The organism is Pseudomonas sp. NC02, assembly GCF_002874965.1.
In the GTDB taxonomy this organism is placed as follows: Bacteria; Pseudomonadota; Gammaproteobacteria; order Pseudomonadales; family Pseudomonadaceae; genus Aquipseudomonas.
On the sequence record NZ_CP025624.1, the window covers coordinates 2,739,107 to 3,192,853 of the forward strand.

Here is a 453,747-nt window from a genome sequence, read left to right on the forward strand (position 1 = left end):
CAAATCCGTTATTGAAAATCTTCTCGACCCGGGCGTCGCCGGTGGTGCCGCCGAAGGTGTCGGCACCCAGGTTCACCTCGCCGGACGCCTCGCGGGTTTGCGGGCTGCGGGTGACGATGTTGATCACTCCCGACACCGCCTGGGTGCCGAACAGCAGGCTCTGGCCACCCTTGAGCACTTCGATGCGCTCGATGGCGTTGGCGGGCAGGGTGTCCAGGTACAGGCCGCCGTACAGGCGGTTGTTCAGGCGCACGCCGTCCAGCAGGATCAACGTGTCATCGTTGCGCCCGCCCAGCAGGGAATAGGTGCCGTAGTCGAACGGACCGTTCTTGGGGGCCACGTACAGGCCGGGGATGAACATCTGCATCACGCGCGACACATCGGCGGCGGGGCCGGCGCGTTCGATCTGTTCGCGGGTGACGATCTCGACCTTGCTGCCGTACTGGGCCATGTCGGCCACGGTAGTGGATTCCACCGACGGTGCGGAAATGATCTGCTGCTTGAGCTCAAGGGGAGGGTCGTCGGCCAGCAGCAGGGGGCTGAACAGGCAGCCGAGCAGCAGGCTGGGCACGGAAGTATTGTAAGGTCGAATCATAGTCTTCTCGGAAAAGTATCTTTCGCGAAAAGCACGCACGAGTAGGCACCGAGCACACGCCAATACCGGCCCATGCCCGCCCACCGCAGGATTTTGCCAAACAGAATTCCAGGCCGGTCTCCGGGCTCACGCGTATGGACACCTTCACCTTCCCATGGCGCGCAGGCCACAGTGGTGTGTCGAAGGGGTCACGCGTCTACCGTTGCGGGGGCAGCACCGGACTGGCTCGAAAAGAGCGGCACCGGTTTCCCGTTTCACCCCATGCACGGCGGCATGAGGCACCTGAAACAGGCCGGCATCTGAACATTCGAAAGACCGTTCGTCAACTTGGCGGGTACTTTTCCGGCGGTTGCCAGGGAAGCGACTGACGGATATTGCCAGAAAATTCCCACAGGAGTACAAATGTACTCCATGAAGAATCTAACGCCCCGCCGTACCGCCATCCTGACCTTTATCCGCGACCGTATCGCGCAGCAAGGCCAGTCCCCCAGCCTCGCCGAGATCGCCGAGGCGTTCGGCTTTGCCTCCCGCAGCGTGGCGCGCAAGCATGTGCTGGCGCTGACCGAGGGCGGCTTTATCGAGGTCAACCCGAACCAGGCGCGCGGCATCCGCCTGCTCAATCAACCGGCGCGGCCGGAGCTGTTGGATATTCCGGTGCTCGGCCGGGTGGCCGCCGGTTTGCCCATTGGCGCCGATGCCGAAGTGCACAACCGTCTATTGCTCGACCCGGGCATGTTCGCGAAAACCCCGGATTACCTGCTGCGGGTGCAGGGCGATTCGATGATCGAAGATGGCATCCTCGATGGCGACCTGGTAGGCGTACGCCGCAGTGCCGAGGCCTTGAACGGGCAGATCGTGGTGGCACGCCTGGACGGTGAAGTCACCATCAAACGTTTCGAACACGTGGGCGAGCGCGTGCGCCTGCTGCCGCGCAACCCCGCCTATCAACCCATCGTGGTGCGGCCCGATCAGGACCTGGCCATCGAAGGGGTGTTCTGCGGCCTGGTGAGGCAAGGCTGATGGGCGCCGTCGTTGCACTGGACTCGCTGTTCAATGGCGGCCGGGTCTGGAAAGGCCGGCCCGCCGCGCCGCCGGCCAGCGTCCATCCCACCGGGCTTGCGGCCCTGGATGCGGTGCTGCCCAGCGGTGGCTGGCCGGAAGCGGCGTTGAGCGAAATCCTGATGGCGAAGGAGGGCGTGGGCGAGTTGCAGCTGGTGTGGCCGACCCTGGCACGGTTGGCGGCGGCCGGTGAGCGCATCGTGCTGGTGGCGCCGCCCTACACGCCGTACCCCCACGCCTGGCAAAACGCCGGGGTGGATGTGCGCCAGCTGTCAGTGATCCAGGCCGATGAACGCGATGCCTTGTGGGCAGTGGAGCAATGCCTGCGTTCCGGCAGCTGTGGCGCGGTGCTGTGCTGGCCGCGCAAGGCCGATGACCGCGCCTTGCGCCGCTTGCAGGTGGCGGCGGAAACCGGCCAGACCCTGGCCTTTGCCTGGCGCTCCTTGAACGAGGCCATCAACCCGTCACCGGCCGCCTTGCGCCTGGCGGTGGAGGCCAGCCCGGCGCAGGTGCGGGTGCTCAAGTGCCGGGGTGGCCTGGCCCATCCCGCGCCCATTGCGCTTGGGCACTGAGGTTGGCATGCGCTGGGTGTGTATTGTGTTCCCGCAATTGGCGCTGGACGGGGTGCTGCGTTCGCGCCCCGAACCGGACCAGCCGTTGGCCCTGCTGGCCGGCACGCCGCAGCGGCGGGTGCTGCAAACCGTCAATGACGCCGCGCGCAAACTCGGCCTGCGCCCCGGCCAGTCGCTGACGGCGGCCCATGCCTTGACCAAGGCTTTTGCCTGCGCCGAATACGACCCGGCGCAGATCGAATACTGGCAGCAGTTTCTCGCCGCCTGGGCCTACCGTTTCAGCTCCCAGGTCAGCGTGTTCTACCCACGGGCGTTGCTGTTCGAGATCGAGTCGAGCCTGGGCCTGTTCGGGCCCTGGCCGTTGCTCGAAGCGCGCTTGCGCAAGGAGCTGACCGAACTGGGGTTTCGTCATCGCATCGTCGCCGCGCCGAACCCGGCGGCAGCGCGGATATTGGCGAATGCCTACGACGGCCTGGCCGTGGCCGATGAGCAATACCTGCAACACGCCCTGGCACCGATCCCCATCGACCGCGCCGGCCTCGACCCGCAAGCCGCCACCGCATTGTCGCGCATGGGCTTGCGCACCCTGGCCCAAGTGCAGGCGTTGCCTCGGCATACTCTGGCCCGGCGCTTCGACGCTGCGCTGCTCAAGCACCTCGATGCACTGTGCGGCCAACGGCCCCTGGCGCTGGCGTTCTACCAGCCGCCGGACCGGTTTGATGTGCGCATCGAGCTGAATTTTGATGTGTTGTCCCACCAGGCCTTGCTGTTTCCCTTGCGCCGTTTGACTGGCGATCTGTCGGCGTTCCTGTGTGGCCGCGACAGTGGCGTGCAGCGCTTTGACCTGCACCTGGAGCACGCGGCCGAGCCCGACAGTGTGATCAAGGTCGGCCTGCTCAGCGCCGAGCTTGACGCGGCGATGCTGTTCGAACTGGCCCGTGGGCGCCTGGAGCAAGTGCAAGTCACCTCGCCGGTGCGCGGCTTTCGCCTGGTGGCCGAGGACCTGCCGGTGTTTGTGCCCCAGCGCCAGGACCTGTTCGACGAGCGCCCGCAACAAACCCTGCCGTGGGAACAACTGCGCGAACGCCTGCGGGCGCGGCTGGGGGATGAAGCGGTGCAAGGCCTGCGGTTTCACGCCGACCACCGCCCCGAATGCGCCTGGCAAGCCGGTGCAGACACTCGCCCATGCACCCCCTCAAATAACGTGCAGCGCCCGGGCTGGTTGCTGCATGAACCGACGCCTCTGGCCGAGCAAGGTCTACACATCCTGATGGGCCCGGAACGCATCGAGTCCGGCTGGTGGGATGGCGCCGATGTGCGCCGCGATTACTACCTGGTGCGCACCCGCGCCGGCCAGCAGGGCTGGGCTTACCGCACCGTGGGCGAAAGCGGCACGCTGTGGCTGCAAGGCTGGTTTGCATGAAGTACGCGGAGCTGCACTGCCTGTCCAACTTCAGTTTCCAGCGGGGCGCCTCCAGTGCCCGCGAGCTGTTTGAACGGGCCAGGCAGCAGGGCTACGAAGCCCTGGCGATCACCGATGAATGCACCTTGTCGGGCATCGTCCGTGCCTGGCAGGCAGCCAAGGAAGTCGGGTTGCCGCTGATTATCGGCAGCGAGATGCGCCTGGAAAACGGCCCCAAGCTGGTGCTGCTGGTGGAGAACCTGGAAGGCTATCAACACCTGTGCCGGCTGATCACCATCGCCCGTCGCCGTGCGGAAAAAGGTCACTACCGGTTGCTGCAGGAAGACTTCACCGCGGTACACGGCTTGCTCGCGTTATGGATGGTCGAAGACACCGATACCCAGGCCCATATCCAATGGCTGCGCAGCACCTTCACCGATCGCCTGTGGCTGGCGGTGGAACTGCATTGCGGCCAGAACGATGCCCGTCACCTTGAGCAACGCCTGAACCTGGCCGCCAGCCTGCACCTGCCGGCGGTGGCCTGCGGCGATGTGCATATGCATGTGCGCGGTCGCCGTGCGTTGCAAGACACCATGACCGCAATCCGTCACCACGTCCCGGTGGCCGAAGCCGGCGCGCGCCTGCATCCCAATGGTGAACGGCACTTGCGCAGCCTCGATGCATTGGCCGCGCTGTACCCGGCGCACTTGCTGGAAGAGTCCCTGAACATTGCCCGGCGTTGCACCTTTGACCTCGGCCAATTGCGCTATCAATACCCCAGGGAGTTGGTACCTGAAGGCCAGGATGCAAAATCCTGGTTACGCACCTTGACCGAGCAAGGCATCGCCCAGCGTTGGCCGAAAGGGGTCGACGCCAAGACCCTCCAGCAGATCAATAACGAACTGGAACTGATCAGCGACCTCGGCTACGAAAGCTACTTCCTCACCGTACACGACATTGTGCGCTTCGCCCGCAGCCGTTCGATCCTGTGCCAGGGCCGCGGCTCGGCGGCCAACTCGGCGGTGTGTTTTGCCCTGGGCATCACCGAGATCGACCCGAGCCTGATGAACATGCTGTTCGAGCGCTTCCTGTCCCGCGAACGCAACGAGCCGCCGGACATCGACGTGGACTTCGAGCACGAACGCCGCGAAGAAGTGCTGCAATACGTCTTCCAGCGCTACGGGCGCACCCGCGCCGCGTTGACGGCGGTGGTCAGCAGCTACCACGGCGCCGGCGCGGTGCGCGACGTGGCCAAGGCCCTCGGGTTGCCGCCGGATCAGGTCAACGCCCTGGCCGACTGTTGTGGGCGCTGGAGCGACGAAGCACCGCCCCTGGAACGCCTGCGCGAAGGTGGTTTCGACCCCGACAGCCCGGTGCTGCGCCGGGTGCTCACACTCACTCAGCAACTGATCGGCTTCCCCCGGCACCTGTCCCAGCACCCCGGCGGCTTCGTGATTTCCGAACACCCGCTGGACACCCTGGTGCCGGTGGAAAATGCGGCCATGGCCGAGCGCACCATCATCCAGTGGGACAAGGACGACCTCGACGCCGTGGGCCTGCTCAAGGTGGACATCCTCGCGCTGGGCATGCTCAGTGCGATTCGCCGTTGCTTCGACCTGCTGCGCCGCCATCGCAACCGGGACCTGAGCCTGGCTTCGGTGCCCAAGGAAGATGCGGCAACCTACGCGATGATCAGCAAGGCCGACACTATCGGCGTGTTCCAGATTGAGTCGCGGGCGCAGATGTCGATGTTGCCCCGCCTGCGACCGGAAAAATTCTACGACCTGGTCATTGAGGTCGCCATCGTGCGGCCGGGGCCCATCCAGGGTGGCATGGTGCATCCGTACCTGCGGCGGCGGAACAAGGAGGAAGAAACCACCTACCCATCGCCGGAACTCAAGTCCGTACTGGAACGAACCCTGGGCATCCCGCTGTTCCAGGAACAGGTCATGCAGATCGCCATGGTCGCCGCCGATTACACCCCCGGCGAAGCCGACCAACTGCGCCGTTCCATGGCCGCCTGGAAACGCCACGGCGGCCTCGAACCCCATCAGCAACGCCTGCGCACCGGCATGCTGAAAAACGGCTACAGCGAAGCCTTCGCCGCGCAGATCTTCGAGCAGATCAAGGGCTTTGGCAGCTATGGTTTTCCCGAGTCCCACGCCGCCAGTTTCGCCTTGCTGACCTATGCCAGTTGCTGGCTCAAATGCCATGAACCGGCAGCGTTCGCCTGCGCCCTGATCAACAGCTGGCCCATGGGTTTCTACAGCCCCGACCAGATCCTGCAGGACGCCCGTCGCCATCATTTGCAGATCCGCCCGGTGGATGTGCAGGCCAGTGACTGGGATTGCAGCCTTGAGCCGATCGAAGGCCAGCAACCGGCGATTCGCATGGGCTTGCGCATGATCTCCGGGTTTCGCGAAGAGGACGGCCGGCGTATCGAAACGGCGCGCCAGGCCCGGGCGTTTTTTGATATTGCCGACTTGGGCGAGCGTGCCCAATTGGACACTCGCGCCCAGGAATTGCTGGCGGATGCCGGTGCCTTGCGCGGCCTGGCCGGGCATCGGCACCGGGCGCGTTGGGAGGTGGCCGGGGTGCAGAAACAACTGGGCCTGTTTGCCGGTATCGCCAGCCCGGAAGAGGCGGTGGTGGAGCTGCCGCAACCGACAGTCGGCGAAGATTTGTATGCCGACTACGCCAGCGTCGGCACCACCCTGGGCCCACACCCGTTGGCGCTGTTGCGCGATGAACTGCGCGCGCGGCGTTGCCGCAGTTCCAGGGAGTTGCTGCAGGTTGAGCATGGCCGCAACGTCAGTGTCGCCGGCCTGGTCACCGGTCGACAACGCCCTGGCACGGCCAGCGGCGTTACCTTTGTCACCCTGGAAGATGAGTTCGGCAATATCAATGTGGTGGTCTGGCGCGATTTGGCCGAGCGCCAACGCCAGGCGCTGGTGGGCTCGCGGTTGCTCAAGGTCGATGGCCGCTGGGAAGCGGTGGGGGAGGTTCGGCACCTGATCGCCGGGCGCTTGACCGACCTGACCCCGTTGCTGTCGGGCATCAGTGTGCGCAGCCGGGACTTTCGCTGAGCCGGCCCTTGCTCCTTCCTGCCGGCATAAGCAATATGCGATGAAACCAACCGCCACTGCCGGGCTCAAAGTTTTCATTGCCGCCCACCTTTTATCTTTTGCAGAGCCGACCGATGCAGTTTTTATCCAATACCCACGGCTGTGAGGGTTGGGCTGGGGAAATGGCCCAGAGGATTCGTGCTTTCGATTGGTCCACCACCGACCTCGGCCCGATGAGTGCCTGGCCCTCCAGCCTGACCAGCGCCGTGCAGATGATGCTGGCATCGCCCATGCCCATGGTGATGCTGTGGGGGCACGCCGGTTACATGATCTACAACGACAGCTATTCGGTGTTTGCCGGCGGTCGCCACCCTTATCTGCTGGGTGCGCCGGTGGAACTGGGCTGGCCGGAAGTCGCCGACTTCAACCGCAATGTGGTCGACACCTGCCTGGCCGGCGGCACCTTGTCCTACCGCAATCTGCCCCTGGAACTGTTGCGCGACGGCCGCCCGGAAGAAGTCTGGATGGACCTGTATTACAGCCCCGTGGCCGGTGACGACCAACGACCGGCCGGGGTCCTGGCGATTGTAGTGGAGACCACCGAACATATGATCTCCGAGCGCCTGCGCCAGGAACTCACCCACAACCTGGAGCAGCGCGTGGCCGCGGAGGTGCAAGCCCGTTCCGCCGCCGAAGAACAGTTGCGTCAATCACAGAAGCTGGAAGCCATCGGCGGCCTGACCGGCGGCGTGGCCCACGACTTCAACAACCTGCTGCAAGTGGTCGCCGGCAACCTGCACCTGCTGGCCCGGCATGAGCCGGACAACCCCCAGGTGCAGCGCCGTGTCAGCGCCGCCATCGCGGCAGTGGAACGTGGGGCCAAGCTGACCTCGCAACTGCTGGCCTTCGCCCGTCGCCAGCCATTGTCACCGGCGGTGTACAACCCGCTGCGCATCTATGAAGGCCTGGGCGAGCTGCTGCAGCGGGCGCTGGGAGAAACCATCCACATTGATGTGCAACTGCCCCAGGATCCATGGTGCATTAACGTCGACCGCAACCAACTGGAAAACGCACTGCTCAACCTGGCGATCAACGCCCGGGATGCCATGAAAGGCGAGGGCGTGATTCGGATCACCGGCGAAAACATTATTCTCAACCCTCCGGATTGCGCCGGTAAAAGCATCAACCCCGGTGAATATGTGCGCCTGGCCGTCGCCGACAGCGGCGCCGGCATGTCACCAACGATCCTGGCACGGGCCTTCGAACCGTTTTTCACCACCAAGCCGAATGGCCACGGTACCGGCCTGGGCCTGAGCATGGTGTTCGGGTTCGTGCGCCAAAGTGGCGGGCATGTTGAGGTCGAGAGCGTGGAGGGCAGCGGTACCGTGGTGCAGATGTATTTCCCGCGCAATTTGGGAGAGCCGGAAAACCACGATGCGCCCGTCGAGCTCACACAACCCACCGGCGGCCATGAGACGATCCTGGTGGTTGAGGACAACGAAGGCGTACGCGCGGCCGCGGTGGAATTGCTCGAACAATCCGGCTACACCGTGCTCACCGCCGAAGACGGCGACCGGGCCATGCTGATGCTCCAGGCCGGCCTGCAACCGGACCTGATCTTCACCGACGTGGTGATGCCGGGCCGGGTCAAAAGCACCGACCTGGCCGAGTGGGCGCGCAGGCAAGTGCCGGCGATAGCGGTGCTGTTTACCTCCGGGCATACCCGCGACATTCTTTCCAGCAACCACCTGCTGGGCAACGACATTCACCTGCTGAGCAAACCCTATGGCCCGGATGACTTGGCGCAACGGGTGCGCTCGGTACTGACCTCCCGAATGATGTGACGAATGAAGATCCAGCCAGCAACACCAAACCACTGTGGGGGCCGGGCTTGCCCGCGATGGCGGAGTGTCAGGCACCCCATCCGGTAACTGGCACACCGTCATCGCGGGCAAGCCCGGCTCCCACAGTTGATCTTCACTGCCTTGAACACACCGATAAGGTTACCCATGACTTCCCAGCGCAACCTGCCACCAGACACCTCACTCACCACCCAACGCCCTGGCTTCGTGCGGGTACGAGGTGCCCGGGAACACAACCTGCGCAACGTCGACGTGGACATCCCCCGCGACGCCCTGGTGGTGTTCACCGGCGTGTCAGGCTCCGGCAAGTCCTCGCTGGCATTCTCCACCGTCTACGCCGAAGCCCAGCGCCGCTACTTCGAATCCGTGGCGCCCTACGCCCGCCGCCTGATCGACCAGGTCGGCGTACCGGACGTCGACTCCATCGAAGGCCTGCCGCCCGCCGTGGCCCTGCAACAACAGCGCGGTACACCCAGCACACGTTCATCAGTGGGCAGCGTCACCACCTTGTCCAGCCTGATCCGCATGCTCTACTCCCGCGCCGGCAGTTACCCGGCGGGGCAACCGATGCTGTACGCCGAAGACTTTTCCCCCAACCTGCCCCAGGGCGCCTGCCCGCAATGCCACGGCCTGGGCCGCGTGTACGAAGTGACCGAAGCCCTGATGGTGCCCGATCCTTCCCTAACCATCCGCCAGCGCGCCGTGGCGTCCTGGCCGTTGGCGTGGCAAGGCCAGAACCAGCGCGACATCCTCGTCACCCTGGGTTACGACGTCGACATCCCGTGGCGCGACCTGCCGAAAAAGCAGCGCGACTGGATCCTCTTCACCGAAGAAACCCCCACCGTACCGGTGTACGCCGGCTTCACACCGGCCCAGACCCGCGACGCCCTCAAACGCAAACTCGAGCCCAGCTACCAGGGCACCTTCACCGGCGCCCGCCGCTACATCCTGCACACCTTCACCCACTCCCAAAGCGCCCTGATGAAAAAGCGCGTGTCGCAGTTCATGCAAGGCAGCCCGTGCCCGCTGTGTGAAGGCAAACGCCTGAACAAGGCCGCGCTGTCGGTGAAGTTTGCCGGCGTGGACATTGGCGAACTGTCGCAAATGTCCCTGCTGCAACTCGCCGAACTGCTGCGCCCGGTGGCTGAAGGGCAGGGCGATAAAAAGCTCTCCGTGGAAAAACGCCTGGCCGCCCAACGCATCGCCCAGGACCTGCTCGAACGCGTCAGCACCCTGACCGACCTCGGCCTCGGCTACCTGGCCCTGGAACGCAGCACGCCAACCCTGTCCTCCGGCGAACTGCAACGCCTGCGCCTGGCCACCCAACTGGGCTCGCAACTGTTCGGCGTGATCTACGTGCTCGACGAACCTTCCGCCGGCCTGCACCCTGCCGATGGCGAAGCCCTGTTCGCCGCCCTCGACCGCCTGAAGGCCGCCGGCAACTCACTGTTCGTGGTGGAACACGACCTGGAAACCATGCGCCGGGCCGACTGGCTGATCGACGTCGGCCCGGCTGCCGGCGAGCACGGCGGCCAGGTCCTGTACAGCGGCCCACCCGCCGGCCTGGCGCAGGTCGAAGCCTCGCAAACCCGCGAATACCTGTTCGCCGAAAAACGCCCGGTCAGCCAACCACCGCGCCAACCCACCGGCTGGCTGAGCCTGGAAAGCGTCACGCGCAACAACCTCAACGACCTCAGCGTGGACTTTCCCCTGGGCTGCTTCACCGCCGTCACCGGCATTTCCGGCTCGGGCAAATCCAGCCTCGTCAGCCAGGCGCTGTTGGAACTGGTAGGCGCAGGCCTGGGCCGCGTGGTGGAAACCGAAGACGAACCCAGCCTCGAAGACGACGCCCCGCAAACCAGCGGCGGCCGCATCAGTGGCGGCCTGGAACACATCCGCCGCCTGGTCCAGGTGGACCAAAAACCCATCGGCCGCACACCGCGTTCCAACCTCGCGACCTACACCGGCCTGTTCGACAATGTACGCAAACTGTTCGCCGCCACACCGGCGGCGAAAAAGCGCCATTTCGACGCCGGGCAATTCTCCTTCAACGTCGCCAAAGGCCGCTGCCCGAACTGCGAAGGCGAGGGGTTTGTCAGCGTTGAATTGCTGTTCATGCCCAGCGTGTACGCGCCATGCCCGACGTGCCACGGAGCGCGGTACAACCCGGAAACGTTAGCAATCAAGTGGGAAGGGCTGACCATCGCCCAGGTACTGGGGCTGACGGTTGAACAGGCGGTAGGGGTATTTGCCGAAGAGCCGGGTGTGCTGCGCTCGCTGCAAGTGCTGCGGGATATTGGCTTGGGGTATTTGCGCCTTGGCCAGCCGGCCACGGAGCTGTCGGGCGGGGAGGCGCAGCGCATCAAGCTGGCGACCGAGCTGCAACGCAATGCCCGGGGCGCGACGTTGTATGTGCTGGATGAACCGACGACCGGGCTGCATCCGCGGGATGTGGATCGGTTGTTGAGCCAGTTGAATCATCTGGTGGAGGCGGGGCACACGGTGATTGTGGTGGAGCATGAAATGCGCGTGGTGGCCCAGAGTGATTGGGTGATTGATATTGGGCCGGGGGCTGGGGACAGAGGCGGGAAGGTGGTGGTGAGCGGGACGCCGCAGAAGGTGGCGAAGAGTAAGGGGAGCCGGACTGCGCCGTTTTTGGGGCGGGAATTGGGATAGCTAATGGCCGGAAGGGGTCTATTCATGGCTTTGCTCTCTAGCGTTCGGCACCTGGCGGGTGACCAAAGTAGGCCTTGTAGGCATGGTTGAAGTTAGCGGGATTGGCATAGCCCAGGCGGTAGGCGATCTGCGCCACCTGCCACTTGCGCTGACGAAGCAGATTGCGCGCAAGCTCCATGCGTTGCTGGCGCACATAATCCAGCATCGACTGGCCGTAGATTTGACTGAACGCCCGGCGCAGCGTGGTTTCCCCCACACCCAGGCTACGGGCCAGCGCTTGAGTGCCGGGAGGGTCGATCAGGTTGGCATCCAGTTGAAACCGCGCTTCATGGGCCAGGTCTGAATGACCGCGTACCGCAGGTATTGGCCTGGCAGGTTGAGGGGCAAGATGGGCTGCCAGCTCCACCAGCGCTGCCAGGCTCAGGCTTTCCTGATTAAGGCGCTCCAAGGCGCCTTGGTAGGGAGAGTGATATATCCGCTCCAGCAAACGCCCCAGTGCCGGGCACCCGTGCAGTCCCGAAAATTGAACGCCGTCATTGAGCAGGCTGAGTAACGGCTGGAGCGCCGAGTCTTCTTCGGCCAGCTCGCGCAAATAATCGCCTGCGATGCGTAGCCCGGCCATGCGCGCATGACTGCCGGCGGGCAGTTGATCGACGGTTTCCATGCTCTCACTCAGGCCCAGCACATGGACTGCGCCCGTGGTGTATTCATTGAGCACACCGTCGACCCGATGCTGCCACTGGCCGCCGAGCACCTGCACGATGCACACACTGTCGGGCAATACCTTGTGGATCTTCAGCGGCTCGGGGAACTGCAAGTCACAGTCGAAATACTGCAGGTCTGGCCGAACGGTCCGTGCGCGGTAGTGGCCGATGGCAGAACCAATAACCTGACGAGCGCTGTCGTCGAATACGCCGGCCTGGTCCAGGGGACCCGGGTGATCGAAGCAGAAGTGTGTGTCGAGATAAGGATTCTGGCGTTTCATCGAGAAGGGTTTGAGTCATGTCCTTATGTGTTCGCGCCATTGTACCCCGTCACTCGTCGTTGTGAACCGCAGTCTCATTGTTGTGCGCAACGGCCTGCACGGTTGGCAGATCGCCGAGGGTGACTTTCAATGGTCGGCCGTGAAATTCAAGGAACCTGAGTATGCTGATTTATCGCAAATGGGCTGCCGTGCTAAGCATGGTACTGGCCGTCATGACGGGCAATACCTTCGCTCAAGATCGCCCGGAAGTCGCAGATAAGGTCGCTGCGTATTCGGGTGAGGCCGGGGTGAAAGTCTGGACACTGCGTATCGGGGCCCGTGACGAAAATCAGGCACTGGTGCAAGTGGAAGGGGCTGACCACGACTGGAACCTGAAAATCCAAAAGATGTCTGTCGAGAAGACCAGCAAGGACACGCGCTATTACACCACGGTAGACGGTCAGAAGTTCGTCGTACTGATTCTGCAAAACGGCTGGGGAGAGCTGTACTTGCCAGGCGAAGCAAAAGCGCTGGCCGTCGCCTATAACGAGGCGCTGGCGAGTCAGGGCAATGCGCAAGCATTTCTCACTGACTATCTCCAGGCGAACTGAGCCATGAGCCTGTTGAGACGATGGTCGTGGGGCCTGGCGATGTTGCTGCTGCCGCTGGTACTGATGGGCTGGAGCAGCCTTCAGAGCTGGCGTGCCGACAGTACCCTGGAAGAAGCGCAGGTGATGCGCCAATGGCTCGCCAGCCCGAGCGATGAATTGAGGCAGCAACTGCCGCAACAATGGCGCAAAACGCCGGTACTCCCGGACGACAGCCTGCGCGGCTACCTGCAGCGTGAGGTCGCTCGGGCCGATGCCGACCAGGGCTCGGTGCACATGCGCCAGGTCTTGGCGTTTCTCGGTTACTGGCTGGCGGTCGCGGCCGTGCTGGCGGGCTGCGCGACCTGGGTAAAACTGCGCCTGGATGCCTGGCGCGCGTTGCGTTCGCGGGACTTTCTTTATGACCGACTGGTCCTGAGCTGGCGTGCGCTGGGGCAGTGGCTGGTGGTCTACACCGGGTTGATAGTGGGGGCGCTGGCGATGGCCCTGCTGTATGAAGTCAGCTGGGGCTGGAGCAACCGCCAGAACAGCGGCATGGTGATACTGCTGGTGGTGGTGCCCTTGCTGGTGATGCTGTACCTGGGCGTGCTGTTGATTGGGCGCCTGCGTCGGCAATGGCAGGATATGGAAACGCCGCAATCCGGGTTTCTGGGGCGTTCAATCAGCCGGGCCAGCGCCCCGGCCTTATGGGAGTGGATAGAAAAACTGGCAGCCGTCACCCGCGCGCCCGTGCCAGACCACATCGTGATTGGGGTCGACCAATCGTTTTTCGTCACCAGTGTCCAGGTGGCCCTGCAACCCTCGGGGCAACTGTTGACGGGCCGTACGATGTACCTGCCGCTGACTTTCCTGTCGACCTTGAGCCAGGAAGAAGCCGCCTCGATTATCGGCCATGAGCTTGGCCACTTCAGCAGCCGCGACACCGAGCGCGGCAGTGAAGCCGGGGCACGGTTCAGCTTGATGTACATGCATTTCCTGAACATCAGCGCGGTGGATGACATGCCGTCCTGGATCGAACGCCCGGCGATCTGGATGACGTGGCGCTTTCTGCACCACTTCCAGATAGCCGTGCACCATTGGAGTCGTGCGCAGGAATTGGTGGCGGATAAGGTCGGGGCGCAAATTGCCGGCGAGCGGCTGTTTTGCCAGGCGCTGCTGCGCGTCATCGCCCTTGATGCCGAAGTCAACAAACTGCTTGGGCAGCGTACCCACAGCAACTTGATCCAGGCGTTAGCGGACCACCTTCGCCAGGCTCCGGTGATCTTGAACGAGGCGGTGATGGATCATGCGATCGCTCATCCGTTCGATACCCATCCCCCCACTGCCGTGCGCCTGCAGCAACTGGGTGTGGTTCTCGACGACCAGTTGCTGGCCCAGGCAACACGGACGCCCACCGCGCACGACCGGCAGTGGTTCAGTCAACTCACTCATGATCCGCAGTCGGCTGAAGATGCCAACAAGAATGGAGTACCGGTATGAACCACCCTGATGATCCACTGGCCAGCCTGGCCCAATCCCTCACTGAGGATTTTAATCAGCACACTGGCGATCAGTTGCAGGCGGCCATCCAGGAACGCGAGGAGTGGTTGGCCGAGGTTCCCGCAGTCACCGAACTGGCCTACCCACGCAAGGTGCGCCGCACCCTGTTGCTCTTTTCAGTGTTCGCTTTCGTGATGGCTGGCGGGAGTGCATGGGATGGCAAAAACGCGTTCATGGGAGGCATTTTTGCAATCGTGGCGCTGGTTTTGCTCAGCGGGGTGTGGCTGCACCGTCGGGCCGGCGAGGAGATCCTGATGCGCCTGACCCATAGCCACTTGTGGTTTCGCAACCTTGATGCAGAAATCGATCTGCTGGATATCGGTGATATCCACATCAAAGAGGGCCGCATCAAGCTATGGATCACGCTGACATTGCGCGAGGGTGCGCCATTGCCCGCCTGCAAAAACGCTGCGGGCCCCCTGATGCCCCACGTCAAGATCAAGCGCTCCCGGGAGCCTCAGATATGCTTGACGCTGTTCGGCCTGCAACTGAACGGTAAAGTCCTCACCGGCGAACAAGTGCTGGAAATGCTGGACACCTACTGCAACGCGGCGCGTGTAGAGGGTGAGTTGCGGGCGTTGAAGGCTTCCTGAAGGGGTAGGGGGCTACACCCGTTTGTGGCGAGGGCGCTCGCTCCTCGCCACACACATTGATGTATTCGACAGTTTCAGCGACTTGCCTCGGTACGCCACAGCACAGGCCAATGAACCTGCTCCAGCCCCATGCAGGTGTTCATTTCAGCCGCATGCGTCAGCGTGAAACCGTTACCGTCGTAGCGCCAGCGCAGCGCAGTGCCACAACCGCCCATGCCCATCGCCATTGCCTGGCTGCTCAGCTCACCCGTGGCCGGATCAAAATCGACCAGGCCGTTGGGCTCTCTTTCCGGCAGATTTGGCACTTCGGCGACCCGTGCTGGGCGCGCCTGCTCAGGGTGGTCCAGGGGCGCCTGGTAGATATTGTAGAAACAGTTGTATGCCCCACAGCCGGTTTCGATGATCACCAGCGCTTGATCTGCACTCAAGGCATAGGCGTTAGCCTTTGGCGCAACGCCTTCATTCAGATCCGCTTGCCACTCCTTGCGCGTGGCCGCCACCACGGCATCCGCGACTTCTTTTGCCCTGTCCGGGGTTAGCGCAACGGGTGCCTGCCAACTCGGTGCCGGCGGTGCGGCCGGTGCTTGCGGCACGCTGCTGGCGGGCGCCTGCCCCTTGGAAATCAGTGCGTCCTGTGTACCAACGCGCCCCTGGACCGAGTCGATCAGCAAAAGCGCCGCGCTCATCCCGTTTAGCGAGGCGACGGAGGTACCGCCCTCAATGGGTAAAATCAACTCCCGCCCGTTGCGCAACTCTGCAATCAAGGCGTCGGCATTCGTTCCGGTCAGAGCAAACACCTCAGATACCTCACCTTTTTTGAGTTCGCCAGGCTCGAATCGATTTTTCAGCGGCTTGCCATCGAGTGTTGGCTGACCCTGGGGGGCGGTGTAGCTGAACACGCCTACCCGCAAGTCTCCATGTGGGCCGGCTTCACGGGTTACCCGCAGGCTGAACGTCGAGATACCGATATCGTCACGCTCCGGGACGGCACCGATAGCCGTGCAGGCACGCGTGTTATCACAGCCGACAATCCAGTCCTTGATCGAACGCTCCAAAGGGACATTATCGGCGGCGTTCGCACTGGTAACTGCAGCAGCCATCAGGAATATGAGGGGGAGTCGGGTCATCAAACAGGTGCCTGTAGACTGGAAAAACGCTATTAGGGCAGGGTTCTTTGCCAATACCTATTGCATGGCCGTCAGGCACAACAGAAACCCCGGCTGGAACAATCGGTACGGTGTTCCAGCCAGCGCCTGAACGTGGGATGTCGCCAGTCCAGTGCGCTGCACATCAGGGTGACTTTGCGCCGTTGCGCCCCTCAATGCTGCGCACCAACGCCCCAAAAAGCTCACCCCGCGGCATCTTGCTCAAGGGAATATTCGCCTTCTCGAACCACTCCCGATCCGCCTCAGGGTGCGGGCCACTCAGCACCACGACCCCGTTTTCATAGGTGTAACGCGCTGCCGCCACATCACCATTCCGGTAGGTCGCAATGGTTGAAGAAGGCGAGGTCGCGTCAGGCTTGGGGAAGTAAGGCCCATCCTGATAAAAGACGCTATCGGCTTTCCCATCCCACACAACCTGCACCGCCGCGTCCGCAATGCCCGCGACCTCAAACCCAGGCCTGCCCGCCTCTGAATCAAGGTCGTAGGGTATCAGGCCAAAGTTGCTGTCGTCGGCCAGATAAGCACCCATACAAAGCCCCAGGTAGCGCCCACCCTGGGCGACAAAGTCACGAATGGCCTGCACCCGCGCATCCCCCAAACTATCAAGCGCCGCAGGGATGTCCTGACCGCCACCAGGTTGAACGTAGAGGTCATAACGAGCGAGGCTTTGCGGCGTGATGTCGATCGATTCATCGGCACCTACAAAGTCAATCTGCGCATTCGGGCGGACGCGCAGCAGGGCTGTTTTGACATTCTCTGAACATCCCTCGCAGCCCGCCGGGCCTCGGTAGATAGCGACATGGGCGATGGGGGGCGCGGCGTGCACTGAGGAAGGAAGCAGTGTGAAAAACGCAAAGAGCGTCGCGGCGATGGCGTGCAGATTCATGGTTGTAGAGTCGTCTTAGAGCTGATTGGGTCCGATCGGACTTTGTGATTCGAAGCCTAAAGCCAATAGGCAGTTGAAGGAGTTAACATTTGTAAATCGGCTAGGAAAAATTGGGGTTGATGATCGCAACGACGGTTTTCCCATTCACATTTATGGGTTTTCCTTTAGTGCATAAATATCGAAGAGAGCGTTTCTTCCATTTTCAATCCCCGGAATTTTTCAGGCCGTTTGAGTCAGCTCTCGGCCATGCGCGAATGCTATCGGCCAATAGCACACACTCAAGTATCGACTATGCTTGGAGCGATTCAGCCCTGTACCTGAAGGATCTAAACAATGGGGTACCTTGTCGTTGCTCACGCGATGAATGTGAAGCCGGAGTTAGAACCACTTTCTACGTTGCCGGTGAGCATTGGTTGGTCATTGCACCAGGATGAAAACGCCACGTCGTTCTACTTAGACACGTTCAAGGCTGGCGAAGAACGGAAATGGCCCTTTACGTCTATGCCACCCATTAAGGATGTACCACTTGAGCTCCCTCAAGAATTGGCAGCGCTATCGCGGATATACAAAGTGCTTAAGGATGCTCAGCTAGCCGACTACTTCCAAGAGAGCTTTCCTGAATGTGAATTTAGCGCTGAGTAAAAGCCTTCAATTACACGTTTGCAGCTTTTGCACAGATGACGAAGGGCTGGATTTTGTGTGTGTATCGTCGAATGGTGAACTGCAAAGGCTGCGTTGCGTTTGCGGTGATCTGGATATCACCTACGAGCTTGGCACGGTCATGATCCAGCCGCTTCTGATAGATGGGGTTGAAGGCACCGACGCAAGTGGTCTGCATGACCCAGAGAACGGCATTCACGTCTTGAGTCGGAATATAACGCCCTCATCGTTACTGCATGCGGTGGCTTCAGCAGAAACCACTCGCTTTCTACAAACAGAAAGCCCCCCTCTGGGTCTAGGTAGCTTCGATGGTCTGGACGTCGCACCGGTAAAGATTGCTGGCTCTAAGATCGCCTCGCTGAAGCCTGAGGTGGTTGCTCAGAAAGCGTGGTGGAGGCGGTGGTAGTTGTATCGACGACTTCGACCCAAGCCAGGAGGTTTTCCGGGGAAAAGTAGCCAATTATCAGCATCGAAAAATTGGGGCCGATAACGGGGGGCAATTTTCAAAAAGCTACCCGTCACGATGGGCTGCAATCGGCCAAAAGCTGACCTTCGAACAATATTCAAGGGCACCATAAATCAGAAAAAAGAGTAGCGGACATGAAAAAGGAATTTACCCTTCGGACTGCACTGCCAGGAGATGGCCTAGCTATTTTCCATGTCACTCGGCAGTCAATAACCGAGCTGTCGAACGGACTCTATACCCCAGAGCAACTCAATGGCTGGATGGGCGAAAGAACCCCAGAGTTTTATGAGCAACTGATAAAGCAAGGGCAAATGGTCGTGGCGCTGCATCTGGGAAGGATCGTTGGATTTGTGGATTCAGAGCCAGGAGAAGTGACACGGCTTTTTCTTCTTCTCGAGGCCTCCAGTAAGGGGCTCGGTGCTCATTTGCTCAAGACAGGTATTGATAATGCGCGTGGGCCTGGCATCCGCGTCATAAAGGTAGAGTCGACTTTGAATGCTGAAGGCTTCTATAAAAAACATGGCTTTGTGACACAAAAGCACGGTTTTTTCAGCCATGGTGTGGGTGGGCAACCCATAGAAATCATTCACATGGAACTTGAGTTGGAGTGATTTATTCTGCATACCTCCACGGGCGCTTGGAGGAATTTGATTCACTGACGAAAGTCAGCTTTGGGTCGAAATCTGCCGGTCATGAAGGGCAGCAGTCGGCCCAGAGTGTGTAAAAACGCTCAAGGCCTCATCGTCTTGGATCATTGACGTTCGTGGCTGAACGATCGCATGGCAAATGCTGCGTATTGCATCAGTCGCGACCTGGAACACTTCAACGCTGTTTTTACAGCCTCTGGGATGGGCCAAAATCAGCTTTTTATGCCGATAGCGCCTTCATCAAACCGTGAGCACCGATGATTTTCATGACTCGTTTCATGTTGTAGGCGAGCACATTTAAACTCATCTCCGCGCCCACCCCGGCCAGCTTTCGCGTCAGGAAGTGCGTCGCACCCATCCATTGTTTGAGCGTCCCGAAGGGATGCTCAACCGTCCGCTTTCGGACTCGCATCATCTCCGGTGCTTTGCTCAGCCGAAGCTGCATCTCCTCCAATACGGCTTCATGCTCCCAGCGTCGAACACCGCCGGTGTGTGCTCGGTGTGCACTGCGGCTTCATTGCGCAGCCCCGGCATTTCGAACTCCAGTAACGGTGCAACGTCAGGCCTTTTTCAACGTTGGTATAGCGCCAGATCAGCGCCTCTCCAGCCGGGCAAATGTATTCGTTTTTTGCCGCGTCATAGATGAAGGCATCGTTATTGAAACGCCCGTCTGCCTTGGCTCCAGAGGTCATCGGCTTGGGCACATAGGCGGTGATACCTGCATCGTGACAAGCCAGGATTTGTTCGCTTTTGAAGTAACCTCGGTCAGCCACTACCGACAACGTATCTGACGCCATCGCCTCGCGGGCCTGCTTGGCCATTGAGCTGAGTTGATCCCGGTCGGAACCGACGTTGGTCACCTCATGTGCAACGATCAAATGGTGCTGAGTATCGACCGCTGTCTGCACGTTGTAGCCGACGATTCCTGTGCCGCGCGTCATCATGGAACGGGCGTCTGGATCGGTCAGTGAGACCTGTTTATCCGGCGATTCATTGAGCTGGATTTCGATCGCTTGAAGCTCCTTCATTTGAGTTTTGAGCTTGGCGATTTCCTCTTCCAGCCGCCCGGCACTGGGCTCGGAAGCTATGGGTTCTTGCCGCTCGGCAGCATCGAGTGCCGCTAGGTAACGGTTGATACTCGATTCAATTTCTTCCATGCGCCGCTTCAGTTTGGCGTTGGTGAAATTGCGGTCGCGGTTGTTGGCTGCTTTGAATTTACTGCCATCAATGGCGACCAGATGTTCTCCGAACAGCCCCAATTGCTGACATAGCACAACGAACTGGCGACAGACGCCTCTGATGGCCTTGCTGTTGTCTTTTCGGAAGTTGGCGATGGTCTTGAAGTCCGGCATCAAACGCCCGGTCAACCACATCAGTTCGACGTTGCGCTGGGCTTCTCGCTCCAAACGTCGGCTCGACTGGATGCGGTTGAGATAGCCGTAGATGTAGATCTTCAGCAGGATCGCGGGGTGGTAAGCCGGCCGGCCAGTATCAGCTGGAATGGCACCTTCAAAACCCAGATTGACCAGGTCGAGTTCGTCGACGAAGACGTCGACTACCCGCACCGGATTGGTATCGCTGACGTAGTCGTCGAGGCTCTCGGGAAGTAAGGTGCCTTGGCCTCGATGTCACCTTGGATAAAGCGCTTCATGGGCGATCCCTGCGATGAAATCCTCAGAAATCATAGCAAGAGTTCGCGAAGGCGTTTTTACACACTCTGGGCCGAGACTGTGTAAAAAGGCTTCCATCGTACTTAGATCTGCAGCGTTAAATCTTCCAACCTTAATCAGTCACAGGAGCGTTCGTGGCTGGGTTTATCCTAATTATCTTGTGAGGAAAGTAATGGAGGCTCTTCAACGTGCTCCCATTCCAAATACCACTCGTATGTTTCGTTGTCAGCCTTGAATTCATGTTTAACAGTCCTGCCAAGTCTCACTAGCTTTCGAGCCATGTGAGAGGAATGTGTCTTAGTCATTCTCGGCGCTTTCATAAATGTCATCGTGTGTATGATTGCTGGAGATTTTGACGCAGGAACTGCCTGATGAAATGCTTCATTCAAGGCGAATATCGCGTCAAAGCGGACAAGATCCTGAAATGTTGGTTGTTCGATAATGCGTGTTGGAAAGTCAGCTTACTGATCGTGCCATAGGCCAGTGGAGCGTAGTCGTCTACTCTCCCTGGCCACCATCGACGGGTGTTCTGGCAGTTGAATGGCGCAGGCGTCTTCAGAACTGGTACTTGAGCCCCACCATCACGTTGCGCGGATCACCGCTGTAGTAGCTGTTGTAGAGGCCGTAGCCTGTGTAGTACTCGCGATCAAAGATGTTATTGAAATTAAGCGAGGCACTCAGGTGCTTATCGATGTCATAACGTGCCAACAAACCGACCACGGCAAAACTACCCTCCTTGGCCTCCGATTCCAGTGACTCGTTGACGAAGTATGTCTTGCCCTGCCAGATAACGTTGCCGCCAACCGTCAGGTCCTTGAGCGCACCGTTGAGCTTGTAGGTGCTTGCCAGCTTGAACTGGCGCTCAGGGCGCTGGGAGTCGATACGGTTGTGCTGCTCATCACGCGGCTGGGAATAGGTGAACCCGGTCAGTACCTGCCAGCCCGGCAATACTTCGCCGGAGGCCTGCAACTCAAAGCCCTTGGTGGTATTGGTCACACCCTCGTAAGCATCACGACCGTCGTCGGTGCTGCCTACGTACTGCGCAAAGTTGTCCTGCTTGGTCTTGAACACCGCGATGCTGGTGTTCAATGCACCGCCGTAGAACTCGGACTTGAGGCCAGCCTCGTAGTTCTTGCCGGCCATGGGTTCCAAGACTTTGCCGCTGATATCGATGTTGCTTTGCGGTTCAAAAATGTCGGTATAGCTGACATAGACCGAATGCTGCTCAGTCAGGTCATAGACCACGCCAGCGTAGGGGATGACCTTGCCGGTTTTCTTGGCATCATCATGGTCAGGGTTGGCCGGGTCAGAGTTATAACCCAGCTCGCCTTCGCGCTTGTAGTTGACGACGCGGCTACCTAGGATAACGGACAGATCGTCCGTAGGTTTGAGGCGCACCGCGCCAAAAGCGCCGACTTCCTTGATGTGATAATCCTGGGAGCTCCAGGTTACGTAGGACGTAGGGCGAGGCGCATTATTGCCCCAGTTGTCAAAGTCCACGCTCAGGCGCGCAGAGGTTGCATCGGCATTTTGCGAGAAGTAATCCGAGCGGCGGTCGCTGACATTAAGCCCCAGGATCAAGTCGTGGGTGCGACCGAGCAAGGAGAACGGCCCGGTGGAATAAGCATCCACCGAATCGGTGTTGATGACATAGGTCTTGTGGCTACGGAACAACTGGGCTTGACGGGTCGTTTGGTCTGGGTAAGGGCCCCAACCGATCAGGTTGCCTTGCAGTTGCTCGGTGTCGCCTTTCCAGTGGCTGGCTTCGACACGCAGCATCCAGTCATTGTCGAAATGATGCTCGACACCGCCAAAGTACTTGGTGCTTTCACTGTCGGCATAGGCCCATCTGGCCGCCGGGTTTTTCGAGCGGGAAAAATCGGTACGCGTGCCATCGGCGTAAAACAACGGCAACTGGCCAAAGCTGGAACCGTTGGAGTTGATCTTTTGATAGTCGATACCGCCATACACCATGGTGTTGTCGCTGATGTCGGCTTCACCGATGGCGTAGAACACGTTTTTCTTCGACGAGTAGTAATCGATGAAGGAGTTGGAGTCGTCGTACGCCGCGACGACCCGACCCCGCACTGCGCCGTTTTGCGTGAGGGGCCCGGACAGGTCCATCTCAGTGCGATAGCGATCCCAGCTACCGCCACTGCCAGACACGTACCCCTGGAATTCCGTGGTAGGACGCTTGCGCACTAAGTTGACCACGCCCGCCGGGCTGCCGACGCCGCTCATCAATCCAGTGGCGCCGCGTACGACCTCCACTCGGTCATAGCTGGCCATGTCCCGCACACCCAGGCCGTTGGTGTTAGTGGTGAAATCTGAAGTAGGCACGCCGTCGTACTGGAAGCTATTCAGCGCGAAACCACGGGAATAGAAGTTGAAGCGCTCGCTGTCGTCATGCATCACCGACACACCGGGGGTCTGCCCCAATACATCAGAGATTGTGCCCAAGCTCTGATCAGTCATTTGTTGGCGAGTGATCACCGTCACTGATTGTGGTGTTTGGCGCAGGGTAAGCGGCAACTTGGTTGCCGTACTCGTCGCGCCCGTAGTGTAGGACCCGGAGTTCTCCGTCGTCACACCCAGCGCGTGCCCCTGAATCGTGGTTGCGCCTAAGTTGAGCGCGTCATCGCTGGCGGATGGGGCGATCAAATAACTGCCGTCGTCGACCTTCTGCACCTGCAGGCCGCTTTGGCCGATCAGGCTTTGCAGGGCCTGCTCCACGGTCATCTGGCTGTGCAGCGCCGGGGCTTGCCGGCCCTCGGCGATATCCGTGGCGAACAGCACATGGCTGCCGGTTTGTTGCGCCAGCGCATTGAGGGACTTATCCAGCGCTTGCGCGGGAATATCCAAGCGGTAGGTGGCGGATTGCGCATTGGCGGCCCCCGCCAGTAACAGGCTGGAAGCCAGTAATGCCAGACGTTGCACTCGCGTGTTCTTACCCATTGTGATCCCCAGTGATGAAAGTGCTCTCTATGGGCAATGGCGTATGACGCTGTAGGAATCTTGATGTCGTGTTGAAAATAATTCTTGTCTGTTAGCGAGTCTTGTTAAGAATCACGCGGCCATCGGCGGTACGTATCAGGCTCACCGGTAGAATCCGCGGCAGCATTTCGATCAGTGTCTCGACGCTTTTGCTGTCGAACTCCCCCGACAGGCGCAGTTCACCGGTGGCTGTATTGGCCACTTTAATACGCTGCTCGCGGTACTGCTGAAGGTCGCGCACGACCTCACTCAGTGGCGTACCGTCGAAGCGCAACTTACCCTGCTGCCAGGCCGTCAGCGCCTCGCGGCTTGCCGGTGCCACCGTGCCGACCCCTTCAGCGGTGGCACGCACCTGCTCGCCCGCCTTCAGCAGGCGTGGCGCGGTGTGGTCATTGTTGACCTCGACACTGCCCTCGATCACACCCACATCCACCCCACGCTCATCGCTGCGTAGATTGAATATTGTGCCTATGTCCCGCACTCGTACGCCCTGGCTACGCACAATAAACGGCGAATCGCCATGTACCACGGTGAACATCGCTTCGCCGTTCAGCAATTCCAATTGACGGCTGCGCAGGCGTTTTTCGATACGCAGATGAGCGCCGGAATTGAGCATCGCCAAGCTACCATCCTGCAAACGAACTTCCTGACGTTGGCCGATGGCGACCTGCACATCCTCCGTCTGCCAGGCCGGATCCAACTGCCACAAGCCACCTGCCAGCGCCAGGACCAACAATCCGGCACCCAGGGATTTCTGTTTGCTGCGGCGGCTTTTGGTGAAGGCTTTACCTTCGGCCAGCAAGGTTTCCTTGGACGGCACGCGCTCACGCAAAGCGTCCGCGAACGGCTGCAGCAGATCGTTTTTGGGGTCACGGGAAGGCGAGGAATTCATGGGTTTTTCCGAAGGGCTCGGCGCGCCGGCTCCCAATGCTGACCGATGGTCTTCATGGCCCGCCCGAAATGCTGGGTCACCATGTTCACCGAAATTCCCAGCTCCTCTGCGATCTCCCGTTGCGACATGTCATGGATGCGATGCAGCAGGAATACCTGCCGCTGACGCACGGGCAACGCCTGGATGATGTCTAGCAACGCCGCCAGCTGCTGCTCGAAATCCAGCGCCTGGGCGCCGTCCCAATCGTCGACGCTCAGGTGCTCGGGCACATGGCCATTTAAATGAGCCTGCCGCGTACGCTCGGCGCGAATACGGTCGATGGCGCGGTTGAACGCCGTTTTACGCAGGAACGCCAAAGGCGTGGCGATGGGGTCGCGGGGTGGTTTCTCCAGCATCTGCACGCACACTTCATGCATCAAGTCGCGTGCGAAGTCTCGGCCGTGGAAGCGACGCTTGATGTAGTCAACTAGGTCGTCGTAATGGAGAGCCAGGGCGGCCATCAGGGGGTGATGTGTGGGCATTCCGAGAACTGGCGTTTATGAGAATAGATCTCATCATAAAGGGTTGAGGGGGAGATAGCGAGGGGGAGTTCAAGGCTACTGCTGACGTGCCGATAAATTTCAGATTTAACGTAGAAGCGCACACTTCAATTTTGGCGAAGCGTTTTTACACACTCTGGGCCATTAGCGGTCGATCACGCCCAGCAGCTATTGGCCGATTTCTGCCTTTCGTGACAAGCAGCAATCGGCCAATAGCGGTGCCTCCGTCCAGAACCAGTTTCCACCCTTAGCAGTCACTCAAGCCGACCACTTTTTCTTATTCGCCTTATCTCTACCTTGTAAATTTGCTCGAGTCCGAAGCTCTTTAACCTCCCGAATCACCGTGCCAAGAATGCCGATCCCTTCATGAATCTGCTGCGTTGTCAGGCCGGCATAGCCCAAAATGAGTCCTGCCGATCGCTCGTATTCTACCGACGCTGGTTCGGCAAACAGCGGCGAAAGCGGATATACGCCAACCCCGCGTTCGAGCGCTATCGCCTGCAACGTCGGCTCATCCTGAGCGCGAAGCGCGGGTAGCGTTAATACGCCGTGTAAGCCCGCCGCCATGCCGGCCAGTTGCCCATATTCCGCCAGATGCTGTTCAAAAGCCTCCAGTAATGCCCTTCGCCGCAGTTCATTTTCCCGCCGCAGGCGGCGAACGTGACGCTCATAGGTTCCACTTTCGATCAATGAGGCGAGCACGTTTTGCTCCCAGCGCGGTGAGTGTCGATCGGTCAGCCGTTTGGCTTCACGGAAAACGTGAACCAACTCGCGTGGAAGAACCAGATAACCCAACCTGAGTTGCGGTGAGAGTGCCTTGGAGAACGTTCCGACATAAATGACGCGAGCATCTGCGTCCATGGATTGCAGTGCGTCGATGGGCCGCTGGCCATAGCGAAACTCGCCGCCGTAATCGTCCTCAATGATCCACGCGCGATGTCGCCTCGCCCAACTCAGCAGTTCGAGGCGACGTGCGACAGGAAGCACCGCCCCCATGGGAAACTGGTGAGACGGAGTGACAAAGGCCAGGCGCACGCGATCACCTTCCGGCAGAGCACTGGTATCCAGTCCAGAGGCATCGACGGGTATGGGCAACGCCGTCGCGCCCGTGGCCTCAAAGCAATATCTGGCCATGCGGTAGCCAGGCTCTTCGAAGACGAATGCATCTTGCGGGTTCAGCAAAAGCCGGGCGCACAGGTCAAGTCCTTGCTGCGAGCCATGCACTACGAGTATTTGATCCGCATCGCACGCCAGACCGCGTGCGCGTCGCAGATAACCTTGCAGCGCATTGCGCAAGCGCTCTTCCCCTTCGGGGTGGCCGTAAGCGAGGCTCGGTTGACGCTTGACTAGTTCGGAACGGTAGGCGCGCTGCCAACCCAGCGCCGGAAAATCCCTGGTAGCGACTGAGCCGTACCTGAAATCGATGCGGGCTTGGGGTGACGCCATGTTGTACGGCTTCATGATGGCCACTCGTTGCCCGTAAAGGGAAAGCACTGGCGGCAGTTCCTTTTGCTGCGCCGAGTCCCCTTGGGCATGCCCGGATTGAGTGCTGATTATGCTCGCTACCGTGGCGGCCTTGCCCACTGATGTCAGGACAAAGCCTTCGGCCGCCAGTTGCTCGTAAGCCGCCGTTACAGTGGTTCGCGACACGCCGAGTTCGGCCGCGATTGCCCGCGTCGACATGAGCCTCGTGCCGGCGGCAAGCGTGCCGTCTTCTATCTGCGCGCGCAGCCTGGCATAGATCCGACGTTGCGCGCCGCGGGAAAATGCATCCGGATTGGCTGAAAACTGGCCCATGGAAAAACCTCGAAACTGGCACTTTCGATGATGCAGATCGTGGTCGACATTATGGACTCCCAACAATCCGTAGTGAAATCCCATGTACATTCCCGAACACTTCGCAGAGCACCGCCCGGAACAGTTGCACCGAATTATCCGCGACAATCCGCTGGGCATCCTCGTTACTGAGGGTGAATCCGGCATGGATGCGGACCACATTCCCTTTGAACTCGATACCGGCCACGGAACATACGGGTTGCTGACCGCTCATGTGGCCCGCGCCAATCCTGTGTGGCAACGTTGCGCCGGCGGCACGCCTGTCATGGTGATCTTCAGGGGGGCAGAAGGCTACATTTCGCCCAACTGGTATGCGTCCAAACACGAAACGCATCGCCAGGTTCCCACATGGAACTACGAGGTGGTGCATGTGCATGGCGTCATGCGCGTGATGTCGGAAGAAAAGCTCCTGCGCCGCACCCTGGCCCAGCTGACTCGCCACCAGGAGTCCAAGGAGATCAAGCCCTGGAAGATGGGCGATGCGCCGCGTGAATATCTGGACGAGATGGTGTCGAGAGTTGTCGGTATCGAGATCGAAATGCAGTGCGTTGAATGCAAGCGCAAGCTCAATCAAAACAAGTCGCACGCTGATCGCTTGTCTGCGATCGCGCACTTGCGCGAGCGCGGGCACGTTGAGCTTTCTTCGATAATGCTGGCCAACCTTGAGCAGCCGGATCAGGGGGCAGCACCGTGGACCTTGAGTTGACCACCACCACGATTCTGGTGACCTTCGCCGGAGTTTTTTTGATCTGCTTTATGAAAGGTGCCTTCGGTGGAGGCTTCTCCATTGTCGGCATTCCGCTGCTGTCGCTGGTGATGGATCCGCTCACAGCCGGCGGACTGCTAGCGCCGTTGTTTATCGCGATGGACCTGTTCGGCCTGCGTTACTGGAAGCCATCCACTTGGTCTAAACCCGACTTGGTGCTGTTGTTACCAGGTCTGATTGTCGGCATCGGTGTCGGCTATCTACTCTTTCGCGTCATGGATCACCGCGCAGTCGCGTTAGTGATGGCGGCGGTTACCCTGATTTTTGTCGGCCTCTGGTTCAAAACCGGTGGGGAAATCAGGGTCAGCCAGCGCTCATCGCTCAAGGCGGTGTCCGCAGGCGTCACCTCTGGGATCACGACTATGGTCGCGCATTCTGGTGGGCCACCATTAGCGATGTACCTGTTGCCGCTCGGTCTAAGCAAGAAAACCTATGCCGGCACCACCAGCATGTTCTTTACCGTAGGCAATCTGCTCAAGGCAGTGCCTTGGCTGCTGTTAGCCAGGCCCACCGGTAACGTGCTAAGCCTGATGGTCATCTGCCTGTTAGCAGTTCCAAGTGGTGTCTGGCTGGGCTGGCGACTGCACACCAAGCTGGATCAACGCCAGATGTACCTTGCCTGCTACTGCCTGCTCGTAGTCACGGCGGTAAAACTTCTGTGGGACGGCATAAGTGGCTATATCGTCTGAAAATGCCTCACCACTATGAGGCCCAACGTTACGGCCATTATCCGACTGGCTGCCAACGGAATGTTAGCAGTCAGAGGCCGTTCAAATGGCCTGTGACACTAGGATGCTCTGCTCGGCTAGGCGTGCTTCATCGAGCTAAAATTAGCGCTTGAGGACTTCGTCAGGGTAGTAACCGAGCATCTGAACTGGACGCAGATACTCAGACGGCGCTCCGAGCAATTTAATCGAGCTGCTTAGAGTGACGAAGTTGAGATTGAGCGGCGGCGTAATATCACCGGCATTGCGTGCCGTCGCTTGAGCCTCATCGAGTGCCTCGGAGATGCTGTTGATTGCAGCTCCGGAACACTCCGAGGAAGGCATCACACAGCATTTGTGTGAACTGGCTTGCCTGCATTTTGGCTGAGCCGAATTCGGACTAAGCGGCAGTAAAACCGATCAGGGCTTGGACAAGCTCCTGAACCCAGCTTGGCCACCCACCTTAACAACCAACCAGGCCAGCAGCACCAATCCCAAGGTTGCCCAGGGGATCGATCCCACGCCTGTCGTCTCAAGCAGTACACCGCCCACTACGGCACTGCCCGCAAACGCGAGGTTCAGCACGGTCACCAGCATCGACTGAGCCACATCGGCACCGTCGGCAGCAGCATTCGCCAAAGCTGTCTGTAGCAGGGCCGGTGCACCGCTGTAACTCAGGCCCCAGGCAGCCATCGCCACATAAACCGCTATGGCAGGCAAGCCACCCAACGCCAATGCAAGCGATACCAGCGCAAACCCGGCCAGGCTCAACAGCACCAACCGCCGCAGCCAGCGGTCAATCAATAGCCCAGTGAGCCAGATACCCACGAGAGCCGCAATGCCGAACGCAAGCAATGCCTGCTCGACCTGTCCATCCAACCCGACCGATGCCAGGAATGCCGCAATATAGGTGTAGAGCATGTAATGAGCCATGATCCACAGCATAACTACCGTCAGCACCGGTCGCACGCCTGGCCTGCAAAAAACGTGACCCAGGGACAAGCGCTGGCCAGCCCGTTGCCCGGCAAAGTCAGGGACATTCAGCCGAATCCAAACCATCAGCGCCAGGCTCAACGCCGCTAGCAGCCCGAACACATTGCGCCAACCGATCTGTTCACCCAGCCAGACACTCAGTGGTACGCCCAGCGCCAAGGCGACGGGGATACCCAGCATAGCCACTGCCATCGCGCGGCCTTGCAAGGGCGCGGCGACCATGCGTCGCGCATAACCGGCCAACAGGCTCCACGCCACACCAGTGGCGACCCCGACGATCAGGCGCGCGACCAGGGTGAGGGCAAAATACGGCGACAAGGCAGTTACCGCGTTGCACAAACAGAACACCCCCACTGTCAGTAATAACACAAGGCGCCGTGGCCAACCTTGCAAGGCCAAGGTCAAGGGAACGGCCGCCAGCCCGGAACCGAGGGCACACGCGGTGACCCATTGCCCCGCCCATGCCTGGGAAACCTCAAACGTGTCGGAGATGTGTGGCAACAGGCCGGCGGGTACGCTCTCGTTGGCAGTGGCGATAAAACTCGCGGTGGTCAGGGCCAGTAAGCCAGTGATAGGTAGTTCTGAGGACGGCGGGGGGGTGGGTTGAATCGATTCTTCGCGGTTCATGAGCTTGCTCGAAAAACAGGTGAGGCCTGATTGTGATGAAGTGTCTGTGATTTGATAATTGGTCTAGAATTTGATGCTTAATCAAATCTGGATTGAAGATGGCCACTGATCGATTGGGGGACATGCGCTTGTTCGTTGAGGCTGCCGACCTCGGCAGTCTTTCAGCCGCTGGACGCAAGTTGGGGTTGTCGCCGGCGGCGGCCAGCGCACGGTTACTCAAGTTGGAGGCGGCGCTGCATACCCGCTTGTTTGATCGCACAACCCGCCAACTGCGCCTGACTGATGAAGGCCGGTTCTATCTGCAGCAATGCTGGGTCGCCTTGCGCGCCATTGATGAGGCGGAGGCGGGGTTGCAGGCGAGTCAGCAGGAAGTACGCGGTAAAGTCCGTCTGTCTGCCTCTACTGACTTTGGCCGTCACCTGCTTAATGATTGGCTCGAGACCTTTTGCGCGCAGCATCCGCAGTTGAAGGTGGCGCTGACCTTGTCGGACGCTATGTCTAACCTGGTACAGGACGATGTCGACCTGGCCATTCGTTTCGGCCCACTGCGTGATAGCTCGTTGATCGCCCGGCAACTGGCACCCAACTGGCGGGTGCTTTGTGCCTCGCCGGACTACCTGGCGAGCCACGGCGAGCCGCAGACGCCGGCCGAGCTCACCGGGCATAAATTTATTCTGCTGGTGACTCCGGCGGGTCCTTTAAACACCTTTCATTTCAGGGTGGACGGCCAGACATGGAACCACAGTGTGCCATTGGAAAACGCCTGGGAAACCAACGATGGCGCCGTGGCACGTACTTGGGCATTGGCCGGTCATGGCATTGCACGCAAGACCATTTGGGACGCAGCAGCGGATATCCGTGCCGGGCGGTTGAAGGTGCTGCTGCCTGACTATTGCGTAGCAGAAGCTGGGGTGTTTGCGGTGCTGCATGGCAATCGGTACCGAATTGCCAGAGTGCGGGTCCTGTTGGACTTTCTGGTGGAGCGTTTCAAATGTGCCACCGAGGAACTTCTGCGCGACGTCGATGTGCCGAGGTTTTAAATGAATATGAACAGCTCTGGCTGACTTACCATTTTCGCCATAGGCGCAGCAGCTTTTAACATCTACCGTTCGCACAAGCGGAAGGTAGATTACGAATCTGTTTCAACCATCTGCCAAGCGGTACAGCGCCTGAGCATGAGACGCCGCCAGCCCAATGCGCTGCAAATTACGGCGACTCTGTGAACTTGGAAGCGCAGTTGCAGCAATCACCAGGCTGCCGTGCTTCTTTGCTTGCTCTATCCGGTGAGATATCAGCGCTCCATGATAGCCCAAGCCTCGTGCATTTTTTCGAGTGGCAGCCGTGCCCAGGTAGGCAACGCCATTGGTGGCCAGGTACATCAACGCGCCTGCAACGACTTGCCCATCAGCTTTAAGGACGTAGATTTTCAGGCGTTCATTCGACATCAGTCCTGCAAAACAAGCCTGGCTCAACTGACGATGCTCTGGCTTGGTATGAAAGCCACTCGCATGAACTGCCGCGAACTCCGGGAGAGAGTCTGAAGTGGCCTCTTCGATGTTGAATAATTGGGGGGTCAACACCGCATCCTCGATGGGGCACGCAAGCTGCAGATGCGTCCACCCCCTCAAACGCTCGAATCGCTCCTCACCCACAAAAGCGAATTGCTCCAACGTCGAGGCTTTCCCGATAAGGGGCGTTACTGTTGAATACTCCGCTGACTCCTTGAGCAAGCTCAGCAGTGAAAGGGGGTTGCCGGTGCTGTCACCGTAGATACGATTGAACATCAGGCTAGGTGTTGCCTTCACCTGAAAGCACGGAAAGGCCCCATTGAAAAACACACGAGCACCAAAAGGATTTCCACTAACCCGCGACAAGCTCTCAACGCGGGAACACAAGTACTCGCTTTCTGCGGCTTCGATGGCATGCGCCCATTCAACATCCATGTGCATCGTCTCTTTGCAAGATTTCCAGGGAAGGTAGCGGTAAATCAACCCCTACGCACCTGGGAGGGCAGTGAAATAGATTGTCGGGCCAATGGGAGAAGTTTGGGCATCTGCCACAGAAGAGACATCGCTTGGCTTGTCGATAATCGACCCGGCTGCGTACATGCTCAAAGCCAATCCGATGTGCGATGACTTGATGGAAGAGGCAAGCCGCTATGCGTTATCCGGCCCACGCTCAAAATGAACACGCCACGTCCAAATAAAGGAGCAGAAAGGGCCCGATTCATTTGATTGAAACCCGATCTGCCCGTAGCGACGCTCACGCCTGGACTATCCATCCGCGTCAGAAGCAGCGCTTGAATCGAGCACCGGCCAATGCTCCCACTCACTGATGAAACCGGCGCCCCAACGCATCCAACCGCACCGCAATCGGCGGTAACCGCTCACTGCTCCTGGCCAGCGTCTCCACATCCTGCGCCGTATTCTGAGCGATGCTCTGCACCGACTGCAGCCGCCCGACAATCTCCACATTCGCCGTGGATTGCTCACGGGTGGTCGACACAATCCGCCCATTCAACTGGTCGATCTGCGAAATATCATTGCCCACCGCCCGCAGCATCTCCACCGCCAACTGACTGTCCTCCACGCAGCGCTCTACGCCTTGGCGACTGTCGTGCATGGCCTCTACCGCTTGCCGGCTGCCGTGTTGCAACCCTTCAATAATCGTCTTGATCTCCTGGGTCGACACCGCCGTGCGTTGCGCCAGGCTGCGTACCTCATCGGCGACCACGGCAAACCCGCGCCCTTGCTCACCCGCGCGGGCGGCTTCGATGGCGGCGTTGAGGGCCAGCAGGTTGGTCTGGTTGGCGATGCTGTTGATCACCTCCAGCACCGAGCCGATCTGTTCGGCTTGCACGGCCAGCCCTTCGACCGTCTCGTTAGTGTCGTGGAGGCGGGTGGCGAGTTGAGTGATTTCCAGCTGGGCGCGGCCGACGCTTTCCTGGCCACGGATGATCTGCTGGCTGGCTTGCCCCGCGTGCTCGACGGCATGCTCCACGTGCACGGCGATATGGCCCATGGCATCTTCCATGCGCTGCATGGAACCGGTCATCTGGGCGATTTCCGCCAGTTGGTGGCGCGCGCCTTTTTCCAGGGTGCCGCTGGCGTGAGCCAGCTCCTGACCGAGTTGGCCGAGGCCGTGGGAGTCACGGGCGACGCCGTCGATCAGGCCGGTGATCTGGGTCAGAAAGTGATCGAAACGGGTGGCAAGGGAGACATGCACTTTTTCCGGACTGCCCTTGACGGCCTCACCGCTGAACTGCGTGGTGACGGCGAGCATTTTTTCGAGCATTTCCTGGCTTTCTACCGCTTCGGTCTGGCTGTGCACCGCGAGGTAGAGCAGGGCGACCGTCTCCATCACCACGTAGAACGCGTGGATGAAAATCATGCTCCAGCCGCCGTGATGCTCCATCACAAACACCGGGAAACCCTGATGCTGCAACGCATGAAACACCACGTGATGCACCGCGATGGTGACGGCGGCCACCAGGATAGGCAGCCAGTCGCGGTAGAACGTCAGCACCGCCAGCAGAGCGAAGATACCGAAATGCGATTCGATGACACCCTGGGCCTGGTTGATGTGCAACGCCGCCATCACCATCAGCCCAACGCCAAGGGCGCAACGCATCAGGCGGGTGCCGCCGATGACGCGATAGGCCAGGGTCAGCACCACGCTGGTGCCGCCGCCTATGAAAAGCGCTTGAAGCAGCGTGTCGTGCCAGAACGCCAGGCCGAGGGAGAAGAGGGTCATCAGCCAGATCAGGGCGAGCATGATGCGGTCGGCTTTGCGGTAGTGCTCGATGAAACGGGCTTGGGCAGGCATTCACTCGTACTCCATGTGGACGGGCCGGGGTGAGGCAAGCATGCGACGTGCCATACGGGCATGCGGGGAGCGAATCGGGTGTGGGGGAGCGGGGGTTGATTGATGGTAGGAGGTTATCGGCGTTTTTGGGTGGGGCTTTAGGGGGGATAAGCCAGAAGCTGCTTGTTACGAGGGGCTGCAATCGGCCAAAAGCGGCCACTTGCGAAGTGGCTCAAGCAGGCTCTCTTTGAGCCTTGAGGGTACTCAGGAGCTAGGCTCGAATCATCAAGCCTCTAGAGTGATGCAGTGCTATTACAGACAGGTATCGATTTGGGTAACGCGTCGTAACGTTGACCTGATCTCAAAATTGCGTCTACTTCACATATCAAGCGCTCACCGCAAGCAAACGAGGATTCTTCCAGGTGCTAAAAATGCCAGCGCACCGTTAAAAACTTATACATTATTTTTATGCTGTACAATAATTTCAACGCACCTTTCAACCCTGGTAAGTACCGATTTGAGAATATTTCTTCCTATTGGTGATATACGACCTTGAGATTTTGCTTGATGAGCTCACATCGCCGGCTATGCTTTGTCTTGGGTGACCAATTGTCGTTCGATCTCGCCTCTTTGCAGGGACTAAATAAAGCGAATGATACGGTACTGCTCGTGGAAGTAATGGAAGAGGCTAGAGATACGCAAACCCTAAGCATCAGAACGCCGAATTTCCCGATAATATTTAGGCATCAAGAATTAATCTCATTGCTGAGTGGCTAGATAAGACTACGCAGATCCGGTTCGGTTTTCCAAAGCTGGAAGCCAATAAAGTGACGAAAACAGGCCGAAAATCTGTCGAGCCTTTTTGATTCGTTCAATTAGATCGTTACTACATAGTGAACGATCAAGCTAGAGGATGTACCACTTTAGCTGGCAGGCGAAAATCAGTTATATTGTTGACTAGTATCATATAGAAGAGCAAAAAATGGACGGAAAGAGAATTCAGGATTACTGGTCTAGCGAGGTTGATGCGCTCGTCAGGACGTATCAACAATTTGAAACGCTTATCCCAGCGCCACAGGGAGCAGGTGCAGCGCATCGAGGCGAGGATGGAAGGTTTGTTGAAGACCTTCTACGCGAATACCTCACTCGCCATCTGCCAAATGGGTTGGAAGTACTCACGGGGTTCATCCTGCGACCTGCTGTAAAAACGGGGGAAAGTGGAAAAGAGCGGAAGGCTGAAATGGATTCACACTCAAAGCAACTTGATATTATTATTTTTGATTCAGGTAACTACCCGGTATTTCAACGTTTTGGAAATAGTGTAATTGTTCCGCCCGAAGGCGTGGTGGGAGTAATTTCCGTGAAGAAGCACTTAAACGACGGTGATGTAAAGAAAGAGTGCGCGGCTTTGTTCGAAGCCGCGACGCTTTGTGAAACTTTAGCTTCCAATGATAGAAATGATAAAGTGCGCGGTCCCTATCTTGCGATAGTCTCAGTAAGATCTAATATCGAAAAGATAAAAACAGACGTTTTAGATTGGGTATTCACTAGTACGCAGGAAGCTTACGCGGGTCAGTCTGGCGTCACCTTTGATAAGTTAGTCGGATTTATCGGAGCACTTGATGAATGGAGCATTTTCAAACGGCGCCCAGCTAAGACACTGATTGAGGCAGAGTATGTTGGATTTAAGCATCAGCATGGAGAGTCCCATCTCGGGCTACAATTTCTTTTAACTGGAATACTCAGCGTCTTTTATGACGAAACGCGCCGAAATATGAGAAGGCCAGGCTATACCGCTTTTCCATCCGGACGCGCGCACGACAAGAAATTGGGAGCAGTCCCTTGCAAGCTTTTACGTTAAGGATTGCCATTAATCATTCAGTAAGTTTTCTCAATCCAATGTTCAGTAGCTAATCTTAAAACTCACAGGAATAAAATACGCTAACATTACATAAGCAGGTTCTATCTCGATAACTGGACCCTAGTGGGTTTCGATGATAAAACCAATATCACGGGCAATTAAAAAACTTTAGACATTCTTCTAGAAATAGCGAAGATCTATCACCAACCGCCGCGCAAGAGAGGTCTTCAGTTCCTTATCGTTTTAGATCCTCCACACGCGCAGCAAAGGAACGATCTGCGTCAATTAAGCGTAGGGCTCAAAACTAATTTGGAATGGCTGTGCGGAGCGCTTGATGCAACACTTCCAGTTTAAGCGTGGGAAAGATTCATGCCTGCACGGACTGCTTTCGGCCAAAAGCGGACAGTTATGCTGGGTTAGCTACCCTTCCTTGTAGCTTGATGGCGTCTACGAAACTAGGGGCGATTTAAAGCACGCCGTTTTTCAGCAACCATCTGCATGTTTTGCGCCGTAGGTTGCTTGGTCCACAGTGTATTTTTCTCCAGCACTCGAGGAAAGTTGCTTAATGAGGCCTTTGCACGAGAAGCCCATCATATTGAGATACTGCTTCGCAGACCTCACCGCCTGCTGGTTCCAGTCAATGTTCATGCTATCCACTGCTATCGTAGCGTCAGAAACGTCGAAACCCTCTCCAGCATCAGATGAAAGCTGATGAATAAGCCCATTGCGTGAGAAGCCCGTCATGCTGAGATACTGCTTCGCTGATTTGACTGCATTATTTTGAGGCCCAGTCAAATCTCCAGCCCATGAGGGGGCAGCAGCAAAAAAAGTGACAGCCAATATTACTTTCAAAAAATTCATCGGAATATCTCCAGAACCCGTGCAACGCCTCTAACGGCCTTAAAATTCTTGTCTTACGGCTCAACTTTACATGACACGTCCCTTTGAGGAGACTGAGCGAATTTCCTCGGCTTTCACCTAGTCAATCAGTGCCTGCAGCTGCGGCGATAGGCCAAGAATCACGTTTATTGCGAGAGTCATTTTTTCCTTGATTACTGAGCTACCGGACGACGTTTAACTCAACAGATTCGTAGCTAACTAGACAAGCCGCCTTCTTGTCGACGCCACTTACTTTTAAGTCATAGGTTAGACGTACTGAGCCGTTTGGAGCTTCAATTGTAGCGCCGGGCAGTTTTTCAGCCAATTGGCCTGCGCAAAGAGGTTCAGCATACGCACGGGAAACCGGCTCACTCGTAGCCGGCGTGCCCATCTCGATCTGTGTCCGAGTGTAGAAGGTGTTGTAAAGCTGGCCGCTTCTCACTTCTTTGCACTGTACATAAAACTTCGGGTCCGCTGGGTCAGAGTCGGTATCGGGCATTGCATACTCAACTGAGGAGCACTTCTCCTGCCTGCGGTGCATTTCAACCAGCGGAGCGAGCAGCGGTTGCCACTTAGCAAACTTGTCCAGTTTCTTACAACCTTCCCCGCAGCCGCCGATCTTTTCGGGAATGGCACCAGGTGTGATCGGAGCAAGGTGAAGTACAACTGCTGGCTTGGATTCCTGACCACAGCCGGCCAAGAGCACGGGGACGCTTAAAACGATGAGATATTTCAATGCGGAGTTTCCTTTTTCCGTCAATTAGTATTTTCGAGGCTTCGCTTTGCTGAGTTGACGCAATCGCCGTATCCGCTAGCGTCCTCGCTGTCATCGTAAACTTCATCGCAGATCTGCTTCGCTTGCTGCGTCGAGGATGCTGTATGTGCCGGTGGATTGCAGTCTGAAGTATTCGCCGCAATTATCGCGGCAATAATCAAACCTAAAGCTATCAGCGTATGATGGGGCTCCATGCTTCGGTTTCCTCGAACAGTTTGTCAGTCGTTGTCCTTGCCTACCGTCACTCCATCCACTGTCAGGGTCAGGAAAACAGGCCAAGTCGAGCCGTTCTTGATATCCCACACATAAAAGTGCTTGCCAGGAGTGCCCATGATCTGTGAGTTGTCCTCGACCCGGCGTCTCGCCTTCTCATCCAGCGCGATTACCTGGACGGCGTAACACGGATGGCCGGTATCTAAGTCATACGGACCAGCCTGTCGCCGAAATCGAGAGCCGGGGGGCAGAGTGATTTTGTGCTCGTTTTCGTCACTGCTCATGATCTTTTGCTCGAACTCGTTGCTGCAATGATAAAGCGTTCATCAGTCCTCGGCCATGGACGCCTCAAGCTAGGCCCAAGCAAGCTTCTTGACGGACAATATTAAAACACCTGAAGGGCAGCAATCGGCTAAAAATGGAGAGTGATAGAAAAATAAATCAGTCCACTTTTCGGTACATCAACTACAAAGGCCTTTGCAGTCATGGGTGGTTTCAGCACATTCTTAGATGTATCCATGGATGTTTCTCATATGCATCTTCATATTCTGCTCCTTTATACTTTTGTTGCATTTAGGGCAGATAGTCATGTTATTTTTTACGAGGTTCTTCCTTTTTCTATTGACCCACTTGTCCGTGCCAAATATATATGAGGGGGCTTCTGCTGGCCATATGCGACCGGAAGCAGGCTCATATACACATAGCTTGCCCAAGAGGAAGCCTGCATTGTTTTTTACTTTTAAATTTATATTGTCCAACTTGCCTGTTTCAATTGTTAGCCTGGTATACGCTTTCAGATTGTCAACATGGGAAGCCTTAACAACACCTATTATTTCATTTTGGGTAGGATGATAGTGGTTTTCACTTGCTGATAGCAAAGTGCTTTTTATGTTGGAGTCAGGTTCGAAGCATGCGTGCTTAAACCATGGTGGGCCTAATGGTGGGTCGATCCAAACTGAACCGCCATTATGTCGAATGAAATAAACTTCACTTCTGCAAATCGGGCAGTGTGTACAAAAGCAAGTGCTTTCCAAACTAATAGTATAACCCGAGTAATCGGTAACCATTGAATTACCTGCACTGATGCAAGCCCCCTGAATATGTATGGGCGTGCACCTACCATTGACATAACGAAACTCAATGGTATTACCGCATCGGCTGCATATGCTCATTTTCTGACCATGCAGCTACTTGCAAGCAGCCGAGAAATGCGTTGCGGTTTTTTTTCGGTTGAATGTGCCTGACGACCTTCCTTTTTCATACGTACTCCGTGTTTGCTGTGTTGCGTCAGCCCCCCATAGAAAACATACTGGAGGAAGATATACGCGGTTCTCACGTTACGTCTTCATTTTCTGCGAATCCATGCGTCTACTTTGGACCGATTCTGCTGAAAACGTTGGTGCAGGTAAAGCCCTGTTCAACCGCCCTGAAAAAACCTGAACCGCTTTGGTTTTAAGTCCTACGAGTTACTGCAACGGGGCGAAAGCAATCTGATGTGAGGGGCGGTTCTGGCCGAATGCGGCCTCTAAATTGACGGGTAGGCCGGTCAGCCATAGGCCTGCTGCCGACCGTAAGCAGCCCCTAAAAAATCATCTCGAAACTAATAAATATAGTTCCGTTATACCTGCCTCATTTGAGACGCGAACGTGGCTCTCATTCGTTAGAAAAAGTTTTCATGTCAGAAAGCAGGAAATCTTTTACATCCCAGAAAAGGCTAGAAAACCGAGAAAATCTAGAGCTGTCCAGCTCCGGAACAATGTCCCTCGCAAACACAAGCTTTCCATCTGAAATCTCTCTGGTTTCCAGAATGTCACTCTTCCTTGTTTCGACTACCAAACCAGAACCATTTTTTACTCTAACCTCTAAATCAGGATATCTTAATACAAGACCATATCCCTGATCATTTTTGTAGCCTAGCACATCATCGTCAAAGAGAAATTCTATAGAGTAATTCTGCATCTCCACATATTTGCGCCGATCATTAGAGGCGGGTATCAACATCGCTCCAGCTCGACCACTTTCAGAAAGTTTTCCTTGCTTAGCATACCTGCCCTCGCCTCTATCCTTGAAATATTTCGGAAGCTTTTTGTAAGCTTCCATGCCTTCTCGATCATTATCAAATAATGCCAAAGCTGGATAAGCGCTATCCTTTCTGACTGTGGATATAAAGGTGCAAAGCGTTTGTGCACCTCCAGAGCCGCCTTTATTTCCTCCGGTTACATCGCACTCCTTAATTAAGAATGGGATTTCTTCGTTTGGAAAAAGCTTGCTATATGCAGTATTCAGAATCATGCGATCTGTTTTTCCCTCCACATATAATACCGGTTTAGTAACCGTGCTCAGCCCTAGCCTTAAAGCAATGAGTTCTTTGTGTGTGGAACTTAAAAGCTCATCCTCCGAAGACCATTCTTTTTTTAAAGCTTCTTCAGTTAAAAAGTGCTGAGTCCTGATCATTGGATCATACTCTGACTGTATATCATATCTGCTATTTATTCTATTTTGCAGCTCGTTCCATCTGTGCTTCCTAATTAACATAAATATATGACTTGGTATATGGAAAAGATCCCAGGATAGCATATTCATAATGCTAGCCATATCTGCGGGGCGTCGGTATTCAAAAACCAAGTCGAGTATTTCAGTAATTAAAAGCCTGCCCGGATCTTCGACCCATAAGTATGTACCGTAGCCGTGCTCGTGCAACTCCGAGGCATCAAAGCTAGTAAACACTATACTCAACAAAGTTTCCGGAATGTTGACGTCGGCAATGTCTTTCAACATCCTTAGCACAAACAAAGCTTCAAGAGTGCTCTCAGGCCTCTCCAATATAGCTGGCAATAATTTATCTAGGCGCTGGAGTAGCTCAGTCGCACCACTATCTCCCAAGTAGTATTGTTCCTGTCGCTTTTCTACAGCCGAGAAAGGATAGCCAAATCCGTCAATATAATCATTCTTGCCAATTTCTTCGACATTAGTCATAAACAAAGCTCAAAAATTATAGGTAAGCCGCGCAAGGCCGACGCTTGCTGGCTAATACTCTTCCACCAGGACAATGCTCGCGGACGAAAATCCCTCAGCGTCGTCAAACAATGTTTGGTGCATCTCTTCGTCGGTCAATTTTTTGCTCTTGCTGCTTCTCAATGTCTCGATCACTAAACCAGCATAACCCACCAATCGGTAAAGACAGACCAGCCCTCATCGTGTTGAACCGCTTGCTGTGCTCCTTACTTAAAAAATCACCATTTCTCGGATTTGGGGGATCCAAGCAAGGCCCGAAGAGTTCGGCAAGTGTCCGCTTTTGGCCGATAGCAGCCGGTCGTTCCGTAGGCTGCATGCCATCTGTGAGCTGGCAGTATCGGCCCGAGGAGGGGAGATCAAAGTTGATCCAAGCGCGGTCATTTGCATGTAAAACAGCAGGATCAGTCATGTGATGGCCCTTATCGGCTCGTACTGTGCATCTTCAATCGTCAATTGTCCTGGTTCTAACCGGGACGTGCTTAACCACCATTAGCCCGGTTGAACTGCCAACGCGTGGAACGACCCGCTATGCCGGCAAGTCTACCTGTATCTACTCATGGGTAAGGTACAGCGCAATGGATAAGACAATCACCGTCGATCAACTAGCGACCACCGACCTTGGATCAATCAACGAAATATGGCTTGGCGGGACGCATACCCAGCTATGCCTATGGCGTGGCGAACAGGTCTTCACCCACGAGATGATGAGCGAGGGCACCCACGATCAGAATGTCCAACGCTTGTGCTTGCAGTTGGTCAACCCTGACGATCAAACCGCCTTAGCCAGCGTTGAGGTAATTGTGCGCGAACGGCTGAAAAAAATGGGGAAGGAGGGCGAGTTTTACCCCGCAGAGGAGGCTGAGACTCATCAATAAGAAGAGGGGTATCGGTCATTCAGCGGAAGTTGATCCAAAGCCTGTTTTCGCTTGGAAGCGTATCTTCCGATGATGATCCAGTAACGCTTAGGATGACTCACTCAATTCAGCAACCCCATGGAGTAACCAACAGGTTATGGATATCGAATTTCGCGGTAATGGCATGCGTGATAACCCATCTGTAGGTACATGAATCGCCCCTGATTTCATAGGCGCGTTATGGATTCAACCGGTTTGTGTAGCCATCCAGGTCAAAAAATCATGGAGCTGAGTCGTAAATTTCTTTGGCTTGGCATCCGGGTTTCTTGCCTGGGACAAGAAAAAAGAGATCTGCATTCTCATACTCGGGTAATGCTGAACAAACTGCTCGACAAGCTCTTCCAGTGTTTGCGGCCACATCAGGTCCTGTTCAGAGCGAAGCACTTGAGTTGACCGGATGAGTTTGCGCGAAGCTTCTCGCTGCAAGCGTAGCGATTGCGTCGGTGTGGTCGCCTGGTCGATAAGGTCGGCATACCGGGTCAGCACGGATTCAAAGTCACCATTCACGGCAATGGCGATAGCGCGCGACGGCTTGAACCGGTCGAAGCGTTGGGTCAGATCATCGCCCCATAAGCAACGACAGTGATGCTTGAGCCAATACCCCCAGCTCAATCGATTGTCAGGTGCCAATACTTCAGCACGACTACCGATATCGAAATCGATCTTGGTGACTTCGGCATGCCGACTTTCCAGCGTGCGCCTTTTCGACTCCAGCATTTCCAGATCCTGCGACGTAGGTGGGCTGTGCAGAATAAGGGTTAGGTCAAGGTCAGAAAACCCCGGCACGGCGTCGCCTCTCGCGACACTGCCATAAAGATAAATCCCGTCCAGCAGAGGTTCCGGCCGCGCGAGCGTCATGCAAACGTCCGTCAGCAAAGCCTGAAACTGTGGCTGCGTCTCGACGTTGGACACGGTGAGGATATAACCGTCCGCATCAATGCCACGAGGTTGGAGTCGTTCCATGAAGCCGTCCTTGAGTTGCGTTCAGTAAAAATCGGGGTCAAACCCCATCAAGACGTGCGCCGGCCTTCCAGGCTGGAAAACACATGCATACCCGCCAGCATCGCCACTACGAAGATGAGAATTTGCCAGTGCCCGGTAAACAGAAGGGCGACCGCAGGCCCAGGGCAGATACCCGAGAACAAACACGCTGACGGACAGCCCGATCAGTTCCTGCACAGGAGAGTCGGTGAGGGTTGTTGCTCAGCGAACCATCATAACCATCCGGGCGGGGCTGGGTCTGCGCAAGTCAGATTTTGCTGCCGCTCCCCATGGAGTGGGTGAAGCCCTGCTTCCAGTACTAAAGGAGGTGTCAATGCCCGCTAAAGGACCATTTCGGTCTGACGCCATAGGTTTAGGCTCAGCTTTGTGATCGTCAACGATGACAACAAGAGGCGCCGCATCACCTGCGAGATGAGTAGAAAACCTCACTGACTCCCGTGTCTCCATAATAAAAAGAGGATTTATCATGAGTAGCACCTTCTTCATTCCTTCCGTGAACATGATGGGCATTGGCAGCCTCGACGAGGCGATGCTCGCAATCCGCAAGTACGGATTCCGCAAAGCCTTGATCGTCACCGATGCCGGCCTGGCCAAAGCCGGCGTGGCGGCCAAGGTCGCCGGCCTGCTGGCCCAGCAAGACATCGACTCCACCCTGTTTGACGGCGCCAAACCGAATCCGACCGTCAGCAACGTGGAAAAGGGCCTTGAATTGCTGGCCCGCAGCGACTGTGATTTCATTATTTCCCTGGGCGGCGGTTCCCCCCATGACTGCGCCAAGGGCATTGCCCTGTGCGCCGCCAACGGTGGGCACATCAGCGACTACGAAGGCGTCGACCAATCCGCCAAACCACAAATGCCACTGATCGCCATCAACACCACCGCCGGCACGGCGAGTGAAATGACCCGTTTCTGCATCATCACCGACGAAGTCCGCCACGTGAAAATGGCCATCGTCGACCGCAACGTCACCCCCCTGTTATCCGTCAACGACCCCTCGCTGATGGCCGCCATGCCCAAAGGCCTGACCGCCGCCACCGGCATGGACGCACTGACCCACGCCGTCGAAGCCTACGTGTCGACGGCGGCCACGCCGATCACCGATGCCTGTGCACTCAAAGCCATCGAATTGATCTCGGCCAACCTGCGCACCGCCGTTGCCCAGGGTGACAACATGACCGCCCGGGAAAACATGGCCTACGCGCAATTCCTTGCCGGCATGGCCTTCAACAATGCTTCGCTGGGTTACGTGCACGCCATGGCGCACCAACTGGGCGGTTTCTACGACCTGCCTCACGGCGTGTGCAACGCGATCCTGCTGCCCCATGTGTCGAGCTTCAACGCCAGCGTATGTCCGGCCCGGTTTAAGGATATCGCTCATGCGATGGGGGTTGAGACTCAGCAACTGGATGCGGAGAAGGGTGCTGCGGCGGCTATCACGGCCATCCGTAAACTGTCTGCGGATGTGGGGATTCCGAGTGGGCTCGTTGAGCTGGGTGTGAAGGCTGACGATATTCCGACCCTGGCAGCCAATGCCATGAAAGATGCCTGCGGTTTTACCAATCCGCGTCCTGCCAATCAGGATGAGATTGAGCAGATTTTTCATACGGCGATGTGATTGATGTGAAGTGATGCTGGAGAGAACGCCCCGCCTTTGGTTGAAGTGCGGGGTGTTTTGGTTTTGTTCGCCGATAGGGTTGGAGTGGCTCACTGGCTTGGCTGGAAGTGGTCTGTCATGAGCGGCTACTGTCGGCCATTAGTCCATGCGCTGCATGGAACCGGTCATCTGGGCGATTTCCGCCAGTTGGTGGCGCGCGCCTTTTTTGAAGGTGCCGCTGGCGTGAGCCAGCTCCTGACCCAGTTGGCCGAGGCCGTGGGAGTCGCGGGCGACGCCGTCGATCAGGCCGTAAAGTGATCGAAACGGGTGGCAAGGGAGACATGCACTTTTCCGGACTGCCCTTGACGGCCTCACCGCTGAACTGCGTGGTGACGGCGAGCATTTTTTCGAGCATTTCCTGGCTTTCTACCGCTTCGGTCTGGCTGTGCACCGCGAGGTAGAGCAGGGCGACCGTCTCCATCACCACGTAGAACGCGTGGACGAAAATCATGCTCCAGCCGCCGTGATGCTCCATCACAAACACCGGGAAACCCTGGTGCTGCAAGGCATGAAACACCACGTGGTGTACCGCGATGGTGACGGCGGCCACCAGGATAGGCAGCCAGTCGCGGTAGAACGTCAGCACCGCCAGCAGCGCGAAGATACCGAAGTGCGATTCGATGACACCCTGGGCCTGGTTGATGTGCAACGCCATGACCATCAGGCCGATGCCAAGGGCGCAACGTATCAGGCGGGTGCCGCCGATGACGCGATAGGCCAGGGTCAGCACCACGCTGGTGCCGCCGCCTATGAAGAGCGCTTGAAGCAGCGTGTCCTGCCAGAACGCCAGGCCGAGGGAGAACAGGGCCATCAGCCAGATCAGGGCGAGCATGATGCGGTCGGCTTTGCGGTAGTGCTCGATGAAACGGGCTTGGGCAGGCATTCACTCGTACTCCATGTGGACTGGCCGGGGTGAGGCAAGCATGCGACGTGCCATACGGGCATGCGGGGAGCGAATCGGGTGTAGGGGAGCGGGGGTTGATTGATTGTAGGAGGTTATCGGCGGTGTTGGGTGGGGCTTTAAGGGGGGGGGTAAGCCAGAAGCTGCTTGCTACGAGGGGCTGCAATTAGCTACAAGCTGACGGTGATCATGCCGTGCCAACACGGGAACATTCTGTCAGCGACGTGAGATGCGTGAAGACAGGATGTGTAGTAGCCTTAAGCCATCCAGCAAAATAGGCCCAACAGCATGGAAGCCGTTAATGTCATATCCCGAATAGCGGGCTTTTATAAAAAAGGCACGTCCAAGCCTCATTATCGTTTGGAGGCCGGAACGGTCCATGAAATCAAACTTGGCTTTGATAGAAACAATCCGAAAAATCCGGTTCCGGTGACTTCGGTTTCTCCGATTCCAAGCGTGCAAGTTGCGAGCAGGAAAACCAAGTGCTAGCGGTGCCAATTGAAAATCCGTTGTTTCAAGTTGCACCCGCTAGCGTAGTAAGTCACGGCGGTACACGCCTAAATCAGACGCGTAATTATTGAATGCCCGAGAAAAATTGAACGAAAATTGGAGGCAGGCCATTATAAAAAATGGCGGTCCTAGGCTAATTTTTCAGAGCGGAAGATAGCATGAGAGAAATATTTCTAGATGCGTTTCTAGAAGGCGAAAAAACAGAAGCCACGTATATCTGCCTGGAGTGCTTCAAGGACGATTGGTTGAAGGGAAGGGCTGATTCTCTGATGGAGCCACGCTCGTGTGCTGTATGCGGTAGCGTCGTAAGCAAGGCCCAAACCCCGTCCAAAATTGCGAGCATCATTCGAGGTCCGCTCCAAAAACACTTTAACGTCGATTACGGGCTGTATCCGGGTTACGAGATGAGCCTGAATGAGGTAATTGGAATAACCATCGGGTGTCCGTCAGTCGAGATTTGCAATGCTATAGCCCAAAGACTAGTTAATCCCGATGCCGATGATGAGGATTTCTACTCTGTTGGGCAGGAGTACTGTAGAGCTCCCAGTCCATTTGAGTCTGACGACCATTGTCGATGGTGGGTCGAAGGTGACTGGGACGCAATGTCTACTCAGCTAATCCATGGTCAACGTTTTTTCAATGATAGGGTTAAGAGCTTTTTTGAGTCGCTTATTTTTGAAGCTCTCTGGTCTAATAGGGAGGAAGAAAAAGGTAAACCTTCGGCGATAAAAAAGCTTCCTGCCGGCAGCGAGTTTTACCGTGCTCGCATAGCTAAGAATTTGTCCGATGTACACCGTTTTCAAGCCAATCCTGAAGTTGAACTAGGGGCTCCACCTAAAGATCGTGCAGCGAACAATAGGATGAGCCCTGCTGGCGTACCGCTTATCTATTTATCAGGCGACTCCGAGACCTGTATAGCGGAAGTGCGACCTTCAATTGGCGATGAAATCGTCCTCGCGAAATTTATATCAACAGAAGACCTTTTGTTTTTTGACTTCACAGCCTTGGATTTACTAGAGCACGATCCAATAAGTCTGTTCAGTCCCAGCCATGAGGGCCGAACACAAAGAAGGCTGCTTCTAACTTATTTGCATGAGTTGATCGCACGCCCCGTTAGAAATGGGGATACAGATTATGTAATGACCCAAGCGCTTGCAGAGTACATTCGATTTTCTCGTCACAAGTTTGATGGTGTTGCATTTCGCTCTGTTCAGCGTAGCGATGGTGGAATTAACTATGTACTCTTCGATAAGGGTACTCCGGAACGCATGCATAACCCAGGTTGGATGCCAACGTTCAGTCTGGAAACTTCAGTGCAGTCAGTTTCAATATTTAAGGTGAAAGGATTAGTTTACCACTGTGATGTCATTAAAGAGTGATCGGGTGTATGAAGGTTGGGGGCAGATCACATTTAAAGTAGTGGCGGACTGCCCCCGACTTCCTGACCCCGATTCCTACAAAATATTTTTTGGGTCGTGTTCGCGATCTATCGCTGAAGTCACACTATTTTTAATTAGGCGTGTGATTGACTGATCGAGTAGACCGGTCCTGGCTCCCCGGTAAAGCGGGCGCCGGCCTAGGTAAGAAGTCCGAAGAGGTTAAAGCCGTATCGAATTGCCAGAGGCCTCACTGGTGCTTTTCCTCGCGAGATGGCATTGTGCCTCGCTAGAGGTGGCGTTCATTACGCTATGAATGAAAGAAAATGCTTTTGTAACCTGACATTGGAAGCAAGATTGTTAAATAAACTTTCAATAACAAGAGCGCTACGACTACACGGAGCTGTAATGCAGTTAATTGACCAAATCGAGATTGCATATTTTAGATCGATGTATAAGGATAGTCTGAATAACTGCGCCGATACCAATATTATTTTTGGTAGAAATGATTCGGGTAAAAGCAATATACTCAGGGCGTTAAATCTTTTTTTCAATAACCATACTAGCCCTGATCAAGGTTTTAATTTTTCTCAGGATTTTAATCATTCTCGTAGAGCTGAAGCGGGCGGAGAAGGGGATATAAGAAAGTTTGTATATGTAAAAGTTTGGTTTAATACGCCGGCGACGTGGCGGCCGTCGCTAGGGAAACGCTTCTGGGTAAAAAAGCAATGGAGCATTTCGATTGGCTCTGACGCGCAAATAACCAGTTCTATTCCAGAAGCTAAACGTCACTATTTGTCGCGCTTTTTAAATAAAATTAGACTCTATTATATACCGGCGATTAAGGATCGAAAGATTTTTGAAAGTCTTCAGGCTAATATTTATAAAGTTATTTCGCAAAATGTAGAGTTTTCTGGCTCTTTGTTGAACTTCACTAATGCTTTGCGCGAGCGAACGCAAGGGTTAAGCCAGCAGCTACTTGAAGACCTAAATATTACAAGCGTAGTAACGACGCCGAAGGACCTGACGGACTTATTTCGCTCTCTCGACTTTGAAACTACCTCTGAGGCGGGCGACTCGTATAGTCTTACCTTACAGCGCGGTGACGGGGTGCAGGTTCGCCATATAGCCCCTATTCTGTCCTTCCTGGCTGAGCATAGCTCTGAGGACTTTCATATATGGGCATTCGAAGAACCAGAGAATTCTTTGGAACTGGCAAACGCAATTGAGGAGGCTGAGAGGTTTCGGTCCTTCGGGCAACAATCTAACAAACAAATATTTTTAACTAGTCATAGCCCCGCTTTTTTTTCACTAGAGCAAGATGATATTTCACGATACTTTGTAACACGCTCCCAAACGATTGAGGGGCGTCTTAATTCGTCAATACTTAAAATTGGAGCTCCCACCGATCCATTGCCTAGTGAGTTGATGGGTGAGACACCTCACCTTCCTGTGATCAGTGTCTATCTCCGAGACGCACATCTGAAAATACTTCGGCAAGAAGAGGATCGGGCTGAGTTGTCAGAGATGCTGGATGCGCATAATCAATCGATTATATTCGTCGAAGGTGTATCAGATGTGATGATTTTCACTAAAGCGTGGGAGGTACTCGTTGGTGGTGAAATGCCTTTTCGGTTTGAGTCTGCGGGTGGCACAACTAAGATGGAGAGCCTTGCTCGTGACGGGAGGGTTCTATCTGGATTAGCACCAGGAAGGAAAATATTTGCGCTTGTGGATAATGATACTGAAGGTCGAGCACTCTATAGCAATGCACGCCTTAGAGGCCGTGGAGAATGGGTTCAGCATAACTCCAATAAGGTCTATTGGTGTAGATTGCCTTTTACTCCGGAATTTGAGCGGTTTATGGCCCAAATTGGCTTGCCGCACACTATCTGGCCTGGAAGTCTTGAGAATTTTTTTAGCCCGGCGATACGATGCCGCGCTGTCGAAGCTGGAGCCTTGCAGCTCACCAATTCTCCCCATGCTGAGGTCATTTCAGCGCAGCATTTTTCTTGTATTCAGCCATATCTTTTACCGAGGGAGGATCTTAATCATTTCAACATCCTTACAACGCACGAAGATTCGAAGATTCCTTTCGCCGAGTGGATTGTTAACATCTCAGAGCAAGAGCCTGAAATTTTTGAGCCTCTACGCGTAGTGTTTGAAGGTGTAGCGCGACTCTTGGGAAGAGATTAAAAAATAGGGGTCAGATCACATTTAAAATAATGGTGGTCCGACCTCAGTTTTATGTCAGTTTTACTCAGTCCTGACATCTCATATTCAACATAGGGAAACGACGAGTGCAGAAAATTCTGATAAGCCAGCAAGAACTTGATGAGGGGGCAGGACAATTCGACGAGTACATGCAATTTGTAAAGCATCGACTTTCAGTTGACCTGGATCCTCGGACAGTTTTATTTTCGGCCGTGTCACTGATCAGCAAGGATGGACTTAAAGTTGAACTGGGATCATTTCGGGATGCCGCCGCGCAAAACGTAGATAATTGGCTCATTGAATATTATGGGGCGCGAGCTCATATCGAGTTTGCTCTTCCTCGCATAGCATATCGTATTGATGGAGCGACTTACCTTCTCATGATGCCTGTTCCAAGAATGGATCTGATTCCGTTGACGGTTGCTGTTGAAGACCTGACGGACAGTGCAGCTGCATCCATTTCGGCCAAGCGATTGTTGGCGTTAACAAACGATTTCAATGAATTCTATGACGCCCTTTACGAGATATCCGAGTTGCTTCCGACCACGGTCATTCATCTCAGGGATGCGGCACAGCGGATTCTTCAAGGGCCGATGTTTTTCGGACTGGCTCGATGGGACACTCTAATGTTCGTGGAGAAGGCCATGAAGGAGCTTTTGCCTAAAGGGATAAGCGTGAAAGGTGCTGATGGCCACGATGTGAGGGGGGCTGTACACGAGGCTTGGCTCGCGGCAGGGCTGCCTGCATTGCCGATGGAGTTGCTGGATGACGTGATGTGTTCGCATACTGTGAGGTATAGCGAAACCACAATGCCTATGGATACGACACTGAAAGCACATCATTCTTCAGTTCGGTTGGGGGCCCTAATAGCGAGGAATCTCAAAACTCTGGATGGCAGCAAAAATGAGCTAAGCATAAAGCTTGAAAGCGTTCGTCCAGATCCTCTTCTATCAGTCGCTCGGATTGAGAAGGCCATCACGATCATCAACGGTGGATGGAGTCGGGTAGAGTTATCTAGGTGAGGGCCGGCTCAAGTGTATTTTAAATTAATGAGTGGCAGAATTTGGCCGGAAGTCGCCATTGAGTGCAGCATGGGCGGGGATTCATTCAACTGATGGGGCACTCGGCACTCATCGTCGCTGAGGCGCTGTAGATGGCTACAATGCCTCGGCGACTAGTCGATTGAGCTAATTGAGCAGCCTGAACACTGTCCAACTTCAGCTACAAGGCACCTCCCGATCCATCAGCTTCCCTACCAACAGCACCCCTATCTCACTAAGCTGGTGAATCGCCAACGCCACATCACGGTCTTTCCCGCTCAGCTCATCCGATAGATCAAGCAGCAACGCGCTGACCGAGGCGAAGGTTTCATAGCTATTGGTAATCAGACTTTCACTGCTGGCATCAGCAGCCACACTGAACAGCGCACCCGACGGCGGGGCGGTCTTGGCGGAGGAGGGATTGAGATAGTGATCCAAGGCACGTTGCGCGGCTTGGTTGAGTTTCAAATCGGGAGTTCCCGGAGGATTCGGCGTTACCTTGAACATCGTTAAGTTCCTTGCTTGGGCTTCCACCCCGTTGCTACTAAACGAGGGGGTGGCAGCTGTACGCAGGTTAGTAGACCGGGGGAACCTAACAAAAACCGGCGCGCCCGAGGGCGCCCTACGCACAGCCACCATCAAGCACAGACAAGGACGTCCGACAGATGAAGCTCATGCACACGTTAGGTTGAACCTCGGGCTACTAAACCCGATCACTGAGTTTTCAGCGACCGAGCAACCTTAGAGACGCCAACCCAGGTGCACAAGCCGGCGGATTCTGACGCAACTGTAGGCAATGGAGCAAGGTGCCGTGCTCACTGCCTCAGGCGTGCGATAAGCCATTTCAGGTGAGTCAAATAAATCAGTCTGGTTGTTCCTCGGTAAAAAAGGCTGAGGCCGATGCTTGAAAAATCACAATGCCCGCCTCAGCCAATCTGTCTGGTGTAATTCTCGACCTATTAAGCTTGTTCAGTGCCAATGTTTCCTGCGGGCTTAAAAGCACTAGGCGGTAATGTTGCTGAATGTAGGAAATAATCTCTTCGTCTGTGCAACCACTAGTAACAAGTCGGATCACTTCTTGTGCAAAAGCTCTTTGCGGCATCACATGCTCAATCAAGACTCTTTCACCACGCATCCTGGCATTATGCGCATCAATGCTGCATTCGGCATCTGAGCGTGTCTTCAAGCTATTGATATGGCGAAGGTTGGGATATTTCACGCGCTGACAAAGTATGTCGAGTATGCGCTCTACAGAATGGATTGCACCGCCGTTGTCAGTAAACCCAGCCTCGATTGCCTTATTCCGGGCGTCTATAAATAAACGCAGTGGAGGCAGAAGGGTGGGCGGGCTATATTTTCCTTGCATAGTTTATGGCTATCTCACTTGATTGAGTCAATCACGCTTACTGTCATGTCGCTATTGTTATTGGTTTTCCACTCAAGCGCTATCAAGCCATCAGCTCGGGTCTGATAGGAGCAATGATTCTTAGGGGAAAGCAAAAAAGGGGATCTATTTGATTAAAAATAGATCCCCTTTTTCTATTTACACAGGTTTTGTTAGGCAGGCTGGGCCGCCAGGCTATTACTCACCTTGCGCCCCAACACCAGCACCGTCACAAACCCGGCGCCCACCAACGCGGTCGACAAACTCAACAGCACCGAAGTGCCCATCTTGTCGACAATCTGCCCGCCAAAGAACGAGCCGACGGCAATGATCACCTGGAACAACGCGACGAACAGCGGCATGCCACGTTCCACATCCTTGGGCGCAACCACAAACATCCAGATACTCGCGCACGCCGGGAAGGCACCGAAAGCAAAGCCCCACAGTGCGATCAGCATCACGGCGCCGCTCATGCCGGTGGCGAAGTAGGGGAACAGGGCGGTGCTGGTGCCGATCATCAGGGCCACCAGCAACAAGGTATGGCGCACGCTGCGGTTGGCGGCGAAGCCGGCGAAGACGTTGCCCATTACGCCGGCCACGCCGTAGAGCAGCAGCAGGGAGCCGATGGTCGGGCCGTCGAAGCCGGAGCTGTTTTTGAAGAACGGCGCGACGTAGGTGTACGCGGCAAAGTGCGCCAGGCCGATCAGCAATACGGCGATCAAGCCGACCCGGGCTTGTGGGTTGATGAACAGGGCCGGCAGGTCGGCGATGCGAATGGCTTTTTCCGGTTCGAGGCGGGGCAGCAGGAACATCTGCGCAAGCAATACCGGGATGCCCACCAGTGCGGTGACGAGGAAGGTCATGCGCCAGCCCATCAGGCCGCTCAGCCAGGTGCCCACGGGTACGCCGAGGACGGTGGCCAGGGTCACGCCCATCATGATGATCGAGGTGGCTTTCGCTACGCCCACGCCCTTGGGCGCCAGGCGGCCGCTGAGGGCGATGGCGGTGGCCCAGAAGCCGCCGATGCTGATGCCCAGCAGTACGCGGCCGAACAGCAGCAGGCTGAAGTCGCTGGCGTAGGCCACCACCATGTTGGCGATGATCATGATCAGGGTCAGGCCGATCAGCAGGTAGCGACGGTCCATGGCGCCAATGCCCACCGACAGCAACGGGGCGGCGAGGGCGGCCATGATGCCGGGCAGGGTGACCATCAGGCCGGCATGGCCGGCGCTGATGCCGAGATCGGCGGCGACGTCGTTGAGTACGCCTACCGGCAGGAACTCGCTGGTGACCAGGGCGAAGGCGCCCACGGCAACGGAAAGAATCGCCAGCCACTGCTGCAGGACGGTTTGTTGATTATGTTCGGGGAGGCCGCTAGGGGCCCGGCTTGCGCTTGGCATGGTGTTGGGTTCCGGGAGGAGATTTCGCCTGCGGACAGACGGGAGGGGGAAAAGTGGAGGTGATTATAGGAATCGGTTTTGGTAAGCCAATAGGCGACTGGTTCGATAGTAATCATCAGTCTCGTTGATAAGACTGCCTGCGTAGAGCGTTCTCTTCCGTGTAGACCCTCGCGATTGCCCATGGCCCGACTCCGCGCGTAATCCGGCCCGATCCCGCGCGCCAGAAAAAATCCCCCGCTGCATCCTGAGCCTCGGCATGTCGGTTTTGCTGACGTGCCGAAGCGTTTCAAGGCCGATCAAACAATAATAAAGAGGTGCTTATGCCCGTGCTTCATCGCCCTTCATCCCCGGTTGAACGCAGCGCGCTTCATGTGTTGGTGTGTGCGTCGACACTTGCGCTGTCGTTAACCGCCTGCGCGGCCACCCCGGATCCCGCGAAGCCTTATCCCCATGTACAGGAACCGATTGGCGACGTGCAGGCCATCTATGACGGCAGGCTCAGCGAGGACTTGGCGGTCACTACCTTCCGTAATACCGACCGATTGTTCCCGACGCGCACGATCAAGGCGGGCGGCCATCCGTTTCCGTTACCCCGCAGCAGCCAGCCACTCGGGCCGGTTGCCTTTGACTACAAAGGCAAGCATTACAGCCTCGATGACTACGTGGCGATCAACCGGGTAACCGGGCTGTTGGTGCTCAAGGACGGCAAGATCGTCGATGAGCGTTATGAAAAAGGCAACACCGCCGACACCCGGTGGATGTCGATGTCGGTGGCCAAGTCCATCACCTCGACGCTGGTGGGCGCGGCGCTACAGGACGGCTCCATCAAGAGCCTGGATGACAAGGTCACCCGTTATTTACCCGCGTTGGCCGGTAGCGGTTACGACCAGGTCACCGTGCGCCAGATCCTGTCCATGCGCTCCGGGATCAAGTGGAACGAGCAATACACGGACCCTACCTCGGACGAGCGCCACTTGATCAAACTGCGTAGTGAACAAGTGCCCGGGTCGCTCCTCAAGTTCATGGCCAGCCTGCCCACTGCCGCGCCGCCTGGCACTCGCACCAACTACAGCACCGGTGAAACTCAAGTGTTGGGGCAACTGGTGAGCGCTGCGGTGGGCAAGCCACTGACGCAATACCTGAGCGAGAAGATCTGGGCGCCTTACGGCATGCAAACCGATGCCAAGTGGTGGCTCGACGGCCTCAATGGCAATGAAGTGGGCGGCAGCGGTATCAGCGCGACGCTTGAGGATTACGGGCGTTTTGGGCAGTTCGTGCTTAGCGGTGGCAAGGCCGGTGGGCAGCAAGTGTTGCCTGAAGGCTGGTTGAGTTTTGCCAGCGCGACTACGGGTTCAGATGCGGCGTACGGTGATTTTGCGTCCATGTGGTGGCCAGGTTGGACCGACGCTTCCAAAGCGGATAAAGCCTTTACGGCGGCCGGTACGTTTGGTCAGTACCTCTACATCAATCCGACCAGGAATGTGGTGATTGTGGTGTGGCAGGCGCAGACCAAACCCACGGGTGGCAAGGTGATCGACGATATGTTTGCCTTTGATGCGGTTGCCAAAGCGCTTCAGTAACCGCGAAGTACCTGTGGCGAGGGAGCTTGCTCCCGCTGGGGCGCGCAGCGGCCCCAAAAAAATGGGCCTGCTGCGCAGTCCAGCGGGAGCAAGCTCCCTCGCCACAGGTGACGGGCTACTCAGGTAGTGTGTACCTCACATCGCCGCCCGCAATGAGCGCGGCGAAAGCCCATAATGTGACTTGAACCTCACCGCAAACCTCGACGCCGACGCATACCCGCACGCACTGGAAATCTCCCCAATGGAATCCCTGGAGGTTTGCAGCTGTTGCAACGCCGCCCCCAGCCGAACATTTTCCAGGATGGCCCTGAAGCTCGCATCCTCATTGGCCAGCTGCCGACGCAACGTCGATTCCCCCAGATTCAGCTGCTGCGCGACCGTGGCAACGGTCCAGTCCCTGGACAGGTTGCTGCCGATCAACCGCTGCACGCGTTCACTCAAGGGGTCGTTGCGATCCATCAGCAACGGTCCCGCCTGGCCGGCCAGGCACAGGCAGAGCAACACGGCCTCGCCATAGTGGGTGCACAGGGCCGACGGGGCGCCGGTGCTCAGTGCGGTCAGCAATTGGTCCCAGGCTTGTCGGGTCTGTTTGTCCAGGCGTACGCACAGGTCGGCATGCATGCTGCCCTTGAACTGCGCGCCATACCGGGCAACGAAGTTACGCAACACCGGCACCGGAAACGACACCACGTCGGCGATGTAGTCACCCTGGGCACCGGGAAAATTGGTCACCCCAAGCTCGCGGCCCGCCGGCAGTAGAATCAGGTGCTGGGGGCCGGCGCGCATTTCGCGCTCATCCCACTGCATCAGTTTTTGCCCCTGGCGCACACGGCACAGGGCGGTCATGAAGACCGGCACGCGTTGCAGGGTATGGTGTTCTCGGGCCCTGATCACGCAGCTTTCGATGATGCTTTCCCGGTGCCGCAGACCTTCGTGAACATCCATCGTGACTAGCGTCCGTAAGGGGCCGTGATTGTGGCCTTGGCCAAGCTGTTGGCATTGAGCATGTAGCCGACCAGGGCGCCGCTGGATTGATTGTCGATCGGCAGGGTGTCGACTTTCAACGCCCACACGGTGAATTGATAGTGATGCGGTTTATCACCCACGGGCGGGCAGGCGCCGCCGAAGCCGGGTTGGCCGTAGTCCGTGCGGCCTTGCACTGCCCCGGCCGGCAGGTGGGTGCCCACATTGCTCGGCAGGCTGGAGACGGTGACAGGCAGGTTCACCACCGTCCAGTGCCACCAGCCGCTGCCGGTCGGGGCGTCGGGATCGTAGACGGTGATGGCGAAGCTTTTGGTGCCCGCCGGGGCGTTGGCCCAGGACAGGGCAGGGGAGGTGTTGCCGCCGCTGCAGCCGAAGCCGTTGAATTCCTGCAGGTGCGTCAGCGGGCGTTGGTCGGCAATGTCCGGGCTGTTGAGTGAGAAGCTGGCGGCGTGTCCGCTGGCGGCCATGATCAGGGTGATCGCGGGGGCAAGTGCTTTGAGTTTCATTGCGGTGATGTCCAGGCGTGGTTTGAGCCTTGATCCTAAACAGCGCGTAGGCAGGGCACTGCGCCGAAGCGCTCGATGATTGTGCCGAAACGCTCTGCCCACTAAGGCTGAGCCCTCAGCGTTCGGATGATGAACGCATGCAGGCTATTGACCGCCTTGGAACCGCGGGACGCCCGGCTACGCAGAATCGCAACCTCCATGGGCTCAATGCTGCCCAAACCGTGCTCGTCACCGAGTACCTGAAGCGAATCCTGCACGGTGCATTGGGTAATCGCGGCAATCGCGAGCCCGCCCTCGACGGCGGCCACCTGGCCGGCAAGGCTGGAGCTGTTGTACACCACCTTGAATTCGCGGCCTTGCTGGGTGAGTGCGTTCACCGCATACCGCCGGGCGAGGCTTGCGCTTTCGTAGACGGCGATGGGGATCGGGTCGCGCCGCCACAGTTCGAATTGCGGTGAACCTACCCATACCATGGGCTCCTTGAACAGGAAGGTGCCGCTTTGGGGCGAGTCCCGAGACACCAGCGCCAGGTCAAGATCGCCGCTGCGCAACTGTGGGATCAGCGTGGTCGACTGTTCACAGGTCAGTTCGATTTCCACACCGGCGTAGCGCGGCGAATAGCGTTTGAGCAGCGGCGTGAGGTACCGGGCCGCGTAGTCTTCGGCAACGCCAAGGCGGATGCGCCCGGTCAGCTCTTCACCGTGAAACGCCGCCTGGGTTTCAGCGTGCAGGGCGAGCATGCGCCGGGCGTAGCTCAGCAGCGTCTGGCCATCGGCAGTCAGTTGCAGGTGCCTCGGGCCGCGACTCAAGAGCTGTCGTCCAAGGGCGGCTTCGAGTTTCTTCATCTGCATGCTGACGGCGGACTGCGAGCGGTTGACCTCGTGGGCGGCGCCAGACAACGAGCCGGCATCTACCACGGCCACAAAGCATTTGAGCCAATCGAGTTGCAAATCGCTGGCGGGCATCGCGCTGACCTCTATTCGTTAATCGAATGGCTAAGGCCTGAATTATGCGCTTTTCATGGACGCTTGTTCACCCGCAACATTCTGCCTTGAACCAACACCTTCTGGATCGGATCCATGCCCTTTGATACCTGGTTGCTTTACCTGGTTACCTGCTTCGGCATCGCGGTGGTGCCAGGGCCCAATGCGTTATTGGCGCTGACCCACGGTGCGCTTCACGGCAGCCGCAAAACGCTGTTCACCATCAGTGGCGGCGTGCTCGGTTTTGCGATTGTGCTGGCGCTGTGTGCGTTGGGGTTGGGTGCGCTGATCCAGGCGTCGGCCAGCCTGTTCACGGCCTTGAAGGTGGCGGGTGGGCTGTACCTGATCTGGCTGGGCTTCGGGCTGTGGCGCGCGGCACCGGTCAGCCTTGAGGCGACCGGCACTACCAGCTCGCGGAGCTGGCCGCTGTTCCGCCAGGGGCTGGTATCGGCGATCTCAAACCCCAAGGCCTTGCTGCTGTTCACCGCGTTTATTCCACCGTTCCTGGACCCGCACCGGAGCATCATCGCGCAGACGCTCACCATCGCCCTGACCTACGCCGTGGTAGAATTCATCGTCGAGTACCTGGTGGCCAGCGCCGCGCACCGGGTACGGCCCTGGCTGGCGCGAACCGGGCGCCGATTCAATAAAGTCTGCGGCGGTTTTTTTGTGCTGTTCGGGTTGGCCCTGCCTATCCATGCCTGAGGGCACATCCCCGCGGCTTAGGGATGTTCGATCACCATCACCGCCGTGGTATCCGCCTCAAGTGCTTCGAACACATGGGGCGCATTCGCCAGGTAGCTGATGTAGTCGCCGGCGTGCAGCAGCACAGGCGCACCGGCCGGGCCGATATTCGCGCTGCCGCTGCACAGCAGCACGTGCTCGACGGTGCCGGCAGGGTGGGGCTGCGACAGGCGCACTTCGCCCGGCTGTACCTTGAGCCGGTAGATATCGCGACGCACGCCCGCCGGGCAATCCGCAAGCAGTGTGGCCGCGTAGTGGCCGGTTTCGGTATAGGTGGTCAGGCCCTCGTTGGCGCGAATTACCCGTAGGTGTTGCTGGGGTTGTTCGAAGAACCGCGTCACCTGCAAGCCCATCGCCGTGGCCAACGACCACAGGGTCTCGATGCTGGGGTTGCCGATGCCGGACTCCAGCTGGGACAAGGTCGACTTCGCCACGCCTGCGCGTTTTGCCAGTTCAGTCAATGAAAGCCCCGCAGCCTGGCGTTCGCGCTTGATCGACAGGGCCAGCAGATCGATTCGGCTTGGATTGAGATTGTTCGTTATGTCGGTCATTTGTTCTTCAAATCATCCATAAATGGGTTGACGCTTTGTCGCCGGGTGTTCAGCATAGCAATCATTCGTTCATTATAAAAACCGAGTGTCGAATGATCTGGTGCGTGTTCCACCTCTGCGACTATTGGCCGTGGCTGCTCTGGCGGGCGCTCTCCTACGACCTTGAAGGGTGGCGCAGCCTGCTGGTGGCGACGCAGTTGGCGCAGCAACATTTCCGGGGGCTATTCTGCGGGCCGCTATGATTCCTTTTCGCCATCCTTCGGGATCGGGCTATGATCGCCCAATCCGAACCAGACGCTCCCCAGACCTATGCCCGTTGACCTGCAAGCCCTCTATCCCAAACTGATCCACTTGATGCTGGATACGGTGTTCGTGGTCGACAGTGAAAATCAGATCGTGTTTGTGAGTGATGCCTGCGAAGCGCTGCTGGGGTACCGCGCCGAGGAGCTGACCGGCACCCTGATCACCCACTACATGCACCCTGAAGACCTGGCCCGCACCCGGGCGTCGATTGTGCGGGTCATGAATGGCAAGCCCCACGTCGACTTCCGCAACCGCTATATCCGCAAGGATGGCAGTGTGGTGCACATTCTGTGGGCGGCCTTCTGGTCCGAGGAAGTGGGGGCGCGGATCGGTGTTGCGCGGGACGTAACCGCCCTGACGCAGGCGGAGGAAGAGCTGCGTTTCCTCGCCCATCACGACCCGTTGACGGCCCTCACCAATCGCTCGCTGTTCAATGACCGGTTGGACGAGGCCCTGCAAGCCGCCCACCGCCACAAAAGTCCTCTGGCCTTGCTGTTTCTGGACGTGAATGACTTCAAGGCCATCAATGATGTGCACGGGCATGCCGTGGGCGACCGCGTGCTTTGCGTGATTGCACGACGGTTGGAAGGGTGTGTGCGTGAGAGCGACCTGGTGGCCCGGATGGGCGGGGATGAATTCACCGTGCTGCTGACGGATATTCAATCACCGGAAGCCGTGTCGGCCAAAGTGCAGCAGATAGTTGCGGTGATGACCCAGCCCCTGAGCGCTGAGTTTGGCGCGGTCAAGATGCCGTCCTGCAGTATCGGCGTAGCGTTTTACCCGGCGGATGGAGCAGATGCCGACAGCCTGCTCAGCCACGCGGATGGTGAGATGTACCGGGTTAAAAGGCAGCGGTTTGCAACCGATTAACGCTGCTGGAAAGCAATCTTCAGCCCCAATCCCATGAACAACGTCCCAATGATCTTCCCCTCCCAACGGCGCAGCCTTGAAAGGCCCACCATCCATTGGCTCAACGGACGAATCGCCAGCGAAATCAGCGTGGTGTACACCGCACTGAGCCCCGAGAAGATCAACCCCAACACCGCGAACTGCGCCAGGGAAGAACCGGATTCCGGGTGAATAAACTGCGGCAGGAAGGCCAGGAAGAAAATCGCGGTTTTCGGGTTCAGCACTTCGGCACCCACCGCCTGGAAATACGCCTGGGTCGAGGTCACGGTGGGCAGGTCTTTGCGCGTGGTGGCGCCAGGCTTGGCCATAAACGCACGTATGCCCAGGTAGATCAGGTAACAGGCGCCGACGATTTTGACCACGTTAAACGCCACGGCCGAGGTCATCAGGATGGCGGACAGGCCCAGCGCCGCGCACAGCGTATGGATCAGGTCGCCCGAGGCCACCCCCAGCCCGGTGGCAATGCCGACCTTGCGGCCACCCTGGAGGGTGCGGGTGATCACCAGCAGCACGGCTGGGCCGGGAATCAGGAAAAGGCCGATGACCACGGCGACATACGTCAGGATGGGGGCGAGTTCGAACATGCGGTGTTATCTCAATGCCGGATGCGTCCTACAGTAATCCTCATCCCGGGGATTAACGCAATACAGATGAACACCCGCCGGAACCGCCTGGCCTTTTACTTCGCGAACGCGTATGCGCCACCCTGTTCCAGCGCCTTGCGATACGCAGGCCGTTCCTGGAACCGTTGCACCCACGCCGCCACATTGGGATAGGCCTGCAGCTTGCCCTGAGCCCGGGCGATTTCGCCGATGAAGCTCATCTGGATATCCGCGCCGGTCAATTCGTCACCCACCAGGTACGGCGTGAGCCCCAGTGCGTTGTCCAGATAACCCAGGTAGTTCGCCACCTCGGATTCGATACGCGGATGCAACGGCGCACCCGCGTCACCCAGGCGCCCAACGTACAGGTTGAGCATCAGTGGCAGCATGGCCGAACCTTCGGCGAAGTGCAGCCATTGCACGTATTCGTCATAGGTGGCAGTGGCCGGATCCGGTTGCAGGCGGCCGTTGCCATGGCGGCGAATCAGGTAGTCGATGATGGCGCCGGACTCGATCACCACGTGGGGACCGTCTTGAATCACCGGTGATTTGCCCAGGGCATTGATCGCCTTGAGTTCAGGGGGCGCGAGGTTGGTTTTCGGGTCGCGCTGGTAGCGCTTGAGCTCGTAGGGCAGGCCGAGTTCTTCGAGCAGCCACAGGATGCGTTGCGAACGGGAGTTGTTGAGGTGGTGGACGATGATCATGGTGGCTCCGCTAGGCGAGAATAGAGGCGTATAGGGACAGACCGCGGTGGCGCTATGGAGTGCCGTGAATTAAATCTGCTTCGATAAAGGCATGAAAGATGGATAATCACGCCGGCAAGCACTGATTACACACCGGATAGAAAACATGAATCGTCAAAAAAAACTACAGCAGCTGTTCAAGGCCAAGGCCAAAAAGGCCAGCGCCAAATTGGCACCGGCCAAAAAGGATAAATACATCAGCAAGGCAGACCGATTGAAGCTGGCTGCCGAGTCCGGTGATGAGCCTGTTGTTACCTCTGAGAGCTGATCCAGAAGGCCTAAGCATTACCTGATAGGGAATTGACGGAAAAACCATGAGCACTGCTCAACTCGCGATTCAGCACTACATACTCGCCAAGGACGGCAACCGCCCGCATTTGAATACACTGCCGGCGTCAGACCTGGGGAGCGTGATGAGCTGGGTGTCCGGCCTGAGTTACCCATGGTGCAGCCCGCAAGCCGCCGTGAGCGAGGCTCCCGATATTGACGGGATTGGAGAGGTGCTCCAGTGCCTTGCGGCCTTATGACTCGGTGTTGCACCGTAGATCGAAATCCGCCCGTGCCTGTTCAATCTCCTCCAGGTTGTTTGCCGCCCAGACCCATACGCCACAAAAGGCGGCACCCAGCGTAAAGCCGAGGGTTGTCAGGCTGTATTCAACCTTCGGCGGTACGACGGGGTAGACCTTGCGCACCACCAGGCCGTCCCTCTCCATCCCCCGCAAAGTCTGCGTCAGCATTTTCTGGCTGATGCCGCCGACTCGCTCACTCAGGCGCGTGAAGCGCAGCGGCGTCGTCTCGATCAAGGCTTCAAGAATCAGCATGGTCCATTTGTCTGCAACGCGACCTATCAGGTCGGTCACCAGGGGCGCGATCCGTGGGTCCAGATCCTTCGGGGGTGTTTGCCGGGCATAAAACTGAGCGGCGGCAATCTGCTCGTCGGTAAAGCCAGGATGTTTGTTCATTCGTTGGACACTCTCTTTCAGGTGCGTATAGATCTTTTGGGTGCCTACTTACTTAAGGCCAGTGTATCCCTCAAGCTCCTTGCGTGTGACCCACCATTGGAGAGTTTCGATGAAGATGACCGGACGAACAGTGCTAGTGACGGGAGGTTCGAGTGGTATCGGGCTTGAGCTTGCCCGCCAGCTTGTGGCACGAGGCAATACCGTGATCGTGACGGGCCGCGATCAGCACAGGCTGGACGAGGCGCGGCAACTGCTGCCGAGCCTGCACACGTTTCAAAGCGACGTGCGCGACCCCGCCAGCATCCAAACGCTGTTTGCGGCAGTCACCGGTCAGTTCCCTGGGCTCGATACGCTGGTGAATAACGCGGGCGTGATGCGCAATATCAAGCTGGCCGGGGAGCGGGCGCTGGAGGACGTGACTGAAGAGATCGAGATCAACCTGAACGGCCCGATCCGGATGATCCAGCAGTTTCTTCCCTGGCTGCTCAAGCACCCGCGCGGTTTGATTGTTAACGTCTCGTCCGGGCTGGCGTTTGTGCCGTTTCCGGCGGCGCCCGTCTACAGTGCGTCCAAGTCCGCATTGCACGCTTACACCCAGTGCCTGCGGGCACAGCTTCAGCACAGCGCCGTCACCGTGGTGGAGCTTGCCCCACCCGGCACCGAAACACCGCTGCTCAGGGCCGAGTTCGCGGAAGAAATGAAGAACGAAAAAGGCATGGACCCGGTGCTGATGGTGCAGCACTGCATCCGGCAAATCGAAGCCGGCCAACTGGAAATATGCCCGGGGTTGAGCAAGGTGCTGAAGGTGGCCAGCCGGGTTGCGCCTGGCCTGATATTCAAACAGATGACCAAGCTCAGCCGGCTGGCGCCGGTGCGGCCTTCAACATGATCGGACGATTCAATGCGCATCCGCAGACGGCTGCTTCGGCGGCTGCACCTTGCGCATCAACGGCACCAGCAGCACCGCGACGATGAAGCACACCATGATCATCAGGAATGCGTCCGCATAGGTCAGCGTTTGCGCCTCGCGCCAGGTCAGCGCCCACAGCTGACTCAGCGCGAACTGGCTCGAATCCAGGCTGTTTTGCCCCAGCAACTGGGCATTCCCCGAAAGCTGGTCAAGCCAGACGTTCATCGATTCGTTGCGGATGTTCAGGTGCTCGGCCAGGCGCAAGAAGTGCAGGTTGGTGCGGTCATTGAGCACCGTGGCGCAGGCGGCGATGCCGATGGCGCCGCCGAGGTTGCGCATCAGGTTGAACAGGCCCGAGGCGAGCTTCAGGCGGTCGGGGGCCAGTGCGCCGAGGGTCAGGGTGACCACCGGCGGCACTGCCATTTGTTGAGCAAACCCGCGTATGGCTTGGGGCAGCAGCAGCTCCTTGGCGCCCCAGTCGTGGGTGATGGGGGAGAAGTCCCACATCGACAGGGCGAATAACGACAACCCGAACATCAAAATCCAGCGCAGGTCGAAACGATTGGCCAGCAAGGCGTACACCGGGATCGCCAGCAACTGGAACACCCCCGTGGAAAACACCGCCAGGCCGATATCCAGCGAGCCGTACCCGCGCACCCGCCCGAGAAACAGCGGCGTGAGGTAGATGGTGGCGAAAATGCCGATGCCGGTGATAAATGAAAACAGGCAGCCCAAGGCGAAGTTCCTGTCCCGAAGCGCGCGCAGGTCGACGATCGGCTCCTTGATTTCCAGGCAGCGCCAGATAAACAGCCCGCCGCTGATGGCGGCTATCCAGGCCGTGGTCGAGATGGTGCTGTCGCTGAACCAGTTCCAGCGCGGGCCCTCTTCAAGGGTGTATTCCAGGCAGCCGAGAAACACCGCCATCAACGCCATGCCGATATAGTCGGCGCCCTTGAGCAATGACGGGTTGGGGCGGTCGACCTTGACCAGCATCGGCACCGCAAAGGTCACGAACAGGCCGGGCAGCAGGTTGATGTAGAACAGCCAGTGCCAGGAGGAGATGTCGGTGATCCAACCGCCCACGGCCGGGCCCAATGTGGGGGCCAGGGACGCGATGGCGCCGATGGTGGAGGCGGCGATCACCCGCTGCTTGCCGTTGAAGTACATGAACGCGGTGGTGAACACCAACGGAATCATCGAGCCCCCCAGGAACCCCTGCAAGGCGCGAAACGCGATCATGCTCTGGATGTTCCAGGCCATCGCGCACAGCAGGCTGGTCAAGGTAAACCCGGCCGCCGACGCCGCGAACAGCCAGCGCGTGCTCATCACCCGGGAGAGCCAGCCTGACATGGGGATCACGATGATTTCCGCGATCAGGTAGGCGGTCTGCACCCACGCCGTATCGTCCGCGCCGGCAGACAACCCGCCGCCGATGTCCTTGAGGGAGGCGGAGACGATCTGGATGTCGATCAAGGCGATGAACATGCCCACGCACATGGTGGCGAAGGCCGCGACTTTTTGTGCGGTGCTGAGGGCGGGCAACGGGCTGTTCATAGCTGGGCCTTGAGGGCGCTGGCCTGGTCCTCGAACGCCTCATCGGTGTTGACCTTCGCCATCACCGACAGGCCCGGACGCAGGGCGCCGAAGTCGGCATCGTTGCTGTCGAGGCGCACGCGCACCGGCACTCGCTGCACGATCTTGGTGAAGTTGCCGGTGGCGTTTTCCGGCGGCAGCACACTGAATTGCGCCCCGGTGGCAGGGGCCAGGCTCTCGATGTGCCCGTGGAATTCACGGCCGGGGAGGATGTCGGCGCGGATGCTCACGCTTTGCCCGACCTGCAGGCGCCCCAATTGGTCTTCCTTGAAGTTGGCATCCACCCACAATCCTTTCGCGGGCACCACCGAGATCAGTTGGCTGCCGGCCGCGGCGTAGGCACCGACCCGGGCGCGGCGATTGCCCACGTAGCCGTCCACTGGGGCCCGCAGTTCGGTGTAGCTGATGTTCAATTGTGCCTGGTCACGTTCGGCCTGGGCCTGTTGCAGCGCTGCGCGGGCCTGGTCGCGCTGGGTTTCAATCACGTCGATTTGCCGGCGCGCCGCCATCAACCCGGCCTGTGCCCGGGAGTGGTCGGCGCGGGCGGTCTTCCATACGGCGCTGACCCGCTGTGCGCTTTCGACCGATACGGCCTGGCTGCGCACCAGGTTCTGGTAACGCGTTTGATCGTCGCCGGCCCGTTGTGCTTCGGCATCGGTGGCGTCGATCTGTGCCTTGGCCTGGTTGATCACCGCCAGTTGCAGTTGTTCGGTGGCGTCGAGGTTGGCGAGCGAGGCCTGTTGCGCGGCCACGGCGCCGTCGGCCTTGGCCAGGGCCGTGCGGTAGTCGCGCACATCAATGCGCGCCAGCACGTCGCCGGCCCGTACGAACTGGTTGTCCTGCACCGTCACTTCGCTGATGTAGCCCGGCACTTTGGCGCTGATCACCGTCACATCCGCCCCGACATAGGCGTCGTCGGTGTCTTCGATAAACCGGCTGACCAGCCACCAGTGACTGGCGTACCACACGCCGCCCGCCACGGCCAGGGTCAGCAGCCCCAGGCGTAAAACCTGTTTGCGCCGGGATGGTTGGGTGGGTTCGGGCACAGCGCTGACTGGAGCGTCCATGACGAAATGACCTCGTTGAATATTAGTGGGGGAAGGGGCTGACCAACTGGTCTTTTTCGGCGTAGGCCCGGCCGGTTCGTGCGCGCCACAGGGTCAGCGGTTCGGCATCGGCGCTGACATGTACGCGGTGGCCCGCACGGGTGATGGGGTTGCCGGTGTTGGCATCCATCAACGCCAGCACCACCGGGCGCCCGGTGGCCTCATCGGCGAGAAACACCTTGGTCGAGCCCTCGGCATGCCGCGCGCCCCAGGCCATCAGCGTGAGGATGACCTGGCGCAAGTCCCGGCCCGCTTCGGTGAGGTGGTACTCATGGCGCGGCGGGTTGTCCTGGTACGGGCGCCGTTCCAGCAAGCCGCCGGCCACCAACGCATTCAGGCGGCGGGTCAGGGTGTTCGAGGCGATCCCGAGGCTCTGCAGGAACTCGTCGAAACGGCGCAGCCCGTAGAACGCATCACGCAGGATCAACAGGCTCCAACCATCACCGATGTGCTCCAGGGCACGTGCGACCGGGCAGGACATGGGTTGGAAGCTGGCTTTCTTCATGAGGGACTCCGGGAACTGTTGCTAAATATTACGCAAGTAATATTGCACAGTGGATTTCATAATGAAAGTCACTAGTTGAAATTTTTTGCAGCGATGGATGGCGGCCAGGCAGACGCAAAAAAGCCCCGGGATTCGGGGCTTTTCAGAGGGTAGGGTGTAGAGGGCCGTGTGAGCGCGGCTGTCCTTATGCCTGCGCCGGTTCCTGGCAGATACGTAAACCTGTGCGCCGCGAACGCCAGCCGAGGCCCAGCACCATCAGCAAACCCAGGGCCGCCATGATCGCGCCAGCCAGTGAAATGGCCGGGTAGCCCAGCCCTGCGTTGATCACTGCTCCCCCCAGCGCCGCGCCAATGGCGTTACCGAAGTTGAACGCACCGATGTTCATCGCCGAGGCCAGGTTGGGTGCATCCTTGGCGGCTTCCATCACGCGCATCTGCAAGGGAGGTACCAGCGCAAAGCTGGCGGCGCCCCACAGCAGGATCGACAAGGCGGCGGGCAGCGGCCATTGCATGAGCACAGAGAAGGCCAGCAGCACGGCAATCAGGACCACGAGCGACGTTATCAGGGTGCGGTCCACCGAACGGTCCGCAGACCTGCCGCCCCAGACGTTGCCGAGGGTCAGGCCGATCCCGAACAGCACGAGCATTGCGGTGACGAAGTTGGTCGAGGCGTGGGTGACATCCCGCAGAATCGGCGCGATATAGGTAAACACCGTGAACATGGCGCTGGACCCCACCACGGTCAACGCCAGCGCTGCCAGTACCGGCCCGCGGCCCAGTACGCGGATTTCGGCCATCAGGCTTGCCCCTTTTGGAGCGGGCGTATTCGGTAGCGCCCACCACAGGGCCACCATCACGAACGCCCCGAGCCCGCTGATGCCCCAGAACGCCGTACGCCAGCCGAAGTTCTCGCCGAACCAGGTTGCCAGGGGCACGCCACCGATGGTCGCCAGGGTCAGCCCGAGGAACATCGCGGCGACGGCCCCCGCGCGTTTGTCGGGCGCCACCACACTCGCTGCCACGATGGAGCCGATGCCGAAGAATGCCCCGTGATTCAGCGATGTCACCAACCGGGCGACCATCAGGGTCTGGTAGTCGGTGGCCAGGGCGGACAGCAGATTACCCAGGGTGAAAATGGCCATCAGGCCCACCAGCAGATAACGGCGCGCCACCCTGGCTGTCGCGAGGGTCATGATCGGGGCGCCGATCAGCACGCCCATGGCATAGGCGCTGACCAGCAGCCCGGCGGCGGGAATGGAAACACCGAGGTCGGCGGCGATCCCGGGCAACATGCCCATGGGGGCAAACTCGGTGACCCCGATGCCGAAGGCGCCGATGGACAGTGCTACAAGGGGTGGGTTGATACGCATAGGTGACTCCTCATCTTTGTATCAAATGCTACAATCACGACTTTTCAGGCGGTAGCCCTCGGCAGGGCACTACAGCTTTGCGTGGAGATCACAAGTGGACATAGGCGGTCGGTCGGGGGAGATGGCGGTGTTCTCCATGGTCGCGGAGCAGGGCAGTCTCTCGGGGGCGGCTCGGGTGCTGGGCCTCACGCCGTCATCCATCAGCCGCATCATCACCCGCATCGAGGGGCGCATAGGCACCCGCCTGCTGCTGCGCACCACCCGGGCGATCACGCTCACGGCCGAAGGCGAAGCGTATTTGCGCGGCGCCCGGCGGATCCTGGCGGACATGGCCGAAGTCGAGGATGCGATCACCGACCAGGGCGCGCCACGGGGGCGGCTGAGGGTCAGCGCGGCGCTCGCACACGGGCGGCTGTCGATCGTGCCGCTGGTTGCCGCGTTCAGCGCGCGCTACCCGGCCATCGTGGTTGAGTTGCGGCTGGAGGATGAGGTGGTGGATATCCTGGGCGGGCAAGCGGACGTTGCAATCCGCTTCGGTCAATTGGCCGACAGCCCCTTGACCGCTCGCCTTATCGGCTCCATCGGCGAGGTCATAGTCGCTTCCCCGGACTACCTGGCGCGTCATGGCACACCGCAGGTGCCGCAGGATTTGCTCAACCACAACTGCCTGCGTTTCAACTTCCGCCGGGCAGCGCCCGACTGGCCGTTTCGCGTGGACGGGCGCGATTTTTCGCTGCAGGTGTCGGGTACGATCGAGGGTAACAGCGGGGAGGTATTGTCCCAGTTGGCCAAGCTGGGTGCCGGCATCGCGCGCATTGGCGCATTCAGCGTGGCAGATGACCTGGCCAGCGGTGATCTGGTGCCGTTGCTTGAAGCGTACAACCCCGGAGACCAGGAGCCGATTCACGCGGTGTTCGTCGGCGGCGCGGCGATGCCTGCGCGGGTCAGGGCATTTGTCGACTTTCTGGTGGAACACCACCCGGCGTGACCGCCACTGACACCACAGGCCGCTCCTCCTGACGCAATCCTCTTGAATACTTGCCTAATCCTGCGATCTTGCCCACCCCTGCATAGCGCCTTGATGAACCAGGGTCTAAAGTCATTCCCATCGCCCGCTAGACTAGTCAAACCACGCGCGCGCGAACCAGACGGGCCATCGATGCCCAGCGGCGAGGCCCCGTCTTGCCGTCTAAAAATACTAAAAAATGCAACACCAACCGATGATCAGCGGGTGAGCCATGGAATTACGAATTAACCAGCAGACCCACCAAGTCGACGCCGAACCCGACACGCCCTTGCTCTGGGTCATCCGCGACAACCTGGACATGACCGGCACCAAATACGGCTGCGGCCTGGCGCAATGCGGTGCGTGTTCGGTGCTTGTGGACGGCAATGTCGTGCGTTCCTGCGTCACGCCCGTTTCCGGCGTGGTCGGCCGAGAAATCACCACCATCGAAGCCATCGAGTCCGATGACGTCGGCAAGCGGGTCGTTGCCACCTGGGTGGAATACCAGGTCGCCCAATGCGGCTACTGCCAATCCGGCCAGGTAATGGCGGCCACCGCGCTGCTCAAGCACACGCCCAAGCCCAGTGATGCGCAGATCGAGGCCGCCATGGTCAACCTCTGTCGCTGTGGCACCTATAACGCCATTCATGCCGCCGTGCATGACCTTGCGCAGAAGGGAGAGGCCTGATGAACATTCGCATTGATCCCACTGCGCTGCCCTTGGTCGCGGCGCTGACTGACCCGGTGAACCTGTCCCGCCGTCGCTTCCTGGCCAGTACGGCCGTGGGCGCGCTGGTGATCGGTTTTGGCCTGCCGCTGGGGTCTGGCCGAGTGCAGGCGGCCACCGCCGCGGCCACGGCCGAACGCGGTACGCAGGTGCCGGCCTTCCTGGAGATTCGCCCGGACAACACGATTCGTTTGCTCAGCCCGTTTATCGAAGGCGGCCAGGGCACGTTCACCGCGATGGCGCAGATTGTCGGCGAGGAGTTGGACGCCGACCCGGCCACGTTCCTGGTTGAGTGTGCCCCGCCCGGTGAAGCCTTTGTGGTGATGGAGAACGGCATGCGCATCACCGGCGGCAGTATGTCGGTGCGGATGAGTTACCCCACGATGCGCCGGCTGGGTGCGCTGGCCCGGGCCATGTTGCTGGAGGCCGGGGCGCAGGCGCTGAAGGTACCGGTGAGCGAGCTGTCGACCGAGCCGGGCAAGGTGGTACACGCGGCGTCCGGGCGTTCCCTTGCGTATGGCGAGTTGGCCGGGCGGGCGATGGACCTGCCGGTACCGGATGTGGCCAGTGTGAAGCTGCGCGACCCAAGCCAGTTCCGTTGGATCGGCAAGCCGGTGAAGCGCCTCGATGCGTATGACAAGTCCACCGGCAAGGCGCTGTACAGCATTGATATGAAGGTCGACGGCATGCTCCATGCCGCCGTGCAGCATGCGCCCCGGCTCGGCATGACCGTGGGCAGCCTGCGCAACGAAGACCAGGTCAAGGCCATGCCGGGCGTGCATTCGGTGCATCGCCTGCCCGGTGCGGTGGCGGTGGTGGCCGAGCGTTGGTGGCATGCCAAGCGTGCGGTGGAGTCGATTCAGGTCGACTGGCTGGAGCCGACGGCTGATTCCAAGGTGCGCGGGATGCCGAAGGACTTTTCCAGCGACGAGCATTTCAAGCGTCTGGCCGCAGAAACCGGCCCGGCCCGTGATGATGAGAACGAGGGCGACGTGGCCGGCACGCTGGCCAATGCCAAGACCAGGGTCGAGGCCACTTACCACAACCAGTACCTGCACCATGCCCAGTTGGAGCCGCCTTCGGCGCTGGCGCGCTTCAACCCTGACGGTTCGCTGGAGATCTGGCTGCCGAATCAGGCGCAGGACATGTTCCTGGCCGATATCGCCAAGCGCACCGGCCTGGCCCCGGAGCGGATTACCCTGCATTCGCCGTTGTTGGGTGGTTTTTTCGGGCGGCACTTCCTGTATGACTCGGCCAGTCCTTACCCGCAGGCCATCGAGTTGGCCAAGGCGGTGGGGCGCCCGGTGAAGTTGATCTGGAGCCGCGAAGAAGAATTCCTGCGGGATGTGCTGCGCCCGGTCGCAGCGGTGAATTTCCGTGGGGCGCTGGACAGCGACGGCTGGCCGGTGGCGATTGAAGCGGTGAGTGCCACGGAGGGGCCAACCGAGGCCCTGGCGGGCAAGCAGGGCGAGAAGCTCGACCCGACGGCCCTTGAGGGACTGTCCGGCAAGTCCTATGCGATTCCCAACAAGCGTATCGCACAGATCTATGTGAAGGGCCCGGTGATGCTGGGCTACTGGCGTTCGGTGGGCAATTCGCTGAATGACTTTTTCTACGAATCTTTCCTGGATGAACTGGCCGACAAAGGGGGCAAGGACCCGTTCGAGTTGCGCCTGCATCTGTTGCGGGATAACCAGCGGCTGACCACCCTGCTGAAGGCGGTGGGCGAGTTGTCGGGTGGCTGGAAACGTGGACCGTTTGTTGCCGAAGACGGCAGCAAGCGCGCACGCGGGGTGGCGATGGCGTCACCGTTCGGCACCCAGACGGCGGTGATTGCCGAGGTGTCGATCGAGAACGGCCAGGTCAAGGTGCACGACATCTGGCAGGCAATCGACCCGGGCAGCATCGTCAACCCGGCGATTGTCGAGGCGCAGGTGAATGGGGCGGTGTCGCTGGGCTTGTCCCAGGTGCTGTTGGAGGAAGCGGTGTATGTGGACGGCTTGCCTCGGGCGCGTAACTACGATTTGTACCCGGTGCTGCCGCCTTCGCGGATGGCCCGGGTGCACGTGCGCGTGATCGAGAGCGGGGAAAAAATGGGCGGTATTGGCGAACCGCCGCTGCCCGCCGTGGCGCCTGCCGTGGCCAACGCCGTCGCGGCGTTGACCGGGCAGCGCGTTCGCAGCATGCCGTTAAGCCGCCACTCCTTCACCTGACCGGGGCCTGAGCACTTATGAACAACCGTCGATTCGCAAGAACCGTTGGCTGGCTGGCGCTGCCGTGCCTGGTCGCCGCAGGCCTGCTGGCCTGGTATGTCACCCGCGAGCCTGTCTCGCCGTTGGGGGCCGAGCCCGTCGCCACGGACCCGGCGCTGGTCGCCCGAGGCGAGTATGTCGCCCGGCTCAGCGACTGTGTGGCGTGCCACAGCGTGCCCAACGGCAAGCCCTTTGCCGGTGGCCTGGAAATGGCCACGCCGCTGGGGGCGATCCACGCCACCAACGTCACGCCAGACCCGGAAACCGGCATTGGCAGCTACAGCCTCGCCGACTTCGACCGCGCGGTGCGCCAGGGTGTCGCGCCGGGTGGGCGCCGCCTGTATCCGGCGATGCCGTATCCGTCCTACGCCAAGCTCAGCGACGATGATGTGCGCGCCCTATACGCGTTCTTCATGAAGGGCGTGGCGCCGGTGCAGCAGGCCAATATCAAGAGTTCGATCCCGTGGCCATTGAATATGCGGTGGCCGATCGCGCTGTGGAATGGCGTGTTTACCGACAGCAAGCCATATGTCGCGAAGGCCGGGAAGGATGAACTGTGGAACCGGGGGGCCTACATCGTGCAGGGCCCGGGGCATTGCGGCAGTTGCCACACGCCACGGGGCCTGGCCTTCAACGAGAAGGCACTGGATGAAAGTGGCAAGCCGTACCTGGCCGGTGGCTTGCTCGACGGCTGGTACGCACCGAGCCTGCGGGATGATCCCAACACCGGCCTGGGGCGCTGGAGCGAGCCGGAAGTGGTGCAGTTCCTCAAGACCGGTCGCAACAAACATGCGGTGGTTTATGGCTCGATGACCGAGGCGTTCAACAACTCCACGCAGTTCATGAGCGACGATGACCTGGCGGCGATTGCGCGCTATCTGCGGTCATTGCCGGGCGACGAGCAGCGCGACGGTGCGGCCTGGCAGTATCAGGCGGTGTCGGCTGCGCAACGCCTGGATGCGCCGGGTGCGCATACCTATGTGACCCGCTGCGCCTCGTGCCACGGGCTGGAAGGCAAAGGGCAACCGGACTGGATGCCGCCGCTGGCCGGCGCCACCTCCGCACTGGCCAAGGAGGACGCCTCGGCGATCAACATCACCCTCAATGGCTCGCAGCGCGTAGTGGCGGCCAATGTGGCGGACGCTTATCGCATGCCGGCGTTCCGTGAGCAGTTGTCGGACCAGGAGATTGCTGAAGTGCTGACGTTTGTGCGCGGCACCTGGGGCAATCAGGGTGGGGCGGTGGATGCCAAGGCGGTGGGCAAGTTGCGTGAGCACACGGGCCCGGCGAGCAGCAGCCCGATCATTCTGCAAATGCGCTGAGGGAAATGCGCCTTGTGAGGGAGGCGCTTTGTGTAGGAACTGCTTTATGTGGGAGCGGGCTTGCTCGCGAAAGCGGTGGGTCAGTGAAGAACTTGCTGACTGACACACCGCCTTCGCGAGCAAGCCCGCTCCCACATTTTCAACCGCGTTTCGGCAGCTTCCAGTTGGGTCGGATGAAGTGGCAGGTATAGCCATTCGGAATCCGCTCCAGGTAATCCTGATGCTCCGGCTCCGCCTCCCAGAACGGCCCCGCCGGTTCGATCTCGGTGACGACACGGCCCGGCCACAGTTTTGAGGCGTCGACGTCGGCAGCGGTGTCTTCAGCGATGTCGCGTTGCTGTTCGCTCAGGTAATAAATCGCCGAACGGTAGCTGGGGCCCAAGTCGTTGCCCTGGCGGTTGGGCGTGCTGGGGTCGTGGATCTGGAAAAAGAACTCGAGGATCTGCCGGTAAGTGATCACCGTCGGGTCGAAGACGATCTCGATGGCTTCGGCATGGTTGCCGTGGTTGCGATACGTGGCATTCGGCACATCGCCGCCGGTGTAGCCGACCCGCGTGTGCAGCACGCCGGGGTAGCGGCGCAGCAGGTCTTGCATGCCCCAGAAGCAGCCGCCGGCGAGCAGGGCGGTTTCGGTCGGGTTGGTCATGGTCTGTGCTTCCCCTTGTTGGATACCTCGCTAGTTATGGGGGCAGGTTGGACGATTCCAAGGTCGAGGGGCGCGCCTTCGATCGGCTTCGTCCGCGTTGCCCGCAGCGCCATCAACAGCGCCAACACGGGTGCCAGGGTAAACAGCGCGAACAGCCAGCGCGCGGCATGGGCGATGCCGCCATTGCCCGCCACTTCATTGATGCCCGCCATGTTCGAGATCACCCCCGCCAGCGCCGCGCCCATGGCCATGGCGAACAGTTGCAGGGTGGTGATCGACGAAGCGGCCGTGTCCTTGTCCTGTTCCGAAGCCACTTGCAGGATGCGCGTCAGCAGGTGCGGCCAACCCAGGCCGATGCCGAACCCCACCAGGAACAGCCCCAGGCAGATAGGGGCCAGCAATGTCCATTCGCCCTGGCTGGCGATGGGCGTAGTGATCGCCAGCATCATCAAGCCCGCCACGATAAACAATGGCCCCGCGATGATGGCGCGATGTGGACCGCGGCCGGTCCAGCCGGAGCTGATGATTTCCGAGACCGTCCAGCCGGCCGCCATCAGCGCGGCCATGTAACCGGCGATCAGCGGCGACTGGCCATGTAAGTGCTGCAGAAAGTACGGCATGAAGATCTCGCTGCTCATGCCGATCACCAACAGGCAGGTGGTCGCATAAAGCGCGCAGAGCGGGGTGCTGAACTTCAATGCATCCCGGGGCAAAAGACGCACGGTAGCGCTGGACTCCTTGCGGATCAACAGCACCACCAGCACGACGCAGGTGGCGATACCCAACAGGTTCCAGCTCGGCAGCGCCGAGACGCTGCCGGCACACACCGCCAGCACCGCGCCCGCCAGCAGCACCAGTTGCGGCACCGGCAAACGGGCGGTGGCGGTCGCCGTGGTGTCGCGCGGGGGCAGGGCGCGGCTGGTGAGTACCATGTACGCCAGGCTCACCGGCACCATCGAGCCGAAGGCCAGGCGCCACGCGTCCATCTCGGCAAACACGCCACCCACCGCCGGCCCGACGAGCGTCGCCACGCCCCACATCCCCGACACCAGTGCCATTGCGCGCGGCCACAGGCGCTCTTCGAACACCAGTTGGATCATCGAGTAACACAGGGCCAGCAAGACCCCGCCGCCCAGTCCCTGGATGGAGCGCCCGGCGAGCATCACCGGCATGTTCGGCGCCAGGGCACAGATCAGTACGCCTACCATGAACACCAGTGTGGCCAGCGCATACGCCAGCCGTGGACCGGTGCGTTGCAACAGCTTGGAGGTGAGGGCGGAACCGAGGATCGAGGCCACCACGTACAGTGTGGTGCTCCACGCATAAAGCGCCAGGCCGCCGATTTCGGCCACCACCGACGGCAGGATGGTGGTGGCGATGTAGGTGTTGGTGGCATACAGCGCGATGCCGCCTGAAAGGGCAATGGAGCGGGTGGCGTTCTTGCCGCTAAGCAACTCGCCCCAACTGCTGTCTTGGGTTTGCATCAACGATTCCTTGTAATGCGTTCGCGGTATGGAAGCCGGCGAAGGGCATAAGCGTCAGGCTTGAGGTAATTAACCAAGCAATTGCTTTTAATATTGCGTTGAGGCGAATTATTTTGCAAGGAATGACTTGTCAGGTGGCTGAGTTCCTATGGCAGCCGAGGGGGGAGCGTGAGGCGCGCCGTTTCCCACGGCCGGCAGCACTTCACACCATCAGTTTCCGGCTGAACTTGGTTTCCATCACGATATGCGAAGCGGTGTGCGCCACCCCTTTGATCATGTTGATCCTGATGAGCTCGGCATTGAGTTCGCTCAGGGTGGCGGTGGCCAGGTGAATGATGAAATCGGACTCTCCCGAGACCGCGTAAACGGCCTGCACCGCTTCCATCCTGCGCAGCGAGGTCATCACATCGGTGTAGCTCTTGTTGGTGCAGGAGGTCATGGTAAAGCAGGTCACCGTCTGCTGAAGCCGGTCCTGGTCGATGCGCACGCTGTAGCCGGTGATGACGCCGGCCTTTTCCAGGCGGGTAATCCGCTCCTGCACCGCAGAGCGCGAGACCCCGAGCTTGCGGGCCAATGACGCGGTGGGTTCGCGTGCGTTGGCTTGCAGCAGGCCAAGCAATTGCCTGTCCTTGTCGGTGAGGTTAAACAGTGGACCGGGATTCTGCGTATCCATGGACACGTCCTTGACCCTCGCTGGGGTTCAGTTTTTATGAGTCGCCCTGTGTTGCGAGCGCTTTTCCTGAAACATATCCATCATTTTCAGGCCGGCGTAAACCGTTTGTGCGGCCGCCGGGCCCAGGGGGCCGCCATTCCATTCCAGGCCGTAGGCATCGAACAGGCGGTAGCGATCGGTTTCGCCGCAGATCGCCTCGGCGATGACGCGTGCGCCGATCGGCGCGGTGTTCATACCATGGCCACCAAATGATGTACACGCCCACAATCCCTGCCCCAGCGGGCCAATGTGCGGCATCTTGTGCCGCGCATAACCCATCAACCCGGACCAGGCCTTGTCGATCCTGATGCCGCGCAATTGCGGATAAACGTCGAGGATATCCTGCGTCAGCAATTGCCCCAGGCGTTTCTCATCCTGCAGGTTGCGCGTGGTAATGCGGCCGCCCCAGAGCAGGCGGTCGCCCTCGACGATGCGGTAATAGTCCGAGGCCCGGCGGTTATCGCCCACGGCATCGGAGGTACAGACCGCCTCGGCCAGGCGATCGCCCAGGTGCTCGGTCAGCACTGCATAGGTCGCGATCGGCAGGAAGGCGCGGCGTAATTTGCCGAACTCAGGCCCCCCATAGCCGCCGCAGCAGTACACCACGTGGGCACAATCGACAGTGCCCTGATCGGTGATGACCCGGTGTCGCCCGTTGCGGCTTTCGACGGCGGTCATGGGCGAGCGTTCATGGATTTTGCCACCACTTTGCTCGATCAGTCGGGCCAGGCCGAGGCAATAGTTCAAGGGGTGGAAGTGAAAGCCATGGTTGTCGCGCAGCGCCTGGAAATACCGCTCGGTCTTGAGCTTTTCGCGCACCGCCTGGCGATCCAGGTAGTCGAGGTGAAAGTCGAAATCCGCGGCCATTTTGTCCCGCACGCGCTGCAGGTTGTCGCCATCTTCGTAGCGCACCACACTCAGTTTTCCCGGGGTTGGCGTGCAGCCGGGCAACTGATGATGGGCGATCATGCCCCGAACAATCTCGACGCCTTCAAGCGACAGTTTGAACAGCGCGGCGGCCGTCGGTTTGCCGCAGCGTCGCTCGATGGCGGCCAACCCTTCGGACCAGCCCTGGAGCACGAAGCCACCGTTGCGCCCCGACGCTCCCCAGGCCACGCGACCGGCATCCAGCAGCACCACCGACTGCCCGCGGGAGACCAGCTCCCACGCCGTGCTCAGCCCCGCCAGCCCGGCGCCGATCACGCACACATCGGCCCGGGCGTTGCCACACAGCGCCTGGCGTTCAGTCGTGTCGCGCATCGTGGCGGTGTAGTAATTGTTGTTATAGGTGTACATGAAGTCGGTCGTCCTTTTTTCGCGGCGCAGGCATACAGCGCGCCGCATCGGGGACGGGGCGCCTGTACGGCCTGTGAGGGTTTTTACTGCACCTGGGTGAGGTCGGCGCCGTACCATTTCTCTGACAATTGCTTGAGCGTGCCATCGGCTTTCATGTCGGCGACGATCTTGGTCAGCGCGCTGTTGAACGCCTCATCGCCCTTGTCCACGGCGATGGCCAGGGGTTCGTAGTAGGCGGGTTTGCCTTCCACCCTGACGATGGGGTAGCCATTCTTGACGGCGGCGACGATGGTGGGCAGGGCGGACAGGGTTGCGTTCAGGCGCACCCCGTCTCCCATGCGCAGGTCATCCAGCGGGCCCATGCTGTCGCCGTACGTGCGAACCTCGCCGGGGGTGACTTCGTAAGTGAACGGCGGCACATCGGCGGCGTCGATCTTCAGGCGGCGGTTGATATAGTCCTCCGAAGTCGTACCGGCTTCGACGCCGATGATCTTGCCGTTCAGGTCCGCCACTTTGGTCTCGGCCGCGTCCTTGTGCACCGCGAATACATACGGCGTGTAGTAGTAGATCGCGGGGAAGTCGAGCACCCGGGTGCGCTCGGTGGTAGGCGTCATGGAGCCGACCGACAGGTCCCAGCGGCTCGACCAGCGCCCGGCGGTGATGATCCCGTATTCGGGCGTCACGAAGTCGACTTTGCTGCCCAGGCGTTTGCCGATTTCGCTGGCGACGTCGATATCGAAGCCTTGCAGCTTATTGTCCGGGCCCAGGAACGATTGCGGTGGCCAGTTGGCCGACGTGGCCACCTTGATCACCTTGGTTTCATGGATGCGGTCGAGGGTCGAGCCCGCCCAGGCCGCGCCTGTGAGGCTGGTGAGGGCGGTGGCGACAGCGGCTGCGGTGAAGAAGCGAGTGAACGAGATCATGGGTAAGCCTCCAGTATCTTGAGTGCGGTGCCTGTTGTTTTTATCGGTGACTTCGCAAGGTTCGACGGTGCTGCTCAGTGGCTGAGAATCTGCGACAGGAATTCCCGGGCACGCTCGTGCTGCGGGTTGTCAAAAAACTCGGTGGGTTTGGCTTGCTCGATGATGCAGCCCTGGTCCATGAAGATGATCCGGTCGGCCACCCGCCGGGCGAATCCCATCTCGTGGGTGACGCAGACCATGGTGATGCCGTCCTGGGCCAGTTCGCCCATCACGTCCAGCACTTCCTTGACCATCTCGGGGTCAAGGGCCGACGTGGGCTCGTCGAACAGCATGATGCGCGGGCGCATGCACAAGGCCCGGGCAATGGCGACGCGCTGCTGCTGGCCGCCCGAGAGCTGGCTGGGGTATTTGTCGGCCTGGTTCCCGATGCGCACCCGATCCAGGTATTCATAGGCCAGTTCGCGGGCCTGGGGCTCGCTGAGCTTGCTCACCAGACGCGGTCCCACCATGAGGTTCTCCAGCACCGTCATATGCGGGAACAGGTTGAACTGCTGGAACACCATGCCGACCTGGCGCCTTATGCCCGCCACGCAGGCGGCATCACGGGTCAACTCGGTGCCCTCGATGAACACGTGGCCTTTCTGGAAGTCTTCCAGCAGGTTCAGGCAGCGAATCAACGTGGACTTGCCGGAGCCCGACGGCCCGCAGACCACCACGATTTCACCGCTGGCAATGTGCAGGTCGATGCCCTTGAGCACATAAAAATCGCCATACCATTTATGCATGTCCTGGATCGATATTGCAGGGTATGGAGCAGGGACTATTGAGGGCTGATTCATCGTCATGCTCCTGGTTCAGCGATGGGCGCGGTTGAAGTGCTTTTCCAGGCGGGCCTGGACGGTTTCCAGCACGATCGACAGCAGCCAATACAGCACGGCGGCGGTGATCAGCATTTCCAGGTGCCGGAACTCGGCGCGTCCCTGGGTTCGTGCCAGGAACATCAGCTCCCAGACGCCGATCACCGACACCAGCGAACTGTCCTTGAGCATCGAGATGAACTGGTTGCCCGTTGGCGGAATGATCAAGCGCATGGACTGCGGGAGAATCACCCGGGTCATCGTCTGGAACGGGTTCAGGCCAATCGCCCGCGAGGCTTCCCACTGGCCCCGCGAGATGCTGCTGATACCGGCGCGGAAGATCTCCGTCATGTAGGCGCCATAACACAGCGAGAGCGCCAGGATCCCGGCTGGAACCGCTCCGACGACATAGCCCAGTTGAGGGATGCCCAGGTAAATCAGATAGATCTGGATCAGCAGCGGAACGCCGCGGAAAAACGAGGTGTAGAAGCTCGCAATCGCAATCGCGAAGCCGTTGGAAGACAAGCGCGCGGTGGCGCCCAGCAGCGCCAGGACGAACGCAATCGCAATCGAAATCGCCGACACGTAGACGGTGGTGAACACCCCCTGGGTGATCATGAAGCCGATTTTGGTCGCGATGAAACTGTAGGAAAGGTTGAAGGTGTCGAAGAACAACAGGAACAGCACCAGCAACTCGCACCAGACCGTGATGATCTGCGCGCGCAAGGGAAAGCGGCCAAGGATGAACAGGTTCAGCACCACCGTCAGGGTGAACGTGCCGCCCACTGCAATATCTCGTGCCAGTGGTGCCTTCAGATCGAGAACGATGGGGCCCATCAAGTGGGAGAGGCGGCCATCACCGACGCCGCAGGCGAGCGTGATGATGAAAATCACCACGGCCACCGCGCCCATGAATACCGCGCTGTCCGTCATGCGGGTCTTGACGATATGGTCTCTGTACATGGCTTACGCGCCCCGGGGTGAGCCCCTTTATTGTTGTAAGCCCATTATGGGTTGACGAAATGCCGGGCGGCACCCTGCGGATTGTTGGGATTTGCGGTTTTCATTGGCGTATGAGGGGATGGGAGCCGTACATATGCCGGGCGGAGTCATCAAGCTTTCGCCAGCAATCATTTCGCGCAAGACTCATGGGCATTCATCGCCCCAAGGTAGCCGCCATGATTTCCCATGTGTTTTTAGGTACAGGTGATTTTGATCGGGCTTTTGCTTTCTATTCGAAGGTGATGGCTGAGTTGGGCCTCAGGTTGAAATTTTGCGATGCGGATAAACCGTGGGCCGGTTGGGTGGCTGAAACCGAACCTCGCCCGATCTTCGTCATTGGGGCGCCATTTGATGGCAAACCGAGTGCACCTGGGAATGGGCAGATGGTGGGGCTACTTGCACCCAGTCGGGAAGCGGTTAGAAGAAGTTATACAGCGGCGTTGGCGCTCGGCGGGATATGTGAAGGAGAGCCTGGATTAAGGCCTCACTACCACCCCGATTATTACGGCGCGTATTTTCGAGATACTGATGGCAACAAGCTGTGCGTGTGCTGCCATGATCCACAAGCAAATTACCCTCGGTGAGGGTGAGTTGAACGAGCAAAAGCTGAGGCTGGGATTTCGCATAGGCCAGGACGCTACGCAGCAGTTTGTTTCCGATGCCTTTCTGGAACGTACATTCCGAAGAGCGTCGACCCGAAGCACCCTCTCAACACGTTTTGTGAGGACCCGTCGCCAACGTCTGCCATGTGAGTCCGAGCTGCATCAATTTCCCCACAGCAAAAGATTCACCAGGTTCGGCAAACCCAGAAAGTAAATCCCGCTCTCCGCCGAAATTCCGGGCGCGCCGTCCATTGGCACTCCTGATTCAGCAAGCACTCACCCCGTGGCGAGGGAGCAAGCTCCCTCGCCACAGGTTGTCGGCTGCCCTCACGCTTGCGGTATTGGTCAGACGGTTACCGTTCTGCCACCTGCGCTGAGTGCTTTCGCCCCATTTTCGCGCACGGTACAGCGTGTTTTGCACGACGTCCCGCCTATCCAGCGGGCCCGACAACAGCGGTCCGTTTCTTGCTAGAGCCAGCTTAATCAATGACATGGCATTTTGCCGTCAATCATTTCAAAGCTTGATTCGCTGTTGAGGCGAGTGGTTCTAGGAGTAGTCGGACATGCAAAGTGTGTTGTCGCCAGGTATCCGCCTGCTCGGACGTTTTGGATTCGCGCGCAAGTTCCAGATCCTGTTTTTCCTGTTCATGCTGCCCCTGGCAGGCAGCCTGTGGATGATCGCGCAGGAGTACCGCACCAAGCTGACGGTGATTTCCAATGAGCAATCCGGGGTGCGCGAACTGTTGGCGCTGGATGCCCTGGACGCCCAACTGACCGCCCAGCGCAACCTGGCGGCGCGCTGGAAAGCCGCCGACATCCTCCACGACCAGACACCCGCGGCCAAGGCGGCCATGACTGCGGTCGATACCAATTTCCCGATGATCCTGCAAAGCGTGCAGGCCCTGGGCGAGGCCCTCAAAGCCCAGAACGCCCGCCCGGATACCCTTGCACGTTTTGAGGCATTGCAAGCCTCGGTCACGGGCATGGATTCCCAATCCCTGCGCACCGTGGGCTGGTGGCCGGATGGTTATGACCGCTTCACGTCTGCGCTGAGCGCGATGCAAACCCTGCGCGAACAGATCACCATGGACACCGGGTTGATCCTCGATCCGTGGCTTGAAACCTATTTGCTGATGCAGATTTCCACCCAGCAAACCCCCGACCTGATCGAGCGTATCGGGCGTATGGCGAGCGTCGGGCAGTCATCCATCGCATCGGGGCAGTTCACCCTGCAAAGCCGTTTGCAGATGCGTGATTTGCGCGGTCGCATCGGCGATGCAAGGGACCAGTTGGTCAAGGCCGCCGCATCCCTCAAGGCCAAGCAATACCCGGGGCTGCAAACCTGGATCGCGCAATACGACGACAGCTTGCAACTGCTGGACAACGAACTGAAGACCCTGGACGAAGGCGTGTTCGGCGGCACCATCAAGCTCGATACCACCGGCTTCGAACGCAGTGTGGATGGCATGCTTGGTACCCTCGGCGCGTTGCGTAAACAGTCGCTGACCTCGCTGGACGCGCGCTTGGGTTACTACCGCGACAGCTCGCTCAAGCAATTCATTCCGGTGGCGGTGACGTTCAGCGTGCTGGCGCTGGCAGCCCTGTACCTGTTCGTGTGCTTGCAGGCATCGATTCGCCGCAGTGCCAGCGGCATCACCACCCTGGCCGAATCCCTGCGTGACGGTAATCTGTGCGTTGAAGTGGCGGTGGAAGGGCGCGATGAACTGGCGGCCATCAGCACGGCGCTCAACGTGGCGGTGGTGCAGTTGCGCACCAGCCTGCTGGGGGTCAATCACGAGACGCAGCAGTTGGGCTCTGCGGTGCTGACACTCAATTCGCAATCGGGCAGCACGCTGACCGAAGTGGAAGACCAGCAACAGCAGATCAGCCAGATTGCAGCGGCCGCCACACAGTTGGCCGCGACCTCCATGGGCGTCGCCAAGAGCTGCGAGCAGGCCTCCGGCAGCGCGCAGAAAACCCGGCAGATTGCCGAAGACAGCAGCCGCGACAGCCAGCGCACCACCGCGAGTATCCAGCAACTCAACCAGCGCTTGACCGACACCTCCGATGCATTGGAGCGCGTCAGCCAGCAGGGCCAGCAGATCCAGTCGGTGGTTGACACCATTCGGGGTATCGCCGAGCAGACCAACCTGCTGGCGCTGAACGCTGCCATCGAGGCTGCGCGGGCTGGTGAACAGGGGCGGGGATTTGCGGTGGTAGCCGATGAGGTGCGCAGCCTGTCGCAACGGACCCAGGCCTCCACGGCGCAGATCGCCGGCACGGTCGACAGTTTGCGCGCGACGGTGAGCCAGGCGGTCACCCTGATGGGCGTGGCCTGTGAGCAGGCGGTGACCGATGCCGAGTCCGTCACGGGCCTGGGCCATCGCCTGGGGGAGATCGCCAGCGCGGTGCAGAGCGTCACTGACACCCTGGCGCAGATCGCCACGGCGGTTGAGGAACAGGCAGCGACGGCGGATGAAGTGAGCGGCAATATCCAGCAGGTTGACCAGGCCGCCGGGCGCTTGCTCGACGGCGCGCGGGCGGTGAACCAGGCGGCGGATAGGTTGAGCAAGGGCAGCCGGGCGTTGAGCGACAACACGGCGCGGTTCCAGCTGGGTTGAGGGGCGGCCTACAGCGCAATGGATAGATGTTCTATCATGAGCATCTATTCATAAACGGTGAAGCAATGCCATGAGAGACCTGCCACCCACCTCGACATTGCGCGCCTTTGAGGTTGCCACACGCCACGCAACCTTCACTTCGGCTTCAGAAGAGTTGCATGTCACCCAGAGTGCCGTCAGCCATCAGCTCAAGCACCTTGAAGAACTCTGGGGGTTGCAGTTGTTCCAGCGGGGCAAGTCACTCAGCCTGACGCCTGCCGGAGCAGCCCTTGCGCCGATCGTGCGCGAGTTTTTCATGAACCTTGAGGCGACACTCGCGGACCTGCGCGAGCAAAAGGGCAGGGTCCGGCTCAAGGTCAGTACCACCTATTCCTTCGCGCTGAAATGGCTGCTGCCCCGATTGCCGAGCCTGGCCCAACGGCACCCTGAAATATTGGTCACCCTGGACTCCAGCGACAAGATCATCAACTTCTCCAGTGCGGAGGCTGATGTTGCAATCCGCCTGGGCAACGGGAATTACCCGGCGCTGTATTCGGAGTTCCTGTTCCGCGAGCAGATTTTTCCGGTGGCCAGTCCCGATCTGTTGAAACGCTTTGGCCGGCCACACACACCCGCCGAATTGCTGCGCTATCCCTTGCTGATGCGCGACGGCGCCGACCTGGTGCCGAAGTGGGAAGTCTGGTTCCAGCACGTCGGGCTCGCGATTGCGCCGCTCAAGGAAAGTGTCAGGTTTGCGGATACCAACATGACGATAGAGGCGGCCTTGCTCGGCCAGGGCATTGCATTGGCGCGCAGTGGGCATGTGGAGTCAGAGCTGAGCGATGGCAGCCTGGTGAGGCTGTTCGATGTGCCGTTCCCGTCACCGGTCGCTTATTACTTTGTCTGCCCCAAGGGCATCGAGTCCCAGCCGCATATCGTCAGTTTTCGTGATTGGCTGATGCAGGAAGCCGTAAACGCCGGGCTGGCTTACGAATAAAGCATGAGGATTTGCTCATTCTTCAATGAGCAGACTTCGCTTCAGTTAAGGCGCCGGTTTGCTTAGGATGGGCGCATGCCTTATCCCATTATTCTCCTGGTCCTCTTCGCTGCCTTACTGCACGCCAGTTGGAATGCGCTGCTGCGTGGCGGCGCCGACCGGCTCTGGTCGATGACGGTCATGTGCCTGGCGGTCGCTATCGCCAGTGGCGGCGTTGTGGTGTTCCTGGACCCTCCGGCGCCAGCCAGCTGGTTTTATGTGGTGCTGTCAGCGGTGCTGCACGTGGGCTACAACCTGTTCCTGGTGCGCAGCTACAAAGTCGGAGACCTGGGGCAGACCTATCCGATTTCACGGGGCTCCTCGCCGGTGCTGATCACCCTGGGTGCCGCCGTGTTTGCCGGGGAGAGTGTCTCGGCCAGCTCGCTTCTGGGCATTGCCCTGGTGTCGGGCGGCATCATTTCCCTGGCGTTCAGGGGGCGCCGGCTCGCCGTTCCCAGCCTGCCATACGCCCTGGGCACCGGCTGTTTCATTGCCGCCTACAGCGTGACAGACGGCATCGGCGCGCGCCTGTCGGGTGCGCCGATGGCCTATACGGTGTGGATGTGCGCCTTGTGGGGCGTGTTGATGCCGGCGGTGTATATCGGCCTGCGGGGCCCGAAAAGTCTGTTCAGCCTGCGGCCCGGGTTTTTCACGGCCTTCGCCGGTGGGCTGGTGTCGCTCCTGGCCTACGGAATCATTATCTATGCCATGGCCGGTGCGCCCATGGGCGCGGTCTCGGCCTTGCGCGAGACCAGCGTGCTGTTTGCGGCACTGATCGGCTATTTCTTCCTGGGCGAGACACTGACGGTCCGCAAGGTGCTGGCGTGCGTGGTGATTGCCACGGGCACCATCCTGATCGGCTGACAGCAGGCAAAGCATTTTCCACCACCACATGAAGGTTCGCGCAATGGATACCGTCCCGCAGGCACCGCTGATTCTGATAACAGGTGGAAGTCGTGGCGTTGGCGCCGCCACCGCGCGGCTGGCCGCCGCACAAGGTTATGACGTGGCGATCAGCTTCGTTTCCGATGAGTCTGCCGCCCTCGCGGTGGTGGCGGATGTAGAAGCGGCAGGGCGCCGGGCGTTGGCTGTACGCGCGGACAGCGCAGACCCGGAGCAGGTCGTCCAGTTATTTGCGGCGATAGATCGGGCGTTCGGGCGCATCGATGTGCTGGTTAACAACGCCGGGATCAACGCATTGCAGTCCCGGGTCGAAGACTTGCCGTTCGAGCGGATGCAGCGGATTTTCGCGGTCAACGCGATCGGGCCGATGCTGTGTGCCCAGCAAGCGGTGAAGCGCATGTCGTTTCGTCACCAGGGGCGGGGTGGTGCCGTGATCAATATCTCGTCGGCATCCGCCCGGCTGGGCAGCCCCAACGAATATGTCGACTACGCCGCATCAAAGGGGGCTCTCGAGACCTTCACCATCGGGTTTGCCAAGGAAGTGGCCAGGGAGGGAATACGCGTCAACTGCATCCGCCCCGGGCATATCTACACCGACATTCACGCCAGTGGCGGGGAGCCAGGGCGGGTTGATCGCGTGAAGGATTCGATCCCCATGGGCCGCGGCGGCCAGCCTGAAGAAGTGGCTCGGGCGATCCTGTGGCTGGCAGGCGCCGAGGCGTCCTTCATCACCGGTACGTTCCTGGACGTCACCGGCGGGAAATGAGCAGCAGGGCGTGGCACCGAGGTTTCCCTCGGTAGGCCACGCCCGGCATGCATGCACTGGCTCAGCTGTTGAGCCTGACTTGCTCCTTCGCCAGCTTCACCACATTGTCCAGGGTAAAGCCGAACTTGGCCTGCAACTTGGACAGCGGTGCCGAGGCGCCAAAGCTGTTCATCACCACCTTGGCCCCGGTTTGCCCCACGTAGCGGTCCCAACCCAACGGGCCGGCCTGTTCCACCACCAGTCGTGCCTTCACTGCGGGTGGCAGCACGCTGTCGCGGTAGGCCTGGTCCTGTTCTTCGAACAGTTCCCAGCTCGGCATCGACACCACTTGCGCCGCCACGCCTTCAGTCTTCAGTTGCTCATAGGCTTCCACCGCCAGGCTGACTTCACTGCCGGTGGCCATCAGGATCACCTGGGGCTTATCGGCGCCGGCCAGCACATACGCGCCACGGGAAGTGCCCGACGCCGCGGCGTATTTCGTGCGGTCCAGGGTCGGCAGGTTCTGCCGCGACAGCACCACGCAGGTCGGCCGATGGGTCTGGGCCAGGGCGATCTTCCAGGCTTCCAGGGTTTCATTCGCGTCGCCCGGGCGCAGGGTCAGCAAACCCGGGGTGGCCCGCAGTTGGGTCAGGTGTTCGATGGGCTGGTGAGTGGGGCCGTCTTCGCCGACACCAATCGAGTCATGGGTAAACACGAACACCACCGGCAGCTCCATGATTGCCGCGAGGCGAATCGGCGGCTTCATGTAATCGCTGAACACCAGGAAGGTCGAGGTGTAGGGCCGCAGGTACGACAGCGCCATGCCGTTGGCAATCGCGCCCATGGCATGTTCACGAATACCGAAGTGCAGGTTGCGCCCGCCGTAGTTCTCGGCGCTGAAGCGCCCGGCGTCGTCGAACGTCAGGTTGGTCTTGGTGGACGGCGACAAGTCGGCCGAGCCCCCCAGCAGCCACGGGATCTGCTTGGCAAACGCATTCAACACCTCGCCCCCGGCGGCACGGCTGGCGACGCCTTTGGCATCAGTGGCAAAGCTCGGCAGTTGCTCCTGCCAATGCTCGGGCATCTCGCCGGCACGCATGCGGCGCAGTTCATCGGCCAGTTCCGGTTCGTACTGTTCGAGGTGGGACAGGGTCTCAGTCCATTGCTCATACAGCGGCTTGCTGCGCTTGAGCAGTGCATCCCGCAGGACCGTGCGTGCTTCATCCGGCACCAGGAAGCTTGAGTCTTCGGGCCAGCCGTACGCGGCTTTGGTCAGGCGGATTTCTTCTTCGCCCAAAGGCTCGCCATGGGCCGACGCGGTGTTGTGCTTGTGGGGCGAGCCATAGCCGATCACGCTGTCGACCACGATCAGCGTCGGTGCCCCAGTGTTTTTCTGGAACGTGCTCAGCGCGTCGCTCAGGGCCAGCAGGTTGTTCGCATCGGTGACGTGCAAGGTGTGCCAGCCATAAGCCTGGAAACGCTTGATCACGTCTTCGCTGAAGGCCAGTTCAGTGTGGCCTTCGATGCTGATGGTGTTGTTGTCGTAGATCCAGCACAGGTTCTCCAGCTTCAAGTGCCCGGCGATGGACGCGGCTTCGCTGCTGATGCCTTCCATCATGTCGCCGTCGCCGCACAGGGTGTAGACGTTGTAGTCGAACAGCACCTGGTCGTCACGGTTGAAACGCTTGGCCAGCCAACGCTCGGCCATGGCCATGCCGACGCTGTTGGCGCACCCCTGGCCGAGGGGGCCGGTGGTGGTTTCTACGCCGGTGGTCATGCGGTATTCGGGGTGGCCGGGAGTTTTGGAGCTCATCTGCCGGAACTGCTTGATGTCGTCCAGGCTGATGGCCGGCTGGCCGGAGCGCTTGCCGTGGGCGTCAATCTCCACCACGCCCGCCAGGTGCAGCAGCGAATACAACAGCATCGAGGCATGGCCCACCGACAACACGAAACGGTCACGGTTGGGCCAGTCGGGGTGCTCGGGGTGATAGCGCAGGAAGCGGCTCCACAAGGTGTAACCGACGGGCGCCAGGCCCATGGGAGTGCCGGGGTGGCCGGAGTTGGCCTTTTGCACAGCGTCCATGGCGAGGGTACGAATGGTGTTGATGCACTGGGTGTCGACAGCGTTGGCAGCGTGATTCATGGAACCTGTTCTCCATCGGGTGACGATCTACAGTGGAGGGCAGCGTGCGCCAAAGGTTTTATGAAATCGTCTGCCCCGCGACGAACGGGGACGCAAACGCGACAGGTTGATCTCAAACATGACAAGAGCCCGCCGGATGGGCTAGCTTCAAGGGGCATTCAGTCAATGATCAACTTGCGGAGGTACTCCATGCCAGTGAAACACGACCTGTATCAGGACCTGGGTTTGAGCAAGGAAGCTATTCATGAACGCAGGGCGAGCGATAACCGATTGGATTCGCTGCTCCACCAATACGACAGCGCCGACAAGGAGGTGCTGGAGCTTGAGTCCTCAAGCGGCGGTGACGAGGAGCTGGAGAAGCTGAAGAAGAAACGCCTGTTGATCAAAGACAAGATCGTCGAGCAACTGGAGAAAGCGACGGCCAAGTAGAAGATTTGTTCAGAATTGCCCGAAAGACAGCAGCACCGCCGCTGCCTATCATGCCAACCGTTCGCCCGGCACTGGGGCTCTTAGACGGCGCATGGAATGCGCTGTGGCCGGGCGAACTCTCTCTTTCAAGCCAGCAGCGCGCGCTTGCATTCGTCAATCGAGCGCTGCTGGGTTTCACCGTACAACTTCAACTCGTCGATAGTCTGGCGACCCAGGGCCTTTTCAAACTCGGCCTGGTTGGAGTTGGCCGCGTAGTGACTCTGCGCCGCATCCCCCAGGTTCGACTGGAAAATCCCCGCCGCACTCACCGGCAGAAAATCTTCGTACACCAACGGCTCCACGTCCACGTGGCCGGCGGCGATCAGTTCGTCCAGGGTTTTAAACTTGTCCTGGGCGGCCAAGCCTTTCTCGGTTACGAAGTAGCGGAAGTACGCCAGCTCCTGCTCACGCATCTGCTGGTAATTATCGGGAAACGCCTGGAAGTGCTGCTCCATCAATTCGGTGTAGCGCCCGGCATTGGCCTCATTCGGAAACGCGCCCAATTCATCCCGTGCAGCATTCAGCAGTTGGTCGTACAGCGCGCGGCCCTTGGGGGTCAGCGCCACGCCGCGTTGTTCGATTTCGCCGAAGCGCGCGCTGTGGCTGCCTTTGGCATCGGTAAAGGCGATTGCCTCGTCGAGGGCCTTGAAGCTGGTCTGGCGCAGCAGTATCGGGCACTGGCGGCGGGGCGGGCCTTCGATCACCGCCTTGGGGGTGATGCCTTTGCCGGGCATTGCGGCCTGCACCTGGTCAATGTCCAGGGTGCGCGGTGTCAGGTGGTTGATGTGCGGGCCCTTGAAGGCGACCACGTCGGCGATCAGCCGGTGCTGGTCGCTCAGTTGCTGGTATTGCGCGGCCGTGACGGTGGCGGTGTGGTGCCAGCGGAAGGTTTCCAGGGCTTGCTGGATAAACTCTTCGGCATGGGCGGCATCGAGGCCGCCGTCGGCTTCGGCTTGTTGGATCAGCTCAAGGGCGCGTGGGGTGAAGATCGAACGCTTGGCCAGGGCTGACTGGGCGAAGGCCCGCAGTTCCGGGTTTTCGATCAGCTCCAGGCGCAGCAGCGAAGTGAACACCCGGAAGGGGCTGGTTTGCAGGGCGCTTTCATGCACGGCGCGAAAGGCGGTGGAGTGCACCGGTACCCCGGCCGGCGTGAGGTCGTAATAGCCCACCGGCTGCATGCCCATCACCGCAAACAGGCGGCTGATGGTGGCCAGTTCTTCAGCGGTGCCCAGGCGGATGGCGCCGTGGCGCTCCCTGTCCAGGCGCTGGATTTCCCCGGTGCGCTTCAGTTGTTGCGCCAGCGCGGTGTCGGTTTCCAGCACCCGGGCATTGGTCTCGGCCACCAGTTCCATCAGTGCGCCATACAGCGGCACTTCATCGCGGTACATGTCGGACATGGCTTTGGAGAAGCCTTTGCGAATCTCGTCAGGGCTGACGGTGGACATAGAAAAATTCCTGGCGGCTATAGAGAGGAAAGGCACGGTTGCCTGATTTTGTTGGGCCTGCCGACGCCTTGCAAACGAAGATTCCTCTGGACTTCATTCTGCAAATGAATGAGCTGGATGACGTCAGCTTCACGTGCATCTCACCGTCGAAGGGCTCTACACTGGCCGTCACCTCTGAACGCGACGGAAGACTCGATGACGGCACAGCCTGCGACGAACATTCTGGAAACGATTGAAGGCCAGCGCCTGGCCAAGCCTGACGGCGAGCGCTGGCGTGACTGGGGCCCCTACCTGAGCGAGCGGCAATGGGGAACGGTGCGCGAAGACTACAGCGCCGACGGCGATGCCTGGCGCTACTTCCCCCACGAACATGCCCGCAGCCGCGCCTACCGCTGGGGCGAGGATGGCCTGGCGGGCTTCAGCGACAAGGCCCAGCGCTGGTGCCTGGGCCTGGCGCTGTGGAACGAGCGCGACGCGATCATCAAGGAGCGCCTGTTTGGCCTGAACAACGCCGAGGGCAACCACGGCGAAGACGTCAAGGAACTGTACTTTTTCGTCGATGGCGTGCCGAGCCATGCCTACATGCGCATGCTCTACAAATACCCTCACGCGGCCTTTCCCTACGATGACCTGATCACCGAGAACGCCCGCCGTGGCCTTGGAGATGCCGAATACGAGATCCTCGATACCGGGGTTTTCGAAGACAACCGCTATTGCGATGTCACCGTCGAATACGCCAAGCACCAGCCCGATGATGTGTTCATGCGCATTACCGTGCACAACCGTTCGGACCAACCCACACGCCTGCAGGTGTTGCCGCACCTGTGGGCGCGCAACGACTGGAGTTGGACCCACGATGCCCCCAAGCCTGAATTGCGCCTGGAGGGCGAACAGGTGGTGGCGCGGCACCATGAATTGTTTGATCGCCACCTGAGTGCCTGGGGCCAGGACGGTGTGGAATGGTTGTTCTGCGAGAACGAAACCAACTTCCCCAAGCTGGACGGGCAACCTGGGCCGGGGCCGTTCAAGGACGGGATCAACGACTATGTGACCACTGGTTCGGAAGCAGCGATTCGCCGGGACTCGGGGACCAAGGTGGCCGCGCGTTTCATCCTCGAACTGGCGGGCCAGGAAAGCAAAACCCTGTACCTGCGCTTCGCCCCGGTGGAGGCGCCGTGGATCAATGCGCGCAAGCTATTCGAAGAGCGCCGCCAGGAGACCGATGACTTTTACGCGGCGCTGCAACAGGGCATCGCCGATGAAGACGCACGCAACGTGCAGCGCCAGGCCCTGGCCGGGTTGCTGTGGTCCAAGCAGCTGTACTACTTCGACGTGAATCAATGGCTCGACGGCGACCCGGCCCAGCCCGCGCCGCCGCCCGAGCGTTTGCATATCCGCAATACCCATTGGCGGCACTTGTCGAATTTCGACATTCTCTCGATGCCCGACACTTGGGAATATCCGTGGTATGCCTCCTGGGACCAGGGGTTCCAGGCGGTGGCCGTTGCCCTGATCGACCCCGGTTATGCCAAGCAGCAACTGTTGCTGTTGGTGAAAGACCGCTTCATGCACCCCAACGGTCAGTTGCCGGCCTACGAGTGGCGTTTCGACGACGCCAACCCGCCGGTGCATGCCTGGGCCAGTTGGCGGGTGTATCAGCAGGACAAGGCGCTGAATGGCGTGGGCGACATGGATTTCCTCGAGCGGATCTTCCACAAGCTGCTGCTGAATTTTTCCTGGTGGGTCAACCGCAAGGACGCCGAGGGCCGCAACCTGTTCCAGGGTGGGTTTCTCGGGCTGGACAACATTGCGCTGTTTGATCGCTCGGCTGATTTGCCGCCGGGTTATCAGCTGGATCAAGCCGATGGCACGGCGTGGGTGGCGGCGTATGCGCTGGACCTGATGCGCATCGGCCTGGAGCTGGCCAAGCGTAACGTGGTGTATGTGGATATTGCGGTGAAATTCTTCGAGCACTTCCTGTACATCGCCGGGGCGATCAACCGCGTCGACAATGGCGCCGAAGGCTTGTGGGATGAGCAGGACCAGTTTTTCTATGACGTGCTGCATCGGCCTGGCGGTGAAAGCGAACCGGTGCGCCTGCGCTCCATCGTCGGCCTGATGCCGCTGTTTGCGGTGCTGGTGCTGGAGCAGCGCGAGCACGAAGGGCTGGAGGGGTTGCGCGAGCGATTGCTGGGTTTTATGAAACACCGGCCGGACCTGGCCAAGCTGGTGTCGCGCTGGAACGAGCCGGGACAGGGTAATCGCCTGCTGCTGGCGCTGTTGCGGGGTGAGCGGACCAAGGATTTGCTGCGGCGGATGCTGGATGAGTCGGAGTTTCTCTCCACCTTTGGGGTGCGGTCGCTGTCGAAAGCGTTCGCCGAGGAACCGCTGGCGCTGAAGATGAATGGCAATACCCTGTGTGCCCGCTATGAACCGGCGGAGTCGGATTCGCGGCTGTACGGCGGTAACTCCAACTGGCGCGGGCCGTTGTGGATGCCGGTCAACTACATGTTGATCGAGTCGCTGCGGGAGTTTCATCGGTACTACGCGGATAATTTCTCGGTGGAGTATCCGGCGGGGAGTGGGTATCTGGCGTCGCTGGAGGAGGTTGCCGATGGGCTCAGTCAGAGGTTGACGCGATTGTTTCTGAGGGATGAGAACGGTTCGAGGCCGTCGATGGTCGGGTATGCGCAGTTGGAGGCGGATCCGGCCAGTCGCGATCTGGTGTTGTTTCATGAGTACTTTCATGGCGAGACGGGGCGGGGGTTGGGGGCTTCGCATCAGACGGGGTGGAGTGCGTTGGTGGCGCTGTTGTTGCAGCCAAAAACCTGAAAACAGCACAATCAAAATGTGGGAGCGGGCTTGCTCGCGAAAGCGGTGGGTCAGCCAACAAATCCTGCGCTGATACACCGCTTTCGCGAGCAAGCCCGCTCCCACACGGGTCTTGCCAGGGTTGCCCTGATCAGGCCGGGAACAGCTCGCTCAATTTCATGGCCAGCATCATGTCGCCTTCAGTGCGCAGTTTGCCGCCCATGAATGCCTGCATGCCGTCGGTTTCGCCGCTGACGATGCCTTTCATGGTGTCGCCGTCCATCACCAGGGTGACTTGGGCGTCCGGGTTTTCACCTTCCAGCAGTTCGCAGGTGTTGTTTTTCACGACCAGCGAGAAGTTCTGGGTGTCGTCGATACGGAAACCGAACACCAGGTCCAGGCCGTCGGCAGCGGCTGGGTTGAATTTGGCTTTCATTGCTTCTACGGCTTTAGCTACGTCAGTCATGGTTTCGATCCTTTTATGGTGAGTCCAGTGACCTTGGGGTCACGGTTGGCCGCAATTCATCGGAAAGTGATGAGCTGCGGCGCCTTCAACAGTTGCAAGTGGGTATGGCTGTTGAAGGAAGCCAGTGCCACCTCGCGACCACGGAATTTCAGCTGGTTGAGCGAGGTGTTAACAATTTGCCAGTTCAGTTCAAAGGCCTGTGCAGCAGGCATTCGGGTAATCAGGTGGAGCAGGGCCGTGATGGTGCCGCCGGAGGTGAACACGGCGATCTTGTCACGGTTGTCGGCGGCTTCGAGGAGGCGTTGCAGGCCACCCTGGACACGTTCGACAAATCCCAGCCAGCTTTCCAGGCCCGGCGGGTCGTAGGTGCCGGCCAGCCAGCGTTCGATGATCAGGGAAAAGATGCGCTGGAATTCGCCACGGTTTTGCGCGGCGTTGCGCAGGATATGCAGGGCTTCGGGTTCGCTGTGCAGCAGGTCCGGGAGCAGGGCGCGGATGATCGCCTCGGCGTCGAACTCGTTGAACGCGCTGTCGATTTCCAGCGTGGGTACCGGCAGGCCGAGGGCGCTGTATTGTTCGAAGGCGGCGGTAGCAGTGTGCTGCTGGCGGCGCAGGTCGCCCGACACGCAGCGGTCGAAGCTCAGGCCCAGTTCCGCCAGGTGGCGGCCCAGCACTTGCGCCTGTTGCACACCGATGGGCGACAGCACGTCGTAGTCGTCTGCACCGAAGGAGGCCTGGCCATGTCGAATCAGGTAGATGCTGCCCACGTCCGTTTTCCCGGTACGTTGAAAGTCTGGCGAGGTTATGAGGATGCCGGGAAGCTGTCAATGAAAAAACATACGCTTGTTTTAAAAGGTCGTTAGAGGCCCGCTGCTGGCGGTTTGATCACTGGCCCCATGGCGGTGGCGTCGGTATGCTTGGGCAATCCGCGCCTGGCGCACTGCACTTGTAAGGAGTCACATGGATTTTCTGGCCGAGTACGCTACTTTCCTGGCTAAAACCGTCACCCTGGTCGTCGCCATCCTGGTGGTGCTGATCAGTTTCGCCGCACTGCGCAGCAAAGGCCGCCGCAAAGCTGCCGGCCAGTTGCAGGTCAGCAAGCTCAATGACTTCTACAAGGGTTTGCGTGAGCGCCTGGAGCAGACCCTGCTCGACAAGGACCAGCTCAAGGCCCTGCGCAAGTCTGAAGGCAAGGCCGAAAAGAAGAAGGGCAAGAAGAAGCCAGAAGCCAAGCCACGGGTGTTCGTGCTGGATTTCGACGGCGACATCAAGGCCTCGGCCACTGAAAGCCTGCGCCATGAAATCACGGCACTGCTGAGCCTGGCCACACCCAAGGACGAAGTGGTGCTGCGCCTTGAAAGCGGCGGCGGCATGGTTCATAGCTACGGCCTGGCGTCGTCGCAACTGGCGCGTATCCGCGAGGCGGGCGTGCCGTTGACCGTGTGCATCGACAAGGTCGCGGCCAGCGGCGGCTACATGATGGCGTGCATCGGCGAGAAGATCATCAGCGCACCGTTTGCCATCCTTGGCTCGATTGGCGTGGTGGCGCAGTTGCCCAACGTCAACCGCCTGCTGAAGAAGCACGACATCGACTTCGAAGTGCTGACCGCCGGTGAATACAAACGCACCCTGACCGTGTTTGGCGAAAACACCGAGAAGGGCCGCGAGAAGTTCCAGGAAGACCTGGACATCACCCATCAACTGTTCAAGAACTTCGTGTCGCGCTACCGCCCGCAGCTGGCGATTGATGACGTGGCCACCGGCGAAGTCTGGCTGGGTGTCGCGGCGCTGGACAAGCAACTGGTGGACCAACTGCAAACCAGCGACGAATACCTGGCGACCAAGGCCAAGACCGCCGAGGTGTTCCACCTGCACTATGCCGAGCGTAAAAGCCTGCAGGAGCGGGTGGGCCTGGCGGCCAGCGGTTCGGTCGACCGGGTGCTGCTGACTTGGTGGAGTCGCCTGACCCAGCAGCGTTTCTGGTAACCATTCACTGACTGTCGAAGATCAAAATGTGGGGGCGGCGGTGCGACGATTCGACTTGCTCGCTCCCACATTGGGTCGTGGTGGTCGCATTATCGAGTCAGTAAAGAGGCCTGCGGCACCGCCGGTATGGGATGCCGCATCAACGAGCCCACCACCAGCGCCCCCAGCAAACCCAACAACCCCGCCACCCACAGCACCACGCTGAACCCGCCGACGAACGCCTGCCGCGCCAGTGGCTGCACCATCCCTCGTGCCGTTTCAGGCAGCAACGCCATGGCCGCGGGCATATCGCCAGCCACTACCCGTGAAGCAATCCCTGCCGCCTGTTCCTGCCACTGGGAGCCGATGCTCGTGTGCAGCAACTGTTCGCTATGGCTGCTCAACAACGCCCCATACACCCCGATCGCCAACATGATCGCGCTGAAGCGCATGGTGGTGCTCATGCCCGACGCCATCCCCGCGCGGTCCCGTGGCACGCAAGCCATGATGTTTTTCTGCGTATCGCCATTGAGCAATCCCGCGCCGGCCCCCGTGACGGCAATCGCCAGGGCGAACGGCAGATAGCCGCCGATATTGACCGCCCAGGCACTCAGCAGGTTGCCGCACCCCACCAACGCCAGCCCCGTCGCCATCATCGTTGCCGGGGCAAAACGGCTAGCCAGTCGGGCGCCTATCCGCGGACAAATCAACATGGTCAAGGCAAACGGCAACATGCCCAGCCCGGAGGCAATCGCGGAGAAGCCCAGGCCGTTTTGCAGGTAGAACGGCAGCAGCGTCATCATCACCTGGGCACAGCCGGCGTAGGCGAACATCCCCAGCAGTGCGCCGATAAAGCGCGGGTGCCTGAACAGTTGCAGGTCGACCATGGGCCGCTGTTGCAGGCGTTCGGCGAGTACAAAAACACCCAGCAACGCAGCGCCTCCCAGCAGCCGCGCGTAAGTCAGCGGGTTGTCCCAGCCGATACGGTTGGCTTCGATCAAGCCCCAGATCAGGCACAGCAGGCTGGCACTGAAACTCAGGCTGCCCCAAGGGTCGAGCCTTGCAGCCTGGGCATCGCGGGATTCCGGAATCGCGCGCAGCACCAGTCCCATCAGCACCAGGCCGACCGGCAAATTCAGATAGAAAATCCAGCGCCAGCCCAGGTACTGGGTAATCAACCCGCCGAGGGTCGGTGCGGCGGTCATCGCCACGCCCATGCACGCGCCCCAGAAGGCCCAGGCCTTGGCGCGCTCCACTTCGTCATGGAAGGTATGGCCGATGGAGGCCAGGGCGGAGGTCAGCAGCAGCGCTGCGCCGACACCTTTGACGGCGCGAGCGATATCCAGGAACAACGCATTCGGCGCCGCACCGCAGCCGAGGGAGGCGAGGATGAAAATACCCAGGCCCCAGACCAGGGTCTTCTTGCGGCCAAAGCGGTCGGCAATGCTTCCGGCCGGCAATAACAGGGCGGCGAAGGCCAGCATATAAGCGCTGACCACCCATTCGATATCGGCAAAATTCGCCCCCAGGTCCCGGGCGATGCTCGGCAGGGTCACGGCGACGATGTTGGTGTCGAGCACGATCAGCGAACAGACCCCGGAGGCGGTCAGCAATGTCAGGCGCGGGCTGACCTTGCTCATGGCTGCACCGAAGCCACCGCCGCGAGGGCGATCTCGTCATCGTGGGCCGGAGTATCTGCGCTGATGCCGATGGCGCCCACTACCTGGCCTTCAAGGATGATTGGCTGGGCGCCCTTCATCATCAACAGGCCGGCGGTGATGGCTGCCGGGCGGCCATTGTTGATAGCGTTTTCCAGGTCCCCGGACGGCCGCTTGAAGAGCGCGGAAGTGCGCGCCTTGCCTTGGGCCAACTCGATACCGGCCACCACGGGAGCGCGATCCATGCGCAGCGTCAGGATCGGCCAGCCACCGTCATCGACGATGGCCACGGCGCAGGGCCAGCCCTTGTCGGCGGCGACCTTGCGCGCGTGTGCGGCGATCTGCTGGGCCGTTGCCAGGCTCAGGATTGCCTTGTGGGCAATGCTTGCGGGGGCTTCTGCGGCCAGCGCTGCGGGCACGGTGCAAAGACCGACAAGCACCAGGACCAATGATTTGACGAACATGGGAAAGCCTCTCTACTGTGAACGTACCGCGAGCTTATCCCCGGCAGGTGGCGCCCTTGTTAGGCGCCATACAGAACTTCATTACCTTTGAGCTAATCCTGTGATGGAAATACGTCATTTCCGCTACTTCCTGGCGGTTGCCCGGCAACGCAATTTCACCCGTGCTGCCGAACAGCTGGGTATCGCGCCGCCGACCCTGAGCCGGCAGATCCAGGACATGGAAACCACCCTCGGTACGCGCTTGTTTATCCGCCGCCAGCGCGAGGTCAGCCTGACCGAGGCGGGCGCGGCCTTGCTGATCGAGGCAGAGGCCACCGTGCGCCAGTTCGAGTTTGCCCAACGCAATGCCCAGCGCGCCGGGCGTGGCGAGATCGGTCATATCGAGCTGGGTTATGTGGCGTCGGCGGTGTATTCGGGGTTGTTGCAGCGCCAGGTGCAGTCGTTCTGCGCGGACTGCCCGGACGTGAGCCTCAGCGTGCGTGAGAGCCCCATGGCGGCGTTGCCGGGGCTGGTGGCGGAGGGGCGTTTCGATATTGGCTACATTCGTTCGCCGATGACCTTGCCTGACGGAGTCGACGGGGTGCGGTTGAACAGTGAGGGGTTTGTGCTGGCGTTGCCCCAGGATTCGTGGCTGCTGGGGTTGAAGGCAATCAGTTGCGAGCACCTGCAGAACGAGACCTTCATCTTGCCCGAGCAGATCAGTGGCACGCTGCACGTGGCAGCGCAGGGTGGTTACGCGCCGCGCCTGGGGCCACAGCCGGGTGGGTTGGTGGCGGTGATTGCGTTGGTGTCACTGGGGCAGGGCGTAGCGGTAGTGCCGGAGTCGGTGGTGGGGCATGTGAGCTTGCCGAATGTCGTGTACCGCAGCATCGAAGGCAGCGAGGCGTCGTCCTGGTTGTCGCTGATTTACCGGCGCTTTGAAAAGGCGCCGGCGGTGGCGCGGTATATAGAGCAGGTGAAGCAGGTAGCCAGGTTGAAGGTTTGATCGCGGCGGGTTAGGTGCTTCACGGGTTAAGTGTGTTGCTGCCTTCGCGAGCAAGCCCGCTCCCACCTTCGACGGCATTCCAAAGATGGAATTCGGTCGAAGGTGGGAGCGGGCTTGCTCGCGAAGGGGTCATTTCAAGCACTACACCAACCGCGGTTGAACCGAATCCGCCAATCGCGTCAGTATCAAGCAGCACGATACCGCCCCGGCATCCAGCACGCCCAACGAGCGCTCGCCCAGGCGGCTGGCACGCCCAATCTTCGCCACCAGATCCCTGGTGGAATCCCGCCCCCGCGAAGCAGCACTTTTCATCGCCTCCAGCGCATCGCTGAATGACGCTCCTGACCCATGGGCCTGTTCAAACGCCTCCACCGCCGGAATCAAGGTGTCCATCAAACACTTGTCACCCACGCCGGCTTCGGTGATGTCCTGCAACGAGGTCAACCCGCCCCGCAGCAAATGGGCAAAGGTCGCCGCGTCAATCTGTTCGCTGCCGCGCACCTCATCCGCCATGCCGATAAACAGGCTGCCATACAACGGCCCCATGGAACCGCCGATGCCTTCCATCAGGCTCAGTGTCAACTCATCCAGGGCTTCGGCCAGGGTCAGCTGGCGGCCTTCAATGGTGCGCCCGCAATGGGCAAACCCCTTGGCCATGTTGATGCCGTGGTCGCCATCGCCAATGGCGCCGTCGACTTCGCTCAGGTATTCGCGGTTGGCAACGATCACGCTGACCAGGTCGGCGACGATGGCGCTGCCGTCGTGGGTGGAGAAATGCTGGCTCATGGTTTAGTCCGCCTGGGTCATGCCGATGGAACGGCAGGGTTGGTCGATCAGGGATTTCAGCTCGGCGTCCAGGCCCAGCAAGGTCAGGGTCACGCCCATCATTTCCAGGGAGGTGAAGTAGTTGCCCACGTAGCAGCGGTGAATCTTCAAGCCCCTGGCTTGCAGCTGACGTTCAACCTCGGCGTAGAAAATGTAAAGTTCCATCACCGGCGTCGCACCCAGGCCCGAGACCAGCACCACCACGCTGTCGTCCTGGCTGAAGTCGCGGTCGGCGAGGATCGGTGCGAGCATGCGGGCCGCCATGGCCTCGGCGGATTCGATCGGGATGACTTCAATGCCAGGCTCGCCGTGATGGCCGATGCCCAATTCCATCTGCCCGTCGGGAATCTGGAAGTTCGGCTTGCCCACCGCTGCGATGGTGCAGGGCGTGAGCCCGATGCCGATGGAGCGGCAGTTGTCGACTGCCTTCTGGGCAACACGAATCACCCCGTCCAGGTCGTAATGCTGGGCCGCGGCTGCACCGCCGACCTTCCACATGAAGATCTCGCCTGCCACGCCGCGACGCTTGGCGATGTCGGCCTTGGGCGCCGAGGCCACGTCGTCGTTGGCGACCACGGTGCGGATGCGCATGTCCTTGCTGGCGGCCATCTTCATCGCCAGCTTCACGTTCATGTTGTCGCCGGCATAGTTGCCGTACAGGCACGCCACGCCGGCGCCGTGGTCGGCGGCACGGAAGGCGTCGAAGAAGCTTTTGGCGGTGGGCGAGGAGAAGATTTCGCCGACGGCCACGGCGTCCACCAGGCCCGGGCCGACATAGCCAAGGAACGCCGGTTCATGGCCGGAGCCGCCGCCGGTCACGATGCCCACGCGGCCCTGTGGTGACGGCTTGGCCTTGCCGATCACCCGGGGATTGGTTTCGTATTGGCGCAGCTCGGGGTGCGCGACCAGAATACCCCGCAGCATGTCCTCCACCACCTGGTCCGGATCGTTTATCACTCGATTCATAACGCGGTTTCCTGTGTTCTTGTTCTTGGTGTGGGAGCCGGGGGCTTTTGTGGGAGCTGGCTTGCCTGCGATTGCATCGGCTCGGTGTCACAGATAGACCGAGGCGTCTGCATCGCAGGCAAGCCAGCTCCCACAAAAAGCCTAAGCCCGGCGCCCGCAGGGTTTTGTGTTATTGGGCCAATCAGGGTTCCAGGACGACTTTAAGCGACTTGTCCCCGCGCTCCATCACCGCAAACGCTTCCTTGAAGTCCGCCAGGGCAAACTTGTGGGTCACCACGTCGCGCATGTCGATCTTGCGGTTGCCGATAAAGTCGATGGCGCGCGGGTACATGTAGGGGCCGAGGTGCGAGCCCAGCACGTCCAGTTCCTTGCGGTCACCGATGATTGACCAGTCCACCGTGGCCTCGTCGTTGAACACGCTGAATTCCACGAAGCGCCCCAGCTTGCGCAACATCGCCAAGCCCTGGTTCACCGCCTTGTGGTGCCCGGTGGCTTCGATGTAAATGTCGCAACCGTAGCCGTCGGTGATCTCGCGAATCTTCGCCATCACGTCGACTTCGGCCGGGTTCCACACTTCATCCGCACCCATGCGCAGGGCGAGGGCAGCGCGTTCGGGTTTCATGTCGAGCACGATGAGTTTTTTCGGGTTGCGCATGCGCACCGCACCGATGATCCCCAGGCCCAGGGTGCCGGCGCCGGCCACCACCACGATGTCGTCGAAATCCACATTCGCCCGTTCCGCCGCGTGCAGCGAACAGGCCAGGGGTTCGATCAGGATGGCTTCGTCCGGGGCAATCGAGTCCGGTACTTTGTGGATGATGCCTTCCTTGGTGAAGATCATGTACTGGGCCATGGCGCCCTGGACGTTGTTCTGGAAGCCGTACAAGTCGTGTTTCTGGCACATCCAGTACTGGCCGTGGTTGCAGAAGCGGCAGCCCCAGCACGGCACGATCTGTTCGGAAATCACCCGGTCGCCGACCTTCACCCCGCGCTTTTCCGCGCCGGGGCCGAGGGCGACCACGCGGCAGACAAACTCGTGGCCGGGAATCATCGGCGGCTTCACGTAGCGCGGCTGCTCGGCGTCGCCCCAGAACGAGGGCGCGCCGCGGTAGGTCTTGATGTCGCCCATGCAGATGCCGCACAGCTCGACCTTGGTGAGGATCTCGTCGGGGCCGGGCGTCGGTACATCGACGGTCTCCAGGCGATAGTCTTCGGGGCCGTGACAGACCACGGCCTGCATGGTTTTCGGAATGACGGGGGACAGTTGTTCGGCAGTGCGTTCGGTAACGGTAGACATGACGATAAACCTCACGAAAGATCAATTACTGGATGCTGTAGCCACCGTCGATCACCACGTTTTCCCCGGTGATCATCTGTGCGGCGTCGCTGAGCAGGTACAACGCCAGCCCGGCGATTTCTTCCGGCTGGGCAAAGCGGCCCGCCGGGATCTGCAATTTGGCCCGTTCCCCCAGCTCGCCCGCCCAGGCCTTTTTGCCGAGGGCGGTTTCGACGATGGTCGGGGAGATGGCGTTGACGTTGATATGCGGCGCCCATTCCATGGCGAGCACCTTGGTCATGCCGACCACGGCGGCCTTGCTGGCGCAGTAGGCGACGTGACGGTCCAGGCCGATCACCGCCGCTTGGGAGGCGAGGTTGACGATGCGCCCGCTGCCCTGGGCAAGCATGTGCCTGGCGCAGGCCTGGGCCACGAAGAAACTGGCCTTGAGGTTGATGTCGAGAGTGGTGTCCCAGGCGTTTTCACTGACGTCCAGGGCCTTGTCCAGCAGGGCCACGCCGGCGCTGTTGATCAGGTAATCCAGGCGTTTGAAGTGATCGAATACGTAATCGACGGTGCTGTGCACCTGGTCGAGTTGGCGCAGGTCCACGGCGATGCCGATGTTCCCGGCGCCGAGGCTGGCGGCGACTTCGACCACGGCCGGGTCGCGGTCCAGCAGGGCCACCCGCGCGCCGCGTTCCACCAGCAGGCTGGCACAAGCCAGACCGATCCCGGCGGCCCCGCCGGTGATCACGGCGCAGCGGCCGGTGAGGTCGAAGGCTTGATTCCAGAATCCAGACATGAACATGACTCCATTTTTCAGATCGGTGGAGATCCAATGTGGGAGCGGGCTTGCTCGCGAAAGCGGTGTATCAGGTGGCACATCTGTTGAATGATCCACCGCTTTCGCGAGCAAGCCCGCTCCCACACTTGACCGGGTTTCAAGTCAAAACTTACTTCGTACCGCTCACCTGCTGGTACAGCGCATCCGCATTCGCATTGGTCACCGGCACCCACGGCAGGATGTAGTTCCTGGCGGTGCCGTCACCCCATTTCACGTCCTTGCCATAACGTTCCCAGATCACCGACTGCGGCTTGTAATCCTTGCCGGCCAGCGCCCGCAGCGCCACATCCAGCGCGCCTTGAGACTGGGCCTGGGCGTCCTGCAGGAAGGTGGTCACTTCATCTTTCTTCGCCGCCTGGATCGCATCCGGCATGCCGTCGATGGACGTCACCGGTACATCCTTGGACGTCAGCCCATGGGACTTCAACGCCTGCACCGCACCGAGGGCCATGTCGTCGTTCTGCGCGATCACCCCGTTGATGCCCTTGGGGTGTGCGTTCAGCCAGTCTTCAGTCAGGGCCAGGGCCTGGGCGCGGTCCCAGTTGGCGGTTTTCTTCTCGATGATCTTGATGTCCGGGTGCTTGCCCAGTACTTCCATCTCGCCCTTTTCGCGGTCGATCTGCGCCGACTGGCCAATCGGGCCCTGGATGATCACCACGTTCCCGCGGCCCTTGAGTTTGTCGACCATGGCCTGGGCCTGCAGGCGACCGCCTTCCACGTCATCGTTGCCAACATAAGGCACGTTGGCGTCCGCCACCTTGGTGTTGGAGGCGATCACCACCACGTCATTGCTCATGGCGGCCTTCACGGTGCCGACGCCGGCCTTGGTGTCGATCGGCACAAACAGGATCGCGTCGTAGTGCTGGGTCACCATGTTTTCAATCTGGTTGTTCTGGGTCAGTGCGTCATAGTTGCCATCGAACACGGTCAACTGCACGGTGCCGTCCTTGACTGCGGGGTGTTCCTTCAGCTCGCGCACCCAGTTCTGCATGAACTGGCCCTTGAGCCCGTACACGGCGGCGCCGATCTTGTAGGTCTTGCCATCGGCGGCCAGGGTGACACTGCTGGCGAGCAGGGAGAGTGCCGCGACGGCGGCCAAAGTCGTACCAGGTTTCATGAGAGAACTCCGTTATTGTTGTAGTGGTAGTTTTCAGAACTAGCGTTTCTTCTTGCGCCACACGTCAATCAGCACTGCGAACACGATGATCAGGCCCTTGGCGACCTGCTGGTAATAGGAGGACACGCCGAGCAGGTTCAGGCCGTTGTTGATCACGCCGATCAGCAATGCGCCAAACAGCGTGCCGACAATCGTGCCGGTACCGCCCGACAGGCTGGTGCCGCCGATTACCACGGCGGCAATCGCATCCAGCTCATACGAGGTGCCGGCCTGGGGCAGGGCAGAGGTGGTGCGCGCCGACAGCACCACACCGGCCAGCCCGGCGAGCAGGCCCGAGACCACGTACACCGAAAACATCACCTTGCGCACGCCGATCCCGGAGGTGCGCGCGCTCTTCTCGTTGCCACCCACCGCGTACACATAGCGGCCGTAGGTGGTGTAGCGCAGTACCATCCAGAAGATCAGCGCGACCACGGCGAAGATCACGATCGGCACACCGATCGGGCCGATCTTGCCGATACCCAGCGCCAGGTAGGCGTCGGGCAGGTCAGTGATCGGGCTGCCGTCGTTCAAGATGAAGGTCATGCCCCGGGCAATACTCAGCATGCCCAAGGTCGCGACAAAGGGCGGGATCGACAGGTTGGCGACCATAAAGCCGTTCACCACCCCGAGCATCGCCCCGGCGAACATCCCGGCGCTGACTGCCGCGAGCACGCCATAGCCCTGGGTCGCGACCATGGCGCTGCACAGCCCGGCAAAGGCCAGGATCGAGCCCACCGACAGGTCGATGCCCTTGGTCAGGATCACGTAAGTCATGCCCACGGCGAGGATCCCGTTGATCGAGGTCTGGCGCAGGATGTCCATCCAGTTGCGCCAGGTCATGAAGTATTCGCTGGCGAAGGCCATCACCAGGCACAGGAGGATGAACACCAGCGGCAGGCCGAAGCGGTCGAGGGACAGGCGCAGGCGGCTGCGGGGTGCGGTCGTGACGGGGGCGGCTGCAGGTGTAGAAAGTGATTTGGCATTCATGAGGCAAGACTCAACAAGGCTTCCTGGGAAAGGGCGGTATCGCTGCTGATGGTCACCAGCCTTCCGCCTTTGAACACGGCAATACGGTCACTCAGGTGCAGCAATTCCGGGGCTTCGGACGACACCACAATCGCCGCGCCGCCGGCGCGCACGAACTGGTCCAGCAGGTGATAGATCTCCTGCTTGGCGCCTTCGTCGATGCCCCGGGTCGGCTCATCGCACAGCAGGCAGATCGGCTGGGTCGACAGGCATTTGGCGAGCACCACTTTTTGCTGGTTACCGCCGCTCATGGATTCCACCGGCAGGTCCAGGGAAGTGGTCTTGATCTGCAGGCGCTTGACCATGTCCTGGGCCAGTTGGTTTTCCTTGCGGGCATTGATCAGCGACCAGCTCGACAGCTGCTTGTACGCCGACAATGCAATGTTCGAGAGGATGCTGCCGCTGAGCACCAGGCCGCTGTCCTTGCGGTCTTCGGTGACCAGTGACATGCCGGCCTGGATCGTTGCCTTGGGCAGGCCGATGGGCATCGGTTTGCCTTGCAGGGTCACGCTGCCGGAGTCCGGCGTGGTGAGGCCGTAGATGCAGTTGAGGAATTCGCTGCGGCCCGAGCCCATCAGCCCGTAGATGCCGAGAATCTCGCCCTGGCGCAGTTGCAGGCTGATGTCCTGGAACTCGCCGGCGCGGCTCAGGCTGTCGACGTCCAGGCAGCATTCGGCGGCGCATTCGCGGCCGACCTTGTGGTCGATGCGGGTCAGTTCCTGGCCGACGATGCCGCGCACCAGGTGGGCGCGGTCGATATCGGCCATGCGCCCGGTCTCAACGAAGGCGCCGTCGCGAAAGATGCTGTAGTCGTCGGCAATCTGCGCCAGTTCACTGAGGCGGTGCGACACATAGATGATGCCGGCACCACGGGCGGTGAGGCGGCGGATGGCCTTGAACAGGGTTTCGGCCTCGCGCTCGCCGATGGCCGAGGTGGGCTCGTCCATGATCATCACCTGGCAGTCGTGGCTGAATGCCTTGGCGATCTCCACCAGCTGGATCTGCGCCACGCTCAGGCGATGCATGGGGCTGGTGGCGTCGACGTCGAACTCCAGGCCTTCCAGCAGTTCGCGAGTGCGCCGGTTGAGCTCCTTGCTGTCGACGATGCAGCCGGCGCGGCGCGGTTCGCGGCCCAGCCAGATGTTTTCGGCGACGGTCATGTAGGGAATGGGTTCCAGCTCCTGGGTGATCATCGCGATCCCCGCCGCGAGTGCTTCGCTGGGGCGGTTGAACTGAGCGGGGGAGCCGTTGAGCAGGATGGTCCCGGCGTCACGCTGGGTGATGCCCATCAGGATGCTCAGGAAAGTCGATTTGCCTGCGCCATTGCCGCCGCACAGGGCGTGGACGCTGCCGGCCCGCAGAGAGAGGCGCCCCTCACGCAGGGCAGGAATCCCGGCGTAAGCCTTGGCGACGTGTTCAGCCTGGAGCAGTAATGGCGTGGCCATCGGCGTGTCCTCGTGCTGTGAATTCTTATTAGGTCGCACAGTCATGTTTCGCTGTGAGCATATGTGTATCAAATGAAATTCTGATCAGTCAATCTCTTTCACTGAAAAGTTGTAAATGGATGGATTTGCGCAAAGTACGCCGGTTTAGAGGGCTTTGACTGGAAGGTCAGCTAAATGCTGCTTGACAGGGCGACTGGAATATCCGAGAAATGACTGAGCTAAATTTCACTGAGTGATCATATGATCACTCTCCAGCACCCAAAACGGCAGCGGAGCCAAACGCCATGAACACACCTTTCCCGGTGGCTATCGGATGCGATGAAGCGGGTTATGAGCTCAAAGAACTGTTGAAGCGCCATATCGAGGCGCTGGGTTACCCGGTGACGGACTTCGGCACCCACTCCACGGCGCCGGTGCTGTACCCGGACATTGCCCTGGCGGTGGCCACGGCGATCAATGCCGGCGAGCAACGCTTGGGCGTGCTGGTGTGCGGCACCGGCATCGGCATGGCCATCTCGGCCAACAAAGTCCTGGGGATTCGTGCGGCCCAGGCCCATGACACCTATTCGGCGGAGCGGGCACGCAAGAGCAACGATGCGCAGATCCTGTCCATCGGTGCACGGGTGATCGGCGCGGAACTGGCCAAGAGCGTCGTCAAGTCGTTCCTGGAGTCGGAGTTCGAAGCCGCGCGTTCCGGGGCCAAGGTCGACCGCATCAACGCGATCGAGCGTGACGGGCATCAGTAGTGGACGGAACGGGGCAAGAGTCGGGAGAATGCGCCTTTGACACCGAAACGGAAGCCCGTGCCCATGAGTGACAGTACCCAGCGCATCGCCAGCGACATCGACCTGATGACCGAAGTGGCAATGCTCTATTACCTTGAGAACGTCACTCAGGAAGCCATCGCCAAGCGCTTCGACCTGTCCCGGGCAAAAGTCAGCCGCCTGCTCAAACGCGCACGGGATGAAGGGATTGTCGAGGTGCGGGTGTTGCAGCACCCGGCGATGAACAACGAGCTGGAACAGGCGCTGGTGGAGCGCTTCCAGCTGGACCGCGCGTTGATTGCGGTGGACCACAGCGACCCGGACACCCAGCGCTCGGCGGTGGCGAGCCTGGTGGCCAACTACCTGAACAAAACCCTCAGTGACGGCATGATCGTCGCGGTCGGCATGGGGCGTAACGTCGGTGCGGTGGCCGATAATGTGTTTTTGCCGGTGACCCGCAACTGTACGTTTGTGTGCGCGATTGGCGGTTCGCTCAAGGCGGGTGAATACATGAACCCCGACCATATTTGCCGGCGCCTGGCCCTGCGGTTTGGTGGCGAGAGTGAAAGCCTGTACGCCCCGGCGCTGGTGGCCAACCCGGAACTGCGTGGGGTGTTGATCAGCAACGATACGGTGCGTTCCACGCTTGACCGTGCCCGCCGTGCGGACATGGCGTTGATCGGCATCGGTGACATGAGTGAAAACAGCAACATGGTGCGCATGGGGTGGTTTTCGCCCCAGGAAATCGCCCAGGCGCGGTTGTCCGGCACGGTGGGGGACATGATGGGTTATGACTTCATCGACATTCATGGCCAGCCGGCGGTCAACGCGATTCAGGGGCGGGTGATCGGGTTGACGGTGCAGGAGCTGTTTCGGATTCCGGATGTGGTGGCGATTGCCAGTGAGAATACCAAGGCGGCGGCAACGCTGGGGGCGTTGCGCTCGGGAGTGATCAATACCCTGGCGACCACGGTGACCAATGCTCATACCATCCTTGCGCTGGATGACGCGACGCGTAAAAGCTGACACCGCCGATAGTCCAGGCCTTGAACATCACCTGTGGGAGCTGTCGAGCCTTGGCGAGGCTGCGATGGCATCACCGCGGTATGACTGGAGTACCGAGTTGTCTGCATCGCGGACAAGCCCGGCTCCCACAGTTGACTGCCTCAGGGTTTCCACACCTGCACATCCTGCGCATCCACCGCCTTGGGCAACAACCCCGCCTTGAAGAACGCATCCGCAATTTTCTGCTGTTCCCCCAACTGATCCAGCGTCACCGGCTGCACCTCATAACTGCGATGAGCATTGGCGGCCTCGACAGTCTCCACATCCAGGTTGCCCCACAATGGCCCCAGCACTTTCGCGGCATCACGCGGGTGGCTCTTCACCCACTCGCCAGCCTGGTGCAACTGCTCGTACACCAGCTTCAGCACTTCGGGATGCGCCTGGGCATAGGGCGTACCCGTCAAGTAATAGCGCTTGTAACTGGCCAGCCCGGTACCGTCCGCAAGGGTGCGGGTGGGCAGTTGGCGCTGCACGCTGGTGAGGAACGGTTCCCACGTGACCCAGGCATCAACCTTGTTGTTTTCAAATGCAGCGCGGCCATCGGCGGGCGTCAGGTACGCCGGCTCGATATCGGAGAAGGCCAGCCCCGCCTTGTTCAAGGCAGCGATCAATAAATAGTGAGTGCCGGCGGCCTTGGTCACGGCGATTTTCTTGCCTTTCAAATCCGCCAGTTGCTGGATCGGCGAGTCCTTGCGCACCACGATCGCCTGGGCTTGGGGCGAGGGCGCTTCCTGGGCGAAGTAGGTGAGCTTGGCCTGGGCGGCCTGGGCGAAGATCGGTACGGTGTCGGCCACGTCAGCGCTGATATCCACGTTACCGACGTTGAGTGCTTCCAGCAGCGGCAGGCCACTGGGGAACTCGTGCCAGGTGACGTCGATGCCGTCGGCCTTGAGGGCTTTTTCCAGGGTGCCCTGGGTTTTCAGCAAGGTGATCAGGGTCGAGGATTTCTGGTAGCCGATGCGTACGGTTTCCTCGGCCTGAGCGTTCAGGGCGGTGCAGAGGCCCAGTGTGGCAAGGCCTGCGATGAAAAGGCGATGGAGCGAAAACTGGGGCATGGCGTGCTCGACTCTTAATGGATTAAGGTGAGCTTATTGTTCTAAAAAACATTCGATAAATAATTTTTCGATCTTAGCTTAGGCCTTTATCGGGTGCGCCGTTCGCGGCCTTTCAGCGTCAGGATGAAGGAGGGCGGTATGCAGTTGTATGTTGTTCGTCACGGCGAAACTCAAGCCAATGCCGAGGGGCGTTACCAGGGCTCGCTGGACATTGATCTCAACGAACGGGGCGTGCTGCAGGCGCGGGAGTTGCGGGAAAAATTGCCGGCGCAGATCGACGCCGTCATCGTCTCGCCGCTGCGCAGGGCTCAGCAAACGGCGGCCATTGTGTTTGCGGATGATGGGCTGCAACTGCCTACGCTGGATGCGTTTCGTGAGCGCGGCGTGGGGGTGTTTGAGGGACTGACCCAGGCGGAGGCGGCGCAGCGTTATCCCGACCTTTGGGCGCAGAATATTACCCGGCAATGGGAGCGGGCACCCACGGACGGTGAGTCAATCTCGCAGTTCGTCGAGCGCATCCGGGGCGGATTGAATCAGTTGCTGGTGAACCATGGGCAACAGGTGGTGGTGCTGGTTGCCCATGGGGTTGTCGCCAAGGCGATTCGCGCATTGGTTCGCGATGATTTCTCAGACTTCCTCGACTGGCAGTTGCGCAATGGCGAAGTGCTGAGTCTCAACATCGACGCAGAGCCCAATGTGGCGAGGGAGCTTGCTCCCGTTGGGGTGCGAAGCGCCCCCTGGTAGGCCTCTGCGGTCTTTCAGGATGGGCCGGTCAATGCTTTTGGGGTTGCTGCGCAACCCAGCGGGAGCAAGCTCCCTCGCCACAGTGTGGGTGTGAGTCATGTCTACAGGGGAACGCTCAACGCCTGCGCAAACGCCTGGGGCGTAGGGCTTTCCGGCCAGGTCGGAACACCCTCCGCCAGCGTTACCCACGGCTGCTTGTGCCGCAGCCAGATATGCGCCACCGGCTGCACGGACGGGCTCTCATCCAGTGTCCCGACCCGCAGCACAACCAACCCCGGCGCGGCCGTCGTGGTGTTGCAGATCCGCGTATGGCACACCCCGCACAACCGATGTTCCGAGCGCTGCCCATCAACGTCATAGGCATATTCCGTCAGCGAACCGTCAACCCGCAGCGCATCCGCCGGCAACAGCGCATGCAGGGCAAACGCGCTGCCGCTCCAGGTCTGGCAGTGGCGGCAATGGCAGGCATACACCGCCAGCGGCGCGTCGGTATCGAGGGTGTAGGTCACGCGGGCGCAGCGACATTGGCCGGTGAGTGTCATCAAAAACGATCCTGTGCAAAGTGAGGGCGAAAGCCCCATCGGTTATGCTCGCCAGCATGCCGCAGCCTCCGAACAAAGAACATCCGCCAAAACTGCCCAGCGGCTCACAGGAAATGTATGAACGCCCCGCAACTCCAATGGGAAACCCAGCGCGCCTTCCTCGCCGTGTTGCGCACCGGCAGCCTGTCGGGCGCGGCCCGTTTGCTGGGGATCGCCCAGGCCACCGCGCGGCGAAGGATCGAGGCCCTGGAGCAGAGCGTCGGGGTCAGCCTGTTTATCCGCTCACCCGCCGGGCTGTTGCCCACCGACACGGCCAAGGACCTGATCAGCCACGTTGAAGCGATGGCCGTTGCCGCCAACGCCTTCAGCCGCGCAGCCTCGGCCGACACGGCCCTCGCCGGCGGCACGGTGCGGCTCACCAGCGGCAAGCTGCTGGGCGTTGAAGTGCTGCCGCCCATGTTGCGCAGCCTGCGCCGTGATCATCCGCAATTGGCCATCGAACTGAGCGTATCCAATCGGCTCCAGGCACTTGCCCGGCAAGAGGCCGACGTCGCCGTACGCATCCGTCGCCCGGTCGAATCCACGGTGGTCGCGCGCAAGGTCGGCGACCTTCACGTAGGGTTGTACGCCGCACCCGAACTGTTGGCAGAGCAGGGCACGCCGGACACCGTTGCGCAATTGCACGGCTACCCGCTGATCGGGCCGGACCGCAACTTGCTGGAGATCGAATTCCTGGGTGAGCGCGGTTTCGACTGTTCGGCGCCCAGTACGGTGATTCGCACCGACGATCACCTCGCGCAGTTGGCCGCTCTGCGTGCGGGGCTGGGGATCGGCGTGTGTTCAGCCCAGGTGGCACAACGTCACGGGCTGGTGCGGGTGTTGCCCGCGCAGGTGGATTTCAAGGTTGACGTGTGGATCGCCATGCATCAGGACATGCGCAAGGTCCCGCGCATCGCCGTGGTGTTCGATGGCTTGGGCGCGGCCCTGACGGACTTCTTTCAGCCGCGATAACGCAACGCTTCCACCAACAGCGCAAATGCGGGTGAAGCCTGGCGGCCACCATGACCCATATCGCGATTAACGAAATGCTCGACGGCAAGGTGGTGGACTGTATGGAGCAGGTCAGCGACGCTCAGTACTCGACCGCGCAATAACACCTGAACGGTGCTCCTCCTCGCGCAACTGGGCGCTCATGGTGTCGCAACTGTGCGTCCACGCCCTCAGCCATTCAGGCATCGCGGGTGATACCTCGGCCAATCCCAGCTCCCGCACAAAATCTGCGGCGGGGAGGGTGCCCTTGGCCGAGCGAAACAGCCCGCGCATCACCACTACTCCGACCACGCGGCCCCGGCTGACGAAGCGGTGCTCCATCACGCTCCATTTTTGATCCCAGCCCAGAATCCGGGTGTGGATTTCAAACGCTTCGAACAGCTTCAATTCCCGTCGGAACTTGCCCCAGGTGTCACCGACAACCGGCAGCGCCTTATTGCGCAAAGCCACGCGAAATGCGCCGCTGCGCAGTACGAAATCCATGCGCCCGACATCGGCCAGGGTGAAATACCGGCCGTTGGTGACGTGCCGGTTGAGGTCAAGGTCCAGCGGCCAGACACGCATCCGTACAACGGTGGTGGCCAGGCCATCGACGGGCTTGCGCCAGGGGCGCCGAAACAGCATGAGCAGTAAGCGAAACCAGAGATTCATGAATTAGCCGAGCAGTGATTGAAGCTCGCACTGTAGTGCGGAGGAATCAGGTAAGGTAGGTGCGCAAATGACTTATTTCATGCGAAAAGCGCAATCTGGAATTTTTATGCACATTACCCTGCTCCTGGCCGATCGGTGTTCGGCTGCCAGCGCCACGCTCGCCCTTGAGATGCTGAGTGCGGCCAATCTGTTTGCCGAGGGCAAGCAGCCCTTTGAAGTGGTCGTCGTCTCGCTCGACGGTCAGGTCGTCAACGCTTGGGGCGGGCAGTGCTTGCAGGTTGATTGTTCGATGGCACAAGTAGGGCACACGGATCTGGTGCTGATACCGGGGTTTTTGTTCACCTTGAAAGAGGCCTTGCCGGCGTTTCCCGCCTACGGTGCATGGCTGCGCAAGCAGCACGCGCAAGGCGCGGTGGTTGCATCAATGTGCACCGCCGCGTTCATGCTTGCCGAGAACGGTCTACTGGATGGGTTGCGCGCCACCACTCACTGGGCTTTTGCCGAACTCTTTGCCCGGCGCTACCCCGGGGTGACGTTGCAGGAGACGCAGATCCTCTGTGAAGAAAACCGGGTGATCACCAGCGGCGGGGCGAGTGCTGCGATGGACCTGCTGTTGCATCTGATACGCCGCTTCGGCACACCGGAGTTGGCGCATACCTGCAGCAAGTACCTGCTGATCGACAACGTGCGCAGTGAGCAATCCATCTATGTGATGTGGTCATCGCCTAAAAATCACGGCGACGGAGATATTTTGCGGGTGCAACACTGGCTGGAGCAGCACTTTGCACAAGCCGTTGTAATCGATGACCTGGCTCGGCGCTTTGGTTTTGGCGTTCGCAATTTCAAGCGGCGCTTCAAGGAGGCCACCGGCTATACACCCATTGCCTACCTGCAAACCCTGCGTTTGGAGCGGGCCAAGCTACTGCTGGAAACCACCCGCATGACGCTGGACAGCATCACCTACGCCGTAGGCTATGAGGACAGCAATTCCTTCCGCCGCTTATTTGAGCAACGGGTGGGTGTGTTGCCGGTGGCTTATCGCAAGAAATTCCAGCCCGCCCTCAACTGAGTCAGCGCCGCAACTGCGGCTCGCCTTCAATGCAGCTCACCAGAAACTCCATCACCACCTTCACCGAAGGCGAGCGGCGCATATCCGGATACACCGTCAGCCAGATATCGCGAACCGGGCCTTCGGTGTTTGTTGCCAGGCGCACCAATGCCGGGTCGTGATCGCCCACCAGCGTGGGCAACACCACTGCACCCACCTGGGCCCGGGCGGCCATTTGCTGGGTGATCAGGTCGCTGGCGGCGAAGGCAATCGTGCGGTTGCCGCGTACCTGATGCATCCACGCCTGTTGGGGCAGGTGGTCGCGGGTGGCGTCATAGGCAATGAACGTCCACTGTTCAGCGGGTAACTGCTTGAGCTCGGGCGTGGCATAGAGCCGGAAACGCACGGCGCCGACCTTTCTGCGTACCAGCGCTTCCTCATCGGGACGCACCGTGCGCAGGGCAATGTCGGCTTCGCCTTTGTCGAGGGCGGCCAGCGTCGTCGAGGACATCAACACGATATTCAGCTTGGGATACTGCGCCCTGAACCGTGCGACATGGGGCGCGATGCAGTGGATGGCAATCGACGGCGGGCAACTGACCCGCACGGTGCCGGCCACTTCGATCGAGGCCACGCGGGACAGGCGCATCACTTCGGTGGCCATCTCGCCCATGCCGGCCGCCAGCTTCGCCAGTGCCAGGCCTTCCTCGGTGAGCGGCCGGCTGCGGGGCAGGCGATCCACCAGTTTGACGCCGAGGGCTTTTTCCAGGGCATCGACGCGCCGGCCGACGGTGGCGTGTTCCACCTGCAGCTCGCGGGCGGCAGCCGACAGCGACTGGGTGCGTGCCAGTACGGTGAAGAAAAACAGATCCTGCCAGTCGAACATCGGGTTATTTCCGCACGGAGGTTGGGAGGTATTGGGGAATTCTCGTACAGAGTAGCGCCTTTTACCATGGCGCATTCCCACTGCAAACGGAGTTGTCTCGCGATGAAAGCCCTCACCCTTGAAACCTACGGCGGCCCGGAAGTTGTTCAACTGCGCCACGATGTCCCTACACCTCAGGTGACACCCGGCCATGTGCTGGTCAAGGTGGCCTGCGCCGGGATCAATTTCATGGATGTGCACACCCGCCAGGGCAAATACGCCAGCTCGGTGACCTACCCGGTTAGGCTGCCGTGCACCTTGGGCATGGAAGGGGCCGGTGTGGTGGTGGCGGTGGGCGAGGGCGTGAGCCATCTGGCGCCGGGTGATCGAGTGGCCTGGTGCATTTCATGGGGCGCGTTCGCCGAATACGCCAGCGTACCCGCCGCGCGAGTGGCGCAGATTCCCAATGCGATCGGCTTCGATCAGGCGGCTGCGGCGATGTTCCAGGGCTGCACGGCTCACTACCTGATTGAAGATGTTGCGCGGTTGCAGGCGGGCAACAGCTGCCTGATCCATGCCGCGTCCGGCAGCATCGGCCAGTTGCTGGTGCAAATGGCCCGGCGACTCGGTGCCACGGTATTCACCACCGGCAGCAGCGTCGAAAAGTGCGCGATTGCCCTTGAGCGTGGCGCGGATCAGGCCTGGCAATACGACGGGTTTGCCGAGCGAGTCTTGCAGGTAACGCAGGGGCGGGGTGTGGACGTGGTGTTCGATTCGGTGGGTAAGGCCACCTTGCGTGAAAGCTTCAAGGCCTGTCGTACGCGGGGGCTGATCGTCAATTACGGCAACGTCTCCGGTTCGATCACTGACCTCGATCCGATGGAGTTGGGGGAGGCCGGTTCACTGTTCCTGACTCGCCCACGGCTCAACGACCACATGGCTGACGGGCCTACGGTGCAGAGGCGTGCCAATGCGGTGTTCGCGGCGATACTTGAAGGTTCGCTGACGGTGGATATCGAAGGGCATTACGCCCTGGAAGAGGTGCAGCAGGTGCACGCGAGGATTGAGGCACGGCAGCAGATTGGCAAGGCGGTGGTGTGGCTGGACCGTGAACTTCACTAATGGCCAGAGAGCTTGTGTGGCGAGGGAGCTTGCTCCCGCTGGGCTGCGAAGCGGCCCCAACACCTGCCAATGGGGTCTTCCTGGAGAAACGCGGTGAGTTCATTGGGGCTGCTGCGCAGCCCAGCGGGAGCAAGCTCCCTCGCCACAGGGGTCGTGGCGCTTGTGAGGATCAGTTAACAGCAGGCGAAAAAAAGCCGGCTGATCAGGCCGGCTGGGGGGTGAACCGCGAACCACAGTCGTTACGCGCGGTTTTCCATCAGGCGGTCTGCACCACCTTCAGCCACACGGTTTTCTTGAAGACGGTCAGCACCACCTTCAGCTACACGGTTGCCCTGGAGACGTTCAGCGCCACCTTCAGCAACACGACGTTCCAGCAGGCGATCAGAACCACCTTCAGCAACACGACGTTCCAGCAGGCGATCAGACCCGCCTTCAGCAACACGACGTTCCAGCATACGGTCAGACCCACCCTCAGCCACGCGGCTGTCCATCAGGCGATCCGCGCCGCCTTCAGCGAGGGCAGGTTGGGTAAAGGCGCTTACAGCAAGTACCGAGAAAGCGAGGCTAAGCAAGAGTTGGCGTTTCATGAGGGTGTGCTCCGGGAAAGTCGTTGGTTGGTATGGATGCGATGTTACGCGGCAGATTTTTTAAGAGAACTTCATTGGGCTGATGGTGACTATCGACGCCAGCGATGGCCCGTTTTCCCGGGCCATCGCGTCGCTCATCACGGCATTTCTGGCAGTTCCCGAGGGCGCAGGTCGAACACCAGCACCTCGGCGTCCTCCCCATGGCTCAGGTGAATCTCCCGCTCATCGCGCACTCGGGCGCCGTCGCCTTCGTGCAAGCGCTGGCCATTGACTTCAACGCTGCCCCGCGCCACATGGATGTAGGCGTAGCGTTCCGGGGCCAGCGGCAGGCTGGCGGTTTCAAAGCCGTTGAACAGCCCGGCATACACCCGCGCGTCCTGGCGCACGCCGAGGGAGCCGTCGGTGCCTTCCGGCGAGATGATCAACTGCAACCGGCCGCGTTTCTGCGCCTCGGTGAAGTGCTCCTGCTGATAGCGCGGTTCGGCGCCCGCCACATCCGGCACGATCCAGATTTGCAGGAAGTGCACGCCCTGGGTGTGGCTGTGGTTGAACTCGCTGTGGGCCACGCCGCTGCCGGCGCTCATCAGTTGCACATCGCCGGGGCGAATCACCGAACCGGTGCCCAGGGTGTCCTTGTGTTCCAGGGCGCCTTCGAGCACATAGGAGAAAATCTCCATGTCGCGGTGCGGGTGTTGGCCGAAGCCCTTGCCGGCGGCAACCCGGTCATCGTTGATCACCAGCAGGTCGGAAAAACCCTGTTCTTTGGGATTCCAGTAGTTGGCGAACGAGAAGGTGTGGAACGACTTCAACCAACCGTGATTGGCGGCGCCGCGTTCCGAGGCTTTGCGAAGGGTCAGCATGGGGTGTTCTCCTCAAGGGAAGCCTGGCTGCGAGATGCAGGGCTTCGGTGTGAGGAGAAGATTACTGGTTAACGATAGGTTGATTAAGAAGCTGAAATCGGAATGACTGTCTCTTTTAGATTGACGATCGCCAGCTGTGCCGTCCGCAGATGATGGCGGTAGCGCAGCTGAAGTTTGCGCCAGGCCATCGGGTTCACGCCTTCGCTGCGGCTGAACAGGTGACAGAAGTGCGCCTGGTCGCAGAACCCGCATTCCTGGCTGATCTGCGTCAGGCTCAGGGCGGATCCGGTGATCAGCACCTTGGCCTGCTTGATGCGTTGCTGGCGAATCCATTCCTGGGGCGATACACCGGTGGTGCGCTTGAAGGCCCTGGAGAAATGGCTGCGGGACAGCTCACAGGCGCGAGCCAGTTCCGTCACCTCCAGGGGGCCAGCAAGATTGGCGAGGATCAATTGCTTGACCCTCTGTTCCCGCTCTGAACACAGGGTCCCGGTTGCAGCTGCTGGTTGAGCCATGATCGCTATCCGTGGTCGATGGGCGCTTGTTTTCACACACCTTACCGGTGAATGAATCCCCAGTGTAGACCGCTGCAAGCATCTGTTGAACTGAGCACATGCATGCAATTTTTCTGGATCGGGCCGTCGCACACTAGCGCGAACGTTCAAGCATCCAGGGGAAGGGCACGATGGACTCAACAGCACAAGGCGGGCCGGACGAGGTCGTGACCCTGGTGGTCAAGCACCGCATAAAACCCGGGCTTGAAGCCGACTACGAAGCCTGGCTGCGACGCATTGTGCGTATTGCCGGTGAGCGTCCCGGCCACCTCGGCGTTGACGTGGTGCGCAGCAAGCAGGGCGGCCTTGCGCTGTTCACCTGCGTGCTGCGTTATCGCTCCACCGAAGACCTGGAGCGCTGGCTCGATTCGCCGCAGCGCCTGGAGCTGATCAACCAAGCCGCACCGATGCTGGCCGACGGCGACCAGACCGAAGTCGGCGCGGTCAACGAGTTCTGGTTCTCGCCCCTGGCCGATGCTGCCGCCAAGCCGCCGCGCTGGAAACAGGCAGTGGTCACGCTGCTGGTGATCCTGCCGCTGACGTTGCTGGTGCCGATCATCTGGGGCCCGGTACTGCGGCTGCACCCGTTCCTGTCCAACTACATCGTCGCCACCTTCCTGGTCACCCTGACCATCGTTGTACTGGTGGTTTACCTGCTGATGCCGGCGGCCACCCGCCTGTTCGCGCCCTGGCTTGAAGCCTCTGTAAAGGAAACCCTATGAACGCCGACCTGATTCTGTTCAATGGCCAGTTCCACACCGTGGACCGTGAAAATCCCCGCGCCACGGCAGTTGCGATCCACCAGGGACGCTTCGTCGCGGTGGGCACCGACGGTGAAGCCATGGCCCTGCGCGGCAGTGGTACCCAGGTCATCGACCTCAAGGGTCGCACCGTCATCCCTGGCCTCAACGACTCGCACCTGCACCTGATCCGTGGCGGCCTGAACTACAACCTCGAACTGCGCTGGGAAGGCGTGCCGTCACTGGCCGATGCCCTGCGCATGCTCAAGGATCAGGCTGACCGCACGCCCACGCCGCAGTGGGTGAGGGTGGTAGGCGGCTGGAACGAATTCCAGTTCGCTGAAAAGCGCATGCCCACCCTCGACGAACTCAACCAGGCCGCCCCCGACACGCCGGTGTTCGTGCTGCACCTGTATGACCGCGCCTTGCTCAACCGTGCCGCCCTGCGGGTGGCCGGCTACACCAAGGACACGCCGAACCCGCCCGGCGGCGAGATCGTGCGCGACCATAACGGCAACCCCACCGGCATGCTGGTGGCGCGGCCCAACGCGATGATTCTCTACGCGACCCTGGCCAAGGGCCCGAAACTGCCCCTGGAATACCAGGTGAATTCCACCCGCCAGTTCATGCGCGAACTCAACCGCCTGGGCCTGACCAGTGCCATCGACGCCGGCGGTGGTTTCCAGAACTATCCCGACGATTACGCCGTGATCGAACAGTTGGCCAAGGACCAGCAACTGACCGTGCGCATCGCGTACAACCTGTTCACCCAGAAGCCCAAGGAAGAACTCAGCGACTTCAAGAACTGGACCGGCAGCGTGACCCTGCATCAGGGCGACGACTACCTGCGCCACAACGGCGCCGGCGAAATGCTGGTGTTCTCGGCGGCCGACTTCGAAGACTTCCTCGAACCACGCCCAGACCTGCCGCTGACCATGGAGCAGGAACTGGAGCCGGTGGTGCGCCACCTGGTGGAACAGCGCTGGCCGTTCCGCCTGCACGCCACCTACAACGAGTCGATCTCGCGGATGCTCGACGTGTTCGAGAAGGTCAACCGCGACATCCCGTTCAACGGCTTGCCATGGTTCTTCGACCACGCCGAAACCATCACCCCGCAGAACATCGAGCGCGTGCGGGCGCTGGGCGGCGGCATCGCGATCCAGGACCGCATGGCGTTCCAGGGTGAGTACTTTGTGGAGCGCTACGGCGCCAAGGCCGCCGAGGCCACGCCGCCGATCAAACGCATGCTCGCCGAAGGCGTGCCGGTGGGCGCAGGCACCGACGCCACCCGGGTGTCGAGCTACAACCCCTGGACCTCGCTGTACTGGATGGTCAGCGGCCGCACCGTCGGCGGGCTGGAACTGCACGCCGAGGGGCTGCCCCGGCTGACGGCCCTGGAACTGTTCACCCACGGCAGCGCCTGGTTCTCCTCCGAGCAGGGCAAGAAGGGCCAGATCAAGGTCGGCCAACTGGCGGACGTGGCGGCACTGTCGGCGGACTTCTTCAGTGTCGACGAGGAAGCCATCAAGTGGATCGAATCGGTACTCACCGTGGTCGGCGGCAAGGTGGTCTACGGCGCCGGCGACTTTGAAGATTTCGCACCACCCAGCGTGCCGGTGCTGCCGGACTGGTCGCCGGTGGTCAAGGTACCGGGCCACTGGCGCCCGGCGTCAGCGCTGCAAGCCCAGGTGCACCAATGCAGCGGCCCCTGTGGCGTGCATGCCCATAGCCATGAACGGGCGCGTCTCTCGAACGTGCCGGTCAGCGACTTCCAGGGTTTCTGGGGCGCGTTTGGCTGCTCGTGTTTTGCCTTCTGAATCTAACCCCCAAAGGAGTGTTCCCATGACTTACAAACGCCTGAACAAAGATGACGCCGTGGTGCTGCTGGTGGATCACCAGACCGGCCTGATTTCCCTGGTGCAGGACTTCTCGCCCAACGAGTTCAAGAACAACGTGCTGGCCCTGGCGGACCTGGCCAAGTTCTTCAAGCTGCCGACTATCCTCACCACCAGTTTCGAAAGCGGCCCCAACGGCCCGATGGTGCCGGAGCTGAAAGAACTGTTCCCGGACGCGCCGTACATCCCGCGCCCTGGCCAGATCAACGCGTGGGACAACGAAGACTTCGTCAAGGCAGTGAAAGCCACCGGCCGCAAGCAACTGATCATTGCCGGGGTGGTGACCGACGTGTGCGTAACCTTCCCGACGCTGTCGGCCCTGGCTGAAGGGTTTGAAGTGTTTGTGGTGACCGATGCGTCGGGCACCTTCAATGAGACCGTGCAACAGGCGGCGTGGGCACGCATGACGGCGGCCGGTGCACAGCTGGTGAACTGGTTCTCGGTGGCCTGCGAGCTGCAGGTGGACTGGCGCAACGACATGGAAGGCTTGGCGAATCTGCTGTCGCCGCGTATTCCCAACTATCGCAATTTGATGAACAGCTACTCGGCGCTGACGGCCAAATAAACCGCTCTCTGATATGCAGGTAATCCAATGTGGGAGCGGGCTTGCTCGCGAAGGCGGTGTGCCAGTCAATACATGTACCGACTGACCCACCGCCTTCGCGAGCAAGCCCGCTCCCACATTTTGATTTGTGGTGTGGCGACTGACCGGTTATAAAACAGCCCAGCGTCCACCGAGAAGCGACAATGAACCCCTTCGAAGACATGCGCCTGTTTTGCCAGGTCATGGAATCCGGCAGTTTCACCGCTGCCGCCGAGCATCTTGGCCTGTCCAAGCAATTTGTCAGCCGCCGCCTGATCCAGCTGGAAGAGCGCCTCGGCGTACGCCTGCTCAACCGCTCCACCCGCCGCCTGGACGTCACGCCGCTGGGCCAGAGTTACTACGAATCCGCCCTGCGCCTGCTCAGTGAAGTCGAGCAAGTGGAGCAGGGCATCGCCGGGCAAAACACCGAGCCCCGAGGCACCATTCGCCTGAGCGCGCCGTTGTCGTTTGCCATGGCGCACCTGGGTTGCCTGTTGCCGCTGTTCCTGCAACGCCACCCTCATGTCACCGTGGAAGTGGACCTCAGCGACCGCCCGGTAGACCTCATCAGCGAGGGCTACGACCTGGTGCTGCGCATCGGCACCCTCGAGGATTCGACCCTGATCGCCCGACGCATCGCCAGTGTGCAGCGCGTCTACTGCGCCAGTCCCGACTACCTGGCCCGCCACGGCACGCCGCAGAGTCCCGATGACCTGGCCGATCACGCATGCCTGCCTTACGGCCATGGTCGCCAGGTCCAATGGCACTTCAAGGTCGATGGCAAACCCCATACCCGCAACGTCAGCGGGCGCATGCGGGTCAACAACGGTGAGCTGCTGCGGGATGCCGCCGTGGCCGGGTTGGGCATCACCTATCTACCCCATTTTATCGTTGCCCAAGCCTTGCAGGACGGCCGCCTGGTGACGCTGCTGGATGACTGCGCGCCCGAACCCCTGACCCTTTCCGCCGTTTACCCCCAGCACCGCCAGAGCTCGCGCCCGGTGCAGGCGTTGATCGAGTTCCTACGTGAACGCCTGGCCGGCGGTTGTTGAATCAGAACGCGTACTGCACCCGGCTGTAGTAATACCCGCCGGTAAACCCGAACGGCGAATAGCTGCCCCAGTTATCGCCGAACGACGAGTTCTTCACGCCGATGTGATCCGGGTATTTGTCGAACAGGTTCTGCGCACCTACGGCCACCGTCAGCTGTTTGCTGATCGCGTAGGCCACGTCGAGGTCAGTGATCCACTTGGCCGAATACGTGCGGTCCAGGCTCGCGTCGCTGGAGCTGTTGACCTCGGTGTAGGTGCCGTAGCGAGTCAGGCGCAAGTTGACGTCGAAGTCGTGGATCGCCCAGTCGGCGGAGAAGATCATCTTGCTGCTGGGTGAGGTCTTGGTGATCAGTGCCCGTGACTGGCGACCCATCAACTGGAAGTTGCCCAGGGCGGCGAGCTGCGCCGGGGTGTCGTTGACGCTGAGGATCTGCGTGTGGTTGTAGTTCAGCGCCGCCGTCCATTTCACCGAGCCGTAGCGGTCGAGGTTCTGCCGGTAGTTGCCCACCACGTCCACCCCGGAGGTGCGGGTGTTGGCGCCGTTGGTGAAGTACTGCGCGCCCGCCGTGGCCGGTACGCCGATGCTGTCCAGCAGGGAGGCAATGCCCGGGCCCTGGAAGCGTTCGCTGAGCACCAGGCGGTCCCGCAGGTTGATCACGTAGCCGTCCACCGTGAGGCTCAAGTCATCGCTTGGGGTCACGGCGAAACCGAGGCTGAAGTTGGTCGAGCGCTCCGGCTTCAGTGACTTGGCACCCAATGCCTGAGCGCCGGCGGAATCCACCGGCAGGATCACGTAGTTATACGACTGGTACACGCCATTGATGGTGTCGAACCCGGTGGAGCGTGCGGTGAAGATCTCGTTGGCCAGGGACGGTGCGCGAAAGCCGTTGCTCACGGTGCCGCGCAGGGCGAACACCGGGTTGAACGCATACCGCGTGCTGAGCTTGCCGCTGCGGGTACCGCCGACGCCTTCGTTGTAATGTTCGTAGCGTCCGGCCACGCCGATGTACCACTGCTCGGTGGGGTAGAACCCGAGGTCGACATAGCTGGCGACGCTGTTGCGGCTGACCTTCTGCGCGTCTTCCGGACGGATGCCGTTGGTGACCTGAGCCCCCGGATCGGGACGCTGCCCGGCACGCGGATGGCCTGCCGGGAACACGTAGCCGCCATCGATATAGGAAGCCTCGGAGCCGGCGCGGGTCTCGTAGCTCTCGCGCCGGTGCTCCAGGCCGAACGCCACGTCCAGCGGCTTGGCCAGGCCGATCTCGTAGGTGTTTTTCAGGTCGAGGTTGGTGGTGAGCTGGTCGGCGATGTAGATCCCGGAGGTGAACTTGTTCGGTGTGCTTTCGCCCAGGGACGGGTTCTGGTTGTCGTAGGTGCGCTGCTTGGCGTAGTTGCGCCCGTAGGTGCTGCTCAGGTCCCAACCCCAACCGCCGCCGAGGTCATTGCCCTTGGCACCGAAGGCCGATTGGAAGTCGGTCTCGTTGACCAGCCAGTACGGGCTGTAGCCATCGGGGTATCCATTGGGCCCGGTGGTGATGGTATTGCGGCCGTTGGGCAGGCGGAAGTTCTGGCCGTCGTTGTTCTCCCGGGTGGCCAGGGTGGAAAACGAGTACAGCGTCAGGTTGTCGTTCAGCGGCAGGTCGAGGTTGTACGCCACATCGCCCAACTGGCTGCGGGGCGAGCCGTAGCCTTTGTAGGTGTGGTGGCTGGAGGTGGCTTCGCGCGGGTCGGGGGAACCGTCCGCCAGCGGGTAGTAATGGCTGCTGTAGCCGTTGCTGCCGGCCTTGTTGTCGCGCTCCTGGTAGCGGGTGTCGAGGGACACGTTGAGCACCCCGGCTTCCCCCACCTGGAAGCCATAGTTCAGCGCCTCCTGGCCGGTGCCGCGCTTGCCGTCGTAGTTCTGGCCCAGGGTGGTGTCGGAACTGCCGCCGGTGGTCTGCTTGAGGATGATATTGATCACCCCGGAAATCGCATCCGAGCCGTATTGCGCCGCTGCACCGTCGCGCAGCACCTCCACATGGTCGATGGCAGCCACCGGGATCAGGTCGAGGTCGCTGGGGGCCGCGCCGCTGTTGATGCCGTTGATGTTCAGGGTGGCGCTGGTATGGCGGCGTTTGCCGTTGACCAGCACCAGTACGTGAGAGGCGGTGAGGCCGCGTAGGGTGGCCGAACGCACCACGCCGCTGGCATCCCAGCCGGCGCGGTCGGGCAGGTTGAACGAGGGGATGAGCTTGCCCAACGCTTCGAGCAAACTCGGCTTGCCCACGGCCCGCAGTTGTTCGCCGCTGATCACATCAATCGGCGTGGGGCTGGTGGTGACGGTGCGTTGTTCGGCGCCACGGTTGCCGGTGACCACCACGGTGTCGAGGGTGGGGGAGCGGTCTTCGGCAGATTCGACGCCGAAGGACGCCAGGCCGCACGCCAGCGAGAGCGGCAGGAGTTTCAGATGATTGTACCGATGTAGCCTTTTACGGTGAGCGAGCTTGCTGTGGCCAGGGAGCTTGCTGTGGTGAGGAAGCTTGCTGTGACGAGGGAGCTTGCTGTGGTGAGGGAGCTTGCTGTGGCGAGGGAGCTTGCTCCCGCTGGGCTGCGTAGCAGCCCCAATACCGTCGCCACAGTCTTCCGGGGAAATTGCGGAGTCAGGCTTCAGGGCCGCTGCGCGCCCCAGCGGGAGCAAGCTCCCTCGCCACAAAGGTGCCGTCAGCCAGTTGAATTTTCGCATGAGAGTGGAGCTCCTTGGTCTCGAGTGATGTCCCTGTCAGCGTTTGCGCGCGGCAACCGCTTCGATTTCTACCAGCCCGCCGGGCAATGGCAACGCGACGACTTGCACCGCGGTGCGCGCCGGTTTTTTCGGCTGCTCGGCACTGCCGAAAAACGGCGTGTAGCCTTCCTGCAACCCGGCAAAGTCGAGCTTGCCGCCCTTGGCTGGATCGCCCACCAGGAATATCCGCAGCTGCACCACATCTCCCAAATCCAGGCCCTGGCCTTGCAGCACACCCTTGAGCTTGTTGAGGATCGACGTGGTCTGGATGGCCGTGTCGCCATAGGCGGCAAACGAGTCTTTCGGCGCCTTGGGGTCATGCAGGTCGGCCAGCAACCCACTCACAAACAGCAGCTCGGTCTGTGGCGGCACCGACACCGCCAATGAGATCGGGAAATTCGAGTTCGGCAGCGGCACGCGCTTGATCTCATCGGCGTGGGCGGCAAGGGTGGTGGCGGTCATCAGCAGTCCTGCAAAAAGCGTCTTCATCGGTTCATTCCTTGAGAGAGAAAAGTCAGGCGGCGACGCCCGGTTGCTGGCGTTCGGCATGCCGGCCGATCAGCGAGACGATGCGCCGCGCCGAATCGGCGGCGCTGTTCTGCCAGATGCCGACGCCGCCGTGGGCGAGGGCGTCGCTGGCCAGGTACGTGCGGCCCTGGGGCTCGTTGAGCAGGCGGTAGGCGCTTTCGCCGACCTCGTCGTTGACGATCCACGGGCCCTTGCTGTAGCTGACTTTCGACCAGTTGATCGCCACCGGTTTTTGCAGCTTGGCGCTGTGGCCGGGGTGCAACAGCTCCACCGCCTGGCGTGAGGAGGCGAACTGTTCGGCCAGGGATTTCTGGCTGAAGGCCTGGGCCGATTCACTGGTGTTGTAGGCCGCCACCAGAATCCCCTGGGCGCTGTTGAGGCGGTCGCTGGGGTACCACAGGCCTTTGACTTCATGGTCGAGGTACGACAGGCCGCCGTAGATGTTGAAGTCGGTTTCCCAGAAGCGCGGCGCCTGCCAGGCCACCTTGTTGGCCTGGTCGCTTTGCGCGGTCTGGATCGCCTGCTTGAAGGGTGCCGTGAAGTTGGTTGGCAGCTTGGCCAGCAGCGGCAAGGGCACGGTGACAATCGCATAGTCGGCACTCAGCACCTGGGTCTTGCCGCTGATGCGGTCGCGGTAGGTGATTCGGCTGCCTTGCTCCGAGGTCTGGATATCGCTGACTTCGGCGTTGAAGCGCACCGCATCTTTCAGATGTTCGTAGAAGGCATACGGAATGCGGTCCATGCCGCCCACCGGCTGGAACATGGTGGAGGAAAACTCCGGGATTTCATCGAACACCAGCGCGCCCCACAGCTTGGGATTGAGCAGGGTCTGCAGCTCCAGCGGCGCGCGGGTCACGCCGGTCTGGTCGCCGGCGCCGGGCACGCGGGTGTAGCCGGAGCGCACCGAACCCTTGTATTGCAGGTCGCCGTTGAGGTCGCCGTACACTTTGAGGAAACTCAGCAGCGCCTTGCGGTCATCCACGCTCAGGTCCTGGTCCAACGCCTTGCGGCTGACCGTGCGGGCCAGCAGTTCCGAGAGCTGGCCGCGGGTGTCGTTGACCGCCTGGCGCAGCTGGAATGCCGGTTGCTGCGTATCCGGCCGGGCCAGGGCGTTGCGGCTGCTGTTGACCAGTACTTGCAGCTCCACACCCAGCTCGCGGCAGTAGCCGAGGATCGTCTGGTGGTGGCTGGGAATACGCGCGGGGCCGGCGTTGAAAAACTGCCCGTCATCAAAGTCGACGGTCTGGCTGACGCCGTCGTCGAAATCGACCTTGGTGCCTCGGCGCAGGGTCCAGTTGCGTCCACCCACCCGGTCGCGGGCTTCCAGGATCGTCACGTTGAACCCGGCCTTGCGCAGCTCATAGGCGCTGACCAGCCCGGAGATCCCGGCGCCGACCACCACCACCTGCTTGCCTTTGCCAGTGCTGCCCAATTGCAGTGGGGTAAAGCTCGATGCCACCGCCTGAGGCGTCAGCCCCAGCGCGCCCAATGCGCTGACAGCGGCGGAATAACCGCCCACGGCGGCAATACGGGAAATCAGTTCCCTGCGGGTAAAAGCCATGATTCGCTCCTTGAGATAGCGGTTTGTCAGAGGTCGTAGCGCACGGTCAGCAACAGGGTTCGCGGGTCGTTGACCGAGTAGTAGCGGGCGCCGCTGGAGGGCACGTAGCCCACCGACTGCGGGTAGGCGCGGTCCAGCAGGTTTTTCACCGCCAGGGTGGTGGTCCAGTGGCCGTCGCCACTGATGTAGCGGGTGTTGGCGTTCCAGAAGGTCTGTTGCGGGATTTCCTGGATGTCGTCGTTCAATGCGTTGGCGTAGGACTTGGTCTGGAACTGCGCATCGGTGCCTGCCAGCCAGGTGCCCGGCAGCCCGGCCGGGATGGTGTAGTTCAGGCCAACGCTTGCATTCCAGCGTGGCGAGAACACCAGTTGCTTGCCGTTGGCATCCACCCCGGCACCGCTGGCGTTCTGGAAGTCGTCGTACTTGCTTTGCAGGTAGCCGACGTTGGCGGTCAGTTGCAGGTCGCGGCTCAGGGCCGTGAGGGTTTCCAGCTCCACGCCGTAGGTGTGGGCACGGCCGACGTTGGTGCGCAGGCTCACCCCCAGCGCCGGGTCATAGGCGTTGGTTTGCAGGTCTTTGTAGTCGTTGTAGAACAGCGCGACGTTGGCCCGCAGGCGCTGGTCGAAGAAGTCGCCCTTGACCCCGGTTTCCCAGGTGGTCACGTCTTCCGGGGAGAACGCCTGTTCGGCGGCGGCCTGGGTGGGGGCGCGGTTGTCGTAGCCACCGGCCTTGAAACCCTTGGCGACGTAGGCGTATTGGTTCAGGTGCGGGGTCCAGGCGTATTCGAAGCCGATCTTCGGGCTGGTGGACTGCCAGGATTTGCTCGACTCGGCGGTGAAGTTGGTGCCGGTGATTTGCCGGTCGGTGTTGATCGCGTAGTTGGTGAAGTCGAAATTCTTGTGCTCGCGGGTAAAGCGCAGGCCGGCGATCAGCGACAGTTGTTGCGTCAGCTTGTAGGTGCCCTGGCCATACAGCGCATAGCTTTCGGTGTTGGTGGTGCTGTATTGGCCCTGGCCGATCACCCGATTGCGGGCGATGGAATAGGTAAGGTTGTCGCGGTCGGCGTCGAACTTCTCGCGGTACAGGTACACCCCGGTGCTGAAGCTGAAATCGTCGTAGTCGCCGTTGAGCTGGAACTCCTGGGTCGCATAGTTCTGCTTGTACAGGATCAGGTTGTTCTGGATCAGCGCGGCTTGCCCTGAGTTGTCGTAGTCCACCGGTTGGTGGAACGCCGAGTAGGCCGTCACTGATTTGAAGTTCAGGTTGTCATTGATCGCGTAAATCGCCCGCAGTACCGAGCTGCCCTGGTCCAGGCGGTTTTTCGGGTCGAGGCTGCTGTAGCTCTTGAACTTGTCGAAATGCCCGTTGGCGTCGAAAGGCGTGTAGCTGGTGGTGTCGCCCCGGTCGAAGGTACCGGCCAGGGTCAGTTGCACATCCCACGGCGAATCCACCGGCTTGTAGCGCAGCTTGCCGCGGTAGGACTGGATGTCGACGTTGTTTACATCCTTGCTCCGGGTGGGGTCGGAGACGGTGCCGTCGCGGCTCAGGCGGATCGCCGAGAAACTGCCGAACAGCGCGTTGTCCACCAGCGGGCCGCTGATCAGCAGGCGTGCGTTCTGCGCATCGTAGTTGCCGGCGCCCAGCTCTACAAAACCACGGGTTTCCTGGGTCGGGTCGCGGGTGATCACGCGGATCGCGCCGGCGCTGCTGTTGCGTCCGTACAGGGTGCCCTGGGGCCCGCGCAGCACTTCGACACGCTCCACATCGTTGAAGTCGAGCATCGACGAAATCGCACGCGGGATGTACAGGTCATCGGCATACACGGCGACGGCGGCTTCCTGGATCGGGTCGGTTTCACCGATACCGCGAATGCCGTAGGTCTGCGCGCTGTAGGAGATCGACTGGCGGCTGAGTGTCAGGTTCGGCACCTGGCCCGCGAGGTCGCGCACGCTGTTGATCTGCTTGTCTTCCAGGGCCTTTTCATCAAACGCGGAAATCGCCAGCGGGGTTTTTTGCAGGTCTTCGCTGCGGTGCTCGGCGGTGACGTTGACCACCGGCAGGGCGGTGTCGTCGGCGTGAACGGAAAGGCCGAACAGGGCGAGGGAGATGGCCAGTGCCAGGCGATTGGGTACGGCGGTAGGACTCATGATGGACCCCTGAGGTGGTTGACGGTTTAGGCAAAATTGGGCCTCCACCTGGTCAGGGGTCGGTACTGGATGTAACAGTATTTGTATAAATGCCGGGCGTAAAAGTCCGATTAGTTATAAGTTAATTATAAAAAACAGGTATGTATTGGTTTGAATGTGATGCGTAAGGCTGATGATATTTTTCAGCCGACAAAAAACAAATGTGGGAGCGGGCTTGCTCGCGAATGCGGTCGCTCAGTCAACATTGACAGTGACTGAAACACCGCATTCGCGAGCAAGCCCGCTCCCACATTTTGATCTCTGTTGGGTTTAGTAACCGCGTTGGGTATCAGCGAGGTTTTCCAGCGGCCGATCACTCAGATACCTTTCCAGATTGCCCAGGAAACTGTCCGCAATATCATGCCGGCTATTGGTCGAAATCGCCGACGTATGCGGCGACACCCTGACCCTCGGATGCCCATACAACGCATGCCCGTCCGGCAATGGCTCGGGCTCGGTCACATCCAGCGAAGCCAGCCCGATATGGCCGCTGTCCAGCGCCTCCAGCAGCGCCTCATGATCCACCAATCCTCCCCGGGCAATATTGATCAGGTGCAACCCTGGCTTGGCATTCGCCAGCGCCTCCCGATCGACGATATGCCGTGTGGCCTGGGTCAGTGGCGCTGCCAGCACCAGGTGATCGGAACGCGCAAACAGGTCATGGATATCCCGCGCCGCTTCCACACCCTCCACGTCAAACGGCGTGTTACTTTGGCGTAATGCCACCACCTTGATCCCCAACCCATGAGCCTTCTGCGCCAGGCTGCGGCCAATCGCGCCAAACCCGAGAATCCCCAGGGTGGTGCCCTTGAGCGGGCGCAACGGGGTGAACTGCCACTGGGCATCCTTTACCCAGATATCCGGCAAATGCTTGGCCGCCGCGAAGATTGCCGCGAGGGCGAACTCGGCGAGGTTTTCGGCGGCGCTGCCCCGTGAGGTGCTCACCGGCGGCCCGTTGAACAGCCACCTGGGATAGAAGTCGATGCCCGACGACACCACCTGGATCCACTGCACGCCATACGGCCAACCCGGTGGCGGTGTGTCCGGCGCGGTGTAGCCGCGCACATTGATCGGCCGGGCCAGCAGGATATTGGCCTGGGCCGGCAAGTCGCTGGGCACACCGGCCGGCACGCTGATCACCTCTGCACCGGGGTGCGTGAGGGCCAGGCGCTGGCGGATGACTTGATTGAAATCTTCGTCCAGCTGGCTGGCGATAATCACCTGGCTCATGGGCGTTCCTTGTGTCGTTGAGCGAAGACGGCCTTGCCGACGCCTTGCAGCACCGCGTCGTTCTGCGGGGTATGCACGCGGCTGCACAGCACGTCGCGGTAATGCCGCTGCAGTGGGCTGTGTCGGGACAGGCCGGGATTGCCGGACGCCTCGATGGCCAACTCGACGGCACGGATCGCGTTGCCGGTCACCAGGTATTTGATCTGTGCGGCGTGGGCTGCCGGGGTGTGCCCGTCGGCGGCGGCGTCCAGCAGGCTGCGGTTGGCAAACAGCAGGGTGTCGATATGCCCGACGGTCTCCTGAAAGCGCGGCAAGGTCGACAGCGCGGCGCCGAGGTTGGACGGCTTGCGTTGTTCCAGCCAGTCCACCAGCCAGTCGCGCGCGGCCTGGGCCACGGCGTCGTACACCGATGAGAGCAGTACCGACATCCACAGGAACCCGTCACCGTCCAGTTCCGCCTGCGGTGCGCTCCAGGGGCTGACGCTGACCGCGTGGTCCAGCGGCACCAGCACGTTGTCGAACACCACTTCATGGCTGCAGGTGGCGCGCATGCCGAGGTGGTCCCAGGTGTCGATGATGCTGATGCCGGGGCTGTTCCTGGGCACCAGCCAGGCGCCTACCAACGGGTCTTCATCGCTGCTGCGGGCCCACACGCTGAACCAGCTCAGGCCATGGCTGCCGGTGGAGTAGATCTTGCGCCCGCTGATGCGCCAGCCGGCGGCGGTACGCCGGGCGATGGTCGCGGGCAGGCCGCCACGGGCCGGGGTGCCGAGGTCGGGTTCGACGCGCAGGGCATTGATCAACGCCCCATTGCGCACAGCGTCTTCGGCGACCTGGGTGCGCAGGGCGGGCGACCAGGTTTTGCTGTCTTGCAGGCGCGTGTGTTGCAGGTACTGCATCACCAGGATCAACGCGGTGGACGGCTCGCCCTTGGCAATCGCGCTGATGGCCTTGCGCGCCTGGCTCAGGTTGGCACCGCCACCGCCGAGGGCCTTGGGCACGGTCAGGGCGACAAGGCCGTGTTCGTGCAGCAGCTTGAAGTTGTCGTGGGGGAAGGTGCCGCTTTCATCAACGATGTGTGCAGTGGCGGCGAGCTGGGCGCTGAGGCGTTCCAGCAAGGCTTCGAAATTGGCCACTTCCACGGAGCGCAGTGACGGTTGAGAAGAAAGGCTCATGATGGGTGTACTCGTTCAAAATGTGGGAGCGGGCTTGCTCGCGAAAGCGGTGTGTCAGGTTGCACATCCGTTGGCTGATCCACCGCTTTCGCGAGCAAGCCCGCTCCCACATGGGTTATTCGGCGTTTTCGAAGGCGGGTTATATCGGCAGCAACTTGAACTGCCGGTCCCACAACGGGCTGACATCCAGCCGCTCGTTCAATACCCCGGCATTGAAGAACAGGTCCGCCACTTCCTGCTGCGAAGCGATGGCCTGGTCGTTCACCTCGATCACGCTGTAGGGCTGGCTGCGGTTGTTGTACACGTCGAGGAACACGGCCTTGTCCACACCGAGCAACTTCGCCGATTTTTCAGCCCACGGCTCAGGGTTGTTGTTCATCCATTCCAGCGTGCGCGCCTGGCGCTGCAAGTAATCCTGGATCGCCTGTTTGCGCAGCGGGTCTTCCAGGGCAGCGGGGCGGGCGCCGATCAGGTAGTTGCCGGAGAGGTAGCCGAGGGCGGTTTTCAATACCCGGGCGCCGCTGCGGAATTTCGCCAGCTGGATAAACACCCCGTAGATCACCCAGGCGTCCAGCTGGCCACTCTGGAACGCGCTGAAACCGTCCTGTGGCGTGAGTGCCACGGGGGTGATGTCGTTGAAGGTCAGCCCTTGCTCCTTCAAGGCCTTGATCAAGAAGTAGTGCGAGGTGGTGGAGCGCACATAGCCCACACGCTTGCCTTTCAACTGGGCGATGGATTCAATTTTCGACTCCTTGGGAATCAGGATCACCTGGTTATTCACGTCACCTTGCAGCACCGCAATCAGCTTCGGCTCGCGGTGGCTCTGGATCGAGAAGATCGGCGGGATCTCGCTCATGCCGCCAATGTCCAGGCTGCCGGAGGCCAGCGCTTCGACGATCAGGTTGCCGCCGGCGAACTCGGCGTAGTCGACTTTATAGGGCGTGTTGGAAGTGCCGGCGTCGTCGGTGAAGTACGAGTCCTGGCCACGGTAGGTGGCGACGGCCAGGGTCAGGTCCGAGAGCTTCGCAGGTGCAGCGAAAGCCCGGGGCACCAGCGAGGCGAGGCCCAGCGCGCCAAGGGCAATCGAACTGGCACCCAGGAAGCCGCGACGATTGAACTGTCCGTGTTTGATCGTGTTCGTCATGGTCGTGCCCTGGTCAGATGGCGATCTGCGTTGGTTGAGTTTCGAACGGGGTGCTGTAGCGGTTCGCCGGCACGTCCAGGCCAAGGTTTTCCCGCAGGGTGGCGCCGCTGTATTCGCTGCGCAACAGCCCGCGTTGTTGCAGCACCGGCACTACCAGCTCGGTGAAGTACTGCAAGCCGTCCGGCAGCAGTGAATTGATGATGAAGCCGTCGGCCGCGCCGGCTTCGAACCAGGTCTGGATCGCGTCGGCGACCTGCTCCGGGGTACCGACAAAATCGCGCTTGGGCCGGGAGAACCGCAGGGCCACTTCCCGCAGGGTCAGGCGTTCATCGCGGGCCAGTTGCTTGATGCGGTCGGAGCCGCCTTTCTGGCTGTTGGAGCCTAGGTCGCCGAGTTCCGGGAAGGGTTCGTCCAGCGGGTACTTGCTGAAATCGTGGTCGTTGAACGGGCGGCCCAGGGCGACGATTGCGTCCTCGACGGTCACCAGCTCAACAGCTTGCTGATAGCGGCTTTCCACCTCGGCTTCGTCGCGGCCAACAATCGGCCGGATGCCCGGCAGGATCGACAACTGATCAGCATCACGGCCAAAACTGCGGGCGCGTTTCTTCAAGTCCTGGGCGTAGGCTTTGGCTTCGTCGAAGGTCTCGGCATGGACAAAAATCGCGTCGCTGTTTTCGGCGGCAAAATTGCGCCCGTCCTCGGAAGTGCCCGCCTGGAAAATCACCGGCTGGCCCTGGCGCGAGCGGGCGATATTCAGCGGGCCCTTGACCGAGAAAAACTCGCCTTTGTGTTCCAGTGCATGCAGCTTGCCAGGGGTGAAAAATTCGCCGCTTTGCTTGTTGTAGGCGAAGGCATCGTCTTCCCAGGAATCCCACAGGCCCTTGACCACATTTACGTGCTCCCTGGCGATGCGGTAGCGCACGGCGTGGGGCGGGTGCTCGGCCTTGCCGAAGTTGTCGGCGGTGCCGCTGAGCCACGAAGTCACCACGTTCCAGCCGGCGCGGCCGCCGCTGATGTGGTCCAGGGAGGCGAACTGGCGCGCCACCTGGAACGGTTCGGTGTAGCTCACGGTGACGGTCGCCACCAGGCCGATGTTCGAGGTCAGGGCCGCCAGGGCCGAAAGAATGGTCAGCGGCTCAAAACGGTTGAGGTAGTGCGGGCTGGATTTTTCATGGATATGCAGGCTGTCGGCGATGAACACGAAGTCGAACTTCGCGCCTTCGGCCAGTTGCGTCTGATGCTTGTAGAACCCGAAGTTGACGCTGGCATTGGGCTGCGCCTGCGGGTGGCGCCATTCGCCCCAGCCGTGACCGACGCCGTGCACCATGGCACCGAGTTTCAGTTGGCGTTTGCTCATGTTCTCTCTCCTTTTAGCGGGAAGCCTGGGTAAGCGGGGCACGTTTGGCGTTGAAGCTTTTGTCGAAGCCTTGGGAGACGTCGATGTGTTTGGTCAGCAGGCCTTCGTCCTGATAGATGTCGGCGGTGGTTTGCAGGCCGCTGATCACCGAGTCGTCAATCGCCACCGGTTGCATATGGGTGGCGTTGGCCACGGCTACGTGCACCTCCAGCGGCAAGCCGGTGATTTTGGCCATGGCGGCGGCGAACGCCTGCGGGTGATCGTTGCTCCAGCGGTAGGCGCGGTCGACCCGGGCCACGAAGTCGTCCAGCTGCACGCGCTTGTCGGCAATCGCCTTGCTGGTGGCGGCGAGGTACAGGTGATTGCTCAGCAGGTTGTTGCCGCTGGCAAGGACTCTTGCCTGGCTCTGGCTGGTGACCACGGTGGTGTAGGGGTCCCAGGTCGACCAGGCATCGGCGGTGCCGTTATCCAGCACCAGCCGTGACTCGCTGGGCAGCAGGAAGATGAACTGCACGTCGTGGGTGGAAAGGCCGGCGCTGCGCAGCGCCTTGATCGCCAGGAAGTGCCCGATGGAGCCGCGGGTGGTGACGATGCGCTTGCCCTTGAGGTCGGCAAGATCGTGGATCGGGGAATCTTTCGGAACAATCAGCGCGGTGGTGTTGCGGCCTTCGGCGTGGATGATGCTCACCACCTTCAGCGGTGCTCCGGCACCGAGGGCGAACACGTAGGGCGCGTCCCCCAGCGCGCCGATGTCCACGGCCCCGGCGTTGAGGGCTTCGCCCAGCGGTGCGGCGGCGGGGAACTCGGACCACTGGATTTCGTAGGGCACATCCCGGGTTTCGCCGGCGACTTCCAGCAGCGCCTTGATGGTGGATTTCTGGTTGGCCACTCGCAGGGGCTGCAGGTCGGCGGCCTGGCAAGTCGCCCCCAGGGTGAGGGCGGCCAGTAAAAGGGCAAGGGTAAAGCGCATCAGGCGGGCTCCAGGCTAGGTCTTGCGTTCAGTCGCCTCCGCCTGGAGAAGGGGTCGGCTGGTAGTGGGAAGAGGAGCGAGCGGGCTCGCTCCTGGGGGTGTTCAGATCACATAAAACCCGTGGGTGCCGTCGCGGGCCAGCTGGTCCACCAGGCCGAACTCCCAGTCGAGGTAGGCCTGCATGGCTTCCTTCGGATTGTCGGTGCCTTCGTACGGGCGGCGGTAGCGGTCGATGCGCGGTGAAGCGAGGCGGGTCTCGCCTTCCTCCAGCGGCAGTTGCGCGGCGATCCAGCTGGCAGTGCCGTCCTGCAGCAGGAACACGGGCTTGCCGGTCAGCGCTTCGACTTGCGCCACCGCGAGGCGCGCCAGCTGGCTGCTGCCACAGGTCAACACGTAGCGTTCGGCAGCAGGCACCTTGCGCAAGGCTTCGGGCAACTGCCCGCGCAACGCCCACCAGGCACCGGGAATGTGGCGCTTGACGTAGTTGGCGCTGGCGGTGAAATCCAGTACCGCAGTGTCGCCATGAGCCTGCCATTCGGCGAGGGTGTGCGGGCTGATCAACTCGGCCTGTTGCGGCGCCGGGACGGGGGCAACCCAGGCCCCCGGTTCGCTGAAGTGCGCAGGTTGCAGGTCATCCAGCACATGCACTTCCCAACCCAGTTGTGCGAGCCAGGACGCAGACATATTGGCCCGCACGCCGTCGTCATCCACCAGTACCAGCCGGGCGCCGCGTACGCTGGCGACGTGATCGGTTTCCTGCACCAGTTGGCCGCCCGGTGTGGAGCGCGAGCCGGGCAGGTGGCCGGCTTCGAATTCTTCCGGGGTGCGTACGTCGAACAGGTAAGTGGTGCGCGCCGCTTCCTGCTGCCAGCGTTGCAGGTCGGCGAGGGTGGCGCGGCCTACGCGGGCCTTGTCGGCGACTTGGCGGGCGTCCCTGGCGGCGATCTGGCGGTGTTCTTCCGAGGTCGGGGCGAAGCGTCGAGCCTGGCCGTGTTGCAGCTTCTGCCCGGCCAGGGTCCAGCCGATGGTGCCGTTGCGCAGGGCAGACACCGGGTTGGCGATGCCGGCATTGATCAGCGACTGGGTGCCGATGATGCTGCGGGTACGCCCGGCGCAGTTGACGATAATGCGCGTGGCCGGGTCCGGTGCCAGCTCACGGGCGCGCAGCACCAGTTCGGCGCCGGGCACGCTGATGCCGGTGGGAATGCTCATGGTCTGGTATTCATCGAAGCGGCGGGCGTCGAGCACCACCACGTCGGCGTTGCTGTCGAGCAACGCCTGCACTTCTTCAGCCGCCAGCGACGGTGTGTGGCGCTGGCTTTCCACCAGCTCGCCAAAGGATTTGCTTGGCACGTTGACGTCGATAAACAGCTCGCCACCGGCGCTGCGCCAACCGTCCAGGCCGCCTTCCAGCAGGCTGACCTCGGTATAGCCGAGCGCCTGCAAGCGCTGGGCGGCGATCTGTGCCAGGCCTTCACCGTTGTCGTACACCGTCACCTGGGTATCCCGGCGTGGGATGCGTGAATACACTTCCAGTTCCAGTTTTGACAGCGGGATATTCGCGGCGAACAGCGGGTGGGATTCGGCGAAAGGCGCTTCCTCGCGCACATCCACAAGGGCGACTTCTTCACGGTCCAGCAGGGCCTGGCGAATCTGGGCGAAGCTGCGGTTCGATACAGTCATGGGGCAGGGCTCTCTTTGGACAGGGCGTCTTTGGACAAATCCCAGATGTTCGGGAGAAAAGCGTTGGAATAACCGGAGATAAACAGTTTCTCGCTGCCGTCCGGCTGGTACACGGCGCGGCGCACCGCACCGATGTTGGCGCCATACACATGAATGCTGATGGACACCTGGTCACGGAAGGCATTGCTGACTTGATGGATGTCACCGATCTTCGGCGACACGGCTTCCACCTGGCCGGGTTCCAGCTGGATGCGCTTGCCGTCGGCGACCAGTGCGCCCTCGGCGTTACGCGCAAAGCCCTGGGAATACTCGGAACCGCGCAGCATGCCGATCAGCCCCCACACGCGATGGTCATGGATCGGCGTGGTCTGCCCCGGCCCCCACACAAAGCTGACGATGCTGAAGCGCTGGCGCGAATCGGCGTGCAGCAGGAATTGCTGATAACGCTCGGGGTCGGGTTGGGCAAACTCGTCCGGCAGCCAGTCATCGTGGCTGACCAGTTGCGCCAGTAGCTTGCCGCCGCGGTGCAGCAGGTCGCCTTCGCGAGGGTTGCCGTCGATCAATTCCGCCAGGGCGCCAATGAATGCTCTGAGTCTCTCCGGGTGTCGGGCCTGGGTCATGACAATTCCATCGTGGGTGGTTCGTGGTGATGGGTTTATCTAAGCATAATGTTTATAGTTAATATGCTATTTTTTAATGATTAGGTTATAGCGGAAAGTAATTTAGAACCGGTTTGAATAGCGTTAGACGTTATCGATCCGGGGGTTGGGCTATCCAGCCACCGTTTATGGAACTATGCTTTTCACACATCTTAATGACTGTTCTCTATGTGCGGCCCAAATGAAAATTGACGATATCGATGCCTTTGTCGAAGTGATTCGTTGCCAGTCCATCAGCCATGCCGCCGAGTCGCTGCAACTGACCCAGCCGGCCATTACCCGTCGCGTGCAGAACTTCGAGCAGGCGCTGGGGGTGGAGTTGTTCGACCGCAACACCAAGCCGCTCAAGCCTACTTTGATCGGAACGCGGGTGTATGAACAGTGCCGTTCGATCCTTCGGGAAATGGACGCCCTGCGTGAACTGGTGGCCACCGACGCGCCGCCCACCGGCCTGCTGCGCCTGGGGGTGCCGCAGACCATTGGCGACGTGGTGTTGCTGGACGCCCTCAAGCACCTGCGCAGTGAATTCCCCGAGCTGCGGGCCCAGGTGGCTACCGGCTGGGGCAGCCAACTGGTGGGCAAGATCGAGCGCGGCGAACTGGACGCGGCGGCGGCGCTGTTTCCGGCGGGCAAGATCTTCCCGGACAACATCGTCGGCGAGTCCATCGGCAAGATGGAACTGGTGGTGGTGTGTGCCAAGGCCCAACTGCCGAAGAAGCCCTGCAAGCTGGCGGACGTGTACCAGAATGGCTGGATCCTGAACCCGGATGGCTGCGGTTTCCGTGCCGGGTTGCAACGCACCCTGTCGGACCAGGGCCTGGCGTTGCGGGTCAACCTGGAGACCTTCGGCACCGAGCTGCAACTGGGCCTGGTGGCTGACGGCCTGGGCCTCGGCCTGGTGCCACGCCCGCTGCTGGAGCGCAGTGCCCATCGCGATCAACTGGCGGCCATGCCACTGAAGGACTTCAAGCCGGTGATGGACCTGTGGCTGATCTACCCGCATTTCCTGGGCAACCTGCAAGGGCCGGTGGACGCGTTTGGCAAGCTGGTGGCGGCGTCGTTGCACAAGGTGCGCAATGCAGCGTGATATGAAAAAAAATAATAATTAGCTTAGATTAAAATGTGCTTTTTATTATTTTTGGTCATCCCCTAGGCTTGCCTGGAAGTCCTTAAGGCCATCCAGGAAGTTTTGCCATGAGCAGCGTCACCTCGATCTCCAGTGTCTCGAACAACGTCCGCCAGCGGGTTACCCCGGAAGAGTGGGAGGTGCGCGTTAAACTTGCGGCGGCCTATCGGCTGGCGGCCTTGTACAAGTGGACCGACCACATCTACACGCACTTCTCCGCCCGGGTGCCGGGGCCTGAGGAGCATTTCCTGATCAATGCCTACGGGCTGTTGTTCGATGAGATCAGCGCTTCGAATCTGGTCAAGGTGGATATCGACGGCACGATTGTCGATGACCCTACGGGCCTGGGGATCAACTATGCGGGCTATGTGATCCACAGCGCTATCCATGCGGCTCGCCACGATTTGCAGGCCGTGCTGCATACGCATACGCGCGACGGTATTGCGGTGTCGGCGCAGAAGGACGGGTTGTTGCCGATCTCCCAGCATTCCATCGGGTTTTCCGGGCGCGTTGCGTACCACGGGTATGAAGGTGTGGCCCTTGACCTGGATGAGCGTGAGCGGTTGGTGGCCGACCTGGGGGACAAGAGCGTGATGATCCTGCGCAATCATGGATTGCTGACGGCGGGGGTGAGTGTGGAGCATGCGTTCCAGCAGCTGCAGGGGCTGGAGCGGGCGTGCAATATCCAGATTGCGGCGCAGGCGGGGGGAAATGCCGAGTTGATCTTTCCGCCGGCGGAGGTGGTGGCCAAGGTGGAGAAGCAGGCAGAAGTGTTCAAGAGCGGGGATGGGCCGGGGGTGGCGCGGCACTGGAATGCGTTGATTCGGCAATTGGAGCGTACGGATACTGATTACAAACTTTGACGTTGTGGGTTTGGTATTTACGCTTGGTTGTGGGTGTATATCCGTTATTTGGGTGATGGCCGCCATTGGTTCCGCTCTTACAGCGGCTCACTTTTGAACAGCGCAAAAGTAAGCAAAACGCTCTTGCCCCACCACTCGGCACCTCGCCTAGGCTCGGTGTGCCCTCACTCCGGCATTACTCCGCGGGCCGCCGCGACGGGGCGTCCCTGCCCCGTCGCGGCTAAACCGGCGTCCTGCCGGTTTACCCGCTCCGTAATACCTGCGTTCGGCCAGCGTGGTTTAACGGGGCGCCTAAGATCAAAATCAAGATCAAAAGCAAGAGCACAGCGGCCTGAAAGCCGGCTTGAGTGTTAAAAGCTAAATCAAAAGCTGAAGCGGGCACGGTCCACTGTAGGAGCTGGCTTGCCTGCGATGGCATCGCTTCGGTGTGCCTGATGTACCGAGGTGTCTGCATCGCCGGCAAGCCAGCTCCTACAGAAAAACAGAACCACCCCCCCCACAGAAAAGCAGAGCTGCATCAGCTTCAGATTTGGCTTTCGCTCTGGATCTTGCCTTTGCTTTTAACACTCAAGCCGGCCGGGAGGCCGCTGTGCTCTTGCTTTTGATCTTGATCTGCGGGCCCCGTCAACCACGATGGCCGCAAGTAGGCACGGTGGAGCGGGTAAATCGGCAAGGATGCCGATTTAGCCGCGCCGGGCCATGGATGGCCCGTCGCGGCGGCCCGCGGAACCGGGCCGGAGTGCGGGCATGCCGAGCCTAGGCGAGGCACCGAGTGGTGGGGCAAAGACCTTTTGGTTACTTTTGGGGCGTTTGCCAAAAGTGACCCGCTGTAAGAGCGGAACCATAAGTGGCCGTTACCGAAGAAACGGATATGTACTCGGTCCCCCTCCCTCAGGCCACTTTTCCAGCCGCCTGGCGCTCCCGCTCAGCCACCAACTGCCGAGTCAGCGGAATCAGCCTCTTCCCGTAATCAATAGCATCATTCAGCGGATCAAACCCACGAATCAAAAACGTCGTGATACCCAGGTCGTAATAATCCAGCAACGCCTCGGCCACCTGATCAGCCGTACCCACCAGCGATGTAGAGTTACCCTGGGCCCCCAGCAACCCCGCAATCCCGGTCCACAACCGCTTATCCAACCGCGACCCCTGGGCCGCCGCCGCCAACAGCCGCCGCGACCCCTCATTCGGCGGTTCACGCCTCACAAACCCATTCTTCTCAGCCAACGCCGTCGCCTGCTCCAGGATGCTGTCCGCACGCTCCCAAGCCAGCGCTTCAGTCTCTGCCAGAATCGGCCGCAACGACAAACTGAAGCGAACCGTACGCCCATGCCTGGCCGCCTCAGCCCGCACCTGTGTGACTACTTCCTTCACCTGCTCGTAGGTCTCACCCCACAGCGCATACACATCCGCATGCTTGCCCGCCACCGCAATGGCCGCCGCTGAAGACCCGCCAAAATACAACGGTATATGCGGCTGCTGCGGCGACTTCACCGTCGAAAACGCACCCTCGTACCGGTAGTAAGTGCCGTGATGGTCGAAGGGCTTTTCACTGGTCCATTCCTGCCGCACCACGCTCAAGTACTCGTCGGTGCGCGCATAACGCTCATCCTTGTCGATATGACTGCCATCGGCCCGCAGTTCACGGTCGTCGCCGCCGGTGATGATGTGCACCGCGGTGCGCCCGCCGTTGAACACATCCAGCGTGGCGAACTGCCGCGCAGCGAGGGTGGGTTGGACGAAGCCGGGCCGGTGGGCAATCAGGAACTGCAGCTTTTTCGTCACGCTGGCCGCATGCGCAGCGATCAACGTACTGTCCGGGCTGTTGGAATGGAAGGCCACCAGCGCGCGGTCGAAGCCGGCCTCTTCGTGGGCGCGGGCCACGGTCTCCACGTAGTCGGGCTGCAAGGTCGGGCCGCTGCGAGGGTGGATCTCGGAGGCGTGGTGGCCGCCGATATAGCCGATAAATTCGATGCTCATGGTCAGTCCTTGTTGAGGGCAGGAATAAAGCTGCTATCGAAAATAGAGGCCGTACCCGAGCCTGTAAAATGCCGATTGGTTCTATCCTAATTATAAAAATACAGAATCATAGTTTTAGATTGTTATCAGTAATGCGCATTTTAATCGTATTAGGTTATTCCCAAATAGAATTTCACTGAGGTTTTTTATGCGAATAGCATGAAACCGCAGCGGCGCTCCTGGCCGTGTTCTTGATGAGGAAGGAAGCCCGATGACTGAAAAGTCCCTTAACGCCAGTTCGTTTTCCGTCGACAAGGCCGAGGGTCAAGCCGGCGTTGCATCCCGCTTGATTCCGCGCTGGCTGCGCAACTGGCGCACCCCCGATGTGTTGCTGCGGCTGGTCAGCCCGATTGTGTTGCTGTTGCTGTGGGAACTGGCCTCCGAGCTGGGCTTGATCCCGGCACGGATCATCGCCGCTCCGTCTCAGATTGGCGGCACCCTGTGGGCAATGATCGTCTCCGGAGAGCTGGGCAAGCACCTGCTGGTGTCCCTGCAACGGGCGCTGCTGGGCTTGAGCATCGGCGTGAGTATCGGGGTGGTGGCCGCGTTGATCACCGGCCTGTCGAAGCGCGGCGAGGTAATCCTCGACTCACCGATGCAGATGCTGCGCACCATTCCTTCCCTGGCACTGGTGCCGTTGTTCATCCTCTGGTTCGGCATCGGCGAGTTCACCAAGATCGCACTGATCGTTACCGGTACCACCTTTCCGGTGTACCTCAACCTGTTCGCCGGCATCCGCAACATCGACCCCAAACTGATCGAGGCCGCCAACACCCTCGGCCTCAACCGTCGCGAGCTGATCTGGCACGTGATCCTGCCGGGCTCGTTGCCTTCGTTTTTTGTCGGCCTGCGCTATTCCCTGGGCATCTCCTGGCTGGCCCTGGTGTTTGTCGAGCAAATCAACACCACCGCCGGTATCGGCTACCTGGCCAGTGATGCGCGGGACTTCATGCGCACCGACGTGATCGTGATCTGCCTGTTGATCTATAGCGTGCTGGGCCTGCTGATCGACGGCTTGATCCGCACCCTGGAACGTTTTGCCCTGGCCTGGCGCCCATCGTTTGTGAGGAACTGACATGTCGATTCTCGAAGCTTCAACAGCACCGGTGCAGTTGCGCAATGTGGTGCGCCAGTTCGGCCAGCAGCGGGTCATCGACGGCCTGGACCTGGATATCGCCCCGGGGGAGTTCGTTGCGTTGCTGGGCGCCAGCGGGTCCGGCAAGACCACTTTGCTGCGCAGCCTCGCGGGCCTGGACAGCATCGACAGCGGCCAGTTGCGCGTGCCCAAGGCCCGGGCGGCGGTGTTCCAGGAGCCGCGCCTGATGCCGTGGAAGCGCGCCTGGAAAAACGTGATTCTCGGCCTGCGGGTTCCCGACGCCAAGGCCCGTGCGGTGCAGGCGTTGACGGAAGTCGGGCTGGCCCATCGGCTGGAGGCGTACCCGGCGACCCTCTCCGGCGGCGAGGCCCAGCGCGTGGCATTGGCCCGCGGCCTGGTGCGCGAGCCCAAGCTGCTGTTGCTCGACGAACCGTTCGCCGCGCTGGATGCGCTGACCCGCATCAAGATGCATCGCCTGATCATCGAGCTCTGGCGCAAACACACGCCGGCCGTGTTGCTGGTGACCCACGACGTCGACGAAGCGATCCTGCTGGCCGACCGCGTGATCGTGCTGGCGGAGGGCAAGATTGCCGAGCAACTGCGCATCGACCTGCCCCGTGCACGGGATACCGGCCAGGACGGTTTCCAGGCGATTCGCGCGCGCTTGCTGAGCCTGTTGGGGGTTGAAGTGGACGCCCCGGCCGCCCAGCCTGCGAACGCCAGCGTCAGGCGGTTTGCCCATGGTTGAATTCAGAACCCTTTGCCTGTTGGCGGCTGCACTGCTGATGGGCGGCTGCGACAAAGCCGCTGAAGCGCCGAAGTCTGCATCGGATCTGTCGGGTGTGACCCTGATCCTCGGTGACCAGGCCAAGGGCTTGCGTACGGTGGTGGAGGCCGCCCACGCCCTGGATGGCATCGACTACAAGGTCCAGTGGGCCAACTTCCAGGGCGCCGCGCCGCTGTTCGAAGCCTTGCGCGCCGGCGCCGTGGACCTCGGCCCGGCCGGGGATACGCCGGTGCTGGCGGCTGCCACCGGAGGCACGCCGCTGCGTATCGTTGCGGTGCGCCGCAGTCAGGCGCGCAGCATTGCGATCCTGGTGCCGCCCGATTCACCGATCCACAGCGTGGCCGATCTGAAAGGACGCAATGTGGTGGTGTCGTCGGCCCGTGGGAGCATTTCCCAGTACCTGCTGATCCGCGCCCTGGCGAATGCCGGCGTGGATGAAAAGGACGTCAACGTCGGCTTCGTGCTGCCCACCGATGCATTACCTGCGTTCAACGCCGGCAAGATCGAAGCCTGGGCGACCTTCGGGGTGTACCAGGCGTTCGCCGAACAGCAGGGCGCGCGGGTGCTGATCAGCGGGGAGGGCATCAATACCGGCCTGACGTTTATTACCGCGTCCGATGAAGTGCTCACCGACCCGCTCAAGCGCCAGGCGTTGCGTGACGTTTTGCAGCGGTTCGCCAAGGCTTTTGAATGGGCGCAGCAGAACCCCGAGGAATACGCACGGGTGTTTGCCACGGTCAACGATATCCCGCTCAAGGTTTCACAGTTGCTGCGCACATGGGGTGATGAGTCGCTGCTGCCGGTAGAGGAGCGGGATGTGCAGGCGTTGCAGCAGGTGGATGATTTGTTTGTGGAAAAGAAGATTTTCCCGCACCGGGTAGAGGTACGGAAACTGACGGATACCGAGGTGTTTTCGCCGCAATCGCTGGCTGGCGCGCCCTGAAGTCGTTGTGTTTTGCCCGGACCTGAGGTCTCATGGGGCCGGGAAAAACTTGCGGGTAGGGAACAGCACTTGATACGGGAAGAACTGGCGCAATATGGCGGTATCACCGTCATGATTCCGGCCGCAGTGGTGATCGCCGTCTGGCTCTGGTATTCCCGGCCCCAGGCGGTCAAGTGGTGGCTGATGACCATCGCCTGCACCTATTCCATCGTGGCGTTCAGCAAGTTGCTGTTCAAGGGCTGGGGCGTGGCGCTCCAGCAGCTGGATATTGCGGTGCTCAGCGGTCACGCCATGAATACGTCGTTGATGGTGCCCGTGGCGATGAGCCTGGTGGCGCGCCGGGTCAACCCCGAGTGGCGCTGGCCCGCAGCTATCGCCGGGATGTTGATCGCCGGCTGGTTCAGTGCCTATTGCGTGGCACCCTATATTCACCCACTCAACGAAGCACTGGCCGGTGGCTTTTTGGGCGGCATGGCGGCACTGGCGTTTCTATGGCGCCTTGAGGTGGTTGAAGTGCGGGTTTCCCCATCGTTGATCGGGGGGGGAATGGTGATCCTGTTGTTAAGTGCGATGGCACCCAAGTACAACGCCGAGAAGCTGCTCAACCATGTGGCAGTGGCCGTATCAGGTGCCGACCAGGCCCATCAGGAGCCTTCCTGGCGGACCTCTTCCATGCAGTTGAACGCCGAGTAAGTGGCCAGGTCCAGGGCCAGGTTACTTTCCACCAGCAGCTCCAGCAGGACCGTCTGGCAATTGAAGCGTCGGGCATCGCCACGGCGCTGCGAACGCTTCATCTGCTTGAACAGCGTGTCGGTTATGTCCTGCGGTGAGTTGCCGCGCAACTGATCCAGCCAGTGGGACATGATCCGGGTGTTGCGCGCATATTGCTCCGCCGGCAGTTGTTCGTGCGGTGCCAGGCCCACGAAACCTTCAAACGTGTTCGTCAGCCTTTTCAAGGCGTAGGCCCGTTTCAGATCCTCATAAATGCTCATGGCCGCTCCTCGGTGCAGGAAATATTCGCCAATAGTTCGGCCGTCTTCATTTGCATCAGGTGGCTGTCGCCGCGGCTCTCCACGCACAGGCAGATGGACAGGGGATTGCTCACCTGCAACTTGAAGCGCCAGTCGGCGAACACCATTGAGAGCCCGGTACAGGATTCGTCACTGTCCAGGGAATGGCCGGCGTATAACACCTGCATGCGTTCTACAACGGTGGTTGAACTATTAACCTTGACGTGAATGTTTCCCGAAGAAGGAAACAGGCCGATACGCTCTACCAATAGCTTTGAACTTTTCATGGCCGTCCCTCGCTGTTAATTCACGTATTACTTTATTCTCAAGAGGTGAAAAAGTAAGCGGATGTTATTTTTAGTCTGTTATTAAGTTGAATGTTATTTCTTGTCTGTTCAGCGCCGCTATCAGTCACTTCTTTGCACTCGGCTGATTTCTGCCAATGGCAAGTTGATGCGTTGTTCCCGTTGCAGGAAGTTCATCAGCAACACCACACGTTCCTCACCGTCCATGGCCAGGAAGACCGCTTCAAGTTCGGCAAACGGCCCTTCATTGATGCGCACGCTTTCGCCGGGCTGCAACAGGGCGCTCACCACGGCCTGGTGGTCGCGCTCCTGGAGTTCGTCCACCAGCGTGTCGCTGATGGGCAACGGGTGCGCGCCGAATGCCACCACCCGCGACACACCGCGGGTCGAGCGCAGTGAGCTCCAGCTGTCCTGCTGGCTCATTTGAATAAACAGATAACCGGGAAACAACGATTCACGGGTGGTCCTGCGCTGGCCCTTCAACAGCCGTTCGCGTTTATAGGTAGACCGGAAGCAGGTATAGCCCTGGCGCTGGAGGTGCTCCTCGGCGCGCTCGTCCTGCCGGGATTTGCACTGGACCAGGTACCAGGCTTTGTTGGCACTTGCGCTCATGGGAGTTCCTCTTCCTATATAAGGCGATACGTGACAAGGCTGTAATTTAAAGCCGATGGGGGTGGCGAAGTAATGAATGTTATAAATTGTCGGGTTGAAGGCGGTGGTTGTTATTTTTCGTCCGGAGATAATTTTGGGGGAAGTAAGGGTTACGTGTTAATAAATACTGCCGTGAAGTAATGAAGTTGAAGAGGTTGCTTCATGGAGTAATGGATGGCCCGGGGATAGTGCCTTGTTTAAAAGAGTGTTGATTGTCTGTATTGGCAATATTTGCCGTAGTCCCACCGCGGAAAGTCTTTTGCGTGGCGCACTCCCGTGCTCCGATATCAAGATCAGTTCTGCAGGTATTGCCGCGTTGGTCGGCAAGCCGATTGAAACCACCGCGCGTGCGGTACTCGAAGCCCACGGTCATCCGGCCGACAAGCACCAGGCCACCCAGTTGGCGCCACAGGCGATCAGTGAAGCCGACCTGATCCTGGTCATGGAACGACAGCACATCAATGCCGTACTCAGCATGGCGCCCGAGGCACGAGGCAAGGTCTTGCTGCTGGGCAAATGGCAAAACGAGCGAGAGATCAGCGACCCGTACCGTCAAGGCAAGGCCGCGTTTGTGCACGCTTATGCGTTGATCGAAGAGGCTGTAAACGCATGGGCGCAGCGTCTTGCACGCTGATCGCCACTACTTTTTGAATCGAAATAAAGGCTAAGAATCCGACTTATGCAGCAAACGCCAGCAGTCACCGTACAGGAAGACGATAACGGGGAGATTGATCTCCTCGGTCTGTTTGGAACACTGATCGACCATAAATGGCTGATCGCTGCGGTGACCGGTGCCTTTATGGTCACTGGCGCCGCCTATGCGGTGCTGGCAACCCCGGTCTACCAGGCGAATGCCCTGCTGCAGGTCGAAGCGAAAAAGAACGACTTGCTGGGCTTCTCGGACATCGGCGGGATGCTGGGCAAGGAGTCGCCGTCGGCCACCGAGATCGAGCTGATCCAGTCCCGCTACGTGATTGGCAAAACCGTCGACAACCTGAAACTCGATATCGTCGTACAGCCGATGTACTTCCCGGTAGTGGGTGAGTTCCTGGCGCGCCGCTTCCAGAAGGCCAACCCCGGTGCAATCGCCGAGCCGCTGCTGGGCCTGGACAGCTTCGCCTGGGGCGGCGAGTCGCTGAAGATCTTCAAGCTGGACCTGCCCGACGGGCAATTGGGCAAGAAGCTGACCCTGACCGTGGGTGAAAACGCGCACTACACCCTGGTGGATGAAGATGACCAGGTGCTGGCGGTCGGCGAGGCCGGGCAGCCGTTCGAGCAAAATGGCGTGGCATTCCAGATTGAAGAACTGCGCGCCAAGCCCGGCACGCGTTTCCGGGTGATCCGCAATGCGCGACTGACCAGCATCCTCGACTATCAGGAGAACCTGGATGTGGTCGAGCGAGGGAAGGAGTCGGGCATGATCGGCCTGGCGCTGGAAAGCACCGAGCCGGACCAGGCGATCAAAATCCTCAATCAGATCGCGGCGATCTACGTGCGGCAGAACGTGGAGCGCACCTCGGCTGAGGCGGCGCAAAGCCTGGCGTTTCTCAAGGAGCAACTGCCGGAGGTCAAGAAGGACCTGGAAAAAGCCGGGAAGGCCTTGAATGAATACCAGACCCGCAGCAAGTCGGTGGACATCACCCTGGAAACCAAGGCGATTCTCGACCAGATCGTGGGCCTCGATACCAGCATCTCCGAGCTGAAGCTGCAACAGGCCGAGATGGACCGCAAGTTCACCCGCCAGCATCCCGCGTATCGCGCATTGCTGACTCAGATCGGCGAGCTGACCAGCAAGCAGCAGAGCCTGGCGAGCCGGGTCGAGAGCCTGCCTTCCACCCAGCAGGAGCTGCTGAGCCTCACCCGGGATGTCGAGGTCGGCACGGCCATTTACACCCAGTTGCTCAACAAGTCCCAGGAACTCGATGTGATGCGCGCGGGCACCGTGGGCAACGTGCGCCTGATCGACACCGCAGACGTCAATTTCTTCAAGCCGATCAAGCCGAAAAAGATCCTCATCGTGCTGATCGCGACGCTGCTGGGCGGCTTCCTGGCGGTGACGCTGGTGCTGCTGCGCAAGGCGCTGAACCGTGGCCTGGAAAGCCCCGAGGCCATCGAGCAACTGGGCTTGCCGGTGTACGCGTCGATTCCGTACAGCACGCTGCAAAAGGTCGAAGAAGACAAAATCAGCCGCGGGCGTGGGCGTGCCGATGCCGGCTCTTCATTGCTGGCCATCAGTCACCCCACGGACCTGGCAGTGGAGGCCTTGCGCAGTTTGCGCACCAGTTTGCACTTCGCGATGCTCGAGGCGCCGAATAACCGGATCATGATTTCCGGCCCCAGCCCCGAGGTGGGTAAAACCTTTGTCTCGGTGAACCTGGCGGCGGTCATCGCGCAAACCGGGCAGCGCGTGTTGTTGATTGACGTGGATATGCGACGGGGCTACCTGCACAAAGTGCTGGGTGTGCCGGCCAAGGATGGGCTTTCCGACATCCTCTCCAATCAATGCACCCTTGAATCCGCCATCCACAAAACCGGCGTTGAAAACCTCGACATCATCAGCCGCGGGCAAATACCGCCGAATCCTTCCGAGCTGCTGATGCACCGCAACCTGACCGAGCTGTTGGCGCAGGTCAGCGAACGGTATGACCTGGTGATTCTGGATACGCCACCGCTCTTGGCCGTGACCGACGCAGCCATCGTGGGACGGCAATCGGGGACCAACCTGATCGTCACCCGCTATGGCTTGAACCCGGCAAAAGAGATCGAGCACACCATGCGCCGATTTGCCCAGAACGGCATCGTGCTCAGGGGCGCGATCTTCAACGGCGTTGAAAAGAAAGCGTCGGCCAAATATGGCTACGGCAACTACGGGTATTACCAGTACGAATACCAGGCTGATCGGAGCTGATTCACCACTGTAATTGCAGGATAGAGGTCACGTTTTCAGGAAATGAACGAAAAATCCTGGGGCGGTAGCGTGCCAAATTCAAATCAGCATAAAGAATACCCAGCCATGTTTTACCTGTTATCCCTTATCGCGCTGTCAGCGGGTTTGCTCGCGGCGAAAAATCCAAAATACTCAATCGTAGTGTTCGGGATAATGCTGGCTGTTATTCCCACGGGTAACTCCTACAGCGAAATAATCTCGCTCAAGGGTATCTACTTCTTTGACTTTTATATCGTGGGCGGGCTGGGCGCACTGCTGATCCGGCAGGTGGCTACACAGAAGAAACAATTGACGGTGCCGGGCGGCCTGCTTTTTGGGTGCGGGCTGTATGTGGTGTTACTCGCCTGCGGCCTGCTGGAGTCCTCGAACAAGTACCTGTTGAAGGATGTTCGGCCGTTTATAATGATCCTGTCATTTATCGTGCTCTCGAACATCGCGACCCTTGCCGCAAAAACGCTGAAGTTGCAGACAGTGCTCCTGCTATTGATCGCGATGACCGCCTTCAATGTGCTGGACATTGCCTGGTTACGCTTGGGCTTGTACAAGTTTCAAGACGTCTACTATGAAGAAAACGCCTACCGCTACCTGGACGGCGGTACGTACGCCGCCGTGGCCTATCTGATTTATTACTTCATAGACCCACGGCTGTTCGAACACAGGAAAAAGCTCGCAAGCATTTGCCTGGCCACTTCATTCATCTGTTTGTTCATTGCCAACTCTCGCTTCATCTTTGTCTCGGTGTTTGCGGCGATCATCATCCACCAATACACCCGGCCGGCCCGCATGATAGGCGTTGCCCTGGCCGGGGCGGTGGTGCTGATGGCGTTCATTGGCATCAGCAATATGATCGGGGCTGATCGAATCAATGATGGTTTGTCGTCCGAAGGCATGGCCGCCCAATTGGCCACGCGCTTCAGCCCGGCGCTGGAGTTGATCCGCGGCATGAACCCGCTGCATTACTTTGTGGGACTGGGCGCGGGCACGCCGTTCGAGATTCCCTGGTTCGAGTACCGTGGCCTCGATGACAAGAACTCGAATATCGACAGTGCCTACCTAACCTACTTCGTTAAGTACGGGCTGATCGGCGTGTACTTGCTGTACGTGTTCATTACCTCGATTACCCAGCACATGAACAGCCGGGTGGCGGTTTCGATCGCCATCTTTCTGGGGGTGATGTTCGTTGTCTCGGCCACGCCTTATCAGCCGTACGCCATCGGTATCGCGTATGGCGCGATTGTGCTGCGGGTCTGTTCCGAACACACCGCCAGGCAACGCAAAAAGATCCTCAAGCCTGACCAGCCGCTGATAACCACACCCTTGCAGGTGAATGCCGGATGAACAGCACACTGTTGAAAAAGTTCGTATCCAGTACGGCATGGAGTTTCGTTTCTGCCGTGGCCACCAAAGTGTCGGTGGTCATCACCGGCATCCTGGTTGCCCGGGTATTGGGTGCGCAATCGTTTGGCGAGTATGGCTTGATCCAGAGCGCGATTGTGATGCTTGCCAACGTCGCCGCCCAAGCCACCACCACGGCGACGGCCAAGCATATCGGGCAGTTCAAGGAGACCTGTCCCGAGAAGACCGGCAGGGGCATCGCGCTGACGCTGCTGTTCTCGGTTGTGTTCAGCGGGATGATCATCGGGACAGCGCTGTTTTTCCCGCACTTTTTCTCCAGCGTTATCCTGGGGGCAGACAGCCTCAGCGCTGCATCGCTGATCGTATTGAGCACCATCACGTTGATTATCCTGTCGGGATGGACCCAGGGCTGCCTGACCGGTTGGGGCCAATACCGGACAATCGCGACCATCAACGGAATCATTGCGATTGTCGCGATTCCGGCGACGTACTTCCTGACCCTGCAGTTGCGACTCAATGGTGCGCTGCTGGGCTTGGCCGGTTCTCAATTGCTGATCGTGTTCTTCAGCGCACTGGCCTGCTGGAAGACTTTGAAGGCCCGAAATACCACGCTGAGTTTCAAAGGTGCAATGACTGAAAAGCACGCAGTGCTGTCGGTTGGCCTGCCGGTATTGCTGACGGGGTTGATGGTCGCCCCGATGAACTGGTTCGCCAACAAGTTGCTGGCGGAAACAACTAACGGCCTTGCCGCATTGGGCATGTACGCCGCCGCGATGCAATGGAACGCGATCTTTTCCCATGTTTCCGTGGTGTTGGGCTCTGTGCTGGTGCCGATGCTGGCCGCCGCGCTGGGCGGTAAAAGCCGCAAGTTGGACGCCTTGAACTTTCTGTCGGGCTGGCTGGTGGTGTTGGTGATCATACAGCCGGTGATCATGTTCCCCGAGTTGCTGGCCAAACTGTATGGCAGCAGTTTCCTGGGGCGGGATTTTGAAGTGACGTTGGTTCTGGTAATCCTGGGTTCGCTGCTCAGTGCATTCAAGTCCGGTATTTCAAGAAAGATGATCGTGATGAACCTGGCCTGGTTCAGTGTGATGAGTAACATTCTATGGGGAGTGTTATTCATTACCGGAGCACTGTGGCTTCGGGAAGAAGGTGCAATCGGGATTGCCAAGGCATTTATCGGTTCGCAGTTTATTCACTTCCTGCTGGGACTGCCGTATTTCGTCTACAAGAAGATATTACCTCTGGAGTTGCTCGTATCTCCCAGGATCCTGATCTTGTGGACATTGCCTTTCATCAGTTTCATATCAAGCGCCTATGTCGAAAGTGTGCTGTATCGATTAATGATCATGGCGCTGATATTTATCTACATTCTCGCAACGACGTTTGCCTTGAATGCCGTGTTTAATGACCCCGTGGAAAATGGAAGCCCAGCATGAATGTCAGCAAAGTATATATCCGGGGGGCATACGGTCCTGGTAATTTGGGTGATGACGTATTAATGCTATGCGTGATCAATATTCTGAAAAAACGCTTTAAGGAATCGGATATAGCGGTGGGTGTCGATCATCCGCAGATCGCCAGGAACTTCAACCCGCGTATCAAGTGGCTGCACATCAAGGAGCCGGTCAAGGCTGACCTGGTGGTGTTGGGCGGTGGGGGCCAGTTCTTCTCGTTCATCCCACCGGCCAAAAAGGCGGCTGCCAACAAAGGCATCGTGGCGAAGCTGTGCAAGAGCATCAAGGCGCAGACCGACCTGAAGTCCACGCTTCTGCGTTTGTATGTCGGGTTGCTCGGTGGTGTCGACAGGATCTATTTCCACCGGCGCCTGGCAGCGTTCTGTATTGGCCTGGGCCCCTTCGATGGCGGCGGCAAGCTGCTGACCCGCGCCGTCAGCGTGATCAATCGCTGTGACTACATTTCCGTGCGGGACGGTACCAGCCAGCAGCATTGCAAGGCTTTCGGAAAGTCCGACGTCGAGGTGTACACCGACCCCAGCCTGCTTTCCGACCTGTGGATCTCCAGCAAAGACCTGGAGGTCGGCAGCCTCAAGAAGGGCAAGTACCTGTCCTTCATCCTGCGCGACTGGCCCCATGACGCGAACGGGCAACAGTTCATCAAGGCGATGGTCCAGGCCGCGGATGAGCTCGCCAAGCGTGGCGAGCAGGTACGCCTGGTCTCGCTGTACAAGGAACGTGACCAGCACCTGATCGACAAGTACCACACGTTCGAATGGTTGTGCTGGGACGCGGCGGGCGATACGCCCGAAACCTTCATGGCGAAACTGATCGTCGAGTCCGACGTGATCATCAGCGCCCGTGCACACGGTGTACTGCTGCCGGCTTCCCTGGGCTTTCCCACCATCGCGGTTGAAATCGAAAACAAGCTGAAAAAAGTCCATGAAATGCTGCCGCAGGGCACCCGGCTGGTCAGCACCCCAGACCCTGAGGTGATCAAGGCCACCATCAGCGAATTCAGGCAATCCAAGGCGCAAATGGCCGAGCACCTCAAGCAGGAGATCGCCCAGCGTTCTTCCCTTGCGCAAAAAGCGGTCGACGACTTTTTGAAATGGGTCGATGAAAAATAAAGTGGAGGGGCAACCGACGTGAAAAAGACAGCCTCGACGCTACTCATTGTGGCGTTCGCCCTGCAGGTGGCTGCCAGCGGCGCATCTGAGTTGAACGACCGTTGCGAGCCAGGCATCAAGAACATCTACCCGTCACTGCCGGACATTTCGCAGATGGCCGACGGGCCCCAGGCGCAAAGCAGCATAAAGGGCAGGGCCAATCTGACGAACAAGGCCTACAGCCAAAAGATCAAGGACATTGCCGTGCATTTTCCGGCCGGCTCCTATGACCCGGGTTCGATGGTGCGCCTTGGGTTGCCCTACGGCGGCATTGAATTCAAATCCCCACTGCCGCAACCGGGCAGGGAATGCCTGGTACTGACCTATGAGTTGAAGTTCGACAGGAATTTCGACTTTGTAAAAGGCGGCAAGCTCCCGGGCCTCTACGGTGGCACCGGCAATACGGGCGGCAAGATACCGAACGGCCATGACGGCTTTTCCACGCGCTACATCTGGAAAGAAAAGGGCGTCGGCGCCATTTACGCGTATTTGCCCACCAGTAAAACCTGGGGCACGGCAGTCGGGTTGGGTTCCTGGATCTTTACGGTGGGGCAATGGCACAGGTTGGAGCAACTGGTGAAGTTGAATACGCCGGGGCAGGCCGACGGTGTGATTTCCATTTGGTACGACAACCAGCTGGTGCACTCGGAAACCGGGCTGACGTTTAGAGACACGCCGGAGATCACCATCGACGGCTTGCTGTTTTCGACGTTCTTCGGTGGCAATAACCCGTCTTTCGCCACGCCGGTGAGTACCAATATCCGCTTCAGGAATTTTGTGATGAGTTCACAGCGCGTAACGGATACTTCAGGGCAGGGCGAGTAGATGAAGAACCTGAAACTGAACATCAAGAAGGCCGCTGTTGCGCTGTTCAATACGCTGCTAAGCCTGGCGTTGTTTTTCAATCTGCGACGCGCGTTGCTCCGGGCAACCGGATGCCGGGTGGGCGCCCGGACTACGATCCACCGCAACGTGGTGTTTTTCTCCTTCGGCAACTTCTCGGTCGGGAAAAACTGCACGGTCAATTACGACTGCTACCTGGATAACCGGGCGGGCATCCGCATCGGCGACAACGTCAATATTTCCCATAACACCCGGATTTATACGCTGGGCCACGATATTGATGACCCCATGAGTTGCCTGGTGGGGAAGCCGGTGTTGATTGAAGACAATGCCTGGATCTTTCCCAATGTGATGGTGATGCCAGGCGTCACCATCGGAACAGGCGCGGTTGTTTATCCGGGCAGTGTGGTCACGCGCAACGTTGCAGCGTATTCGATCGTGGGAGGCAATCCGGCCAAACATATCCGCTTCAGAAACAACACTATTCGATACAACGCCGACTTTCCGATCTGGTTTGCAGTGTAAGCAATCTCACTGGCCCCACCTTTATTTATGCAGGACTCTGACGTGAAATCATTAATGATTGCATGGATTGGCTATCAACGACGCGCCGATACCATGAAGCAATACTGGGCGTATGACATTCTGCATCTGCCCAACCAGTTCAAGAAGAAATCCGCGCGGCCGCTGGATTACTTGATCAAGTCGTTTAAAACCCTGAAGACCCTGTTGGCCGGTTCGCCTGACGTGCTGTGGGTGCAGTTGCCGCCGAGCCCGGTATTGCATATAGCACTGGCCTACAAGTTTATATTCAACCGGCGGCTGAAGATTATCGCCGATGCCCACAACAGCCTGTTGCGCAAACAATGGATAGGCTTTCCGGGCACGGTAGCGCTGTTGAATAGAATCGATGCCGTCGTCGTTCATAATTTTAAAGTCAAAGAAGAGTTGGCCGGCCTGGGCGTCAAGGACACCAATATCTTTATCCTGGAAGACTTGCCGTGTGACTTTCACGCGGCGCCCGCCAGTGAGCGCGAGACACCCTATGTACTGTTTCCGTGCTCGTTTGATATCGATGAACCGATCGAGATCGTGATCAACGCCGCCCGCGAAATGCCCGGTGTCGACTTCCTGATCACCGGCAAGCATCAGGGCAAGCTCTCCGAGGAGCTCGTGGCGTCACTCCCCGAGAACATCAAGCTGACCGGCTTCCTCAGCAAGGCGACCTTTGAACAGCTGCTGTGCCACGCGAATGTGGTGCTCGGCCTGACCACCCGCGACAACGTCCAACTGAGCGTGGCCAACGAAGCGGTCAGCGCCGGCAGGCCGATGGCGCTTTCGAATACCACGGTACTGCGCTCGTTGTTTTCCGAGGCGGCGGTGTTTGTCGACACCCTGGACCCGCTGTCCATCAAGGCCGGCGTCGCGCAGCTCATCGCCAATCAAGAAACCTATAAAGAGAAATCGGCCTTGCTCAAAGCCAAGCGAATAACCCGCTGGAAAGGCCAGGCCCAACTGTTAAGAACTGCCGCCACTATTTAATGATGTCTATTACACCTGACAGGAAGGGAACCGTCATGAGTCAATCAAGTGATGTTTTATTGATTTGTTCTGGAGGTGGGCACTGGGTACAAATGAGCAAGTTGCTGCCTGCCTTCGACGGTCAAAAAGTTACCATCGCCACCGTTGATATCAGCATTGGCTCGCAGTATCCAACCCATGCCTTCGCGCAAGTCCCGGACTTTAATCGCAGTGAACCGTTGAAGATCATCAAGGGCTTTTGCCAGATCTTTGCGATCGTTTACCGCAGCAAGGCCAGGTACGTGATCTCCACCGGGGCGGCACCGGGGTTGCTGGGGCTGGTCGCGGGAAAACTGATGGGCAAAAAGACCCTGTGGATCGACAGCATTGCCAATCCCAAGAAGCTCTCGTTGTCCGGCAGGATCGCTGTGTATTTTGTCGATGAGTTGCTGACCCAGTGGCCCACGCTGTCGCAAAACAGCCGGGCCCAATATAAAGGGAGGATTGTATAAATGATATTTTGCAGCGTTGGCACTCAAGCACCCTTTGAAAGAATGCTCGGCTACTTGCATGAGTGGAGTCATGCAAACCCGCAGGTCCCGATTGTTGCCCAGGTGGGCAATAACGAAAATGACCTGGGGCGCATTACGGCTTACAAGACCATCGCCGAGCCGCTGTTTTCCAAGAACTTCAATGCGTCAAAGGTGATTGTTTCCCATGCGGGCATGGGCAATATCATTCGCTCCCTTGAACTGGGCAAACCGATTGTTATTGTCCCGCGCGACAGTCGACGCGGTGAACACATCAATAATCACCAGTACGACACCGCCGAAAACTTTTCAGACCTTCCCTCTGTGTTTATCGCCCATGATAAAGATGCGTTCTTTTCGGCGATTGATTCGGCGCTTAACTACAGCAATGTCGAAAGTTCACTGGACTTTACCGAAAGGGACCGCTTGATCAGTTATGTGAAGTCATTCACTTCTTAAGTTTCGGCTGTTTGTCAATCCGCTCTTATTGCCTTTAATCATCGAGTAATCGTTATGATCCCAGTTATATTGTCTGGCGGTTCAGGCACGCGCCTGTGGCCGCTTTCAAGAGCGCTTAAACCAAAGCAGTTTATTGCGCTGCACGGTGACTTGAGTTTGTTTCAAGCCACCTTGGATCGCATCAAGAACCTGTCGATAGAGGGCGAGACCGTCAGCCCGCCGATCATTGTGTGCAACGAAGAACACCGTTTCATCGTGGCCGAGCAAAGTCGATCACTGGACGTGATCCCGCAGAAAATCCTCCTTGAGCCGACCGCCCGCAACACCGCCCCGGCGATTGCGGCGGCAACCCTGTCGGCGCTGGTGGATGGGGACGATCCGATCCTGCTGGTGCTGGCGGCGGACCATGTGATCGGCGATACCCAAGCGTTTAATGCGGCCTTGACACTGGCCAAGGTGGAAGTCAACAAAGGCAAGATCGTCACCTTCGGGGTTGTGCCCACCAAGCCGGAGACCGGCTACGGCTATATCCGTACTCAAGCGGCTGCGGTGGACGGCGCCGCGCATGTCGATGCCTTCGTGGAAAAGCCCGACCTGGCGACCGCGCAAGGCTACCTGGAACAAGGCAACTACTTCTGGAACAGTGGCATGTTCATGTTCCGCGCCTCGGTGATGAAGGCCGAGCTGGAGCGCCTGAGCCCGGAGATCATGGTGGCCGCGGAACTGTCCCTCTCCAACGCGGCCCATGACCAGGATTTCACCCGGCTCAGCCAGGTGGATTTTGTGAACGCACCCAACGTGTCGATCGATTACGCGGTGATGGAAAAGACCCACATCGCGTCGGTGGTCATCCTCGATTCGCCGTGGAGCGACCTGGGTGCCTGGGACTCAGTGTGGGAAGCGGGCTTCAAGGATCAGAACCAGAACTGCACCCAGGGCGACGTGCTGCTGCAGGACGTCACCAACAGCTATGTGCATGCCAGCCACCGCCTGGTCACGGTTGCAGGGATCAATGATGTGGTGGTCGTCGAGACCGCCGACGCGATTTTGGTGACCACCAAGGACCACGCGCAAGACGTCAAGAAAATAGTCGCGCAGCTGACTGAAAAGCACCGGATCGAGAGCACCAGCCACCGCGAAGTCTATCGGCCGTGGGGCAAATATGACTCGGTGGACCAGGGCTATCGGTACCAGGTGAAGCGGATCACGGTGAAGCCGGGGCACAAGCTGTCGGTGCAACTGCACCACCACCGGGCCGAGCACTGGATCGTGGTGTCCGGCACCGCGAATGTGCAAATCGCCGACAAGCAAGTGCTGCTGACCGAGAACCAGTCCACCTACATCCCCATTGGCGTTGTGCACTCCCTCGAAAACCCGGGGCGAATCCCGCTGGAGCTGATTGAAGTCCAATCGGGCTCGTACCTGGGCGAGGACGACATCATCCGCTTTGAAGACCGCTATGGCCGCCTCGAGCTTGTTTAAAGGAAGATTGAAATGAATGTAACTGTATTTGGAATCGGCTATGTGGGCCTGGTGCAGGCAGCGGTGCTGGCCGACGCGGGGCATGAGGTGTGTTGTGTCGACGTGGACGCGACTAAAGTCGAGAACCTCAAGGCCGGCATTATTCCGATCTTTGAGCCCGGGCTGAGTGCGCTCGTCCAGAAGAACCATGATGCCGGACGCTTGCACTTCACCACCGATGCCGCGCAAGGCGTGCGGCACGGAGAGGTGCAGTTCATCGCCGTGGGCACCCCGCCTGATGACGATGGCAGCGCCGACATCAAGTACGTGCTCTCCGTTGCCGCGACTATTGCGCTCAACATGACCGAGCCGAAGATTATCGTTAACAAGTCCACGGTGCCGGTGGGGACGGCGGACAAGGTCCGGGCGAAGGTGTCCGAGGTGTTGACGTCGCGGGGGCTCGAGGTGGAGTTCCACGTGATCTCGAACCCCGAGTTCCTCAAGGAAGGTTCGGCGGTCGCCGACTGCACCCGGCCCGACCGGATCATCATCGGCAGCGACAGCAGTTACGCCGTGGACCGCATGCGGGAGCTGTATGAACCCTTCAACCGCAACCACGAAAAGATCATCACGATGGACATCAGGAGTGCCGAGCTGACCAAGTACGCGGCCAACTGCCTGCTGGCCACCAAGATTTCCTTCATGAATGAAATGGCCAATTTCGCCGAACGCTTGGGCGCCGACATTGAGGCGGTTCGTAAAGGCATTGGCTCCGATCCACGGATCGGCTACGACTTTATCTACCCAGGCTGCGGTTATGGCGGCTCGTGCTTCCCGAAAGATGTGCAGGCGCTGGAGCGCACCGCGTCGTCGATCGGCTATCAGGCAACGCTGTTGTCTGCCGTCGAGGAAGTCAACAAGCGCCAGAAGCAGCACCTGTTCGGGCATATTCACCACCACTTCGGCGGCCAGCTGGAGGGCAAGACCTTCGCCATCTGGGGCCTGGCCTTCAAGCCCAATACGGATGACATGCGCGAAGCCTCGAGCCGCGTGTTGATCGAACAACTGCGCAGCGTGGGTGCCCGGGTCCAGGCATTCGACCCCGAAGCGATGGCCGAGACCCAGCGCATTTACGGGATGAACGAAGACCTGTTGCTGATGGGCACCAAGGAAGCGGCGTTGCAAGGTGCCGATGCGCTGGTGATCGTGACCGAATGGCGGGAGTTCAAGGCCCCGGACCTGGACTTGATAAAAGAAAAACTGAGCACGCCGGTGATCTTTGACGGCCGCAATATATTTGATCCGCAGCGTATGAAAGCCAATGGTTTCGAGTATTACGGTATTGGTCGCGGGTTATCGGTACGCCCCGTTGTTTAATCCTGACGATTATTAACATTGGTGGTTTGAGCTATCCACAAGTGAGATGATTTCGAGGAGGTTAAGTGCGTGATCCAACAGGATCTTTGCGCAGTTTGCATAGCCTGTTTATCTCCGTTCCATCACTACGCCCTTATTGCATTATTTGATAAGGGGTAAATATCGAGAAGGAGTCTGATATGAGGAAAATACTGTTGGCCGGCGTGCTGGCCTTTAGCAGTACTGCGGCATTGGCGGCAGGTGAAGTCGCGAGCGAGGCCTTGAGCGATGCGGCCGGCGCGAGCGAGCCCCTGTCGTTGAGCACCCCGCTCGTGGGCGGCGTGACGCTCGGTGAAACCGTCGGGGTCGGTACCGCGGTAGTCGGCGCTGCGGCGGCGGCTTCCAACTCGGGCGGCAGTTCCAATGGCGGTACTTCCGGCACCGGCGGCACCACCGGTACAGGCGGTACCACCGGTACCAACTAATAACCCGCAATGTGTGTTGTTCAAGATCACCCGGAACTTCTGGGTGATCTTTTTTAGACTCGCCCTCGACTAGCGTAGTGCCATTATGATTCGTAGGTTACCTGTTCTTTTGCTGGCAAGTTTCAGCTTGCACGGCTGCATGTTTTCGCCTGGTCAACATATGGACACCAGTCAAATGTCCAGTGAGGGTTCTTCCGAAAGTACTCGGGTAGAGTTGATTCCCATCACCCCCAAATTGATTGCCATGGATGCCGCCACGCATGTTCGTGAATCGGTGCCGGCGGAACTGTTGTCTTATGTGCCCGGTGGCTATCGCGTCGGTGCCAATGACCTGTTGTTCATCACGGTTTGGGACCATCCCGAGTTGACGGCACCGTCCGGGCCGCAACAGCAGATCGACGCCAACGGGCGCCTGGTTCGCCCCGATGGCACGTTGTTTTATCCGTATATCGGCAACGTCCCGGTGGCCGGCAAGACCATCGAAGAGCTGCGGGCCTTTATCGCCGGGCGCTTGTCGCAATTTATTGAAAGCCCACAGGTCGACGTCAGCGTCCTGCGGTTTGCCAGCCAGACAGTGGTGGTGACCGGGGCGGTGATCAAGGCCGGGCAACAGCCGATCACCACCACGCCATTGAGCGCCGTCGAGGCCATTGGCGCCGCCGGTGTCGATCCCACGAATGCCGACCTCTCGAGCCTGACCCTCACGCGTGACGGCCGTGAGTACACGCTTGACCTGGACAGCCTCAATCGCCAGGGCTCGCAACTGCAGGGCATCTACCTCAAGGGCGGCGACCGGTTGTACCTGCCCTATAACGACCAGAAACGTGTCTACCTGATGGGCGAAGTCAATCAGCCCCGGGCCCTGAGCTTCAAGGGCAAGTCGATCAACCTGACCGATGCCCTGGGTACCGTAGGCGGCTTGAACCAGACCACTTCCAATGGCAATGCGGTCTATGTGATTCGCGGCGTGGACAACCTGGAAGCCGAACCGGCCAAGGTGTTCCAGCTCGATGCCCAGTCACCGTCCGCGCTGGTGCTGGCCACCCGGTTCGACTTGCAACCCCAGGACATCGTGTACGTCGGGCCTGCCGGCGTGACGCGCTGGAACCGCCTGATCAGCCAGTTGCTGCCGACCGCCAGTGCCATTGGGATTGGTGCCCGATCGGCCAATGACCTCAGTGAAGTCAACAGCAGATAAGGCGTTATCCCGTGGTGAAAATGTTGCCTACCAGCGCCTGCCTGTCGATGGCGCTCTTGTTGTGCGGGTGTAACCCGTTGATGAGGGCGTCGTGGTACACCCTCGAAACTTCTGTGACGGGCCCGGCCCCGATCAACGTGACCCGCGCCCAGGTCGACGCGGTGCCATACCCGCAGATCCTGGTGACCACCGCCGTCAGCGAGGGCGTGATGGCCATGGCCCGGCGCCGGGGCGACCTGCAGTTCTGGGTCGCTTCCGGCAAGCAAGTGGTGATGATGCGTGACGGCCTGGTGGTACGCACTGTCGGGCTGGGTGTTTCCCTGGATGGCACGCGTTTCAGTGGCGAATCGCCGTTCAAGCGCGGCCTCCAGCATCTGCCCGACGGCTACACCGGCACACGCTGGATCGACCTCTACGACGGCAACCGAATCGGTATCGCGGTCAACAGCCGTTTCAGCAGCCACGGTATCGAGACCCTCCGCATTCTGGACAAGGATTACGCCTTGCTGCGCATCGACGAGCAGGTGGACGTTCCCACCTTGAATTTCCGCGCCACCAACCATTATTGGGTCGACCCGCAGGATGGTTTCATCTGGCGCAGCGAGCAGCATTTGACGCCCCGGTTGGCCCTGAAAATCGTGCAGTTGCGTCCCGACCGGGAGGCAGCCCGATGAAGTGTTCGAAGCTTTTATGGCTGGGCCTGTTGCTGATCGGCCCCGGCACTGGCCAGGCGGCCGTTACAGTCAGTGGCGATGTGCGCAGTCCTGACGCCTTCGAGGTCAAGCCGGGGGCGCGTTTGCTGGACGTTATTCGTGTGGCCCAACCCAATGCAGAAAGCTACTGGTTGGGCGCTGCGTGGCTGCACCAGTCGTTGGTGAGCACGCAGGAACGCTTGAAGGCAGGGGTTTTGTTCGATCTGAAACTGCTGCAACGAGGGGCCTTGCTGGATGACCGTGGCTCCCGGGCGGACTTGAGTGCGCGTCTGTATCGACAGGTCGAACAGTTGCCGGTCACCGGCCGCCAGGTGCAAGTGCTGGACCCGATCGCCGTGGAGACGGGGTTCGCGCGCAACGCATTGCTGGATGACGGGGACCGGCTGGTCTACCCCGTGAGGCCGTCCACCGTGCAGGTGCTCGGGGCGGTCGCGCAGTCCTGTGATGTGCCGTACCGGGCCATGCGCGAGGTGCGGGATTATGTTGGCGACTGCACGGTCCTCGATGACGCCGAGCGCGATGACCTGTGGCTGATCCAGCCCGACGGCCAGGTACGGCGCGTGGGCGTGGCGGCGTGGAATCGCGAGGACGGCGTGGTGGCGGCCCCCGGCAGCAGGATCCTGGTGCCGATCCGCAGCGACGACCTTGAGACGCCGACCCCTGATCTCAACCAACAACTGGCCGAGTTTTTCGCCACTCAACCGTTGGCTGAGGTGAACCCTTGAATTTACGTTTTGCGGCTGTACTGCTGTTGCCTTGCGGGTTGGCTCACGGTGACCCCCGTTACACCCAAAATGATTTCGGCGGCGTGGGCCTGCTACAGACCCCCACCGCACGCATGGCCCCGGCGGGAGAGTTGAGCGCCAACGCCAACCGCACCGATCCCTACTCGCGCTACAGTTTTTCCCTGCAACCGTTTGATTGGCTGGAGGGTTCGTTTCGTTATACCGCCATCAGCAACCGCAGGTACGGCGCCGAGGCGTTGAGCGGAAGCCAGAGCTTCAAGGACAAGGCCATCGACTTCAAGGCGCGGCTCTGGGAGGAAAGCCGGTGGGCACCGCAGGTGGCTTTCGGTGCCCGGGACATCGGCGGTACCGGGCTGTTTTCCAGCGAATACTTTGTCGCCAACAAGCGCCACGGCAACCTGGATTTCAGCCTCGGCATCGCCTGGGGCTACCTGGGAAACCGAGGCGACTTCGGCAACCCGCTGTCGGTGTTCGGCAGCAAGTTCAACGACCGGCCCAAGAGCACTGCGGTCGTCGCCAGGGCAGGGGATGTGAACTCCAACGCCTATTTCAGGGGCCGCCCTTCGTTGTTCGGCGGGATCGCCTATCAAACGCCCTGGGAACCCCTGAGCCTGAAGCTCGAATACGAGGGCAATGACTACAAGCACGAGCCGTTGGACAACCCGATCAAGCAGGACTCGCCGGTAAACATTGGCGTGGTCTATAAGCTGGCTGACAGCGTCGACCTGAGTGCGGCCTGGGAACGCGGGAATACCGCGATGTTCGGCATCACCCTGCACACCAACTTTGTCAGCCGCAAGGCACCGGTCAAGACCTATGACCCGCCCGCCGAACCGTTGCCGGCGCGCATGCCCACCACCCCGGCCGACCAGGTCAACTGGGCCAACGTCGCCGACAGGCTGCAGCAGAATGCCGGCTACAAGGTGGAGCGCATTGCCCGGCGCGGCTCGGAATTGATGGTGTATGGCGAGCAGCAACGCTACTTCTATTCAGCCAAGGCCGTGGGACGCGCCAGCCGGGTTCTCGACAACAGCGCCAATCAGGATATCGACTGGTTCACCCTGGTGAACAAGCGCTATGACATGCCCATCGAAGAAACCAGCGTGCCCCGTGACACCTTCCGCGCAGTGGTGAACAACCAGCAGCCGTTGACGGACCTGCACCGTAATACCGAGGTCAACCCGGCGGTTGCCCATCGGGAAACCACGCTCTACAGCAGAAAATCCGAGCCGTTCAACTATGGCCTTGGCCTGGGTTACAAACAGAACATCGGTGGCCCCGACGGCTTGCTTTATCAGTTCACTGCCGACGCCGACGCGGAGTACCGTTTTACCCGCAATACCTGGTGGAGCGGCTTGCTCAGCGCCAACCTGCTGAACAACTACGACAAGTTCACCTACGACGCACCCAGCGGGTTGCCGCGAGTACGCACCGACCTGCGCCAATACATGACCACGTCCGATGTGACGATGCCGAACTTCCAGGTCAACCATGCGCAGCGCCTGGACCGCGACCTGTATGGCATGGTCTACGGCGGCTACCTGGAGTCCATGTACGCCGGGGTGGGCGGCGAGGTGTTGTTCCGGCCGGCGGGCAAGCACTGGTCAGTGGGCGCAGACCTGAACTTCGTGCGCCAGCGTGATTTCAACCAGGGCTTCGGCCTGCGGGATTACCAGACCATCACCGGCCATGTCACCAGCTATACCGAGCTGCCCTATGACACCCTGGCCGCCGTCAGTGTGGGGCGTTACCTGGCGCGGGACTGGGGCACCACCGTCGACATCTCGCGCCAGTTCAAGAACGGCGTGAAGTTTGGTGGCTGGGTGACGCTGACCACCGCCTCGAAGGAAGAATATGGCGAAGGCAGCTTCGACAAGGGTATCTATATTTCCGTCCCCTTCGACGAATTGATGAGCACCTCGACGATGCGTCGGGCCAACGTCGTATGGGCGCCACTGACCCGTGACGGCGGCGCACGCCTGAACCGCGGCTATTCGCTGCAGACCATGACCGACGGGCGTGACAGCGAGTTGTTCTACAACAACTTCGAGAAGATCACTGAGTGACGGTGCGGCATCTGCCGACCAGGTTGTCGACTGCCCGGCGTTGAATGCGCCGGGCAGTCGCCACGCCGAACGCTACAGCGCCAGGTGCAATGCCGGCGCGCAACACTTGCCTGACTTTCCTCTTTGATGACTATGCGAATGGCCCGGGCCCGGGCGTCGCTGTGGGCGCTATCGTTGCGCCTTGCGGGGAGTGGTGGCGGGGAGGGCGCAAAGCGCGCCTGGTGCCCCGCGCCGCCGATGCAGCGGCACGGGGAAGGGCGGGGTCAGTAGATGTCTTTGGACAGCAGGGTAAACGGCGTCTTGAACAGGATCTTGATGTCCAGCCACAGCGACCAGTTGTTGATATAGCGCAGGTCGATATCGACGCGTTGCTGCATCTTCTCCAGGGTCTCGGTTTCACCCCGGCAGCCATTGACCTGCGCCAGGCCGGTGATGCCGGGCTTGATGCGATGCCGCGCCATGTACGCGCGAATCTTGCCTGAGTAGTAGTCATTGTGGGCGACGGCATGCGGGCGTGGGCCGACCAGTGCCATATGCCCTTGCAGCACGTTGAACAGCTGGGGCAGCTCGTCGATGGAGGTGCGGCGGATAAATCGCCCTACGGGGGTAATGCGTGAGTCGTTGCGGCTCGCCTGGCGCACTTCGTGGTCGTCATGCACGCGCATCGAGCGGAACTTCCAGACCTTGATCACCTCGCCGTTCCAGCCGTGACGATCCTGCTTGAAAATTACCGGGCCGGGAGAGGTAAGTTTGATCAGCAGGGCGAACAGCAGCAGCAACGGGCTGAGCAGGAGGATCGCCAACAGGGCCAGGCTCTTGTCCAGCAGCGACTTGCTCAGTGCTGCGGTCGGCCGGCTGGTCAGCGGGCTTTCATTGAGGAAGATCGCGGGCAATCCATCCACCTCGGCCACGCTGTGGTTGAGCAGCAGCATGTTGTTGAGGTCGGGCACCCAGATCACGTCCACGCTGATCTCCAGCAGGTTGAGGTACAGCGCCTCGATGTGGGTCGCTTCCTGGAGAGAGTGAGTGATGTACAGGCGGCGGATACCGTGCTGGCGGATCAGCGCGGGAAGATCGGGCAAGTCACCGAGGATCTGAGGCTGGGTGCCGGCCTGGGGGGAGGTGGTGCGGGGACCTACGAGACCGACCAGAGGGGAGCGTTTTTGCCTGGCGAGAGTATTGGCCAAGTCGGTTGCAAGTTTTCCCGTACCAATAATCAGCGATTTCTGGCGCTCATGTAGTTGCCGGTGGTAGTACCTGGATAGACTGTGAATGGGAATGTAGCAAAGGGCTAGTATTGGATAGCTGACAGCAGCCCAGAGTAGCAGGATCTCGAAGGGAAACAGCGAACTGGCATTACAGGCTATGCCGACCGCGAACAATATGCCCAGGGTCAATAACCAGCCGGTGAATAATCGTCCCAGCCCAACAAAAAAGTCATCTTTTTTGCTATAGACGTCACATAACATGTAGGCCGGTATAGAGGCCAGTATTGTAATGGCTGCCAATATCCGGTAGTGGGATTCCAATTGCCCGGTCTTGAAAAGTACCAGTGAAAACAAAAGTACAACGACCACACTCAGGGCAATTGCCCACTGTCCCCAAAAGGTCAGGCCTTTGGGTGTAAGGTTACGATGCATTCTTCTGTTGTTAAGCATACTTCTGCTCCCTGTGGTATCCACTCACGTGCTGGCAGGTTAAAGCGAGGCGTGGTTTTAATGACTATCAAATGGCAGGCGCACGCGTAGGCGTGCGTATTGATAGTAATAAATGGCAGGGAGCAATGGCTGACGACTTATAACGCGGTCATGTTGTTATAAAATGGCAGATAGAAAGGCGTTCTAATAGGCAGGGTGAATTGTAATTTTTATGAAATAATTATTGTTCTGTGACGTTTGCGCGACTGCTCAGCGGGCTTTTTATTTTTTGTGTCAGGCAGTAGCCACGGTTACGCACCGCGCGGAACAGGCGTTCGCCATCATTCACGCGCTTGAACTTGTCCTGCAATCGGCTAAGGCACATTTCAAGCCCGCGATAGAGGTCGGGCTCACGTCCGATGTTGCGGATAAGTTCTTCCTTGCTGACCACACGTTCTTCATGGTTCAACATTTTCTTGATCAATGCCGACTCAATAGTGGTCAAGGAAATGCGTAGCCCACCTTTCACCAGCGCACGATCTTGCTGGGTAAGTAGCCAGACATCGGGGCCGCGTAATGCAGAGGATGAGTTAACTGTTTCCGTGGTGGTGTTATTCAGGGTCGGGTGTGTGACGTCTGATTTTAGAGCCGTGATGTTAGGTTTTTCTGACGCGTCGTAAAGTTGTCGGGTCAGTCGATTACTGGCTTCGTAAAGTCTTTTGGCGGCGACATAGTTACTGAGCCACAGATTGAAATTCTGCTCTTTGGTAACGGCGTAGGAACTGGTCGAAGCGTCCGATGTTTTTTCCACGGTTTCGATCAGCGGCCCGCTGTCGACGTCGTAATGTAAAAATGCCACATTTGGCGTGAAATCGTGCAGTGCGATTGACGGGTACGTCGATGTAAATGTGTGTTTCTTGAGAGAACTCATGGCATTCACCGATTCCAGGAAAGTACGGGGGTTCATAAACTATCAGCAGGGGAGAAGTAGGGGCCCTGAAAATAGTCAAAAGGCAAGCGTCTGGCGAGAAGTGCGCTGTCGGCGTGCTCGACGTTGTCGGCGATGAAGGAGACCCGGGTGGTGCTCATCAGCCCCAGCATCTGGTCGTAAAGCCGGTCGAACAGGCCCGAGCGGGTGTTCAGACTGAGCCTGAGGGCCGAGTCTGGAAAAGGCATTTTTATATAGTCATAAAGACTCAAGTCGATCAGCAGGTCGGTGTTTTTTGTATTTAATGTGTAATTGTTATAGGCAAGCTTCAGGTTGCTCTGGTCTTTCAGACTATACAGTTGACGGATCATGCTCCGGCGTTCCAGCGGGCCCGGAAGGGTGTCCAGTGTGTTTTCAACGCTGACAATGAGTTGTTGTCTGTTTTTTTCCAGCGTGTGTGAAGTATCGATAATTTCCTTGAGCAGGTCCTCATTCATCAACAGCGATTGCTCAACTCGGAAAAACTTGTGGAGGCCCGGGCTTTTATCCGCGCGCAAACGTTTACTTGTGCGGGCAAATGAACTCGGCCTGGCATGTTGCAGGGCTTCGCTGTAGGCGTCTTTAAGTTGTTCGGAATAAAACGGGCAGGCGTCATCACGCGGGCTGTCGAGCGCAGGCTCGGCGTGGACGCGGATCTCACTGCCCCACAGCGTGCAACTTCGTTCAAGTATCGCTTGCCGCGAAAAGGTGAAGCAGGCTGACGCCTCACGTAATAAGGTTCCGCTATTCACGGTTCGACCGCTCCCTGACGGGGTGGATATGATTAACCGAAGCCAGCCCTCTGCTTAGTTTGTAGCCGTAACCGCGAATGCTCTGAATTATATTGCTTCCGTAATGTGATTTTATTTTGCCACGTAACCGGCTAATCGATTTTTCGAGGGCCCTTGAATCATAAAATCGGGGATTCAGCCCCATTACCACGGCGATTTCATCATGGCTGAGCAATCGATTATGAATGAGCGCTTCCAGTACTTTCATTTCGACAAAGGACACTTCGAGCTTTTTGCCACCCCCGTAGATGCACATGCGGTCCTGATCGAGTAGCAAATCAGTATTACTTAGCCAGTATGTCTCGCTGAGGAACGCGGCAAACAGGGCAAGTTTTTTCTCGGGCGAGCTCTCGACGACCTTTATGCAGTAATCGGCGCCTGCGAGATAATATTTGGTTTTGCTTAGTGTAGTGGCGAAGGTGACAACCAGGAAAATGGTGCTGCCAGGATTTTCCGATCTGGTTTTTTTAATGATGTCCAGCGTTTGGGTGCTGGCAGAGGGGGTGTCGATCTCTATGATGATGGCACGGTAATGTCCATGGCTTGCATAGGGACCGATTAGTTGGCCGTAGGAGCGTGTATCGACTTTTAGATTTTTCGGTACAGTACGAACTATAAGCTCGCTGAAGTCCTCGGATTTCGATGGGGTCCGTGCAATAGCGAGGACGTTGGAAAAATGCATCACGTTGCTCCCTTTTCCGGCATGCGAGGCCGTCAATTCAATCGCTGCAGGCGTTTAGATGTTAATCGAATTGAATACGCCAAAACGTGACAAATTTTAACATTCGGCACTTTATTTGCGGGGGGTAAGGCGGATTTCAGGCGGGTGTTGAGAGCGGGTTTGTGGACCGGAGTACTCATATGCTAGTGCAAATTTTTTAGTGTGCGATAAGTATTTTAGGCGGGTTGATTTTTTTTGGCTGGAATGATTTAAGCCTTCTAGTCCCTTAGCTCTAAAAATGCTTATACGTGACTATTTATAATAATCCAGCAAGGCGATAGCGGGCGTCGTGTGCTGGGGGATGCTCGCGCGGTCGGCCAGGTAGCGCGCCGGCGGTTGGCCGATGGCCTTGCGGAACATGGTGATAAAGCCGCTGGCGTTTTCATAGCCGAGGTCCAGCGCCACCGTCTGCACACTTTCGCCTTTCGCCAGGCGCTGCAGTGACAGGATCACATGCAGTTGCCTGCGCCAGCGGCCGAAACTCAGGCCGATCTCCTCCAGCAACAACCGCGTCATGCTGCGTTCGCTCATGCCGATGCGTACGGCCCATTCGCCCAGGGTGGCCTTGTCGCTGGGGTTGGCCAGCAAACTGTCGGCCAGGCGCCGCAGCCGAGTGTCCCGGGGCATGGGCAGGTGCAGGGCCTCCACCGGTGCCAGTGCCAGTTCGTCCAGCAGCGTGGCCACCAACCGGCCCTGGGCGCCCTTGGTGTCGTACAGCGGCGGGAAGCTGACGGCCTTGCTGATCAATTCGTGTAACAACGGCGATACCGCCAGGGTGCAGCATTGCCGGGGCAGGGCGCCGGCGGCGTCGGGGTCGACCAACAGACAGTAGACATCCGCTGCCCCCGACCCGCGCGCGGCATGGGAAAGGCCGCCCGGAATCCACAACGCGCACTGGGGGGGCACGATCCAGATACCTTCTTCGATGACGCAATGAATCACCCCGCGCAATGTGTACATCAACTGGCCCTTGCGGTGCTGGTGCGGTGCGTGCTCCCAACTCGCAGAGGTGCTTGAAGCGCTCACTGCAACCACCGCACGGGGAATTGCATCGGCGAGGGCCGGGCGCAAGGGGTCACGGGTTTCGAGGCGGTGGTTGTACATGGCGGCGCGGCGTCTTGGCTGGAATGCGAAACATTCTGGCCATTCTGTGCAATGGCGTCCAGTGATGGCATGGCTATCATGAGAAACATTCTCGTTAAAGGAGCTTCCCATGCAACTCGACAGTTCAACATTCCCCGTGGTGAAAATCGTGTTTGACGCCCCCAGCGACACCCCCCCGCAAGATACCTTTGGCGCATTCGAGGCCTTGTTGCAGCGCGAGGAACCCTTCGTCCTGCTGCACGAGAAAGCCGTGGATGAAAGCACTCACGAGCACTCCCACGAAGAGCGCAAACAGGCCTCGATCTGGATGAAGAAGCACAAGGTGGCCCTGCGTACTTTCGTCAAAGGCATGATCCAGGTGGAGCCCAGCGCAGCCAAGCGCCTGGCGCTCAAGCCGTTTGCCGTGATGTTCGGCAAGGCGTGGGGCTACCCGTTGCTGGTGGTGGAATCCACGGATCAGGCCTGGGCATTGGCGCGGGATGTGCTGGATACCCAGGTGTCGGATGTGGCGCACTATTGAGTGTGGGGCGCTGCCGTGCTGCCGCGTACTGTGAGTTCGAACGGCACTACAACCTGACGCTCCGACAGCGGCGTTTTCTCGATCAGTGCGATGAGCATCTCGACGGCCTTGCGGCCGAAGATTTCGGCAGGCTGGGCAATGGTGGTCAGCGGCGGGTCGCAGTAGGCCGCGAAGGGGATGTCATCAAAGCCCACCAGGGAAATATCCTGGGGCACGCGCAGGCCCTGTTGCTTGATGCGCTTCAAGGCGCCGATGGCCATTTCGTCGTTCTCGCAGAACAGCGCAGTGGGCCGCTCGGGCAGGGCGAGCATGTTGCCTGCGCCCTCGAAACCGGCGTGCAGGGTGAAGTCGCCGTGGCAGATAAGCGCCGGGTCGCGGGGGATGCCCGCCGCGAGCAAGGCATCTTCATAACCGGCCACGCGGTCACGGGTCAGTGGGCTGCTTTTCGGGCCTTTGATCAAGCCGATGCGGCGGTGGCCGAGGTCGATCAAGTGCTGGGTCATGGCCCGGGCGGCGCCACGGTTGTCGAGGCTGATGGTGGGGTGGCGACCGTCCTGGATCACCTCGCAGGCGTTCACCAGTGGCGGTGAGTCGCTGCAGTCGCTGAATGGGTCTGAGGCCCGCAACTGAATCACACCGTCGGCCTGATGGGCGTGGACCAGTTCGGCGAACTGTTTTTCGATTTCTGCCTGGCCCCGGGTGTCGCACAACAGCAACCGATAACCCGATGCCTGCGCCGCTTGCTGTGCACCGCTGATGACCCGGGCGAAAAACGTGTTGGCAATCGCCGGCACCAGGATCACCAGGTTGCCGGTGCGCCGCGAACGGAATTGCACCGCCATGCGGTTCGGCCGGTAGCCGGTCTGTTCCACGGCGGCGTTGACCTTGTCGCGGGTCTCGGGCAACACGCGTTCAGGGCTGGCCAGGGTCCTGGACACGGTGGCCACCGAGACCCCGGCCAGCCGGGCGACTTCACGAATATTGGACAAGACCACCTCGTTATCAGAACAGCAGCCTGCAAGTTTACCGCAGTCGGGGTTTGACACCGCGAGCAACCAGGCCTAAATTTCCGGCACGATGTAACCGGTTACATCATGATCGGTAATTGCCCATAAAGAGAAGACTTGCGATGACGGTTGCTGTGCAAAAAATAAGAATGGGCTTTGTTGGCGGCGGCGAAGGCGCCTTCATCGGCCAGGCTCACCGCCAGGCGGCGGGGCTGGATGGGTGTTATGAACTGGTGTGCGGTGCCTTCAGCCGTGAGCCCGAGAACAACCGGAGCACCGGCAATGCGCTGGGCCTGCCCGCGTCCCGCTGTTACAGCGAATGGCAGCAGATGCTCGCCGCCGAACAGGCACTCCCGGCCGAGCAGCGCATGCAGCTGCTGGTGATCGTCACCCCCAATCATCTGCATGCACCGATTGCGACCCAGGCGCTGCAGGCGGGCTTCCACGTGTTCAGCGAGAAGCCAGCCGCGCTCAATCTTGCTGAAGTGCAGGCGCTGGCAGACGTTGTCAAAAACAGTTCCGGGCTTTATGGGCTGGCACACACCTACCTGGGTTACCCGATGGTGTGGCAGGCTCGCGACATGGTGCGCAATGGCCTGATCGGCGCGTTGCGCAAAGTGATCGTCGAGTACCCACAAGGCTGGCTCAGCCAGGACGTGGCCGGGCAGGGCAACAAACAGGCGGACTGGCGCAGCCGGCCCGAGCTGTCGGGACTGGGCGGCTGCATCGGCGACATCGGCACCCACGCCTTTTCCCTGGCCGAGTTCATCGCCGACCAACCGATCGAACAGCTTTGCGCGAACCTGGGCATCCATGTACCCGGCCGGCAACTGGATGACGATGCCGCCATGCTGTTCAAGATGGCCTCCGGCGCCAGCGGCGTGCTGATCGCCAGCCAAGTGTGTGCCGGTGAAGAGAACCCGCTGAAGATCCGCCTCTATGGCGACAAGGGCGGCCTGGAATGGCGCCAGGAAGAACCCGCCAGTCTGATCCATCGTTCCCTCGACCAACCGCTGCGCATCCTGCGTTCCGGCGTCGGCCAGCCCTGGCTGTGCGACGCGGCATTGCAGCGCATGCGCCTGCCCGCCGGGCATCCCGAGGGTTACCTGGAAGCCATGGCCAACCTCTACCGCGACTTCGCCAAGGCCATTCGCCAGGGCACCGAGGCCGAAGGTGTACCCGGCATCGAAGTCGGCGTGCGCGGCATGGCCTTTATCGAAGCGGTGATCGCCAACCATCGCGGCGAGGCGAAGTGGACCACCCTGGCGAACCACCCATGAAGGAGACTACAGACATGCGCGGCCCAGGCATTTTTCTCGCCCAGTTCATCTCGGACGAAGCGCCTTTCGACACCCTGGCCAACATCGCCCAATGGGCGGCGTACCAGGGCTACAAGGCGATCCAGTTGCCCACACTCGGCACCCGCTACATTGACCTGGCCCGCGCTGCAGAAAGCCAGGCCTACTGCGATGAACTCAAGGCGACCTGCGCCCATGCCGGCGTCGAAATCAGCGAGCTATCGACCCACCTGCAGGGCCAACTTGTGGCCGTGCACCCGGCATTCGACACGCTGTTCGACGACTTCGCCCCGGCCCATCTGCGCGGCCAGCCCCAGGCACGTACCGAGTGGGCGATCGACCAATTGAAACTCGCCGCCCGCGCCAGCCAGCGCCTTGGCTTGACGGCCCACGCGACCTTCTCCGGCGCGCTGCTCTGGCCGTACATCTACCCCTGGCCACAACGCCCCAGCGGCCTGGTGGAGCAAGGCTTTGCCGAGTTGGCCAAGCGCTGGCTGCCGATTCTCGATTGCTTCGAGGCGGCCGGCGTCGACCTGTGCTACGAAATCCACCCCGGCGAAGACCTTCACGACGGCGCCTCTTTCGAGCGCTTCCTCGAAGCCGTCGACCACCATCCCCGGGCCAACATTCTCTACGACCCCAGCCACCTGCTGCTGCAGCAAATGGATTACCTGGGCTTCATCGACCGCTACCACGCGCGCATCCGCATGTTCCACGTCAAGGACGCCGAGTTTCGCCCCGACGCGCGCTCCGGCGTGTATGGCGGCTACCAAGGATGGGTCGACCGCCCTGGCCGTTTTCGCTCATTGGGCGATGGTCAGATCGACTTCAAATCGATCTTCAGCAAGCTCACCCAATACGACTTCAACGGTTGGGCCGTGCTGGAGTGGGAGTGCTGCCTGAAGGACGCGCAACAAGGCGCGGCAGAAGGGGCGGAGTTCATCCGCCAGCACATGATCCGCAAGACCAGCAAGGCATTCGATGACTTCGCCGGCGTGACATCCGACGAGCAATCCAACCGACGGCTGCTGGGCCTGCCCGACGCCTGAACAGCGCTTCTGCCCCAAAATAACAATAAAACGGTGACCACAATGAAAGCGCGACTGAGCGTCATGATGTTCCTGCAATTCTTCATCTGGGGCGGCTGGTTCGTCACCCTCGGCACCTTCCTCGCCAGCAACCTGGGGGCCAGCGGCGGGCAGATCGGCATGGCGTTTTCCACCCAGTCGTGGGGGGCGATCATCGCCCCGTTTATCATCGGCCTGATCGCCGACCGCTACTTCAACGCCGAGCGCATCCTGGCGGTGCTGCACCTGATCGGCGCGGTGCTGCTGTACCAGCTGTACCGCGCGCCGGACTTCGTCGGCTTTTATCCCTACGTGCTGGCATACATGGTCATCTACATGCCGACCCTGGCACTGGTGAACTCGGTGGCCTTCCGGCAAATGAGCGACCCGGCCCAGGAGTTTTCGCGCATCCGTGTGTGGGGCACCTTGGGCTGGATTGTTGCGGGGCTGGTGATCAGCTTTGTGTTCGCCTGGGATTCGCAGCAGTCGATCACCACGGGCGCGTTGCGCAACACCTTCCTGATGTCTGCCATCGCGTCAGTGGTGCTGGGTTTCTACAGCTTCACCTTGCCGCGTACCGCGCCCTTGAAAGCCGAGGCGGGCAGGGGTGATATCAAGCAACTGCTCGGGCTGGATGCGCTGGGGTTGCTCAAGGATCGCAGCTACCTGGTGTTCTTCATCGCCTCGATCCTGATCTGCATTCCCCTGGCGTTCTACTACCAGAACGCCAACCCGTTTCTCGCGGAAATCGGCGTGACCAACCCCACGGCAAAAATGGCCATTGGGCAAGTGTCCGAGGTGCTGTTCATGCTGCTATTGCCGCTGTTCATCCAGCGTTTTGGCATCAAGGTCGCGCTGTTGGTGGGCATGCTGGCGTGGGCGCTGCGCTATGCACTGTTCGCCTACGGCAATAATGGCGAGCTGGCCTTCATGCTGTTTACCGGGATTGCGCTGCATGGCATCTGCTATGACTTCTTCTTTGTCTCGGGGCAGATCTACACCGACGCCAAGGCCCCGGAGCGCTTCAGGAGTTCGGCGCAGGGGCTGATTACCCTGGCTACGTACGGTGTGGGCATGTTGATTGGGTTCTGGGTGGCAGGGCAGGTGACCGACCACTATGTGGCGGCGGGTGGCAGCCATGACTGGCGCAGCATCTGGTTGTTTCCGGCGGGGTTTGCGCTGGTGATCTTTTTTTGTTTTTCGCTGGCGTTCAAGGGGCGGGAGCGGGTGGCGGGCTGACTGAGTACGATGTCAAGGCCAGCCAAAATCAAAGGTGGGAGCTGGCTTGCCTGCGATAGCATCGCCTCGGTGCAACTGATACATCGAGGTGTCTGCATCGCAGGCAAGCCAGCGCCCACACTGATTCTCTTTGCCTGTTTGAGCGTGTTGTTGGCTGGTGTGGAACTCAGGCTTTACCGGGGCTCTTGAACAGATCAAGCATCAGCAACAACGCACCCAGAGTGATCGCGATATCGGCGAGATTGAACACACCCGTATGCAGCGGGCCGACATTCACCACCAGATAATCGACGACATGGCCGTCGCGAAAGACCCGGTCAATCAGGTTCCCGGCGCCGCCCAGGGCAATCAGGAAAAGTGCTGCGGCCTTGCGCAGGGAGTGGTTCCAGTTCGTCCAGGCCCAATAACCCGCCCAGCACACCACCGCGGCCACGCCGACGATAAAGATCAGTTGCTTGACCTGGGTTGGCAGGCTAGCGCCCAAGCTGAGGAACGCACCCGGGTTCAAGCTCAGCTCCAAGGCCATGTTGACCGGGCTTGAACCGAACCGGAACGTTGTGGCTTGAAGCGAAAACAGCGCCAGCAGTTTGATCAACTGGTCCACGGCGATAAACGCAATGCCCATCAGCACCGCAAAGCTTCGTCCTCTCAAGGCGTCCTGCTTCTTCAACGTTTCACTCCTTCATGTTTTTCGCCTGAGCCGGCGGCGCCCCGAAGATATAGCACGGCCTGCACAGCGTCCATCTTTGCACCGGCAGCCTGCCTGGCTCCGGCGTTTCAGGTATCCTCCGCGCCCCGCTCAACAACTATTCCCAAACCATGCCAGAACACAACATGCAGGCCCTGTTGGAGTCGATCCTCGACGAAGTCCGTCCACTGATCGGCCTCGGCAAGGTCGCCGACTACATCCCCGCGCTCGCCGACGTGCCGGCCCAGCAACTGGGCATTGCCGTGTATGGCAATGACGGCTCGTCCTACTGCGCGGGCGATGCCCACACCTTGTTCTCCGTACAGAGCATCTCCAAGGTATTCAGCCTGGTGCAGGCCATCGACCATGGCGGCGAGAGCATCTGGGAACGCCTGGGCCACGAACCGTCGGGGCAGCCGTTCAACTCCATGGTGCAGCTGGAGTTCGAGCGTGGGCGGCCACGTAACCCGTTTATCAACGCCGGTGCGCTGGTGATCTGCGACATCAACCAATCGCGCTTTGCCGTGCCTATTTTGTCCATGCGTGATTTTGTGCGGCGGCTGTCGGGCAACCCGCAGATCCTGGTCAACAGCGTGGTGGCCGAATCCGAAGCCCAGCACGGTGCGCGCAATGCGGCCATGGCGTACCTGATGAAGTCCTTCGGCAACTTCCACAATGACGTGGATGCAGTGCTGCACAGCTACTTCAACTACTGCGCGTTGCAGATGAGCTGCCTGGACCTGGCCAAGGCATTTTGCTTCCTGGCGAATGAGGGGGTGTGCACCCACAGCGGCGAGCAGATTCTGACGGCGCGCCAGACCAAGCAAGTGAACTCGATCATGGCCACCAGCGGGCTGTATGACGAGGCGGGGAATTTTGCGTATCGCGTTGGCTTGCCGGGCAAGAGCGGGGTAGGCGGCGGGATTCTCGCGGTGGTGCCGGGGCAGTTTACGGTGTGCGTGTGGTCGCCGGAGTTGAATGCGGCGGGCAACTCCCTGGCGGGGATGAAGGCGTTGGAGTTGTTGAGCGAGCGTATCGGATGGTCGGTTTTTTGAAGAGACTTGATCGCTCCCACGCTCTGCGTGGGAGCGCTGCCCTGGACGCTTTGCGTCTGCCTTTGTGACGCGGAGCGTCACGGTCTGCATTCCCACGCGGAGCGTGGGAACGAGCTCAGCGCGGGCTGGTTTGCGCGCATCGATCCAGCGCTTTGTCGACCAGCATCTGCACACCTTCCAGCATCCGGCAAATGCCCAGCGCCACGTTGCGCTGGGTACCATCGACTTCGAAGGCCAGGTGAGCGGCGATGACATTGATCGACGCCAGGTCTTGCGAGGCATTGGCCAGCAAGGTTTCCGTGTCCAGGTCCGTACGCACGGTAAATAATCCATCGAACGGTAGCTCGGTGGGTTCAGGCGGTTGGGGTTGGGCGTCAGGTTTCAGATAGTGGTGAATGGCGCGGTAAGCGGCTTCTTGAAGCCGGTCGGTATGCGGTGGGGGATTTGGGCTGTCTTTAATCATGGTGAAGCTCCTTTGTGAATGGAGCTGCCACGATTCGCGGTCAAACGATTAGGGTGGCAGCTATACGCGGGTTGACCGACCGGCCCAAAGAACAAAACCGGCATACCCGAAGGTATCCCGCGTACAGCTGCCGCGACACAATACATCAGGCGTAAAAAAAACGCCCAAGATCGGTTTTGGCGCAGTTGTTCTATGGTTGCGGACGGTCAAATCCGGTCGCTGAATTGGCAGCGACTGCGGGAGGTTAGTCAGCCCGGGTCCGACCGACAACCTGAAACAGTTGTCGGAAAAATCCGAGCATGTCTCCCTCAGTCAGAGACGGTCCATGTCGCACAATCGTGTGGTCCTGGCCACCGCCAAGTCGGTGCTCCGGCTATTGATCGCTCCCACGCTCTGCGTGGGAGCGCTGCCCTGGACGCTCTGCGTCTGCCTTTGTGACGCGGAGCGTCACCGTAGGCATTCCCACGCGGAGCGTGGGAACGAGCTTAAAATCCGAGTGCGTCTCCCTGTCGAGGAGAGTGCTGCTACCATCGACGCAATCCCTCATCAGTCAGAGACAATCCATGTTGCCTAATCGCGTGGTCCAGGCCGCCGCCAAGTCGGTGCTGCAGCAGCTCGTTACGCGGATCACGCCACAGTCCACCGAAGCCTCCATCGCCGAAATGGCGACGCAGATGCTCGCGGATTCCGGCTATCCGCAGACCTGGTATTACGACTGCCCGGCCTTCGTATTGCTGGGTTCGCGCAGTGCGCTTTCGGTGTCGGGACGCGACTATCGGCCCAGTGATGAAGCCGTTGGTTTACACAATCTGATCACGGTGGATTTGAGCCCGAGAACAGGCAATGTGTGGGGCGACTGTGCCCGCTCTTTCTATGTGGAGGAGGGCGTGTGCCGGGCGGTGCCGGTGGGGGCCGAGTTCAGCAGGGGTTATGAAGTCGAGCACCTGCTACACGCGATGATGCGCACATTCGCCCGGCCTGAAACCACGTTCAACGATCTCCACGCGTTCGCCAATGACCTGATCGCATCCGAGGGTTTCGAGAACCTCGATTTCGCCGGCAACGTCGGCCACAGCATCTGCGAGCAGCGTGACCAAAGGCTCTACATCGAGGCGGGCAATCATCGGCGCCTGGAGGAGGTGACGTGCTTTACCTTCGAGCCGCATGCTCGCGAGCGAGGCGGTCGCTGGGGCTACAAGCATGAAAATATCTATTTCTTCAGTGATGAGGGAAAGGTCTGCGAGCTTTGACGAAGGCGCCGGTCTCCTGAGGACACGCGGCGCCTTCGGTTTTTTCGCGAGCAAGCTCGCTCCTACAGGGAGAGGCGATCCAGCAGGCTGTACCACGCCACGCCCGCGCCGATGTAGAAGCGTTGCAAGCCATGCAGTGGCAACCGCTGCAAAGGCGTTACCGGGTAAGCGAAGTCGGAGCGGCTGTCACACAGGCGCCCGGCCAATTGATGGCCGAGGCTGGTGCACAAGGCAATCCCGCGTCCGTTACAGCCCAATGCCAGGGTCAGGCCGGGTGCGGGCTCGTGGACGTGGGGCATAAAGTCCCGGGTGATCGCGATCCGGCCCGCCCAGCGGTACTCGAAGTCCAGCTTGCCCAACTGGGGAAACAACAGTGCCAGCGAGCGCTCCAGGTGCGCAAAATCTGCGGGCCCGGTGGGATCTTCGAACAACCCGCGCCCGCCCATCAGCAGGCGGCCATGGGCATCCTTGCGAAAGTAAAGCAACAGGCGCTGTGCGGTTGAGACGGTTTCCTGCCCCGGCAAAATGCTCTCGGCCCCAGGCCCGCTCAAGGGCCGGGTGGCGACGATAAAACTGTTGGCCGCGAGCACACTCTGGGCCATGCCGGGCCACAAGTCGCCGCTGTAGCCGTTGGTGGCCAGTACCACTTGGCCGGCCGACACCTGCGCGCCGCTCGCGGTCTGCAACTTCCAGCCCGCGCCCGCCTGTTGCATCGCGGTCACTGCGCTCTGCCCATGAATGCGCACGCCCGCCGCCTGGGCTGCACGCACCAGGCCCCGAGCATAGGCCAAGGGTTGGATGGCGCCCGCGCGACCGTCCAGCCAGCCACCGGCAAACGCCTGGCTGCCCATGCGGGCGGACACCGCGCCGGCATCCAGGCGCTGCACCGGCACCCCGCGACGTGCCCACTGTTCGGCCCGGGCGTGCAGGCCCGCCACGCCTTTTTCGGAATAGGAAACCTGCATCCAGCCCTTGCGTGTGGGCGCACAGTCGATGCCATGGCGCTCGATCAGGTTGAACACCAGGTCGGCAGAGTTGGACACGGTGTTGATCAGTGGCTCGGCGCGCTCGGCACCGTACATCTGCACCAGTTGATCCGGGTCGTATTTGAGTGTCGGGTTGACCTGCCCGCCATTGCGCCCGGACGCGCCCCAGCCGGGCTCGTTGGCCTCCAGCACGCACACGCTGACGCCGCGTTCCGCGAGGTGCAGCGCCGTGGACAAGCCGGTATACCCGGCGCCGACGATGGCCACGTCCACCTTCAATGACTCAGCCAACGCGGGTGTTTGCGGTGCAGCGGGCGCCGTCGCGGCCCAGAGTGACTTCATGACAAGCTCCGGGTATTGGCCGTCGGGTGCAGCACGCGGCGCAGGAAGTCCTGGGTGCGCGGTTGTTGCGGGTTGCCCAGCACCTGCTCGGCCGGCCCGCTCTCCACGATGTAGCCGCCGTGCAGGAAGCACACGCGGTCGGCCACTTCCCGGGCAAAGCCCATTTCGTGGGTCACCACGATCATGGTCATGCCTTCGTCGGCGAGGGTGCGCATGACCTCCAGCACATCGCCCACCAGTTCCGGGTCGAGGGCCGAAGTGGGTTCGTCGAACAACATCGCATCGGGTTTCATCGCCAGTGCGCGGGCGATGGCAACCCGCTGTTGCTGGCCGCCGGAGAGTTGTTCCGGGTAGGCATCGGCCTTGGCCGACAGGCCGACTTTATCCAGCAGCGCCAAGGCTTCTTCCCGGGCCTGTTGCAGCGGTTCGCCCTTGACGTACACCGGGCCTTCCATCACGTTTTCCAGCACGGTGCGATGGGGGAACAGGTTGAAGCGCTGGAACACCATGCCCATGCGGCTGCGCAGGGCGTGTACGGTCTTGCTGCCACGTTGCACGGTTTCGCCGAACACGTTGATGGTGCCGCCGTCGTAGGCTTCCAGGGCGTTGATGCAGCGCAGCAAGGTGGATTTGCCCGAGCCGGACGGGCCGATCAGGCACACCACTTCGCCCTTGGCCACGTCCAGGTCGACGCCGTGCAGCACGCGATGGGTGCCGTAGTGCTTTTGCAGTTGGCGAATCTCGATCATGCTTTTTTCCTCCGGCCCAGGTGCTGTTCCATGCGGCGCAGGCCATACACCAGCGGCAGGCTCATCAGCAGGTAGAGCAGGGCGACCAGGGTGTAGACGGTCATGTTCTGGAAGGTGGACGAGGCGATCAGTTGGCCCTGGCGCGTCATCTCGGCCACGGTGATGGTCGACACCAGCGATGAGTCCTTGAGCATCATCACCAGGGTGTTGCCGTAGGGCGGCAAGGCGATGCGAAACGCCTGGGGCAGGATTACCCGGCGCATCATCAGCACCGAGCGCATGCCCAGGGCTTCGGCGGCTTCACGCTGGCCCTGTTCGACGGCGATGATGCCGGTACGGAAGTTCTCCGCCTGGTACGCCGAGTAGGCGATGCCCATGCCGATCACACCCGCCTGGAATGCACTGAGGTGCACGCCCATGTCCGGCAACACGAAGTAGATGTAGAACAGCTGCACGATGATCGGCAGGCCGCGAATCACATTGATCACGGTGCTCGCCGCCCACGACAGCGCCTTGATCGGCGACAGTTTGAGCAGCGCCAGCACCAGGCCGATCGCGCTGCTGAGCAGGAACGACAGCACGGTGATCTGGATCGTCACCCAGGCGCCTTGCAGCAGGATCGGCAGGAAGTCCTGGGCGTTTTGCAGGAATTCAGCCGGGTTCATGGCTGCACCTGGGCATCAAGCCCCCACTTCTTCAGGATCGCGTCCAGGGTGCCGTCGGCCTTGATGCTGGCGATGGCCTGGTTCAGGCGTGCGAGGGTTTCGCTGTCGCCTTTGCGCACCACCAGGCACACCTCGCCGACGTTCACCGGCTTGTAGTCGGCGGCGAGCTTCACGCCCTTGAACAGCTTCTGGCGGATCTGGTACGCCACCACCGGCTGGTCACCCACGGCGGCCTTGATGCGGCCCAGGCTCAGGTCGCGGACCATTTCGCCGATGGAGTCGTAGGTGCGGATTTCCTTGAAGATTCCCAGCTTGTTGAGCATGTCGTAGAAGATCGTGCCGGCTTGTACACCCACTACCTGGCCCTTCAAGGAGCTGAGGTCGGTATAGGTCGCGTTGTCGTCGGCACTCACGATCAGGCCTTCACCGTAGGCGTACACCGGCGCGCTGAAGTCCACCACCTGGGCACGCTCCGGGGTCTTGAGCATGCCGGCGGCGATGAAGTCGAGCTTGCCCGAGGTGAGGGACGGGATCAGCGCGGCAAAGTTGGTCTGCTCGATCTCGCTGGTGAAGCCACCGGCCTTGCCTACGGCATTGGCGACGTCGACCATCACGCCCTGGATGCTGTTGCTCTTGATGTCGAGGAAGGTGAACGGCGAACCGCTGGCCGTTGCACCGACTTTGTACGAGGCTGCACCGGCGGCGTGCACGGTGGCCACGCAAAAGGTGGCGCAAAGACCGAAGGCGAGGCGGCGAAACAAGGGCGAAAGACTGTTCATCGGGTTACTCCAGAAGGAAAACGGATCGTCAGTACCGCGAGCGGTTACCGAGCAAACCGCAAGCTCTGTGCCATTTCGATTAAATAAAATCGTTTTAAGCTATAGAAAATAGATAAAATGAACCGTTCGTATCGGTATGCGATTTTTAGTGGTCGAATTTCGCGATTTCGTGTAGAAATATTGCCACGCTTGATCGACCTGACCGCGAGTTCGCCATGTCCGAAGAACGCAACAGCTTGCACAACCAATCCCTGGAAAAAGGCCTGTCGGTGCTCAAGGCATTCAGCGCCCAGCGCCGCAGCATGAGCCTTGCAGAGGTGGCCGAGGCCGCCGGCATGACCAAAAGCTCGGCCCAGCGCATGGTGTTTACCCTCGAGAGCCTGGGTTACCTTCGGAAACACTCGCGCACCCGTCATTACCAACTCACACCACGGGTGCTGGAGTTGGGCTTCAGTTATCTGGATGCGCATTCGCTGATTGAAGTGGCCAACCCGTTCCTCTCGGAATTGACCCGCCTGACGGGAGAAACCTCGTGCCTGACCGAGCCTGCGGGTTACGACATGACGTATATCGCGCGGTTTGTCAGCTCGGGCTTCGTGCCGGTACACATGCCGATTGGCTCGCGGGTGCCGATGTATTGCACGGCGTCGGGGCGCGCGTATCTGAGTGCGTTGCCGCAGGATGAGGCGCTGGCATTGATCGAGCACAGCCAGCGGGTGGCGCACACCAGCCAGACGTTGACTGAGGTCGACAGGATCATGGAGTCGTTGCAGCAGGTGCGCGAGCAGGGCTATGCGGTGAATGGCCAGGAACTGTTCCTGGGGGACATGACCATCGGCGCGCCGGTGCTGGGGGCGAACGGCCGGCCGGTGGCGGCGGTGCATGTGGTGGCGCCGACCAGTCGCTGGAGCCGGGCGGATGCAGAGAAGCAGTTGGCGCCGGCGTTGTTGCAGTGCTCAAGGGCGTTGAGCAATTCGGCCCGTAACCTGGAGTAACCCGCTCTCAAGAACACAGCAAATCCAAAATGTGGGAGCGGGCTTGCTCGCGAATGCGGTGTATCAGTCGCCAGATGCAGTGACTGGCACACCGCATTCGCGAGCAAGCCCGCTCCCACATTTTGATCTTCATTGTTCTTTGATATTTATGTGAGCCCCAACAAAAAATGCGCCCCTGAGGGCGCATTTTTTTGTTCGGTCAACTATCGCCTGTCAGGCAATCGCATCCCAGGCACGGTCACCGTTCTCGTCTTTGATCCGAGTCGGCAAGCCCATCACGTCCAGCGCCTTCAGGAACGGCTCAGCCGGCAGTTCCTCGACGTTGGCCATGTGCTTCACGTCCCACTCGCCACGGGCAACCAGCAGCGCTGCGGCTACCGGCGGTACGCCGGCGGTGTAGGAAATGCCCTGGCTGTCGGTCTCGGCGAAGGCTTCTTCGTGGCAGGCCACGTTGTAGATGAACAGCTCGCGTGGCTGGCCATCCTTGGTGCCCTTGACCAGGTCGCCGATGCAGGTTTTGCCGGTGTAGCCAGGCGCCAGCGACGACGGGTCGGGCAGCACGGCCTTGACCAGTTTCAGCGGCACGACTTCCAGGCCTTCGGCGGTGGTGACCGGTTTTTCGGAGAGCAGGCCGAGGTTTTTCAGCACGGTGAACACGTTGATGTAGTGTTCGCCGAAGCTCATCCAGAAACGCACATTGGGCACGTCGAGGTTTTTCGACAGCGAGTGCACTTCATCGTGGCCGGTCAGGTACAGGTTCTGCGAACCGACCACAGGCAGGTCGTCGGTGCGTTTGACTTCGAACATGGTGTTGCTGGTCCACTGGCTGTTCTGCCAGCTCCACACCTGTCCGGTGAATTCGCGGAAGTTGATTTCCGGGTCGAAATTGGTGGCGAAATATTTGCCATGAGAGCCGGCATTGACGTCGAGAATGTCGATCGAATCAATGCGGTCGAAATGCTTTTGTTGCGCCAGCGCTGCATAAGCGTTGACCACACCCGGGTCGAAGCCCACGCCAAGGATGGCCGTGATGTTCTTCTGTTTGCACTCTTCCAGGTGGTTCCATTCGTAGTTGCCGTACCACGGCGGGGTCTCGCAGACCTTGCCCGGCTCTTCGTGGATGGCGGTGTCGAGGTACGCCACGCCGGTGTCGATGCAGGCACGCAATACCGACATGTTGAGGAACGCGGAACCGACGTTGATGACGATCTGCGATTCAGTCTCGCGGATCAGTGCCTTGGTCGCTTCCACGTCCAAAGCGTTCAGCGCGAAGGCCTGGATGTCGGCGGGTACCTTGAGGCTACCCTTGGCCTTGACGCTGTCGATGATGGCCTGGCATTTGGAGATGTTGCGCGACGCGATAGCAATACGACCTAGTTCGTCGTTGTGCTGCGCGCACTTGTGGGCCACCACCTTGGCGACACCTCCTGCACCAATGATAAGAACGTTCTTTTTCAATTGCTTTATCTCTCCTTTATCTGTCCGCTTTACGAAAGGCTGGACAGGTAGTCGTCGTAACCAAATTCACGAACCACTTCGACTGTACCGTCGAGTTGTTTCACTACGATGGACGGCATTTTCAGGCCGTTGAACCAGTTTTTCTTGACCATGGTGTAGCCTGCCGTGTCGATGAACGACAGTCGATCGCCGATGGCCAGCGGCTGATCAAATTGGTACTCACCGAAGATGTCCCCGGCCAGGCACGACTTGCCGCACACCATGTAGGTGTGTTCGCCATTGCTTGGCGCCAGCTTGGCGTTGAGGCGATAGATCAGCAGGTCCAGCAGGTGGGCTTCGATGGAGCTGTCTACCACGGCGAGGTTCTTGCCGTTGTAGAGGGTGTCGAGCACGGTCACTTCCAGGGAGGCGCTGTTGGTGATCGCCGCTTCGCCGGGTTCCAGGTACACCTGCACGTCGTACTTCTGCGAGAACGCCTTGAGGCGCTGGCAGAAGGCGTCGATGGCATAGCCTTCACCGGTGAAGTGGATGCCGCCGCCGAGGCTGACCCAGTTGACCTTGTGCAGCAGCGCGCCGAAGCGTTCTTCGATGGTGTTGAGCATCTGGTCGAACAGGTTGAAATCACCGTTCTCGCAGTTGTTGTGGAACATGAAGCCGGAGATTTGCTCGATCACACCTTCGATCTTCACCGGGTCCCACTCGCCCAGACGGCTGAACGGGCGCGCCGGGTCGGCCAGCAGGTAGTCGGAGCTGCTCACTTGCGGGTTGACGCGCAGGCCACGGGTCTTGCCTTCGCTGCGCTCGGCAAAGCGCTGCAGTTGGCTGATGGAGTTGAAGATGATCTTGTCGCAGTTGTCGAGCATCTCTTCGATTTCATCGTCGGCCCAGGCCACGCTGTAGGCGTGGGCTTCACCTTCGAACTTCTGGCGACCCAGCTTGAGCTCGTACAGCGACGACGAGGTGGTGCCGTCCATGTATTCCTGCATCAGGTCGAACACAGACCAGGTGGCGAAGCATTTGAGGGCCAGAAGAGCCTTGGCGCCGGACTGTTCGCGCACGTAGGCGATCTTCTGCATGTTGACCAGAAGCTTCTGTTTGTCGATGAGGTAGTACGGCGTTTTGATCATTTTCAGAGCCTGCGGCGGTGCCTGCCAAAAAAGGACACGCATTGTGCCCGCACTTGGGACAGATCGAAAGGTTAGTCAGCGGAATTTGCTGGCCCGGTTATAAGCTGGCCTGTGAATATGACAGCCCGTAGGTATGATGAGCCGCTTTGATAACGGACCACGGCTTGGGCGACGAGAGGTGAGAATGGACGCATGGACGCTGCATTGGCTGGAAGCTTCGGGGAGCCTGGCGCAGTTTCGCCCGGAGTTGATCCGAGAGTTTGAGGTCGCCTACGAGGCAATCGCGCAACTGCTGCCGCCGCCGCGGCTGGACATCCTGATCCAGCGGTTGCCGGGGGAGACCCTTCCGGAACTCGGCCTGGTGGGCCGTGCTTATCGCAGCACGATGTTCAGCATGACCCTTGATCCCGATAACCCGAATTTCCTCACCAGCCTGCGAAGCGGTGCATTGCGTCGACACGTGGTGCATGAGGTGCACCATTGCCTGCGCATGGCGGGCCCCGGTTATGGCTGGACGCTGGGGGAGGCGATGGTCAGTGAGGGCCTGGCCGGGCAGTTTGTGCGGCAGGTGCTGGGCAGTGAGCCGGAGTTGTGGGAGCGGGCGCTTGCCCCCCAGGAACTGCTGAGTGCCCCGGTAGACCGCCAGCTTCTAGACGCCACGTATTACGATCACAGTGAATGGTTCTTTGGTACCGGCGCGCGGCCAAGATGGCTGGGATACACGCTGGGCTACCAGATGGTGGAGGCCTGGCTGGCAAAACAGGGCGAGGTGGACGCCGCCACATGGGTCAATGTACCCGCCCAAGACATACTCGCCAATGCCGCCAAAGCGGGGTTGGTGGCCTGACTTTGAAACACAAGCCCACCAAACAACCCCTATCCCCTGTGGGAGCTGTCGAGCCTCAGCGAGGCTGCGAAGGCGGCGGCACAGCCGATAAAATAAGCTGCCTGACACACCGCTATCGCAGCCTCGCTAAAGCTCGACAGCTCCCACATGACAAAAACGCACCCACACTGACATCAAACCGTCATCTCCCCCCGAACGTATTCAGGCCGGTTGTCGTTGATCACCTGCATGAAGCCTCCTGATCAATTAATGATTTAGCGTGAGTTGCATGTTCGTCCTGTACCGGCTCAAACCCGCAGCGCAGATAAAAGCTTGCGCCCTCGTGGGTGTCGGTAGACAGGCGCACGACATGGAAGGATTGCGCAGCGCGTGCCAAAAGCTGGCCTACCAACGCTTTGCCCACCTGGCGTCCCCTTGATGCCTGTGCGACGTACACCCGGCGCAGCCTGCCAACCTCCGGACCGGCGTAAGGGTCATGGGACAAACCGCCAACGGCGATCAACTGCCCGTTGCTGAATACACCCAAAAGACATTCGCCTGGCTGGTCAAAACGGTTGGCGCCGCTGGACCACTCTGCAACGAGTCGCGTGAGAAACCTGAATCCTTCGGCGACGGCTTCTGCTTCCAATACCAGGATCTCTTCGGGCAACGCCGAGAGGGTGCGTATCGACAAACCGTCCTCTGATTCAGCCACTGCGATTCTCCAGATCCAGCCAAGCGGCCTTGGAGTCAACGCAGGAGTGCTCCTGCTTGCCAGGCAAGAGCGGCGTATCGAGTGTAGCGATTGCTATCGAGACCCAGTCTGGGTAAACACCATTGATATCGGACCAGAACATCGACGAGCCGCAGCGTGAGCAAAACTCACGAAACACACCCTCGGAAGATTCATAAGCCTTGAGCGTTTGCAGCGAAGACTCGATGTGCACCGACGATTTCGGAGCACTCGCGTAGGTCGCGAAGGCGGAGCCATGACTCTTTTGGCATTTTTTGCAGTGGCAATGCGTCACAGCTTTCAGCGGTGTCGATACTCGGTAGCTGACCGCGCCGCACAGGCAGCTACCCTGGTGAAGTCCTTCCATGTTGATTCAATCCCAAGCTCAATGGAGTGACTATACCGCTCTCCCATGAGCCTTGAGCAAGTCCGGTTTTCGATATCACGTATTGGTCTTCAACTTGGTCCACAACCGAGTGGCCAGCCGCGCAATCGCTGGCGGCAGGTCCTCCACGATAAACAGCTTGTCCATCACGCTTTTCGGCGGGTAGATCGCCAGGTCTTGCTTCACCTCAGGGGTCACCAACTCATCCGCCGCGCTGTTGGGGTTGGCGTAGTGGATGCTGTTGCTAATGTTGGCAATCACCTTGGGCTCCAGCAGGTAATTCATATAGGCATAGCCGTTTTTCTCGTGCGGTGCACCCTTGGGCATCACCACCATGTCCAGCCACAATGTCGAGCCTTCGTCCGGGATCGAGTAGGCGATGCTGATACCGTTTTTCGCTTCCCTGGCGCTGGCGGCAGCCTGTACCACGTCGCCGTTAAAGCCGATCACTGCGCAGATATTGCCGTTCGCCAGGTCGCTGATGTACTTGGAGGCATGGAAGTACTGGATGTAGGGGCGGATTTTCAACAGCGCCTGCTCGGCCTTTTTGTAGTCGGCCGGTTCGTGGCTGTGGTGCGGCAGGCCCAGGTAGTTGAGGGTGATCGGCAGGATCTGCGTGGGGTTGTCGATAATCGCCACGCCGCAGGCGCTGAGTTTCTTGATGTTGTTTTCATCAAAGAACAGGCTCCAGGAATGGGTGACGTCGGTGGTGCCGAAGATCGCCTTGATCTTCTCGACGTTGTAGCCAATCCCCGCCGTGCCCCACATATACGGGAAGCCGTACTGGTTGCCCGGGTCGTTGGTCTCCAGCTTTTTCATCAGCAACGGGTCGAGGTTTTTCCAGTTGGGCAGTTGGCTTCGGTCGAGCTTCTGGATCGCCCCGGCCTTGATCAGCCGCGAGAGGAAGTGGTTGGACGGGCTCACCACGTCATAACCGGTATTGCCGGTCATCAGCTTGGATTCCAGCACTTCATTGCTGTCGTGAATGTCGTAGGTCGCGTTGATCCCGGTCGCTTTGGTAAAACTGGTCAAGGTGTCATCGGCGATGTAGCCGTTCCAGTTGGAAATGTTCACTTCTTCGGCGGCGTACACAGCCGCCGGGAGCGCGCTGAGGATGACCGCCAGGGACAGACTGTTGATGTGCATGTGAATCACCTTTATCGAGGTTTCTTGTTCTAGATTTCTGTCCGTGCTCGAACCGTTTCCACGCCCATACGCAGCATGGCACCGATGTCGAACAACGGCCGGGGTGGCAGCCAGCCGGGCTGTGCCCTGTGCATCACAGAGTGCAGGAGCGAGGAAGTCTGGCCCGACGCCCACTCGGCCAGCAGTCGACCCCACAGCGTGCCGCGGGCCACGCCTGAACCGTTGCAGCCCGCGACGGCATACAGGTTGCTTTCGACCCGCGCGAAATACGGTTGACCGCTGCGGGAGGCGCTCAAGTGGCCGGTCCAGGTGTAGTGGATGTCTTGTTCGGTCAGCCACGGGAAGCGTCGCTGCATGCCCTTTACATGGTGTTGGCGCCGGTGCAACAGGTCGCCGTTGGACAAGTCCCGGGTGCGGTACTCCGCTGTGTTGCGGATCATCACCCGATGGTCCGGTGTCAGGCGCACCGTGGCACCCAGTGGCCGCGTGGACAGCACGCCCCACGGTTCCACTGCGCCGATCCGGCGGTATTCCTCATCGCTGAGAGGGCGGGTGAGGCTGGCGCTGAGTTCCATCGGGAACGTCGCACTGGCCTCAAGGCCCACCCGTGGAATAAAGGCGTTGAGGCACACCAGCACCTGGCCGGCTTCAATGCAGGCGTCCAGGCCGTTGGCGCGAATGCCGCCATTGGCCATGCGCTCAAGGCCGGTGATGTCGGTGTTCTCATAAAGCGTCACGTTGTCCGGCAGCGCTTCGAGCAAACCCTTCACATACTTCGCCGGTTGCAGCAAGGCGTTGCCGTGGCCGCACCAGATGGCGGCCTGGTAATGCTCGGTGCCGAGTGTCTGCGCGAGTGCGGCACCTTGCAGGAACTGCGCTGAAGCACCCGCGGCACGCAAGGTCGCCAACTTGGCATCCACATGCGCAAGCTTGTCGCGATCGTGCACGGCGAAGTAGTAGCCGCTGTCCCGAAAGTCGCAGTCGATGGCATGGCGGGCGATGCGCTCGCGCACTTCATCGCTGGCTGCGCGGGAGATCGCGGTGTCCACCTCAAAGTCAGCGAAGCCTGCGTTGCCCATCAGTTCACTTGCAGCGGGATGCTCATGGGCCACCACAAAACCGGAATTACGCGCTGAGGCACCTTGGGCGGCGCGCTGGCGGTCGACGATCACGATGCGCGCCTCGGGGTGCATCTCGGCCAGGTTGTGCGCCGCACACAAACCGGTGATGCCGGCGCCGATCACCAGCCAGTCGGCTTTTTGTAGGCCGGTGAGTCGGTCCCGGGCGGGGAGGCTTTCAGTCTGGGCAATCCAGCCACATGTGTTTTCCATGAAGATCCTCGGCTGTATGCGTTGCTGGCATAAATAAGTTCGGGCTGCAGCTGGAATCTATAGGGCCTGCGGTGATACAACCAACGTTATAAAATCATCCAGCCATTCGGAAAACGCATGGATAACATCCGTCACGTGCCTTCGCTGCAGGGCCTTCAGGCGTTGGTTGAAGTCAGCGACTGCGCGAGCTTCACCGTGGCTGCGCAGAAGCTGTGCCTGACCCAAAGCGCGGTGAGCCGCAAAATCCAGCAACTGGAAAGCCATTTCGGCGTGCCGATGTTCACCCGGACCAGCCGCAGCCTGCGCCTGACCTCCGAAGGTGAGCAGGTGCTGGCCAGTGCCCGGAGCATCCTGGCGCAACTGAAGGGGCTGGAGGATCGGCTCTCGCCTCGTAAACGTCCGTTTCGCATCCGCCTGCATGTGTCGCTGGCGGTGCGCTGGCTGCTGCCCAAGCTCAGCGATTTCTATCGCAACCATCCCGATATTTCCCTGGCAATCGAGACCGTCGCCACCGAGGTGGTCGAGCCGGCGAGTGACAGCGATGCCTACATCCTTTACCTGCCCAAGCCCGACAACGATCCTGCGCGGCTGACCTTGTTCCACGAATCATTGGTGCCGGTCTGCGCGCCGGGTTTGGGGCCACTGGCTTCCGTGGAACAGCTCGAACACTTTGCGCTGCTGCATCGTTCAGCCGACAAGCAGGACTGGATGACCTGGCTGGCGGCCAATGGCGCGCGGTCGCTGGACGACTACCGGCATATCCCGTTCAACCTTGACGAATTGGCGCTGGATGCCGCCGCGCGCGGGCTTGGGGTGGCGATGACGGATCTGACGCTGGCGGCCGAGTCGATCGAACGGGGTGTGTTGGTGGTGCCGTTTGGTCAGCCGCTGGTGACCGGCGGGGTGTATGCATTGTGCTTGCAGTCATCGGCGGCGTCACACCCAGGCTGCGTGCTCATCATGCAGTGGTTTGGTCAGCAGGCGCGGCATGCTAACGTCACGTCTTGACTCTCTATCGCCAGCCCATCCATGAAAATGCCCGATATCGACGCCATCCAGGCGTTCGTCCTGGTCGCCGAACTCAAGAGCTTTACCCGCGCTGCCGATGCCATCGGCGGCACCCAGGCGGCTATCAGCCTGAAGATAAAACGCCTCGAAGAAAGCCTTGGCCGCAAGCTGCTGGAGCGCACGCCGCGACGGGTCACGCTGTCGGCCCATGGCCAGATGTTTTTGGCCAGCGCCCGCCGCTTGCTGGACAACTACCAGGATGCGATGAATTGTTTTGGCCCGCAGAAACGCACGTTGCGCGTGGGCGTCAGCCACCACATTGTCGGCGCCGATCTCAGCCTGTGGCTGCGACGTTTGGCGACCACCGACCCGGACGTGATCGTGGCGTTCAGCCTCGGCACCTCGCGGGATATGTTGATGAACTACGAGCAGGGCAAGCTGGATGTGGCGATGATCCTGCGGCACGACAACCGTCGCCAGGACGGCGAAGTGGTGGGCATCGAACGCTTTGGCTGGATGGCTTCCCACGACTTCGAATTGCGCCAGGGCGGGGCGTTGCCCCTGGCGATCCAGCCGGAACCCTGCGGCATGCGCAGCATGGTGATGGCGGCGCTGGCCGAGCAGAACCGTGCCTGGGAAGAGGCGTTCGTGGGCAGCGGGATCCTGGCGATCGGCGCTGCAGTGGTGGCGGGAATTGGCATCGGTGCGATGGTGGGGCGAATGGCGCCCAGTGGCTGCGTCGACGTGGAGCAGCGTTTCGACCTGCCGCCGCTGCCCAGTCGTGAAGTGGTGCTGTATACGGCGCAGCGGGACTCTCAGGCGCAAGCGTTGATCCGCACGTTGAGCGCCGATATTCCCGCCGATTGAACTAGAAAATCAGACGCCCGGCCCAAGCCATCAGCAGCGCCAGGCTGCCGATGCCGAGGAGTGTGAGCCCAAGGGCTACGAAGTGAACGAGGAGGGTGGTCAGTGGCGGCTGCTGTTCCATGTGGGGGCTTCCTTGGGGCTTGGGAAGCAAAAGTATGCTGAGCGGCCGGGCACCGAAACAGACGCCGCCAGCTATTTCAGTGATAAGCAAAACGAAGGCCCACCCACTCCCGTGCGCATGGAGCGTGAGCGCCGCGCGATCACTTAAGCCTGGGCGGTGCATTTCATCATGAGTGGAACTTGTGATCATCTAAAATAAAATGAGTTTGTCTCACTATCACTCGATCCCGACAATGGCTCCCATACAAACACATTGGAGCTTTACGTCATGGCTGTTGCCCATTCCCTTGGATTCCCGCGCATTGGTCGCGATCGTGAACTGAAAAAAGCGCAGGAAGCGTTTTGGAAGGGCGAGCTCGACGAAGCCGGCCTGCGCGCCGTAGGTCGTGAACTGCGCAAGACGCACTGGGACCTGCAAAAGAAAGCCGGCATCGAACTGTTGCCCGCCGGTGACTTCGCCTGGTACGACCAGGTACTGACTCACTCGCTGATGTTCGGTGTGATCCCCGAGCGTTTCCGCCCGGCCGACGGCAAAGCCACCCTGCACACCCTGTTCGGCATGGCCCGTGGCGTCAGTGACAACTGCTGCGGCGGTGCCCACGCCCAGGAAATGACCAAGTGGTTCGACACCAACTATCACTACCTGGTCCCTGAATTCAGCGCCGACCAGCAATTCCAGCTGGGTTGGGAGCAACTGTTCGAAGAGGTCAAGGAAGCCCGCGACCTCGGCCACACCGTCAAGCCGGTGGTCATCGGCCCGCTGACCTACCTGTGGCTGGGCAAGGCCAAGGGTGGTGATTTCGACAAACTCGACCTGCTGGACCGCCTCCTGCCGCTGTACGGCCAGATCTTCCAGCGCCTGGCGGACCTGGGCGTGGAGTGGGTGCAGATCGACGAGCCGATCCTGGTGCTGGACCTGCCGCAGGATTGGAAAAACGCCTTCGAGCGTGCCTACAACCTGATCCAGCGCGACCCGCTGAAGAAGCTGGTGGCCACCTATTTTGGCGGCCTGGAAGAGAACCTCGGCCTGGCAGCCAACCTGCCGGTGGACGGCCTGCACATCGACCTGGTGCGTGCACCGGATCAGTACCCGACCATCCTCGATCGCCTGCCGGCTTATAAGGTGCTGTCCCTGGGCGTGGTCAACGGCCGTAACGTATGGCGCTGCGACCTGGAAAAAGCCCTGGCCACCTTGCAGCATGCTCATGAGCGCCTGGGGGATCGCCTGTGGGTGGCGCCATCCTGCTCGTTGCTGCACAGCCCGGTAGACCTGGGCCGTGAAGACAAGCTGGATGCCGAGCTGAAAAGCTGGCTGGCGTTTGCCGTGCAGAAGTGCGAAGAGGTGGCGGTGCTGGCCCAGGCCGTGAACCAGCCTGAAGCGTCGAACGTGATCGCTGCCCTGGCCGAAAGCCATGCCGTGCAGGCGGCCCGTGCCGCTTCGCCGCGTATCCACAAGCCGGCGGTGCAAGCCCGTGTGGCGGCGATCACCGCCAAGGACAGCCAGCGTGACTCGCTGTTTGCCCAACGTATCGAGAAACAGCGTGCCGGCCTGAACCTGCCGCTGTTCCCGACCACCACCATCGGTTCGTTCCCGCAAACTGCCTCGATCCGCCTGGCTCGCCAGTCCTACAAGGCCGGCAAGTTGAGCGAAGCCGAATACGTCGAAGCCATGCACAGCGAGATCCGCCACGCTGTCGAAGTGCAGGAAAACCTTGGCCTGGACGTGCTGGTGCATGGTGAAGCCGAGCGTAACGACATGGTCGAATACTTCGCCGAACAGTTGGACGGTTTTGTATTTACCCGCTTCGGCTGGGTGCAGAGCTACGGTTCCCGTTGTGTGAAACCGGCGGTGATTTTCGGTGACCTGAGTCGTCCGAAAGCCATGACCGTGGAGTGGATCCGCTACGCCCAGGGCCTTACCAACAAGGTGATGAAGGGCATGCTGACCGGCCCGGTGACCATGCTGATGTGGTCGTTCCCCCGTGAAGACGTGAGCCGCGAAGAACAGGCGCGGCAACTCGCCCTGGCGATTCGTGACGAAGTGGTGGACCTGGAAGCCGCCGGGATCAAGATCGTGCAGATCGACGAAGCCGCGTTCCGCGAAGGCTTGCCGTTGCGCCGGGCGCAGTGGAAGGAATACCTGGACTGGGCCACCGAAGTCTTCCGCCTGTGCGCCTCCGGTGTGCGCGACGAAACCCAGATCCACACCCACATGTGCTACAGCGAATTCAACGATGTGATCGAGTCTATCGCGGCGATGGATGCCGACGTGATCACCATCGAAACCTCGCGCTCGGACATGGAGCTGCTGGAGGCATTCGAAGCCTTCGCCTACCCGAACGACATTGGCCCTGGTGTGTACGACATCCACTCGCCACGGGTGCCGGATGCCTCGGAAATGGCCAACCTGCTGCGCAAGGCAGCCAAACGCATCCCGGCCGAACGCCTGTGGGTCAACCCGGATTGCGGCCTGAAAACCCGTGGCTGGCCGGAGACTGAAGCGGCACTGATTCACATGGTGACTGCGGCGCGTCAACTACGGGCCGAACTGGCCTGATCCAACACCCGGAATCATACGCCGGGTGAAGCTCAAAAATGTGGGAGCGGGCTTGCTCGCGAATACGGAGTATCAGCCGCTGGAGATGTCGACTGACCCACCGCATTCGCGAGCAAGCCCGCTCCCACATTGGGTCGCCGGCGTTATCAAAATCATGAAATTGCCAGCATTACCCCGCGCAGACTAGAATGCGATCAATTCTTAATTACGCTTGGGCCCCACCGCCCGGCGCGCCCCGGTGATCGGCATGTCGTCTCCCCTCAATCTGCATATCCAGGACCTGTACTGCGAACACCATGGATGGTTGCACCGTTGGCTGGACCGCAAGCTGGGCAACGCCAGCGATGCCGCGGACCTGGCCCATGACACGTTCATGCGCCTGCTCACCCGGCAAACCACCGGCAACCTGGGCGCCGAGCCACGGGCATTGCTGACCCATATCGCCAAGGGCCTGATGATCGACAGCTGGCGCCGCCAGGAAGTGGAACGCGCCTACCTGGAAACCATCGCCCACCTGCCCGAACAGCATGTACCTTCGCCGGAAACCCGCTGGCTGATCCTCGAAGCGCTGTACCGCATTGAGGCGATGTTGCGGGATCTGCCGGAAAAAACCCGCCAGGCCTTCCTGATGTCGCAGATCGACGGCCTGACCTATCAGCAGATTGCCGATGCCCTGGGTGTGTCGCTGATTTCGGTCAAACGCCACATGCGCGATGCCTTCCTGGCCTGCCTGAGCGTGGCATGAGCCAGTCGATTGATCCGCTGATCCTCGGTGAAGCCGCCGACTGGATGGTGCAGTTGCAGTCCGGCAGCGCCACCGATGAGGACCGCCGCGCCATCGCCCAGTGGCAGGGCCGCAGCGCCCAGCATGCCCAGGCCTGGCAACGGGCGCAGGCTATTCTGGGGGACTTCAACAGCGTGCCGGTGGCGATTGCCGGCGATACCTTGAAGCGCATCGGGCGCAAAAAATCCCTCGGCCGACGCCAGGCGCTCGGGTTGTTGCTGGCGGCCGGCCCGGCGGCCTGGCTGGCGTATCGGCAGGTGCCGTGGCAGCAGTGGACCGCCGACCAGCACACGGCCATCGGCGAACAAAGGAACCTCACCTTGCCCGACGGCACACGCTTGCTGATCAACACCGGCAGCTCGCTGAATATCGCGTTCTCCGAGCAGGTGCGGCGTATCGAGCTGCTCAAGGGCGAAGTGCTGATCATCACCGCCAAGGATTCGGCCCATCGCCCGTTCATCGTCCAGACCCGCCACGGTACCGCCAGGGCCTTGGGCACCCGATTCAGTGTACGGGTGGGTGGGCAGGCAAGCCGAGTGGCCGTGACCGAAGGCGCGGTGGAGTTGCTGGCGGCGCATGCCGGCCAGGGGGTGATCGTCAAGGCGGGCGAGCAGGGCGCCTTCAGTGTTGACCGGGTAGCCGCCGTCGAGCCGCTGGACGTCAGCACCCTGACCTGGGAGAACGGCATGCTGCTGGCCCAGCATATGCGCCTGGCGGACCTGCTGGATGAGCTGGGGCGTTATCGCGCCGGCGTATTGCGCTGCCATGCCTCGGTTGCCGACCTCACGGTGTCGGGTGCGTTTCCCCTGCGCGACACCGATGCCAGCCTGCACCTGTTGCAGGAAACCTTGCCGGTCAAGGTCAGCAGCCTGACGGGGTATTGGGTGACGGTCGAGCCGCGCTGATCTTTTTCAACTTTCGCTGATACCTTTTTCGTTGTCGCCCGGTGTAGGGGAGAACCCTCAACATTGCTCCGCGCCGACAGGAATGCCCATGACCGCCAGACCGCTCCCGTACTGCCCCCGTCCGTTGAAGGCACTGAGCCTGGCGGTCGCCCTTGCCGCCGTCGCACCGTTGCAGAACGCCCAGGCAGAAGACGCTGCGCCAAGTAGTGCGGCGCGTAGCTATAACATCGCGGCGGGGCCGCTGGGGAATGTGCTGGCGCAGTTTGCGGCGTTGTCCGGGGTGCCGTTGTCGTTCGATTCGACGTTGCTCAACGATCAACAAAGCCCGGGGCTGCAAGGCAGCTACAGCGCACAATCGGGTTTTGCCCAGTTGCTGCAAGGCAGCGGCTACACCCTGCAAGGCACCGGCACCAACGGTTATACCGTGGTGCCCCAGGCCAGCGGCGGTGCGTTGGAGTTGGGCGCCACCACCATCAGCGGTGAAGCGAGCGGGGCGCAGGCAGACACGTATGCCGGTGGCCAGGTGGCACGTTCTGCACGCCTGGGCGTGTTGGGCAATCGGTCCATCAACGACGTGCCATTCAGCGTGGTCAGCTACACCTCGAAAACCATCGCCGACCAACAAGCGCGAACCGTCGGCGACGTTTTGCTCAACGACGCGTCGGTGCGCCAGTCGTCCGGGTTTGGCAACTTCTCCCAGGTGTTCACCATTCGCGGGCTGCCGCTGAGCACCGATGACATCGCATTCAACGGCCTGTACGGCGTGCTGCCCCGGCAGATCATCACTACCGAAGCCCTGGAACGGGTGGAGTTGTTCAAGGGCCCGAATGCCTTCGTCAACGGCGTGTCGCCCTCGGGCAGCGGGATCGGCGGCAGCGTCAACCTGGTGCCCAAGCGCGCTGAAGACACGCCCACCCGCAGCGTCACCCTCGATTACGCCAGCGACAGCCAGGCCGGCGGCCACATCGACCTCGGCCAACGCTTTGGCGAAGACAACCGCTTTGGTGCCCGGGTCAACCTGGCGCGGCACGGCGGCGAAACCGCTGTGGATGACGAAAACAAAAGCTCGCAGTTGATCGCCGTCGCCCTGGATTATCGCGGCGAGCGCTTGCGGGTCTCCACCGACTTTGGCTACCAGAAAGAACGCATCAATAACGGCCGCTCGGTGGTCTACCTGACCGGCACCAAAGTCCCCAGCCCGCCGTCGGCCAAGGACAACTACGCCCAGGACTGGAGCTGGTCGCAGCTGGAAGACACCTACGGCATGGTCAACGCCGAGTATGACTTGAACGATAACTGGACGGCCTACGCGGCAGGTGGCGCCAAGCACACTCGGGAGAACGGTCAGTATTCGTCGCTGTATGTCGCCAACGATGGCAGCGCCAAGGTGGGCTTCCTCTATTCACCCCATGACGAAGACAACAAAAGCGCCATGGCCGGCTTGAACGGGCACTTTGCGACGGGGCCGGTGACCCATCAGATGAACTTCGGGCTGTCGGGGATCTGGGGCGAGCAGCGCTCGTCCTACGAGGCGATCCTGCAAGCCAACCGCCAGCCCGGCAACCTGTACGACCCGACGCAAACGCCGCGACCTACCAACACCTATTTCGGCAGTGATATTCACGACCCACGGGTTGTCGGCAAGAACCGCATCAAGAGTGCGGCGGTGTCCGACACCCTGGGCTTTTTGGATGATCGGGTGCTGTTGACCCTGGGCGTGCGGCGCCAGACCATCGAGGTGGACAGTTGGAACACGGCCACGGGGGCACGGGGTACACCGTACTCCGAGTCCATCACCACACCGGTCTATGGCCTGGTGATCAAACCATGGGAGCACGTGTCGTTCTACGCCAACCGTATCGAAGGCCTGGCCCAGGGCCCGACGGCGCCACTCACGAACGTGACCAACCCCGGCGAAGTCTTCCCGCCCAAGCGCAGCAAGCAGACGGAAGCCGGGGTGAAGCTGGACTGGGAAAACTATGGCGCCACGCTGGGTGTGTACCGCATCGAACAGCCGAACAACGCGACCACCCGGTTTCCGGGCCAGAAGTTCGACACCTTCACTGTCGACGGTGAACAGATCAACAAAGGCGTGGAACTCAACGTGTTCGGCGAGCCCATCGACGGCCTGCGCCTGCTGGCCGGTGCCACCTGGATGGACACCGAACAGAAGAGCACTTCCAACGGCGCCACCGACGGCAACCGCGCCGCGGGTGTGCCGCGCTTCCAGTACAACGTCGGTGCGGATTGGGATGTGCCGGGCATCCAGGGTGCGGCGGTCAGCGCACGGATGCTGCGCACCGGTGGCGAATACGTCAACGCCGCCAACAGCCTGAGTATCCCGGCCTGGACCCGCGTCGACCTGGGGGCGCGTTATGGCTTCAAGGCGGATGACAAATACATCACCCTGCGCGCCAACGTCGAAAACGTAGCGAACAAGGCGTACTGGTCGTCGGCGTCGACGGCCAATAACTACCTGACCCAGGGTGAGCCGCGGACAGTGAAATTGTCGGCGACGGTGGATTTCTGAGCCTGGGAAAACCTATCGGGTGAATGAACAACCCGTGGCGAGGGAGCTTGCTCCCGCTGGGCTGCGAAGCTGCCCCAAAAAAAGGACACGGTGTTCTTTCAGGTGGCTCTCGATTGCCTTATTGGGGCCGCTTCGCGACCCAGCGGGAGCAAGCTCCCTCGCCACAACAAGGCTGAATGTCCCTCGGTCAACCCGCGTTCACTTCAATCCGGTCAAAGCCCTTGAGGCGATACAGCATCACCGAGATCGCCCAACTGGCCACGAAGATCCCGATGATCATGTAGCCCAGCATCCCGAAACTGTCGTTCAGCGAGCCGATAAAACTCCAGAACGATCCCTTCAGGTCCAACTGGTCACCCATCAACCCCAACGCCTCGATACTGCCGATCACCACCGCAACCACCACCGATACCAGGGTGATGGTCATGTTGTAGTAGATCTTGCGGATCGGCTTCATGTACGCCCAGCCGTATGCCCCCAGCATCAGGTGACCGTCCAGCGTGTCCACCAGGGACATGCCGGCGCTGAACAGCAGCGGGAACACCATGATCGCCCACGGCGACAGCCCTTGAGAGGCCTGGGTCGCAGAAATCCCCAACAGGCCGATCTCGGTGGCCGTATCAAAGCCCAGGCCGAACAGGAAACCCAACGGGTACATATGCCAGCTGCGGCTGATCAGGCGAAACACCGGGCGGAAAATCCGCGCCATGAAACCCCGATCCGCCAGCAGCAGGTCGAAGTCGTCCTCCACATACGCACCGCCCTGGCGCACATGGCGCCAGGCCTTGTAGATCGCGTGCAGGATCACCAGGTTCATCAAGGCGATGACCAGCAGGAACGAGGCCGAGACCGACGTGCCGATCACCCCGCCGATGGCCTTGAACCCTTCAAACCGCGCCTGCATCACCGAGGCCGCAAACGCGACGCCAATGGATGCCAGGACCACCACCGAAGAATGTCCCAGGGAGAAAAAGAAGCCCACCGCCACCGGACGTTTCTTTTCCTGCATCAGCTTGCGGGTCACGTTGTCGATGGCGGCGATATGGTCGGCATCCACCGCATGCCGCAGCCCGAAACCGTAGGCCAGGAGCGCGGTGCCGAGCAGCACCGGGTGCTCATGGAACGCCACCAGCGCCCAGATCCAGGCGACCACGTTAATGCCGATCAACAAGCCGTAGATGCCAAACAGCTTGGCGCGAACCCGGGTGCTGGAGTCACTGAAAATCTGGGCAAGGCGTAGGATCATCAACACTACCTGTGTGCGGTGGAAACATTCAGACACGTTCCGAAACTTTATAGATTTTGTTTAGAGTGATGATGAAATTTGTGGAGTGAGTGAGGAGAGGATTGTGACGACGATCGAAAATGCAGCAATGGCGGTTATTGAGTTCTGGAAACAGGCGGGGCCCAAGCTGTGGTTTGCCAAGGATGAAGGGTTTGACCGGCGTTTTCGCGAGGCTTTCTACACCACGCATTTGCAGGCGGCCCGGCGCGAACTGGAGAGCTGGATGCAAACGCCGGAGGGCGCGCTGGCGTTGCTGTTGCTGCTGGACCAGTTCCCGCGCAATACCTTCCGTGGCACGGCGCATATGTTCGCCACCGACCCGCTGGCGCGTTTGTACGCGCGGCAGATGGTCGAGGCGGGGATGGACAAGTCGATCGAAACCCCGTTGCGGGCGTTTTGTTATTTGCCCTTCGAGCATTCTGAAGATCCCGGGGATCAACAGCTGTCGGTGGCCCTGAACAAGGACCTTGATGCCAATACCTACCGCTGGGCCAAGGAGCACGCCCGCATCATCGAGCGGTTCGGACGCTTTCCTCATCGTAATGAGGTGTTGGCCAGGGTCACGACAGAGGAGGAGCGGGCGTTCCTGGAAGACGGTGGCTTTTCGGGCTAGGCCTCGGGTTCAGCCACTAAGTCTCTGACGCCCGCCTGGCGAAAACGCCGCACCCCCTTGAGATCAATCGCCCAGCGCAACGCTTCAGTCGCCGACGGACGTTCGCCTTGGGTAATCGCCGCGTCATCGGTGGTCAGTTTATTCAGGTAGCCCTTGGCGCCGCCGCGTTCGCTCCAGTAATGGGTGTGGCTGAGCCAGGAGCTGGCGAGCCAGCCTTTCCATTTGCCCACGCTGACCGGCAGGTCCAGTACGCCGGGGCCCATCACCGGGCTGACCGGGCCGCCGACGATGTCGCCAAACAGGCCCAGGGGCGCGGGGAAGTAGAGGTTGGTCCAACGGGTCACGGCGAAGGCCGCGGCATGGTGCAAATACAGGGGTGAAAATGGGCGACCGCCCACGGTGACGGGCAGCCGGCCGCTGTAGCCGTAGCCCTTATCGTCGAGCGTCGGCGGGCAGGCGGGGGCTTCGCGGCGTTCGATGCGGCGCTTGAAGTCGCTCACGCTGCGGCCCAGCAACAGGCTGGCGTGGGCCATCGGGCTGCCGAGGGTGACGAGGTCGGTGATGCGCCACGGGTTGCCGAGGTTGCGTTGTTCGATAAAGGCTTCGGCTTGCTGTTCGCGGAACCTGAGGAGGCTTTGCAGGCGGCCGTCGAGGGCGTTTCCAGCCTTTGGCAGCGTGTCCTGGACCACCGGTTGCAATCGCTCGTGGTTGGCGTAGCGGGCGGCGAGTTCCGGGCCGCCGGGGCGTAACTGATCGTGATGCTCGTGCCACAGGTAGCCGACGATGTCGTAGGCAATCACGCTGCCCAAACTGTGGCCGACGACGATGATGCGGTCGTAATCACCCTTGTCATGCAGGGCGCGCAGCAGGTCGACGCCATCGGCGCGGATCTGTTCGCGCACCACCACGTTCTGCGGGTTGGGGCTCAGGTAGCGGGCGGCATCGCCAAGGTATGACAGTGCCGAGTACTTCAGGGCCAGGCCGATCACCGCCAGCAGCACCGGGATCAGGGCGAAGGGGTTGTCGCTGTGGGGGAATCGGCCATACAGCGTCGCCAGGGTTCCGCTGACCAGCAGCACGAGCAGGGCCAGCAAGGCCCAGCGCGTGGCGCGCCAGATCGGCACGATGGCCGTCGGGATATCCCGGCGCGGGCGCTTGAAAATGTCCCATAGCCAACTGAGCAGGTGCCCGACCTTGGTGCCCTGCATCTTGTGGGCCCAGTAGTACTCGTAGAAATCGGTGGTGTTGCGACCCGCCGACTTCAACACGCGCAAATCGAAGTTGCGCGAAAACCGGTCGGGTTTGCTCCAGTAGAAAGGCGTCGCCTCGGGGGTGTCCGCCGGGATCGCCGCTTCGACGAAGCCACGCAGGGTATCCATCGGGCGCTGCTCGCCGATTCCGTGGATGACGATAACCGCTTGTTTCATCTAGTGATCGTTCCTTGATCCGCTTTTCGGGGCGTTACGGGTGGGGTTCAAGGGGCCATAGTATTGCCATTATCGATGGTATTCCAGCCAGGAATGCCCCCATAAAAACCGCGCATTTCATTTGCGCGGCGCGATCTCGTAGTGTGGTGCTCCCACCAAGGAGATGTCGCCGTGAACCATCGCCCGCTGAGCCTGTACGTTGACGCCCATTTCACCAGTCCCTACGCGATGTCGGCGTTTGTGACCCTGCGGGAAAAGGGCCTTGAATTTGAACTGCTCACGTTGAACCTCGACACGGCCGAGAACCAGACTGACGCGTACACGCACTTGTCGCTGACGGGGCGCGTGCCGACCCTGGTGCAGGGTGAGTTTGCGCTGTCCGAGTCATCGGCGATTACCGAGTACCTGGAGGATGTGTTCCCGCAGGTGCCGGTGTACCCGGCCGAACCCCGCCAGCGGGCGAGAGCGCGGCAGGTACAGGCGTGGTTGCGCAGTGACTTGATGCCGATTCGGCAGGAACGCTCGACCCTGGTGGTGTTTTACGGGCTCAAGGGCGAACCGCTGTCGCCGGTTGCTGAAGCAGCGGCCCACACGCTGATCAACGCGGCGCAGGCGCTGTTGGCCGACGGCCGCGACTACCTGTTCGGCGCGTGGTCGATTGCCGACGTGGACCTGGCCGTGATGCTCAACCGGCTGATCCTCAACGGTGACAGCGTGCCCGCCAACCTGGTGGCGTACGCCCAGCGCCAATGGCAACGGCCTTCGGTCCAGGAATGGGTCAAGCAGGCACGACCGTCGCTGTAGTCACCTCCTCAATTACTAAGTGAATCCTGATCCATGAATATACTGTCGAGTGACTCCCGCCTGCCGTTGTACCAGCGTTTTCGGGATCATCTGATTGAGCAGATTGCCAATAATCACTGGCGTGCCGGTGCGGCTATTCCCCCTGAAGCGGTGTTGTCCACCCAGTACCAGCTGTCTACCGGCACCGTGCGTAAAGCGATCGAGGCGTTGGTGGGCGAGGGCATTCTGGAGCGCCAGCAGGGCCGTGGTACGTTTGTGCGCCGCCCGAAGTTTCAGTCGTCGTTGTTCCGGTGTTTCCGCTTCCAGGGCCCGGGCGGTGAATGCCAGCTGCCGCAGAGCCGGATCCTGTCCGTCAAGCCGGTGAAGGCGCCGTTGTCGGTGAGCGAGGTGCTGGGGCTGGCAGCGGATGCGCCGGTAATCTGCATCGTGCGGGTACACGTGCTGGACACCGGGCCAGTGCTGGCCGAGGAAATCTGGCTGCCGCGCGAGCGGTTCCAGGCGCTGCTGGACGTGGATCTGACCCGGCAGGGATTGCTGTTGTACCCCACTTACGAAGAAGTCTGCGGGCAAGTAGTCGCTTCTGCCGAGGAAGCCCTCACCGCCGAGTCCATCGATGACGTGTGGGCCCGCTGGTTGCAGGTGCCGGTGGGCAGCCCGGTGATGGTGATCGAGCGGCTGGCCCGGGATTACGCCGGCCAACCCCTGGAGTTGCGACGCGGCCGTGGCCACGCCGAACATTTCCGTTATCGCGTGGATATACGCTGAGCTTGAGGCGCGGTGCTATTCGGCTTTGAGCAGCACCAGCCAGCTTTGCACCACCCGGCGGTCAAGGTCTTCCCAGTCGGCCATGCCCAGCACCCGGGTGGTGTTCAAGCCGCGCAAGTAGCCACGCAGTTGCTGGGCAATCGCGTAGACCGCTTCCGGTTCGGCGGCGTTGTCCAGCAGCACTTCCTCATAGTCGACCAGGTAATCGGCAACCCGCTCGCGAAACTCCGGAAGCACAGCTTCACGGATGCGATCGAAGGTTTTCTGGTGGGGCTTCATAGGCGTTCCTTATCATTTTGTGTGAGGCTGCCTGCACGACACTATTGCTCTAGATAATAGTCACCATCAAGTATTGCGAGTTCTGTTTTTCTGAAAAAGGAGGACAATTGCCATCATTGAACATGATGTGCAAGGACCCTGCGATGAGGACTTTTACCGGTTTGGCCCTGGTGGCGCTGCTGATGAGCACAATGGTTGGCTCTGCGTCGGCCGGGGGGCTTCAAGCCAGCCACCTGGCGCCAATCGTCGCCAGCCCGGTCGGGTTGCAGCATTCGCAATCGGTCGGCGTGCTCTACAGCGACAACACCGTTGACAACCTTGAGTACCTGGCGCGCTACCACGCCATGGCGGTCAATGGTGCCAAGGGCCAGCTGGACGAGCAGATTCGCCAGGCCTTCGTCGACAGTTCCGACCCGGACCTGGCGATTGACTGGCTGATGGCTTCGTTGCGGCACACCTTTGCCTCGGTCACCCGTTACGACAACCTTGATGCGCTGTTGCAGGCGCACCCGGATGTGGTGGTGATGCTCGATACCTACAACCAATTGCTGACCCAGCGTAACGACCTGGTGGAAGCGCGGTTTGTTGCCAAGTTCTATGACCTTGACCTGCAATACATCGCCAAAGCCGAGGGTTCGATGCAAATGCACTTGCCTAATGTGTGGGTACATGACAAAACGGCGCCCCAGATCGCTGCACAGATTGGGCAGCAGCGCGATGTTCAGTTGAACGCATTAAAGCAGTTCGATGCCTCGCTCAAGGCGTTGGTCGCTGCCGGTTAGCCCACTTCGTTTATTTTTCAGGAATTTTTATGCGCGTGTTGTTAGTGCCAGCGATGGCTTCTGCTTCTTTATTGATGACGGGCTGTGCATCCGCCCCCAATGCCCCAACCCTTACCCTGCAAACCGCCAAGGACCCTGAAGCCTACGTGCAGTGCGTGGTGCCCAAGTTCGAGAAAAACGGCATGACCTCCACGGTCACGCAGAATTCGCGGCATGCCCGGATCGTGGTGAGCAGCAAGATCGCCGCGGACAACATCCTCGAAGTCTACAAGTCCCAGGACGGCGGCAAGGTGTTCCTGTACGAGCGCAAGCCGTTGGCATCGACGTTCAAGCCGTCGCGGTTCGAGCATGCGGCGCAGGATTGCCTGTAATCGACGAGCGAGGATCTGATGTGGGAGCTGTCGAGCTTAAGCGAGGCTGCGATGGCATCGCTGCGGTATGACAGTGACACCGAGGTGATCCCATCGCAGCCTCGCTTAAGCTCGACAGCTCCCACAGTTGGTCTTCATTGTCTGAGTAAATGATTCAGCTCGGCTTTGGCTCGCTGCTGAACGTATCGACCGCTTTCACCAACCCCTTGGCCGCCAACGCCACCAACTCACCGCCTTTTTGCGGGGTGGCCAGCGCCGGGTCTGAACCCATGCGCCCATCCGGGAATCGCGCGCGGAAGTCGCGGGCTTCGCGGATCGGGCCGGTGTTGGCGATTTGCGGCGAGTAGTCAGCCGACTTGATCGCATCCGGGTAGGCCCATTGGGTCACGGCAATCTCCGACGGCGTGGCATGGCTGCCATGGCCCACCGGGAACTGCTGGTGCGCCAGCTCGTTCACGCCTTCCAGGTCCCACCAGTTGCACAGTTTCAGCGCATAACCCGACGGGCGCCCGCTGAAGCTGGCTTCGGCATACAGCTCGGAGAACGCCGCTTCGATCGAGGCAATATTGCCGCCGTGGCCATTGAGAAACAGGATCTTCTCGAAACCATGGCCTGCCAACGAGCGTACCCAATCACCAATCGCCGCGATAAAGGTCGAAGGGCGCAGGGAAATGGTGCCCGGGAAGCCCAGGTGATGCTGGGCCATGCCGATATTGAAGGTCGGGCCGATTAGGATGTCGGCGTTCTTCTGCGCTTCATGGGCAATGATTTCCGGGCACATCCAGTCGGTGCCCAACAGGCCGGTGGGGCCGTGTTGTTCGTTGGAGCCGATGGGAATCACGATGCTGCGGCTGCGTTCCAGAAACTGGCCAATCTCGATCCAGGTGGATTGATGTAAAAGCATCTCAGGTTCTCTCTCTCATCAAGCCCAGGAACACGGTGGAGTTCCTGGTGGCGTGAGCCGCATGGTGCACGGCAACAGCGAGAGCATCAACCGCCTTTGACCGTACCGGCACTCGCCATCTGGCGCGGCTTGCAGTTGAGGTAAGCCGAGGACTTCAGCCAGCGCTGGTCGGGGTACCATGAAAACATGAACTGGCCGTCCTTGAGTTTGTCCACCACTTGGCGCGCTACCTGCGGGCGTACGGCGGGGCAGCCCTGGCTGCGGCCGATACGGCCTTCGCGCTTGCTCCACAACGGGCTTACATAGTCGGCGGCATGGATCACGATGGCGCGGTCCCGTGCACGGTCATTGAAACCCGGCTCCAGGCCGTCCATGCGCAGCGAGTAGCCGTGGGCGCCTTCGTAGCTCTCCTGGGTGCGGAACAAGCCAATGCTGGACTGGTAACTGCCTTCACGGTTGGAGAACTGGGTGGCGAAGTTTTCCCCGGATTTTTGTCCGTGGGCCACCAAATCCCGCAGCACTAAAGTCTTCTTGCGCAGGTCGAAGATCCATAGGCGACGAGCGGTCGAAGGTTGGGAATAGTCGATCACCGCCAGCCGGTCGGACTGTTCGATGCCATTGCCCACCGCGCATTGCATGGCGCTCAAGGCTCTTTTCAGTACATCGGGGTTGAGTTCTGGAGCGGCGTGGGCGAGGCTGCTATACAGAGTAAGAGGTTTACCCGTGTCTGCGAGCGCAACGGTGCTCAGCGAGGCAAAGGTCGAGATGATCAGGCCGAGTCGGCAGCAAAAGGTCAGCATGTATAAAGCATCTCCGCCGTGGATGGGAGCTAAGCGATTGTTCAAAAAACACGCATGTTACTTGAGCATTTGCCTGCTCGTTGCACCGCTGGTCGCGACAGCCGAAGACCTGTTGGTGGTGTCGCCGGCCCCGGTGCAATTGGCGCTCTCGCAATTGTCGACCGTTTGCCCAGGCCCGGCCGGGCAGGTCGATGCGCCTTCCCTGACGCGTTTGCAGGCGTTTTATCAGCAGCAGGGCGACGTGGTGCTGTGGTCCGAGGGGGATCGCCGCGCCGCATTGCTAGCCCAACTGCAGTTGCTGGCCGACGATGGCCTGGACCCGACTCACTATAGACTGCCCCCGGCGGATGCCACGGGGAACGTGCTGTGCATCGATATCGGTACCAGCCAGCAGTACCTGCAAGCCCTGCAGGACCTGCATTTCGGCCGCTTGCAGCAGTCGCGCTTCGAGCCCGTCTGGCATTCGCAACCGGCTCCGGACCCCGACACCCAATTGCTGGCCATGGCCGAGGCCGGCATGCAGAACGTCGCCCAAGCCTTCGACCAGGCCCGCCCGAGCGCGCCGCTATACCTTGGCCTGCGCAGTGCCTACGCCGCCTTGCGCCAGCAACCGTTGCAGCATTGGGAAGCCGTGGCCAGCGGCCCGTTGCTGCGCCCGGGCATGGACGATTCGCGGGTGCCGCAACTGGCGCGGCGAATGGTCAATGGCGGCTACCTGAGCGCCACCTCCGCGGGGACGCAATACCGTGGCGAGTTGGTCAACGCGGTCAAGACCTTCCAGCAAAGCCATTCCCTGCAAGCCGACGGCGTGATCGGCCCCGGCACGGTCACCGAGCTGAACATCAGCCCGGCGATTCGCCGCGAACAATTGCGCATCAACCTTGAACGGTTTCGCTGGCTGTCCCGGGACCTGGAACCCGAGGGCGTGCTGGTGAACGTGGCAGCGGCGCAACTGAGCTTCTACCAGGGCGGCGTGCCCGTGTGGCAAACCCGCCTGCAAGTCGGCCGCGCCGACCGCCAGACGCCGCTGCTGAAGTCGCGCATCACCCGGCTGACCCTGAACCCCACCTGGACCATCCCGCCCACCATCATGCGCGAGGACAAGCTGCCGGCGATCCGCCTGAACCCCGAATACCTGCGCCAGCAGAACCTGCAAGTGCTCGACAGCCAGGGCAACCCGCTGGCACCGGAACAGGTCGACTGGTCGCACCCCGGCAACATCCTGCTGCGCCAGGGCGCCGGCCCGCGCAACCCGCTGGGCCGGATCGTGTTGCGCTTTCCCAACCCGTATTCGGTGTACCTGCACGACACACCGAGCCAACCGCTGTTCTCCAAGGGCCCGCGGGCTTTCAGTTCGGGGTGTGTGAGGGTTGAGCAGCCACTGCTGCTGCGGGACTTGCTGGTGAGCCCGGCGGAGAAGATCCGCACCGAAGAACTGCTGGCGACGGAAACCACCCACGAGTTCCGGCTCGCGACGCCGGTACCCGTGTTGTTGGGGTACTGGACGGTGCAGGTCGATGGCAAGGGCGCGTTGCTCTACGCGCCGGACATTTACGGGCGGGACCCGGTGTTGATGAAAGCGATGGAGAGTGCGCTCTAGGCGCTTAGCTGAGCGTTGATCATCGTCAGCGCCTCATGGGGAGACAAGCGCGCCGTATCGACGGTCAATGGCGACTCGACCCATGGCTCATATTCATGGGCCAGGACGGACTGCCAGGTGGGCGGCGTGAGCCCCGGAATATCGCTGGTGCGTGATTCCACGCGACGTTGGTGTTCCGACATGTCGGAGCAAACCACCTGGATATTCACCAGCGGCATACCGGCGCTTAGCGCAGTGTCGCGCCACGCCTGACGACTTTCAGCCACCGGATTTACGCAATCGACGATAACCGTGTGGCCCAGCAACAGGTTGCTCAATGCCAGCGCATTGGCCACCTGGTAACCGCTGCTGCCCACACCTTGCTCCAGGACCCCTGCATCGCGGATGGCCTGCTCGATGGTGTCGATGCGCAGATACACGGCGCCGGATTGGCCGGCAAGGGCCTTGGCAATTGTGGTCTTCCCGGTGCCGGGCAGGCCGCTGAACACAATAAGCATGGTCGATCCTTCGAAGGGGTGAGTCGGCTCAGTCTACCGGGCGACTCACTTCAAATAACAGGCGCTGATCCAGTCCGAAGGCTTGGGCGCGAGTTGTTCGGCCACTGGCAGATACCGGGCGTCCAACTGCGCCGCCAGCCAGTACAGCGTATTGCTGCTTTTCGGGTTCCATTCGCCGCTGTAGCCAGGCTCACCTACGCGGGCCCGGTCCCGGTCGAACTGCACGTGGGTATGCACGAATTCTTCGTGGCTGCGCTGGCCTTTGGCATACGGCGCCAGCCAGTCCAGTGCTTCGCTCAGCGAGCCACCGTGGGGCGCGGTGACGTCCAGCCAGTTGCCGCCAATGCCGTAGGGCTTGGCCGCCAGCGCGGCCTGCACCAGCGGCTCCAGGTCGTAGACCACATAGTGCAGGGCGTCACGGTCCTGGAAGTCGCTCACCGAGCCGTCGGGCAGTACGTTGTCGTTGATCTGTTGCCGGAACAGCTGGAAGGCCTGTTCGAGCATCTCGCGGTCGCCCAGTGCGGCGGCGGCCACCGTGACCAGTTTTACGCGGTGGCTCTGCCAGTTATTGGTGTTGGTGGCTTTCTTTTCGCCGTGGAACTGCTTGATGCGCTCGATATAGCCATTGCCCAGGTTGGTCAGCAGCGCGCGGGTGGCGTCGCGGGTCTGGGGGCGAAGGTCGCTGACGGTAAGGGCGTAGGCGCTGATCAGCATGTCGAGGTTGGTTTCGTCGATCGGGTTGAAGTCCGGCTGGTAGGTGCTGGCCCACGCGCTCAGGTAGTCATCCACTTGCTTGAGGTAGCGCGTGTCACGGCTCAGGCGCCAGGCCAGGGCCGCCTGGCGCATGACTGGCCAATCCTTCTCGGCGGCGATGCTTTGCTCGCGGATGCCGTGGTTCGGCAGGGTACCTTCGGTGTGCAGATGGGGCAGGGCGTCGGGCTGGTCGCCGAGGTGGCGCTGGGCGGCAGCCAGCAGCGATTTGGAGGTCGGATTCGAGGTGGCGGGCTGGCAGGCACTCAGGACCTGGGGCGCGGCAAAGGCGGCGTTGGCGAACGCGGCGAGCAGCGCGGCGAGGGCCACGGTGTGCAGAGGGCGTTGGAGCATGCTGTTCCTCAGGGATGGATTGACCCGATCGGGGCGCAGCCACGCTACCATGCCCGTGATGGGAATTTGATGAAATACCCGCCAGCCCTCTATCCTAGCCCGCCAAGCCCGGTCGAGAACAGGACGCCCCATGACTTTGCAGTTCGTGAAGATGCACGCCCACGGTGATGATTTCATCGTGATCGACCGGCGCGGCCAGGATGACCCGATCACCGCTGAAATCGCCCGCCGCCTGGGTGACCGTCATCGCGGCATCGGCTTCAATCAATTGGCCGTGGTGCTCGACTGCACTGACGCGGCCGCCCGTATCAAATTCTGGAACCCCAACGGCACCCCGCTCGACACCTGCGGCAGCGCCACCCGCGGGGTTGCAGACATGCTGATGCGCGAAGCCGGCACTGCCACCCTCGTGCTGCGAACCAACCGGGGGCTGCTGACGTGCGTGCGCGAATCGGGACAGCGGGTGTCGGTGGACATGGGGCTGCCTTCATTGGGCTGGGAAAAAATTCCGCTGGCGCAGGCGATGGACACCGAACGCTTGCCGCTGGAGGGCGACCCGGCGGCGTGCAGCATGGGCAACCCGCATTGCACCTTCTTTGTCGACGACCTGGCGGCGGTCGATATCGCGACGCTTGGGCCGTCGTTGGAAACCCACCCGCTGTTCCCCAACAAGACCAACGTGCATTTCGTGCAAGTGCTGGATCGCAGCCATATCCGCCTGCGCATCTGGGAGCGGGGCGGCGGCATCCCGCAGGGCTCGGGCTCGTGCTGTTGTGGCGCGGTGGTCAACGGGATTCGTCGTGGGCTGCTGGATGACACCGTCGACGTGCAATGCGATGGCGGTACCGTGACGGTGCATTGGGATGGGCGTGGCGGCGTGGTGTTGACGGGGTCAGTCCAAACCGTTGTTCACGGCACTGTGGCTGCCGCGCTCATGGGTGGCGCAATGGAAAGTGCACACTGAAGGTAGTGCCCCGGTCCGGGCTTGAGCTCACCGAAACACCTCCATCATGGGCCTTGGCAATTTCCCGCACGATAAACAGCCCCAGGCCAACGCTACGCACCTCACTGTCCTGCTCCGTGCCTCGGGTCATGGGCTCAAACAAGCCGGCCATCAACGCTTCGGGAATCGCCGGGCCGTGGTTGTGCACCGAGAGCCGGCTCTCTTGTGCGTCCTGGTGCGAGGTGACGGTAATCGGCTGTTGCAGGTCGCCGTACGCCACGCTGTTGGCCACCAGGTTGCCGATGATTTGTTGTATGCGGTCGGCATCCAGGAACGTGCGGGCGCTGCCCGTGGCGTGATGTTCGAGGGTCGCCGTGGGGAACGCCACTTGCAACTCGTCGAGACTGTCACGGGTGACGGCGTGCAGGTCGAGTGCTACGGGATTGATGCTGATGCCCTGGCCGACTCTGGCCTGGGTGAAGTCCAGCAAGTCGGCGATCATCCGCTGCGCCCGTTCGGTGGACAGGCCGATATGCCCCAGGAGTTGGCGCTCCTTGGGGCTGCGCTCGCCACGGGCGAGGAACTCCGAGGCCATCTTGATCGCGGTAAGCGGGTTCTTCAGGTCATGGCTGACAATCGCGACCATCTGCTCGGCAAACAGCGCCCGGCGCTGGGCGATTTCATAGGCGCTGCTCAGTTCGGCCTGGGCCTGATGCAGCGCGACTTCAGCGGCGGTCTTTTCCTGCAGCAAGGCTTCAGCCAGTTTGCGGGCGTTGAGCAGTTCGCGCTCGTACTTGTCGCGGTCGGTGGTGCCGAAAAGGGCCAGTTCGTTGTAGGCAATACCGGCATGTTCGTGCCTGACGCCGTTGAGCAATACCGTGACGGTGCGCCGGTCACGGTGCAGCAGGTCGAGTTTCACTTCGGCGATGGAGCCTTGCATTTTCATCAGCGGCGCCAAGTGCGTCTGATGGAAGATCCGCCCGCCCATCGTCAGCAGGTCCTGGAACCGTCGTTCTTTCAACTCATCGACGCTGAAGCCGGTCCAGTCGCTGAAGCACTGGTTGGCCTGCACGATGGTGCCGTCTTCCCGGGTGACTACCAAGGCGCAGGGCGCACCGTCGAACAAACGTTGAGAGTCCGGCAACGACAGGTTATCGGCTGGCATCGGCACCCACCCATGGCAACAGGAAACTGTCCATGGCCGCTGAACAGGCGCCGGGTGCGCTCATGTGCGGGCAATGCCCCACGTTATCGACCAGGCAGTACGTGCTGGCGGGCAACGCCGCGTGCAGGTATTCACCCACGCAGACCGGTGCGATCAAGTCGTCGGTGGATTGCAGAATCAGGGTGGGGGTCATCAGGCCGGCGATGTCCTGGCGGTTGTCCGACAGGAACGTCACCCGTGCGAAGCGCTTGGCGATGTCGGGCTCGGTGCGGCAGAAGCTGTTGGTCAGTTCTTCGCCGAGGGCCGGTTGCCCAGGCGCGCCCATGATCACCGGGGCCATGGTGCTGGACCAGCCGAGGTAATTGCTGTCGAGGGTATCGAGCAACGAATGGATATCGTCGAGGGTGAACCCGCCCGTGTAGTCACCGGAATCGATATAGCAGGGCGAAGGACCGATCATCACATGGGCGGCGATTTTTCCGGGGGCCTGGCGATCGGCCAGGGCGCCGATCATGGCGCTGACGGAGTGCCCCACCAGCACCACCGGGCCCACGGCGTATTCATCAACAATCTCGCCCAAGTCATGGGCGTAGCCGGCGAGTGAGCTGTATTTTTCGCTGTCGTACGCGCCTAGGTCGGACTGGCCAGCCCCCACCAGGTCATACAGCACCACACGGAAACGCCCGGTGAAGTGAGGAAACAGATAATTCCACATGGTCTGATCACACCCGAAGCCATGGGAGAAAACCAGGGTCGAGGGACCGCTGCCATACACCCTGACGTTGTTGCGCTGCTGAAGGTCCATGGCGTTCTCGTGTAGGGCGTGTGTGGGGGTGGCGTAAGTCTAGATAGTCGGTGGCGTCGGGTCACCTGTTTATAGCGTCGATAGGGTAAAGTCGGCCGATTCAGGATGAAACTTCAGGTAACAAAACATGATGGTGTTCCTACGGCAATGTGTCTTGGGCTTGCTACTGATCGTTTCCGGCTCGCAGGTGTGGGCCGATACCGTTCCCCCGGCGCCGGTCACGGTTGCGCTGGACCAGCGCGTGATCGACCTGACCCAAACCCTCGACGCTGCCACTCAATCGCGTATGACCACGCAACTCGCCGGTCTGGAACAACGCAAGGGCGCACAGGTGGCGGTGATGCTGCTGCCGAGCACCCAGGGCGTTGGCATTGAGGACTTCGCCAACCAACTGTTCCGTGCCTGGAAACTGGGGCGCAAGGACGTCAACGACGGCATCCTGCTGCTGGTGGCGAAGGACGATCGCAAGGTTAGGATCGAAGTCGGTTACGGCCTGGAAGGCGTGGTCACCGACCTGCTGGCCCACCGCATCATCGAGGAACACATCACCCCGGCGTTTCGCCAGGGCGATTACGCAGGCGGCGTGCAGCAAGCAGTGGACGACCTGACACTGTTGGTGGACGGGGGCAATTTGCCCGAGGTGGCCAAGGCCGGTTTCCCGCCTGAAGCGTATGCGGTGCTCCTCGCGTTCATTTTCGGCGGGGTGGTCGGGGTATTGATGGGCGCCGAAAAACTCCCTTGGCGCCGGGGCCTGATGGCGGTGGTCGGTGTCACCGTGGTGCTGGTCGCGGTTGCGGGCGGCAAGGACTGGCCGGTCTATTTGCTGTTGCTGCCCCTGTGCATGCTGATCGGTGGCGCTACTTTCGGCGCGTTGTGGCAGGCGAGGGCGGCGTTTTACACCGTGCTGGTGCTGTTGGGCTACATCGCCGGCGTGCTGCTGACCGATAACTTCGTGCGCGAGATATCCCTTATTCACTGGCTGGCTTATCCATTCGCAGGGTTGCTGGTCCTGGGCCTGTATCTCGGCCTGTTCCTGGTGATGAAGAGCATGTGGAAAGAGAGCCAGGGTGGCTTTATCGCGCGGCTGGTGGCGGTGCTGGTGGTGTACGGGATCGTGGGGGCATTGATTGACAAGGGCGCCACGGGATGGCTGCTGGCGTTTCCCTTCGCTTCGTTCGCGGCGCTGTTCATCTTTGCCCACGGTATCAGCGGCGGGTCGGGGTCGGGGTCGGGTGGGGGCTCCAGCTCCTCCGGTTCGAGTTCCAGTTCCAGCAGCAGCTCTTCGGGGGGTGGCGGTTCCAGCGGTGGGGGTGGGGCGTCGGGGAGTTGGTAAGACTCCCCCGGAAGCTAGGCGGGCTTGTAGGCAATCCAGCCCTTGAAACTGAAGCTCGCGTAGAACAGTTCCACACCTTCGAAGCCTGCCTCCCGTAGCAGCGCTTCATCGTCGTTGGGTGACAGCACCGGCAAGTGGCTGCTGATGGCGGTAATCGCCCGCTGCGCATCTTCAGCCGGTACGCCGGAATCCACCGCATAGGCCGCATAACGCTTCAGCCAGCGCGCTTTTTCCTCTGGCGAGGATTGGGGGAAGCTGTGATGCGCCGCAATCAAAGGCGCGCCCGGCGACAAGCGCCGCCACAGCTCTTTCAGGGTTTGCAGACGCTCTTCGGCCGGGATGAAGTGCAAGGTCAGCAAGGACGTGGCGGCATCGAACGGCCCCTCGGGCGCGGTATCGATATAGCCTTCATGTAACTGCACCCGGGCCATCAGCGGACCCAAGGTGGCCTCGGCCAGCTTCAGCATCTCGGCAGACGGGTCCACCCCCACAAACTGCCACTCGGGCTGACTGTCGGCAAACTTCTTCAACTCCAGCCCACCGCCTGCGCCGAGTACCAATACCTTGCCGGTGGCCGAGACGCTTTCGCGCAATAGCAGCGTGGTCATGCGCTGCAGGGACTCGAAACCCGGCACCAGCCTCACCGGGCCTTCGGCGTAGCGGGCGACAGCGTCGGGGTCTGAAAACCAGGTCATTGCTGGCTCCTGTTGGCGGGGGAAGCGACAACCCTACTGGGGCAAATTCAGGCTGGCAATTGAAGAGATGTGCAGTTGTGTTAAAACGTTGCCTTTGCTGATTTTGAGAGTACCCCTCGAATGCTTCCCGACATGCTTATCCGCGATGCACGGCCTGAAGACGCGTTATGCGTTGGTGTGCTGGGCATGCAGGTTTTTCTCGATACTTACGCCACCGAAGGCATTCGCGACTCAATCGCCGCCGAGGCGCTGCAAGCGTTTTCGCCCCAGACGATTTCCGCGCTGATCGCCCAGCCGGGCACGGCCATCATCGTCGCTGAATCCAACGGGCATCTGGTGGGGTTTGCCCAGGTGGCGATGGATACCGGCCATGCGCTGATCTCAACCCCGAAGGCGGCGGAGTTGCAGCGGCTCTACATCCAGGAACGGTTTACCGGGCTCGGACTCGGCTACCGTTTGCTGCAAGCGGCTGAACAGCGCGCAGGGCAGGGTGGCGCTTCTTTGTTGTGGGCGACGGTGTGGGTCGGCAACGAGCGGGCGCTGGGTTTTTATCCGCGTCGTGGTTATGAGCTACTGGGGGCGCCTACGTATACGTTCCAGAATGAAACCCATGAAAATCGGCTGTTTGGTAAAAGACTTCAGTCTTAACGCGTGAGCAATTGCACTTAAGAAAATCGAAATAATGTCGATATGATGTCATCGCTCACAAGGACCGTTTATCCGATGAAAGTGTTAAAGCTCGCCGTTGCCTGTGTATTCCCGCTGCTCGGCGCCTGTTCCGACTACCACTACAAGAACTACCAAGGCGATTGGGCCCCGGAAAAATGCAACCGGTCGACCTCTCCGACAACCACCCGAATGCAGCGCTGGTGTACTTCGAAACGTTCCGGGTACGTGAACTGGGCGTGCCGTTTCACCGCTTGGTGTTGGCCACGGAAGTAGACGGCGTTGCGCTCCCGGGCGCCGGTCGACGTTCAATCCTTGATGTGTCCGGTGAACAGGCGCTCAAGTTGGCTCCGGGCAAGCATTCATTGCGCTGGTGCAACGTGTCGATGAACGCCTTGGGCACCGGCGGCGCCTTCTGCAACAAAGGCGCCGATGATGTGGTGTTTGCCGGGGGCCAGCGGTATGTCGTGACCTTCCGCATGACCGCCAGCACCAAGGGCTACCCGGGTGCCTACAGCGTGGAGTACCGCACGTACTCGACGATCAAGAACCTGGATACTCAGGAAGTCATTTTTCCGTTGGAAGGACAGGGTGATGGCTGAGCGCCTCGCACTGGAGAAGTTGGCTTATCTGGAGTTCCTGCGCCTTCTTGAGGCGAGTCATTTTGAATCGCAGCGCACCGGCCAAGCGTTCTACAACCACTTCGACTTGCACCGGCTTTCGGATCAACAAGCGCTAGCTGGGTTGTATGCGGCGGATGGGCGTCAGGCGATAAAGCTGATTGAGCGTATGTTCGACATCGAGTGAAGTAAGTTCCTCAGAGCATTTTGCTCAGGAACACCCGGCTGCTGCCTTCCGGGTCGCACGGGATTTCACCAAACCGCACCCAGCCATTCTTCTCGTAAAACTCCGGGGCCTGGAAACTGAGGGTGTACAGCATCGCCGAGCGGCAGCCACGATGACGGGCTTCGTCTTCGAATGCTTTCAGCAGCGTTGTGCCCAGGCATGAGCCACGCAGGGCCTCGGGCAGATAAAACAGGTCGAGAAAGGCCATGCCGAGGCTGGTTTTTCCGGTGATGCCGCCGAGGGTTTCACCGGTGTCGGGATCCTTGATCAGCACCGTCAACGGACGTCGGTCATTGGACCCGGTGACGTGCTCGTTGAAGGCGGCGAGGCCGCTGCCCAGGAGCTGCTCGGCTTTGGCGTCTGGCTGGTCGCCGACCTCAATCAGATGCGGCTTCATAGATCCATCACCATCTCATGCCACGCCATCCCGCCATGGTCCGACGCCGACGGCTGCACATAGCGATAGCCCATGCGCTTATACAGCTCCACATGGCGGTCCTTGCACATCAGGTGAATGGTCTTCTTGCCCATCGCCTGCATGCGCTGCACGAACTCCGTCATCAAGCGCGTGGAGTAGCCCTTGCCTTGCTGGGTGGGATCCACCACCACCGACATGATCACCACATTCGGCGCATCGGCTGAATGCCCGACCAACTCCTTGAAGGCCTCATCCGACATCACCACTTCATCGGCGCAACCGCAGTTGATGAAACCGACCACAACGCCATCCGCCTCCAGGATCAGAAAGCCTTGCGGGTACAGCGCAATGCGCGTGGCGATTTTTTCCAGGGTCGCTGCTTCGTCGCCTTCGTAGGCGGTGATTTCGATCTCGTAGCAACGGTTGGCGTCTGCGGGGTTGGCGTTACGGAAGGTGAGGGCGGGCATTGGGTTACCGGAGAAGTTGAACGACGGCCCCCATAATAAAGAAAGAACACCCCGACAGCACCGCCGAACACAAAACCCACTCACACCACCGACCCCCTATGGGAGCCGTCGAGCTTTAGCGAGGCCGCGATGGCGGCCTTCCTGGCACCATCAATATTCGCCAAGCCGGATAACTGGAAAACCCGCAAATGCGGGTTTTCTCGTAACTGAGCCAGGCTCTATTAAACCCCACCCACCAACTTCCCCCCCTCCAACCGACGCTTATACGCACTGTCCCGACTCGCCAACCAGAAATACAACGGCGACGTCACCACCAACCCCACCAACCAGGACAAATCCGCCCCGTTGATATGCGCCGAAATCGGCCCGACATACAGCGGCGTATTCATAAACGGAATCTGCACCACAATCCCCACCGCATAGGCCACCAGCGCCTGGGGGTTGTACCGGCCATAAATCCCGCCATCCACGCGAAAGATCGAACCGATGTCGTACTTGCCCTTATGGATCGCATAGAAGTCGATCAGGTTGATCGCCGTCCACGGCACCAGTACCACCAGCAGCACCAGCACCATGTCCACGAAGTGCCCGATAAAATCCTTCGACGCAAACACCGCCGCAATCGAGCACGCCGCCAGCACCAGCACCGAGATCACTGCACGCGCCTTGGCGGTGGGGATCCAGCGGTAGGCAAAGGTCTGTACCAGGGTGATCAATGACAGCACGGCGCCGTACAGGTTAAGTGCGTTGTGGCTGATCACGCTGAGCAGGAACAGCAACAGCATCAGCGGGCCAATGGAGCCGGTCGCCAGTTTGACCGCGTCCATGGTGTCCATGCCCACCGGCGTAGCCAGTACCGCAACCGCACCAAAGATGAACGACAGGCTGGAACCGAGCACTGTGCCCAGATAGGTGGTCCAGAAGGTCGACGCCACCGGCACATCCGCCGGCAGGTAGCGCGAATAGTCCGAAACGTACGGCGCAAACGCGATTTGCCACAGCGCGGCCAGCGACACGGTGGCCAGCCAGCCGGAGATGTTGAAGTTACCGCGTGTCAGGAAGTCGGCCGTCTGCACATGGGTGAAGATGTAGCCGAACCCCAGCACGATGCCCGCGCCCAGCACCCAGGTGCCGATGCGGTTGAGGACGTGGATGAAGCGGTAGCCGATGATGCCGATGATCCCCGAGCCGATGGCGCCGATGACGATGCCTACCGGTACCGGGATCACGTCGACGACGCCGTGCAGGGATTTGCCCGCCAATACGATGTTGGAGGCGAAGAAGCCGATGTACATCACGCCGGCGATCACCACCACCAGCAGTGCGCCGAGGGAGCCGAACTGGGCGCGGCTCTGGATCATTTGCGGGATACCCATCTGCGGGCCCTGGGCCGAGTGCAGCGCCATCAGCACGCCGCCGACGAGGTGGCCGACGAGGATGGCGATGATGCCCCACACCAGGTTCAGGCCGAACAGTTGCACGGCCAGCGCGCCGGTGACGATGGGCAACGGCGCGATGTTGCCGCCGAACCACAGGGTGAACAGGTCTCTTACCTTTCCGTGGCGATCTTCCGGGGGCACGTATCCAATCGTGTGTTTTTCGATAAGCGGGGCGGAGGATGTTGCAGTGGTAACCATGACGAGCTCCAAGGCAAGGTGAGTACGTTGACGTACTTCGCTGGGCGGCGCGTGTGCGTCGCTTTTGTTGTTGGAGTGATCATGTGCAATGGTCACAGGGAGGTAAATTAGTAAGTTTGTTGCTATAGACCTTAAAAATAATATCTCGCGGGGTTTTTTGCTCCGGTATGTTGCATGCACTTGAATCAGTGTGAAAAAGCCGATTTTCACGCACTTGTTTGGGGCGAAATCCCACGTTTATGGAGGTCCCGATGGCTGCCTATAACCTGCGCCAGCTCAGATATTTTGTAACCACGGCCGAGTGCGGCAGCGTGGCAGAGGCCTCGCGCAAGCTCTATATCGCGCAACCGTCGGTGTCGACGGCCATCAAGCAACTGGAAGACAGCTTCGGCGTGCAGCTGTTTATCCGCCATCACGCTCAAGGGGTGTCACTGACGCCGAGCGGTGCGCGGTTCTATCGCAAGGCCCTGGAGCTGCTGCGGGTTGCCCATGAGTTTGAGCAGAACGCCCTGGCGGACAATGACGTGGTGGCGGGGCAGATCGATATCGGTTGCTTCGAAACCGTGGCACCGCTGTATTTGCCGCGCTTGATTGCCGGTTTCCGGGAGCGTTGGCCGGGGGTGGAAATCCGTCTGCGCGATGGCGAACAACAGGAACTGGTACAGGCGCTGACGGCCGGCAGTATCGATGTGGCGATGCTGTTTGAGCATGACCTGGGCAGCGCCATCGAGACCACGCCGCTGATGCCGCCGCAGCAACCCTATGCGTTGCTGCCGGCGGATCACCGGTTTGCGCAGCAGGCCAAGGTGTCGTTGGCGGACTTGGTGCTGGAACCGATGATTTTGCTGGATGTGCTGCCGAGCCGGACGTACTTCGTGAGCATCTTTGAAGAGCGTGGGCTGACGCCGAATATTGTCTTCAGTTCGCCGTCGATCGAGATGGTGCGGGGGATGGTGGGGCGCGGGTTCGGGTTTTCGATCCTGGTGACCAAGCCGTTTTCGCCGTATTCCTATGACGGGCAGAAGCTGGTGTGCGTGCCGTTGGCGGAGACGGTGACGGGGTCGGGGTTGTCGGCGGTGTGGTTGCGGCGGGCGCCGTTGACCAAGCCGGTGCAGTTGTTTGTGGAGTATTGCCGGGAAGAGCTGGCGCGGTTGTTAGGTTAGACACAGAACTAAAAATGTGGGAGCGGGCTTGCTCGCGAAAGCGGTGGATCAGTCAATACATCGGGTGACTGTCACACCGCATTCGCGAGCAAGCCCGCTCCCACATTTGGCCCGCGTTTCAGGCGCGAATCGAGTCGAGCATGCGCAACAACATGGCATCGCAACCTTTCAGTTGCGCAACACTCACAAACTCATCCGGCTTATGCCCCTGGTCCATGCTCCCAGGCCCGCACACCACCGTCGGAATGCCCGCCGCATCAAACAACCCACCCTCGGTCCCGAACGCCACGGTGCCAAATTCCCGCGAGCCGCAAAACGCCGCAATCAGCTCCGCCGCCTGGCTGCGCTGGTCGGTGGCCAGCCCCGGGTACGCCGACAACTCACTGAAGCGAATCGCACTCTGCCGGCTCACCGCCTGCATCCGCGGCAACACCTGCTGCATCGCATAGGCTTGCAGCTCCTCGGCCACTTCACCCGGGTCCATCGAGGGCAGGGCGCGCACTTCAAAGTCAAAACGGCAATCGGCAGGCACGATATTCAATGCCTTGCCCCCGGAGATCACCCCGGTTTGCACGGTGCTGAACGGCGGGTCAAAGCGCTCGTCCTGATGCACCTTGAGCCGCTGGCCGATTCGCCCCAGCTCACCAATCAACTCGGCCGCATACTCGATCGCATTCACGCCCTGGGGCGCATACGCCGAATGGCAGGCCTCGCCATGCACTTCACAGCGCATGGCGAGCTTGCCTTTATGGCCCAGCACCGGCTTCAACTCGGTGGGCTCGCCGATAATGCACAGCAGTGGTTTCACCGGCCATTGTTCCAGCACCTTGAGCAACGAACGCACCCCAAGGCAGCCGACTTCCTCGTCGTAGGACAGGGCGATGTGCACCGGCATGCGCAAGTCTGCGCTTGCCAAGGCCGGCACCAGCGCCAGTACACAGGCGATGTAGCCCTTCATGTCCGCCGTGCCCCGGCCAAACAGCTTGCCGTCGCGCTCGGTCAACTCAAACGGCGGCAACGTCCACGGCTGGGCATCTACCGGCACCACATCGGTGTGCCCCGACAGCACAATCCCGGGCACATTCGCCGGGCCGAGGGTGGCGAACAGATTGGCCTTGCTGCGCTCATCGTTGTAGATCAACTCGCAAGGCACGCCGAACCCTGCCAGGTAATCGCGCACGAACTCGATCAGCTTCAGGTTGGATTCGCGGCTGGTGGTATCAAACCCCACCAGCGCCTGCAGCAGTTCCCGGCTGGTGCTCATCGGTCGTCTCCGGCCACGCCGTAGCCAGGGGAGCGGTCCGGGGCGAGGGCGCGGTCGATGTAGTCCTGCACCTGTGGACGGTAGGCGTCCCAGAGCTTTTGCAGCTCGGCGATCGGCTGCTCGTCGGCCCAATCCACCCGCAGGTTGATGATCGGCCAGGTCAGCTCGCCCACCACCACCAGCGCGGCGGAATGCACCGGCCCGGCTTCGCCCCCGGCGGCAATGGCCGCATGCATCGCGGCCAGCAGGCGGTCTGCCAGTTGGCCTTCGCCTTGCTCGAAGGCCTTGACCATCGCCTCGATCACCGCGCGGTCGGCGAGCATATTGCCGGCGGCCACGCACTGTTCGCCCGACACCGCATTGTGGGTGCCAAGGGTTTCGTTGCCGCTGAAATGCACCGTGCGCCCGAGGTGATCAATCGCCGTCAGTTGCCGGTATTGGCTGTAGCCGTTGCGGGTCAGGGCCTTGTCTACGGCATCGGCAGGGGCAAGGCCTTGCTCCAATAGATCGAGTACGTCCGGGCCGAGGGCGGGCAGGGTGATGTTCTGGGTCGAGACCGCACCCACGCCGGGCCGCAGCCATGGGCAGCGGGCGCCTACGGCGATGCTCGATGAGCTGATGGCAATGCCCATCTGGCCGGTTTCCGCGCAGCGGGCGACGATTGAAAAGGTCATGTCGTGCCTCCTTGGGTTACTCGGGGATGACTGCAATCACGTCGATTTCCATCAGCCACTGTGGCTGGCCCAGGGCCGAAACCACCAACCCGGTGGAGATCGGGAACACGCCCTTGAGCCACTTGCCGACTTCCTGGTACACCGGCTCGCGGTAGCGCGGGTCGATCAGGTAGGTGGTGGTCTTGACGATGTGGCTCAGGTCGCTGCCGGCCTCTTCCAGCAGTTGCTTGACGTTTTTCATTGCCTGTTCGGCTTGCGCGCGCGGGTCGCCAAGGCCGATCAGGTTGCCGTCGAAATCGGTGCCCACCTGGCCCCGTACATACACCGTGTTGCCGGCGCGTACGGCCTGGCACAGGTCATTGTCCAGGCTCTGGTTAGGGTAGGTTTCCTTGGTGTTGAACATGCGGATGCGAGTGTGAGTAGGCATCAAAAAAACTCCAGAAAAAAGTGATCAGGCGCTGACAGGTGAGGTGTGAACAACCGGTGCCGGTTCGCGGTACTCAAGGTATTGGCGCTGGATGGCGATATGGTCGGCCACGTACTTGGCGTCATGCCACACCCCCCAGATAAACGACGAGCCCCGGCGCGACTGCCATGGCAAACCGAGGAAGTAGATGCCCGACTCGCTGGCCACGCCGCGCTGGTGCTGCGGCTTGCCGGCGGCGTCAAATGCATCGACCTTCAGCCAGCTGTAATCCACGGCAAAGCCGGTGGCCCAGATGATTGAAGTGATACCGGCCTTGGCCAGGTCCAGTTCCAGGATCGGGTGCTTGATGCACTCGGCATCGGGAAACGCACGACGCGCTTCGGGCTCTGGCGGCAGATCGAGGCCGTTGCGCTCGATATAGGCATCCGCCGCATCCAGCAGGGCCAGGTAGTTCTCATCGCCGCGGGCCAGGTTTTCCACCAGGTTGGGCTGGAAGCTCGCAACGCTGCCGTTGAAGGATTGGGTCAGGCCGACCAGGGTCATGCCTTGTTGGGCCAGCTCGCGGAAGTCGATGGTCTTGCCGCCGTGGGCGCCGCTCACCGCAATGGTCACGTGCTCGCGGCCGGGTTTCATCGCGGCCTGGTCCCACTCACCCAACACGCCCAGCCACCAGCAGAAATCGCGGTTGCGATAGGCACGCGGTGGGCGGTCGTGAGCACCCACCGACAGGTACACCTGGCGCCCGGAGCGTTGCAGTTCGTCGGCGATCTGCACCCCGGAGGAACCCGCCCCCACCACCAGCACCGCGCCGGCCGGCAGTTGCGCGGGGTTGCGGTAGTCGGCGGAGTGGATCTGGTGCAGCGCGCTGTCTTGAGGGGCAATCGCCGGAATCACCGGCTTCTGGAACGGCCCGGTGGCCGCCACCACGCGGTTGGCTTCGATCACGCCTTCGCTGGTGTGGATGGTGAAGCCTGGGCGACCGACATTGCGCACCACCGAGGTCACGTCGACGCCGGTGCGAATCGGTGCATTGAACTTGCGTGCATAGGCTTCGAAGTAGTCCGCCACACGCTCTTTCGGCGCAAAGCCATCGGGGGCGACGTTATCGAAGGCCAGGCCCGGAAAACGGTCATGCCAGGCCGGGCCGTTGGCGACCAGCGAGTCCCAGCGGCCGGTGCGCCAGCGCTCGGCGATACGGCTGCGCTCCAGCACCAGGTGCGGCACGCCTTGCTTGCTCAGGTGCTCGCTCATGGCGACGCCAGCCTGACCGGCTCCCACCACCAGCGTGTCTGTTTTTGTTATTGCTTGAGTCATGTGTCTGTCCTTGCGTAATGCAGTTGGATTCAGCTTGGGCATGGCTTCAAGGCTAGGGGGAGGGCGGTTTTTAATAAAATATTATTAAGCTGGGAAGTGAGCATAAATATCGGATGCAGGCTCACCCTATCGGGTGATTTCGAGGATGGAGCGGGTGTGCAACCATCCTTGCAGTTCTTTCAGCGAGTGTTTGAAGTGGAAAACGACCGGCTTTCTTCTGCGCAATGGTTCGAACAGATGGCTCGGGTGACCGATAGCATCGGGCAATCGGGGTTCGCCGCGACCTTGTTCGAGGCTCTCGGTTATCTCCAGCCGATCCAGGCCACCACGCTGTATTTCTACCCGCGCGGCGGCATGCCCAGTGCGCTGTTCGAGCTGGACGGGCCATGGTTGCCACAAGGCAATGTGCGCCAGTACCTGTCGGGGTTTTATCTGCTCGACCCGTTTTACGGGGCCTGTGTGGAGGGCGTCAGCTCCGGGTGTTACGAGCTGGCCGAGGTCGCCCCCGATCACTTCGAGCTCAGCGAATACTTCCAGTCGTTTTACCGCCACTCGCATCTGGAGGATGAGCTGAACTACATCCTGCAGTCGAGCAACGGCTCGAGCCTGGCGGTTTCGCTGGCCTTTACGCAAAAGCTCGACGCCACCACCACCGGGCAATTCAAACGCATCGCGCCGTGGGTGCTGGCGGTGCTGGGCAAGCATTTCGTTGGCCTGGATGCCCAGGGGGCGCGATTCGAAAACCTGCTGGAGCAGCGCATTCACTCGGCGCTGAACAACTTCGGCTCGTCGATATTGACCGAGCGGGAATGCCGGATCGCCCAACTGATCCTGCGCGGGCATTCCACCCGTTCGCTGGCCGAACGCCTCGACGTCTCGGAAGACACCATCAAGTCCCACCGCAAGCACATCTACACCAAGCTCGATATCGGCGCGCAATCGGAACTGTTTGCCCTGTTTATCGATTCGCTGGCCGAAGCCCAGGGAGTGCTGAGCAAAGATCCCCTCGAAAGCTACATGAGCAAGCACCGCTGAGCGGCGTTGCTCGCCCTTGCGTCATTACTAATAAGAGAGAAATACCATGAACGTACCCGCCCAACTGAACCGCCTGACCGAGGACTACCAGAAGTCGGATGCGGCCCACCACATCCATGCATTTGTCGATCAAAAAGCGCTGAATGCCGAAGGCCCGCGGGTGATGGTGCGCGGTGAGGGCCTTTACCTGTGGGACAGCGAAGGCAAGCGTTACCTGGACGGCATGTCGGGCCTGTGGTGCACCCAGCTGGGTTACGGTCGCAGGGACTTGACCGCTGCCGCTGCCGCCCAGATGGACCAGTTGGCGTACTACAACATGTTCTTCCACACCACCCACCCGGCGGTGATCGAGCTGTCGGAGTTGCTCTTCAGCCTGTTGCCGGGCCACTACAGCCACGTGATCTACACCAACTCCGGCTCCGAGGCCAACGAAGTACTGATCCGTACCGTGCGCCGTTACTGGCAAGTGGTCGGCCAGCCGCAGAAAAAAATCATGATCGGGCGCTGGAATGGTTATCACGGCTCCACGCTGGCGGCGTCTGCCCTGGGCGGCATGAAGTTCATGCACGAGATGGGCGGCCTGATTCCCGACGTGGCACACATTGACGAACCCTACTGGTACGCCCATGGCGGCGAGCTGACGCCTGCCGAGTTCGGCCGCCGCTGCGCCTTGCAGCTGGAAGAGAAAATCCTCGAGCTGGGCGCTGAAAACGTCGCCGGGTTTATCGCCGAGCCGTTCCAGGGCGCGGGCGGCATGATCTTCCCGCCGGAAAGCTACTGGCCCGAGATCCAGCGCATTTGCCGGCAATACGATGTGCTGCTGTGTGCCGATGAGGTGATTGGTGGCTTTGGCCGTACCGGCGAATGGTTCGCCCATCAACACTTCGGTTTCGAGCCCGACACCCTGTCCATCGCCAAGGGCCTGACCTCCGGTTACCTGCCGATGGGTGGCCTGGTGCTGAGCAAGCGCGTGGCCGATGCGCTGGTGGAGCGCGGCGGCGTGTTTGCCCACGGGCTGACCTATTCCGGGCACCCGGTGGCGGCGGCGGTGGCGCTGGCCAACCTCAAGGCGCTGCGGGACGAAGGCATCGTGCGCCAGGTGAAGAACGACACCGGACCGTACCTGCAAAAAATCCTCCATGAAGTGTTTGGCAATCACCCGATGATCGGCGAGATCCAGGGCACGGGCTTGCTCGCGGCCTTGCAGTTCGCTGAAGACAAGAGCACCCGCAAGCGCTTCGAGAACGAAAACGACCTGGCCTGGCAGTGCCGCACGTTTGGTTTCGAAGAGGGCGTAATCATTCGCTCGACGCTGGGCCGCATGATCATGGCACCGGCACTGGTGGCCACGCGCACTGAGCTGGACGAGCTGGTTGAAAAGACCCGCATCGCCGTGGATCGCACCGCACGGATCGCGGGAAAACTCTGAAGTGACCAGCGCGCCACCCCAGGCGAGGGGTGGTGCGCAACCTCCATCAGGCAACGCTGAACGGCATCGATGCCATCGAATGCCGCGACGCCCTGCACCCCCATTTCCAGGAGTCACCCATGAATACAATAACAAACGTGACCGATACACCCGCTCATCAATCCTCACCCAAAGCCGCCTCGTCCCGCCGCTTCCGTCAGCCGCTGGGTCTTATCGGGCTGGTGTTGTTCGGCCTGGCGTACATGGTGCCGCTGGCGGTGTTTACCACCTACGGGCTGGTGACCCAAATGACCAAGGGCCACTTGCCGACCGCCTACATGCTGACTCTCGCCGCCATGCTGCTGACGGCCTACAGCTATGGGCGCATGGTCCAGGCGCATCCCTATTCGGGCTCGGTCTACTCCTACACCCGCAAGGCGTTTGGCGCCTACTTCGGCTTCATCGCCGGGTGGACCCTGTTGCTGGACTACATCTTCCTGCCGTTGCTCAGCTATTTGCTGATCGGCATCTACATGTCCGAGTATTTTCCCGGGGTGCCGACCGCCGTGTGGGTGCTCGGCTCGATTGCCCTGGTGACCACACTGAACCTGGTGGGCATCGAGTCCATCACCCGGGTCAACTGGATACTCATCGTCGCTCAGTTGGTGTTCATCGTGGTGTTCGTGGCGTTGTCGGTGCACACCCTGAGCGAGCAGTCCGCACCCGTGTCGCTGCTGGCGCCATTCCACCATGAAGGCTTCAGCGCGCCGCTGATCATGGCGGGCGCCGCGGTGCTGTGCCTGTCGTTTCTTGGCTTCGATGCGGTGTCGACCATGGCCGAGGAAACCCCCAACCCACGCCGCACCATCCCGTTGGCGATCATGGTGGTGTCGCTGTTCGGCGGACTGCTGTTCCTGCTGGTTTCGTATTTCGCGCAAATGGTGTTCCCGCAATGGAACAGCTTCGTCGACCCGGATGCCGCCTCGGTGGATGTGATGCGCCGGGTGGGCGGCGAACTGCTGGTGACCGCCTTTACCGCAACCTATGTCGCCGGTTGCTTCGCCTCGGCGATGGTCTCCCAGGCCAGTGTGTCGCGGGTGCTGTTCGCCATGGGGCGTGACGGCGCGCTGCCCCGCGTGCTCGGCAAGCTGGTGACGAAAAAGCGCGTGCCCGCCACGGCCATCGTGCTGGTCAGCCTGTTCTCGCTGATTGCCTTGTTCATCACGTTGGATACCGTCGCCAACATGATCAGCTTCGGTGCGCTGTTTGCGTTCTCGGCGGTGAACCTGGCGGTGATCAAGCACTACCTGGTCGACCAGAAGTTGCGCGGTACCAGGAACTACTTGCTGTACGCCGTTGTGCCTGCGCTTGGGTTCCTCAGCACGATCTGGCTATGGAGCAGCCTTTCCAGCCTGTCGTTCGCCATCGGCCTGTGCTGGATGGGGCTTGGGCTCCTGTGCCTGCTGGGCATCACGCGGGGGCTGCGCGTGAAGATGCCGGAACTGCAGATCGCCGAGTGAACCCCTCGTTTATCCATCGCCATTCATTGGGAGTACAACGTGTTCGACCTTAACTACTGGCAACAGCGTGTTGCCCGCCAGACGTTCATCAACACCGCCCTGATCGGTGGCCGCTCAGTGAATGCGGCATCCGGGGCGACCTTCGATGCCATTAACCCTGCGACCCAGCAGTTGCTGTCGCGGGTTGCAGCCTGCGGTGACGCAGAAGTCGACCTGGCCGTGCGCAGCGCACGCCAGGCCTTCGAGACCGGCCCCTGGCGACGGATGCCGCCGGTGGAGCGCAAGAAAATTTTGATCAGGCTCTCCGAATTACTGATGACCCACCGCGAGGAACTGGCGCTGCTCGATTCGCTGAACATGGGCAAGCCGGTGATGGACGCCTACAACGTTGACGTGCCCGGCGCCGCCAATGTGTTTGCCTGGTACGGCGAAGCCCTCGACAAGCTCTACGATCAAGTCGCGCCCACCGCTCACAACGCGTTGGCAACCATCACGCGTGAAGCACTGGGGGTGATCGCGGCGGTGGTGCCGTGGAACTTCCCGCTCGACATGGCCGCCTGGAAACTCGCGCCGGCGTTGGCGGCCGGTAACAGCGTGGTCTTGAAACCTGCCGAGCAGTCGCCGTTTTCTGCCCTGCGCCTGGCCCAGCTTGCCCTGGAAGCCGGTGTCCCGGAAGGTGTGTTGAATGTAGTGCCCGGCCTCGGCGAAAGTGCCGGCAAGGCCCTGGGGCTGCACCCCGACGTGGATTGCCTGGTGTTCACCGGCTCCACTCAGGTGGGCAAATACTTCATGCAGTACTCCGCCCAGTCCAACCTGAAACAGGTGTGGCTGGAGTGTGGCGGCAAGAGCCCGAACCTGGTGTTCGAGGACTGCCAGGACCTGGACCTTGCAGCGCAGAGGGCCGCCTTCGGCATCTTTTTCAACCAGGGCGAAGTGTGTTCGGCCAACTCCCGTCTCTACGTGCAACGCTCCATCCATGACGAATTCGTCGAGCGCCTGATCGCCAAGTCGCGCGCCTGGATGCCGGGTGATCCGCTGGACCCGGGCAGTGCGGCCGGTGCCATCGTCGACAGTCAGCAAACCGCACGCATCATGCACGCCATCAGCCAGGCCCAGGGGGAGGGCGCCAGGCTGTTGTGCGGTGGCGAACAGTTGACCATCAATGGCTCCTCCAACTTCATCCAGCCAACCATTTTTGCCGACGTGACCCGCGACATGGCCCTGTCCCGTGATGAAGTGTTCGGCCCGGTGCTTGCCGTCAGCGCTTTCGACACGGAAGAGCAGGCGATACAGCAGGCCAACGACAGCCTCTACGGCCTGGCGGCCTCGGTATGGAGTGATGACCTCAACCGTGCGCACCGTGTGGCCCGTGCCCTGAATGCCGGGACGGTGTCGGTCAACACCATCGACGCCCTGGATGTGGCGGTGCCGTTCGGTGGTGGCAAGCAATCCGGGTTCGGGCGTGATTTGTCGCTGCACGCTTTTGACAAGTACACGCAGCTGAAAACCACCTGGTTTCAGCTGCGTTGACTCAAGCGGTTATCCGGTCGTGTATTTATGCGTGCGCGACCGGCACAACTACAGGCAAAATCAGTGCGAACTCAGAGGGCTTTGAACACCATGGTCACTATTCGCGTAATGAGCACTGCCGACTACGACGCCGTGCTCGAGCTGATGCAGAAAACGCCTGGCATCTCCCTGCGCGATGCCGACTCCCGCGAGGCCACTGAGCGTTACCTGGAGCGCAATCCAGGCATGAGTTTCGTCGCCGAGGTCGACGGGGGGCTGGTTGGGTGCGTGATGTGCGGGCACGATGGCCGGCGCGGGTATTTGCAGCACCTGCTGGTGCTGCCCGCGTATCGGCGCCAGGGTATTGCGAACGCGTTGGTTGAGCGCTGCCTCACCAGCCTGGCGCAATTGGGCATCCGCAAATGCCACCTGGATGTGTTCAAGACCAATGACAGTGCTGCCCGCTATTGGCAGGGCCAGGGCTGGCAGTTGAGGACCGATATTGATCGCTATTCGTTTACCCGGCCGGGTGACGAGAACGCCTGACGTCCATGGAGGGACAGATGCTCGAGATACGACGCGCCACGCTGGAAGATGCACAGGCAGCCTTCGACATTCGCCTGTTGGCCATACGCAGCCAATGCATCGGCGCCTATACGTCCGAGCAGATGATGTTGTGGACGCAAGGCGCAGCCAAGGACGGTTACGACACGCTGATGGACAAGCATTTTTACCTGGGCTGCGTGAACGCTGAACCTGTGGTCACCGGCATGCTGGATCTGGCGAACAACGAAATCGGTGCGCTGTTTGTGCTGCCCGGGTTTACCGGACGCGGGATTGGCAAGCAGATATTGGTGTATCTGGAGGCGTTGGCGCGGGAGTTGGGGATTGAGGAAGTGATCCTGGACGCGACGTTGAATGCGGCGGATTTTTATCGACGGTGTGGGTATGTGGGGACCGAGCAGGCCATCTATCATTCGCCGTCGGGGTTGCAGCTGGCCTGTATTCCTATGCGCAAACACCTCCACAATGTTCGCTGACCCACCCAAAACCTTGTGGCGAGGGGGCTTGCTGTGGCGAGGGAGCAAGCTCCCTCGCCACAGGTCATGTGTCGTCTTGGGTATTGAACTCCGTACGCAAACACCTGATCACCTCGCTCACCGAAGCTCCTTGAACCACCGGCGGCGTAGGGCTCTCACCAAACTCCCGCCAGATAAAAAGCGTCAGCTCCGCACCGTCGGTAGCCTTCTGCTGCGTCCCGAAATCCTGCAACACCCGATAGCGCTCATCCTGCCAGAACAGCGCTTCAACCCATCCATACACCGGTATGAAATGAAAGTGCAGCGGGAAGCCCGGCATATGCCCGAACCGGCTGATGTAAAGCCACTTGGGCTTCAACTGAGCCTCCATGACCCGCTGGGTTTTGGCCAGCAACCCACCCAGCTCCGCGAGCGCCGCATCGGGCATCTCGGCCAGTGAGTCAACCGGCGCCTTGGCACCCAGCATCAGGTAGCCCGGCAGTGCGGATGACAGGTGATGATTGAGCAGCCAGTGCTCGGTCTCATGCACAACAAAGGATGGATCGATCTTCATCGACGGGCTTCCATGCGAAGAGGCTTGGCAGGATACCAAGAGTCATCGCCCTGTATCCCGCAAATGCAGCGGATCTGTCTCTATCGCGGCATTCACCTTATCGGTACGGTTCATCCATACCTATTCAATGCCGAGAAAACCATGGACCTGACCGCAATCCCCTTTGGCACCACCGACTGGTCGACCCTCGAGCCGGTGATGCATCCCGGCGAAACCGGCAGTGCGTATTGGCGCACTTGCCAGTTCGGTTCAACCCGCGTGCGCATGGTCGAATACAGCGCCGGTTACCTGGCTGATCACTGGTGTTGGCGCGGGCATATCCTGCTGTGCCTGGAAGGTGAGCTGCACACCGAGCTGGAGGATGGCCGGCAGTTCACGCTGACTGCCGGGATGAGTTATCAGGTGGGCAATGACATGGAGGGGCATCGGTCATCGACTACCGTCGGGGCGAAGTTGTTCGTGGTGGATTGAGGCGTCAAGCCAGTCGCACAATCAACTTGCCGAAGTTGCGCCCCTCCAGCAGCCCGATAAACGCCTCAGGCGCTTGCTCTAGGCCCTCGACAATGTCTTCGCGCCACTTCAGCTTGCCCTGATCAATCCACTGCGCGGCTTCCTGCAAGAAGTCGTCCTGCTGCTCGTCAACAAACTCGGTCTGGATAAAGCCGCGCACTGTGAGGCTCTTGGCGAGGATGTCGTGCATAGTCGCCGGCAGTCGGTCGACCTGTTGCCCGGGCACCGAGCGGTCGTTGTAATGGGCGATCAGCCCACATACGGGTATCCGCGCAAAGTCATTGAGCAGCGGCCTCACGGCATCCCAAACCGCCCCCGAGACATTTTCGAAGTAAACGTCAATTCCATTGGGGCAGGCTTCGGCCAACTGCTGGGCAAAATCCGCTGCGCGATGGTCGATGACGGCATCAAACCCGAGTTCATTTTTCACGAATGCGCATTTCTCCGGCCCACCCGCGATACCCACCGCGCGTGCGCCCTTGATGCGGGCGATCTGGCCGACCACCGAGCCCACTGCGCCACTCGCCGCCGCCACTACCACGGTGTCACCGGGCTTGGGTTGGCCGATAGTGAGCAACCCCGAGTACGCGGTGAACCCCGGCATTCCAAGAACTCCCAGCGCTGTGCTGGGGTGGGCGATGCCCGGATCCAGAAGCCGCAGGTCGAGGCCGTCCGAGAGCGCAAATCGCTGCCAGCCGGCATAGGCAAGCACGATGTCGCCCTCTTGCCACAACGGGTTTCGTGAATGTTTGATCCGCGCGACCGTGCCGCCCACCATCACCTCGCCGATGCCCACTGGCTCGGCATAGGATTTGGCCGCACTCATGCGCCAGCGCATGTAGGGGTCGAGGGACAGATAGAGGTTTTCCAGCAACACTTCGCCTTCGGCAGGCTCGGGAATCGCGCTGTACTCCACGCGAAAATCGCTGGGTTGCGGGCGCCCGTCGGGGCGGGCGGCCAGTACGATGCGTTGGTTCTGGAGCTGGGTCATGAGGCTCTTCCTGGTTGATAACGTTCCAGCAGGGTAGTCATGCTCAAGCTATCGAGGTAGGGTGATAGCTGTTGATTCAGAGTTAACCCAAACATGATATCTGACGCGTTTGAACCCTATCTGCTACGAACCTTTATCTCGGTATGCCAGCACGGCAGCCTGAGTGGCGCAGCCCAGCAGGCGGGCAGGGCGCAATCGGCCCTAAGCGCACAAATCCGCCGGCTTGAGGAGTTGCTAGGCCAGCGGCTGTTGCGCAGAACAGGTCGGGGCGTGGTGCCCACTACCGAAGGCGAACTGCTGCTCACCTACGCGACGCGCATTCTGGCCTTGGGCGAGACGGTAGCAGCGCGCCTGAAAGAGCGCACGGTGATGGGCAATGTGCGCGTCGGGCTCTCGGAAGACGTGGCGGTATCGGCGTTGCCGGCAGCGCTCGGCCGGCTGCGGCGCGCCTGCCCGCATGTACACCTGGAGGTCGTTGTTGATCACGGCGACGCACTCGCCGAACGTTGGAATGACGGCGAGCTGGACGTGGCCATTGGCGTCAGCTCATCGTTCAACGCCGACCCTGTGCACGCCTGGAACGTCGAGCTGTACTGGGTGTGCGCGATTGATGAAGAAATCGATGCGGCGCTGCCGCTGGATGTCATCGTGTATGCCGAACCCTGTGCCTGGCGGCGCTTGATGTTTGATGCCTTGCTGAACGCCGGGCGGGATTTTCGGGTCACGGTGACCAGCCCGAACATTGGCGTAATCACCGCAGCGGTGGAGGGCGGATTGGGTGTGGCCTTGCTGCCGGCGGAGAATATTCGGCAGGAGACCATGCGCATCATTTCCTTGGCCGAAAGCGATGGGCCTATTTTGAGTGTCAACTACGGCCTGTACGCCGCTCCACGGCAAAGCGACAGCATCCGCGCGGCAGTGGAACTGCTCACCGAGAGTTTTCACGCGATGACTCAACCCTTGCGATAAACCCCCGCCAACTCCCGCGCCAGCCCAATGAAATTCTGCAACGGCGCCGACGGATTGAACGCGCGCCGCACCAGGGTGATCGGTGCCAGCAACCTGGGTCGCGCATCGCTGATCCGGCAGTACACCACGCTTTCGCGATGCACGTCGCGCATCGACGCCGGCACCACCGAGATGCCTTCGCCGGCGGCCACCAGGCTGACGTTGGTCAGCATGCGCTCCACTTCAAAGGCAATCTTCGGCTCGAAGCCGGCGTTCTGGCAGGCCTTGATCAGGTTGGCGTACATCCCCGGCGCGCCGGGGCGGCGGACCAGGATGAAGCGTTCGTCCTTGAGGTCGGCCATGGTGATTTTTGGCTCGGCGCCCTTGAGCAGCGCATGCCCGACGGGCAGGGTCAGCAGCATTTCTTCGTTGAGCAATCGGTGGAACGTGAGGCTCTGGTGGTCGCCCACCGGTGCGCGGAGGATGCCGATGTCGATGCGTTTTTCGATGGTGTCTTCGGTGACTTCCCGGGCGCTGCCTTCGTTGATCGAGAGCTCCACGCCCGGGTATTGCTCGCGGTAGGCACGGATGATTCGCGGGATCAGCGGGTGGGCGGCGGCGGAACTGGTGAAGGCAATGACCAACGTGCCTTCGATACCCTGGGCAGCGCGAGCCGCCTTGAGTGAACCTTGCTCGACGCGGGCGAGGATCACTCGCGCTTCATCGAGAAACACCAGCCCGCCGGCAGTCAGGTCGACGCCCTTGGGGTGTCGCTTGAACAGGTCGAATCCCAGCTCTTGTTCGAGGGCACGTATCTGTTGGCTGAGGGGCGGCTGCTGCATGTTCAGGCGAGCGGCAGCGCGGGTGAAATGTCGCTCTTCGGCCACCATGATGAAATAACGTAAATGGCGAAGTTCCATGGTGGTATATCCCGTGACAAGACTTTATTATTTGTGGCCTGAATGCGCCTTGGCGACCAATATGCCGAAAGTGGCCTGATCCGACAATAACAATAAATAAAAAGACCATGGAGCATTGATGCCAACCCGACTTGCCAATAATGCTACCTTGCCTATTTTGATTGCCATTGCACTCGGCATGGTAGTAGGGCTGTTTTATCCGGGCGTGGCAATCGAGATGAAGCTGCTCAGTGACGCCTTTATAAAAGTGGTCGGGTTACTGATGCCATTTCTGTTGTTTGTGCTGGTGTCGACCGGTGTCGCAGGTATCAAGCGCGAGCCCCACCATCGGCATGTAGTGGGGCGGATCGTGGTGTATTTCCAGCTGATGTCCCTTGCTGCATTGGTGTTGGGAATGTCGACGGGGTGGTTGTTCAGCCTGGATCATACGGCAGTGGCTAACCTGGATTTTGATCATCTGACACCGCCTGCCGCGCCCGAAACGCTGTTGCACGAGCTGTCGATGACCTCGATTTCGTCCAGTCTTTACAAGGTTTTCACCCAAAGCCTGGTGCTTCAGGTGATGCTGGTGGCGGTGCTGTGCGGCCTGCTGCTGGGGCGAGGCGGCCAGGTCGCAAACCGCTGCCTCGGTTGGCTGGAAGCGGCGGTCGCCGGGTTGTTCTGGTTGCTGCGGTTTATCCTGAAGTTCGCACCGCTGGCGGCGTTTGGGGCGATGGCATTTGTGGTGGGAAAGTACGGTTTAAGTTCGGTGCTGCCGCTCTTGAAGTTCATTGTTGTTATTTACCTGGTTTGCGCGGTGTTCGTCATTCTAGTGTTCGCCACGATTACCCGCCTGCTCGGCGTAAAATTGACCCGGCTAATTATTTACTTGAAAGAAGAGTTGTTGTTGGTGACGTTCACCGGCTCTTCAGTGGCCGCACTTCCAGGTTGCGTCAGCAAACTTGAGGCGCTGGGCTGTGATCGCCAATTAGTGCGCCTGGTGTTGACCACCGGGTATACGTTCAACTTGGCCGGTACCAATATTTACCTGACCACCGCCATCATGTTTCTGGCGCATCTGGCCGGGGTGGAGATTGCCGTGCCCGAGTTGCTGGCGGTGCTGGTGATCTGCCTGTTTACCTCGCTGGGGTCTACCAGTGTGGCGGGCTCGGCGCTGTTTACCCTGATTGCTACCTTGAACATCCTGCAACTGGTGCCACTGGAAGGGGTGGGTTTGTTGTTGGGAGTGGAGCGGCTTATGAAGTGTCGGTCGTTGACCAATGTGCTGGGCAATTGCGTGGCGTGCCTGGCGATATGCGGGTGGCAGAAGTCGATTGACCATGAGGTGTTGAAGCGGGAACTGAGTCACTGAGCCGAGTACACTTTCCAAGCCCAAACTCGGTCAAATGTGGGAGCGGGCTTGCTCGCGAATGCGGTGGGTCAGCCAATAAATCTGCTAACTGATACACCGCCTTCGCGAGCAAGCCCGCTCCCACATTCAGATCGCATTTCAGCCCTTGGCGTTGAGCAACTTGTCGAAGGCCTTGTCCAGGTTGCCTTCAGCACCTTTCAGCTTCTCACGACGCTCCTTCAACCAACTCTGGTCCGCGTCGAGATTCTTGCGCGCTTCCACCAGCATCCGCTTGACCTCTTCCGGCTGCGGCCCACCCGTACCCTTGCGAGTCTTGACCATCGTGGTCGGCGACAGCGCAGCACGGAAACCGGCCTCATCCAGCGGCAACGTATTCGGCGTCCATTTGTATTTGTCCGCGGCCTGGGTGTACAGCTTCTGCGCGTCCGCATACGCGAAGGTTTTCGGCGTGGTGCCATTGCTGCGCGCCTCGGTGACGATCAACGAGGCGAAGCTGTGGCCAATGCGGAACGGCACCTTGAACTGACGCTCCAGGGTGTCGGCCAACTCCATGGACGTGGTCCATTCCGACTCCAGCTCATCCAGCGCTCGCTGCGGGTTGATCTGCAGCGCATCGAGCACGGCATCCATGCTTTTGAACATGTCATCGGTGGACTGGAACAGCCCCAATGAATCGAACGCAAACTTGTAGTCGGTCATGCCGGTGGTGACGTTATGCGCGCGCAAGGTCACGGTTTGCGCCAGGCCCACCACGTCGGAGGCCGATTCCCGGGTGCGCATCAACAACCCCGGGTTGCGTTTTTGCGGCATCGCACTGCTGGTGTAGGTGGACTCTTCGTCCAGCAGCAACCAGGGGCGGATCTGATGGTACTGGGTATGGATATCGCCAATCATCGCGCCGATGCGGATCGCCGAAGACGCCGCGAGGTTGGCCGCCTCGATCGGGATGTCGTAGGTCGACACCTGGCTCGAATCCAGGGAGTTTTCCCGCACGCCGTCAAACCCCAGCAACTCGGCCAGGCGTTCGCGGTTCAGCGGGTAAGCGGAGTTCGCCAGTACCGCGGTGCCCATCGGGCTCAGGTTGAGGCGAGTGTAGAGTTCACGGATGCGTTGGCCGTCGCGATCAAATGCGGCTTCGAACGCCAGCAGGTAGTGCGCATAGCTGATGGGCATGGCCTGCACGCCGTTGGTGTAGGCGGGCACCAGGGTGTCGATGTTCTTGTCGGCGATGTTCAGGATACGTTGGCGGGTGGCGTTCAGTGCCTCGCTGTAGGCCAGCACCTGGGAGCGCAGTTTGGCCAGGCGGTAGGTGGCGAGCATGTCCTGGCGGCTGCGGCCGGAGTGGATCAGCGACGCTTCCGGACCGATCTTGTCGGTCATGATTTTTTCCAGTTGCAACACGTCTTCCGGGCGCTTGCCATCGGGCTGGTCGGCCTGGTCGATGGCAAAGCGCACGCCGCCGGCGATCTTGTGGCCCATGTCCGGCTTGACGATGCCTTCTTCGGTGAGCATCACGATCGAGGCTTTGTTGATGCGGTTCAACCAGGCGAACTGGGTTTGGGTCGGGTCGCCCTTGGCCTTGTGGGCGCTTTGCGAGGAGCCCGGCGTGGCGCCGACTTTGGCCGCCTGGGCGGCGCATTCTTCGGTGGTTTTGCAGGGCAACGCGCCGGTGTCGGCGGCGTAGGCGCCGTAACTGCTGAACAGGGCAAAGGCGACGGCCAGGTGGATCAGGCTTTTTCTGCTATTCATGTGCAACGCTCCGGGAAAAATCACAGCAAGGGCAGGGTGTAGCTGACGATAAAGCGGTTCTGGTCGATATCGCTGCCGCTGCCATTGCTGCGATACGTGCCATTGCGCCATTTCACTTCAAGGTTCTTCAGGGCACCGCTCTGGAACACGTAGCCGATATCGGTGTTGCGCTCCCACTCGGTACCTTCCAGGGTTCGGGTACGCACGAAGTTGTCACCCTTGAGGTAGCGGGTCATGAAGGTCAGGCCGGGGATGCCGAGGGCGGCGAAGTCATAGTCGTAGCGGGCCTGCCAGGACTTTTCCTCGGGGTTTGCGAAGTCTGGCGAGATCATCACGTAGTTGACGAGGTAGGAGTCGGTACCGTCCAGGTGGGGGAAGCCGGTGGTGCCTTTCATGCGCTGGTAGGCGGCGCCGAACGAGTGGCCGTGGAGGCTGTAGGTGAACTTGGCACCGAAGGCCTGGTTGTCGATGTTGCTGTTGCCTTCCTTGCTGGAGTCGGCGTAACGCAGGTCGGTCTTGAACGACTGCGCGTCACCCAGTGGCAGGGTATGGACCAGGTTGAAGATGTGTTGCTTGTAGTTGTTCTCGAGGTTGGCGTAGTGGTAGCCGGTGACCAGGGTTTTGGTCCAGCTGTAGCTGGCACTGGCGAAGTCGAATTTATCGCTGGGCACGGCACCCTTGATGCCTTTGCCGTCGACTTCGATGTCTGCATGACCGCTGTCGTTACGCAGGGTGTTGCTGGTCAGGCGCCCGGCATCGAAGGTCAGGCCGGCGATGTCCTGGCTGGTCAATTGAGTGCCGCGAAAGGTCTGGGGCAGCAGCCGGCCATCGTTGGGCAGTACGGTCGGCAGCTTGGGGATCAGCGTGCCGAATTTGAGCACGCTTTTGGAGATCCGTGCCTTGGCGGTGGCGCCCATTCGACTGTAGCTGTCCGGTGCGCCATCCTCGCCCACGGGAAGCAGGCCGGTGTTTTGGCGGTCGGGGCTTGAGTCCAGTTTCAAACCCTGCAGGCCGATGGCATCGAGGCCAAAGCCCACCAGGCCTTCGGTGTAACCCGACTGGTAATTGAGGATCAGCCCTTGGGCCCACTCATCGCGTTTGGACTGGTTCGCGTTGGGCTGGCGGTAATCGCTGTTGAAGTAGAAGTTGCGAAATTCGAGGTCGGCCTTGCTGTCTTTGAAAAAGTCAGCTTCGGCAAAGGTTGGGAAGGCGAGGGTCAAACCGAGGGTGGCCGAAGTCAAGCCCAGGGTAATGGGGGATTTGTTCATTGTTATTCCCGTTGTCTGCTGCTTATTTTTAGAATTATCTGGCCGGACGGCGACAGGGAGACGCGTCCGGCTTGCGCAGGCTAACGAGTTGTCTTGCAGATTGAAAATATATAGAAAGTGTTGATGCGAGACGAAAAAAGTATGAAGCGGATGCCCGATTTTTCAGACACTGAAGGGCCAATGTGGGAGCGGGCTTGCTCGCGAAAGCGGTGGATCAGTCAATACATCCGGTGACTGTCACACCGCATTCGCGAGCAAGCCCGCTCCCACACAAGCCCGCTCCCACATTTTGATCTGCGCTTTAGTGCATCTTGCTGTGATCCATGGTTTCCGTTGCATTCAACGCACGGGCTTGGGCCTTCACTTCGATCGACTGCTTTTCCCCCTTGGCGTTTTCCACGGTGACGGTCAGCGGCACCTGGTCGCCTTCCTTGATCTGGGCGGTGAGGTCGATCAGCATCACGTGATAGCCATCCGGGTCGAGCTTGACCGCCTTGCCCGCGGGCAATGGCACCGAGTCCACCGGGCCCATGCGCATCACGTCGTCCTTCATGGTCATCTCATGGATCTGCACGGTCTTGGCGACCGGCGACGCCACGCTGAGCAGTTTGCTGTCGCTGTCGGCGGTGACGGTCATGAACGCACCGCTGGACGGCTGGCCCGGTACCGAAGCGCGTACCCAGGCGTCGGTGACCACTGCCTGTGCACTGGCGTGGGCGGCGAGGCCGAGCAGGGAGAGACCGAGGGCGAAGCGCTTGAGGTGTTGAACGGCAGTCATTAGCAGACCTCCATGACGGTGAGCAGGTCTTCTGCGCACTCTTTGGCGTTAAGCGAGGCAGACAAGCCCAGGCGCAGGGTGCCCCGGGTGTCGAACACAAAGCTGGTGGCGGTGTGGGAGAGGGTGTAGCTGTCGCCGGCTGGGATCTTTTCATAAAAGATCCCGAATTCCTTGGCGGCCACGGCGATTTCTTCCGGGGTGCCGTACAGCGCCTGGAAGCTGGGGTCGAAGGCCTTGACGTAGGCGTCGAGTATCTTGGGCGTGTCGCGTTCGGGATCCAGGGTGATAAACACCACCTGCATGATCTTGCCGTCGCGGCCCATCAGTTTTTTCGCCTGGGCCATGCGCGCCAGGGTGGTCGGGCACACGGCCGGGCACTGGGTGAAGCCGAAGAACACCACCGGCATCAAGCCGCGGAAGGAACTCAAGGTGACGGTCTCGCCGTCAGTGTTCTTGAGCTTGAAGGTACGGCCCATGATCTTGTCGCTCAGATCCTTGCCGTACTTGAAGTTCAGTTTCGGGCTGTTGTCACAGCCGGCCAGCAGGCCCAGGCCCAGCAATCCCATGCCGGAGAGGACTTTGCGGCGGGTGAATAACGTACTCATCAACTGTGCATCCTGTGAAGCGCCTGGGTACCACGAAGCGTTAAATCAGGCGAGGAGAGCGTGGCATTCTAACAACCCGGGCCTCTGGGCGTAATCTGCGACGTTCTGTCACAGGCCCTGCCGAGCAAGACCAAATGTGGGAGCTGTCGAGCTTGAGCGAGGCTGCGAAGGGATCGGCTCGGTATTCCTGCAAGACCGTGGCGCCTGCATCGCAGCCTCGCTAAAGCTCGACAGCTCCTAGAGGGGGAATGGTAAAGTCGCCGCCATGAAACTCTCCCGCCCGGACCGTTCACTCATTGCCTGGACCCTGTATTTTTGCGTCCTGTTCAATGTGTTCGTCTGCGGTTTGGGCCATGGGCAGATGATGGGGCTTGAGCTCAATGGCCTGGGCGGTCAGTTCTGCTCAAGCCTGGGCACCAAGGCGCCGGCCTCGGATGCCGGCCTGGGCAATCCGACGGCCAGCAGCTGGTCGAACTTCTTCGCCTGCCCGGTGTGCTCCGCCGTGACCCTGGGCATCGTCTTCCTGTTTTGCCTGGCCTGGCTGTTGGGCCTGGGGCAAAAGCCGCGCCCGGCCCATGAGCGGCGCAACAAGGCCCCTCCGCGGTATTCCTGGCCTTCGGCCAACCCTCGCGCTTCCCCTGCATTCTGACGTGTGCCCCGGGCTTCCTGATACCAGGAGGCGTTCTATCGTCACGAGTGTGAGTGCGTTCCATGAGCTCTATCCTGCCTTCCGGCGCTGCCCGTCTGGTCAGCAAGGCGTCGCGCCGTCCGTCCCGCAGCGACGTGTTGCTACCGTCTGTCGAATACCCGAGTAACGCCCGCTGTTTCGTCCACCTGGATGCACGGTTGCTGCCTTACTGGCACACCTTGTTCGACATCTGCCCCGGTTTGCTCAAGCTCGACCCGCCGGAGGGCTTGAACCTGTTTCGCAGCTTCATGACCTGGGCTTACCGCAACCGTCCCTCCCTGGACTGGACCTACCATGTAAACGTGTGCCGTTGGCTGCTCGGTTCGGTGTATCGCACGCAGATCGATGAAGAGCCCATCGAAGCGTTCATGACGGCGGCGGCAGCCCGTTGGGTCAGCGATGACACCAGCCAGGCCCGGGGCGTGGTTGTGGCCTGGCAAGGCGCGCCGCTTCAGGTGGTGGACTGGAAGCCGGGCAGTGGCGTGGCGCTGCAAAGGCTGCCGCCGCTGCCCTGGGATTTCGCCTGGTGCACGTTGGACAGCCAGGGGCAGTTCAGCGGGTGGTTGCCGGTGCCTTGAGGTTCTGCTCAATCCATTGGGCAACGCTGGTCACGGCGATCTGTTGTTGCCCATTGAAGGTAATGGCAGGGTCCCAGGCCACGCCGTTGCCTTGGGCGAAGGCCACCCGGTATTTCATCAGGTTGTCCTCGGGTGCAGCGGCCAGTTCCGCTTCCAGGTAGCGCACCGACCAGCGTTCGCGTTTGAGGGTGAGCCCCAGTTGCGCATCCACGGTATCGGCCAGCTCGCCGTAGGTCAGGGTGTCTCCGGCGGTGTACACCACCTGATTGGTGATCGGCGGCGTGCTGAACAGGATGCGTGCCGTCAGCAGGCCGATGTCCTCAGGCGTGGTGACGGTGACAGCGGTGTCCCAATCTCCCAATGCATGCACGGTATTCTGCGCCAGGTCGACGACGCCGAAGGACGGTTCAAACAGGAAGCTGGTGAACATCCCGGTGGAGACAATCACCCATTGCGTGCCTTGCTGGGCGCGCAGCAAGTCGCGCACGTCAAGCTGTTCATCCCAGAGGTCCTGGGCCGAACCGCGGCCGATCACGTCGTAGTCCACACCGAACTGCCACGGTACATAACGTTTCACGCCGCCTGCGATGACCGCGCGGGTCAGCTTGCGCTGAGTGGCGGGGCCTGCGGCAAAGCCGATGCAACTGATCACGGTGTGATAGTCGGCGAACAACGTTGCCAGCTCGGCCTCGGAGCCATTGGCCAGGTCACCCGCCAGCAGCTCAATGCCCAAGGCGCGCAGTTCGATGATTTCCTGCTGTTTGGCCGGGTCGGGGGAGTTCAGTGTGGCGGGGCGCAGCAACACCGTCACAGACACATTTTGCGGTGCAGCCAGGCGGGACAGTTGGCGCAGTACCGCCAGGCCCAGTTCGCCGGCGCCCAGTACAAGGATCGAAGCAGTCATAGGGGTCTCGGTTCAGGTGAAAGTCATGCCATGCTTGCAGAATTGCCGACCGCGCATAAGAAGGCACACCAGTGATACCGGGAGTAGAAGGTGGATAACGACGAGATCATCAGGCGCTCACAAGCCGCCTGTGAAGCCCTTAGCGCCGATGAAGACGGGCTCAAACGGCAGGTGCTGACCCATGCGGGAAACCGCTGGTCGTTGGGCATCGTGCACCTGTTGGGCGTGAACGGCCGGCTGCGCCACGCCGAGATCGGCCGACGCATGGAGGGCGTCACCCAGCGCATGCTCACGCGGACCTTGCGCCAGCTGGAGCGCGATGGCCTGGTGCTGCGCCATGACTTCCAGGAGGTGCCGCCCAAGGTCGAATACCAGCTATCGGAGTTGGGCAAACAGCTGCTGGTGCACATGATTCCGTTGTGGACGTGGGTGGTGGAAAATGCCGACGGATTCAGGCGATCCCGGGAGCAGTTCGACGCTGATCAGGCGCTGTGATCAAGACGTGGGCCGGCAGTCTGCACGTTTGCTCGCAGGCCCATCCTCGGGAAACAGGTGCGCATGCAGGTAGTCGATAAACACCCGCAGCTTGGGCGTTGGATGGCGGCCCGAAGGCCACATGATCCGGAAGTTCTCTGCTTCCGAACACGCCTCCAGCACCGGCACCAATTGTCCGCTGTCGAGCCATTCACGAATGGCGAAATCCGCCAGGTAGGCGATGCCGATACCTTGCACGGCAAAGCAGATGCGCGCTTCCAGGTTGTTGCAGACCATCGCGGCGGGCAGTGGGAAATCAGCTTCCACCCCGTCCTGGCGCAGGGGCCAGCGCTGCATTTTGCCGGTGTTGGGGTAGCGGAACTTGATGCATGCATGCTGAGCCAGGTCTTCCGGCCGTTGCGGCGTGCCGCGCTCGGCGAGGTAAGCCGGTGATGCTACCAGCAGCATCCGGTAGCCGCCGATCAGGCGCGATGTGAGGCGCGAGTCGGGCGCTTCACCGCTGCGCAGCACGGCGTCGTAACCTTCTTCCACCACGTCCACGCGGCGGTCGGTAAAGCTCAGGTCCAGCTGCACCTCGGGGTAGGCTTTCTTGAATTGCGCGAGCACCTGCAAGAACGGATGGCCCACCAGCGGCAGGCTGACCTTGAGCCGGCCACGAGGCGCCGACACGGTTTGCGAAAGCTCGGCTTCGGCTTCGTCGATCTCCATCAGGATGCGCCGGCTGCGCTCCAGAAACAGCTCGCCCTCGGCAGTCAGCGTGACGCTGCGGGTGCTGCGGTTGAACAGGCGCACACCCAGGCGTTCCTCCAGGCGTACCACGCTCTTGCCGACTGCCGAGGCCGTTACGCCCAGCACGCGCCCGGCGGCGACAAAGCTGCGGGTTTCGGCGACCTGCACAAAAACATTCAGGGTGTTGAGGCTGTCCATCGAGGCTCCGGTTTGGCTGAGGCGAGGCCTGGCTACCTTATCCCGATTGCGGAACAAAAGCTCCGTAGACAGTGGAGCCGGCGCCCCCTTAATCCCGTGAGGACAGGCCCATATCCTTGTGGCATTGCCCATTCACGAGGAATACCAAGATGACCGACACCATGAAACGCTGGGAAACACCTGCATTGGGACTGCACACACTGCGCCTTGCCGACGTGCCACGCCCCATCGCGAAGGCCGGGGAGGTATTGGTGCGCGTCGAGGCCGTCTCGCTCAATTACCGCGACGGTGAAGTGGTCGAAAACAGCATGGGTGCCGACCTCACATTCCCATTCACGCCGGCCTCCGACATGGCGGGCACGGTGGTCGCCGTGGGCGAGGGCGTTACGCGTTTCAAGGTGGGCGACAAGCTGCTGTCGACGTTTTTTGCCGGATGGGTCGATGGCGCTCCGCTGTCCTGGAGTGAAGCGCCGCCTCAGGGTGGCCCGCTCCCCGGCATGCTCGCCGAGTACGTGGCAACACCTGCCGAATGGTGCGTGCATGCGCCCCTCAGCCTCACCGCAGGGCAGGCCAGCACCTTGCCAGTGGCCGCCTTGACGGCGTGGATGGCGCTGTTCGAACTGGGCCACCTGCACGCCGGCCATACCGTGGTGGTGCAGGGCACCGGTGGCGTCTCGTTGTTTGCGGTGCAACTGGCTGCGGCCAATGGTGCCCGCGTTATCATCACCAGTAGCAGCGATGAAAAGATCGCGCGTGCCATAGAGCTGGGTGCCACCCATGGCATCAACCGCAGCCGGGTACCGGAATGGCACACGGCGGTGCAAGCGCTGACCGATGGGCGTGGCGCCGAACATATCCTGGAAATGGCCGGCGGTGACAACCTCACGCGTTCCCTGCACGCGGTAGCCAACGGTGGGCGCATCTCGGTGATCGGCCTGCTGGAGAGTGACCAATTGAATGCTCCGGTCATGGCCTTGCTGGGCAAGCGGGCCTCCATCATCGGCATCTCCGTGGGGCCGCGCCGCGCATTGGAAGATCTGATTGCCATGATCGACCGCCACGGCATCGAGCCGGTAATCGATCACACCTACGGCTTCGAGCAAGTGCCCGAAGCCTTCGCTCATCTCGGGCGCGGTGCCTTTGGCAAGATCGTGATCGAGGTCGGCCGGTGATCTACATCATTCTGGGTCTTTTCGGCCTGTACACCCTGGAGTTTGGTGTGGTCGGTATTTTACCGATGATCGTCGAACGTTTCGGCATCAGCGTGTCTCAGGCCGGGTTATTGATGGGCTTGTTTGCGCTGATCGTGGCGGTGCTGGGGCCTTTCCTGGTGCTGATGGCGTCGCGCCTGGCGCGCAAGAAAATCCTGGTGGGCGCGCTCTTTGGTTTTTCCGTGTGCAGCGTGCTGTCGGCGTTTGCGCCGAACTTCGAAACCTTGATGGCGTTGCGGGTAATTCCGGCGATGCTGCACCCGGTGTTTTTTGCCGCTGCGTTTTCCACCGCGGTGTCCTTGTACCCCAAGGACCGCGCGGCGCATGCCACGGCCCTGGCCGTGGTGGGCACCACCTTGGGCCTGGTGCTTGGGGTGCCGCTGACCACATGGGTGGGCGCGAGTATTTCCTATGAGGCATCGTTCTTCTTCTGCGCTTTGGCAACGGGGTTGGCAGGTGTCGGACTGCTGTTGAAACTGCCCCATCATGAACGCCCGATGCCGCTGAGTTTCGGCAAGCAACTGGCGGTGCTGCGCAGCCTGTCGGTGTGGCTGGCGATCATCGCGACGGTGCTGGTGTTCACCACGATGTTTTCGGTCTACAGCTATGCCGCCGAGTACCTCAGGACCCAGACCGGCATGGATGGCCAGGCCATCAGCATCATGCTGGTGATCTTCGGCGTGGGCGGTGTCACGGGCAACCTGTTGGTGGGCCGGTTATTGGGCAAAAGCATGGTGGCGACGGTGGTGCTGTACCCCATTGTGCTGGCGGCGGCGTACGTGGTCTTGTACGCGTTCGGCAGCCCGTCGTGGTGGTCGATGAGCTTGATTGTGCTGCTGTGGGGCGCTGCGCATACCTGCGGGCTGGTGGTCACGCAAGTCTGGCTGACCTCGTCGGCGCCCGAGGCGCATGAGTTCGCAACCAGCCTGTATGTGTCCTCGGCGAATGCCGGCGTGGTGATCGGGGCGTCCGTGGGCGGGCTGTTTATCAATGCATTCGGCACCACCGGAGTGATCGGCTGCGGCTTGATATTTGCCGCACTGTCATTGCTTGTGATTGGGTGGAAGGCCTTGGCGTTCGGAGGCGCCAAGGCATTGCCCGCAGACCTGTGCGCTGCGCATTAGGCCTGCGGGGCCATGGTCAACGCAGGGTGTAGCCGCCGTCGACCACCCAGTCCTGGCCAAACACACTGCGTGCGCCCTGGCTCAACTGGAACAGGATCACATCGGCAATAGCGCCCGGCTCTAGGAATTGCCCATTGAGCAGGCGCTGATTGACTGTGGTGGCAACGCCGCCCAACGCTTCGTCACTGAGCCCCAAGGTGCTCCAGATCGGCGTGGCGGTGGGGCCGGGCGATACCATGTTCAGACGAATGCCATGGGGCGCCAGCTCCACCGCCAGGGTGCGCATTTGCGCCCGCAAGGCGGCCTTCGAAGCAATATACGCGGCGAGCCCAGGGAAGGTCGCCAGCTCCAGGAATGTACCGATAAATACCACCGACGCCTGGGCGGCCATTTGCTCGCGTAGGCTGCCGAGGGTGTTGAGAGCCGCGGCTCCATTGACGGCCCATTGCCGGTCAAAGGCGGCCAGGTCCAGGCCATCGGCCAGTTGTGCGATCCCGGCATTGGGCACGAGGTAATCCACCGGTCCGATGGACGCCGTCAACTGCGCCAGGCGTGCCTGGTCGGCAGCCTGGGTGACATCCCCCGCCAGCCAGTAGAGCTGCTCGCCAAAACGCTCCGCCAATGCGCCCAATTCGCCAATCTGTCGCGACATGGCGACCACTTGCGCACCTTGTTCAAGCAGCTTGCAGGTGACAGCCAGGCCGATACCTGAACTGGCACCGGTCACTACGGCAAGGCGGTGGTTGAAGTCATTGTTCATGGGGTTCTCTTTATAGATTGCCAAAGGGGCGCGCAGCACTGATCAGGATTCATGCCATATGAAAAGTTCCTATAAATCAGTTGGATATATTTTTTGTAGTCGATATGACACGAGTGTTATGTAGTCCTTATGACGTGCTGTAGTCGTTATGACCAAGGCCCGTTTTCGAGCTGATCGAAGGCTTGGCTTTTTTGCGATAGTTGTTGGCGTTATCGCGATGACGGCGCTGGCACTTTCCTTGGTTAATGGCGGCTGTTTTCTCTACGTCAGGCTCATTACGTCATGTCGCTTATTCCGCGCAAAAAAGTCATTCGCCAGGTGATCGCCACCCGTCAACGCTTGCAAGCCATCAGCGTGCTGGGCGCTACCGGTTCGGTGGGCGTCAACGTATTGGACGTTATCGCGCGTCACCCCGAGCGCTATAAAGTCTTCGCCCTCAGCGGGTTCACCCAACTGGAGCTGTTGAAAAAACAATGCTTGTTGCACCGTCCGGACTACGCCGTGGTGCCCACGCCGCAAGCCGTGGCGACGCTGCAGAAGCAACTGTTGGAGGAGGGCTCTCAGACTCAGGTAGTGGGCGGCGAAAGCGGTCTGAAATTCGTCGCCGGTCACCGGGATGTGGACACGGTGGTGGCCGCTATCGTCGGTGCGGCGGGCTTGAATGCAACGATGGCCGCCGTCGAGGCCGGCAAGAAAATCCTCCTGGCCAACAAAGAGGCACTGGTGATGTCCGGTGCGTTGTTCATGCAGGCGGTGCGCAGCAGTGGGGCGGTGCTGTTACCGCTGGACAGCGAGCACAACGCAATCTTTCAGTGCCTGCCGTCCCATGCTCAACACGGCCTGGCCCACGCGGGCGTGCGGCGCATTCTGTTGACTGGCTCCGGCGGGCCGTTTAGCCAAACGCCGATGGCGCAACTGCACAACGTAACGCCGGACCAAGCCTGCGCTCACCCGAAATGGTCCATGGGCCGCAAGATTTCGGTGGACTCGGCAACCCTGATGAACAAGGGACTCGAACTGATCGAGGCCTGTTGGTTATTCGGCGCCAGGCCGTCCCAGGTCGAGGTAGTGATCCATCCGCAAAGCGTCGTCCATTCGCTGGTGGATTACGTCGACGGCTCAATGCTCGCGCAGTTGGGGAACCCGGACATGCGCACGCCCATCAGCCATGCCCTGGCCTGGCCGCAACGGATCGATTCAGGGGTTGAACCACTGGATTTGTTCAAGGTGGCCCGGCTGGATTTCGAAGTACCGGACGAGAAGCGCTTTCCTTGCCTGGCCCTGGCGCGCGAGGTGGCGGATGTGGGCGGCACGGCACCGGCGTCGCTCAATGCGGCCAATGAAGTCGCGGTGCAGGCCTTTCTGGACGGACGCATCGGCTTCATGCAGATCGCCGAGTGCATCCGGCATGTGCTGGACAAGGAGCCGGTGGTGGCGGTGACGGACCTGTATGGCGTCATGGAGGCCGACGCCAGTGCCCGCCGGTGGGCACTCGGATGGCTGAATCAGCACTATCAGCGATGATCAGCCGTAGCTGACCCGGTCGCGAATCTTCAGCACAGCCTTATGGTCGGCCAGCACTTCCGGGAGTGAACTGCGCAGGTACTCCACCCAGGTTTTGATTTTTGCATCCAGGTAGTGCCGGGAAGGGTAGATGGCGTACAGGCTCAGTTCTTCCAGGCGGTACTCGGGCAGGACTCGCACCAGAGTGCCGCTGCGCAGCCCCTTGATTGCCGCATGCACCGGCAGGATGCCCACGCCCATGTCGTTGCTGATGGCGGTCTTCATGGCGTCGACCGAGTCCACCAGGAACGGCGAGCTGCTGATGGTGACGCTCTCCTGGCCTCGGGGGCCGTCGAACGTCCAGTCTTCCAGCGGGATCACCGGGCTGACCAGCCGCAGGCAGGCGTGGCTGAGCAGGTCTTGCGGCGTTTGCGCGGCACCATGGTTTTTTATGTAGGACGGTGAGGCGCAGACGATGCTGTAGGTCGTGCCCAGTTTCTGTGAAACGTGGCTGGAATCGGGCAGGTCAATGGCCAACACAATCGACACGTCGAACCCTTCGTTGACCAGGTTCGGCGTGCGGTTGCTCATGCTCAGGTTGAACGTCACGTCGGGGTAGTTCTTGCGGTAGCGTGCGATGGCGTCCACCACGTAGTGCTGGCCGATGCCTGTCATCGAGTGCACTTTCAACTGGCCGGTAGGGCGTGTGTGGGCGTCGCCGGCTTCCAGCTCCGCTTCCTCGACGGAGCGCAGGATTTGCTCGCAACGCAACAGGTAGCGTTTGCCGGATTCGGTCAGTGCGGTACGGCGTGTGGTGCGGTTGAACAGGCGGGTTCGCAGGTGGGTTTCAAGGTTGGAAATGGAGCGCGAAATATGGGTGGTGTTGCTATTCAACTGCACTGCCGCGCCAGTAAAACTGCCGACTTCGGCAACGCAGCGGAAGATGCGCATGTTCTGCAGGATGTCCATCGATGCTCTCCAGGTGGAACGTTTTTTAGTGTGGCATGAACTCATCCACGGCTGTAAACGCTATTTATTGTGGATTTTTACGTAACAGTCATTCACGTTTCTGATGACTTACCGGGGCGCATGGAAGCCCCTAGAGTCGCCGCCCCATTTCCCGTCAGCCGGAAGGTCGCGTGCCTCGACTCACTGTTCGTCGTTTCAATATCGCCGGTAGAGCGGGCCGCTGGCTGGTGTCGCTGCCCTGGCGCCGGGGCTTCATGGAGTGGGCCCGCAGCGATGGGGTGATGTGGATCTACCTGGGCAAGGTATTGATCGCCTCGTACCTGACCCTGTGGCTGGCGATGCGCCTGGAACTGCCACAACCGAGCACCGCGATCACCACTGTGTTTATCGTGATGCAGCCCCACAGCGGGCACGTCCTCGCCAAGAGTATCTATCGCTTCATCGGCACGTTGGTGGGCTCATCGTTCATGGTGCTGTTGATGGCCCTGTTTGCCCAGAGCACCGAGCTGTTTCTCGCGGGCCTGGCATTGTGGGTGGGGTTGTGTTCCGGTGGTGCCGCGCGCAATCGCAACTTCCGCGCCTATGGATTTGTGCTCGCCGGCTACACGGCGGTGATGGTCGGGCTTCCCGTGGTGGGCCATCCGCAGCAGGTATTCATGGCGGCCGTCTGGCGAGTGCTGGAGATCACCTTGGGGATCGTCTGCGCGACGCTGATCAGCGCCACCGTATTGCCTAAAACCTCCAGCGTGGCGATGCGCAACACGTTGTACCAACGCTTTGGCCGCTTTGCCGGATTTGTGCGGCAGCGCCTGCGTGATACCGGTGACCAGGCGGCCTTCGAGAGCGCCAACCTGGGGTTTATCGCCGAGGCCGTTGGCCTGGAAGTAATGCGCAGCGTCAGCGTGTTCGAAGACCCTTACATGCGCCAGCGCAATGGGCGAATCAACCGCCTCAACAGCGAGTTCATGGCGATCACCACGCGTTTCAACGCGCTGCATCAACTGCTTGAACGGGTTCGCCTGCGCGGTGGCGTGGAGGTGGTCCAGGCCGTCGATCCGGGGTTGATCGCGTTGGCCGAGCTGCTCAAACCCTTCGCCGGGCACCCATTGACGGACCGTGACGCGGCCGTGCTGTCCACCGAACTGAAAGTCTACAAAGCCGGCTTGCCAGACCGGGTCCGGCGCCTGCGTGCGGCGTTGCAACATACCGCTCCCGTAGCCGATGACCTGCTGGACTTTCACACCGCGTATGAACTGCTCTACCGCTTTGTCGACGAGCTGCACAGCTACGCCCAGACGCATGCGTCCCTCGCCGATCACAACCATGTGCGAGAGCAATGGAACGAACCGTTTCAACCTCGGACCAACTGGCTGGCGACCCTTGCGGCCGGGTTGCGCGCCGCGGTGGTGTTACTGGTGCTCAGTACGTTGTGGATTGCCACCAGTTGGCCCAGCGGCGCGGCCATGACCCTGGTGTCGGCGCTGACCGTAGGCCTGTCGGCGTTCTCTGCCAACCCCAGGCGCATGTCGTTTCAAATCGCCTGCGGTACGCTACTGGCAGCGGTGATTGGCATTTTCGAAGTGTTTTTCGTGTACCCGATGATCGACGGTTTTCCGTTGCTGTGCGTGGTCATGGCGCCGGTGATCGTACTGGGTTCGTTCTGGCTGGCGAGGCCGCAATTGGCCGGCTATGGCCTGGGCATGCTGGTGTTTTTCGGCACCAGCTCAGTGCCTGCCAACCTGACGCTGTACAACCCCTACGGGCTGATCAATGACTATCTCGCCATGGTGTTTGGCATGTTGGTGTGCGCCGCGGCGGGGGCGATTATCCTGCCACCCAACAGCCCTTGGCTGTGGCGCCGGCTGGAACAGGATCTGCGCCGCCAGGTGGTGGTTGCCATCAGCGCGCCGTTGCCGGCGCTGGGCTCCGGTTTCGAAAGCGGCACCCGCGACCTGCTCAACCAGGCCTACAACTTTGCGGCGGGCAGGGCATCGGTGCAGCATCGCCTGCTGCGCTGGACGTTCGTGGTACTGGACGTGGGGCACGCGATCATCGAGTTGCGCCGCGAGCAGGCCCGGTTGCCGGCGCAGGCCTGTTACGCCGAGAGCATGCCCTGGCGCCTCGCCATCCGGGCAATGGGTCGCGCACTGGTGCGGTTGTTCGTCAAGCCTGGGCCCGGTTATTTGCAGCGCGCGCTGGAGGCTGTCGAGCACGCCATTGAGTGCGTGCAACAGACCGATGAGCCATTCGCCGGGAACTTTGAGACTTCAGCCCTGAGACGGGTGGAAAGCTACCTGCACTTCATCCGCACCTCGCTGCTCGACCCGCAATCGCCGCTGGTCCACTACAACCAGCCGGGAGAAAAAGTGGCGCAATCGAGCGACTAGTTGGCGGGCCGGAAGGAGTCTGGGTGAGCATAAATCTCCATACTCGAGGGGCATGATCTTTCAGGAGTGGCCCATGTACGCCGGTCTTTGCAATCACGCCTGGGTCGCCTCGATCATCGATGGCATTCGTGAACAACGTAGCGCGATCCGCGACCACCTGGAGGCCCAGTACCTGCTGGAAGTCGAAACCGCCCGACTCGCTGCGCGCCGTCGCACCCTGGAGGATATCCGCCGGTTGTGGCACGCCCTGGCGCGGCGTGGCGAATATAACCTCGGGGATCAACTCGACGATTTCGTCGACCGCGACCAGGCCTTGCACGGTGCGGTGGCCGTGGCTTCCCACAACGTGGTCTTGCAGTCGATGTACCGCGCATTCAGCTCTTCGTTCCACAGCCAGTATCTGGCGATTTTTGCCGACAACGAGTTGTATGAGCCGGGGCTTGAAGCCCATGCGCAAGTCGTCCAGGCGATTATCTTTGGCGATGAAGACGCGGCAGTCGAGGCGGTACGCGCGATGTTCGATCCCATGCTGGAAAAGCTCCGCTGGCTGTCGGAGCGAGACGGCACTGCAGCGTGAGTCGTTGTACTCGCAGTTGACTTAAGACCCTCGTGGAAAGCCCGTTCCAGACGCCTGCGCGTCGTCCTCATTGTTACAAAAACTGGAAAAGTGAATGCCCGTTTTGGCGGCTGTTTTCACAACCGCCAGGCCTATATCGTGCGCGCCTCCCGTCGAATGAAAACACTGCAACACACAATAAAAAACGGCTGCCATCACTGGGTCGACGGGACAGTCGTGTTCACTGTTCGGAGCCTTCATGAACCACAAGACTTACCTGGCCCTGGCCGTTTCTTTCGGCGTTGTACAGCAGGCGGCTGCATCGGGTTTTATCGACGACAGTAAAGCGACCCTGGACCTGCGCAACTTCTATCTCAACCAGGACACGCGCAATGCCAAGGGGGCCTCGGACCGGGAATGGGGCCAGGCCTTCATGTTCAATTATCAGTCCGGTTTCACCGAGGGGGTGGTGGGCCTGGGGTTGGATCTGCAAGAGCTGTACGGCGTACGGCTGGATGCGTCAGGGCGTGCCGGCAAGGTGGGGGAGGACAACACACCCGGTAGCGTCTTCCCGCTGTCTGATGGCAAGGCTGCCAATGATTTCAGCAAGACCGGGGTCACCGGCAAAGTGCGCATCTCCCAGACCCAACTGAAAGTGGGCACGCTGATGCCCCGGGTGCCGGTACTGATGTATGAAGACGGCCGGTTGTTGCCCCAGACTTTTCGTGGCTACCAGGTGGACTCCAAGGACCTGAAAGACTTCAACCTCGTCGCCGGCAAAATCGAGCAGGTGCTTGACCGTAACTCCAGCAACGGCCAGGGCTTGTCCATCGCTGGCGCAAACGATCCGGTCAAGGGCACGTCCAGCAATCAGTTTTACTACGGTGGTGTGGATTACGCCGTAAGCAAGCAGATGCAGTTGCAGTATTACTACGCGAATCTTGAAAACTTTTACCAGCAACACTTCTTCGGCCTGGTGCACAACTGGCAGTTGCCGGTGGGCCAGTTCAAGAGTGACCTGCGCTACTTCCACAGTACCTCGGACGGTAAGAACTCCAGTGCGGCGGGGCGTGCCGAGGGCTACGTCAGCTCGGGTTACTACGGGCCGGGCGTCAACAATGGCAAGGTCGACAATAACCTGTGGAGTGCCTTGTTTACTTATTCGCTGCAAGGCCATTCGGTGAGCCTGGGGTATCAGAAAACCACGGGCGAAAGTGACTTCCCCCATATCAACCAGGGGCAGGGCCGCTCGGTGTATTTGATCACCAACTCCCAGTCGTTGAAGTTCGTCAACGCCGGGGAACAGGCCACGGTGGCCAGCTATGCCTATGATTTTGCGAACCTGGGCGTGGCGGGGCTGAAGACCAGCGTCACCTACATACATGGCAGCCACATCCGCACGGCAGGTCGTGACAATACCGAGTGGGAGCGGGACGTGCGGGTTGACTATGTGATTCCTGCCGGCACCTTCAAGGGGATTGGGTTCATGTGGCGTGGTGCGGTGCTGCGGGGTAATGACAGCGCTGACAAAGACGAAGCCCGGTTGATGGTCAGCTACAGCATTCCCTTGCTGTAGGCCGGCTCAACGCTGGGCGAAATACCTGGCCGGGCTGCAACCGAACACCGAGCGGAACACGGCGATAAAGCTGCTGGAGCTTTCGTAGCCAATCGCGGCGGCGGTGCTGCTGACGCTTTCCCCCGCCGCGAGGTTTTCCAGGGCCACCATCATCCGCAAGCGTTGGCGCCAGGCGCCGAAGCCCATGCGGGTCTGGGCAGCAAACAGCCGCTCCAGGGTGCGTGCACTGGCGCCTACCTCGAAGGCGATTTCCTTGAGCGGCCGAGTGTCGTTGGGGTTTTGCTTGATCAGGTTGGCGGCGCGCACCGCGCGTTTATCCGAGGGTTCAGGCAGGTAAAAGGCGTCTTGCTCAAGCAATGCCAGGTGGTCCAGCAGCACGGTGCCCAGGCGGCTTTCGCGGCTGTGCTCGGGGTACTCGCCTGGCAGTTGCGCGCAGGCCAGGATCAGCTCGCGCACCAGCGTCCCGACATTTAACACTGCGCAGCGGGCCCACGGTGGAATGCTGGCCGCGCCCTGACGCACATATACGGTACGCATCGACACCTGACGCGAATGCTTGAAGGTGTGGCTGACACCTGGCGGAATCCAGAGCGCCCGCTGCGGTGGCAGAACCCAGATGCCTTCGGCCGTCAGTACCGTCATCGAACCTTTGATGGCGTACATGATTTGCGCGTGTTCCGGGTGAACGTGAGGTTCACGCAAGCCGGGCAAATACTCCCGGACCAAACCTTGCACGGGGGCCGCGCCAAACTTAATCGATGGGTGTTCAAGCATGGCGCGATCCCGATATTTTCTAGATAAGGAGGGATTTTGTGCCAGATCAAAAGGGCTGTAAAGCCGCAGTTTGGCCTACCGAAAAACCGTCGGATTGGCTAGGGCGCTTGGGTTTGCGGTTGGGTACTGTCGATGCTTTTGGCGTGCGCCCTTCAAGGAAACCTCACCGATGTCCATCGGAAAAAACTTCGCCGGCGTCATCGCCTTCATGAAAGTCGCGGCCAGCGAAAGCTTCAGCGAGGCAGCACGCGACCTGGGCATTTCAGTGCCTTCGGTGAGTCGCAGCATTACCCGCCTGGAAACCCAACTGGCGATCAAGCTGCTGGAACGCACGACCCACAGCGTAGCGGTCACGCAGGAAGGGCGCCGGTTTTTTCAAGAGTGCCTGCCCAGTGTCGAGCATCTGTTGCGCACGACCGAAGCGCTGAAACACGCTACCCAGTCGCCGTCCGGCGTAGTGCGCGTAAGCTCTACCGTGGGTTTTGGGCGCAAGTGCATTGCGCCGCTGTTGCCTGGGTTCTGTAAGTCCCACCCGGACATCACCCTCGAATTTGATCTGAATGATCGCCATGTGGATTTCGCCGAAGGTCGCGTGGATGTCGCGATTCGCAACGGGCGGCTGGAGGACGCCGATGTGATCGCCAGGCAACTGGCGCCGATGAGTTTCGTCACCTGCGCCGCGCCTGAGTACCTGCACTCAGCCGGCTACCCGCAGACCCTGGAAGACCTTGCGGCGCACAAGACTATCGCCTTTCGCCTGGCGCAGTCGGGCAAGCCGCATGTGTGGGAGTTTGAAGTCGACGGGCAGTTCATACGGCTGCCGTTGCCTTACAGCCAGTTGTTCAATGACCCGGAGCTAGTGGCGCTCGCGGCCGTAGCCGGCGGTGGTGTGGCACAGCTGGCCGGCTATCAGGCGCAGCACTGGATCGCGCAACAGCGTTTGATCGTTTTGCTGCCGGGTTATGCGGCGCAGGCGCGGGGCAGGGGGCATTACATCTGCTATCGGCAGCGCGACAAGATACCGCTGCGAGTCAAGCTGTTCGTCGACTACATGGTGCAAGCCTTCCAGGCATGACCATTGGGTAAAAGGCTTTTGCCTGGGTGCCTAATTGTCGCGGGTGGCGATGGCTGGGCACTATCCGGGTGATATTTATCACCGGGAAATCAATATGTTAAGCAAAGCTATCAAACCCTGGCTGGAATGGCTGTGGCTGCTGCCGTTCGCCGCGGCGCTGTATTATCCGTGGGCGCTGGCGTGGAGTAACCAGGCGCATGTGGCAGGCGCCGGCACCCCGGTCGTCCTGGCGCTGATCCTGAGTGCCTATGCGGTGCCGCTGTTGGCGTTTGCCTGTGTGTATGTCACCGGTGTTCAACCGGTCATGAGCGCACGCCTGGTCCTGGCGCGACGCTTGTCGTGCCTGGCGGTGGCTGCGCCTCCTGCGTACACGCTTATGGGCGTCTTGCTGTACCTGATGAAAATCGAGGGCCACGACATCGCGGTATGGAGCGGGCTGTGGCTGGCGCTGGCGGGCTTTTTTGCGATGGTGTCGTCAACGGGCCCGAGCACCAGCCTGGTGACCTTGGACAAGACCTATATCAAGCTGCGTGTCGCCCACGGCATCGCCTCGGTGGCGATCCTGTTGGTGTTTCTCGCGCCGCACCTGTTCAACCACCTCCTGGGTGTACTGGGTACCGATGTGCATAAGTCGGTGATGGACATGCTGCGACGGGTGTATCGCAATGGCTGGCTGGAGCCGGTGATCATTGTCACGTTTTTCTTTCAGATTCTCAGCGGGCTGGTGTTGATTCGCCCGAAGACCGTCACGCGTGCCGACCTGCTGGACGCGTTACAGACCGCCTCCGGCACCTATCTCTCGCTGTTTATCGCGTCCCATATCAACTCGGTGTTTACCCTGGCGCGTTACTTCGGCACCGACACCGATTACGCCTGGGCCGTGGCCGAGCCCGTAGGGTTATTGGCGGATCCATGGAGCATTCGGCTGCTGCCGCATTACTCGCTGGCGGTGTTCCTGCTGATTGGGCATCTGGGTTGTGGTTTGCGAGGTGTATTGCGTAATCACAATGTCAGCGAGTCACGCAGTTCGCTGTTGACCTGGCTGGTGATCGGCATGGGCGCCATAGTCACGATCATCATTACCAGCGGCATGCTGGGGGTCAGGGTTTAGGCTGTTTACGGCACCGTAAAAAGTATTGGCTTGTGTAATTCAAAGCGCTCAACGTATTATCCAAGATCTCTCTTGGTTATATGATTGGTGGGCATTGCGCCACTACACCGGAATCTGTCCTTCCTGCAATGGGCTTGAGTACGGCGTGAGGCTTAGGCTGCGATGGACTGCGCAGCGCTCGTGAATCCTGAACCGTTGGTGTATCCGGGACACTGCGGCGCTGGAATTGCGGTTGCTGCGCAGCCCATCGCAGCCTCTTTCTTACAGGCGGCGGGGCTGGATGCTGTAGGCGCAGCGCCGGTCCCCGGAAATCAAATGCTCGCGCCGCTCCACCACATTCTCATCGCCCAGGGCTGCCTGGAAGATCTGCAGTTCCGAGCGGCAGAACCCCTGGCATTTACGGGCGGCGACGCAGATCGGGCAGTGGTTCTCCACCAGCAGCCAGCCATCGTCCAGCGGCTCCATCTGCGCCATGTACCCGGCGCGTTCGCGAATCTGTACCAGGATCTCGACTTTCTCCCGCAAGGTCGACGCGGCGGAGCAGGCCTGGGTGTATTCGTGCCTGGCCGTCGCTTCCATGCTGGCGATGACTTTTTCCACGCCTTCGCTGCCAAAAATTCCTTCAATGGACTCGATCAGGTGCAACGTCAGTACGCTGTGGGAATCGGGGAATTTGCTTTGGGCGGTTTCGGTCAATGTCCACTTCAACGAGGGCCGGCCGGCACCCGAGATGGGGGCCGATACTCCGACGATCAACTGCGCGACCTGCAACTTCTGGATTTGCTGGCGGGCGGCTTCGGAGGTGATTTCCAGCAGTGCAGCCAGGTCCGTGGTTTTCAGCGGGCCACGGGTCTTGAGCAGGAACAGGATGCGGTCCCCGGTGGATGCCTGGCTGTCGTCGGTGGGTGTGGCGTTCATAGATCGGGAATAACCATGGAAGTGACCGGCTCATTTGACCACAGCACGCATGTTGAGGCACCCCTTGATGCGCCTGAAGGTACGGTTCCAGTTGATTTGTATCGAAAGCATTCTGCTGGCCCATCACGCATTTTTCCCTCGCTACTATCGGCCGCCTGCCCAACCCACGAGGGAAAAGGAATGAGTGAGACCCCCGATAGCCTGAACACACCACCCGAGGGATACAGCGACTGGCTGTCCGATCTCAAGAATCGAATCCACTGCGCCCAGCAACGCGCCACCCTGGCGGTAAACCGCGAGCTGGTGTTGCTGTACTGGCAAATCGGCCAGGATATTCTGACCCGGCAAGCGCGGCAGGGCTGGGGGACCAAGGTGATTGAGCGGCTGGCGCAGGATTTGCGTTCAGCGTTTCCGGAAATGAAGGGTTTCTCGCCGCGTAACCTGAAGTACATGCGCGCATTTGCGGAGGCGTGGCCGGACTCCGAATTTGTGCAACAGGCTGCTGCACAATTGCCCTGGGGCCATAACCTGGTGTTGCTGGACAGGCTACCCGGGCCCGAAACCCGTCGCTGGTACATTGCCCAGGCCATCGAGCACAACTGGTCGCGCAACGTCCTGGTGATGCAAATTGAGGGTCGCCTGCTGGAGCGCAGCGGCAATGCGGTCAGCAACTTCGAGGGGCTGCTACCCAAGGCGCAATCCGACCTGGCTCGCGAATCGCTTAAGGATCCTTACCGTTTCGACTTCCTCGGCCTGACCCTTGACGCGCAGGAACGTGAAATCGAAAACGCCCTGGTCAAACATGTCACCGATTTTCTGCTGGAGCTGGGCGCCGGTTTTGCCTTCGTGGGACGGCAGGTGTTGCTGGACGTGGGAGGCGAGGAGTTTTTCGTCGACCTGCTGTTTTATCACCTCAAGCTGAGGTGCTACGTGGTCATCGAACTCAAGGCCGGCAAATTCAAACCCGACCATCTGGGGCAGCTGGGCTTTTACCTCGCGGCGGTAGATGCCCAGCTCAAGCACCCACAGGACAGCCCCACCATCGGCCTGCTGCTGTGCAAGAGCAAGAACGAAGTAGTGGCCGAATACGCCCTGCGTGACAGTTCGCGCCCCATTGGTGTTGCCGAGTATCAACTGGTGGAATCACTGCCTGCAGAGCTGCAAACCAGCTTGCCGAGCATCGAACAGATTGAGCGTGAGCTGGCAACTGATCGGCCCTCCATGGCAAGTGTTTCGTAGTACTGTGCCGGCAGGCTGGACATTGGCAATCGCGTCGGCACAATAAGCGCCTTGAAAGGAACTCACCTTAGGAAAGCCATGGCCCGCCGTATTCATTCTGCCTATCCAATGTTGTTGCTCACTGGCGTGCTGATGGGCGCGGGGATGCCTGCCAGTGGCGCGTCCTTCGATTGTAAAAAGGCCTCCACCACGGTGGAAAAGGCTATTTGCGCCAGCCCTGAATTAAGCGAACTCGACACTACGCTGGGCCTGTACTACAGCCAGGCAATGGCCAAACTGGCACCCGACCAGCGCGACGAATTGCGCCGTGGCCAGCGCACGTGGTTGCAGACTCGCAACGCGTGTGCCGGTACCCCGGAACAATTGCCCGGCTGCCTGCAATCCCAACTGAGCCAGAGAGTGGTCGAGGTGGGAACCATCACTCACAAAGACACCGCAGCCCTTGACGCAATCATTGCCAGTATTCCGTACCATCCAGCCCAGGCAGCAGAAGGGCTTCGGCGCTACCCGATGAACGATCTGGCCGCCGCCTGGTTGGTCTACCTGCAGCGTTTTGAACCTGATAGTGGCGTTACGGAGAATGAGGCAGAGGAGAATCGCAAGCAGGTTCTCATAGCACTCAAGGAGGACAGTTTTCCCTGGTCGATCTGGCAGGACCTGCAGAATGATCCTGCTGTCAGCCGTGACCGGGTGATGTTGACCTTGCTGCGCATGATGATCGAGCGCCAACAGTATGAGATGTACGCCGACCAACGCCCGTATGTGCACTGTTTCGTTTTCAGCCGGCAGGGTGAGGTCGCGTATGAGTCGTTCGGGTCATTGTACGGCTCCACCCGCGACAGCTTTGCGCCGATTTGTGCCCCACAGGGTGATCTGTTTGCACAGCCGGCCTGGAAGCGGCTGGACGATTCATTTACCGCGCCTTTGTCCACTGCATCGCAGAACGAAGGCACCATCCGCTTTGCCAGCTACGCCGACTGGAACACGCTTTCCCTCAAGGCCACCGCTTCGCCTCGGCTGTTTCTCCAGCCAGGCACCGCAGCGCAGGCCCAGGACCCGGAATCAGCCCTGCGCAACTGGGGCGCGGATAAACAGTGGCCTGCCAGGCAACGCCAGCAAGCGCTGGCCGCCATTGAGCCCGCACGGCAAGCGACGAGTGACTGGCTGCAACGCGAGCGCGGCTTCTCTGCTGCTGATGCCAGGCAAGCAGCCCGGGAAATCGTTCGGCAGTGGATGAACCTGCGCCTGGACTTTATCGGCGGCCCCAGCGAGAACTAATCGGTCAACTGCCCGATTCTGGCACGGCCTTTTTGCCGGTCTTGGTACCGGGATGCTGGGTCGAGGTGCCTTTATGGCGCGTGCTCTTCACGGTTTTAGACGGTGCAGGTGCTTTCGTTTCAGCGTCCTTGTTGCCACTGCTGTCAGCCCCGGACGGGCTGCTGGGATAGGTGCCGGGCGGCAGTGCCGAGCCAGGAGCGCTGTTGCCGCTCAGGGCGGGCGCCTCGGGGGCAGTGTTGTCGCCGAAGGCTGCGTAGGCGGGGGCATACAGAACGAGCGCCAGGCTGACGACAAGTACGATCCTTTGGGAAATGCTGGTCTTCATGACTCAATCCCTCTTGGCGATGGGGACCGAAGCCCGGAGCACATCCAGGCTTCGGCGACGCCTCAATCAAGACTTCTTGGAGCCTGGGGCGTGGCTATGAGCCCCGCCTTTTTTGCCCGCTTCAGAAGCCTTCTCGCGGTCATTGGCGAAGTTGCCGCCTGAACCCTGGCCACCGCTTTTACGGTTTGTGTCTTTCTGGTCTTTGTGACCAGCACCTGGGGTAGTTTTTCCACTATTAGCCATTTTGAAAACCCTCAATGATGAGCGAATCAATGGTGTTGCCTAATTGGGAATCCTCCAGCCAATTCAAAGTTTGAAATAGTTTCCAGGCATGCGACGAATGGACATCAAGCCGCCATTGGCTTCGCGCCGGGTGCTTTCTTGTGCGCGGCTTTCATCGCTTCCATCTCCGCGCCCAGCTCTTCCAGCAAGGCCTTGCCCAACAGCTTCCTGGCCTGTGGGAACATCTCGCTTTCCTCTTCCTCGATATGGTGCTCCAACAGTTCCTTGACGACTTTCACCCGGCCGGAAAACTCGGTGGTGGAGGGCGAAGTCTGCTTCAGGTCCGGAAGGACGAGGGAGTCGACAGTGCGATGTTCTTCCTTGGCCTCGTGGTACATGATTTCCTGATCCTTGCCGCCGGCCTTGCGAAAAGCCGGGTAGAGGATTTCTTCCTCAAGGCGGGTGTGAAGGCTGATTTCCATTTCCAGCTTGGCCAGGAGCTCAGTGCGCTTCTTTACGCCGCGCTCGGTCGATTCACTGAGTTGATTCAGGATGGCTTTGACGCGTTCGTGGTCGGCCTTGAGAAGATCAATGGCATTCATGGGTGACACCTCACGGGTAGCGAAAGGGCGGGTCGAATTGCCCGCCTGTGCAGACCTCTACAGCATGAGTTGTACCAAGTTGAACAAAATAATTATCTGCTTATAAAACAATAGGTTATGTGTGATAAAAAGCGGCTCTGGTCGTGCAGGTTGCACGGTCGAGTGGTGGCTTGCATGCATTAAACAATGCTTAGCCGCCGCTGACTTTCCAGTGCTTGATGTCGTCGGCAAACACGATCTGCTCGACCTCATGGGCAATCCCGTAGGCCAGTGACTCGTGGGCGGCGATGACTTTTTCCTCGGCCGAGAGGCACTTGAAAATATCCAGGTGGGTTTCGGCGCTGGCGGTTTCCAGTTCGTAGATTTTCACGTAGCGCGCCAGGTCGTTGTCCAGGCTCGACAGGTATTCCCGCAGGCGCTGGTGGTCTACCGAGTTCTGGTTGAAGTACCAGTTCATCGGATGAATCAGGAAGCGCGAGTGTGGCGTGGTGATCCGGCGGTTTGCCGCCAGGAACATGATGATGCCCATGGACTCGATATTGCCCGCATTGATCGCACACAGCGGCACCGGCAGGGACTTGAGGAAGGTGTAGAGGGTAAAACCGAAATTGGTGCTGCCGCCGGTGGTCGACAGGTTCAACAGCAACGAACTGGCGCCTTGCTCGATCGCGTCCAGGCAGCAATCACGAAAGCGCTCGGTGGTGCCCTGATCGATCTGGCAGTGAAAGTGGATGATGTGCTCGGTCATCCCGGGCCTCCGAGGGGTAAAAGGTAGTGTCCATTTGAGTCTAGAAGGTTACGGCCCGTGTGCCGCAACCGTTGGGCGAGAGCCATCCGTTGCAATTTTAATGAACCCTCGGGCGCGTTGCTTGACCTAACGCATACGACCTCAGGAGGATGAATCATGCAAATCGAATATGTCTGGATTGGCTTGGCGGTGATTCTGGTGCTGCTGGAACTGTGGGCGATCAACAGCGTTCTGCGCAGTGGCAGTGGCTGGGAGACCAAGGGGTTATGGCTGGTGGTACTGATCTTCATGCCGCTGTTGGGGCTGATCCTCTGGGCGCTGTTTGGACCCAAGGGTGTGAACCGGGCGACACATGCCACTGAGCATGGCAAAGGCTAAGACAGAATCGAAAAAAAACAGGCGCCCGAGGGCGCCTGTTTGCATTGGCGGGCGTCAAGCCGCCAGTGTCTTGGCAATGGCCTCATTGAACGCCGGCAAGTCGTCGGGCGTGCGCGAGGTAATCAGAGTCCAGCCATTGGCCGGGCATTCCTTCACCTGCGTATCCACCCAGTTTGCTGCGCCGGCATTGACCAGGTCAGTGCGCACGCTTTTGTAGGAGGTGAGGGTCTTGCCGCCGATCACGCCGGCATCAATCAGGGCCCAAGGGCCATGGCAGATGGCGGCTACGGTTTTCCCGGCCTTGACGAAGTCGTTGATCAGCCGCAGTGCATCGGCGTCCTGGCGCAGGGTGTCGGCATTGACGGTGCCCCCGGGGATGACCAGTGCATCGAAGTCACTGCCGTGCAGGTCCGAGAGCTTGGCGTCGGACTCTACCGTCCTGTCTTTCTCGGTGTCCTTGAGAAAGGTCTGGGTGCTGCCACCTTTGCTGGAACCGTGGGTCACCGTGGCGCCGAAACCACGCAGGGCTTCCAGCGGCTTGAGCAACTCGTCGCGCTCGATACCGGTGTTGGAGGTGATGATCAGAATCTTCTTGCCGTGCAGTTGCGAACTCATGGTCGAGTGTCTCCTGAGTGGGTCAATGATTAATTGGCGTGCTGGGACTGCAACTCCTTGGCCATCTTCAGATGGGTTTCGAGAGTCGGCAGGATCTTCTCGGCAAAAGCCTTCAGTTCGGCGTTATCCGAGGAGGCGGCTTCTTTTTTGAACAGGGCCACGGTGTCTTCGTGGGCCTTTACCTGGTTGTCGGCGTAAGCCTTGTCAAAGGACTCTTCACGGATTTCCAGGATCATTTTCTTGGCCTTGTCGGTGAGGCTGGCATCGTCGGGCACCTTGATGTCGAGCTTCGTCGCCAGGGCCGTCAGCTCCTGGTTGGCCTTGGTGTGGTCGGTGATCATGTGCTGGGCAAACGCCTTGATATCAGCGGCACCGCTCTTTTCCAGCGCCAGTTTGCCGGCTTCTACTTCGGTGATGCCGCCCTGGGCCGCGGCCTCAACGAAGTCATTGGAAGTGGCGGCCATGGCCACACCCATCGAGCCCGCGGCCAGCGCGAAGGTCAGTCCCATTTGTTTCATCAGCAAGTGCTTCATGATGCTTCTCCTGAAGAGTGGCGCGATGCCGTTACCTGACTGTTGAGCGGGGGGCAGCGCAAAAGGTTTAAATTAATTTGCCCCATTTTTCGGCGCGTACACCCGAGGCAATTTCCTTGAACTATCGAAAAGCCTTGGGCTCTGCTGCATAACGGCTCCGCGCTGGAGCCTGGCCTTTGAACCGCAGGAGAATCCCCATGGGCACTGAAAAAACCGCCGACAAAACCCCTGATGCGATCAGCTCTGAACAGGCGCAGAAAGGTCGCCAGGCTGCCGACCAGGACAGCTCTTTACAGCGTCCCAATCCCAAGACAGAAACCATCGATAAGGTGATCACGCCGACGTCCATCAAGGACACACAACGGCAAACCGAGCAGATCAACGAGCAAGCCGCCAAGGCCGAGCGCAAGCTGGGTCGGTGAAGAACGGAGGCATTCATGGGGCGATCCATCAGCGCCGGGGAACTGGGTATTGAGCTCAAGCCCGGTGATGACAACGCACTGTTCAAGTGGTTTGTCGCCAGCTTCCTGATGGGCAAGCGCATTCAGGCGCAGATCGCGGCGCAGGCCTATCAGGTGATTGTGGTGAAGCATGGCCGGGACACCCCGCGCAAACTGCAACACTGCACCTCTCGCGAACTGGTGGCCATGCTCGGTGAGGCGCATTACGTGCGTTACGACGAAAGCACCGCGCAACGCCTGCTCGACCTCAGCAGCAAGTTGAATGCGGAGTACGCGGGCAAGATCAGCCATATCCACGATGCCAGTGCCGACCGTGGGGAGTTTGAAAAACGCTTGAATGCGTTCGAGGGCGTCGGGCCGAAGACGGTGGAGATTTTCATGAGGGATGCGGCGTCGGTGTTGTTCTGATGCCGATTTTTCTCGGTTGTGCCGGTTGGAGCCTGCCTCGTGAGCAATGGCCAAGATTTCCCCGGCAGGGCACTCATCTGCAACGTTATGCCGCGTGCTTGAATGCGGTTGAAATCAACAGTTCCTTCTACCGCCCCCATCGCCCGCAGACCTACGAACGATGGGCGCAGTCAGTGCCGTCGGGCTTTGGTTTTTCGGTCAAGCTGCCACGGTACATCACCCATGAATTACGTCTGCGTGACTGCGATACGGCATTGGATGAGTTCCTTGCACAGTGCCTGCAATTGGGCGACCGCCTGGGCTGTCTGCTGGTGCAATTGCCGCCTTCTTTAAGCTACGACCCGATCATTGCCGGCGGCTTTTTCACAGCCTTGCGTCAACGCTTCCCTGGGCCTGTGGTGCTGGAGCCGCGACACGCCAGTTGGGCGCAGGCCGGCGGGCTTTTGCAGGATTACCAGATAGGACGGGTCGCCGCCGACCCGCCGGTGATCGCTTATGGGGATGTACCGAAAGGTTGGCAAGGCGTGCGTTATTGGCGCCTGCATGGTTCGCCGCGTATCTATCACAGCGCTTACGAAACCGAGCGTTTGTGCGCGCTGACCGAGGTATTGAGAGCCTCCCTGGAGGAGGGCATTCCGACCTGGTGTATTTTCGATAATACGGCCAGCGGTCATGCGCTGGTCGATGCGCTTGCCCTCCAAGCGATGCTCGCCCCTCAGGCATCCACTTGCATCACCTCCAGCCCCAGGCATTCATAAGCCTCGACGCTGCCCGGCGGCACGTGCCACTCGGTAATCAGGGTATGAATGCGGCTGCACGGTGCCACCACAAATGGCTCCACGGCGCCCAGCTTATCGGCCAGGGTGACTGCCACCACGTGGGAGGCGCTGTCGAGCATAGCCTGTTTCACCGCCACTTCCTCGAAGTGCAACGAGCTGATACCGACCTGTGGATGCAGTGCGCACACACCCGTGAACAGCAGGTCGGCCTTGATGCCCTGGATCAGCCGCAATGCTTCATGCCCGCTGGCGGCCATGGTCACCGGGTTGAGTTGGCCACCGGCAAGGATCACCGTCACATTGGGATGTTCGGACAACGCGATGGCAATCATCGGTGAGTGCGTGACGGCGGTCAGCTTGATGGAATGCGGTAGTGACTGGGCGATTTGCAGCGTGGTGGTACCGGAGTCGAACAGCACGATCTGGCCGTCCTCCACGCGATCGGCGGCGAGTTGCGCCAGGTGGCGTTTGGTCGCGGTGGTTTCGCCAAACCGGGTGAAGAAATCCTTGCCGGTGTCCTTGGGCCGTGGCAGCGCACCTCCATGCACGCGTTGCAGCAGACCGGCGGAGGCGAGTTCGCCAAGGTCGCGGCGAATGGTGTCCTGGGAAACGGCGAAATGCTCCACCAACTCCGAGGCAGTGACTTTACCGTCGCGCTCCAGCAGCAACAGGATTTTCTGTTTGCGCAGGGAGGGCAGGTCGATGGCAGCATGGCTGTTATGCATGTTTTTGCTCGTTGATGCGTGTTTATGCGAGATTAATCAGCATTAGGCGCAAACGCAATGGGTTGGGGTGTCGGTGATGCCCTGCCGAGTGAGCTGAGCACCATGGAAAAACCACACCCGGTCCGGTACCAAATCCGATGGTTTCGATTCGCGAGGTGATGCAGGAGATTTTGCTGCCGCCAAGCTTTCCAACAGGGCATTACTGAGCAAAAAAATCGTAAAAAAGTAAAAAGAGTTGTCCACGAAAACCGTGGGTATCTCTGTGGATAACTTCGCTTGAGCCCGGCGGGTATGGCGATTTAACCTGCGGTTAATATTTGATCAGTCACTGTTTATGGCCAGTATGGGCAGGCTTTGCGCCTTGACAGGCACCGGCGAAACCGGTGCCGAAATGCAGATTTACGAGTCGTTTGGGCGCCCGGTGGAGGGCCCGGCAACCTGAGTGGCGCGCTTCGATTGCATCAGGCTGTCCAACGCCTGGCGATAACTGCTGCCGGCCAGTCGCATGCTGTCGTTATGAGTGGCACCGGGTACCAGCAACAGGTGTTTCGGCTGTTGGGCGGCGTCAAACAGTTGCTGGCTGAAGCGCGGTGGCACGAAGGCATCGGCGAGCCCGTGAACCACCAGCAGCGGCATGTGGATATCAGCGATCTTGTCAATGGAATCGAACTTCTGCGACAGCAGCCAGCGCACCGGCAATGACGTATTGGCTACTGCCGTGGCCACATCTGCCAGGGAGGTAAAGGTGGACTCGATGACCAGTCCGCGCACTGGCGGCGGCACCTGATTGTTCGCTGCCTGCTTGCCCAGTTCCACCGCGAGGTCGATGGCCACCGCGCCACCCAGGGAGTGCCCGTAGATGAGGCGCTTGGCGGGGTCGGGTTGCAGCACCTGGAAGCGTTCCCAGGCAATGCGCGCGTCTTCGTACACGCTGGTTTCCGACGGCAGGTCGCCTCGACTCTGGCCGAAGCCGCGGTAGTCGATGGCCAGTACGGAAAAGCCCAGGGCCCGCAGCTGTTCGATGCGAAACAGTTGGCCAGTGAGGTTCCAGCGCACGCCGTGCAGGTAGAGAATTGCCGGCGCGTCCTTCTGTGCCGCTGGCCACCACCAGCCATGAATATTCTGTCCTGCCTTGAAACTCGCGGGTTTCAGGTCGAATTCCTGCACATCACGCGGCAACCCGCTGTACCAGCTGGCAGTGCCCGGCTCCACGCGAAACAGCAACTCGCGTTCCTTGTGTTGCAGCACGGCGCAACCCACGGGCAGGCCGATGATCAGGGCGGCCATGCACAGCAGGGGAAACCAGCGCAGGCCGAGACGGGACAGAAAACGTGAAGACATGAAGGTTCCAGGACACAGGCGAAGCACGGGTTTTAACAGATGCCCTGGCCGCGCAGGAAATATTCAGACGGTCGTCACCGGACATTGCTTGCAAAGTATTACATCGCCTCATCCAGCACAGAAAAGAAGTGACCGGCCAAGGGGGAAGAATTGCTGGTGTTCCAGTTGAGGTAGAGCCCGATGCTGGAGGACGCGGCGGTGAGGGGCACAAACGCCACTTTGCCACGGGGCATCGAACGGGCAATGGACTGCGGCACCAGCGCCACACCAAACCCGCACGCCACCAGGCCAATCAGGGTGGGTAATTGATCGGCTTCCTGGACCACCCTTGGAGAGAAGCCCGCGGCCTCGCATAAAGCGATCAACTGGTGGTGATAGCCACTGCCCAATGCCTGGGGCGTGAACACAAAATCGGCGCCGGCAAAGTCCTTCAGCTCGATAGCGACGTCATCCGCATTCGGATGGTCTGCGGGCAGCGCCAGCAGGATCGGTTCATCCAGCAGCAGCCGGGATTCGATGTTATCTGCCTGGCCTGGCAGGTAGCGCAAAAAAGCGATATCGGTATCACCACTCAACAAGGCCTTGGCCTGGTTGGCGGAGGGCATTTCCTTGATCACCAACTGAACCCTGGGGAACGCCAGGCGAAACTGCCTGAGGGTATCCAGCAACCACGGATAGCCGGTGATCGACACCGAGGTGATGGTGAGCGTGCCGGCGGTTCCCTGGGACACCTGCCGGGCTTGCTCAATGCCTTGCTGCAATTGCCCGAGGACGGTGTAGGCCGTCTGAAGAAACGCCGCCCCGGCTGGCAGCAGCTTCACGCCACGACGGTCACGCTGCAGCAGGGCAAACCCCAACTTTGCCTCCAGGCGATTGATCGCCTGGCTCAACGCTGGCTGCGCCATATGCAGGCGCTCTGCGGCCTGGTGAAAGTGCAGCGCTTCGGCAACGGCAACGAACTGGCGCAACAGGCGGGTTTCGATCATCTGGGCTGTTCCTTCAGGTAGATGGCGGTGTGGGACTTGATACGGCGCAGGTATCAATATCGCTGTTTTTCAGTATTAAACAGGACGACCACGGGTTGTTAGGGTGGAGTGCCTATCAGGAGAACGCGACGATGGACTTTACAGGTAAAACCGCAATCGTGACCGGTGCCGCCCGTGGCTTGGGGTTCAGCTATGCGCGCGAGTTGGCGCGACTCGGCGCGCAGGTGGTAATCAGTGATATCGGTGCCGACACCCTCGGCGATGGGGCTGATCCCCAGGTGGTACAGGCGGCCGCGCTGGCGCTGCAGGGTGAAGGCCTGCGGGTGGTTGGCCACGCGGGTGACCTGTCCGGCGAAGCGGGGTGTCGAGCGCTGATCGAGTGCGCCATCACGCATTTCGGGCAGCTCGATATCCTGATCCACAATGCTGGCTGGGTCGGCTATCAGCCCATCGAGGCCGCCGACGAGGCTTTCATCCGGCGGGCCATGGGCGTCAATGTCTATGCACCGATCTGGCTGTGCAAACACGCGTGGCAGCACCTCACGCGATCTGCCTCACCCCGCATTGTGCTGACCACCTCCGACCGTGCGATGTACACGCGCTACGTCCAGCCCGGCCTGGCGGCCTACAGCGCGGGTAAGATGGCGCAACTGGGGATCATGAATGCCTTGAGCGGGGAAGGGGCGGAGGCCGGGATCCTGGTCAATGCCATCTCGCCCGTGGCCAAGACCCGCATGTGGGGCGTGACCGGCGAGCCGCACAACCTCAAGCCGGAATGGGTCACGCCTGGGGTAATCTTCCTGGCTTCGGCAGCGTGCCAGGACAGCGGCTATATCCTGCGTGCCAGCAACGGCCAGTTCACCGCCACGCGGTTCGCGGAAAATCCGGGGGTCGAGTATCCGGTTGACCTGGCGCGGGTCAACGCCTCGGACGCTGCGCAAGTCGCCGCGTCATGGCAAGCCATCAAGGACTGTTGACGGTCACGCCAGGTAAAGCGTCAGGCCCTGAGCTTCATAGGGTTGCAGCAGGGCACGCGGCGTACTGGCCAATGCGACGATCGCGCTGACGTGTGCCAGCTCCACCACCTGGTAGGGCGACGCGGTGTTGAGCTTTTCCGAGGTGGCCAGCACGATGGTTTCTGCGGCCGCGTGACACAACGCGCGCTTGACCACTGCCTCTTCATAATCGCCGGTAGACAGGCCGGCATTCGGGTGCACGCTGCACACCCCCATGAAATACAGGTCGGCATTGACCCGGCCGATGGCCTCCAGCGTGGCCGCCCCCACCCCCACCAGTGAGTGGCGAAACAGCCGCCCGCCGAGCATGATCACTTCAATCTGCGGATGATCCACCAGGGCCATGGCAATCGACGGACTGTGGGTGACCACGGTGGCATTCAGGTCCGCCGGCAAGTGATGGGCCAGTTGCAGGCACGTGGTACCGCCATCGATAAACACCACCTGGCCGGGCTGCACAAGTTGTGCAGCCGTCCGGCCAATGGCGATTTTTTCCTCGGGTACCAAGTGTTCCCGTACCGAAAAATCAGCCATCGCGGGGGATGCCGGCAAGGCGCCGCCGTGCACCCGCAGCAGCAAACCTTCCTTGGCCATTTCCCGCAGGTCACGCCGAATCGTGTCCTCGGAAACCTCCAGTGCCTGGCTCAACTCCTTGGCAATCAGCCGGCCGTCGCGGCGCAGCGTATCCAGCAGGTGTTGTTTACGTTGTTGGGTCAGCATCGGAAGCTTCCTGCACGTTTTTTCTTGACTGTGCACGATTTTGCACGACATGCTGAATAACACAAGACAAAAAGGTCCTGCCATGGAAAACAGTCCCGTCCGCATCCACGCCGAAGAACTGCTCTCGGATAATTGGTATGTGCTGAAAAAGTACACCTTTGACCTGCGCCGCCGCGACGGCAGTTGGCAGTCCCAGACCCGGGAGATCTATGACCGGGGCAATGGCGCGACGATCCTGCTGTACAACCGCGAGCGGCGCACGGTGTTGCTGATTCGCCAGTTCCGCATGCCTACCTACGTTAACGGCTACCACGGTTACCTGATCGAGTCTGCCGCCGGCCTGCTGGACAACGCCAGCCCCGAGGAACGCATTCGCCTGGAGGCGGAAGAAGAGACGGGCTACCGTGTGGGCCATGTAGAAAAGATCTATTCGGCCTTCATGAGCCCGGGCTCGGTGACCGAGCGCATTCACTTTTTCATCGGCGAATATCAGCCTGGCGACCGAGTCAGTGATGGCGGCGGGCTGGAGGATGAAGGTGAGGATATCGAAGTGCTGGAGTTGGGATTCGAGGAGGCCCTGGCCATGGTGGACAGTGCCGAGATCGTCGACGGCAAGACCATCATGTTGTTGCAGTACCTTGAATTGCGGATGTTGAAAGAGGGCTGGTGATGTCGCGTCGGTTATCGCTTGCGCTGGCGGTGTTGCTGGCGGGATACAGTGGTGTGAGCGCTGCGCAAACACCCGTCGGTGATGGTGGTGTTCCCGCGTTCTATACCTGGGCGGACAAGGTGCCCGCGTCACCCGGGCGGATGCTGCGCAGCGAACCGTTGACCGATCAGCAAAGCCTGGCCGAGGCGGGGCAGAATATTCGCATCCTGTACACGTCCACCGACGGTCTCGATACCCATAAACGGATTGTCGTTTCCGGTGCGCTGTTCCTGCCCAAGGGCACACCGCCGCCGGGTGGCTGGCCGCTGATGGCGTGGGCCCACGGCACGGTGGGGAGTGCCGATATCTGCGCGCCGTCGTTCGCCGGTCGCAGCCCGCGGGATACGCGCTATCTCAATTATTGGCTGGCTCAGGGCTACGCGATTGTCGCTACCGATTACCAGGGGCTTGGGACGCCTGGCCTGCATCCGTATGGTTTGACCAGCCCGCTGGCCTATGGGGTGCTCGACAGCATTCGCGCGGTAGGGGCGGGTGGTTTCGAACTCTCCAAACGTGTGGTGGTGTTTGGGCAGTCACAGGGTGGCCGTGCTGCGTTTGCCACGGCGGTCTATGCGAAAGACTATGCGCCCGAGTTGGATATCGTGGGGGTGGTGGCGACCGGTACGCCTTACGCGGCCACCCATAAAACGGGAGGCAGTGCCGAGTTGGAAAAGGCCCGCAGTTCGGTGGTGCCGACCTTTGCCTATAACTTGCTGCGGCTGAGTACTGTCACGTTGTTTGACCCTGGGTTTGTGGCTGCGGATTACTTGAGCGAGCGTGCAGTGCCTGCGTTTGAGAGCAGCCGGCGGGATTGTTTGCATGCCATTGAGCAGCGGGTGATGGCTGATGGGCTCAGCTTCAATGACAGTTTCAAGCGGTCGCCGAAAGAGGCGCTCGACAAGGTTTATCGTGAGTCGGCGTATCCGACGTTGAAGACGGATATTCCGGTTTTTGTCGGTACGGGGGGGCGGGATCAGGATGTGTTTGTGCCGGGGCAAAAGGCGCTGGTCAGGGATGCGTGCAAGGTCGGGGACCGGATTGAATGGCATTTTTATCCTGAGCTGGATCACTCCGCTACGGTCAATGGTTCGCTCGTGGACTCGACGCCGTTTGTGCGTAAGGCGTTTGCGGGGGAGGTGATTGGTGGGAATTGTGGGGGGTAGCTTTTTGGGGAGGTATATCCGTTATTCAGGTAACGGCGACTTATGGTTTCGCTCTTACAGCGAGTCACTTTGCAAAAGCCGGAATGCCGGCCCAGCCCAAAGTAAGTAAAGGGAGCTGCCTCCGCCGCTTTATGTGGGAGCGGGCTTGCTCGCGAAAAACCTGAGAGCGCCACGTTGAATCAGGATACCCACGTCATCGTTAACGACCTTCGCGAGCAAGCCCGCTCCCACATTTGGACCGTGTCCGCCTTTGATTTTGCGGTTGCTTCACCCCACTCAAGCCGGCTGGTAGGCCGCTGTGAGAGCGCAACCCAATAGCGGCCATAACCGCAGCAACGGATATGCCCCCAACCCCATCACCCCAATTTCACATTCATGATAATCCGCGCGGTAAACACCAATTTCCCCTCCGCATCCAGCATCTCCACCGGCACCACCTTGTCACCCGCCGTTTGCCAGTCGATACCTTCGCCATTGGCCGTCGCCGTCACGCTGCTCTTGGCCTTGGCCAGATACTCCACCGTCATCCCCTTGGGAATCCACCGCGCACCCGCCGGCACGGAAACGTCCGTCATGGTACCCGCCGCCAACTCCGCAGCGTTGCACATGGCAATGGCATGCACCGTGCCCAGGTGGTTGGTGATGGCCTTGCTGAACGGCACTTCCACCGAGGCAAACCCCGGACGCAACTGGGTCATCAACGGATTGATGGTGCTGAAGTAGGGCGCCATCTGGCACGCCAGTTTGCTGAACGCTTCGGGGCCAACGCTGTTGAACATGCTCAGGGCCTGACTCATGGTGCTGCCTCGCTGATTAAATGAATTTTACGGAATATTGTTCCGTTACAGAATAATGTTCTGTAACGGAACAGTATTCTGCCCATGGGAAATCTGTCAAGCTGCCCGGGCTTGTTCTTCTTCACTGACTGAGTTCCTGTTCAGCATGCAAACCCCGGATCTGCTTCAGCGTTGCTTCCCTGGCCGAAGGGCCGAATTGAAGCGCGATATCTTCAAGGCAGCCCTGGACCTGTTCAACGAGCAGGGCCTTGAAGCCACCACCATCGAGATGATCCGCGCGCGCTGCGATACCAGCGTCGGCGCCATTTATCATCACTTCGGCAACAAGGAAGGCCTGGTCGCCGCGCTGTTTTTTACCGCGCTGGAGGATCAGGCCGAATTGCGTGGGCGCTACCTTGAATCGGCCAAAACGGCGAAGGAGGGGGTGTACGCACTGGTCCACAGCTATGTCGATTGGGTGGACAGCGAACCGCAGTGGGCGCGCTTCCAGTACCACGCGCATTTCGCGGTGACCAAGGGCCCGTTCGCCGCTGAACTGGAAAGCCGCAACCAGGCGCGCAACGCGTTGCTGAAGGAATGGATGGTGCTGCCTGGACGGGGTGATCAGCTCAGCCAGGTGCCCGCCGAACTCTTGCCATCACTGATCATTGGCCAGGCCGACAGCTACTGCCGTGCCTGGCTGGCCGGGCGCTCGGCCAGCAGCCCTCGGGTGTACCGGGAAACCCTGGCCGAGGCAGCGTGGCGCTCGGTGGGTGGCGCTTAGGGCGTCGCGTGCATCACGCACAGGGTGCGGGCGTTATCGCCACCCGATAGCGCTCGTCAAAATCATCCGCCAACTGTGCCAGCGTCACCTCTCCCAAACGCTGCAGCAGCAACGCCTGGGCATCGTCAAACGCCTGGTTCAGCGCCGCATTGACGGCCTGTTCCACCAGGCATTGCGGATGATCGGTGGACAGGCCGACGGCAAAGATCGACGACGTGCCAAGGGCATTGTGGATGTCCAGCAGGGTGATTTCACTCAGCGGCTTGCCCAGCATCCAGCCGCCCTGATGGCCTTTTTCCGAACGCACATAACCTTTCTCCTTGAGCAGGCCCAGGGTGCGGCGTACCACCACCGCGTTGGTACCAAGCATCTGCGCGATGGTCTCCGAGGTGGCGCGTTCCTCGTGGCGGCCCATGTGGATCAGCACATGGAGCATGCGCGAAAGCCGGGTGTCGTTTCTCATCTGCAAGCCTCTGGAGTTCCTGCCCGAAAGTATCGTTCGTAACGATTGGAGTTGCGAGACACTTGACGAGGTATTTTTATGTAACTTATGGTGTGTCGTGAGTGCCCGGCAACCGATGCAAGGGCCACCAGAGAGGTCATCTTCATGGTTTACGACGTTATTATCGTCGGCGGCAGCTACGCCGGAATGTCTGCCGGGCTGCAACTGGCGCGGGCTCGGCGCAAGGTGCTGGTGGTTGACGCCGGGCAGCGGCGCAACCGGTTTGCGGCCACGTCCCACGGTTTCCTCAGCCAGGATGGCCAGCCGCCGGAGCTGATCGCTGCCGAAGGGCGAGGGCAGTTGATGGAATATCCGACGGTGACCTGGGTGCAGGACACCGCCGTTGAAGCGACTCGAAACCAGGATGGCTTCGTGGTGCGAACCCGTTGCAAGGGTGAGTTCAACGCTAAACGCTTGATTCTCGCTACCGGCGTGGTGGATGAGTTACCCGAGGTCGAGGGGTTGAAGGAGCGCTGGGGCAAGCATGTGTTCCATTGCCCGTATTGCCACGGCTATGAACTGGATCAAGGCCGCATCGGCGTGCTGGCGACGTCGCCGCTGGCCATGCATCACGCGATGCTGCTGCCGGACTGGGGCACCACCACGCTCTTTACCAACGGCGCATTTGTGCCGGATGCCGAGCAGCAGGCGCAACTGGATCGGCGCGGGGTCAGCGTCGAAAGCTCGGCGGTGCGGCGGATTGTCGGTGAGCGGGCGGATGTGGAATTGGCAGACGGGCGGATGATCGCGCTGGACGGTATTTTCACCCTGTCCCGTACGCGCATGGCCAGCCCATTGGCCGAGCAGTTGGGCTGTGAGTTTGTCGAAGGGCCGACCGGGCCCTACCTGCTGACCAACGAGACGCGCCAGACCACCGTGCCCGGTGTGTTTGCCTGCGGCGATGCCAACCTGGCCGGCGGCTCGGTGGCGCTGGCGGTCGGCGAGGGTGTGCGCGCCGGGGTGGGCGCGCACTTTTCGATGATCTTCAACTGAGGTCAGCGCACCAGGCACGGCCGCTTGTTATCGAACGTCCAGCCCGGAATCATGAACTGCATCGCCACGCTGTCATTGCGCGCACCCAGGCCCATGCCTTTGTACAGTTCATGGGCGTGGGCCACGGCGTCCATGTCGATGTCCACGCCCAGGCCCGGTTTGGCCGGCACCTTGATGTGGCCGTCGACAATCTTCAGCGGAGCCTTGGTCAACCGCTGGCCGTCCTGCCAGATCCAGTGGGTGTCGATGGCCGTGATTTCCCCCGGCGCGGCGGCGGCCACCTGGGTGAACATCGCCAGGGAAATGTCGAAGTGATTATTGGAGTGCGAGCCCCAGGTCAGGCCCCATTCGTGGCACATCTGCGCCACGCGCACCGAGCCCTGCATGGTCCAGAAGTGCGGGTCGGCCAGGGGAATATCCACGGACTGCAACTGGATCGCATGCCCCATTTCACGCCAGTCGGTGGCGATCATGTTGGTGGCGGTGGGCAGCCCGGTGGCACGGCGGAATTCGGCCATGACTTCGCGCCCGGAGTAACCGTTTTCCGCGCCGCAAGGGTCTTCGGCATAGGCCAGCACATGATGCTGGTCGCGGCACAGGGCGATGGCTTCTTTCAGTGACCAGGCGCCGTTGGGGTCCAGGGTGATGCGCGCATCGGGGAAGCGTTCGGCCAGTGCAGTCACCGCCTCGATTTCGTCGCCGCCGCGCAGTACGCCGCCTTTGAGCTTGAAGTCATTGAAGCCGTATTGCGCCTTGGCCGCCTCTGCCAGACGCACGATGGCTTCGGGCGTCATGGCCTGTTCATGACGCAGGCGGAACCAGTCTTCGGCATCGTCTTCACTGCGATAGGCCAGGTCGGTCTGCTGGCGATCACCGATGTAGAACAGGTAGCCGAGCATCTTCACCGCGTCGCGCTGCTGGCCTTCGCCGAGAAGGGCCGCCACCGGGACTTCGAGGAACTGGCCGAGCAAATCCAGGAGTGCCGCTTCCATCGCCGTGACGGCATGGATGGTGATGCGCAGGTCAAACGTCTGCAAACCCCGGCCCGCCGAATCCCGCGCGGCGAAGGTCTGGCGCATGGCATTGAGAATGCTCTGGTACTGGCCGATGGGCTTGCCGATCACCAGGCTGCGGGCGTCTTCCAGGGTCTCGCGGATGCGTTCGCCGCCGGGTACCTCACCGACGCCGGTACGGCCGGCGCTGTCGGTAAGGATCACGATGTTGCGCGTGAAAAACGGCCCGTGGGCACCGCTGAGGTTGAGCAGCATGCTGTCGTGGCCGGCCACCGGGATGACTTGCAGGCCGGTAACGACCGGGGCGCTGTTGGCGTGGTGCTGGTGTTCTGTGTTCATCGTGTAGTCCTTATTTGCTCAAGACGGGGGCGGGTTGCAGCACGCTGCTGGTGGTCGGGCCGGGCAGTGTCCTGGCGAAAAACACCAGGATGGCCGCAAGGATCGAAGTGCCCGCCAGGCCATACAAACCGCCCTGGATCGAGCCGGTGGTCTGTTCCAGGAAACCAAAGGTGGTGGGCGCGACAAACCCGCCGAGGTTGCCGATGGAGTTGATCAATGCGATCACCGCTGCGGCGATGCGTGCATCCAGGTAACCCTGGGGAATCGGCCAGAACAGCGAGGACGCCGACTTGAAGCCGATCGCCGCGAAGCAGATGGCGATAAAGGCAAAGATCGGCCCGCCGGTAGTGGAGAGGAACATGCCCACGGCGGCGATCAACAGTGCCGCAGCGACCCAGGCTTGCTGGAACTTGAATTTGCCCGCCAGTGCCGCGAAGGCGTACATCGCGATGATCGAGATCAACCACGGGATGGAGTTGTAGAAACCCACCTGGATGTCGCTCAGGTCGCCCATCTTTTTAATGATGCTCGGCAACCAGAAAGTGGCGGCATAGATCGTCAGTTGGATGCAGAAGTACAGGGCGCAGAACAGCATGATCTGACGGTCCTTGAGCAGCTTGCCCAGGGTCGGCTTGACCGTGGTGGCGGCGTCACGCTCGCGCTGTTCGCGGTCGATCTCGCCCACCAGCGCATCCTTTTCTTCAAGGCTGAGCCACTTGGCGTCGTGGGGTTTGGAGTCCAGCCAGAACCACACGAAAAAGCACAGCAGCACCGACGCCATGCCTTCGATGATGTACATCCACTGCCAGCCATGCAGGCCCAGCCCGGTGATTTGCAGCAGCACGCCGGACAAGGGGCCGGAGATCAGCGAGGCGAGGGCCGAGCCGCTGAGGAAGATTGCAATCGCCTTGCCGCGTTCGACGCCGGGCAGCCAGCGGGTGAAGTAGTAGATCACCCCGGGAAAGAAGCCGGCTTCGGCCACGCCCAGCAGAAAGCGCAGGATGTAGAAGTGGGTTTCGTTCTGGATAAAGGCCATCAATGTGGCGGTGATGCCCCAGGTGAACATGATGCGGGTCAGCCAGATGCGCGCGCCGACTTTTTGCAGGAGCATGTTGGACGGCACTTCGAACAGCGCGTAGCCGATGAAAAACAACCCGGCGCCGAAGCCGTAGGCGGCCGCACCAATGCCCAGGTCGTGCTCCATATGGGTACGCACAAAGCCGATGTTGACGCGGTCGATGTAGTTGACGATGAACATGATCACGAACAGTGGGAGCACATGGCTCTTCACCTTCTTGATCGCGCGGGCCAGGACCGGGTCGGTGGCAGGCGCAGCTGTCGCAGGGCTGGAAGGGGTCACGAGGTCAAACTCCCACTGATTATTGTTGTGCGGGGACGTATTTGGGTTGCCGGAGATGTCTGACAACTTGATAGACATCATACAACTGCATTTTCAGAGATGGCAACCCTCTGTAGGAGCGAGCTTGCTCGCGAAAATCGTCAACGATTACGCGGTGTGGTGCAATGTTTGCACTGCGACGGGTTTTTTCGCGGGCAGGCTCGCTCCTACAGGTATTTGTTTGTTGTCATACAAGTTGGCTCGTCTAAGAATGCTAGTATTGCCAGGCGCCCCAGAACGGAATTCCTGATGCAAAACCCCAGCTCGGCACCTCATCGCAAGCGCTCCCCGGGCCTTGCCCACGACATCGTCACCGCGTTGACCCAGCAGATTCTCCTGGGACAGATGGCGCCGGGTGAGAAGCTGCCATCCGAGTCCGCTATCGTGGGCGAGTACGGCGTCAGTCGCACGGTGGTGCGCGAAGCGCTTTCCAAATTGCAGGCCGCCGGGCTGGTGGAAACCCGCCACGGTGTCGGCACCTTTGTGCTGGAGCGCGACGAGCGCCACGGCCTGCACCTGACCCACGACACCGCCGCCAGCGTGCGCGGCATTCTTGAACTGCGCATGGGCCTGGAAACCCAGGCAGCCGCCCTGGCGGCCTTGCGCCGTACCGATGAACAACTGCAGCAGATGCGCCAGGCACTGGATGATTACCAGGACTCGCTGGCCAACAACGACAGTGCCGTTGAGCCTGACGTGCGCTTCCATCGCCTGATCGCCCAGGCCACTGGCAATACCTATTTCACCGACGTGATTTATCACCTGGGCCACTCGGTAATCCCACGCACCCGGATCAATGCCGAGGAACGCGGCGACGCGGACCTGATGGAGCTGGGGCGCCTGGCGAACCTTGAGCACGAGGCGATCCTGAAAGCCATCCGCCGCCAGGACCCGGACGCGGCCCGGGCCGCCATGCTGTTGCACTTGAGCAACAGCCTGGAGCGGATGACAGGAGAGTAGGCGGGGCTATTTGCTGTCCAGGAAGTCCAGCAGCGCGGCATTGAACAGCGTCGGGTCCTGCAGGAATGCGAAGTGGCTGGTGTTCGGCAGAATCAGCAGGCCCGCTCCCGGAATGGTCGCCGCGATGTATTCGGTGTGTTCTCGCTTGATCGCCTCATCGTGGTCGCCGTCGACAATCAGGATCGGAGTCTTGATGGACGCCAGTTGCGCGTCGGTCCAGTTGGGTTGGCTGGCCCACATATGGCTGATCTGCTCGACGAAGGCGTCGTACTCTTTTGGCGTCGGCGAGTGCCTGGCGTACTCCTGGCCGGCGCGTTCGATGAAGGCGGCGAAGGTCGGGTTTTTCTCTACGCCATCCTTGACCCCGGACGTCTGGGTGTTGGCGGCAAAGGCGAACACCTTGCCGATACGGTCGGGGTGGCGCAGGGCGAGATCAATACCGATGATTGCGCCGTCGCTCCAGCCGACGATATCGGCGCGGGGGATTTTCAGGCTGTCGAGTACGGCGACCACATCATCGGCCATCAAGTCGTAACCGAAGGGGTTCTCGTCCCGGGAACTGCGCCCGTGGCCACGGCTGTCGAGGCTGATGACCGTGTGTTTGGCGGCCAGCGCCTTGACCTGGTTGCCCCAGTAATCGGAATTGGACAGGCCACCGTGCAGCAGGATCACCGGCGAACCATGCCCGGTCTTGGTGTAGTAGACCTTGATGCCGTTGACGGCGGCATAGCCGGTTTTGGCCCCCGCAATCGGTGCCGGGGTGGGCGGAAGGGTTTCCCAGCGTTCCGCGGCCTGAACCCCGGAGAAGGACAGCAGCAGGCAGGCAGCTGCCCATAAGCGACGTGACATGGCGATTCCTTTTTTGTGAGCAGGTTGAGGTCATCCGGCCAGATGTGCGCTCGACTCTAGCACCGTGCCTACCTTGGGAAACACGCATTTTTTCCTATCAAAAACGCCGTTTGGAAAGAGAAAAATACAGTTATATCAATGGAATAAATTTGTCTTTTGCAGCGGGTGGGCTAAGGGTTTCAACTGATGGTTTTTTCGGTCATTCCCGGCAGGGGCATTTTCTTCAATACCGCGATCCATCTTCTCCTTAAGGTTCAGCTCATACCCGCACAACAAAAAGGAATTGCAATGAGCTTGATCATTTCCATGGCCGCTTTCGCTTTGGCCACTTCCATCACGCCGGGACCGGTGAATGTGGTGGCCATCAGTTCGGGGGCGCGCTTTGGGTTTGCCGCCAGTCAAAAGCACGTGGCTGGAGCCGCGTTGGGATTCACCTTGCTGCTGGTGTTGATCGGCCTGGGGCTGCATGAGGTGCTGGTGCGCTGGCCGCTGCTGACCCAACTGATTCAATGGGGCGGGGTGGCGTTCCTGTTGTACATGGCCTGGAAGCTGGCAGTGGACGATGGGCGCCTGGACGCTGAAGGCACGGCCGCGGCGCCGTCGATGCTCTATGGGGCGATCATGCAATGGCTCAACCCCAAGGCCTGGCTGGCGTGTGTGGCAGGCATGGGGCTGTTTGTCGCCGATGGTGATGCGCAGCAAGTCTGGCTGTTTGCGACGATCTACCTGGTGATCTGCTACCTGTCGGTGGCGTGCTGGGCGTACGCCGGGACGTTCCTGCGCCGCTACCTGAGCAACCCCCAGGGCATGCGCCTGTTCAATCGCTCGATGGCCGCCTTGTTGGTGGCCAGCGTGGGGTATCTGCTGCTGGCCTGATTCAGCCGCGATATTGCCCGGGCGTCGCCGCCAGGTGCTGTTTGAACGTGCGCTGGAAATGCGCCTGATCAGAAAAGCCGGCCGCCAGTGCGACGTCGGCGATCAACTGGCCGCTGCGCAACTGGGTGCGGGCAAACTGAATACGGCGATTGACCAGGAATGCGTGGGGCGTCATGCCGTAATACTGCTTGAACGCACGAATCAGGTACGACGGCGACAGTTCAGCCGCCTGGCAAATGTCTTCGAGCTTCAGGGCCTCGGTGCAATGTTCGCGGATATAGTCGGCGGCCCGCTCCAGCTTGTGATTGACCTCGCGCACCGGGGTCTCCGACGGGTTGAGGCGTTGTTGCACCTCGGTGAAAAAACTCACCACCGCACTCTGCTTGTGCAGGTGTTCGGCGTGGTTGTCCACCAGCACCTCATACAGCTCGTTCAGCCCGCGGTACAGCGCGACATCCGTGGTGTGGGTGGCGGTGAACGGTCGAAAATCCTGGTCCTTGCTGAAACCCAACTGGTGCTGCAGGTCGGTCAGCCAGGCCGTATCGATATACAGCATGTGATAGGACCAGGGCAGATCATCAATGGGGTTGCAGGCGTGGACATCCCCGGGATTCATCAAGACCACGGTGCCGGTGCTGATCTTGAAGGTCGATGCCCCATGGATGTACAGGCTCTGCCCGGCCGTGATCGCGCCGATGGAAAAGTGCTCGTGGGCGTGGCGGGTGTAGCAGACCTTCCGCCCGTCGGCGATGGTGCGAGCCTCAATGAACGGCAGGCGTTCGTCGCGCCAGAAGGACGGGGCAGTCGGTTCGAGGGGCGATCGCATCACTACAAGTCTCACCGGGAATCAATGCAGTGAATGATTACACAGAAATAGGCCTGCAACGTTTCATTTCATGGTTTCGGGTTCCATTCTGCGCAGGAAACCGATCCGCGGATCTACGCCGTTGATGGCGTCTGCCAGGGAAAGGGGTTGCTTCGCCGCCGCTCGCGCCTCATCGGCGCCTACCAGCAAGTGCTGGTCAATCACGATGCTGGCAATGGCCAGGCTGCGTGGCGAGGTGAAGGTGTTGGGTACCACAGGGCCCGGCCCATAGACGGCAGGCAGCTCGGCAAAACGTTGGGCAATGACCGTCGCGTGTTGCTGCCCGTTGGGAATGGTGCCGCGCGCGTACGCTGACCAATCGATCGGCAGCGGGCTGCCTTGGGTATTGCCGGTGCGCAGGGCCTGTTCGAATATTTGCAGGGTCAGGCCCGGTAATGGGGCAACCTTCAGTTGCTTTGGGAGAAATTCGTAGAAGCGCTTGTCGCCGGCGTACCTGCACAACACCAGCACCCCGAATCTCCCGATGCCCGATGTCTGCCCGCCAGCACTGGTGCGTGACGTTTGCAGGCGATGGAATTCCAGGCTGCCATATTCCATGCCTTTACGGCTAAGCAGGGGCAGTTGTGACATCCAATACACGATCGACTGTAGCAGCGCGGCGCGCACCGCCGTGTAGCGCTTCTCGAACTCGGCCGCGAAAGTGGAATGGATTGACCCCAACTCATCGAACCGTGACGCCATGCTGGCGAAATCAACGTCCTTGAGGGTCGAGCGCCATTGCGTTGTGCCTTTGGTCAGCTTGCCTGCCATGTGCAACTGAACCAGGGAAACGGCGGTATTGGCGGCGATATCCGGCTCCGAGCGGTTACCAGGCCTGGCCTGCCATTGTATGACCATTCGCTCCAGATCGGTGCTACCGGCAAACACCCGCTGAAGATCCTGCAAGGCTATCTCATACAGGCTGGTATGCCCGTTCTTCTTCAACTCGGAACTGATCTGCAACTGGTTGAGCTGCTCGTTCAACGCGGCAATGGCGCGATTCTTCTGCGTGGTACTGTGCCCATCAACGTTTTTGGCCAGTACTCCGTTGGCCACGGCCCAGTCGACGATCGGCAGACTGCCTCGGCGAACCCGGCGGGAGGGCATGATGAAGTAGATCACCGCCATGAAGTCGGTGAAGCGCATGGCCCGTGATGCACCCGGTGTTTCAGCTTCGATCAGGTCCACGTATTGCTTGAAATGTACCCAGGTATGGGAACTCATGTACGACACCTCATCAGGGATGTCCCGCACCAGGAATTCCGGGGCGATGCCCGCCAGCAACAGGTGCGCGGCCATGGGTACGGCGCTGGTGCGCAGGACCTTGAACTGGACCATGGCTTCTACGGCGTTACGGACTTCATGGAAGGTCAGGCCCCAGTTGTAGGAATCGGTCAGGTCATAGCCGGCGACAGTGGCCCGCTGCTTACCAGCATTCGCGTCCAGGCTGAGAATCAGTGCGGCAAACAACAGTGCGTTTCTGCTGGCACGGGTGTTTGCAGCGCTGGCGTGTTCACCGTACCAGCCCACGGTTTCCGATAGCCGCGCGGCCAGTGCCTGGGCCGGGGGCGATGCCAATAGTTGGTGCAGCAGCAGATCAGCCTCGGCGCGCACCTGGTCACGGTTTTTTTCGCCGACGATTGTTTCGCTCAGGTAGTCGAACAGTTTTACGTCCTGGTTGGGCAGGAAGGCGGCGACGGTCTGCAGCACCTGTTTGCGTTGCGCCGCCAGCAGTGGCATCACCTGCAATGCCCGCCAGTAGTTGCCGTGGCGTGGCTGTTTGGTTGTCGGGATGCGCAGGATGCGTGCCGTGGCATGGGCTTCGTCACGGGTAGCCGGTAGCGCCATCTGGTAGAGGTTGAGTAACTGGCGCAAGCTGACCTGGCCATTGGTGCTGATGCGCCCGCCGGATTGGCGGGCCAGTTCCAACAGGGGTTCGGCCATCGAGGTCAGGCTTGAAAGCGGTGTGTCCGCACGGGTGAGTACCTTGGGCGCATCGTCCAGCGCGTAACCACTGAGTTCGCCGTCCGCGTTCAGTACATACACCCGGGCAAGGTTGAATTGGCGGGTGGCGCTCACGCGTTGAAAGGCCGATTCCTGGCGCAAACCTGCGAGCAGTTGCGCCCCTTTGTCCACCAGCATGGCAAAGGGCGAGTCAGCCGCCAGGTTGAACGTCATGTCCAGGGTGCTAGTGAGCTGCGTATCGAGGGTGATCGACTTGAGTGCTGCTTGCATGGTGTAACGGTCATTGAGGACTGCGATATGGCGCATGTGTTTGCTGACGGCCACCAACGAGTGGGCGGCCGAGCTGACATAGGGAAACGTCGCTGCGCTGGTGGCGCGCAGTTGTTCTACCAGGACCTGAACGTCCCCTGCACTGGCAGGACGGGGTAGCCGATACGCCGTCATCAGCGCGGCCAGGCTGAGGCTGGCGTCCGGCAATATGTCGGTATGGGCGAGATTGGCCAGGCGCTCCAGCTCATCCCATTGCTGATTCAGCGCTGAGTTGTTGGAGCGATCCAGAGGTGAGGTATTGGCCTCGCGGCCGTCGGTCACGGCGATCACTACTTTTTGGTCGACGGAATAGCGGTAAGTGGGGGCAGCGCCTTGACTGGCAGGGTTGAGGCTCGCGAACTCTTCGCCCTGCGTCACGGCGTAAAGCAGCTGTGCCGCGTACTTTAAGGTGCTCGACAACATTGAGTCCGAGTCCAGCGTGCATCGTTGCAGGTAGAGCTGCAGCCAATCGAAAGGCGGGCTGCCGTTTGTACTTTGTTCCAGGAGCGTCTGCAGCGCATCGGCCAGTTGTTGGTAATCCCGCTGCTCCTCGGTCAAGCGCTTGCGCAGGGTGGATTTGAGCCGCCCGCTTTCATCGACACCGGGCAGCGTGTCGAGGGTATGGATCTCTTCGAGAATCACCTGAGCCTGCAAATGATTGGTCGGTACCGGGTAGCCATAGAAGGGCAATACCAGGTTCAGAGGCAGTGTCCTCGAATGAGGTTCGACGAGGTTTTCCATGAATGGCAAGCCGGCGTTGACCGTATCGATAATCTGCACCACCTCCAGGATCGGATTCGCGACGCGCCACCAATCAGAGTCTTTGTCCAGGGTGAAGGTGTACGGTGTTTTGACCGTGCCTTCCAGGATCGTGGCCTGCAGATCGCCGCCCCGAAACACCAGGCTCGCCAGTTCCAGGTCATGGCGTGAGGCCCACTCACGGAAGGCCGGGCGGCCGATGGCGTCACAGAAGAGCCGCACCCAGCGACCGAGCATGGTATTTTCCGGCACGCTGATCAAGATGGGTTCGGTTGCCGGGGTGGTGCCTTGGGCAACCAGTCTGATCAAACCGGCGATCAGTTCGGCGATCAGCACTTGATCATCTTTGAGGCGCAATGCCTGGTGCTTGATCAGGTCCAGGGCGGAGGGAGAAATATTCTTCAACAGGTGGGACAGAAAGGGTAAGTCATCCATGGCGTTCAGGCTCTGTGCAAGGTCGCCCACGTGCTATGGGCGACCGGAGCCTGCATCGTCGGATGGGCCGGGCCAGAACAAAAGACGTACCTTCCTGACGGGGTGTAGCCCGAGTCGACTGCCGTTGCAAGCGCTACGGCAGTCTGGCGTTTGGGCTCAAAAATCCCAGCGGGTCGCCAATTGCAGGCTGCGCGGCTCGCCGTAGAAGCCGGTACCGAAGTTGCCCAGGCCGGTGTAGTACTTTTTGTCGAACAGGTTTTTCACGTTCAACGTGGTGCTCAGGTGCTCGTTGAAGCGGTAGCGCGCCATGACGTCCACCAGGAAGTAGCTGTTCTGGGTAATGCGTGAGTTGTGGCCGAAATTCACCGAGTCGTTGGGATCGGGCTGGAACACATTGCCGAAGAACTCGCTCTGCCAATTCACGCCGCCGCCCACGGTCAGGTTCTCCAGGGCGCCGGGCAGGCGATAGGTGTTGAACAACCGCACCACTTGCTGGGGCGTGGTGGTTTGCAGCACGGAGCCGTAGACGTAATCGCCGTTGGCGTCACGGCTGTGCTGGTAGGTGTAGCCTGCCGAGACGTTCCAGCCGTCCAGCACTTCACCGGCCAGTTCGACTTCAAAGCCCTTGGTGGTGGCGCCGGCAATCGGGCGATACACCGAGTCGGTCTCAAACCCGGAAACGTACTGCGCAACGTTGTCCTGTTCGATGCGGAATGCGGCGAAGCTGGCGTTCAGGCGGCCGTCGAAAAATGCTGCCTTGAGCCCGGCTTCGTAGGTGTCGCCTTCAATCGGATCAAGCAACTTGCGGTCGGCGTCCTTGCTGTTTTGCGGTTTGTAGATCTTTGTGTAGCTGGTGTACACCGACCAGATGTCATTCAGGTCGTAGACGATACCGGCATAGGGCGTGACGACGCCGGTCTGGCGGTATGTGAAACGGTTGTCGGCCTTGGTCGGGTCGTAGAAGTCGGTGTTGTCGGTGCCGCTGAAGTTGCTGACGCGGGTACCCAGGATCACCGACAGGTCATCGGTGGGTCTCAAACGCGTGGCCAGGTACGCGCCGGTCTGGCGTTGCACGATGTCGTTCTGGCCGCTGCGGGGAATGTCAGGCTTCGGGTATTCGCCGCGCCAGTCGTAAATGCTGCCGCCCACGGGCGGGTAGATCGAGCCGTACACCGGCACGTCCTGCTTCGAGCGGGTGGCCATGAAACCCATGATCAATTCATGCTCGCGCCCGAACAGGCTGAAGGGGCCATTGAGGTTGATGTCCAGGGTGTTTTGCACCTGGTCACCCTTGTATTTGCCCATGAACATGTACATCCCGTCGCCCGTGACCGGGTCCGGGTTGCCGCCGCTGGCGGAGGCGAGCAGGGTATCGTGCTGGCTGCGCTTGCGGTCAAGGCTGACTTTCAGCGACCAGTCGTTCGCGAGCTTTTGTTGCACCGAGGCAAACAGGGTCTGGTTCTGGAAGTCGCGGCGGCTCCAGTCGGCGGCCGGGTTGAAGGACCGCGAGAAGTCGGTGCGTGAACCGTTGCTGAAGTACATCGGGAAGCCGGTCCAGCTGGCGCCACGGGAGCGGGTGTCCTGCTGGTCGATGCCGAAGGTCAGCAGGGTGTCCGGCGTCAGGTCGGCTTCGAGGATGCCGTAGGCGATATCCTTGGTGTTCTGGTAGTGGTCCAGGTACGACTGGCGATCCTGATACACGCCGACGAAGCGCCCGCGCACGTTGCCGGAGTCGGTCAAAGGCCCGGAAATATCGCCTTCGGTGCGGTAGTTGTCCCACGAGCCGAAGGTCTGCGTGACCGACGCCTTGAAGTCCCGGGTGGGCTTTTTGCGAATCAGGTTGACCGTGGCCGAAGGATCGCCGGAGCCGGACATCAGGCCGGCTGAGCCCTTGATGATTTCCAGGCGGTCATACACCGCCATGTCGGTGCTGGTGGTGCCGTAGTCATACACGCCGTCGTAGGTGGAGTTGACCCCGTCGTACTGGAAGTTGGTGATCGGCAGGCCGCGGCTGGAAAACTCCCAGCGTTCGCTGTCGTAATTCTGCACGCTCACACCGGGCGCACGGCGCAGGGTGTCGGCGATGCTGGTAGAGCCTTGGTCGTCCATTTGTTGGCGGGTGATCACTGTTACCGACTGCGGCGTCTCGCGCATCGACAGCGCCAGGCCGGTGGCCGAAGCCATGGCGCCGGTGGTGTAGGAGTGCGTATCTTCGGTGGTGGCGCCCAGGCCTTCGCCGGAGATGGTGGTGGCGCCCAGTTCCAGGGCGCCGGTGTTGGCCGGGACCAACTCCAGCACGTAGCCGTTGTTGCCCTGGGGCACGGCCTGCAAGCCGCTGCCTTGCAACAGCCGTTGCAAACCGCTGGCCGGGGTGTAGCTGCCGTTGAGGCCCGGGCTGGTTTTGCCGCTGGCCAGGCTGTTGTGGCCGGCGAAAAAGATCCCGGACTGCTCGGCGAAGCTGTTCAGCACGTTGACCAACGAACCCGCGGCGATGGTGTAGTGGCGGGCCGTTTCCTGAGTCGACGGCGACTCGGCGGCTTGCGCGTCGAGCGCGCCCAGGCACAACAGGGTAGCAGTAACGGCCAGCGCCAGCGGGCGCAAAGTGAAGCGAACGGGTTGCGACATGAACATTCCCTTTGGATCAAATCGATCGGCGAATTGAAAGCATCTGCAGGGTTTACCGAACGAGTTTTGGAAAAGGGAACTGACGGCTGAAAGTTTTTATGTGCCTGGGTGTTTGGGCCTGACCGTGACCCACCACGGCATGAGCGTGTCGACCTGAATCGGCAGCGCGGCCTGTAGCAGGCGCAGTGCGTGGTCGCTGTCTTTGAGGGGGAACGAACCCATTACCGGCAATTGCGCCACGGCTGGATCACAGCCCAGGTGGCCGGGGCGAAAACGATTGAGTTCGGCGACCAGTTGGCCAAGCGGCAGGTTGTCGGCCAGCAGTACGCCACGGCTCCAGGCCTCACGGGTGGCGGATGCGGGTGAATGGAGATTGAACCCATCGCGGGTGAAGGCCACTTGTTGCCCGGCCTCGATGATTCGTTGTTGCCGGCTGGCGGCGGTGCGCACTTCGACCCGACCTTCAAACACATTGAGCACGGTGCTGTCGCCGTCCTGCAACACGCTGAAGCGGGTGCCCAGGGCGCGCAGGCGGCCCTGTTGGGTCTCCACCAGGAACGGGCGGTTCGGGTCCTTGGCGGTCTCGATCAGCACTTCGCCGAAACGCAGGTGCAGCAAGCGCTGGACCCGGTCAAAACGTACATCCAGGGCGCTCAAGGCGTTCAACCACAGGCGACTGCCATCGTCCAGCAGCGCTTCGCGGGTTTCACCGCCGGCGGTTGCGTAATCCGCACTCCAGCCTCCCACCAACCGGGGCAGGGCGGTGTTGCGCCAGGTGCCCCAGGCCAGCGTTGAACCGGCACACAGCACCAGCAGGGTCTTGAGCGTCTGGCGCCGAGAGCTGCGCAACGCACGGCTGGCGCTGTGGGATTGCTCGGCCAACGGCGCAAAGCGTTGGCTGACCCGTTCTACATAGCCCCAGGCGGCCTGGTGTTCCGGACTTTGCCCGAGCCATGCCTGCCAGTGCTGGGCAGCCTCTGGCTGATCCTGCAGGCGTACGTACCATTGGGCCGCTTGCTCAAGGCTGGCATGGCTGAGCTTTCCGGGGCTGTTCACTCCACGAGCATCCCGTCCAGTTCGGCTTCCAGCACCGCACAATGCAGCAGCGCCTGGGCCAGGTATTTTTTCACCATCCGTTCGCCTACCCCGAGCTGTTCGCCGATCTGCTTGTAGGGCGTACCGTGCAACTGCGCCAGCAGGAACGCTTCGCGCACCTTGTGGGGCAGCCGCGCGAGCATGGCGTCCACTTCGTACAGGGTTTCGACAATGATTGCCCGCTGCTCCGGCGACGGTTGCAGGGCTTGGGGCCGGTCCGCGAGGCTTTGCAGCCACGCTTGTTCCAGTTGGCGCCGGCGCCAGTGATCAATGCACAACCCCCGGGCGATGGTGGCCAGGTAGGAGCGCTCCCGCGTCTCATCGGCGTCGGCCGGCGGGCGCTTGAGTACCCGGATGAAGGTGTCATGGGCCAGGTCCGCCGCATCCCAGCGATTGCTCAGGCGCCGGCGCAGCAGCCCCAGCAGCCAGGAATGGTGATTGCCGTAGAGGTCGCTGAACGAGGTGGACGGGGTCGACACAGTATCCATGTGGCGCAGAAGCCTTGGCGTAAATAAGAATTGGTCGCGATTAAACCAAAGGGCCGGGCACGGCGCAAATGATATTGGTTTGCTTTTGCGGCGCTGTCAGCGCCCACGCTTCTCGGCAATCCATGCGGTGGCCAGGTCGATAAAGGCCCGCAGTTTCGGTTGGCTCTGGGTTCGGGCGGGGAAATACAGGTACAGCCCGCTGCTTGGCGGTACGAAAGATTGCAGCACGGGCTCCAGTGCGCCTGAAGCCAGGTCCTCCATGACCTCGAAATCACTCACGTACGCCAGGCCCTGGCCGGCCCGCGCGGCGGCGATCATCAGGTTGCGGTCATTGACGATCAACCCGCCTTGAACGCCGACCGTAAATTCCCGGCCCGCCCGCTCGAATTCCCAGCGGTGTGCCATGCCCGAGGTCAGGAAGCGATAACCGATGGTTTGATGGGCCGTGAGCGCTTCCGGCGTTGTCGGCTTGCCGGCCTTGGCAAAGTAGGCGGGAGAGCCCACCACCGACCAGTTCAGGTCCGGGGTCAGGCGCACGGCAACCATGTCTTTGTCGATGGATTCCCCCAGGCGAATACCGGCGTCGAAGCCCTCGGTGACCAGGTCCACCGTGGCATCGTCGAGGGAAATATCCAGTACCACATCGGGAAAGGCCTCGCGAAAACGCGGGATCAACGGCTCGATCAGCAACTTGCCCGACAACCTTGGCACCGTCAGCCGCAGGGTGCCCATGGGCCGGTCGCGGTAGCCACTGAGGGCCGCCAGCGCTTCGTCAATCTCCCCGGCGGCGGGGCGCAGGCGGCTGTAAAGCGTCATGCCGGCCTCGGTCAACGCTACCCGGCGCGTGGTGCGCTGGAACAGCACCACACCCGTGCGCTTCTCCAGGGTTTTCACCGCATGGCTGACCGCCGTCGGTGTTACGCCGAGGCGTGCAGCGGCCTGGGTGAAGCTCTTCAGTTCGGCCACGGCGAGAAATTCGGTCAAGCCATTGAAGGGATCAAGGTTCATCGGTCAGCCATTATGAAATTCTGTTTCAGAGTGCTTGTAGCACGAGACGGTTTTTCAGGCTAATGCCTCAGCGTACCGTGGCTTCACATTCACTCCATCAGGTACGGATCATGACAACGGCACATTCCTTCAAGCGTGTTTGGCTGGTAACCGGGGCTTCCCGGGGCATCGGCGCGAAAATCGTCGCGGCAGCACTGGCCCACGGTGATGCGGTGGTGGCCACGGCCCGCAACGCCCATACCGTCACCGAACGCTTCGGTGAGCAACCCGGGCTGCTGGCGGTGCAACTGGACGTGACCGACGAATCCCAGGCTGCCGACGTTGCCCGTGCCGCCATTGAGCACTTCGGGCGCATTGATGTGTTGGTCAACAATGCCGGTTTTGGCCTGCTGGGCGCGGTGGAGGAGGCGTCTGCCGATGAGGTTCGCCGCTTGTATGAAACCAATGTGTTCGGGCTGCTCAATGTCACTCGCGGTGTATTGCCGTTCATGCGCCAGGCGCGCAGCGGGCATGTGATCAATATTTCGTCGGTGGGCGGTTTCCGTTCCGGGGCGGGGTTCGGCACGTACTGCTCGACCAAGTTTGCCGTTGAAGGGTTGAGCGAGGCGCTGCACGCAGAGCTGGCACCCTTGGGCGTCAAGGTGACGGTGGTGGAGCCGGGCTATTTCCGTACCGACTTCCTGGATGGCAACTCCCTGGTGGAGTCGCCCTTGATCATCGACGATTACGCCGCCACGTCCGGCGAGGTGCGCAAGCTGGCCAAGGTCTACAACCAGCAGCAACCGGGTAACCCGGAGCTGCTGGCAGTGGCCATGATCAAGCTGGTGGAAGCGCCGCATCCGCCGATGCGCCTGGCCCTGGGTACCGACACGTTGCAGGCGATCGAGGACAAGCTGGCCTACGTCAAGGAAGAGACCGCCGCCTGGCGTGAACTGTCGGCCTCAACCGATTTCTGACACCCAATGGCGTAGCAGCTGCTAGGGGCCGGGCACCAAAAACGCCGCCTCCAGCAGTTGCCGGGTGTAGGCATGCTGGGGGTTGGCGAAGATCGCGGGTGCATCTCCCTGTTCAACCGCCTGCCCGTGTTTTACCACCATCAGTTGGTGACTCAAGGCCTTGACCACCGCCAGGTCGTGGCTGATGAACAGGTAGGTCAGGTTGTACTTGGCCTGCAGGTTGCGCAGCAGTTCCACCACCTGGCGCTGCACGGTACGGTCGAGGGCCGAGGTCGGCTCGTCCAGCAGAATCAGCCGGGGCTTGAGCACCAGGGCGCGGGCAATAGCGATGCGCTGGCGTTGGCCGCCGGAAAATTCGTGAGGGTAGCGATTGCGGGTTTCCGGGTCCAGGCCCACTTCCTTCAGCGCGGCGATAATCGCCGCTTCCTGCTCGGCGGCAGTGCCCATCTTGTGGATACGCAGGCCTTCGCCGACGATCTCGCTCACGCACATGCGCGGGCTCAGGCTGCCAAACGGATCCTGGAACACCACCTGCATTTCCCGGCGCAGCGGGCGCACCTGTTGCTGGCTGAGCTTGTCCATCTGATGGCCTTCGAAGCGGATGCCGCCCTTGCTCGCAATCAGCCGCAAAATTGCCAGGCCCAGGGTGGATTTGCCCGAGCCGCTTTCACCAACGATGCCCAGTGTCTGGCCCTGGGGCAGGCTGAAGTTGATGCCGTCCACCGCCTTGACGTAATCGACGGTATTGCGCAGGAAGCCTTTCTTGATCGGGAACCAGACCTTCAGGTCATCGACTTCCAGCAACGGTGGGCCGACTTCATTGGTGGCGGGCCCGCCGCTGGGTTCCGCTGCCAGCAGCTCCTGGGTGTAAGGGTGCTGCGGCGCCTCGAACAAGGTTTCGCATTCGGCCTGCTCGACAATGCAGCCTTTTTGCATCACGCATACCCGGTGGGCGATGCGCCTGACCAGGTTCAAGTCGTGGCTGATCAACAGCAAGGCCATGCCCAGGCGCGCCTGCAGTTCCTTGAGCAGCTCCAGGATCTTCAACTGCACGGTGACGTCGAGTGCCGTGGTCGGCTCGTCCGCAATCAGCAACTCCGGCTCATTCGCCAGGGCCATCGCAATCATCACCCGCTGGCGTTGGCCGCCGGACAGCTCGTGGGGCAGGGCCTTGAGGCGTTTATGGGGCTCGGGGATGCCCACCAGTTCCAGCAACTCCAGGGTGCGTTTGGTGGCCACCTTGCCGGTAAGCCCCTTGTGCAGGCCGAGCACTTCGTTGATCTGCTTCTCGATGGAGTGCAGCGGGTTCAGCGAAGTCATCGGCTCCTGGAAAATCATCGCAATCCGGTTGCCGCGGATATGCCGGATGGTCTTTTCCTTCAGGGTCAGCAAATCGTGGTTGGCGTACTGGATCGTCCCCGACGGGTGACGCGCCAGCGGGTAGGGCAGCAGGCGCAAAATCGAGTGCGCCGTGACCGACTTGCCCGAGCCGCTTTCGCCCACCAGTGCCAGGGTTTCGCCGCGCTTGATATCGAAGCTGACGTTGTTCACCACCCGCTGGTGGCTGTTGCCTACGACGAACTCGACGGAGAGGTCGCGGACTTCGATCAGATTGTCCTGATTCATCTCATTTCCTCGGGTCGAAGGCATCGCGAGCGGACTCGCCGATAAACACCAGCAGACTCAACATGATCGCCAGCACGGCAAACGCACTCATGCCCAGCCACGGCGCCTGCAGGTTGGATTTGCCCTGGGCCACCAGTTCACCCAGGGACGGCGAGCCGGCCGGCAGGCCAAAACCCAGGAAGTCCAGCGCGGTGAGGGTGCCGATCGCCCCGGTCAGGATGAACGGCATGAAGGTCATGGTGGAGACCATGGCGTTGGGCAGGATATGGCGGAACATGATCGCGCCGTTCTGCATCCCCAGCGCCCGGGCCGCCCGCACATATTCCAGGTTACGCCCGCGCAGGAATTCGGCACGCACCACGTCCACCAGGCTCATCCAGGAAAACAACAGCATGATCCCCAGCAGCCACCAGAAATTGGGCTGCACGAAACTGGCGAGGATGATCAGCAAATACAGCACCGGCAAGCCCGACCAGATCTCCAGGAAGCGCTGCCCGGCCAGGTCGACCCAACCGCCGTAGAAACCCTGCAAGGCCCCGGCGATCACGCCGATGATCGAACTGAGTACGGTCAGCGTCAGGGCAAACAGCACGGAAATCCTGAACCCGTAGATCACCCGCGCCAGCACATCGCGGCCCTGGTCATCGGTGCCCAGCAGGTTGTCCCGTGACGGCGGGGCCGGTGCCGGAACTTTCAGGTCGTAGTTGATGCTCTGGTAGCTGTACGGAATCGGCGCCCACAAGGTCCAGGCATTCTTGGCCTTGAGCAGCTCCTGGATATACGGGCTCTTGTAGTTGGCTTCCAGCGGGAATTCGCCGCCGAAGGTGGTCTCGGGGTAGCGCTTGAGCGCCGGGAAATACCAGTCGCCGTCGTAGTGCACCGCCAGCGGCTTGTCGTTGGCGATCAGCTCGGCGCCCAGGCTCAGGCCGAACAGGATCAAAAACAGCCACAGCGACCACCAGCCACGCTTGTTGGCCTTGAAACGCTCGAACCGGCGACGATTGAGGGGGGATAGATTCATCTCAATGCTCCCGGCTGGCGAAGTCGATGCGCGGATCGACCAGGGTGTAGGTGAGGTCGCCGATCAGCTTCACCACCAATCCCAGCAGGGTGAAGATAAACAGGGTGCCGAACACCACCGGGTAGTCGCGGTTGATCGCCGCTTCAAAGCTCATCAGGCCCAGGCCGTCGAGGGAGAAGATCACTTCCACCAGCAACGAGCCGGTGAAGAAGATGCCGATAAAGGCCGACGGGAAGCCGGCAATCACCAGCAGCATCGCGTTGCGAAACACATGGCCGTACAGCACGCGGTGGTTGGTCAGGCCCTTGGCCTTGGCGGTGACCACGTACTGCTTGTTGATCTCGTCGAGGAAGCTGTTTTTGGTGAGCAGGGTCATGGTGGCGAAGTTGCCGATCACCAGGGCGGTCACCGGCAGGGCAAGGTGCCAGAAGTAATCGAGGACCTTGCCGCCCCAGCTCAACTCATCAAAGTTGTTGGACGTGAGCCCGCGTAACGGAAACCAGTCGAAGTAACTGCCGCCGGCGAACACCACGATCAGCAGGATCGCAAACAGGAACGCCGGGATCGCGTAGCCGACGATGATCGCCGAGCTGGTCCACACGTCGAAGTGGCTGCCGTGCCGCGTAGCCTTGGCGATCCCCAGGGGGATCGACACCAGGTACATGATCAGGGTGCTCCATAATCCGAGGGAGATGGACACCGGCATCTTTTCCTTGATCAGGTCGATGACCTTCGCATCGCGAAAGAAGCTGTCGCCAAAATCCAGCCGGGCGTAGTTCTTGACCATGATCCACAAGCGTTCCGGCGCCGACTTGTCGAAGCCGTACATCTTCTCGATTTCCTTCACCAGCGCCGGGTCCAGGCCCTGGGCGCCGCGGTAGCTGGAACCGGCCACCGAGACTTCGGCACCGCCCCCGGCAATCCGGCTGGTGGCGCCTTCAAAGCCTTCGAGCTTGGCGATCATCTGCTCCACCGGGCCACCCGGGGCGGCCTGGATGATCACAAAGTTGATCAGCAAAATGCCGAACAGGGTCGGGATGATCAGCAGCAGTCGACGAAAAATATAGGCCAGCATCTCAGTCGCCCCCGCTCGCCGGATCGGCGCTCTGGTTGGTGTCCACGGTTATCGCAGGTTTCACGTCGGGTTTGCTCCACCAGGTGGCGGTGCCGACGTCATACCGTGGCGAGACCTTCGGATGGCCGAGGTGGTCCCAATACGCCACGCGGAAGGTCTTGATGTGCCAGTTGGGGATCACGTAGTAGCCGAACTGCAGCACGCGGTCCAGGGCCTTGGCGTGGGCCACCAGGCTCTTGCGCGAGTCGGAGTCGATGAGTTCTTCCACCAACTGGTCGATGGCCGGGTCTTTCAGGCCGATGTAGTTGCGGCTGCCGGGCTTGTCGGCGCTGGATGACTTCCAGTACTCGCGCTGCTCGTTGCCCGGCGATGAGGATTGCGGGAAGCTGCCCACCACCATGTCGAAGTCCCGCGAACGGATGCGGTTGATGTACTGCGAGATGTCGACCCGGCGAATCACCAGGTCGATCCCCAGGTCTGCCAGGTTGCGCTTGAACGGCAACAGGATGCGTTCGAACTCGGTCTGTGCCAGCAGGAACTCGATGGTCACCGGCTTGCCGGTGGTGTCGACCATCTTGTCGTCGACGATCTTCCAGCCGGCCTCTTGCAGCAGTTGATAGGCCTCGCGCTGCTGGGTGCGGATCATACCGCTGGCATCGGTCTTCGACGGCTCGAAGGCTTCGGTAAACACCTGGGGCGGGATCTTGTCCCGCAGCGGTTCAAGAATCGCCAGCTCATCCGGGCCGGGCAGGCCGGTGGCGGCCATCTCGGAGTTTTCGAAATAACTGCGGCTGCGGGTGTAGGCGCCGTTGAACAGTTGCTTGTTGCTCCATTCAAAGTCCAGCAACAGGCTGATGGCCTTGCGCACCCGCACATCCTGGAACATCGGTTTGCGGGTGTTGAACACGAAGCCCTGCATGCCGGTGGGGTTGCCGTTGGGAATTTCTTCCTTGATCAGGCGGCCCTGGGTGACGGCGGGGGTGTTGTAGGCATTGGCCCAGTTTTTCGCGCTGATTTCCAGCCAGTAATCGAACTGCCCGGCCTTGAGGGCTTCGAGGGCCACGGTGTTGTCGCGGTAGTAATCGGTGACCCGGTAATCGAAGTTGTAGAAACCCTTGTTGATCGGCAGGTCCTTGGCCCAGTAGTCCTTGACCCGCTCATAGCGGATCGAGCGCCCGGCCTTGATCTCGGCCACCTTGTACGGGCCGCTGCCCAGCGGAATCTCCAGGTTGCCCTTGGAGAAGTCGCGGCCCTCCCAGTAATGCTTGGGCAACACTGTCAGTTGCCCAAGGATCAGCGGCAGTTCGCGGTTGTTGGTGCGCTTGAACTTGAACAGCACCCGCAGCGGGTCTTCGGCGATCACTTCGTCGACATCGGCGTAGTAGGTCTTGAAGATCGGCGAGCCGTCCTTCATCAGTGTCTGGAAGCTGAACACCACGTCTTCGGCACGGATCGGGTGGCCGTCGTGGAAGCGCGCTTCGGGGCGAATGTAGAAGCGCACCCAGCTGTTGTCCGGGGCCTTTTCGATCTTGCCGGCCACCAGCCCGTATTCGGTGATGGGTTCGTCCAGGCTTTGCTGGGCGAGGGTGTCGTAGATCAGGCCGATATCATCTGCCGGCACGCCCTTGCTGATGAATGGGTTGAGGCTGTCGAAGCTGCCCATGCTGGATACGCGGAAGGTGCCACCCTTGGGGGCATCCGGATTTACGTAGTCGACGTGTTTGAAATCGGCGGGGTACTTGGGCGGTTCGTTGTAGAGGGTCAGGGCATGTTGCGGGGCCGCATTGGCCGCGGCGCAAAACAGCAGGCTGCCAAGGATCGCAGTACGCAAAGGTATCATTGGGCTTTCTCCGAAGCTTTCAGCCACCATGCGCTCAGGCCCAGGCTGTAGGGCGGCGTGGTGACGAAGGCGAACCGGTTGCGGTACGCCAGGCGATGATAGTTGAGGTACCAGTTGGGAATACTGTAGTGCTGCCACAGCAGGACGCGGTCCAGCGCCCGGCCGGCGGCCAACTGTTCTTCACGGGTTTGCGCCGCCAGCAGTTGGTCCAGCAGGTGGTCGACCACCGGGTTGGCGATGCCTGCGTAATTCTTGCTGCCCTTGATCCCCGCCTGGCTGGAGTGGAAATACTGCCACTGCTCAAGGCCGGGGCTGAGGGTCTGGTTGAGGGTCATCAGAATCATGTCGAAGTCGAACTGATCGAGGCGTTGTTTGTACTGTGCGCGGTCTACCGTGCGCAAGCGGGCATCGACGCCGATGCTTGTCAGATTCTCGACATAGGGCTGCAGGATGCGCTCCAGGTTCGGGTTCACCAGCAGAATCTCCAGCCTCAGCGGCTGCCCGTCACTGTTGAGCAAGCGTTGCCCGGACAGCTTCCAGCCGGCGTCCGCCAACAATGCGAGGGCGCGGCGCATCGTGTCGCGAGGAATGCCGCGACCGTCGGTCTGGGGCAGGCTGAAGGGCTGGGTAAACAGGTTGGCCGGCAGTTGGTCGCGATAGGGCGACAGCATCAGCCACTCATGGCCGGTCGGCACGCCGGTGGCGGAGAATTCGCTGTTGGGGTAATAGCTGAGGCTGCGTTTATAGGCGCCGCTGAACAGGGTGCGGTTGGTCCACTCGAAATCGAACATCAGCCCCAAGGCTTCGCGGACCTTGGCCTGGCTGAAGGCCGGGCGCCGGCTGTTCATGAACAGTCCCTGGCTCTGGGTCGGTATCTGGTGGGCGATCTGCGCCTTGATCACATCGCCGCGGTTGACCGCCGGGAAGTTGTAGCCGTTGGCCCAGTTCTTCGCCTGGTGCTCGATATAGATATCGAACTCGCCGGCCTTGAACGCTTCGAAGGCCACGTCGCTGTCTCGGTAGAACTCCACCTCGACCTTGTCGTAGTTATACAAACCACGGTTGACCGCCAGGTCCTTGCCCCAGTAATCCTTGACCCGCTCGAACACCAGTTGTCGCCCGGGGCTGACCTTGCTGATGCGGTAAGGTCCACTGCCCAGCGGCGGTTCGAACGTGGTGGCCTTGAAGTCGCGGTTTTTCCAGTAATGCTGGGGCAATACCGGTAGCTCGCCCAGGCGCAGGATCAGCAACGGGTTGCCGGCGCGCTTGAACACAAAACGAATGCGATGCCGGTTAAGAATGTCGACCCGGGCCACTTCCTGCAGGTTGGTGCGGTACTGCGGGTGGCCTTCGGTCAGCAGCGTGCGATAGGAAAACGCCACGTCGTAGGCGGTGATCGGCTTGCCATCGTGAAACCGCGCTTCAGGGCGCAGGTTGAACACTACCCAGCTACGGTCCTCGCTGTATTCCACCGATTGGGCAATCAGGCCGTAGCTGGAAGTCGGCTCATCGCCAGAGGGGGCGTACTGACCGGTGCCTACCATCAGCGGCTCATTGAGCTCGTTGACGCCGTATTGCAGGAAGTTGGCGGTGGAGACCGGGCTGGAACCCTTGAAGGTGTACGGGTTGAGGGTGTCGAAAGTGCCAAACGCCATGACCCGCAAGGTGCCGCCCTTGGGCGCTGCGGGGTTTACCCAGTCGAAGTGGGTGAATTTGGCCGGGTACTTGAGCGTGCCGAACTGCGCATAACCGTGGCTCTCGGTAATGGTCGCGTTCGCGGAAAAGCTCAAGGCCAGACTTATTAGTAGAAGGAGGGGACGCTTCAAGTCAGGGATCCGATCCAGGCGGCTTGGGCTTTATGAACCGTACAGTAACAGCTTGTTCCGATTGGAAAAAGGCTGGCGCCGCAGGAGGGAGACTACAGGCTTGGATGGGGGTTGGCAGGGTGAAGAACAAAGGGGGAGCTGTTGCCAGTTCCCCCTCGTGTTTGCTGCTTAGCGCGGCCCGGAAACCACCAGCATCTGCCCAGGTTTCAGGGCCTGGCCAGTGCGTGGGTTCCAGCGCTTGAGATGTTGCATCTCGACGTTGAAGCGTTTGGCGACGATGTACAGCGAATCGCCTTTCTTGACCTTGTACTGCACCGGCTTCTTGCTGTCGGCCTTGGCCACCAGCTTGCGGGTGTCCTGCATTACCAGGGTCTGGCCGACCTTGAGCGCCTGCCCGTTGAGCTTGTTCCAGCGCTGCAGGTCATGTACATCGACCTTGTTGGCCTTGGCGATCAGCGTCAGGTTGTCGCCGCTGCGCACCTTGTAGTTGCGGGTGCGACCGGCAATGGCCTTGTGCTCAACGTCGTCGAACACCGGCTTTTTCGGGCGCATGCTCAGCAATTCTTCGGGCTTCATCGCCGAAAGGCTGCTGGCCAGCAACTGCGCCTTGGACGTCGGCACCAGCAAATGCTGCGGGCCGTCCAGGGTGGTGCGCTGTTTCAAGGCCGGGTTGAGCTGGAACAGTTCGTCTTCGTCAATCTCGGCCAGCGCGGCGACCCGTGACAGGTCCATGCTGGTCTTGATTTCTACCACTTCGAAGTACGGCGTGTTGGCGATCGGGTTCAAGTTGACGCCATACGCCTCGGGGGCCAGCACCACCTGGGACAGCGCCAGGAACTTGGGCACGTAGTCCTTGGTTTCCTGGGGCAGAGGCAGGTTCCAGTAGTCCGTCGGCAAACCGAGCTTCTCGTTACGCTCGATGGCCCGGCTGACCGTGCCCTCACCGGCGTTGTAAGCCGCCAGGGCCAGCAACCAGTCGCCGTTGAACATGTCATGCAGGCGCGTCAGGTAGTCGAGGGCGGCGGTGGTGGAGGCGGTGATGTCGCGGCGGCCGTCGTAGGCGCGGGTCTGGCGCAGGTTGAAATAGCGCCCGGTGGCGGGAACGAACTGCCACAGGCCGACCGCATCGCTGCGGGAATAGGCCATTGGGTTGTAGGCACTTTCAATCACTGGCAGCAGCGCCAGCTCCAGCGGCATGTTGCGTTCTTCAAGGCGTTCGACGATGTAATGAATGTAGAGGCTGCCGCGTTCGCCGGCGTTCTCGAGGAAGGATGGGTTGCTGGCAAACCACAATCGTTGCTGTTCAATGCGCGGGTTGACGCCTAACCCGTCCTGCAATTGAAAGCCCCGGCGCATGCGTTCCCAGACATCCTGGGGCACTTCCGGGCTTGGCTTCTCTGATAGCCAAAGGGGTTTTTGCTTGATCTTGGCGGTAAGGTTTGGCTTGGGTTGCACGGTGGATTGTGCGGCAAAATGGGTCGATTGGCAGCCCGCCAGAGTAGCGGACACAGCCACCGCCACGGCTTGAGCCAGGCGGGTCAATGCGTCTGAATGGTTGGTTTTACGAATAGATGACGACATTGGCTGGAAGTAAGTTCCGGGCAAAAATGTCGGGCGATTCTAGAAAGCGCGTGGGTTGCGGTCAACCATTCAGAAATTACGTACTAAATTCCGCGCGCTTAGAACGTATCTTTCCACGACCTCAAGCTAGCAAACACCTCACTCCCGGCCCGGTTATCGCGGCCATTCCGTTCGTCCGCTTTTTCTTTAACGGATGTTTCAGAGGTCCGCAGAAAAGGGTTAGTGCGTTTTTCCAGGGCCAAAGTCGAAGGCAATGTTATCTGGCCGTTCGCCCGCAGTTGCCGCACGTTCTCCACCCGTTCGGCGATATCCGCGTTATGCGGTTCCACGGCCTGGGCGAATTTCAGGTTACTTTGTGTGTATTCGTGGGTGCAGTACACCAGCGTGTTGGCCGGCAAGGCCGCCAGGCGCTCCAGTGAGGTGTGCATTTGCTGCGGGGTGCCTTCGAACAGGCGGCCACAACCGGCGGCGAAGAGGGTGTCGCCACAGAACAGCACGCCCTCGTGATAAAAGGCGATGTGCCCCAGGGTATGGCCGGGTACGGCAAACACCTCGAAGTCCCAACCCAGCACGTTGATGCGGTCGTTATCCTGGAGTGCCACGTCCCGCGCCGGGATCTTTTCATTTGCCGGGCCGTAGACCGTGGCGCCTGAAACACTTTTAAGTTGCTCGACGCCGCCGACATGATCATGGTGATGGTGAGTCACCAGGATGTCGCTGAGGGTCCACTCGGGATGCTGCTGGAGCCAGGCCAGCACGGGCGCGGCATCACCGGGATCGACCACCGCGCAGCGCTTGTTCGGCTGATCCTGTAACAACCAGATGTAGTTATCGGTGAAGGCGGGCAGGGCACTGATCTGTATCATTCTTTGATTCGCCAAGCTGAACACATTGGTGCATCTTAGAGCTTCTTGGCGCGTTGGAGAATGCAATGACTGATAAAGCGTTCGCCCAGGCCGATCCCGAGTGGCTGGCACTGATCGGTGCCGCCCGTGAATGGCTGTCCGGGCCTGTCGGGCAATTTTTACTGGATGAAGAACGGCGCATGCTCGAAGACGAGCTGGGTCGGTTCTTTGGTGGTTACCTGGTGCATTACGGGCCGTCGGCACAAACCCCGCCGTCGGCACCCCAGGTGCAACGCAATGTGCGCCTGGGGGCGCCGCTGCCGGGGGTTGAAATCGTCTGCGAGGAGCAGGCCTGGCCGTTGAGCGAGCATGCGGCCGATGTGGTGGTGATGCAGCATGGCCTGGATTTCTGCCTGTCGCCCCACGGTTTGCTGCGCGAAGCGGCCAGCAGCGTGCGCCCTGGTGGCCATTTGCTGATCATTGGCATCAACCCCTGGAGCAGTTGGGGCTTGCGCCATGTGTTCGCCCATGACGGGCTGCGCCAGGCGCGCTGCATCTCGCCGTCGCGAGTCGGCGACTGGTTGAACCTGCTGGGCTTTGCGCTGGAGAAACGCCGCTTCGGGTGCTATCGTCCGCCGCTTGCGTCTGCCAAGTGGCAAGGCCGGCTGGCCGGCTGGGAACGCAGGGCCGGTGCCTGGCAATTGTCCGGCGGGGGTTTCTACCTGTTGGTGGCGCGCAAGATCGTCGTTGGCCTGCGCCCGGTGCGCCAGGTGCGTCGCGAGCCGATGGGCAAGCTGGTGCCGATGCCGATGGCCAAGGTCAATCGCAAGCAGAGCGAACAGTAAACATACCTTTTTGATTTCAGGTCGAGCCTCTCGACCTCGGGCACTTGTCGGTCGATTATCGGCAACCCGCTTTGATGGATCCCGCTTTAATGGACAGTGAAATGACCGATACCGTAGAACTCTTCACCGATGGCGCCTGCAAGGGCAACCCCGGCCCCGGCGGATGGGGCGCCTTGCTGGTGTGCAAGGGCGTGGAGAAGGAACTGTGGGGCGGCGAAGCCAACACCACCAACAACCGCATGGAGCTGATGGGCGCGATCCGTGGCCTGGAAGAGCTCAAGCGCCGTTGCGACGTATTGCTGGTGACCGACTCCCAGTACGTGATGAAGGGCATCAACGAGTGGATGGTCAACTGGAAGAAGCGCGGCTGGAAGACTGCGGCCAAGGAGCCGGTGAAAAACGCCGACCTGTGGCAATTGCTCGATGAGCAATGCAATCGCCACAACATCACCTGGAAATGGGTGCGCGGGCACATCGGCCATCCCGGCAACGAGCGGGCCGACCAACTGGCCAACCGCGGTGTGGATGAAGTGCGCGGCTACAAACAGAGCTGATGCCGGTTGACGTGTTAAGATCCCGCCCTTTGAAATGTACCAAACCGTTGAGAGCTGAACCCTGATGGCCATCCGATCTGTTGTACTCGATACCGAAACCACCGGCATGCCGGTGACCGACGGCCACCGGATCATTGAAATCGGCTGTGTCGAACTGATGGGCCGCCGCCTCACCGGCCGGCACTTCCACGTCTACCTGCAACCGGATCGGGAAAGTGACGAAGGCGCCATCGGCGTCCACGGCATCACCAACGAATTCCTGGTGGGCAAGCCACGGTTTGCCGAAGTGGCGGATGAGTTCTTTGAGTTCATCAACGGCGCGCAACTGATCATCCATAACGCGGCGTTCGACGTTGGCTTCATCAACAACGAATTCGCGCTGATGGGGCAGACCGACCGGGCTGATATCACCCGGCACTGCTCGATCCTCGACACCTTGATGATGGCGCGTGAGCGTCACCCGGGCCAGCGCAACAGCCTCGATGCGTTGTGCAAACGCTATGGCGTCGACAACTCCGGCCGTGAACTCCACGGCGCGTTGCTCGACTCCGAGATTCTCGCTGACGTCTACCTCACCATGACCGGTGGCCAGACCAGCCTGTCCCTGGCCGGTAATGCCTCGGACGGCAATGGTTCGGCGGAGGGCTCGGGCAATCGTCCTTCGGAAATCCGCCGCCTGCCAGCGGATCGCCAGCCCACCACGATCATTCGTGCCAGCGAGCAGGACATGGCCGAGCATGCAGCGCGCCTCGAGGCGATCGCCAAGTCTGCCGGCGCACCCGCGTTGTGGACCCAATTGACCCAGCAATAACCGTTATCCCAGCGCCAGCCCCTGGCTGGCCCTGATCAAGTCATAAGCCTTGCGCGCAATCGGGTTCGCCGTGTTCGGACGGATCCACAGGTAGTACGTCACCTCCGGCATCCTCGGCAATCCATCGTTTTCCCCCAATACCCGCATATCCGGCCCTAGCATCTCCATGCTTCGCGGGGTCACGCCCAGCCCTGCGCGGGTTGCCGCCTTGATACCGATCAGGTTCGATGCCAGGTACGCCTGGCGCCACGGGATATTCGCCCGTTCCAGCGCCTCAAGGGCGTAGCGCCGATAAATGCTCGGCTCATCCACCAGAATCAATGGCAGCGGCTCGCTTGGCGAGTGAATGTATTGCGCCGAACAAATCCACCACACCGGCGAGGTGCGCAGCGCAAAGCCTTCGAGGTTGGCATCGGCGCGGGTGGAAATCACCATGTCGACCTTGCCCCGGTGCAGGTCATCCATCAGGAACGGGCTGCGCCCGACGTCGATCTCCAGGCGCAGGCGCGGTGCCGAGCGGGCGATGTGGCTGAGGATCGGCGGCAGGATGGTGTCGGCGATGTCGTGGGGCGAGCCGATACGCAGTACGCCGCTGAGGCTGCTTTCCCGCAGGGAATTGAGTGCATCGTCATTCAGCGAGAGCATCTGCCGCGCATGCCGCAACAGTTGCATCCCGGGTTCTGTCAGTTGTTTTTGCCGGCCACGTTTTTCAAACAGGCTGACGCCCACTTGTTGTTCCAGACGCTGCATATGCTGGGTGACGGAAGATTGTGTGCGTGCAAGGTGAGTGCCGGCTTCGGCAAAGCTGTGGTGGTCGACCACGGCGATAAAGGTGCGGAGCAGTTCAAGATCGAGGGTCGACATGGCCATTCCAGGGCGTTTTTATATCAAGGGTGCGAAGATAAATATTACAGATGTTTATGTTTTGTCGCGCCGGGTTTTTACGAGGGCTAATGAATTCGAGTATATGGCCAAAAGTCAGCGCGTCCATATACGGGAAGTTATAACGATATTAGATATTTGAATTTCCGTTAGCCCGGCACTCTCCCTAGCATGCCCCCACATCAGGTCGGGGTACGCCGATCGCTAATGAGGGGGGTTCCATGGGGTTTGTGCGCGCGGCGGTAAAACGAAGGTTGCCTGTGGTCCTGGGCGCGTTGATCGCCCTGGGCGGCAGCGCAGTGGCTCAGGCCGATGCGACCCTGGAAAAGATCCAGCAGCGCCATGTGCTGGTGGTCGGCGTGCTGCTGTCTGGCGGGCCGTTTGGCGGCATCGACCCCACCACCCAGAAGCCCAGGGGCTTGAACGTCGACCTGGCCAACGAGCTGGGTCGTCAGTTGGGCGCCGAGGTGCAGCTGGTGCCGGTATTGCCGGCCAACCGTGTGCAGTTCCTGCAACAGGGCAAGGTCGACCTGCTGATCGCCAATATGGAATGGACCGCCGAGCGTGGCGAGATCCTCGGGTTCGTGCCGACGCCGTTCTACAAGATCGGCGGCACTGCTGCCGTACTCAAGGACAGCAAGATCACTCGCTGGGAAGATCTCAAGGACCAGCCGGTGTGCACCTCCCAGGGCAGCAGCTACGTCAAGCCGTTGACCGAACTGGGCGCGCAGATCAAGGCCTTCAAGAGCTCTTCGGAATCCCTGCTGGCCCTGCGCGGCAACAACTGCGTCGCCGCGGTGCATGACTCCACCCTGGTCAACCCGCTGATCAACGACAGCGCCGAATGGAAGGATTACCGCACCCTCAGTCCCGAGCTGAACCCGGCGCCATCGGTAATCTGGACCCGCCGTGGCGAGAGCGACACCCAGGCCAAACTCGACCCCATCGTCAAGGACCTGCACCGCAGCGGCTGGCTGATCGAAGCCCAGACCCGCAACCACATCACCCCGGCGTCCCCGGCGCTGGTGGAGTTGCAAAAACAGTTCAAGGGCGCCTGACACATGACATTGAGAACCCTGACTGCCTTGGGCCTGGCACTGTGCGCCAGCCTGGCCCACGCCGACGCCACCCTCGACAAGATCCAGCAACGCCACGCCATCAGCGTCGGCGTGATCCTCAGCGGTCCGCCGTTTGGCACCATCGACCCCAAGACCGGCGAACACCTGGGCTACAACGTCGAACTGGCCAAGGGCCTGGGCCAGGCGCTGGGTGTGGAGACCAGGACCGTTTCGGTACTGGCGCCCAACCGCGTGCAGTTCCTGCAACAGGGCAAGGTCGACGTGCTGATCGCCAACATGCAGTACACCGACGAACGCGCCGAGATTCTCGACTACGTGCCCACGCCCTATGAAGAAGTCGGCGGCGCGGCGTTGATCCGCAAAGGCGCCGGCATCACCCAGTGGGCCGACCTCAAGGGCAAGCCGGTGTGCGTGTCCCAGGGCAGCAACTTCATCAAGCCGTTGCAGGAAACCTACGGCGCGCAGATCAAGGCGTTCCGCAGCCAGTCCGAATCCCTGCTGTCGTTGCGCGGCAATGGCTGTGTGGCGGCGGTGCACGTCAGCCCGACCATGCACGCGCTGCTCGGCGATGCCGAATGGTCCGGCTACGAGATCCCGTTGCCGGGGGATTTGATCCCGTCCAAATCCGTGATCTGGATCCGTAAAGGCGAACACGACACCCAGGCCAGGCTCGACGCCATCGTGCGCGACTGGCATCGCAGCGGCTGGTTGATCGCCCTCGGCGAACGTACCGGCATGGCTCCGTCCCAAGCCCTGCGTGATCTGCACGAGCAGTACAGCCATGAGTGAAGCGCTATTCGCCACCCTGCAACAACTGCTCGGCGCCGCCCATGTGCAGCGCAGTGAAGATGCCGCCCAGTACCTGACCGACAAACAGGGCCGCTACACCGGCCAGGTGATCGCCGTGGTGCACCCGGCCAACACCGAGGAAGTGGCCGCCGTGGTGCGTGCGTGTGTCGCCCTGGAAGCGCCCATCGTGGTCCAGGGCGGCAACACCGGCCTGATGGCGGGTGCCACACCGGATGCCAGCGGCCGCGCGGTATTGTTGCTGCTCGACCGCATGAACCGGGTGCGCGTGATCGATACCGACAACGACACCCTGACCGTCGAAGCCGGCTGCATCCTGCAAAACATCCAGGACGTGGCCCGTGAAGCCGGTCGCCTGTTTCCATTGAGTCTTGGCGCCGAAGGCAGTTGCACCATCGGCGGCAACCTTGGCACCAATGCAGGCGGCACCGCCGTGCTGCGTTATGGCAACACCCGCGAGTTGACCCTGGGCCTGGAAGTAGTGACCGCCGAAGGCGAAATCTGGAATGGCCTGCGAGGGTTGCGCAAGGACAACACCGGCTACGACCTGCGGGATTTGTACGTGGGCAGCGAAGGTACCCTCGGGATTATCACCGCCGCGACCCTGAAGCTGTTCCCGCTGCCCAAGGCCCAGGCGACAGCGCTGCTGGCGTTTGACGAGTTGGCCCAGGCGGTGGCGTTCCTGTCCCATGCCCGCGCCGGTTTTGGTGCAAACCTCACTGCATTCGAATTGCTCAGCGCCGATTGCCTGGCGTTGTTGCGCGAGCAATTTCCCGAGGGCCCGCAACCGTTTCTCAACGCCAGCCAACCCTGGTTTGCCTTGCTGGAGCTGTCGGATAACCACGGTGAAACCCACGCCCGCGAAGCCTTCGAAACGGTCCTCGGTGAAGCCTTCGAACAGTCACTGCTGGCCGACGCACTGATCGCCGAAAGCCTGGCGCAAAGCGAAGCGCTATGGCTGCTGCGGGAGAACATGAGCGAAGCGCAGAAGCGTGCCGGACGCAATATGAAGCACGATATCTCGGTGCCCATTTCGCAAATCGTCGCCTTCGTCGCCCATACCGATGCGCTGTTGCAGACGCATTTCCCCGGTGTTCGCAACTTCACGTTCGGGCACCTGGGGGACGGCAACCTGCATTACAACGTGGCCCATCCGCTGGATTCAACGGTCGACGAGCACATGCGCAACTACGCCGAATTGAGCTTGCTGGTACACGACGGCGCCCATGCCCACGGCGGCTCCATCAGCGCCGAACACGGGATTGGCCAGCGCAAGGTCGGCCTGCTGGGCCGCTACAAAAGCCCGGTGGAACTGGACCTGATGCGCCGCATCAAGCGGGCCCTCGACCCGAAAAACCTGCTCAATCCCGGCAAAGTCATTGAGGTGCAGCCATGACCGTTCGCTTGTCCAAGCGGGTGCAGCGCGTGTCGCTGTCGGCCAATGCGGCGGCCAAATCCCGCGCCACGGAACTGCGTGACGCCGGCCGCGACATCCTGGACCTGACCACCGGCGAGCCGGATTTCGATACCCCGGAGCACATCAAGCAAGCCGCCTGCGCAGCCATTGCTGCGGGCGCCACCAAGTACACGCCGACACCCGGGGTAAAAGCCTTGCGCGTGGCCGTGCAGCGAAAACTGGCCGAAGAAAACCACCTGGACTATTCGCTGCCGAATATCGTGATCGCCAACGGCGCGAAACAAATCATCTTCAACGCCTTCGCCGCAACCCTCGACGATGGCGATCAAGTGCTGGTGCCGACGCCTTACTGGCCGTCGTTCCCCGACAGCGTGCGCTTCAACGGTGGCGAGCCGGTTTTTATCGAGTGCGGGCTGGAGCAGGGCTGCAAACTGCTGCCCGCCCAGCTGGAGCAACACATCAATCAACGCACCCGCTGGCTGATCCTTAACGGCCCGGGCAACCCGAGCGGTGCGGTGTATAGCGAGGCTGAACTGCACGCGCTGGCCGAGGTGCTGCGTCGCCATCCCCAGGTGCTGGTGCTGCTGGATGAACTCTACGAACACATCCGCTTCGACGGGCGCCCGGCCCAGAGCCTGCTGAACGTCGCGCCGGATTTGCAGGACCGTTGCCTGCTGGTGGGCGGCGTGTCCAAGACCTACGCCATGACGGGCTGGCGCATCGGTTTCGGCGCCGGGCCGCAGGCCTTGACCCATGCAATGGCGGTTGTTCAGTCGCAATCCACCTCCGGTGCTTCCTCCGTGGGCCAGGCCGCTGCATTGGCTGCATTCACCGGCGGGCTGGGCTTTTTGGCCGAGCAGGTAGCGGCCTATCAGCTGCGCCGGGACCTGTTGATGATGGCCCTCGGCACCGTCGTGGGCCTGGAAGTACTCGAACCCCAGGGCGGCTTTTTCGTGTTCGTGCGTTGCGCCGGTTTGCTTGGCCGCTATCGCCCGGACGGTCAGTGCCTGAACGATGACGGCGATGTCGTCGCGTACTTGCTGGAGGAGGGCGTCGCCGGAGTAGCGGGCAGTGCCTACGGCCTGTCGCCGTGGTTTCGCCTGTCCATCGCCACGGCGACCGACAGCGTGGCCGAGGCCGGCCGCCGTATCGCTGTCGCCTGCGGCAAGCTGCGGGGCGTCGAATGAGTCATTGGCTGGAGCTTTTTGTGCGCTGGGCCGCCGGTATCGGCCTCAACTACAGCTTCCTGCTGGATGCCTATCAGCGCGGCACCCTGGAGCAGGGCGCGCTGACCACGGTGCTGTTGTGCCTGTTCACCATCGTCGGCAGCCTGCTGGCCGGGATCAGCCTGGCGGCGCTGCTGACTTCCGGCAACCCGTGGCTGGCCAAACCGGCGCGGGTGTTTATCGAAGTCACCCGCAACACGCCGACCCTGGTGCAGCTGTACTGCGCATTCCTGGTGTTGAACATGCTGCTGACCCAGGCCGTCGGCGCGGCCAACCCGCTGACGCCGTTTGCCTGGGTGGTGATCGTGATTTCGCTGCACAAGGGCGCGTTCCACGCCGAAGCCCTGCGCGCCGGCATCGAAGCGGTGCCCGCCGTGACCCTGGAAGCCGCCAGCTCCCTGGCGTTCAGCAGTCGGCAATTGCTGTGGAATGTGCAGTTGCCGTTGGCCCTGCGCTTCGCGCTGCCGTCGCTGATCAACAACCTGATCGACCTGGTGAAAATGACCGCCGTGGCCTCGGCCATCGCCGTGGGCGACATCACTTACGCCTCGATCATGATCTGGACCCAGAGCGATAACGTGCTGGAGCTGATGATTCTGATCCTGAGCTTTTTCGGCTTGCTGAGTTTTACCGTCAATTGTGTGGGGCGCTGGCTGGAAGCGCGCCTGAGGATGCCCGGCTATGGCCATTGATTCATTCCCGGTGCTGTCGGCGTTGCTGCAATGGTCGCCGGCGCTGGTGACTGGTTTCGGCCAGAACATCCTGATCAGCCTGGTGGCGATTGGTCTTGGTTCGCTGCTGGGCCTGATGGTGGGCGCGTTGGCCCTGTCACCCCTTCGCCTGCTTCGGTTGCCCGCGCGGATCTGGGTGCAGGTTTTCCGCAATGCACCGTGGCTGGTGCTGATCTATTTCACCACCTACGTGTTCCCGTTCGAGATCCATATCGGCAGCAGCTACGTGTCGTTCCCGGACTGGGTCAAGGTGACGATTGGCCTGGCATTGCCGGCCAGCGCCAACGTGGCGGAGATCTTTCGCGGCGCCATCGGCTCGATCCCCAGCACCCAGTGGGAGGCGGCGCGCTCACTGGCATTTACCCGCGGCCAGATATTCAGCTCGATCATTCTGCCCCAGTGCTTCAAGCGCATGTTGCCGCCGTGGATGAACCTCTACGCGGTGGTCACCATGGGCACCGCCCTGGCGTCGCTGGTGGGCGTGCACGACGTGATCGATACCGCACAGATCGCCAGCAACACCGTGAACATGACCGGCTTTACCGTGGTGATCTACCTGAGTTTGCTGGTGCTGTTCTTTGCCTACTGCTACCCGATTTCCCGTTTGACCCAACGCCTGGAGCGCCGTTATGCCTTCTATTGAACCCCTGGTCAGCCTGCGGGATTTGCAGCTGTCGTTCGGTGACAACCGGGTGCTCAAGGGCATCGACCTCGACGTGCATCGCGGCCAGGCGGTGTCGATCATCGGCCCGTCGGGCTCGGGCAAGTCGACCATCCTGCGTTGCATCACCGGCCTGTTGCAGCCTCAGCGCGGCACCATTCGCGTGGGCGAAACCCGGGTCGATACGCTGACCCAGGAAGCCCAGCGCATCGAGTTGCGCAAGCGTGTGGGTTTTGTATTCCAGCAATACAACCTGTTCCCGCATTTGTCCGTGCTGGAAAACCTGGTGATCGCCCCGCGCAAGGTGCTCGGTCGCAACCGTGCCGATGCCGAGAAAGATGCCCGGGCGCTGTTGGCCAAGGTGCGCATGGAGCACAAGGCCGATGCCTATCCGGGCCAATTGTCCGGCGGCCAACAGCAGCGGGTGGCGATTGCCCGGGCGTTGGCGATGCGCCCCGAGCTGATCCTGTTCGATGAAGTGACCTCGGCCCTGGACCCGGAAACCGTCGGTGAAGTACTGACGGTGATTCGCGAGCTGACCGAAGAAGGCATGACCTGCGTGCTGGTGACCCACGAAATGCGCTTTGCCGAAGAGATCAGCGACATCGTCTATTTCACCGAAAACGGCGTGATCGTCGAGCACGGCAGCGCCGAGCAGATCTTCCAGCGCCCCACCAGTGAACGGACCCAGGAATTCCTGCGCCATGCCTTGGGCGATCCCGGCCGTCGGCCGCCGATCGCCAACGATCCGTACCTGTTGACCAACCTGAGCCGCTACACCCTGTCCGTCTAACAAGAGGAACCTCGTCATGAGTACCGCAAACCGTGCCGCCGTTATCGAAGACTTCCTGCAGCAGATCCGCGTCATCAACCAGCGTGGCGTAGACCGCGCGGCCCTGGTGGAAATCGTCGGGCTGCTGGAAACCCTGGCCGAGCGCCGGGACCTGTTCAACTTCAGCGAATTCCCCGCGCCGGTGCCGGGCCAGGGCAGTACCGCGTTCCGCTATCGCCTGAACGACGACGGCGACACGCCCACCCTGTACCTGAACTCGTTGCTGCCGGGCAAAAGCACCATCCCGCACAACCACGAAACCTGGGCGATCATCAGTGCCGTTGAAGGCCAGGAAATCAACTACGTGTATGGCCGCAACGATGAAGGGCGTGAGGAAGGCTTCACCACCCTGACCCTTGAGAAAGAAGTCGTCGTGCAGCCGGGCACCTCTATCTCGTTCCTCGGTGAAGACCTGCACGGGATTCGCGTTGAGGGTGAGCAGGCGACCTTGCATTTCCACCTGTACGGCTTGCCGCTGGAATCCCTCAATGGCCGTTACGGCGTTGAAGCAGACGGCCGGATCCTCAACTACAACGCCTCGCAGATGGCGCCTTCAATCCGGGCCTATTCCTGAGCACAACACACATCAAATGTGGGAGCGGGCTTGCTCGCGAATGGGGTGTGTCAGCCAATGAATGCGTTTCTGACCCACCGCATTCGCGAGCAAGCCCGCTCCCACAATTGGATCCGCGTTCATCCAGGGTTTTTTATGATTGATCTGTATTACTGGCCTACGGGCAACGGCCTGAAAGTCGGCATCCTGCTGGAAGAGCTGGAGGCGGAGTACCGCCTGATTCCGGTCAACATCCGCGAAGGCGCGCAGAAGCAGGAAAGCTTCCAGCGCATCAGTGCGAATGGGCGGATTCCGGCGATTGTCGACCACCGCCTTGAAGCACCCCTGAGCCTGTTCGAGTCCGGGGCGATCCTGAACTACCTGGCGGACAAGGCTGGGCGCTTCCTGCCGCCCGCCGGTACCGCCGAGCGCCAGAAGGTCCAGGAATGGCTGTTCTGGCAGGTAGGGCATATCACCCCGTACCTGAGCCAGTTGCAGCTGTTCAAGGAGAAGGCCCCGGAACCGATTCCCTTTGCCCTGGACCTGCTGAACGCCGAAGCCACGCGCCTGTATCGGGTGCTGGAGCAGCGCCTGGCGGAGGTGCCGTATGTGGCGGGCGAATACTCGGTGGCCGACATGGCGATCTTCCCGTGGATCCAGCCCCTGCGCCAAGGCCAGGACCTGGCGGACTACCCGAACATCCAGGCCTGGCGTCTGCGCATCAAGGCGCGCCCGGCAGTCCAGCGGGCCTATGCCAAGGGCCGTGAAGTGGCCGCCGGCGAGCGTTCGCTGGCCTTGCAGTAACCCATCTATTTTTTGCGGGACTTCCATGAGCCAGACCATCACACCCGGGCAATTGCAACAATGGCTGTTTGACGGCCAGGAAATCGCCCTGTTCGACGTACGCGAGCACGGCCAATACGGCGAGGCCCACCTGTTTCACGGGGTGAACCTGCCCTATAGCCGCCTGGAACTGGAGGTGCAGCGCCTGGCACCGAATCCCCGGGTGCGCCTGGTGATCTACGACCAGGACGGCGGCGATGTGGCTGCGCGCACGGCACTGCGTTTGCAAGCGCTGGGCTACCGCCATGTGCATGTGCTGGAAGGGGGTGCGAACGCTTGGCAGGCGGCGGGTTTGCAGTTGTTCGCCGGGGTGCATGTGCCGTCGAAAGCCTTTGGCGAATTGGTGGAAGAGGCCAGCCACACACCCCACGTCACCGCGCAGCAACTGGCGGACTGGCAGGCCACGGGCGAGCCGTTGGTGGTGCTGGACGGTCGGCCGTTCGATGAATACCGCAAGATGACCATTCCCGGTTCGATCTGCTGCCCCAATGGTGAGCTGGGTTACCGCGTGCACGACCTGGTGCCGGATGAAACCACGCCGATCGTGGTCAACTGCGCCGGGCGTACCCGCAGCATTATCGGCGCCCAGACGTTGATCAACCTCGGGGTGAAGAACCCGGTTTATGCCCTGGAAAACGGTACCCAGGGTTGGTACCTGGCGGATTTCAAGCTGGAGCACGGCAGCACCCGGCGTTATGCCGACCAGGTCTCGACGGATCTGGGCCGGCAGCGCGAGGCTGCCCGGCGGTTGGCGGAGCGGGCAGGGGTGGTCAGTGTCAAGGCGGAGCAGGTCCGGCAATGGGCGGCGGACCCGGCCCGTAGCCTGTTCCTGTGCGATGTGCGTACCGCTGAAGAATTTGCCGCCGGCAGTTTGCCGGGGGCGCAACACACGCCGGGCGGGCAATTGATCCAGTCCACCGACCTGTACATCGGCGTGCGTCAGGCACGGGTGGTGCTGCTGGACAGTGATGGTGTGCGTGCGCCGATTGTCGCCAGTTGGCTGCGGCAGTTGGGGCATGAGGCGTATGTGCTGGAGGGTGGCGTCCACAGTGGATTGGCGCTGGAGGTCAAGGAGGCCGTGCCCTTTGACGCGCTGCCGCTGATCTCGGTGCAGGCGCTGGCCGATGCGCTGAAGGACGGCACCGTGGACCTGGTGGACCTGCGCCCGAGCATGATCCATCGCAAGGGCCGGATTGTCGGTTCGCGCTGGTCGATTCGTTCGCGGTTGACCGCTGGTGGGCGTCCACTGGTGCTGCTGGCTGATGATCCGGCACTGGCCGCTTTTGCTGCGTTGGGCTTGGGCGGCGATGTGCGTTTGCTCGACGGCGGCTATTCCGCGTGGGTTGCGGCCGGTTTGCCGGTGATCGAGGATGCGCAAACGCCTCCGGACAACCAGTGCATCGACTTCCTGTTCTTCACCCACGACCGTCACAGCGGCAACAAGGACGCTGCCCGCCAATATCTCGCCTGGGAAATTGGCCTGTTGGCACAGATGAGCGAAGCGGAAATCGCCAGTCTCAAGCCGTTGTTGCCCGCGTCACGCGTGCGTACCCGGCTGATTCACGCGGCGCGTACCGAAGGCGGCAATGGTGGTCGGGCGGTGAACGTACCGATCACCCGCCTGAGCACCGTGCTGTTCGACAACCTGGCCCAGATGCGTGACGCGCGCTCCCGACGCGACAGTGAGCGGGTCCTGAGTTACGGCGCACGCGGCAATCCCACCGCTTTTGCCCTTGAAGACCTGGTCACCGAACTTGAGGGGGGCTATCGCACACGGCTGTATGGCACCGGGCTCGCCGCCGCGGCGCAGACGTTCCTGGCCTACCTGCGGCCCGGCGACCATGTGTTGATCACCGACGCCGTCTATTCGCCGGTGCGCAAACTGGCCCGGGAGTTCCTCCAGCCATTCGGCATCGAAGTCAGCTATTTCGCCCCGGACGGCAGCGGCCTGGAAGCGCAACTGCAGGCCAACACCAAAATGGTCTACGCCGAAGTGCCGGGTTCGCTGCTGTATGAGCTGTGTGACCTGCCCGCGCTAGCCGCACTGTGCAAGCCGCGGGGCATTCTGTTGGCGGTGGACAACACCTGGGGCTCGGCGTACCTGTACCGACCGCTGGCGCTGGGTGCCGACATCTCGATCATGGCCTTGACCAAGTACCTTGGCGGCCACAGTGACGTGATGATGGGCAGCGTCTGCACCACCGAAGCGGCATGGCCGGCCCTGGCGAAAATGAGCGATACCTTTGGCAATGCGGTGAGTGCCGACGATGCCTACCTGATCCTGCGTGGCGCACGCACCCTGGCTTCCCGGCTGGACGTGCACGAGCGCCAGGCGTTGAAGATTGCCCAGTGGTTGCAGGCGCAGCCGCAGGTCAGGCGGGTGTTTCATCCGGCACTGGCGGAGCATCCTGGCCACGCGCTGTGGAAGCGTGACTTCAGCGGGAGCAACGGTTTGCTGTCCTTCGAACTCGACCGCGCGGATGCCGGCTACGTCGAACGGTTTATCGACGGCCTGCAGCTGTTTGGCCTGGGCGCATCCTGGGGCGGCTTTGAAAGCCTGGTGACCCTGGCCGATACACAGGATCGCCAGAGCGCCGCCGACCGTGGATTGAACCCGGTGGTGCGCCTGCATGTGGGGCTGGAGGATGTGGAGGCGTTGATCGAGGATCTGCAGCGCGGGTTCGTGGCGGCGGGGCGTTGAGCCTCGCACCATGACAATTTGCGTCCGCCCATAGGTGCCCATCGAACTTTGTGTTTAACTTCGGCACCTGAAATTCGTTTCACTACCACCACTAGAAGGATTCCGTTCATGGCTCAAGTTACCCATAAAGGCAACCCTATCCAGGTCGACGGCGACTTGCCACAAGTCGGCGCCAAAGCGCCAGCCTTTACCCTGACTGCTGGCGATCTGTCGGACGCGACCCTGGCTACCTTTGCCGGCAAGCGCAAAGTGCTGAACATTTTCCCAAGCGTTGATACCCCGACCTGCGCGACTTCGGTTCGCAAGTTCAACGCCCAGGCCAACAGCGTGGACAACGCCGTGGTGCTGTGCATCTCCACTGACCTGCCATTTGCCCAGGCACGTTTCTGCGGCGCCGAAGGCCTGGAAAACGTTAAGAACCTGTCGGACTTCCGCGATGCCGGCTTTGCCGTTGACTACGGCGTTGCGATCGCCGCAGGCCCGCTGCGCGGCCTGACCGCCCGTGCCGTCGTGGTACTGGACGAGAACGACAACGTACTGCACAGCGAACTGGTCAGTGAAATCGGCCAAGAGCCGAACTACGAGGCAGCCCTGGCTGTTTTGAAGTAACTGTTACTACGCATTACTGTCGTTTTGCAGTAACACGCGTGATGCAGTATTACGGCCTGGCCTAGTCCAGGCCGTTTTTATTTGTGCTTCAGAGGCTTAGCCAGATAGCGAATGGACTAAGCACAGAAGTTAAAAGTTGTAATCCAAGGTAAATAGCCGGTAAAGGCGCTTTTCTTAACGCGCCCCAGTGCTTATCTTTCAGCCTCCCGAAGAAGAAGCTCTCGCACCCAATGGTTGATCACTCCATGCAATCCACCCCTCGTCACTCCCGCCGCTGGCTGTTCGGCCTTCTCGTGCTGCTGGTCATTGCCGGCCTGTGCTGGAAGTTCTGGCCTGGCACCAGCCACAAGGACAGCGCCGAGAAGAAGCCCGCCGGGCATGCCGGCAAGTCGGGGATGATGCGCCCGGGCTTTGGGGGTTCCACTGGCCCGGTGCCGGTGCGTGTGGCGCCGGCGGTGCTGGGCGAATTCCCGGTGTACTACAAGGCGCTGGGTACGGTGACGGCACTCAACACCATCAATGTGCGCAGCCGGGTTGGCGGAGAGCTGGTCAAGATCGCCTTTGAAGAGGGGCAGATGGTCAAGGCCGGTGACCTGCTGGCGGAAATCGACCCGCGCAGTTACCAGAATGCCTTGCTCCAGGCCCAGGGCACGTTGCTGCAGAACCAGGCCCAGCTGAAAAACGCCCAGGTCGACGTGCAGCGTTATCGCGACCTGTATGCCCAGGACAGTATCGCCAAGCAGACCCTGGACACCGCCGAAGCGCTGGTGTTGCAGTACCAGGGCACGGTCAAGACCAACCAGGGCGCGGTGGATGACGCCAAGCTCAACCTCGAATTCACCAAGATCCGCGCACCGATTACCGGGCGTGTCGGCCTGCGCCAGGTGGACGTGGGCAACCTCGTCGCCGCCAACGACACCACCTTCCTGGCGGTGATCACCCAGACCCAACCCATCAGCGTGGTCTTCACGTTGCCGGAAAACACCCTGGAAACCGTGCTGGCGCGTTATCACGCCGGCAACAAGCTGCCGGTGGAAGCCTGGGACCGTGGCGATGTCGCGGTGAAAGCCACGGGCGTGCTGCAGAGCCTCGATAACCAGATCGACGTCACCACCGGCACCCTGAAATTCAAGGCGCGGTTCGATAACAAGGACCAGGCGCTGTTCCCCAACCAGTTCGTGAACGTGCACTTGCTGGCCGACACCCTGCACAACGTGGTGCTGGCGCCGTCGGCGGCGATTCAGTTCGGCAATACCGGCACCTTCGTCTACGTGCTCGATGGCGACAAGAAGGTCAAGGTGCGTCCGCTGGTGATCGGTGATTCCGACGGCGACAACACCGTGGTCAAGCAAGGCCTGGCCGCCGGCGACCGCGTGGTGCTGGAAGGCACCGACCGCCTGAAGGACGGCAGTGACATTGAAGTGGTCAACGACAGCACTGAAGTGCCGACCACGCCGACCGAACACCTCCAGGGTCAACCGGCAGCCAAGACGCAACAAGGCCCGGCTGATGCCGCCAAGGCGCAAAAGGGCGGCGCATGAACCTCTCGCGGCTGTTCATCCTTCGCCCGGTAGCCACTACCCTGAGCATGCTGGCCATTGTCCTGGCTGGCGTGATCGCTTATCGCCTGCTGCCGGTCTCGGCCTTGCCCCAGGTGGATTACCCGACCATCCGGGTGATGACCCTGTACCCCGGCGCCAGTCCGGACGTAATGACCAGCGCGGTCACGGCGCCCCTTGAGCGTCAGTTCGGGCAGATGCCCGGCCTGACCCAAATGGCGTCCACCAGCTCCGGCGGCGCCTCGGTGCTGACCCTGCGTTTCAACCTCGACATCAACATGGATGTCGCTGAGCAACAGGTGCAGGCCGCGATCAACGCCGCCACCAACCTGCTGCCCAAGGACCTGCCGGCGCCGCCGGTGTACAACAAGGTCAACCCGGCGGATACCCCGGTGCTGACCCTGGCCATCACCTCCAAGACCATGTTGCTGCCCAAGCTCAATGACCTGGTCGACACGCGCATGGCGCAGAAGATCGCGCAGATCAGCGGCGTCGGCATGGTCAGCATCGCCGGCGGCCAGCGCCAGGCGGTGCGGATCAAGGTCAACCCCGAGGCACTGGCGGCCAACGGCCTGAACCTGTCGGATGTGCGCACCCTGATCGCCGCCTCCAACGTCAACCAGCCCAAGGGTAACTTTGACGGCCCCACGCGGGTGTCGATGCTCGACGCCAACGACCAGTTGGTCTCGCCCAAGGAATACGCCGAACTGATCCTCGCCTACAACAACGGCGCGCCGTTGCGGCTCAAGGATGTGGCGCAGATCGTCGACGGCGCCGAGAACGAACGCCTCGCGGCCTGGGCCAACGAAAACCAGGCGGTCCTGCTGAACATCCAGCGCCAGCCCGGGGCCAACGTCATCGAGGTGGTGGACCGGATCAAGGCGCTGTTGCCAAGCATCACCGACAACCTGCCGGCGGGCCTGGACGTGACGGTGCTTACCGACCGTACCCAGACCATCCGGGCCTCGGTCAAGGATGTACAACACGAATTGCTGATCGCCATTGCCCTGGTGGTGATGGTGACGTTCCTGTTCCTGCGCCGCTTCAGCGCGACCATCATTCCGTCCATCGCCGTGCCGCTGTCCCTGGTGGGCACCTTCGGCGTGATGTACCTCGCCGGTTTCTCCATCAACAACCTGACGCTGATGGCGCTGACCATCGCCACCGGTTTCGTGGTGGACGACGCCATCGTGATGCTGGAGAACATTTCCCGCTACATCGAGGAAGGCGATACACCGCTCAATGCGGCGCTCAAGGGCGCCAAGCAGATCGGCTTCACCCTGATTTCCCTGACCCTGTCGCTGATCGCGGTATTGATCCCGCTGCTGTTCATGGCGGACGTGGTGGGGCGCTTGTTCCGTGAATTCGCGATCACCCTGGCGGTGGCGATCCTGATTTCCCTGGTGGTGTCCCTGACCCTGACGCCGATGATGTGCGCGCGGTTGCTCAAGCGTGAGCCGAAAGAGGAAGAGCAGGGCCGTTTCTACAAGGCCAGCGGCGCCTGGATCGACTGGCTGATCGAGGCCTACGGGCGCAAGTTGCAGTGGGTGCTCAAGCATCAGCCGCTGACCCTGCTGGTGGCCATCGCCACCCTGGGCCTGACCGTGGTGTTGTACATGGTGGTGCCCAAGGGCTTCTTCCCGGTGCAGGACACCGGCGTGATCCAGGGCATTTCCGAAGCGCCACAGTCGATTTCCTTTGCGGCGATGAGCCAGCGCCAGCAGGAACTGGCGAAGATCATCCTCGAAGACCCGGCGGTGGAGAGCCTGTCGTCCTATATCGGGGTAGACGGTGATAACGCCACCCTCAACAGTGGGCGCCTGCTGATCAACCTCAAGCCCCACGGCGAACGGGACCTGAGCGCGGCACAGATCATCACGCGCCTGCAGCCGCAACTGGACAAGCTGGTGGGGATTCGCCTGTTCATGCAGCCGGTGCAGGACCTGACCATCGAAGACCGCGTCAGCCGTACCCAGTACCAGTTCAGCATGTCCTCGCCGGACGCCGAGCTGCTGGCCTTGTGGAGTGAAAAGCTGGTACACGCCCTCAGCCAGTTGCCGGAACTCTCCGACGTCGCCAGCGACCTGCAGGACAAGGGCTTGCAGGTGTACCTGGTGATCGACCGTGACGCCGCATCGCGCCTTGGTGTGTCGGTGTCGACCATCACCGACGCGCTGTACGACGCGTTCGGCCAGCGGCAGATATCCACCATCTACACCCAGGCCAGCCAGTACCGCGTGGTATTGCAGGCCCAGTCCGGTGAAACCCTCGGCCCGGACGCCCTGAACCAGATCCATGTGAAAACCACCGACGGTGGCCAGGTGCGGCTGTCGAGCCTGGCCCATGTGGAACAGCGCCAGGCCCAGTTGGCAATCGCGCATATCGGTCAGTTCCCGGCGGTGATGATGTCGTTCAACCTGGCCCCCGGCGTGGCGCTGGGCAAGGGCGTCGACCTGATCAACCAGACCCAGAAAGACATCGGCATGCCGGTGGGCGTGCAGACCCAGTTCCAGGGCGCGGCCCAGGCATTCGAGGCTTCGCTGTCGAGTACCTTGCTGCTGATCCTGGCGGCGGTGGTGACCATGTACATCGTGCTCGGGGTGCTCTACGAGAGCTACATCCACCCGATCACCATCCTCTCGACCCTGCCGTCGGCAGCGGTGGGCGCCTTGCTGGCCTTGCTGCTCAGTGGCAACGACCTGGGGATGATCGCGATCATCGGCATCATCCTGCTGATCGGCATCGTGAAGAAGAACGCGATCATGATGATCGACTTTGCCCTCGACGCTGAGCGCAACCAGGGCCTGGACCCGCAAACCGCGATCTACCAGGCGGCGCTGTTGCGCTTCCGGCCGATCCTGATGACCACCCTGGCGGCGCTGTTCGGTGCCGTACCGTTGATGCTCGCCACCGGCTCCGGCGCCGAGTTGCGCCAGCCGCTGGGCCTGGTGATGGTGGGCGGGTTGCTGGTGAGCCAGGTGTTGACCCTGTTTACCACCCCGGTGATCTACCTGTATTTCGACCGCCTCGGCCGTCGCTGGCGCAAAGAACCCGTGCGCCTGGAGCCGGTTGAGTCATGAACCTGTCCGGACCTTTCATTCGCCGGCCGGTAGCCACCATGCTGCTGAGCCTGGCGATCATGCTGCTGGGCGGCGTCAGCTTCAACCTGTTGCCGGTGTCGCCATTGCCGCAGATCGATTTCCCGGTGATCGTGGTGTCGGCCAGCTTGCCGGGGGCCAGCCCCGAGGTGATGGCGTCTACGGTGGCCACGCCGCTGGAGCGCTCCTTCGGCGCGATTGCCGGCATTACCACCATGAGCAGTTCGTCGAGCCAGGGTTCGACCCGGGTGATCCTGGCGTTCGACTCCAATCGCGACATCAACGGCGCGGCGCGGGAAGTGCAGGCGGCGATCAACGCCTCGCGTAACCTGCTGCCAAGCGGCATGCGCAGCATGCCCACCTACAAGAAAATCAACCCGTCCCAGGCGCCCATCATGGTGCTGTCCCTGACCTCGGACGTGTTGCCCAAGGGCCAGTTGTACGACCTGGCCTCGACCATCCTGTCCCAGAGCCTGTCCCAGGTGCCGGGCGTGGGTGAAGTGCAGATCGGCGGCAGCTCGTTGCCCGCCGTGCGTATCGAACTGGAACCCAAGGCCCTCGACCAGTACGGCGTGGCCCTGGACGATGTGCGTAATACCATCGCCAATGCCAACGTGCGCCGGCCCAAGGGTTCGCTGGAGGACAGCCAGCGCAACTGGCAGATCCAGGCCAACGACCAGCTGGAAAAGGCCAAGGACTATGAACCGCTGCTGATCCGCTACCAGAATGGCGCGGCCTTGCGCCTGGGGGATGTGGCGAAGATCAGCGACGGCGTCGAGGACCGCTACAACAGCGGCTTCTTCAACAATGACTCGGCGGTGCTGCTGGTGATCAACCGCCAGTCCGGCGCCAACATCATCGAGACGGTGAAGCAGATCAAGGCACAACTGCCGGCCTTGCAGGCGGTGTTGCCGTCCAGCGTCAAGCTGAACCTGGCCATGGACCGTTCGCCGGTGATCACCGCCACCTTGCACGAAGCCGAGATGACCCTGCTGATTGCCGTGGCCCTGGTGATCCTGGTGGTGTACCTGTTCCTCGGCAACTTCCGCGCCTCGCTGATTCCCACCCTGGCGGTGCCGGTGTCGCTGGTGGGTACGTTTGCAGTGATGTACCTGTTCGGCTTTTCCCTGAACAACCTGTCGCTGATGGCGCTGATCCTCGCCACCGGCCTGGTGGTGGACGATGCCATCGTGGTGCTGGAGAACATTTCCCGGCACATCGACGAGGGTGTGCCGCCGATGAAGGCGGCGTACCTGGGGGCCCAGGAAGTCGGCTTCACCTTGCTGTCGATGAACGTCTCGCTGGTGGCGGTGTTCCTCTCGATCCTGTTCATGGGCGGTATCGTTACCAGCCTGTTCCGCGAGTTTTCCATCACCCTCGCAGCGGCGATCATCGTCTCGCTGGTGGTGTCGCTGACCCTGACCCCGATGCTCTGCGCCCGCTGGCTCAAGCCCCATGTCAAAGGCCAGGAGACAGGCTTGCAGCGCTGGAGCCAGAAGATCAACGACCGCATGGTGGCAGGCTATGCCCGCAGCCTGGACTGGGTGCTGCGCCACAAGCGCCTGACGCTGCTCAGCCTGTTGGTGACCATCGGGGTCAACGTCGCGCTGTATGTGGTGGTGCCGAAAACCTTCATGCCCCAGCAGGACACCGGGCAACTGATCGGCTTTGTGCGTGGCGACGACGGGCTGTCATTCAGTGTGATGCAGCCGAAGATGGAAATCTTCCGCAAGGCGGTCCTGCAGGACCCCGCGGTGTTGAGCGTGGCAGGCTTTATTGGCGGCAACAGCGGCACCAACAACGCGGTGATGCTGGTGCGGCTCAAGCCCATCAGCGAACGCAAGATTTCTGCCCAGGCGGTGATCGAGCGCATGCGCAAGAATGTGCCACTGGTGCCCGGCGGGCGCCTGATGCTGATGGCTGACCAGGACCTGCAATTCGGCGGCGGCCGCGACCAGACCACCTCGCAGTATTCCTACATCCTGCAAAGCGGCGACCTGGCGGCCTTGCGCCTGTGGTACCCGAAAGTGGTTGCCGCGTTGCGTGAGCTGCCGGAGCTGACCGCCATCGATGCCCGTGAAGGACGTGGGGCGGCCCAGGTGACGTTGATTGTCGACCGCGACCAGGCCAAGCGCCTGGGCATTGACATGGACATGGTCACTGCCGTGCTCAACAACGCCTACAGCCAGCGGCAGATTTCCACCATCTACGACAGCCTCAACCAGTACCAGGTGGTGATGGAGGTCAATCCGAAGTACGCCCAGGACCCGATCACCCTCAATCAGATGCAGGTGATCACGTCCACCGGTGCGCGCGTGCCGCTGTCGGCCATCGCTCACTATGAGAACAGCCTGGCGGACGACCGGGTCAGCCATGAAGGCCAGTTCGCCTCGGAAAACATTGCCTTTGATATGTCGCCCGGCGTCACGGTGGAGCAGGGCACGGCCGCCATTGAGCGGGCGATTGCCAAGGTCGGCCTGCCGGAAGAGGTGATCGCGAAGATGGCCGGTACGGCCGACGCCTTCGCCGCCACCCAGAAAGGCCAGCCGTTCATGATCCTCGGTGCACTGGTAGCGGTGTACCTGGTATTGGGGATTCTGTATGAGAGCTATATCCACCCGCTGACCATTCTGTCGACCTTGCCGTCGGCGGGGGTGGGCGCCTTGCTTTCGATTTACCTGCTGGGGGGCGAGTTCAGCCTGATCTCGCTGCTGGGGCTGTTCCTGCTGATCGGGGTGGTGAAGAAAAACGCGATCCTGATGATCGACCTTGCGCTGCAACTGGAACGCAAGGACGGCATGAGCCCGCTGGAATCGATCCGCGCCGCCTGCCTGGTGCGGCTGCGCCCGATCCTGATGACCACGCTGGCGGCGATTCTTGGCGCCGTGCCGCTGCTGCTCAGCACGGCCGAAGGCGCGGAAATGCGCCAGCCCCTGGGCCTGACGATTATCGGCGGGCTGGTGTTCAGCCAGATCCTGACCCTCTACACCACGCCTGTGGTTTACCTTTATCTCGACCGCCTGCGCCACCGTTTCAACGGTTGGCGCGGAGTGCGTACCGATGCTGCCCTGGACACTGCGCTATGACCGATTCAACGTTTCCCACCGTGCAACGTCTGGCGATGACTCGCGGCTCAAAGCTGCTGAGCCTGGCCCTGTGCGGCGTGATGCTCAGCGCCTGCGCCGTCGGCCCGGACTACAAACGCCCCGAATTGACCGAGCCTGCCCAGTACAAAGAGGCCCAGGGCTGGCGCCAGGCCGCGCCCAGCGACTCGCTGGCCCGGGGCGCCTGGTGGGAGCTGTACGGCGACAAACAACTCAATGAGCTGGTAGAAAAACTCAACAGCTCCAACCAGACCGTGGCCCAGGCCGAGGCGCGTTATCGCCAGGCCGCCTCGCAGGTGCGCAGTGCCCGTGGGGCGTTCTTCCCCACGGTTGACCTGAGTGCCTCGAAAAGCCGGGCCAGCCAGGGTACCGGCAGCAGTAACGCCAGCCTCAGCAGCTCCAGCAGCGGTATTCGCGACACCCTCAACACCCAGTTGGGCGTGAGCTGGGAAGCCGATATCTGGGGCAAACTGCGCCGGGGCCTGGAAGCCAATGAAGCCAGCGCCGAAGCCAGCGCGGCGGATCTTGCGGCGATGCGCCTGAGCCAGCAATCGGAACTGGTGCAGGATTACCTGCAACTGCGGGTCATGGACGAACAGACCCGTTTGCTGCAGGCCACGGTGGACACCTACCAGCGCTCCCTGCAGATGACCCAGAACCAATACCGCGCCGGTGTCTCGGGCAAGGACGCCATCGCCCAGGCCCAGACCCAGCTGAAAAGCACCCAGGCCAGCATGATCGACCTGATCTGGCAGCGGGCGCAGCTGGAAAACGCAATTGCCGTGCTGATCGGTGTGCCGCCGGCCAACTTCAACCTGGCGGTGAGCAAGGACATTCCGGCGCTGCCGCAGATTCCGGTGAGCCTGCCGTCGCAACTGCTGGAGCGCCGCCCGGATATCGCTCAGGCGGAGCGCTCGGTGATCGCGGCCAACGCCAACATCGGCGTGGCCAAGACCGCTTACTACCCGGACCTGACCCTGAGCCTGGCCGGCGGCTACTCCAGCAGCACCTACGCCGACTGGATCAGCCTGCCGAACCGCTTCTGGTCGGTGGGGCCGAAACTCGCCATGACCCTGTTCGACGGGGGCCAGCGTTCGGCCGAAGTTGACCGCGCCGAGGCGTCCTACGATGAAACCGTGGCCAAGTACCGCCAGACCGTACTCGACGGTTTCCGCGAGGTGGAAAACTACATGGTCCAGCTCAAGGTCCTGGAAGACGAGGCGGTCGTGAGTAACGAGGCCCTCGAAGCGGCCCGGGAATCCCTGCGCCTGACCCAGAACCAGTACAAGGCCGGGTTGATCGCCTATCTCGATGTGGTCACCGTGCAAGCCACCGCCCTGAGCAACGAGCGTACGGTGCTGACCCTGCTGCAAACCCGGCTGGTTGCCAGTGTGCAACTGATCGCTGCACTGGGCGGTGGTTGGGATGGCCAAATGCAGCTGAGCGACAAGAAGTAAACCCCGCTCTGGCTGGTGTACGGGCTTGTGTGGGAGCGGGCTTGCTCGCGAAAACGGCGGGTCAGTCAACTGTGTATGAACTGACCCGCCGCTTTCGCGGGCAAGCCCGCTCCCACAAGGGTTCTGCGGTGTTTTTGAGCCAGCGGATTGGCGTCAAATTTTGAATGATGGCTATACGACAATATTTCAGGTGTACAAGATTTATTCTCGCTACAATCCCTGACTTTTCAGCCCGGCACGGATGCCGTTCGGCCCATAGGTCACGAGAAGTCCCATGCTCACCGGTAGTTATTCCCCCGCCCTGGTCCTGATTTCCCTGTTCGTCGCGATCCTCGCATCCTATACGGCGTTGGACCTGACCGGCCGCATCGCCACTGCCAGGGGCCGCGCGGTGTACCTGTGGATGGGCGGCGGCGCGCTGGCGATGGGCGTGGGGATCTGGTCGATGCACTTTATCGGCATGCTCGCCTTCCGCCTGCCCATCAGCCTCGGCTATGACGTCGGCATCACGGCGCTGTCGTTGTTGATCGCGATCCTGTCCAGCGGTTTTGCCTTGTGGCTGGTGAGCCAGCCGCGTTTGCCGGCGTGGCAACTGGCATTTGGCGCATTGATCATGGGCGCCGGCATCAGCGCCATGCACTACACTGGCATGGCCGCCATGCGCATGACCCCCGGCATCGACTACGACCCCACGCTGTTCACCGCCTCGTTGCTGATTGCCGTGGGTGCGTCGGCGGCGGCGTTGTGGATTGCCTTCAACCTGCGGCGCAACACGCCGTATGTGCGGTTGGCCCGAGGCGGGGCGGCGATGGTGATGGGCGTGGCGATTGTCGGCATGCACTACACCGGCATGGCCGCCGCGCGTTTCGCCGATGGCAGCTTCTGCGGCGCGGCCCTGGACGGCTTGAGTGGCAAGGGCCTGGATAACCTGGTGCTGGTTACCACCCTGGCAGTGTTGATCATCGCGCTGCTGACCTCCCTGGCCGACGCCCGCCTGGAAGCCCGCACCGCGGTGTTGGCCGACTCCCTGACCCAGGCCAACCAGGAACTCACCCACCTGGCCCTGCACGACATGCTCACCGGCTTGCCCAATCGCACCCTGCTCGCCGACCGGATCCAGCAGGCGATACAGCGGGTGAACGAAGAGGGCGGCTGCTTCGCGCTGATGTTTATCGACCTGGACGGCTTCAAGCCGGTGAATGACGCTTTTGGTCACCACATGGGCGACCAGCTGTTGCAGCAAGTCGGCCTGCGCCTGCGCGAAGACTTGCGCAGCCAGGACACCCTGGCCCGCATCGGCGGTGACGAGTTTGTATTGCTGGTGCAATTGGGCCAGCCCGACGATGCGTTACGCCTGGCCGAGCGCCAGGTGGGCATGATCAACCAGGCCTTCCACGTCGCCGAGCATGAGCTGAAAATCTCCGCCAGCATCGGCATCGCACTGTTCCCCGGCAACGGCGCCACGCCCCAGGAACTGCTGATGAACGCCGACGCGGCGATGTATCACGCCAAGGGCATGGGCAAGAACGGCTACAGCTTTTTCGACGTGTCGATGAACACCAATGCGCGCAAGCAACTGCAACTGCTGCAGGACTTGCGCAATGCCGTGGAGCACGAGCAGTTCCGGCTTTATTACCAGCCCAAGTTCGACGCCATCAGCGGCCGCCCGGTCGGTGCCGAGGCGCTGCTGCGCTGGGAGCACCCGCAACAAGGCCTGTTGTTGCCGGACAAGTTTATCGAGCTGGCGGAAAAGACCGGGCTGATCATCCCCATCGGCGAATGGGTACTCAACGAAGCCTGCCGCCAGATGCAGGTGTGGTATGCCCAGGGCTATCACGACTGGCGCATTGCCGTGAACCTGTCGGCGTTGCAGTTCTGCCACGCCGGGCTGGTCAAGAGTGTCGCCGCTGCCCTGGAACGCCACCGCTTGCCAGCCAACAGCCTGACCCTGGAAATCACCGAAACCACCGCCATGAGCGATGCCGACGCGAGCATGACGGTGTTGCAGAAGCTTTCGGACATGGGCGTCGACCTGTCCATCGACGACTTCGGTACCGGCTATTCGAGCCTGATGTACCTCAAGCGCCTGCCGGCCAATGAGTTGAAGATCGACCGGGGCTTCGTGCGTGACCTGGAGCACGACAGCGACGACGCCGCTATCGTCTCGGCCATCGTCGCCCTCGGTCAGGCCCTGGGCCTGCGCATTGTGGCCGAGGGTGTAGAGACCGACTCACAGCAGAGCTTCCTCACCCGGCTGGGCTGCGATTCGCTTCAGGGGTATCTGCTGGGGCATCCGTTGCCGGCCGAGGGTTTCATGGCCGACATCCAGCGCGCCGAGCAGGTGGTGAGTGTGCATTCGGTGATGTGAGCCCATGCAAAACCTGCAGGGCGCAGGTAGTATTGGATCCATCAGCTCACGTTGAACCAGGAGACCTTACACATGGACAAAGTCGTCGTCATCACCGGTGGCAGTCGTGGGATCGGCGCCGCCACGGCGCTGCTGGCCGCCGCCCAGGGCTATCGCATCTGTATCAATTACCAGGCCGATGAAGACGCCGCCCACCGCGTACTTGAGCAAGTGCGTGCCCTCGGCGCCCAAGCGATTGCCGTGCGGGCTGATGTCAGCATCGAAGACGAAGTGATTGGCCTGTTCCACCGGGTCGATACCGAACTGGGCCGGGTGACGGCACTGGTCAACAACGCAGGTACCGTCGGGCACAAGTCGCGGGTCGATGAGATGTCCGAGTTCCGCATTCTGAAGACCCTCAGGACCAATGTGTTGGGGCCGATCCTGTGTGCCAAGCATGCGCTGCTGCGCATGTCGCCCAAGCATGGCGGGCAGGGCGGCAGCATCGTCAACGTTTCATCGGCCGCCGCGCGGTTGGGCTCGCCGGGGGAGTATGTGGATTACGCCGCGTCCAAGGGCGCGCTGGATACCTTCACTCTCGGGCTCTCCAAGGAAGTGGCGGGCGAGGGGATCCGGGTCAATGGCGTGCGTCCCGGGTTTATTTTCACCGACTTCCACGCCCTGAGCGGCGACCCGGATCGGGTCAGCAAGCTTGAACCGGGCATCCCCATGGCCCGTGGCGGGCGTGCAGAGGAAGTCGCGGAAGGGATTATCTGGCTGCTCTCGGACAAGGCGTCCTATGCGACGGGAACCTTTCTTGACCTGGCGGGCGGTCGGTAGTTTTGTACCGCCTGTGGCGAGGGGCACGCCGCTCGCCACAGCCCAGGTATCAGGCGCCGCGCAGCGCTTCATAGCCCCTGAGGGAAAACGCCTTGAGCAGGCTGGCCTCCGAGTCTGGATGAATGGCGTAGCCGTGATTCGAAAAACCGTCCAGGACACCGTTGCGGCTATGGCTGGCGCTTAATTTGAGATCGTCCACATTGTCGATAAATCGCAGTACCTTATCCAGGTTGTAGGTGGCGTCGGCGCGAGAGTCCGGGTCTTGGTTGGCCGCGCTCCAGTCACCCACCTGGCGCTTCAGGTCATCGCTCACTTCGTAGTGGTCGCGGTTATCCAGGAAGTTCTTCAGCACAGGGCTTTGTTCGGTAATCTGGTCACTTGATCGATGATCTCCCGCGGGGCGCCCGGTAGCGCCTGTCATTTCGCGCACCTGTTGCTGCTCTGCGGCACGCATATAGTGGGGAGGAACGGGAAGGGGTCGCAGGCCGGCAGCTGAAGAAATAGTCATAAGGCATCTCTGATGTGAACCAAGTGAATGCGCTCTTTCTATCGTAAGAAATAGCGCACTCCTGTGTGGTTCTTAGCCCGGCTACGGTTCCCATCCGTAGGTTAAAACGACCGCACAATCTTCCCCAGCGTCTCCATCGCCTTCTCACACGACTCATCCCACGGGCTGCCGTAGTTCAAGCGAATGCAGTTCCTGAAGCGCTGTGTCGGCGAGAAGATCGGTCCCGGTGCGATGCTGATGCCCTGGGCCAGCGCCATCTGGAACAACTTCAACGAGTCGGTTTGTTCCGGCAATTCCAGCCACAGGAAGTAGCCGCCGGCAGGCTGGCTGACCCGTGTCTGCGCCGGGAAATAGCGCGCGATGGCGGCGAGCATGGCGCTTTGCTGTTCTTCCAGCGCGTAACGCAATTTACGCAGGTGCCGGTCGTACCCGCCGTGTTGCAGGTAATCGGCAATCGCCGCCTGGGCGGGCATCGAGGCACACAGCGACGTCATCAATTTCAGCCGCTCGATCTTCTGCGCATAACGTCCGGCGGCGACCCAGCCGATGCGGTAGCCCGGAGCCAGGCTCTTGGCGAACGAGCCGCAATGCATCACCAGGCCTTCTGTGTCGAACGCCTTCGCCGGTTTGGGCGCCTGTTGACCGTAGTACAACTCGGCGTACACGTCGTCTTCGATCAGCGGCACCTGGTGGCTGCGCAGTAACTCCACCAGTTCCTGTTTCCGGGCCTCGGGCATGGTTGCGCCCATCGGGTTCTGGAAACTGGTCATGCACCAGCAGGCCTTGATCGGGTAGCGCTCCAGGCTTTGCGCCAGCACCTTGAGGTCGATGCCATCGCGCGGGTGTACGGGGATTTCCACCGCCTTGAGTTTCAGGCGCTCGAGGATTTGCAGGCTGGCGTAGAACGCCGGTGCTTCGATGGCCACCAGGTCGCCCGGCTCGGTCACGGCTTGCAGGCACAGGTTCAGTGCTTCAAGGGCGCCGTTGGTGATCAACAGTTCTTCCATGGGCAGCATCAGCCCGCCCACCATGTAGCGCAAGGCAATTTGCCGGCGCAGTTGCGGGTTGCCCGGCGACATGTCGGTGACCACCATGCGCGGGTCCATTTCCCGGCTGGCGCTGGCCAGGGAACGGGCCAGGCGTTGCAGCGGGAACAGCGTCGGGCTGGGGAAGGCCGAGCCGAAGGGCACGGTTTGCGGGTCCTTGATGGAATCGAGCACCGAGAACACCAATTCGCTGACGTCCACCTCGGTGGACTCGTGCACATGGGCACTCACCACCGGCTCGGAAAACGGGCTGGGCGCATGGGTGTTGACGAAGTACCCGGAGCGCGGCCGGGCGCGGATCAGCCCGCGTCGCTCCAGCAGGTAGTAGGCCTGGAACACCGTGGACGGGCTGACACCGTAGGTCTGGCTGGCATAACGCACCGAAGGCACGCGCTGGCCGGGCCCGAGCACGCCGGAGCGGATCAGTTCTGCGATGTCGTCGGCGAATTTTTCGTAGCGTTTCATTGGGGCTCAGTGCTTTGAACAGATTTTGCTGATTGAACACAGATCAAACGGTGGGAGCGGGCTTGCTCGCGAAAGCAATCTTTCAGTTGATGTATCCATTGACTGGCACACCGCTTTCGCGAGCAAGCCCGCTCCCACATTTGATCTCCAGTGTTGCTGAAAGCTTGGGCTCAGCGATTCAATGGCGCCACAAACCGGCTGTCCGCCGCGCTGTAAATCCACGGCTCATCCACATCCGAGACCTTGAAGCGGATCGTCTGCGAACTGCTGGCTGGCTTCTCTGCGGTCATCGCCACCGACACCGGCACATCGGTAATCTCACCTGGTGCCAGGCTGATCTCGGTCTTGCCCTGCAGCTGGAAGCCGTCGCCGTCCATCAGCTCCAGGCGGTAATCCTGGCGCTGCTGGGTCTTGTTGATGACTTTGAGGCTGTAGATGTTCTCGATCAAGCCGTCACTGTTCTCGCGGAACATCCCCCGGTCCTTGGTCACGTCCAGCGACACCATCGGGCGTTCCACCAGCGCCACCACCAGCGCGCCGATCATCACCAGCAGCACGGCACTGTAGCCGATCAGGCGTGGCCTGAGCAGATGGGTCTTGCCACCTTGCAACTGATGCTCCGAGGTGTAGCTGACCAGGCCGCGGGCATAGCCCATTTTATCCATGATCGAATCACAGGCATCGATACACGCGGCGCAGCCGATGCATTCCATTTGCAGGCCGTCACGGATGTCGATGCCGGTGGGGCATACCTGCACGCACAGCTGGCAGTCGATGCAATCACCCAGGCCGACGTCCGCCGGTTGCACGTCTCGTTTGCGCGGGCCACGGTTCTCGCCGCGGGCTACGTCGTAGGAAATGGTCAGGGTGTCCTTGTCGAACATCACACTCTGGAACCGTGCATACGGGCACATGTGCATGCACACCGCTTCACGTAGCCAGCCGGCGTTGATGTAGGTGGCGCCGGTAAAGAACAGCACCCAGAACAGGCTTACGCCACCCATCTGCCAGGTCAGCAGCTCCTCGGCCAGCGGCCGGATCGGCGTGAAGTAGCCGACAAATGTCAGCCCGGTCAGCACGCTGATCCCCAGCCACAGCGTGTGCTTGGCCGAGCGCCGCGCCAGCTTGTCCAGGCTCCAGGGCGCAGCTTGCAGCTTGATGCGTTGGTTTCGCTCGCCTTCAGTGACCTTTTCGCACCACATGAACAACCAGGTAAACGAGCTTTGCGGGCAGGTATAGCCACACCACACACGCCCTGCGAATACGGTAATGGCGAACAGGCCGAACGCGCAGATGATCAACAGCGCCGACAGTAGGATGAAATCCTGGGGCCAGAACGTGGCACCGAAGATGTGGAATTTGCTTTCAGCCAGGTCCCATAACACCGCCTGCCGTCCGCCCCAGTTCAGCCACACGGTGCCGAAAAATGCCATGAACAGAAAGCCTGCGCCGGCCACGCGCAAGGTACGGAACAGGCCGGTAAAACTGCGGGTGTGAATCAGGTGGTCGCTGGATTTGGCCTTCATCTTCTTTGGATGTGCAGGCTCTAACACTTCTACGGTTCGGACGGGGATTCTATCGCTCATGGTCTTTCGCTCATCAGCCTCCATCAGGCAGATGAACTATGACCGGCGCTCTGTTTGCATAACAGACTCAGGTATGGCGATAAAAAGCGGATCAGATGGGCCGCCCGTGCATGCCTGCGACAATGTGCTGCACCCGGTGGTGCGCGGGGTGCAGCGCTTTTGAGGCGGGGCTGATCCAGGTCAATCAAATCACCGAATCACCGTCGGTAGCTTTCAAGTGCTTACGGCCGTCTTTGGCACCCGCTACGGTCAATGCGTCGGCTTCGGCTTCGGTGATATAGGTGCGGTCACCGTTCAGCTTCACGAACGACATGGATTTCTCGCTGTCGGTTTCGACCGTGACATGGGTGGCTTCCAGTTGTTTCTCGTGGCCGTCCACATCGACGGTGAAGAAACATTGCTGACCTTCGATACGTACGGGCATATCGATCTCCTTTTTGTGGGCTATTACTGATTAGGGTGGGATGCGCAGGCAATGGTTCTGCGCAACTGACTGACGGTCGATGCTGTCCATGTTCTATCGACCCCCAACAAGGAAACGTCCATGGACGCCTGGTGGCATGAAGTCTGGGTAACCCTGCAAGCGGAATTTGCCGATATCGGCGATGCCCGGCAACTCACGCAAATCACCGTTCGGCTGCTGATTGCCGCGATATTGGGCGGGATCCTGGGTTACGAGCGCGAACAGAAAGGCAAGGCCGCCGGGGTACGCACCCACATGCTCGTGGCCCTGGGCGCCGCGCTGTTCGTGTTGGTGCCGAGCATGTCCGGCTCCCAGGCAGACGCCATGAGCCGTGTGCTGCAGGGCGTGATAGCGGGTATCGGCTTTCTTGGTGCTGGCACCATCCTCAAGGGCAAGGAAGACGAAGAGGGTCAGCACGTCAAAGGGCTGACCACCGCCGCCGGCTTGTGGATGACCGCCGCCATTGGGGTGGCGGCGGGAATGGGGCGGGAATCCACGGCGGTACTCAGCACGTTGTTGGCTTTGGCGGTGTTCAGTGTGATGCCAAGAATCGTCAGGCTATTGGAAAAGAATTAGTCGCCGTATTTTTCATCAGGTCGCGCGTGAATGGGCTGACAGCGTGATATCGAGGCGTGTGCAACTTCACGCTCCTGCTGGACTGATCACTGTACCGGAATGGTGATTTGATCTTCTTTGTGATACGCGAATATGCGTTGGTCTTGAGCGAGCAAGTCAACACGAACCACCGGAAGCAGGCGCTGCGTATAGCCGTAATACTCGCGCTGAAGTTTCTTGGCCGCATCTCTTCCTGGCAAGTTGGCAGCGTTATAGAAGAAAGCCTGGAAGGGGACTTTATCAATCTCGGACACTGTCCAGGCTGAGGTGACGACTTCATTCCAATCTTCAATATAGTTTGCCGGCATCAGTTTTCTGACAGTGATGCTTAGAGAAAACTGCTGCACCGATCCACGAAACGCACACATAAAAAAATAAGCCGGTTTGACTTTGTTGAAGTGGGCCAGCCAGGTGTGGCCATCCACCACGCCTTGGTCATCGCAGTGCCGGCTCCATTCACGCTGGTAGCCTGGCAGCTCCCTGGAAGTTTCGCCGCATCCATCCGGGCGGTCACCTGTCGCACCATTGGTGGGAAAAGAGCAGCGCACGCTGATTGGGCCCGCTGCGGTGGAGGGCAATGCCGACATTATTACGCCAGCGTCCCGTGCAAACAGCTTCCTGATACCCAGGTCGGCTCGCAGGTAAGAGAATGCGGCGGCATTGCGCTCAAGCTCGCCGGGCGATGCTATGAGGCTGTCAGTGACGCGAATAAGCACCCCATTGCAGTGATACAGGGCCAGGCCATCGGCACACTGAGCAGCGGTGTCCTGGTAGCGGTTGTTTAATTTGCTTGCGATTTCCGTATCGAACGGGCCGGAGGGTTCGGTGGTGCAGGCGGTCAAGGTGCAAAGGAAAAGCAGCAGGTAGGCGGCTGTTCTTTTCATGAGGTATCTCCGAGAGGTTTTATTGTTCTGTTGTTCGCGCGTCGCGCACTTTGATCATGGGCGGCGTTCGTCTCGGCTGATACTGTCGGTTTTGACAGTTCTTTATAATTTTTTGTGAATGAAGTTGCAGCTTATAGATTCAAGTAAACGCGGAAGCCTGAAGCTTCCGCTTTTTACTTCCTGTGATCGGTCTCTTCAGACAATCACCGGAGGCATGGTCGTCGGTGGTTCCTCCACCGGTGGTGGCTGTGTGCCTGGCGGTTCCTGCTCGGGAACCGGGTCGGGTTCGGTCGGCGGTAATGTGGGCTTATCTATATTGGGATCAGGCGTTTCAGCCGGAATAGGGATATTCATCGGTGTGGCCTCCTTTGTGCTTTGCTCTATCGGTGGACAATCGCGTGGTGGATTTGATTCCCCGCCCGATGGCGGGATATCCGCCTGAACTTTTCACTCGTCGGCATGCTCGGAACCTAGACGGCCCTACTCAGGGAGAGTGGCGTCGTTTCAGAATTTGAATCAAGCACAAGAGCGTCCACTGGGCGTTAAGGGGAGATGCTCGATGACTGCTGAAACACTGACTCAAGACGATTCAACCTCCACATTACCGCTGTCCCAGGCACTGTTGCTGCCAAGGATCGCGATTGAAAGCACGACCCCGGTGATCGATGGCGGCGAGTTCGCCGTCAAGGCTGTGGTTGGCCAGCGCGTGCAGGTTGCCAGCAAGGTGTTCGCTGATGGCCACGACAAGCTTGCGGTGATGATCCGCTGGCGCCCGCGCAGTGAAGAAAGCTGGCACAGCGTGGTGATGACCGATGTCGGCAACAACGGCTGGGAAGGCGCATTCACCGTGACCGCCCAGGGCCCGCATGAGTATTGCATCGAAGCCTGGATCGACACGTTTGCCAGCTTTCGCTACGAACTGAGCAAGAAACACGAGGCCGGGGTGCCGGTCAGCCTGGAGTTGCAGGAAGGTCGCGGTCAGGTCTTGCAAGCCGCCGAGCGCAGTGACAATGAGCTGCGTGACCGCTTGATGTTGCTGCACCACGAACTCTCCGGTTTGCTGGAAACCGAGCAGGTCGCGTTGTTCCTGCACGAAGACAGTGCACACCTGATGACCCAGGCCGATCACCGCGCCTATTTGAGCATCAGCCCGGTGTACCCGATTGATGTAGAGCGCGAGGCTGCGCAATTTGCCAGCTGGTACGAGTTGTTTCCCCGCTCGATCACCGACGATCCCGCCCGCCATGGCACATTCAACGATGTGCACTCACGGCTGTCGATGATCCACGACATGGGCTTTGACGTGCTGTACTTCCCGCCGATCCATCCGATCGGTCGCAGCCACCGCAAGGGCAAGAACAATTCCCTGACCGCCGGGCCGGACGACCCGGGCAGCCCGTATGCCATCGGCAGCGAAGAGGGCGGCCACGAGGCGATCCATTCGCAGTTGGGCACCCGTGAGGATTTCCGCAACCTGGTCAAGGCCGCCGCCGACCATGGACTGGAAATCGCGCTGGATTTTGCCATCCAGTGCTCCCAGGACCACCCGTGGCTCAAACAGCATCCGGGCTGGTTCAACTGGCGGCCCGACGGCACGATCAAATACGCCGAGAACCCGCCGAAGAAATACCAGGACATCGTCAACGTCGACTTCTATGCGGCCGACGCGATTCCCAGCCTGTGGGTCGAGTTGCGCGACATCGTGGTCGGTTGGGTGGAAGAGGGCGTGAAGACCTTTCGCGTCGACAACCCCCACACCAAGCCGCTGCCGTTCTGGCAATGGCTGATCAGCGATGTGCGTTCTAAATACCCCGAAGTGATCTTCCTCGCCGAAGCCTTCACCACCCCGGCGATGATGGCGCGCCTGGGCAAGGTTGGTTACTCCCAGAGCTACACCTACTTCACCTGGCGCAACACCAAGGCCGAGTTGAGCGAGTACCTGAGCGAACTGAACGAGTCGCCGTGGCGCGAGTGCTTCCGGCCGAACTTCTTCGTCAACACCCCGGACATCAACCCCGGCTTCCTGCATGAATCCGGCCGCGCCGGCTTCTTGATCCGCGCCGCGTTGGCCACCATGGGCTCAGGCCTGTGGGGCATGTACTCGGGTTTTGAACTGTGCGAAGCGGCACCGGTGCCGGGCAAGGAAGAGTACCTGGACTCGGAGAAGTACGAGATCCGCCCACGAGACTTCACGGCGCCGGGCAACATCATTGCCGAGATCGCCCAGCTCAACCGCATCCGCCGGCAGAACCCGGCCTTGCAGACGCACCTGGGGCTCAAACTCTACAACGCGTGGAACGACAACATCCTGTACTTCGGCAAACGCAGCGAGGATGGCAGCAACTTTATCCTGGTGGCCGTGAGTCTCGACCCGTTCAACGCCCAGGAGGCCAATTTCGAGTTGCCGCTGTGGGAGCTGGGCTTGCCGGACGATGCCCAGACCCAGGGCGAAGACCTGATGACCGGCCACCGCTGGACCTGGTACGGCAAGACCCAGTGGATGCGCATCGAACCGTGGCATCAGCCATTCGGCATCTGGCGCATTACCGTAAGTTGAGATCGTTCCCACGCTCCGCGTGGGAATGCAGCCCCGGACGCTCTGCGTCCCCCAAGCGTGACGCGGAGCGTCGCAACAGGCATTCCCACGCAGAGCGTGGGAACGATCAGCGGCCCTCACGAATTTTCCAGGAGTTTCCAATGGCGAAGAAACCCAAGGCTGCCACCTTTATCAAAGATCCGCTCTGGTACAAAGACGCGGTGATTTATCAGGTTCACGTCAAATCCTATTTCGACTCCAACAACGACGGCATCGGTGATTTTCCCGGGCTGATCGCCAAGCTCGACTACATCGCCGACCTTGGTGTGAACACCATCTGGCTACTACCGTTCTACCCCTCGCCACGCCGTGACGATGGCTACGACATTGCCGAATACCGCGGTGTGCACAGCGACTACGGGACCATGGCCGACGCCAAGCGCTTTATCGCCGAAGCCCATAAACGCGGGCTGCGGGTGATCACCGAGCTGGTGATCAACCACACCTCCGACCAGCACCCCTGGTTCCAGCGCGCCCGCAAGGCCAAGCCCGGCTCGGCGGCGCGGGATTTCTACGTATGGTCCGATGACGACCAGAAATACGACGGCACCCGGATCATTTTCCTCGACACCGAAAAGTCCAACTGGACCTGGGACCCAGTCGCCGGCCAGTACTTCTGGCACCGCTTTTACTCCCACCAGCCGGACCTCAACTTCGATAACCCACAGGTCATGAAAGCCGTCCTGTCGGTGATGCGCTACTGGCTCGACATGGGCATCGACGGCCTGCGCCTGGACGCCATTCCGTACCTGATCGAGCGCGACGGCACCAACAACGAAAACCTCCCCGAAACCCACGACGTGCTCAAGCAGATCCGCGCCGAGATCGACGCCAACTACCCCGACCGCATGCTCCTGGCCGAAGCCAACCAATGGCCGGAAGACACCCAGCTGTACTTCGGGGACAAAAAGGGCGACGACGGCGATGAGTGCCACATGGCGTTCCACTTCCCGCTGATGCCGCGCATGTACATGGCGCTGGCCCAGGAAGACCGTTTCCCGATCACCGATATCCTGCGCCAGACCCCGGAGATCCCGGCCAATTGCCAATGGGCAATCTTCCTGCGCAACCACGATGAACTGACCCTGGAAATGGTCACCGACAAAGAGCGCGACTACCTCTGGAACTATTACGCTGCCGACCGCCGTGCACGTATCAACCTGGGGATTCGCCGCCGCCTGGCGCCGCTGATGGAACGCGACCGCCGGCGCATCGAGCTGCTCAACAGCCTGCTGCTGTCGATGCCGGGCACGCCGACCCTGTACTACGGCGATGAGATCGGCATGGGCGACAACATCTACCTCGGTGACCGCGACGGCGTGCGTACGCCGATGCAATGGTCCATCGACCGCAACGGCGGCTTCTCCCGCGCCGACCCGGCCAGCCTGGTATTGCCGCCGATCATGGACCCGCAATACGGCTACCAGTCGGTCAACGTCGAAACCCAGACCCAGGACCCGCACTCGTTGCTGAACTGGACGCGGCGCATGCTCGCGGTGCGTAAACAGTCCAAGGCGTTCGGTCGCGGCAGCCTGAAAATGCTCTCGCCCAGCAACCGCCGCATCCTGGCGTATACCCGCGAATACGCAGGCGCCGATGGCAAGAATGAAATCATCCTGTGCGTGGCCAACGTGTCCCGCAGTGCCCAGGCCGCAGAACTGGACCTCTCGGCGTTTGCCGGCATGGTTCCGGTGGAGATGCTCGGTGGCAATGCCTTCCCGCCCATTGGCCAGCTGAATTTCCTGCTGACCCTGGCGCCGTATGGCTTCTACTGGTTCGTGCTGGCGGCGGAAAACCAGATGCCAAGCTGGCACGTGGAACCGGCACAAAGCATCCCGGACTTCACCACCCTGGTGCTGAAGAAACGCATGGAAGAATTGCTCGAAGCACCGTGCCGCACCACCCTGGAACAGAATGCGTTGCCGGCGTGGCTGCCCAAGCGCCGCTGGTTTGCCAGCAAGGATACGGCAATCGACAGCGTGCACATCGCTTATGGCGTGCGCTTCGGCGACCCGCAGCATCCGGTGCTGCTCAGTGAAATCGAAGTCACCAGCGCCGGCCAGGTCAGCCGCTATCAGCTGCCGTTCGGCTTCCTTGGCGAAGACCAGTTCACCAGCGCCTTGCCGCAACAACTTGCGCTTGCCCGTGTACGGCGAGTGCGTCAGGTAGGTTTGGTGACCGATGCCTTCAGCCTCGACACTTATATCCGCGGCGTGATCCAAGGCCTGCAGGCCAAAACCGTCCTGGACTCCACCGATGGCGAGATTCGCTTCGAGCCCACGGCGCAGTTGGCCAAACTGGAATTGAACGACGAGTCGGAAGTGCGCTACCTCGCGGCGGAGCAGTCCAACAGTTCCGTGGTGGTGGGCGGCAGCCTGGTGCTCAAGCTGATCCGAAAAGTCAGCGCCGGGGTTCACCCGGAACTGGAAATGGGCGCCTACCTGACCGAAGCCGGCTACGAGCATATCTCGCCGCTGTTGGGCTCGGTGATCCGCCACGATGCCGATGGCCAGGACAACCTGCTGATGATCGCCCAGGGTTACCTGAGCAACCAGGGCGACGCGTGGGGCTGGACCCAGAATAACCTGGAGCGAGCGATTCGCGACGAACTGGCCGAAGCCATGTCCGAGCAGGAACAGCACTACAACGCCCTCGGCGAGCTGGCGGATTTCGCCGGCTTGCTCGGCCAGCGCCTGGGCGAGATGCACCTGGTGCTGGCGGCGCCCACCACTAACAAGGCGTTCAAGCCCGAGGTCACAACCCTCAAGGACAGCCAGGGCTGGGCCAGGCACGTGGGCGCACAAATCGACCACGCCTTGCAGTTGCTCAAACAGCATCAAACCAAGTTGAACCCTGCCGATCAGGCGTTGGTCAGTGCTTTACTGGAGCAGAAAAAGGCCATCGCCAGTCACGTTCAGGACCTGGCGAAAGCCACGGTGGGCGGGTTGCGCATTCGCGTGCACGGCGACCTGCACCTGGGCCAGGTACTGGTGGTCAAGGGCGATGCCTACCTCATCGACTTCGAGGGCGAACCGGCGCGGCCGCTGCCTGAACGTCGCGGCAAACACAGCCCGTACAAGGATGTGAGCGGGGTGCTGCGCTCGTTTGATTACGCGGCGGCCATGGCGGTGAATGTGCAGGGCGTCGACCAGTCGCCCGAGGCCAATGCGTCCCGGCAACGTGTGGCGGATCGCTACTTGCATGAGGCCAGGCAGGCATTTATCCAGGCCTATCACGCTGCCACGACTACACTGGCCCATGACTGGCAGGATGCCAAAGGCCAGGACGCAGCGCTGGCGTTGTTCAGCCTGGAGAAGGCCGCGTACGAAGTGGCCTACGAAGCAGAGAATCGCCCGAGCTGGTTGCCGGTGCCGTTGCAAGGTTTGCACGGGCTGCTCAGCGGGTTGAAACCAATATCGAAAACTGCACGCGGTGGGGAGACGTCATGAGTTTTACAAGCAAAGAACCGCTGCAGGAAAAGTTGAGTGTGATGCCCAAGCCTGCTGATATCGAAGCCCTGGTGCGGGCCGAGCACCATGATCCATTCTCGATCCTGGGTCCCCATGACGACGAGCAGGGCGGCCAGTTCATTCGTGCCTTCCTGCCGGAAGCACTGAGTGTCCAGGTCCTGGCTCGCGACAGCGGCGAGCACATCGGCAGCCTCGATGCGACCCAGGTGCCGGGCTTGTTTGTCGGGCATTTCGGCAGCCGTCAGGCGTACTTGCTGAAGATCCAGTGGGCCGGTGGCGAACAGATCACCGAAGACCCTTACAGCTTCCAGCAACTGCTGCTGGGGGAGATGGACCTGTACCTGTTTGCCGAAGGCAATCACCGCGACCTGAGCAGTTGCCTCGGGGCACAAGTGACCAGCGTCGACGGTGTCCAGGGCGTGCGTTTTGCGGTATGGGCACCGAATGCCCGCCGGGTCTCGGTGGTGGGCGACTTCAATATCTGGGACGGGCGCCGTCATCCGATGCGCCTGCGCCATCCGTCCGGGGTGTGGGAGATTTTCATCCCGCGCCTGCAACCCGGCGCGGCCTACAAGTATGAAATCCTCGGTGCCCACGGGATTCTGCCGCTCAAGGCCGACCCCATGGCCCTGGCCACGCAACTGCCGCCGGATACTGCGTCCAAGGTCGCTTCGCCGCTGCAGGTCGACTGGCAGGACCACGACTGGATGCAATCGCGCAGCGAGCGACAAAAGCCTAGCGCACCCTTGTCGATCTACGAGTTGCATGCCGGTTCCTGGCAGTGCGAGCTGGATGAAGTCGGCGAGGTGTCCCGCCAGTACAGTTGGCGCGAGCTGACCGAGCGGTTGATCCCTTATGTACAGCAGTTGGGCTTCACCCATATCGAACTGATGCCGATCATGGAGCACCCGTTCGGCGGCTCGTGGGGTTATCAGGCGCTGTCGCAATTTGCCCCGACGGCACGTTTCGGCTCGCCGGAGGATTTCGCGTTTTTCGTCAACGCCTGCCATCAGGCCGACATCGGCGTGATCCTGGATTGGGTGCCGGCGCATTTCCCCACCGATACCCACGGCCTGGCGCAATTCGACGGCACCGCGCTGTACGAATACGCCAACCCGCTGGAAGGCTTCCACCAGGATTGGGACACTCTGATCTACAACCTCGGGCGCACCGAAGTCCATGGCTTCATGCTGGCGTCGGCGTTGCACTGGCTTAAGCATTTCCATATCGACGGCCTGCGGGTGGATGCCGTGGCGTCGATGCTGTATCGCGACTATTCGCGCAAGGCCGGTGAATGGGTGCCGAACCGCCACGGTGGTCGTGAAAACCTCGAAGCTATCGACTTCCTGCGCCACCTCAACGATGTCGTTGCCCTTGAGGCCCCCGGCGCGCTGGTGATCGCCGAGGAGTCCACCGCATGGCCGGGCGTAAGCCAGCCGACCCAACAGGGCGGCCTGGGGTTCAACTACAAGTGGAACATGGGCTGGATGCACGATTCGCTGCACTACATCCAGCAGGACCCGGTGTACCGTGCCCATCACCACAACGAGCTGAGTTTCGGCCTGGTGTATGCCTGGTCCGAGCGTTTTATCCTGCCGATTTCCCACGATGAAGTGGTGCACGGCAAACACTCGTTGATCGACAAGATGCCCGGCGACCGCTGGCAGAAATTTGCCAACCTGCGGGCATACCTGAGCTTCATGTGGATGCACCCGGGCAAGAAGCTGCTGTTCATGGGCTGCGAGTTCGGCCAATGGCGCGAGTGGAACCACGATCAGCAACTGGACTGGTACCTGCTGCAATACCCCGAACACCGGGGCGTGCAGAAACTGGTGGGCGACCTCAACCGTCTGTACCGCGAAGAGCCGGCGCTGCATGACCAGGACGACGCGCCACAGGGCTTCCAGTGGTTGATTGGGGATGACGCGATCAACAGCGTCTACGCCTGGTTGCGCTGGAGCAAGGACGGCAGGCCGGTGCTGGTAGTGGCCAACTTCACGCCGGTGCCGCGTGAGGCCTACAAGGTCGGCGTGCCGTTTGCCGGGCGCTGGAGCGAGGTGATCAACAGCGATGCCGACACCTATGCCGGTTCCAACTTCGGCAACGGTGGCGGGGCGTTTACGGAGGAGGAGCCCAGGCATGGGCAGCCGTTGTCGCTGTCGTTGAACCTGCCGCCATTGGGCGTGCTGATCCTGCGACCGGACGCCTGATTTCCAGACGATGAAGACCCCATGTGGGAGCGGGCTTGCTCGCGAATGCGCAGTACCAGTGCCAGATTTTTTGGCTGACACACTGCATTCGCGAGCAAGCCCGCTCCCACAGTGGGGATGTGTTGTGGCTTAGAAGTCGACCCTTATGCCAATCGTGCCTTTGCGCCCATTCAGCTGATTACTGTCCAGATTGCTGTTGTACCCCACCTCGCCATACACACTGACCGTACTCGATACCTGCAGCGTTGCCCCGGTGCTGACGTCCAGCGTGGTGGATTTCTGTTCGGTGTTGATGTCCGTGCTGTCATTGAACGTGACAGTGTTATTCCCGGCGCTGGCGTGCCACACGTTGGTACGCACATAAGGCAGCAGGGGCATGCCGCTCACGCTGTAGCTGCCCTTGAGGCGGACACCGAGACGAGTGACGACGTTAGTGTCGGCGCGGAATGAGACATCCGAGATTCCGTCGTTCTGGCTGTCCACATAGCTTCTATCGACAATCACCTGGGCCTGCGGCTCGACCTCCCACTGTTCAGACACCGCAAACGGCATTCCCACCTCCACAGACCCCAGCACGTTGTGGCCCTTGGTTGGGAGTTTGACGCCCCGGTCGGATTCACTGTGGCCATCGAACCGCGTGCCCATCAGCACGACATCGATATAGGCGCGGTTGGCGCCGATGAGCGTCCAATACGCGCCCAGGCTGTCACCGCGCAGGGTGGTGTTGCCGGCGCCCTTGCCCTGAAAACCGCCATTGAAACCCGCCACATTGCCGGTCAGGCGGCTGTGGCCGACAAAGAAGCCGAAGCGTTGGGTCAGGCCAGCGTCGTTGGTCCAGGCATACAGGTCAGTGCCAACCTGGAAACCGGACAGGGAGCTGTCCAGCGACGGGCTGACGGTGCCGGCGAATGATTGCCGCGTGCTGCTGCCATACACCCGGCCCCAACCGGCCGCTAAAGCGCCAGGTTGACGTTGCAGGCTTTGGTCGCCCATGCGTTCGTGGTAGGTGCCCAGCATGCCCTGGACCATCTGCTGCACGGCGGGAAACAACACGGCATACACCGGGACTTCCGGGCGATAGATGGGTATGGGTTCTTCTCCCGGGAAAATCCCCGGGAGGTCCGGCGTGCCATCGGCGGGGACGGGGGGGAGAATGCCCACTGGGTCGTCAGGATCCTCAGGGTTGGGCAGCGGCGGCGCCACCACCGAGGACCGCAGGAACCAGTTTTGCCCGGTGCCCGGCGTTACGCCTCCTTTGAACAGGTAGTACTCATAGGCGCCTGCGGAAACGGATCCACCGCGCAGGGTAAACGCCAGGTCGCTGCTCGTGGCACCGTTAAGCGCTTCAACCACCTGGATGCCGTTCTGCAGCGTCATGGCGCCGGGGCCGGCAAGGTTGGTGACGGTGATGGTAGTGCCGCCTTGCAGCGTGCCCTGGCTGACTACCAGCTTGTCACTGGCCGAGCCGTCGGCGCCGAGTACCGATTGCAGCGCCAGTTCGCCACCATTGCCGGTGTAGTTGCCGTTGACCGTCAGGCTGTCGGTGGCGCTGGAACTGCCGGTGGTCATGTCGATCAGGCCGCCGTTGTTCAGGTTGGCTGGTTGCCCGGCCGTGAAGGGGCTGATGCTGCCCTGTGTTACCTGCAGGGCGGCGCTGCCAAAAATATTCAGGGTACCGGTGGCCGTAGCGCTGTCACCGAGCTTGAAGTCGCCGCCCAGGGTCAGGCGCGAATTGTTGTCCAGGTTGACGGTTTCCCAGTTGACATAGCGGGTTGGCGTGGCGGATCGGGTGTTGTCGAAGGTCAGGGTGTCGTTACCCAAACCACCATCCAGAAGTGGTGTGGAGGCCAGGGTGGTTTCGGTCAGGTTGAGCAGGAAACCCCTGTCAGCGCCATCACCCATGAGGATTTCCTTATGGATCAGACCGCCGCCTTCCCAAGTGAACTCATCGTTGCCAAAGCTGGCGAGGATCTGCCCACTTATTTCCCCTCCGCTGACGTTGATGATGTCGTCGCCGCCGCTGACGCTGATGTTGCCACCAACCGTTCCTCCGGACACCAGGATGGTGTCGTTTCCGAAGCCAGTAACGAGGTTGCCGATGATCGCTCCACCCCGCAGGTCAAACAGGTTGTTGTCGAGCTTCATGTCGACCCGTCCGATGCTGCCACCGGTCATCAGCGCTACATCTCCATCTTCAAAAGCGCCGACAATCCTGCCACTGCTCATGGTGAACTCGTCACGGCCGTCGCCCTGAGCCAGTGAGGCGACGGTGCCACCGCTCTGGAAGTACTGGTCTACCCCGTCACCCTGAGAGATTGCACCGGAGCTGCCGCCGCTGATTTGCGCAATATCACCGCCCGCGCCTTGCGTCACCGTGCCGGAGATATTGCCATTGAACAGTTGGAAAATATTTCTTCCGTCACCTTGATTGATCGCACCGTTGATCGCGCCGGAATCCATCGTGACCCGATCATCTCCCGCGCCATAAGTCACGTTGCCGACGATGATGCCGGTGCCGCCGACGGGGAACTCAAGGATGTTGCTTCCTTGTAAATCCGTCAGCGCGCCAGCACTGCCATCGCTGCACAGGGTGGTGTCGTTGCCTGCGGTTATGACCAACGTACAGGCGGCCTGCGCGGGGAGAGGCCAATTGAGCAACAGCGTCGTCACGCTGCAGACGCTCAGATACGTCACTGATGAAAACCGCGTGCTCATGATTCGCCCTCCCTGCAAGCCGGTGTTCCAAGCTAGCCACACAGAGAGAGCGTTCGCTACTGTCAGAAGTTACAGGTATAGACGAGTGGGTGCGCCTACAAAAACACAATCTCATAGGGCTCGCGCATGCGCTCCAGCAGCACCTGCGCCAGGATCGGCGCCAGGCCGATTTCCGGGTCGCCTGCCAGTTGGCTGGCATAGGCGTGGGCGGCGTGCAGCTTGCGGGCGACGCTCCAGGTGTCGAGCCGCACCTTGCGCGCGCGCTGCCAGGGGATGGCGGCGGTTTCCCGAAGCGGCCAGTGCCACGCCCAGATCGGCAGTTCGTGCAAGCGCACGCCCTTGACTGCGCAGGCTTTGGCAGCGGCACGGCCGACGGCGTCGTGGTCGTCATTGCCGTCGTTGCGCCAGGTGGTGAACACCACGTCGCCGGGTTGCAGGTAGCGCGCAATGAACTGGCTCATTTGCTGTTCCCGCGCGGCCAGGGCGTTGTCGGCGAAACCGCCGCGGATCCATTTCAGGCTGTGCAGGGGCACGCCCAGGCGGCGCAGGGCTTCGACACTTTCCTGGGGCCGCACCACGCTCAAGCGTTTGGCCGGCCACACGGCAGACCCCGGATGGCTGGCGCTGCCGTCGGTGATGGAGATCAGTTGCAGGGAGTATTCAAGGGTGCTGAGCAATTGCAGCAGACCGCCGCAGGCGATCACTTCATCGCCGGGATGCGGGGCGATGATCACCACGCGGGTGCCCTTGGGCACCAGGGTTGCGGGGTTGATGGCAGGGATTTGCGCGAGTTGCGGGGCGCTGTTCCAGATTTGCGCGGGGCCCCGGCGGTTGTCACTTAACAGTGCAGGCTTCATGGGTGTCACGTCCTTGTTTATCGGTGGTGCAGGCCGTACCCCGTTGACGGGACGGCTCTTGTGGTACGCGAGCGTCAGGTACTGCACGCTCGCGGCGCGACGGCGTTCCAACCCTGGATTGCCGTGCAAGGAACAGTGATGATAGTTATGAATTGCCGCTTTAACACCGCCGGGTGTCGCAATTTTTTCAGGAGGCCTGCATCAGGCTCTTCAGGTAATCACCGAAGCCGCCCTGGGCGCGACAATCCAGGCGGGCACTGGTAATCACCTGGGGCGAGTGGCTCCAGGCAATGGAAGCCCCGCAGCGCTCCAACTGGCGCACCAGCTCCACGTCTTCATGGCAGGGCAGGGGCTCGAAACCGCCGGCCCGCACGTAGGCGCCGGCACTGACGCCCAGGTTGGCGCCGTGGATATGCCGATGCCCGTCCCGGGCGGTGTAGGCCTGGTGATAACGGATCTGCGCCGCCGGGTCGAAGCCCTCGCTCCAGGCGTCCACCGTCACCGTGCCGCACACCGCATCCACGCCCAGGGCCAGTTGCGCCACCAGCCAATCGGGAGCGACGCGGCTGTCGGCGTCGGTGCAGGAAATCCAGCGCGCGCCGTTATTAAGCAGGTGCCGCGCACCCACGCCGCGCACGTGGCCCACGTTTCGCGCCTGCACTTCCAGGCTGTGCACCTGGTATTCGCGGGCGATCATGGCGCTGCGGTCGCTGCAGCTGTCGAGCACTGTCAGAATCTGCACCTCTTCACCCAGCAGGCCCGGATGACTGGCGGCGACCATCGCAGCTTTCAGGCATTCGGGCAGCAGTTTTTCTTCGTTATGCACGGGTATCAGGATGCCGATCATCGCAGTCCCTCCAGGGTCGCAACCGTGGTGCCGTCGCGGCTCCACAAATCCAGTAGAAAATCGCTTTCGTGATGCTGCGCCAGATGTGGCATGCCCAGGCGCTGGCCGAGGCGCGCATGCACCTGTTCGGCGGTCTGCGGGCAGCCTTCGATGATCGGGCGCCAGTGGCAGGCGAGGATTTGTCCGTCAGGCGTCAGGGAGGCGAGAGCGCGATCGATCAGCCCATCGAAATCCTTCGGGTCCAGGTAGTAGCAAAGCTCGCTGAGCACGATCAGCTCGAAGGTTTCGCTGGGCCATTGCTGCGGCAGGCGGCTCTGCTGCACGGTGGCGTGGGTGAAGCCGCGCAGCCGCGCCTGTGCGAGGCTGACCGCCGCTTGTGCCGTGTCACAGCAGAGCAGGCGGTCACAGCGCGGGGCCAGCTCGAAGCTCAGTTCGCCATTGGCGCAGCCGGGTTCAAAGATCGAGGCATAGCGCGGCCGGGTCAGCAGCGCCAGGGTCAGGGCCCGCTTGCGCTGTTCATACCAGCGTTGCCGAAAGGCCCAAGGATCGTCGTTGCCGGCAAACAGCTCGTCGAAATAGGGCGTGGCGACACTCATACGAACACCACTTCAAAAGGTTGCAGCAGGCGCTCCAGCACATAGGGCGCGAGCACCGGTGGCAGGCCGATCTGCGGGTCGCCTTCCAACTGGCTGGCGAAGGCATGGATGGCGTGCCGTTTACGGGCCACGGCTTCAGGTGTCAGGGGGATTTTACGAGCGCGATCCCAGGGCACCTGGCTGTCTTCCGGGGTTGCCCAATGCCAGGTCCACACGGGCAGCTCGAGCAAGGTTGCGCCCACCGCCCGGGTCGCCTTGGCACTGGCACGGCCCACGGCCTCGTGGTCGCAATGACCGTCTTCGCGCCAGGTGGTGAAGACCACGTCGCCGGGCTTGAGGTAACGCTCGATGAAGCGGCTCAGGTCTTCTTCACCTGCGGCGACCTGGCTGTCGCTGAACCCGGCCCGCAACCATTTCAGGCTGTGCAACGGCAATCCCAGCCGGTGCAGGGCCTGCGCCGACTCTTGCGGCCGCACCACGCTCAGGCGTTCCACCGGCCAGCGGCGCGAGCCGGGATGACTGGCGCTGCCGTCGGTGACGGAGATCAGCAGGATAGGGCGATCCAGTGCGGCAAGGCCTTGCAGCAGGCCGCCGCAGCCCAGGACTTCGTCATCCGGATGTGGCGCGATGATCACGGCGCGGCTGCCTTCAGGCACCAGTTCGGCAATGTCTACGCAAGGCAGCTCGGCCAGTCGCGACGAGCTTTGCCACACATGCAAGGGCGTGCCCTGGCCGACGATTGGATTGATCTTCATAGTTCCCATCTCCCTGGGCGCTCATCGGCGACTTGTTGACCAAGGGCGGCCAGGTCGCGCTCGGCATGACTTTGCCGCAGGTACACCGGCAAGTCGGCCATCAACTGGGCAAAATGCGGGTCCTTGCAATACGGCCCGGCGCCCAGTGCTCGGCCGACATGGTGAATCACCTGGTCGACGGTTTCTTCGATACAGGCCCGTGCCTGTTGTGCCAGCAGCCGGGCATCTGCCTTGGGCTGCCGGTCGATATGGGTGGCGCTGTCGCGCAGCACACAGGCCGCGCTGTGCAAGGCACTGTCGACGCTGCCAAGGTGCGCCAGGGCGTGGGGCTCCGGGCGTTTTGCGCACTGCTCGCGCAAGGCCTCCGCCAAGCGTTGTGCCGCGCCGTACCAGCAGGCGGCGATGCCGATGCCGCCTTGCCAGAAGCCCGGGCGCGCCAAATAGTCCCCAGGCTTGCCGATGGCCAGGCCAACGGCGTCGTGGAAAAGCACTTCAACGCTGCCCGTAGCGGCCATGCCCACGGCGGCCCAGCCCTCATCGGTGACGGTTACGCCGGGCTGGTGCATTTGCACTGCAACCAGTTGCTGGCGATCCTCTTCATCCCACGCCGTGAGCAACCCGTGGCTGACCACCGCCGCGCCCGAGCACCAGGCCTTGCGGCCCTCCAGCCGCACACGTTGGCCGTCACGCCGGATCCGCACCTTGGCGGTGGGCGGTTCGGCCGCCCACATGCCCCACGTGCTGCCAACCGGCGGCAAGGGGCTGTCGAGTTCAGCGATGATCGCCAGGGCGTCCGTGTGGCCTTCAAACAATTTGCACAACCGCAGGTCATGGCCGGCGACTTGCGCCAGCCGGCTGAAGCGTTCCAACGTTTGCCCGCTGCCCGGCAAGGGCAACTGGTCCAGGCCTTCCTCCACCAAAGCCCTCAGCGCAGCGCCAAGGGCCTGGGTGTCCGGGTAATCCCGGTAGCCGCGAAGAAACTCATGCAAGGCCATGTCACACCTCGTCCTCATGCTGCAATTCAAACAGCAGCAGCGAACGCCCGGTGACCGCGTATTCGTGATCGAAATCGAAGCGTTCCTGGCCACGCACTGCCGGCTGGTTGGTGTCGAGCATGCAGGTCCAGAAGCCGCCATCCGGCACCGGTGGCAGGCGGAAATTGACCATGTCGTGGTGGGCATTGACCACCAGCAGCAACGTGGCATCGGCCCCCGGGCGGCGAATCCCGGTTTCCTGGGCGCGGCCATCCATCAGCATGCCCAGGCAACGGCCATGGCTGTCCTGCCATTGCTCGATGGTCATTTCATCGCCGCTCGGCGCGAGCCAGGTGACGTCCTTGACCCCGATATCTTCGTTGTAGTCGCCCACCAGGAAGCGCCCGCGACGCAGGATCGGGTACGCCAGGCGCAACTTGATCAGGCGCTTGACGAACTTGAGCAGGGCCTTGCCGTCTTCATCCAGTTCCCAATTGATCCAGCCGATCTCGCTGTCCTGGCAGTAGGCGTTGTTGTTGCCGTGCTGGGTCCGGGCGAACTCGTCACCGGCTACCAGCATTGGCGTGCCCTGGGCCAGCAGCAGGGTGGCGAAGAAATTGCGCATCTGGCGCAGGCGCAGCGCGTTGATTTCCGGGTCGTCGGTAGGGCCTTCGACACCGTGGTTCCACGACAGGTTGTTGTTGCTGCCGTCCTGGTTGTTCTCGTCGTTGGCTTCGTTGTGTTTGTCGTTGTAGGACACCAGGTCGTGCAGGGTGAAACCGTCGTGGGCGGTGATGAAGTTCACCGAGCTGTACGGCCGGCGGCCGCGCTGGTTGAACATCTCGCCCGAGGCGGTCATGCGTCCGGCGAAGTCGGCCAGTTGGCCGTCGTCACCTTTCCAGAACGAGCGCACGGTGTCGCGGAAACGGTCGTTCCATTCCACCCAGCCCGGCGGGAAACCGCCGACCTGATAGCCGCCGGGGCCACAGTCCCACGGCTCGGCAATCATTTTCACCTGGCGCAGCACCGGGTCCTGGCGGCAGGCCACGAGGAAGCTGTGGCGCTCGTCGAAACCGTCGCGGTAGCGGCCAAGGATGGTTGCCAGGTCGAAGCGGAAGCCGTCGACATGCATCTCGGTCGCCCAGTAGCGCAACGAGTCGGTGACCATTTGCAGCACGCACGGGTGGCTCAGGTCGAGGGTGTTGCCGGTGCCGGAATCGTTGATGTAGAAGCGCTTGTCATCGGGCATCAGGCGGTAGTACGAGGCGTTGTCGATGCCGCGCATGGACAGCGTCGGGCCTTGCTCGTTGCCTTCGGCGGTGTGGTTGTAGACCACGTCCAGGATCACTTCCAGCTTGGCTTCGTGCAGGTGCGCGACCATTTCCTTGAACTCGGCGATCTTGCCGCTGGCCAGGTAGCGCGGGTCCGGGGCGAAGAAGGCGATGCTGTTGTAGCCCCAGTAGTTGGTCATGCCTTTTTGCAGCAGGTGCTGGTCGTTGACGAAGGCGTGCACCGGCAGCAACTCGACCGATGACACACCCAACTGGCGAATGTGCTTGAGCACATCGTCGACCATCAGCCCGGCGCAGGTGCCGCGCACTTCCTCAGGCACCGAAGGGTGGCGCATGGTGATGCCGCGCAGGTGGGTTTCATAAATGATCGTGCGATCCCACGGCGTGCGCACTGGCTGGTCGTTGCCCCAGGTGTGGGCCGGGTCGATGACTTTGCACTTGGGCACGAAGGGCGCGCTGTCGCGTTCGTCGAAACTGAGGTCGGCGTCCGGATGGCCGATGGTGTAGCCAAACAGGGCCTCGGACCATTTGAGCTCGCCCACCAGCTGTTTGGCGTAGGGGTCGATCAGCAATTTGTTGTGGTTGAAGCGATGACCGTTGGCCGGGTCATAGGGACCGTACACGCGGTAGCCGTAGATCAGCCCGGGGTGGGCGTCGGGCAGGTAGCCGTGGAAGGTTTCGTCGGTGTATTCCGGCAGTTCGATGCGCTCCAGCTCGACTTCGCCGCTGTCGTCGAAGATGCACAGTTCGACTTTGGTGGCGTTGGCCGAGAACAGCGCAAAGTTGACCCCCAGACCGTCCCAGGTCGCGCCGAGAGGGAAGGGCAAACCTTCACGAATCCGCGACGGCTCGTTTTCCGGCGTCGAGTTGGGTTTGTTGGGTTTGCTCATTGAGATGCTCCTGCAAAAGGGTTTTTCCGGGCCGAACGGGGCCATTCCGGCGTGATGCCGGGTAGATATCGGTAGTTGGATAGCCTCCTGCGGTGCGGGCGCACCTGCAGGAGGATCTTTGGGTCAGGGTGCCTTGGGCTTCTTCGCAGCAGGCTTCTTCGCCGCCGGCACTGCGCTTGGCTTGGCTGCCGGTTTGGGCGCTGCCGCTGCGGGCTTGGCTTTTGGCTTGGCCTTGGCGGCGGCCTTCGGTGCCTTGGATGGCGTCAGCGCTTCGGCTTCCGCCAGTTTGCGCGCCATTTCCCAGTGTCGTGCGTCCTCGCCATGGGGTTTACCTTCAGATTCCCAGATCTGATGTGCCAATTCGCGGATGCGTTTGTCTTCAGTACTCATCGCAATGCTCCTCACAGAAAATTTCAGCTTTCTTGATCATCAGGATTGATAAAGACATTGACCGGGAAATCCCCCAGGGCAGCGCTGATCATGAGCTCCTTGTTTGGTGTGACTGCGCCTGTTCGGAAAAGTCCCTTCCAATTTTGGGTTGGAGCGGCGAACGGTAATCGGACCCGGGTATCGCCCCAAATCTGCGCGTTGATCAGGGGATACACACCGTTTTCAAGCAGCCGGTGAGGCCAGCGTGGCACCACCACCAGCAGCTGTTTGCCCTGGTATTCGCGGTAGAAAGCGACCACCCGCTCGGCGTGTTCGCCCACCACTTCCAGAGGCTCGTACGTGCCCTGGCGAAACAGTTGCGGATGCGCCTTGCGCAACCCCAGGACCTGGCTGATCAACGCCTGTTTTATACGCCCGTCATGCCAGTTGAACATCAGCTCGCCGATGTCCGGTGGTGTGTGCAGGCCCTGTCGCCGTGCGGGGTAGTCCACCGGGCGGCGGTTGTCAGGGTCCACCAATGTGAAGTCCCAGAACTCATCACCCTGGTACAGGTCCGGCACGCCCGGCACGGTGAGGCGAAGCAAGGATTGCGCCAGCCCGTTGAGCGCGCCGGCCGGGGCGATGGCCTGGGCGGCCTCGCCGATGGCATCGCGCAGGGTCTTGCCGGCGTCCTCCAGCAGCAGCCGTGACAGGAACGCTTCGACACCTTGCTCGTACAACTCGTTGGGTGCGCTCCAGCTGCTGTTGAGCTTGGCTTCACGCAGGGCTTTTTGCTGCCACTGCCACAGGCGCTGGTGATAGTCCGCCAGGCCCTCGGTATCGTCGCGGTGCAGGTCCAGCGGCCAACTGCCCAGCAGCACCTGATAGAGGATCAGTTCGTCACCCGCGGACGGCGTGTTGGCATCGCTGCGCAGGCGGGCGGCGAGGGGGCGCCATTGCTCCACCTGCTCGGCATACCAGTCGGCGGCCTCGCTGAGCACGGCCAGGCGCGCACGGGTATCTTCGCCGCGCTTGTGGTCGTGGGTGGCGGTGGCCAGCAGGTTGTCGGGGAAGGTGCGCAGGCGTTGCTGATTGACCGCGTGGAAGTCTTCCAGCGGGGCGCTGAATTGTTCGGTGCTGAAACCCACGTCATTGCGCGACAACAACACACCCGAGCGGTAGAACGCAGTGTCTTCCACGGCCTTGGCCGCCGCCGGCGAGGTCAGTTGCTGGAAGCGTACGCAGGCGTGCTTGAGCATCTTGCGTTTGCGGCCCAGGGGGCGGTCGCGCCAGGGTTGGCCGCCGAGCCATTTTTCCAGGTAGTCGAGCACCGGCCAGTCGCCTTCGCTCAAGGTGCTGCGGGCACCGGCCAGGGCTTGCAGGAAAAACACGTCATCCAGTTCGCTGCGGCCCCGGGCGCTGATGTAGGTGCGGTACACCGGGAAATGCACGATCAGTTCCTGCAACGCGCGGCGAATTGCACCCAGGGTCAGGTCGCGGCTCATCACATCGTCCCGGGCCACTTGCAGCAGGGCCTGGGCCACACTTTCAAAATCCCCGGCCAGGGAACCGTTGAGGATCTGCTGCCGGGCCAGCCAGGCTTCTTCGATAAATGAAGACGGGCGTTCGGTGTGGCGGGTCCATAACTCGGCCAGGGGTTCGAAGCCCTTCGGGTCATGTTGCAGCAATGACAGCTGGTTCATGAATTCGTAGCCGGTGGTGCCGTCCACGCGCCAGTCTTCACGCAAGGTTTCGCCTTCGCCGAGGATCTTCTCGACGAAGATCGGCAAGTGCCGCCCACTCGCCAGCGAGTCCACCCGGCGGCGCAGCTTGCGGCAGTAACCGCGCGGGTCGGCGAGGCCGTCGATGTGGTCGATGCGCAGGCCGTCGATCAGGCCTTCGCTGATCAGCTGGAAGATCTTGCCGTGGGTCGCTTCGAACACCGCGCTGCGTTCAACCCGCAGGCCGCCCAGCTCGTTGACGTCGAAGAACCGCCGCCAGTTGATATCGTCCGCCGCCGTGCGCCAGCTGGCCAGGCGATAGCTTTGTTGTTCCAGCAGGTGGTGCAGGCGGGCGAAACCTTCGGGATGGCGGGCGTCGTAGAGGTCGAGGTTCGCTTCGATGGCCTTCAGGGTTTCGGGGTCGCGGGCGGCCTCGATCAGTTCCTGTTTCAGCGCGGCGGCCTGGGGATAGGCGTCCGGCTGGTAGGCCAGGCTGCTGAAGCGATCGGCCAGTGACTTGACGGGCACCAGCTCGCCGTATTCCCGCGGGCAGATCGGGAAGCGATGTTCGTAATGCTCGACGTAGAAGCTGCCGTGCAGCGGGTCGAAGCGCAGCGGCAGGGCACCCGACTGCAGGGCTTCGCCGTAGTCGCTGCCCAGGAACGGCATCAGCAGTTGGCCCTTGAGCAGCGGGTCTGGCGAGTGCCATTGAATGTCGAAGAATTCGCTGTAGGGACTCAGGCGACCCCATTCCAGCAAGTCCAGCCACCACAGATTATCGGCACCGCCGACGGCCATGTGGTTGGACACGATATCGAGGATCAGCCCCATGTCATGTTCGCGCAACGCCGCAACCAATCGCCGCAGCGCCGGTTCGCCGCCCAGCTCGGGATTGACGGTGGTGGGATCGACCACGTCATAGCCGTGCATCGAACCGGCGCGGGCGCTCAGCAATGGCGAGGCGTAGAGGTGGCTGATGCCCAGTTCGGCGAAGTACGGCACCAGTGGCACGGCGTCGTCGAGGGTGAAGCCCTTATGAAATTGCAGGCGCTGGGTAGCCCGTAGCGTCAATGCTTTCATCGGTCACGCTCTTGGGCCTGGATGCGCGCCACGGCCAGCAGCTCAAGGCGGCGGGCGGCATTGTCGTCATCGAGCAGGGTGGCGGCATCGCCCGGCAGGCGGCGGCGCCAGTTCGGGTGGGTGTCGGTGGTGCCGGGCAGGTTGGATTGTTCCTCGACCCCCAGGGCGTCCTCCAGCGGCAGCAATACCAAGGGTGCGCGGGTGTGGCCCAGGTAGCGCACGCTGGCGTCGATGACGTGGTCGGTTTCGTTGCGCACTTCGTCGATGAAGTTCTGCGGGTCCTGGCTCAAGGCCTGGCGCAGCGCCTGGCGTTCCCGCAGGCGGTGTTCGCTCCATTGCTCGACGGTGGGTGCATCGATCAGGCCCAGCTGGACATTCCAGTCGATATCGCGGCTATGCCACCAACCGTTGAGGGTCGGCAGGTCGTGGGTGCTGGTGGTGGCCAGTGCGTTGTCCGGCCAATCGAGGATCGGCTTGAACTGGCCGCCGTGGTCTTGTTCGAACAGCAGCACGCGCATCCCAAGGATTGAGCGCGCGATGAGTTTTTCCCGCAGGCCGTCGGGTACGGTGCCGAGGTCTTCACCGAGGACGATCGCCTGGTGGCGGCTCGACTCCAGGGCCAACAGCCGCAGCAGGTCATCCACCGGGTAATACAGGTAGGCGCCGTCCCGTGGCGAGGCGTCCATCGGGATCACCCACAGGCGTTGCAGGCCCATCACATGGTCGATGCGCAAGCCGCCGGCGTGGGCGAAGTTGGCCCGCAGCATTTCGATAAACGCGCGAAAGCCGTTGCGCTTGAGGCCTTCGGGGGAAAACGCGGAAATACCCCAGCCCTGGCCGGCACGGTTGAGGATGTCAGGTGGCGCACCCACGGTCAGTTCCGCCAACAGTTCATCCTGGCGGCTCCAGGCCTGGCTGCCGCCGCCGTCGGCGCCGACTGCGAGGTCGGCGATCAGGCCGACACCCATGCCGCTGCCGCGCGCCGCTTGTTGCGCGCGTTCCAGGCACCGGGCAATCAGCCATTGGCTGAAGGCGTAAAAGCCGATTTCGTCCCGATTGGCTTCGGCAAACTGCACCAGGGCCGGGCTTTGCGGGCTGTGCCAGTCCTCTGGCCAGTGGCGCCAGTCGAGGCTCTCGCCGTTGGCCGCGCGTTCGGCTTGTACGGCTTCGAAGCGGCAGTGGTTTTCCAGGGCTTCACCGCCAGCCTGGCGGAAGCTCAGGAAGTCGGCATGTTGCGGGTGGTCGCCCTGGCGGAAGTCGTCATACAGGGTGCGCAACAGGCGCTGCTTGGCTTTGGCCGCGGCCGGCCAGTCGATCAGGCTTTGTTGCTCAAGGTCATTCAATTCGTCGGCCAGCCCGCTGGCTTCGATGGCAGTTTGCACCGCACGTTCGCCGAGGATGCAGCCGGGGGACGCGTACAAACTGTTGAGGAACAGGCGGCTGGACGGGGAATAGGGGCTGAAGCGCTCGGTGTCGGCGCTGAACATCGCGTGCATCGGGCTGATGGCCAGGGCGTCGGCGCCGCGTTCGGCGGCGGCGCGGGCCAGTTGTTCCAGGGCCTGGGTATCGCCAAAGCCGCCGTCGCCGCTGCGGCGCAGGGAATACAGCTGGGCGCTCAGGCCCCAGGCGCGGGCGGTCTGGGTGTCGACCGCTTCTGCGACGGTGTAGCAATGCGTCGGTGCCACGGCCAGGGTGAAATGCTGGTCGGCAATATGCACTTGTTGGTAGCCGACCGGAATCGAGCCGGGCAACACCGCGTTCTCGTCCAGGCTCAGGTCCAGCACGCTGGAATCCTCGAGGTGAACCTGGCACGGCGTACCGGGGGCGAAGTAGCGCGCCAGGTCCAGGCCGGCGCCGCTGTCGACGGTCATCAGGGGCGGCAGGTGCTTGTCTTGTTGCACGCGTTCGAGGTCCAGCAGGCTGGCTTCGATCTCGGCGTCGCTGTCGGCCAGGTGGCCCAGGCCTTTGAGCACGGCGCGCAGGGCGTCGGGCTTTACATGTTGCGGGCGGCCATTCGCGTCGATCCAATCGACGGCCAGGCCCGCTCGGCTGGCGAGTATTTCCAATTGCGCGTCGCTCAAGGGTGCTCTCCAACAGGGGAATGGGTGAGGCTGACGCGGGCGCTGAGGGGAGCCAATTGTTCGGCCCCGCTGGCCTGCGTCACAAATAGGAGGTGCTCGGCAGCCGGGTAGTTCAGAGAATCGGCGCTCAGGTTGAGGTCGATCTGCAACAGGCTGCCATTGCCCAGGCGCCAGCGCGCCGTGACCGCGCCCTCCGCCAGCACGTGCGCACCCAGGGCCATGCTGCCGGGCAGGTGCGGCACGATATGTTGGTGGCGCAGGCTCAACAGGTGCCGGTAGAGCTGCGAGTCGCCGCAGTCGGCGAGGGCGGGTGCCGAGCGGCGGAAGGTTTGCAGGGAGTTGGGGTCGGGAATGCGTTCGCGGCGTTCGGGGTCGCTGAACGCGGCAAAGTCGGCAAACTCGTTGCGCCGGCCTTCACGTACCGCCTCGGCCAGTTCGCCGTGATGGTCGGTGAAGAACAGGAACGGCTCCTCGGCGTTGACTTCATCGCCCATGAACATCAGCGGGATCATCGGCGACATCAGCAGCAAGGTCGTCGCGGCGCTCAGGGCCTGGGGCGAACACAGTTGATGCAGGCGTTCGCCCAGGGCGCGGTTGCCGATCTGGTCGTGGTTCTGCAGGAACAGCACAAAGGCGCTGGGCGGCAGGTGCCCGCTGGGCTCGCCGCGCGTGTGGCCGTGGCGCGTGGTGTGGCCCTGGTAGATAAACCCTTCGCTCAGGCAGCGCGCCAGTTTTCCCGTGGGGTCCTGGGCGAAATCGCTGTAGTAGGCGTCGGTTTCGCCGGTGAGCAGCACGTGCAGGGCGTTGTGGCCGTCATCGTTCCACTGGGCGTCGAAACCGCTTTCCAGCAGGCTGGCCTGGTTGAATTCGTTTTCCAGCACCAGCCACACATGCCGCCCCGTGTCGACTTGCTGGCGTACTTTTTGCGCCAGCTCCTGCAGAAATTCGGGATCGTTGATGGCGTGCACGGCGTCCAGGCGCAGGCCGTCGAAGCGGTATTCCAGCAGCCACATCAGGGCGTTGTCGATGAAGAAATCCCGGACCTCCCGGCGATCAAAGTCGATGCCCGCGCCCCAGGGCGTGTGCACGTCTTCGCGAAAGAAACCCTTGGCGTAGGTGCCGAGGTAGTTGCCGTCGGGGCCGAAGTGGTTGTAGACCACATCGAGGATTACCGCGAGGCCATAGTGGTGCGCACTGTCGATCAGCTGTTTGAGCTGCTCGGGCGAACCGTAGGAGGATTGGGGAGCGTAGGGCAGGACACCGTCGTAACCCCAGTTGCGTTCGCCGGGGAATTGCGCGATGGGCATCAGCTCAATGGCGGTGACCCCCAGTTCGGCGAGGCGCGGCAGTTGTTTCTCGACCTCGGCGTAGCCCCCCAGTACGCCCACGTGTATCTCGTAGATCACCGCTTCGTGCCACGGCCGGCCTTGCCAGTGGCTTTGGCGCCACTGATAGGCCAGGGGGGCGACCACCACGCTGAAGCCGTGAACGTCCGTGGCCTGTGCCCGGGAAGCCGGGTCGGGAACGTCCTGTTCGCCGTCGATGTTGTAGCGGTAGCGGGTGCCCGGCGGGCATTGCAGCTGCACCACAAACCAGCCATCGGCCTGGGGCAGCATCGCTACCGATTTTCCTTCCTCAAATTCAACGCTGACATAAAACGCGTCTGGCGCCCATAACGCGAAGCGGGTGTGTTCCGCATCCAGCATGATCGCGCCGTGGGGCCAGGTTTCCAGAGTCCGTGACGGCATCTATGAAGACCTCTTTTTACTGTTTCCCCGATCTTCCCAGCGCTTTCGCTACCAGTTGCTCATAAAGTTCGGCATAGGGTTCCACTGCCTGGCACCAGTTGAACGGTGCGGCCATAGCCCGGCAACGCATGGCGTTGAGCAAGCCTGGGAAGGCGAAGACCTTGAACGCGCGGCTCAGGGCCGCTTCGTAGCTTTCGACAGTGGATTCGTTGAACAGGAAGCCGGTGACACCATCCTCGATAGTGTCGGCCAGGCCGCCGGTGTTGCGTGCAACCGGCAACGAGCCGAAGCGCTGGGCGTACATCTGGCTCAGGCCGCAGGGTTCGTAACGGGATGGCATCAACAGGAAGTCGCTGCCGGCGAACATGCGGCGCGCGTCGGTCTCGTTGAAGCCGATGCGCACGCCGATCTGGCCGGGAAAGCGCAGGGCCAGGGCACGCATGGCTTGCTCTTCTTCCGGCTCACCACGGCCGATGATCGCGATCTGGCCGCCATTTTCGACGATGAAACTGGCGACCGCTTCGGTCAGGTCCAGGCCTTTCTGGTAGACCAGGCGCGATACCACGGCGAACAGCGGGCCGGTGGAGTCGTGCAAGCCAAACAGGTTGCGCACATGGGCGGCGTTCTGTGCCTTGCCTTCCCAGTCACCAATGTTGAAAGGGTGGGTCAGGTGCGGGTCAGTGGACGACTCCCAGCTTTCATCAATGCCGTTGGGAATGCCGCTGAGCAAGCCTTGCTGGGTCTTGCTGGCGAGAAAGCCATCTAGACCGCAGCCAAATTCGGGGGTGGTGATTTCCTGGGCGTAGGTGGCGCTGACCGTGGTGATATGGCTGGAATACGCCATGCCGGCCTTGAGGAATGACAGCTTGCCGTAGAACTCCATGCCTTCTTGCTGCAAGGCGTGTTCGGGAATCCCCAGTTCCGGGCACGAGGCGAGGCTGACCACGCCCTGGTAGGCGAGGTTATGAATGGTGAACAGCGTTGGAGTGCGTGACCCACGCCAGTGCATATAGGCTGGCGCCAGGCCTGCTGGCCAGTCATGGGCGTGCACCAGGTCCGGGCACCAGTGGATCTGCGCCAGGTTGGCGGCAATATCGGCGGCGGCCAGGCCCAGGCGGGCGAAGCGGATATGGTTGTCGGGCCAGTCGCGGCCGTTGTTGGCGCCATAGGGCGTGCCTTCGCGCTCGTAAAGCTCGGGGCAGATCAGCACGTAGATAACCAGGCCGTCCTTGAGGTCCATGCGCCCGATCTTGCACGGTGGCAGCGCGGCGTGGCCCCCCAGCTCACCGATGATATGAATAGGGTTGTCGCTGTCCAGCACCTGCGGGTAGCCGGGGATCAGCACGCGCACATCGTGCAGGTGCGCCATGGCGCGGGGCAGTGCGGCGGACACGTCGCCCAGGCCGCCGGTTTTCACCAGGTCGGCCAGTTCGGAAGTGACAAACAGCACTTTTTTGCGATTGGGATTCACACGTGGGACCGGCCGCACCGTGTTGGGAAGGTCGGCCAATGAGGTCGGCCCGCCAACCGGCTGACTAAAACGCTCTCCCTGAGTATCTACAGCGGCACTGATCATAGTTCTCTCCCGAGTTCTGGTCGGCTGATGGCATATGGCAATCAGCGAAGGTTGACCGCGTCCTGCGGCCAGGCGCACAAGCGCTACACAGACTGGCAAGCCTTATGCCAGTTGTGCTGGAGTCTTAAATAGAGTGGATGGACGGGCGTTCGGTATGAACCGTCAGCACTCGCCTTACCTTAAACCTGACCTGTGGCAGAGTTGGAAAGTTTCGATTTTTTGCGGGGTTTTTGTTTTGGATCGGACCCATCGGTCATGAGTCTAGGACAGATCCCAGAGCCTGTGGGGTCTGTGGGGTATTTTTGTAGGACAAATTTTTTTCATGAGCCCGGTAGCAGCTGTCGAGCGCGCTCCGGTTCAGGATCGGCAGTGCGCCCGACGCAGCCTCGCTGAGGCTCGACAGCTGCTACGGGGGGGAGTGGGAGGTGAAATGTGTGCACTAGCTTAGTGCGCGAACGGGCACTCCTTTGGCCCACGCTTGGATGTCTTCGATCATCTGCTGGTAGAACTGGCGGTAGTTCTGCTCGCTGACGTACCCCACATGAGGGGTGGCCAATACGTTGGGCAACTGGCGGAATGGATGCCCGGCTGGCAGCGGCTCCTGGGCGTACACGTCCAGTGCCGCGCCCGCCAGCCGGCCATTGGCCAGGGCGTCAATCAAGGCGGCCTCATCGACAATCGGCCCGCGTGCCGTGTTCACCAAATGCGCCGTAGGTTTCATCCAGCCCAACGCTTCGGCGTCCACCAGCCCGCGGCTGCGGTCGCTGAGCACCAGGTGAATCGACAACACGTCCGCCTGTTCAAACAACTCGCGCTTGCTGACCCAGGTCACGCCGCTTTCGGCAGCGCGCTCTGGGGTAAGGTTTTCGCTCCAGGCAATTACGCGCATGCCGAAAGCCTGGCCAAATTTGGCGACCTTCTGGCCAATGCTGCCCAGCCCGAGAGTCCCCAGGGTCTTGCCGTACAAATCGCCGCCCAGGCCCACTTGCCAACCCCCGGCGCGCAGGGAATTGGCTTCGGCCAGCAGGTTGCGGGTAGACGCCATGATCAGTGCCCAGGTCAGTTCCGGGGCCGCGTGCTTGTAACTGTCGGTGCCGCATACCTGGATACCCAGGGCCTTGGCCGCAGGAATGTCGATGGCGGCGTTGCGCATGCCGCCGGTCACCAGCAACTTGAGCCTGGGCAAGCCTTGCAACAGAGCCTGGTCGAAGGTGGTGCGTTCGCGCATCACGCAGATCACCTCGAACCCCTGCAAACGCTCGATCAACGTGGCGGTGTCCGCCGGGTAATCGTGGAGGAAGTGCACCTGGCCGACCGACGCCAGGACTGACCAGTCCACCACGCCACTGGCCACATTCTGCCAATCATCAATCACTGCGATCTGTACCGACATTCACGCATGCCTCGAAAAAGGTTGGATTAAAGGGCGTTCAGCCCTTGCAACAGTGCCTTGTGAAACTGTGCCGGCTCTTCCATTTGCGGTGCATGGCCCAGACCCGGGAATTCCACCAGGGTGGCGTGGGGAATCAGCTTGGCCACTTGCTTGCCCAGCACCGCATAGTTGCCGAGCTTCGCCTTGACCGCCGGTGGCGCCAGGTCTTTGCCAATGGCGGTGTTGTCGGAGGTGCCGATCAGCAGCAGGGTGGGGATCTGCAGGTCCTTGAACTCGTAGTACACCGGCTGGGTGAAGATCATGTCGTAAATCAGCGCCGAGTTCCACGCCACCTGGGTGTGGCCGGGGCCTTTGTTCATGCCGGCGAGCATATCGACCCAGCGGTCGTATTCAGGCTTCCAGCGGCCGACGTAGTAGGTGTCGAGCTCGTATTTGCGGATGCCTTCGGCGGTCAGTTTCAACTCGCGCTCGTACCATTGGTCAACGCTGCGGTAGGGCACGCCGATGGCCTTCCAGTCTTCCAGGCCAATCGGGTTTACGAGGGCAAGTTGTTCGGTTTGCTGCGGATAGAGCAGGGCGTAGCGTGTGGCAAGCATGCCGCCAGTGGAATGGCCGAGCAGGGTAGCCTTCTGAATACCGAGTTTTTCCAGGAGTTGATGGGTGTTGATCGCCAGTTGCTGGAAGCTGTACTGGTAATTGTCCGGTTTGCTGGAGGTGCAGAAACCGATCTGGTCGGGAGCGATCACCCGGTAGCCGGCGTCGCTCAGGGCCTTGATCGATTCATCCCAGGTGGCGCCGCAGAAGTTCTTGCCGTGCATCAGCACGATGCTGCGCCCGTTGGCCTTGCCCTTGGCCGGCACGTCCATGTAGCCCATCTGCAGGGATTTGCCCTGGGACTGGAAGGTGAAGTGCTCTACCGGGTACGGGTATTGGAAGCCTTGCAGCTCGGGGCCGTAGGTCGGACCTTCTTCGGCGGCGAAGGCGGGCAGGGCGCTGCCGAGCAACAGGCTGGCGACGCACAGAGAGCGGATCTTGGACATGGTTAGAGCTCCGGGAACAGTGCCCGGATGCTGTGGCGAGGGGATTAACGGGAGATTAAATCCAGTGCAGGGTGAGCATGGCCAGTACCCCGTAGCGCGCCCCTTTTGCAAGGGTCACCAGCACCAGGAACCGCCAGAACGGTTCGCGCATGACCCCGGCCACCAGGGTCAGCGGGTCACCAATGATCGGCACCCAACTGAGCAGCAACGACCAATGGCCCCAGCGCTGGTAATGAGTACGGGCGTTTTCCAGGTGCCTGGGGCTGACCGGAAACCAGCGTCGATCCTTGAAGCGCTCGACCGAGCGGCCCAGCAGCCAGTTGACCACCGAGCCCAATACGTTGCCGGCCGTTGCAACCCCGAGCAGCAACCACAGGCTGTAGTGCCCGCTGATCAACAGCCCCACCAGCACCGCCTCCGATTGCATCGGCAACAGCGTGGCGGCGCCGAAGGCGGCGAAAAACAGTCCCAGGTAACCGGCAAGCATCAATCAGCGTGCCGGATAGTCAGCCACTACCACGTCTTCGCCATCGCGAGTCAGGCCGATGACCTGATAGGCATCGCTGCTGCCGTCCATCTCCATGCCTGGCGAGCCCATGGGCATGCCCGGTGCTGCAATGCCCAGCAAGTCGTCGCGCTTGCGCAGGGCCAAGACCTGGTCGGCTGGCACATGGCCTTCGACGAACTTGCCGTCGATCACGCCGGTATGGCAAGACGCCAGGCGCGGCGCCACGCCCAGGCGTTGCTTGACCTCGCTCATGTTGCTTTCCACATGGTCGTTGACCTTGAACCCGTTGCTCTCCAGGTGGGCAATCCACTTTTTGCAGCAACCGCAGTTGGCATCACGGTGCACGTCAATCGGGATCAGCTCGGCAGCCTGGGCCAGGGTGCTCATGAGCAGGGCCGACAGTGCGGCCAGTCGCAGGGTGGTTTTCATCGTCATCTCATCGGATAAAGGGCAACAGCGGGGCATTCTCCCTGCTTTTTGGAAAAGGGTTTCCCGGGATTGTTACGAGGTTTTACGAAAAACCGACAGCACCAGAATAACCGCCTGGTGCTGTCGGAAAACTGAGAGGGATATGACGGTTTTGTCAGGCTGGCGGGGATTCCAGGCGCTGCTTGAGCTGATCAAGGGCCTGGTTGGACAGTGCGATCATGCGCTCATGCAGGGTGGTCAGTTGCAGTTCGGTTTCATAGGTGAGGATACGCTTGAACAGCGTGCCGTTGCCCTGTACTTGCAGCAGATAATGAATACAGCCATCGACCGCCAATGAGGTGAACGCGGTCTTGAACTCCCGCGGTCGCTGCGCAATCTGCACGCGATAGCTCATGGGAACCCGCACACCCAGCAGGTCGATGGTTTCAGTGAAACGATGACCGGCAGGCAATGAGCCGGTGATACCGGTGTCGGCGCCCAGGGATGTCGGATGCCATTCATGCCAGCGATCCGGTTGGGTAACGTAGTCGTAAACATCGTCGATAGAGGCTTGTATATAGCGTTCCTGACTGATCCGCTCCAGACGGATCGGGTGCTCAACTGCGTGCATGACACACCTCCTGTGTGGCGGAGCGAACTGTCAGAATAGTCCGGCTCCCGCGCATTGCACGGGAGCTTTCAGGCTATTTTTTCAACGCACCTTGAAGCGACCCATCAATGCAATAACCCGGCCATTGGCATCCAGCAGGCTCTGGGTGTTGTGCTCCGTGGCGTGGCCGCTTTGCACCAGCTCTTCGACCATGTGGCGGATGTGCACCATGCTGCGGTTGATTTCCTCGGTCACTGCGCTTTGCTGTTCGGCGGCGGTGGCGATCTGGGTGCTGAGGTTGTTGATATGGCTGACGGAGCCGGCCATCTCGTCCAATCCCGTGTTCACCCGGGCCGTGGCGTCAGCCGCAGACTGGCAGCTGGCCTGGGTGGCTTCCATGGCCGTCACCGAGGAACTCACGCCCGTGGTCAGGCGCGCCAGCATCTCATTGATCTGCGAGGTGCTGGCCTGGGTGCGGGCGGCGAGGGCGCGGACTTCGTCGGCCACCACCGCAAAACCCCGGCCTTGTTCGCCGGCCCGGGCGGCTTCGATGGCCGCGTTGAGTGCCAGCAGGTTGGTCTGGCCCGCGATGGCGCCGATCACGCCGAGGGTTTCGGTGATGCGGGCGGCATCCTGGCGCATGTTTTCCACGGTGTGGGTGGCGCTGGAGACCTCGCCGATCAACGCGCTGACGCTGCGGGAAGCTTCGCCGACCACCACCCGCGAACGGTCGGCGTGCTCGTTGGCGCGCTGGGTGAACGCAGCCGTTTCGGCGGCGTTCTCGGCCACGGTGTCGGCGGTGGAACTCATCTCGGTGATGGCCGTGACGGTCTGGTCGGTTTCCGAGGCATGGCGGACCAGGATCTGGTTGGTCTGGGCCGACGTCTGCTGCAATTGCGCCAGGCTCGACGACATGGCGCCGGTGGCCAGGGTCACTTCTCCAATCATGTTTTGCAGGTAGACGATAAAGCGGTTCACCGAATGGCCAATCGCCCCCAGTTCATCCTCGGCGCGAATGGTGATGCGCCGGGTCAGGTCGGCATCGCCGTTGGACAGTGCGTCGATATTGGTCTTCAGCGCGGTCATCCGGTGCACCAGCTGGCGGATGGCGTACACCGCCAACAGCACCAACAGCAGGATCATCGGGATTTGCAGCATCGCCAACGTGCCCAGTACGTCATCACGTTGGGCGGTGATCAGCGAGGTCGGCAGCGCAGTGGCGAGGAACCACGGGGTGCCTTCGATCGGGCGCATGAAGAACGTGCTGGCCACGCCCTGGTTGTCGAACTCGCTGCGTTGCAGGGTTTGATCACGATGAGCCAGGCCGGCGCTGACCTGGGCGGCAAAGGCCGAGGTGCCGACCAATTCGCTGATGTTCTTCAACACCACGGGGCCGCTGATGCGCGTGCTGTTGCTGATGATCTTGCCGTCGCCTTCGACGATCAGCATTTGCCCGCCGAGGTCTTTTTCCTTGCTGGCCACCAGGTCGTTGAAGAAGCCCAGGGTCACGTCGATGGTGGCGACGCCATAGGCTGCGCCGTCACGCTGGATCGCCATCGCGCAGTTGGTGCGTGGCTCCTGGCTGGCGTCATCCTTGTAGGCCGCCGCCCAGGCGCACTGGCCGCGGGGCGAAGCGAGGCCGCCCTTGTACCAGCTCTGGTCGTAGTAGTTGGGGGCCGCGTCGCTGTTCCAGAAGGTGTTCACCGCCAGCTTGCCCGAGGCATCGCGGTGCCAGAAGGTGCTGTGCTTGTTGCGTCCCGGGGTGCGTTGGTTGGGCAGGGGCCAGATGCCGCCGCCAAACACTTTCAATTCGCCGTACTGGTCCACCAGGCCTGGCAGCACCTTGTCGATGGCGTCGCTGTCCAGCAGCGGGATGGTTTGGGTGATGCTGCGTTGCTGGGCCTGAACCTTGTTCAGTTCGCCCTGGATCTGCTCGGCCACTTCGGCAATGCGATTGAGGGCCACCTGTTCTTCGGTGTGGCGCAGCTTGGGGGCCACCAACTGTCCGATGCCCACCACCGTCAAGACGAATAACAACAGGACGAACAGCACCAGGAACAGGGTGTAGCGGGCTTGGATAGAGCGCAATGAGGGCATGGGGTCGTCCTTACGAAGCGTTTATTGTGCGACGCGGCTTTGTTAGAGCTTCGAAGGGCTATCGGCTTGGGACGGGCGAGCTTGAGGCACTATCGTGCAAGAAAAACCAGGGCAGGGATTCAAGGCGCGGAGCTGGCGAGCCAGCCCCGATCCGGCGTGGCAGGATTATTTGTCCAGCATCTGCATGACCGCTTCCGGGTAGCGCAGCCCGGCTGTGGCGTTGGCCGGGAAGATGGCCTCCAGCGCCGCCAACTCGGTCGGGCTGAGCTTGACCTCCAATGCCGCGACGTTCTCTTCCAGGTACTTGCGTTGCTTGGTCCCCGGGATCGGGATCAGGTAATCCCCTTGCGCCAGCACCCAGGCCAACGCCAGTTGCCCGGCGGTCACGCCCTTGTCGGCGGCCAGGGCTTGTACCTGGTCCACCAGCAGCAGGTTCTTCGCAAAGTTCTCGCCCTGGAAACGCGGGCTGAAGCGGCGGTAATCATCCGCCGCAAAATCATCCGGGCTTTTCAGCGCGCCGGTCAGGAAGCCACGACCCAGTGGGCTGTAAGGCACAAATGCGATCCCCAGGCGTTCGCAGGCGGCGAGGCAACCGTTGTCCTCCTGATCACGGCTCCACAGCGAATATTCGCTTTGCAGGGCGCTGATGGGATGCACTTTATGAGCGCGCTCGAGGGTGGCCGCCGACGCTTCACTCAGGCCCAGGTAACGCACCTTGCCTTGCTTGACCAACTCGGCCATGGCGCCGACGGTTTCTTCAATCGCCACTTCAGGGTCGATGCGGTGCTGGTAGTAGAGGTCCAGGGTTTCTACGCCGAGGCGTTTCAGGGTGCCGTCGATGGCGTCGCGAATGTACTCGGGACGGCCATTCACCCCACGCAGCGCGGGGTTTGCGGGGTCACGCACGATGCCGAACTTGCTGGCGAGGAACACCTGGTCGCGCTTGCCGGCGATGGCCTTGCCAATCAGTTCTTCGTTGGTATGGGGGCCGTACATGTCGGCGGTGTCCAGCAGGTTGATCCCCAGTTCCAGGGCGCGGTGCAGAGTGGCGATGGCTTCGGTGGTATCGGTGCCGGTGGTGTAGAAATCGGTCATGCCCATGCAGCCGAGGCCGATGGCGGACACCTGGGGACCATTTTTACCGAGTTGACGTGTGTGCATGGGTCCAGCTCCTGTGTGGGAAGGCCTCCATTGTTGCCCTCGACAAAAGCGGGATAAACCGGCTAAAACCGCTATCACTATTATGAAATTCTAAATAATCCCTGAAGGAAACCGGCCCGTGGACCGTTTTAATGCGATGCGAGTGTTCGTGCGGATTGTCGAACTGGGCGGGTTTGCCAAGGCGGCTGACAGCCTGCAACTGCCGCGTGCCTCGGTGACCATCCTGATCAAGCAACTGGAGGCGCACCTGGGGGTGCAACTGTTGCAGCGCACCACACGCCAGGTCAGCCCGACCCTGGACGGTGCCGCCTACTACCAGCGTTGCGTGAGCCTGCTGGCGGACCTTGAGGAAACCGAGGCGGTATTCTCCACCAGCCGACGAAACCCGCGCGGCACGTTGCGTATCGATATGCCGTCCGGGATCGGGCGTTTCCTGGTAATTCCGGCAATGCCCGAGTTCACCACGCGTTACCCGCAGATCGATCTGGAAATCGGCCTCAATGACCGCCCGGTGGACCTGATCCGCGAAGGCGTGGATTGCGTGTTGCGCGGCGGCCTGGCGCTGGACGAGTCGCTGGTGGCCCGGCCGCTGGCGATGATGGATCAGGTGACCTGCGCCAGCCCCGGCTACTTGCAGCAGTTCGGCGTGCCATCGACGCTGGATGAGTTGGCCGGCCATCAAGTGGTGGAGTATTTCTCCAGCACCAGCGGCAAACGCTATGGCCTGGAGTTTCAGATCGGCAGCGACATCCGCTTGGTCGACCTGCCCAAGCAAGTGGCGGTCAACAGTGCCGATGGTTACCTGGCGGCCTGTGAGGCGGGTTACGGCCTGGTACAGACGCCGTACTACCACGCCGTTCGCCAGTTGGAAGCGGGCACGCTGGTGGAGGTGCTGGCGCATCAGCCGCCGCCCAGGTTACCGCTGACGGCGCTGTACCCGCCGCATCGCCAGCTGTCGCAACGGGTGCGGGTGTTTGTCGATTGGCTGGTGGAGTTGTGTGCCCGGCCGGGCAATGGGTTGCAGCGTCAACCTTGAGCCTTGCGGTAGGCGCCGGGCTGGAAGCCGGTGACCTTATGGAAGGCCCGGGTAAACGCCGCCACCGATTGATAACCCACGGCGAGGGACACGTCCGCTACGGTCTGGTCCTGCTTGAACAGTTGGCAGGCGTGGCGCACACGCATCATCAGCAGCACTTGCCCCGGCGACTGCCCGCACAGTTCATTGAAGCGCTTGAAGAACGCCGAGCGCGACAGGCCGGTGCAGGCGGCCATGCTTTCCAGGGTCCAGGGCTCGGCCGGGCGTGCGATCAACTGCTCCAGCAGGTTGGCAAATGCCGGTTGCCGAGCCAGCGCCGCGAGGCCGCCGAGGTCGGTGTTGTCCAGCACCTGTTGGCGCAGCACATACAGGAACAGCAGGTGGCACAGGCGCTCCAGCAGGGCGGGCGAGGGCGCCGGCGTGCGCTCGCATTCCTGCAGGATCAATTCGAACAGGTTGCGCGCGGCGGTCAGCGATGGATCACCGGCCCGCAGGATGATCCAGGCGGGCAGGGTGTCGACAATCATCGCCGACAGCCCGGACTGGAAGTGAAAGAACCCGCATACCAGTCCCACGCCGTCACTGGCCTGGCTGTCCAGCGGCACCATTGGCTTGCGCGGGCATTCCTGGGCGCCGGTGGCGGTGCCATCGCTGGACAAGCGGTACGCCAGGTCCCGCAGCAGGAAGACTGCATCGCCGTTGTTCAATGGGTAAGGGGTCGAGTCGCCGTCGATGTGCATCCAGCACTGCCCTTGCACCACCAGATGAAAACTCGCGCTTGCCAGGCCATGGGTGCTGGCGTGCCAGTCGCCGCAGTAACGCCCGACGTGAAACAGGCTGGTGTTGAGTTCAAGGCTATCTAATAACCAATCGACGAGTGAACTGGACGAATTCATCTAACGGAAAGACTCTAGAGCAAGTAATCGCTACTTTAGACTATTGAGCGGATTTTTTATAACCAACAGACTTGGTACACGAATCCATGAGGAGACCACTCCATGTCCCGCGTACCGATGCTAACCCTGGAAACCGCTCCTGAGGCGGCCAAGCCCTTTCTGGAAAATGCCCTGAAGGGTTCCGGGTTCATCCCCAATCTGTTGGCGGTGCTGGCCAACGCCCCGGCAGCCCTGGAAACCTACATCACCGTGTCGGGCCTGAACGCCAAGTCTGACCTGAGCCTGGCCGACCGCGAAGTGGTGCAACTGATTGCCGCCACCAATCACGGTTGCGATTTCTGCGTCGCCGGGCACACTGCCGTAGCGCGCAACAAGGCCAAGCTGCCGGAAGACGTGATCGACGCCCTGCGCCAGCGCGGTGAACTGCCCAACGAGCGTTATGAGACACTGGCAGCGTTCACCCGTGAAGTGATCGCCACCCGCGGTGATGTCAGCGACGCCGGCTACACCGCGTTCCGTGAGGCAGGCTACACCGACGGTCATGCCCTTGAGGTTATTCTGGGTGTGAGCCTGGCCACCCTGTGCAACTTCGCCAACGTGTTTGCCCGTACCCCGTTGAATCCGGAACTGGCGCAATACCGTTGGGAAAAACCGGCTAGCTGAAGGCGCGCAAGCGTTCGCGATGGTAAACATGCTGCAACAAGGAGAAACATGAATGCTTGACCCAATCTTGAGCCGCTGGCTCGATGTTCAAGCGCAGGCCCTGGATGTGGGCAGTTGCGATCCGCAGGAAGTGCTGCCACGGCTGGCAGAGGCCAATGTATTACGTATCGGTGTGCCCAAGGACCTCGGTGGCCTGGGCGGCGATGTCACCGGCGCGGTGGAAGCTATCGCCGATGTGGCGAGCCATTCCCTGGCGTCGGCATTTGTATGCTGGGGCCAACGCTCGTTTATCGAATACCTGCTGCAAAGCCCGAACCAGCGCCTGCGCGAGCAACTGCTGCCGGACCTGCTGAGCGGCAAGCTGGCCGGGGCGACCGGGCTGTCCAACGCGATGAAGTTTTTGTCTGGCATCGAGTCGCTGCAAATCAGCGCCGAGCCGACCGACGACGGCTGGAACCTCAATGGCCGCCTGCACTGGGTGACCAACCTGCGCAAGAACGGGTTTGTGGTGGCCGCCGCCATCGAGCATGCCCAGGGCGGCGCGCCGTTTATCCTGGCGATCCCGGACTCGGTGTCCGGCCTGCAACGTTCCCGCGACCTGGAACTGCTGGGCCTGCAATCGAGCAATACCGCAGCCCTCGGCTTTGAAGCCGTGGAGCTGAGCCGCGACTGGTTGTTGCATGAGGATGCACGCAAGTTCCTGCCGGCCGTGCGCCCGGCGTTTCTGGGCTTGCAATGCGGCATGTCCATCGGCCTGGCGCGGCGCTCGCTGGCGGAGGTGGCCAATCACCTGGGCTCCAGCCGCACCGTATTGCGTGAAGAGCTGGAAGTGTTGCGTACCTCCTTGGAACAGGCGGTCAACGACCTGAAGAAAGGCCTGCTGGCCGGCCGCTTCGGCACTGAGCCGGTACCGTTGTTCCGCCTGCGCATCGCCCTCGCGGAAATCGCTGCCAGCGCTGTGCAACTGGAGCTGCAAGCCAGCGGCGGCAAGGCCTACCTGACGGCCCACGGCAGCGGTTTTGCCCGGCGCTGGCGCGAGTCGGCATTTGTGCCGATCGTGACCCCGAGCCTGGTGCAGTTGCGCACCGAGTTGAACCGTCAGGCCAATCTATGAGCCAGGCGGTATTGCACGCCCAGGGAATTTGCCTGGGCTATGCGGGCAATTCGGTGCTGGAAGGTTTCGACCTGCAATTGCAGCCCGGCGAAGTGGTGTCGATCCTCGGCCCCAGCGGCGTTGGCAAGTCCAGCCTGCTGCGGGTGCTCGCCGGTTTGCAAGCGCCCCAGGGCGGCAGCATCCGCCTGTTGGGCGAGCCGTTGAATGGCCCGCACCCGCGGGTGGCGGTGGCGTTCCAGGACCCCAGCCTGCTGCCGTGGCTGAGCCTAGAAAAGAACGTCGCCTTCGGCCTGGACTTTGCCCGCCAGCCGCACCTCAGCCCTGAAGAACGTCGCAGCCGGGTCGACCATGCGATCCACGCCGTAGGCCTGGAACACGCCCGCCAGCAATTCCCGGCGGCGCTGTCCGGCGGCATGGCCCAGCGCACGGCGCTGGCGCGTTGCCTGGCACGCCAGCCGCAGGTATTGCTGCTGGACGAGCCCTTCGGTGCCCTGGATGAAGTGACCCGTGCCGACATGCAGCACCTGCTGCTCAAGGTCAATCGCGAGCAAGGTTCGGCGGCGGTGCTGATCACCCACGATATCGACGAAGCGCTGCTGTTGTCCGACCGGATTCTGCTACTGGGTAACCGCCCGGCGCGGACCCTCGGCGAATGGCGCATCGACTTGCCGCAACCGCGGGAAGAACAGGTGGAAGCCATCGGCACCCTGCGCATCGAGATTCTCAAAACCCTACGGCGGGCGAGCCGCACTGACCCCCAACCCCCTGAACTGCTGGAGCCTTGCCATGTGTCTGGATGACCTCACTCACTCGCGCCGTGACTTTCTCAAACTCTCGGCCGTGCTCAGTGCCGCCGGAGCCTTGCCATTGCTGAGCAGCTTGCAGGCCCGGGCGGCCAGTGAGCCGGACGCACCGGTACGCATCGGCTATTTGCCGATCACCGACGCCACGCCGTTGCTGGTGGCCCACAACAATGGCCTGTTCGAGGCCGAAGGCATCAAGGCCGAGCGCCCGGTGCTGCTGCGCAGTTGGGCCCAGGTGATCGAGGCGTTCATTTCCGGGCAGGTCAACGTGATTCACCTGCTGTCGCCGATGACCGTATGGGCGCGGTATGGCAGCAAGGTCCCGGCCAAGGTCGTGGCCTGGAACCATGTGGGTGGCTCGGGCTTGACCGTATCCCCAGGCATTACCGACGTGAAGCAACTGGGCGGCAAGTCGGTGGCGATTCCGTTCTGGTACTCGATTCACAACGTGGTGGTGCAGCAGTTGTTCCGCGACAACGGCCTGACCCCGGTGGCCCGTGCCGCCGGCAGTGCGATTGCCGCCAACGAGGTCAACCTGATCGTGTTGCCGCCCTCGGACATGCCGCCGGCCCTGGCCAGCAAGCGCATCGACGGCTACATCGTCGCCGAGCCGTTCAACGCCCTGGCGGAAAACCTCAACGTGGGCCGGGTGCAGCGCTTTACCGGCGACGTGTGGCGCAACCATGCGTGCTGCGTGGTGTTCATGCACGAGCATGACCTGACCAACCGCCCGGAATGGTCGCAGAAGGTGGTGAATGCAATCGTCAAGGCCCAGGTCTGGACCCGTGACAACCGTGAAGAGGCGGTGAAGCTGCTGTCCAAGGACGGCGAGAACCGCTACACCCCGCATGCCGAACCAGTGCTGCGCAAAGTCCTGGCGCCGGCTGCCAGCGACCGTGCGGCTTACCTGGCTGACGGCGCGATCCAGCACGCCAACTGGGACGAGCACCGCATCGACTTCCAGCCGTATCCATTCCCCAGCTACACCGAGGAACTGGTACGCCGCCTGAAAGACACGCTGATCGAGGGCGACAAGAAATTCCTCGCCGACCTGGACCCCGCGTTTGTCGCCAAGGACCTGGTGGACGACCGCTTCGTGCGCAATGCAATCGCGGCGGTGGGCGGTATGAAGACCTTCGGCTTGCCTGAGGGCTTTGAGCGAAACGAGGAGATTGGCGTTTGAACAACGGCAAAACCTTGGGGTTGCCGGGCTGGTTGCTTGGCTTGAGCGGGTTGGCGGGGTTGTTGTTGCTCTGGTGGCTGGGGGTGAAGGTCTTTGGCAGCGCGGACGGTTTGTCTGCGCGGTTTTCGCTGTCGGCGACCCTCGCCAGCCTGTGGGAGTTGCTGGGCCGCAGCGAGCTGTACCTGAACATAGCCGTGAGCCTCAAGCGGATCTTCGTCGGGCTGTTCCTGGCATTGCTGATTGGTGTACCGCTGGGCTTGCTGGTGGGTAGTTCGCGCAAGCTGGAGGCGGCGACCACGCCGGCGTTCCAGTTTCTGCGGATGATCTCGCCGCTGTCGTGGATGCCCATCGTGGTGATGTTGATGGGCGTGGGCGACCAGCCGATCTACTTCCTGCTGGCGTTCGCAGCGGTGTGGCCGATTCTGCTGAATACGGCGGCGGGTGTGCGTCAGCTCGATCCGCGCTGGTTGCAACTGAGCAAGAGCCTGAGCGCCACGCGCTGGGAAACCTTGCGCCGGGTGATTATTCCCGGGGTGATGGGGCACGTGCTGACCGGCGTGCGCCTGGCCATCGGGATCCTGTGGATCGTGCTGGTGCCGTGCGAGATGCTCGGGGTCAGTGCCGGGCTGGGTTATTACATCCTCGACACTCGCGACCGGCTGGCCTACTCGGAGCTGATGGCGATGGTGCTGCTGATCGGCTTGTTGGGGTTTGCCCTGGATGCGTTTGCGCGCTGGTTGCATCAGCGCTGGGTGCATGGAGGGTGAACACCTCATGCAAAGGCTCGGAGGCTTTCCGGGCCTTTGCGATGTGCTCAGGGTTTCACGTAGATGCGCAGGTCGCCTGGAATATCGTTGGGCTGTAATGGCCGGTTCGGGTCTGGCGCAGGGTTTTTTGCTTTAAGCCCGATGCTGCTCTGGGTCATGTTCCTGTTGTCAAAAACCCCGATGCCGATGCTTTCCGTCAGTTCCGCCAAGCCCGGAACACCTTCGGAGGTGTTCATGTGCGCGCTTCCCACTAACGCGACCCACTTTTCGGTGCCCGAGTTTGCCTGGATGGTTTCCGCAGCGTAGTAGTTGAACTCCTTGAGCCGCTTTTCAGAGTTGACGCCAGTGCGGGTGCGATCACGGGATTTGTCGTGTCTATGTCGCGTCAGGTAATAGTGATCGAGGGGTAAAAGCTCTATTCCATTGTCTTCAAATTTTTTCTTGAGTTGCTCCAGTGTTGGATTCGTGCGGCGAGTGTTGCTGTTTCCGAGCATTCCGATTCCATCATCAGCGGGGCCACCGATGTAGTCGATATACCCTTCGAAATAGACTTTTTTGACACCCTGGCTTTTTAGCGTATCGACGTTGTCGAACAGCATTTTAAAGCTGGCCATCTGCGAGTGAGACTCTCCAAACACCACGCCGTTTGATGCTTTCAATGCCTCCGTGATCAGATCGGCTGCGGGGATCGGTACGGGGATATCGGGGATTGTAGGGCGCGGCGGAAGGCCTCCATCCTTGATCGCCTCATAATAGTCCTCCATTTCCACCCGAAACTTATCCAGCGTTGCCTGGCGGGTGTCGAGCTTGAAATGGTCGACTTCGAGCCTTCCTTTCAAACTTTCCACGTATTGGCCCTCGGGTAACGGCTTCCTGATTCGAGGTGGGCGGTTGACGGTGTTTGTCGGGTTAAACCGGTGAGTGCTCTTGCTCGAAGCGGCATAGGCGTTGGGGGAGGGCTCCAGCGTATCAGCGCTACTGAACGCTTGCAGGGGGCTGCCGTACGGCTGGTGCTTTTGTGCGTCGAAAGCGTACCACTTGCCCTTGATCTGCACCGCGCTGCCCTCGACCGTCTGCTCGCCCATCTGGAATGAGCCGGTAGCGGCTGCGTCATATCGAGTGCCGGCGGCGGCAAGCTCGCTGTTGCTCGCTGTACCCTTGAGCGTTTTCAAGCCCTGGGTGGCTGCGTTTGCGCCGTCGATGGCGAGTTTTACCGCGCCGACTACCAGGTCGCCAAGTCCGCTCAGCGGATTGAGTTCCGAGAGTGCGGTAACCCCGAAAATCTTGCTCAGCTTGAGGGCTTTGCTGGCCGCGCTGCTGGCAGTGCTCAGGGTTTTTCCGACCTTCGCGGCGACGCCTGCACCTGCCGTGAGAAAGCCGAACGCATCAAATGCCAGGTCGGAGAACCCATCTTTATAGTTGCCATTACTGAAGTTGACGATGGCCGACCTGAGCGGAACAAGGTCGAGAAAAAAGTTGCCGATGGTGCTGGCGACCGTCCTTCTATGCTCATCCGGCGTACTTCCGGCCGCTTGTTGCCTGACGGATTCCAGATCGAGCCCCTCGACGATTGAATCCGCAAGGTACTCCGCCCGGAAATTCCTGAACAGGTTGGGATTGGATCCCTCGAGCGGGTTCTCTTGCTTTATATAGTCGCGCTTGGCATCGAAGGTGGAGAACTCTTCTATTCGGGTTACTTCGTTGGCGATCTTCTGGTCCTGGCGCGTGATAACTGCGTTGCTGACTTTCCTGATGCTGCCTTTTTCGGTATCGAACTCATAGGTGGACGGCTTGTTCTGGTGTTTTGTGGTGACCAGTATTTTTTTGCTTGTATGGAAGAGGGTTTCTCCCGCGAATGGTGTCCAGCTGACTCTGTAGGATTTTTCTTTGTAGAAGTTCAGCTTTCCTAACCGCAAGTTTTCTTTGTCCTCCGGTGGAAGGTTGGCGAGGGCATTCAAGATGGAATATTTCTTGACGGTTTTATAGTCGCTTATGGTCTGGCTAATGGCTTTGTCAAAGGTGTCGGGGACTTTAAAGCCGGGGCCATGGGTAAAGGCGGCGAAGGCATCAAGGTCGACGCCATGCGTTCCAGGTTTGAGCTCCCAGTCTGATGCCGTTATTTTCTCGCCTTGCATGGTCAGGTCCAGCATGGAATAAGGGCCGCGAGTGGGGATCGTCTTGTTGGCGGTTTTGTTGGGCTTGAGCAACACCTTCTCTTCAAAGGGGACGCCTTCGCCAAATTTTTCCTTGAGCAGGTCCAGCGCCATCTGCTTGCGGCTGGGCATCGGGGTGTCAAGCAAGCCGGAGGCGTGTTTCAGCTTGCCCAATTGATAGTTGAACGCGTCCATGGCGGTATCAATGTCTGGTTTTTCGTAAAGCGTGTCGTCTTTCGCCTCAAGCACCCCATTGACCACGGCCCAGTCCAACAATGCCGCAGTTTGGGCAGCTTCGGGCGCGGGCCCACTTGAGTCGGCGGCGATCATCACTTTGGCAAAACTCATGTTCGCTACGCTGCCAGGGGACCTGGCTTCGATGGCGGCCGCCGCGATGCACAGGTTGGCCCAGGCCAGGCTGCCGTAGACCACGCTGTCGGGAATATCCTTGATCAGCAACTGCGGCGCCGCCCGCATCAACAGCAGATGCGTACCCAGCGAGGCGTTGGCAGGTGAGGTTTTGCCGGTATCACTCAAGTGCTCGCGCAGGCCGGCGACGATCGCCGAGGTGGGTTTGCCCCAATAGTGTTTATGTGACAGGTCGAATCCGGCCACTTTGTTGCGATGCGGTTGGGTGATGGATTCCTGATCCAGATCGAGGTTGATGGCCGCCAGTACGTGATCATTCACACTGCTATCAGTCGGAATGCTCTCCAGTTTGGTCTGCAAGGCCTCTCCCAGCGCCTGGCCTCGGGGGGAACGGATAAGGGCTTCCAGCGTTTTGGCCGGATCGCTCGAGGCGTCGCTGGAGAGCGGCAGGTTACCGTTCAGAAACTCCAGGAGCCCCCGCTGCTGGCTTGCTTGCTGAACATCCGGAGGGCCAGCGGCATGTTCTCTGGCGGCGGTGAGCAGTTCGTTCTGCTGAGGTGTGCTCAAGGGCAGGGGCCAGGACAAGGCGCCGCCCAGATTTCCCCATGGATGGGGGTGGGAACGTGTCAGCGATGTGCGCGCCAGGGTCAGCAGCTCATCATGGGTGGTTGGCTCGGGCAGGCCCATAGCCTTGAGAAAGTTTGCAAGACTCACGGCGTTAGCACTATTTGGGGGGTAAGAAGAGTTGGGCGCGAGGTCGATCAGCGTGCTTCCCAGCGCAGATCGCACCACCAGAAACGGCGCGTTCGGTCCTGCCAACGTGGCGACATGAGTGAGCTGCTGCGCCAGTGCCTGCCAGTTTTTTCGGTCAGCCAGCGCGGTCTCCAAGGCTTTCGGGCCATTGGGGGGCGGTGTGTCAGCCGCGGGGTCCGGAATGTCCGTTGCGCTTTGCAATATTTCATCGGGGTATGACGGTATATCGGGGAGTGGTATCGGAGGAGGGGGCGGTGGTGGGTATGCAGTGGAGGAAGGAACCGAGTTGCTGACTATCATCGTGAACACCTTTAGGCACGCTCATTCAGGAATGCGCCTTTCAGGAAAACCTCCCTGCTTCCTGGACGCTCTTGCTGAGTGTCGGAAGCAGGGGCAATGGCTCCGCCTGTAAAGTGTTCAAGATGTCAGAAAATGTACGGATGACCGATCAGCGATGGTAATACCCCGGTCCGCCTTCGCTGTAGCGATGGTCATGCCAACCGCCGCCGCCGTGGGGGAAAATAATGCAGCCGCTCATGCTCAACATGATCAGCAAGGGAATCAGCAGTGTGATTCGACGAAGCATTTCAAAATCCTCTAGGGTGCTCTCAGGTTCAATCAGGCGTTGGGCAAGCCAAAGTTTTTCATCGCCTGTAACATGAGACCCCGCCGACCCCAATCCATCCCCGCTAACAGGTATGTGCTTGGTGTGGTAGTCGATACAAAGTGGACACAATTTTTCAGCTTCAGGAACCCGTCATGACCCAAAAGCAACGTTTGAAATACTCGATTCTGATCTCCCTGCTGGTGCTGGGGACGATGTTTGGCCTGTCCTACTTGCAGAACAACGGGGTCATCAGCGAAAAGACGTTCCAGTACATCGCGATTGCGGTAGCGGTAACCGTGGTGGTGATCAACGGTGTGATGCGTCGCAAGGTCAAGCCTAACCTTTGAGTCAGGCCCGGCCTTCCAGGACTTTGGCAGCCTGCTCGTGCAGGCTGTAGCTCTTGTCGGCGTTCAGGGTGATCACGCCTTCGGTGCACAGGCGCTTGAGCACCTCGCGCACGCTGAGAAACGACAACGGGATGCCCAGCTCCAGCAAATGGCTGTGCACGCCGCGCACGCCGAGTGTGCGCTGGTTGTCGGCGGCGGTCAGCAGGGCGTCGATGACCTTCAGCCGGATCAGGCTGGTGCGCAGGCCAAAGCATTTGAGCAAATGACGAATACGCTGGTTGCCATGTTCCGGCGCCTTGCCGAACGCCTGGTTGCCGGTGGCAAAACCTCCGTCATGCATGGGTGAGTGTCCTTCCGTGGGCAGTTGCGAGTTGTACATGCAGAAACTCCTTATCAGAGCCTGATCAGGAAAATGATGGCGCTCTTAGTTAATAAGACGTACGAGCTGCACAAATCATGAAGCGGGGGATGTAGAAATTTTGTCGGTAACATCCTGGAGACATACCGACCTGTCCGAATAAACGCCTGCGGCTGCTAAAATTATTCCCGGTATTTACGTCTTAACTGAGGTGTTGGCGAAGCTGTCCCTCGTCGCGGTGTTTAATTTGGCTGTGGAGTCTGCGTGATTATTTCCAACGGGTTGTTCAGGGTGTGTGTGGCAGGGGCGTTGCTGGGGCTGAGTCTTTCGGCCACGGCGCGGGTGCAGGAGCAACAGGCCACCGCCGAGATCCGTCGCACCAGCTTTGGTGTCCCGCATATCCGGGCCAACGATGAGCGTGGGCTGGGGTTCGGCATCGGTTATGCCTATGCCCAGGACAACCTGTGCCTGCTGGCCAATGAGGTGGTAACGGTCAATGGCGAGCGTGCCAGGTACTTTGGTCCCGAGCAGGCGACCCTGGAAGGGCGTAACAACCTTGCCAACGACGTGTTCTTCACCTGGCTGAACACCCCCCAGGCCGTTGCGGCATTCTGGAAGGCCCAGCCCCCGGCGATGCAGCAGCGCATTGAAGGGTATGTTGCCGGTTACAACCACTACTTCAAGGAGCGCACTGCCCAGGGTTTGCCGGCGCAGTGCCAGGCGGCCTGGGTACGGCCGATCACGGCCGAAGACCTGGTCAAGCTGACCCGCCGGCTGCTGGTGGAAGGTGGCGTCGGACAATTTGCCGAGGCCCTGGTGGGGGCCACGCCGCCCAACACCGTCGCCCAGGTGGACAGCAAGGCGTTTGAGTTCGCGGCGGCCAACCAGCAACGTTTCGCCCTGGACCGTGGCAGCAACGCGGTGGCGGTGGGGCGTGACCGTTCGTTCAACGGCCGCGGCATGCTGCTGGCCAACCCGCATTTTCCGTGGGTGGGCGGCATGCGTTTCTACGAGATGCACCTGACCATCCCCGGCCAGCTGGATGTGATGGGCGCTGCGTTGCCGGGCCTGCCGGTGATCAATATCGGCTTCAACCAGCACGTTGCGTGGACGCACACCGTTGATACGTCCAAGCACTTCACCCTGTATCGCCTGACTCTGGACCCCAAGGACCCGACTCGCTATTTGCTGGACGGCAAGTCCGTGCCCATGGATAAAACCACGATCAAGGTAGCGGTAAAAACTGCCGACGGCGGTACCCGGGAGCAGTCCCGCACGGTCTACAGCTCGCAGTTCGGCCCCATCGTGCAATGGCCGGGCAAACTCGACTGGGACGCCAAATATGCCTTCAGCCTGCGGGATGCCAACCTGGGCAACGACCGTGTGCTGCAACAGTGGTACGCGATGAACCGCGCGGCGAACCTCAAGGAACTGCAAACCTCGGTACACACCCTGCAAGGTATCCCGTGGGTCAACACGGTGGCAGCGGATGACCAGGGTCAAAGCCTGTACATGAACCTGTCGGTGGTGCCGAACGTCAGCGCGAAAAAGCTCGCACAGTGCAGTGACCCACGGGTCGGGCTGCAATTCATCATGCTCGACGGCTCTCGCAGCGCCTGCGCCTGGGACGTGGACCCGCGTGCCGCCCAGGCCGGGATCTTCCCCGCCGAGCAACTGCCGCAACTGGAGCGCACCGACTACGTGCAGCACTCCAATGACTCGGCCTGGCTGGTCAACCCCAAGGCACCCTTGACCGGGTTCTCGCCCGTTATCAGCCAGGACAAGATCGGCTTGGGCCCGCGTGCGCGCTTTGCCTTGCAACGCTTGCAGGAGCTCGACAAGCAACCGATCAAGGTCGCCGACCTGCAGAATATGGTCATGGACAACCAGGTGTATCTTGCCAGCCAGGTGATGCCGGACTTGCTGAAGTTCTGCGCGGGTGCCGATGCCAGCGTGAAATCGGTGTGCGACAGCCTGAAAAACTGGGACCAGCGCGCCAACCTCGACAGCGGCCTGGGCCTGGTGCACTTCATCAACCTGGCGGAGCAACTGGCGCAAGCGCCGGACGCGTGGAAGGTGGGTTTCGATCCGGCACAACCCCTGACCACACCACGTGGGCTGGCGGTCGATCGGGCAAACGTGGCCAAGGCACTGCATGAAGCGATGCTCGCGTCAGCCGCCGACGTGGCCAAGCGCGGGCTGACGGCGGACAGCCGCTGGGGTGATATTCAGGTCTCGGGCCAGACACCGATCCACGGCGGCCCGCAAGAGCTGGGCGTTTATAACGCCATGCAAAGCGTGCCTCGGGCCGATGGCAAGCGCGAGGTAGTCAGCGGCAGCAGTTACCTGCAGATCGTGACGTTCGACGAGAAGGGGCCCAATGCCGAAGGTGTGCTGGCATTCTCCTTGTCCAGCGACCCCGCGTCGAAATACTTCAAGGACCAGACCCAGGCGTTTTCCGAGAAAAAACTCAGCCCGCTGCCGTTTACCGAACAGCAGATCAAGGCGGACCCGCAGTATCAATTGCAGGTTATCCGTGACAAGGAAGAAGCCGGGCGGTAGGGTAGCCCACCAGGAATGCCTGCCCCTTGAGAGAATATTTTTTGAAATCAAGGGGTTGCAAGCCCTGGCAAATGAGTACATAATTGCGCCCATCGAACGCACTGAAGCATTAAAAACTTCAATGTTTTCAATGAGATAGAGTAGAGGCAAGCTTCACATAGCCCACTCAAGTTTGTATGCGGTGAATGTCGGTTGTAGGGCATTGATCGTTTGAGGCCGAGTAGCAAAATGGTTATGCAGCGGATTGCAAATCCGCCTACGCCGGTTCGATTCCGACCTCGGCCTCCACTCTTAAAGCCCCGTAGATCAATGATCTACGGGGTTTTTTATTGCCTGCGATTTGAGAACGTTTCCGCAACTTTTACAATCGTTTTCGCAACCCCCTGCACTTTGGGAGGCGTTGAGGGGGAGTCGCAACTGGTGGGGAGAGTTTGTGACGCGTTATTTCGTGGGCTTTACGATCTCACCCACGCGCTGACAGACCCGCTTGGTCATCTCTTCGGTGCTGTGGCCGAGCAGGCGGCTGGCATGTGTAAGCTCGATCTCGCTAGCGGCCTTTGGGCGGATGTCCTTGAACTGGAACTGGCGGATCAGCACGGCCAATGCAGGGTCACCGTCGGCGCCGGCTTTGACGGCTGCTTTTTCGCGGGCTTCATCCCAGCGGTTGCGCAGCATCTGCTGGCTCATTCGCAGGCCGGATGCGTTGGTGATCAACGTCGATGTTTTAATACCGTTCAGGGCCCTGCGTTCTAGGAGGTCGCTGATAAAAGCGCTCAGCCCAGATTGCACTCCGTCGTCTTCCAATCGCAGTCGAAGCTTCTTATCGGTTTTGCCTTGTGTCACCCCTAGGAATCCGCTGTTCAAATCTGTGGTGGCCACCTTGAGCACGTCGGCGGGGCGTTGGCCACTCAGGTAGGCCAGGTCCATGGCGTCCTTTAGTTCTTGGGCTGCCTCGGTATACACGGCGTTTCACACGGTATCGCCGGCATAACACTCGGCCCACGATCGGGCGCCGGGCGCCGGTCAGAACAACCACGGCTGTCGCTGGATTCATCAGAATATCGACGGGCGCGGAGGTCATGGGTGGTCTTGACAATAACTCTGCTGTGACCCCTCTGACGCTCAAGAATAGACTAGATGCCCTTTGGGTTTCGGCAACGACTGCTGTGGCTGGGGTACTGAAACTGTCTACGCAGGCTCAAGTGAACGCGGGCATCGACAACTCTACAGCCGTTACGCCGCAAACTCTGGGTGTTCGGTTGGCAGCACTGATTGTAGGCGCAACAGAGGGGGTCGCAGGTATTATTAAAGTTGCGACCAATGATGTGATGGTTGGGTTAACTAACAATTCAGACGCAGTTACCGTGGCGAAGTTAAGGCTAGGGTTCTCTTTGTTGGGAGCGGCCAATGGTTATATCGTACTCCCGGTTTGGATGGGAGGGCTCATTTTTCAATGGGGTGAGACTGCTCACACTGGCTCTGACACCAAAATTACGAGTCTACCTATGGCCTTCCCTAATGGTGTAATGAAAGCTATAGGGGGGACCTTTGCTAATGCGTCTGTCGGACCGCAAGGCATTATCAAAACTGTAAGTTTGAATCAGATTACAACGTATTCGTCGGGCGGGTATAACGTGTCTTGGTTTGTAGTTGGCTGGTAATTTAGGAGGGGTGCATGTCAAGACTATATAGCAAGTCCACCGGGAATCTTTATCTAGCGGGTGTGAATAAAGATATTCCCAATGATGCAATAGAAATATCCGATGAGTTGGTTTTGTCAGTAATTGGGAATCCCGCACCAGGGGAAGTTCGTGCTCATGATGAAAATGGACTTCCTTTTCTCGTGGACGCTCCGCCGCCTACGGTAGAGCACCTCGCGTCTATCGAGCGTGCTTGGCGACTGGTTACTGACGGAATTATCAATCGGCACCGGGATGAGGTGGAGAGCGGCGAAGAAACCACGTTAACGATGGAGCAATACAGGGCGCTCCAGGGTTGCCGGCAGGGGTTGCGCAGTTGGCCAGAGACGCCAATTTTTCCTGACAGTACCGGTCGCCCCGTCGCGCCCACCTGGTTGATTGAGCAACTCAGCGAGTAAGAGGCTTTTCGTTATGCAAATTACAGAGCAGCAGCTACTGCTGATCCTCCCGAACGCCGGCCGCCAAGCCGGCGTTTATCAGCAGGCAGGCTTCCCGGCCACGATTAAGTGGCCTGTTGCACCAAGTTGATCTTTTCAGAATGTCAGGCGGCCGCCATTGAGCGTAACTGGCGAGATGGCGGGCTTCCATTGAGTGATGGTGCGGTGGACCGGCACCCCGACCAGGTGGAAGCGGGCTCTACCACATATCTGACGGCAAGGCGCTCCAGGCCCAGGCGCTGCGTGATTGGCCAGAGAGCGCACCGTTCCCGGACAACATAAAGCGTCCTAACGCCCCAGACTGGTTTATCCCGCCGTCCAGCAAGCCAGCCGGTGCCGATAAGTACCGGAGCGCTTGTTTTGGCGTATGCTTCCTTCGCATCAAGAAATACCGGGTGCGGCGATCTGGTCTAGAATAAACCTGTTGCTGCAGGTTCTTATAGCTAAAGTGCATAGCTTTCGTATTTTATGTTCCTGTTTTTTGATTTTTGGGAGGGTGTAACTCGTACCAATATATTAATGGCGCCGGAGATAATCTGACAGCTAAGGATGCACGAATTCACAAGGAGAGTTTTTTGATCATCACGCTAAGATCTAGAACATTTGAGTTTGTGTTGTTTTTATCTGGATATTTTTTCTATAGGTTTCAATATGGAAGTGAAAATGAATACATATCGTTTAATCTGGGTGTTTTGCAAATCGCAGTTTCTATTTATGCCATAGTTAGATATCCGGTTAGGAGAAGGGCGCTAATTTTTGTATTGTTTTCATCTTTTTTTCTTCTTTTCTTGCAAGTTGCATACTACTCTAATTTTGTAATACCCTGGTCCGGATTGCCAGGGGATGGGGCTGAATATCTTTATGCCGCTATAAGGCTTTGGGTTTATTTGTTTTTTGTTTGTATTTATGCGCTGACTATTGCCAGGGATGATCTTTATAAGTTTTGTGATGTATTTATTTTTCTCTCAAGGTTTTCTGTGGTAATTGCGGTCGCCTCTCTGTTTGTTTTTTATACAGCAGGTGTCTCACTTCTTCTAAATACATATTTTGCAGAGCACCTGATTAGACCGCAAGCATTCTTGTCCGAGCCGTCCTCATTTGCTCCGATTGCTGCGGTATTAATGATTGTTGGGTGGTTAAGAAAATCAAAGATTGATATTGCACTTTCTCTGATCGCTCTAAGCATTACATTCTCTCCTATTTCTATCCTGACAACTTTATTGGCGATTTTTTTGTACTCCTGTTTGTACGGGATAAAAAGTACGTCAGCTAAGATATTTATATTTGTTGTTGCTGTTGTTTCTATGTCGACGCTATTCATGATGGATTGCGCGAATCTTGTTGTAAGCCTTAATGGGTTCGAAAGAACTACTGGCAGGGTTTCGTGCGGAGTTCAAGTTATTTTCGATAGCGGTCTTCGTGATCAGTTACAAGATTTATTTACAAATCAAAGACTTACATCTACATTTATGTCGATGGACCTTGCAAGGCAGTATGGCGGTATACTTCTTGGATTTGGGCTTAATTCATCATCTATTTTTATGCCGGCTTTGGTTGGGGAGGTTAGAGAGAACTCCTTGTGGATTTCGATGTTTTTGTTCTATGGAATAATCGGAGTTTTAGTATTTCTCTCGCTTGTCGTTCTTGGAATGCTTAGGGCAAGAATGGTTAATAGGGAGTTTGTTGTTTTCTATTTGTCAGTACTTGTTGCCTCTACAATAAATTCTGCCGGTGGCTTTTATCTGTATTCGTTATTGTATTTCTCAGTAATAGTTATACTTTTCGGAAGGAAGTCAAGAGAGGTAGATGGATTTCATACCCAGCAAGAAGCGCATCAAGATGATTTGACTTCTTCTACAGAATAAAAAGCGAGAGGGAATTATGATAGGTGAAAATAAAGAAAATTATCTCTCCTGGAAGGGCTGGGATTGTGATTCCTTTGGTTCGCATAGCAAGTGGCACAGATCCTTTTTTAATTCTGAACTTAAGAGGACGGGCGTTTCAAATATTGAAAGCGTTCTAGAGATTGGGTTTGGAAATGGAGAGTTCATGTCATTCGCTGTTGATTCCGGACTTGAAACTGTAGGGGTCGAGTTAAATGATGAGCTTGTGGGCATGGCTTCATCTATGGGGTATGAGTCATATTCTAGTTTGTCCGATATTCCAAGCGGTAAAAGATTTGATGTTGTCGCAATCTTCGATGTATTAGAGCATATCGATCAGGTTGAAATTCCTGGTTTTTTAGCCGAGGTAAAAAACAAGCTAAATCCTGGCGGTGCAATATTGGCTAGGTTCCCAAATGGCGATAGTCCTCTTGGCCGAATTCATCAGCACGGAGATGTTACGCATAAGACAACTATCGGTAGCGGGAAAATTAGATATTTTGCAGATTCTGTTGGTCTTAGTGTTAGATACTGCGGTGCTCCATCAATGCCAATATTTGGATCTCCTGCTAAATACGCGATTTACAATTTATTCGCGAGACCCATAAGATGGATCTTTGATAGATTCTTTGGTTTTTTATATCTTCAAAGAGTAGACGTGACATTCTCTCCGAATTTAACAGTTGTTCTTGCCTTGGATTGATATACATAACATGGATTTGATCTCACTCAGCTGGATATTCAATAATTGATTGCCACCAAATACAAGCCCGCCAATGAGCGGGCTTTTTTTCGCCTTGAGGAAAGCATGCCGATTACGGCGCAGCAATTGCTGCAGATCCTCTCGAGCTCCGGCCGCCAAGCCGGCGTTTTTGTTCCTGTGCTGAATTCGGCCATGGCCAAGTACGGAATCGTCACTCGACTGCGCATTGCTGCGTTCATCGCCCAGGTCGGGCATGAGTCGGGCCGTTCCGCTGGCTGAAAGAGTTGTGGGGCCCCACAGCGCAGCAGGCAGGCTACGAACGGCGCACCGATTTGGGTAATACGGTGAATGGTGATGGCTTTAAGTACCGTGGCCGAGGCCTGATCCAGATCACCGGGCGGGCCAACTACAAGTCGTGTGACGATGCCCTGGGCTTGGACCTGATCAATCAGCCCGAACTGCTCGAGCAGCCGCAATACGCCACGATGTCGGCGGCGTGGTTCTGGTCGACGCGGGGCTTAATACCCTGGCGGGTCAGGGCGACTTCGTGAAGATCACTCGCCGCATCAATGGCGGAATCAATGGACTGGAAGATCGCCAGGCGCTGTATGACAAAGCGCTGGAGGTGCTGGCATGACGACCATGCAGAAGCTGGCAGGCTTGGCGTCGCTGATCCTGCTGGCCATGGCCGTTAGCGTCGGCGCTGCCTGGAAGGTGCAGGACTGGCGGTTTGACGGGAAGCTGGCAAAGCAGGCGGGGCAATTCCAGACGGACCTTGACGCGATCGGCAATGCCGCTAGCGCCGAGGCCCGCGCCGAGCAGGACAAGCGCCTGGCCATCGAGCAGCAACTGGCCGCCTCCAACCAACAACACACCAAGGAATTATCCGATGCTCAGCGCAATCAGGCTTTGCTGCGTGACCGCCAGCTACGGCGCCCCTGGCGCTTTAAGGAAAACCACCGAGCATGACTGCACGCACCTTGCGTATCTGGTTTCTGGTCCACAAATGGACCAGCCTGATCGCTACCGTTTTCCTGTTGTTGCTGTGCCTGACGGGGCTGCCACTGATCTTTCATGAAGAGATTGAGCACTACTTCGAGCCGCCGCCGCCCCTGCGCCCGCTGACCGCCGATACACCACCAATCGACTACGACACCGTCATTGCCAGTGCATTGGTGGCGCAGCCGGGGGAGGTCGTGCGTTTTGTCGGTTTCGATCCGGAAAGTCCGCTCGGTACGGTGTACACGGCAACGAGCATTATGCCGCCACCGATCGAGGGGCATTCGCAGTCGTTCGATACACGCACTGGCGAGTTATTTCCTGCGGTGCCGCCAGACGAAGGGTTCATGAACCTGATGTTGCGCCTGCATACCGATTTATTCATGGGGTTGCCCGGTTATCTGTTCCTAGGATTCATGGGGCTGCTGTTGGTCGCGGCGCTGGTGTCCGGCGTGGTGGTGTACACACCGTTCATGCGCAAGCTGGACTTCGCCACTGTGCGCAACGGGCGCAGTTCACGCTTGAAGTGGCTGGACCTGCATAACGTGCTCGGCATCGTCACCCTCGCCTGGGTGTTGGTGGTGGGGCTGACAGGCGTGATCAATACGCTGGCATTGCCCATTTTCGACTTTTGGCAGAGTGACCAGTTGGCGCAGATGACCGCGCCCTACAAGGATGCGCCGCCGCTGGAGCGTCTCGGGTCGTTGCAAAAAGCGCTGGATACCGCGCGTAAGGCGGCGCCAGGCATGGAGCCCAGCTTCATCGCCTTTCCCGGTACTCAGTTCAGCAGCCAGCACCATTACGCAGTGTTCATGCGCGGCACCACGCCGCTCACTGCGCGATTGCTCAAGCCGGCCCTGGTGGATGCGAGTACCGGCGAGCTGACCGACATGCGTGAGATGCCGTTGTACGTGAAAACCTTGCTGGTTTCGCAGCCGCTGCATTTTGGTGATTACGGTGGTGTGCCGCTGAAGATCATCTGGACGCTGCTCGATCTCATCAGCATCGTCATCCTCGGCAGTGGGCTCTACCTGTGGCTGAGCCGTCGCAAGGGACCGTTGCAAAAACGCTTGGATGAATTGCATGCCAGCGGGCCGGAAATGGGGGGCCGATCATGAGGCGCGGACTGTGGATGATCTTTCGCTGGCCGCTGTTGCTCTTTGTTCTAAGCCTGTTCGGATTGCTCTCGGCGCTGATCGGTGACGGCGTCTATGACCTGCTTTCATGGCTCAGCCTGGGGGTGCCGTTGGGGCTGGTCGGGGTGGTTTGGCTGCGTTTGCGTTCAGCCAAACGATGATTGGCGCGATCCTCCGCGCCGTCATCAACAGCGTCAGCTTCCACTCGGTTGCAGGTCGATTTTCTCCCAGCGGCAACTCACCCACGGAGTTCGCCAGGGCATTGGGCATGCTCAGCGCCGCGACGAAGTCGTGAATGCCGCTGTACTGGGAAAGTCTTCCGCACATGGCCAAGCCCTCAACCTGAAACCTGAGCTTAGACAATGGTTTTCGGGTGAGACATCAGTTCGTTCAGCACACTGCGCAGCCTCTCGGCCTCGCGCGTGCTGAGTCGATCTGAAGTGGTGAGGTTGGCGATCTGCTTCCTCATCGCTGCAGCTTCGGCACCGCGCAGCCTGAGGTATCCGGCAAACTCTTCGTTCTTTGCCTGTGCTTCTGTCAGCATCGCGACCAGGCCGAAGATATCCGCCCGGGCCTTGCGCAGTTGCAGGTTCAGTTCCTGGATCTCGTTCTCGAGCAGCCGGGCGTGTTGTTTGTGCATTTCGAGAGGCGTGGGGATGCCAAGCCACCCGCAGGTGTCTTCGTCGATATTCATAGGAGGTATTTCGAGCGCTGTATGTGTATACAGTATTCGAGATTGAGTGAAGTGGAATGCTTGAGGCGACGAACTGCAGGGTTACCCGACGATCAGTCGGGCGCGGGCCTCCCACTCTTTACTATTTACCGGCGGTGATACGCGCCATGAACTGACGCGTCAGGCTGGCGATCTGCTCGGTTTTTTCATCGAGCGCGAAATGCCCCGCGTCCAGAATATGAACCTCGGCCCCCGGCACATCATCCTTGTAGCGCATCGCCCCCGGCACAATGAACGACGGGTCGTATTTTCCCCACATGACCAACATCGGCGGTTGGTTGTCTTTCAACCATTGCTGCCATTTTGGGTAAGAGGCTACGTTGTTCTGGTAGTCCAGCAACAACGCCGACTGTATCGCCCGCTGGCCCGGACGGGATAAGGCGGCAAACTCGTCCTCCCAGGCATCAGGGTTGTAACGCTCGGGATGAGGGCTGGTGCCCAGATGACGCTGCTTCGTGCCTTCGTACCCCGTGAACCCATCGACTTGTTCGGGATGCTCGGCGGGAGCCTTCCAGTACTTGGCGATGTTCGCCCACTTGGCACCCAGGCCTTCGTCATAGGCATTGGCGTTCTGGATGATGATGCCGTGCAGTTTTTGCGGCGCGTTGAGGATCATCCGAAAGCCTACCGGGCCGCCGTAGTCCTGCATAAACAGGGTGTATTCATGGATCTGCAATTGCGTGAGCAGCTTGCTCATGGTGTCGGCCAGATGGTCAAACGTGTAGGTGTAGGTCGCGGGCGAGGGCGCGTCGCTTCTGCCGAACCCGGGGTAGTCGGGTGCGATCACGTGATACCGGTCAGCAAGCAGCGGGATCAGCGAATCCCACATGCGCGAGGACGAAGGGTAGCCATGGAGCAGCACCAGGGTCGGCGCGTCCCTGGGGCCGGCCTCGCGATAGAAAACCCTCACGCCGTCCACACTGGACCAATGATAGCCAGTGGACTCGGTGGTATAGGGGACGGACGGCACCGGTTCGCTGGCGTGTGCCGGTGCGGTCATCGAAAGAGTGGTCATAAGTGCTCCCAGCGTGCAAAAGGTGGCGATGTTCATTGAGGCCCTGAGCTCTGATTTGCGCATTTCCCGGTGAAATGCAGCTGCGATCAGAGTGAACGCATCCGGGAACTCACACCATTGGCCCAATGACCATTTTTCATTAGAATCGGGCCAATCTCGATCAGGCCCGCCCTATGAAAAAAAGTGTGAAAGTTGCAGTCATCGCTTTTAACGGCATCAGCCCCTTTCACCTTTCTGTGCCGTGCCTCGTATTTGGTAAAGATCGCCGAGTGGGGGATTCGCCCTGGTTTGAATTGGTGGTCTGCGCGGGCGAAGAGGGGGCGCTGGTTACCAACGCCGGTTTCGCGATCCACTGTGACCATGGTTTGGACCAGGTTGCAGGAGCTGACATCGTCATCATTCCCAGCTGGCGGGACGTCACCGAAAGGCCGCCGTGCGCACTCCTCGAAACGCTTCAGGCAGCCCATGAACGGGGCGCGCTGGTGGTCGGCCTGTGCCTGGGGGCGTTCGTGCTTGCCCATGCGGGCCTGCTGTGCGACAAGCGGGCAACCACGCACTGGGCGTGGGCGGCGCATCTGGCGCGAGATTTCCCACGCATTGAAGTGGACCCCAAAGTGCTCTATGTCGAGGCGCAGCAAATCCTGACCTCTGCAGGCGTGGCCGCAGGGCTCGATTGCTGTATTCATATCGTCAGGCGGATCTATGGGCGGGGGGTTGCCAACGCGTTGGCGCGTCAACTGCTGGTTTCCCCCCATCGCGACGGAGGCCAGGCCCAGTTCATCAGCCAGCCTGTTCCTCAAGGCGCAAGCGACCAGCGTCTCGGCCAGTTGCTGGACTGGCTTCGGGCAAACCTGGAACAACCGTTGTCAATCGATCAAGTGGCGACGAGGCTGGCGATGAGTCGACGCAGTTTCACCCGGCACTTCAAGCAACTGACCGGCTCGACGTTTGGCAAGTGGCTCACGAATGAGCGAATCAAGGCCGTCCAACTGCAACTTGAAACAACCGACCACAGCGTCGAGTCGATCGCTGACGCTTGCGGGTTTGGTACAAGCCTGTCGTTACGCCAGCACTTTTTCTCGATCGTGGGCGTGAGCCCCACAACCTACCGGAAGGCTTATCATCGATAGGGAGCTACCTGTAATTTCCGGTTCCGATACCCGTTCGCTGACGTGCAGCGACGGAGCGAAAACTGGCCAGTGACTCCTGCGGGTACAAGGCCGAAAAGCTCTCCAGGCAACCGCCTGCAAGTGAAAGCGATTTGGCCTCGGGCTGGCAGTTTCCTCCTGACTGACTAACCTTCTACGCAACGGCCATCCTTGTACAAGTGTCAAGGGTCCACCTCAGGGACCTGAACCGGCGCGCTGGGTTGGCAAGTCATAAGGAGAGCTTCATGAATGGACTTATCTCAAGAGTCTTACTGGCGTTGACAACACTGGCCTGGGTGTCCGGCTCCCAGGCCGCGACCACCGTCACCGGGCAAATCAGTGCGTCGCTGATATTGATCAATAGTTGCCTGGTCAACGGCGTGGGAGGCACCACAGGCTTGAATTTCGGTGCGTTGAACTTTGGTACCGCCAACACCCTGTATACAGAGGCTGATGGGCAAGTGCTGGGCGGCGGCGGGGCGCCTTTGTCTATTCAATGCTCGGCGGGTACTTCGCCGGTATTGACCATCACGTCCGGCGCCAATGATGGCAAATCCACCGGTGGAACGCGTGCCCTGGCAGACGGTGCCGGCCACTTTGCGCCCTATGACATCTACACCGACGCCGCCCACACGCAAATTCTTGCCAACAACGGCACTATCAATCTCACGGCCAGCACCGGGGTTGCGCAAGCCGTGAATATTTACGGTAAATCCCCAGGCAAGGTGGGTTTGCCGGCCGGCACTTATACCGACACGATTGCGGTCACGCTGACGTTTTGAATATGAGGTATATCGCTTGCGGCAATCTTCGGATGCCAAGGGAAATAATTTATTTGCTGTTCCATTTTGAACTCCGTCTTCCATTTTTGAGCGGGAGACGGCATAGATTTATTGATTTTTAAATTGATCTCTACCTGTATCGCATTCACACCCCTAAAGCCATCTACGGGATGACAGGAGTTGGATGATCAGGTGCATGCATCATGTTAATATCGCCACCCCTCGTGACCGAGGGGCCTCTGGCGGGCAGGCTGGTCGAGAGAAAATCCCCTTGTTTCCTGAGATTTATAGCTTGATGTGCCATTTTTAACGTCCATGGCATGATTTCGTGGGCGTTAATCAGCCGATATTCATTTTTCCATTTAAAGCTGCGCTTGCTATGGCAGCAGTTCAGAAACTATACGCCTCAAAAGGAAGAGTCATGGCCGTACCACGCATTATTTTCCCAATAGCCATTGCTGTTGTCGTGCTCGGAGCCGGCACGCTGATCTATCAGGGCCTCAACGGCACAAGCAGCTCGCTGAGCTGCGCAGATGATTTCTCGCAAGCCACGGTTATCGAGGGTGTTAAAGGTACAGTTGCCGGCGACACTACACTAGCCACCAGCCAGGCTGGTGAGTCTGGACATATTCCTTTTGCCAAGCCTTACCATTCGGTCTGGTGCAAATGGACTTCCCCAGAAGACGCAAGCTTCACATTTGATACCACAGGCTCAAAATTCGACACCGTGCTTGCCGTTTATAAAAGCACGAGCCTGAATTCGATGCCGGTGGCCGGCACGAACAATAACCAGTCGGAAAATGATGTAACCAGTGCTGTGACTTTTTCAGCCAAGAAGGGTGAAACCTATTCGATTGCCGTCGATGGGTTTGAAGGTGCTTACGGTAAGTACATCCTCAACTGGGCCAAGAAATAAGCGAACATGGCAGCTGTCGGCGGCCATTGGCTAAGGTGAAGGGGGACGACAATCCTCCACACCAGAAAACCCCGTAGATTAACGTCTACGGGGTTTTTTATTGTCTGCCGGTAAGTACGATGGGCGAAAAAACCGCAATCGCGGGCCTTTTCGCAGGGCAGCCCGACTTACTTGAACAAACCGCCAATTGCGTTGATCGCATCCGCAGCCTTGTTCACGTTTTGCTGGCGTTGAGGGTTAGTGTCCACTTGTGCCTGAGTGTTGTAGGTACTGTTGCTGCAGCTCTTGTTGGTTTGTGTCAGTGCTGCCTGGAACGCGGTCGCGCGCAACGTATCGCCCTTGGCATTGGCCGCATTGATATTGGTCTGCAGGTCGCGGATCTGTTGCTGGCAGGAGGCACTGTTGGCGTTGACGGTGTTGTTGCTGTTGCCGGCACCCCCCAAGGCAGATGACAGGGCACCGGTGAGGGCAGACAGGTCGGCGGCGTGGGCGGGCAAAGTGAACAGGCTGAACAGGGCGGCGGCTGGGGCGAGTTTGGAAAGACGCATGGCAAACCTCAATGTTTTATTGCCTGCGCATCTCCGGGGGCCCGAGCAGGCGCAGAACAATATCCGTATAGAGGTGAGCGCTCGGGTGGGGCGAAATATATTTGGTCAAATTTTGACCTTCAACCGTGAAACTCCATAAATGTGAGTTGTTTCACGTTGTTTTCTGGCATTGACGACGTATCAAGGTGAGGGCACGAGCCCGAGTGATGCGCGATGCAAGCTGAAACGCCTGGGTGCTTCACTTGGCGCAACAAACACCCGATAGCTTCACCAGCAGTGTCAGCGCGACGATTGCCCAGCCAAAGTTGAGTGCGACAAACATCCATTCCGGCGGATTTGTACCCAGGAAAATCGTCGAGGTAACCGTCAAGAAAACCATCAAAAGACCAATTGGGAGCCAGAACCAGAGGTGTTTCTGGCGCTGGCACACCTCTATGTGCAGCGGGCTATCTTCATGGAGCGTCATGTGTTGTCGGCCTCGGTAACCTGCTGCTTCCCTGCCGATGTTCAGCTCAAGAGCGCTATCCTGAGCAATGAGTCCAGGTGATGCAAGGCTCATTCGCCGTTAGTGTCCATCAATCAGGCGAAGTGCCAGTTCGGCACTGAAGGTGCCTGCCGCCGGGCCTTCATGACAATCGGTTTTCGTCGAAGACGCACCGTCCGAATTGCCCGGGAGTTTGATCCATAGGGCAACCAACCGTGGCGAAAGCACTTGCGGTGGCATGCCCAGCCTGCGCCCCACCGGGTTGCACCAGTCTCCAGGATTCGCACCATTGCCGTTGCGGCTGGTATCCACCGCCACGGCTTTTGTATAGGCGTATTCGCTTAACAACCTGGCATTGATGGCATCGCCATAACTGCGCACCTGGGCAAGGGTGTAGAAGTTGGCGATATTCAGGGCAAACCCCCGGATCTGTTTCACCCCGGCTGCATTCAACGCATCGGCCATGGCGCCTGGGGATTTCCAGCCTGGATTGCCAGCGTCCAGATAAACATCGGCATGGCGTGCGCGCTGGTTGAACCCCGATACGGCGTAATTGATTAGCCCCAGCCGCTCGGCGCGCTTGTCCTTGTCCAGGCACTGCAGGTCTGCCAGTGCGTCCGGCTCCAAGATAACCAGCGCCGGCTGGTCTCCAATGCCTTTGATCAGTTGGTCTATCCAGCCCCGGTACTCCGCCGCTGCCGGTGCGCCACCCTTCGAGGCGCCACCGCTGCAGTCGCGGTGGGGCAGGTTATAGGCCACCAAAATCGGTGTTTTATCAGCGCTGGCGGCAGCGGTTACATAGCGATTGACGCGCTCGGCCAGCGTTCCTATGGCCTGGCTGGTGCCGGTCAGCCACAGGGCACTGGGCACCTCGGCAATGGTTGAGCGGATGCTTGCAGTGGCAGGCGTATCGGGGTGCTGCTGGACCCACTGTGCGGCGGTGGACTGTGGGTTGACGTAGAACCCATCACTCGCCTGGGCAGCAGGCAGCATCGACAGGCAGATAAAGCCGGCGGCAAGGGTGGCGATCTTTAGCACGCTCTACACCAGTAAGAGGGGCGGGTGGCCAAGGTAAGTCGGCTCGCCGCTGACGTCACGTGAAGCTGCATGAAGCTTGCCGGCTAGCCGCGTAGACCGTGCCCATGGCATGCTCCCACGCTCAGCATCCAGTCAAGGAAGAACGATGTCGACCTATGTAATCACCGTCCCTTGCTTTGCGCAGATGTTGCGCTCGCTCAAGGGGCTTTTGTCCAAAGGCGAGGCGCATGCCGGCGAGTTGGGCTATGACCCGCGAAACCTGCTGAGCGCGCGGCTGGCGCCCGACATGCACACCCTCGCAACGCAAATCCGGTTTGCGTGCACCCAGGCCCAGGAATCGGTCCAGCGTCTCACCCATCAACCGCTGCCGGTTCTGAGCACACCCGCAACCCTGAGCGAGGCGCGTGGGTTGATCGAGCAAACCCTGCAAGCCCTCGCCTCGGCAGATCGCGAACTCATCGACAGCAGCGAGCGCGCTATCTCGATAGAACTTCCCGACGGTACTATTTTCGACATGACTGCCTACGAATACGCGGTCAATTGGGCCATTCCACAGTTCTATTTTCACCTGATGACCGCCTATAACATCCTTCGCCATAACGGTGTGCCGCTCGGCAAGGCCGATTACGTGCCGCATATGTTCGCCTTCGTGCGCACGCAATAGGTAGCCACCCGAATGAATAGACCCCGCTCCTGCGCATAAGCGTATGGTGGGTGTTAAACACGTTTATTGAGGTACCCGCCATGGACGATAAACTCGGCACCCGCCTGAAAGAGGAACGCAAGATCCTGGGGCTCTCCCAACAGGAGTTTGGTGCGATTGGCGGTGTGGGTGCGAATGCTCAGGTGCACTACGAAAGTGGCGCGCGGGCGCCCAAGTCCGATTACCTGATTGCCATCCGGCATAAAGGCGTGGACGTGCTTTACGTGTTGACGGGGGAAAGGGCGGTTATCAACCAGGCCACCCTGAGTGACAAGGAGACGTTGATCATCAACCACTACCGCACGCTGGACGGGCTGGATCAGGATGCGATTGCGCAGATCACTTCCTCGTTGTCTGACAGCTAGCAACGAGGAAGTCCCGGATTTGCTTCGCGCCAGGCTAGAAGCTGTCGGTCGTCCTGAAGCTGCCGCCGCCTGTACTGCCTGACGTCGAAAAGCTGGCCGTGTTGTTATTGCTGCTTTCGACGGTGGCGACGCCAAGGACGACAGGGCTGATCGATGCGCTGACATAGCCTCGCGTCGCCCCTGCCGCTACCTGACTGCGGCGCACGATTTTAAGGCCCCGGCCAAGCACATCCACAACCTGGCCAAGGGTTGCACCCTGGGTCATGTAGCTCTCTACCAGACGCTCGAAGTCAGTCGACAGGTCAAAATAAACATCGCGGCCGGTAAACGCATCGTTGCGAACTTTGCGCTCCAGGTCTTTGGCACGCTGGTAGCTGTTCTGGTGTACCACGGCCTCTTCCTGGGTATCCGCCAGTTGCTGTACCACCGCTTTCAAGCGCAGGTTCAGGGTTTGCAGTTGCTCGACGATCAGGTCGTCGGCGTCGTCCGGGGTGTGGCTGGCCAGGTCGATCAATTCGCCGATGCTGCGGGTTTTCAACTGGTCAGTGAGCAACTGGCGTGCGCGCTGGTACTGCGGGTCTTCGTTGCGTGAGTAGCTGCCGAGTTTTTCCTGGATGGCATTGGCCTGGCGCTTGGCGTTGTCGACTACGCGTTGCAGGGTGTCGAGCTCGGGTTGAATTGAGGCCTGTCCCAACTGGTCACGTGCCTGAGCCAGTTGCGCATCGACGCTGGCACTCAAGGTGCTGATCAGGGCGATGCGCTCGGCCTGCAAGGCCTCGTTTCGCTCACCAAGGGCGATCAGGCTCAGCTCGTTCTTGCGGTTGGCGAGGTAGTTCACCTTAGTCGCCAGCCAGTTGTCCATCCAGCGGTTCAGGCGGTTGCGCCGGTATTGGTCGGTGCCGAAGGCGTGTCCGCGCAGGTAGACGTAGACCAGGTTGGTATCAAAGGTCGGACGCTTCAGTGCGCACTCCTGGCGCAAGTCTTCATAACCGCTGACGTGTTCTCGGTGGGCGGCCTGGGCCAGGTCCAGTTGCTCGACCTGGCGGGCGTAGTCGGGGTTTTGTTCCAGGGATTGCCGGGCTTGCTGGTCGAGGGTTTCGGCTCGCGCTTGCAGTTTTTCCTTGCCCGCCAGCGCCTGGGCCACGGTCTGCTCAGCGTCGCGCAGTTGCTGGTGGAGCAGGTCCTGGGACTGTTGGCGCAGGTTCAGGGCAGCGGCGACTTGCTCGTTCTGCGTGTTGCCCTGGTCCAGGTGCAGGGCCGCGATTTTACCCAGGCGCTGGGTAATGTCCTGCTCCAGCGCCAGTTGCTCGCCGAGCAGTTCAGACAGGTGTTGCTCGGCCGTGCGAATCCTCAGCTCGGCGTTGCGGGAGTTACGTTCGGTGATGCCGATCAGGGTGTCAGGCGTCATGTCTTCACCACTCCAATATCGTTTCGAGCGGGTCGGTGGTCCGTTGGCTCAAGTAGGTGACTTCCATCCTGCCGGCTGGCTTGCGGCCGACTACACGGTTGGTCAGGTGGCCGTCGTCGAGTTTGTCGGCCTTGACCTTCAGGTATTCGGCCTGCGGTACCCGCACAGCGAACTGGCTGGCCCACGCGCCGGTGCCGGTCTCACTGCTGACGGTGGGCAGTAGAACCGGTCTGTCCGACAGGTCGACGGCTTCGACAACCAAATACCAGCTCTTGCCCTGGGTCGAACCAGGATTGGAATTACACAGCGCCTTGTCGTAGCAGCGCTCGACACCGGACGGCGTGCCGGGCCGGTCGACAACCCGAATGGTCACCTCCTTGGGGATCAGTTCGGTGTTGGCACGCAGGGCCCTGAGTTGGCCGCCGGCTTTTTCGATCTCGAATTTCCCGATGAGGTCTTTGATCATGACCAGTTCGGCCTGCATGCCCCGCGTCGCTTTACTGTCGGCGGCGGGCAGGTGAATGTCGGCGACTTTGCGGGTCAACTCGTTGAGCTGGTCGGTCATCGGCTGGACTGCCTTGACCTTGGCTAAAAACGCCTCCAGCACGCCGATCTGCTCACTGGCGTAATCGACCCCGGAGGTATCGACCATGGCCAGGGCATGTTCGGCCTTGGTATTCAGTCGGGGCAAGGCACTGAACAGGTCGCCGCCCTCAATATAGGCCGGGTCCTGTTGCACGGCGCTCAAGCGAGCCTTCAGGTGGGCTATGTCTGATTGTTTTTGTGCCGCGTTCGTCTCGACGGCGATCGCCGCTCTTTGAGCCTCTTGGATCTCGTGTCTGGCGACCATCACCCGGCTGCATTGCACCACCAGGAAGGTGACCGCGATGAGCTGGATGACGAGTATGCCGCGATGCCGCCTGAGCAGTACTTTGCTCCAGAAGCGGTCAAGCGCACTCAGTTCCTGGGCCTCGAACACCAGGCGTTTGGAAAAGAATTCGCGCACGCCCTGATCGATCTGCGCTTCGGTAAATTGAATGCCGTTGTTCTGGTAATACTCGCGGATGCGCGCCGCCACTTCTGCGCGGCGTTGGGGCAGGCTCAAGTCCTTTTCCACCGCCATCTGCTGGTGGCGCAGTTGATCCACCAGCGCCATCGCGCCGAGTTGCTCGGAGAGAAGAATGTCGCTCATCAAGCGGCCTTGGTCAGCAATGCGGCGAACTTGCGTTTGGCCTCTTCGACGGCTTCGGCGATGTCACGGGACGCGTTGCTGGATTCAGCGCGGTAGGTTTCCGTCAGGCCGTGCATGTCAGTCTGGAAACTCAGGGTGGCGTCGGCCAGGGCGCGCACCGAGTCGACCTTGATGGTGGAGCCATAGCTGGCCTTGACCGCCGCTTCCAATTGGGTGTTGCCGGTGCTGCCCAGGGCTTCAAGGCCCTTGCTGATGCCGTCGGTGGTGGCATTCAGCGTGTTGGTGGCTTCGGCCAGTCCACTGTTGCTGGTGAACGACACCGCGAGGCCGGTCAACACCACTTCGTTGGTAGAGAAGAACGAGACCATGCGTTGGTACTGGCGCTCCTTGATCACATGCACCTGGTTGATCCGGGCGAAGACCATTTCGGCCGTGTTGTAGCCGACCTTGAGGTCATCGGCGATGTCCTTGACGATCTGGTAGCGCTTGTCTTCGTCCTGCAGCGCGCGTACCGCTTCGTCACGGCGCAATTCCAAGGCCGCGCGTTCGGCCGGCGCCAGGGTTTCGGCAGCCGTGACTTGGGCGTTGGCCTCGTTTAACGCCTGGGTACGCTGCTCCAGGACCTGGCCGGCCAGGGCGAGCACTTGTTGGGCATCGACCTCGGCCGCTTTCATGGCCATGCGAAAATCCAGGTAGGCCTCCAGAATCACCGTTTCCCGGGAGATCTGGTCATTGGCCGACTTGCACACCTGCAAGTAGTTTTCACGGATCTCGCTGAAGCGGCTGGGGATCGAGCCACGACGCAGGTTCATCCAGCTCAGCTTGAGCTTCTCCAGCGTATCCAGGCGCCCATCATCCATCCAGCCCGCCATGGCCGCAGCGTCTTCGCGAATCGAGGTGAAGCTCTGGGTGATGTCCATGAAGCGCGTGGAGATATCCATGCCGGCGATCTGCTCGCGAACCACGCTGTTAAAGGTGGTCGACTGTTGCAGCACGGCAGCGATAGCGGTGACTTTGGCGGTGTCGTACTGGGCCACGCGGTCCAGCAATACCAGTACCGGTGCGTCTGGAACCGGCTGCAGAAGATTGATGCCCAGGGTCCGCAGGCCCGTCAGCGCGCGGTCGAGGTAGTTGCTCATCGAGTGTCCTTTCAGGATGTGTTCAGCACAGTGTGCAGAGAAGGGCGCAAGTATACCGATCAATGAAGGCAAACCAATGGCAGTTTGGTTGGAGGGCGCTTGTTGGCAGGCCTGACGAAGTGTATGACCGTATCTACCGCTAGCTGTACGGGGCGCAGGCTGGCGCAACGTTCTACTGTCACGGCCACAGTACTCGTTCGGATGTCGCGCCATGCTCATGTCTTCAAGCCTGCTTTCAGCTTTCGCGCTGTTCGCCTTTGTGTCCTCAATCACCCCTGGTCCCAATAACACCATGTTGCTGGCGTCCGGGGTGAACTTCGGTTTTATTCGCTCGATCCCCCATGCACTGGGCATCAGCATTGGCTTCATGTTGTTGGTGATCGCCGTGGGCCTGGGCCTGGGAGAAGTGTTCAAGGCGTTGCCGTGGGCCTACACCGTATTGCGTTATGTGGGGGCGGCGTATTTGCTGTACCTCGCCTGGAAAATCGCAACGTCCAGCGCGATGTCCGATGACACCGATAACAAGCGCAAACCCATGACGTTTCTCGGCGCGGCGGCCTTCCAGTGGGTCAACCCCAAGGCCTGGGTCATGGCGCTGGGCGCGATCACCACCTACACGCCTGCCGAGGGTTATGTCACCAACGTGCTGTTGATTGCTGCGGTGTTTGCCTTGGTAAACCTGCCCAGCGTTTGCGTATGGGCCGGCTGTGGCAGCGGCTTGCGCAATGTACTGCGCGAGCCACGCTGGTTGCGGGTGTTCAACTGGTCGATGGCGGGGCTGTTGGTGCTGTCGTTGTATCCGATGTTTTTTGCCGGCTGACACGCCTTCTGACCTCCAGCGGGTTGCGTCAGCAGGCCATGGAACCTAGACCGGTGAGATGGTGGCCAGCAGACCAATTGCGATGGTCAGCGCAAGAAAACCGAACAGGAAAAATGCCATCTTAGCCATAAGGCCTCCGAAATGAACGGGCCGGCAGGACGGTTCCTGCCGGGCTCCACGGGCGTGTCGGGAGTGGGTGTATTGTCAGGGCAGGGCGGTTTTCGATACAGGGGCAGATGCAGAAGAAAAAAGCGTATCAGATGGGCCGGGGCGCCGCAGGAGCAGGAAAGCCGGGGATGATCATTTTGGGGTATCAGGGAATAAACAGCGGCTCAGTAACTTGTGGGCGGGACTGCTGAAGGAACTAACCTTTTGCGTGGAGTATCGTATCCACGATTTTCGTGGGAGGTTGAAGGCGAACTGCGTCGTGCGTGGCTATTCTCAAGCGGCGCTGGGAGGGTTCCTTGAAGTGATTTCATCGGGGCGAGTAGGCAAATGGGCAAGACATTGGCTGCGCTGTCGTTTTTGATGACCCTGGTTTGGGTTTCAGTGGTTATTGCGGTAATGACTTATTTTTCCTGATGCACGTGGGGCACGGGTGCGGCACCTGGTGAAGCGGTCGGTATCGCCATTGCCCACTCCCGCCTGCAAAATCTGTAGATGACTGATCTGGCGAGCTTTTTTGTTTGCAAGGGCGCCGCTTGATTGTTTGAAAAAGCCCGCACCCGACCTTGCATCGAGGGGGCTGGATCTATATATTCCCTAGCCTGCTGCAACGCTCAAGGGCTTTTAACGCTGCTTGGCCTGCTGCATAGCGCTACCGCCCGAATGGCGAAACTGGTAGACGCATGGGACTTAAAATCCCCCGCTCGTAAGGGCGTGCCGGTTCGATTCCGGCTTCGGGCACCATAATATTCAAGGGTTTGCGGGGTTTTAGGACCTGGCTGGCTCTTTGTGTTTTTCCGCAATATTCTTCTCCTTTCCGCAATTCACTTCGTCGGCGTAACTTTTTTGCCGATACGTTTGCGGATGTAGTTCTCTGTCATCACCACGGTTGTGTGCCCAAGCTGATCTCTGGCTTGCAGAATATCTCCGCTTGATTCCGCCTTATCGGTACCAGCCTTTGCGCGCAGGTCCCGCATCTGAAAGTCTGCCTTTTTTACGCCGGCAGCTTCTCTCGCAGCATCAAATCTCCCCCGTAACATACTGCTAGTCATAGGCTGCCCGTTGTCCATTACGATGAGTTTACTGGACCGGATTTTATGGCTGTCTTTCCTGGCCAGTATTCGGTCGATCACAACCTTCAACTCCCCAACGATTTCAATTCGTCGCTTGGCCTTGGTTTTTCCCTGCTGCACAGCAAGGCGATCCTCCCTGATATCGCGCTCATCCATTTTTAGGGTGTCAGCGATACGCTGACCTGTCAGGTAGAACAGATCGAGCGCGTCTTTTAGCGGCTGGTCTGCGTGCAAATACACCATCGCGAGCATTTCATCTTCGACGTAGATGTCACGTCCGCTTTCCTTATTGCCTTTAACACCGGCGCAGGGATTGGCCAAGGACGTGTAGCCGCTGGTCCTGGCGAAGTTCCAGATCGAGCTGAGCAATGCTTTCTCGCGATTTGCACGAACAGGTGCGGTCTTTCCTCGATGTCTCAAGTACTGGGCAACGTGCTGGGGCTCAATAGCTTCCAGCGGGGCGGGTGGGTCATTGAAGAAGGCAAGTAGCTGCTTCAGCTCTCTGGCGTTGTCTTTCTGCGTCGCTGGCGCTTTAGTTGGAACAACTTCCAGCATGTATTTTTCAGCGACATAGGCGAAAGTCAGTACATCCTGCGCCATGGCCTGGGATACACGGCTTTTTTCGAGCTTTGCATACTCCAAAATTGCCAGCCCGTAGTCCTTGCCCAATGGTATTTCTTTGCGTGGCGTCCCGCCTGTGTCGTAAAGGTAATACGTCGTGTCGCCACGCTTCCTTTCGCGTAACCGGGGAATGCTCCCAGGCCGGGTTGGTTTTCGTCCCATCTACCCCACCAGCCGCGGTTGCCATTTCGGTTTTTCCATAACGCCGGCAGCCTCGCCAGTGATTGCCGATGCGATGACGCAAGGCCACCCGCTGCGTTTGATGGTGTGGCGAATGCCGTTTCTTTTGAGAACTTGCACCTGGCCTGCTTTCGTTTTCGCGCCGGTAAGCGTGCAAACCTCTTCATGCGACAGGAAGTGAATACCGTCCATAACTACCTCCCACCGGCCGCTGTGGGCCGGGCTGTCTTGATGATGTGAATGACCAGGCTGAAGGTGATCAGCATCCAGCCGCAGGTGCCGGCGAAGGCGTAGAGGATGTCGGCCGTTTCGCCGTCGGCCAGAAGACGTGGGCCGAGCCAAAAGAACCAGCAGCCGCTGCCGACCAGGTACAGCAAAGCGCCCAGCAGGATCAGGGTGAGTTTGAATGCGAACATGTGGTGTCCTCGCCGCGCTGGGCGGCAGAAGGTGGGTTACAGGTTTACGAACTGGCTGTTTGGTTCGAATGGCTTGCCATCAGGATCAGGCACCAGGGCCGGCACATTCTTTCGGATGAACTCATCAAAGCACTGCGGGCAACTGATCGTGTTCGCAGTGCGAAGTTGGGTGTGCCCGGTGTATCCGCACACCGGGCACTTCATTGCCGTCGGAATAACGTAGGTCATAGGAATACCTCGCCCGCCGCTCACCGGCAGGCATGTAGGGGAATGGAGTAATGGCTCTTTGCTCGGGTTTCTCAACCCTTTGGATGGGTGTACAACAGGTGTTTAAGTCGTTGCGACTGTGGGAGGACGCGTGTCACATAATCTGGATGTGCCGATCGCTCATGAGTACCGAGGTCACACGGTATTCCTCAAGTTCGTCTGGAAAAGGCCGAACGACCCGGTGCCTACATCCGCGACAATCATCGAGCCCGTGGACATACACGGTATGGGTGAAGTCGCAGCTGAGCTGGCAGGACCGTGGTCCGATTACCCGGCCGCCCTGGACGAAGCGATGTCGGTCGCAGAGCGCTGGGTTGATAGTCAGCTTCCTTGATCCCGCCCGCCGCTCACCGGAAGGCATGTAGGGGATTGTGATTACATCAAAGCCACCAGGCACGCCGCTGCGATTTGTCGCCGCAGCTCTTGGCGTTGTTGAAGGCTGATCATGCCGCGCTTGTAAAGGCGGTTAGTCCATCTGTCGCATTCACGGAAAAAGCGATTCCTAGATTTGCGGCTGGCCACTGGTGCAATGGCGATAATTGCTTCTGCGAAGGCTCTCATGAGGCTCTCCTGGTTTGGTGAGCCTTGATGGTCGGCGCGTTGAACTGTCGGTTTCCCGACTATTTGCAGTTGAAATCGCTCATGGCCTTGGCCCCTTGTAGATGAACACGTAGGCGAACCAGAGGGTGGTGATCATGGCGTCACCCGTGCGGCCGCGATTTCATCAAGGAGCGATTGCGGCAGAGATGCGGCGAACTCGCCTTCCGACCACGATAGTGGCTCAGACTGACAAATCATCTCGTTGAGCAATTCGAACGCTGCCAGCAACTGTTCGTCGCGTATCTCGCCGTCCTCCGGCAGATCGTCGCAGAAGTGGTCGGCCGGATCGATTTGGCTGGGATAGTTCGGTTCACAGATGCAGAGCTGCAGGTCCGCCAGATCGATATCGCTGTCGATAAGGTAGTCTCGGAGGCTGTCTTCATCGAAGAAGTACTGGTCGCCATCGAAGATAACCAGCGGCTCCCCGGCCCAATCCTTGATAGGCATCGCAGCGAATTTAGCTTGGCGCCGAGCGTGGCGGCACGCATTGCAGGAACTGTTCACCTCGTAGATTGGGTGATCAGGGTTCACGTCGCAGCGGCGATGGGTGGCGCCGCAGTAGCGGGCAAGGTTCTCGTCGGCGCCGAAGAATCGCCCGTCGGCTGAAACCCAGCCTGTTACCGTTTTGAGGCTGGCTGCTTCTGGAGCATCGAACATGATGATTGGCTTTTGTGCAGTCATGACTTCGTCCTTGCCGCTATAGCGGCTGACTTTGAAGGGGGAGGGGGTTATTTAAAATCGGCCTAGACGAGACCGTGGGATGTGCTAGAAATGACATGTCGCGCATGCATTTCAGATATTCGTTGTTGGGGTGCTGCGCGGCAGACGCTCTATTACTCCGTTGGAGCGGGACCTCCAGCTGTGGGCATTGATCGGTAGGCTGTCGCATTTAGCCGCGAGTTAAACAACTCCCTTCCTCTGGGCTACTAACTCAACGCCTTGGCCTGCCGGTCATCTCTTCTGATTCACTTCAAGCGGCCGCTGTTACCCGGTCATGGGTATTCACGAGCGCCAAAATGAAACGTTCATATGTTTCAATGTTCCCGTCAGCTCGCGGAGGAACCGCAGGGCTGATTTTCTATTTCCCGATGTAATCGTTTCACCCAAAGGAGCTACACCATGCAAGGAAGTATTAAGTTGAGAAATTTCGCGTTTCTGCTGATCCCGTTCGTTGCGGCCTGTACCACAACTGACCGAACCCGAGAGGGTGGGGCCCAGATTGAAAGCGCACCGCGCGTTCAGGCTGTTCAAGCAGTCCAATTCGATAACTGTTCAGTGGGGTGCCCAACAGGTGGCAGTCCGATGACGCTGAATCGCCAGTCGTACACGCTGAACAACAACGGTTCGACCAAGTTTGCGAACTGGGTCTCCTACAAAATCACGAAGGAAACTCCGGCAAGCGGGCGCCCGCGCAACTGGAAGACCGATCCGGATATTCCCGCCGGTGAAACGCTCGATCCGGTGGACTACAACGGTGCCAACGTTGCGCTCAAAGTTGACCGTGGCCACCAGGCCAACCTGGCTTCGATGGCAGGCGTTCCTGACTGGCAAACCCTCAACTATCTGTCGAACATCACCCCGCAAAAGGCTGACCTCAACCAGGGGCCCTGGGCGCGACTTGAGGACCAAGAGCGCAACCTCAGCAAAGAGGCGGGCGTTGATCAGGTGTTCGTCGCTACCGGGCCGCTCTATGAGCATTTCGTCGGCACGCTGCCAGGCACAAACAAGGTGCACACGATCCCTAGCGGGTACTGGAAAATCATCTTCGTCGGCAGCTCGCCAGAGGGTGGTGTCTATGCCTCGTTCGTGATGAACCAGGAGACACCAAAGGGCGCCAATTTCTGCGACTACCAAGTGACCGTGAATCAGATTGAGGAGCGATCAGGCCTCACGTTCTGGAGCAATTTGCCTCAGGCCGTCCAGACAGCTTTGAAGTCGAAGCAAGGGCAATTGCCGGCGCGGATTGGCTGTAAGTAAACACTGCAATCAAGCACACGAGGCTGCCGGATTCGGCGGCCTTTTTTTTGTACTAGGATTTTGTAGATCCGCTTCATGCGGCCATCTGCTGCTGTTCTTGGCGTAGCGCCTGCTGGACCACTTGGATGATCCGCTCAAGGTAGGTGTAATCGGGGATTGGCTCAGTAGCATCGTTGGTCAAGTGCCACCACTCATGCCCGAAAAGCTTGGTCATCAGTTCGCTGTGCGCTCCGTGGAGATGGTCGATTGATGGCGATTCGCGCAGATCTTCTGCCTCATCGAACCGCTCGCGGGTCTCGTCGGCGCCATAACAAAACTGGCGGCGCTCTTTCAGGACGAGGCGCTGCGCTTCCCTTGCAAGCGCTTCACCACTGAACTGCCGTGGCCTCATCGCCTGGTCGAAGTAGCCGATGATGTAGCCGGTGCTCAGCTTGCAGAAGAACTGCCTGATGCTCAGACCATCCCACATGCCGCCCCAGTAGGCCGTCCAGCTCTTGCCCCAGCAACTGACGGTGATCTTTCCCTTGCATGGGGCCAGGTCCTCGAGGAAGACGGTGATCGGGTCAAGGTTCGGCGCGCCGGTGATAACTAGCTTGGTGACTGTTGATCGCTCTACCTGCAGCGGCGCGGTCGTTTTGTTTTCTGTAGGCATGGGGAGTCCTTGCCGGGCCATGGCTGGGCGGTGGAGGTTATTAAGAGATCAACTACAGTTCAGCGATCAGCCAAAGGAGATTGGTATGAGCGTTACTGTCTGCGTTATATGTAGGGGCCGAGCTGAGGAGGGGTATCAGGTTGGACACTTTGTTGACTTCAAATGCCCGGACTGTGGGTTTTACTCAGTCAATCGTACGCTGCTTCGAGAGATGGAACGGTCGAAACAGCTGTTCAATGTTGAGCGTGCACGGCACTTTATTGCGGTCCATTCAAAATCAGGTAGTGTTGCGGCGATCGACCGGATCGAAGCAACATCTCACCAGTTGATAGCGTGAGTTATGCGCGGCCGGTGAGGCTGCGCGCCGCGCAGCAGGTACGAAATAATTACAACTTCGGCTCAATTCTGGCCACGTAAGTTTTCAACTCTTCGTTCTTCACCTTACCGTGCAACCCGTGATGGATTTCGCGGTGGCAGGCGGGGCAGATGGCACCTATGTAACGTGGATGGTCTAGGCCTCCATCTGATAATCGATTTACGTGGTGCGGCTCTAGGTATGGTGAGCCGTTTGTCTTCATAAAAGGCGCCGCTTTCTTACAGCTCTCACAGTTCCCGGCTGCCCTCTTTAAAACGTAATTGGAGATAGTTCTGCTGCGACGATATACGGTTCTGCGTGCCGATCCGCTCTCTCCAGCAGATCCTGCTTCCGCAGCCGCTAGAGCGCGCCTTCTCGCCTCGGCAAGTGACATAGTTGGATCTGGGGCTTCGTCTTCTCCTGAGAGCGTAGGGGAGTCGAGCTCGAGACCTACAGGGACAAGGTTGAACACAACTATTGCCCTGTCGTTACCAAGCTTGTCAGGGCCTCGGCGCCATTCATGGCTCGCACAGGTGTATTCGCCGAGGTACTTCTGGCCTAAACTTTTGCCGAGTATCTCGAAAACGTGCAGTGCTTTCCCCTGCTTCGAGTGCTCGAGAATTGCCAGGTTTCCTTTAGTCAGAGTCATATCACCGAGCTGGCCTTCGCCTGTGTAGCTGAAAACCTGCTCCTCGCTATGAGAGTCGGTGTATCCGTACTGACCACCTGAGTCGCCGGTGAAAATGAATACCGCTGGGGCTTGAGCTGAGGGGGCAATTCCACTCTGGCGACTGCCTCCGAACAAATCGTGAATCTCAGTTTGCCGGTCATAAACCTGACCCGCCACAAAGCGCAGCTCTGGATCAGTTGACCGTTGCAGTTCTACGATTGTGTATCCGTGCCGCTTCAAATATCCGTTTGTGGGCTGACCACCTGAGAACAGTCCTACCGGCGTTCCAGTGGCCAAAGAAACTATTTTTTTTGCAGGGTATAAAGTGCTGTTCGCGCTGATTGCGTAGCGATGCGCTTGGTTTTCAGTCCAGCCCTTCCATTCGGGGGCGTGGCGAAATTTTTCATCGAACTGTTTTAGAGCTTGGTCCAGCTTTGCTTTTTTTACCGCGGGGATTTTCAAAGAAACGTCCTTGTGGGCAGCAGCATTCATCAGATAGTCAATGCTCGCTCGCCCAGGCGGATGACGCAATAGCGAAATGCTGGCTCAATCTCGGCGAACCAGGCGGCGCGCATGCCCAGCGGGTGCCAGGCCTGTGTCGCGGCCTCGATGGCGCTGCACACACTGCCCTAGGTGAGAAAATTTCTCCGGTCTGGCAGCATTGAGAATTCTCCAAAATAAAATCATGGATGTTTAGAAATGTCAGAAGAAAAACCAGTTAATCCTTTTAAGAAACGATTAAGAGCTTCGCCTGAAGCAAGGAAGAGGATGGCGGAGCATCAAGCGTTATCGGCAGTAGACGACTTGTCTGCATGGAAGTCGATTTATCAGCTTTCGATTGAGTTGCGGAACTTTGAAATATCCCAGTTGGTGCAAAGAAATAATTTTTTCATGATCTTTCAAGGTGTTTTGCTTGCAGGTATATGTCAATCGGCAGGGCAAATTCCCGTGGTTAGTATGGTTATTTGTATAGTTGGTGCTCTAGTTGCTCTACTTCAGGCTGGCATGGCCGCCGGGGCGAAGTATTGGCAGGAACATTGGGAGCTGAACACGACTACCTCAGAAAGCGCCATGGTAGAGCTGCTGCAACGGCATCGTGTGATTCGATATATAATGTCTAGACAGAAAATGTCTATCGATAAAGGTATAGAGAATAGACTTTTGAATCGTCAGGCCTTTGTTACCTTGTTCGGAGGGGATTCAAACAGGGAAAAAATTCGGGATGGGTTGAAAAAGAGCAGGCCAAAAGCTTTTCTGCTTAATGAGTTAATTATGATGAGATTCTCGACAAGCAGGATACCAATTTATGTCGGGATTGTGCTTGCTTTTGGGTGGGTTACTTTGTTTGTTTGCACTTTTCGAATTCCCGGTCTCGACCTGCACGTTTTGGAAAGCATAACTGGATTTAAGCAGAAATAGGCGTATAGCAGTTTAGTAGATGGGTTCGAATCAGGCTGCCTGCTCTTGCTGCTCCAGAGGCTTCGGCGGCCACTCCGAAAAGCCCACCCGTGGAGCCTTCGTCTTCGGGTTGACTATCGTCTTGCCCTTGGCGTCCACCAACACGGCCTTGGCCCTGATCTGCATATCGCGGCACCTCAGCGTTGTGCGGGCCAGCTCAATGAACTGCTCGGCGAACTGCGGCGCATCGAACAGCGGCGAGAGCTGGCGAACCGTACCCCCCCCCATGATCTTTTCGGTGCGCTTGGCGACCAGCTTCAGCCATTCAGCTTCCGGTATCGGCTCGACGCCGCCAGGAGCCTTCGGGTTCTTCCGGGTGCCGGCCGTTTTCTTGCGGGCCTCGGTCTTGGCGACATCGAGGGTCATTCCAAACACAGCGAAGGTGCTCATGGGTTATCTCCAAGCGTGCGCCTGCATCGTCGGCTGGCGTGATTCGTTAATTTGAGGTATTAAAATGAGGTTTTTTTCATGGAAAGGGGGGAGCAATGGAGCATGGGCAATGCAAGTTGTGTGGTTCCGCTGGAGAGTTGAAACTTAGCCATTTCATACCGAAGTTCGTGGGGAAGTGGGTTAAAGAAACCTCCGCGACGGGATTTATACGATTTAACGGTGATATAAATAAAAGAGCGCAGGATATTGCAAAGGACTACTGGCTCTGTGGCGTTTGCGAGCAACTTTTTTCTGGCTGGGAACGTGAGTTCGCTAACAGGATATTTTACCCATTTGTAAAGGGTGAAGCTGATTCCGTTAGTTACGGTGATTGGCTTGCTAAATTCTGCGCGTCAATTAGCTGGCGCACTTTAAGTTACATGCGGCACTTAAATGTTAGAGGTGACACGGAGCAGAGCGAAAAGGAGGCGCTAGCACTTAACGGGCTTGCCAATTTTATATTGGGTAATTCAAAGAGCCCTGGCATCTATGAGCAGCACATTTTTCCATTGGAACCTATTGAAACTACGAACGCTGATGTCCCAGTCAATATAAATCGGTATTTTTTGAGAAATATGCATATGGATGTTCTCTCCAGTAGTGCTGGTGAGTTAATGATATATACAAAGATGCCAAAGTTTATAATTCTCGGGCTTGCCGGCCATTCCCAGTCAAAGCTGATGCGCGCAAGCAGAGTGTCAATCAAAGGAGGGAAAATTTCCCCTACTAGTTATTTTTGGCCGGATGGTTTTGCTCAGTACTTATTTGAAAAGGCCAAAAAAGTCTCAGATTTATACAAAGGTATGGCACCCGCGCAGCACGGCATTATCGAGAGGGCACTTATGAAGAACCCAGATCGCGCCGCATCCTCAGGTACTATAAAAGCATTTCAGCATGATGTTGAAATGTTCGGACGCAAGGTTTTTCTGCCCGGCGATGGTACTAGCTCCGAATGATATTCCCTGGTTTTTGAAAAAGTAAATTCATGCAGTGCCCAACACCATCAGCGATAGCAATTTGGTTTGATATGGGGTATTACGGGTGACCGGCATGGAGCCGGATCAAGGAGAGGAAATGAGCTACTTAAAAGATGTCTCAACAGGCTTAAAGCCGTTCAGCCCATTGACCACAGAAGACCTTTGTTTCGAATGTGGTGAGCTGATTACTGCTGGAGCGGTCCGATACGACGGATACGCCACTCCGGAAGAGCTTAAGTGCCTCTACCTTCATCCTAGCTGTGCGGCAATCGTTGGGCAGCGCTTGATTACAGACGGTTACCCCAACCGCCGCTGATCATTTTTAAAAGAGTGTTAACCGCCTCAGGCTGTGATGCGCTCGCCAATCACCTTGGTGGTGAAGCTCACCGAATACTCGGTTGTCAACTCGAACAGGCCGTTGCAGGTGTCGCATTCCATGTTCTTGTCGCCGTAGTCCTCGGTTTCAATGTGGATCACGGTGGCGCAGTGCGGGCATTTGCATTTGTCCAGGTTGCGATAATCCCACTCGTCATAATCGGTCTCGGCGACCCTGGCCAGCGCTGCGGCTTTCGCAACGGCGTCTTCTGCGTCCTGGCAAGGTTTGCAGGTGAAGCCGTCAGGATGGCCCCACGGTGTTTCCGTGAGCTTCGAGCGGTGAGTGCTGCACAGGCGGCAAACATTATGTTTGTCGCAAACCGAGTAGCTGTACTTCTCACCGGTTCCGTTGCACTTGGCGCAACCAGAAACCCAGTACCAGGCGCCATCGATTCGCTCGGCGTACAGGCCGTTTTCCGGGGGGCGCAGGCTGACTTCAGGCAGGTCAGTAGTGGTACGGTGAAATCTGTGATGATCCGCCCCGTTCCACACGTTGAGGCTGCCGTTACGTTGGCGCTGGGTCCACTCACCCGGGATCTCCGGGATCAGGATCTTCGTGTTCTTGTCCATGGATTATCTCCTGTCAGGCGCCGCCCTCCGTTACCGGTGGTGGCAATTTGGTTTGGGGTAGGGTATTTAGTCGCGTCGGCAAGCGAACGAATTAACTCAGGGATAGGTAATGCAAGCTCCTACAGACAATCTTTATAAATTCATGGCAATTGCAGGGTTAATCTGTTTTTTGTTTTTTTACTTCGATTACAGCAAAAGATACGTGTTGTTGAACGAGAGCATCAACTCTGCTCGCATGGATACTGCTGTTATAAGCGCTAAAATCGAGGCGTATCGAGGGAAACAGTCCTATGTCCAGCAAAGAATTAAAGAGGCTGAGCGCGACAATCTAAGTCTTGAAGTTTATACGAGTATTCGAAAGTCTTGGGAGGATAACTTGCCAGGCCTTGACGAGCTTGTCTTGCTACAAGCGAAGAATGTGCAGAGCGTTGAAATAATTAAGGAGTCCCGAGCTGAGCTTGATTGGCTATTCCGGATCTATCTAGGTCTCGGGATGACTTCGCTTCTCCTATGTTTGTACGGTATGTATCTTTGGTATTTCAGGACCCAAAGATTTTTAGATTTAAAGGAGAAAAATGTCGTTCCTCCACGTACGAAGTCTAAATTTCGTGAGACGTTGCCTAACAGAAAGTAAAATGGAGTGCGCCGGATAGTTGCAAGCTGTCAGCTCTCTATGTGTTGGTGATAGATATTGGGATTCCTCGATACTTTCATTCGCTCATTTTTAGCGATTCAGCAAAGCCTGCATTTCGTAATTTGCGCGCCACGGTTTCGGATATCTCATAACCGTGGCGCTTAATTTCGAAGAGTGGCGATGACTTCTCGGCGCCAAGCGAGTGGGCATGTGCGATCAGTCGCCAGATGGTAGCCCGGTCCTTTGTTTCGCCCAGCTCGGCAGTGAACGTTGCCAACCGGTCACGCATTCCCTGGCGGAAGTAGTGGCGGATGATGTCGGACGGCCCTTTGACTTTCGGCGGCGCCGCCGGCATATCCTCGGCCCGGCCATTCAGCACCAGCAGCTGCACCGCCTCGCTGACTTCTTCGATCTCATGCCAGCGCATCAACTCGTCGAGCATCTGCCGGGTGCCGTACGGGACCGTGTGCCGCAATTCCTGCTCGCCCAGCTCCTGCCGCTTCTCGGCAAGCTTGGCCGTGCGTTCCTTCTGTTCGGCTGCCATGGCCTACCTCTTCTATTCCGCTGGCCGGCAGTGCGAGCCAGGTTTGACGTTTGCGTTGCTGGGTGCGGGCTATGCGGCGCATCGAGTGGCCCTCCGGACCAGCTTTGGATAGTCGATCCCGTGCGCCGCGATGATCCGCTCGAATGCCTTGCTGCCGATCGCCAGCTTCCCGCAGCACTGTCGGCGGGAAATCCCCAGTTCCTTGAAGGCCTTGATGCGCTCGGCGAACTTCGCGTCGCGCTCCTTATCGACCGTGTTGTGCACCAAGTTCCGGGCGCCGCCTCTCGTTGGCGCCTTGAACGTGATGTCGTACCGGGCGGCGTAGTTGTAGATGAGACGACGGCTGACACCGAGTGCAGCAGCTACTTCGGTTTGGGTGTGCGTAACGCCAAGCTGGCGTATCTGCTCAGCCAGCTTGAGTCGCTCCTGGGTGCGGATATCGTCTTTATCGAGCGGCAGGGGAGTTGCCTCAACCCGGCGCCGAACAAACGGCTTCGGCGCCGGCGGCATCTGGTTGCTGTAGGTGATTGGTTTGGGCTTGTAGCCGATGGGCGCCGCTTCTTCGATCTGGCCGCCGCCGGCCAGGAACTCGGCGACCTGGGCCGCGAGTTCATCCGAGGCCGGGCGTAGTGCCTCGACCAGGCTTAGGTGGTTGCTGATCATGAAGGCCTCACTTGATGCGTATCGAGCTATCACCGCGCTCAAGGTGTGCCCATTTGGGCTCTTCGATCAGTTCGTGTTCGGCGTCCTCGCCAGCGGCCATTCGCTTACGCACCGCCTCGTTGTGATCGCGGATTTCCTTGAGCTTGGCGGCGATGGCCTTTTTGTCTGGCGTGATGCTTGATTTCACAGAGGTCAATTCGTCCGGAACTGCTTCTTCGTTATCAACGATCACCCGCTCACTGCCCATGGCCAATGTGATGGTGAACAAGGGGCGCTTGATCGATTTGATGTTGGCGGCTTCCATGTTGCGGCGCAGGTAGTCGCTGATCTGCGAGACGCTGTTGGATTTGACGCGCTTCAATTCGGCCAGGCGCTCAATTTCGTTTTCGATAGCAGTGACGTCGCTCTCGATATTCCGGCGCAGCATGACGATGTTGTCGGCCTTGATGTTGAAGTCGCCCTGGATCTCGTCCATGGCGTACTGCAGGGCCTCTTTCAAGCCCTCGTCGTCTGTATCGGCCATGGCCTGTAGTTCGGCGAGCTTACCGGTGAGTGCGTAGAGTTGAGTCATGCTGCGGCCTCCGTGCCTTTCTCAAGCACAGCTTTGCGCTCCTCGAATGCTCGAGTGATTCGCGCGATGAAGGTGGGTTCGTTGCGACGAGTTGCCTCGCGGATGTATTTCACGTTCAGAAGCTTGAGTTCGTGAGTCGTGACGGCTTTGCAGATGGTTTCGACCGCTGAGGCAAGCCAGTCGACACGCTCTTGTTTTTGGCGAAGTATCTCGGCGTCCTTGTCCTCGGCTTTTTCAAGCTTAAACTCTTCGGTGATGGTGTCGACGTAGGTCGGATCGTCGAACATGCCCATGTAGATGTCGGCGGCGAACCCCAGGGGCTGCAGGCATTTACCGATGGCGTCCGTCAGCGATTTTTTTGCCGCGTCCCAGTCAGTAAGAATTTTTCCCTGCTGCAGGTAGATAAATGGCGTATGGCCGTAGTGCTGCACCGTGCATTTTTGCCCGGCGTTGCCCAGGTACCAAAGTTCGATTTTTACGGTGTGCAGCTTCGCGCAGATCGTTGGTGCCTCCGGCCACTCTTTTGTGGGTGCCTGGAGCGGTGCACCCTCGTCGAATCGATCCTCCAGGACGCTCCAGCCCCAGCCCTCACCGCATGGTCCGAAAATTTCTGTTGCCTTGCGCATGAGGTAGGTTGGTCTGATCGCTGTGCCCTTAAAGCCACCTGCGCCAGTGTATTTTTTTGTAGCGTCAGGGTCGGTTGTGTTGACCTGATCCCAAATTCTCGTGTTCTCGGACATTACTTATTCCTCCAGCCGTCAGCACGCTTGACCAGTTCCTTGAAGGAAGCTGCGGGCAGCCTGCTCAGGTATTTTTTGTTGTCGCGGTACCATTCTTCCAGGGCAGCTTTGGGTGTCTGGATGGCCACGACGTGGGCGACCTGCTGTTTGTATGAGGTCGAGTTGGCGACTTGCGAGTGGAATGTCCGGCTCACCACTACGGTGTTGGTCATTCCCTGCTTGACCAGGGTGTTCAGCTCTTCCTGGGATTGAACGGCAATGGCGCCCGGGTGCTTCTGCTGGAACAACCTGTAGCAGGCCTCTCTCACAAGCTCGGTGCTGCCGTACTCGACGTATTCAACGTCGAGAATTCCTGCCTCGATCTTCTCCGCCACTTCATCCAGGCGCCCGGTGTCGATCCAGGCGTTTTTGGATACCTGTTTCAAGTCCCAACCGCTGACCGTCTGGCGGTCACGCTCAAGCTGCAGGTATTCGGGGAGGATGTCGTAGCCGTAGGTCAGGTCGGTGTCGCAAACAAACAGCGTGCCGACGTAAAGCTTTCCGGGCCGGGAGGGCAGGATGTGGCCGTACTTGGTGCCGATCACGTCGCTCATTGGTGGCTGCATGCGCAGGCACATGCTGCGGATTTCCGCTTCGTCATGATCGGTGAGGCCGGAGACGACGAATTCAACACCCTGGTTCTGCCGGTGCGCAGGGGTCTCGTTGATGCATAACACTTCGGCGTCAAACTGGTCGCTGTGCCGGAACTCTGGTACCCATTGTTTGTTGCCGTTCAGCACCTTCACGTCGTAGCCATTCCGGGTCAGCACCAGCAGGGCGATTTTGTAGCCCTCGCCGAAGCTGCCGATGGCATCTGTGCGGTCAGACTTGGACGTGCTGCCCAGCACCAGCGTGCTCGCCTCGAGCCTTGCAAAGCGGCTGGTGATGAACAACTGGCCGTCAGCGAAGGCATATTCGAAAGGTGACTCACTATCCAGGGCGTTCTGCACCAGCTCCCGGATGGCCTCTTTCAGGCCCCAGTGACGGACGTAATCGCGGGACAAGGGAAGTTCATAGGATTTGGAACGGATGCGATCTGCAATTGCTGCGAGCATGGCGATACTCCCGCGCCATCCTTGCGGGGCGCTGTGAGGCATTGGTTATTGAGTGATTTGATCAGCGAGGGCGCTTAGCAACATCAGGAAGGTGAAGAGGGCGAGGACCGGGAAAGAGCCGCGCCAGATCAGTAGGCGCCTGGTGCGCTGGCGGGTGGTCACGGCCGAACCCTCACCGCAATTCGACCGCCCTTCATGGTTGCCGCCAGGCGCTTCGGCAAGGTTGCCACGGCACGGTCACGCGGTTGGCCGATCACTTCATTGAAGGGGAGGCCGAAGCCCAGCATGATCAGCTTGGACTCCACGTCGTCGAGCTGCTCGTCGATTAGCGATTTAACCGGTGCGGTGGTCATGCGTCCTCCTTGCGCTGCGTGGTGATCTTCAGCAGCCGCTGGCAGTAATGGTTGAATTCTTCGACGGTGATCGCGTCGCCGGTGAGCATGTTCGTGATCATCCGCACCACGACGGCTTGGGCGCCTGGTTCGCTGCTGGGATGCTCCAGTGCCTCCAGCGCTTCATCGATCAGGATGTGCGGGCTCATAGATCTGCATCCACATCGTCTTCGCGCTCTTCCCGTTCCGCCGCTACAGCGTCTTCGGCATACGGTCTCAAAAGCGCTACAGCGATCTTCTCGACCGCTTCAATGGGCCGTTGCTGGCCCAGCAGGTCGGCAGCGTGGGCCCGCGCATCGCTCTGGCTGCCGAGCATTGCCGACAGCAGCAGGCGGGCAAACGCGTCACGCTGATCCAGGCCGTCTATCTGGCGCTGGTTCAGATGGCCTTGCAGAACAGTGCAGAACCGGTCGAACGTCACAACCTGCGGCTGGCCGTAGCGCCGCTTCCACTTGATGTCGACGCCGCATACTAGGCGCTCTGCCGAATGCTCAAGCCAGTCGGTCACCTCGTTGCTATCGCTGACCTCTGGAGGCAACTGAGCGTCGTAACGCTCCTGGCAAATATTCAATGCTGCGTTCATGGTCGCCTCCAAGGTGGCGGGTTGATCACCTGTATTCGTCAACACTCAAGCCTCCCGCTGGTTGCCGATGGGCGCGGGGGAGGAGTGCTGACGTAATAGAGGTGGGGAAGGGAGACGCCTGTTTTTGCAGGGGCAGGCTCCCTGTTTCCTCGCTTTCCACAGTCGAGGGAAACCCATATGCTTCGATTTCCACAGTTGAGATAAGGAAGATCGATATGCCGCATTTCATGGTGCGTGTAGAGCTGTTTGGCGCCGGCGCAGAAGAGTACGAGCGCCTGCATGCCAACATGGACGCAATGGGTATTGAGCGAGAAGTAGTTTTCACTGGCGGCGTCAGACATCAGATGCCGGCTGGAACCTACTTTGGCTCGAGCGCTTTAGGCGCAACAGCTGTGCGAGATAAGGTGCAGCGATTCGCTAATCCACTTTCTCCACATAGAGAAGCAGCCATATTCGTGTGCGAGGCCAAAGATAATCAGTGGTCAGCCTTCCTCTATCCCGCCTGATACGAAGGCTGCCGTCTTACCCCAAGGAACCACGTCAACGGCGTGATAACGAGCAATTCCCAGTACTCGCTTAAAAGCGGCATTGAAGTCAGTGCCGCTCTTCTCGGCAAACTCTTTCACCAACGCTTCAACCTCTCCAGCCTGCTCGTCGTTCATCGCCTTTCTCCGGTTGTTTTCCCAATGCACCCGTCACCAGGTGCATCAGTGAACGGGCCCGTCATGCTGCGAACAGATCTTGCTGATGCGGCTGCGGCATGCAGCGCTGGAGCCCGGCGCGGATGGCTGATTCCAGCAGTTCGGCGTCTTGCTCAAGCTCAGGGAATTCCCCCGCAAATTCGCACACCGCGCTGCGCAGCCCGGCTGCCTCACGCTGCAGAGTTGGAAGCACGATGCTGATCATGTTGCCGATCGTGCGCAGATCCAGGCTGCAATCCCGGCAGAGCCGGATGTAGTCGAGCATGTACTTCGGCATTTTGGTGTCCTCCGTTGATTTCCAATGCCGCCTCATAGAAGCGGCATCAGTAAATCTTTGGGTGTTTCATCTCCACCACGCGCATCGCCCGATTCATATCTCTGGCCGACGTCACACATTTCGTGAGCGGTGTTCTTCGCCGACCGGCTTGCGTGGTTTCGCGTACTCACATCTGGTGAGCACGGCCAGTTCCAGAGCTGGCGTGGAGATCGAATTTATTGCTCGCGCTGTGCCCATTGCTGGGGATCGATCTGCGAGGTTCCCGTGCTGTTAAAGAGCGGTGGGCTGTGAGGCCCTTCGCAGTGGCTGTGTATCGCTGCGATGGTGTTAATTTAGCCCCAAGCTAAAATATCGTCAATAGCTCAGAGCTAAATATTTAGCGACAGGCGAAATTATCGCGACCCGCCAGGTCTATGACTGAGGTCCATAAGCGCTTTACGCGCCAGTTAGCAGTGAGCTATGATTTTTCCACTGGCTGTATGGATATACAGCGTTCAGTCGGGGGAAATTTTATGGCACAGAAGCAGGCGGCACTGGCAGCACAGCAGGAAATTAGTGGTATGGAGCGCCTTGCGCTACGCGTCTCATCGATGATCAATCACCCGGTCGCGCAGGCGCAGCGCTGGGTGACGATTCATCGTCTGGACACGGACGGGGATCGGGAGTGGGAAGAGGTGCTGAGCGTGATCGCTGACACCGACGAGCTTGAGTTGACGCTCAATGACGACGGCAGCGTTACGGTGAGGTGGGAGCAGCAGGAGGTGGAGAAGGCAGGGAAGGGCGAGCCCACATTTGAGCCGGAAGAAGAGGTGGCGCCTTTTTAGCGCGCAATAAAAAGCCCGCTTTGGGCGGGCTTCAATTCAACGAGACTAAAGATCTACGAGCCGGATAGTGTAAATACGTACCTCAGAGCGACTCCGAGCAATGCTGAAGCGATGGCTCCAATTACAATCGCTCCGCCCAAATACTTACCCATCGTAACCTTGATACCGTTGACATCCTCACCAACCTTCTTCGTATCTGCTTTGATGGAGCTTACGTCCTTTTCGATCCGGTCAAAACGCGATTCTGATATCTTTTCCAGCGCTTTATCGCGCTCTAACTGAGCCGCTAGAAAGCCTGAAAATCTTTCGGCTAGCGCTGCATCTCTCGCGATCTGTTCATTTCGAAACGATTCTTGTCTCAGGTCAAATTCACGTTTTAACTGCTCATCACGCAAAGCAAGCTCTTTACGATATTCATCTGACCGCCTTTCGCCGTCCTTTTCCATGCGCTCTATGCGCTTATCCATCCGGTCTTCAATACTGGATAAGGTTGACCTTAGCTCGTCCCGCGTTATGTCGTTCATTTTCCGAGTATCACTCGTTACAGGTCTATTGTCATCAACAAGGTCTGCTGCCAGGGTGCTCGATTTTTGATTAATCCCCGGAAATCTAGTGCAGGCTTCGAAATGATTTTTCATATCATTCGCTGTTCCAAATTTGGTCGTTGCGCTACTCATCGCTGGCTTCCACAGCTGACGAGTTATCGTCGTCGATCAAATCTGAGTCAGGCCTTGGATTGTTTTCCACCCATTCGTGAACAGTTGAGGCCATGTGGGTGCGAAGATAGCCGCAACTGTTACAAAAATATCCAAAGGTGGACATGTAAAACATATCAGGTCGGTTTCGTACAGGCATACCTAGGCGAAGCGTTGGTCCGTCATCGTCAGGGCAAAGGATAGTCCAATCCTCTCCCTGACAAAGCGGGCAATTTTCATCCTTACCTGCTCCTTTTGCTACAAGGAATCTTGCAAAGTCCTTAGAATCAACAGCAAACATCGTGAGCCGCTTCGGCTTTGACTCGGGTGTATCGGTCATTTATAGGCTCCCTGCATCATGCATTTTCAACCTGCCAGCCTCGTTGTCACGTGGTGAAATTGAGACCTATACCGGTTGTCCGTTCCATACGTAAAGCACCCGGGCCAGGATATGGGTGTCATCCACCCGGATGTCTTCGGGGTCGTGGTGCTTGTTGTCCGAAATCATTTTGAAGCGATCCTTGCCTTTCTTTTGCAGGCGCTTCACGTACAACATTTCGTCGTGGGAGAAGAGGTAGATGCCGTCCCCGGTGAACTCCCGGATCGTGATGTCGACCAGTAGCGGGTCTCGATCCTTGATGGTTGGAGCCATCGACTGACCCCACCCGGTGATCATCTTGAGGTGGAAGTGCTCTTTGAAGGTGACACCTAGATCACGCAGGTGCTTGGGGCTGACCCTTATGTCCTGGAGCATTTCCGGATATTCGTGCGGGATCTGCCCGCCACCCATCGCCGCGCGCACATCGTAGTGCGCAATCCACACCTCATCGCCGACCTGGCCAGGGCGAGAGAAGTCGACAGTTATGACGTTGCTCGACTCGTCAGCGGCCGCAATAATCCTGTCACGAGCTGTGCTCGTTAAACCTTTGACCTTCGAAAGCATCTGCTTTATCTGGTCCGCCGCTGTCTGTGCGGATGTCTCGTCTGCGTGATCGCTCGAAGTCAGCTCTTCAGCTGGAGTTATCGACTCACCTGGCGATATGGAGTCAAACCAACCTCTGGGCAGCCCCTCGATCGCCTCGATTCTCCGCGCTACATCGTCTCCCAAATTCTTCGCTGTCTTGTCCGACAAAATCTGGCTCAGGTGCGCAGGCGCCATTCCCCAGCGCTCGGCGCACGCGCCTTTTCGCTGGTTTCCTATGAGGCTGATCAGTTGCTTTTTACGAATCGCATAAATATCCATGCGGGCAAGAATGCCAGCGTTTAGCTCAATGCTAAATGTGCTCAAAGCTAAATATTCCTTGCTACGATATTAGCCATAAGCTAAATTTCTCCCATGTTTAAGGAGAGATCCCATGAATGACCATCTGCGTGACTGGCTCGCCAGCGCTTCAAACGAACGGCGCCAGTCAGTGGCTGCTGCTGCCAAGACGACGGTAGGGCACCTGTGGCAGCTGGCAGGCGGTCACCGAAAAGCCTCGGCCGACCTGGCAGAGCGCCTTCAGGACGCATCAGCTGGAGAGATCACCATCGCAGGTTTGCGACCGGATCTTCTCGACCTGGCGCACAAAGTCCTACGCGGCGCCGCCTGACATCCCTGTTCGCCGTTCCATTGAAGCCAGATTAGAAGAGAGCAGCCCCCATGCAAACGTCCAGTTCCAGACACACCGTACAAACTCGTGATCAGGTGCTGGTCGCACACGCTGCAAACCAGATCGCACGCACCAGCCTGAGCCAGGACGACTTCGCCCAGGCACTGAGCCGCGAGCTGCATCTGTCCTGCCCAGAGAAGGCCGTCGCCAAAGAGGTGCCGGACTTTGCCGCGCTGACCTTGCAGAACGACGTGTCCGACTTTGTGAAGGCGACCGGCCGCTGGCTCAAGCGTGTTCAGCGCTGGTTGTCCGGTGATCAGGAAATGCCGTCCTGGCTGGAAGAGTCGTGGGTAAACGCCCTTGAGCCTGAATTCCGCGACCACTGCGTGAACGAACTGGCGAGCCGCCACGGGCTGACTGGCGCCCGCCAGATGACCAGTGACCAATGCGCGAACAAAAGCTTCGGCGCACTGATCCGCGCCCTGGGTGATGTGATCGACACCGGCAGCGAAGTGTTTGACGACCAGGTGATGTGCGAACTGGATCTGCCGCACCTACCGGCATTCGCCAAGCAGTGCCGCCAGGTTGAAGCGAAGGCGGGGGAGCTGGGGCGCCGTGCCGAGCAGTTGCTCGCGGCGGCTCGTCCACTGAAATCCATAGCCTGAATTACAGGCACAAAAAAGCCGACGTACGAGGTCGGCTTCTTCAACAGCTTTGAGCGAGAGAAATCATGCCAAACATTGTTCCGATACACAACCCTCGGGGGTTCACCCGAATGGACAACCAGATGATGGATGGCTTGATGGCCATCGATTTGTCGGCGCGCGAAATGAAGATAGTTCTGTACGTGGCAAAAGCCACCTTGAACTTCAGCACGGGCGCCCATCGCATCCCGGCGGTCGATATCGCTAAGGCAACCCACATCCACCCTGACACCGTGTCGAAGGCTATATCCGGCCTGTTGCGCCGTCGCGTGCTGTATCGGGAAGGTGGTGCACGCGGTGACATCGGCGTTTGCGACCCAAAAGAGTGGATCTTTGTAGTAGAGCCGAAACAGACCATATCGTCTGATTCGGCTCAGGTGGTCCGAATCGGCTCAGCCGCGAAACAGACCAAAACCGACGACTCCCTTCTTTATACAAAGAAAGAACCCCTATTAACTCTTTCTACGAAAGAGATTAATCCGCCCCAAGAGCCGGCCGAACTTCCGAAGCCTGATCGCAAGACTCCGTTCGGCATGGCGCAGTTGTTGGCCGACAACCCTCACAACGTCCCTGAGCAACTGCTGGCCGACTGGCTGACACAGCGCAAAGCCAAGCGCGCCGCAGTGACCGCCACCGTCTGGGCGACCGTGAACACCGAGCTGGCCAAGTGCGCCGAGGCCGGGATCACCCCAGACGACGCAATCACCGAAGCGCTGAATTCCGGCTGGCAGGGTTTCAAGGCTTCCTGGGTGATCAAGCGCCTGGCGGAATCCGCCCAGGTGCCGGCCCCTCAGTCTCGTCACACCGGTTTTGCTGACCGCAACTACACCGATGGCCTGATTCAGCGTGAGGACGGTTCCTATGCGATCTGAGCCCGTCCAGCAAAGCCCAGAACTCCCGCCGGGCACCCACATCCAGCCCGCCGAGTGCGAGACCCACGGCCACTACGACCAGAAGATTTTCCCGGTGCTGGGCAAGGAGTTGAAGAGCGGTTGCCCTGAGTGCGGCCGGATCATTCGCGAAAAGGCTGAAGCTGCCGAGCTGGCCAACAAGGCGATGGAGTTGCGCATGTCCATGGAGCGCAAGCTCGGTGCCGCGCTGATCCCCAAACGCTTCGCCAGCAAGACTCTGGACGGCTACGTCGTCACCACCACGGAACAGCGAAAGGCGCTGAACACCTGCCGCCGGTATGCCGCCGAGTTCGCGCAGATCGCCGAATCGGGCCGCTGCTTGTTGCTGTTGGGCAAGCCCGGTACCGGCAAGACGCACCTGTCCGTGGCGATCGCCAACGAGATCATGGCCAGGTCGAGCGCAACAGCGGTGTACCGCACTATCGGCGCTGTGCTGCAGGCCATCCGCGCGACCTACGACCAATCCAGCGACCAAAGCGAAAGACAGATCCTGTCGAGTCTGATCAGTCCCTCGTTGCTCATCCTGGACGAGATCGGCGTCAGCAAGGAGAAGCCCAGCGACTTCGAGCTGACGACCTTGTTCGCAATCATCAACGGCCGGTACGAAGAGCTGCGCCCGACGGTGATCGTTTCCAACCTGGATGGGCAGGCGCTGCCAGGAGCCATCGGCGAGCGCTGCATTGATCGGCTGCGGGAGGGCGGGGTGATCGTCATTCCGTTTGAGTGGGAATCGCAGCGCGGCAAGGAGGGATTTTGAAATGACTGACTACACCGAACTGAAGCGGCTGGCCGAGGCCTGCATCGCTGCCGGCGAATACCTGCCGGGTGAAGCATGGGAAGAGGACCGTAGCTATTGCCAAGCAGAAGTGGCGTTTCTTGAGTTCGTGCCCGTGGCAACACCTGCCGCAGTCCAGGCGCTGATCGCCGAGAACGAGCGCCTGAAGACATTGCGGAGCGCAACCGAGCGTGATCTTGCGCAAGAGCTTGAGGTTTGGCGGAGCGGCCCGTCCTGCTGGAGTTGCGGCGATACCGGTGACGTGCATGACATGGTCGGCGAATGGCGCGGCCAATGCGATTGCAATGCAGCCAAGTTGATTGATGTTTCCAGCGAGCGCAAGCAGCTCAAGGCCGAGAACGAGGCGCTGAATACGGCCATTGAAGACCTTGAAAGGGGGCGCGTTGCGGGCTTCGAGGAATACGATTTCACCCGCCTCAAGGATCGCCGTGGAGACCAGAAGGTTTTCGAAATCACCATTGAAACCGAGTGCGGTTGTGACGTCGAAGAGGGCGAATACACCGTCCGAATTACGCATCTGCTGGGCAATTGGCTGGGCTCTGACGACTTTGGGTTAATCGCAGACGCTGTGGCCGAAGTAGTTGCGGATCTTGGCTTGCCGGAAGAGGGCTATACCACCTTCATCGCTTATGAGTCGGGCGAACGGCAGGACGTGTACTGCACCAAGTGGTTTGAGATTGCGACTGTCGCCTCGGTACTGGCCGAACCGGGCGCCGCCATGGGCAAGGGAGAGCAGTCATGAACCCGATCATTACTCACCAAATGCAACCATGCCCTTACAGCTGCGTGTCGACCTGCATGGCAATGATTGTTGGTCGGCCGGCACAGGAAGTCATCGAAGAGATGCACAAGCCCTATCGCGACGGCGACCTGACCATGCGGCAGATGCTAGAGCGCCTCGGCGTTGAATACACGGCTTTCTTCAGCCTGGACTGCCCACCCCTGGCCGATGAGGGGGCTTATGTGTGCACGTCACCTTCGCTCAACATCGAAGGCGGCAACCACCAGATCCTGATCGAGGTCACCGACGAGGGCTACTTCGTGCTCGACCCGGTTCAGGGGCGCGAGGACCGCAAGTATTACGTGGCGCGCGGGAAGGGTGAGGGCAACCCGCTGGCGATCGACCTTGGCGGCTTCGTCGTCGATGCCTTTATCTCGCGCGACCATCTTTTGGCCCAGCGCACCGGCGAGACTTTGACGGAGGCTGCAGCATGACTAAGCCCGCCAAGCCCCGTCCAATGCCTGTGTACCTGGTGCTGCGCCGCCTGGTCGATCCTGCTACGGGCAAGGAGGTTGCAGCGTTCGTGCCGTCCTCCGACGCCGACCGGTCAATCCTTCGTGAGCGGGATTTCCGGATCAACACGAAGATCCGCGCCGACCTCAAGCAGCCGCGCAATCCACGGTTTAACGGATTGGTCCACGGCCTGGGCCGGGTGCTGAGCCAGAACATCGACCGGTTCTCCGGCAAGCAGTCCCACGACGCGATCAAGGCACTGCAGTTGGAGTCGGGCGTGTACTGCGACGAGGAAGCGTTCGACATTCCGGGCCTGGGCCAGCTTACCCGCAAGACGCCCCGCAGCCTTTCCTACGACTCGATGGGGGAGGAGACATTCCAAGACTTTTGGCGCCAGTGCTGCGCGTACCTGGTGCTGCACGACTGGCCGACGCTCACGGAAGAGCGACTGACCGAAATGGCAGAGTTTGAAGCATTTAAGGAGGCTGCATGAAAAACGGAGAAGCAATTGTGATTCTCGCCGGTGGCACTGCCTGGGTTTGCGGAATCGCGCTCGCAAAGGGTTTCTGGATGACGGCCATAAGTGCTGTGCTGCCCCCCGTGGCCTGGGTGCTGCTGGCTGAGCATCTGATGGGGGCGGTCGCATGAAGCGCACTCCGCTACTGCGCAAGACACCGCTCACGTCTGGTGGCCCACGCCGCCGGCGCTGCCCAGCGTGCCGAGTGATGTTCGTGCCTGCCCGTGCCGCGCAAACCGTATGCGGGGAGATCGAGTGCGCAATTGCTTATGGGCAGTCGGAGAAAGGACGGGCGATCGCTGGTAAGGCGCTGGCCGAAGTAGGGCGCCGCGAGATCAAGGTCCGCAAGGAGAAGCTGAAGACAAGGGCCGACCACCTCCGCGAAGCCCAGGCCGCAGTGAACGAGTACGTCCGCCTGCGCGATGCGCACCTGCCTTGCATCAGTTGCGACTCGACGCCGAACGACAACGATCTCATGACTGGCAGCCGGTGGGACGCTGGGCACTACCGATCTGTCGGTGCCTGTCCAGAGCTGCGCTTCGAGCCGCTGAACATCCACCGCCAGTGTGTGAAGTGCAACCGCAACCTTTCCGGCAACGCGGTGGAGTACCGAATCCGCCTGGTGCTGCGCATTGGTGCCGAGAAGGTGGCCTGGCTGGAAAGCCTGCACCCACCGTGCAAGTACACCGTGGAAGAGATCAAGGCCATCAAAGCCGAATACCGGGCAAAGAACATAGAATTGAAGAAGGGGCAGGCAGCATGAAACTGATCAACGCACGTCAAGCGTGGACTGATGCGCAGCACGAATCGAACGCCTCAATCAGTGCTGCGGCGGCTGATCGGGCCAAGTCCGCAACCGTAGTCAGGAAGGAAAAGGCAGCGCTCCGAGAGATCATCTTCGCTGCCCAGGGCGATGATAAGGAAGAGCGCATCATGGCTGTGCGCCAGAAGATCAGCATTGCCGAAACGCGGCGCGCACCAATTGGCCGCTCCACACATCGTGCAGCTCACCTTCTCACCATGGGCAAGGTGCAGAAGGCAATCGAGTCGCTCCCGTTCCAGGTGCAGCAGCTTGGCCACTACCTCTACCACCCATGCATGACCGTCGTGCACATGCTCAACGCCGAAAAGCTGATTTGGGCTGATACGGACTTTGGCGCGCTCACCGACGCCAAGGCAGCGAAGGTTCATTGCCTCATCACCTGCGCCCTGCAGTCCTACAAGGTAGAGGTGAGCGGCGGTGACGCATGGGGCCCGGCTCGAGTGTCTGACGCCATGATGAAGCTGTATGGGATCACCATCGAACCCAAGCACTGGGACCGTGACTGGCTCGACATCTGGAGTTTCCTGCGAAAGGCCATAGAGGAAGTGGATATTAAGGCTCAGGAGCCTGTATGGCAGGTGATACACGCGGAAAACTCTGAGGATGCGGCATAAAGTTGTTGCTATGGTGGGGAATTTGATGTACTTTTCCCACACTGCGCAACTTACATCCAGCGCACGACCACATCGAAGCCCGGCCACTGCGCCGGGTTTTTGCATTCTGGTTTCAACTGAAGCATTCTTTGAGCTCAATGGAGCGAGACTTATCAGATGAATCAGGAAATTGCACTCGAAGTAATAACGTTGCATGACGTTGTGAAGAAGCGGCTGGACAGCGAGCGTCCAGAGGGGATTCAAGTAGGCCTGCCTTTGTTTTCGAATAAATTATCGCCGAAGGATTTGGAGCAAATACGAGCCGATTTACACGCGAAGCTGAAGGCGGAGGCGGTGGTAGATGGTTTCGAACCTCTGGTTGCACTCGCCCGTCCTCAAGACGAGAACGAGGCGGGTAGCTTGATCGTGACTTTTCAAAAGATCTGACCTGAAACTTTCCGGCTGGGGATACAGCCCGGCCACTTCGCTATTTTGAGCCTCGGCATTCGCCGGGGCTTTTTCGTTTTCGGCTCCACCACACCCATCGCTCTGAGCTGGGAGTGCTGCTGGGGCTGACCTATTTCAAAGCCTCCACTGCGGAGGTAATAGAGCGATCATCGAAGGCGCTTCCGTCTTGCTCTGATCGAACAATCCGCATGTTCTTAGGCGCGCTGACCCCTAGAGACACGGTGTCGCCTTCGACCTTGATCACCTTGATTTGGATTTCTTCGCCGATGTATAGGCGTTTATTGGGCGTTTTGGCTATGACTAGCAATGGGTATCCCTTTTGATTGGCTCCTGTATCCGTGGGATTAATTGCATGAGTTCTGCGCAAAAAATGTAGGACTTGTCTGATTGTTCTGCCGAAAGGCCTTATTTAATCCTTCTCTCCTTGATCGGGAGAACAACAATACATGGAGTGACGATGGATCCTACTGACCTCGGACCAGGCACAGCTACCTGGCTGGGCGGTAGCGCCACCGTTGTACTGGGCGGCCTGCTTTGGCTGCGCCGCTTCCTTTCCAAGGATGCGACCGACCGGGCAATGGACAGCGCCGATATCGGCACGCTAAAGCGCCTGAACGAGTTGCTGAACCAAGAGCGCGCCGCCCGCAAAGAAGCCGAGGCCCGCGCCGATCAATTCGCGAAAGAGCGGAATGACCTTGCAGCCGCCGTTGGGCGCATGGAAGGCAAGATCGAAGCACTCACAAGCCAGGTCGCTCAACTCACTGACCGCGTGACGCAACAGAGCGACGAGATCACTCGCCTGCGCACCAAGCTGGGAGGGATCGCCTGATGGACAGATGCGCACTGGAATTTATCGCACGCCGCTGGTGGCGCCGGGCCGAAGTCTGGGCGATTGCCGTCGTGCTGGTTGGTGGTGGTGCCGTCCTGGGTTACCAGGCCGCCTACTGGTCGCTCGCCGAGAGCCAAAGCAATCAGGTCAAGGGCATCCGCGAGGCGTACGACACCGCGATGACTGAGCGTGATAAACGCCTGGAAGAGTTGACTCGCAAGACCGGTACCGCCGCCGACAAAGCCACGAAGGCTGCAACGACAGCGGCCCAGGCTGCCGACAAAGCGGACGAAGCCCTCAATCGGGTATCGCAGTAATCCGCGCCACGTTTTCGTAACTCACAATTTGTGGCGCAGTCATGAGCTGGCCCAGGCTGACGCGGCCGAGATGCCCATTTGCGCCCCGATGCCGAGTGCCTTTTCTGTTAGGGATTTAACAGAGCTCAAGACGCCATCTCTTGCGGCGTCTTGAAGCTGAGTGCCGATGCTGGCCCCATTCAAGCTATTTGGCGTTTTAAGCACCTCTAAGCCCTTCGCCGAAAGCACGCACCCTTTGAAAATACCAGCGAGCTCATCAATACCATCTTGCTTTTCAGACCATATGTAGCCGGCCTGGATTAGCCACGACATTGTAAATTTGAAAATATCAAGTTGGTGAAAGTAGTGCTTATCCCATGCCTCGAACTTAGGATCCAATGCTGATGTGTCTTCAGACACCATCGGCTCGACGATGATACGCATCGGAAAGCTGTGATACAGCTTGGCCAGTATGAGCCCTACCGCATTGTCGAATTCGTCGATGTTAGATTCTGCCATGCAACCCCCAGTAGGCTGGATGATTGTTAGAGTTGTGCCGCAGGTGAGAGCGGCACTAGGGCTTACTGGTTGAGTGCCTCTTCGATCTTGTCTGCATAGGCGCTGAGATTTTCCAGTTCGCCCTCTAAACCGCCGCTTTTCTGCACGCTAGCGAGTATCAACTCCAGCGCGCTGGCAACCGCCGCTGCACGGCGAATAGATTTGCGATCTGTGCCCGAGGCGTTCGTGTTTGTGATTAGCTTGAATGTTTCAGACATGAATACTTCCTTGCATTAAGTTGATCCTCACCAATACCGGCAACGCGCCACTATTTCAACCCCGCCTTTAGGTAACCTGAGACAATTTATGACAACCAAGCAACCCGACTGGGAGGCAATCGAACGTGCCTACCGGGCCGGGATGCTTTCCTTGCGCGCCATGGCGGAACAGTTCGGCTCAAAGGAGTCGACAATCCGCAGCAGGGCAGCCAAGAACGGATGGAAGATGGATCTGACCGCCCAGGTAAAGGCGGCAACCAAAGAGAAGCTTTCGCGCAGCATTTCGCGCACCACCGTCGCGCAATCTGATGTGCGCGAAGATGCGCAGATTATCGAGGAAGCCTCAGACGTTGCGGCCTCTATCGTGCTGTCACACCGTGCTGATCTTGCGCAATGGCGCGGGATCGCGAATAAGCTGCGCGAGGCATTGGACGAGCTACTGGTCACTGAAGATAACCACGGCGACTTTGCCCGCTCCCTGAACGCTGGTGTTGATGCCCAGCTCAAGGTCATCAAGGGCGAGCGCCAAGCCTACAACCTCGACACCGAGACCGGCGACAAGACAGTCAGCGACCTGGCTGCACTGATGGACGATCTATCGAAGGAAGCCTGACATGAAGCCCGAGCACTTGAAGCTGCTCCGGGACAAGCGCTGGCGGTTGAACAACCTCTACTTCATCACGGACAAGCAGGGCAAGAAGGTCCGCTTCCGGATGACGGACGAGCAGATCGAGTACTTCGATGGGATGCACACCCGCAACATCATCCTGAAGGCCCGGCAGCTTGGCTTCACCACCGAGTGCTGCATCATCCAGCTCGACGCTGCGCTGTTCGAATCAGCCAAGTGTGCCCTGATCGCTCACACCCTGAACGACGCCAAGCGCCTGTTTCGGGAGAAGGTCAAATATGCCTACGACAACCTTCCTGCTGAGATACGCGCCGCCAACCCGGCGAGTAACGATGCTGCTGGTGAGCTGGTGTTCAGCAAGGGCGGATCGCTCTACGTCAGCATCTCCTTCCGGGGCGGCACGCTGCGTTACCTGCACGTATCTGAGTTCGGGAAGATATGCGCCAAGTTCCCGCACAAGGCCCGCGAGATCGTCACCGGTGCCTTCGAGGCTGTCGCCACCGATTGTTTCGTCACGATTGAATCGACGGCGGAGGGCCGGGCAGGCTACTTCTTCGATTACTCGCAGAGCGCTGAACGCCAGCAACTGGCCGGCGTGCCCCTGGGCCTGCTGGACTGGAAGTTTTTCTTCTTCTCCTGGTGGAAGAACAAGGCCTACTGGCTTGACCCGACTGACGTGGTCATCCCGCAGCGCCTGACCGACTACTTCAACGAGCTGTTCGCGAAGCACGGCATTGACACGAACCCAGGCCAGCGAGCCTGGTACGCCGCCAAGGAGAAGACTCTCGGCGACGACATGAAGCGGGAATACCCGTCACTGCCGGCGGAAGCCTTCCAGCAGTCGATCGAGGGCGCCTACTACGCCAAGCAGTTCACCAAGCTGTATGGCGCGCAGAGGATCGGCCCGCTACCGGACAACAGTCATCTGCCGGTGCACACAATATGGGATATCGGCGTCGGCGACTCTACGGCTATCTGGTTCGTTCGGATCGTCGGCGAGGAATACCACGTCATCGACTTCTACGAGAACAGCGGTGAAGGCCTGCGGCACTACATGAAGGTGCTCAAGGATCGCAAGTACACGTATGGCGATCACTGGGGCCCGCACGACATCGACAACCGCGAATTCGGTAGCGACGGCAAGACCCGCCGCGAACTGGCCCGGGAGGGCTACGAGATCGACGGGCAAAAATACAGCCTCAAGTTCAGCGTTGTTCCAAAGCTCGGCATCGACGAAGGCATTGAGCAGGTTCGGGAGATCCTTCCGGCCTGTGCCTTCGATGAGTCCAAGTGCGAACTGGGTATTTCCTGCCTGGAGAACTACCGAAAGGAGTGGGACGACAAGCGGGGCTGCTGGAAAGACAAACCACTTCACGACTGGTCATCGCACGGCGCGGACGCCTTCCGCTACTTCGCCGTATCGATGGGCCGACGCAAACGCACAGGCGGAACACGCCGAATTGGAGGCTTGGCCTGATGCCAGTGCAATCGACAAACCCCGACTACGACGCGCACATCGCCGAGTGGGAGATGATGGACGACGCGCTCGAGGGTGAGTGCGCCGTAAAGCGCAACGAGCGCAACCTGCCCAAGCCGAGCGGTATGGTTGAGGCTGAAAAGCTGGATGGCGCGGGTAACAAGTACCTGTACGAGAACTACACGAACCGGGCTCAGTACGAGCATTGGGTACGCGACTCTTTGCGTTCGATGATGGGCTTGGTCTCCCGGTTGATTCCGGAGATCGAGCTTCCTGCTGGGCTTAAGGGGGTGGAGGACAACGCTACTGCTGACGGCTTCGGCCTGAAGCAGCTGTTCTTCCGCATGGTACGCCAGGCCATCTCCCACGGCCGTGTGCCGCTGGTGGTGAACATCGACGACGGCAGTGAACCGTACTTCTCGACGTACGCCACGCGCAACGCCATTAACTGGGACACCGCTGATCAGGGCGGTCGGCAGGACCTGGTCCTTTCGGTGTTCCGCGAGTTCCGCAAGAAGGGTGGCGATCGCTACAGCCATGACTGCGACACGGTGTTTCGTGAGTTCTTCATGCTCAACGAGGTCTGCTACACCGCCGTGCGGAATGAAGGCGGTGAGCTGGTCGAGGACGAAAAGCCGCTGGGCACCACTGATACCGACAACCGGCTGGTCAAAGGCCTGCCATACCTGCCCGTGATTTACTGCGGTTCCACCGACAATTCCCCGGATGTCGACGAGGTGCCGCTGCTGACCATGGCGCGTGCCGCGCTGAAGTCCTACCAGTTGAGCGCTGATTACTTCACGTCGTTGCACTACACCAGCCATCCACAGCCGTGGGTTGCAGGGATGGATGACGTGGAACTTAGCGTCACTGGCCCATCCGCTGCTTGGGATCTTGGTCCAACGGGATCCTGCGGCTATCTGGAGTTCCAGGGCGCCGGCATTGAAGCCGTGCGCAAGGCCATGGATGACCAGAAGAATGCCGCGCTTGAGGCCGGTGCGAAGGTCATGGACGTGGCCGGTACCGAGTCGGGCGAGGCGCGTAAAACACGGCAGAACGATCAGCACGCCACGCTGCACAGCATCGTCATCACTGTGGCCGAGGCGGTGGAGCAGGGCCTGCGATACGCCGCCGAGTGGAAGGGCTATGACCCCAAACAGGTCAAGTTCAAGGTGAACCCTGAGTTCGTGACCCCGGTGGTCGACGCCCAGGTGCTCGCCGAACTTCTCAAGGGCGTGATGGCCGGCGCACTCAGCGCCGACACCTACTGGCAGTACCTCACCACCGGCAAGCTGCCGGACCGCCCATACGAAGAAGAGGCCGACCTGATCAGCGATGAGCGCGAGTCGGCCGGCATCAACCTGGACAACGACGATGCCAACGACAAGCCTGGCGCAGACGGACAGCCAACTGCTGGAGCAAACGACCCGCCACTCGGTAATGCTGGAGCGGCTTAAGGCCGGCGAGGTCAAGAAGTTCGAGAAGTACCTGCGTCAGATCGACAAGCTGGTGCGGGATCAACTCACCCGCAAGGAGCTGACCACCTACAGCCGGGACCGCCTTGAGCAGTTCCTGGCCCGGGTGGACGGCAAACTGTTGGAGATATACAAGGCCTACGGCGACCTGGTGCAGGCCGATCTAGTCGACATCGCGCTGTATGAGTCGAGTTTTGAGGCTAAAAGCGTGAGCAATGCACTCTCCATCGACGCGGTGGTGCCGACCAACACGGTGATCCGTGCGGCGGTGTTCTCCTATCCGCTGCAGGTGAAAGGTATCGACGGTGGAAAGCTGCTGAAGAGCTTCGTCAGCGGCTGGACGCGGACCGAGACGATGCGGGTCACGAACACTATCCGGCTCGGTTTCGGCCAGGGCCAGACCAACGCCCAGATCATCCAAGCGATTCGCGGGACCGCGGCGCAGAACTTCACGGACGGCGTCTTGGCGGTGAGCAACCGCAATGCTGCAGCCGTGGTGCAGACGGCAATCCAGCATGTGGCCACGACGGCACGGATGGAGACGCTGAAGGCCAACAGCGACGTGGTGCTGGGCTATCGCTGGGTGTCGACGCTCGACCGCAAGACCTCGCAGCAATGCAAGGGCCTGGATGGGATGCGTTTCGACCTGGGCAAAGGACCGCTGCCGCCGGCGCACATCAACTGCCGGTCAACTACGGTGCCGACCACCAGGCTTTCGGAGATGTTCGCCAAGGACGCCACGCGCGCCTCGGTGGGCGATAACGGCGGGGCCCAGGTCGACGCCGGCCTGAACTATTACGAGTGGCTGGCAACGCAGCCTGCGAGCTTCCAGGATCATGCCCTCGGGCCGGTCCGGGGTAAGTTGTTCCGTGATGGTGGCCTGACGCCGGAGAAGTTCGCCAAGTTGCAGCTCGACAAATCGTTCAAGCCTCTGACGCTTGCACAACTGAAGGAAGCAGAGCCTGACATGTTCACCCGAGCAGGCGTTACACTCGGCGCTCAACCAGGTTGAGATAGCACATGCAGATCATCGTTGAGGACGGGAAGGGCAGGCCAGATGCAAATAGCTTCGTGCCGCTGGAGAAGCTGACCTTCTACCGCGACTACTACGGGTTCCGTATACCTGACGCTGAGGCTGAGCAGGTCGAACTGCTGCTGCGCGCTGCCGCCGACATCAACGGTCGCCAGTGGAAAGGGCGAAAGGCCAATCCTGACCAGGCAATGGCCTGGCCCCGGCGTGACTGCAAGATCGAATACCAAACGCTTTCCGAGACATTCGTGCCCTTTGAGCTGGAATGGGGTCAGGTACGGCTGGCGGTCGAGTTATACGCTGTCGAACAGGGCTTCCCGATCGAAGAGCCGACCCACTGCACTGAGCCAAATGGCCGGCGCACGCGGCTCAATCGAGATACGCCCGGCCTGCGAATGCGGCCGCCGCCATACGCGCCGAGTAGGACTCAATTCGCCGATTATCTGGTGATGAGAGGGCTGCAATTGATAATTTCATAGCTTGAAAAGGTGGCCATTTGGTATAAGTGGCTTTTAGGCAATGGAGGCCTTATGGAAATCAAATGGGTAGCAGTAGCAGTAGCAGGGATTTTTTTTGGGGTAGTTTGCGGACTTCTAGGTCTAACTATAGGCATCTATTTTAATCCTGAATCCACAATCACATTTGTCCCAGTTTGGGGGAGTTTGGGGGACTGGGCATCCGCAATAGGTGCTTTCTCCGCAGTTGCGTTTGCATTGTGGCAGTCTCATAGACAGCAACAAAAAGAACTTCCAAGAGTAAAGATAATCAATCAATTTACACCTGATGAATGCCTACTTAGGGTTGTCTCAGAGGGGATTGTTCCGGAAAGTGTTCTAGGGGCTGAGCTGATATTCAAAAAAGATGGTTCTAAGATCGATCTGTTGACGTTTAGTCGAATCCCAAAAGGTGGCCAAACGACAAAGCTACAGAGAGGGGAATATCTTGATATCCTTGCTTTGAATAAGCACGACCTACTTCAGTTTATTGAGCAATGGGTTGCAAGGCCCATAGATCAAATGCGTCGAAGTGAAATTTATCCAGGTAACGGATATTTTAAGTTGAACAAGGTGTACTTCGATCGGCTTGAGGAGTTCTTTAAGCAAGATCTAGAAATCTTAATTAGGCTGGTTAGCAAGGATGTAACAGTTAAGGTTTCTCCAGAGTTTTTATCCGTAGCCAAAAGCTACGTTATAAATACTAGGAAGACTGAAGAAACAGAGCGAGCGGCATCTAGGAATGGTGAGGCGCGAGCAAGATATGAAGCAGGACTTCACCTTGAATACGGTGATCCAGAGACGTAAGTTTCAAGAGTGATTAATTAACCTCAAACCGCCCAATGGGCGGTTTTTTTATGCCTGCAAAGCGGGCCGACCAAACCCAAGGGGTGCACCAAGTGGCAGACGAAAACCAGATTGATCTTGAAGACCCGGCGGTTAAATCCGCGATCGCTGATGCGGTGGAAGCGGCGACCCTGGGCCTCAAGAATAAAAACACCGAGCTGCTTGGCTCGCTCCGGACCACTAAAACAGAACTGGACGGCTTCAAGGGCCAGTTTGAAGGCCTGGACATCGCCGCCGTGAAAGGGCTGCTGACCAAGGTTGGCCAGGATGAAGAGACCAAGCTGATTGCCGAGGGCAAGCTGGACGAGGTCATCACCCGCCGCACAGAACGCCTGCGCACCGACTACGACACCAAGCTGGCCGCCGAGAAAGCCCGTGCCGACAAGGCCGAGCAGTTCGCTGCCAAGTACAGCGACAAGGTCCTGGCCGATTCCATCCGCGCTGCTGCCATCAAGGCTGGCGCCCTCCCTGAGGCTGCCGAGGACATCATTCTGCGCGCCCGGGGCACTTTCAAACTCAGTGAAGACGGGGAGGCGATTGCCACCGACCGTGACGGCGAGGTCGTTTACGGGAAGGACGGGAAAACCCCGCTGTCACCGCTCGAGTGGGCGGAATCCCTACGTGAAACAGCAACACACCTGTGGCCAAGGGCTCAGGGTGCCGGGCAGACCGGCGACAACGGTGGCAAGGCCACGAAAAAGTGGGGTGAGTACACGGAAACCGAGCGCGCTGCGATCGCCCGTGACAACCCCGAGCTCTTCAAGAAAATCCAGGCCACCAAAGGAACCTAATCCATGGCAACTACCCAACTGACCGACATCTTCGTCGGCGACTACTACGCCTCGCTGGCGCCGGTTAACAGCCCGGAAAAGACCGCTGTGTATGAGTCGGGCATTGTGACCCGCTCTCCTGTGCTTGACGCGATCGCCTCCGGCAGCCAGGGCACCGCCGAGATCAGCTACTGGCAAGATCTCAACGCTGATGAGGCGCCAAACATCAGCAACGATGACCCGAACGACCAGGGCGAAGTTGGCAAAGTCACCCAGGACAGCATGCGTGCCCGCGTCCTGTACCTCAACAAAGGCTACGGCGTAACCGACCTGACTGCTGAGCTGGCCAACACTGAGCCTCAGCAGCAAATCCGCAACCGCTTCGGCACCTACTGGACCCGCCAGTGGCAGCGTTACACCCTGGGCGCGGCTCGCGGCATCATCGCCTCGAACATCGCGAACAACGGCGGTGACATGGTCATCGACGCGGGCGCGACCATCAGTGCGAATGCCTTCCAGGATGCTGCGTTCACCGCCGGCGATGCCGCTGACCAGTTCGGCGCGATCGGCGTGCACTCCGTGGTGATGAACCAGATGGTCAAGCAGGACCTCATCGAGTACCTGCGCGACTCCGACGGCAAGATCATCCTGGCCACCTACCTCGGCAAGCCAGTCTTCATGGACGACGCCCTGGTGTATGGCGCTGGCAAGTACCTGTCCGTGTTCTTCGGCCAAGGCGCTTTCGGCTACGGCGAAGGAACTCCCAAGGTGCCGGTAGAGCTGGAGCGTAAGCCAGGCGGCGGTAACGGCGGTGGTGCCGAGGTGCTGTGGGAGCGGAAGACCTACATCCTCCAGCCGGCTGGCTTCAGCTGGAAGGGTTCCGAGGCTCAGAACCTCAGCCCGACCGCCACTCAATACGCCGCTGCTGCGAACTGGCAGCGCGTGTTTAGCCGCAAGCAGGTTCCGTTCGCCGCGGTCATCAGCGGTACCACCACGCCGTAATCCGGCCCACACAACCTGGCGCTTTTATGGGCGCTGGGATGCTTTTGAGGTGACTTATGAAAGTGATCTACACGGACAAGCCGGGCAAAGAGCGCGGCGTGTGCTACCGCCTACTGAGCGAATTCTTCGGTGTCATCGGTTCCGCCACTGAGGTGGTCGTCGATGGCGATGCGCCGGATATCTTCGATGCTTACCAGGCCGCCGGCATCAAGGTTTCCGACGGCAAGGAGCAGGAAACCCCTGAAACCGACCCTCTCAAAATGAAGGTCCCCGAGCTGAAAGAGTGGCTGACCGCGAAGGGCATTACCTTCGACGCGACCGCCAAGAAAGAAGACCTGCAGGCCTTGGTGCCAGCGGAATAAGGACAAGCACATGACCGACTTCATCACCGTTGCCGATGTTGATGCCTCGCTGGGTCCTGACTGGGCTGGCACCGGTGATCCGGTCCTTGCTGTGACCATGGCCAATGCCTGGCTCACGGCCAAGATTAAGCGGGCCGTTCCCGATCCGGTCCCGGCCGAGATTAAAACAGCCGGCGCCCAGGTTGCCAAAGAGGCGGCGGCGGGCAAGTTGTACACGGCCACGCAGAAGGAAGTGCAGAGCAAGACGGTCTCGGCTCAGTCCGGCACATCGGTGAGCAAGACCTACGTGGCGGGCTCTACCGATCAGTCGGCGGGCGTGAACTTCGCCCTGGCCTTACTGGAGCCGTGGATCAAGCGCTCCGGCGTGATGATGCTGAAAAGGATCTGATCATGGGAATGTGCGAAGAGATCCAGGCCGAGCTGGCTGAAGCGTTCGACGATCCTGATGGCCTGGCCGACGCGGTGAAACCGGTGACAGGCGTGCGCAAGGTCGCGGGCGAGTACGATCCAGACTGGGGTGGCGAAACGCCGGAGACCACCGTGACGTACTCGGGGCGCGGCGTTCTTGGCAGCTACTTGTCCAAGGAAATCGACGGCTCTCTGATCCAGACGACCGACAAGAAGCTGCTTGTGCTGCAAAACGAGCTGTTCGTGTCAGAGGGCGGCGTGCCAACGGCTGTGCCGGCTGCCCCGGCTATTGGCGATATCGTCAACGGGTTGCGGGTGATGAATTTGTCCGCCGACCCGGCTGATGCGACGTGGACGGCGCAACTGAGGAAATGACATGGCGACTCAATCCGGCAGCTTCGCCCTGAGCCTGGCCGAGTTCGCCGCCCAGACTAGCGAAGCCATCGATGCCAGCGTGCGTGAAATCATCATCGAGGTCGGAAGCAGCCTGATCCGCATGTCTCCCGTGGGTAACCCGGAGATTTGGGCGCAGAACGCAGTGGCCACCCAGTACAACAAGGCCGTCGACGATCACAACAGCGCGCTGCGTAGTGACCCGGCCAACCTCACGAAGGGCGGCAGGCTCAAGAAGGGCCGCAAGCTCAACGACGGCATGGACATTAAGGCGCCTGAAGGCTACGTCGGCGGCCGGTTCCGTGCGAACTGGCACATATCACTCGGCGTGGTCGAGAGCGTCACGTTCGACGAGGTCGACCCGAGCGGTACCGAGACAGTGGCTGCCCTGGTCGCCGCAATGAGCGACTTCACCGCCGGCCAGATCGCCTACATCATCAATAACTTGCCCTACGCGATCCCGCTGGAGTTCGGCCATTCCACTCAGGCCCCCGGCGGCATGGTCCGGGTAACTGTGGCTCGCTTCCAGCAGATCGTGCTGGAGGCCATCAGGAACAACCAGGTATGAGTCACGCACGCGCCCGTCAGGCCATCGAAAACAAGCTGGCCGCATGGGCGGCTGCGCGCCCGATACGAGTGGCCTATTCGAACCAACCGTTTACACCGAATTCTTCTGAAACTTATCTGCGGGCTTTCCAGCTTCCGGCCGGCACCACATGCCGCTATCTCGGCGGGGAGGCCTACGAGTACTCAGGTGTTTACCAGATCAGCATCGTCTGCCCCTCTGCGCAGGCTATGGCAACCGCCGAGACACTCATTGACGAACTGACACGGCTATTTCGCGTCGACACGCCGCTGGCCCGCAACGGGTTCGAGGGTTTGATCACGGAGCCGGTAGATCAGGGGCCAACTATCACCGAGTCGGCGACCTACACGGTCCCGGCCAGCTTCACCTATCTGGGTGTCGCAGACCAACTGCCCGCTGGGGCATAACCTACCGCCGTCAGGCGGGCACTCAAGAGGAAATACACCATGGCCGCACGCTTCCCGCTGCCGAACGGCGCTGTGCTGGAGATCGCCAGCGTTTTGGGATCTGTCGTACCGTTCACTGCCCTGACAAATGCCAAGCCGCCAGTCGCCGCATCTGTAGGTCACACCATCGAAAACGGCGATGTCCTGCTGATCAATTCCGGCTGGGCCTTGATCAATGACCGCGCAGTAAAGGCATCTGGCATCACCGCCGATGCTTTTTCTCTGGCCGGGCTGAATACTACGAATGCCGACAAGTACACAGCCGGTGCTGGGGCTGGCTCGGTGATCCCTGTGTCCGGTTGGACGCAGATCTCGAAGGTCACATCCTTCACATCCTCCGGCGGCGAGCAGCAGTATCAAACTGTCGGCTACCTTGAGGATGACGACGACAAGCAGTTTCCAACCAATCGCAACCCCACCACGATCACCATTGTGGTAGAGGACCAGCCAACTGCCCAATACGTAGAAACCGTTGAAGGATATGACGATACCAAGGAGCTGGCGGTGGTCCGGATGAAGCTGCGTAACGGCGATCAGATCCTCTACCCGGGTTACGTGAGCATCACTCCGGACCCGACCATGGAGCGCAACAACGTGATGACGCGCACCATCAGCATCGGGCTTTCTGCTCGTTCGCTCCGATACCTGGCTGGCGCATAAGGGGTCCCCATGGCAAAGATTAGGATCGCTCAGAACCCGACATTCAAGGCGCTCGTACTGATTCCAATTGTTGGGGAGGAGCCCGAGAAAATCGAGTTCACCTTCAAGTATCGGGATCGCCCGGGGCTTGCCGCTCTGTTCGATGATTGGAGCGCAAAGGGAAAGGAGATGCGCGCCAGTTTTGGTAACGACACCACATTGTCCGATGTCGTTGCGGCGGAGACCGAACTTCAAGTGCAGCAGATCAAGGATCTGGTCGTTGGCTGGGGCTTCGATGACAAATTCGACGACAAGAGCATTCAGGCACTTGTTAAGTCCTGTCATGGCACCGCCGAAGCAGTCGTGTGCGCTTATCAGAGTGCGTTCAGCCAGGCCCGGCTGGGAAACTGATAGCGGCAGCCAAAGCAATGTACGAAAGCGGCCCTTCTGCTGAGCAGTTGGGTGTTCTCGGGCTGACGGCTGCCGATCTTGACGATGAGGATGTCGAGGTCTGGCCATGCAACTGGCCGCCACTCCGCCTGTTCAGCAGCATGCGCACACAGTGGCGAGCGGGCGCTAACGGCGCAATCGGCCTCGACTACAGCAGCATCCGCGACGTGGCCGGCTTCCTCGGCATCAAGAAAAAGAAACTCGCTGAAATCTTCCCTGACCTTCAGGTGCTGGAAGGCGAAGCCCTGCGCGTCATGGCGGAGGAAAGGGAAAACAGCCCGTAACCACGGGCACTTATTCAAGGTGAGTCGATGAACATTGCAGAACTCGGCGTCAAGATCGACTCGGCCGATGCAATCCAGGCAAAAACGAGCCTGGATGAGATGGCGAAGGCCGGTGGCCGGGCCGAGCAATCCGCTGCCAGCCTGATGAACGAAATGCAGGCCCTGGAAAAGTCGCTGTCTACCAGCGCCAAAACCACGCAGGATCTAGCGAAGCAGCGTGACGCACTCACCAAGCTGACCAAGACCGGCGCCTATGGCGAGGCCGAGGCCGCGAAGATCTCGGCGCAGCTCGATAAGCAGCAGATCGCGCTGGCCAAGTCCGCGATGGATGAGCAGAAGGCTCTCAACAGCCTGTTGGGGGCGATTGACCCGGCCCGTGGCGCGCTGGCCAAGCTGGACACGCAGGTCGAGCAACTGGGCATACACCTGGACGCCGGCCGCATCAGCCAGGATGAGTACAACACTGCCCTGAGCAAGATCGACAAGGACTATGCCAAGCTCGAAAAGACCACCACCGGCTTCGACAAGCTGCGCCTAGGCACCCGCCAGGCGCAGGAAAACGTCGTGCAGCTGGGCAATGCGCTTTCCTCGGGCGACTGGGGGAGTGGTGTGCGTGCGGTTGCGCAACTGGGCGCCGGGGCTGGGGCAGGCGCTGCTGGGCTGCTTGCCATTCTGGGGCCGCTGGCCCTGGCCACCGCAGCCGTGGGCGGCCTGGCAGTTGCCTACTACAAGGGCAGCGAAGAGCAGGACAAATACAACAAGTCGCTGATCCTCACCGGCAACTACGCGGGAGTGAGCGCTGGCCAACTGGGGGATATGGCGCGCCAGGTAAGCGCAACGGTGGGCACGACCGGCCAGGCCGCCGCAGTGTTGGCGCTGCTCGCTGACAACGGCAAGATCGCCGGGGACAGCTTCACCGGCATCACCCAGGCCGCCGTGTCGATGCAGGAAGCCACCGGCAAGGCCGTGAGCGAGACGGTCACCGAATTCTCCAAGCTGGCAGACGACCCGGTAAAGGCCTCTGCTGCGCTGAACGAGCAGTACCACTATCTGACTGCCTCGGTTTACTCGCAGATTGCCGCACTGGAGCAGCAGGGCGATCACGCCGGCGCTGTGAAGCTGGCTACCGATTCGTACGCCGATGCAATCAACGAGCGCACCCCCAAGATTCTGGAAAACCTGAGCTTCTGGGAGCGGGCGTATAACGCAGTTGCCAAGGCGGCAGATGGACTGAAAAACGCCGGACGTCGGGACATTAATTCGGACATTGAGGACGCGAAGGCCGGATTGCTCGAAGCCCAGAATATGGATGGGTTGTTTCAAAATCAAAAGTCAAAGGATGCCCTGATCGAGTTCCGGCAGAACCGCCTGAACATGCTTGAGGACGAAAAGGCTGCCCAGGCCGATATCGCCAAGTGGGAAGGCGAGCAGGCGAAGGCGCAGGGCGATGCCGTTTCGTCGATGGCCAAGATCGATGCCCTGACCAAGTCGTCGTGGACGAACGAGCAAAAGCGCACTGAGGCGATCAAGGAATATAGGCGGCAACTCGACGATATCCGCAAGGTTGACCCGAAGGACTCGCGGCTCGATCAGTCGGCGATCGACAAGAATATTTCCAATATCAACGATAAGTTCAAAGACCCGAAAACAGCCGGCACTCAGGTTGACCTGACGGGCTTCAATGATGCCAAGAACAACCTGGCAGCGATCGTTGATGAGTACAAAAACACCCAGAAGCGACTGGACGCCGCGGAGAAGGCCGGGCTCATTTCTCAGGCCGATTACGCGCTGAAGCGTGAAGCCCTGATCGGCAACCAGCGCGACGAGGTGACAGCAGCCTATGAGGCCGAGATTGCCGCGCTGGAGGCGGTCAAAGGCAAGAAGTCCACGACTGCTGCCCAGAGCATCCAGCTGGACCAGAAGATCGCTGACGCGCGCGCAGGGATGGTCAAGGCGCAGAAGGAGGCGGACAGCCAGCTGGAAGTGTTGGCTACCAACGAGACCGGGCGTCTGGCCAAGCAGGAGCGGTCAATCACCACCTACGTGCAGGCCCTGGCTCAGCAGCAACGAGCCCTGGAACTTGCCGGCCAACGCGCAGTACTCGGCGTTGGCCAGGGGGACCGCCAGAACGCACTCAACGGCGAACTGAACAGCCAGCAAGACCGGTTTGCTCAGCAGTCGCTGGAGTTGGCCAACCAGAAATCCGACCCGTCGCGCAACATGTCGGAGGAGGAGTTCAAGCGAAAATCCCAGGCGCTAGCAGATGCGAACAAGGCCGCCACTGACCAGATCCGGCAGAACTATGCGGATGTGGAGAGCGCCCAGGGCGACTGGACGAAGGGCGCGACGTCGGCCTGGGCCAACTACCTGGATTCGGCGAAGAACATTGCCGGCCAGACCAAAAGCCTGTTCGGCAACGCCTTCAGCAGCATGGAGGACGCGGCCGTCAACTTTGCAATGACCGGCAAGGCATCGTTTTCGGACTTCGCCAAGTCGATCCTTGCGGACATGGCGCGCATTGCCACTCGACAAGCGAGCTCACAGTTACTCAGCAGCTTGTTTGGCGCAGGTCTGAGCTATTTCGGCGGCAGCGGCTCTGGCGGGGCAAGTCAGGCCGGGTACACCGGTACCGACCTTTCAAACTTCACCCCGGGCAGCATTCAGGCCAAGGGTGGCGCCTGGTCGGGCGGTGTGCAGATGTTCGCCGACGGCGGTGCCTTCACCAACACAATCGTCAGCAAACCAACTGCGTTCGGCATGGCCGGGGGCAAGACAGGGGTCATGGGCGAGGCGGGCGAAGAGGCAATCATGCCGCTCACTCGCACAGCCAACGGCAAGCTGGGCGTTTCTGCGGTTGGAGGCGGCGGTGGCGGGGTAAACCTTAGCCTCAGCATGCCGATCATCCTGACGGACCAGGAGGCCGGCCGCCCGGACGGTGCCGAGTTCGACGCCGAAATGTTCCAGCGCAACATGGAGTCGCGTACCCGGCAAATCGCAACAGAAGAGATCGCCAAGTCTTGGCGTCAGGGCGGCGTGAGCAGCCGAAACGTAAAAGGATGATTTATGGCAATCGAGCGATTCACCTGGGCCACTGAAAAGGGCGTCGAGGGCGATATCAAACAGCGTGTGCGCACGAAGCAGTTTGCCGATGGCTACGCGCAGTCGACCGAGGACGGGATCAATAACAAATCCCAGTCCTGGCCAGTCACCTTCACCGGCATGAAGGGCCGGATCAAGGACATCATGGACTTCATCGACCGGCATAAGGGCGCAAAGGGCTTCCTCTGGGAGCCGCCCCTTGGCGATCTCGGTCTCTACAAGTGCAACGGCTACAAGCCAGTGCACCGCGGCGGCCAGGTCTACGCGATCACCGCGACCTTTGAACAAACCTTTCACCCCTGAGATAACCCTCCATGGCACTGATCACGGACATCCAGAAACTGGAGCCCGGCGCCGAAATTCGCCTGTTTGAAATTGACGGGACCGAATACGGCGCGGATTACCTGCGCTTCCACGGTCACGCCATCCCTCACACGCCCGAGGAGCTGCTGGCCTATGAGCATTCGGAGGAGGACCTGCCGGCCAGGTCAATTTGGTGGCAGGGCGCTGAGTACGCGGCATGGCCAGTGCAGATTGAGGGTATCCGGTCCAATAGCGACGGCACGGCCACCAGGCCGACGTTCGCCGCCGGCAACATCAACGGGCGCGTCACTGCGTTGTGCCTGGCCTTCGAGGACATGCTGAAGTTCAAGCTGACTGTTCGCGAGACCCTGGCCCAGTACTTGGACGCGGCCAACTTTCCCGAAGGCAACCCGACTGCTGACCCGACTCAGGAAGGGCTGGAGATCTGGTACATCGACCAGAAAACCAGCGAGGACGGTGAAGCGGTGGTCTGGGAGTTGTCGTCCCCGGGCGAGATCGATAACCACGGTCTGCCCGGGCGCCAGATGACGACCTTCTGCCACTGGGCCATGACCAATGGTTACCGGGGGCCGGACTGCGGCTACACCGGTGCGGCCATGTTCGATGATGAGGACAACCCCACGGATGACCCGGCCAAGGATCAGTGCAAGGGTTGCCTGTCGTCCTGCAAGTTGCGCTTCGGCGAGAACAACGAACTTTCCTTCGGCGGATTCCCTGCCGTGTCCCTGATAGCCAGGAGCTGACCATGCGCAAGCACATCATTGCGGCGATCCAGGCGCATGCGGCAGAGGAGTATCCGCGCGAGTGCTGCGGCCTGCTGCTGGCCGTAGGGCGGGCGCAGAAGTACTTCCCGTGCCGGAACATCGCCACTGAGCCGAACGAAGAGTTCCGACTTGATCCTGAGGACTACGCTGCGGCGGAAGACCTAGGCGAGGTGATCGGCATTGTCCATTCGCACCCGGACGCAACTAGCAGACCTTCACCTCATGACCTGGCCATGTGCGAAGCCACTGCTTTGCCCTGGCACATTCTGTCGTGGCCCGAGGGGGATTTGCGGACGATCACGCCAACGGGCCGCACGCCACTGCTCAAGCGGCCGTTTGTACATGGCGCCTGGGACTGCTGGCAGGTTTGCGCTGATTGGTACCAGCGCGAATGGGGGATCGAGTTCGAGGCCTTCCAGCGCACTGATGGCTGGTGGGAGAGCGCGGAGAACATGAGCCTGTACGAGCAACATTCCAAGGCCGCTGGCTTTGTTCGCGTCGACCGGCCGCAGCGCGGTGATCTTGTCGTCATGCACGTCGGGCGGACGGTTCATCCGAACCACGCCGGGATTTACCTGGGTACCGATCCGGAACTGCCCGGCGAAGAGTCAGGCACATTCGGCCCCGGGCCATTCCTGTTGCACCACCTGTACGGCAGGCCGTCCGAGATCATCGTCTACGGCGGCCCCTGGCATGACAGAACACGCCTGATCCTCAGGCACAAAGACGCAAAACAACCTACATGACGCGGCGTGGCCGCAGGAGCGAGGTATGCAAACAGATAGGCCGGCTCCGTCGCATTTGCCCTTGCGAGCAGAAGACATCCCGGTTTCACCCTCGATGGTTGAAGCCGGGCTGGCGGTCCTTGAGGAGACCGATGATCGGCCGCTCTCACGATTTACGGTCGAAAGAGCTTTTCAGGCGATGTACCTGTGCGGATTTCTAGAATCTGTGCGCGCGTCGTAATGCCTCTAAGGATCTCACCATTCAACGAAATCGCCTGCAAGATTCTCATGAGCTTATGACACTGATCCCTTAGCTCGCTTATTTTGAGAATCGCGTTTGATTTATTGGCGTTCTTTGGCTTGATCAGATCGGTTAATGAGGCTGTTGCTCCTTCATTTAGGCCCCATTGCCAATGTACGATTTTATGCCTGAGGCTGCTTACAGCGTCGAAAGCCTTTAGCGTGTATAGCAGATCGTCTGTTGCCTGCTGATCGTGGGTTTTTGAATCGGATATTCGCCCCTGGACGTACCTGATCATCCCCGCCATTGAGATGTTGGCTTCAACTGAAAGCTTTTGAGCGTCAGCCACCGGCATTTTTAGGAAAAAAGCAAAGAGGTTAGAAATTTGCCATTCGACCGCTGAGTAATTAACGATGAACTGCCCCATCGCATGCAGATGCTCGTCTGAAGGGCCCACGTTGTATTGTCGTTCCCAATCGATGCTAAAGGGCTCTCTTGGCTTGAAACCACCGTCACTCACATTAACCTCCATATCTTTATTCGCGCCATAATTGGCGCAACCCCAGTCCTTGGGCTTGCAGGCGTAGGACTGGGGGAATCCTTGCGTGAAGGCAGGAGGCTACTATCTGAATGGATATCGGCGTTACTGGCATTCCATCCACGCTGGATGCCTGGCCAGGTCCGAGTTATGTTGTCCGCAATAGATCCGGGAATGGAGGCGACGTGACAACGAGAAACAGTGAAGAAGTGCTGGCCCATCATGTGGAAACCATGGGCGAGTCGCTTGGAACAGCGTTTTGGCACCTTAATCAACAGGTTCTCGAATTGCATCTTGTATGGGAGCAATACACGCAACTGTTCGGTGAGGGCGAAGATACCGTAAAAATGCTGAATGAGACGGCCGGTCTTTTCTTCATGGTTGTGCAAGACGCCTTGTGGGATAGCGTGCTTTTGGGAGTGTCGAAGCTGACCGACCCCGCACAGACCGGTAAGAACAAAAACCTTTCCATCCAGTCACTGCCTGACTTGATTGCAGATGACACTCTTCGCGGACGCGTCTCAGACCTCTGTGAAGAGGCTTTGGTAAAAGCAACGCATGCTAGGGATCACCGTAACAAGCGTATAGCGCACCAGGATCAGCAGTATTTCTATGATCGAGCGGCACGACCATTGGGCGGTGTCAGCAGAGCTCTAGTTAAAGAGATGCTTCATGCGATCACTGCGGTGATGAATGAGATCAATGTCTTCTACGCTGACTCAACAATGTTTTACGACAGCATCAGCTGTGGTGGAGATGCTGCTTGGCTAGTGCACAAGCTCAAAACGATGACCTACTAGAGACAGGTCGTTCTGGTAGGTGCCAACCTATCTGGCTTTTTGCATCTCCCTCCTCGGTGCTACAGTCCCGCCAAACCAAAGAGGGAACGACATGCGAATTTTGATAGCGGCGGTAGCGGTGGCGATGCTGGCGGGGTGTGCCTCAACGGCAATTTCAGTGCGCGACGCAAAGCCGGTGCCGGCGGATGAGGTTTATGCCTTTCAGTCCAAGCCATCTGGCGAAAGTGGGAAAATCACGGTTGTGCGCGACTCCGGCGCCGTCGGTTCGGGCTGCGATATCGTCGTCTATGTAGATGGGCGCAAGGCTGCGAAAATTGGTACTGGTCAGCGCGCCACCTTTTACCTTTCGCCGGGATCGCCAAATCTCGGCGCTGGCCTGGCAGGATCTGGTCTATGTGCTGGCGCGGCGATCCGAACTATTGCGGCGACCGTACAGCCTGGGAAGGAAAGTCTGTACAGGATCAGCGGTGATATAGGCGGCTTCTACATCGGCCCCTATGTCGACTACAACTGAAAAACGAAAATCATAAAGCCGCCTCCGGGCGGTTTTTTATTGCCCGGAGAAATAAGATGCAGGCATCAGCGATCAACTACCAACCAATGACAACCATTCGACTGCACGGGCAGCTACGTCAGTTCGGAAAGTCCTTCAGGCTTGCGGTGAAATCGCCTGCCGAGGCCATTAAGGCTCTGTGCATTCAGATTCCCGGATTTGAACGCTTCCTGTCGAACGCCAAATCGCGAGGTCTGGAGTTCGCAGTCTTTCGCGATAAGCGCAACATCGGCGAGAAAGAGTTGAGCTACAGCGGCGCCGGCGACATTCGGATTGCTCCTGTAGTGGTGGGTAGCAAGCGCGGCGGGGTCCTTCAGACCATCGTCGGCGCGATCCTGATTGTTGTCGGGGTTATTTTCGCGGCAACTCCGTTCGGCACCCCGTTAATTGGAGCGGGCATCGGACTAGTCGCCGGCGGCGTAATCCAAATGCTCAGCCCCCAGGCCGGCGGACTAAAGACCAGTGCTGCGCCAGAGAACACGCCCGGCTACGCCTTCGGCAGCGCGAAGAACACAACGGCTTCCGGCAACCCGGTACCGCTCTGCATTGGCGAGCGACGCTGGGGCGGCGCAATCATCAGTGCCGCGATTTACGCAGAAGACCAGATGTAGCCAATACCTGAAACACAGCAGCCGCCCATGAGGCGGTTTTTTATTGCCTGGAGAAAAGCATGGGCGCAGCACTCAAGATTGATATCCACGGCGCCAAGGGCGGCGAAGACAAACCAAAAACGCCAACGGAAGCCCCGGACAGTCTGCGCTCGGTCGCTATTGCCAAGATGCTCATCGCTATCGGTGAGGGTGAATTCGAAGGCACGCCTACGGCGCGCGACATCTACCTCGACAACACCCCGCTGCAAGACCCTCAGGGCAATATGAACTTCCCGAACGTGAAGTGGGAATGGCGCACCGGTGCGGTGGACCAGACCTATATCCAGGGCATCCCGTCGATTGAGAACGAATCCACGATTGGCACTGAGTTGCGCAGCGGCACGCCATGGGTTAAGTCCATCAGCAACACCCAGCTTTCCGCCGTGCGCGTGCGCTTCGCCTGGCCGGCGCTCCAGTCTGTAGATGCCGGCGGCAACATCAACGGGTACCGGATTGAATACAAGGTCGAACTGGCAACCGACGGCGGCGCGTACCAGCAGGTGCTGAGCGAAGCTGTCGACGGTAAGACCACCAGCGTGTACGAGCGCACCCGCCGAATCGATTTGCCGAAGGCTACCTCTGGCTGGCTGATGCGCATCACGCGCCTGACGATCAACCAGAACAACAACAAAATCTCCGACACCATGCAGATCGCTGGGTTTACTGAGGTGATCGACGCCAAGATCCGCTACCCGAACACCGCGTTGCTCTATATCGAGTTCTCTGCTGAGCAATTTCGCAGCATCCCGGCTGTGACCGTGGGCTGCAAGGCTCGAAAATGGTCGGTACCGAGCAACTATGACCCGGCATCTCGGACATACAGCGGTGTGTGGGACGGTACCTTTAAGGAGTCCTACACCAACAATCCGACCTGGGCGACGCTCGGCATCACCACGAACGACCGCTTCGGCCTCGGCCGCCGTATCAAGCCGTGGATGGTCGATAAGTGGGAGCTGTACCGCATCTCGCAGTATTGCGACCAATTTGTGCCGGATGGGAAGGGTGGTCAGGAGCCGCGCTTCATCTGCAACCTGAACCTGCAGAGCAAGGCCGATGCTTGGTCTCTGCTGCGCGACATCTCAGCGATCTACCGGGGCATGACCTACTGGGCCCAGGGCCAGGTGTTCACCCTGTCGGATATGCCGCGCGCCACTGACTACGACTTCGCCTATAGCGGTGCGAACGTCATCACTGAGGGGCGTCAGCCATTCACCTATTCGAGCGCATCGGAGCGCACTCGCTACAGCCGGGCGCTGGTCAGCTACGACAATCCGGCGAACAACTACGACACCGACGTCACGGCGGTGACCGATCAGAAGCTGCAGCGGCGCTACGGCGATAACCCGCTGGAGATCAGCGCGATCGGCTGCACGCGTGAGTCTGAGGCGCAGCGCCGCGGCAAGTGGGCGTTGCTCACCAACTCCAAGGACCGGGCGGTAACGTTTCGTGTCGGCCTGGACGGACGTATCCCTCTGCCTGGCTACGTCGTTCCGATCGCTGACGAACTGCTGGCCGGTCGGCCCGTGGGCGGGCGCATCTCAGCCGTAAATGGCAAAGTCATCACCCTGGACCGCGACACCCAGGCCAAGCCCGGTGACCGGCTGATCCTCAACCTGCCCGACGGCAAGTGCGAGGGGCGCACCGTGCAACTGGTCAGCGGCCGCCAGGTCACGGTCACCACGGCGTACTCCGTGCCGCCTGAGCGCGAACTGGTGTGGGCGCTCGACGCTGACGACCTGGCCATCCCACTGTACCGGGTGACCAGCGTTTCCCGGCCAGAGCCTGGCGTGTTCGAAATCTCGGCTGTGCAGTACGACCCGAGCAAGTTTGCGCACATCGACACCGGCGCCCGGCTGGAAGAACGGCCGATCAGCGTCATCCCGATCACGGTAGTTCCAGCACCGGCCAGCGTCACGCTGACGTCGAGCTACGCCGTGAATCAGGGCATTGCCATCAGCACCATGAACATCTCGTGGCCTGCGGTGAGCGGTGCGGTCGCCTATGACGTGGAGTGGCGCAAGGACAGCGGAAACTGGATCAAGGTTCAGCGGACAGGCTCGACCAGTGTTGACGTCCCCGGCATCTACTCGGGCGCCTATTTGGCCCGGGTCCGCTCGGTGAGCGCCTTCGAGATATCGTCGATCTGGAAAAGCTCCAACCTGACCAACCTGAAAGGGAAGGTCGGCCTGCCGCCTGCGGTGTCATTCCTGACCACCACCAGTGAGCTGTTCGGAATCGGCATCAAGTGGGGATTCCCTGCTGGTGCCGAGGATACCCAGCGCACCGAGCTGTGGTATGGCCCTACAAACAATATTGGAGCCGCTACCAAGCTGGCCGATCTGGCGTATCCGCAGGCCGACTACCGCATGCAATCGCTGTTGGCGGGCGCTCGGTTCTTCTTCTGGGCGCGCCTGGTGGACCGGACGGGAAACATCGGGCCGTTCTATCCGGTGGTGAACGGTGTGATTGGGCAGGCCAGTTCGCAGGCCGGCCCCATCCTGGACTTGATTGCCGGCCAGATTGGTAAAACCGAACTGGCTCAGGAGTTGGTCAAGGAGATCGAGTTGATCTCCGGCGACGGTCCGGGGTCTGTGAACGATCGCTTGGAGCAGGCCAAGCAGGAACTGGAAGACCTGATCGATCAGATCACGGACGCCCTGGTCTACGATCCGACCAAAACCTATGCCGCCGGCGACGTAGTGCGGCAGGGCCAGCACCTGTACCAAGCCATCGCGCCGGTACCGAAAAACACTACGCCTCCCAATGCCCAGTACTGGTTCGATATCGGCACCATTGCCGAGACAACCCAGGCCATGGCGCTGCAGATCCAGCAGAACAAGGCGTCCATCGACACCGTGGACGGCAAGGTCACGGCACAGGCCTCCGCCCTGCAATCGCTCCAGGCGAGCTGGAGGGAGGACAGCGGGGAGGGCGACCTGGCGGACGCCCTGAAAGGCTGGGATGCCACCGCCAAGTTCGCTGAGCAGGTCAAGGTTCAGTCCTCGGACAACCGAGCGCTGGTTGAGCGCACCACGTCGCTGGATGCGGCGGTAGGGCAGAACAGGGCCGGGCTTACCTCGCTTGAGCAGGTGGTAGCCACTGAAACCCTTGCAACGGCGACACGACTGGATCAGTTGAAAAGCAGCGTCGACGGCAACACTGCTGCGATTGGCGGTGAGGCATCGACGAGGGCTGATGCCGATAGTGCTCTTGGGACTCGCATCGATCAGGTTGGGGTCACCGTCGGCAATAACGGCGCGGCGATCAGCCAGGAGGAAATCGCACGGGCGAATGCGGACACCGCGCTCGGCCAAAGAATCGATACGACACAGGCCAAGGTTGCAGAGAACTCGGCAGCCGTTCAAACGGTTACCGATTCCCTGGCCGACACCAACAAGGCCGTCGCCTCACAGTCCACCACGCTTCAAGCTGTTGTTGGCGGCGGGCGGGACGGTACCGACGAGGGGGACCTGGCCAGCGCAATCAGCGAGGTGAAGAACAAGGCTGCGATTCAGGTAACAGCAAGGGCTCAGGCTGATACCAATGGAAAGCTTTCCACCATGTGGTCCGTCAAAATGCAGGTCAATGCCAACGGCCAGTATGTTGCCGCCGGGATTGGACTGGGTATCGAGCAGGGCGCTGATGGTTTGCTGCAAAGCCAGTTCCTGGTGAGTGCTGATCGATTTGCCGTAGTGAACACAATCGATGGTGGTGCTTTCACCACGCCGTTTGTAGTTCAGGGCGGTCAGGTGTTCATGAGCTCCGCCATGATTCAGGACGGGACGATCACCAACGCCAAGATCGGCAACTACATCCAGTCGAACAATTACCAGGCAGGTATTACCGGCTGGAAGTTGTTCTTCGACGGGACATTTGAAATCAACAGCCCGCTCGGCGGCCAGGCACGCCAGGTAATCAACAACGCCGGTGGCAAGGTGTTCGATGAGAACGGTGTGAAGCGATACCAGTGGGGGGATCTTTCAGCATGAGCCATGGGGCGAGAGTTTGGGGGCCTACGGGCCTCCTTGAATTGGATGAAACCTCTTTCACCGTGCGCGTTATCTATTCAGCCCTAGTAACCCGGCCTGCCGGCACGCTGTATAGCGACATAGCGGTGCCTGGTTGTGATACAGCCACCTGCAGCGCGGTGTGCGTTCCAACCGCGCCATACCCTGAAGACCCCAGCGCACAGAACCTGAACGCAATCCAATACGAGCCTCAAGTCATGTCCGGGGTAGTTAGGGTTTGGTACGTTAACCGAAGCATAAATCCGTCGTCACCGCCGGCCCCAGGGTTGGCCACACAAAGGCTTTTAGTGATGAAGTACCGATAATGCCGTCTTATGGAATGTCCTTTACCAACGACTCAGGTGTCGTAGTCATCGATTCGGAGTTTGCCAGGTTGGTCGTCCTGTACAAAGGTGACTACAGCGGGCCTATCGTCTTCCCGGCGCCGATAACCACCCAGGAACCGCCCTTGGTGTTTGTTCGCCCCAGTGCCTCGGTAACCATAAGTTACGCCAAGATAACCGGTACCGCAGGCAACTGGACGGGCTTCTCATTCTTGGGAATGGGCTCTGGAAAGTTCTTCGTGGCCTCTTTCGGCGGGGCAACTCCCACTGCGAAGTACGGGTTTAGATTATGGGATGGGCAAGGAAAGTTGTTGTTTGATAGCGGGACACCGTGTGCGCAGTTCACCCGCACGATATCGGCATGGACCTACATTGGATCAAGCACAACACCGCAGGGTCAGACCCAGGTCAACTTTACAGCGCCATCCCCACTGGACTCCGGCGATTACATCATGATCAACAACATAGGGATGGATGTCAGTGCCGGTTCTAGCAAGGGCGCTAAGTTGTACTGCGTGTGGGACTACGCAAACAACCGGATTGTGATGTTTACGATTGGAGTCTCTAACGCTGCGACATTTTATGTGCCCGTGGTGTTCGCTAAGCCAGTGATTTAGCCGTTCACCAGACAATTCAATATCCAATAGCCGCCCTGAGCGGTTTTTTTATTTCCTGGAGAAAAATATGCCTTGGTACAGAGCCGGCACCGTTGCAGTTGCATTGAATTCGAACACCGTCACCGGGACCGGCACGTCGTTCAGTGCCAACGGTCGCGTGGGTGACGCATGGACGGGGCCCGATGGGCGCTGGTATGAGGTGACCAACATCGCCAGCAACACAGTGCTGACCATCTCGCCGAACTACCTGGGGGCGACAGTCTCCGCGGGTACGTACGCCCTGGCTCCGATGCAGGGCTACGTGAAGGACTCCGCCGATCAACTCCGGCAGATCGTCAACCAATGGGGCGCCACCCTGGCCGGCCTGGGCGCGGTCTCGACGGAAAACATTGTGCCGGTGGCGAAGGGCGGTACAGGGGCGACAACAGCCCCTGCCGCCCGGGCGATTCTCGGCGCATTGGCGGCTGGCGACTACGGGCTGGGTGGTTCAAGCATCACGGAGGCGGGCAGCCTGAGCACCCTGAACGTTACCAAGTTTTTCAACACTACAGCGGCCACCGTTGGAGTTCCGATAGGCCAGGGCACCTCAGATGGACAGGGCTACGGCATCCACAACCAGCACCCTAACGGGGCTTATTCAACTCAGATGTGGACCGGGCTTGCGATTAACAGGATGTTTTTCAGGATTCGGGCCGCCAGCAACTGGACGGCCTGGGCAGAGCTGTACCACACCCAAAACACGACCCGCGCCGCCGACGGCACACTGAAGGCTATCTAAATGACCACTCGTGCAGCAGTAAACATTTTAGGCGCCGACGGCGCCGTCATTGATGTCACGTCATTGGGCGTCAACACCATTACGACCGAGCACCCGGGCCCGGGACAGTACCTGGTGCACGGCACGCTTGGAATGGTCCCACCGCCAGAGGGCTGGGGCTATGTGCTGAACCAGGTCGACGCGGCTTGTTCGGTAGACATCGGTTACAACGAGGGCGTGCTGGCTGTCAGCGTGGCCAAGGATGGTGAGCCCGCCGACTTCGTGCACAGCATCACTTTGCATGTGGCGGTGGAGTCACTCCCGATCGCGGCGTTACTTGAGCCAACTACACCTGGTGAGGCGCTGCTGGAAAGGGCCTTAGCAGAGATCGCGCGGTTGCGTGCCCTCGCTGACTATGCGATCGCGCCACTTCAGGATGCCGTGGATGTCGACGAAGCGACGGACGCAGATCTCGCGGCGCTCAAGTCCTGGAAGAAATACCGAGTAGCGCTGAGCCGGGTTATCGAGCAGCCGCAATACCCGGATGCCATTGAGTGGCCTGTCGCGCCTGCGTAACTGCAAACGGTCGAAACCGCCCGCCTTGAGCGGGTTTTTTATTGCCTGGAGAAAAGCATGCCGATCACTGAGCAGCAGTTGCTGCAGATACTCCCGAACGCCGGCCGCCAAGCCGGCGTTTTTGTTCCCGTACTGAATACAGCCATGGCCAAGTACGGAATCGTCACTCGACTGCGCATTGCTGCGTTCGTCGCCCAGGTCGGGCACGAGTCGGGGCAGTTTCGGTGGTTGAAAGAGTTGTGGGGCCCCACGCCGCAGCAGGCTGGCTACGAGGGTCGCACCGATCTGGGTAATACGGTGAATGGTGATGGCTTTAAGTATCGTGGCCGCGGCCTGATCCAGATCACCGGCCGGGCGAACTATGCGGCGTGCGGCGATGCGCTGGGACTGGACCTGGTAAACCAGCCAGCCCTGCTGGAGCAACCGCAGTACGCCGCGCTGTCGGCAGCCTGGTTCTGGTCCTCTCGTGGCCTGAACGCTCCGGCAGACCAGGGTGCATTCGTTACGATCACGCGCCGCATCAATGGTGGCTTGACCGGGCAGGACGACCGACAGGCGCTATACGACAAGGCGCTGGAGGTGCTGGCATGACGACGGTGCAAAAGTTAGCCGTGGTCCTGTTGGCCATGGCCGTGAGCTTCGGGGGCGCCTGGCAGGTGCAGGACTGGCGGATGGGAAAGCAACTCGCCAAGCAGGCCGGCCTGCACAAGGATGATCTGGCAGCGATCACCAATGCCGCCGCCGCCCAGGCCCGCGCCGAGCAGGACAAACGGCTGGCAACCGAGCAGCAACTGGCCGCCTCCGACCAACAACACTCCCTGGAGCTTTCCAATGCTCAACGTAGCCAAGCAACTCTGCGTGATCGCCTTGCCACTTCTGATCTGCGGCTGTCAGTCCTTCTCGACGCCACGGATTCAACCAGTGGCTGCGACGTGCCTCCCACCCCCGGCGCCGTCGGCGTGGTTCATGCAGCCCGTCGAGCCCAACTTGACCCAGCGCATGCTCAAAGAATTATCGCCATCACCGACGACGGGGATAACGCCGTGATCGCGCTGCGGGCATGCCAAGCGTACGTCAGAACAGTAAATTTAATAAAATAATTTGAACAAATTATACTAATTCTGTTGTGGAGGTATCAGAAAAGCGCCGTTGCGAATGCCTTCGAAAGTTCCCTCGACTAGCGGGTGGCCGTTGTCGTCGAATAGCTTATGAAGCACTGAAAGTGCGATTAAAGTGTTGTTTGCATTGTCTAGAAACTGCCAGTTGCAGTCGTTAATTTTGCATCCCTGAAGAACTATGCCCGTTAGTCCCCTGTAAAAAAGTGTGCAATTAGTAAAGGAGCAATCTTTGTATGCGTTGTAGTCAAGCTCAATTGTTTCATGAATAAATTCTTGATTTTCAAATTTCATTTTGTTGTTCCTTTCTTTTTCAATTATCCAATCAGTTTCGGAAATGGTAGGGCCTTTATATCTGTCTATATATCTTGGTGTATTGGTAAGCTTAAAAAATCCTGAGTAAGTTTTTGATGGGTGGCTCTTGCCTAATATTAACCCTGCGTTGCAATTTATTGAGCGATTTTGCTCTATGGTAATTTGATTGTTGGTGATTATTACTTTGGTGGGCTTGATTAAAAGTTCGATGCCGTTTCGAAGCAAGCGACCACTATTAATTTTAATCTTGTTTGGAGGGGAGAACTCAATATTTAGTAGGATTATTCCATGTCCTTCCCTTATCGTGAGATTGGTACCTATGAGTTCGATATCCCAAGGGGAGGTTGAGTACACTAGCTCGTTTTCAACTATTTGAGCTGCAATTTTGTTCTGTTCGTCAAAAAATGTGAGGTTGAGTAACAGGTGTTTATCCTGCACCTTCATTTGAATTAGCGGAAAACCATCAACGACGATGGCATTCAATTCGGCTCCGTCCTCGAGATTCTCGCAAACAAATGAATTACTGCCTACCCAAACCTCAGCCCTACTTCCTGAAAAGTGTAGATTGTATTTTCTCGACTTTTCATTCTGCAGGTTGATGGGGTTCTTGTTGAATTTTCTAACATCTGCCTTTGGCAGTAGATGTGCTGTTTTTTCTCGGTGATGCCGGTCACAAAGAAGTGTAATTTCATCAGCTACATGGCGCTTAACAACAGCCCATTCTTCCATATGTTCATATTCATACAGCGGTAACCCACATATAACACAGCCGAAACCGCAGCGCTGACGAACCTCTCTCTTTATGTGTGATGGAATTTTCTCTCGGCCAATAGCTTTGTTTTTCATGCGACCTCCTAATTATTCTGTATTTTGTAGGAAGATATTAATTTTCTGTTCGTGCTCTGGATTTAATTAAAATTGCGAAGCTGTTTTTACAAACTGGCTGCGCATATTAGACGACGCTCAGCTTAACTCAACTCAGCGCGTAGTGGCATAATGCTTTCGCCATAGATGTTATGGCGAAGCTGGCAGGTCAAAATTGTATTCCACAGCCTAAGCGCATATTCGCGAGTCAGCCTTGCGTTGGCTCAATTAACTCGGGCCCTTTATTCCGCACGTTGCCCACGGCAGTATCGACCTTGAACCATTCGAAGGCCTCGGCCGGTTCGCCCTGGTGGAGCACCATCTGTTCGGCGCGCTCCTTGGGCGTGGCCGGGTCCAACCATTCCCGGGCTAGGTCCGGCGTCAGCACCACCGGGCGCCGGTCGTGGATGTCCACCATTCCGCCGGCGCTGTCGGCGGTGATGATCACGAAGCCGTCATGCTCGCCCGTGCCTTCATCGCTGTCGGGCAGTTGGCCGATGGCGGCGCACAGCACGGGTGCACCGTCCCGCCGGCGGATCAGGTAGGGCTGCTTCTTCGGTCCGCCTTCGTCCACCCACTCAAACCAGTTGTCTATGGGCGTGATTGCCCGGTGCGGCCAGATCGCGCGGAAGAACGGGCCGTGGGCCACCTTCTCTACGCGGGCATTGATCGGTGCAGCACGGTCCTTGGCCCAGTGCGGTCGCCATCCCCAGCGCACCAGGTCGGCATGCAGCAGATCGCCCTGCAGGTGGAGCAGGGCGACTTGGGTTGTCGGCGCGACGTTGTACCGCTCCAGGGGCAACTCACCCACGGAGTTCGCCAGTGCATTTGGCATGCTCAGCGCTGCAACGAAGTCATGAATGCCGCTGTACTGGGAAAGTCTTCCGCACATAGTCGTCTCCGCTCGTCGGCCCCAATGAACAGCCTGGGCCAGGCCAATCTCTACACTGTAGACACTGGCCCCGGGTATTCGTCATGGCAATAAACATCGATCAGATCAACGCAATGGAGGCGTGGTTTTCCCTGCGAAACGACCCGGACTTCAACTCAGCCACACCGGAGGAGCGTTACGAGAGGCGCTTGGCGTTGGCTGACGACATGAAAGAGCGCGGCGCAATCGACAGCGGCGAGTGGCGGGAACTGACCGAAGCGGCCGTCGTCGCGTACGCAGATGAGTTGGGCTGACGCGCCCGCTTGTCAGATATCTCTTACACCAAATTGACCGCAAG

General features: G+C 60.2%; 440 protein-coding genes, 2 tRNA genes, 9 pseudogenes and 1 riboswitch (1 of these 452 running past the window's edge). Of the genes and pseudogenes, 232 read left to right on the plus strand and 219 right to left on the minus strand.

The features are described from left to right. Positions 1–595: the beginning of a TonB-dependent siderophore receptor gene (locus C0058_RS12965; RefSeq protein ID WP_102368740.1), read on the minus strand. 1,340 nt of this gene lie to the left of the window's left edge; the window shows 595 of its 1,935 coding nt (coding positions 1–595); its start codon is at positions 593–595; the stop codon falls past the left edge of the window. 93 nt (positions 596–688) lie between these two features. Further along, positions 689–896, minus strand: a riboswitch (cobalamin riboswitch). 101 nt (positions 897–997) lie between these two features. Between C0058_RS12965 and lexA the strand changes: the two genes are divergently transcribed. The 6 genes from lexA to C0058_RS12995 all read left to right on the plus strand — a co-directional run bounded on the left by lexA (position 998) and on the right by C0058_RS12995 (position 11,231). Beyond that, entirely contained in the window at positions 998–1,615 is a 618-nt protein-coding gene (gene lexA, locus C0058_RS12970; RefSeq protein ID WP_003210482.1) for a transcriptional repressor LexA, read from the plus strand. Beyond that, positions 1,615–2,226, plus strand: a complete 612-nt coding sequence (imuA, locus tag C0058_RS12975; RefSeq protein ID WP_008432576.1) for a translesion DNA synthesis-associated protein ImuA — start codon at positions 1,615–1,617, stop codon at positions 2,224–2,226. Before lexA ends, imuA begins: the two co-directional genes overlap by 1 nt. 7 nt (positions 2,227–2,233) lie before the next feature. Continuing rightward, entirely contained in the window at positions 2,234–3,649 is a 1,416-nt protein-coding gene (locus tag C0058_RS12980; protein ID WP_102368741.1) for a DNA polymerase Y family protein, read from the plus strand. After that, a complete protein-coding gene (locus C0058_RS12985; protein WP_218274258.1) occupies positions 3,625–6,714 on the plus strand; it encodes an error-prone DNA polymerase in 3,090 nt (1,029 codons plus the stop codon). Before C0058_RS12980 ends, C0058_RS12985 begins: the two co-directional genes overlap by 25 nt. A 113-nt stretch (positions 6,715–6,827) precedes the next feature. Continuing rightward, positions 6,828–8,537 (plus strand): ATP-binding protein, encoded by a 1,710-nt coding sequence (locus tag C0058_RS12990; protein ID WP_102368743.1) that lies wholly within the window; start codon positions 6,828–6,830, stop codon positions 8,535–8,537. A 165-nt stretch (positions 8,538–8,702) separates the two neighbouring features. Further along, positions 8,703–11,231 carry an excinuclease ABC subunit UvrA gene (locus C0058_RS12995; protein WP_102368744.1) on the plus strand — a complete coding sequence of 843 codons (2,529 nt, stop codon included), beginning with the start codon at positions 8,703–8,705 and terminating at the stop codon, positions 11,229–11,231. Between the two features lie 37 nt (positions 11,232–11,268). Here the strand turns inward: C0058_RS12995 and C0058_RS13000 are convergent, their stop codons facing one another. Next, a complete protein-coding gene (locus C0058_RS13000; RefSeq protein ID WP_087694703.1) occupies positions 11,269–12,216 on the minus strand; it encodes an AraC family transcriptional regulator in 948 nt (315 codons plus the stop codon). A 161-nt stretch (positions 12,217–12,377) separates the two neighbouring features. On the opposite strand from C0058_RS13000, the gene C0058_RS13005 reads away from it, so the two are divergent. From C0058_RS13005 to C0058_RS13015, 3 genes are read left to right on the plus strand one after another with little or no spacing between them, the layout of a single operon-like run. Beyond that, the gene (locus tag C0058_RS13005; protein WP_003210496.1) at positions 12,378–12,806 is read left to right on the plus strand and encodes a hypothetical protein; all 429 of its coding nucleotides are present in this window, start codon (positions 12,378–12,380) and stop codon (positions 12,804–12,806) included. Between the two features lie 3 nt (positions 12,807–12,809). Then, on the plus strand, positions 12,810–14,282 hold the full coding sequence (locus tag C0058_RS13010; RefSeq protein WP_023658733.1) for a M48 family metallopeptidase: 1,473 nt from the start codon (positions 12,810–12,812) through the stop codon (positions 14,280–14,282). Continuing rightward, positions 14,279–14,935: a hypothetical protein gene (locus C0058_RS13015; RefSeq protein ID WP_003210505.1), complete on the plus strand. Its 657-nt coding sequence runs from the start codon at positions 14,279–14,281 to the stop codon at positions 14,933–14,935. Before C0058_RS13010 ends, C0058_RS13015 begins: the two co-directional genes overlap by 4 nt. A gap of 74 nt (positions 14,936–15,009) precedes the next feature. Here the strand turns inward: C0058_RS13015 and C0058_RS13020 are convergent, their stop codons facing one another. Both C0058_RS13020 and C0058_RS13025 read right to left on the minus strand, forming a co-directional pair. Further along, positions 15,010–16,062 carry a DUF1176 domain-containing protein gene (locus C0058_RS13020; RefSeq protein ID WP_087694702.1) on the minus strand — a complete coding sequence of 351 codons (1,053 nt, stop codon included), beginning with the start codon at positions 16,060–16,062 and terminating at the stop codon, positions 15,010–15,012. Between the two features lie 163 nt (positions 16,063–16,225). After that, positions 16,226–16,987 carry a BPL-N domain-containing protein gene (locus C0058_RS13025; protein WP_102368745.1) on the minus strand — a complete coding sequence of 254 codons (762 nt, stop codon included), beginning with the start codon at positions 16,985–16,987 and terminating at the stop codon, positions 16,226–16,228. A gap of 333 nt (positions 16,988–17,320) precedes the next feature. On the opposite strand from C0058_RS13025, the gene C0058_RS33025 reads away from it, so the two are divergent. Continuing rightward, complete coding sequence (locus tag C0058_RS33025) at positions 17,321–17,629, plus strand: hypothetical protein (protein WP_003210510.1); 309 nt, start codon at positions 17,321–17,323, stop codon at positions 17,627–17,629. A gap of 618 nt (positions 17,630–18,247) precedes the next feature. Next, entirely contained in the window at positions 18,248–18,724 is a 477-nt protein-coding gene (locus tag C0058_RS13035; protein ID WP_003214507.1) for a GNAT family N-acetyltransferase, read from the plus strand. A gap of 256 nt (positions 18,725–18,980) precedes the next feature. Here C0058_RS13035 and C0058_RS13040 read toward each other — a convergent pair. From C0058_RS13040 to C0058_RS13060, 5 genes and pseudogenes are all read right to left on the minus strand, one after another. Then, positions 18,981–20,411: pseudogene (locus C0058_RS13040) on the minus strand (IS1182 family transposase). A 574-nt stretch (positions 20,412–20,985) separates the two neighbouring features. Further along, complete coding sequence (locus C0058_RS13045; protein ID WP_256579580.1) at positions 20,986–23,385, minus strand: TonB-dependent receptor; 2,400 nt, start codon at positions 23,383–23,385, stop codon at positions 20,986–20,988. Between the two features lie 91 nt (positions 23,386–23,476). Further along, positions 23,477–24,316: a FecR family protein gene (locus C0058_RS13050; RefSeq protein ID WP_003210519.1), complete on the minus strand. Its 840-nt coding sequence runs from the start codon at positions 24,314–24,316 to the stop codon at positions 23,477–23,479. Beyond that, positions 24,313–24,816, minus strand: a complete 504-nt coding sequence (locus tag C0058_RS13055; RefSeq protein WP_102370250.1) for an RNA polymerase sigma factor — start codon at positions 24,814–24,816, stop codon at positions 24,313–24,315. Before C0058_RS13055 ends, C0058_RS13050 begins: the two co-directional genes overlap by 4 nt. 297 nt (positions 24,817–25,113) lie before the next feature. After that, positions 25,114–26,736 carry a PLP-dependent aminotransferase family protein gene (locus C0058_RS13060; RefSeq protein WP_102368746.1) on the minus strand — a complete coding sequence of 541 codons (1,623 nt, stop codon included), beginning with the start codon at positions 26,734–26,736 and terminating at the stop codon, positions 25,114–25,116. Here C0058_RS13060 and C0058_RS13065 point away from each other — a divergent pair. Both C0058_RS13065 and C0058_RS13070 read left to right on the plus strand, forming a co-directional pair. Continuing rightward, complete coding sequence (locus C0058_RS13065) at positions 26,735–27,397, plus strand: FMN-binding negative transcriptional regulator (protein WP_008432591.1); 663 nt, start codon at positions 26,735–26,737, stop codon at positions 27,395–27,397. The two genes, C0058_RS13060 and C0058_RS13065, sit on opposite strands and share 2 nt — an antisense overlap. Beyond that, positions 27,382–28,146 (plus strand): sulfite exporter TauE/SafE family protein, encoded by a 765-nt coding sequence (locus C0058_RS13070; RefSeq protein ID WP_003210527.1) that lies wholly within the window; start codon positions 27,382–27,384, stop codon positions 28,144–28,146. Before C0058_RS13065 ends, C0058_RS13070 begins: the two co-directional genes overlap by 16 nt. A gap of 435 nt (positions 28,147–28,581) precedes the next feature. Here the strand turns inward: C0058_RS13070 and C0058_RS13075 are convergent, their stop codons facing one another. Further along, the gene (locus C0058_RS13075) at positions 28,582–29,781 is read right to left on the minus strand and encodes an MFS transporter (protein ID WP_102368747.1); all 1,200 of its coding nucleotides are present in this window, start codon (positions 29,779–29,781) and stop codon (positions 28,582–28,584) included. A 98-nt stretch (positions 29,782–29,879) separates the two neighbouring features. Here C0058_RS13075 and C0058_RS13080 point away from each other — a divergent pair, with 98 nt between their 5' ends. Beyond that, complete coding sequence (locus C0058_RS13080; protein WP_102368748.1) at positions 29,880–30,821, plus strand: LysR family transcriptional regulator; 942 nt, start codon at positions 29,880–29,882, stop codon at positions 30,819–30,821. Between the two features lie 102 nt (positions 30,822–30,923). Here C0058_RS13080 and C0058_RS13085 read toward each other — a convergent pair whose 3' ends face one another. Then, positions 30,924–31,724, minus strand: coding sequence for a GNAT family N-acetyltransferase (locus tag C0058_RS13085; RefSeq protein ID WP_102368749.1), 801 nt, complete (start codon positions 31,722–31,724; stop codon positions 30,924–30,926). Positions 31,725–32,109: 385 nt separating this feature from the next. Beyond that, positions 32,110–33,606 carry a methyl-accepting chemotaxis protein gene (locus C0058_RS33160; protein ID WP_102368750.1) on the minus strand — a complete coding sequence of 499 codons (1,497 nt, stop codon included), beginning with the start codon at positions 33,604–33,606 and terminating at the stop codon, positions 32,110–32,112. Positions 33,607–34,152: 546 nt separating this feature from the next. On the opposite strand from C0058_RS33160, the pseudogene C0058_RS33245 reads away from it, so the two are divergent. Together C0058_RS33245 and C0058_RS13100 are read left to right on the plus strand one after the other, a co-directional pair. Continuing rightward, positions 34,153–34,275 (plus strand): annotated as a pseudogene (locus C0058_RS33245) (hypothetical protein); the annotation flags it as partial. A 292-nt stretch (positions 34,276–34,567) separates the two neighbouring features. Next, complete coding sequence (locus C0058_RS13100; protein WP_102368751.1) at positions 34,568–35,446, plus strand: DUF6602 domain-containing protein; 879 nt, start codon at positions 34,568–34,570, stop codon at positions 35,444–35,446. A 483-nt stretch (positions 35,447–35,929) separates the two neighbouring features. Here C0058_RS13100 and C0058_RS13105 read toward each other — a convergent pair whose 3' ends face one another. The 5 genes from C0058_RS13105 to C0058_RS32630 form a co-directional block, all read right to left on the minus strand. Then, entirely contained in the window at positions 35,930–36,307 is a 378-nt protein-coding gene (locus tag C0058_RS13105) for an Ltp family lipoprotein (RefSeq protein ID WP_102368752.1), read from the minus strand. A gap of 199 nt (positions 36,308–36,506) precedes the next feature. Next, a complete protein-coding gene (locus tag C0058_RS13110) occupies positions 36,507–37,061 on the minus strand; it encodes a hypothetical protein (protein ID WP_102368753.1) in 555 nt (184 codons plus the stop codon). 257 nt (positions 37,062–37,318) lie between these two features. Beyond that, a complete protein-coding gene (locus C0058_RS13115) occupies positions 37,319–37,597 on the minus strand; it encodes a hypothetical protein (RefSeq protein ID WP_102368754.1) in 279 nt (92 codons plus the stop codon). Between the two features lie 1,369 nt (positions 37,598–38,966). Further along, positions 38,967–40,289, minus strand: a complete 1,323-nt coding sequence (locus C0058_RS13125; protein ID WP_102368756.1) for a hypothetical protein — start codon at positions 40,287–40,289, stop codon at positions 38,967–38,969. 103 nt (positions 40,290–40,392) lie between these two features. Next, a complete protein-coding gene (locus C0058_RS32630; RefSeq protein ID WP_158660286.1) occupies positions 40,393–40,737 on the minus strand; it encodes a hypothetical protein in 345 nt (114 codons plus the stop codon). 166 nt (positions 40,738–40,903) lie between these two features. On the opposite strand from C0058_RS32630, the gene C0058_RS13130 reads away from it, so the two are divergent. Next, positions 40,904–41,203, plus strand: a complete 300-nt coding sequence (locus C0058_RS13130) for a hypothetical protein (protein ID WP_102368757.1) — start codon at positions 40,904–40,906, stop codon at positions 41,201–41,203. A gap of 225 nt (positions 41,204–41,428) precedes the next feature. Here the strand turns inward: C0058_RS13130 and C0058_RS13135 are convergent, their stop codons facing one another. Both C0058_RS13135 and C0058_RS33035 read right to left on the minus strand, forming a co-directional pair. Further along, positions 41,429–42,205, minus strand: coding sequence for a nucleotidyltransferase domain-containing protein (locus C0058_RS13135; RefSeq protein WP_102368758.1), 777 nt, complete (start codon positions 42,203–42,205; stop codon positions 41,429–41,431). Between the two features lie 47 nt (positions 42,206–42,252). Next, positions 42,253–42,381, minus strand: a pseudogene (locus tag C0058_RS33035) (DUF6691 family protein); the annotation flags it as partial. A gap of 329 nt (positions 42,382–42,710) precedes the next feature. Here C0058_RS33035 and yiaY point away from each other — a divergent pair. Then, positions 42,711–43,859, plus strand: a complete 1,149-nt coding sequence (gene yiaY / locus C0058_RS13140; protein WP_102368759.1) for an L-threonine dehydrogenase — start codon at positions 42,711–42,713, stop codon at positions 43,857–43,859. 141 nt (positions 43,860–44,000) lie between these two features. Here the strand turns inward: yiaY and C0058_RS13145 are convergent. Beyond that, positions 44,001–44,781, minus strand: a pseudogene (locus tag C0058_RS13145) (methyl-accepting chemotaxis protein); the annotation flags it as partial. Between the two features lie 686 nt (positions 44,782–45,467). Between C0058_RS13145 and C0058_RS13150 the strand changes: the two are divergent. The 3 genes from C0058_RS13150 to C0058_RS13160 all read left to right on the plus strand — a co-directional run bounded on the left by C0058_RS13150 (position 45,468) and on the right by C0058_RS13160 (position 49,921). Then, on the plus strand, positions 45,468–46,688 hold the full coding sequence (locus C0058_RS13150; protein ID WP_102368760.1) for an RES family NAD+ phosphorylase: 1,221 nt from the start codon (positions 45,468–45,470) through the stop codon (positions 46,686–46,688). 405 nt (positions 46,689–47,093) lie between these two features. Next, positions 47,094–48,881: an ATP-dependent endonuclease gene (locus C0058_RS13155; protein WP_102368761.1), complete on the plus strand. Its 1,788-nt coding sequence runs from the start codon at positions 47,094–47,096 to the stop codon at positions 48,879–48,881. A 104-nt stretch (positions 48,882–48,985) separates the two neighbouring features. Then, the gene (locus C0058_RS13160) at positions 48,986–49,921 is read left to right on the plus strand and encodes a hypothetical protein (protein ID WP_102368762.1); all 936 of its coding nucleotides are present in this window, start codon (positions 48,986–48,988) and stop codon (positions 49,919–49,921) included. A 195-nt stretch (positions 49,922–50,116) separates the two neighbouring features. Here C0058_RS13160 and C0058_RS13165 read toward each other — a convergent pair whose 3' ends face one another. The 3 genes from C0058_RS13165 to C0058_RS13175 form a co-directional block, all read right to left on the minus strand. Then, positions 50,117–50,446 (minus strand): DUF6124 family protein, encoded by a 330-nt coding sequence (locus C0058_RS13165; RefSeq protein ID WP_102368763.1) that lies wholly within the window; start codon positions 50,444–50,446, stop codon positions 50,117–50,119. A gap of 355 nt (positions 50,447–50,801) precedes the next feature. Next, the gene (locus C0058_RS13170) at positions 50,802–51,305 is read right to left on the minus strand and encodes a hypothetical protein (RefSeq protein WP_102368764.1); all 504 of its coding nucleotides are present in this window, start codon (positions 51,303–51,305) and stop codon (positions 50,802–50,804) included. 191 nt (positions 51,306–51,496) lie between these two features. Next, positions 51,497–52,723 carry an MFS transporter gene (locus C0058_RS13175; protein WP_102368765.1) on the minus strand — a complete coding sequence of 409 codons (1,227 nt, stop codon included), beginning with the start codon at positions 52,721–52,723 and terminating at the stop codon, positions 51,497–51,499. Positions 52,724–53,043: 320 nt separating this feature from the next. Between C0058_RS13175 and C0058_RS13180 the strand changes: the two genes are divergently transcribed. After that, positions 53,044–54,303 (plus strand): serine hydrolase, encoded by a 1,260-nt coding sequence (locus C0058_RS13180; protein WP_102368766.1) that lies wholly within the window; start codon positions 53,044–53,046, stop codon positions 54,301–54,303. A 135-nt stretch (positions 54,304–54,438) separates the two neighbouring features. Here C0058_RS13180 and C0058_RS13185 read toward each other — a convergent pair whose 3' ends face one another. The 3 genes from C0058_RS13185 to C0058_RS13195 all read right to left on the minus strand — a co-directional run bounded on the left by C0058_RS13185 (position 54,439) and on the right by C0058_RS13195 (position 56,758). Continuing rightward, positions 54,439–55,248, minus strand: coding sequence for an AraC family transcriptional regulator (locus C0058_RS13185; RefSeq protein ID WP_102368767.1), 810 nt, complete (start codon positions 55,246–55,248; stop codon positions 54,439–54,441). A gap of 5 nt (positions 55,249–55,253) precedes the next feature. Beyond that, the gene (locus C0058_RS13190; protein WP_102368768.1) at positions 55,254–55,793 is read right to left on the minus strand and encodes a kinase inhibitor; all 540 of its coding nucleotides are present in this window, start codon (positions 55,791–55,793) and stop codon (positions 55,254–55,256) included. A gap of 101 nt (positions 55,794–55,894) precedes the next feature. Next, on the minus strand, positions 55,895–56,758 hold the full coding sequence (locus tag C0058_RS13195) for a LysR family transcriptional regulator (protein WP_102368769.1): 864 nt from the start codon (positions 56,756–56,758) through the stop codon (positions 55,895–55,897). 114 nt (positions 56,759–56,872) lie between these two features. Here C0058_RS13195 and C0058_RS13200 point away from each other — a divergent pair, with 114 nt between their 5' ends. Next, positions 56,873–57,481, plus strand: a complete 609-nt coding sequence (locus C0058_RS13200; RefSeq protein WP_102368770.1) for a LysE family translocator — start codon at positions 56,873–56,875, stop codon at positions 57,479–57,481. A 17-nt stretch (positions 57,482–57,498) separates the two neighbouring features. On the opposite strand, the gene C0058_RS13205 is transcribed toward C0058_RS13200, so the two are convergent. Continuing rightward, complete coding sequence (locus C0058_RS13205; RefSeq protein WP_102368771.1) at positions 57,499–58,071, minus strand: helix-turn-helix domain-containing protein; 573 nt, start codon at positions 58,069–58,071, stop codon at positions 57,499–57,501. A gap of 309 nt (positions 58,072–58,380) precedes the next feature. Between C0058_RS13205 and C0058_RS13210 the strand changes: the two genes are divergently transcribed. Next, positions 58,381–59,244, plus strand: a complete 864-nt coding sequence (locus tag C0058_RS13210) for a sensor domain-containing diguanylate cyclase (protein WP_102368772.1) — start codon at positions 58,381–58,383, stop codon at positions 59,242–59,244. On the opposite strand, the gene C0058_RS13215 is transcribed toward C0058_RS13210, so the two are convergent. Both C0058_RS13215 and C0058_RS13220 read right to left on the minus strand, forming a co-directional pair. Continuing rightward, positions 59,241–59,867 (minus strand): LysE family translocator, encoded by a 627-nt coding sequence (locus C0058_RS13215; RefSeq protein WP_102368773.1) that lies wholly within the window; start codon positions 59,865–59,867, stop codon positions 59,241–59,243. The genes C0058_RS13210 and C0058_RS13215 overlap by 4 nt on opposite strands. A gap of 95 nt (positions 59,868–59,962) precedes the next feature. After that, positions 59,963–60,589 carry a glutathione S-transferase family protein gene (locus C0058_RS13220; RefSeq protein WP_102368774.1) on the minus strand — a complete coding sequence of 209 codons (627 nt, stop codon included), beginning with the start codon at positions 60,587–60,589 and terminating at the stop codon, positions 59,963–59,965. A gap of 145 nt (positions 60,590–60,734) precedes the next feature. Here C0058_RS13220 and C0058_RS13225 point away from each other — a divergent pair, with 145 nt between their 5' ends. Beyond that, positions 60,735–60,896, plus strand: coding sequence for a DUF2986 domain-containing protein (locus C0058_RS13225; RefSeq protein ID WP_008434728.1), 162 nt, complete (start codon positions 60,735–60,737; stop codon positions 60,894–60,896). Between the two features lie 46 nt (positions 60,897–60,942). Then, entirely contained in the window at positions 60,943–61,155 is a 213-nt protein-coding gene (locus C0058_RS13230; protein WP_102368775.1) for a hypothetical protein, read from the plus strand. Here the strand turns inward: C0058_RS13230 and C0058_RS13235 are convergent. Continuing rightward, entirely contained in the window at positions 61,150–61,590 is a 441-nt protein-coding gene (locus tag C0058_RS13235; protein WP_003215603.1) for a helix-turn-helix domain-containing protein, read from the minus strand. The two genes, C0058_RS13230 and C0058_RS13235, sit on opposite strands and share 6 nt — an antisense overlap. Positions 61,591–61,699: 109 nt before the next feature. On the opposite strand from C0058_RS13235, the gene C0058_RS13240 reads away from it, so the two are divergent. Next, complete coding sequence (locus C0058_RS13240) at positions 61,700–62,479, plus strand: SDR family oxidoreductase (protein WP_102368776.1); 780 nt, start codon at positions 61,700–61,702, stop codon at positions 62,477–62,479. A gap of 9 nt (positions 62,480–62,488) precedes the next feature. Here the strand turns inward: C0058_RS13240 and C0058_RS13245 are convergent, their stop codons facing one another. From C0058_RS13245 to C0058_RS13260, 4 genes are all read right to left on the minus strand, one after another. Beyond that, a complete protein-coding gene (locus C0058_RS13245) occupies positions 62,489–64,054 on the minus strand; it encodes a DHA2 family efflux MFS transporter permease subunit (RefSeq protein WP_102368777.1) in 1,566 nt (521 codons plus the stop codon). Next, positions 64,051–65,160: an HlyD family secretion protein gene (locus C0058_RS13250; protein WP_087694676.1), complete on the minus strand. Its 1,110-nt coding sequence runs from the start codon at positions 65,158–65,160 to the stop codon at positions 64,051–64,053. The genes C0058_RS13245 and C0058_RS13250 overlap by 4 nt, the downstream gene beginning before the upstream one ends. A gap of 22 nt (positions 65,161–65,182) precedes the next feature. Beyond that, positions 65,183–65,704 carry a helix-turn-helix domain-containing protein gene (locus C0058_RS13255; protein ID WP_102368778.1) on the minus strand — a complete coding sequence of 174 codons (522 nt, stop codon included), beginning with the start codon at positions 65,702–65,704 and terminating at the stop codon, positions 65,183–65,185. A 184-nt stretch (positions 65,705–65,888) separates the two neighbouring features. After that, the gene (locus tag C0058_RS13260; protein ID WP_102368779.1) at positions 65,889–67,073 is read right to left on the minus strand and encodes an MFS transporter; all 1,185 of its coding nucleotides are present in this window, start codon (positions 67,071–67,073) and stop codon (positions 65,889–65,891) included. Positions 67,074–67,167: 94 nt separating this feature from the next. Between C0058_RS13260 and C0058_RS13265 the strand changes: the two genes are divergently transcribed. The 4 genes from C0058_RS13265 to C0058_RS13280 all read left to right on the plus strand — a co-directional run bounded on the left by C0058_RS13265 (position 67,168) and on the right by C0058_RS13280 (position 72,380). Continuing rightward, entirely contained in the window at positions 67,168–68,061 is an 894-nt protein-coding gene (locus C0058_RS13265) for a LysR family transcriptional regulator (RefSeq protein ID WP_102368780.1), read from the plus strand. A 250-nt stretch (positions 68,062–68,311) separates the two neighbouring features. After that, positions 68,312–68,767, plus strand: a complete 456-nt coding sequence (locus C0058_RS13270; protein WP_008434715.1) for a (2Fe-2S)-binding protein — start codon at positions 68,312–68,314, stop codon at positions 68,765–68,767. Beyond that, a complete protein-coding gene (locus C0058_RS13275) occupies positions 68,767–71,019 on the plus strand; it encodes a molybdopterin cofactor-binding domain-containing protein (protein WP_102368781.1) in 2,253 nt (750 codons plus the stop codon). The genes C0058_RS13270 and C0058_RS13275 overlap by 1 nt, the downstream gene beginning before the upstream one ends. A gap of 17 nt (positions 71,020–71,036) precedes the next feature. Further along, on the plus strand, positions 71,037–72,380 hold the full coding sequence (locus C0058_RS13280) for a cytochrome c (protein ID WP_003215611.1): 1,344 nt from the start codon (positions 71,037–71,039) through the stop codon (positions 72,378–72,380). A 139-nt stretch (positions 72,381–72,519) separates the two neighbouring features. Here C0058_RS13280 and msrA read toward each other — a convergent pair whose 3' ends face one another. From msrA to C0058_RS13315, 7 genes are all read right to left on the minus strand, one after another. Next, positions 72,520–73,026 (minus strand): peptide-methionine (S)-S-oxide reductase MsrA, encoded by a 507-nt coding sequence (gene msrA, locus C0058_RS13285; protein ID WP_003215613.1) that lies wholly within the window; start codon positions 73,024–73,026, stop codon positions 72,520–72,522. Continuing rightward, positions 73,023–74,510, minus strand: a complete 1,488-nt coding sequence (locus C0058_RS13290) for an MFS transporter (RefSeq protein WP_003215615.1) — start codon at positions 74,508–74,510, stop codon at positions 73,023–73,025. Before C0058_RS13290 ends, msrA begins: the two co-directional genes overlap by 4 nt. A 202-nt stretch (positions 74,511–74,712) precedes the next feature. Further along, positions 74,713–75,183: an Lrp/AsnC family transcriptional regulator gene (locus C0058_RS13295; RefSeq protein WP_003215617.1), complete on the minus strand. Its 471-nt coding sequence runs from the start codon at positions 75,181–75,183 to the stop codon at positions 74,713–74,715. A gap of 27 nt (positions 75,184–75,210) precedes the next feature. Continuing rightward, positions 75,211–76,518 (minus strand): FAD-binding oxidoreductase, encoded by a 1,308-nt coding sequence (locus C0058_RS13300; RefSeq protein ID WP_008434708.1) that lies wholly within the window; start codon positions 76,516–76,518, stop codon positions 75,211–75,213. Between the two features lie 83 nt (positions 76,519–76,601). Next, positions 76,602–77,441: a transporter substrate-binding domain-containing protein gene (locus tag C0058_RS13305; protein WP_003215621.1), complete on the minus strand. Its 840-nt coding sequence runs from the start codon at positions 77,439–77,441 to the stop codon at positions 76,602–76,604. A 74-nt stretch (positions 77,442–77,515) separates the two neighbouring features. Next, positions 77,516–78,280 (minus strand): amino acid ABC transporter ATP-binding protein, encoded by a 765-nt coding sequence (locus tag C0058_RS13310; RefSeq protein WP_023658742.1) that lies wholly within the window; start codon positions 78,278–78,280, stop codon positions 77,516–77,518. A 15-nt stretch (positions 78,281–78,295) separates the two neighbouring features. Next, positions 78,296–79,261: an amino acid ABC transporter permease gene (locus C0058_RS13315; protein ID WP_087693732.1), complete on the minus strand. Its 966-nt coding sequence runs from the start codon at positions 79,259–79,261 to the stop codon at positions 78,296–78,298. Positions 79,262–79,476: 215 nt separating this feature from the next. Here C0058_RS13315 and C0058_RS13320 point away from each other — a divergent pair, with 215 nt between their 5' ends. The 5 genes from C0058_RS13320 (at position 79,477) to C0058_RS13345 (ending at position 85,207) form a co-directional block, all read left to right on the plus strand. Further along, positions 79,477–79,884 carry a VOC family protein gene (locus C0058_RS13320; RefSeq protein WP_102368782.1) on the plus strand — a complete coding sequence of 136 codons (408 nt, stop codon included), beginning with the start codon at positions 79,477–79,479 and terminating at the stop codon, positions 79,882–79,884. 581 nt (positions 79,885–80,465) lie between these two features. After that, positions 80,466–82,523, plus strand: a complete 2,058-nt coding sequence (locus tag C0058_RS13330) for a methyl-accepting chemotaxis protein (RefSeq protein ID WP_102368783.1) — start codon at positions 80,466–80,468, stop codon at positions 82,521–82,523. A gap of 70 nt (positions 82,524–82,593) precedes the next feature. Further along, positions 82,594–83,499, plus strand: a complete 906-nt coding sequence (gene gcvA / locus C0058_RS13335) for a transcriptional regulator GcvA (RefSeq protein WP_087693730.1) — start codon at positions 82,594–82,596, stop codon at positions 83,497–83,499. A gap of 75 nt (positions 83,500–83,574) precedes the next feature. Next, a complete protein-coding gene (locus tag C0058_RS13340; RefSeq protein ID WP_102368784.1) occupies positions 83,575–84,402 on the plus strand; it encodes a DMT family transporter in 828 nt (275 codons plus the stop codon). A 43-nt stretch (positions 84,403–84,445) separates the two neighbouring features. Beyond that, positions 84,446–85,207: an SDR family oxidoreductase gene (locus tag C0058_RS13345; RefSeq protein ID WP_102368785.1), complete on the plus strand. Its 762-nt coding sequence runs from the start codon at positions 84,446–84,448 to the stop codon at positions 85,205–85,207. A gap of 61 nt (positions 85,208–85,268) precedes the next feature. Here the strand turns inward: C0058_RS13345 and tkt are convergent, their stop codons facing one another. Further along, entirely contained in the window at positions 85,269–87,329 is a 2,061-nt protein-coding gene (gene tkt, locus C0058_RS13350; protein WP_102368786.1) for a transketolase, read from the minus strand. 189 nt (positions 87,330–87,518) lie between these two features. Between tkt and C0058_RS13355 the strand changes: the two genes are divergently transcribed. Next, the gene (locus C0058_RS13355) at positions 87,519–87,758 is read left to right on the plus strand and encodes a DUF465 domain-containing protein (protein WP_003215657.1); all 240 of its coding nucleotides are present in this window, start codon (positions 87,519–87,521) and stop codon (positions 87,756–87,758) included. Positions 87,759–87,883: 125 nt separating this feature from the next. Here the strand turns inward: C0058_RS13355 and C0058_RS13360 are convergent, their stop codons facing one another. Then, positions 87,884–89,242 carry a VOC family protein gene (locus tag C0058_RS13360; protein WP_102368787.1) on the minus strand — a complete coding sequence of 453 codons (1,359 nt, stop codon included), beginning with the start codon at positions 89,240–89,242 and terminating at the stop codon, positions 87,884–87,886. Between the two features lie 195 nt (positions 89,243–89,437). Between C0058_RS13360 and C0058_RS13365 the strand changes: the two genes are divergently transcribed. Continuing rightward, positions 89,438–92,074, plus strand: a complete 2,637-nt coding sequence (locus C0058_RS13365; RefSeq protein ID WP_102368788.1) for a glucosidase — start codon at positions 89,438–89,440, stop codon at positions 92,072–92,074. A 130-nt stretch (positions 92,075–92,204) separates the two neighbouring features. Here the strand turns inward: C0058_RS13365 and C0058_RS13370 are convergent, their stop codons facing one another. Together C0058_RS13370 and C0058_RS13375 are read right to left on the minus strand one after the other, a co-directional pair. Further along, entirely contained in the window at positions 92,205–92,519 is a 315-nt protein-coding gene (locus C0058_RS13370) for an SCP2 sterol-binding domain-containing protein (protein ID WP_087694874.1), read from the minus strand. A gap of 56 nt (positions 92,520–92,575) precedes the next feature. Continuing rightward, positions 92,576–93,286 (minus strand): histidine phosphatase family protein, encoded by a 711-nt coding sequence (locus C0058_RS13375; protein WP_102368789.1) that lies wholly within the window; start codon positions 93,284–93,286, stop codon positions 92,576–92,578. Between the two features lie 193 nt (positions 93,287–93,479). Here C0058_RS13375 and sohB point away from each other — a divergent pair, with 193 nt between their 5' ends. Continuing rightward, positions 93,480–94,505 carry a protease SohB gene (gene sohB, locus C0058_RS13380; protein WP_008434663.1) on the plus strand — a complete coding sequence of 342 codons (1,026 nt, stop codon included), beginning with the start codon at positions 93,480–93,482 and terminating at the stop codon, positions 94,503–94,505. A gap of 89 nt (positions 94,506–94,594) precedes the next feature. Here the strand turns inward: sohB and C0058_RS13385 are convergent, their stop codons facing one another. After that, positions 94,595–96,124, minus strand: a complete 1,530-nt coding sequence (locus C0058_RS13385; protein WP_102368790.1) for an MFS transporter — start codon at positions 96,122–96,124, stop codon at positions 94,595–94,597. Further along, complete coding sequence (locus C0058_RS13390; RefSeq protein WP_102368791.1) at positions 96,121–96,606, minus strand: heme-binding protein; 486 nt, start codon at positions 96,604–96,606, stop codon at positions 96,121–96,123. Before C0058_RS13390 ends, C0058_RS13385 begins: the two co-directional genes overlap by 4 nt. Positions 96,607–96,709: 103 nt before the next feature. Here C0058_RS13390 and C0058_RS13395 point away from each other — a divergent pair, with 103 nt between their 5' ends. Continuing rightward, a complete protein-coding gene (locus C0058_RS13395) occupies positions 96,710–97,591 on the plus strand; it encodes a LysR family transcriptional regulator (protein ID WP_102368792.1) in 882 nt (293 codons plus the stop codon). 141 nt (positions 97,592–97,732) lie between these two features. Here C0058_RS13395 and dhaL read toward each other — a convergent pair whose 3' ends face one another. The 7 genes from dhaL to C0058_RS13430 form a co-directional block, all read right to left on the minus strand. Further along, on the minus strand, positions 97,733–98,377 hold the full coding sequence (gene dhaL / locus C0058_RS13400) for a dihydroxyacetone kinase subunit DhaL (protein ID WP_003215682.1): 645 nt from the start codon (positions 98,375–98,377) through the stop codon (positions 97,733–97,735). A 3-nt stretch (positions 98,378–98,380) separates the two neighbouring features. Next, positions 98,381–99,382 (minus strand): dihydroxyacetone kinase subunit DhaK, encoded by a 1,002-nt coding sequence (locus C0058_RS13405; RefSeq protein WP_003215684.1) that lies wholly within the window; start codon positions 99,380–99,382, stop codon positions 98,381–98,383. Positions 99,383–99,563: 181 nt separating this feature from the next. Next, positions 99,564–100,679, minus strand: coding sequence for an erythritol/L-threitol dehydrogenase (locus C0058_RS13410; protein WP_008434653.1), 1,116 nt, complete (start codon positions 100,677–100,679; stop codon positions 99,564–99,566). 25 nt (positions 100,680–100,704) lie between these two features. Next, on the minus strand, positions 100,705–101,460 hold the full coding sequence (locus C0058_RS13415; RefSeq protein ID WP_087694869.1) for an SDR family oxidoreductase: 756 nt from the start codon (positions 101,458–101,460) through the stop codon (positions 100,705–100,707). 151 nt (positions 101,461–101,611) lie between these two features. Next, entirely contained in the window at positions 101,612–102,619 is a 1,008-nt protein-coding gene (locus C0058_RS13420; protein ID WP_087694868.1) for a substrate-binding domain-containing protein, read from the minus strand. A gap of 39 nt (positions 102,620–102,658) precedes the next feature. Beyond that, a complete protein-coding gene (locus tag C0058_RS13425) occupies positions 102,659–103,648 on the minus strand; it encodes an ABC transporter permease (RefSeq protein ID WP_003215711.1) in 990 nt (329 codons plus the stop codon). Then, positions 103,645–105,132 (minus strand): sugar ABC transporter ATP-binding protein, encoded by a 1,488-nt coding sequence (locus C0058_RS13430; RefSeq protein ID WP_102368793.1) that lies wholly within the window; start codon positions 105,130–105,132, stop codon positions 103,645–103,647. Before C0058_RS13430 ends, C0058_RS13425 begins: the two co-directional genes overlap by 4 nt. Positions 105,133–105,416: 284 nt before the next feature. On the opposite strand from C0058_RS13430, the gene rpiB reads away from it, so the two are divergent. Then, positions 105,417–105,878 carry a ribose 5-phosphate isomerase B gene (gene rpiB, locus C0058_RS13435; RefSeq protein WP_102368794.1) on the plus strand — a complete coding sequence of 154 codons (462 nt, stop codon included), beginning with the start codon at positions 105,417–105,419 and terminating at the stop codon, positions 105,876–105,878. A 63-nt stretch (positions 105,879–105,941) separates the two neighbouring features. Beyond that, entirely contained in the window at positions 105,942–106,922 is a 981-nt protein-coding gene (locus tag C0058_RS13440; protein WP_003215718.1) for a sugar-binding transcriptional regulator, read from the plus strand. A 140-nt stretch (positions 106,923–107,062) separates the two neighbouring features. Here C0058_RS13440 and C0058_RS13445 read toward each other — a convergent pair whose 3' ends face one another. Then, positions 107,063–108,016 carry an aliphatic sulfonate ABC transporter substrate-binding protein gene (locus C0058_RS13445; protein WP_102368795.1) on the minus strand — a complete coding sequence of 318 codons (954 nt, stop codon included), beginning with the start codon at positions 108,014–108,016 and terminating at the stop codon, positions 107,063–107,065. Positions 108,017–108,154: 138 nt separating this feature from the next. Here C0058_RS13445 and C0058_RS13450 point away from each other — a divergent pair, with 138 nt between their 5' ends. Then, complete coding sequence (locus C0058_RS13450) at positions 108,155–108,760, plus strand: histidine phosphatase family protein (protein WP_102368796.1); 606 nt, start codon at positions 108,155–108,157, stop codon at positions 108,758–108,760. A 101-nt stretch (positions 108,761–108,861) separates the two neighbouring features. On the opposite strand, the gene C0058_RS13455 is transcribed toward C0058_RS13450, so the two are convergent. Beyond that, positions 108,862–109,302 carry a GFA family protein gene (locus C0058_RS13455; RefSeq protein WP_102368797.1) on the minus strand — a complete coding sequence of 147 codons (441 nt, stop codon included), beginning with the start codon at positions 109,300–109,302 and terminating at the stop codon, positions 108,862–108,864. Positions 109,303–109,419: 117 nt separating this feature from the next. Here C0058_RS13455 and C0058_RS13460 point away from each other — a divergent pair, with 117 nt between their 5' ends. Beyond that, positions 109,420–110,313, plus strand: a complete 894-nt coding sequence (locus tag C0058_RS13460; RefSeq protein ID WP_087694863.1) for a LysR family transcriptional regulator — start codon at positions 109,420–109,422, stop codon at positions 110,311–110,313. 50 nt (positions 110,314–110,363) lie between these two features. Beyond that, positions 110,364–110,456, plus strand: a pseudogene (locus tag C0058_RS33040) (cupin domain-containing protein); the annotation flags it as partial. On the opposite strand, the gene C0058_RS13470 reads toward C0058_RS33040, so the two are convergent. Then, the gene (locus C0058_RS13470) at positions 110,425–111,003 is read right to left on the minus strand and encodes an acyl-CoA thioesterase (protein WP_102368798.1); all 579 of its coding nucleotides are present in this window, start codon (positions 111,001–111,003) and stop codon (positions 110,425–110,427) included. The pseudogene C0058_RS33040 and the gene C0058_RS13470 sit on opposite strands and share 32 nt — an antisense overlap. 106 nt (positions 111,004–111,109) lie before the next feature. Between C0058_RS13470 and C0058_RS13475 the strand changes: the two genes are divergently transcribed. Continuing rightward, positions 111,110–112,072, plus strand: a complete 963-nt coding sequence (locus C0058_RS13475) for a GlxA family transcriptional regulator (RefSeq protein WP_102368799.1) — start codon at positions 111,110–111,112, stop codon at positions 112,070–112,072. A gap of 1 nt (position 112,073) precedes the next feature. Here the strand turns inward: C0058_RS13475 and C0058_RS13480 are convergent, their stop codons facing one another. After that, on the minus strand, positions 112,074–112,937 hold the full coding sequence (locus tag C0058_RS13480) for a LysR family transcriptional regulator (protein WP_102368800.1): 864 nt from the start codon (positions 112,935–112,937) through the stop codon (positions 112,074–112,076). 102 nt (positions 112,938–113,039) lie between these two features. Between C0058_RS13480 and C0058_RS13485 the strand changes: the two genes are divergently transcribed. Next, complete coding sequence (locus C0058_RS13485; protein WP_102368801.1) at positions 113,040–114,038, plus strand: quinone oxidoreductase; 999 nt, start codon at positions 113,040–113,042, stop codon at positions 114,036–114,038. A gap of 239 nt (positions 114,039–114,277) precedes the next feature. Here C0058_RS13485 and C0058_RS13490 read toward each other — a convergent pair whose 3' ends face one another. The 3 genes from C0058_RS13490 to C0058_RS13500 form a co-directional block, all read right to left on the minus strand. Further along, positions 114,278–114,625 (minus strand): hypothetical protein, encoded by a 348-nt coding sequence (locus tag C0058_RS13490; RefSeq protein WP_102368802.1) that lies wholly within the window; start codon positions 114,623–114,625, stop codon positions 114,278–114,280. Between the two features lie 137 nt (positions 114,626–114,762). Beyond that, the gene (locus C0058_RS13495) at positions 114,763–115,485 is read right to left on the minus strand and encodes a pirin family protein (protein WP_008434624.1); all 723 of its coding nucleotides are present in this window, start codon (positions 115,483–115,485) and stop codon (positions 114,763–114,765) included. Positions 115,486–115,568: 83 nt separating this feature from the next. After that, entirely contained in the window at positions 115,569–116,000 is a 432-nt protein-coding gene (locus C0058_RS13500; protein ID WP_023658747.1) for an AraC family transcriptional regulator, read from the minus strand. A gap of 170 nt (positions 116,001–116,170) precedes the next feature. Here C0058_RS13500 and C0058_RS13505 point away from each other — a divergent pair, with 170 nt between their 5' ends. The 4 genes from C0058_RS13505 to C0058_RS13520 all read left to right on the plus strand — a co-directional run bounded on the left by C0058_RS13505 (position 116,171) and on the right by C0058_RS13520 (position 120,309). Further along, a complete protein-coding gene (locus tag C0058_RS13505) occupies positions 116,171–116,761 on the plus strand; it encodes an antibiotic biosynthesis monooxygenase (protein ID WP_003207311.1) in 591 nt (196 codons plus the stop codon). Beyond that, positions 116,758–118,596, plus strand: coding sequence for an amidohydrolase (locus C0058_RS13510; protein ID WP_003207313.1), 1,839 nt, complete (start codon positions 116,758–116,760; stop codon positions 118,594–118,596). The genes C0058_RS13505 and C0058_RS13510 overlap by 4 nt, the downstream gene beginning before the upstream one ends. Positions 118,597–118,621: 25 nt before the next feature. Further along, on the plus strand, positions 118,622–119,239 hold the full coding sequence (gene ycaC / locus C0058_RS13515; RefSeq protein ID WP_003207315.1) for an isochorismate family cysteine hydrolase YcaC: 618 nt from the start codon (positions 118,622–118,624) through the stop codon (positions 119,237–119,239). A gap of 182 nt (positions 119,240–119,421) precedes the next feature. Next, a complete protein-coding gene (locus C0058_RS13520; RefSeq protein ID WP_102368803.1) occupies positions 119,422–120,309 on the plus strand; it encodes a LysR family transcriptional regulator in 888 nt (295 codons plus the stop codon). A 1-nt stretch (position 120,310) separates the two neighbouring features. Here the strand turns inward: C0058_RS13520 and C0058_RS13525 are convergent, their stop codons facing one another. The 11 genes from C0058_RS13525 to C0058_RS13585 form a co-directional block, all read right to left on the minus strand. Continuing rightward, positions 120,311–123,034, minus strand: coding sequence for a TonB-dependent siderophore receptor (locus C0058_RS13525; RefSeq protein ID WP_256579583.1), 2,724 nt, complete (start codon positions 123,032–123,034; stop codon positions 120,311–120,313). A 36-nt stretch (positions 123,035–123,070) separates the two neighbouring features. Beyond that, a complete protein-coding gene (locus C0058_RS13535) occupies positions 123,071–123,562 on the minus strand; it encodes a RidA family protein (protein ID WP_003211308.1) in 492 nt (163 codons plus the stop codon). Positions 123,563–123,587: 25 nt separating this feature from the next. Continuing rightward, positions 123,588–125,162 carry an FAD-dependent oxidoreductase gene (locus C0058_RS13540; RefSeq protein ID WP_008434613.1) on the minus strand — a complete coding sequence of 525 codons (1,575 nt, stop codon included), beginning with the start codon at positions 125,160–125,162 and terminating at the stop codon, positions 123,588–123,590. Positions 125,163–125,188: 26 nt separating this feature from the next. Then, entirely contained in the window at positions 125,189–127,309 is a 2,121-nt protein-coding gene (locus C0058_RS13545; protein ID WP_102368804.1) for a TonB-dependent receptor, read from the minus strand. A 309-nt stretch (positions 127,310–127,618) separates the two neighbouring features. Beyond that, positions 127,619–128,578 carry a D-isomer specific 2-hydroxyacid dehydrogenase family protein gene (locus C0058_RS13550; RefSeq protein WP_102368805.1) on the minus strand — a complete coding sequence of 320 codons (960 nt, stop codon included), beginning with the start codon at positions 128,576–128,578 and terminating at the stop codon, positions 127,619–127,621. Continuing rightward, positions 128,575–129,753 carry an acyl-CoA dehydrogenase family protein gene (locus tag C0058_RS13555; RefSeq protein ID WP_102368806.1) on the minus strand — a complete coding sequence of 393 codons (1,179 nt, stop codon included), beginning with the start codon at positions 129,751–129,753 and terminating at the stop codon, positions 128,575–128,577. The genes C0058_RS13550 and C0058_RS13555 overlap by 4 nt, the downstream gene beginning before the upstream one ends. A 139-nt stretch (positions 129,754–129,892) precedes the next feature. Further along, positions 129,893–130,897: an ABC transporter substrate-binding protein gene (locus tag C0058_RS13565; RefSeq protein WP_003211303.1), complete on the minus strand. Its 1,005-nt coding sequence runs from the start codon at positions 130,895–130,897 to the stop codon at positions 129,893–129,895. 13 nt (positions 130,898–130,910) lie between these two features. Then, positions 130,911–132,254, minus strand: a complete 1,344-nt coding sequence (locus tag C0058_RS13570; RefSeq protein ID WP_008434605.1) for an LLM class flavin-dependent oxidoreductase — start codon at positions 132,252–132,254, stop codon at positions 130,911–130,913. 13 nt (positions 132,255–132,267) lie between these two features. Further along, the gene (locus C0058_RS13575) at positions 132,268–133,224 is read right to left on the minus strand and encodes an ABC transporter substrate-binding protein (RefSeq protein WP_003211301.1); all 957 of its coding nucleotides are present in this window, start codon (positions 133,222–133,224) and stop codon (positions 132,268–132,270) included. Between the two features lie 102 nt (positions 133,225–133,326). Further along, positions 133,327–134,907, minus strand: coding sequence for a rhodanese-related sulfurtransferase (locus C0058_RS13580; protein WP_102368807.1), 1,581 nt, complete (start codon positions 134,905–134,907; stop codon positions 133,327–133,329). Continuing rightward, positions 134,904–135,527, minus strand: a complete 624-nt coding sequence (locus tag C0058_RS13585) for a cysteine dioxygenase (RefSeq protein WP_003211299.1) — start codon at positions 135,525–135,527, stop codon at positions 134,904–134,906. Before C0058_RS13585 ends, C0058_RS13580 begins: the two co-directional genes overlap by 4 nt. 220 nt (positions 135,528–135,747) lie before the next feature. Between C0058_RS13585 and C0058_RS13590 the strand changes: the two genes are divergently transcribed. Both C0058_RS13590 and C0058_RS13595 read left to right on the plus strand, forming a co-directional pair. Further along, entirely contained in the window at positions 135,748–136,653 is a 906-nt protein-coding gene (locus C0058_RS13590; RefSeq protein WP_008434597.1) for a LysR family transcriptional regulator, read from the plus strand. A 107-nt stretch (positions 136,654–136,760) separates the two neighbouring features. Further along, a complete protein-coding gene (locus tag C0058_RS13595) occupies positions 136,761–137,555 on the plus strand; it encodes a class II aldolase/adducin family protein (RefSeq protein ID WP_003211295.1) in 795 nt (264 codons plus the stop codon). Positions 137,556–138,446: 891 nt separating this feature from the next. Here C0058_RS13595 and C0058_RS13605 read toward each other — a convergent pair. After that, positions 138,447–139,535 carry an LLM class flavin-dependent oxidoreductase gene (locus C0058_RS13605; protein ID WP_003211314.1) on the minus strand — a complete coding sequence of 363 codons (1,089 nt, stop codon included), beginning with the start codon at positions 139,533–139,535 and terminating at the stop codon, positions 138,447–138,449. A gap of 250 nt (positions 139,536–139,785) precedes the next feature. Between C0058_RS13605 and C0058_RS13610 the strand changes: the two genes are divergently transcribed. The 4 genes from C0058_RS13610 to C0058_RS13625 all read left to right on the plus strand — a co-directional run bounded on the left by C0058_RS13610 (position 139,786) and on the right by C0058_RS13625 (position 143,093). Next, a complete protein-coding gene (locus C0058_RS13610; RefSeq protein ID WP_003211316.1) occupies positions 139,786–140,649 on the plus strand; it encodes an ABC transporter permease in 864 nt (287 codons plus the stop codon). A 1-nt stretch (position 140,650) separates the two neighbouring features. After that, the gene (locus C0058_RS13615) at positions 140,651–141,418 is read left to right on the plus strand and encodes an ABC transporter ATP-binding protein (protein ID WP_008435484.1); all 768 of its coding nucleotides are present in this window, start codon (positions 140,651–140,653) and stop codon (positions 141,416–141,418) included. After that, positions 141,411–142,400, plus strand: a complete 990-nt coding sequence (locus C0058_RS13620) for an ABC transporter substrate-binding protein (RefSeq protein ID WP_102368809.1) — start codon at positions 141,411–141,413, stop codon at positions 142,398–142,400. The genes C0058_RS13615 and C0058_RS13620 overlap by 8 nt, the downstream gene beginning before the upstream one ends. Before the next feature lie 69 nt (positions 142,401–142,469). After that, positions 142,470–143,093 carry a hypothetical protein gene (locus C0058_RS13625; protein WP_008435482.1) on the plus strand — a complete coding sequence of 208 codons (624 nt, stop codon included), beginning with the start codon at positions 142,470–142,472 and terminating at the stop codon, positions 143,091–143,093. Here the strand turns inward: C0058_RS13625 and C0058_RS13630 are convergent. The 3 genes from C0058_RS13630 to rfaH all read right to left on the minus strand — a co-directional run bounded on the left by C0058_RS13630 (position 143,045) and on the right by rfaH (position 144,327). Beyond that, positions 143,045–143,392, minus strand: a complete 348-nt coding sequence (locus tag C0058_RS13630; RefSeq protein ID WP_102368810.1) for a hypothetical protein — start codon at positions 143,390–143,392, stop codon at positions 143,045–143,047. The two genes, C0058_RS13625 and C0058_RS13630, sit on opposite strands and share 49 nt — an antisense overlap. Further along, entirely contained in the window at positions 143,389–143,697 is a 309-nt protein-coding gene (locus C0058_RS13635; protein ID WP_023658750.1) for a hypothetical protein, read from the minus strand. The genes C0058_RS13630 and C0058_RS13635 overlap by 4 nt, the downstream gene beginning before the upstream one ends. Positions 143,698–143,817: 120 nt before the next feature. Further along, a complete protein-coding gene (rfaH, locus tag C0058_RS13640) occupies positions 143,818–144,327 on the minus strand; it encodes a transcription/translation regulatory transformer protein RfaH (protein WP_102368811.1) in 510 nt (169 codons plus the stop codon). A gap of 232 nt (positions 144,328–144,559) precedes the next feature. Between rfaH and C0058_RS13645 the strand changes: the two genes are divergently transcribed. From C0058_RS13645 to C0058_RS13725, 17 genes are all read left to right on the plus strand, one after another. After that, positions 144,560–145,000 carry a low molecular weight protein-tyrosine-phosphatase gene (locus tag C0058_RS13645; RefSeq protein WP_032899408.1) on the plus strand — a complete coding sequence of 147 codons (441 nt, stop codon included), beginning with the start codon at positions 144,560–144,562 and terminating at the stop codon, positions 144,998–145,000. A 45-nt stretch (positions 145,001–145,045) separates the two neighbouring features. Then, the gene (locus C0058_RS13650; protein WP_102368812.1) at positions 145,046–147,274 is read left to right on the plus strand and encodes a polysaccharide biosynthesis tyrosine autokinase; all 2,229 of its coding nucleotides are present in this window, start codon (positions 145,046–145,048) and stop codon (positions 147,272–147,274) included. A 105-nt stretch (positions 147,275–147,379) separates the two neighbouring features. Further along, entirely contained in the window at positions 147,380–148,651 is a 1,272-nt protein-coding gene (locus C0058_RS13655; RefSeq protein ID WP_023658751.1) for a DUF6369 family protein, read from the plus strand. After that, positions 148,648–150,108 (plus strand): oligosaccharide flippase family protein, encoded by a 1,461-nt coding sequence (locus C0058_RS13660; protein WP_102368813.1) that lies wholly within the window; start codon positions 148,648–148,650, stop codon positions 150,106–150,108. Before C0058_RS13655 ends, C0058_RS13660 begins: the two co-directional genes overlap by 4 nt. Further along, positions 150,105–151,256, plus strand: a complete 1,152-nt coding sequence (locus C0058_RS13665) for a polysaccharide pyruvyl transferase family protein (RefSeq protein ID WP_102368814.1) — start codon at positions 150,105–150,107, stop codon at positions 151,254–151,256. Before C0058_RS13660 ends, C0058_RS13665 begins: the two co-directional genes overlap by 4 nt. Before the next feature lie 18 nt (positions 151,257–151,274). Beyond that, a complete protein-coding gene (locus C0058_RS13670) occupies positions 151,275–152,120 on the plus strand; it encodes a polysaccharide lyase (protein ID WP_256579584.1) in 846 nt (281 codons plus the stop codon). Further along, a complete protein-coding gene (locus C0058_RS13675) occupies positions 152,121–152,663 on the plus strand; it encodes a DapH/DapD/GlmU-related protein (protein WP_102368815.1) in 543 nt (180 codons plus the stop codon). 54 nt (positions 152,664–152,717) lie between these two features. Further along, positions 152,718–153,680, plus strand: coding sequence for a hypothetical protein (locus C0058_RS13680; RefSeq protein ID WP_087694223.1), 963 nt, complete (start codon positions 152,718–152,720; stop codon positions 153,678–153,680). A gap of 35 nt (positions 153,681–153,715) precedes the next feature. Continuing rightward, entirely contained in the window at positions 153,716–154,171 is a 456-nt protein-coding gene (locus C0058_RS13685; protein WP_023658755.1) for a hypothetical protein, read from the plus strand. Beyond that, entirely contained in the window at positions 154,172–154,648 is a 477-nt protein-coding gene (locus tag C0058_RS13690) for a glycosyltransferase (RefSeq protein ID WP_102368816.1), read from the plus strand. Positions 154,649–154,702: 54 nt separating this feature from the next. Then, on the plus strand, positions 154,703–156,130 hold the full coding sequence (locus C0058_RS13695; protein ID WP_102368817.1) for a mannose-1-phosphate guanylyltransferase/mannose-6-phosphate isomerase: 1,428 nt from the start codon (positions 154,703–154,705) through the stop codon (positions 156,128–156,130). 12 nt (positions 156,131–156,142) lie between these two features. After that, complete coding sequence (locus C0058_RS13700; RefSeq protein ID WP_003211357.1) at positions 156,143–157,486, plus strand: UDP-glucose/GDP-mannose dehydrogenase family protein; 1,344 nt, start codon at positions 156,143–156,145, stop codon at positions 157,484–157,486. A gap of 179 nt (positions 157,487–157,665) precedes the next feature. Next, positions 157,666–157,950, plus strand: a complete 285-nt coding sequence (locus C0058_RS13705; protein WP_003211359.1) for a hypothetical protein — start codon at positions 157,666–157,668, stop codon at positions 157,948–157,950. 85 nt (positions 157,951–158,035) lie between these two features. Beyond that, positions 158,036–159,148: a polysaccharide export protein gene (locus C0058_RS13710; protein ID WP_143495494.1), complete on the plus strand. Its 1,113-nt coding sequence runs from the start codon at positions 158,036–158,038 to the stop codon at positions 159,146–159,148. Between the two features lie 14 nt (positions 159,149–159,162). Then, positions 159,163–159,822, plus strand: coding sequence for a YjbF family lipoprotein (locus C0058_RS13715; RefSeq protein WP_305883257.1), 660 nt, complete (start codon positions 159,163–159,165; stop codon positions 159,820–159,822). Continuing rightward, the gene (locus C0058_RS13720; protein WP_087694225.1) at positions 159,819–160,586 is read left to right on the plus strand and encodes a capsule biosynthesis GfcC family protein; all 768 of its coding nucleotides are present in this window, start codon (positions 159,819–159,821) and stop codon (positions 160,584–160,586) included. Before C0058_RS13715 ends, C0058_RS13720 begins: the two co-directional genes overlap by 4 nt. Continuing rightward, a complete protein-coding gene (locus C0058_RS13725) occupies positions 160,583–162,673 on the plus strand; it encodes a YjbH domain-containing protein (protein WP_102368818.1) in 2,091 nt (696 codons plus the stop codon). The genes C0058_RS13720 and C0058_RS13725 overlap by 4 nt, the downstream gene beginning before the upstream one ends. Before the next feature lie 263 nt (positions 162,674–162,936). Here C0058_RS13725 and C0058_RS13730 read toward each other — a convergent pair whose 3' ends face one another. The 5 genes from C0058_RS13730 to C0058_RS13750 form a co-directional block, all read right to left on the minus strand. Then, complete coding sequence (locus C0058_RS13730; RefSeq protein ID WP_102368819.1) at positions 162,937–164,331, minus strand: undecaprenyl-phosphate glucose phosphotransferase; 1,395 nt, start codon at positions 164,329–164,331, stop codon at positions 162,937–162,939. A gap of 220 nt (positions 164,332–164,551) precedes the next feature. After that, the gene (locus C0058_RS13735) at positions 164,552–165,241 is read right to left on the minus strand and encodes a winged helix-turn-helix domain-containing protein (protein WP_102368820.1); all 690 of its coding nucleotides are present in this window, start codon (positions 165,239–165,241) and stop codon (positions 164,552–164,554) included. 32 nt (positions 165,242–165,273) lie between these two features. Then, complete coding sequence (locus C0058_RS13740) at positions 165,274–166,029, minus strand: EAL domain-containing protein (RefSeq protein WP_008435428.1); 756 nt, start codon at positions 166,027–166,029, stop codon at positions 165,274–165,276. After that, positions 166,022–166,750, minus strand: coding sequence for a winged helix-turn-helix domain-containing protein (locus tag C0058_RS13745; RefSeq protein WP_003211381.1), 729 nt, complete (start codon positions 166,748–166,750; stop codon positions 166,022–166,024). Before C0058_RS13745 ends, C0058_RS13740 begins: the two co-directional genes overlap by 8 nt. Before the next feature lie 291 nt (positions 166,751–167,041). Then, positions 167,042–167,893, minus strand: coding sequence for a helix-turn-helix domain-containing protein (locus tag C0058_RS13750; RefSeq protein ID WP_102368821.1), 852 nt, complete (start codon positions 167,891–167,893; stop codon positions 167,042–167,044). 109 nt (positions 167,894–168,002) lie between these two features. Between C0058_RS13750 and C0058_RS13755 the strand changes: the two genes are divergently transcribed. Further along, positions 168,003–168,413 (plus strand): hypothetical protein, encoded by a 411-nt coding sequence (locus tag C0058_RS13755; RefSeq protein WP_003211385.1) that lies wholly within the window; start codon positions 168,003–168,005, stop codon positions 168,411–168,413. Here the strand turns inward: C0058_RS13755 and C0058_RS13760 are convergent. After that, positions 168,407–169,402 carry a LacI family DNA-binding transcriptional regulator gene (locus tag C0058_RS13760; RefSeq protein WP_087694229.1) on the minus strand — a complete coding sequence of 332 codons (996 nt, stop codon included), beginning with the start codon at positions 169,400–169,402 and terminating at the stop codon, positions 168,407–168,409. The two genes, C0058_RS13755 and C0058_RS13760, sit on opposite strands and share 7 nt — an antisense overlap. A gap of 167 nt (positions 169,403–169,569) precedes the next feature. On the opposite strand from C0058_RS13760, the gene C0058_RS13765 reads away from it, so the two are divergent. The 3 genes from C0058_RS13765 to C0058_RS13775 are packed head-to-tail and all read left to right on the plus strand — an operon-like array spanning position 169,570 to position 173,024. Beyond that, positions 169,570–170,700: a Gfo/Idh/MocA family protein gene (locus C0058_RS13765; protein ID WP_173883054.1), complete on the plus strand. Its 1,131-nt coding sequence runs from the start codon at positions 169,570–169,572 to the stop codon at positions 170,698–170,700. Between the two features lie 14 nt (positions 170,701–170,714). Next, entirely contained in the window at positions 170,715–171,767 is a 1,053-nt protein-coding gene (locus C0058_RS13770) for a sugar phosphate isomerase/epimerase (RefSeq protein WP_102368823.1), read from the plus strand. Positions 171,768–171,809: 42 nt separating this feature from the next. Further along, on the plus strand, positions 171,810–173,024 hold the full coding sequence (locus C0058_RS13775; protein ID WP_102368824.1) for a nucleoside permease: 1,215 nt from the start codon (positions 171,810–171,812) through the stop codon (positions 173,022–173,024). A 166-nt stretch (positions 173,025–173,190) separates the two neighbouring features. Here C0058_RS13775 and lspA read toward each other — a convergent pair whose 3' ends face one another. After that, on the minus strand, positions 173,191–173,694 hold the full coding sequence (gene lspA, locus C0058_RS13780; RefSeq protein WP_256344162.1) for a signal peptidase II: 504 nt from the start codon (positions 173,692–173,694) through the stop codon (positions 173,191–173,193). Positions 173,695–173,858: 164 nt separating this feature from the next. Between lspA and glsB the strand changes: the two genes are divergently transcribed. Continuing rightward, positions 173,859–174,767 carry a glutaminase B gene (gene glsB, locus C0058_RS13785; protein ID WP_003211397.1) on the plus strand — a complete coding sequence of 303 codons (909 nt, stop codon included), beginning with the start codon at positions 173,859–173,861 and terminating at the stop codon, positions 174,765–174,767. Positions 174,768–174,882: 115 nt separating this feature from the next. Here glsB and C0058_RS13790 read toward each other — a convergent pair whose 3' ends face one another. Next, positions 174,883–175,230 carry a DUF6124 family protein gene (locus C0058_RS13790; RefSeq protein ID WP_003211399.1) on the minus strand — a complete coding sequence of 116 codons (348 nt, stop codon included), beginning with the start codon at positions 175,228–175,230 and terminating at the stop codon, positions 174,883–174,885. A gap of 563 nt (positions 175,231–175,793) precedes the next feature. Between C0058_RS13790 and C0058_RS13795 the strand changes: the two genes are divergently transcribed. Then, positions 175,794–176,480, plus strand: coding sequence for a M24 family metallopeptidase (locus C0058_RS13795; RefSeq protein WP_102368825.1), 687 nt, complete (start codon positions 175,794–175,796; stop codon positions 176,478–176,480). A 62-nt stretch (positions 176,481–176,542) separates the two neighbouring features. Here C0058_RS13795 and C0058_RS13800 read toward each other — a convergent pair whose 3' ends face one another. The 4 genes from C0058_RS13800 to C0058_RS13815 are packed head-to-tail and all read right to left on the minus strand — an operon-like array spanning position 176,543 to position 180,001. After that, on the minus strand, positions 176,543–177,808 hold the full coding sequence (locus C0058_RS13800) for an FAD-binding oxidoreductase (protein ID WP_102368826.1): 1,266 nt from the start codon (positions 177,806–177,808) through the stop codon (positions 176,543–176,545). Then, on the minus strand, positions 177,805–178,557 hold the full coding sequence (locus C0058_RS13805; RefSeq protein WP_008435413.1) for an amino acid ABC transporter ATP-binding protein: 753 nt from the start codon (positions 178,555–178,557) through the stop codon (positions 177,805–177,807). Before C0058_RS13805 ends, C0058_RS13800 begins: the two co-directional genes overlap by 4 nt. Next, positions 178,554–179,222, minus strand: coding sequence for an ectoine/hydroxyectoine ABC transporter permease subunit EhuD (ehuD, locus tag C0058_RS13810; protein ID WP_008435412.1), 669 nt, complete (start codon positions 179,220–179,222; stop codon positions 178,554–178,556). Before ehuD ends, C0058_RS13805 begins: the two co-directional genes overlap by 4 nt. Continuing rightward, positions 179,219–180,001 (minus strand): ABC transporter substrate-binding protein, encoded by a 783-nt coding sequence (locus tag C0058_RS13815; protein WP_102368827.1) that lies wholly within the window; start codon positions 179,999–180,001, stop codon positions 179,219–179,221. Before C0058_RS13815 ends, ehuD begins: the two co-directional genes overlap by 4 nt. Before the next feature lie 215 nt (positions 180,002–180,216). Here C0058_RS13815 and C0058_RS13820 point away from each other — a divergent pair, with 215 nt between their 5' ends. Further along, positions 180,217–180,996 carry an IclR family transcriptional regulator gene (locus tag C0058_RS13820; RefSeq protein ID WP_008435411.1) on the plus strand — a complete coding sequence of 260 codons (780 nt, stop codon included), beginning with the start codon at positions 180,217–180,219 and terminating at the stop codon, positions 180,994–180,996. A gap of 213 nt (positions 180,997–181,209) precedes the next feature. On the opposite strand, the gene C0058_RS13825 is transcribed toward C0058_RS13820, so the two are convergent. Then, positions 181,210–182,454 (minus strand): saccharopine dehydrogenase family protein, encoded by a 1,245-nt coding sequence (locus C0058_RS13825; protein WP_003211412.1) that lies wholly within the window; start codon positions 182,452–182,454, stop codon positions 181,210–181,212. 29 nt (positions 182,455–182,483) lie between these two features. Next, on the minus strand, positions 182,484–183,581 hold the full coding sequence (locus tag C0058_RS13830) for a carboxynorspermidine decarboxylase (protein WP_003211413.1): 1,098 nt from the start codon (positions 183,579–183,581) through the stop codon (positions 182,484–182,486). A gap of 184 nt (positions 183,582–183,765) precedes the next feature. Between C0058_RS13830 and C0058_RS13835 the strand changes: the two genes are divergently transcribed. Next, a complete protein-coding gene (locus tag C0058_RS13835) occupies positions 183,766–184,428 on the plus strand; it encodes a DUF2268 domain-containing putative Zn-dependent protease (protein WP_102368828.1) in 663 nt (220 codons plus the stop codon). Positions 184,429–184,648: 220 nt separating this feature from the next. On the opposite strand, the gene C0058_RS13840 is transcribed toward C0058_RS13835, so the two are convergent. The 4 genes from C0058_RS13840 to C0058_RS13855 all read right to left on the minus strand — a co-directional run bounded on the left by C0058_RS13840 (position 184,649) and on the right by C0058_RS13855 (position 188,002). Further along, positions 184,649–185,122 carry a GNAT family N-acetyltransferase gene (locus C0058_RS13840; protein ID WP_003210233.1) on the minus strand — a complete coding sequence of 158 codons (474 nt, stop codon included), beginning with the start codon at positions 185,120–185,122 and terminating at the stop codon, positions 184,649–184,651. Next, positions 185,115–185,507, minus strand: a complete 393-nt coding sequence (locus C0058_RS13845; protein WP_003210231.1) for a GFA family protein — start codon at positions 185,505–185,507, stop codon at positions 185,115–185,117. The genes C0058_RS13840 and C0058_RS13845 overlap by 8 nt, the downstream gene beginning before the upstream one ends. A 75-nt stretch (positions 185,508–185,582) precedes the next feature. Then, entirely contained in the window at positions 185,583–186,671 is a 1,089-nt protein-coding gene (locus C0058_RS13850; protein WP_102368829.1) for a polyamine ABC transporter substrate-binding protein, read from the minus strand. Between the two features lie 29 nt (positions 186,672–186,700). Continuing rightward, complete coding sequence (locus tag C0058_RS13855; protein ID WP_003210227.1) at positions 186,701–188,002, minus strand: FAD-binding oxidoreductase; 1,302 nt, start codon at positions 188,000–188,002, stop codon at positions 186,701–186,703. A gap of 117 nt (positions 188,003–188,119) precedes the next feature. On the opposite strand from C0058_RS13855, the gene C0058_RS13860 reads away from it, so the two are divergent. From C0058_RS13860 to C0058_RS13885, 6 genes are all read left to right on the plus strand, one after another. Then, positions 188,120–189,010 (plus strand): LysR substrate-binding domain-containing protein, encoded by an 891-nt coding sequence (locus tag C0058_RS13860; RefSeq protein WP_003210225.1) that lies wholly within the window; start codon positions 188,120–188,122, stop codon positions 189,008–189,010. Positions 189,011–189,031: 21 nt separating this feature from the next. Beyond that, positions 189,032–189,877, plus strand: coding sequence for a LysR family transcriptional regulator (locus C0058_RS13865; protein ID WP_003210222.1), 846 nt, complete (start codon positions 189,032–189,034; stop codon positions 189,875–189,877). A 388-nt stretch (positions 189,878–190,265) separates the two neighbouring features. Beyond that, complete coding sequence (gene metE, locus C0058_RS13870) at positions 190,266–192,554, plus strand: 5-methyltetrahydropteroyltriglutamate--homocysteine S-methyltransferase (RefSeq protein ID WP_102368830.1); 2,289 nt, start codon at positions 190,266–190,268, stop codon at positions 192,552–192,554. Between the two features lie 247 nt (positions 192,555–192,801). After that, a complete protein-coding gene (locus C0058_RS13875; protein WP_102370256.1) occupies positions 192,802–193,299 on the plus strand; it encodes a sigma-70 family RNA polymerase sigma factor in 498 nt (165 codons plus the stop codon). Beyond that, a complete protein-coding gene (locus tag C0058_RS13880; protein ID WP_102368831.1) occupies positions 193,296–194,243 on the plus strand; it encodes a FecR domain-containing protein in 948 nt (315 codons plus the stop codon). The genes C0058_RS13875 and C0058_RS13880 overlap by 4 nt, the downstream gene beginning before the upstream one ends. Before the next feature lie 88 nt (positions 194,244–194,331). Beyond that, complete coding sequence (locus tag C0058_RS13885; RefSeq protein WP_102368832.1) at positions 194,332–196,773, plus strand: TonB-dependent receptor; 2,442 nt, start codon at positions 194,332–194,334, stop codon at positions 196,771–196,773. Positions 196,774–196,960: 187 nt separating this feature from the next. Here C0058_RS13885 and C0058_RS13895 read toward each other — a convergent pair whose 3' ends face one another. Then, positions 196,961–198,019 carry a HoxN/HupN/NixA family nickel/cobalt transporter gene (locus C0058_RS13895; RefSeq protein WP_003210212.1) on the minus strand — a complete coding sequence of 353 codons (1,059 nt, stop codon included), beginning with the start codon at positions 198,017–198,019 and terminating at the stop codon, positions 196,961–196,963. Positions 198,020–198,146: 127 nt separating this feature from the next. On the opposite strand from C0058_RS13895, the gene C0058_RS13900 reads away from it, so the two are divergent. Beyond that, entirely contained in the window at positions 198,147–198,671 is a 525-nt protein-coding gene (locus C0058_RS13900; RefSeq protein WP_008435398.1) for a DUF924 family protein, read from the plus strand. On the opposite strand, the gene C0058_RS13905 is transcribed toward C0058_RS13900, so the two are convergent. Further along, on the minus strand, positions 198,668–200,098 hold the full coding sequence (locus C0058_RS13905; protein ID WP_102368833.1) for a hypothetical protein: 1,431 nt from the start codon (positions 200,096–200,098) through the stop codon (positions 198,668–198,670). The two genes, C0058_RS13900 and C0058_RS13905, sit on opposite strands and share 4 nt — an antisense overlap. Before the next feature lie 171 nt (positions 200,099–200,269). Between C0058_RS13905 and yfcF the strand changes: the two genes are divergently transcribed. Both yfcF and C0058_RS13915 read left to right on the plus strand, forming a co-directional pair. Beyond that, positions 200,270–200,902, plus strand: a complete 633-nt coding sequence (yfcF, locus tag C0058_RS13910) for a glutathione transferase (RefSeq protein WP_102368834.1) — start codon at positions 200,270–200,272, stop codon at positions 200,900–200,902. Between the two features lie 33 nt (positions 200,903–200,935). After that, entirely contained in the window at positions 200,936–201,667 is a 732-nt protein-coding gene (locus tag C0058_RS13915) for a GntR family transcriptional regulator (protein ID WP_003210205.1), read from the plus strand. A 15-nt stretch (positions 201,668–201,682) separates the two neighbouring features. Here C0058_RS13915 and C0058_RS13920 read toward each other — a convergent pair whose 3' ends face one another. After that, entirely contained in the window at positions 201,683–201,946 is a 264-nt protein-coding gene (locus C0058_RS13920) for a hypothetical protein (protein WP_102368835.1), read from the minus strand. Between the two features lie 143 nt (positions 201,947–202,089). Here C0058_RS13920 and C0058_RS13925 point away from each other — a divergent pair, with 143 nt between their 5' ends. After that, positions 202,090–202,728: an ATPase gene (locus tag C0058_RS13925; RefSeq protein WP_102368836.1), complete on the plus strand. Its 639-nt coding sequence runs from the start codon at positions 202,090–202,092 to the stop codon at positions 202,726–202,728. Positions 202,729–202,757: 29 nt separating this feature from the next. Continuing rightward, the gene (locus C0058_RS13930) at positions 202,758–203,099 is read left to right on the plus strand and encodes a hypothetical protein (protein WP_003210199.1); all 342 of its coding nucleotides are present in this window, start codon (positions 202,758–202,760) and stop codon (positions 203,097–203,099) included. A 154-nt stretch (positions 203,100–203,253) separates the two neighbouring features. Here the strand turns inward: C0058_RS13930 and C0058_RS13935 are convergent, their stop codons facing one another. Further along, entirely contained in the window at positions 203,254–204,003 is a 750-nt protein-coding gene (locus tag C0058_RS13935) for a creatininase family protein (protein ID WP_102368837.1), read from the minus strand. 86 nt (positions 204,004–204,089) lie between these two features. Further along, the gene (locus C0058_RS13940) at positions 204,090–204,803 is read right to left on the minus strand and encodes a murein L,D-transpeptidase catalytic domain family protein (RefSeq protein ID WP_023658766.1); all 714 of its coding nucleotides are present in this window, start codon (positions 204,801–204,803) and stop codon (positions 204,090–204,092) included. A gap of 37 nt (positions 204,804–204,840) precedes the next feature. On the opposite strand from C0058_RS13940, the gene C0058_RS13945 reads away from it, so the two are divergent. Then, positions 204,841–206,403 carry a murein L,D-transpeptidase gene (locus C0058_RS13945; protein ID WP_102368838.1) on the plus strand — a complete coding sequence of 521 codons (1,563 nt, stop codon included), beginning with the start codon at positions 204,841–204,843 and terminating at the stop codon, positions 206,401–206,403. On the opposite strand, the gene C0058_RS13950 is transcribed toward C0058_RS13945, so the two are convergent. Beyond that, entirely contained in the window at positions 206,400–206,900 is a 501-nt protein-coding gene (locus C0058_RS13950) for an AAA family ATPase (RefSeq protein ID WP_003210190.1), read from the minus strand. The genes C0058_RS13945 and C0058_RS13950 overlap by 4 nt on opposite strands. A 45-nt stretch (positions 206,901–206,945) precedes the next feature. Continuing rightward, positions 206,946–208,004 (minus strand): alginate lyase family protein, encoded by a 1,059-nt coding sequence (locus C0058_RS13955; protein WP_102368839.1) that lies wholly within the window; start codon positions 208,002–208,004, stop codon positions 206,946–206,948. 130 nt (positions 208,005–208,134) lie between these two features. On the opposite strand from C0058_RS13955, the gene dapF reads away from it, so the two are divergent. After that, positions 208,135–208,968 (plus strand): diaminopimelate epimerase, encoded by an 834-nt coding sequence (gene dapF, locus C0058_RS13960; protein ID WP_102368840.1) that lies wholly within the window; start codon positions 208,135–208,137, stop codon positions 208,966–208,968. Here the strand turns inward: dapF and C0058_RS13965 are convergent. Continuing rightward, positions 208,937–210,112, minus strand: coding sequence for a PAS domain-containing sensor histidine kinase (locus C0058_RS13965; protein ID WP_102368841.1), 1,176 nt, complete (start codon positions 210,110–210,112; stop codon positions 208,937–208,939). The two genes, dapF and C0058_RS13965, sit on opposite strands and share 32 nt — an antisense overlap. Further along, entirely contained in the window at positions 210,099–210,917 is an 819-nt protein-coding gene (locus C0058_RS13970; protein ID WP_102368842.1) for an alpha/beta fold hydrolase, read from the minus strand. Before C0058_RS13970 ends, C0058_RS13965 begins: the two co-directional genes overlap by 14 nt. Positions 210,918–211,044: 127 nt before the next feature. Here C0058_RS13970 and C0058_RS13975 point away from each other — a divergent pair, with 127 nt between their 5' ends. Further along, positions 211,045–212,250 (plus strand): YgcG family protein, encoded by a 1,206-nt coding sequence (locus tag C0058_RS13975; RefSeq protein WP_102368843.1) that lies wholly within the window; start codon positions 211,045–211,047, stop codon positions 212,248–212,250. A 14-nt stretch (positions 212,251–212,264) separates the two neighbouring features. On the opposite strand, the gene C0058_RS13980 is transcribed toward C0058_RS13975, so the two are convergent. Next, positions 212,265–212,945 carry a class I SAM-dependent methyltransferase gene (locus tag C0058_RS13980; RefSeq protein ID WP_102368844.1) on the minus strand — a complete coding sequence of 227 codons (681 nt, stop codon included), beginning with the start codon at positions 212,943–212,945 and terminating at the stop codon, positions 212,265–212,267. Between the two features lie 120 nt (positions 212,946–213,065). Between C0058_RS13980 and C0058_RS13985 the strand changes: the two genes are divergently transcribed. From C0058_RS13985 to C0058_RS13995, 3 genes are all read left to right on the plus strand, one after another. Beyond that, entirely contained in the window at positions 213,066–213,593 is a 528-nt protein-coding gene (locus C0058_RS13985) for a GNAT family N-acetyltransferase (protein ID WP_174717781.1), read from the plus strand. 176 nt (positions 213,594–213,769) lie between these two features. Then, complete coding sequence (locus tag C0058_RS13990) at positions 213,770–214,213, plus strand: hypothetical protein (RefSeq protein ID WP_256579592.1); 444 nt, start codon at positions 213,770–213,772, stop codon at positions 214,211–214,213. Then, the gene (locus C0058_RS13995) at positions 214,206–214,418 is read left to right on the plus strand and encodes a hypothetical protein (RefSeq protein ID WP_087692434.1); all 213 of its coding nucleotides are present in this window, start codon (positions 214,206–214,208) and stop codon (positions 214,416–214,418) included. The genes C0058_RS13990 and C0058_RS13995 overlap by 8 nt, the downstream gene beginning before the upstream one ends. Positions 214,419–214,428: 10 nt before the next feature. Here the strand turns inward: C0058_RS13995 and C0058_RS14000 are convergent, their stop codons facing one another. From C0058_RS14000 to C0058_RS14010, 3 genes are all read right to left on the minus strand, one after another. Next, a complete protein-coding gene (locus tag C0058_RS14000; protein WP_102368845.1) occupies positions 214,429–214,854 on the minus strand; it encodes an N-acetyltransferase in 426 nt (141 codons plus the stop codon). Continuing rightward, the gene (locus tag C0058_RS14005) at positions 214,851–215,342 is read right to left on the minus strand and encodes a GNAT family N-acetyltransferase (RefSeq protein WP_087692432.1); all 492 of its coding nucleotides are present in this window, start codon (positions 215,340–215,342) and stop codon (positions 214,851–214,853) included. Before C0058_RS14005 ends, C0058_RS14000 begins: the two co-directional genes overlap by 4 nt. A gap of 221 nt (positions 215,343–215,563) precedes the next feature. Beyond that, on the minus strand, positions 215,564–216,979 hold the full coding sequence (locus tag C0058_RS14010; protein ID WP_008435358.1) for a cytosine permease: 1,416 nt from the start codon (positions 216,977–216,979) through the stop codon (positions 215,564–215,566). Between the two features lie 251 nt (positions 216,980–217,230). On the opposite strand from C0058_RS14010, the gene C0058_RS14015 reads away from it, so the two are divergent. Further along, positions 217,231–218,142, plus strand: a complete 912-nt coding sequence (locus C0058_RS14015; RefSeq protein ID WP_003210159.1) for a LysR substrate-binding domain-containing protein — start codon at positions 217,231–217,233, stop codon at positions 218,140–218,142. Positions 218,143–218,260: 118 nt separating this feature from the next. On the opposite strand, the gene argE is transcribed toward C0058_RS14015, so the two are convergent. From argE to C0058_RS14035, 4 genes are read right to left on the minus strand one after another with little or no spacing between them, the layout of a single operon-like run. Then, on the minus strand, positions 218,261–219,406 hold the full coding sequence (gene argE / locus C0058_RS14020; RefSeq protein WP_102368846.1) for an acetylornithine deacetylase: 1,146 nt from the start codon (positions 219,404–219,406) through the stop codon (positions 218,261–218,263). Further along, a complete protein-coding gene (locus tag C0058_RS14025; protein WP_003207324.1) occupies positions 219,403–220,080 on the minus strand; it encodes a DUF1028 domain-containing protein in 678 nt (225 codons plus the stop codon). Before C0058_RS14025 ends, argE begins: the two co-directional genes overlap by 4 nt. 16 nt (positions 220,081–220,096) lie before the next feature. Next, entirely contained in the window at positions 220,097–220,507 is a 411-nt protein-coding gene (locus tag C0058_RS14030; RefSeq protein WP_003207327.1) for a RidA family protein, read from the minus strand. Between the two features lie 24 nt (positions 220,508–220,531). Continuing rightward, positions 220,532–221,863: a flavin-containing monooxygenase gene (locus C0058_RS14035; RefSeq protein ID WP_371857018.1), complete on the minus strand. Its 1,332-nt coding sequence runs from the start codon at positions 221,861–221,863 to the stop codon at positions 220,532–220,534. A 195-nt stretch (positions 221,864–222,058) separates the two neighbouring features. Between C0058_RS14035 and C0058_RS14040 the strand changes: the two genes are divergently transcribed. From C0058_RS14040 to C0058_RS14065, 6 genes are all read left to right on the plus strand, one after another. Then, complete coding sequence (locus C0058_RS14040) at positions 222,059–222,856, plus strand: helix-turn-helix transcriptional regulator (RefSeq protein WP_102370257.1); 798 nt, start codon at positions 222,059–222,061, stop codon at positions 222,854–222,856. Between the two features lie 46 nt (positions 222,857–222,902). Further along, positions 222,903–224,285 carry an aspartate aminotransferase family protein gene (locus C0058_RS14045; RefSeq protein ID WP_008435341.1) on the plus strand — a complete coding sequence of 461 codons (1,383 nt, stop codon included), beginning with the start codon at positions 222,903–222,905 and terminating at the stop codon, positions 224,283–224,285. A 119-nt stretch (positions 224,286–224,404) separates the two neighbouring features. Further along, the gene (locus C0058_RS14050; RefSeq protein ID WP_102370258.1) at positions 224,405–225,784 is read left to right on the plus strand and encodes an APC family permease; all 1,380 of its coding nucleotides are present in this window, start codon (positions 224,405–224,407) and stop codon (positions 225,782–225,784) included. A 39-nt stretch (positions 225,785–225,823) separates the two neighbouring features. Then, positions 225,824–227,314, plus strand: a complete 1,491-nt coding sequence (locus C0058_RS14055; RefSeq protein WP_102368847.1) for an aldehyde dehydrogenase — start codon at positions 225,824–225,826, stop codon at positions 227,312–227,314. A gap of 27 nt (positions 227,315–227,341) precedes the next feature. Continuing rightward, a complete protein-coding gene (locus C0058_RS14060; protein ID WP_256344370.1) occupies positions 227,342–227,839 on the plus strand; it encodes a GNAT family N-acetyltransferase in 498 nt (165 codons plus the stop codon). A 17-nt stretch (positions 227,840–227,856) separates the two neighbouring features. Continuing rightward, positions 227,857–228,333 carry a GNAT family N-acetyltransferase gene (locus C0058_RS14065; RefSeq protein WP_102368848.1) on the plus strand — a complete coding sequence of 159 codons (477 nt, stop codon included), beginning with the start codon at positions 227,857–227,859 and terminating at the stop codon, positions 228,331–228,333. Positions 228,334–228,397: 64 nt separating this feature from the next. Here C0058_RS14065 and C0058_RS14070 read toward each other — a convergent pair whose 3' ends face one another. Continuing rightward, on the minus strand, positions 228,398–228,886 hold the full coding sequence (locus C0058_RS14070; RefSeq protein ID WP_102368849.1) for an HIT family protein: 489 nt from the start codon (positions 228,884–228,886) through the stop codon (positions 228,398–228,400). Positions 228,887–229,027: 141 nt separating this feature from the next. Here C0058_RS14070 and C0058_RS14075 point away from each other — a divergent pair, with 141 nt between their 5' ends. Then, entirely contained in the window at positions 229,028–229,357 is a 330-nt protein-coding gene (locus C0058_RS14075) for a DHCW motif cupin fold protein (protein ID WP_003207343.1), read from the plus strand. Between the two features lie 4 nt (positions 229,358–229,361). Here C0058_RS14075 and C0058_RS14080 read toward each other — a convergent pair whose 3' ends face one another. Further along, complete coding sequence (locus tag C0058_RS14080; RefSeq protein ID WP_003207345.1) at positions 229,362–230,387, minus strand: NADP-dependent oxidoreductase; 1,026 nt, start codon at positions 230,385–230,387, stop codon at positions 229,362–229,364. 93 nt (positions 230,388–230,480) lie between these two features. Here C0058_RS14080 and C0058_RS14085 point away from each other — a divergent pair, with 93 nt between their 5' ends. Further along, complete coding sequence (locus C0058_RS14085) at positions 230,481–231,356, plus strand: LysR family transcriptional regulator (protein WP_102368850.1); 876 nt, start codon at positions 230,481–230,483, stop codon at positions 231,354–231,356. Here C0058_RS14085 and C0058_RS14090 read toward each other — a convergent pair. Further along, positions 231,341–232,255: a LysR family transcriptional regulator gene (locus C0058_RS14090; protein WP_102368851.1), complete on the minus strand. Its 915-nt coding sequence runs from the start codon at positions 232,253–232,255 to the stop codon at positions 231,341–231,343. The genes C0058_RS14085 and C0058_RS14090 overlap by 16 nt on opposite strands. A 118-nt stretch (positions 232,256–232,373) precedes the next feature. Here C0058_RS14090 and C0058_RS14095 point away from each other — a divergent pair, with 118 nt between their 5' ends. Beyond that, a complete protein-coding gene (locus C0058_RS14095) occupies positions 232,374–233,606 on the plus strand; it encodes a cation:dicarboxylate symporter family transporter (RefSeq protein ID WP_102368852.1) in 1,233 nt (410 codons plus the stop codon). 138 nt (positions 233,607–233,744) lie between these two features. Here the strand turns inward: C0058_RS14095 and C0058_RS14100 are convergent, their stop codons facing one another. From C0058_RS14100 to C0058_RS14115, 4 genes are all read right to left on the minus strand, one after another. Beyond that, positions 233,745–235,355 carry an argininosuccinate lyase gene (locus tag C0058_RS14100; RefSeq protein ID WP_003207353.1) on the minus strand — a complete coding sequence of 537 codons (1,611 nt, stop codon included), beginning with the start codon at positions 235,353–235,355 and terminating at the stop codon, positions 233,745–233,747. A gap of 20 nt (positions 235,356–235,375) precedes the next feature. Continuing rightward, positions 235,376–236,623, minus strand: a complete 1,248-nt coding sequence (locus C0058_RS14105) for an OprD family porin (protein ID WP_102368853.1) — start codon at positions 236,621–236,623, stop codon at positions 235,376–235,378. Between the two features lie 301 nt (positions 236,624–236,924). Next, complete coding sequence (locus C0058_RS14110; protein ID WP_003207356.1) at positions 236,925–237,401, minus strand: copper chaperone PCu(A)C; 477 nt, start codon at positions 237,399–237,401, stop codon at positions 236,925–236,927. Next, positions 237,401–238,006: an SCO family protein gene (locus tag C0058_RS14115; RefSeq protein ID WP_003207358.1), complete on the minus strand. Its 606-nt coding sequence runs from the start codon at positions 238,004–238,006 to the stop codon at positions 237,401–237,403. The genes C0058_RS14110 and C0058_RS14115 overlap by 1 nt, the downstream gene beginning before the upstream one ends. A 265-nt stretch (positions 238,007–238,271) precedes the next feature. Here C0058_RS14115 and C0058_RS14120 point away from each other — a divergent pair, with 265 nt between their 5' ends. Both C0058_RS14120 and C0058_RS14125 read left to right on the plus strand, forming a co-directional pair. Continuing rightward, a complete protein-coding gene (locus C0058_RS14120) occupies positions 238,272–238,655 on the plus strand; it encodes a DUF2946 domain-containing protein (protein ID WP_003207359.1) in 384 nt (127 codons plus the stop codon). A 62-nt stretch (positions 238,656–238,717) separates the two neighbouring features. Beyond that, the gene (locus C0058_RS14125; RefSeq protein ID WP_102368854.1) at positions 238,718–239,272 is read left to right on the plus strand and encodes a putative natural product biosynthesis protein; all 555 of its coding nucleotides are present in this window, start codon (positions 238,718–238,720) and stop codon (positions 239,270–239,272) included. On the opposite strand, the gene C0058_RS14130 is transcribed toward C0058_RS14125, so the two are convergent. Then, a complete protein-coding gene (locus C0058_RS14130; protein WP_102368855.1) occupies positions 239,247–240,176 on the minus strand; it encodes an aromatic alcohol reductase in 930 nt (309 codons plus the stop codon). The two genes, C0058_RS14125 and C0058_RS14130, sit on opposite strands and share 26 nt — an antisense overlap. 90 nt (positions 240,177–240,266) lie before the next feature. Here C0058_RS14130 and C0058_RS14135 point away from each other — a divergent pair, with 90 nt between their 5' ends. Beyond that, on the plus strand, positions 240,267–240,671 hold the full coding sequence (locus tag C0058_RS14135) for a helix-turn-helix domain-containing protein (RefSeq protein ID WP_003207365.1): 405 nt from the start codon (positions 240,267–240,269) through the stop codon (positions 240,669–240,671). On the opposite strand, the gene C0058_RS14140 is transcribed toward C0058_RS14135, so the two are convergent. Then, complete coding sequence (locus tag C0058_RS14140) at positions 240,672–241,598, minus strand: LysR family transcriptional regulator (protein ID WP_003207367.1); 927 nt, start codon at positions 241,596–241,598, stop codon at positions 240,672–240,674. It abuts the gene before it with no gap. 149 nt (positions 241,599–241,747) lie between these two features. Between C0058_RS14140 and C0058_RS14145 the strand changes: the two genes are divergently transcribed. Together C0058_RS14145 and C0058_RS14150 are read left to right on the plus strand one after the other, a co-directional pair. Then, positions 241,748–242,770: an NAD(P)-dependent alcohol dehydrogenase gene (locus C0058_RS14145; RefSeq protein WP_003207368.1), complete on the plus strand. Its 1,023-nt coding sequence runs from the start codon at positions 241,748–241,750 to the stop codon at positions 242,768–242,770. Beyond that, positions 242,767–243,933 (plus strand): MFS transporter, encoded by a 1,167-nt coding sequence (locus C0058_RS14150; RefSeq protein ID WP_003207370.1) that lies wholly within the window; start codon positions 242,767–242,769, stop codon positions 243,931–243,933. Before C0058_RS14145 ends, C0058_RS14150 begins: the two co-directional genes overlap by 4 nt. Positions 243,934–243,949: 16 nt before the next feature. On the opposite strand, the gene C0058_RS14155 is transcribed toward C0058_RS14150, so the two are convergent. Then, positions 243,950–244,693 carry an SDR family NAD(P)-dependent oxidoreductase gene (locus C0058_RS14155; RefSeq protein ID WP_003207372.1) on the minus strand — a complete coding sequence of 248 codons (744 nt, stop codon included), beginning with the start codon at positions 244,691–244,693 and terminating at the stop codon, positions 243,950–243,952. A 282-nt stretch (positions 244,694–244,975) separates the two neighbouring features. Between C0058_RS14155 and ispC the strand changes: the two genes are divergently transcribed. After that, entirely contained in the window at positions 244,976–246,217 is a 1,242-nt protein-coding gene (gene ispC, locus C0058_RS14160; RefSeq protein WP_102368856.1) for a 1-deoxy-D-xylulose-5-phosphate reductoisomerase, read from the plus strand. Here the strand turns inward: ispC and C0058_RS14165 are convergent, their stop codons facing one another. Continuing rightward, a complete protein-coding gene (locus C0058_RS14165; protein ID WP_003207376.1) occupies positions 246,218–247,165 on the minus strand; it encodes a LysR family transcriptional regulator in 948 nt (315 codons plus the stop codon). A gap of 254 nt (positions 247,166–247,419) precedes the next feature. Here C0058_RS14165 and C0058_RS14170 point away from each other — a divergent pair, with 254 nt between their 5' ends. The 3 genes from C0058_RS14170 (at position 247,420) to C0058_RS14180 (ending at position 251,684) form a co-directional block, all read left to right on the plus strand. Further along, entirely contained in the window at positions 247,420–249,552 is a 2,133-nt protein-coding gene (locus C0058_RS14170) for an FUSC family protein (RefSeq protein ID WP_087692419.1), read from the plus strand. 73 nt (positions 249,553–249,625) lie between these two features. After that, a complete protein-coding gene (locus tag C0058_RS14175; RefSeq protein ID WP_003207381.1) occupies positions 249,626–250,129 on the plus strand; it encodes a FadR/GntR family transcriptional regulator in 504 nt (167 codons plus the stop codon). 238 nt (positions 250,130–250,367) lie between these two features. Further along, complete coding sequence (locus tag C0058_RS14180; RefSeq protein WP_003207383.1) at positions 250,368–251,684, plus strand: OprD family outer membrane porin; 1,317 nt, start codon at positions 250,368–250,370, stop codon at positions 251,682–251,684. A 6-nt stretch (positions 251,685–251,690) separates the two neighbouring features. On the opposite strand, the gene C0058_RS14185 is transcribed toward C0058_RS14180, so the two are convergent. Next, positions 251,691–252,419 carry a helix-turn-helix transcriptional regulator gene (locus C0058_RS14185; RefSeq protein ID WP_158213527.1) on the minus strand — a complete coding sequence of 243 codons (729 nt, stop codon included), beginning with the start codon at positions 252,417–252,419 and terminating at the stop codon, positions 251,691–251,693. A 208-nt stretch (positions 252,420–252,627) separates the two neighbouring features. Here C0058_RS14185 and C0058_RS14190 point away from each other — a divergent pair, with 208 nt between their 5' ends. Both C0058_RS14190 and C0058_RS14195 read left to right on the plus strand, forming a co-directional pair. Then, entirely contained in the window at positions 252,628–253,533 is a 906-nt protein-coding gene (locus C0058_RS14190) for a LysR family transcriptional regulator (protein WP_003207388.1), read from the plus strand. 94 nt (positions 253,534–253,627) lie between these two features. Next, on the plus strand, positions 253,628–254,644 hold the full coding sequence (locus C0058_RS14195; protein WP_102368857.1) for a hypothetical protein: 1,017 nt from the start codon (positions 253,628–253,630) through the stop codon (positions 254,642–254,644). A 261-nt stretch (positions 254,645–254,905) separates the two neighbouring features. On the opposite strand, the gene C0058_RS14200 is transcribed toward C0058_RS14195, so the two are convergent. Then, a complete protein-coding gene (locus C0058_RS14200) occupies positions 254,906–255,562 on the minus strand; it encodes a metalloregulator ArsR/SmtB family transcription factor (protein WP_003207391.1) in 657 nt (218 codons plus the stop codon). 180 nt (positions 255,563–255,742) lie between these two features. Here C0058_RS14200 and C0058_RS14205 point away from each other — a divergent pair, with 180 nt between their 5' ends. Beyond that, positions 255,743–256,801 (plus strand): YhcG family protein, encoded by a 1,059-nt coding sequence (locus C0058_RS14205; protein ID WP_102368858.1) that lies wholly within the window; start codon positions 255,743–255,745, stop codon positions 256,799–256,801. Between the two features lie 78 nt (positions 256,802–256,879). Beyond that, positions 256,880–258,079, plus strand: a complete 1,200-nt coding sequence (locus tag C0058_RS14210) for a lysozyme inhibitor LprI family protein (RefSeq protein ID WP_102368859.1) — start codon at positions 256,880–256,882, stop codon at positions 258,077–258,079. A 4-nt stretch (positions 258,080–258,083) separates the two neighbouring features. Here the strand turns inward: C0058_RS14210 and C0058_RS14215 are convergent, their stop codons facing one another. The 4 genes and pseudogenes from C0058_RS14215 to C0058_RS14230 form a co-directional block, all read right to left on the minus strand. Continuing rightward, on the minus strand, positions 258,084–258,404 hold the full coding sequence (locus C0058_RS14215; RefSeq protein ID WP_087692413.1) for a hypothetical protein: 321 nt from the start codon (positions 258,402–258,404) through the stop codon (positions 258,084–258,086). 66 nt (positions 258,405–258,470) lie between these two features. After that, positions 258,471–258,584: pseudogene (locus C0058_RS33045) on the minus strand (general stress protein); the annotation flags it as partial. A 167-nt stretch (positions 258,585–258,751) separates the two neighbouring features. Next, the gene (locus tag C0058_RS14225) at positions 258,752–259,228 is read right to left on the minus strand and encodes a hemerythrin domain-containing protein (RefSeq protein ID WP_008435010.1); all 477 of its coding nucleotides are present in this window, start codon (positions 259,226–259,228) and stop codon (positions 258,752–258,754) included. Positions 259,229–259,418: 190 nt separating this feature from the next. Then, positions 259,419–259,976, minus strand: coding sequence for an ATP-dependent Clp protease proteolytic subunit (locus tag C0058_RS14230; protein WP_102368860.1), 558 nt, complete (start codon positions 259,974–259,976; stop codon positions 259,419–259,421). A 156-nt stretch (positions 259,977–260,132) separates the two neighbouring features. Between C0058_RS14230 and C0058_RS14235 the strand changes: the two genes are divergently transcribed. After that, a complete protein-coding gene (locus C0058_RS14235) occupies positions 260,133–260,354 on the plus strand; it encodes a PLD nuclease N-terminal domain-containing protein (RefSeq protein WP_003207401.1) in 222 nt (73 codons plus the stop codon). 54 nt (positions 260,355–260,408) lie between these two features. Here C0058_RS14235 and C0058_RS14240 read toward each other — a convergent pair whose 3' ends face one another. Then, entirely contained in the window at positions 260,409–260,969 is a 561-nt protein-coding gene (locus C0058_RS14240) for a type 1 glutamine amidotransferase domain-containing protein (protein WP_003207402.1), read from the minus strand. Between the two features lie 29 nt (positions 260,970–260,998). After that, positions 260,999–261,502 (minus strand): DUF4142 domain-containing protein, encoded by a 504-nt coding sequence (locus C0058_RS14245; RefSeq protein WP_102368861.1) that lies wholly within the window; start codon positions 261,500–261,502, stop codon positions 260,999–261,001. A gap of 197 nt (positions 261,503–261,699) precedes the next feature. On the opposite strand from C0058_RS14245, the gene C0058_RS14250 reads away from it, so the two are divergent. From C0058_RS14250 to C0058_RS14260, 3 genes are read left to right on the plus strand one after another with little or no spacing between them, the layout of a single operon-like run. Continuing rightward, a complete protein-coding gene (locus tag C0058_RS14250) occupies positions 261,700–261,924 on the plus strand; it encodes a hypothetical protein (protein WP_102368862.1) in 225 nt (74 codons plus the stop codon). Positions 261,925–261,939: 15 nt separating this feature from the next. Next, on the plus strand, positions 261,940–262,371 hold the full coding sequence (locus tag C0058_RS14255; protein WP_008435015.1) for a hypothetical protein: 432 nt from the start codon (positions 261,940–261,942) through the stop codon (positions 262,369–262,371). Further along, positions 262,371–263,129 carry a DUF72 domain-containing protein gene (locus C0058_RS14260; RefSeq protein ID WP_102368863.1) on the plus strand — a complete coding sequence of 253 codons (759 nt, stop codon included), beginning with the start codon at positions 262,371–262,373 and terminating at the stop codon, positions 263,127–263,129. Before C0058_RS14255 ends, C0058_RS14260 begins: the two co-directional genes overlap by 1 nt. On the opposite strand, the gene C0058_RS14265 is transcribed toward C0058_RS14260, so the two are convergent. The 3 genes from C0058_RS14265 to C0058_RS14275 all read right to left on the minus strand — a co-directional run bounded on the left by C0058_RS14265 (position 263,087) and on the right by C0058_RS14275 (position 266,202). Continuing rightward, entirely contained in the window at positions 263,087–263,875 is a 789-nt protein-coding gene (locus C0058_RS14265) for a DeoR/GlpR family DNA-binding transcription regulator (protein WP_102368864.1), read from the minus strand. The two genes, C0058_RS14260 and C0058_RS14265, sit on opposite strands and share 43 nt — an antisense overlap. Before the next feature lie 399 nt (positions 263,876–264,274). Then, entirely contained in the window at positions 264,275–265,216 is a 942-nt protein-coding gene (locus C0058_RS14270; RefSeq protein ID WP_003207412.1) for an alpha/beta hydrolase, read from the minus strand. A 98-nt stretch (positions 265,217–265,314) separates the two neighbouring features. Further along, on the minus strand, positions 265,315–266,202 hold the full coding sequence (locus C0058_RS14275) for a LysR family transcriptional regulator (protein WP_102368865.1): 888 nt from the start codon (positions 266,200–266,202) through the stop codon (positions 265,315–265,317). 131 nt (positions 266,203–266,333) lie between these two features. On the opposite strand from C0058_RS14275, the gene C0058_RS14280 reads away from it, so the two are divergent. Then, positions 266,334–267,179 carry an SDR family NAD(P)-dependent oxidoreductase gene (locus tag C0058_RS14280; RefSeq protein ID WP_102368866.1) on the plus strand — a complete coding sequence of 282 codons (846 nt, stop codon included), beginning with the start codon at positions 266,334–266,336 and terminating at the stop codon, positions 267,177–267,179. A gap of 3 nt (positions 267,180–267,182) precedes the next feature. Here C0058_RS14280 and C0058_RS14285 read toward each other — a convergent pair whose 3' ends face one another. Beyond that, complete coding sequence (locus tag C0058_RS14285; protein WP_003207418.1) at positions 267,183–267,938, minus strand: DeoR/GlpR family DNA-binding transcription regulator; 756 nt, start codon at positions 267,936–267,938, stop codon at positions 267,183–267,185. Between the two features lie 82 nt (positions 267,939–268,020). Here C0058_RS14285 and nudK point away from each other — a divergent pair, with 82 nt between their 5' ends. Together nudK and C0058_RS14295 are read left to right on the plus strand one after the other, a co-directional pair. Continuing rightward, positions 268,021–268,608, plus strand: coding sequence for a GDP-mannose pyrophosphatase NudK (nudK, locus tag C0058_RS14290; protein WP_087692406.1), 588 nt, complete (start codon positions 268,021–268,023; stop codon positions 268,606–268,608). Beyond that, a complete protein-coding gene (locus tag C0058_RS14295; RefSeq protein WP_218274259.1) occupies positions 268,608–269,810 on the plus strand; it encodes a lipase family protein in 1,203 nt (400 codons plus the stop codon). Before nudK ends, C0058_RS14295 begins: the two co-directional genes overlap by 1 nt. 356 nt (positions 269,811–270,166) lie before the next feature. On the opposite strand, the gene C0058_RS14300 is transcribed toward C0058_RS14295, so the two are convergent. After that, on the minus strand, positions 270,167–270,607 hold the full coding sequence (locus C0058_RS14300) for a hotdog fold domain-containing protein (protein ID WP_008435232.1): 441 nt from the start codon (positions 270,605–270,607) through the stop codon (positions 270,167–270,169). A 145-nt stretch (positions 270,608–270,752) separates the two neighbouring features. Between C0058_RS14300 and C0058_RS14305 the strand changes: the two genes are divergently transcribed. Continuing rightward, a complete protein-coding gene (locus C0058_RS14305; protein ID WP_032899370.1) occupies positions 270,753–271,370 on the plus strand; it encodes a TetR/AcrR family transcriptional regulator in 618 nt (205 codons plus the stop codon). A 13-nt stretch (positions 271,371–271,383) separates the two neighbouring features. Here C0058_RS14305 and C0058_RS14310 read toward each other — a convergent pair whose 3' ends face one another. Beyond that, a complete protein-coding gene (locus C0058_RS14310; protein WP_008435227.1) occupies positions 271,384–271,833 on the minus strand; it encodes an Rrf2 family transcriptional regulator in 450 nt (149 codons plus the stop codon). A gap of 144 nt (positions 271,834–271,977) precedes the next feature. On the opposite strand from C0058_RS14310, the gene C0058_RS14315 reads away from it, so the two are divergent. Further along, positions 271,978–272,865, plus strand: a complete 888-nt coding sequence (locus C0058_RS14315) for an NAD(P)/FAD-dependent oxidoreductase (RefSeq protein WP_102368867.1) — start codon at positions 271,978–271,980, stop codon at positions 272,863–272,865. Positions 272,866–272,867: 2 nt separating this feature from the next. On the opposite strand, the gene gudD is transcribed toward C0058_RS14315, so the two are convergent. Together gudD and C0058_RS14325 are read right to left on the minus strand one after the other, a co-directional pair. Further along, on the minus strand, positions 272,868–274,217 hold the full coding sequence (gudD, locus tag C0058_RS14320) for a glucarate dehydratase (protein ID WP_003207434.1): 1,350 nt from the start codon (positions 274,215–274,217) through the stop codon (positions 272,868–272,870). Positions 274,218–274,227: 10 nt separating this feature from the next. Further along, positions 274,228–275,577 carry an MFS transporter gene (locus C0058_RS14325; protein ID WP_008435222.1) on the minus strand — a complete coding sequence of 450 codons (1,350 nt, stop codon included), beginning with the start codon at positions 275,575–275,577 and terminating at the stop codon, positions 274,228–274,230. 288 nt (positions 275,578–275,865) lie between these two features. On the opposite strand from C0058_RS14325, the gene C0058_RS14330 reads away from it, so the two are divergent. Further along, positions 275,866–276,576, plus strand: a complete 711-nt coding sequence (locus C0058_RS14330) for a FadR/GntR family transcriptional regulator (protein WP_008435219.1) — start codon at positions 275,866–275,868, stop codon at positions 276,574–276,576. Positions 276,577–276,582: 6 nt separating this feature from the next. On the opposite strand, the gene C0058_RS14335 is transcribed toward C0058_RS14330, so the two are convergent. Continuing rightward, the gene (locus C0058_RS14335; protein WP_102368868.1) at positions 276,583–277,425 is read right to left on the minus strand and encodes an alpha/beta fold hydrolase; all 843 of its coding nucleotides are present in this window, start codon (positions 277,423–277,425) and stop codon (positions 276,583–276,585) included. A 288-nt stretch (positions 277,426–277,713) separates the two neighbouring features. Here C0058_RS14335 and C0058_RS14340 point away from each other — a divergent pair, with 288 nt between their 5' ends. Further along, positions 277,714–278,301 (plus strand): LysE family translocator, encoded by a 588-nt coding sequence (locus C0058_RS14340; protein ID WP_003207442.1) that lies wholly within the window; start codon positions 277,714–277,716, stop codon positions 278,299–278,301. Between the two features lies 1 nt (position 278,302). Here the strand turns inward: C0058_RS14340 and C0058_RS14345 are convergent, their stop codons facing one another. The 6 genes from C0058_RS14345 to C0058_RS14370 all read right to left on the minus strand — a co-directional run bounded on the left by C0058_RS14345 (position 278,303) and on the right by C0058_RS14370 (position 287,850). Continuing rightward, complete coding sequence (locus C0058_RS14345) at positions 278,303–279,127, minus strand: AraC family transcriptional regulator (protein WP_003207444.1); 825 nt, start codon at positions 279,125–279,127, stop codon at positions 278,303–278,305. A gap of 63 nt (positions 279,128–279,190) precedes the next feature. After that, positions 279,191–282,634, minus strand: a complete 3,444-nt coding sequence (locus C0058_RS14350; RefSeq protein ID WP_102368869.1) for a hypothetical protein — start codon at positions 282,632–282,634, stop codon at positions 279,191–279,193. 156 nt (positions 282,635–282,790) lie between these two features. Next, positions 282,791–285,259 (minus strand): TonB-dependent siderophore receptor, encoded by a 2,469-nt coding sequence (locus C0058_RS14355; protein WP_371857019.1) that lies wholly within the window; start codon positions 285,257–285,259, stop codon positions 282,791–282,793. Between the two features lie 96 nt (positions 285,260–285,355). Next, positions 285,356–286,315 carry a FecR domain-containing protein gene (locus tag C0058_RS14360; protein ID WP_102368871.1) on the minus strand — a complete coding sequence of 320 codons (960 nt, stop codon included), beginning with the start codon at positions 286,313–286,315 and terminating at the stop codon, positions 285,356–285,358. Further along, positions 286,312–286,842, minus strand: a complete 531-nt coding sequence (locus C0058_RS14365) for a sigma-70 family RNA polymerase sigma factor (protein ID WP_003207452.1) — start codon at positions 286,840–286,842, stop codon at positions 286,312–286,314. Before C0058_RS14365 ends, C0058_RS14360 begins: the two co-directional genes overlap by 4 nt. A gap of 96 nt (positions 286,843–286,938) precedes the next feature. Further along, positions 286,939–287,850 carry a LysR family transcriptional regulator gene (locus C0058_RS14370; protein ID WP_003207454.1) on the minus strand — a complete coding sequence of 304 codons (912 nt, stop codon included), beginning with the start codon at positions 287,848–287,850 and terminating at the stop codon, positions 286,939–286,941. Positions 287,851–287,960: 110 nt separating this feature from the next. Here C0058_RS14370 and C0058_RS14375 point away from each other — a divergent pair, with 110 nt between their 5' ends. Next, entirely contained in the window at positions 287,961–288,806 is an 846-nt protein-coding gene (locus C0058_RS14375) for an oxidoreductase (protein WP_008435212.1), read from the plus strand. Between the two features lie 21 nt (positions 288,807–288,827). Here the strand turns inward: C0058_RS14375 and C0058_RS14380 are convergent, their stop codons facing one another. From C0058_RS14380 to gloB, 7 genes are all read right to left on the minus strand, one after another. Then, positions 288,828–290,432, minus strand: a complete 1,605-nt coding sequence (locus tag C0058_RS14380) for an ABC transporter ATP-binding protein (RefSeq protein WP_102368872.1) — start codon at positions 290,430–290,432, stop codon at positions 288,828–288,830. A gap of 1 nt (position 290,433) precedes the next feature. Beyond that, positions 290,434–291,453 carry an ABC transporter permease gene (locus C0058_RS14385; RefSeq protein ID WP_003207460.1) on the minus strand — a complete coding sequence of 340 codons (1,020 nt, stop codon included), beginning with the start codon at positions 291,451–291,453 and terminating at the stop codon, positions 290,434–290,436. Position 291,454: 1 nt separating this feature from the next. Further along, positions 291,455–292,528 (minus strand): microcin C ABC transporter permease YejB, encoded by a 1,074-nt coding sequence (locus tag C0058_RS14390; RefSeq protein WP_008435207.1) that lies wholly within the window; start codon positions 292,526–292,528, stop codon positions 291,455–291,457. Position 292,529: 1 nt separating this feature from the next. Then, positions 292,530–294,368, minus strand: a complete 1,839-nt coding sequence (locus tag C0058_RS14395; RefSeq protein WP_102368873.1) for an extracellular solute-binding protein — start codon at positions 294,366–294,368, stop codon at positions 292,530–292,532. Continuing rightward, positions 294,365–296,194, minus strand: a complete 1,830-nt coding sequence (locus tag C0058_RS14400) for an extracellular solute-binding protein (RefSeq protein WP_008435204.1) — start codon at positions 296,192–296,194, stop codon at positions 294,365–294,367. The genes C0058_RS14395 and C0058_RS14400 overlap by 4 nt, the downstream gene beginning before the upstream one ends. 168 nt (positions 296,195–296,362) lie before the next feature. Beyond that, on the minus strand, positions 296,363–297,775 hold the full coding sequence (locus C0058_RS14405) for a lytic transglycosylase domain-containing protein (RefSeq protein WP_008435202.1): 1,413 nt from the start codon (positions 297,773–297,775) through the stop codon (positions 296,363–296,365). Between the two features lie 98 nt (positions 297,776–297,873). Beyond that, the gene (gloB, locus tag C0058_RS14410) at positions 297,874–298,641 is read right to left on the minus strand and encodes a hydroxyacylglutathione hydrolase (RefSeq protein WP_003207471.1); all 768 of its coding nucleotides are present in this window, start codon (positions 298,639–298,641) and stop codon (positions 297,874–297,876) included. Positions 298,642–298,706: 65 nt separating this feature from the next. Here gloB and C0058_RS14415 point away from each other — a divergent pair, with 65 nt between their 5' ends. The 3 genes from C0058_RS14415 (at position 298,707) to dnaQ (ending at position 300,830) form a co-directional block, all read left to right on the plus strand. After that, complete coding sequence (locus tag C0058_RS14415; protein ID WP_008435200.1) at positions 298,707–299,465, plus strand: class I SAM-dependent methyltransferase; 759 nt, start codon at positions 298,707–298,709, stop codon at positions 299,463–299,465. Positions 299,466–299,566: 101 nt separating this feature from the next. Beyond that, the gene (rnhA, locus tag C0058_RS14420; RefSeq protein WP_003207474.1) at positions 299,567–300,019 is read left to right on the plus strand and encodes a ribonuclease HI; all 453 of its coding nucleotides are present in this window, start codon (positions 299,567–299,569) and stop codon (positions 300,017–300,019) included. Positions 300,020–300,089: 70 nt separating this feature from the next. Beyond that, positions 300,090–300,830: a DNA polymerase III subunit epsilon gene (gene dnaQ / locus C0058_RS14425; protein WP_162835175.1), complete on the plus strand. Its 741-nt coding sequence runs from the start codon at positions 300,090–300,092 to the stop codon at positions 300,828–300,830. Between the two features lie 3 nt (positions 300,831–300,833). Here dnaQ and C0058_RS14430 read toward each other — a convergent pair whose 3' ends face one another. Next, positions 300,834–301,694: a LysR substrate-binding domain-containing protein gene (locus C0058_RS14430; RefSeq protein ID WP_003207477.1), complete on the minus strand. Its 861-nt coding sequence runs from the start codon at positions 301,692–301,694 to the stop codon at positions 300,834–300,836. A gap of 239 nt (positions 301,695–301,933) precedes the next feature. On the opposite strand from C0058_RS14430, the gene C0058_RS14435 reads away from it, so the two are divergent. From C0058_RS14435 to C0058_RS14515, 17 genes are all read left to right on the plus strand, one after another. Continuing rightward, positions 301,934–302,770 (plus strand): transporter substrate-binding domain-containing protein, encoded by an 837-nt coding sequence (locus tag C0058_RS14435; protein ID WP_102368874.1) that lies wholly within the window; start codon positions 301,934–301,936, stop codon positions 302,768–302,770. Positions 302,771–302,773: 3 nt separating this feature from the next. After that, positions 302,774–303,580, plus strand: coding sequence for a transporter substrate-binding domain-containing protein (locus tag C0058_RS14440; protein ID WP_102368875.1), 807 nt, complete (start codon positions 302,774–302,776; stop codon positions 303,578–303,580). Then, entirely contained in the window at positions 303,573–304,994 is a 1,422-nt protein-coding gene (locus tag C0058_RS14445) for an FAD-binding oxidoreductase (RefSeq protein ID WP_102368876.1), read from the plus strand. The genes C0058_RS14440 and C0058_RS14445 overlap by 8 nt, the downstream gene beginning before the upstream one ends. Continuing rightward, the gene (locus C0058_RS14450; protein WP_102368877.1) at positions 304,991–306,202 is read left to right on the plus strand and encodes an aminotransferase class I/II-fold pyridoxal phosphate-dependent enzyme; all 1,212 of its coding nucleotides are present in this window, start codon (positions 304,991–304,993) and stop codon (positions 306,200–306,202) included. The genes C0058_RS14445 and C0058_RS14450 overlap by 4 nt, the downstream gene beginning before the upstream one ends. Continuing rightward, a complete protein-coding gene (locus tag C0058_RS14455; protein WP_102368878.1) occupies positions 306,199–306,933 on the plus strand; it encodes an amino acid ABC transporter permease in 735 nt (244 codons plus the stop codon). Before C0058_RS14450 ends, C0058_RS14455 begins: the two co-directional genes overlap by 4 nt. Then, positions 306,923–307,615: an amino acid ABC transporter permease gene (locus tag C0058_RS14460; RefSeq protein WP_003207487.1), complete on the plus strand. Its 693-nt coding sequence runs from the start codon at positions 306,923–306,925 to the stop codon at positions 307,613–307,615. Before C0058_RS14455 ends, C0058_RS14460 begins: the two co-directional genes overlap by 11 nt. Continuing rightward, positions 307,602–308,426 carry an amino acid ABC transporter ATP-binding protein gene (locus C0058_RS14465; protein WP_003207489.1) on the plus strand — a complete coding sequence of 275 codons (825 nt, stop codon included), beginning with the start codon at positions 307,602–307,604 and terminating at the stop codon, positions 308,424–308,426. The genes C0058_RS14460 and C0058_RS14465 overlap by 14 nt, the downstream gene beginning before the upstream one ends. A 16-nt stretch (positions 308,427–308,442) precedes the next feature. Beyond that, the gene (locus C0058_RS14470; protein ID WP_102368879.1) at positions 308,443–309,039 is read left to right on the plus strand and encodes a cysteine dioxygenase; all 597 of its coding nucleotides are present in this window, start codon (positions 308,443–308,445) and stop codon (positions 309,037–309,039) included. Between the two features lie 135 nt (positions 309,040–309,174). Then, positions 309,175–309,822: a glutathione S-transferase family protein gene (locus C0058_RS14475; protein WP_032899376.1), complete on the plus strand. Its 648-nt coding sequence runs from the start codon at positions 309,175–309,177 to the stop codon at positions 309,820–309,822. A 25-nt stretch (positions 309,823–309,847) separates the two neighbouring features. Beyond that, positions 309,848–312,562, plus strand: a complete 2,715-nt coding sequence (gene metC, locus C0058_RS14480) for a cystathionine beta-lyase (RefSeq protein ID WP_102368880.1) — start codon at positions 309,848–309,850, stop codon at positions 312,560–312,562. Between the two features lie 108 nt (positions 312,563–312,670). Further along, complete coding sequence (tpx, locus tag C0058_RS14485) at positions 312,671–313,171, plus strand: thiol peroxidase (protein ID WP_102368881.1); 501 nt, start codon at positions 312,671–312,673, stop codon at positions 313,169–313,171. Between the two features lie 230 nt (positions 313,172–313,401). Beyond that, entirely contained in the window at positions 313,402–314,712 is a 1,311-nt protein-coding gene (locus C0058_RS14490; RefSeq protein ID WP_003207498.1) for an MdtA/MuxA family multidrug efflux RND transporter periplasmic adaptor subunit, read from the plus strand. Next, complete coding sequence (locus C0058_RS14495; RefSeq protein ID WP_102368882.1) at positions 314,709–317,810, plus strand: MdtB/MuxB family multidrug efflux RND transporter permease subunit; 3,102 nt, start codon at positions 314,709–314,711, stop codon at positions 317,808–317,810. Before C0058_RS14490 ends, C0058_RS14495 begins: the two co-directional genes overlap by 4 nt. Continuing rightward, entirely contained in the window at positions 317,807–320,914 is a 3,108-nt protein-coding gene (locus C0058_RS14500) for an efflux RND transporter permease subunit (RefSeq protein WP_003207502.1), read from the plus strand. The genes C0058_RS14495 and C0058_RS14500 overlap by 4 nt, the downstream gene beginning before the upstream one ends. Next, a complete protein-coding gene (locus C0058_RS14505) occupies positions 320,911–322,389 on the plus strand; it encodes an efflux transporter outer membrane subunit (RefSeq protein WP_003207503.1) in 1,479 nt (492 codons plus the stop codon). The genes C0058_RS14500 and C0058_RS14505 overlap by 4 nt, the downstream gene beginning before the upstream one ends. Positions 322,390–322,663: 274 nt before the next feature. Beyond that, on the plus strand, positions 322,664–324,757 hold the full coding sequence (locus tag C0058_RS14510; protein WP_003207505.1) for a bifunctional diguanylate cyclase/phosphodiesterase: 2,094 nt from the start codon (positions 322,664–322,666) through the stop codon (positions 324,755–324,757). Between the two features lie 72 nt (positions 324,758–324,829). Then, on the plus strand, positions 324,830–325,576 hold the full coding sequence (locus C0058_RS14515) for an SDR family oxidoreductase (RefSeq protein WP_008435175.1): 747 nt from the start codon (positions 324,830–324,832) through the stop codon (positions 325,574–325,576). A 49-nt stretch (positions 325,577–325,625) separates the two neighbouring features. On the opposite strand, the gene C0058_RS14520 is transcribed toward C0058_RS14515, so the two are convergent. The 4 genes from C0058_RS14520 to C0058_RS14535 form a co-directional block, all read right to left on the minus strand. Further along, positions 325,626–325,997, minus strand: a complete 372-nt coding sequence (locus C0058_RS14520; RefSeq protein ID WP_008435173.1) for a hypothetical protein — start codon at positions 325,995–325,997, stop codon at positions 325,626–325,628. A 188-nt stretch (positions 325,998–326,185) separates the two neighbouring features. Next, positions 326,186–327,595 carry a GntR family transcriptional regulator MpaR gene (gene mapR / locus C0058_RS14525; protein WP_003207510.1) on the minus strand — a complete coding sequence of 470 codons (1,410 nt, stop codon included), beginning with the start codon at positions 327,593–327,595 and terminating at the stop codon, positions 326,186–326,188. Between the two features lie 170 nt (positions 327,596–327,765). Beyond that, positions 327,766–329,181 (minus strand): cytochrome c oxidase accessory protein CcoG, encoded by a 1,416-nt coding sequence (ccoG, locus tag C0058_RS14530; protein ID WP_102368883.1) that lies wholly within the window; start codon positions 329,179–329,181, stop codon positions 327,766–327,768. 184 nt (positions 329,182–329,365) lie between these two features. Next, on the minus strand, positions 329,366–329,605 hold the full coding sequence (locus C0058_RS14535) for a DUF3203 family protein (RefSeq protein WP_003207514.1): 240 nt from the start codon (positions 329,603–329,605) through the stop codon (positions 329,366–329,368). Positions 329,606–329,725: 120 nt separating this feature from the next. Here C0058_RS14535 and C0058_RS14540 point away from each other — a divergent pair, with 120 nt between their 5' ends. Further along, positions 329,726–330,220 carry an MgtC/SapB family protein gene (locus C0058_RS14540; RefSeq protein ID WP_087692384.1) on the plus strand — a complete coding sequence of 165 codons (495 nt, stop codon included), beginning with the start codon at positions 329,726–329,728 and terminating at the stop codon, positions 330,218–330,220. Positions 330,221–330,306: 86 nt separating this feature from the next. On the opposite strand, the gene C0058_RS14545 is transcribed toward C0058_RS14540, so the two are convergent. After that, complete coding sequence (locus C0058_RS14545; RefSeq protein ID WP_102368884.1) at positions 330,307–331,143, minus strand: hypothetical protein; 837 nt, start codon at positions 331,141–331,143, stop codon at positions 330,307–330,309. 559 nt (positions 331,144–331,702) lie between these two features. Here C0058_RS14545 and C0058_RS14550 point away from each other — a divergent pair. The 3 genes from C0058_RS14550 (at position 331,703) to glgB (ending at position 339,419) form a co-directional block, all read left to right on the plus strand. Further along, complete coding sequence (locus C0058_RS14550; protein ID WP_102368885.1) at positions 331,703–333,700, plus strand: alpha-1,4-glucan--maltose-1-phosphate maltosyltransferase; 1,998 nt, start codon at positions 331,703–331,705, stop codon at positions 333,698–333,700. Between the two features lie 140 nt (positions 333,701–333,840). Next, positions 333,841–337,188, plus strand: coding sequence for a maltose alpha-D-glucosyltransferase (gene treS / locus C0058_RS14555; protein ID WP_008435160.1), 3,348 nt, complete (start codon positions 333,841–333,843; stop codon positions 337,186–337,188). Beyond that, a complete protein-coding gene (gene glgB / locus C0058_RS14560; RefSeq protein ID WP_003207521.1) occupies positions 337,185–339,419 on the plus strand; it encodes a 1,4-alpha-glucan branching protein GlgB in 2,235 nt (744 codons plus the stop codon). The genes treS and glgB overlap by 4 nt, the downstream gene beginning before the upstream one ends. A gap of 129 nt (positions 339,420–339,548) precedes the next feature. Here glgB and C0058_RS14565 read toward each other — a convergent pair whose 3' ends face one another. From C0058_RS14565 to C0058_RS14655, 19 genes are all read right to left on the minus strand, one after another. Beyond that, positions 339,549–342,134, minus strand: coding sequence for an autotransporter outer membrane beta-barrel domain-containing protein (locus C0058_RS14565; protein WP_102368886.1), 2,586 nt, complete (start codon positions 342,132–342,134; stop codon positions 339,549–339,551). Between the two features lie 95 nt (positions 342,135–342,229). Beyond that, the gene (locus C0058_RS14570) at positions 342,230–342,991 is read right to left on the minus strand and encodes a PIG-L deacetylase family protein (protein ID WP_102368887.1); all 762 of its coding nucleotides are present in this window, start codon (positions 342,989–342,991) and stop codon (positions 342,230–342,232) included. Positions 342,992–343,178: 187 nt separating this feature from the next. After that, the gene (locus C0058_RS14575) at positions 343,179–343,838 is read right to left on the minus strand and encodes a glycosyltransferase family 2 protein (RefSeq protein WP_003207526.1); all 660 of its coding nucleotides are present in this window, start codon (positions 343,836–343,838) and stop codon (positions 343,179–343,181) included. Further along, on the minus strand, positions 343,835–344,434 hold the full coding sequence (locus tag C0058_RS14580; RefSeq protein ID WP_087692379.1) for an SAM-dependent methyltransferase: 600 nt from the start codon (positions 344,432–344,434) through the stop codon (positions 343,835–343,837). Before C0058_RS14580 ends, C0058_RS14575 begins: the two co-directional genes overlap by 4 nt. Beyond that, the gene (locus C0058_RS14585) at positions 344,431–345,189 is read right to left on the minus strand and encodes a PIG-L deacetylase family protein (protein ID WP_003207531.1); all 759 of its coding nucleotides are present in this window, start codon (positions 345,187–345,189) and stop codon (positions 344,431–344,433) included. The genes C0058_RS14580 and C0058_RS14585 overlap by 4 nt, the downstream gene beginning before the upstream one ends. Continuing rightward, a complete protein-coding gene (locus C0058_RS14590; RefSeq protein WP_102368888.1) occupies positions 345,186–346,184 on the minus strand; it encodes an acyl-CoA dehydrogenase family protein in 999 nt (332 codons plus the stop codon). The genes C0058_RS14585 and C0058_RS14590 overlap by 4 nt, the downstream gene beginning before the upstream one ends. 1 nt (position 346,185) lies before the next feature. Further along, the gene (gene glgX, locus C0058_RS14595) at positions 346,186–348,345 is read right to left on the minus strand and encodes a glycogen debranching protein GlgX (protein ID WP_003207536.1); all 2,160 of its coding nucleotides are present in this window, start codon (positions 348,343–348,345) and stop codon (positions 346,186–346,188) included. Positions 348,346–348,468: 123 nt separating this feature from the next. Beyond that, complete coding sequence (locus C0058_RS14600) at positions 348,469–348,735, minus strand: DUF2934 domain-containing protein (protein WP_003207537.1); 267 nt, start codon at positions 348,733–348,735, stop codon at positions 348,469–348,471. A 23-nt stretch (positions 348,736–348,758) separates the two neighbouring features. Beyond that, positions 348,759–351,515, minus strand: coding sequence for a malto-oligosyltrehalose synthase (locus tag C0058_RS14605; protein ID WP_102368889.1), 2,757 nt, complete (start codon positions 351,513–351,515; stop codon positions 348,759–348,761). After that, positions 351,512–353,596, minus strand: coding sequence for a 4-alpha-glucanotransferase (malQ, locus tag C0058_RS14610; RefSeq protein ID WP_102368890.1), 2,085 nt, complete (start codon positions 353,594–353,596; stop codon positions 351,512–351,514). Before malQ ends, C0058_RS14605 begins: the two co-directional genes overlap by 4 nt. Beyond that, a complete protein-coding gene (gene treZ, locus C0058_RS14615) occupies positions 353,593–355,344 on the minus strand; it encodes a malto-oligosyltrehalose trehalohydrolase (protein WP_008435135.1) in 1,752 nt (583 codons plus the stop codon). Before treZ ends, malQ begins: the two co-directional genes overlap by 4 nt. Before the next feature lie 16 nt (positions 355,345–355,360). Beyond that, positions 355,361–356,920: a glycogen synthase GlgA gene (glgA, locus tag C0058_RS14620; protein ID WP_087692372.1), complete on the minus strand. Its 1,560-nt coding sequence runs from the start codon at positions 356,918–356,920 to the stop codon at positions 355,361–355,363. A 439-nt stretch (positions 356,921–357,359) separates the two neighbouring features. Further along, positions 357,360–358,313, minus strand: coding sequence for a D-2-hydroxyacid dehydrogenase family protein (locus C0058_RS14625; RefSeq protein WP_102368891.1), 954 nt, complete (start codon positions 358,311–358,313; stop codon positions 357,360–357,362). Between the two features lie 26 nt (positions 358,314–358,339). After that, entirely contained in the window at positions 358,340–359,353 is a 1,014-nt protein-coding gene (locus C0058_RS14630) for an alpha/beta fold hydrolase (RefSeq protein WP_102368892.1), read from the minus strand. Positions 359,354–359,408: 55 nt separating this feature from the next. After that, the gene (locus tag C0058_RS14635) at positions 359,409–359,840 is read right to left on the minus strand and encodes a YqaA family protein (protein ID WP_102368893.1); all 432 of its coding nucleotides are present in this window, start codon (positions 359,838–359,840) and stop codon (positions 359,409–359,411) included. Between the two features lie 3 nt (positions 359,841–359,843). Further along, complete coding sequence (locus tag C0058_RS14640; protein ID WP_102368894.1) at positions 359,844–360,290, minus strand: DUF411 domain-containing protein; 447 nt, start codon at positions 360,288–360,290, stop codon at positions 359,844–359,846. 154 nt (positions 360,291–360,444) lie between these two features. After that, a complete protein-coding gene (locus C0058_RS14645; protein ID WP_102368895.1) occupies positions 360,445–360,900 on the minus strand; it encodes an SRPBCC family protein in 456 nt (151 codons plus the stop codon). Between the two features lie 81 nt (positions 360,901–360,981). After that, positions 360,982–362,976 carry a methyl-accepting chemotaxis protein gene (locus C0058_RS14650; protein WP_102368896.1) on the minus strand — a complete coding sequence of 665 codons (1,995 nt, stop codon included), beginning with the start codon at positions 362,974–362,976 and terminating at the stop codon, positions 360,982–360,984. A 165-nt stretch (positions 362,977–363,141) separates the two neighbouring features. Beyond that, positions 363,142–364,137 carry an aldo/keto reductase gene (locus tag C0058_RS14655; protein WP_102368897.1) on the minus strand — a complete coding sequence of 332 codons (996 nt, stop codon included), beginning with the start codon at positions 364,135–364,137 and terminating at the stop codon, positions 363,142–363,144. 118 nt (positions 364,138–364,255) lie between these two features. On the opposite strand from C0058_RS14655, the gene C0058_RS14660 reads away from it, so the two are divergent. Continuing rightward, on the plus strand, positions 364,256–365,173 hold the full coding sequence (locus C0058_RS14660) for a LysR family transcriptional regulator (protein ID WP_102368898.1): 918 nt from the start codon (positions 364,256–364,258) through the stop codon (positions 365,171–365,173). Here C0058_RS14660 and C0058_RS14665 read toward each other — a convergent pair. Further along, positions 365,164–366,069 carry an AraC family transcriptional regulator gene (locus tag C0058_RS14665; protein ID WP_102368899.1) on the minus strand — a complete coding sequence of 302 codons (906 nt, stop codon included), beginning with the start codon at positions 366,067–366,069 and terminating at the stop codon, positions 365,164–365,166. The two genes, C0058_RS14660 and C0058_RS14665, sit on opposite strands and share 10 nt — an antisense overlap. 102 nt (positions 366,070–366,171) lie before the next feature. On the opposite strand from C0058_RS14665, the gene C0058_RS14670 reads away from it, so the two are divergent. The 5 genes from C0058_RS14670 to C0058_RS14690 are packed head-to-tail and all read left to right on the plus strand — an operon-like array spanning position 366,172 to position 370,599. Then, the gene (locus tag C0058_RS14670) at positions 366,172–366,732 is read left to right on the plus strand and encodes a carboxymuconolactone decarboxylase family protein (protein WP_003207562.1); all 561 of its coding nucleotides are present in this window, start codon (positions 366,172–366,174) and stop codon (positions 366,730–366,732) included. Between the two features lie 52 nt (positions 366,733–366,784). After that, positions 366,785–367,846 carry an acyl-CoA dehydrogenase family protein gene (locus tag C0058_RS14675; protein WP_003207563.1) on the plus strand — a complete coding sequence of 354 codons (1,062 nt, stop codon included), beginning with the start codon at positions 366,785–366,787 and terminating at the stop codon, positions 367,844–367,846. After that, a complete protein-coding gene (locus tag C0058_RS14680; protein WP_003207565.1) occupies positions 367,843–368,646 on the plus strand; it encodes an ABC transporter ATP-binding protein in 804 nt (267 codons plus the stop codon). Before C0058_RS14675 ends, C0058_RS14680 begins: the two co-directional genes overlap by 4 nt. Next, a complete protein-coding gene (locus C0058_RS14685) occupies positions 368,633–369,832 on the plus strand; it encodes an ABC transporter substrate-binding protein (RefSeq protein WP_010171568.1) in 1,200 nt (399 codons plus the stop codon). Before C0058_RS14680 ends, C0058_RS14685 begins: the two co-directional genes overlap by 14 nt. Before the next feature lie 14 nt (positions 369,833–369,846). After that, positions 369,847–370,599 carry an ABC transporter permease gene (locus tag C0058_RS14690; protein ID WP_172834573.1) on the plus strand — a complete coding sequence of 251 codons (753 nt, stop codon included), beginning with the start codon at positions 369,847–369,849 and terminating at the stop codon, positions 370,597–370,599. Positions 370,600–370,646: 47 nt separating this feature from the next. Here C0058_RS14690 and C0058_RS14695 read toward each other — a convergent pair whose 3' ends face one another. After that, positions 370,647–374,009 (minus strand): membrane-targeted effector domain-containing toxin, encoded by a 3,363-nt coding sequence (locus tag C0058_RS14695; RefSeq protein ID WP_256579599.1) that lies wholly within the window; start codon positions 374,007–374,009, stop codon positions 370,647–370,649. Positions 374,010–374,322: 313 nt separating this feature from the next. Next, entirely contained in the window at positions 374,323–374,460 is a 138-nt protein-coding gene (locus C0058_RS32795; RefSeq protein WP_003207572.1) for a hypothetical protein, read from the minus strand. Between the two features lie 173 nt (positions 374,461–374,633). Between C0058_RS32795 and C0058_RS14700 the strand changes: the two genes are divergently transcribed. Beyond that, positions 374,634–374,828 carry a hypothetical protein gene (locus C0058_RS14700; RefSeq protein ID WP_003207574.1) on the plus strand — a complete coding sequence of 65 codons (195 nt, stop codon included), beginning with the start codon at positions 374,634–374,636 and terminating at the stop codon, positions 374,826–374,828. 1 nt (position 374,829) lies between these two features. Here C0058_RS14700 and C0058_RS14705 read toward each other — a convergent pair whose 3' ends face one another. Beyond that, the gene (locus C0058_RS14705) at positions 374,830–375,207 is read right to left on the minus strand and encodes a hypothetical protein (protein ID WP_032899365.1); all 378 of its coding nucleotides are present in this window, start codon (positions 375,205–375,207) and stop codon (positions 374,830–374,832) included. Positions 375,208–375,450: 243 nt separating this feature from the next. Here C0058_RS14705 and C0058_RS14710 point away from each other — a divergent pair, with 243 nt between their 5' ends. Both C0058_RS14710 and C0058_RS14715 read left to right on the plus strand, forming a co-directional pair. Continuing rightward, positions 375,451–377,748, plus strand: a complete 2,298-nt coding sequence (locus tag C0058_RS14710; protein WP_102368901.1) for an acylase — start codon at positions 375,451–375,453, stop codon at positions 377,746–377,748. 214 nt (positions 377,749–377,962) lie between these two features. Continuing rightward, positions 377,963–378,036 (plus strand) — tRNA-Cys (locus C0058_RS14715). A 153-nt stretch (positions 378,037–378,189) separates the two neighbouring features. On the opposite strand, the gene C0058_RS14720 is transcribed toward C0058_RS14715, so the two are convergent. Then, the gene (locus C0058_RS14720) at positions 378,190–378,711 is read right to left on the minus strand and encodes a tyrosine-type recombinase/integrase (protein WP_371857020.1); all 522 of its coding nucleotides are present in this window, start codon (positions 378,709–378,711) and stop codon (positions 378,190–378,192) included. A gap of 116 nt (positions 378,712–378,827) precedes the next feature. On the opposite strand from C0058_RS14720, the gene C0058_RS14725 reads away from it, so the two are divergent. The 8 genes and pseudogenes from C0058_RS14725 to C0058_RS14755 all read left to right on the plus strand — a co-directional run bounded on the left by C0058_RS14725 (position 378,828) and on the right by C0058_RS14755 (position 384,767). Beyond that, the gene (locus C0058_RS14725) at positions 378,828–379,409 is read left to right on the plus strand and encodes a hypothetical protein (protein ID WP_102368903.1); all 582 of its coding nucleotides are present in this window, start codon (positions 378,828–378,830) and stop codon (positions 379,407–379,409) included. A gap of 14 nt (positions 379,410–379,423) precedes the next feature. Next, positions 379,424–379,846 (plus strand): phage tail protein, encoded by a 423-nt coding sequence (locus C0058_RS33050; protein WP_256579600.1) that lies wholly within the window; start codon positions 379,424–379,426, stop codon positions 379,844–379,846. Between the two features lie 614 nt (positions 379,847–380,460). Then, the gene (locus tag C0058_RS32635; RefSeq protein ID WP_158660288.1) at positions 380,461–381,750 is read left to right on the plus strand and encodes a hypothetical protein; all 1,290 of its coding nucleotides are present in this window, start codon (positions 380,461–380,463) and stop codon (positions 381,748–381,750) included. Positions 381,751–381,766: 16 nt separating this feature from the next. After that, the gene (locus C0058_RS14735; RefSeq protein ID WP_102368904.1) at positions 381,767–382,471 is read left to right on the plus strand and encodes a bifunctional 2-polyprenyl-6-hydroxyphenol methylase/3-demethylubiquinol 3-O-methyltransferase UbiG; all 705 of its coding nucleotides are present in this window, start codon (positions 381,767–381,769) and stop codon (positions 382,469–382,471) included. Positions 382,472–382,576: 105 nt separating this feature from the next. Further along, positions 382,577–383,108: pseudogene (locus tag C0058_RS14740) on the plus strand (glycoside hydrolase family 19 protein). Then, positions 383,105–383,395: pseudogene (locus C0058_RS14745) on the plus strand (lysis protein); the annotation flags it as partial. The pseudogenes C0058_RS14740 and C0058_RS14745, both read left to right, overlap by 4 nt. A 41-nt stretch (positions 383,396–383,436) precedes the next feature. Continuing rightward, positions 383,437–384,588, plus strand: a complete 1,152-nt coding sequence (locus C0058_RS14750; RefSeq protein WP_102368905.1) for a PepSY domain-containing protein — start codon at positions 383,437–383,439, stop codon at positions 384,586–384,588. Beyond that, complete coding sequence (locus C0058_RS14755) at positions 384,585–384,767, plus strand: hypothetical protein (RefSeq protein WP_023658797.1); 183 nt, start codon at positions 384,585–384,587, stop codon at positions 384,765–384,767. Before C0058_RS14750 ends, C0058_RS14755 begins: the two co-directional genes overlap by 4 nt. A gap of 25 nt (positions 384,768–384,792) precedes the next feature. On the opposite strand, the pseudogene C0058_RS33055 reads toward C0058_RS14755, so the two are convergent. The 3 genes and pseudogenes from C0058_RS33055 to C0058_RS14770 form a co-directional block, all read right to left on the minus strand. Beyond that, positions 384,793–384,933 (minus strand): annotated as a pseudogene (locus C0058_RS33055) (DUF159 family protein); the annotation flags it as partial. A gap of 28 nt (positions 384,934–384,961) precedes the next feature. Further along, positions 384,962–385,300, minus strand: a complete 339-nt coding sequence (locus tag C0058_RS14765) for a hypothetical protein (RefSeq protein WP_008435088.1) — start codon at positions 385,298–385,300, stop codon at positions 384,962–384,964. 121 nt (positions 385,301–385,421) lie between these two features. Then, complete coding sequence (locus C0058_RS14770) at positions 385,422–386,354, minus strand: alpha/beta fold hydrolase (RefSeq protein WP_256346303.1); 933 nt, start codon at positions 386,352–386,354, stop codon at positions 385,422–385,424. Positions 386,355–386,527: 173 nt separating this feature from the next. Between C0058_RS14770 and C0058_RS14775 the strand changes: the two genes are divergently transcribed. From C0058_RS14775 to C0058_RS14785, 3 genes are all read left to right on the plus strand, one after another. Next, the gene (locus C0058_RS14775) at positions 386,528–387,484 is read left to right on the plus strand and encodes a GlxA family transcriptional regulator (RefSeq protein WP_166742164.1); all 957 of its coding nucleotides are present in this window, start codon (positions 386,528–386,530) and stop codon (positions 387,482–387,484) included. A gap of 263 nt (positions 387,485–387,747) precedes the next feature. Next, positions 387,748–388,284, plus strand: a complete 537-nt coding sequence (locus C0058_RS14780; RefSeq protein ID WP_102368906.1) for a spore coat protein U domain-containing protein — start codon at positions 387,748–387,750, stop codon at positions 388,282–388,284. Positions 388,285–388,705: 421 nt separating this feature from the next. After that, a complete protein-coding gene (locus C0058_RS14785) occupies positions 388,706–389,200 on the plus strand; it encodes a hypothetical protein (protein ID WP_087693941.1) in 495 nt (164 codons plus the stop codon). 167 nt (positions 389,201–389,367) lie between these two features. Here the strand turns inward: C0058_RS14785 and C0058_RS14790 are convergent, their stop codons facing one another. The 3 genes from C0058_RS14790 to C0058_RS14800 form a co-directional block, all read right to left on the minus strand. Further along, positions 389,368–389,748, minus strand: a complete 381-nt coding sequence (locus C0058_RS14790) for a DUF1090 family protein (protein ID WP_003207691.1) — start codon at positions 389,746–389,748, stop codon at positions 389,368–389,370. 238 nt (positions 389,749–389,986) lie between these two features. After that, complete coding sequence (locus C0058_RS14795) at positions 389,987–390,307, minus strand: hypothetical protein (RefSeq protein WP_087693939.1); 321 nt, start codon at positions 390,305–390,307, stop codon at positions 389,987–389,989. Between the two features lie 6 nt (positions 390,308–390,313). Further along, a complete protein-coding gene (locus C0058_RS14800) occupies positions 390,314–391,270 on the minus strand; it encodes a glycoside hydrolase family 6 protein (RefSeq protein WP_008435075.1) in 957 nt (318 codons plus the stop codon). Between the two features lie 145 nt (positions 391,271–391,415). On the opposite strand from C0058_RS14800, the gene C0058_RS14805 reads away from it, so the two are divergent. Together C0058_RS14805 and C0058_RS14810 are read left to right on the plus strand one after the other, a co-directional pair. After that, positions 391,416–391,934 carry a DUF1993 family protein gene (locus tag C0058_RS14805; RefSeq protein WP_102368907.1) on the plus strand — a complete coding sequence of 173 codons (519 nt, stop codon included), beginning with the start codon at positions 391,416–391,418 and terminating at the stop codon, positions 391,932–391,934. Between the two features lie 80 nt (positions 391,935–392,014). Then, positions 392,015–392,338: a helix-turn-helix domain-containing protein gene (locus C0058_RS14810; protein ID WP_087693937.1), complete on the plus strand. Its 324-nt coding sequence runs from the start codon at positions 392,015–392,017 to the stop codon at positions 392,336–392,338. A 34-nt stretch (positions 392,339–392,372) separates the two neighbouring features. Here the strand turns inward: C0058_RS14810 and C0058_RS14815 are convergent, their stop codons facing one another. The 3 genes from C0058_RS14815 to C0058_RS14825 are packed head-to-tail and all read right to left on the minus strand — an operon-like array spanning position 392,373 to position 396,077. Then, positions 392,373–393,746: a hypothetical protein gene (locus tag C0058_RS14815; protein WP_102368908.1), complete on the minus strand. Its 1,374-nt coding sequence runs from the start codon at positions 393,744–393,746 to the stop codon at positions 392,373–392,375. 4 nt (positions 393,747–393,750) lie between these two features. Then, the gene (locus C0058_RS14820) at positions 393,751–394,938 is read right to left on the minus strand and encodes a DUF6384 family protein (protein WP_102368909.1); all 1,188 of its coding nucleotides are present in this window, start codon (positions 394,936–394,938) and stop codon (positions 393,751–393,753) included. Beyond that, positions 394,938–396,077, minus strand: a complete 1,140-nt coding sequence (locus tag C0058_RS14825) for a merozoite surface protein 3b (RefSeq protein WP_102368910.1) — start codon at positions 396,075–396,077, stop codon at positions 394,938–394,940. Before C0058_RS14825 ends, C0058_RS14820 begins: the two co-directional genes overlap by 1 nt. A 211-nt stretch (positions 396,078–396,288) precedes the next feature. On the opposite strand from C0058_RS14825, the gene C0058_RS14830 reads away from it, so the two are divergent. Both C0058_RS14830 and C0058_RS14835 read left to right on the plus strand, forming a co-directional pair. Continuing rightward, positions 396,289–396,897, plus strand: coding sequence for a LysE family translocator (locus tag C0058_RS14830; RefSeq protein WP_102368911.1), 609 nt, complete (start codon positions 396,289–396,291; stop codon positions 396,895–396,897). An 822-nt stretch (positions 396,898–397,719) separates the two neighbouring features. Then, positions 397,720–397,806 (plus strand) — tRNA-Leu (locus tag C0058_RS14835). A gap of 80 nt (positions 397,807–397,886) precedes the next feature. On the opposite strand, the gene xerC is transcribed toward C0058_RS14835, so the two are convergent. The 5 genes from xerC to C0058_RS14870 form a co-directional block, all read right to left on the minus strand. Beyond that, positions 397,887–398,918: a tyrosine recombinase XerC gene (gene xerC, locus C0058_RS14840; protein WP_102368912.1), complete on the minus strand. Its 1,032-nt coding sequence runs from the start codon at positions 398,916–398,918 to the stop codon at positions 397,887–397,889. Next, positions 398,919–399,128 (minus strand): DUF4224 domain-containing protein, encoded by a 210-nt coding sequence (locus tag C0058_RS14845; protein ID WP_102368913.1) that lies wholly within the window; start codon positions 399,126–399,128, stop codon positions 398,919–398,921. A 2-nt stretch (positions 399,129–399,130) separates the two neighbouring features. Beyond that, on the minus strand, positions 399,131–399,352 hold the full coding sequence (locus tag C0058_RS14850) for a hypothetical protein (protein ID WP_102368914.1): 222 nt from the start codon (positions 399,350–399,352) through the stop codon (positions 399,131–399,133). Positions 399,353–399,994: 642 nt separating this feature from the next. Beyond that, positions 399,995–400,180, minus strand: coding sequence for a hypothetical protein (locus C0058_RS14865; protein WP_102368916.1), 186 nt, complete (start codon positions 400,178–400,180; stop codon positions 399,995–399,997). Between the two features lie 132 nt (positions 400,181–400,312). Then, entirely contained in the window at positions 400,313–400,900 is a 588-nt protein-coding gene (locus tag C0058_RS14870; protein ID WP_102368917.1) for a hypothetical protein, read from the minus strand. 438 nt (positions 400,901–401,338) lie between these two features. Here C0058_RS14870 and C0058_RS14875 point away from each other — a divergent pair, with 438 nt between their 5' ends. Further along, a complete protein-coding gene (locus C0058_RS14875) occupies positions 401,339–402,196 on the plus strand; it encodes a DNA/RNA non-specific endonuclease (protein WP_102368918.1) in 858 nt (285 codons plus the stop codon). Between the two features lie 73 nt (positions 402,197–402,269). On the opposite strand, the gene C0058_RS14880 is transcribed toward C0058_RS14875, so the two are convergent. Further along, positions 402,270–402,848 carry a hypothetical protein gene (locus tag C0058_RS14880; protein WP_102368919.1) on the minus strand — a complete coding sequence of 193 codons (579 nt, stop codon included), beginning with the start codon at positions 402,846–402,848 and terminating at the stop codon, positions 402,270–402,272. Positions 402,849–403,234: 386 nt separating this feature from the next. Continuing rightward, complete coding sequence (locus tag C0058_RS14890; protein ID WP_256579605.1) at positions 403,235–404,365, minus strand: HNH endonuclease signature motif containing protein; 1,131 nt, start codon at positions 404,363–404,365, stop codon at positions 403,235–403,237. A gap of 207 nt (positions 404,366–404,572) precedes the next feature. On the opposite strand from C0058_RS14890, the gene C0058_RS14895 reads away from it, so the two are divergent. Then, entirely contained in the window at positions 404,573–405,292 is a 720-nt protein-coding gene (locus C0058_RS14895) for a hypothetical protein (protein WP_158660289.1), read from the plus strand. A gap of 30 nt (positions 405,293–405,322) precedes the next feature. Here C0058_RS14895 and C0058_RS14900 read toward each other — a convergent pair whose 3' ends face one another. Further along, positions 405,323–405,721, minus strand: a complete 399-nt coding sequence (locus C0058_RS14900; RefSeq protein ID WP_102368922.1) for a hypothetical protein — start codon at positions 405,719–405,721, stop codon at positions 405,323–405,325. A 95-nt stretch (positions 405,722–405,816) separates the two neighbouring features. On the opposite strand from C0058_RS14900, the gene C0058_RS14905 reads away from it, so the two are divergent. Both C0058_RS14905 and C0058_RS32640 read left to right on the plus strand, forming a co-directional pair. Beyond that, on the plus strand, positions 405,817–406,716 hold the full coding sequence (locus tag C0058_RS14905; protein ID WP_102368923.1) for a hypothetical protein: 900 nt from the start codon (positions 405,817–405,819) through the stop codon (positions 406,714–406,716). Positions 406,717–406,834: 118 nt separating this feature from the next. Beyond that, positions 406,835–407,053: a hypothetical protein gene (locus C0058_RS32640; RefSeq protein WP_158660290.1), complete on the plus strand. Its 219-nt coding sequence runs from the start codon at positions 406,835–406,837 to the stop codon at positions 407,051–407,053. A gap of 26 nt (positions 407,054–407,079) precedes the next feature. On the opposite strand, the gene C0058_RS14910 is transcribed toward C0058_RS32640, so the two are convergent. Further along, positions 407,080–407,682, minus strand: a complete 603-nt coding sequence (locus tag C0058_RS14910) for a hypothetical protein (RefSeq protein ID WP_102368924.1) — start codon at positions 407,680–407,682, stop codon at positions 407,080–407,082. Positions 407,683–407,791: 109 nt separating this feature from the next. Between C0058_RS14910 and C0058_RS14915 the strand changes: the two genes are divergently transcribed. Next, positions 407,792–408,316, plus strand: coding sequence for a hypothetical protein (locus C0058_RS14915; protein ID WP_102368925.1), 525 nt, complete (start codon positions 407,792–407,794; stop codon positions 408,314–408,316). Positions 408,317–408,392: 76 nt separating this feature from the next. Here the strand turns inward: C0058_RS14915 and C0058_RS14920 are convergent, their stop codons facing one another. The 8 genes from C0058_RS14920 to C0058_RS14955 all read right to left on the minus strand — a co-directional run bounded on the left by C0058_RS14920 (position 408,393) and on the right by C0058_RS14955 (position 412,903). Further along, the gene (locus tag C0058_RS14920; RefSeq protein WP_102368926.1) at positions 408,393–408,860 is read right to left on the minus strand and encodes a hypothetical protein; all 468 of its coding nucleotides are present in this window, start codon (positions 408,858–408,860) and stop codon (positions 408,393–408,395) included. Between the two features lie 69 nt (positions 408,861–408,929). Beyond that, on the minus strand, positions 408,930–409,523 hold the full coding sequence (locus C0058_RS14925; protein ID WP_102368927.1) for a hypothetical protein: 594 nt from the start codon (positions 409,521–409,523) through the stop codon (positions 408,930–408,932). A gap of 7 nt (positions 409,524–409,530) precedes the next feature. Beyond that, on the minus strand, positions 409,531–410,094 hold the full coding sequence (locus C0058_RS14930) for a siphovirus Gp157 family protein (protein ID WP_102368928.1): 564 nt from the start codon (positions 410,092–410,094) through the stop codon (positions 409,531–409,533). Then, positions 410,091–410,834, minus strand: coding sequence for a hypothetical protein (locus tag C0058_RS14935; protein WP_102368929.1), 744 nt, complete (start codon positions 410,832–410,834; stop codon positions 410,091–410,093). The genes C0058_RS14930 and C0058_RS14935 overlap by 4 nt, the downstream gene beginning before the upstream one ends. Beyond that, on the minus strand, positions 410,834–411,928 hold the full coding sequence (locus tag C0058_RS14940) for a hypothetical protein (RefSeq protein ID WP_102368930.1): 1,095 nt from the start codon (positions 411,926–411,928) through the stop codon (positions 410,834–410,836). The genes C0058_RS14935 and C0058_RS14940 overlap by 1 nt, the downstream gene beginning before the upstream one ends. A 158-nt stretch (positions 411,929–412,086) precedes the next feature. Then, positions 412,087–412,281, minus strand: coding sequence for a hypothetical protein (locus tag C0058_RS14945; RefSeq protein ID WP_102368931.1), 195 nt, complete (start codon positions 412,279–412,281; stop codon positions 412,087–412,089). Then, positions 412,278–412,469 (minus strand): hypothetical protein, encoded by a 192-nt coding sequence (locus C0058_RS14950; RefSeq protein WP_102368932.1) that lies wholly within the window; start codon positions 412,467–412,469, stop codon positions 412,278–412,280. Before C0058_RS14950 ends, C0058_RS14945 begins: the two co-directional genes overlap by 4 nt. Next, entirely contained in the window at positions 412,466–412,903 is a 438-nt protein-coding gene (locus C0058_RS14955; protein WP_102368933.1) for a hypothetical protein, read from the minus strand. The genes C0058_RS14950 and C0058_RS14955 overlap by 4 nt, the downstream gene beginning before the upstream one ends. Positions 412,904–413,118: 215 nt before the next feature. On the opposite strand from C0058_RS14955, the gene C0058_RS14960 reads away from it, so the two are divergent. Beyond that, positions 413,119–413,409: a DUF2622 domain-containing protein gene (locus tag C0058_RS14960; protein ID WP_102368934.1), complete on the plus strand. Its 291-nt coding sequence runs from the start codon at positions 413,119–413,121 to the stop codon at positions 413,407–413,409. Here C0058_RS14960 and C0058_RS14965 read toward each other — a convergent pair. Both C0058_RS14965 and C0058_RS14970 read right to left on the minus strand, forming a co-directional pair. Continuing rightward, complete coding sequence (locus C0058_RS14965) at positions 413,386–413,565, minus strand: hypothetical protein (RefSeq protein ID WP_102368935.1); 180 nt, start codon at positions 413,563–413,565, stop codon at positions 413,386–413,388. The genes C0058_RS14960 and C0058_RS14965 overlap by 24 nt on opposite strands. A gap of 61 nt (positions 413,566–413,626) precedes the next feature. Next, a complete protein-coding gene (locus C0058_RS14970) occupies positions 413,627–413,881 on the minus strand; it encodes a hypothetical protein (RefSeq protein ID WP_102368936.1) in 255 nt (84 codons plus the stop codon). A 512-nt stretch (positions 413,882–414,393) separates the two neighbouring features. Here C0058_RS14970 and C0058_RS14975 point away from each other — a divergent pair. Further along, the gene (locus C0058_RS14975) at positions 414,394–414,705 is read left to right on the plus strand and encodes a DUF1654 domain-containing protein (RefSeq protein ID WP_102370264.1); all 312 of its coding nucleotides are present in this window, start codon (positions 414,394–414,396) and stop codon (positions 414,703–414,705) included. A gap of 53 nt (positions 414,706–414,758) precedes the next feature. On the opposite strand, the gene C0058_RS14980 is transcribed toward C0058_RS14975, so the two are convergent. From C0058_RS14980 to C0058_RS14985, 3 genes are all read right to left on the minus strand, one after another. Further along, entirely contained in the window at positions 414,759–415,382 is a 624-nt protein-coding gene (locus C0058_RS14980; RefSeq protein WP_158660291.1) for a hypothetical protein, read from the minus strand. Next, positions 415,375–415,740, minus strand: a complete 366-nt coding sequence (locus tag C0058_RS32645) for a hypothetical protein (RefSeq protein WP_158660292.1) — start codon at positions 415,738–415,740, stop codon at positions 415,375–415,377. The genes C0058_RS14980 and C0058_RS32645 overlap by 8 nt, the downstream gene beginning before the upstream one ends. 66 nt (positions 415,741–415,806) lie before the next feature. Continuing rightward, positions 415,807–416,643 (minus strand): S24 family peptidase, encoded by an 837-nt coding sequence (locus C0058_RS14985; protein ID WP_102370265.1) that lies wholly within the window; start codon positions 416,641–416,643, stop codon positions 415,807–415,809. Between the two features lie 112 nt (positions 416,644–416,755). On the opposite strand from C0058_RS14985, the gene C0058_RS14990 reads away from it, so the two are divergent. From C0058_RS14990 to C0058_RS15035, 11 genes are all read left to right on the plus strand, one after another. Further along, on the plus strand, positions 416,756–416,992 hold the full coding sequence (locus C0058_RS14990; RefSeq protein WP_102368938.1) for a hypothetical protein: 237 nt from the start codon (positions 416,756–416,758) through the stop codon (positions 416,990–416,992). Between the two features lie 50 nt (positions 416,993–417,042). Beyond that, positions 417,043–417,657, plus strand: a complete 615-nt coding sequence (locus tag C0058_RS14995; protein WP_102368939.1) for a hypothetical protein — start codon at positions 417,043–417,045, stop codon at positions 417,655–417,657. Positions 417,658–417,722: 65 nt separating this feature from the next. Then, positions 417,723–418,568 (plus strand): replication protein, encoded by an 846-nt coding sequence (locus C0058_RS15000; RefSeq protein ID WP_102368940.1) that lies wholly within the window; start codon positions 417,723–417,725, stop codon positions 418,566–418,568. Then, positions 418,558–419,364 carry an ATP-binding protein gene (locus C0058_RS15005; RefSeq protein WP_102368941.1) on the plus strand — a complete coding sequence of 269 codons (807 nt, stop codon included), beginning with the start codon at positions 418,558–418,560 and terminating at the stop codon, positions 419,362–419,364. Before C0058_RS15000 ends, C0058_RS15005 begins: the two co-directional genes overlap by 11 nt. 1 nt (position 419,365) lies before the next feature. Further along, a complete protein-coding gene (locus C0058_RS15010) occupies positions 419,366–420,145 on the plus strand; it encodes a hypothetical protein (protein ID WP_102368942.1) in 780 nt (259 codons plus the stop codon). After that, on the plus strand, positions 420,142–420,618 hold the full coding sequence (locus C0058_RS15015) for a hypothetical protein (RefSeq protein WP_102368943.1): 477 nt from the start codon (positions 420,142–420,144) through the stop codon (positions 420,616–420,618). Before C0058_RS15010 ends, C0058_RS15015 begins: the two co-directional genes overlap by 4 nt. Beyond that, positions 420,615–421,130 (plus strand): hypothetical protein, encoded by a 516-nt coding sequence (locus C0058_RS15020; RefSeq protein ID WP_021491154.1) that lies wholly within the window; start codon positions 420,615–420,617, stop codon positions 421,128–421,130. The genes C0058_RS15015 and C0058_RS15020 overlap by 4 nt, the downstream gene beginning before the upstream one ends. Next, entirely contained in the window at positions 421,127–421,285 is a 159-nt protein-coding gene (locus tag C0058_RS32650) for a hypothetical protein (protein ID WP_158660293.1), read from the plus strand. Before C0058_RS15020 ends, C0058_RS32650 begins: the two co-directional genes overlap by 4 nt. Continuing rightward, positions 421,282–421,917 (plus strand): recombination protein NinG, encoded by a 636-nt coding sequence (locus C0058_RS15025; RefSeq protein ID WP_102368944.1) that lies wholly within the window; start codon positions 421,282–421,284, stop codon positions 421,915–421,917. The genes C0058_RS32650 and C0058_RS15025 overlap by 4 nt, the downstream gene beginning before the upstream one ends. Continuing rightward, on the plus strand, positions 421,914–422,591 hold the full coding sequence (locus tag C0058_RS15030) for a hypothetical protein (protein WP_102368945.1): 678 nt from the start codon (positions 421,914–421,916) through the stop codon (positions 422,589–422,591). Before C0058_RS15025 ends, C0058_RS15030 begins: the two co-directional genes overlap by 4 nt. Positions 422,592–422,747: 156 nt before the next feature. Next, positions 422,748–423,017, plus strand: a complete 270-nt coding sequence (locus tag C0058_RS15035; protein WP_102368946.1) for a hypothetical protein — start codon at positions 422,748–422,750, stop codon at positions 423,015–423,017. 130 nt (positions 423,018–423,147) lie between these two features. On the opposite strand, the gene C0058_RS33250 is transcribed toward C0058_RS15035, so the two are convergent. Next, positions 423,148–423,405 carry a carbon storage regulator gene (locus C0058_RS33250; RefSeq protein WP_371857021.1) on the minus strand — a complete coding sequence of 86 codons (258 nt, stop codon included), beginning with the start codon at positions 423,403–423,405 and terminating at the stop codon, positions 423,148–423,150. Positions 423,406–423,495: 90 nt separating this feature from the next. Between C0058_RS33250 and C0058_RS15045 the strand changes: the two genes are divergently transcribed. Next, positions 423,496–423,867 (plus strand): chemotaxis protein, encoded by a 372-nt coding sequence (locus C0058_RS15045; protein ID WP_025856073.1) that lies wholly within the window; start codon positions 423,496–423,498, stop codon positions 423,865–423,867. After that, entirely contained in the window at positions 423,867–424,184 is a 318-nt protein-coding gene (locus tag C0058_RS15050; protein WP_102368948.1) for a hypothetical protein, read from the plus strand. Before C0058_RS15045 ends, C0058_RS15050 begins: the two co-directional genes overlap by 1 nt. A 39-nt stretch (positions 424,185–424,223) precedes the next feature. Here the strand turns inward: C0058_RS15050 and C0058_RS15055 are convergent, their stop codons facing one another. Together C0058_RS15055 and C0058_RS15060 are read right to left on the minus strand one after the other, a co-directional pair. Next, positions 424,224–424,682: a hypothetical protein gene (locus C0058_RS15055; protein WP_102368949.1), complete on the minus strand. Its 459-nt coding sequence runs from the start codon at positions 424,680–424,682 to the stop codon at positions 424,224–424,226. A gap of 62 nt (positions 424,683–424,744) precedes the next feature. Continuing rightward, positions 424,745–424,939 carry a hypothetical protein gene (locus C0058_RS15060; protein WP_102368950.1) on the minus strand — a complete coding sequence of 65 codons (195 nt, stop codon included), beginning with the start codon at positions 424,937–424,939 and terminating at the stop codon, positions 424,745–424,747. An 88-nt stretch (positions 424,940–425,027) separates the two neighbouring features. On the opposite strand from C0058_RS15060, the gene C0058_RS15065 reads away from it, so the two are divergent. The 20 genes from C0058_RS15065 (at position 425,028) to C0058_RS15160 (ending at position 441,162) form a co-directional block, all read left to right on the plus strand. Continuing rightward, the gene (locus C0058_RS15065; RefSeq protein ID WP_102368951.1) at positions 425,028–425,552 is read left to right on the plus strand and encodes a hypothetical protein; all 525 of its coding nucleotides are present in this window, start codon (positions 425,028–425,030) and stop codon (positions 425,550–425,552) included. A 1-nt stretch (position 425,553) separates the two neighbouring features. Further along, entirely contained in the window at positions 425,554–427,044 is a 1,491-nt protein-coding gene (locus C0058_RS15070; RefSeq protein ID WP_102368952.1) for a terminase, read from the plus strand. Beyond that, a complete protein-coding gene (locus C0058_RS15075) occupies positions 427,044–428,501 on the plus strand; it encodes a DUF4055 domain-containing protein (RefSeq protein WP_102368953.1) in 1,458 nt (485 codons plus the stop codon). The genes C0058_RS15070 and C0058_RS15075 overlap by 1 nt, the downstream gene beginning before the upstream one ends. After that, complete coding sequence (locus tag C0058_RS15080) at positions 428,419–429,531, plus strand: minor capsid protein (RefSeq protein ID WP_177428367.1); 1,113 nt, start codon at positions 428,419–428,421, stop codon at positions 429,529–429,531. Before C0058_RS15075 ends, C0058_RS15080 begins: the two co-directional genes overlap by 83 nt. Before the next feature lie 8 nt (positions 429,532–429,539). Next, on the plus strand, positions 429,540–430,028 hold the full coding sequence (locus tag C0058_RS15085) for a DnaT-like ssDNA-binding protein (protein ID WP_102368955.1): 489 nt from the start codon (positions 429,540–429,542) through the stop codon (positions 430,026–430,028). A 51-nt stretch (positions 430,029–430,079) separates the two neighbouring features. Then, positions 430,080–430,850: a hypothetical protein gene (locus C0058_RS15090; RefSeq protein ID WP_102368956.1), complete on the plus strand. Its 771-nt coding sequence runs from the start codon at positions 430,080–430,082 to the stop codon at positions 430,848–430,850. Between the two features lie 92 nt (positions 430,851–430,942). Then, positions 430,943–431,680: a hypothetical protein gene (locus C0058_RS15095; protein ID WP_168197508.1), complete on the plus strand. Its 738-nt coding sequence runs from the start codon at positions 430,943–430,945 to the stop codon at positions 431,678–431,680. A 3-nt stretch (positions 431,681–431,683) separates the two neighbouring features. Continuing rightward, positions 431,684–432,661, plus strand: coding sequence for a major capsid protein (locus tag C0058_RS15100; RefSeq protein ID WP_003218352.1), 978 nt, complete (start codon positions 431,684–431,686; stop codon positions 432,659–432,661). Positions 432,662–432,717: 56 nt separating this feature from the next. Next, positions 432,718–433,023 carry a HeH/LEM domain-containing protein gene (locus C0058_RS15105; RefSeq protein ID WP_102368958.1) on the plus strand — a complete coding sequence of 102 codons (306 nt, stop codon included), beginning with the start codon at positions 432,718–432,720 and terminating at the stop codon, positions 433,021–433,023. 10 nt (positions 433,024–433,033) lie between these two features. Continuing rightward, complete coding sequence (locus C0058_RS15110) at positions 433,034–433,411, plus strand: hypothetical protein (RefSeq protein ID WP_032877402.1); 378 nt, start codon at positions 433,034–433,036, stop codon at positions 433,409–433,411. A 2-nt stretch (positions 433,412–433,413) separates the two neighbouring features. Then, positions 433,414–433,806 carry a hypothetical protein gene (locus C0058_RS15115; RefSeq protein WP_102368959.1) on the plus strand — a complete coding sequence of 131 codons (393 nt, stop codon included), beginning with the start codon at positions 433,414–433,416 and terminating at the stop codon, positions 433,804–433,806. 1 nt (position 433,807) lies between these two features. Continuing rightward, on the plus strand, positions 433,808–434,392 hold the full coding sequence (locus tag C0058_RS15120; RefSeq protein ID WP_102368960.1) for a hypothetical protein: 585 nt from the start codon (positions 433,808–433,810) through the stop codon (positions 434,390–434,392). Then, positions 434,389–434,817 (plus strand): phage tail terminator-like protein, encoded by a 429-nt coding sequence (locus tag C0058_RS15125; protein WP_102368961.1) that lies wholly within the window; start codon positions 434,389–434,391, stop codon positions 434,815–434,817. The genes C0058_RS15120 and C0058_RS15125 overlap by 4 nt, the downstream gene beginning before the upstream one ends. A gap of 39 nt (positions 434,818–434,856) precedes the next feature. Then, positions 434,857–435,516: a phage tail protein gene (locus tag C0058_RS15130; RefSeq protein WP_102368962.1), complete on the plus strand. Its 660-nt coding sequence runs from the start codon at positions 434,857–434,859 to the stop codon at positions 435,514–435,516. A 9-nt stretch (positions 435,517–435,525) separates the two neighbouring features. After that, entirely contained in the window at positions 435,526–435,906 is a 381-nt protein-coding gene (locus tag C0058_RS15135; RefSeq protein WP_102368963.1) for a phage tail assembly chaperone, read from the plus strand. 17 nt (positions 435,907–435,923) lie between these two features. Then, a complete protein-coding gene (locus C0058_RS15140) occupies positions 435,924–436,229 on the plus strand; it encodes a DUF1799 domain-containing protein (RefSeq protein WP_102368964.1) in 306 nt (101 codons plus the stop codon). Positions 436,230–436,256: 27 nt separating this feature from the next. Then, the gene (locus tag C0058_RS15145; RefSeq protein ID WP_102368965.1) at positions 436,257–439,289 is read left to right on the plus strand and encodes a phage tail tape measure protein; all 3,033 of its coding nucleotides are present in this window, start codon (positions 436,257–436,259) and stop codon (positions 439,287–439,289) included. A 3-nt stretch (positions 439,290–439,292) separates the two neighbouring features. Then, on the plus strand, positions 439,293–439,631 hold the full coding sequence (locus C0058_RS15150; RefSeq protein ID WP_102368966.1) for a phage tail protein: 339 nt from the start codon (positions 439,293–439,295) through the stop codon (positions 439,629–439,631). 11 nt (positions 439,632–439,642) lie between these two features. Next, on the plus strand, positions 439,643–440,395 hold the full coding sequence (locus tag C0058_RS15155; protein WP_102368967.1) for a phage minor tail protein L: 753 nt from the start codon (positions 439,643–439,645) through the stop codon (positions 440,393–440,395). Positions 440,396–440,397: 2 nt separating this feature from the next. Then, positions 440,398–441,162: a C40 family peptidase gene (locus C0058_RS15160; RefSeq protein ID WP_102368968.1), complete on the plus strand. Its 765-nt coding sequence runs from the start codon at positions 440,398–440,400 to the stop codon at positions 441,160–441,162. A gap of 152 nt (positions 441,163–441,314) precedes the next feature. On the opposite strand, the gene C0058_RS15165 is transcribed toward C0058_RS15160, so the two are convergent. Further along, the gene (locus tag C0058_RS15165) at positions 441,315–441,902 is read right to left on the minus strand and encodes a hypothetical protein (protein ID WP_158660295.1); all 588 of its coding nucleotides are present in this window, start codon (positions 441,900–441,902) and stop codon (positions 441,315–441,317) included. 110 nt (positions 441,903–442,012) lie between these two features. Here C0058_RS15165 and C0058_RS15170 point away from each other — a divergent pair, with 110 nt between their 5' ends. From C0058_RS15170 to C0058_RS15215, 9 genes are all read left to right on the plus strand, one after another. Beyond that, positions 442,013–442,720, plus strand: a complete 708-nt coding sequence (locus C0058_RS15170) for a hypothetical protein (RefSeq protein WP_256579606.1) — start codon at positions 442,013–442,015, stop codon at positions 442,718–442,720. A 91-nt stretch (positions 442,721–442,811) separates the two neighbouring features. Further along, positions 442,812–443,234 (plus strand): hypothetical protein, encoded by a 423-nt coding sequence (locus C0058_RS15175; protein WP_102368971.1) that lies wholly within the window; start codon positions 442,812–442,814, stop codon positions 443,232–443,234. 56 nt (positions 443,235–443,290) lie between these two features. Then, the gene (locus C0058_RS15180) at positions 443,291–443,884 is read left to right on the plus strand and encodes a tail assembly protein (protein WP_102368972.1); all 594 of its coding nucleotides are present in this window, start codon (positions 443,291–443,293) and stop codon (positions 443,882–443,884) included. Between the two features lie 59 nt (positions 443,885–443,943). Beyond that, positions 443,944–447,912 (plus strand): phage tail protein, encoded by a 3,969-nt coding sequence (locus C0058_RS15185; RefSeq protein ID WP_102368973.1) that lies wholly within the window; start codon positions 443,944–443,946, stop codon positions 447,910–447,912. 358 nt (positions 447,913–448,270) lie between these two features. Beyond that, the gene (locus C0058_RS15195; RefSeq protein WP_250884703.1) at positions 448,271–448,891 is read left to right on the plus strand and encodes a hypothetical protein; all 621 of its coding nucleotides are present in this window, start codon (positions 448,271–448,273) and stop codon (positions 448,889–448,891) included. A 67-nt stretch (positions 448,892–448,958) separates the two neighbouring features. Then, the gene (locus C0058_RS33255; RefSeq protein WP_102368976.1) at positions 448,959–449,669 is read left to right on the plus strand and encodes a pyocin knob domain-containing protein; all 711 of its coding nucleotides are present in this window, start codon (positions 448,959–448,961) and stop codon (positions 449,667–449,669) included. Beyond that, a complete protein-coding gene (locus C0058_RS15205; protein WP_102368977.1) occupies positions 449,670–450,224 on the plus strand; it encodes a tail fiber assembly protein in 555 nt (184 codons plus the stop codon). It begins immediately after the preceding gene. A 57-nt stretch (positions 450,225–450,281) separates the two neighbouring features. Further along, positions 450,282–450,815: a glycoside hydrolase family 19 protein gene (locus C0058_RS15210; RefSeq protein WP_102368978.1), complete on the plus strand. Its 534-nt coding sequence runs from the start codon at positions 450,282–450,284 to the stop codon at positions 450,813–450,815. Beyond that, entirely contained in the window at positions 450,812–451,324 is a 513-nt protein-coding gene (locus C0058_RS15215) for a lysis system i-spanin subunit Rz (protein WP_102368979.1), read from the plus strand. The genes C0058_RS15210 and C0058_RS15215 overlap by 4 nt, the downstream gene beginning before the upstream one ends. 15 nt (positions 451,325–451,339) lie before the next feature. On the opposite strand, the gene C0058_RS15220 is transcribed toward C0058_RS15215, so the two are convergent. Further along, complete coding sequence (locus C0058_RS15220) at positions 451,340–452,500, minus strand: hypothetical protein (protein ID WP_158660296.1); 1,161 nt, start codon at positions 452,498–452,500, stop codon at positions 451,340–451,342. A gap of 226 nt (positions 452,501–452,726) precedes the next feature. Then, a complete protein-coding gene (locus C0058_RS15225; RefSeq protein ID WP_102368981.1) occupies positions 452,727–453,410 on the minus strand; it encodes an SOS response-associated peptidase in 684 nt (227 codons plus the stop codon). Positions 453,411–453,493: 83 nt separating this feature from the next. Here C0058_RS15225 and C0058_RS15230 point away from each other — a divergent pair, with 83 nt between their 5' ends. Beyond that, the gene (locus C0058_RS15230) at positions 453,494–453,703 is read left to right on the plus strand and encodes a hypothetical protein (protein WP_102368982.1); all 210 of its coding nucleotides are present in this window, start codon (positions 453,494–453,496) and stop codon (positions 453,701–453,703) included. The last annotated feature ends 44 nt before the right edge of the window (positions 453,704–453,747 follow it).

Coding starts and splice junctions, on each gene's coding strand:
- lexA (WP_003210482.1), top strand. CDS start 998: ATGTACTCCATGAAGAATCTAACGCCCCGCCGTACCGCCATCCTGACC.
- imuA (WP_008432576.1), top strand. CDS start 1,615: ATGGGCGCCGTCGTTGCACTGGACTCGCTGTTCAATGGCGGCCGGGTC.
- C0058_RS12980 (WP_102368741.1), top strand. CDS start 2,234: ATGCGCTGGGTGTGTATTGTGTTCCCGCAATTGGCGCTGGACGGGGTG.
- C0058_RS12990 (WP_102368743.1), top strand. CDS start 6,828: ATGCAGTTTTTATCCAATACCCACGGCTGTGAGGGTTGGGCTGGGGAA.
- C0058_RS12995 (WP_102368744.1), top strand. CDS start 8,703: ATGACTTCCCAGCGCAACCTGCCACCAGACACCTCACTCACCACCCAA.
- C0058_RS13000 (WP_087694703.1), bottom strand. CDS start 12,216: ATGAAACGCCAGAATCCTTATCTCGACACACACTTCTGCTTCGATCAC.
- C0058_RS13005 (WP_003210496.1), top strand. CDS start 12,378: ATGCTGATTTATCGCAAATGGGCTGCCGTGCTAAGCATGGTACTGGCC.
- C0058_RS13010 (WP_023658733.1), top strand. CDS start 12,810: ATGAGCCTGTTGAGACGATGGTCGTGGGGCCTGGCGATGTTGCTGCTG.
- C0058_RS13015 (WP_003210505.1), top strand. CDS start 14,279: ATGAACCACCCTGATGATCCACTGGCCAGCCTGGCCCAATCCCTCACT.
- C0058_RS13020 (WP_087694702.1), bottom strand. CDS start 16,062: ATGACCCGACTCCCCCTCATATTCCTGATGGCTGCTGCAGTTACCAGT.
- C0058_RS13025 (WP_102368745.1), bottom strand. CDS start 16,987: ATGAATCTGCACGCCATCGCCGCGACGCTCTTTGCGTTTTTCACACTG.
- C0058_RS33025 (WP_003210510.1), top strand. CDS start 17,321: ATGGGGTACCTTGTCGTTGCTCACGCGATGAATGTGAAGCCGGAGTTA.
- C0058_RS13035 (WP_003214507.1), top strand. CDS start 18,248: ATGAAAAAGGAATTTACCCTTCGGACTGCACTGCCAGGAGATGGCCTA.
- C0058_RS13045 (WP_256579580.1), bottom strand. CDS start 23,385: ATGGGTAAGAACACGCGAGTGCAACGTCTGGCATTACTGGCTTCCAGC.
- C0058_RS13050 (WP_003210519.1), bottom strand. CDS start 24,316: ATGAATTCCTCGCCTTCCCGTGACCCCAAAAACGATCTGCTGCAGCCG.
- C0058_RS13055 (WP_102370250.1), bottom strand. CDS start 24,816: ATGGCCGCCCTGGCTCTCCATTACGACGACCTAGTTGACTACATCAAG.
- C0058_RS13065 (WP_008432591.1), top strand. CDS start 26,735: ATGTACATTCCCGAACACTTCGCAGAGCACCGCCCGGAACAGTTGCAC.
- C0058_RS13060 (WP_102368746.1), bottom strand. CDS start 26,736: ATGGGATTTCACTACGGATTGTTGGGAGTCCATAATGTCGACCACGAT.
- C0058_RS13075 (WP_102368747.1), bottom strand. CDS start 29,781: ATGAACCGCGAAGAATCGATTCAACCCACCCCCCCGCCGTCCTCAGAA.
- C0058_RS13080 (WP_102368748.1), top strand. CDS start 29,880: ATGGCCACTGATCGATTGGGGGACATGCGCTTGTTCGTTGAGGCTGCC.
- C0058_RS13085 (WP_102368749.1), bottom strand. CDS start 31,724: ATGGATGTTGAATGGGCGCATGCCATCGAAGCCGCAGAAAGCGAGTAC.
- C0058_RS33160 (WP_102368750.1), bottom strand. CDS start 33,606: ATGCCTGCCCAAGCCCGTTTCATCGAGCACTACCGCAAAGCCGACCGC.
- C0058_RS13100 (WP_102368751.1), top strand. CDS start 34,568: ATGGACGGAAAGAGAATTCAGGATTACTGGTCTAGCGAGGTTGATGCG.
- C0058_RS13105 (WP_102368752.1), bottom strand. CDS start 36,307: ATGAATTTTTTGAAAGTAATATTGGCTGTCACTTTTTTTGCTGCTGCC.
- C0058_RS13115 (WP_102368754.1), bottom strand. CDS start 37,597: ATGAGCAGTGACGAAAACGAGCACAAAATCACTCTGCCCCCCGGCTCT.
- C0058_RS13125 (WP_102368756.1), bottom strand. CDS start 40,289: ATGACTAATGTCGAAGAAATTGGCAAGAATGATTATATTGACGGATTT.
- C0058_RS32630 (WP_158660286.1), bottom strand. CDS start 40,737: ATGACTGATCCTGCTGTTTTACATGCAAATGACCGCGCTTGGATCAAC.
- C0058_RS13130 (WP_102368757.1), top strand. CDS start 40,904: ATGGATAAGACAATCACCGTCGATCAACTAGCGACCACCGACCTTGGA.
- C0058_RS13135 (WP_102368758.1), bottom strand. CDS start 42,205: ATGGAACGACTCCAACCTCGTGGCATTGATGCGGACGGTTATATCCTC.
- yiaY (WP_102368759.1), top strand. CDS start 42,711: ATGAGTAGCACCTTCTTCATTCCTTCCGTGAACATGATGGGCATTGGC.
- C0058_RS13150 (WP_102368760.1), top strand. CDS start 45,468: ATGAGAGAAATATTTCTAGATGCGTTTCTAGAAGGCGAAAAAACAGAA.
- C0058_RS13155 (WP_102368761.1), top strand. CDS start 47,094: ATGCAGTTAATTGACCAAATCGAGATTGCATATTTTAGATCGATGTAT.
- C0058_RS13165 (WP_102368763.1), bottom strand. CDS start 50,446: ATGTTCAAGGTAACGCCGAATCCTCCGGGAACTCCCGATTTGAAACTC.
- C0058_RS13170 (WP_102368764.1), bottom strand. CDS start 51,305: ATGCAAGGAAAATATAGCCCGCCCACCCTTCTGCCTCCACTGCGTTTA.
- C0058_RS13175 (WP_102368765.1), bottom strand. CDS start 52,723: ATGCCAAGCGCAAGCCGGGCCCCTAGCGGCCTCCCCGAACATAATCAA.
- C0058_RS13180 (WP_102368766.1), top strand. CDS start 53,044: ATGCCCGTGCTTCATCGCCCTTCATCCCCGGTTGAACGCAGCGCGCTT.
- C0058_RS13185 (WP_102368767.1), bottom strand. CDS start 55,248: ATGGATGTTCACGAAGGTCTGCGGCACCGGGAAAGCATCATCGAAAGC.
- C0058_RS13190 (WP_102368768.1), bottom strand. CDS start 55,793: ATGAAACTCAAAGCACTTGCCCCCGCGATCACCCTGATCATGGCCGCC.
- C0058_RS13195 (WP_102368769.1), bottom strand. CDS start 56,758: ATGCCCGCCAGCGATTTGCAACTCGATTGGCTCAAATGCTTTGTGGCC.
- C0058_RS13200 (WP_102368770.1), top strand. CDS start 56,873: ATGCCCTTTGATACCTGGTTGCTTTACCTGGTTACCTGCTTCGGCATC.
- C0058_RS13205 (WP_102368771.1), bottom strand. CDS start 58,071: ATGACCGACATAACGAACAATCTCAATCCAAGCCGAATCGATCTGCTG.
- C0058_RS13210 (WP_102368772.1), top strand. CDS start 58,381: ATGCCCGTTGACCTGCAAGCCCTCTATCCCAAACTGATCCACTTGATG.
- C0058_RS13215 (WP_102368773.1), bottom strand. CDS start 59,867: ATGTTCGAACTCGCCCCCATCCTGACGTATGTCGCCGTGGTCATCGGC.
- C0058_RS13220 (WP_102368774.1), bottom strand. CDS start 60,589: ATGATCATCGTCCACCACCTCAACAACTCCCGTTCGCAACGCATCCTG.
- C0058_RS13225 (WP_008434728.1), top strand. CDS start 60,735: ATGAATCGTCAAAAAAAACTACAGCAGCTGTTCAAGGCCAAGGCCAAA.
- C0058_RS13230 (WP_102368775.1), top strand. CDS start 60,943: ATGAGCACTGCTCAACTCGCGATTCAGCACTACATACTCGCCAAGGAC.
- C0058_RS13235 (WP_003215603.1), bottom strand. CDS start 61,590: ATGAACAAACATCCTGGCTTTACCGACGAGCAGATTGCCGCCGCTCAG.
- C0058_RS13240 (WP_102368776.1), top strand. CDS start 61,700: ATGAAGATGACCGGACGAACAGTGCTAGTGACGGGAGGTTCGAGTGGT.
- C0058_RS13245 (WP_102368777.1), bottom strand. CDS start 64,054: ATGAACAGCCCGTTGCCCGCCCTCAGCACCGCACAAAAAGTCGCGGCC.
- C0058_RS13250 (WP_087694676.1), bottom strand. CDS start 65,160: ATGGACGCTCCAGTCAGCGCTGTGCCCGAACCCACCCAACCATCCCGG.
- C0058_RS13255 (WP_102368778.1), bottom strand. CDS start 65,704: ATGAAGAAAGCCAGCTTCCAACCCATGTCCTGCCCGGTCGCACGTGCC.
- C0058_RS13260 (WP_102368779.1), bottom strand. CDS start 67,073: ATGCGTATCAACCCACCCCTTGTAGCACTGTCCATCGGCGCCTTCGGC.
- C0058_RS13270 (WP_008434715.1), top strand. CDS start 68,312: ATGGAATTACGAATTAACCAGCAGACCCACCAAGTCGACGCCGAACCC.
- C0058_RS13275 (WP_102368781.1), top strand. CDS start 68,767: ATGAACATTCGCATTGATCCCACTGCGCTGCCCTTGGTCGCGGCGCTG.
- C0058_RS13280 (WP_003215611.1), top strand. CDS start 71,037: ATGAACAACCGTCGATTCGCAAGAACCGTTGGCTGGCTGGCGCTGCCG.
- msrA (WP_003215613.1), bottom strand. CDS start 73,026: ATGACCAACCCGACCGAAACCGCCCTGCTCGCCGGCGGCTGCTTCTGG.
- C0058_RS13290 (WP_003215615.1), bottom strand. CDS start 74,510: ATGCAAACCCAAGACAGCAGTTGGGGCGAGTTGCTTAGCGGCAAGAAC.
- C0058_RS13295 (WP_003215617.1), bottom strand. CDS start 75,183: ATGGATACGCAGAATCCCGGTCCACTGTTTAACCTCACCGACAAGGAC.
- C0058_RS13300 (WP_008434708.1), bottom strand. CDS start 76,518: ATGTACACCTATAACAACAATTACTACACCGCCACGATGCGCGACACG.
- C0058_RS13305 (WP_003215621.1), bottom strand. CDS start 77,441: ATGATCTCGTTCACTCGCTTCTTCACCGCAGCCGCTGTCGCCACCGCC.
- C0058_RS13310 (WP_023658742.1), bottom strand. CDS start 78,280: ATGAATCAGCCCTCAATAGTCCCTGCTCCATACCCTGCAATATCGATC.
- C0058_RS13315 (WP_087693732.1), bottom strand. CDS start 79,261: ATGTACAGAGACCATATCGTCAAGACCCGCATGACGGACAGCGCGGTA.
- C0058_RS13320 (WP_102368782.1), top strand. CDS start 79,477: ATGATTTCCCATGTGTTTTTAGGTACAGGTGATTTTGATCGGGCTTTT.
- C0058_RS13330 (WP_102368783.1), top strand. CDS start 80,466: ATGCAAAGTGTGTTGTCGCCAGGTATCCGCCTGCTCGGACGTTTTGGA.
- gcvA (WP_087693730.1), top strand. CDS start 82,594: ATGAGAGACCTGCCACCCACCTCGACATTGCGCGCCTTTGAGGTTGCC.
- C0058_RS13340 (WP_102368784.1), top strand. CDS start 83,575: ATGCCTTATCCCATTATTCTCCTGGTCCTCTTCGCTGCCTTACTGCAC.
- C0058_RS13345 (WP_102368785.1), top strand. CDS start 84,446: ATGGATACCGTCCCGCAGGCACCGCTGATTCTGATAACAGGTGGAAGT.
- tkt (WP_102368786.1), bottom strand. CDS start 87,329: ATGAATCACGCTGCCAACGCTGTCGACACCCAGTGCATCAACACCATT.
- C0058_RS13355 (WP_003215657.1), top strand. CDS start 87,519: ATGCCAGTGAAACACGACCTGTATCAGGACCTGGGTTTGAGCAAGGAA.
- C0058_RS13360 (WP_102368787.1), bottom strand. CDS start 89,242: ATGTCCACCGTCAGCCCTGACGAGATTCGCAAAGGCTTCTCCAAAGCC.
- C0058_RS13365 (WP_102368788.1), top strand. CDS start 89,438: ATGACGGCACAGCCTGCGACGAACATTCTGGAAACGATTGAAGGCCAG.
- C0058_RS13370 (WP_087694874.1), bottom strand. CDS start 92,519: ATGACTGACGTAGCTAAAGCCGTAGAAGCAATGAAAGCCAAATTCAAC.
- sohB (WP_008434663.1), top strand. CDS start 93,480: ATGGATTTTCTGGCCGAGTACGCTACTTTCCTGGCTAAAACCGTCACC.
- C0058_RS13385 (WP_102368790.1), bottom strand. CDS start 96,124: ATGAGCAAGGTCAGCCCGCGCCTGACATTGCTGACCGCCTCCGGGGTC.
- C0058_RS13390 (WP_102368791.1), bottom strand. CDS start 96,606: ATGTTCGTCAAATCATTGGTCCTGGTGCTTGTCGGTCTTTGCACCGTG.
- C0058_RS13395 (WP_102368792.1), top strand. CDS start 96,710: ATGGAAATACGTCATTTCCGCTACTTCCTGGCGGTTGCCCGGCAACGC.
- dhaL (WP_003215682.1), bottom strand. CDS start 98,377: ATGAGCCAGCATTTCTCCACCCACGACGGCAGCGCCATCGTCGCCGAC.
- C0058_RS13405 (WP_003215684.1), bottom strand. CDS start 99,382: ATGAATCGAGTGATAAACGATCCGGACCAGGTGGTGGAGGACATGCTG.
- C0058_RS13410 (WP_008434653.1), bottom strand. CDS start 100,679: ATGTCTACCGTTACCGAACGCACTGCCGAACAACTGTCCCCCGTCATT.
- C0058_RS13415 (WP_087694869.1), bottom strand. CDS start 101,460: ATGTCTGGATTCTGGAATCAAGCCTTCGACCTCACCGGCCGCTGCGCC.
- C0058_RS13420 (WP_087694868.1), bottom strand. CDS start 102,619: ATGAAACCTGGTACGACTTTGGCCGCCGTCGCGGCACTCTCCCTGCTC.
- C0058_RS13425 (WP_003215711.1), bottom strand. CDS start 103,648: ATGAATGCCAAATCACTTTCTACACCTGCAGCCGCCCCCGTCACGACC.
- C0058_RS13430 (WP_102368793.1), bottom strand. CDS start 105,132: ATGGCCACGCCATTACTGCTCCAGGCTGAACACGTCGCCAAGGCTTAC.
- rpiB (WP_102368794.1), top strand. CDS start 105,417: ATGAACACACCTTTCCCGGTGGCTATCGGATGCGATGAAGCGGGTTAT.
- C0058_RS13440 (WP_003215718.1), top strand. CDS start 105,942: ATGAGTGACAGTACCCAGCGCATCGCCAGCGACATCGACCTGATGACC.
- C0058_RS13445 (WP_102368795.1), bottom strand. CDS start 108,016: ATGCCCCAGTTTTCGCTCCATCGCCTTTTCATCGCAGGCCTTGCCACA.
- C0058_RS13450 (WP_102368796.1), top strand. CDS start 108,155: ATGCAGTTGTATGTTGTTCGTCACGGCGAAACTCAAGCCAATGCCGAG.
- C0058_RS13455 (WP_102368797.1), bottom strand. CDS start 109,302: ATGACACTCACCGGCCAATGTCGCTGCGCCCGCGTGACCTACACCCTC.
- C0058_RS13460 (WP_087694863.1), top strand. CDS start 109,420: ATGAACGCCCCGCAACTCCAATGGGAAACCCAGCGCGCCTTCCTCGCC.
- C0058_RS13470 (WP_102368798.1), bottom strand. CDS start 111,003: ATGAATCTCTGGTTTCGCTTACTGCTCATGCTGTTTCGGCGCCCCTGG.
- C0058_RS13475 (WP_102368799.1), top strand. CDS start 111,110: ATGCACATTACCCTGCTCCTGGCCGATCGGTGTTCGGCTGCCAGCGCC.
- C0058_RS13480 (WP_102368800.1), bottom strand. CDS start 112,937: ATGTTCGACTGGCAGGATCTGTTTTTCTTCACCGTACTGGCACGCACC.
- C0058_RS13485 (WP_102368801.1), top strand. CDS start 113,040: ATGAAAGCCCTCACCCTTGAAACCTACGGCGGCCCGGAAGTTGTTCAA.
- C0058_RS13490 (WP_102368802.1), bottom strand. CDS start 114,625: ATGAAACGCCAACTCTTGCTTAGCCTCGCTTTCTCGGTACTTGCTGTA.
- C0058_RS13495 (WP_008434624.1), bottom strand. CDS start 115,485: ATGCTGACCCTTCGCAAAGCCTCGGAACGCGGCGCCGCCAATCACGGT.
- C0058_RS13500 (WP_023658747.1), bottom strand. CDS start 116,000: ATGGCTCAACCAGCAGCTGCAACCGGGACCCTGTGTTCAGAGCGGGAA.
- C0058_RS13505 (WP_003207311.1), top strand. CDS start 116,171: ATGGACTCAACAGCACAAGGCGGGCCGGACGAGGTCGTGACCCTGGTG.
- C0058_RS13510 (WP_003207313.1), top strand. CDS start 116,758: ATGAACGCCGACCTGATTCTGTTCAATGGCCAGTTCCACACCGTGGAC.
- ycaC (WP_003207315.1), top strand. CDS start 118,622: ATGACTTACAAACGCCTGAACAAAGATGACGCCGTGGTGCTGCTGGTG.
- C0058_RS13520 (WP_102368803.1), top strand. CDS start 119,422: ATGAACCCCTTCGAAGACATGCGCCTGTTTTGCCAGGTCATGGAATCC.
- C0058_RS13525 (WP_256579583.1), bottom strand. CDS start 123,034: ATGCGAAAATTCAACTGGCTGACGGCACCTTTGTGGCGAGGGAGCTTG.
- C0058_RS13535 (WP_003211308.1), bottom strand. CDS start 123,562: ATGAAGACGCTTTTTGCAGGACTGCTGATGACCGCCACCACCCTTGCC.
- C0058_RS13540 (WP_008434613.1), bottom strand. CDS start 125,162: ATGGCTTTTACCCGCAGGGAACTGATTTCCCGTATTGCCGCCGTGGGC.
- C0058_RS13545 (WP_102368804.1), bottom strand. CDS start 127,309: ATGAGTCCTACCGCCGTACCCAATCGCCTGGCACTGGCCATCTCCCTC.
- C0058_RS13550 (WP_102368805.1), bottom strand. CDS start 128,578: ATGAGCCAGGTGATTATCGCCAGCCAGCTGGACGAAGATTTCAATCAA.
- C0058_RS13555 (WP_102368806.1), bottom strand. CDS start 129,753: ATGAGCCTTTCTTCTCAACCGTCACTGCGCTCCGTGGAAGTGGCCAAT.
- C0058_RS13565 (WP_003211303.1), bottom strand. CDS start 130,897: ATGACGAACACGATCAAACACGGACAGTTCAATCGTCGCGGCTTCCTG.
- C0058_RS13570 (WP_008434605.1), bottom strand. CDS start 132,254: ATGAGCAAACGCCAACTGAAACTCGGTGCCATGGTGCACGGCGTCGGT.
- C0058_RS13575 (WP_003211301.1), bottom strand. CDS start 133,224: ATGCGCTTTACCCTTGCCCTTTTACTGGCCGCCCTCACCCTGGGGGCG.
- C0058_RS13580 (WP_102368807.1), bottom strand. CDS start 134,907: ATGACTGTATCGAACCGCAGCTTCGCCCAGATTCGCCAGGCCCTGCTG.
- C0058_RS13585 (WP_003211299.1), bottom strand. CDS start 135,527: ATGACCCAGGCCCGACACCCGGAGAGACTCAGAGCATTCATTGGCGCC.
- C0058_RS13590 (WP_008434597.1), top strand. CDS start 135,748: ATGAAAATTGACGATATCGATGCCTTTGTCGAAGTGATTCGTTGCCAG.
- C0058_RS13595 (WP_003211295.1), top strand. CDS start 136,761: ATGAGCAGCGTCACCTCGATCTCCAGTGTCTCGAACAACGTCCGCCAG.
- C0058_RS13605 (WP_003211314.1), bottom strand. CDS start 139,535: ATGAGCATCGAATTTATCGGCTATATCGGCGGCCACCACGCCTCCGAG.
- C0058_RS13610 (WP_003211316.1), top strand. CDS start 139,786: ATGACTGAAAAGTCCCTTAACGCCAGTTCGTTTTCCGTCGACAAGGCC.
- C0058_RS13615 (WP_008435484.1), top strand. CDS start 140,651: ATGTCGATTCTCGAAGCTTCAACAGCACCGGTGCAGTTGCGCAATGTG.
- C0058_RS13620 (WP_102368809.1), top strand. CDS start 141,411: ATGGTTGAATTCAGAACCCTTTGCCTGTTGGCGGCTGCACTGCTGATG.
- C0058_RS13630 (WP_102368810.1), bottom strand. CDS start 143,392: ATGAGCATTTATGAGGATCTGAAACGGGCCTACGCCTTGAAAAGGCTG.
- C0058_RS13635 (WP_023658750.1), bottom strand. CDS start 143,697: ATGAAAAGTTCAAAGCTATTGGTAGAGCGTATCGGCCTGTTTCCTTCT.
- rfaH (WP_102368811.1), bottom strand. CDS start 144,327: ATGAGCGCAAGTGCCAACAAAGCCTGGTACCTGGTCCAGTGCAAATCC.
- C0058_RS13650 (WP_102368812.1), top strand. CDS start 145,046: ATGCAGCAAACGCCAGCAGTCACCGTACAGGAAGACGATAACGGGGAG.
- C0058_RS13655 (WP_023658751.1), top strand. CDS start 147,380: ATGTTTTACCTGTTATCCCTTATCGCGCTGTCAGCGGGTTTGCTCGCG.
- C0058_RS13660 (WP_102368813.1), top strand. CDS start 148,648: ATGAACAGCACACTGTTGAAAAAGTTCGTATCCAGTACGGCATGGAGT.
- C0058_RS13665 (WP_102368814.1), top strand. CDS start 150,105: ATGAATGTCAGCAAAGTATATATCCGGGGGGCATACGGTCCTGGTAAT.
- C0058_RS13675 (WP_102368815.1), top strand. CDS start 152,121: ATGAAGAACCTGAAACTGAACATCAAGAAGGCCGCTGTTGCGCTGTTC.
- C0058_RS13680 (WP_087694223.1), top strand. CDS start 152,718: ATGATTGCATGGATTGGCTATCAACGACGCGCCGATACCATGAAGCAA.
- C0058_RS13685 (WP_023658755.1), top strand. CDS start 153,716: ATGAGTCAATCAAGTGATGTTTTATTGATTTGTTCTGGAGGTGGGCAC.
- C0058_RS13690 (WP_102368816.1), top strand. CDS start 154,172: ATGATATTTTGCAGCGTTGGCACTCAAGCACCCTTTGAAAGAATGCTC.
- C0058_RS13695 (WP_102368817.1), top strand. CDS start 154,703: ATGATCCCAGTTATATTGTCTGGCGGTTCAGGCACGCGCCTGTGGCCG.
- C0058_RS13700 (WP_003211357.1), top strand. CDS start 156,143: ATGAATGTAACTGTATTTGGAATCGGCTATGTGGGCCTGGTGCAGGCA.
- C0058_RS13705 (WP_003211359.1), top strand. CDS start 157,666: ATGAGGAAAATACTGTTGGCCGGCGTGCTGGCCTTTAGCAGTACTGCG.
- C0058_RS13710 (WP_143495494.1), top strand. CDS start 158,036: ATGATTCGTAGGTTACCTGTTCTTTTGCTGGCAAGTTTCAGCTTGCAC.
- C0058_RS13720 (WP_087694225.1), top strand. CDS start 159,819: ATGAAGTGTTCGAAGCTTTTATGGCTGGGCCTGTTGCTGATCGGCCCC.
- C0058_RS13730 (WP_102368819.1), bottom strand. CDS start 164,331: ATGCTTAACAACAGAAGAATGCATCGTAACCTTACACCCAAAGGCCTG.
- C0058_RS13735 (WP_102368820.1), bottom strand. CDS start 165,241: ATGAGTTCTCTCAAGAAACACACATTTACATCGACGTACCCGTCAATC.
- C0058_RS13745 (WP_003211381.1), bottom strand. CDS start 166,750: ATGCATTTTTCCAACGTCCTCGCTATTGCACGGACCCCATCGAAATCC.
- C0058_RS13750 (WP_102368821.1), bottom strand. CDS start 167,893: ATGTACAACCACCGCCTCGAAACCCGTGACCCCTTGCGCCCGGCCCTC.
- C0058_RS13755 (WP_003211385.1), top strand. CDS start 168,003: ATGCAACTCGACAGTTCAACATTCCCCGTGGTGAAAATCGTGTTTGAC.
- C0058_RS13765 (WP_173883054.1), top strand. CDS start 169,570: ATGGGCTTTGTTGGCGGCGGCGAAGGCGCCTTCATCGGCCAGGCTCAC.
- C0058_RS13770 (WP_102368823.1), top strand. CDS start 170,715: ATGCGCGGCCCAGGCATTTTTCTCGCCCAGTTCATCTCGGACGAAGCG.
- C0058_RS13775 (WP_102368824.1), top strand. CDS start 171,810: ATGAAAGCGCGACTGAGCGTCATGATGTTCCTGCAATTCTTCATCTGG.
- glsB (WP_003211397.1), top strand. CDS start 173,859: ATGCAGGCCCTGTTGGAGTCGATCCTCGACGAAGTCCGTCCACTGATC.
- C0058_RS13790 (WP_003211399.1), bottom strand. CDS start 175,230: ATGATTAAAGACAGCCCAAATCCCCCACCGCATACCGACCGGCTTCAA.
- C0058_RS13795 (WP_102368825.1), top strand. CDS start 175,794: ATGTTGCCTAATCGCGTGGTCCAGGCCGCCGCCAAGTCGGTGCTGCAG.
- C0058_RS13800 (WP_102368826.1), bottom strand. CDS start 177,808: ATGAAGTCACTCTGGGCCGCGACGGCGCCCGCTGCACCGCAAACACCC.
- C0058_RS13805 (WP_008435413.1), bottom strand. CDS start 178,557: ATGATCGAGATTCGCCAACTGCAAAAGCACTACGGCACCCATCGCGTG.
- ehuD (WP_008435412.1), bottom strand. CDS start 179,222: ATGAACCCGGCTGAATTCCTGCAAAACGCCCAGGACTTCCTGCCGATC.
- C0058_RS13815 (WP_102368827.1), bottom strand. CDS start 180,001: ATGAACAGTCTTTCGCCCTTGTTTCGCCGCCTCGCCTTCGGTCTTTGC.
- C0058_RS13820 (WP_008435411.1), top strand. CDS start 180,217: ATGTCCGAAGAACGCAACAGCTTGCACAACCAATCCCTGGAAAAAGGC.
- C0058_RS13830 (WP_003211413.1), bottom strand. CDS start 183,581: ATGATCAAAACGCCGTACTACCTCATCGACAAACAGAAGCTTCTGGTC.
- C0058_RS13835 (WP_102368828.1), top strand. CDS start 183,766: ATGGACGCATGGACGCTGCATTGGCTGGAAGCTTCGGGGAGCCTGGCG.
- C0058_RS13845 (WP_003210231.1), bottom strand. CDS start 185,507: ATGGAAGGACTTCACCAGGGTAGCTGCCTGTGCGGCGCGGTCAGCTAC.
- C0058_RS13850 (WP_102368829.1), bottom strand. CDS start 186,671: ATGCACATCAACAGTCTGTCCCTGGCGGTCATCCTCAGCGCGCTCCCG.
- C0058_RS13855 (WP_003210227.1), bottom strand. CDS start 188,002: ATGGAAAACACATGTGGCTGGATTGCCCAGACTGAAAGCCTCCCCGCC.
- C0058_RS13860 (WP_003210225.1), top strand. CDS start 188,120: ATGGATAACATCCGTCACGTGCCTTCGCTGCAGGGCCTTCAGGCGTTG.
- C0058_RS13865 (WP_003210222.1), top strand. CDS start 189,032: ATGAAAATGCCCGATATCGACGCCATCCAGGCGTTCGTCCTGGTCGCC.
- metE (WP_102368830.1), top strand. CDS start 190,266: ATGGCTGTTGCCCATTCCCTTGGATTCCCGCGCATTGGTCGCGATCGT.
- C0058_RS13875 (WP_102370256.1), top strand. CDS start 192,802: ATGTCGTCTCCCCTCAATCTGCATATCCAGGACCTGTACTGCGAACAC.
- C0058_RS13880 (WP_102368831.1), top strand. CDS start 193,296: ATGAGCCAGTCGATTGATCCGCTGATCCTCGGTGAAGCCGCCGACTGG.
- C0058_RS13885 (WP_102368832.1), top strand. CDS start 194,332: ATGACCGCCAGACCGCTCCCGTACTGCCCCCGTCCGTTGAAGGCACTG.
- C0058_RS13895 (WP_003210212.1), bottom strand. CDS start 198,019: ATGATCCTACGCCTTGCCCAGATTTTCAGTGACTCCAGCACCCGGGTT.
- C0058_RS13900 (WP_008435398.1), top strand. CDS start 198,147: ATGGCGGTTATTGAGTTCTGGAAACAGGCGGGGCCCAAGCTGTGGTTT.
- C0058_RS13905 (WP_102368833.1), bottom strand. CDS start 200,098: ATGAAACAAGCGGTTATCGTCATCCACGGAATCGGCGAGCAGCGCCCG.
- C0058_RS13915 (WP_003210205.1), top strand. CDS start 200,936: ATGAATATACTGTCGAGTGACTCCCGCCTGCCGTTGTACCAGCGTTTT.
- C0058_RS13920 (WP_102368835.1), bottom strand. CDS start 201,946: ATGAAGCCCCACCAGAAAACCTTCGATCGCATCCGTGAAGCTGTGCTT.
- C0058_RS13925 (WP_102368836.1), top strand. CDS start 202,090: ATGAGGACTTTTACCGGTTTGGCCCTGGTGGCGCTGCTGATGAGCACA.
- C0058_RS13930 (WP_003210199.1), top strand. CDS start 202,758: ATGCGCGTGTTGTTAGTGCCAGCGATGGCTTCTGCTTCTTTATTGATG.
- C0058_RS13935 (WP_102368837.1), bottom strand. CDS start 204,003: ATGCTTTTACATCAATCCACCTGGATCGAGATTGGCCAGTTTCTGGAA.
- C0058_RS13940 (WP_023658766.1), bottom strand. CDS start 204,803: ATGCTGACCTTTTGCTGCCGACTCGGCCTGATCATCTCGACCTTTGCC.
- C0058_RS13950 (WP_003210190.1), bottom strand. CDS start 206,900: ATGCTTATTGTGTTCAGCGGCCTGCCCGGCACCGGGAAGACCACAATT.
- C0058_RS13955 (WP_102368839.1), bottom strand. CDS start 208,004: ATGCTCCAACGCCCTCTGCACACCGTGGCCCTCGCCGCGCTGCTCGCC.
- dapF (WP_102368840.1), top strand. CDS start 208,135: ATGACTTTGCAGTTCGTGAAGATGCACGCCCACGGTGATGATTTCATC.
- C0058_RS13965 (WP_102368841.1), bottom strand. CDS start 210,112: ATGCCAGCCGATAACCTGTCGTTGCCGGACTCTCAACGTTTGTTCGAC.
- C0058_RS13970 (WP_102368842.1), bottom strand. CDS start 210,917: ATGGACCTTCAGCAGCGCAACAACGTCAGGGTGTATGGCAGCGGTCCC.
- C0058_RS13975 (WP_102368843.1), top strand. CDS start 211,045: ATGATGGTGTTCCTACGGCAATGTGTCTTGGGCTTGCTACTGATCGTT.
- C0058_RS13980 (WP_102368844.1), bottom strand. CDS start 212,945: ATGACCTGGTTTTCAGACCCCGACGCTGTCGCCCGCTACGCCGAAGGC.
- C0058_RS13985 (WP_174717781.1), top strand. CDS start 213,066: ATGCTTCCCGACATGCTTATCCGCGATGCACGGCCTGAAGACGCGTTA.
- C0058_RS13990 (WP_256579592.1), top strand. CDS start 213,770: ATGCAACCGGTCGACCTCTCCGACAACCACCCGAATGCAGCGCTGGTG.
- C0058_RS13995 (WP_087692434.1), top strand. CDS start 214,206: ATGGCTGAGCGCCTCGCACTGGAGAAGTTGGCTTATCTGGAGTTCCTG.
- C0058_RS14000 (WP_102368845.1), bottom strand. CDS start 214,854: ATGAAGCCGCATCTGATTGAGGTCGGCGACCAGCCAGACGCCAAAGCC.
- C0058_RS14005 (WP_087692432.1), bottom strand. CDS start 215,342: ATGCCCGCCCTCACCTTCCGTAACGCCAACCCCGCAGACGCCAACCGT.
- C0058_RS14010 (WP_008435358.1), bottom strand. CDS start 216,979: ATGGTTACCACTGCAACATCCTCCGCCCCGCTTATCGAAAAACACACG.
- C0058_RS14015 (WP_003210159.1), top strand. CDS start 217,231: ATGGCTGCCTATAACCTGCGCCAGCTCAGATATTTTGTAACCACGGCC.
- argE (WP_102368846.1), bottom strand. CDS start 219,406: ATGAGCACCAGCCGGGAACTGCTGCAGGCGCTGGTGGGGTTTGATACC.
- C0058_RS14025 (WP_003207324.1), bottom strand. CDS start 220,080: ATGACCTTTTCAATCGTCGCCCGCTGCGCGGAAACCGGCCAGATGGGC.
- C0058_RS14030 (WP_003207327.1), bottom strand. CDS start 220,507: ATGCCTACTCACACTCGCATCCGCATGTTCAACACCAAGGAAACCTAC.
- C0058_RS14035 (WP_371857018.1), bottom strand. CDS start 221,863: ATGCCCAAGCTGAATCCAACTGCATTACGCAAGGACAGACACATGACT.
- C0058_RS14040 (WP_102370257.1), top strand. CDS start 222,059: ATGGCTCGGGTGACCGATAGCATCGGGCAATCGGGGTTCGCCGCGACC.
- C0058_RS14045 (WP_008435341.1), top strand. CDS start 222,903: ATGAACGTACCCGCCCAACTGAACCGCCTGACCGAGGACTACCAGAAG.
- C0058_RS14050 (WP_102370258.1), top strand. CDS start 224,405: ATGAATACAATAACAAACGTGACCGATACACCCGCTCATCAATCCTCA.
- C0058_RS14060 (WP_256344370.1), top strand. CDS start 227,342: ATGCGTGCGCGACCGGCACAACTACAGGCAAAATCAGTGCGAACTCAG.
- C0058_RS14065 (WP_102368848.1), top strand. CDS start 227,857: ATGCTCGAGATACGACGCGCCACGCTGGAAGATGCACAGGCAGCCTTC.
- C0058_RS14070 (WP_102368849.1), bottom strand. CDS start 228,886: ATGAAGATCGATCCATCCTTTGTTGTGCATGAGACCGAGCACTGGCTG.
- C0058_RS14075 (WP_003207343.1), top strand. CDS start 229,028: ATGGACCTGACCGCAATCCCCTTTGGCACCACCGACTGGTCGACCCTC.
- C0058_RS14080 (WP_003207345.1), bottom strand. CDS start 230,387: ATGACCCAGCTCCAGAACCAACGCATCGTACTGGCCGCCCGCCCCGAC.
- C0058_RS14085 (WP_102368850.1), top strand. CDS start 230,481: ATGATATCTGACGCGTTTGAACCCTATCTGCTACGAACCTTTATCTCG.
- C0058_RS14090 (WP_102368851.1), bottom strand. CDS start 232,255: ATGGAACTTCGCCATTTACGTTATTTCATCATGGTGGCCGAAGAGCGA.
- C0058_RS14095 (WP_102368852.1), top strand. CDS start 232,374: ATGCCAACCCGACTTGCCAATAATGCTACCTTGCCTATTTTGATTGCC.
- C0058_RS14100 (WP_003207353.1), bottom strand. CDS start 235,355: ATGAATAGCAGAAAAAGCCTGATCCACCTGGCCGTCGCCTTTGCCCTG.
- C0058_RS14105 (WP_102368853.1), bottom strand. CDS start 236,623: ATGAACAAATCCCCCATTACCCTGGGCTTGACTTCGGCCACCCTCGGT.
- C0058_RS14110 (WP_003207356.1), bottom strand. CDS start 237,401: ATGACTGCCGTTCAACACCTCAAGCGCTTCGCCCTCGGTCTCTCCCTG.
- C0058_RS14115 (WP_003207358.1), bottom strand. CDS start 238,006: ATGAGTACGTTATTCACCCGCCGCAAAGTCCTCTCCGGCATGGGATTG.
- C0058_RS14120 (WP_003207359.1), top strand. CDS start 238,272: ATGAAACTCTCCCGCCCGGACCGTTCACTCATTGCCTGGACCCTGTAT.
- C0058_RS14125 (WP_102368854.1), top strand. CDS start 238,718: ATGAGCTCTATCCTGCCTTCCGGCGCTGCCCGTCTGGTCAGCAAGGCG.
- C0058_RS14130 (WP_102368855.1), bottom strand. CDS start 240,176: ATGACTGCTTCGATCCTTGTACTGGGCGCCGGCGAACTGGGCCTGGCG.
- C0058_RS14140 (WP_003207367.1), bottom strand. CDS start 241,598: ATGGACAGCCTCAACACCCTGAATGTTTTTGTGCAGGTCGCCGAAACC.
- C0058_RS14145 (WP_003207368.1), top strand. CDS start 241,748: ATGACCGACACCATGAAACGCTGGGAAACACCTGCATTGGGACTGCAC.
- C0058_RS14155 (WP_003207372.1), bottom strand. CDS start 244,693: ATGAACAATGACTTCAACCACCGCCTTGCCGTAGTGACCGGTGCCAGT.
- ispC (WP_102368856.1), top strand. CDS start 244,976: ATGTCGCTTATTCCGCGCAAAAAAGTCATTCGCCAGGTGATCGCCACC.
- C0058_RS14165 (WP_003207376.1), bottom strand. CDS start 247,165: ATGGACATCCTGCAGAACATGCGCATCTTCCGCTGCGTTGCCGAAGTC.
- C0058_RS14170 (WP_087692419.1), top strand. CDS start 247,420: ATGGAGTGGGCCCGCAGCGATGGGGTGATGTGGATCTACCTGGGCAAG.
- C0058_RS14175 (WP_003207381.1), top strand. CDS start 249,626: ATGTACGCCGGTCTTTGCAATCACGCCTGGGTCGCCTCGATCATCGAT.
- C0058_RS14180 (WP_003207383.1), top strand. CDS start 250,368: ATGAACCACAAGACTTACCTGGCCCTGGCCGTTTCTTTCGGCGTTGTA.
- C0058_RS14190 (WP_003207388.1), top strand. CDS start 252,628: ATGTCCATCGGAAAAAACTTCGCCGGCGTCATCGCCTTCATGAAAGTC.
- C0058_RS14195 (WP_102368857.1), top strand. CDS start 253,628: ATGTTAAGCAAAGCTATCAAACCCTGGCTGGAATGGCTGTGGCTGCTG.
- C0058_RS14200 (WP_003207391.1), bottom strand. CDS start 255,562: ATGAACGCCACACCCACCGACGACAGCCAGGCATCCACCGGGGACCGC.
- C0058_RS14205 (WP_102368858.1), top strand. CDS start 255,743: ATGAGTGAGACCCCCGATAGCCTGAACACACCACCCGAGGGATACAGC.
- C0058_RS14210 (WP_102368859.1), top strand. CDS start 256,880: ATGGCCCGCCGTATTCATTCTGCCTATCCAATGTTGTTGCTCACTGGC.
- C0058_RS14215 (WP_087692413.1), bottom strand. CDS start 258,404: ATGAAGACCAGCATTTCCCAAAGGATCGTACTTGTCGTCAGCCTGGCG.
- C0058_RS14225 (WP_008435010.1), bottom strand. CDS start 259,228: ATGAATGCCATTGATCTTCTCAAGGCCGACCACGAACGCGTCAAAGCC.
- C0058_RS14230 (WP_102368860.1), bottom strand. CDS start 259,976: ATGACCGAGCACATCATCCACTTTCACTGCCAGATCGATCAGGGCACC.
- C0058_RS14235 (WP_003207401.1), top strand. CDS start 260,133: ATGCAAATCGAATATGTCTGGATTGGCTTGGCGGTGATTCTGGTGCTG.
- C0058_RS14240 (WP_003207402.1), bottom strand. CDS start 260,969: ATGAGTTCGCAACTGCACGGCAAGAAGATTCTGATCATCACCTCCAAC.
- C0058_RS14245 (WP_102368861.1), bottom strand. CDS start 261,502: ATGAAGCACTTGCTGATGAAACAAATGGGACTGACCTTCGCGCTGGCC.
- C0058_RS14250 (WP_102368862.1), top strand. CDS start 261,700: ATGGGCACTGAAAAAACCGCCGACAAAACCCCTGATGCGATCAGCTCT.
- C0058_RS14255 (WP_008435015.1), top strand. CDS start 261,940: ATGGGGCGATCCATCAGCGCCGGGGAACTGGGTATTGAGCTCAAGCCC.
- C0058_RS14260 (WP_102368863.1), top strand. CDS start 262,371: ATGCCGATTTTTCTCGGTTGTGCCGGTTGGAGCCTGCCTCGTGAGCAA.
- C0058_RS14265 (WP_102368864.1), bottom strand. CDS start 263,875: ATGCATAACAGCCATGCTGCCATCGACCTGCCCTCCCTGCGCAAACAG.
- C0058_RS14270 (WP_003207412.1), bottom strand. CDS start 265,216: ATGTCTTCACGTTTTCTGTCCCGTCTCGGCCTGCGCTGGTTTCCCCTG.
- C0058_RS14275 (WP_102368865.1), bottom strand. CDS start 266,202: ATGATCGAAACCCGCCTGTTGCGCCAGTTCGTTGCCGTTGCCGAAGCG.
- C0058_RS14280 (WP_102368866.1), top strand. CDS start 266,334: ATGGACTTTACAGGTAAAACCGCAATCGTGACCGGTGCCGCCCGTGGC.
- C0058_RS14285 (WP_003207418.1), bottom strand. CDS start 267,938: ATGCTGACCCAACAACGTAAACAACACCTGCTGGATACGCTGCGCCGC.
- nudK (WP_087692406.1), top strand. CDS start 268,021: ATGGAAAACAGTCCCGTCCGCATCCACGCCGAAGAACTGCTCTCGGAT.
- C0058_RS14295 (WP_218274259.1), top strand. CDS start 268,608: ATGTCGCGTCGGTTATCGCTTGCGCTGGCGGTGTTGCTGGCGGGATAC.
- C0058_RS14300 (WP_008435232.1), bottom strand. CDS start 270,607: ATGAGTCAGGCCCTGAGCATGTTCAACAGCGTTGGCCCCGAAGCGTTC.
- C0058_RS14305 (WP_032899370.1), top strand. CDS start 270,753: ATGCAAACCCCGGATCTGCTTCAGCGTTGCTTCCCTGGCCGAAGGGCC.
- C0058_RS14310 (WP_008435227.1), bottom strand. CDS start 271,833: ATGAGAAACGACACCCGGCTTTCGCGCATGCTCCATGTGCTGATCCAC.
- C0058_RS14315 (WP_102368867.1), top strand. CDS start 271,978: ATGGTTTACGACGTTATTATCGTCGGCGGCAGCTACGCCGGAATGTCT.
- gudD (WP_003207434.1), bottom strand. CDS start 274,217: ATGAACACAGAACACCAGCACCACGCCAACAGCGCCCCGGTCGTTACC.
- C0058_RS14330 (WP_008435219.1), top strand. CDS start 275,866: ATGCAAAACCCCAGCTCGGCACCTCATCGCAAGCGCTCCCCGGGCCTT.
- C0058_RS14335 (WP_102368868.1), bottom strand. CDS start 277,425: ATGTCACGTCGCTTATGGGCAGCTGCCTGCCTGCTGCTGTCCTTCTCC.
- C0058_RS14340 (WP_003207442.1), top strand. CDS start 277,714: ATGAGCTTGATCATTTCCATGGCCGCTTTCGCTTTGGCCACTTCCATC.
- C0058_RS14345 (WP_003207444.1), bottom strand. CDS start 279,127: ATGCGATCGCCCCTCGAACCGACTGCCCCGTCCTTCTGGCGCGACGAA.
- C0058_RS14350 (WP_102368869.1), bottom strand. CDS start 282,634: ATGGATGACTTACCCTTTCTGTCCCACCTGTTGAAGAATATTTCTCCC.
- C0058_RS14355 (WP_371857019.1), bottom strand. CDS start 285,259: ATGTCGCAACCCGTTCGCTTCACTTTGCGCCCGCTGGCGCTGGCCGTT.
- C0058_RS14365 (WP_003207452.1), bottom strand. CDS start 286,842: ATGGATACTGTGTCGACCCCGTCCACCTCGTTCAGCGACCTCTACGGC.
- C0058_RS14370 (WP_003207454.1), bottom strand. CDS start 287,850: ATGAACCTTGATCCCTTCAATGGCTTGACCGAATTTCTCGCCGTGGCC.
- C0058_RS14375 (WP_008435212.1), top strand. CDS start 287,961: ATGACAACGGCACATTCCTTCAAGCGTGTTTGGCTGGTAACCGGGGCT.
- C0058_RS14380 (WP_102368872.1), bottom strand. CDS start 290,432: ATGAATCAGGACAATCTGATCGAAGTCCGCGACCTCTCCGTCGAGTTC.
- C0058_RS14385 (WP_003207460.1), bottom strand. CDS start 291,453: ATGAATCTATCCCCCCTCAATCGTCGCCGGTTCGAGCGTTTCAAGGCC.
- C0058_RS14390 (WP_008435207.1), bottom strand. CDS start 292,528: ATGCTGGCCTATATTTTTCGTCGACTGCTGCTGATCATCCCGACCCTG.
- C0058_RS14395 (WP_102368873.1), bottom strand. CDS start 294,368: ATGATACCTTTGCGTACTGCGATCCTTGGCAGCCTGCTGTTTTGCGCC.
- C0058_RS14405 (WP_008435202.1), bottom strand. CDS start 297,775: ATGTCGTCATCTATTCGTAAAACCAACCATTCAGACGCATTGACCCGC.
- gloB (WP_003207471.1), bottom strand. CDS start 298,641: ATGATACAGATCAGTGCCCTGCCCGCCTTCACCGATAACTACATCTGG.
- C0058_RS14415 (WP_008435200.1), top strand. CDS start 298,707: ATGACTGATAAAGCGTTCGCCCAGGCCGATCCCGAGTGGCTGGCACTG.
- rnhA (WP_003207474.1), top strand. CDS start 299,567: ATGACCGATACCGTAGAACTCTTCACCGATGGCGCCTGCAAGGGCAAC.
- C0058_RS14430 (WP_003207477.1), bottom strand. CDS start 301,694: ATGTCGACCCTCGATCTTGAACTGCTCCGCACCTTTATCGCCGTGGTC.
- C0058_RS14435 (WP_102368874.1), top strand. CDS start 301,934: ATGGGGTTTGTGCGCGCGGCGGTAAAACGAAGGTTGCCTGTGGTCCTG.
- C0058_RS14440 (WP_102368875.1), top strand. CDS start 302,774: ATGACATTGAGAACCCTGACTGCCTTGGGCCTGGCACTGTGCGCCAGC.
- C0058_RS14445 (WP_102368876.1), top strand. CDS start 303,573: ATGAGTGAAGCGCTATTCGCCACCCTGCAACAACTGCTCGGCGCCGCC.
- C0058_RS14450 (WP_102368877.1), top strand. CDS start 304,991: ATGACCGTTCGCTTGTCCAAGCGGGTGCAGCGCGTGTCGCTGTCGGCC.
- C0058_RS14455 (WP_102368878.1), top strand. CDS start 306,199: ATGAGTCATTGGCTGGAGCTTTTTGTGCGCTGGGCCGCCGGTATCGGC.
- C0058_RS14460 (WP_003207487.1), top strand. CDS start 306,923: ATGGCCATTGATTCATTCCCGGTGCTGTCGGCGTTGCTGCAATGGTCG.
- C0058_RS14465 (WP_003207489.1), top strand. CDS start 307,602: ATGCCTTCTATTGAACCCCTGGTCAGCCTGCGGGATTTGCAGCTGTCG.
- C0058_RS14470 (WP_102368879.1), top strand. CDS start 308,443: ATGAGTACCGCAAACCGTGCCGCCGTTATCGAAGACTTCCTGCAGCAG.
- C0058_RS14475 (WP_032899376.1), top strand. CDS start 309,175: ATGATTGATCTGTATTACTGGCCTACGGGCAACGGCCTGAAAGTCGGC.
- metC (WP_102368880.1), top strand. CDS start 309,848: ATGAGCCAGACCATCACACCCGGGCAATTGCAACAATGGCTGTTTGAC.
- tpx (WP_102368881.1), top strand. CDS start 312,671: ATGGCTCAAGTTACCCATAAAGGCAACCCTATCCAGGTCGACGGCGAC.
- C0058_RS14490 (WP_003207498.1), top strand. CDS start 313,402: ATGGTTGATCACTCCATGCAATCCACCCCTCGTCACTCCCGCCGCTGG.
- C0058_RS14495 (WP_102368882.1), top strand. CDS start 314,709: ATGAACCTCTCGCGGCTGTTCATCCTTCGCCCGGTAGCCACTACCCTG.
- C0058_RS14500 (WP_003207502.1), top strand. CDS start 317,807: ATGAACCTGTCCGGACCTTTCATTCGCCGGCCGGTAGCCACCATGCTG.
- C0058_RS14505 (WP_003207503.1), top strand. CDS start 320,911: ATGACCGATTCAACGTTTCCCACCGTGCAACGTCTGGCGATGACTCGC.
- C0058_RS14510 (WP_003207505.1), top strand. CDS start 322,664: ATGCTCACCGGTAGTTATTCCCCCGCCCTGGTCCTGATTTCCCTGTTC.
- C0058_RS14515 (WP_008435175.1), top strand. CDS start 324,830: ATGGACAAAGTCGTCGTCATCACCGGTGGCAGTCGTGGGATCGGCGCC.
- C0058_RS14520 (WP_008435173.1), bottom strand. CDS start 325,997: ATGACAGGCGCTACCGGGCGCCCCGCGGGAGATCATCGATCAAGTGAC.
- mapR (WP_003207510.1), bottom strand. CDS start 327,595: ATGAAACGCTACGAAAAATTCGCCGACGACATCGCAGAACTGATCCGC.
- ccoG (WP_102368883.1), bottom strand. CDS start 329,181: ATGAGCGATAGAATCCCCGTCCGAACCGTAGAAGTGTTAGAGCCTGCA.
- C0058_RS14535 (WP_003207514.1), bottom strand. CDS start 329,605: ATGCCCGTACGTATCGAAGGTCAGCAATGTTTCTTCACCGTCGATGTG.
- C0058_RS14540 (WP_087692384.1), top strand. CDS start 329,726: ATGGACGCCTGGTGGCATGAAGTCTGGGTAACCCTGCAAGCGGAATTT.
- C0058_RS14545 (WP_102368884.1), bottom strand. CDS start 331,143: ATGAAAAGAACAGCCGCCTACCTGCTGCTTTTCCTTTGCACCTTGACC.
- C0058_RS14550 (WP_102368885.1), top strand. CDS start 331,703: ATGACTGCTGAAACACTGACTCAAGACGATTCAACCTCCACATTACCG.
- treS (WP_008435160.1), top strand. CDS start 333,841: ATGGCGAAGAAACCCAAGGCTGCCACCTTTATCAAAGATCCGCTCTGG.
- glgB (WP_003207521.1), top strand. CDS start 337,185: ATGAGTTTTACAAGCAAAGAACCGCTGCAGGAAAAGTTGAGTGTGATG.
- C0058_RS14565 (WP_102368886.1), bottom strand. CDS start 342,134: ATGAGCACGCGGTTTTCATCAGTGACGTATCTGAGCGTCTGCAGCGTG.
- C0058_RS14570 (WP_102368887.1), bottom strand. CDS start 342,991: ATGAAGCCTGCACTGTTAAGTGACAACCGCCGGGGCCCCGCGCAAATC.
- C0058_RS14575 (WP_003207526.1), bottom strand. CDS start 343,838: ATGATCGGCATCCTGATACCCGTGCATAACGAAGAAAAACTGCTGCCC.
- C0058_RS14580 (WP_087692379.1), bottom strand. CDS start 344,434: ATGAGTGTCGCCACGCCCTATTTCGACGAGCTGTTTGCCGGCAACGAC.
- C0058_RS14585 (WP_003207531.1), bottom strand. CDS start 345,189: ATGAAGATCAATCCAATCGTCGGCCAGGGCACGCCCTTGCATGTGTGG.
- C0058_RS14590 (WP_102368888.1), bottom strand. CDS start 346,184: ATGGCCTTGCATGAGTTTCTTCGCGGCTACCGGGATTACCCGGACACC.
- glgX (WP_003207536.1), bottom strand. CDS start 348,345: ATGAGCAAACCCAACAAACCCAACTCGACGCCGGAAAACGAGCCGTCG.
- C0058_RS14600 (WP_003207537.1), bottom strand. CDS start 348,735: ATGAGTACTGAAGACAAACGCATCCGCGAATTGGCACATCAGATCTGG.
- C0058_RS14605 (WP_102368889.1), bottom strand. CDS start 351,515: ATGAAAGCATTGACGCTACGGGCTACCCAGCGCCTGCAATTTCATAAG.
- treZ (WP_008435135.1), bottom strand. CDS start 355,344: ATGCCGTCACGGACTCTGGAAACCTGGCCCCACGGCGCGATCATGCTG.
- glgA (WP_087692372.1), bottom strand. CDS start 356,920: ATGATCAGTGCCGCTGTAGATACTCAGGGAGAGCGTTTTAGTCAGCCG.
- C0058_RS14625 (WP_102368891.1), bottom strand. CDS start 358,313: ATGTCGGTACAGATCGCAGTGATTGATGATTGGCAGAATGTGGCCAGT.
- C0058_RS14630 (WP_102368892.1), bottom strand. CDS start 359,353: ATGTCCAAGATCCGCTCTCTGTGCGTCGCCAGCCTGTTGCTCGGCAGC.
- C0058_RS14635 (WP_102368893.1), bottom strand. CDS start 359,840: ATGCTTGCCGGTTACCTGGGACTGTTTTTCGCCGCCTTCGGCGCCGCC.
- C0058_RS14640 (WP_102368894.1), bottom strand. CDS start 360,290: ATGAAAACCACCCTGCGACTGGCCGCACTGTCGGCCCTGCTCATGAGC.
- C0058_RS14645 (WP_102368895.1), bottom strand. CDS start 360,900: ATGCACGCAGTTGAGCACCCGATCCGTCTGGAGCGGATCAGTCAGGAA.
- C0058_RS14650 (WP_102368896.1), bottom strand. CDS start 362,976: ATGCCCTCATTGCGCTCTATCCAAGCCCGCTACACCCTGTTCCTGGTG.
- C0058_RS14655 (WP_102368897.1), bottom strand. CDS start 364,137: ATGCACACACGTCAACTCGGTAAAAATGGTCCCCAGGTGTCCGCCATC.
- C0058_RS14665 (WP_102368899.1), bottom strand. CDS start 366,069: ATGAATTCGTCCAGTTCACTCGTCGATTGGTTATTAGATAGCCTTGAA.
- C0058_RS14670 (WP_003207562.1), top strand. CDS start 366,172: ATGTCCCGCGTACCGATGCTAACCCTGGAAACCGCTCCTGAGGCGGCC.
- C0058_RS14675 (WP_003207563.1), top strand. CDS start 366,785: ATGCTTGACCCAATCTTGAGCCGCTGGCTCGATGTTCAAGCGCAGGCC.
- C0058_RS14680 (WP_003207565.1), top strand. CDS start 367,843: ATGAGCCAGGCGGTATTGCACGCCCAGGGAATTTGCCTGGGCTATGCG.
- C0058_RS14685 (WP_010171568.1), top strand. CDS start 368,633: ATGTGTCTGGATGACCTCACTCACTCGCGCCGTGACTTTCTCAAACTC.
- C0058_RS32795 (WP_003207572.1), bottom strand. CDS start 374,460: ATGCTTCGTCGAATCACACTGCTGATTCCCTTGCTGATCATGTTGAGC.
- C0058_RS14700 (WP_003207574.1), top strand. CDS start 374,634: ATGACCCAAAAGCAACGTTTGAAATACTCGATTCTGATCTCCCTGCTG.
- C0058_RS14705 (WP_032899365.1), bottom strand. CDS start 375,207: ATGTACAACTCGCAACTGCCCACGGAAGGACACTCACCCATGCATGAC.
- C0058_RS14725 (WP_102368903.1), top strand. CDS start 378,828: ATGGGTGGTCTTGACAATAACTCTGCTGTGACCCCTCTGACGCTCAAG.
- C0058_RS33050 (WP_256579600.1), top strand. CDS start 379,424: ATGTCAAGACTATATAGCAAGTCCACCGGGAATCTTTATCTAGCGGGT.
- C0058_RS14735 (WP_102368904.1), top strand. CDS start 381,767: ATGATAGGTGAAAATAAAGAAAATTATCTCTCCTGGAAGGGCTGGGAT.
- C0058_RS14750 (WP_102368905.1), top strand. CDS start 383,437: ATGACTGCACGCACCTTGCGTATCTGGTTTCTGGTCCACAAATGGACC.
- C0058_RS14755 (WP_023658797.1), top strand. CDS start 384,585: ATGAGGCGCGGACTGTGGATGATCTTTCGCTGGCCGCTGTTGCTCTTT.
- C0058_RS14765 (WP_008435088.1), bottom strand. CDS start 385,300: ATGAATATCGACGAAGACACCTGCGGGTGGCTTGGCATCCCCACGCCT.
- C0058_RS14770 (WP_256346303.1), bottom strand. CDS start 386,354: ATGACCACTCTTTCGATGACCGCACCGGCACACGCCAGCGAACCGGTG.
- C0058_RS14775 (WP_166742164.1), top strand. CDS start 386,528: ATGAAAAAAAGTGTGAAAGTTGCAGTCATCGCTTTTAACGGCATCAGC.
- C0058_RS14780 (WP_102368906.1), top strand. CDS start 387,748: ATGAATGGACTTATCTCAAGAGTCTTACTGGCGTTGACAACACTGGCC.
- C0058_RS14785 (WP_087693941.1), top strand. CDS start 388,706: ATGGCCGTACCACGCATTATTTTCCCAATAGCCATTGCTGTTGTCGTG.
- C0058_RS14790 (WP_003207691.1), bottom strand. CDS start 389,748: ATGCGTCTTTCCAAACTCGCCCCAGCCGCCGCCCTGTTCAGCCTGTTC.
- C0058_RS14795 (WP_087693939.1), bottom strand. CDS start 390,307: ATGAGCCTTGCATCACCTGGACTCATTGCTCAGGATAGCGCTCTTGAG.
- C0058_RS14805 (WP_102368907.1), top strand. CDS start 391,416: ATGTCGACCTATGTAATCACCGTCCCTTGCTTTGCGCAGATGTTGCGC.
- C0058_RS14810 (WP_087693937.1), top strand. CDS start 392,015: ATGGACGATAAACTCGGCACCCGCCTGAAAGAGGAACGCAAGATCCTG.
- C0058_RS14815 (WP_102368908.1), bottom strand. CDS start 393,746: ATGACGCCTGACACCCTGATCGGCATCACCGAACGTAACTCCCGCAAC.
- C0058_RS14820 (WP_102368909.1), bottom strand. CDS start 394,938: ATGAGCGACATTCTTCTCTCCGAGCAACTCGGCGCGATGGCGCTGGTG.
- C0058_RS14825 (WP_102368910.1), bottom strand. CDS start 396,077: ATGAGCAACTACCTCGACCGCGCGCTGACGGGCCTGCGGACCCTGGGC.
- C0058_RS14830 (WP_102368911.1), top strand. CDS start 396,289: ATGCTCATGTCTTCAAGCCTGCTTTCAGCTTTCGCGCTGTTCGCCTTT.
- xerC (WP_102368912.1), bottom strand. CDS start 398,918: ATGGGACGAAAACCAACCCGGCCTGGGAGCATTCCCCGGTTACGCGAA.
- C0058_RS14845 (WP_102368913.1), bottom strand. CDS start 399,128: ATGGACGGTATTCACTTCCTGTCGCATGAAGAGGTTTGCACGCTTACC.
- C0058_RS14850 (WP_102368914.1), bottom strand. CDS start 399,352: ATGTTCGCATTCAAACTCACCCTGATCCTGCTGGGCGCTTTGCTGTAC.
- C0058_RS14865 (WP_102368916.1), bottom strand. CDS start 400,180: ATGAGAGCCTTCGCAGAAGCAATTATCGCCATTGCACCAGTGGCCAGC.
- C0058_RS14870 (WP_102368917.1), bottom strand. CDS start 400,900: ATGACTGCACAAAAGCCAATCATCATGTTCGATGCTCCAGAAGCAGCC.
- C0058_RS14875 (WP_102368918.1), top strand. CDS start 401,339: ATGCAAGGAAGTATTAAGTTGAGAAATTTCGCGTTTCTGCTGATCCCG.
- C0058_RS14880 (WP_102368919.1), bottom strand. CDS start 402,848: ATGCCTACAGAAAACAAAACGACCGCGCCGCTGCAGGTAGAGCGATCA.
- C0058_RS14890 (WP_256579605.1), bottom strand. CDS start 404,365: ATGAATGCTGCTGCCCACAAGGACGTTTCTTTGAAAATCCCCGCGGTA.
- C0058_RS14895 (WP_158660289.1), top strand. CDS start 404,573: ATGTCAGAAGAAAAACCAGTTAATCCTTTTAAGAAACGATTAAGAGCT.
- C0058_RS14900 (WP_102368922.1), bottom strand. CDS start 405,721: ATGAGCACCTTCGCTGTGTTTGGAATGACCCTCGATGTCGCCAAGACC.
- C0058_RS14905 (WP_102368923.1), top strand. CDS start 405,817: ATGGAGCATGGGCAATGCAAGTTGTGTGGTTCCGCTGGAGAGTTGAAA.
- C0058_RS32640 (WP_158660290.1), top strand. CDS start 406,835: ATGAGCTACTTAAAAGATGTCTCAACAGGCTTAAAGCCGTTCAGCCCA.
- C0058_RS14910 (WP_102368924.1), bottom strand. CDS start 407,682: ATGGACAAGAACACGAAGATCCTGATCCCGGAGATCCCGGGTGAGTGG.
- C0058_RS14915 (WP_102368925.1), top strand. CDS start 407,792: ATGCAAGCTCCTACAGACAATCTTTATAAATTCATGGCAATTGCAGGG.
- C0058_RS14920 (WP_102368926.1), bottom strand. CDS start 408,860: ATGGCAGCCGAACAGAAGGAACGCACGGCCAAGCTTGCCGAGAAGCGG.
- C0058_RS14925 (WP_102368927.1), bottom strand. CDS start 409,523: ATGATCAGCAACCACCTAAGCCTGGTCGAGGCACTACGCCCGGCCTCG.
- C0058_RS14930 (WP_102368928.1), bottom strand. CDS start 410,094: ATGACTCAACTCTACGCACTCACCGGTAAGCTCGCCGAACTACAGGCC.
- C0058_RS14935 (WP_102368929.1), bottom strand. CDS start 410,834: ATGTCCGAGAACACGAGAATTTGGGATCAGGTCAACACAACCGACCCT.
- C0058_RS14940 (WP_102368930.1), bottom strand. CDS start 411,928: ATGCTCGCAGCAATTGCAGATCGCATCCGTTCCAAATCCTATGAACTT.
- C0058_RS14945 (WP_102368931.1), bottom strand. CDS start 412,281: ATGACCACCGCACCGGTTAAATCGCTAATCGACGAGCAGCTCGACGAC.
- C0058_RS14950 (WP_102368932.1), bottom strand. CDS start 412,469: ATGAGCCCGCACATCCTGATCGATGAAGCGCTGGAGGCACTGGAGCAT.
- C0058_RS14955 (WP_102368933.1), bottom strand. CDS start 412,903: ATGAACGCAGCATTGAATATTTGCCAGGAGCGTTACGACGCTCAGTTG.
- C0058_RS14960 (WP_102368934.1), top strand. CDS start 413,119: ATGCCGCATTTCATGGTGCGTGTAGAGCTGTTTGGCGCCGGCGCAGAA.
- C0058_RS14965 (WP_102368935.1), bottom strand. CDS start 413,565: ATGAACGACGAGCAGGCTGGAGAGGTTGAAGCGTTGGTGAAAGAGTTT.
- C0058_RS14970 (WP_102368936.1), bottom strand. CDS start 413,881: ATGCCGAAGTACATGCTCGACTACATCCGGCTCTGCCGGGATTGCAGC.
- C0058_RS14975 (WP_102370264.1), top strand. CDS start 414,394: ATGGCACAGAAGCAGGCGGCACTGGCAGCACAGCAGGAAATTAGTGGT.
- C0058_RS14980 (WP_158660291.1), bottom strand. CDS start 415,382: ATGAGTAGCGCAACGACCAAATTTGGAACAGCGAATGATATGAAAAAT.
- C0058_RS32645 (WP_158660292.1), bottom strand. CDS start 415,740: ATGACCGATACACCCGAGTCAAAGCCGAAGCGGCTCACGATGTTTGCT.
- C0058_RS14985 (WP_102370265.1), bottom strand. CDS start 416,643: ATGGATATTTATGCGATTCGTAAAAAGCAACTGATCAGCCTCATAGGA.
- C0058_RS14990 (WP_102368938.1), top strand. CDS start 416,756: ATGAATGACCATCTGCGTGACTGGCTCGCCAGCGCTTCAAACGAACGG.
- C0058_RS14995 (WP_102368939.1), top strand. CDS start 417,043: ATGCAAACGTCCAGTTCCAGACACACCGTACAAACTCGTGATCAGGTG.
- C0058_RS15000 (WP_102368940.1), top strand. CDS start 417,723: ATGCCAAACATTGTTCCGATACACAACCCTCGGGGGTTCACCCGAATG.
- C0058_RS15005 (WP_102368941.1), top strand. CDS start 418,558: ATGCGATCTGAGCCCGTCCAGCAAAGCCCAGAACTCCCGCCGGGCACC.
- C0058_RS15010 (WP_102368942.1), top strand. CDS start 419,366: ATGACTGACTACACCGAACTGAAGCGGCTGGCCGAGGCCTGCATCGCT.
- C0058_RS15015 (WP_102368943.1), top strand. CDS start 420,142: ATGAACCCGATCATTACTCACCAAATGCAACCATGCCCTTACAGCTGC.
- C0058_RS15020 (WP_021491154.1), top strand. CDS start 420,615: ATGACTAAGCCCGCCAAGCCCCGTCCAATGCCTGTGTACCTGGTGCTG.
- C0058_RS32650 (WP_158660293.1), top strand. CDS start 421,127: ATGAAAAACGGAGAAGCAATTGTGATTCTCGCCGGTGGCACTGCCTGG.
- C0058_RS15025 (WP_102368944.1), top strand. CDS start 421,282: ATGAAGCGCACTCCGCTACTGCGCAAGACACCGCTCACGTCTGGTGGC.
- C0058_RS15030 (WP_102368945.1), top strand. CDS start 421,914: ATGAAACTGATCAACGCACGTCAAGCGTGGACTGATGCGCAGCACGAA.
- C0058_RS15035 (WP_102368946.1), top strand. CDS start 422,748: ATGAATCAGGAAATTGCACTCGAAGTAATAACGTTGCATGACGTTGTG.
- C0058_RS15045 (WP_025856073.1), top strand. CDS start 423,496: ATGGATCCTACTGACCTCGGACCAGGCACAGCTACCTGGCTGGGCGGT.
- C0058_RS15050 (WP_102368948.1), top strand. CDS start 423,867: ATGGACAGATGCGCACTGGAATTTATCGCACGCCGCTGGTGGCGCCGG.
- C0058_RS15055 (WP_102368949.1), bottom strand. CDS start 424,682: ATGGCAGAATCTAACATCGACGAATTCGACAATGCGGTAGGGCTCATA.
- C0058_RS15060 (WP_102368950.1), bottom strand. CDS start 424,939: ATGTCTGAAACATTCAAGCTAATCACAAACACGAACGCCTCGGGCACA.
- C0058_RS15065 (WP_102368951.1), top strand. CDS start 425,028: ATGACAACCAAGCAACCCGACTGGGAGGCAATCGAACGTGCCTACCGG.
- C0058_RS15070 (WP_102368952.1), top strand. CDS start 425,554: ATGAAGCCCGAGCACTTGAAGCTGCTCCGGGACAAGCGCTGGCGGTTG.
- C0058_RS15075 (WP_102368953.1), top strand. CDS start 427,044: ATGCCAGTGCAATCGACAAACCCCGACTACGACGCGCACATCGCCGAG.
- C0058_RS15080 (WP_177428367.1), top strand. CDS start 428,419: ATGCCAACGACAAGCCTGGCGCAGACGGACAGCCAACTGCTGGAGCAA.
- C0058_RS15085 (WP_102368955.1), top strand. CDS start 429,540: ATGCAGATCATCGTTGAGGACGGGAAGGGCAGGCCAGATGCAAATAGC.
- C0058_RS15090 (WP_102368956.1), top strand. CDS start 430,080: ATGGAAATCAAATGGGTAGCAGTAGCAGTAGCAGGGATTTTTTTTGGG.
- C0058_RS15100 (WP_003218352.1), top strand. CDS start 431,684: ATGGCAACTACCCAACTGACCGACATCTTCGTCGGCGACTACTACGCC.
- C0058_RS15105 (WP_102368958.1), top strand. CDS start 432,718: ATGAAAGTGATCTACACGGACAAGCCGGGCAAAGAGCGCGGCGTGTGC.
- C0058_RS15110 (WP_032877402.1), top strand. CDS start 433,034: ATGACCGACTTCATCACCGTTGCCGATGTTGATGCCTCGCTGGGTCCT.
- C0058_RS15115 (WP_102368959.1), top strand. CDS start 433,414: ATGGGAATGTGCGAAGAGATCCAGGCCGAGCTGGCTGAAGCGTTCGAC.
- C0058_RS15120 (WP_102368960.1), top strand. CDS start 433,808: ATGGCGACTCAATCCGGCAGCTTCGCCCTGAGCCTGGCCGAGTTCGCC.
- C0058_RS15125 (WP_102368961.1), top strand. CDS start 434,389: ATGAGTCACGCACGCGCCCGTCAGGCCATCGAAAACAAGCTGGCCGCA.
- C0058_RS15130 (WP_102368962.1), top strand. CDS start 434,857: ATGGCCGCACGCTTCCCGCTGCCGAACGGCGCTGTGCTGGAGATCGCC.
- C0058_RS15135 (WP_102368963.1), top strand. CDS start 435,526: ATGGCAAAGATTAGGATCGCTCAGAACCCGACATTCAAGGCGCTCGTA.
- C0058_RS15140 (WP_102368964.1), top strand. CDS start 435,924: ATGTACGAAAGCGGCCCTTCTGCTGAGCAGTTGGGTGTTCTCGGGCTG.
- C0058_RS15145 (WP_102368965.1), top strand. CDS start 436,257: ATGAACATTGCAGAACTCGGCGTCAAGATCGACTCGGCCGATGCAATC.
- C0058_RS15150 (WP_102368966.1), top strand. CDS start 439,293: ATGGCAATCGAGCGATTCACCTGGGCCACTGAAAAGGGCGTCGAGGGC.
- C0058_RS15155 (WP_102368967.1), top strand. CDS start 439,643: ATGGCACTGATCACGGACATCCAGAAACTGGAGCCCGGCGCCGAAATT.
- C0058_RS15160 (WP_102368968.1), top strand. CDS start 440,398: ATGCGCAAGCACATCATTGCGGCGATCCAGGCGCATGCGGCAGAGGAG.
- C0058_RS15170 (WP_256579606.1), top strand. CDS start 442,013: ATGGATATCGGCGTTACTGGCATTCCATCCACGCTGGATGCCTGGCCA.
- C0058_RS15175 (WP_102368971.1), top strand. CDS start 442,812: ATGCGAATTTTGATAGCGGCGGTAGCGGTGGCGATGCTGGCGGGGTGT.
- C0058_RS15180 (WP_102368972.1), top strand. CDS start 443,291: ATGCAGGCATCAGCGATCAACTACCAACCAATGACAACCATTCGACTG.
- C0058_RS15185 (WP_102368973.1), top strand. CDS start 443,944: ATGGGCGCAGCACTCAAGATTGATATCCACGGCGCCAAGGGCGGCGAA.
- C0058_RS15195 (WP_250884703.1), top strand. CDS start 448,271: ATGTCCTTTACCAACGACTCAGGTGTCGTAGTCATCGATTCGGAGTTT.
- C0058_RS33255 (WP_102368976.1), top strand. CDS start 448,959: ATGCCTTGGTACAGAGCCGGCACCGTTGCAGTTGCATTGAATTCGAAC.
- C0058_RS15205 (WP_102368977.1), top strand. CDS start 449,670: ATGACCACTCGTGCAGCAGTAAACATTTTAGGCGCCGACGGCGCCGTC.
- C0058_RS15210 (WP_102368978.1), top strand. CDS start 450,282: ATGCCGATCACTGAGCAGCAGTTGCTGCAGATACTCCCGAACGCCGGC.
- C0058_RS15215 (WP_102368979.1), top strand. CDS start 450,812: ATGACGACGGTGCAAAAGTTAGCCGTGGTCCTGTTGGCCATGGCCGTG.
- C0058_RS15220 (WP_158660296.1), bottom strand. CDS start 452,500: ATGAAAAACAAAGCTATTGGCCGAGAGAAAATTCCATCACACATAAAG.
- C0058_RS15225 (WP_102368981.1), bottom strand. CDS start 453,410: ATGTGCGGAAGACTTTCCCAGTACAGCGGCATTCATGACTTCGTTGCA.
- C0058_RS15230 (WP_102368982.1), top strand. CDS start 453,494: ATGGCAATAAACATCGATCAGATCAACGCAATGGAGGCGTGGTTTTCC.